General features: G+C 37.3%; 439 protein-coding genes, 3 pseudogenes, 3 riboswitches and 1 other annotated feature (1 of these 446 cut by a window edge). Of the genes and pseudogenes, 163 read left to right on the top strand and 279 right to left on the bottom strand.

Features of this window, described 5'->3' with window-relative positions; genetic code table 11:
• Positions 1-461 precede the first annotated feature (461 nt).
• The 17 genes from moaC to IGL32_RS05720 all read left to right on the top strand — a co-directional run bounded on the left by moaC (position 462) and on the right by IGL32_RS05720 (position 17859).
• On the top strand, positions 462-971 hold the full coding sequence (moaC, locus tag IGL32_RS05640) for a cyclic pyranopterin monophosphate synthase MoaC (protein WP_002366623.1): 510 nt from the start codon (positions 462-464) through the stop codon (positions 969-971).
• Positions 968-1942 (top strand): GTP 3',8-cyclase MoaA, encoded by a 975-nt coding sequence (moaA, locus tag IGL32_RS05645; RefSeq protein WP_002371204.1) that lies wholly within the window; start codon positions 968-970, stop codon positions 1940-1942. The genes moaC and moaA overlap by 4 nt, the downstream gene beginning before the upstream one ends.
• 2 nt (positions 1943-1944) lie before the next feature.
• Positions 1945-2379 (top strand): MOSC domain-containing protein, encoded by a 435-nt coding sequence (locus IGL32_RS05650; RefSeq protein WP_002357714.1) that lies wholly within the window; start codon positions 1945-1947, stop codon positions 2377-2379.
• Positions 2372-2854 carry a MogA/MoaB family molybdenum cofactor biosynthesis protein gene (locus IGL32_RS05655; protein ID WP_002361756.1) on the top strand — a complete coding sequence of 161 codons (483 nt, stop codon included), beginning with the start codon at positions 2372-2374 and terminating at the stop codon, positions 2852-2854. The genes IGL32_RS05650 and IGL32_RS05655 overlap by 8 nt, the downstream gene beginning before the upstream one ends.
• A 3-nt stretch (positions 2855-2857) precedes the next feature.
• A complete protein-coding gene (locus IGL32_RS05660) occupies positions 2858-3829 on the top strand; it encodes a molybdopterin-binding protein (protein ID WP_002379413.1) in 972 nt (323 codons plus the stop codon).
• Between the two features lie 18 nt (positions 3830-3847).
• Positions 3848-4648, top strand: a complete 801-nt coding sequence (gene modA, locus IGL32_RS05665) for a molybdate ABC transporter substrate-binding protein (protein WP_156210045.1) — start codon at positions 3848-3850, stop codon at positions 4646-4648.
• Between the two features lie 8 nt (positions 4649-4656).
• On the top strand, positions 4657-5328 hold the full coding sequence (gene modB / locus IGL32_RS05670; RefSeq protein WP_002357709.1) for a molybdate ABC transporter permease subunit: 672 nt from the start codon (positions 4657-4659) through the stop codon (positions 5326-5328).
• Positions 5325-6329: an ATP-binding cassette domain-containing protein gene (locus IGL32_RS05675; RefSeq protein WP_002357708.1), complete on the top strand. Its 1005-nt coding sequence runs from the start codon at positions 5325-5327 to the stop codon at positions 6327-6329. The genes modB and IGL32_RS05675 overlap by 4 nt, the downstream gene beginning before the upstream one ends.
• 121 nt (positions 6330-6450) lie before the next feature.
• Positions 6451-8553, top strand: coding sequence for a heavy metal translocating P-type ATPase (locus tag IGL32_RS05680; protein WP_002365612.1), 2103 nt, complete (start codon positions 6451-6453; stop codon positions 8551-8553).
• Between the two features lie 268 nt (positions 8554-8821).
• Positions 8822-9265 carry a cell division protein ZapA gene (gene zapA / locus IGL32_RS05685; RefSeq protein ID WP_002357706.1) on the top strand — a complete coding sequence of 148 codons (444 nt, stop codon included), beginning with the start codon at positions 8822-8824 and terminating at the stop codon, positions 9263-9265.
• Positions 9266-9284: 19 nt separating this feature from the next.
• Positions 9285-9833 carry a CvpA family protein gene (locus tag IGL32_RS05690; RefSeq protein ID WP_002357705.1) on the top strand — a complete coding sequence of 183 codons (549 nt, stop codon included), beginning with the start codon at positions 9285-9287 and terminating at the stop codon, positions 9831-9833.
• Positions 9834-9943: 110 nt separating this feature from the next.
• Positions 9944-12310, top strand: coding sequence for an endonuclease MutS2 (locus IGL32_RS05695; protein WP_002369462.1), 2367 nt, complete (start codon positions 9944-9946; stop codon positions 12308-12310).
• A 97-nt stretch (positions 12311-12407) separates the two neighbouring features.
• Positions 12408-12722: a thioredoxin gene (gene trxA, locus IGL32_RS05700; RefSeq protein ID WP_002357703.1), complete on the top strand. Its 315-nt coding sequence runs from the start codon at positions 12408-12410 to the stop codon at positions 12720-12722.
• 164 nt (positions 12723-12886) lie between these two features.
• The gene (gene uvrC / locus IGL32_RS05705; RefSeq protein ID WP_156210043.1) at positions 12887-14683 is read left to right on the top strand and encodes an excinuclease ABC subunit UvrC; all 1797 of its coding nucleotides are present in this window, start codon (positions 12887-12889) and stop codon (positions 14681-14683) included.
• Positions 14684-15342: 659 nt separating this feature from the next.
• Entirely contained in the window at positions 15343-15600 is a 258-nt protein-coding gene (locus tag IGL32_RS05710) for a DUF3884 family protein (RefSeq protein WP_156210042.1), read from the top strand.
• A 104-nt stretch (positions 15601-15704) separates the two neighbouring features.
• Positions 15705-16604 (top strand): ABC transporter ATP-binding protein, encoded by a 900-nt coding sequence (locus IGL32_RS05715; protein ID WP_002357699.1) that lies wholly within the window; start codon positions 15705-15707, stop codon positions 16602-16604.
• A complete protein-coding gene (locus tag IGL32_RS05720) occupies positions 16597-17859 on the top strand; it encodes an ABC transporter permease (RefSeq protein ID WP_002357698.1) in 1263 nt (420 codons plus the stop codon). Before IGL32_RS05715 ends, IGL32_RS05720 begins: the two co-directional genes overlap by 8 nt.
• Before the next feature lie 35 nt (positions 17860-17894).
• On the opposite strand, the gene IGL32_RS05725 is transcribed toward IGL32_RS05720, so the two are convergent.
• Positions 17895-18893: a LacI family DNA-binding transcriptional regulator gene (locus IGL32_RS05725; protein WP_002357697.1), complete on the bottom strand. Its 999-nt coding sequence runs from the start codon at positions 18891-18893 to the stop codon at positions 17895-17897.
• 142 nt (positions 18894-19035) lie between these two features.
• Between IGL32_RS05725 and IGL32_RS05730 the strand changes: the two genes are divergently transcribed.
• Positions 19036-20430, top strand: a complete 1395-nt coding sequence (locus IGL32_RS05730) for a 6-phospho-beta-glucosidase (RefSeq protein WP_002357694.1) — start codon at positions 19036-19038, stop codon at positions 20428-20430.
• A gap of 25 nt (positions 20431-20455) precedes the next feature.
• Here the strand turns inward: IGL32_RS05730 and IGL32_RS05735 are convergent, their stop codons facing one another.
• Positions 20456-20962 (bottom strand): hypothetical protein, encoded by a 507-nt coding sequence (locus IGL32_RS05735; RefSeq protein ID WP_002357693.1) that lies wholly within the window; start codon positions 20960-20962, stop codon positions 20456-20458.
• 245 nt (positions 20963-21207) lie between these two features.
• Between IGL32_RS05735 and abc-f the strand changes: the two genes are divergently transcribed.
• Positions 21208-22674 (top strand): ribosomal protection-like ABC-F family protein, encoded by a 1467-nt coding sequence (gene abc-f, locus IGL32_RS05740; RefSeq protein WP_197080440.1) that lies wholly within the window; start codon positions 21208-21210, stop codon positions 22672-22674.
• 40 nt (positions 22675-22714) lie between these two features.
• Here abc-f and IGL32_RS05745 read toward each other — a convergent pair whose 3' ends face one another.
• Positions 22715-24001, bottom strand: coding sequence for an NAD(P)/FAD-dependent oxidoreductase (locus IGL32_RS05745; RefSeq protein ID WP_002357691.1), 1287 nt, complete (start codon positions 23999-24001; stop codon positions 22715-22717).
• A 137-nt stretch (positions 24002-24138) separates the two neighbouring features.
• On the opposite strand from IGL32_RS05745, the gene gdhA reads away from it, so the two are divergent.
• Both gdhA and IGL32_RS05755 read left to right on the top strand, forming a co-directional pair.
• Positions 24139-25485 (top strand): NADP-specific glutamate dehydrogenase, encoded by a 1347-nt coding sequence (gene gdhA, locus IGL32_RS05750; protein ID WP_430600112.1) that lies wholly within the window; start codon positions 24139-24141, stop codon positions 25483-25485.
• A gap of 181 nt (positions 25486-25666) precedes the next feature.
• Entirely contained in the window at positions 25667-27016 is a 1350-nt protein-coding gene (locus IGL32_RS05755) for a glucose-6-phosphate isomerase (RefSeq protein ID WP_002357685.1), read from the top strand.
• A 65-nt stretch (positions 27017-27081) separates the two neighbouring features.
• On the opposite strand, the gene IGL32_RS05760 is transcribed toward IGL32_RS05755, so the two are convergent.
• Both IGL32_RS05760 and nrdI read right to left on the bottom strand, forming a co-directional pair.
• Complete coding sequence (locus IGL32_RS05760) at positions 27082-27261, bottom strand: hypothetical protein (RefSeq protein WP_002357684.1); 180 nt, start codon at positions 27259-27261, stop codon at positions 27082-27084.
• A gap of 58 nt (positions 27262-27319) precedes the next feature.
• Positions 27320-27763 (bottom strand): class Ib ribonucleoside-diphosphate reductase assembly flavoprotein NrdI, encoded by a 444-nt coding sequence (gene nrdI / locus IGL32_RS05765; RefSeq protein WP_002389303.1) that lies wholly within the window; start codon positions 27761-27763, stop codon positions 27320-27322.
• A 207-nt stretch (positions 27764-27970) separates the two neighbouring features.
• Positions 27971-28018: a sequence feature (sodium ion sensor (DUF1646 type); this cis-regulatory element may regulate processes involved in with the transportation of sodium ions), on the top strand.
• Between the two features lie 116 nt (positions 28019-28134).
• Here nrdI and IGL32_RS05770 point away from each other — a divergent pair.
• The 10 genes from IGL32_RS05770 to IGL32_RS05815 all read left to right on the top strand — a co-directional run bounded on the left by IGL32_RS05770 (position 28135) and on the right by IGL32_RS05815 (position 37138).
• Positions 28135-28458 carry a V-type ATPase subunit F gene (locus IGL32_RS05770; protein ID WP_002404376.1) on the top strand — a complete coding sequence of 108 codons (324 nt, stop codon included), beginning with the start codon at positions 28135-28137 and terminating at the stop codon, positions 28456-28458.
• Positions 28448-30427, top strand: a complete 1980-nt coding sequence (locus IGL32_RS05775) for a V-type ATP synthase subunit I (protein WP_002361772.1) — start codon at positions 28448-28450, stop codon at positions 30425-30427. The genes IGL32_RS05770 and IGL32_RS05775 overlap by 11 nt, the downstream gene beginning before the upstream one ends.
• A gap of 27 nt (positions 30428-30454) precedes the next feature.
• Complete coding sequence (locus IGL32_RS05780) at positions 30455-30928, top strand: V-type ATP synthase subunit K (protein WP_002363905.1); 474 nt, start codon at positions 30455-30457, stop codon at positions 30926-30928.
• A gap of 16 nt (positions 30929-30944) precedes the next feature.
• The gene (locus tag IGL32_RS05785; RefSeq protein ID WP_002360397.1) at positions 30945-31526 is read left to right on the top strand and encodes a V-type ATP synthase subunit E; all 582 of its coding nucleotides are present in this window, start codon (positions 30945-30947) and stop codon (positions 31524-31526) included.
• Positions 31527-31542: 16 nt separating this feature from the next.
• Complete coding sequence (locus IGL32_RS05790; RefSeq protein WP_002397271.1) at positions 31543-32544, top strand: V-type ATPase subunit; 1002 nt, start codon at positions 31543-31545, stop codon at positions 32542-32544.
• A complete protein-coding gene (locus tag IGL32_RS05795) occupies positions 32534-32845 on the top strand; it encodes a V-type ATP synthase subunit F (RefSeq protein WP_002357676.1) in 312 nt (103 codons plus the stop codon). Before IGL32_RS05790 ends, IGL32_RS05795 begins: the two co-directional genes overlap by 11 nt.
• A 17-nt stretch (positions 32846-32862) precedes the next feature.
• Complete coding sequence (locus IGL32_RS05800) at positions 32863-34644, top strand: V-type ATP synthase subunit A (protein ID WP_162782833.1); 1782 nt, start codon at positions 32863-32865, stop codon at positions 34642-34644.
• On the top strand, positions 34637-36013 hold the full coding sequence (locus IGL32_RS05805) for a V-type ATP synthase subunit B (RefSeq protein ID WP_002357674.1): 1377 nt from the start codon (positions 34637-34639) through the stop codon (positions 36011-36013). Before IGL32_RS05800 ends, IGL32_RS05805 begins: the two co-directional genes overlap by 8 nt.
• A 4-nt stretch (positions 36014-36017) precedes the next feature.
• Entirely contained in the window at positions 36018-36653 is a 636-nt protein-coding gene (locus IGL32_RS05810) for a V-type ATP synthase subunit D (RefSeq protein ID WP_002357673.1), read from the top strand.
• 74 nt (positions 36654-36727) lie between these two features.
• Positions 36728-37138 carry a hypothetical protein gene (locus IGL32_RS05815; RefSeq protein WP_153853800.1) on the top strand — a complete coding sequence of 137 codons (411 nt, stop codon included), beginning with the start codon at positions 36728-36730 and terminating at the stop codon, positions 37136-37138.
• 50 nt (positions 37139-37188) lie between these two features.
• Here the strand turns inward: IGL32_RS05815 and IGL32_RS05820 are convergent, their stop codons facing one another.
• Both IGL32_RS05820 and IGL32_RS05825 read right to left on the bottom strand, forming a co-directional pair.
• Positions 37189-38076 (bottom strand): serine hydrolase, encoded by an 888-nt coding sequence (locus tag IGL32_RS05820; RefSeq protein ID WP_173963619.1) that lies wholly within the window; start codon positions 38074-38076, stop codon positions 37189-37191.
• Positions 38077-38230: 154 nt separating this feature from the next.
• Complete coding sequence (locus tag IGL32_RS05825) at positions 38231-40111, bottom strand: fructose-bisphosphatase class III (protein WP_010707604.1); 1881 nt, start codon at positions 40109-40111, stop codon at positions 38231-38233.
• A 197-nt stretch (positions 40112-40308) separates the two neighbouring features.
• On the opposite strand from IGL32_RS05825, the gene lysA reads away from it, so the two are divergent.
• Positions 40309-41619, top strand: a complete 1311-nt coding sequence (gene lysA / locus IGL32_RS05830) for a diaminopimelate decarboxylase (protein ID WP_002382299.1) — start codon at positions 40309-40311, stop codon at positions 41617-41619.
• 145 nt (positions 41620-41764) lie between these two features.
• Positions 41765-42757: an alpha/beta hydrolase gene (locus IGL32_RS05835; RefSeq protein WP_016633899.1), complete on the top strand. Its 993-nt coding sequence runs from the start codon at positions 41765-41767 to the stop codon at positions 42755-42757.
• Positions 42758-42772: 15 nt separating this feature from the next.
• On the opposite strand, the gene IGL32_RS05840 is transcribed toward IGL32_RS05835, so the two are convergent.
• Complete coding sequence (locus IGL32_RS05840; RefSeq protein WP_002360384.1) at positions 42773-43306, bottom strand: hypothetical protein; 534 nt, start codon at positions 43304-43306, stop codon at positions 42773-42775.
• A gap of 286 nt (positions 43307-43592) precedes the next feature.
• Between IGL32_RS05840 and IGL32_RS05845 the strand changes: the two genes are divergently transcribed.
• Both IGL32_RS05845 and IGL32_RS05850 read left to right on the top strand, forming a co-directional pair.
• Positions 43593-44447 (top strand): hypothetical protein, encoded by an 855-nt coding sequence (locus IGL32_RS05845; RefSeq protein WP_173963525.1) that lies wholly within the window; start codon positions 43593-43595, stop codon positions 44445-44447.
• Between the two features lie 212 nt (positions 44448-44659).
• A pseudogene (locus IGL32_RS05850) lies at positions 44660-45198 on the top strand (GNAT family N-acetyltransferase).
• Between the two features lie 97 nt (positions 45199-45295).
• Here the strand turns inward: IGL32_RS05850 and IGL32_RS05855 are convergent.
• Positions 45296-45640, bottom strand: coding sequence for a metal-sulfur cluster assembly factor (locus IGL32_RS05855; RefSeq protein WP_002357660.1), 345 nt, complete (start codon positions 45638-45640; stop codon positions 45296-45298).
• A 275-nt stretch (positions 45641-45915) separates the two neighbouring features.
• Between IGL32_RS05855 and IGL32_RS05860 the strand changes: the two genes are divergently transcribed.
• The 12 genes from IGL32_RS05860 (at position 45916) to IGL32_RS05915 (ending at position 63718) form a co-directional block, all read left to right on the top strand.
• Complete coding sequence (locus IGL32_RS05860; protein ID WP_010707601.1) at positions 45916-46980, top strand: dipeptide epimerase; 1065 nt, start codon at positions 45916-45918, stop codon at positions 46978-46980.
• Positions 46981-46996: 16 nt separating this feature from the next.
• Positions 46997-48373: a transglutaminase-like domain-containing protein gene (locus IGL32_RS05865; RefSeq protein WP_156210038.1), complete on the top strand. Its 1377-nt coding sequence runs from the start codon at positions 46997-46999 to the stop codon at positions 48371-48373.
• A gap of 17 nt (positions 48374-48390) precedes the next feature.
• Complete coding sequence (locus IGL32_RS05870) at positions 48391-50043, top strand: peptide ABC transporter substrate-binding protein (protein ID WP_002382306.1); 1653 nt, start codon at positions 48391-48393, stop codon at positions 50041-50043.
• A 309-nt stretch (positions 50044-50352) separates the two neighbouring features.
• On the top strand, positions 50353-51186 hold the full coding sequence (locus IGL32_RS05875; protein ID WP_002357655.1) for a PRD domain-containing protein: 834 nt from the start codon (positions 50353-50355) through the stop codon (positions 51184-51186).
• A gap of 36 nt (positions 51187-51222) precedes the next feature.
• On the top strand, positions 51223-53220 hold the full coding sequence (gene nagE, locus IGL32_RS05880) for an N-acetylglucosamine-specific PTS transporter subunit IIBC (RefSeq protein WP_002371849.1): 1998 nt from the start codon (positions 51223-51225) through the stop codon (positions 53218-53220).
• A 226-nt stretch (positions 53221-53446) separates the two neighbouring features.
• Positions 53447-54064 carry a lysozyme family protein gene (locus IGL32_RS05885; RefSeq protein ID WP_002357646.1) on the top strand — a complete coding sequence of 206 codons (618 nt, stop codon included), beginning with the start codon at positions 53447-53449 and terminating at the stop codon, positions 54062-54064.
• A 128-nt stretch (positions 54065-54192) separates the two neighbouring features.
• Positions 54193-56529, top strand: a complete 2337-nt coding sequence (locus tag IGL32_RS05890; protein ID WP_002382307.1) for a cation-translocating P-type ATPase — start codon at positions 54193-54195, stop codon at positions 56527-56529.
• Positions 56530-56845: 316 nt separating this feature from the next.
• Entirely contained in the window at positions 56846-58732 is a 1887-nt protein-coding gene (dnaG, locus tag IGL32_RS05895; RefSeq protein WP_002363929.1) for a DNA primase, read from the top strand.
• A 108-nt stretch (positions 58733-58840) separates the two neighbouring features.
• Entirely contained in the window at positions 58841-59947 is a 1107-nt protein-coding gene (rpoD, locus tag IGL32_RS05900; RefSeq protein WP_002360364.1) for an RNA polymerase sigma factor RpoD, read from the top strand.
• 151 nt (positions 59948-60098) lie between these two features.
• Positions 60099-62198: a cell division site-positioning protein MapZ family protein gene (locus IGL32_RS05905; protein ID WP_430600114.1), complete on the top strand. Its 2100-nt coding sequence runs from the start codon at positions 60099-60101 to the stop codon at positions 62196-62198.
• A 73-nt stretch (positions 62199-62271) separates the two neighbouring features.
• Entirely contained in the window at positions 62272-63153 is an 882-nt protein-coding gene (locus tag IGL32_RS05910; protein ID WP_002361792.1) for a CvfB family protein, read from the top strand.
• Positions 63154-63268: 115 nt separating this feature from the next.
• The gene (locus IGL32_RS05915; RefSeq protein ID WP_002357640.1) at positions 63269-63718 is read left to right on the top strand and encodes a Fur family transcriptional regulator; all 450 of its coding nucleotides are present in this window, start codon (positions 63269-63271) and stop codon (positions 63716-63718) included.
• A gap of 50 nt (positions 63719-63768) precedes the next feature.
• On the opposite strand, the gene gap (IGL32_RS05920) is transcribed toward IGL32_RS05915, so the two are convergent.
• Entirely contained in the window at positions 63769-64779 is a 1011-nt protein-coding gene (gap, locus tag IGL32_RS05920) for a type I glyceraldehyde-3-phosphate dehydrogenase (RefSeq protein WP_002357638.1), read from the bottom strand.
• Positions 64780-65066: 287 nt separating this feature from the next.
• Here gap (IGL32_RS05920) and obgE point away from each other — a divergent pair, with 287 nt between their 5' ends.
• From obgE to IGL32_RS05945, 5 genes are all read left to right on the top strand, one after another.
• Entirely contained in the window at positions 65067-66383 is a 1317-nt protein-coding gene (gene obgE / locus IGL32_RS05925; protein WP_002384537.1) for a GTPase ObgE, read from the top strand.
• Positions 66384-66521: 138 nt separating this feature from the next.
• Positions 66522-66824 carry a hypothetical protein gene (locus IGL32_RS05930; protein ID WP_002363933.1) on the top strand — a complete coding sequence of 101 codons (303 nt, stop codon included), beginning with the start codon at positions 66522-66524 and terminating at the stop codon, positions 66822-66824.
• Between the two features lie 26 nt (positions 66825-66850).
• On the top strand, positions 66851-68149 hold the full coding sequence (locus IGL32_RS05935) for a PTS sugar transporter subunit IIC (RefSeq protein ID WP_002363934.1): 1299 nt from the start codon (positions 66851-66853) through the stop codon (positions 68147-68149).
• A gap of 218 nt (positions 68150-68367) precedes the next feature.
• On the top strand, positions 68368-68913 hold the full coding sequence (locus IGL32_RS05940; RefSeq protein WP_002365644.1) for a TetR/AcrR family transcriptional regulator: 546 nt from the start codon (positions 68368-68370) through the stop codon (positions 68911-68913).
• 142 nt (positions 68914-69055) lie between these two features.
• The gene (locus IGL32_RS05945) at positions 69056-69430 is read left to right on the top strand and encodes a YxeA family protein (RefSeq protein WP_002379436.1); all 375 of its coding nucleotides are present in this window, start codon (positions 69056-69058) and stop codon (positions 69428-69430) included.
• Positions 69431-69473: 43 nt separating this feature from the next.
• Here IGL32_RS05945 and IGL32_RS05950 read toward each other — a convergent pair whose 3' ends face one another.
• On the bottom strand, positions 69474-70223 hold the full coding sequence (locus tag IGL32_RS05950; protein ID WP_002374887.1) for a peptidylprolyl isomerase: 750 nt from the start codon (positions 70221-70223) through the stop codon (positions 69474-69476).
• 181 nt (positions 70224-70404) lie between these two features.
• Here IGL32_RS05950 and IGL32_RS05955 point away from each other — a divergent pair, with 181 nt between their 5' ends.
• From IGL32_RS05955 to IGL32_RS05990, 8 genes are all read left to right on the top strand, one after another.
• Positions 70405-71496, top strand: coding sequence for a DUF871 domain-containing protein (locus IGL32_RS05955; protein ID WP_430600116.1), 1092 nt, complete (start codon positions 70405-70407; stop codon positions 71494-71496).
• Between the two features lie 193 nt (positions 71497-71689).
• Entirely contained in the window at positions 71690-72619 is a 930-nt protein-coding gene (locus tag IGL32_RS05960; protein ID WP_156210036.1) for an alpha/beta hydrolase, read from the top strand.
• 168 nt (positions 72620-72787) lie between these two features.
• A complete protein-coding gene (gene xerD / locus IGL32_RS05965; protein WP_002360354.1) occupies positions 72788-73678 on the top strand; it encodes a site-specific tyrosine recombinase XerD in 891 nt (296 codons plus the stop codon).
• A gap of 64 nt (positions 73679-73742) precedes the next feature.
• A complete protein-coding gene (locus IGL32_RS05970; RefSeq protein ID WP_002390627.1) occupies positions 73743-74537 on the top strand; it encodes a segregation/condensation protein A in 795 nt (264 codons plus the stop codon).
• On the top strand, positions 74534-75139 hold the full coding sequence (scpB, locus tag IGL32_RS05975) for an SMC-Scp complex subunit ScpB (protein WP_002357625.1): 606 nt from the start codon (positions 74534-74536) through the stop codon (positions 75137-75139). The genes IGL32_RS05970 and scpB overlap by 4 nt, the downstream gene beginning before the upstream one ends.
• Before the next feature lie 3 nt (positions 75140-75142).
• Positions 75143-75859 carry a pseudouridine synthase gene (locus IGL32_RS05980; protein ID WP_002357624.1) on the top strand — a complete coding sequence of 239 codons (717 nt, stop codon included), beginning with the start codon at positions 75143-75145 and terminating at the stop codon, positions 75857-75859.
• A gap of 151 nt (positions 75860-76010) precedes the next feature.
• Positions 76011-76130: riboswitch (FMN riboswitch) on the top strand.
• A gap of 71 nt (positions 76131-76201) precedes the next feature.
• Positions 76202-76867, top strand: coding sequence for an ECF transporter S component (locus IGL32_RS05985; protein ID WP_002382314.1), 666 nt, complete (start codon positions 76202-76204; stop codon positions 76865-76867).
• A 255-nt stretch (positions 76868-77122) separates the two neighbouring features.
• Positions 77123-78454: a zinc ribbon domain-containing protein gene (locus tag IGL32_RS05990; RefSeq protein WP_002382315.1), complete on the top strand. Its 1332-nt coding sequence runs from the start codon at positions 77123-77125 to the stop codon at positions 78452-78454.
• Between the two features lie 22 nt (positions 78455-78476).
• Here IGL32_RS05990 and IGL32_RS05995 read toward each other — a convergent pair whose 3' ends face one another.
• The gene (locus IGL32_RS05995; protein WP_002357617.1) at positions 78477-78695 is read right to left on the bottom strand and encodes a ferredoxin; all 219 of its coding nucleotides are present in this window, start codon (positions 78693-78695) and stop codon (positions 78477-78479) included.
• 35 nt (positions 78696-78730) lie between these two features.
• Here IGL32_RS05995 and IGL32_RS06000 point away from each other — a divergent pair, with 35 nt between their 5' ends.
• The 10 genes from IGL32_RS06000 to IGL32_RS06045 all read left to right on the top strand — a co-directional run bounded on the left by IGL32_RS06000 (position 78731) and on the right by IGL32_RS06045 (position 89321).
• Positions 78731-79765, top strand: coding sequence for a helix-turn-helix domain-containing protein (locus IGL32_RS06000; protein WP_002379439.1), 1035 nt, complete (start codon positions 78731-78733; stop codon positions 79763-79765).
• Positions 79766-81208, top strand: a complete 1443-nt coding sequence (locus IGL32_RS06005; protein WP_002382317.1) for a RecQ family ATP-dependent DNA helicase — start codon at positions 79766-79768, stop codon at positions 81206-81208.
• 75 nt (positions 81209-81283) lie between these two features.
• Positions 81284-81910: a LysM peptidoglycan-binding domain-containing protein gene (locus IGL32_RS06010; protein WP_002360346.1), complete on the top strand. Its 627-nt coding sequence runs from the start codon at positions 81284-81286 to the stop codon at positions 81908-81910.
• A 236-nt stretch (positions 81911-82146) separates the two neighbouring features.
• Positions 82147-82827: a (d)CMP kinase gene (gene cmk / locus IGL32_RS06015; protein ID WP_156210034.1), complete on the top strand. Its 681-nt coding sequence runs from the start codon at positions 82147-82149 to the stop codon at positions 82825-82827.
• A gap of 113 nt (positions 82828-82940) precedes the next feature.
• Positions 82941-84152 carry a 30S ribosomal protein S1 gene (gene rpsA / locus IGL32_RS06020; protein WP_002360341.1) on the top strand — a complete coding sequence of 404 codons (1212 nt, stop codon included), beginning with the start codon at positions 82941-82943 and terminating at the stop codon, positions 84150-84152.
• 173 nt (positions 84153-84325) lie between these two features.
• On the top strand, positions 84326-85636 hold the full coding sequence (der, locus tag IGL32_RS06025) for a ribosome biogenesis GTPase Der (RefSeq protein ID WP_002379441.1): 1311 nt from the start codon (positions 84326-84328) through the stop codon (positions 85634-85636).
• Between the two features lie 247 nt (positions 85637-85883).
• Positions 85884-86159 carry an HU family DNA-binding protein gene (locus IGL32_RS06030; protein WP_002357604.1) on the top strand — a complete coding sequence of 92 codons (276 nt, stop codon included), beginning with the start codon at positions 85884-85886 and terminating at the stop codon, positions 86157-86159.
• A 306-nt stretch (positions 86160-86465) separates the two neighbouring features.
• Positions 86466-87506, top strand: coding sequence for a hypothetical protein (locus tag IGL32_RS06035; protein ID WP_002379442.1), 1041 nt, complete (start codon positions 86466-86468; stop codon positions 87504-87506).
• Between the two features lie 9 nt (positions 87507-87515).
• Positions 87516-88772 carry a tetratricopeptide repeat protein gene (locus IGL32_RS06040; protein ID WP_002360336.1) on the top strand — a complete coding sequence of 419 codons (1257 nt, stop codon included), beginning with the start codon at positions 87516-87518 and terminating at the stop codon, positions 88770-88772.
• Positions 88773-88781: 9 nt separating this feature from the next.
• Positions 88782-89321, top strand: coding sequence for a ReoY family proteolytic degradation factor (locus tag IGL32_RS06045; RefSeq protein ID WP_002360333.1), 540 nt, complete (start codon positions 88782-88784; stop codon positions 89319-89321).
• Positions 89322-89358: 37 nt separating this feature from the next.
• Here IGL32_RS06045 and IGL32_RS06050 read toward each other — a convergent pair whose 3' ends face one another.
• The gene (locus IGL32_RS06050) at positions 89359-90243 is read right to left on the bottom strand and encodes a YitT family protein (RefSeq protein WP_002357595.1); all 885 of its coding nucleotides are present in this window, start codon (positions 90241-90243) and stop codon (positions 89359-89361) included.
• 123 nt (positions 90244-90366) lie between these two features.
• Here IGL32_RS06050 and IGL32_RS06055 point away from each other — a divergent pair, with 123 nt between their 5' ends.
• The 23 genes from IGL32_RS06055 to queG all read left to right on the top strand — a co-directional run bounded on the left by IGL32_RS06055 (position 90367) and on the right by queG (position 112398).
• Positions 90367-90717, top strand: coding sequence for a nucleotide pyrophosphohydrolase (locus tag IGL32_RS06055; protein ID WP_002363944.1), 351 nt, complete (start codon positions 90367-90369; stop codon positions 90715-90717).
• Entirely contained in the window at positions 90710-91489 is a 780-nt protein-coding gene (gene dapB / locus IGL32_RS06060; RefSeq protein ID WP_002357591.1) for a 4-hydroxy-tetrahydrodipicolinate reductase, read from the top strand. The genes IGL32_RS06055 and dapB overlap by 8 nt, the downstream gene beginning before the upstream one ends.
• On the top strand, positions 91486-92706 hold the full coding sequence (locus IGL32_RS06065) for a CCA tRNA nucleotidyltransferase (protein WP_002365655.1): 1221 nt from the start codon (positions 91486-91488) through the stop codon (positions 92704-92706). Before dapB ends, IGL32_RS06065 begins: the two co-directional genes overlap by 4 nt.
• Positions 92706-93080, top strand: a complete 375-nt coding sequence (locus IGL32_RS06070; protein ID WP_002357588.1) for a thioesterase family protein — start codon at positions 92706-92708, stop codon at positions 93078-93080. Before IGL32_RS06065 ends, IGL32_RS06070 begins: the two co-directional genes overlap by 1 nt.
• Before the next feature lie 89 nt (positions 93081-93169).
• Positions 93170-93625, top strand: coding sequence for a hypothetical protein (locus IGL32_RS06075; protein WP_002357586.1), 456 nt, complete (start codon positions 93170-93172; stop codon positions 93623-93625).
• Between the two features lie 488 nt (positions 93626-94113).
• Complete coding sequence (gene aroE, locus IGL32_RS06080) at positions 94114-94980, top strand: shikimate dehydrogenase (RefSeq protein WP_156210033.1); 867 nt, start codon at positions 94114-94116, stop codon at positions 94978-94980.
• Positions 94981-95016: 36 nt separating this feature from the next.
• Positions 95017-96042, top strand: a complete 1026-nt coding sequence (gene aroF, locus IGL32_RS06085; RefSeq protein WP_430600118.1) for a 3-deoxy-7-phosphoheptulonate synthase — start codon at positions 95017-95019, stop codon at positions 96040-96042.
• Positions 96043-96064: 22 nt separating this feature from the next.
• Positions 96065-97141: a 3-dehydroquinate synthase gene (gene aroB, locus IGL32_RS06090; RefSeq protein WP_002382321.1), complete on the top strand. Its 1077-nt coding sequence runs from the start codon at positions 96065-96067 to the stop codon at positions 97139-97141.
• A gap of 1 nt (position 97142) precedes the next feature.
• Positions 97143-98309, top strand: coding sequence for a chorismate synthase (gene aroC / locus IGL32_RS06095; protein ID WP_002357582.1), 1167 nt, complete (start codon positions 97143-97145; stop codon positions 98307-98309).
• 33 nt (positions 98310-98342) lie between these two features.
• Positions 98343-99437, top strand: coding sequence for a prephenate dehydrogenase (locus IGL32_RS06100; protein ID WP_002382322.1), 1095 nt, complete (start codon positions 98343-98345; stop codon positions 99435-99437).
• A gap of 6 nt (positions 99438-99443) precedes the next feature.
• Positions 99444-100730, top strand: a complete 1287-nt coding sequence (gene aroA, locus IGL32_RS06105; protein ID WP_002379447.1) for a 3-phosphoshikimate 1-carboxyvinyltransferase — start codon at positions 99444-99446, stop codon at positions 100728-100730.
• A 19-nt stretch (positions 100731-100749) separates the two neighbouring features.
• A complete protein-coding gene (locus IGL32_RS06110; RefSeq protein WP_002357579.1) occupies positions 100750-101256 on the top strand; it encodes a shikimate kinase in 507 nt (168 codons plus the stop codon).
• Positions 101257-101263: 7 nt separating this feature from the next.
• Positions 101264-102112, top strand: a complete 849-nt coding sequence (gene pheA, locus IGL32_RS06115; protein WP_010708183.1) for a prephenate dehydratase — start codon at positions 101264-101266, stop codon at positions 102110-102112.
• 143 nt (positions 102113-102255) lie between these two features.
• Positions 102256-103428 carry an LCP family protein gene (locus IGL32_RS06120; protein WP_002365661.1) on the top strand — a complete coding sequence of 391 codons (1173 nt, stop codon included), beginning with the start codon at positions 102256-102258 and terminating at the stop codon, positions 103426-103428.
• A gap of 75 nt (positions 103429-103503) precedes the next feature.
• Entirely contained in the window at positions 103504-104352 is an 849-nt protein-coding gene (locus IGL32_RS06125) for a DegV family protein (RefSeq protein WP_002382324.1), read from the top strand.
• A gap of 193 nt (positions 104353-104545) precedes the next feature.
• Positions 104546-104740: a hypothetical protein gene (locus IGL32_RS06130; protein ID WP_002357574.1), complete on the top strand. Its 195-nt coding sequence runs from the start codon at positions 104546-104548 to the stop codon at positions 104738-104740.
• A gap of 11 nt (positions 104741-104751) precedes the next feature.
• Positions 104752-105228: a hypothetical protein gene (locus IGL32_RS06135; protein WP_002369392.1), complete on the top strand. Its 477-nt coding sequence runs from the start codon at positions 104752-104754 to the stop codon at positions 105226-105228.
• Between the two features lie 77 nt (positions 105229-105305).
• The gene (locus IGL32_RS06140) at positions 105306-105638 is read left to right on the top strand and encodes an ACP phosphodiesterase (RefSeq protein ID WP_002357572.1); all 333 of its coding nucleotides are present in this window, start codon (positions 105306-105308) and stop codon (positions 105636-105638) included.
• Between the two features lie 35 nt (positions 105639-105673).
• Entirely contained in the window at positions 105674-107728 is a 2055-nt protein-coding gene (locus IGL32_RS06145) for a cation:proton antiporter (protein ID WP_002371149.1), read from the top strand.
• 110 nt (positions 107729-107838) lie between these two features.
• Positions 107839-109728 carry an ABC-F family ATP-binding cassette domain-containing protein gene (locus IGL32_RS06150; RefSeq protein WP_002365663.1) on the top strand — a complete coding sequence of 630 codons (1890 nt, stop codon included), beginning with the start codon at positions 107839-107841 and terminating at the stop codon, positions 109726-109728.
• 17 nt (positions 109729-109745) lie between these two features.
• The gene (locus tag IGL32_RS06155; protein WP_002357569.1) at positions 109746-110693 is read left to right on the top strand and encodes a thymidylate synthase; all 948 of its coding nucleotides are present in this window, start codon (positions 109746-109748) and stop codon (positions 110691-110693) included.
• 17 nt (positions 110694-110710) lie between these two features.
• Positions 110711-111205 carry a trimethoprim-sensitive dihydrofolate reductase gene (gene dfr, locus IGL32_RS06160; RefSeq protein WP_002360302.1) on the top strand — a complete coding sequence of 165 codons (495 nt, stop codon included), beginning with the start codon at positions 110711-110713 and terminating at the stop codon, positions 111203-111205.
• A 23-nt stretch (positions 111206-111228) separates the two neighbouring features.
• A complete protein-coding gene (queG, locus tag IGL32_RS06165; RefSeq protein WP_002382325.1) occupies positions 111229-112398 on the top strand; it encodes a tRNA epoxyqueuosine(34) reductase QueG in 1170 nt (389 codons plus the stop codon).
• Between the two features lie 13 nt (positions 112399-112411).
• On the opposite strand, the gene lexA is transcribed toward queG, so the two are convergent.
• Positions 112412-113032 (bottom strand): transcriptional repressor LexA, encoded by a 621-nt coding sequence (gene lexA, locus IGL32_RS06170; protein ID WP_002357566.1) that lies wholly within the window; start codon positions 113030-113032, stop codon positions 112412-112414.
• Between the two features lie 150 nt (positions 113033-113182).
• On the opposite strand from lexA, the gene IGL32_RS06175 reads away from it, so the two are divergent.
• Together IGL32_RS06175 and tkt are read left to right on the top strand one after the other, a co-directional pair.
• Positions 113183-113425, top strand: a complete 243-nt coding sequence (locus IGL32_RS06175; RefSeq protein ID WP_002382327.1) for a DUF896 family protein — start codon at positions 113183-113185, stop codon at positions 113423-113425.
• 71 nt (positions 113426-113496) lie between these two features.
• On the top strand, positions 113497-115491 hold the full coding sequence (tkt, locus tag IGL32_RS06180) for a transketolase (protein ID WP_010826936.1): 1995 nt from the start codon (positions 113497-113499) through the stop codon (positions 115489-115491).
• A gap of 51 nt (positions 115492-115542) precedes the next feature.
• On the opposite strand, the gene IGL32_RS06185 is transcribed toward tkt, so the two are convergent.
• Positions 115543-116733, bottom strand: coding sequence for an MFS transporter (locus IGL32_RS06185; RefSeq protein WP_002357563.1), 1191 nt, complete (start codon positions 116731-116733; stop codon positions 115543-115545).
• Between the two features lie 354 nt (positions 116734-117087).
• Here IGL32_RS06185 and IGL32_RS06190 point away from each other — a divergent pair, with 354 nt between their 5' ends.
• The 4 genes from IGL32_RS06190 (at position 117088) to IGL32_RS06205 (ending at position 121329) form a co-directional block, all read left to right on the top strand.
• On the top strand, positions 117088-117948 hold the full coding sequence (locus IGL32_RS06190; protein ID WP_002357562.1) for a glucosaminidase domain-containing protein: 861 nt from the start codon (positions 117088-117090) through the stop codon (positions 117946-117948).
• 228 nt (positions 117949-118176) lie between these two features.
• The gene (gene cysK / locus IGL32_RS06195) at positions 118177-119109 is read left to right on the top strand and encodes a cysteine synthase A (protein ID WP_002357561.1); all 933 of its coding nucleotides are present in this window, start codon (positions 118177-118179) and stop codon (positions 119107-119109) included.
• Between the two features lie 138 nt (positions 119110-119247).
• Positions 119248-119691 carry a Fur family transcriptional regulator gene (locus IGL32_RS06200; protein WP_002357560.1) on the top strand — a complete coding sequence of 148 codons (444 nt, stop codon included), beginning with the start codon at positions 119248-119250 and terminating at the stop codon, positions 119689-119691.
• 297 nt (positions 119692-119988) lie between these two features.
• The gene (locus IGL32_RS06205; protein ID WP_002361833.1) at positions 119989-121329 is read left to right on the top strand and encodes an NADH oxidase; all 1341 of its coding nucleotides are present in this window, start codon (positions 119989-119991) and stop codon (positions 121327-121329) included.
• Between the two features lie 47 nt (positions 121330-121376).
• Here the strand turns inward: IGL32_RS06205 and IGL32_RS06210 are convergent, their stop codons facing one another.
• Positions 121377-121985, bottom strand: coding sequence for an NUDIX hydrolase N-terminal domain-containing protein (locus IGL32_RS06210; protein WP_002357557.1), 609 nt, complete (start codon positions 121983-121985; stop codon positions 121377-121379).
• Positions 121986-122161: 176 nt separating this feature from the next.
• Here IGL32_RS06210 and IGL32_RS06215 point away from each other — a divergent pair, with 176 nt between their 5' ends.
• Both IGL32_RS06215 and IGL32_RS06220 read left to right on the top strand, forming a co-directional pair.
• Positions 122162-122662, top strand: coding sequence for a GNAT family N-acetyltransferase (locus IGL32_RS06215; RefSeq protein WP_002382331.1), 501 nt, complete (start codon positions 122162-122164; stop codon positions 122660-122662).
• Between the two features lie 19 nt (positions 122663-122681).
• Complete coding sequence (locus IGL32_RS06220; protein WP_002361836.1) at positions 122682-123209, top strand: GNAT family N-acetyltransferase; 528 nt, start codon at positions 122682-122684, stop codon at positions 123207-123209.
• A gap of 54 nt (positions 123210-123263) precedes the next feature.
• Here IGL32_RS06220 and IGL32_RS06225 read toward each other — a convergent pair whose 3' ends face one another.
• The gene (locus IGL32_RS06225; RefSeq protein ID WP_002357554.1) at positions 123264-124082 is read right to left on the bottom strand and encodes a helix-turn-helix transcriptional regulator; all 819 of its coding nucleotides are present in this window, start codon (positions 124080-124082) and stop codon (positions 123264-123266) included.
• 136 nt (positions 124083-124218) lie between these two features.
• Here IGL32_RS06225 and IGL32_RS06230 point away from each other — a divergent pair, with 136 nt between their 5' ends.
• From IGL32_RS06230 to IGL32_RS06250, 5 genes are all read left to right on the top strand, one after another.
• Complete coding sequence (locus tag IGL32_RS06230; RefSeq protein WP_002357553.1) at positions 124219-125967, top strand: ABC transporter ATP-binding protein; 1749 nt, start codon at positions 124219-124221, stop codon at positions 125965-125967.
• Positions 125960-127738 (top strand): ABC transporter ATP-binding protein, encoded by a 1779-nt coding sequence (locus IGL32_RS06235; RefSeq protein WP_002360293.1) that lies wholly within the window; start codon positions 125960-125962, stop codon positions 127736-127738. Before IGL32_RS06230 ends, IGL32_RS06235 begins: the two co-directional genes overlap by 8 nt.
• 88 nt (positions 127739-127826) lie before the next feature.
• A complete protein-coding gene (locus IGL32_RS06240; protein WP_002385906.1) occupies positions 127827-128252 on the top strand; it encodes an 8-oxo-dGTP diphosphatase in 426 nt (141 codons plus the stop codon).
• A 139-nt stretch (positions 128253-128391) separates the two neighbouring features.
• Positions 128392-129402, top strand: coding sequence for a lipoprotein (locus IGL32_RS06245; protein WP_002379459.1), 1011 nt, complete (start codon positions 128392-128394; stop codon positions 129400-129402).
• Positions 129403-129704: 302 nt separating this feature from the next.
• Positions 129705-131141, top strand: a complete 1437-nt coding sequence (locus IGL32_RS06250) for a catalase (RefSeq protein WP_002379460.1) — start codon at positions 129705-129707, stop codon at positions 131139-131141.
• 212 nt (positions 131142-131353) lie between these two features.
• On the opposite strand, the gene IGL32_RS06255 is transcribed toward IGL32_RS06250, so the two are convergent.
• The 4 genes from IGL32_RS06255 to IGL32_RS06270 all read right to left on the bottom strand — a co-directional run bounded on the left by IGL32_RS06255 (position 131354) and on the right by IGL32_RS06270 (position 137692).
• Positions 131354-132787, bottom strand: a complete 1434-nt coding sequence (locus IGL32_RS06255; RefSeq protein WP_010826515.1) for a cryptochrome/photolyase family protein — start codon at positions 132785-132787, stop codon at positions 131354-131356.
• Between the two features lie 132 nt (positions 132788-132919).
• The gene (locus IGL32_RS06260) at positions 132920-133801 is read right to left on the bottom strand and encodes a helix-turn-helix domain-containing protein (protein ID WP_002363971.1); all 882 of its coding nucleotides are present in this window, start codon (positions 133799-133801) and stop codon (positions 132920-132922) included.
• Between the two features lie 272 nt (positions 133802-134073).
• Positions 134074-136002, bottom strand: coding sequence for a sucrose-specific PTS transporter subunit IIBC (locus tag IGL32_RS06265; RefSeq protein WP_156210031.1), 1929 nt, complete (start codon positions 136000-136002; stop codon positions 134074-134076).
• 16 nt (positions 136003-136018) lie between these two features.
• Positions 136019-137692 carry a glycoside hydrolase family 13 protein gene (locus IGL32_RS06270; RefSeq protein ID WP_002382333.1) on the bottom strand — a complete coding sequence of 558 codons (1674 nt, stop codon included), beginning with the start codon at positions 137690-137692 and terminating at the stop codon, positions 136019-136021.
• A 242-nt stretch (positions 137693-137934) separates the two neighbouring features.
• Between IGL32_RS06270 and IGL32_RS06275 the strand changes: the two genes are divergently transcribed.
• Both IGL32_RS06275 and IGL32_RS06280 read left to right on the top strand, forming a co-directional pair.
• Positions 137935-139395 (top strand): sucrose-6-phosphate hydrolase, encoded by a 1461-nt coding sequence (locus IGL32_RS06275; RefSeq protein WP_002382334.1) that lies wholly within the window; start codon positions 137935-137937, stop codon positions 139393-139395.
• An 18-nt stretch (positions 139396-139413) separates the two neighbouring features.
• On the top strand, positions 139414-140394 hold the full coding sequence (locus tag IGL32_RS06280) for a LacI family DNA-binding transcriptional regulator (protein WP_002363973.1): 981 nt from the start codon (positions 139414-139416) through the stop codon (positions 140392-140394).
• Positions 140395-140453: 59 nt separating this feature from the next.
• On the opposite strand, the gene IGL32_RS06285 is transcribed toward IGL32_RS06280, so the two are convergent.
• The 4 genes from IGL32_RS06285 to cls all read right to left on the bottom strand — a co-directional run bounded on the left by IGL32_RS06285 (position 140454) and on the right by cls (position 145757).
• On the bottom strand, positions 140454-140615 hold the full coding sequence (locus tag IGL32_RS06285) for a hypothetical protein (protein WP_002357537.1): 162 nt from the start codon (positions 140613-140615) through the stop codon (positions 140454-140456).
• Between the two features lie 109 nt (positions 140616-140724).
• Positions 140725-142134 carry a glycoside hydrolase family 1 protein gene (locus IGL32_RS06290; RefSeq protein ID WP_002379465.1) on the bottom strand — a complete coding sequence of 470 codons (1410 nt, stop codon included), beginning with the start codon at positions 142132-142134 and terminating at the stop codon, positions 140725-140727.
• Positions 142134-144014 (bottom strand): beta-glucoside-specific PTS transporter subunit IIABC, encoded by a 1881-nt coding sequence (locus IGL32_RS06295; RefSeq protein ID WP_002379466.1) that lies wholly within the window; start codon positions 144012-144014, stop codon positions 142134-142136. Before IGL32_RS06295 ends, IGL32_RS06290 begins: the two co-directional genes overlap by 1 nt.
• Before the next feature lie 282 nt (positions 144015-144296).
• Positions 144297-145757 (bottom strand): cardiolipin synthase, encoded by a 1461-nt coding sequence (gene cls / locus IGL32_RS06300; RefSeq protein WP_002371124.1) that lies wholly within the window; start codon positions 145755-145757, stop codon positions 144297-144299.
• A gap of 180 nt (positions 145758-145937) precedes the next feature.
• Here cls and IGL32_RS06305 point away from each other — a divergent pair, with 180 nt between their 5' ends.
• The gene (locus tag IGL32_RS06305) at positions 145938-146489 is read left to right on the top strand and encodes a DUF2179 domain-containing protein (RefSeq protein ID WP_002361848.1); all 552 of its coding nucleotides are present in this window, start codon (positions 145938-145940) and stop codon (positions 146487-146489) included.
• Between the two features lie 58 nt (positions 146490-146547).
• On the opposite strand, the gene IGL32_RS06310 is transcribed toward IGL32_RS06305, so the two are convergent.
• The 29 genes from IGL32_RS06310 to IGL32_RS06450 all read right to left on the bottom strand — a co-directional run bounded on the left by IGL32_RS06310 (position 146548) and on the right by IGL32_RS06450 (position 175912).
• A complete protein-coding gene (locus tag IGL32_RS06310; RefSeq protein ID WP_002379467.1) occupies positions 146548-147432 on the bottom strand; it encodes a DUF1803 domain-containing protein in 885 nt (294 codons plus the stop codon).
• A 71-nt stretch (positions 147433-147503) separates the two neighbouring features.
• The gene (locus IGL32_RS06315; protein WP_002360265.1) at positions 147504-148430 is read right to left on the bottom strand and encodes a manganese-dependent inorganic pyrophosphatase; all 927 of its coding nucleotides are present in this window, start codon (positions 148428-148430) and stop codon (positions 147504-147506) included.
• A gap of 95 nt (positions 148431-148525) precedes the next feature.
• Positions 148526-149290, bottom strand: coding sequence for a pyruvate formate-lyase-activating protein (gene pflA, locus IGL32_RS06320; protein WP_002357530.1), 765 nt, complete (start codon positions 149288-149290; stop codon positions 148526-148528).
• A 76-nt stretch (positions 149291-149366) separates the two neighbouring features.
• Positions 149367-151613 carry a formate C-acetyltransferase gene (pflB, locus tag IGL32_RS06325; protein WP_002357529.1) on the bottom strand — a complete coding sequence of 749 codons (2247 nt, stop codon included), beginning with the start codon at positions 151611-151613 and terminating at the stop codon, positions 149367-149369.
• A gap of 289 nt (positions 151614-151902) precedes the next feature.
• Positions 151903-154365, bottom strand: coding sequence for a DNA topoisomerase IV subunit A (gene parC, locus IGL32_RS06330; RefSeq protein ID WP_002357527.1), 2463 nt, complete (start codon positions 154363-154365; stop codon positions 151903-151905).
• A gap of 12 nt (positions 154366-154377) precedes the next feature.
• Entirely contained in the window at positions 154378-156435 is a 2058-nt protein-coding gene (parE, locus tag IGL32_RS06335; RefSeq protein WP_002381887.1) for a DNA topoisomerase IV subunit B, read from the bottom strand.
• 204 nt (positions 156436-156639) lie between these two features.
• On the bottom strand, positions 156640-157068 hold the full coding sequence (locus IGL32_RS06340) for a CoA-binding protein (protein ID WP_002365680.1): 429 nt from the start codon (positions 157066-157068) through the stop codon (positions 156640-156642).
• Positions 157069-157155: 87 nt separating this feature from the next.
• Positions 157156-157599 carry an ethanolamine utilization protein EutQ gene (locus tag IGL32_RS06345; protein WP_002357522.1) on the bottom strand — a complete coding sequence of 148 codons (444 nt, stop codon included), beginning with the start codon at positions 157597-157599 and terminating at the stop codon, positions 157156-157158.
• A 12-nt stretch (positions 157600-157611) separates the two neighbouring features.
• Positions 157612-158712, bottom strand: a complete 1101-nt coding sequence (eutH, locus tag IGL32_RS06350; RefSeq protein WP_002357520.1) for an ethanolamine utilization protein EutH — start codon at positions 158710-158712, stop codon at positions 157612-157614.
• A gap of 12 nt (positions 158713-158724) precedes the next feature.
• A complete protein-coding gene (locus tag IGL32_RS06355; protein ID WP_002357519.1) occupies positions 158725-158988 on the bottom strand; it encodes a EutN/CcmL family microcompartment protein in 264 nt (87 codons plus the stop codon).
• A gap of 12 nt (positions 158989-159000) precedes the next feature.
• Positions 159001-159600 (bottom strand): TIGR02536 family ethanolamine utilization protein, encoded by a 600-nt coding sequence (locus IGL32_RS06360; protein WP_002381885.1) that lies wholly within the window; start codon positions 159598-159600, stop codon positions 159001-159003.
• Between the two features lie 14 nt (positions 159601-159614).
• Entirely contained in the window at positions 159615-160250 is a 636-nt protein-coding gene (eutD, locus tag IGL32_RS06365) for an ethanolamine utilization phosphate acetyltransferase EutD (RefSeq protein WP_002357516.1), read from the bottom strand.
• A gap of 3 nt (positions 160251-160253) precedes the next feature.
• Entirely contained in the window at positions 160254-160823 is a 570-nt protein-coding gene (locus IGL32_RS06370; protein ID WP_010820004.1) for a hypothetical protein, read from the bottom strand.
• Positions 160824-160890: 67 nt separating this feature from the next.
• Entirely contained in the window at positions 160891-161181 is a 291-nt protein-coding gene (locus tag IGL32_RS06375; protein ID WP_002357513.1) for a BMC domain-containing protein, read from the bottom strand.
• 123 nt (positions 161182-161304) lie between these two features.
• A complete protein-coding gene (locus IGL32_RS06380) occupies positions 161305-162783 on the bottom strand; it encodes an acetaldehyde dehydrogenase (acetylating) (protein WP_002357511.1) in 1479 nt (492 codons plus the stop codon).
• Positions 162774-163292, bottom strand: a complete 519-nt coding sequence (locus IGL32_RS06385) for a BMC domain-containing protein (RefSeq protein ID WP_002357510.1) — start codon at positions 163290-163292, stop codon at positions 162774-162776. The genes IGL32_RS06380 and IGL32_RS06385 overlap by 10 nt, the downstream gene beginning before the upstream one ends.
• Before the next feature lie 13 nt (positions 163293-163305).
• Entirely contained in the window at positions 163306-163959 is a 654-nt protein-coding gene (gene eutL, locus IGL32_RS06390) for an ethanolamine utilization microcompartment protein EutL (RefSeq protein WP_002357509.1), read from the bottom strand.
• A 13-nt stretch (positions 163960-163972) separates the two neighbouring features.
• Complete coding sequence (gene eutC, locus IGL32_RS06395) at positions 163973-164884, bottom strand: ethanolamine ammonia-lyase subunit EutC (RefSeq protein ID WP_002363986.1); 912 nt, start codon at positions 164882-164884, stop codon at positions 163973-163975.
• A gap of 17 nt (positions 164885-164901) precedes the next feature.
• Positions 164902-166266: an ethanolamine ammonia-lyase subunit EutB gene (locus IGL32_RS06400; RefSeq protein ID WP_002357506.1), complete on the bottom strand. Its 1365-nt coding sequence runs from the start codon at positions 166264-166266 to the stop codon at positions 164902-164904.
• A 17-nt stretch (positions 166267-166283) separates the two neighbouring features.
• A complete protein-coding gene (eutA, locus tag IGL32_RS06405; RefSeq protein ID WP_016617362.1) occupies positions 166284-167732 on the bottom strand; it encodes an ethanolamine ammonia-lyase reactivating factor EutA in 1449 nt (482 codons plus the stop codon).
• 66 nt (positions 167733-167798) lie between these two features.
• On the bottom strand, positions 167799-169232 hold the full coding sequence (locus IGL32_RS06410) for a sensor histidine kinase (protein ID WP_002357504.1): 1434 nt from the start codon (positions 169230-169232) through the stop codon (positions 167799-167801).
• The gene (locus tag IGL32_RS06415; protein ID WP_002357503.1) at positions 169233-169805 is read right to left on the bottom strand and encodes an ANTAR domain-containing response regulator; all 573 of its coding nucleotides are present in this window, start codon (positions 169803-169805) and stop codon (positions 169233-169235) included.
• Between the two features lie 27 nt (positions 169806-169832).
• The gene (eutS, locus tag IGL32_RS06420; RefSeq protein ID WP_002357502.1) at positions 169833-170180 is read right to left on the bottom strand and encodes an ethanolamine utilization microcompartment protein EutS; all 348 of its coding nucleotides are present in this window, start codon (positions 170178-170180) and stop codon (positions 169833-169835) included.
• A gap of 159 nt (positions 170181-170339) precedes the next feature.
• Complete coding sequence (locus IGL32_RS06425) at positions 170340-171470, bottom strand: 1-propanol dehydrogenase PduQ (protein ID WP_002357501.1); 1131 nt, start codon at positions 171468-171470, stop codon at positions 170340-170342.
• 292 nt (positions 171471-171762) lie between these two features.
• A riboswitch (adenosylcobalamin (AdoCbl) riboswitch) is annotated at positions 171763-171912 on the bottom strand.
• A 44-nt stretch (positions 171913-171956) separates the two neighbouring features.
• Positions 171957-172538 (bottom strand): cob(I)yrinic acid a,c-diamide adenosyltransferase, encoded by a 582-nt coding sequence (locus IGL32_RS06430; protein ID WP_002371113.1) that lies wholly within the window; start codon positions 172536-172538, stop codon positions 171957-171959.
• The gene (locus IGL32_RS06435) at positions 172535-172978 is read right to left on the bottom strand and encodes a EutP/PduV family microcompartment system protein (RefSeq protein ID WP_002363995.1); all 444 of its coding nucleotides are present in this window, start codon (positions 172976-172978) and stop codon (positions 172535-172537) included. The genes IGL32_RS06430 and IGL32_RS06435 overlap by 4 nt, the downstream gene beginning before the upstream one ends.
• Positions 172979-173119: 141 nt before the next feature.
• The gene (locus IGL32_RS06440; protein WP_002365688.1) at positions 173120-173887 is read right to left on the bottom strand and encodes an ABC transporter ATP-binding protein; all 768 of its coding nucleotides are present in this window, start codon (positions 173885-173887) and stop codon (positions 173120-173122) included.
• On the bottom strand, positions 173884-174891 hold the full coding sequence (locus IGL32_RS06445; protein ID WP_002394472.1) for a FecCD family ABC transporter permease: 1008 nt from the start codon (positions 174889-174891) through the stop codon (positions 173884-173886). Before IGL32_RS06445 ends, IGL32_RS06440 begins: the two co-directional genes overlap by 4 nt.
• Positions 174884-175912, bottom strand: a complete 1029-nt coding sequence (locus IGL32_RS06450; protein WP_002396310.1) for an ABC transporter substrate-binding protein — start codon at positions 175910-175912, stop codon at positions 174884-174886. Before IGL32_RS06450 ends, IGL32_RS06445 begins: the two co-directional genes overlap by 8 nt.
• A gap of 118 nt (positions 175913-176030) precedes the next feature.
• Positions 176031-176190, bottom strand: a riboswitch (cobalamin riboswitch).
• A 205-nt stretch (positions 176191-176395) separates the two neighbouring features.
• On the opposite strand from IGL32_RS06450, the gene plsY reads away from it, so the two are divergent.
• Positions 176396-177025 carry a glycerol-3-phosphate 1-O-acyltransferase PlsY gene (gene plsY / locus IGL32_RS06455; protein WP_002360243.1) on the top strand — a complete coding sequence of 210 codons (630 nt, stop codon included), beginning with the start codon at positions 176396-176398 and terminating at the stop codon, positions 177023-177025.
• 41 nt (positions 177026-177066) lie between these two features.
• On the opposite strand, the gene IGL32_RS06460 is transcribed toward plsY, so the two are convergent.
• The 12 genes from IGL32_RS06460 to IGL32_RS06515 all read right to left on the bottom strand — a co-directional run bounded on the left by IGL32_RS06460 (position 177067) and on the right by IGL32_RS06515 (position 190068).
• The gene (locus tag IGL32_RS06460) at positions 177067-177942 is read right to left on the bottom strand and encodes an aldose 1-epimerase family protein (protein WP_033626888.1); all 876 of its coding nucleotides are present in this window, start codon (positions 177940-177942) and stop codon (positions 177067-177069) included.
• Positions 177943-177975: 33 nt separating this feature from the next.
• Entirely contained in the window at positions 177976-178758 is a 783-nt protein-coding gene (gene codY / locus IGL32_RS06465; RefSeq protein ID WP_002357492.1) for a GTP-sensing pleiotropic transcriptional regulator CodY, read from the bottom strand.
• Positions 178759-178778: 20 nt separating this feature from the next.
• Positions 178779-180182 carry an ATP-dependent protease ATPase subunit HslU gene (gene hslU, locus IGL32_RS06470; RefSeq protein ID WP_002360239.1) on the bottom strand — a complete coding sequence of 468 codons (1404 nt, stop codon included), beginning with the start codon at positions 180180-180182 and terminating at the stop codon, positions 178779-178781.
• A 14-nt stretch (positions 180183-180196) separates the two neighbouring features.
• Positions 180197-180745: an HslVU peptidase proteolytic subunit gene (gene hslV, locus IGL32_RS06475; RefSeq protein ID WP_002357489.1), complete on the bottom strand. Its 549-nt coding sequence runs from the start codon at positions 180743-180745 to the stop codon at positions 180197-180199.
• Positions 180746-180773: 28 nt separating this feature from the next.
• Positions 180774-181673 carry a tyrosine recombinase XerC gene (gene xerC / locus IGL32_RS06480; RefSeq protein WP_002357488.1) on the bottom strand — a complete coding sequence of 300 codons (900 nt, stop codon included), beginning with the start codon at positions 181671-181673 and terminating at the stop codon, positions 180774-180776.
• Positions 181674-181884: 211 nt separating this feature from the next.
• Positions 181885-183192 (bottom strand): FADH(2)-oxidizing methylenetetrahydrofolate--tRNA-(uracil(54)-C(5))-methyltransferase TrmFO, encoded by a 1308-nt coding sequence (trmFO, locus tag IGL32_RS06485; protein ID WP_002357486.1) that lies wholly within the window; start codon positions 183190-183192, stop codon positions 181885-181887.
• A gap of 107 nt (positions 183193-183299) precedes the next feature.
• Entirely contained in the window at positions 183300-185378 is a 2079-nt protein-coding gene (topA, locus tag IGL32_RS06490; RefSeq protein ID WP_002357484.1) for a type I DNA topoisomerase, read from the bottom strand.
• 184 nt (positions 185379-185562) lie between these two features.
• Positions 185563-186216 (bottom strand): CPBP family intramembrane glutamic endopeptidase, encoded by a 654-nt coding sequence (locus IGL32_RS06495; RefSeq protein WP_002361865.1) that lies wholly within the window; start codon positions 186214-186216, stop codon positions 185563-185565.
• Between the two features lie 90 nt (positions 186217-186306).
• Complete coding sequence (gene dprA, locus IGL32_RS06500; RefSeq protein ID WP_002382350.1) at positions 186307-187170, bottom strand: DNA-processing protein DprA; 864 nt, start codon at positions 187168-187170, stop codon at positions 186307-186309.
• A 60-nt stretch (positions 187171-187230) separates the two neighbouring features.
• Complete coding sequence (locus tag IGL32_RS06505) at positions 187231-187998, bottom strand: ribonuclease HII (RefSeq protein ID WP_002357481.1); 768 nt, start codon at positions 187996-187998, stop codon at positions 187231-187233.
• 1 nt (position 187999) lies between these two features.
• On the bottom strand, positions 188000-188851 hold the full coding sequence (gene ylqF / locus IGL32_RS06510; protein WP_002357480.1) for a ribosome biogenesis GTPase YlqF: 852 nt from the start codon (positions 188849-188851) through the stop codon (positions 188000-188002).
• Positions 188852-189126: 275 nt separating this feature from the next.
• The gene (locus IGL32_RS06515) at positions 189127-190068 is read right to left on the bottom strand and encodes a 2-dehydropantoate 2-reductase (protein ID WP_002371106.1); all 942 of its coding nucleotides are present in this window, start codon (positions 190066-190068) and stop codon (positions 189127-189129) included.
• A 176-nt stretch (positions 190069-190244) separates the two neighbouring features.
• Here IGL32_RS06515 and IGL32_RS06520 point away from each other — a divergent pair, with 176 nt between their 5' ends.
• The gene (locus IGL32_RS06520; protein ID WP_430600120.1) at positions 190245-191135 is read left to right on the top strand and encodes a LysR family transcriptional regulator; all 891 of its coding nucleotides are present in this window, start codon (positions 190245-190247) and stop codon (positions 191133-191135) included.
• A gap of 8 nt (positions 191136-191143) precedes the next feature.
• Here IGL32_RS06520 and IGL32_RS06525 read toward each other — a convergent pair whose 3' ends face one another.
• The 8 genes and pseudogenes from IGL32_RS06525 to ptb form a co-directional block, all read right to left on the bottom strand.
• Positions 191144-192196 (bottom strand): PTS sugar transporter subunit IIC, encoded by a 1053-nt coding sequence (locus tag IGL32_RS06525; protein WP_002384478.1) that lies wholly within the window; start codon positions 192194-192196, stop codon positions 191144-191146.
• Between the two features lie 143 nt (positions 192197-192339).
• Positions 192340-193275 (bottom strand): annotated as a pseudogene (locus IGL32_RS06530) (dihydrolipoamide acetyltransferase family protein); the annotation flags it as partial.
• Positions 193276-193467: 192 nt separating this feature from the next.
• Positions 193468-193638: pseudogene (locus IGL32_RS06535) on the bottom strand (biotin/lipoyl-containing protein); the annotation flags it as partial.
• Positions 193639-193661: 23 nt separating this feature from the next.
• Positions 193662-194648, bottom strand: a complete 987-nt coding sequence (locus IGL32_RS06540; protein ID WP_156210030.1) for an alpha-ketoacid dehydrogenase subunit beta — start codon at positions 194646-194648, stop codon at positions 193662-193664.
• A 21-nt stretch (positions 194649-194669) separates the two neighbouring features.
• Positions 194670-195662 carry a thiamine pyrophosphate-dependent dehydrogenase E1 component subunit alpha gene (locus IGL32_RS06545; RefSeq protein ID WP_002379474.1) on the bottom strand — a complete coding sequence of 331 codons (993 nt, stop codon included), beginning with the start codon at positions 195660-195662 and terminating at the stop codon, positions 194670-194672.
• A gap of 10 nt (positions 195663-195672) precedes the next feature.
• Positions 195673-197082, bottom strand: a complete 1410-nt coding sequence (gene lpdA / locus IGL32_RS06550; protein ID WP_033591475.1) for a dihydrolipoyl dehydrogenase — start codon at positions 197080-197082, stop codon at positions 195673-195675.
• Positions 197083-197087: 5 nt separating this feature from the next.
• Entirely contained in the window at positions 197088-198170 is a 1083-nt protein-coding gene (gene buk, locus IGL32_RS06555) for a butyrate kinase (RefSeq protein ID WP_002364005.1), read from the bottom strand.
• 18 nt (positions 198171-198188) lie between these two features.
• Complete coding sequence (ptb, locus tag IGL32_RS06560) at positions 198189-199010, bottom strand: branched-chain phosphotransacylase (RefSeq protein WP_002357471.1); 822 nt, start codon at positions 199008-199010, stop codon at positions 198189-198191.
• Positions 199011-199292: 282 nt separating this feature from the next.
• Between ptb and IGL32_RS06565 the strand changes: the two genes are divergently transcribed.
• Complete coding sequence (locus IGL32_RS06565; protein ID WP_023895066.1) at positions 199293-200327, top strand: YdcF family protein; 1035 nt, start codon at positions 199293-199295, stop codon at positions 200325-200327.
• Between the two features lie 59 nt (positions 200328-200386).
• Here IGL32_RS06565 and IGL32_RS06570 read toward each other — a convergent pair whose 3' ends face one another.
• Both IGL32_RS06570 and IGL32_RS06575 read right to left on the bottom strand, forming a co-directional pair.
• The gene (locus tag IGL32_RS06570; protein ID WP_002379477.1) at positions 200387-201109 is read right to left on the bottom strand and encodes a TraX family protein; all 723 of its coding nucleotides are present in this window, start codon (positions 201107-201109) and stop codon (positions 200387-200389) included.
• 104 nt (positions 201110-201213) lie between these two features.
• The gene (locus tag IGL32_RS06575; RefSeq protein ID WP_167591267.1) at positions 201214-201966 is read right to left on the bottom strand and encodes a DUF7006 family protein; all 753 of its coding nucleotides are present in this window, start codon (positions 201964-201966) and stop codon (positions 201214-201216) included.
• Positions 201967-202162: 196 nt separating this feature from the next.
• Here IGL32_RS06575 and IGL32_RS06580 point away from each other — a divergent pair, with 196 nt between their 5' ends.
• The 4 genes from IGL32_RS06580 (at position 202163) to IGL32_RS06595 (ending at position 205102) form a co-directional block, all read left to right on the top strand.
• The gene (locus IGL32_RS06580) at positions 202163-202957 is read left to right on the top strand and encodes an SDR family NAD(P)-dependent oxidoreductase (RefSeq protein ID WP_002379479.1); all 795 of its coding nucleotides are present in this window, start codon (positions 202163-202165) and stop codon (positions 202955-202957) included.
• Between the two features lie 128 nt (positions 202958-203085).
• A complete protein-coding gene (locus tag IGL32_RS06585; protein WP_156210028.1) occupies positions 203086-203514 on the top strand; it encodes a MarR family winged helix-turn-helix transcriptional regulator in 429 nt (142 codons plus the stop codon).
• 10 nt (positions 203515-203524) lie between these two features.
• The gene (locus IGL32_RS06590; RefSeq protein ID WP_002381868.1) at positions 203525-204487 is read left to right on the top strand and encodes a ring-cleaving dioxygenase; all 963 of its coding nucleotides are present in this window, start codon (positions 203525-203527) and stop codon (positions 204485-204487) included.
• Positions 204488-204499: 12 nt separating this feature from the next.
• Positions 204500-205102, top strand: coding sequence for an alpha/beta hydrolase (locus IGL32_RS06595; protein ID WP_002361880.1), 603 nt, complete (start codon positions 204500-204502; stop codon positions 205100-205102).
• Positions 205103-205322: 220 nt separating this feature from the next.
• Here IGL32_RS06595 and IGL32_RS06600 read toward each other — a convergent pair whose 3' ends face one another.
• The 14 genes from IGL32_RS06600 to IGL32_RS06665 all read right to left on the bottom strand — a co-directional run bounded on the left by IGL32_RS06600 (position 205323) and on the right by IGL32_RS06665 (position 216554).
• Positions 205323-206291, bottom strand: coding sequence for an NADP-dependent oxidoreductase (locus IGL32_RS06600; RefSeq protein ID WP_014525018.1), 969 nt, complete (start codon positions 206289-206291; stop codon positions 205323-205325).
• A 90-nt stretch (positions 206292-206381) separates the two neighbouring features.
• On the bottom strand, positions 206382-207665 hold the full coding sequence (locus tag IGL32_RS06605) for an ABC transporter permease (protein WP_002357458.1): 1284 nt from the start codon (positions 207663-207665) through the stop codon (positions 206382-206384).
• Entirely contained in the window at positions 207666-208346 is a 681-nt protein-coding gene (locus tag IGL32_RS06610; protein WP_002357457.1) for an ABC transporter ATP-binding protein, read from the bottom strand.
• 192 nt (positions 208347-208538) lie between these two features.
• A complete protein-coding gene (locus tag IGL32_RS06615) occupies positions 208539-209270 on the bottom strand; it encodes a hypothetical protein (protein WP_002360209.1) in 732 nt (243 codons plus the stop codon).
• Position 209271: 1 nt separating this feature from the next.
• Positions 209272-210126, bottom strand: coding sequence for an ATP-binding cassette domain-containing protein (locus IGL32_RS06620; protein ID WP_002366745.1), 855 nt, complete (start codon positions 210124-210126; stop codon positions 209272-209274).
• A complete protein-coding gene (locus tag IGL32_RS06625) occupies positions 210123-210491 on the bottom strand; it encodes a GntR family transcriptional regulator (RefSeq protein WP_002357453.1) in 369 nt (122 codons plus the stop codon). The genes IGL32_RS06620 and IGL32_RS06625 overlap by 4 nt, the downstream gene beginning before the upstream one ends.
• Positions 210492-210639: 148 nt before the next feature.
• The gene (locus IGL32_RS06630; protein WP_002357452.1) at positions 210640-211089 is read right to left on the bottom strand and encodes a hypothetical protein; all 450 of its coding nucleotides are present in this window, start codon (positions 211087-211089) and stop codon (positions 210640-210642) included.
• 114 nt (positions 211090-211203) lie between these two features.
• Positions 211204-211758, bottom strand: coding sequence for a signal peptidase I (lepB, locus tag IGL32_RS06635; RefSeq protein ID WP_002382369.1), 555 nt, complete (start codon positions 211756-211758; stop codon positions 211204-211206).
• Between the two features lie 18 nt (positions 211759-211776).
• Positions 211777-213219, bottom strand: a complete 1443-nt coding sequence (locus tag IGL32_RS06640) for a S41 family peptidase (protein WP_002379484.1) — start codon at positions 213217-213219, stop codon at positions 211777-211779.
• Between the two features lie 87 nt (positions 213220-213306).
• Positions 213307-213525 (bottom strand): YozE family protein, encoded by a 219-nt coding sequence (locus tag IGL32_RS06645; RefSeq protein ID WP_002364020.1) that lies wholly within the window; start codon positions 213523-213525, stop codon positions 213307-213309.
• A gap of 5 nt (positions 213526-213530) precedes the next feature.
• Positions 213531-214046 carry a peptide-methionine (S)-S-oxide reductase MsrA gene (msrA, locus tag IGL32_RS06650; RefSeq protein WP_002357448.1) on the bottom strand — a complete coding sequence of 172 codons (516 nt, stop codon included), beginning with the start codon at positions 214044-214046 and terminating at the stop codon, positions 213531-213533.
• 16 nt (positions 214047-214062) lie between these two features.
• A complete protein-coding gene (locus IGL32_RS06655) occupies positions 214063-214716 on the bottom strand; it encodes a YpmS family protein (protein WP_002357446.1) in 654 nt (217 codons plus the stop codon).
• Positions 214709-215608 carry an SGNH/GDSL hydrolase family protein gene (locus IGL32_RS06660; protein ID WP_162784103.1) on the bottom strand — a complete coding sequence of 300 codons (900 nt, stop codon included), beginning with the start codon at positions 215606-215608 and terminating at the stop codon, positions 214709-214711. The genes IGL32_RS06655 and IGL32_RS06660 overlap by 8 nt, the downstream gene beginning before the upstream one ends.
• 103 nt (positions 215609-215711) lie before the next feature.
• A complete protein-coding gene (locus IGL32_RS06665) occupies positions 215712-216554 on the bottom strand; it encodes a DegV family protein (protein WP_002357444.1) in 843 nt (280 codons plus the stop codon).
• Between the two features lie 131 nt (positions 216555-216685).
• Between IGL32_RS06665 and trhA the strand changes: the two genes are divergently transcribed.
• Together trhA and IGL32_RS06675 are read left to right on the top strand one after the other, a co-directional pair.
• Entirely contained in the window at positions 216686-217339 is a 654-nt protein-coding gene (trhA, locus tag IGL32_RS06670) for a PAQR family membrane homeostasis protein TrhA (RefSeq protein WP_002379487.1), read from the top strand.
• Between the two features lie 193 nt (positions 217340-217532).
• Positions 217533-217730 (top strand): hypothetical protein, encoded by a 198-nt coding sequence (locus tag IGL32_RS06675; protein WP_002360203.1) that lies wholly within the window; start codon positions 217533-217535, stop codon positions 217728-217730.
• Between the two features lie 105 nt (positions 217731-217835).
• Here IGL32_RS06675 and IGL32_RS06680 read toward each other — a convergent pair whose 3' ends face one another.
• From IGL32_RS06680 to IGL32_RS06720, 9 genes are all read right to left on the bottom strand, one after another.
• Positions 217836-218348, bottom strand: a complete 513-nt coding sequence (locus tag IGL32_RS06680; RefSeq protein WP_002357441.1) for an adenine phosphoribosyltransferase — start codon at positions 218346-218348, stop codon at positions 217836-217838.
• A 2-nt stretch (positions 218349-218350) separates the two neighbouring features.
• The gene (recJ, locus tag IGL32_RS06685; protein WP_202569275.1) at positions 218351-220663 is read right to left on the bottom strand and encodes a single-stranded-DNA-specific exonuclease RecJ; all 2313 of its coding nucleotides are present in this window, start codon (positions 220661-220663) and stop codon (positions 218351-218353) included.
• A 154-nt stretch (positions 220664-220817) separates the two neighbouring features.
• Entirely contained in the window at positions 220818-221285 is a 468-nt protein-coding gene (locus tag IGL32_RS06690; protein WP_002369327.1) for a LapA family protein, read from the bottom strand.
• Between the two features lie 16 nt (positions 221286-221301).
• Entirely contained in the window at positions 221302-222090 is a 789-nt protein-coding gene (locus IGL32_RS06695; protein WP_002357438.1) for an SDR family NAD(P)-dependent oxidoreductase, read from the bottom strand.
• Positions 222091-223032, bottom strand: a complete 942-nt coding sequence (rnz, locus tag IGL32_RS06700) for a ribonuclease Z (RefSeq protein WP_002360200.1) — start codon at positions 223030-223032, stop codon at positions 222091-222093.
• A 214-nt stretch (positions 223033-223246) separates the two neighbouring features.
• Positions 223247-223813: a hypothetical protein gene (locus IGL32_RS06705; protein ID WP_002357436.1), complete on the bottom strand. Its 567-nt coding sequence runs from the start codon at positions 223811-223813 to the stop codon at positions 223247-223249.
• A 120-nt stretch (positions 223814-223933) separates the two neighbouring features.
• Complete coding sequence (locus IGL32_RS06710; protein WP_002357435.1) at positions 223934-224179, bottom strand: KH domain-containing protein; 246 nt, start codon at positions 224177-224179, stop codon at positions 223934-223936.
• A gap of 11 nt (positions 224180-224190) precedes the next feature.
• Positions 224191-224466, bottom strand: coding sequence for a 30S ribosomal protein S16 (gene rpsP, locus IGL32_RS06715; RefSeq protein WP_002357434.1), 276 nt, complete (start codon positions 224464-224466; stop codon positions 224191-224193).
• A 146-nt stretch (positions 224467-224612) separates the two neighbouring features.
• On the bottom strand, positions 224613-225416 hold the full coding sequence (locus tag IGL32_RS06720) for a GNAT family N-acetyltransferase (RefSeq protein WP_002369325.1): 804 nt from the start codon (positions 225414-225416) through the stop codon (positions 224613-224615).
• Positions 225417-225557: 141 nt separating this feature from the next.
• Between IGL32_RS06720 and IGL32_RS06725 the strand changes: the two genes are divergently transcribed.
• Positions 225558-226112 (top strand): NADPH-dependent FMN reductase, encoded by a 555-nt coding sequence (locus IGL32_RS06725; protein WP_002357432.1) that lies wholly within the window; start codon positions 225558-225560, stop codon positions 226110-226112.
• 117 nt (positions 226113-226229) lie between these two features.
• Positions 226230-226985, top strand: a complete 756-nt coding sequence (locus tag IGL32_RS06730) for a MerR family transcriptional regulator (RefSeq protein WP_002357431.1) — start codon at positions 226230-226232, stop codon at positions 226983-226985.
• A gap of 74 nt (positions 226986-227059) precedes the next feature.
• On the opposite strand, the gene ffh is transcribed toward IGL32_RS06730, so the two are convergent.
• The 3 genes from ffh to IGL32_RS06745 form a co-directional block, all read right to left on the bottom strand.
• Positions 227060-228478, bottom strand: coding sequence for a signal recognition particle protein (gene ffh / locus IGL32_RS06735; protein WP_002361897.1), 1419 nt, complete (start codon positions 228476-228478; stop codon positions 227060-227062).
• A 4-nt stretch (positions 228479-228482) separates the two neighbouring features.
• Positions 228483-228821: a putative DNA-binding protein gene (locus IGL32_RS06740; protein ID WP_002357429.1), complete on the bottom strand. Its 339-nt coding sequence runs from the start codon at positions 228819-228821 to the stop codon at positions 228483-228485.
• An 83-nt stretch (positions 228822-228904) separates the two neighbouring features.
• The gene (locus IGL32_RS06745) at positions 228905-229369 is read right to left on the bottom strand and encodes a DUF523 domain-containing protein (RefSeq protein ID WP_002369322.1); all 465 of its coding nucleotides are present in this window, start codon (positions 229367-229369) and stop codon (positions 228905-228907) included.
• Between the two features lie 162 nt (positions 229370-229531).
• Here IGL32_RS06745 and IGL32_RS06750 point away from each other — a divergent pair, with 162 nt between their 5' ends.
• Complete coding sequence (locus IGL32_RS06750; RefSeq protein ID WP_002357427.1) at positions 229532-230242, top strand: response regulator transcription factor; 711 nt, start codon at positions 229532-229534, stop codon at positions 230240-230242.
• Positions 230239-232014 carry a two-component system histidine kinase PnpS gene (gene pnpS, locus IGL32_RS06755; protein WP_002390658.1) on the top strand — a complete coding sequence of 592 codons (1776 nt, stop codon included), beginning with the start codon at positions 230239-230241 and terminating at the stop codon, positions 232012-232014. Before IGL32_RS06750 ends, pnpS begins: the two co-directional genes overlap by 4 nt.
• Before the next feature lie 41 nt (positions 232015-232055).
• On the opposite strand, the gene IGL32_RS06760 is transcribed toward pnpS, so the two are convergent.
• The 4 genes from IGL32_RS06760 to IGL32_RS06775 form a co-directional block, all read right to left on the bottom strand.
• Entirely contained in the window at positions 232056-232946 is an 891-nt protein-coding gene (locus tag IGL32_RS06760; RefSeq protein WP_002357425.1) for a phosphate ABC transporter substrate-binding protein PstS family protein, read from the bottom strand.
• A 110-nt stretch (positions 232947-233056) separates the two neighbouring features.
• A complete protein-coding gene (locus IGL32_RS06765; RefSeq protein WP_002365726.1) occupies positions 233057-234235 on the bottom strand; it encodes a pyridoxal phosphate-dependent aminotransferase in 1179 nt (392 codons plus the stop codon).
• 161 nt (positions 234236-234396) lie between these two features.
• The gene (locus IGL32_RS06770; RefSeq protein WP_002386853.1) at positions 234397-237087 is read right to left on the bottom strand and encodes an alpha-mannosidase; all 2691 of its coding nucleotides are present in this window, start codon (positions 237085-237087) and stop codon (positions 234397-234399) included.
• 11 nt (positions 237088-237098) lie between these two features.
• Positions 237099-238388 (bottom strand): glycoside hydrolase family 125 protein, encoded by a 1290-nt coding sequence (locus IGL32_RS06775; protein WP_002357422.1) that lies wholly within the window; start codon positions 238386-238388, stop codon positions 237099-237101.
• 156 nt (positions 238389-238544) lie between these two features.
• Here IGL32_RS06775 and IGL32_RS06780 point away from each other — a divergent pair, with 156 nt between their 5' ends.
• On the top strand, positions 238545-239591 hold the full coding sequence (locus IGL32_RS06780) for a GntR family transcriptional regulator (RefSeq protein WP_002360181.1): 1047 nt from the start codon (positions 238545-238547) through the stop codon (positions 239589-239591).
• A 188-nt stretch (positions 239592-239779) separates the two neighbouring features.
• Here the strand turns inward: IGL32_RS06780 and IGL32_RS06785 are convergent, their stop codons facing one another.
• From IGL32_RS06785 to IGL32_RS06860, 16 genes are all read right to left on the bottom strand, one after another.
• Positions 239780-240709, bottom strand: a complete 930-nt coding sequence (locus tag IGL32_RS06785; protein ID WP_002361904.1) for a LysR family transcriptional regulator — start codon at positions 240707-240709, stop codon at positions 239780-239782.
• An 18-nt stretch (positions 240710-240727) separates the two neighbouring features.
• Entirely contained in the window at positions 240728-241441 is a 714-nt protein-coding gene (locus IGL32_RS06790) for a carbonic anhydrase (RefSeq protein ID WP_002394492.1), read from the bottom strand.
• Between the two features lie 182 nt (positions 241442-241623).
• Positions 241624-242256 carry an orotate phosphoribosyltransferase gene (gene pyrE, locus IGL32_RS06795; RefSeq protein WP_002357418.1) on the bottom strand — a complete coding sequence of 211 codons (633 nt, stop codon included), beginning with the start codon at positions 242254-242256 and terminating at the stop codon, positions 241624-241626.
• A gap of 1 nt (position 242257) precedes the next feature.
• Positions 242258-242971 (bottom strand): orotidine-5'-phosphate decarboxylase, encoded by a 714-nt coding sequence (gene pyrF, locus IGL32_RS06800; RefSeq protein ID WP_002379492.1) that lies wholly within the window; start codon positions 242969-242971, stop codon positions 242258-242260.
• Positions 242961-243899 (bottom strand): dihydroorotate dehydrogenase, encoded by a 939-nt coding sequence (locus IGL32_RS06805; protein WP_002379493.1) that lies wholly within the window; start codon positions 243897-243899, stop codon positions 242961-242963. The genes pyrF and IGL32_RS06805 overlap by 11 nt, the downstream gene beginning before the upstream one ends.
• Complete coding sequence (locus tag IGL32_RS06810; protein ID WP_156210024.1) at positions 243896-244687, bottom strand: dihydroorotate dehydrogenase electron transfer subunit; 792 nt, start codon at positions 244685-244687, stop codon at positions 243896-243898. Before IGL32_RS06810 ends, IGL32_RS06805 begins: the two co-directional genes overlap by 4 nt.
• A 107-nt stretch (positions 244688-244794) precedes the next feature.
• A complete protein-coding gene (gene carB / locus IGL32_RS06815) occupies positions 244795-247977 on the bottom strand; it encodes a carbamoyl-phosphate synthase large subunit (protein WP_002379494.1) in 3183 nt (1060 codons plus the stop codon).
• Entirely contained in the window at positions 247977-249056 is a 1080-nt protein-coding gene (locus IGL32_RS06820; protein ID WP_002364043.1) for a carbamoyl phosphate synthase small subunit, read from the bottom strand. The genes carB and IGL32_RS06820 overlap by 1 nt, the downstream gene beginning before the upstream one ends.
• 2 nt (positions 249057-249058) lie before the next feature.
• Complete coding sequence (locus IGL32_RS06825) at positions 249059-250342, bottom strand: dihydroorotase (protein ID WP_002357412.1); 1284 nt, start codon at positions 250340-250342, stop codon at positions 249059-249061.
• A gap of 8 nt (positions 250343-250350) precedes the next feature.
• Positions 250351-251277 (bottom strand): aspartate carbamoyltransferase catalytic subunit, encoded by a 927-nt coding sequence (locus IGL32_RS06830; RefSeq protein ID WP_002357411.1) that lies wholly within the window; start codon positions 251275-251277, stop codon positions 250351-250353.
• A gap of 13 nt (positions 251278-251290) precedes the next feature.
• The gene (locus IGL32_RS06835) at positions 251291-252571 is read right to left on the bottom strand and encodes a solute carrier family 23 protein (protein ID WP_002357410.1); all 1281 of its coding nucleotides are present in this window, start codon (positions 252569-252571) and stop codon (positions 251291-251293) included.
• 16 nt (positions 252572-252587) lie between these two features.
• The gene (gene pyrR, locus IGL32_RS06840) at positions 252588-253127 is read right to left on the bottom strand and encodes a bifunctional pyr operon transcriptional regulator/uracil phosphoribosyltransferase PyrR (protein WP_301280621.1); all 540 of its coding nucleotides are present in this window, start codon (positions 253125-253127) and stop codon (positions 252588-252590) included.
• 338 nt (positions 253128-253465) lie between these two features.
• Entirely contained in the window at positions 253466-254371 is a 906-nt protein-coding gene (locus IGL32_RS06845) for an RluA family pseudouridine synthase (protein WP_002357408.1), read from the bottom strand.
• Positions 254358-254834 carry a signal peptidase II gene (gene lspA / locus IGL32_RS06850; RefSeq protein ID WP_167591369.1) on the bottom strand — a complete coding sequence of 159 codons (477 nt, stop codon included), beginning with the start codon at positions 254832-254834 and terminating at the stop codon, positions 254358-254360. Before lspA ends, IGL32_RS06845 begins: the two co-directional genes overlap by 14 nt.
• Before the next feature lie 5 nt (positions 254835-254839).
• Positions 254840-255544 (bottom strand): CBS domain-containing protein, encoded by a 705-nt coding sequence (locus IGL32_RS06855; RefSeq protein ID WP_002360173.1) that lies wholly within the window; start codon positions 255542-255544, stop codon positions 254840-254842.
• Between the two features lie 104 nt (positions 255545-255648).
• Positions 255649-257319, bottom strand: coding sequence for a formate--tetrahydrofolate ligase (locus IGL32_RS06860; protein ID WP_086325789.1), 1671 nt, complete (start codon positions 257317-257319; stop codon positions 255649-255651).
• 178 nt (positions 257320-257497) lie between these two features.
• Between IGL32_RS06860 and IGL32_RS06865 the strand changes: the two genes are divergently transcribed.
• Complete coding sequence (locus IGL32_RS06865) at positions 257498-257704, top strand: cold-shock protein (protein WP_002357404.1); 207 nt, start codon at positions 257498-257500, stop codon at positions 257702-257704.
• A gap of 111 nt (positions 257705-257815) precedes the next feature.
• On the opposite strand, the gene IGL32_RS06870 is transcribed toward IGL32_RS06865, so the two are convergent.
• Positions 257816-258271 (bottom strand): EbsA family protein, encoded by a 456-nt coding sequence (locus IGL32_RS06870; RefSeq protein ID WP_002379499.1) that lies wholly within the window; start codon positions 258269-258271, stop codon positions 257816-257818.
• Between the two features lie 100 nt (positions 258272-258371).
• Between IGL32_RS06870 and IGL32_RS06875 the strand changes: the two genes are divergently transcribed.
• Positions 258372-258779, top strand: a complete 408-nt coding sequence (locus tag IGL32_RS06875) for a ribonuclease HI family protein (RefSeq protein ID WP_002379500.1) — start codon at positions 258372-258374, stop codon at positions 258777-258779.
• A 127-nt stretch (positions 258780-258906) separates the two neighbouring features.
• On the opposite strand, the gene ybaK is transcribed toward IGL32_RS06875, so the two are convergent.
• From ybaK to tyrS, 10 genes are all read right to left on the bottom strand, one after another.
• On the bottom strand, positions 258907-259422 hold the full coding sequence (gene ybaK / locus IGL32_RS06880) for a Cys-tRNA(Pro) deacylase (protein WP_025187416.1): 516 nt from the start codon (positions 259420-259422) through the stop codon (positions 258907-258909).
• Positions 259419-260180 (bottom strand): type I 3-dehydroquinate dehydratase, encoded by a 762-nt coding sequence (gene aroD / locus IGL32_RS06885; RefSeq protein WP_002357400.1) that lies wholly within the window; start codon positions 260178-260180, stop codon positions 259419-259421. The genes ybaK and aroD overlap by 4 nt, the downstream gene beginning before the upstream one ends.
• 155 nt (positions 260181-260335) lie before the next feature.
• On the bottom strand, positions 260336-262120 hold the full coding sequence (locus tag IGL32_RS06890; protein WP_430600027.1) for an ABC transporter ATP-binding protein: 1785 nt from the start codon (positions 262118-262120) through the stop codon (positions 260336-260338).
• A complete protein-coding gene (locus IGL32_RS06895; protein ID WP_002379501.1) occupies positions 262120-263871 on the bottom strand; it encodes an ABC transporter ATP-binding protein in 1752 nt (583 codons plus the stop codon). The genes IGL32_RS06890 and IGL32_RS06895 overlap by 1 nt, the downstream gene beginning before the upstream one ends.
• 197 nt (positions 263872-264068) lie before the next feature.
• Complete coding sequence (locus tag IGL32_RS06900; RefSeq protein WP_002357397.1) at positions 264069-264287, bottom strand: YneF family protein; 219 nt, start codon at positions 264285-264287, stop codon at positions 264069-264071.
• 193 nt (positions 264288-264480) lie between these two features.
• A complete protein-coding gene (locus IGL32_RS06905) occupies positions 264481-265374 on the bottom strand; it encodes a deoxyribonuclease IV (RefSeq protein ID WP_002357396.1) in 894 nt (297 codons plus the stop codon).
• Positions 265375-265384: 10 nt separating this feature from the next.
• Positions 265385-265852, bottom strand: coding sequence for a DUF1801 domain-containing protein (locus IGL32_RS06910; RefSeq protein ID WP_002369299.1), 468 nt, complete (start codon positions 265850-265852; stop codon positions 265385-265387).
• The gene (locus tag IGL32_RS06915) at positions 265852-266514 is read right to left on the bottom strand and encodes a YdeI/OmpD-associated family protein (protein WP_010777675.1); all 663 of its coding nucleotides are present in this window, start codon (positions 266512-266514) and stop codon (positions 265852-265854) included. The genes IGL32_RS06910 and IGL32_RS06915 overlap by 1 nt, the downstream gene beginning before the upstream one ends.
• Positions 266511-266690: a hypothetical protein gene (locus IGL32_RS06920; RefSeq protein WP_002365741.1), complete on the bottom strand. Its 180-nt coding sequence runs from the start codon at positions 266688-266690 to the stop codon at positions 266511-266513. Before IGL32_RS06920 ends, IGL32_RS06915 begins: the two co-directional genes overlap by 4 nt.
• 4 nt (positions 266691-266694) lie before the next feature.
• Positions 266695-267957, bottom strand: a complete 1263-nt coding sequence (tyrS, locus tag IGL32_RS06925; RefSeq protein WP_002357324.1) for a tyrosine--tRNA ligase — start codon at positions 267955-267957, stop codon at positions 266695-266697.
• 184 nt (positions 267958-268141) lie between these two features.
• Between tyrS and IGL32_RS06930 the strand changes: the two genes are divergently transcribed.
• The gene (locus tag IGL32_RS06930) at positions 268142-270553 is read left to right on the top strand and encodes a transglycosylase domain-containing protein (RefSeq protein WP_430600028.1); all 2412 of its coding nucleotides are present in this window, start codon (positions 268142-268144) and stop codon (positions 270551-270553) included.
• A gap of 104 nt (positions 270554-270657) precedes the next feature.
• On the opposite strand, the gene ccpA is transcribed toward IGL32_RS06930, so the two are convergent.
• Positions 270658-271659, bottom strand: coding sequence for a catabolite control protein A (ccpA, locus tag IGL32_RS06935; RefSeq protein WP_002357319.1), 1002 nt, complete (start codon positions 271657-271659; stop codon positions 270658-270660).
• 214 nt (positions 271660-271873) lie between these two features.
• Between ccpA and IGL32_RS06940 the strand changes: the two genes are divergently transcribed.
• Complete coding sequence (locus IGL32_RS06940; protein WP_002361926.1) at positions 271874-272977, top strand: aminopeptidase P family protein; 1104 nt, start codon at positions 271874-271876, stop codon at positions 272975-272977.
• 120 nt (positions 272978-273097) lie between these two features.
• Here the strand turns inward: IGL32_RS06940 and IGL32_RS06945 are convergent, their stop codons facing one another.
• The 6 genes from IGL32_RS06945 to hprK all read right to left on the bottom strand — a co-directional run bounded on the left by IGL32_RS06945 (position 273098) and on the right by hprK (position 278095).
• Positions 273098-273685, bottom strand: a complete 588-nt coding sequence (locus IGL32_RS06945) for a YtxH domain-containing protein (protein WP_002381831.1) — start codon at positions 273683-273685, stop codon at positions 273098-273100.
• Positions 273686-273700: 15 nt separating this feature from the next.
• A complete protein-coding gene (locus IGL32_RS06950; RefSeq protein ID WP_002357316.1) occupies positions 273701-274132 on the bottom strand; it encodes a DUF948 domain-containing protein in 432 nt (143 codons plus the stop codon).
• 177 nt (positions 274133-274309) lie between these two features.
• Positions 274310-275206, bottom strand: coding sequence for a UTP--glucose-1-phosphate uridylyltransferase GalU (gene galU, locus IGL32_RS06955; RefSeq protein WP_002357314.1), 897 nt, complete (start codon positions 275204-275206; stop codon positions 274310-274312).
• Positions 275207-275217: 11 nt separating this feature from the next.
• Positions 275218-276240, bottom strand: a complete 1023-nt coding sequence (locus tag IGL32_RS06960; protein ID WP_002357312.1) for an NAD(P)H-dependent glycerol-3-phosphate dehydrogenase — start codon at positions 276238-276240, stop codon at positions 275218-275220.
• A gap of 68 nt (positions 276241-276308) precedes the next feature.
• Entirely contained in the window at positions 276309-277142 is an 834-nt protein-coding gene (lgt, locus tag IGL32_RS06965) for a prolipoprotein diacylglyceryl transferase (protein ID WP_002381830.1), read from the bottom strand.
• 17 nt (positions 277143-277159) lie between these two features.
• Entirely contained in the window at positions 277160-278095 is a 936-nt protein-coding gene (gene hprK, locus IGL32_RS06970; RefSeq protein ID WP_002357309.1) for an HPr(Ser) kinase/phosphatase, read from the bottom strand.
• A 209-nt stretch (positions 278096-278304) separates the two neighbouring features.
• Between hprK and IGL32_RS06975 the strand changes: the two genes are divergently transcribed.
• On the top strand, positions 278305-279267 hold the full coding sequence (locus tag IGL32_RS06975) for a GIY-YIG nuclease family protein (RefSeq protein WP_016633920.1): 963 nt from the start codon (positions 278305-278307) through the stop codon (positions 279265-279267).
• Positions 279268-279301: 34 nt separating this feature from the next.
• On the opposite strand, the gene IGL32_RS06980 is transcribed toward IGL32_RS06975, so the two are convergent.
• The 16 genes from IGL32_RS06980 to IGL32_RS07055 form a co-directional block, all read right to left on the bottom strand.
• Positions 279302-279658 (bottom strand): phage holin family protein, encoded by a 357-nt coding sequence (locus IGL32_RS06980; RefSeq protein ID WP_002357307.1) that lies wholly within the window; start codon positions 279656-279658, stop codon positions 279302-279304.
• The gene (locus tag IGL32_RS06985; protein WP_002357306.1) at positions 279658-279981 is read right to left on the bottom strand and encodes a PspC domain-containing protein; all 324 of its coding nucleotides are present in this window, start codon (positions 279979-279981) and stop codon (positions 279658-279660) included. Before IGL32_RS06985 ends, IGL32_RS06980 begins: the two co-directional genes overlap by 1 nt.
• A 74-nt stretch (positions 279982-280055) precedes the next feature.
• On the bottom strand, positions 280056-281657 hold the full coding sequence (liaX, locus tag IGL32_RS06990; RefSeq protein WP_002364070.1) for a daptomycin-sensing surface protein LiaX: 1602 nt from the start codon (positions 281655-281657) through the stop codon (positions 280056-280058).
• 209 nt (positions 281658-281866) lie between these two features.
• Positions 281867-282544 (bottom strand): phosphate signaling complex protein PhoU, encoded by a 678-nt coding sequence (gene phoU / locus IGL32_RS06995; RefSeq protein ID WP_002357304.1) that lies wholly within the window; start codon positions 282542-282544, stop codon positions 281867-281869.
• Between the two features lie 14 nt (positions 282545-282558).
• Complete coding sequence (pstB, locus tag IGL32_RS07000) at positions 282559-283317, bottom strand: phosphate ABC transporter ATP-binding protein PstB (RefSeq protein ID WP_002357303.1); 759 nt, start codon at positions 283315-283317, stop codon at positions 282559-282561.
• 10 nt (positions 283318-283327) lie between these two features.
• Positions 283328-284137, bottom strand: a complete 810-nt coding sequence (pstB, locus tag IGL32_RS07005; protein ID WP_002357302.1) for a phosphate ABC transporter ATP-binding protein PstB — start codon at positions 284135-284137, stop codon at positions 283328-283330.
• 16 nt (positions 284138-284153) lie between these two features.
• Positions 284154-285038 carry a phosphate ABC transporter permease PstA gene (gene pstA / locus IGL32_RS07010; RefSeq protein WP_002357300.1) on the bottom strand — a complete coding sequence of 295 codons (885 nt, stop codon included), beginning with the start codon at positions 285036-285038 and terminating at the stop codon, positions 284154-284156.
• Positions 285038-285958 (bottom strand): phosphate ABC transporter permease subunit PstC, encoded by a 921-nt coding sequence (gene pstC / locus IGL32_RS07015; protein WP_002357299.1) that lies wholly within the window; start codon positions 285956-285958, stop codon positions 285038-285040. Before pstC ends, pstA begins: the two co-directional genes overlap by 1 nt.
• A gap of 122 nt (positions 285959-286080) precedes the next feature.
• Complete coding sequence (locus tag IGL32_RS07020; protein WP_002397362.1) at positions 286081-286935, bottom strand: phosphate ABC transporter substrate-binding protein PstS; 855 nt, start codon at positions 286933-286935, stop codon at positions 286081-286083.
• A gap of 174 nt (positions 286936-287109) precedes the next feature.
• Positions 287110-287994, bottom strand: coding sequence for a permease-like cell division protein FtsX (gene ftsX / locus IGL32_RS07025; protein WP_002364071.1), 885 nt, complete (start codon positions 287992-287994; stop codon positions 287110-287112).
• Positions 287987-288673, bottom strand: a complete 687-nt coding sequence (ftsE, locus tag IGL32_RS07030) for a cell division ATP-binding protein FtsE (protein ID WP_002361935.1) — start codon at positions 288671-288673, stop codon at positions 287987-287989. The genes ftsX and ftsE overlap by 8 nt, the downstream gene beginning before the upstream one ends.
• A 105-nt stretch (positions 288674-288778) precedes the next feature.
• Positions 288779-289880 (bottom strand): peptide chain release factor 2 gene (prfB, locus tag IGL32_RS07035; protein WP_111997025.1). Its coding sequence is split into 2 segments (ribosomal slippage): positions 288779-289807 and positions 289809-289880, totalling 1101 coding nucleotides; the frame shifts between segments, so codons are not numbered across the junction.
• Positions 289881-289956: 76 nt separating this feature from the next.
• Complete coding sequence (gene secA, locus IGL32_RS07040) at positions 289957-292494, bottom strand: preprotein translocase subunit SecA (protein ID WP_002381826.1); 2538 nt, start codon at positions 292492-292494, stop codon at positions 289957-289959.
• 255 nt (positions 292495-292749) lie between these two features.
• Positions 292750-293301, bottom strand: a complete 552-nt coding sequence (hpf, locus tag IGL32_RS07045; RefSeq protein WP_002357293.1) for a ribosome hibernation-promoting factor, HPF/YfiA family — start codon at positions 293299-293301, stop codon at positions 292750-292752.
• Between the two features lie 138 nt (positions 293302-293439).
• Positions 293440-294126 carry a ComF family protein gene (locus IGL32_RS07050; RefSeq protein ID WP_126268127.1) on the bottom strand — a complete coding sequence of 229 codons (687 nt, stop codon included), beginning with the start codon at positions 294124-294126 and terminating at the stop codon, positions 293440-293442.
• Entirely contained in the window at positions 294116-295432 is a 1317-nt protein-coding gene (locus IGL32_RS07055; RefSeq protein WP_033789315.1) for a DEAD/DEAH box helicase, read from the bottom strand. The genes IGL32_RS07050 and IGL32_RS07055 overlap by 11 nt, the downstream gene beginning before the upstream one ends.
• A gap of 272 nt (positions 295433-295704) precedes the next feature.
• Here IGL32_RS07055 and IGL32_RS07060 point away from each other — a divergent pair, with 272 nt between their 5' ends.
• Positions 295705-296421: an AAA family ATPase gene (locus IGL32_RS07060; protein WP_010712529.1), complete on the top strand. Its 717-nt coding sequence runs from the start codon at positions 295705-295707 to the stop codon at positions 296419-296421.
• Positions 296422-296745: 324 nt separating this feature from the next.
• Here IGL32_RS07060 and IGL32_RS07065 read toward each other — a convergent pair whose 3' ends face one another.
• Both IGL32_RS07065 and IGL32_RS07070 read right to left on the bottom strand, forming a co-directional pair.
• On the bottom strand, positions 296746-297081 hold the full coding sequence (locus tag IGL32_RS07065; RefSeq protein ID WP_002360150.1) for a PTS sugar transporter subunit IIB: 336 nt from the start codon (positions 297079-297081) through the stop codon (positions 296746-296748).
• A 120-nt stretch (positions 297082-297201) separates the two neighbouring features.
• Positions 297202-297489 carry a DUF7662 domain-containing protein gene (locus IGL32_RS07070; protein WP_002357286.1) on the bottom strand — a complete coding sequence of 96 codons (288 nt, stop codon included), beginning with the start codon at positions 297487-297489 and terminating at the stop codon, positions 297202-297204.
• Positions 297490-297630: 141 nt separating this feature from the next.
• On the opposite strand from IGL32_RS07070, the gene IGL32_RS07075 reads away from it, so the two are divergent.
• The 4 genes from IGL32_RS07075 to IGL32_RS07090 all read left to right on the top strand — a co-directional run bounded on the left by IGL32_RS07075 (position 297631) and on the right by IGL32_RS07090 (position 300031).
• Complete coding sequence (locus tag IGL32_RS07075) at positions 297631-298293, top strand: YigZ family protein (protein ID WP_002357285.1); 663 nt, start codon at positions 297631-297633, stop codon at positions 298291-298293.
• A complete protein-coding gene (locus IGL32_RS07080; protein WP_002357284.1) occupies positions 298283-298516 on the top strand; it encodes a DUF2829 domain-containing protein in 234 nt (77 codons plus the stop codon). Before IGL32_RS07075 ends, IGL32_RS07080 begins: the two co-directional genes overlap by 11 nt.
• A gap of 62 nt (positions 298517-298578) precedes the next feature.
• Positions 298579-299364, top strand: a complete 786-nt coding sequence (locus tag IGL32_RS07085; RefSeq protein ID WP_163326346.1) for a 3-oxoacyl-ACP reductase — start codon at positions 298579-298581, stop codon at positions 299362-299364.
• A gap of 145 nt (positions 299365-299509) precedes the next feature.
• On the top strand, positions 299510-300031 hold the full coding sequence (locus tag IGL32_RS07090; RefSeq protein WP_002364076.1) for a QueT transporter family protein: 522 nt from the start codon (positions 299510-299512) through the stop codon (positions 300029-300031).
• Positions 300032-300070: 39 nt separating this feature from the next.
• On the opposite strand, the gene IGL32_RS07095 is transcribed toward IGL32_RS07090, so the two are convergent.
• The 14 genes from IGL32_RS07095 to IGL32_RS07160 form a co-directional block, all read right to left on the bottom strand.
• Complete coding sequence (locus IGL32_RS07095) at positions 300071-300805, bottom strand: TIM44-like domain-containing protein (RefSeq protein WP_002388142.1); 735 nt, start codon at positions 300803-300805, stop codon at positions 300071-300073.
• A gap of 20 nt (positions 300806-300825) precedes the next feature.
• Positions 300826-301155, bottom strand: coding sequence for a DUF1648 domain-containing protein (locus IGL32_RS07100; protein ID WP_002364078.1), 330 nt, complete (start codon positions 301153-301155; stop codon positions 300826-300828).
• 127 nt (positions 301156-301282) lie between these two features.
• The gene (purD, locus tag IGL32_RS07105) at positions 301283-302530 is read right to left on the bottom strand and encodes a phosphoribosylamine--glycine ligase (protein ID WP_002364079.1); all 1248 of its coding nucleotides are present in this window, start codon (positions 302528-302530) and stop codon (positions 301283-301285) included.
• A gap of 18 nt (positions 302531-302548) precedes the next feature.
• Complete coding sequence (gene purH, locus IGL32_RS07110) at positions 302549-304135, bottom strand: bifunctional phosphoribosylaminoimidazolecarboxamide formyltransferase/IMP cyclohydrolase (RefSeq protein WP_002371047.1); 1587 nt, start codon at positions 304133-304135, stop codon at positions 302549-302551.
• Entirely contained in the window at positions 304087-304659 is a 573-nt protein-coding gene (gene purN / locus IGL32_RS07115) for a phosphoribosylglycinamide formyltransferase (protein WP_002364081.1), read from the bottom strand. The genes purH and purN overlap by 49 nt, the downstream gene beginning before the upstream one ends.
• On the bottom strand, positions 304656-305687 hold the full coding sequence (gene purM / locus IGL32_RS07120) for a phosphoribosylformylglycinamidine cyclo-ligase (protein WP_002369275.1): 1032 nt from the start codon (positions 305685-305687) through the stop codon (positions 304656-304658). The genes purN and purM overlap by 4 nt, the downstream gene beginning before the upstream one ends.
• Before the next feature lies 1 nt (position 305688).
• Positions 305689-307128, bottom strand: coding sequence for an amidophosphoribosyltransferase (purF, locus tag IGL32_RS07125; protein ID WP_002382407.1), 1440 nt, complete (start codon positions 307126-307128; stop codon positions 305689-305691).
• Positions 307104-309323 carry a phosphoribosylformylglycinamidine synthase subunit PurL gene (gene purL, locus IGL32_RS07130; RefSeq protein WP_002357273.1) on the bottom strand — a complete coding sequence of 740 codons (2220 nt, stop codon included), beginning with the start codon at positions 309321-309323 and terminating at the stop codon, positions 307104-307106. Before purL ends, purF begins: the two co-directional genes overlap by 25 nt.
• Positions 309320-309994: a phosphoribosylformylglycinamidine synthase subunit PurQ gene (gene purQ / locus IGL32_RS07135; RefSeq protein ID WP_002357272.1), complete on the bottom strand. Its 675-nt coding sequence runs from the start codon at positions 309992-309994 to the stop codon at positions 309320-309322. The genes purL and purQ overlap by 4 nt, the downstream gene beginning before the upstream one ends.
• Positions 309995-310246 (bottom strand): phosphoribosylformylglycinamidine synthase subunit PurS, encoded by a 252-nt coding sequence (gene purS / locus IGL32_RS07140; RefSeq protein ID WP_002357271.1) that lies wholly within the window; start codon positions 310244-310246, stop codon positions 309995-309997.
• Positions 310247-310259: 13 nt separating this feature from the next.
• The gene (gene purC, locus IGL32_RS07145; protein ID WP_010822912.1) at positions 310260-310973 is read right to left on the bottom strand and encodes a phosphoribosylaminoimidazolesuccinocarboxamide synthase; all 714 of its coding nucleotides are present in this window, start codon (positions 310971-310973) and stop codon (positions 310260-310262) included.
• 151 nt (positions 310974-311124) lie between these two features.
• On the bottom strand, positions 311125-312249 hold the full coding sequence (gene purK, locus IGL32_RS07150) for a 5-(carboxyamino)imidazole ribonucleotide synthase (RefSeq protein WP_002379523.1): 1125 nt from the start codon (positions 312247-312249) through the stop codon (positions 311125-311127).
• A complete protein-coding gene (gene purE / locus IGL32_RS07155; protein ID WP_002365766.1) occupies positions 312242-312730 on the bottom strand; it encodes a 5-(carboxyamino)imidazole ribonucleotide mutase in 489 nt (162 codons plus the stop codon). The genes purK and purE overlap by 8 nt, the downstream gene beginning before the upstream one ends.
• Before the next feature lie 172 nt (positions 312731-312902).
• Positions 312903-313769 carry an SPFH domain-containing protein gene (locus IGL32_RS07160; RefSeq protein ID WP_002357267.1) on the bottom strand — a complete coding sequence of 289 codons (867 nt, stop codon included), beginning with the start codon at positions 313767-313769 and terminating at the stop codon, positions 312903-312905.
• A 149-nt stretch (positions 313770-313918) separates the two neighbouring features.
• Here IGL32_RS07160 and IGL32_RS07165 point away from each other — a divergent pair, with 149 nt between their 5' ends.
• Positions 313919-314794 (top strand): NAD(P)H-hydrate dehydratase, encoded by an 876-nt coding sequence (locus tag IGL32_RS07165; RefSeq protein ID WP_002380377.1) that lies wholly within the window; start codon positions 313919-313921, stop codon positions 314792-314794.
• Positions 314795-314891: 97 nt separating this feature from the next.
• Here the strand turns inward: IGL32_RS07165 and IGL32_RS07170 are convergent, their stop codons facing one another.
• From IGL32_RS07170 to IGL32_RS07185, 4 genes are all read right to left on the bottom strand, one after another.
• Complete coding sequence (locus IGL32_RS07170; RefSeq protein ID WP_086325790.1) at positions 314892-316532, bottom strand: peptide ABC transporter substrate-binding protein; 1641 nt, start codon at positions 316530-316532, stop codon at positions 314892-314894.
• Between the two features lie 61 nt (positions 316533-316593).
• On the bottom strand, positions 316594-316914 hold the full coding sequence (locus IGL32_RS07175; protein WP_002360128.1) for a cupin domain-containing protein: 321 nt from the start codon (positions 316912-316914) through the stop codon (positions 316594-316596).
• Positions 316915-317047: 133 nt separating this feature from the next.
• The gene (locus IGL32_RS07180; RefSeq protein ID WP_002369265.1) at positions 317048-318067 is read right to left on the bottom strand and encodes a branched-chain amino acid aminotransferase; all 1020 of its coding nucleotides are present in this window, start codon (positions 318065-318067) and stop codon (positions 317048-317050) included.
• A gap of 190 nt (positions 318068-318257) precedes the next feature.
• Positions 318258-318710 carry a DUF2188 domain-containing protein gene (locus IGL32_RS07185; RefSeq protein ID WP_002371034.1) on the bottom strand — a complete coding sequence of 151 codons (453 nt, stop codon included), beginning with the start codon at positions 318708-318710 and terminating at the stop codon, positions 318258-318260.
• Between the two features lie 178 nt (positions 318711-318888).
• On the opposite strand from IGL32_RS07185, the gene IGL32_RS07190 reads away from it, so the two are divergent.
• Positions 318889-319500: a polymer-forming cytoskeletal protein gene (locus IGL32_RS07190; protein WP_156210022.1), complete on the top strand. Its 612-nt coding sequence runs from the start codon at positions 318889-318891 to the stop codon at positions 319498-319500.
• Positions 319501-319546: 46 nt separating this feature from the next.
• Here IGL32_RS07190 and IGL32_RS07195 read toward each other — a convergent pair whose 3' ends face one another.
• The 17 genes from IGL32_RS07195 to IGL32_RS07275 form a co-directional block, all read right to left on the bottom strand.
• Complete coding sequence (locus IGL32_RS07195) at positions 319547-320191, bottom strand: DUF998 domain-containing protein (RefSeq protein WP_002378408.1); 645 nt, start codon at positions 320189-320191, stop codon at positions 319547-319549.
• Positions 320192-320311: 120 nt separating this feature from the next.
• The gene (locus IGL32_RS07200; protein ID WP_002386882.1) at positions 320312-321466 is read right to left on the bottom strand and encodes an AI-2E family transporter; all 1155 of its coding nucleotides are present in this window, start codon (positions 321464-321466) and stop codon (positions 320312-320314) included.
• Between the two features lie 240 nt (positions 321467-321706).
• On the bottom strand, positions 321707-325681 hold the full coding sequence (locus IGL32_RS07205) for an endo-alpha-N-acetylgalactosaminidase family protein (protein WP_086325791.1): 3975 nt from the start codon (positions 325679-325681) through the stop codon (positions 321707-321709).
• A 149-nt stretch (positions 325682-325830) separates the two neighbouring features.
• The gene (locus IGL32_RS07210) at positions 325831-326238 is read right to left on the bottom strand and encodes a PTS sugar transporter subunit IIA (protein WP_002361967.1); all 408 of its coding nucleotides are present in this window, start codon (positions 326236-326238) and stop codon (positions 325831-325833) included.
• A gap of 19 nt (positions 326239-326257) precedes the next feature.
• Positions 326258-327067 (bottom strand): PTS system mannose/fructose/sorbose family transporter subunit IID, encoded by an 810-nt coding sequence (locus IGL32_RS07215; protein ID WP_002357254.1) that lies wholly within the window; start codon positions 327065-327067, stop codon positions 326258-326260.
• The gene (locus IGL32_RS07220; protein ID WP_002357253.1) at positions 327054-327953 is read right to left on the bottom strand and encodes a PTS mannose/fructose/sorbose/N-acetylgalactosamine transporter subunit IIC; all 900 of its coding nucleotides are present in this window, start codon (positions 327951-327953) and stop codon (positions 327054-327056) included. The genes IGL32_RS07215 and IGL32_RS07220 overlap by 14 nt, the downstream gene beginning before the upstream one ends.
• A gap of 13 nt (positions 327954-327966) precedes the next feature.
• Positions 327967-328446, bottom strand: a complete 480-nt coding sequence (locus IGL32_RS07225) for a PTS system mannose/fructose/N-acetylgalactosamine-transporter subunit IIB (protein ID WP_002361968.1) — start codon at positions 328444-328446, stop codon at positions 327967-327969.
• Positions 328443-330257, bottom strand: a complete 1815-nt coding sequence (locus tag IGL32_RS07230; RefSeq protein WP_156210021.1) for a glycoside hydrolase family 35 protein — start codon at positions 330255-330257, stop codon at positions 328443-328445. Before IGL32_RS07230 ends, IGL32_RS07225 begins: the two co-directional genes overlap by 4 nt.
• A gap of 32 nt (positions 330258-330289) precedes the next feature.
• A complete protein-coding gene (locus IGL32_RS07235; protein WP_085443817.1) occupies positions 330290-331231 on the bottom strand; it encodes a hexose kinase in 942 nt (313 codons plus the stop codon).
• Between the two features lie 15 nt (positions 331232-331246).
• Positions 331247-332242 carry a tagatose-bisphosphate aldolase gene (gene lacD / locus IGL32_RS07240; RefSeq protein ID WP_002357245.1) on the bottom strand — a complete coding sequence of 332 codons (996 nt, stop codon included), beginning with the start codon at positions 332240-332242 and terminating at the stop codon, positions 331247-331249.
• A 22-nt stretch (positions 332243-332264) separates the two neighbouring features.
• Positions 332265-333437: an SIS domain-containing protein gene (agaS, locus tag IGL32_RS07245; RefSeq protein WP_002357242.1), complete on the bottom strand. Its 1173-nt coding sequence runs from the start codon at positions 333435-333437 to the stop codon at positions 332265-332267.
• Between the two features lie 11 nt (positions 333438-333448).
• Positions 333449-334180 (bottom strand): GntR family transcriptional regulator, encoded by a 732-nt coding sequence (locus tag IGL32_RS07250; protein ID WP_002360115.1) that lies wholly within the window; start codon positions 334178-334180, stop codon positions 333449-333451.
• A 385-nt stretch (positions 334181-334565) separates the two neighbouring features.
• Entirely contained in the window at positions 334566-335468 is a 903-nt protein-coding gene (locus IGL32_RS07255) for a glycosyltransferase family 8 protein (RefSeq protein WP_002382420.1), read from the bottom strand.
• Entirely contained in the window at positions 335458-336303 is an 846-nt protein-coding gene (locus IGL32_RS07260; RefSeq protein ID WP_002382422.1) for a glycosyltransferase family 8 protein, read from the bottom strand. Before IGL32_RS07260 ends, IGL32_RS07255 begins: the two co-directional genes overlap by 11 nt.
• 500 nt (positions 336304-336803) lie before the next feature.
• Entirely contained in the window at positions 336804-338864 is a 2061-nt protein-coding gene (locus IGL32_RS07265) for an LTA synthase family protein (protein ID WP_002361977.1), read from the bottom strand.
• 41 nt (positions 338865-338905) lie between these two features.
• A complete protein-coding gene (locus tag IGL32_RS07270; protein WP_002391405.1) occupies positions 338906-340294 on the bottom strand; it encodes an MFS transporter in 1389 nt (462 codons plus the stop codon).
• A 381-nt stretch (positions 340295-340675) separates the two neighbouring features.
• On the bottom strand, positions 340676-341530 hold the full coding sequence (locus IGL32_RS07275) for a LysR family transcriptional regulator (protein ID WP_002361978.1): 855 nt from the start codon (positions 341528-341530) through the stop codon (positions 340676-340678).
• Between the two features lie 391 nt (positions 341531-341921).
• Here IGL32_RS07275 and IGL32_RS07280 point away from each other — a divergent pair, with 391 nt between their 5' ends.
• A complete protein-coding gene (locus IGL32_RS07280; protein WP_002369253.1) occupies positions 341922-342752 on the top strand; it encodes an MBL fold metallo-hydrolase in 831 nt (276 codons plus the stop codon).
• A 147-nt stretch (positions 342753-342899) separates the two neighbouring features.
• Here the strand turns inward: IGL32_RS07280 and sprE are convergent, their stop codons facing one another.
• From sprE to IGL32_RS07345, 13 genes are all read right to left on the bottom strand, one after another.
• Positions 342900-343754 carry a serine proteinase SprE gene (gene sprE / locus IGL32_RS07285; RefSeq protein ID WP_002364098.1) on the bottom strand — a complete coding sequence of 285 codons (855 nt, stop codon included), beginning with the start codon at positions 343752-343754 and terminating at the stop codon, positions 342900-342902.
• A 48-nt stretch (positions 343755-343802) separates the two neighbouring features.
• The gene (gene gelE, locus IGL32_RS07290; protein WP_075578545.1) at positions 343803-345335 is read right to left on the bottom strand and encodes a M4 family metallopeptidase coccolysin; all 1533 of its coding nucleotides are present in this window, start codon (positions 345333-345335) and stop codon (positions 343803-343805) included.
• Positions 345336-345569: 234 nt separating this feature from the next.
• Entirely contained in the window at positions 345570-346913 is a 1344-nt protein-coding gene (fsrC, locus tag IGL32_RS07295) for a sensor histidine kinase FsrC (protein WP_085443827.1), read from the bottom strand.
• Positions 346910-347638: an accessory gene regulator AgrB gene (locus tag IGL32_RS07300; protein ID WP_016626960.1), complete on the bottom strand. Its 729-nt coding sequence runs from the start codon at positions 347636-347638 to the stop codon at positions 346910-346912. Before IGL32_RS07300 ends, fsrC begins: the two co-directional genes overlap by 4 nt.
• An 88-nt stretch (positions 347639-347726) precedes the next feature.
• Positions 347727-348458 (bottom strand): response regulator FsrA, encoded by a 732-nt coding sequence (gene fsrA / locus IGL32_RS07305; RefSeq protein ID WP_073340375.1) that lies wholly within the window; start codon positions 348456-348458, stop codon positions 347727-347729.
• A 418-nt stretch (positions 348459-348876) separates the two neighbouring features.
• Entirely contained in the window at positions 348877-350835 is a 1959-nt protein-coding gene (locus IGL32_RS07310; RefSeq protein ID WP_156210019.1) for an amidase domain-containing protein, read from the bottom strand.
• Between the two features lie 81 nt (positions 350836-350916).
• Positions 350917-356544 carry a TIM-barrel domain-containing protein gene (locus IGL32_RS07315; protein ID WP_167591365.1) on the bottom strand — a complete coding sequence of 1876 codons (5628 nt, stop codon included), beginning with the start codon at positions 356542-356544 and terminating at the stop codon, positions 350917-350919.
• Between the two features lie 535 nt (positions 356545-357079).
• Positions 357080-357475 carry a hypothetical protein gene (locus tag IGL32_RS07320; RefSeq protein WP_002410573.1) on the bottom strand — a complete coding sequence of 132 codons (396 nt, stop codon included), beginning with the start codon at positions 357473-357475 and terminating at the stop codon, positions 357080-357082.
• 47 nt (positions 357476-357522) lie between these two features.
• Complete coding sequence (gene adhP, locus IGL32_RS07325; RefSeq protein WP_002361987.1) at positions 357523-358539, bottom strand: alcohol dehydrogenase AdhP; 1017 nt, start codon at positions 358537-358539, stop codon at positions 357523-357525.
• Positions 358540-358747: 208 nt separating this feature from the next.
• A complete protein-coding gene (locus IGL32_RS07330; protein ID WP_002379535.1) occupies positions 358748-359728 on the bottom strand; it encodes a DUF916 and DUF3324 domain-containing protein in 981 nt (326 codons plus the stop codon).
• A 98-nt stretch (positions 359729-359826) separates the two neighbouring features.
• Positions 359827-360378 carry a hypothetical protein gene (locus IGL32_RS07335; RefSeq protein ID WP_002357217.1) on the bottom strand — a complete coding sequence of 184 codons (552 nt, stop codon included), beginning with the start codon at positions 360376-360378 and terminating at the stop codon, positions 359827-359829.
• Positions 360371-360730, bottom strand: a complete 360-nt coding sequence (locus IGL32_RS07340; protein WP_025189861.1) for a hypothetical protein — start codon at positions 360728-360730, stop codon at positions 360371-360373. The genes IGL32_RS07335 and IGL32_RS07340 overlap by 8 nt, the downstream gene beginning before the upstream one ends.
• Complete coding sequence (locus tag IGL32_RS07345) at positions 360706-363378, bottom strand: bacterial Ig-like domain-containing protein (protein WP_156210017.1); 2673 nt, start codon at positions 363376-363378, stop codon at positions 360706-360708. Before IGL32_RS07345 ends, IGL32_RS07340 begins: the two co-directional genes overlap by 25 nt.
• 227 nt (positions 363379-363605) lie before the next feature.
• Between IGL32_RS07345 and IGL32_RS07350 the strand changes: the two genes are divergently transcribed.
• Together IGL32_RS07350 and IGL32_RS07355 are read left to right on the top strand one after the other, a co-directional pair.
• Positions 363606-365063 carry a helix-turn-helix domain-containing protein gene (locus IGL32_RS07350; RefSeq protein WP_430600029.1) on the top strand — a complete coding sequence of 486 codons (1458 nt, stop codon included), beginning with the start codon at positions 363606-363608 and terminating at the stop codon, positions 365061-365063.
• Between the two features lie 108 nt (positions 365064-365171).
• Positions 365172-367094 (top strand): FUSC family protein, encoded by a 1923-nt coding sequence (locus IGL32_RS07355; RefSeq protein WP_086325794.1) that lies wholly within the window; start codon positions 365172-365174, stop codon positions 367092-367094.
• Between the two features lie 184 nt (positions 367095-367278).
• Here IGL32_RS07355 and larE read toward each other — a convergent pair whose 3' ends face one another.
• From larE to IGL32_RS07380, 5 genes are all read right to left on the bottom strand, one after another.
• Positions 367279-368115, bottom strand: a complete 837-nt coding sequence (gene larE / locus IGL32_RS07360; protein ID WP_033593204.1) for an ATP-dependent sacrificial sulfur transferase LarE — start codon at positions 368113-368115, stop codon at positions 367279-367281.
• 105 nt (positions 368116-368220) lie between these two features.
• Positions 368221-368934 carry an ABC transporter ATP-binding protein gene (locus IGL32_RS07365; RefSeq protein WP_033593205.1) on the bottom strand — a complete coding sequence of 238 codons (714 nt, stop codon included), beginning with the start codon at positions 368932-368934 and terminating at the stop codon, positions 368221-368223.
• Between the two features lies 1 nt (position 368935).
• Entirely contained in the window at positions 368936-369721 is a 786-nt protein-coding gene (locus tag IGL32_RS07370; RefSeq protein ID WP_002398393.1) for an energy-coupling factor transporter transmembrane component T family protein, read from the bottom strand.
• Entirely contained in the window at positions 369721-370707 is a 987-nt protein-coding gene (gene cbiM, locus IGL32_RS07375) for a cobalt transporter CbiM (protein ID WP_156210016.1), read from the bottom strand. The genes IGL32_RS07370 and cbiM overlap by 1 nt, the downstream gene beginning before the upstream one ends.
• Positions 370708-370725: 18 nt before the next feature.
• Positions 370726-371382 (bottom strand): Crp/Fnr family transcriptional regulator, encoded by a 657-nt coding sequence (locus IGL32_RS07380; protein WP_002361998.1) that lies wholly within the window; start codon positions 371380-371382, stop codon positions 370726-370728.
• A 159-nt stretch (positions 371383-371541) separates the two neighbouring features.
• On the opposite strand from IGL32_RS07380, the gene larA reads away from it, so the two are divergent.
• Genes larA through larD form a run of 4 tightly spaced genes read left to right on the top strand, consistent with a single transcriptional unit; the run spans position 371542 to position 375593 of the window.
• On the top strand, positions 371542-372816 hold the full coding sequence (gene larA, locus IGL32_RS07385) for a nickel-dependent lactate racemase (RefSeq protein WP_002361999.1): 1275 nt from the start codon (positions 371542-371544) through the stop codon (positions 372814-372816).
• A gap of 37 nt (positions 372817-372853) precedes the next feature.
• Positions 372854-373597 carry a nickel pincer cofactor biosynthesis protein LarB gene (gene larB / locus IGL32_RS07390; RefSeq protein WP_002379543.1) on the top strand — a complete coding sequence of 248 codons (744 nt, stop codon included), beginning with the start codon at positions 372854-372856 and terminating at the stop codon, positions 373595-373597.
• Entirely contained in the window at positions 373594-374868 is a 1275-nt protein-coding gene (gene larC, locus IGL32_RS07395; RefSeq protein ID WP_002401400.1) for a nickel pincer cofactor biosynthesis protein LarC, read from the top strand. Before larB ends, larC begins: the two co-directional genes overlap by 4 nt.
• Before the next feature lie 14 nt (positions 374869-374882).
• Positions 374883-375593, top strand: coding sequence for a D/L-lactic acid transporter LarD (gene larD, locus IGL32_RS07400; RefSeq protein ID WP_002357197.1), 711 nt, complete (start codon positions 374883-374885; stop codon positions 375591-375593).
• Positions 375594-375796: 203 nt separating this feature from the next.
• Here larD and IGL32_RS07405 read toward each other — a convergent pair whose 3' ends face one another.
• From IGL32_RS07405 to IGL32_RS07420, 4 genes are read right to left on the bottom strand one after another with little or no spacing between them, the layout of a single operon-like run.
• The gene (locus tag IGL32_RS07405) at positions 375797-376666 is read right to left on the bottom strand and encodes a PTS system mannose/fructose/sorbose family transporter subunit IID (RefSeq protein ID WP_025190088.1); all 870 of its coding nucleotides are present in this window, start codon (positions 376664-376666) and stop codon (positions 375797-375799) included.
• Positions 376641-377492, bottom strand: coding sequence for a PTS mannose/fructose/sorbose/N-acetylgalactosamine transporter subunit IIC (locus tag IGL32_RS07410; protein ID WP_002357194.1), 852 nt, complete (start codon positions 377490-377492; stop codon positions 376641-376643). The genes IGL32_RS07405 and IGL32_RS07410 overlap by 26 nt, the downstream gene beginning before the upstream one ends.
• A 33-nt stretch (positions 377493-377525) precedes the next feature.
• Positions 377526-378023 carry a PTS system mannose/fructose/N-acetylgalactosamine-transporter subunit IIB gene (locus IGL32_RS07415; RefSeq protein WP_002357192.1) on the bottom strand — a complete coding sequence of 166 codons (498 nt, stop codon included), beginning with the start codon at positions 378021-378023 and terminating at the stop codon, positions 377526-377528.
• A gap of 14 nt (positions 378024-378037) precedes the next feature.
• Positions 378038-378484 (bottom strand): PTS sugar transporter subunit IIA, encoded by a 447-nt coding sequence (locus IGL32_RS07420; protein WP_002379545.1) that lies wholly within the window; start codon positions 378482-378484, stop codon positions 378038-378040.
• A gap of 579 nt (positions 378485-379063) precedes the next feature.
• On the opposite strand from IGL32_RS07420, the gene IGL32_RS07425 reads away from it, so the two are divergent.
• Positions 379064-379351 carry a hypothetical protein gene (locus tag IGL32_RS07425; RefSeq protein ID WP_002362004.1) on the top strand — a complete coding sequence of 96 codons (288 nt, stop codon included), beginning with the start codon at positions 379064-379066 and terminating at the stop codon, positions 379349-379351.
• Positions 379352-379596: 245 nt separating this feature from the next.
• On the opposite strand, the gene lacB is transcribed toward IGL32_RS07425, so the two are convergent.
• Both lacB and lacA read right to left on the bottom strand, forming a co-directional pair.
• On the bottom strand, positions 379597-380112 hold the full coding sequence (lacB, locus tag IGL32_RS07430; protein ID WP_002374591.1) for a galactose-6-phosphate isomerase subunit LacB: 516 nt from the start codon (positions 380110-380112) through the stop codon (positions 379597-379599).
• A gap of 25 nt (positions 380113-380137) precedes the next feature.
• Complete coding sequence (lacA, locus tag IGL32_RS07435) at positions 380138-380566, bottom strand: galactose-6-phosphate isomerase subunit LacA (RefSeq protein ID WP_002357188.1); 429 nt, start codon at positions 380564-380566, stop codon at positions 380138-380140.
• 222 nt (positions 380567-380788) lie between these two features.
• Between lacA and IGL32_RS07440 the strand changes: the two genes are divergently transcribed.
• The 3 genes from IGL32_RS07440 (at position 380789) to IGL32_RS07450 (ending at position 383085) form a co-directional block, all read left to right on the top strand.
• Positions 380789-381283, top strand: coding sequence for a PTS sugar transporter subunit IIA (locus IGL32_RS07440; protein ID WP_002357187.1), 495 nt, complete (start codon positions 380789-380791; stop codon positions 381281-381283).
• 1 nt (position 381284) lies between these two features.
• Complete coding sequence (locus IGL32_RS07445; protein ID WP_010777724.1) at positions 381285-381587, top strand: PTS IIB component; 303 nt, start codon at positions 381285-381287, stop codon at positions 381585-381587.
• 94 nt (positions 381588-381681) lie between these two features.
• Positions 381682-383085 (top strand): PTS galactitol transporter subunit IIC, encoded by a 1404-nt coding sequence (locus tag IGL32_RS07450; protein ID WP_002357183.1) that lies wholly within the window; start codon positions 381682-381684, stop codon positions 383083-383085.
• A 41-nt stretch (positions 383086-383126) separates the two neighbouring features.
• Here IGL32_RS07450 and IGL32_RS07455 read toward each other — a convergent pair whose 3' ends face one another.
• The 3 genes from IGL32_RS07455 to yqeK form a co-directional block, all read right to left on the bottom strand.
• Entirely contained in the window at positions 383127-383879 is a 753-nt protein-coding gene (locus IGL32_RS07455) for a DeoR/GlpR family DNA-binding transcription regulator (RefSeq protein WP_002369238.1), read from the bottom strand.
• Positions 383880-384214: 335 nt separating this feature from the next.
• Positions 384215-385216, bottom strand: a complete 1002-nt coding sequence (locus IGL32_RS07460) for a DUF4767 domain-containing protein (protein ID WP_156210014.1) — start codon at positions 385214-385216, stop codon at positions 384215-384217.
• Positions 385217-385306: 90 nt separating this feature from the next.
• Positions 385307-385885, bottom strand: a complete 579-nt coding sequence (gene yqeK, locus IGL32_RS07465; RefSeq protein ID WP_010713303.1) for a bis(5'-nucleosyl)-tetraphosphatase (symmetrical) YqeK — start codon at positions 385883-385885, stop codon at positions 385307-385309.
• A 223-nt stretch (positions 385886-386108) separates the two neighbouring features.
• Between yqeK and IGL32_RS07470 the strand changes: the two genes are divergently transcribed.
• Positions 386109-387014 (top strand): polysaccharide deacetylase family protein, encoded by a 906-nt coding sequence (locus IGL32_RS07470; protein WP_085443850.1) that lies wholly within the window; start codon positions 386109-386111, stop codon positions 387012-387014.
• A gap of 403 nt (positions 387015-387417) precedes the next feature.
• Here the strand turns inward: IGL32_RS07470 and IGL32_RS07475 are convergent, their stop codons facing one another.
• Genes IGL32_RS07475 through rpmF form a run of 3 tightly spaced genes read right to left on the bottom strand, consistent with a single transcriptional unit; the run spans position 387418 to position 388452 of the window.
• A complete protein-coding gene (locus IGL32_RS07475; RefSeq protein ID WP_002371952.1) occupies positions 387418-387822 on the bottom strand; it encodes a NusG domain II-containing protein in 405 nt (134 codons plus the stop codon).
• A gap of 57 nt (positions 387823-387879) precedes the next feature.
• Complete coding sequence (locus IGL32_RS07480; protein ID WP_002394546.1) at positions 387880-388257, bottom strand: hypothetical protein; 378 nt, start codon at positions 388255-388257, stop codon at positions 387880-387882.
• A 21-nt stretch (positions 388258-388278) separates the two neighbouring features.
• Positions 388279-388452 (bottom strand): 50S ribosomal protein L32, encoded by a 174-nt coding sequence (gene rpmF, locus IGL32_RS07485; RefSeq protein ID WP_002371955.1) that lies wholly within the window; start codon positions 388450-388452, stop codon positions 388279-388281.
• A gap of 482 nt (positions 388453-388934) precedes the next feature.
• Here rpmF and IGL32_RS07490 point away from each other — a divergent pair, with 482 nt between their 5' ends.
• Positions 388935-389876 carry an MBL fold hydrolase gene (locus IGL32_RS07490; RefSeq protein WP_430600030.1) on the top strand — a complete coding sequence of 314 codons (942 nt, stop codon included), beginning with the start codon at positions 388935-388937 and terminating at the stop codon, positions 389874-389876.
• Positions 389877-390295: 419 nt separating this feature from the next.
• On the opposite strand, the gene IGL32_RS07495 is transcribed toward IGL32_RS07490, so the two are convergent.
• The 13 genes from IGL32_RS07495 to IGL32_RS07555 all read right to left on the bottom strand — a co-directional run bounded on the left by IGL32_RS07495 (position 390296) and on the right by IGL32_RS07555 (position 401856).
• A complete protein-coding gene (locus tag IGL32_RS07495) occupies positions 390296-390502 on the bottom strand; it encodes a hypothetical protein (protein WP_002371958.1) in 207 nt (68 codons plus the stop codon).
• A 523-nt stretch (positions 390503-391025) separates the two neighbouring features.
• Positions 391026-391556 (bottom strand): C39 family peptidase, encoded by a 531-nt coding sequence (locus IGL32_RS07500; protein WP_002371960.1) that lies wholly within the window; start codon positions 391554-391556, stop codon positions 391026-391028.
• A 171-nt stretch (positions 391557-391727) separates the two neighbouring features.
• Positions 391728-392759 carry a M23 family metallopeptidase gene (locus IGL32_RS07505; RefSeq protein ID WP_002391269.1) on the bottom strand — a complete coding sequence of 344 codons (1032 nt, stop codon included), beginning with the start codon at positions 392757-392759 and terminating at the stop codon, positions 391728-391730.
• A gap of 250 nt (positions 392760-393009) precedes the next feature.
• The gene (locus IGL32_RS07510) at positions 393010-393207 is read right to left on the bottom strand and encodes a hypothetical protein (RefSeq protein ID WP_002371962.1); all 198 of its coding nucleotides are present in this window, start codon (positions 393205-393207) and stop codon (positions 393010-393012) included.
• 356 nt (positions 393208-393563) lie between these two features.
• The gene (locus IGL32_RS07515; RefSeq protein WP_002371963.1) at positions 393564-393746 is read right to left on the bottom strand and encodes a hypothetical protein; all 183 of its coding nucleotides are present in this window, start codon (positions 393744-393746) and stop codon (positions 393564-393566) included.
• 287 nt (positions 393747-394033) lie between these two features.
• Complete coding sequence (locus IGL32_RS07520) at positions 394034-395530, bottom strand: C47 family peptidase (protein WP_002371964.1); 1497 nt, start codon at positions 395528-395530, stop codon at positions 394034-394036.
• Between the two features lie 17 nt (positions 395531-395547).
• Positions 395548-396186, bottom strand: coding sequence for a C47 family peptidase (locus IGL32_RS07525; RefSeq protein ID WP_002371966.1), 639 nt, complete (start codon positions 396184-396186; stop codon positions 395548-395550).
• 651 nt (positions 396187-396837) lie between these two features.
• Complete coding sequence (locus tag IGL32_RS07530) at positions 396838-397530, bottom strand: hypothetical protein (protein ID WP_002391270.1); 693 nt, start codon at positions 397528-397530, stop codon at positions 396838-396840.
• Between the two features lie 106 nt (positions 397531-397636).
• Complete coding sequence (locus tag IGL32_RS07535) at positions 397637-397804, bottom strand: hypothetical protein (protein WP_016622362.1); 168 nt, start codon at positions 397802-397804, stop codon at positions 397637-397639.
• An 837-nt stretch (positions 397805-398641) separates the two neighbouring features.
• On the bottom strand, positions 398642-398989 hold the full coding sequence (gene rplS / locus IGL32_RS07540; protein ID WP_002357176.1) for a 50S ribosomal protein L19: 348 nt from the start codon (positions 398987-398989) through the stop codon (positions 398642-398644).
• Positions 398990-399132: 143 nt separating this feature from the next.
• A complete protein-coding gene (gene trmD, locus IGL32_RS07545; protein ID WP_085443859.1) occupies positions 399133-399873 on the bottom strand; it encodes a tRNA (guanosine(37)-N1)-methyltransferase TrmD in 741 nt (246 codons plus the stop codon).
• Entirely contained in the window at positions 399863-400387 is a 525-nt protein-coding gene (gene rimM, locus IGL32_RS07550) for a ribosome maturation factor RimM (protein ID WP_024041459.1), read from the bottom strand. Before rimM ends, trmD begins: the two co-directional genes overlap by 11 nt.
• Positions 400388-400494: 107 nt before the next feature.
• Complete coding sequence (locus tag IGL32_RS07555) at positions 400495-401856, bottom strand: Nramp family divalent metal transporter (RefSeq protein WP_002360069.1); 1362 nt, start codon at positions 401854-401856, stop codon at positions 400495-400497.
• 197 nt (positions 401857-402053) lie between these two features.
• On the opposite strand from IGL32_RS07555, the gene IGL32_RS07560 reads away from it, so the two are divergent.
• The 3 genes from IGL32_RS07560 to IGL32_RS07570 all read left to right on the top strand — a co-directional run bounded on the left by IGL32_RS07560 (position 402054) and on the right by IGL32_RS07570 (position 405161).
• The gene (locus tag IGL32_RS07560; protein ID WP_002419919.1) at positions 402054-402428 is read left to right on the top strand and encodes a VOC family protein; all 375 of its coding nucleotides are present in this window, start codon (positions 402054-402056) and stop codon (positions 402426-402428) included.
• A gap of 221 nt (positions 402429-402649) precedes the next feature.
• A complete protein-coding gene (locus IGL32_RS07565; RefSeq protein WP_002383106.1) occupies positions 402650-403258 on the top strand; it encodes a TVP38/TMEM64 family protein in 609 nt (202 codons plus the stop codon).
• Between the two features lie 100 nt (positions 403259-403358).
• Complete coding sequence (locus tag IGL32_RS07570; RefSeq protein ID WP_002364138.1) at positions 403359-405161, top strand: glycerophosphoryl diester phosphodiesterase membrane domain-containing protein; 1803 nt, start codon at positions 403359-403361, stop codon at positions 405159-405161.
• Between the two features lie 188 nt (positions 405162-405349).
• On the opposite strand, the gene IGL32_RS07575 is transcribed toward IGL32_RS07570, so the two are convergent.
• From IGL32_RS07575 to IGL32_RS07595, 5 genes are all read right to left on the bottom strand, one after another.
• Positions 405350-406036 carry a Bax inhibitor-1/YccA family protein gene (locus IGL32_RS07575; protein WP_002357165.1) on the bottom strand — a complete coding sequence of 229 codons (687 nt, stop codon included), beginning with the start codon at positions 406034-406036 and terminating at the stop codon, positions 405350-405352.
• Positions 406029-406514, bottom strand: a complete 486-nt coding sequence (locus IGL32_RS07580; protein WP_002357164.1) for a MaoC/PaaZ C-terminal domain-containing protein — start codon at positions 406512-406514, stop codon at positions 406029-406031. The genes IGL32_RS07575 and IGL32_RS07580 overlap by 8 nt, the downstream gene beginning before the upstream one ends.
• 197 nt (positions 406515-406711) lie before the next feature.
• Positions 406712-408049, bottom strand: coding sequence for a UDP-N-acetylmuramate--L-alanine ligase (gene murC / locus IGL32_RS07585; protein ID WP_002357163.1), 1338 nt, complete (start codon positions 408047-408049; stop codon positions 406712-406714).
• A 154-nt stretch (positions 408050-408203) separates the two neighbouring features.
• The gene (locus IGL32_RS07590) at positions 408204-409157 is read right to left on the bottom strand and encodes a hypothetical protein (protein ID WP_002360064.1); all 954 of its coding nucleotides are present in this window, start codon (positions 409155-409157) and stop codon (positions 408204-408206) included.
• A 117-nt stretch (positions 409158-409274) separates the two neighbouring features.
• Complete coding sequence (locus IGL32_RS07595) at positions 409275-410234, bottom strand: aromatic acid exporter family protein (protein WP_156210012.1); 960 nt, start codon at positions 410232-410234, stop codon at positions 409275-409277.
• A gap of 102 nt (positions 410235-410336) precedes the next feature.
• On the opposite strand from IGL32_RS07595, the gene IGL32_RS07600 reads away from it, so the two are divergent.
• A complete protein-coding gene (locus IGL32_RS07600; RefSeq protein WP_002365791.1) occupies positions 410337-410948 on the top strand; it encodes an FUSC family protein in 612 nt (203 codons plus the stop codon).
• A 40-nt stretch (positions 410949-410988) separates the two neighbouring features.
• Here the strand turns inward: IGL32_RS07600 and IGL32_RS07605 are convergent, their stop codons facing one another.
• Positions 410989-411870, bottom strand: a complete 882-nt coding sequence (locus IGL32_RS07605; protein ID WP_002357159.1) for an ROK family protein — start codon at positions 411868-411870, stop codon at positions 410989-410991.
• Between the two features lie 2 nt (positions 411871-411872).
• Entirely contained in the window at positions 411873-412175 is a 303-nt protein-coding gene (gene yidD, locus IGL32_RS07610) for a membrane protein insertion efficiency factor YidD (RefSeq protein ID WP_002357157.1), read from the bottom strand.
• A gap of 177 nt (positions 412176-412352) precedes the next feature.
• Between yidD and IGL32_RS07615 the strand changes: the two genes are divergently transcribed.
• Positions 412353-412505, top strand: coding sequence for an SPJ_0845 family protein (locus IGL32_RS07615; RefSeq protein WP_002362024.1), 153 nt, complete (start codon positions 412353-412355; stop codon positions 412503-412505).
• Between the two features lie 16 nt (positions 412506-412521).
• Here the strand turns inward: IGL32_RS07615 and yihA are convergent, their stop codons facing one another.
• Both yihA and clpX read right to left on the bottom strand, forming a co-directional pair.
• Positions 412522-413103: a ribosome biogenesis GTP-binding protein YihA/YsxC gene (gene yihA, locus IGL32_RS07620; protein ID WP_002357155.1), complete on the bottom strand. Its 582-nt coding sequence runs from the start codon at positions 413101-413103 to the stop codon at positions 412522-412524.
• A 97-nt stretch (positions 413104-413200) separates the two neighbouring features.
• Entirely contained in the window at positions 413201-414454 is a 1254-nt protein-coding gene (clpX, locus tag IGL32_RS07625) for an ATP-dependent Clp protease ATP-binding subunit ClpX (protein WP_002357154.1), read from the bottom strand.
• A 191-nt stretch (positions 414455-414645) separates the two neighbouring features.
• Here clpX and IGL32_RS07630 point away from each other — a divergent pair, with 191 nt between their 5' ends.
• Positions 414646-415674: a lactonase family protein gene (locus IGL32_RS07630; RefSeq protein WP_002366856.1), complete on the top strand. Its 1029-nt coding sequence runs from the start codon at positions 414646-414648 to the stop codon at positions 415672-415674.
• 90 nt (positions 415675-415764) lie between these two features.
• On the opposite strand, the gene IGL32_RS07635 is transcribed toward IGL32_RS07630, so the two are convergent.
• Genes IGL32_RS07635 through rihC form a run of 3 tightly spaced genes read right to left on the bottom strand, consistent with a single transcriptional unit; the run spans position 415765 to position 418596 of the window.
• The gene (locus IGL32_RS07635; RefSeq protein WP_109537957.1) at positions 415765-416241 is read right to left on the bottom strand and encodes a GNAT family N-acetyltransferase; all 477 of its coding nucleotides are present in this window, start codon (positions 416239-416241) and stop codon (positions 415765-415767) included.
• 11 nt (positions 416242-416252) lie between these two features.
• A complete protein-coding gene (gene dcuC, locus IGL32_RS07640) occupies positions 416253-417626 on the bottom strand; it encodes a C4-dicarboxylate transporter DcuC (protein ID WP_002360057.1) in 1374 nt (457 codons plus the stop codon).
• A gap of 16 nt (positions 417627-417642) precedes the next feature.
• Positions 417643-418596: a ribonucleoside hydrolase RihC gene (gene rihC, locus IGL32_RS07645; RefSeq protein WP_002383111.1), complete on the bottom strand. Its 954-nt coding sequence runs from the start codon at positions 418594-418596 to the stop codon at positions 417643-417645.
• A 146-nt stretch (positions 418597-418742) separates the two neighbouring features.
• On the opposite strand from rihC, the gene IGL32_RS07650 reads away from it, so the two are divergent.
• Positions 418743-420656 carry a PfkB family carbohydrate kinase gene (locus IGL32_RS07650; RefSeq protein ID WP_167591366.1) on the top strand — a complete coding sequence of 638 codons (1914 nt, stop codon included), beginning with the start codon at positions 418743-418745 and terminating at the stop codon, positions 420654-420656.
• 118 nt (positions 420657-420774) lie between these two features.
• Positions 420775-422283, top strand: a complete 1509-nt coding sequence (locus IGL32_RS07655; RefSeq protein ID WP_002369204.1) for a helix-turn-helix domain-containing protein — start codon at positions 420775-420777, stop codon at positions 422281-422283.
• Between the two features lie 316 nt (positions 422284-422599).
• On the opposite strand, the gene IGL32_RS07660 is transcribed toward IGL32_RS07655, so the two are convergent.
• The 7 genes from IGL32_RS07660 to IGL32_RS07690 all read right to left on the bottom strand — a co-directional run bounded on the left by IGL32_RS07660 (position 422600) and on the right by IGL32_RS07690 (position 431398).
• Positions 422600-423445, bottom strand: coding sequence for a hypothetical protein (locus IGL32_RS07660; RefSeq protein ID WP_085443801.1), 846 nt, complete (start codon positions 423443-423445; stop codon positions 422600-422602).
• A complete protein-coding gene (locus tag IGL32_RS07665; protein ID WP_002393600.1) occupies positions 423438-423965 on the bottom strand; it encodes a 5-bromo-4-chloroindolyl phosphate hydrolysis family protein in 528 nt (175 codons plus the stop codon). The genes IGL32_RS07660 and IGL32_RS07665 overlap by 8 nt, the downstream gene beginning before the upstream one ends.
• 283 nt (positions 423966-424248) lie before the next feature.
• A complete protein-coding gene (locus tag IGL32_RS07670; protein WP_002357140.1) occupies positions 424249-424968 on the bottom strand; it encodes an MIP/aquaporin family protein in 720 nt (239 codons plus the stop codon).
• Between the two features lie 7 nt (positions 424969-424975).
• Entirely contained in the window at positions 424976-426805 is a 1830-nt protein-coding gene (gene glpO / locus IGL32_RS07675; RefSeq protein ID WP_078130955.1) for a type 1 glycerol-3-phosphate oxidase, read from the bottom strand.
• A gap of 20 nt (positions 426806-426825) precedes the next feature.
• Positions 426826-428331 (bottom strand): glycerol kinase GlpK, encoded by a 1506-nt coding sequence (glpK, locus tag IGL32_RS07680; protein ID WP_002357138.1) that lies wholly within the window; start codon positions 428329-428331, stop codon positions 426826-426828.
• 276 nt (positions 428332-428607) lie between these two features.
• Positions 428608-430074, bottom strand: coding sequence for a helix-turn-helix domain-containing protein (locus IGL32_RS07685; RefSeq protein WP_002383114.1), 1467 nt, complete (start codon positions 430072-430074; stop codon positions 428608-428610).
• The gene (locus IGL32_RS07690) at positions 430064-431398 is read right to left on the bottom strand and encodes an FAD-dependent oxidoreductase (RefSeq protein ID WP_156210010.1); all 1335 of its coding nucleotides are present in this window, start codon (positions 431396-431398) and stop codon (positions 430064-430066) included. The genes IGL32_RS07685 and IGL32_RS07690 overlap by 11 nt, the downstream gene beginning before the upstream one ends.
• A 179-nt stretch (positions 431399-431577) precedes the next feature.
• On the opposite strand from IGL32_RS07690, the gene IGL32_RS07695 reads away from it, so the two are divergent.
• Both IGL32_RS07695 and IGL32_RS07700 read left to right on the top strand, forming a co-directional pair.
• Complete coding sequence (locus tag IGL32_RS07695; RefSeq protein ID WP_002357135.1) at positions 431578-431934, top strand: hypothetical protein; 357 nt, start codon at positions 431578-431580, stop codon at positions 431932-431934.
• 33 nt (positions 431935-431967) lie between these two features.
• Positions 431968-432129 (top strand): hypothetical protein, encoded by a 162-nt coding sequence (locus IGL32_RS07700; protein WP_002357133.1) that lies wholly within the window; start codon positions 431968-431970, stop codon positions 432127-432129.
• Between the two features lie 240 nt (positions 432130-432369).
• Here IGL32_RS07700 and IGL32_RS07705 read toward each other — a convergent pair whose 3' ends face one another.
• From IGL32_RS07705 to IGL32_RS07720, 4 genes are all read right to left on the bottom strand, one after another.
• Positions 432370-432810, bottom strand: coding sequence for a hypothetical protein (locus IGL32_RS07705; protein WP_002385841.1), 441 nt, complete (start codon positions 432808-432810; stop codon positions 432370-432372).
• Between the two features lie 69 nt (positions 432811-432879).
• Positions 432880-433416 carry a GNAT family N-acetyltransferase gene (locus tag IGL32_RS07710; protein WP_033625032.1) on the bottom strand — a complete coding sequence of 179 codons (537 nt, stop codon included), beginning with the start codon at positions 433414-433416 and terminating at the stop codon, positions 432880-432882.
• A gap of 69 nt (positions 433417-433485) precedes the next feature.
• Positions 433486-436191, bottom strand: coding sequence for a cation-translocating P-type ATPase (locus IGL32_RS07715; RefSeq protein WP_002377094.1), 2706 nt, complete (start codon positions 436189-436191; stop codon positions 433486-433488).
• 317 nt (positions 436192-436508) lie between these two features.
• The gene (locus IGL32_RS07720) at positions 436509-437159 is read right to left on the bottom strand and encodes a YczE/YyaS/YitT family protein (RefSeq protein WP_002383117.1); all 651 of its coding nucleotides are present in this window, start codon (positions 437157-437159) and stop codon (positions 436509-436511) included.
• 88 nt (positions 437160-437247) lie between these two features.
• On the opposite strand from IGL32_RS07720, the gene yeiL reads away from it, so the two are divergent.
• The 3 genes from yeiL (at position 437248) to IGL32_RS07735 (ending at position 439671) form a co-directional block, all read left to right on the top strand.
• Entirely contained in the window at positions 437248-437913 is a 666-nt protein-coding gene (gene yeiL / locus IGL32_RS07725) for a transcriptional regulator YeiL (RefSeq protein WP_002379563.1), read from the top strand.
• A 71-nt stretch (positions 437914-437984) separates the two neighbouring features.
• Positions 437985-438380, top strand: coding sequence for a DUF3224 domain-containing protein (locus IGL32_RS07730; protein WP_002379564.1), 396 nt, complete (start codon positions 437985-437987; stop codon positions 438378-438380).
• Between the two features lie 109 nt (positions 438381-438489).
• Positions 438490-439671, top strand: coding sequence for a multidrug effflux MFS transporter (locus IGL32_RS07735; protein ID WP_002365813.1), 1182 nt, complete (start codon positions 438490-438492; stop codon positions 439669-439671).
• Positions 439672-439851: 180 nt separating this feature from the next.
• On the opposite strand, the gene IGL32_RS07740 is transcribed toward IGL32_RS07735, so the two are convergent.
• Positions 439852-441687: an LTA synthase family protein gene (locus IGL32_RS07740; protein ID WP_002379566.1), complete on the bottom strand. Its 1836-nt coding sequence runs from the start codon at positions 441685-441687 to the stop codon at positions 439852-439854.
• A 208-nt stretch (positions 441688-441895) separates the two neighbouring features.
• Between IGL32_RS07740 and IGL32_RS07745 the strand changes: the two genes are divergently transcribed.
• Positions 441896-442045: a hypothetical protein gene (locus IGL32_RS07745; RefSeq protein ID WP_002357118.1), complete on the top strand. Its 150-nt coding sequence runs from the start codon at positions 441896-441898 to the stop codon at positions 442043-442045.
• 150 nt (positions 442046-442195) lie between these two features.
• Positions 442196-442546, top strand: a complete 351-nt coding sequence (locus tag IGL32_RS07750; RefSeq protein ID WP_002357112.1) for an iron chaperone — start codon at positions 442196-442198, stop codon at positions 442544-442546.
• Between the two features lie 10 nt (positions 442547-442556).
• On the opposite strand, the gene IGL32_RS07755 is transcribed toward IGL32_RS07750, so the two are convergent.
• The 19 genes from IGL32_RS07755 to IGL32_RS07845 form a co-directional block, all read right to left on the bottom strand.
• Entirely contained in the window at positions 442557-442907 is a 351-nt protein-coding gene (locus tag IGL32_RS07755; protein WP_002360043.1) for a DUF2200 domain-containing protein, read from the bottom strand.
• Positions 442908-442980: 73 nt separating this feature from the next.
• Positions 442981-443985: an SIS domain-containing protein gene (locus IGL32_RS07760; RefSeq protein WP_002369188.1), complete on the bottom strand. Its 1005-nt coding sequence runs from the start codon at positions 443983-443985 to the stop codon at positions 442981-442983.
• Positions 443979-445055, bottom strand: coding sequence for an SIS domain-containing protein (locus tag IGL32_RS07765; RefSeq protein WP_016633810.1), 1077 nt, complete (start codon positions 445053-445055; stop codon positions 443979-443981). The genes IGL32_RS07760 and IGL32_RS07765 overlap by 7 nt, the downstream gene beginning before the upstream one ends.
• 10 nt (positions 445056-445065) lie before the next feature.
• Positions 445066-445899, bottom strand: coding sequence for a PTS system mannose/fructose/sorbose family transporter subunit IID (locus IGL32_RS07770; RefSeq protein ID WP_002383120.1), 834 nt, complete (start codon positions 445897-445899; stop codon positions 445066-445068).
• A complete protein-coding gene (locus tag IGL32_RS07775; RefSeq protein ID WP_002357107.1) occupies positions 445880-446671 on the bottom strand; it encodes a PTS mannose/fructose/sorbose/N-acetylgalactosamine transporter subunit IIC in 792 nt (263 codons plus the stop codon). The genes IGL32_RS07770 and IGL32_RS07775 overlap by 20 nt, the downstream gene beginning before the upstream one ends.
• Positions 446672-446686: 15 nt before the next feature.
• Positions 446687-447157 carry a PTS sugar transporter subunit IIB gene (locus IGL32_RS07780; RefSeq protein ID WP_002357106.1) on the bottom strand — a complete coding sequence of 157 codons (471 nt, stop codon included), beginning with the start codon at positions 447155-447157 and terminating at the stop codon, positions 446687-446689.
• Between the two features lie 11 nt (positions 447158-447168).
• Positions 447169-447588: a PTS sugar transporter subunit IIA gene (locus IGL32_RS07785; RefSeq protein ID WP_002389037.1), complete on the bottom strand. Its 420-nt coding sequence runs from the start codon at positions 447586-447588 to the stop codon at positions 447169-447171.
• A gap of 71 nt (positions 447589-447659) precedes the next feature.
• Positions 447660-450431 carry a sigma 54-interacting transcriptional regulator gene (locus IGL32_RS07790; protein ID WP_430600031.1) on the bottom strand — a complete coding sequence of 924 codons (2772 nt, stop codon included), beginning with the start codon at positions 450429-450431 and terminating at the stop codon, positions 447660-447662.
• A 143-nt stretch (positions 450432-450574) separates the two neighbouring features.
• Positions 450575-450790, bottom strand: a complete 216-nt coding sequence (locus IGL32_RS07795) for a hypothetical protein (protein WP_002357102.1) — start codon at positions 450788-450790, stop codon at positions 450575-450577.
• A 211-nt stretch (positions 450791-451001) separates the two neighbouring features.
• Complete coding sequence (locus IGL32_RS07800; protein ID WP_002357101.1) at positions 451002-452363, bottom strand: deoxyguanosinetriphosphate triphosphohydrolase; 1362 nt, start codon at positions 452361-452363, stop codon at positions 451002-451004.
• A 16-nt stretch (positions 452364-452379) separates the two neighbouring features.
• Complete coding sequence (locus tag IGL32_RS07805; RefSeq protein WP_202569283.1) at positions 452380-453204, bottom strand: toll/interleukin-1 receptor domain-containing protein; 825 nt, start codon at positions 453202-453204, stop codon at positions 452380-452382.
• A 352-nt stretch (positions 453205-453556) separates the two neighbouring features.
• Positions 453557-454855: a phosphopyruvate hydratase gene (eno, locus tag IGL32_RS07810; protein WP_002357098.1), complete on the bottom strand. Its 1299-nt coding sequence runs from the start codon at positions 454853-454855 to the stop codon at positions 453557-453559.
• Positions 454856-454986: 131 nt separating this feature from the next.
• Entirely contained in the window at positions 454987-455742 is a 756-nt protein-coding gene (gene tpiA, locus IGL32_RS07815; RefSeq protein WP_002362045.1) for a triose-phosphate isomerase, read from the bottom strand.
• A 48-nt stretch (positions 455743-455790) separates the two neighbouring features.
• The gene (locus IGL32_RS07820) at positions 455791-456984 is read right to left on the bottom strand and encodes a phosphoglycerate kinase (RefSeq protein ID WP_002357094.1); all 1194 of its coding nucleotides are present in this window, start codon (positions 456982-456984) and stop codon (positions 455791-455793) included.
• Between the two features lie 126 nt (positions 456985-457110).
• Positions 457111-458112 carry a type I glyceraldehyde-3-phosphate dehydrogenase gene (gap, locus tag IGL32_RS07825; protein WP_002357093.1) on the bottom strand — a complete coding sequence of 334 codons (1002 nt, stop codon included), beginning with the start codon at positions 458110-458112 and terminating at the stop codon, positions 457111-457113.
• 39 nt (positions 458113-458151) lie between these two features.
• Complete coding sequence (locus IGL32_RS07830; protein WP_002357092.1) at positions 458152-459189, bottom strand: sugar-binding transcriptional regulator; 1038 nt, start codon at positions 459187-459189, stop codon at positions 458152-458154.
• 420 nt (positions 459190-459609) lie between these two features.
• On the bottom strand, positions 459610-460488 hold the full coding sequence (locus IGL32_RS07835) for a YitT family protein (RefSeq protein WP_002357090.1): 879 nt from the start codon (positions 460486-460488) through the stop codon (positions 459610-459612).
• Between the two features lie 142 nt (positions 460489-460630).
• Entirely contained in the window at positions 460631-461200 is a 570-nt protein-coding gene (locus IGL32_RS07840) for a TIGR01440 family protein (protein WP_016633808.1), read from the bottom strand.
• On the bottom strand, positions 461197-461373 hold the end of the coding sequence (locus IGL32_RS07845; RefSeq protein ID WP_016633807.1) for an ECF transporter S component. 330 nt of this gene lie beyond the right edge of the window; 177 of the gene's 507 nt are visible here — the last part of the coding sequence; the start codon falls outside the window, past its right edge; the stop codon is at positions 461197-461199. The genes IGL32_RS07840 and IGL32_RS07845 overlap by 4 nt, the downstream gene beginning before the upstream one ends.

Raw genomic sequence — 461373 nt, forward strand, 5'->3', positions numbered from 1 at the left:
GATGATGAACAATACCTACTTAGTCTCCAAAAATTAAAGAGCACCGGGTCCTTCAATTCTAGCATGTTCCATGCTTAGAAATTGATGCGAACGAAACGGAGTGTAGTGTATCATGCAACATCAACTCGTTCCTCGTTGTGTTTTATGACAATTTTCGGAAATTTCTTCTTATTGCTGAGAAACACTATTTGCAAAGCAAATAGATGTTGAACAGTACCTACTTGGTTCTCGGAGTTAAGCACTTCTGTCCCGACCTCTTATTACTTATCAAGTTTTAAGACTTAGACAAAAGTCTGGTCAGGCTAAGCGAATCACGTAATTTTTGTCGCTTAACATTTTTAACTTCGATTTCTCACTAAAAAAAATTATGGATGCCAGATTGTTTTTTTGATGCAAGAGTGATACACTTGAAAAAGAAGTATTGTGTAAACGTTAACAAATGTCAAATGTGAGGTGGAGAAATGGTTCAAAGTAAGGAATTTACGCACTTGAATACACAAGGAGAAGTGCACATGGTTGATATTTCGGAAAAAAATGACACTGAAAGAACAGCCCTCGCTTATGGAGAAATTCACATGTTGGAAGCGACAGCAGAAGCGATCCAGACCCAAATGATTAAAAAAGGTGAAGTATTACAGGTAGCAAGAGTAGCTGGGATTACCGCCGCAAAACGAACGTTTGAATGGATTCCTTTGTGTCATTTGGTTGCTTTGACAAAGTGTGAAATTCAGTTTGATTGGCGCAATCAAACTTGTTTAGAAGTACGTTGCTTTACAAAAACAGTGGGTTCAACTGGCGTTGAAATGGAAGCGCTAACAGGTGTGCAGGCAGCACTCTTAACAATTTATGACATGTGTAAAGCAATTGATCGAGGAATGACAATGACAAACATTGGTTTATTAGAGAAAAATGGTGGACGTAGTGGTCATTTCATTCGTTCTTCAATTAAATCAAAGGAAAGTGATGAGTGAACAGCATGAAAGATGCATTTAACCGTGAAATTGATTATGTTCGTTTGTCTTTAACAGATCGTTGTGACTTACGTTGCACGTATTGCATGCCAGCAACAGGTCTTTGCTTTTTAAAAAAAGAGCAGCTTCTAACAGATGATGAGATTATTTTTTTATTGAGGATATTAGCGAAAGAAGACATCAAAAAAGTTAAATTAACAGGTGGTGAACCGCTTGTTAGACCGAATTTACTCTCTTTAATTAAAAGGATAAAGCAAATCTCAGGCATCGAAAAAGTAACCTTAACGACTAATGGCATGAAGTTAGCTCGTGAGGCTCAAGGATTAAAAGAGGCGGGCTTGGACGGCATTAATATTAGCTTAGACACTTTGGATCCAGAAGAATTTCGTGAAATAACAAGAGTTGGTCAGTTAAGGAATGTTCTGGCGGGCTTAGAACAAGCGATTGATGTGGGATTACCTAATATCAAAATTAATACTGTAGCTAGGAAAGAGCTAAGTGAAGCAACAATTGTAGAACTGGCTGAAATCGCTAAGAAAGAGACTGTGCATCTTCGTTTCATTGAAATGATGCCAATTGGATTAGGGAAGGAGCATCCAGGTAAGCAACAAGAAGAAGTAGAAGCCATTTTAACCAAATATTATGGAACGTTACAACCATACCAAAAACCATTGGGCAATGGCCCTGCTAGTTATTACGCCTTAAAAGATTTTAAAGGGAAAATAGGTTTTATTAGTGCATTAGGGCATTGTTTTTGCGAGACGTGCAATCGAATCCGAATTACTGCAGACGGCCATTTAAAAACGTGCCTGCATTCTGCAGACGGCTACTCGTTAAAGGAAGCTTTAGCTATGGAACAAACAGCAGAATTGTTAGGGATTATCAAGAGTGGCATTGCCTGTAAGCCTGAAAAACATCTTTTCTTGGAACAACAAGGAGAACAACGATTTATGTCACAAATAGGAGGGTAAGTATGAAAACAGGAGAAATTATTGCAATAAATATTAGCCCGCGAAGAGGCACACAGAAAAAGGAAATTCCTGAAGTCAACTTAATTAAAGGTTTCGGATTAGAAAATGATGCGCACGGCGGTAATTGGCATCGACAAGTCAGTTTGTTATCTTTTGAAGAAATAACGGCTTTCAATGAAAAAGGAGCTCGGGTTGGCAATGGTGCTTTTGGGGAAAACATAATCGTCTCAGGGATTGATTTACGTCAATTACCTGTTGGAACGAAAATGAAAATAGGCGATTCCGAATTGGTGGTTACTCAAATTGGGAAAGAGTGCCATAAACACTGTCAGATTTACGCGCGAGTGGGCGATTGCATCATGCCTAGAGAAGGAATCTTTGCAGTTGTTGTGACAGAAGGTCATATTAAAAAAGGAGACCAGTTAGACGTTGTTTAAAGTTGGCATTGTAACATTAAGTGATCGTTGCTTTCAAGGACTTGCTGTCGACCAATCGGGGCCCTTGATTCGTGAACAGTTACCTGCGCTCTACCAGGTAACCAAACAAACCATTTTACCAGATGAAGAAAATCAATTAGTAGAGCTATTGCAAGAGTGGTCTAAGACCTGTGATTTGATTTTAACGACAGGCGGCACAGGGTTGAGTGAACGGGATCGGACCCCAGAAGCTACCTTACGTGTAGCAGAGCGAATCATTCCTGGGATCAGTGAGGGCTTGCGTCAACTTAGCTTGGAAAAAACACCATTTGCTATGTTAAGTCGAGGCGTTTCTGTTCAAAGAGGACGCACGCTCATTGTTAATTTGCCTGGTAGCCCGAAAAGTGTAACAGAACATTTGCATTTTTTGTTGCCTGTTTTGCCCCACGCTTTGGATTTAATCACAAATAAAAAAATCATACATGATGAGGAATAAACCATGAAAACAATTCGAACAGAAGAGGCAGTTGGCCTTCCATTGAGTCATGATATTACGCGAATTGACTATGGGAAGACCAAGGAAGTGTGTTTTAAAAAAGGACATATAGTTGTTCAAGAAGATATTCCAATTCTTTTATCATTAGGGAAAAAACATCTGTTTGTTTCCTTGGATCCAGCAGAAATACATGAAGAAGAGGCAGCGACATTTTTGTATAACCTGTTAACAGATGACTCATGTCAGCCGAGTGAAGTCCATGAAGGAAAAATTGTTGCTAAAGCTAGTACGAGAGGTCTTTTAAAAGTCAATCGAGAAAAATTAATTGCTTTAAATGAAATTGAAGGTCTCGCCTTGTCAACTAAAGTTACCAATATAGAAGTTCAGAAAGATGAAAAAGTTGCAGCCTTTCGAGTGATTCCACTAACAATTTCTAAAAGCCAATTAGAAAAGGCACGCCAGCTCAGCACGTCTGAGCCACTAATCTCTGTGAAACCTTTCAAAAAAATACGGGTCGGGATTGTAACTACTGGCAGTGAAGTTTACACAGGATTGGTTGAGGATGCTTTTTACCCTGTGTTAAAAGCCAAGTTCTCCGCGTATCCTTTAGTTACGATTGTCAAGCAAGAAATTGTCGATGATCAGCCGCAAAAAATTACTGTTGCGATCAAAAAGATGTTAGCACAAGGGGTTGATCTGATTGTTTGTACAGGTGGTATGAGTGTAGATCCTGATGATTTGACACCGTTAGCAATTAAGCAGACAGGTGCTGAAATCGTAACCCATGGGACACCAGTCTTACCAGGCTCAATGTTTTTGCTGGCTTATAAAGGAGAGCAGACGATCATTGGCTTACCAGGTGGTGTTTTATTTTCAGAAAAAACGGTTTTTGATTTGTTGTTACCAAGATTAATGGCCAAAGAAGTGATTAAAAAATCTGAAATTATTGACTTGAGTTATGGCGGGTATTTATAAAAGAAAAGAGGCGTTCAAATGTCTAAACAAAAAAAGGCTGTGTTCCTGCTTAGTTTATTCAGTTTAGTTGCCCTAATTGCTGCATGTACAAATCAGCCGCAAAAAGAAACAGTTTCAACAAAAAAAGAAGAAATAACCCTTGCGGCAGCAGCTAGCTTAGAATCAGTCATGGAGAAGAAAATTATTCCAGCCTTTGAAAAAGAGCATCCAGATATTCAGGTAACTGGAACCTATGATAGTTCTGGAAAATTACAGATGCAAATTGAAAAAGGCCTAAAAGCCGATGTATTTTTCTCAGCTTCGACAAAACAAATGAATGCATTGGTTGCAGAAAAACTAATTAATAAAAAAAGTGTCGTTCCTTTATTGGAAAACCAGCTCGTTCTTATTGTGCCTAACCAAGATCAAGCAAAGTGGCATGATTTTTCTGATTTAAAAAAAGCCCAAATGATAGCAATTGGTGATCCTGCAAGTGTTCCAGCTGGTCAATATGCCGAAGAAGGCTTAAAAGCTTTAGGCGCTTGGTCTTATGTAGAAAAACACGCAAGCTTTGGCACGAATGTAACAGAAGTCCTTGAATGGGTAGCTAATGCAAGTGCAGAAGCTGGCTTGGTTTATGCGACAGATGCAGCAACCAATTCAAAAGTAGCGATTGTTGCGGCCATGCCTGAAGCTGCTTTGAAAAAGCCAATTATCTATCCAGTTGGTAAAGTTGTCGCCTCTAAGAAACAAAAATCAGCAGATGCTTTTTTAAATTTTTTACAGAGTCAACAATGCAGAAAATATTTTGAAAATATTGGCTTTAAGTTAACAAAGTAGGTGGTAAAATGGATGTTCGACCAATTCTTTTATCTTTTCAGACAGCAATAATCGCCATTTTATTTACTTTTGTTTTAGGAACAGGCGTTGCGTATATTGTTTTTCGTTTGAAAAATCGTAAATTAAAAATTCTTTTGAATAGTTTATTTACGTTGCCATTAGTTTTACCGCCGACTGTTTTTGGTTTTTTTCTCTTAACTATTTTTGGTGTTCAGCAACCAGTGGGCCAGTTTTTACTTGATTTTTTTGCCATTCAAGTTGTTTTTTCGTGGCCAGCTACGGTTATTGCTGCCGTTGCTGTTTCATTTCCTTTAATGTATCGTTCAGCCTTAACGGCGTTTGAACAAATGGATAGTGAATTGTTGGCGGTGGCCCAGACACTCGGGTTTTCGGAAAGTCGATATTTTAGAAAAATTGCGTTACCTTTGTCGATGAACGGTCTCTTGGCCGGTGGCGTGTTAGCCTTTGCCCGTGGGTTAGGCGAATTTGGAGCGACGACAATGTTAGCAGGGAATATTGCTGGCAAAACAAGAACGCTTCCTTTAGCTATCTACTCTGCTGTAGCAAGTGGGGATTGGCGCTTAGCCAATCAATATGTTGTGATTATGTTATTACTTTGCCTGATTATTTTATTTTTTACGGAATTTTTTAGTCAGCGCGCTTGGAGAAGATCGGAATGAGATTAATTGTTGATATTCAAAAAGAATTGAAAAGTCATACTTTGCAAATTCAGTTTGAAACAAAGACTCAAACAACAGGAATTTTAGGTGCTTCTGGTTGTGGCAAGAGTATGTTGTTAAAATGTATTGCGGGTGTTGAGACTGCGGATAAAGGTCAGATTGTTTTAAATGATCAAGTCTTATTCGATACTGAAAAAAAGATCAATTTGTCGCCGCAACAACGAAAAATTGGTCTTTTGTTTCAACAGTATGCGTTGTTTCCTCATTTGTCGGTAGTAGAAAATCTGACGTGCGTGACAAAAGATTTACAATTGGTCACTCAATTGCTTGCATCTTTTCACTTAACTAAAGTCCAACAACAATATCCTAGTCAACTTTCTGGAGGACAAAGACAGCGAGTGGCTTTTGCGCGAATGCTAGCGGCTCAGCCGGCTTACCTGTTATTAGATGAGCCATTTTCCGCATTAGATGCACCCTTAAAGGAAGAGCTGCAAATTGAACTTCAACAGCGATTAAGTAATTTAAATCAACATGCCTTAATTGTGAGTCATAGTTTAGATGAACTGTATAAGTTATGTCAGAGTTTAGTGATAATCACAAAAAACCAAACACTTTTTGGTGCAACAAATCAATTATTTAACCAACCTCAAACGATTGAAGCAGCTAAACTCACTGGTTGTAAAAATATTTGGCCTGTCAAACGCATAGATGCGCACAGAGTCCAAGTGATTGGCTGGCAACAAACACTAACGGTTACACAAGAAGTTCCTATTTCTTGTCATTCTATTGGAATTCGGGCCCATGATTTCACAACAGAACCGCAGGCAACCAATCAGATCGAAGTGCATCACTTACAAACATTGTCAGCACCTTTTGAACAAAGTGCTTGGTTTCAACACCAACAAACCAAAATTTGGTGGAAAGGGAGCAATAGACTCAATCCGAAAGTTATTACTCAGTTATCCATTCCACCTACAGCAATTATGCCATTATGTCTATAAAATAGAAAAAGATTACGTGAAGCGGTTGACATATGATTGCATCTTCATTTATAATAGATTCATGAAAGGTTATTCATGTAAACGGAATAATCGCTATTATATAGGGAGTGAAGGTGTTTAAATGCAAAAGAGTTATAAACTAGAAGGACTTGATTGTGCAAGTTGTGCAGACAAAATTGAAAAATCTGTCCAAAAAATTCACGGAGTAGAAAAAGCGCGTGTGGACTTCATGGCTGAAAAGATGACACTGGAAGTTGAATCAGGACATGATTTAGAAGTCGAAAATGAAGCGCGTGCAGTGATTGGTAAGTTAGAACCAGATGTCAAAGTTATTTCTTTAAAAGATGTCAAAGAAGAAGAGGGACGTAATCCAAATAAGAATCGCTTAATTCGTATCATTATTGCATTTGTTTTATTTTTAGCACTTATTATCATTAAGCCAAGTAATAATTGGGTTGCTTTGGCGTCTTATTTAGTCGTTTATGTCTTAATTGGTGGCGACATTGTCAAACGAGCGGTAACGAATATTTTTCGTGGGGAAGTGTTTGATGAAAATTTCTTAATGTCTGTGGCAACGATCGGGGCATTCTTTATTGGGGAATATCCCGAAGCTGTGGCAGTAATGTTGTTCTACCAGGTCGGCGAATGGTTCCAAAGTGCTGCGGTTGATCAATCCAGAAAATCAATTGCCAAATTAATGGATATTCGTCCAGATTCAGCAAATCTTTTAGTAAATGGACAAATAAAAGCGGTCGCTCCAGATACAATTGAAATTGGGCAACAAATATTAGTGAAACCAGGTGAAAAAGTTCCATTAGATGGTCAAATTATTGATGGATCAAGCATGGTAGATACCTCTGCGTTAACTGGTGAATCCGTTCCAAGAACGGTCAAAGTCGGCGATGAAATCTTAGGTGGTTTTATCAATAAAAATGGGGCCTTGACCATTAATGTTACGAAAAAATTTGGGGATTCAACAGTTAGCAAAATTTTAGATTTAGTTGAAAATGCTAGCAGTAAAAAAGCCCCTGCAGAAAACTTTATTTCTAAATTTGCTCGTTACTATACACCAGTTGTCGTTGTTTTAGCTGTCTTATTGGCAGTGATTCCACCATTTATTTTCCCTGATACTTCTATTAATGAATGGGTTTATCGGGCATTAACGTTCTTGGTTATTTCTTGTCCATGTGCCTTAGTCATTTCTGTTCCTTTAAGTTTCTTCGGTGGAATTGGCGGAGCCAGTAAACTAGGTGTTTTAATTAAAGGAAGTAACTATTTAGAAATTTTAGCGAATACGGAAACGATTGTTTTTGATAAAACTGGTACGCTAACAAAAGGAAATTTTGTGGTTCAAAACATAACTAGTGTTGTTTTACCTGAAGAAGAGTTGTTACGTTTAACAGCAACAGCAGAACAATTATCCACTCATCCAATTGCTATTTCTATTAAAGAAAGCTATGGCAAAGAAACAGTTCCAGCAACAGCAATTGAAGAGGTTGCCGGACACGGTATCAAAGCCACAATTGAAGGCAAAACAGTTTTAGTCGGTAATGCGAAGTTAATGAAACAATTTGGTATCGAAGCACCAGAAGTGAAGGAAGCGGGAACTTTAATTTTTGTCGCTATTGATAATCAATTTGCAGGCTATTTAGTGATTGCGGATCAATTGAAACCAGACGCTATTTCAGCAATAAAAGAATTAAAAGCTGAAGGGGTCAAACAAACTGTTATGCTGACTGGAGACAATCAACAAGTTGCAGAAGCTATTGCAAAAGAAGTTGGTGTTGACAAAGTTTATGCAGAACTTTTACCAGATGGCAAAGTGGATCGTTTAGAAGAGTTGTTAAAAGCATCTTCACCTAAAAACAAAGTTGCCTTTGTTGGTGACGGCATGAATGATGCACCTGTTTTAGCCCGGGCTGATGTTGGGATTGCCATGGGTGGTTTAGGAAGTGACGCGGCAATTGAAGCTGCTGATGTGGTGATTATGAATGATGAACCAAGTCGTATCGCCTCTGCGATTAAATTATCAAGAAAAACATTGAGAATTGTTAAACAAAACATTATCTTTGCGATTGCTGTTAAAATCATTGTCTTGGCACTAGGTGCATTAGGCTTGGCTTCAATGCAAGCAGCAGTGTTTGCTGATGTTGGTGTAACTATTATCGCTGTTTTAAATGCTATGCGTTGTTTACGTGTAGAAAAGATGAAAGATAATAACTAAGCCTTAAAAAGTACAGCTGAAACAAACATTTTTAGCTGATTATCAGAGTTTGAGCGTGGGACAAAAATCACTTTGACTTTTTGTTCCACTCTTTTTCTCCTACACAATTTCTATTCGTTCTTAAATTGCCAGAGTTCTTGTAAAGAAATCTTTAAATTTTTCGCTTTGTGGCATATAATAAGAGAGAATTTGTACGAAAATTGCGCTTCGCTTTTTTTTCATGGTACAATAAGCAAGAATGGATTGATTTACAGGAGGGAACCTCAACATGGCATCAAATGAAAAAACACGATATAAAGCAATCATTGCAGACCATACGTATACAATTATTGGCCAAGAGTCAAAACAACATATGGATTTAGTCACAAAAATTGTCAACGAACAACTGGCGGAAATTAAACATCTTTCTCCGCAAACTGATACGGAACAAGCTTCTGTTTTATTAGCAATTAATGCAATTTCAGATCAACTAAAAAAACAAGAATATGCTTTAAAATTGGAAAAACAAGTAGCAGATTTAAAACAGAAAACCATTCGTTTGGCTGAATTAGAGAATCGTGTGCGCCGAATGGAAATTATCGAAGAAGAAGCACGAGATGTTTTGAAAAAGAATGGACAAGAAGATGTAGAAATTCATAATCATGTGGAAGCCCAACAAATTTTGAATGAAAATCGAAAACAGCAGATTCAAAATAAAGGTGTTTCGGAGTAGTTCCTGAAAGGATGACAAGATGTTAACAATACTTATTTTATTACTTTTAGCCTTTGGATTTTATACAGGAGCTAAACGAGGCTTGATTTTACAAGTGCTCTATTCGGTAGGTTACTTAATTTCATATTTTGTTGCTCGAACTTATTACAAAGAGGTCGCCTCTCATTTAGAATTGTATATTCCATATCCATCGGTTACGCCAACGTCAAAGCTTGTCTTTTTTAATCAAGAGATTTCTTTAGACTTGGACAAAGCCTTTTATTCAGCGGTTGCGTTTTTATTATTGCTGTTTGCAGGCTGGTTGGTCGTTCGTTTTTTAGCGATCTTTTTACATGGATTAACATTTATTCCAGTTTTGAAACAGGTAAATGGACTATTAGGTGGCGTATTAAGTGTTCTTGTGTTATACGTGGGTCTTTTTCTAGTGTTAGCTACGGCGTCAATGATTCCGTCAGATATTGTCCAAAATCAGTTTCGGTCAAGTGGCTTGGCACGAGGCATTGTAAAAAATACCCCAATTCTAACAAAACAAGCATATGAATTATGGGTTGAACCAATTACGAAATAAAGCTGAATGGGACTGAGATAGAGATAAGAAGTAAGTGAGCAAAGCGAAACTTCTTATGTTATGTCTCAGTCTTTTCAACAAATGAAAAAGTTAGAAAAGTAGGTGGAAAAATGAATCAGCGTATTCTATCAACATTAGGGTTTGATAAAGTAAAACAACAGTTGTTGCAATTTATTGTGACAGCTCAGGGGACAAACGAAGTTTCGGAATTATTACCGATTGCTGATGAAAATAAAATTCAATCATGGCTAAATGAAACACAGGATGGTTTAAAAGTTCAACGATTACGTGGTGGAATCCCCATTCCTAAATTAGAAAATATCCAACCACACATGAAACGGATTGAAATTGGTGCGGATTTAAATGGCATAGAATTAGCACAAGTAGGCCGTGTCTTGTCGACTACTTCAGAACTGACTCGTTTTTTTGATGAGTTAAGTGAAAATGAAGTTGATTTTGAACGTTTATATATGTGGCGAGAGCAACTAGAAGTTTTGCCTGAATTAAATCGCCAACTCAAACAAGCCATTGATGATGATGGCTACGTCACAGATGAAGCTTCGCCAGCCTTAAAGGCAATTCGGCAAAATATTCGACGTAGTGAGCAGACCATTCGAGAAGAACTAGATAGTATTATTCGTGGGAAAAACGCACGTTACCTTAGTGATGCCCTTGTTACTATGCGAAATGAACGCTACGTGATTCCAGTCAAACAAGAATATAAAAATATTTTTGGTGGCGTGGTTCACGACCAAAGTGCTTCAGGACAAACCTTATTTATTGAACCTAAACAAATTTTAGAAATGAATAATCGCTTGCGACAACAACAAATTGCCGAAAGAAATGAGATTACTCGCATCTTGGCAGAACTGTCGGCCGAGTTGGTCCCTTATCGCCGTGAAATTACGCATAATGCCTATGTCATCGGTAAACTTGATTTTATTAATGCTAAGGCACGACTAGGAAAAGAACTAAAAGCAGTTGTTCCAGAAATTAGTCAAGCAAATCATGTAGTTTTTAAACAAGCCCGGCACCCGCTATTGGATCCAGAAAAAGCTGTAGCCAATGACATTGTGATTGGAGAAGAATATCAAGCAATTGTGATTACAGGGCCTAATACCGGCGGGAAAACCATTACTCTGAAAACGTTAGGTCTTTTACAATTAATGGGTCAAGCTGGATTACCTATTCCAGTTGAAGAAGAGAGTAAAATGGGGATTTTTACAGAAGTATTTGCGGATATCGGGGATGAACAATCGATTGAACAAAGTTTAAGTACTTTCTCTTCACATATGACGAATATCGTGTCTGTCTTAAAGAAAGTCGATCATCAAAGTTTAGTACTATTTGATGAATTAGGTGCTGGGACAGATCCGCAAGAAGGGGCCGCTTTAGCTATTGCCATTTTAGATTCATTGGGTGCTAAAGGAGCCTATGTGATGGCAACAACCCATTATCCTGAATTAAAAGTGTATGGCTATAATCGAGCTGGAACAATCAATGCCAGTATGGAATTTGATGTAGATACCTTGAGTCCAACCTATCGTTTATTAATTGGCGTGCCTGGCCGAAGTAATGCTTTTGAAATTTCGAAACGTCTTGGATTAGACAACAGTATTATTGAAGCTGCAAAACAAATAATGGACGGTGAAAGTCAAGATTTAAACGAAATGATTGAAGACCTGGAAAACCGTCGCAAAATGGCCGAAACTGAATATTTAGAAGCTCGCCACTATGTCGATGAATCGGCGGCTTTGCATAAAGAACTGAAAGAAGCCTATCAAGTGTTTTTTGAAGAACGAGAAAAAGAATTACAAAAAGCGCGGAAAGAAGCAAATAAAATTATTGCAGAAGCGGAAGAAAATGCGGAAACTATTATTTCTGATATTCGCAAAATGCAATTGGAAAGTGGCCAACAAGGTGGTGTCAAAGAACATCAGTTAATTGATGCGAAAACACAACTTTCTCAATTACACCACGAAGAAACCAAGCTTGCTAAAAACAAAGTGCTGAAGAAGGCGAAAGAACAGAAAAAATTAAAAGCTGGCGATGAAGTAATTGTCAATACTTACGGCCAACGAGGGACCTTATTAAAAGACAACGGCAAAGGACAATGGCAAGTCCAATTAGGCATTTTAAAAATGAACGTATCTGAAGAGGATATGACGCCTGTCGCTCCACAAAAAGAAGCAAAACCAAGAGTTACAACGGTTCGTTCTGCAGAAAGCAGTCATGTTGGCACACAACTAGACTTACGTGGCAAACGCTACGAAGAAGCATTGGCAGAAGTTGACCAATACATTGATGCTGCGATTCTAGCGGGCTATCCACAAGTAACCATTGTTCACGGCAAAGGAACAGGTGCATTAAGAACCGGAATAACGGAATTTTTAAAAAATCACCGCAGTGTGAAAAGCTATGAATTTGCGCCACAAAACCAAGGTGGTAATGGTGCGACTGTCGTAAAATTCCAATAAATAAGGACTTACAATAAGTAAGCAGAACACTCGCTATCTTAGAGATGACGTGTTATACTAAGCATGTAATAAGAGTAAAGAGTAGGAGGTTTGTGAAATGACACAAGCAATTACCGATAAAGATTTTGCAACAGAAACAGATGAAGGATTAGTCTTAATCGACTTTTGGGCAACTTGGTGTGGCCCTTGTCGTATGCAAGCACCCATCTTAGAACAATTATCTGAAGAATATGATGAAGACGAAGTGAAAATCGTCAAAATGGATGTGGATGAAAATCCTGCAACACCAGCAAGTTTTGGAATCATGAGCATCCCAACATTGCTATTGAAAAAAGATGGCGAAGTTGTTGAAAAAGCAGTCGGTGTTCATACAAAAGACCAATTGCAAGCAATGATTGCCAAACACTTATAAACGTTGATTAGTCATTACGAATAGTCTGATTCAGTCTGAAGAGAAATCATTAGCGATTGTCTTTTCAGGCTGTTTCTTTCGTACATAAAGTAGCGGCTTTTTTTGTTTAATTACAAAAAGAGGTGTATAATAGATGAAGCATTTTGTTAGAAAGGAAGTATCGTATGAACGAACGAATAAAAAATAAATTAGCACTGCTTCCTGATCAACCTGGTTGTTATTTAATGAAAGATAAAAACGGCACGATTATCTATGTTGGGAAAGCCAAAATTTTGAAAAACCGTGTCCGGACTTATTTTCGTGGTAGCCATGATACTAAGACAGAACGATTAGTTAGTGAAATCGATGATTTTGAATATATTGTGACAGAATCGAATATTGAAGCGCTTTTATTAGAAATTAATTTAATCCATAAAAATAATCCCAAATATAACATCATGTTAAAAGATGATAAAACCTATCCTTTTATCAAAATCACAAACGAAAAATATCCTCGTTTAATGATTACTCGAAAGGTTTTAAAAGACAAAGCGTTATATTTTGGCCCATATCCAGATGTAAATGCAGCGAATGAAACAAAGAAACTGTTAGATCGACTTTTTCCTTTGCGAAAATGTAATCCGTCGCAAAAAACACCTTGTTTGTATTATCATTTAGGACAATGTCTGTGTCCCTATGCTTTTGATGTGGATCCGCAAGTCTACAAAGATATGGTGGAAGAGATTAAAGGGTTTCTCTCTGGTGGACATACAGAAATTCAAGACCGCTTACAAGAAAAAATGGCTTATGCAGCTGCGCATATGGAATTTGAAAAAGCTGCAGAATTTCGCGATCAAATTAAAGCGATTGAAACAGTTATGACCCGCCAAAAAATGACGAATGTAGATTTAATTGATCGTGATGTGTTTGGTTATGCTGTTGATAAAGGCTGGATGTGTGTCCAAGTATTCTTTGTCAGACAAGGAAAATTAATCGAACGTGATGTATCGATTTTTCCATTTTATGATGATGCCAGTGAAGCATTTTTAACTTTTATTGGACAATTTTATCAAGAGAATGAGCATTTTGTGCCAAAAGAAGTCTTGATTCCTGATGACATTGATAAAGAAAGCGTCGAAGCTTTATTAGCTACGAAAGTCTTGCAGCCGCAACGGGGAGAAAAGAAAAAACTGGTTAAATTAGCCAGTAAAAATGCTGCAGTTGCTTTAAATGAAAAATTCGATTTGATTGTACGGAAACAAGAACGAACAATTGGCGCAGTTGAAAAATTAGGCAATGCGATGAACATACCTGCGCCCATTCGAATTGAAGCATTTGATAATTCAAATATTATGGGAACAAACCCTGTTTCTGCGATGGTTGTGTTTATTGACGGACGGCCAGCTAAAAATGAGTATCGAAAATATAAAATAAAAACTGTGCAAGGTCCTGATGATTACGCTTCTATGAGAGAAGTCATTTATCGCAGATATTCACGAGTTTTAAAAGAAGGCTTGCCTTTTCCTGATTTAATTTTAATCGATGGTGGTAAAGGCCAAGTCGATGTTGCTAAAGATGTGTTAGCCAATCAACTAGGAGTCGATATTCCTGTAGCTGGATTAGCCAAGAACGACAAGCACAAAACGAGTGAACTTTTATTTGGTCCAAACTTAGAAGTTGTACCATTGGAAAGAAACTCACAAGAATTTTTCTTGTTGCAACGAATCCAAGATGAAGTCCATCGTTTCGCCATCACATTCCATCGTCAATTACGTAGTAAAAATAGTTTTGCTTCCAAATTAGATAACATTGAAGGCTTGGGACCGAAACGCAAAAAAAATCTTTTAAAAGAATTTAAATCGCTTAAAAATATTACGGCAGCCAGTGTTGAAGAATTAAGAAAAGCTGGGTTACCTAAAACTGTCGCGAAGAATGTGTATCGTCATTTGCACCAAGAAACAACCTCTGAGATAGAAAAATAAATGAAAACAAGCCAGAGGTCGGGACAGAAACGTTTAGCTCCGAGAACCAAGTAGGTACTGTTCAACATCTATTTGCTTTGCAAATAGTGTTTCTCAGCAATAAGAAGGAATTTCCGAAAATTGTCATAAAACACAACGAGGAACGAGTTGATGTTGCATGATACACTACACTCCGTTTCGTTCGCATCAATTTCTAAGCATGGAACATGCTAGAATTGAAGGACCCGGTGCTCTTTAATTTTTGGAGACTAAGTAGGTATTGTTCATCATCGAATCACTACGTTCTTCGTGATTCTCAACAATTTCGGCTTATTTCCGAAGGACCTTCACCAAGTAGGTACGATGATTTCATCTGTTCATGCTTCACAGTGAAACATCGCAACTCTTAGAGCTGTAGCTCTTTTGAAGGCTGTACTGTGACGAGACGCATGTCGAGAAAACACCTTAGAAGTTGTTGAGATCGGAGCAACGCGTAGTGTTGGTTCTGTTCCCGCCGTTTATAAGGTTTTAAGCCTGGGACAAAAATCCAAAGTGATTTTTGTCCCAGGCTCTGTTTTTTTTATTCAATTTTTTCATGAAAAGTTGAACTCTCAAGAAAATATGATAACGATTTCTTTCGTGATATACTAATACTAACTTAAAAGAGAGGACGTCTGATCATGAAAATACTAACGCCCGTTTATCAAATAAAATTTAAAAAAGTATCAAATCAATTACTGATTGATGAGCGTTTAATGAATGAATTGGGTACGTGGCTGAATCGTACAGGTCGAATTTGGGCCTGTCAATCATCAAAATCGGCAAAGGAATTTAAAAATACATTCTATGAAAGCACAGGCTTGATCGCAAATGAAGTGCATATTTCTGCCGAGACGGATGGTCTTTTTCGCTTAGCAGAAAATAAAGCGTCTGATTAAAGTGCAACATCTTTCCATAACAATTGTCATTGACAAGCCAACACAGGAAAGATACGATATGAGTAACTAAACAGCGGTTTAGAAAAAGTGAAGGGGGCGTTTATGTGTTAGAGGTAAAAGAGTTAGTCAAAACCTTTGGGGATTTTAAAGCAGTTGATCATGTATCCTTTACGATACCGGACGGGAAAATTTTAGGATTAATTGGCCAAAATGGTGCCGGGAAGACAACTACGTTTCGCTTGATTTTAAATTTTTTAACACAAGATAGCGGGTCAGTTTTATGGAATGGTCAACCATTAAACGAAAAAGAGTACAATATTATTGGTTATTTACCAGAAGAACGGGGTTTATATCCTAAAATTACGATTGAAGACCAACTAATTTATTTCGCTTCGTTGCGGGGAAAAACTAAAAAAGAAATTGAACCTAAAATTGACTTTTGGATGGAAAAATTTCAAGTTAAAGGCAAAAAAACAGATAAAGTTAAATCTTTATCAAAAGGAAATCAACAAAAAGTTCAATTGATTGCGACACTTATTCATGAACCGAAGTTAATTATTTTAGACGAACCATTCAGTGGCTTGGATCCAGTTAATGCAGAATTATTAAAAGACGGCATTATTGAATTGAAAAATCAAGGTTCTTGTGTCATTTTTTCCAGTCATAATATGGACAATGTGGAAAAAATCTGTGACCATTTAGTCATGTTAAAAAATGGACGCATGGTTTTAGATGGTCAGGTTCATGAAATTCGACAACAATTTGGTCGAACAAAATTATTTTTAGAATCACCGTTATCTGTTGAGGAAGTTGCTGCTACAGCAGGTGTGAAAGAAGCACACTTGCGACAAGATGGCGTCTTAGAAGCGACATTAGAAAACGCTGAAGTGGGCAAAGTGTTGTTTGATAAAGCGACAGCCAACGGCTACATTCCAATGTTTAATCAACAACCACCAACATTGGAAGAAATTTTCAAAATGAAAGTAGGTGGGCAAGATGAGTAAATTTTGGATTATTGCGACTGATGTCTATAAGAAAAATGTGAAGTCGCTGTCTTTCTTAATCATGATTTTAGCGCCATTTCTTCTTGTAGGAATTGTTTACTTAGCGGGCTCTCTAGCTAGCGGTTTTTCAGGAGATACTACCATTGGTCTGGTTTCGGAAAATCAAGCGCTGGTTAAAGAGTTGACAAAGAATAAAACAGAGGACTTTTCTTTCAAAGCTGTTTCTTCTGAGAAAAAGGCCCAAGAACAATTAAAAGACGAGAAAATTGATGCTTATTTACTTTTGGACACTACAGATAATCAGATTTCTGGTCAGCTTTATTCTGAACGCTCTTTAGGAAATGCAACCGAGATGCTAATTCCTCAAATGTTAAACCAATTACAAACAATGGCGAATGCCAATCGTTTAAACCTAACAGCTGAGCAAGTTGCCATGTTGAATCAACAAGCAACATTTAAAAAAGCCAAAATTAGTTTTGATGAAAATGGTAAAATAAAAACAGGAGAAGATAACACAGGGATTCAAATGGCGTTAGCAATGGGGATAACAATTTTGTTATTTGTCTTCATCAGCAGTTATTCTTCAATTATTGCCCAAGAGATTGCTTCTGAAAAAGGCACTAGAATCATGGAAGTTATTCTCTCTAGTACAAAAGCGCAAACCCATTTTTATGGCAAATTAACTGGGGTTATTCTAGTAGCTTTAACACAAATTTTCATTTACGGAGTGGCGTTTGTTCTCGGCTATTCTCAATTGAAAAATCTTGATTTTATGAAAAGTCTATTAAGTGGTATTTCACCACAAAGTATTTTTTCATCAACCTTTATTTTTACATTAGGCTTTTTCATTATTGGTATTCTCGTTTTTGCTGTTTTGGCAGCACTTTGTGGTTCTCTTGTTTCCAAACCAGAGGATACAGCAAAAGCAGTTCAGCCCATCATGTATATTGGTTTAATCGGTTATATGATTGGCATTACGTTTGGGACGAATGATCCGCAAAATATCGTGGTGAAAGTGACTTCCTTTATTCCGCTGATTTCGTCATACATTATGCCAGTACGCTTGGCGACCGAAACGGCATCAACAATGGAAGCAATTGTCTCATTAGTGATTTTGGCAGTTTTTGGAATTATTTTAACAATCTTCTCTGCTCGTTTATATAAATCAAACGTTCTTGTATACAGCGAAGGCGGCATGATTCAATCCTTAAAACAGTCAATTTCTATTTTAAAAAATGAACAAAAGCATAAATAATTTTTGTTTAACTCTAAAAGGACCCGGTAAATCAGTCAAAGTGACTGATCTGCCGGGTCTTTTTTAGGCACCGTTCGTCGTTCAACTAGACGAACGGTTAATTTTTTTTCAGGAATCTTCGTCTGATTTAATTGGTTGTATAGGTAAATAAATGAGTTTTCGGCTTGATACTGAATGGCATAATCAACAGTCGTAATATGCATCAACTCACTGACATAACTATTATCAAAGCCAATGACAGCGACATCGCGAGGAACGGCATAATTTAGATTTTCAAGTTCTGAAATAAACTCAGCTGCTACGTGATCATTATAAAAGGCCAAAGCTTCTGGCTTGTCGGTTAATTGTTGCCAGTAATGGGCAATTTTGCGACCAGAATGGTTAGTATACTGATCATTAATCAGCCACTCAGCTTGCCAAGGTGCCTGAGTGTTTTCATAAAAATCTTTCATTGCACGTTTTCGTGCGTGCGTGTTTAAGTTTTCGGGATTACCAAGGACATGACCAATTTTTTGGTATCCTTGTTGTTGTAAATATTCTAAGGAACGATAATAACCAGAGTAATGATCAATGTAGGAAGAGTATATATTAGGTGAATCGATACGATGCCAGGTTGCTAAAGGGCCATACGCGCTGTAAGGCTCAATCACCGACCATTCATTTGTTCGTGTCAATAAAAACAAGCCATCTAATTGTTTGTATTTTAATTGGTTCAAGGCATCAATTTCTTTCTGCTGATCGCCGTCTGTAAAAAATAAGGTTACGGAATAATTGTATTTTTTGGCAATTGAAATAAAGCGATTCAAGAAAATACCTAAGGAACCTAAATAGCTAGGGGCTAAAAAGCCAATGGTTTTTGTGGCACCTGCTCGTAAATTCCGCGCCACATAATTCGGGGTATAATTTAATTCTTTCATTGCTTTGAGAATTTTTTCTTGACTATCGGCACTTACATATCCTTTTCCAGAAATTAAGCGAGAAACAGTCGATTTCGAGACACCGGCAACTTTTGCTACATCAATGATAGACGTCATTTTTTTACCTCCAAAGTGGAATGTATTCTTATAAGAAGTATAGCATACATTTTTTTGAAAATAGTGCTTGACATGGGAACATTCCCATAATTTATCCTAAATATGTAAACGATAACAATTTAATCAAGGAGGAAGAAGACGGATGACAAGAGGAGCATTAAAAATTGCAACAATTGGTGGCGGTTCTAGTTATACACCTGAATTAATTGAAGGATACATCAAAAGAAAAGATGAACTGCCAATTAAGGAAATTTGGTTAGTCGATATTGAAGCTGGTAAAGAAAAATTGGAAATCGTTGGTGCAATGGCGAAGCGCATGATTAAAGCTGCTGGTTTAGATTGGGAAGTTCATTTAACATTGGACCGTGAAGCAGCCTTAAAAGGGGCGGATTTTGTTTCAACACAGTTCCGTGTAGGATTATTAGATGCTCGCATTAAAGATGAACGGATTCCTTTGTCCCATGGAGTATTAGGCCAAGAAACAAATGGCGCAGGAGGAATGTTTAAAGCATTTCGAACAATTCCTGTCATTTTAGCTATTATTGACGATATGAAACGTCTTTGCCCAGATGCTTGGTTAGTGAATTTTACCAATCCAGCTGGAATGGTTACGGAAGCTGCAATTAAACATGGCGGTTGGAAAAAAACAGTTGGCTTATGTAATGTGCCGATTGGTCATAGAAAACAAGCGGCCGAAATGCTGGGAATTCCAGAAGAAGACTTATTCTTTAAATTTGCTGGAATTAATCATTTCCATTGGCACCGCGTTTGGGACAAAGAAGGACAAGAGCGAACACAAGAACTCATTGATTTAATTTACGGACCTAAGCAAGAGCAAGAAAGTCATTTGAAAAATATTTTTGATGCGCCGTTCCATTATGAACAGTTAAAAGATTTAGGAATGTTACCATGTGGTTATCATCGCTATTATTATATTGAAGATGAGATGTTGAAGCATTCCATCGAAGAGTATGAACGGGGCGAAACAAGAGCACAAGTGGTTAAAGAAACGGAAGGTCGTCTGTTTGAATTGTATAAAGATCCCAAACTAGATTACAAACCAAAAGAATTAGAAGAACGGGGCGGCACACACTATAGCGATGCAGCTTGTGAAATGATTGCATCAATTTATAATGATAAACGAACGGATATGGTTGTTTCTACTGAAAATAATGGGACAATTACTGATTTACCGTATGATTGTGTTGTAGAAGTATCTGGACCTGTGACAGCTCATGGCCATGAACCTTACAACTGGGGGGCCTTTCCGCCAGCAGCACGAGGAATTATTCAAAATATGAAAGCTATGGAAGAAACGGTTATTCGAGCAGCCATCAATGGTGATTACGGCGCAGCATTGCATGCTTTCACTATTAATCCATTAGTTCCTGGCGGCGTCATGGCGAAGACCTTGTTGGACGAATTATTAATTGCCCACAAAGCGCATTTACCGAATTTTGCAGATGCGATTAATAAAATTGAAGAAACACAACCAGAAACAGTCACATATGTGGCCGAATTAATGAAAAGTAATTAAAAAATATCGCACGCTAAAGATTCGTTTAGTGTGCGATACTTTTTTTAGAATAGGAAGCAAAGGATTCCGTTTTTTTCTTGACAGTAAAATGATAGGTTTGTTGCCGGAACAGCCACTGAATACCAGAGTAAATTAAAATTTCAGCAATAATAAACGTCGAAAGTTTCTGTGCGGAAAGGAATAATAGCGTTAAAATTAAAAATAAGACGACACAGGTATAAAAAACATGTTGCAATTTTTTAGAATTGATAATCGTGATTTCTTTGGTATCTTCAGTAACTTCAATGCGCCGATAAAATTGGAACCAGCCTTCATAGAACGTTAAAACATCTCCAGGATCAGCCTCAATTTCAATAGGTACATTAGTAAAAAGTTTCCCTTGATGCACACCATTTTTATAAAATGTAAAATAGCGTAACGCGCCCCAAGCTGATGTTTTTCGTGTCAATGTAATCTTCATGGTTTTCACCTCCGTCTTTATTTTGCCATAGTTTCGGTAAAATTGTATCCTACTAAAGTCCGATTCTCTCATTTTAGGGTCAGAATTGACAAAAGAAAGCAGAGGTGTTAATGTGGGAGTAATTAAACGAGGAGGTATAATTGTATGTTGGCATCTATCAGAATTTGGATTGACTTTTTGACAAAATAAATTGAATAAATCTTATCAAAAAGTCTGAAATTAAAATTCATGGGTGACGTGTGTACTTTTATACGAAACTACAAGGATAGCGATTAGGCTGTCCTTTTTTGCGTACCCAAGATTCTTTCGTTTCAGAAATGAAAGAAGAGGGCGAAATGAAAAAATTAAGTATTCATCTGAAAGAAGTAAGTATTCACTTTTCGGGAAAACCAATTCTAGAAATTGATGAATTATTTGTATATGAAAATGAAAAAATTGGGATTATTGGTAAAAACGGCGCAGGAAAATCAGCACTGCTCAATTTAATTATGGGTAAGATTCAATCAGATAAAGGAAAAGTTCAAAGATTGAACGACTTTCATTACTTGGCACAAGTAGCTGAAGAAATAACGAATGAATCAGAGAAAACTGACAAAAACTGTTTGCTAAATCAGAAAAATCAAAAACTAAGTGGTGGCGAAAAAGTCCAAAAACGCTTAGCAACATTATTTTCAGAGTATCCAACCGGGGTTATTTTAGATGAACCAACCACACATTTAGATAAAGAACATCGTCAGTTGTTAGTGGCAGATTTAACGTATTATTATGGGACCGTTTTGTTTGTTAGTCATGATCGCTTTTTCTTGAATCAATTAGCAGAGAAAATTTGGGAAGTTTCGGATGGACATGTCAAAGAATATTTAGGGAACTACGATGCGTATTGTCGTCAAAAAGAATTGGAACAGCAAACACAATATAATGTCTATCATCAATATCAAAAGGAAAAGAAAAAATTACAGGAATCTTACGCAAAGAAACAAGCACAAGCGCAAAAATCTAGTCATCTTTCAAAAAAACAAAAACAAAAGCAAATTAAACCTAGTCGTTTAGCTGGTTCTAAACAAAAAGATACCGTACAAAAAGCACTCCAAAAACAAGCGAAAGCGATTAATGCCAGAATTGACAGATTACCCGATGTTGCGCAAGCAAAACAAGAGCGAAAAATTATTTTTCCTACTAATAATCAGTTCTCTTTATACAATCCATATCCAATTAGAATTGAAAATTTAACTTTCGCTTATGAGAATCGAACAATTCTTAACCAAGTGAACGTTCAAATTCCTTTAAACGAAAAAATAGCACTTTGTGGAAAAAATGGTGCTGGGAAGAGTACCTTCCTTCAACAAATTGAAGCTCGTCACCCGGCCATTTACTTTTCTCCCAAAGTCCGGTTAGGAACGTATCATCAATTAGATTATCGATTAAAAAATGATGAACCACTGTTGACTTATTTATTGAAACGGACAAATTATTCTGAAAAGATTGTGCGTTCACTTTTATATCGGCTAGGTTTTCAACAAGAAAATTTACAGACAAAGATATCTTCTCTAAGTGGTGGCGAAGCCATAAAAATTACTTTGGCGCAATTATTTATAGAACCAAATAATATCATCTTATTGGATGAACCCACCAATTTTCTTGATTTAGAGACAATCCAAGCACTTGAAGAATTTATAAGTGCCTATCAAGGAACAGTAATTTTCACCTCGCATGATGAAACGTTTGTGGAAAAAGTAGCCACCCGCACTATTTATTTAGAAAACGGGAAAATTATTGATAAATAAAAAAAGTAAACAAAAAGTCGCTATTTTAGCGACTTTTTGTTTAGACTTCTTCAATTGGTAAATAGGTGTATTCTGCAATTTCTGCGGCATGGGAGCCAGCAACATGTCCAGTGACAAATGCAGCTGTAACATTGTAGCCTCCAGTATAGCCATTAATATCTAAAAGTTCACCAGCAAAAAATAAACCATTGACTAATTTGCTCTCCATTGTTTTAGGGGTCACTTCTTTGAGGGAAATCCCACCGCCTGTGACAAAAGATTTTTCCAAAGGCAATGTTTTCGTAACAGTGAACTGAAAGTCTTTCAGTAGTTCCACAAAGGAAAGACGTTGCTTTTCTGTCAGTTGTTTGGCAGGCACTTCTTCAATTGCTAGTTTCTCTAGATAAAAAGTAAGCAGACGTTCTGGTATTAAAGAATGAAAGGCATTTTTTGCCACTTTATTTGGCTGTTCCTCAATCATGTAATCAACATTTTTCAGCACTTCTTCAAAAGATTTTGTCGGAAACACATCCAAGGCTACCGTGACAGGTTGATTACCGTTGCGAGTTAATTCTTGGTTAATAAAACTAGAACAGCGGAGCGCGGCAGGTCCTGAAATGCCAAAATGTGTAAACAGCATATCCATTTGATGATTAACTAAAGGTTTTCCTTTTTGGTTCAAAACAGTTAAATTAACATCTTGTAAAGAGAGACCTTGCAACGTTTTATCAAGGATAAAAGGTTCTTCAGAAATAATAGGTGATTCGGTAGGGTAGAGTGGGCTGATGGTATGCCCCATTTTTTTGGCTAGTTTATAGCCATCACCAGTTGCTCCTGTGGAAGGATAAGTGCGGCCGCCAGTTGTTAATACAACACACGGCGCATAAATTTTTTCCAGTTCGGTTTCAACGCCAATTATTTGATCGTCTTTTCGTAGTAATTTTGTGACCTGTGTTTTTGTAAAAACAGTGACTCCTAATTCGTTAATGCGGTTAAATAGCGCATCAACAATTGACTTCGATTTATCTGTAACAGGGAACATGCGTCCGTGATCTTCTTCTTTTAAGTGAATACCATTGGATTCAAAAAAGTTCATGATATCATAGTTATCAAATTGTGAAAATGCGCTGTATAAAAATTTTCCATTCCCAGGAATAAATGAAATGATTTCTTCTGCGGGCCGATTATTAGTTACATTACAGCGGCCGCCACCAGTCATTAATAATTTTTTCCCAACACGGCGATTTTTTTCAATCAATAATACTTGAGCGCCTGCTTCTGCGGCCGCAATCGTGGCCATCATACCGCTCGTCCCAGCACCGACAATAATTACATCAAATTTCTTCATAGTTCTCCTCCAATTCAATAGGTAGTGTACCATAATTACGGGATTTTTTCTGGATTTAAGGAAAAAATAAACGTTTGACTATGGTAATTTTTGAATTTTCAGTTAAAATAAACCTATAACAATGAGAGGATGATTAAATGGACGCAAAACAATATGTTAAAAATATTCAAGAAAAAATTCACCAATTAGACCAAGGTCAAACAGAATATTTACAAGCAGTCGATGAGTTTTTACCAACCGTAGAAGGTTTTTTAGAAAAAAATCCTCAATACATTGAAGCAAATGTTTTAGGTGTCTTGATTGAACCTGAACGTATTTTTCAATTTCGTGTGCCGTGGCAAGATGATCAGGGCAATTGGCATGTGAACAGAGGCTATCGTGTCCAATATAATTCAGCGATTGGACCATACAAAGGTGGTTTGCGGTTTCATCCAAGTGTGAATTTAAGTGTGATGAAGTTTTTGGCCTTTGAACAAATTTTTAAAAATAGTTTAACTGGTTTGCCAATCGGTGGCGGCAAAGGCGGTAGTGATTTTGATCCAAAAGGTAAGTCAGATGCTGAAGTGATGCGCTTTTGTCAAAGTTTCATGACCGAACTTCAAAAACATATTGGTCCAAGTACAGATGTTCCAGCAGGCGATATTGGCGTAGGCGCTCGTGAAATTGGTTATTTGTTTGGCATGTATAAACGCTTGCGCAACTATGATGCAGGAGTGTTGACTGGAAAACCTTTAGGATACTGGGGAAGCCAAGCAAGAACAGAAGCGACGGGTTATGGAACGGTTTATTTTGTTAAACATTTATTAGCAGATAAAAAAGATACGTTTGAAGGCAAAAAAGTCGCTGCTTCTGGTAGCGGGAATGTCGCAATTTATGCCATGGAAAAAGCAACTGAGCTAGGCGCCACAGTAATCACATGTTCCGATTCGTCTGGTTTTGTCTATGATCCAGAAGGAATTGATGTGGCGTTAGTAAAAGAACTAAAAGAAAAAAATCGTGAACGCATTTCAAAATATGTTGAAACACGTAAAGGCGCAACTTATTATGATAAAGAATCTGTTTGGGATTTCGAAACAGCGTATGACATTGCGTTACCATGTGCAACACAAAATGAAATCAACGAAAAGCAAGCCGCTATTTTAGTGAAAAATGGAGTGAAAGTCGTGGCAGAAGGCGCAAATATGCCTTGTACACTAGAAGCAGTCGCCGTTTTTGCTAAATCAGCTGTAATTTATTGTCCAGGCAAAGCCGCTAATGCAGGTGGTGTTGCGGTTTCTGCATTAGAGATGAGCCAAAATGCTGAACGTTTAGCTTGGTCCTTTGAAAAAGTTGACGGTATGCTAGATCAAATTATGCAAAACATTTATGAGACTTGTCGTGATACAGCTAACGAATATCAGGCACGAGATAACTTTGTTTTAGGTGCGAATATTGCTGGCTTTGAAAAAGTAGCGGCAGCGATGCTGAGTCAAGGACTTGTTTAATAACAAAAAATGCTAGGATTTCCTAGCATTTTTTCTTGGTTTGTTTGATTAAGAGAATAAATATCTCTAATTAAATAGTTAAAATTAAACAATTGGTCTATCCAAAAGAATTTGCTTGAAAAAATGTCTAAAAACACGTAAAGTATACATGTAGTAAGTTTACTTTCGAGGAGGAAAAGGAATGTCACACATTCAATTAGATTATTCCAAATTAGCACCATTTGTTGCTGACCATGAATTGGAATACATGCAAACACAAGTCACTGCAGTGGACAAAGCATTACGTGAAGGTACAGGAGCTGGTAATGATTTTACTGGCTGGATTGATTTACCAGAAAACTATGACAAAGAAGAATTCGCGCGCATTAAAAAAGCAGCAGCAAAAATTCAATCTGACTCTGAGGTATTAGTAGTCATTGGTATCGGTGGTTCATATTTAGGTGCCCGTGCAGCAATTGAATTTTTGACACATTCATTTAATAATCTATTATCAAAAGAAGAACGGAAAGCGCCACAAATCTTCTTTGCTGGAAATAGCATCAGCTCAACTTATTTAGCTGATTTAATCAATGTGATTGGTGATCGTGATTTTTCTGTCAACGTTATTTCAAAATCTGGAACTACGACAGAACCAGCGATTGCTTTCCGCGTCTTTAAAGAGTTATTAATTAATAAATATGGCAAAGAAGAAGCCAATAAACGTATTTATGCGACAACTGACCGTGCTAAAGGAGCAGTAAAAGTTGAAGCTGATGCGGAAGGTTGGGAAACATTTGTGATTCCTGATGATGTGGGCGGCCGTTTCACTGTTTTAACGCCAGTAGGTCTTTTACCAATCGCTGTTAGCGGTGCGGATATTGATCGTTTAATGGAAGGTGCAAATGATGCCCGTAAAGAATACGGCGCAACGAGCGACTTAAAAGAAAACCAAGCCTATCAATATGCTGCGTTACGTAACATTTTATATCGCAAAGGCAAAACAACTGAAATGTTAATTAACTATGAGCCTGGCATGCACTATTTCTCTGAATGGTGGAAACAATTATACGGTGAATCAGAAGGAAAAGATGGCAAAGGTATTTTCCCAGCAGCCGCAGACTTTTCAACTGACTTACATTCCATGGGTCAATATGTTCAAGAAGGTATGCGTAACTTATTTGAAACAGTGGTTAAAATTGAAAATCCACGCCATAGCATTTCAATTCCAGAACAAAATGAAGACTTAGATGGCCTAGGCTATTTACAAGGAAAAGAAATTGACTTCGTCAATACAAAAGCGTTCGAAGGTACGTTGCTTGCTCACACAGATGGTGGTGTGCCAAACATGATCGTTAAAGTGCCAACAATGGATGCTTATTCATTAGGTTATGTTATGTACTTCTTCGAAATTGCAGTGGGCATCTCAGGTTACTTAAATGGGGTTAATCCATTTGACCAACCAGGTGTTGAAGCTTACAAACGCAACATGTTCGCTTTATTAGGTAAACCAGGTTTTGAAGAATTAGCAAAAGATTTAAATGCACGTCTATAATTTGTAAATAACAGAAGAAAAGAGCCAGAAACACTTACGTTTCTGGCTCTTTTCTTCTGTTTAAATTATTTTTCCAATGGTTCGTTCCATTTTTTAGGACTCCAAATAGTTCCTTCCAATGCAACTTGAAGACTTTCATTATCATCTTCTAATTGTTCAATATATTTGATGGTTTCCTCGATAATAAAAGAATTGGGTTCTTCACTGATTGACTGAAGTTGTTCTGCTAACCATGTATTTCTCATTTTTCTTCACCTCAAAATGTAGTCTATCATAGGTGAGCTTTTTAGTAATGAAACTTGCTTATTGGTTTTCCTTTAAAATAGCATAAATTCGTTCAATATCCGCTTGGGTACCTCTTAATTCATAGTCAGCTAAGAAGGGGAAGTTAAATTGTTCCGCATACTGTTTAGCTGTCAGGCAGTATTGGTGGTTAAAGTTTTTATTGCCGCTGCCCACCACGCCAGAGCAATAACGATAATTATTTTCAAAAGCAAGATATTCTCGCATGACTTCTGTTAAAATTTCGGTATTGCCGTTGTTGATGCCATCGCCACCATCTAAATAGGTAGGCACAAAGGTAAAAAATGGTTCTGTTTCTACTTCTAACGGAGAATTTTCCGAAATTTCTTTGAAAGTAATCGTAGGATTTTTTTCGTTTTGCTGATGTTGCTCTTCAGCATAAGTTGTTAAACGTTGAACAAATGAGCGTGTATTACCAGAGATTGAAATATATCGTATATTCATCAGAGATCCCTCCAAATAAATTTAATTGTTTACGTAAGTATAGCACATCTATGTGAAAAAAATTCAAGATCAATAATTATAAAGCGAAAAAATAATGCCTTTTTATTACCTATTATAAAAGTGAAAATTTGTTATTTTAATTCATTTGGGTAAGTATTGAATTTTGCGAAAAACTTTGCTAAGATGGTAGAGTATTGAATAAAGAATGGTTGGGCGAAAGCTTCAAGGATTCAGTTCTTCAAGGGGTGAGAAGAACAATTTTTGAGTTTGCGCCTTTTTGCATACCTAAAACAAAAGGGCTGAGCGTATCTCTATTTCGCTAGTCCTTTTTCTTATATGCTAAAGGTGTAAAAACTAAGGAGGTGGAGACAATGGTACAAGAAGTACTAGAGCAAATCAAGGCAGCGGAAGATGCGGTGGAAGAGCATCGGCAACAAGCTAAGATGAATTGTCGTTTATATGAAGAACAGAAGCAAGAACGTTTAGCTGAACTACGTCAAGAGAGTGAAGAAGCTGTTGAAAAAGTGCTGACGGATTCACTAGCAACGCAAGAAAAGATGTTACAACTTGAAAAAGAACAACTTTTAGATGAAACAAAGCGCACTGAACAAGCGCTTCACGAACGTTACGAAACGAACAAAGAACAAGTCATTGATTCAATTATTGAGAGGGTGAAAGACGTTTATGGCAGTTAGTAAAATGGAAAAAATGACAATAATTGCCGCTGCCGAAAAAGAAGCAGCAATTCTACAAGCCATTCAAGGCTTGCAAATTGTCGAAGTAAAACGGATTTTTCATTCGCCTGAGGAAGAACAAGCCTTAAAGAGTCAATATTCTTTTTTACAAGCAGAACAGTCAACTGAACAGCTACGTAAATATGAAACGATGCTACAACAATTGCAAGAGCTTCTTTTATTTTTGACACGCTCTTCAGGAAAAGGGTTAAAGATAAAAAGAAAAGTCTATACCTTAGAAGAGTTGGAACAAACCTTTGATGAAGAAACATTACAAAGCTATTTGACGGAATTAAAGAATATTCAAGAATCTTTGAAACAAATTCAAACGGATCGTCAAGGATTAGAAGCTGAAGAAGAATTATTAGGCCGCTGGCAATATCTGGATATTTTACCGCATAAACAGCAGTTAAAAAGTAGTTATGTCGTTCATGGTTCGATAAATCTAGCCAATAAAGCCAGTTTCTTGAGCGCTTTGTCTCAATGGCCAACGGTTTATTTTGAAGAAATTTATCAAAGTATGCATCATAGTTACTTTACACTCGTTTACCTGAAGGAACATCAGCAGAGTGTAACCGAGTTATTAAACCAATATAGTTTTGAACCACTCCAATACCGTTATGATGTTCCGCCTAAAGAGGCATATCAACAAGTCAAAGAACGATATGAAATTTTACAAAAAGAAGAAAAAGCCTTAAAGCAACAACTTGCTTCTTATCATGACTTCTATGAAACGTTTTGCTTGGCTGAAGAAGTCTTATTGGCGGTTATCCAAAGAGAACAAGCACGTCAACATTTGTTAAATGCTTCATCATTTTTCATCTTGCAAACGTGGATTCCAGTCGAAGAAAAAGCCGATATTTTGACAGCGATTGAAGAAAAAGTTCCTAAGGACGAAATAGCTCTTACTTTTGAAAATCCTACGAAGGCGGAAATTGAGACGGATATACCAGTTAAACTAGCGAATAATAAATTGGTGCAGCCGTTTGAAATGTTAACAGAGATGTATAGCTTACCAAAATATGAAGAAGTTGATCCGACACCTGCGATGATGCCGTTTTATCTAGTCTTTTTTGGCATGATGGTAGCGGATATTGGCTATGGCTTACTGATGCTACTCTTGTCTATTATTGCTTTGAAAGCATTTGTGTTACCGAGAGGCATGAAACGTTTTGCCGACTTTTTCTTGATTTTATCATTTCCAACAATTATTTGGGGCTTCATTTACGGTTCGTTTTTCGGTGCAGCATTACCGCCAACAATGTTTGGAATCAAATCACCATTTCCGATTTTATCAACGACCGAAGATGTAAATACGATTCTTATTTTATCGGTTATTTTTGGGTTTATCCAATTGGTTGTCGGTTTAATGATTAATGGGATTCAGTTATCAAAACAAAAGCGCTATTTAGATAGTATTAACGAAAGTTACGCTTGGTTAGGGATTTTGTTTGGTTTAGCATTGTTAGTCGTTGGTAAATTAGTGGTTAAAAATGAAGGCTTATTTACAGCAGGTGCGATTTTAGCTAGTCTTTCTGCCATTGCAATTATTGTGATTCCAATGATTCAATCGAAGGCCAAATTAAAAGGCTTAGCCAAAGGACTGTATGGACTATACGGCGTGACAGGTTATGTCGGTGATTTAGTTAGCTATACACGTTTGATGGCGTTAGGAATTGCTGGGGGAAGTATTGCTTCAGCGTTTAATATGCTCGTTGAGTTCATGCCGCCAGTTGCCCGTTTTAGCGTGGGGATCTTGCTGTTAATTGTTTTACATGCGTTAAACATATTCTTATCGTTATTAGGTGCTTATGTTCATGGCGCACGTTTGCAATATGTTGAGTTCTTTGGAAAATTTTACACAGGCGGTGGCCGGGCGTTTAATCCGCTAAAAACAAAAGAAAAGTATGTCAATGTTGAGAAAAAATAGAAAATTATTTATTGGAGGAAAATAGAGATGATGGATTACTTAATTAATAATAATGGTGGAATTGTTTTTGCAGTATTAGGAATGGCGATGGCGACAATTTTTGCTGGGATTGGATCAGCCAAAGGGGTTGGCTTTACTGGGGAAGCAGCAGCAGCTTTAACGACGGAGCAGCCAGAAAAATTTGGTCAAGCGTTAATTTTACAGTTATTACCAGGTACACAAGGACTATACGGTTTCGTTATTGCTTTCTTAATTTATATTAACTTAGGAAACGATATGAGTATGGTTCAAGGATTGAACTATTTTGTAGCAGCTTTACCGATTGCCTTTGCTGGATTGTTCTCTGGGATTGCCCAAGGTCGTGTAGCCGCTGCGGGGATCCAAATTTTAGCGAAGAAACCAGAACATGCAACAAAAGGAATTATCTATGCTGCCATGGTTGAAACTTATGCCATCTTAGGGTTCGTAATTTCCTTCTTACTTGTATTGAACGTCAAATAATTGAGGAGGCAGATGGATGGATGCCATTGAAAAAATCATCAGTGAAATTAAGCAACAAGGAAAGCAAGAAGTCGAAGCCTATGTCACCAGTGAACAAACGCGCATCGATCAAGAATTCCAAGCAGCACAACAAGAAATTTTGCTGAAGCAAGAACATGAAATAGAAAAACGACAACAACAATTATTAAAAGAATTTAAACAACGCCAACAACGGCAAACACTAGAAATTCGTCAGGATGCATTAAATAAAAAACAAGCATATCTTAACCAATTATTTGATGAAGTGGTCTTAAAGATGAGTGAATGGTCAGCGGAAGAATTTCAACAATTTATGAAAGCACAATTAGGTTCACTTGAATTAACAGGAAAAGCGACCATTCTTTTAGGCGAGTATTCTCAAACGAAAGTGACGAAAGAATGGCTGACCGCCCTTTCTGATGCTACTGTTCAATGGGAGCTTTCAGAGGAAGTTGTTCCAAAAGAAAGTGGCTTTATCGTTGCAAAAGACGGTTTGGATTATAATTTTCTCTTTTCAGCATTAGTTGAAGAGATTCAAAAAACAGAAGGCTTTAAAGTAGCAGAAAAACTTTTCAGTTAAGAAGGGAGGACGTAGCATGAGAAAACCAACGTATCATCAAATTAATCCGCTGATTCGTTTAAAAGAAACGGAGCTGCTTTCTGAGCAACAGTTTCAACAACTTTTAGAAGCGGAAACAGTTGAAGACGTTAAAAATATGTTAAAAAGTACGGTTTATCAACCTTATTTAACCGAAACTTTTGAAGAAAAATTTGACTACCATTCTTCTGAAGCGCTGGGAAGTCTTTATCGCTGGTTATATGAAATGGCTCCAGAACCAGCTGTAGTAACGTTGTATACGATGCGTTTTACCTTCCATAACTTGAAAATTTTGACGAAAGCTGAGCGAACAGGTAAAGATTTTGATTATCTTTATTTAGAAGATGGTCGTTATTCTCTAAACACAGTCAAAAGTGCCATTCATACAAAAAACTCTTCCGAACTTGAGCCAGCATTATTAGAAGTGATCCGTGATGTTTTTGCCTATCTGGAAGAGGGCGGTTTGCCGCAAGCAATTGATATCCTTTATGATCGAGCATTTTTAAAGCAACAACGAAAATTGGCGGATGAATTGGGCTATGAAGAGTTAACGAAGGAAGTCATCGCTTTTATTGATTTAACCAATCTATCAACGATGGCTAGAGGGATTGTTCAACATCAAAACAGTAACTTTTTATCAACCGTGATTTCTAGCGCTGGCAGTCTCTCAAAGAAAGAGCTGTTGACCTATGCGGAAAAGTCACTTGTAGAATTTACAGCATTTGTCAGAACAACGAATTACGGACAACTATTAGAAAAGATTATCAATAAAGAAACCAATGAATTAAATTTATTGGCTTTTGAAAAACTCAAAGATGATTACCTGACCTCAATGTATGAAAACGGTCGAACGGTTGCTTTTGGGCCGCTCCCATTACTAGCCTTTTTGAATGCGAAAGAGGTTGAATGGAAAAATCTACGTTTAATTTTGGTCGGAAAACATAGTGGGTTTTCAAATGAAAAAATTCGAGAAAGGATGCGAAAAGTCAATGGGGTATAAAATTGGTGTCATTGGAGACAAAAATTCAATCTTACCATTTAAACTGTTTGGCTTTGAGGTCCATCATGCCATTTCAGAAATGCAAGTTAGAGAAGCCATTGAAACTATGGCAAAAAATAAGTTTGGGGTCATTTTCATAACGGAAGAAGCCTCTACTTTAGCAGAAGAAACGATTGAACGATACAAAGAACAAGTGACACCAGCGATTATTTTAATCCCAAGTCATAATGGTACAATCGGAATCGGTTTAAGTGAGATTGAAAAAAATGTTGAAAAAGCAATTGGACAAAATATTTTATAATGCAAAGGAGAATGAGCGTGCAAATTGGAAAAATTGTCAAAGTTTCAGGTCCTTTGATTTTAGCTGAAAACATGTCAGATGCTAGTATCCAAGACATTTGTCATGTAGGAGATTTAGGCGTTATCGGAGAGATTATTGAAATGCGAGGCGACGTCGCTTCGATTCAAGTATATGAAGAAACAACAGGCATTGGACCAGGAGAACCAGTTATTTCAACAGGAGAACCATTATCTGTTGAATTAGCCCCAGGTTTAATTGCCGAAATGTTTGATGGTATTCAACGACCATTGGATACATTTCAAGAAGTAACCCACAGTAACTTTTTAGGTCGTGGCGTTAAAATTGATGCGTTAGATCGTGAGAAAAAATGGACGTTTGAACCGACTGTGACAGTTGGTGAAGAAGTGTCGGCAGGTGACATCGTCGGTGTGGTTCAAGAAACACCGATTATTCAACATAAAATTATGGTGCCTTTCGGCGTTTCAGGAACGATTGCCGAAATTAAAGCAGGTGACTTTGCCATTGATGAAACAGTTTACTCAGTGGAAACGGCTAAAGGAACGGAAAGTTTTAGCATGATGCAAAAATGGCCCGTTCGGCGGGGACGTCCCATTTTAGAAAAACTAAGTCCCAAAGTACCGATGGTGACCGGACAACGCGTAATTGATACCTTTTTCCCAATTACGAAAGGCGGAGCGGCAGCAGTTCCAGGACCATTTGGCGCTGGAAAAACAGTCGTTCAGCACCAAATTGCTAAGTGGGCCGATGTCGACTTAGTCGTTTACGTTGGTTGTGGGGAACGCGGGAATGAAATGACAGATGTTTTAAATGAATTTCCAGAATTAATTGATCCAACAACTGGTGAGTCTTTGATGAATCGGACGATTTTAATTGCGAATACGTCAAATATGCCGGTAGCGGCACGGGAAGCCTCGATTTATACAGGGATTACCATTGCAGAATATTTCCGTGATATGGGTTACTCAGTCGCAATTATGGCGGATTCTACTTCTCGTTGGGCAGAAGCGTTACGAGAAATGAGTGGCCGGTTAGAAGAAATGCCTGGTGATGAAGGCTATCCAGCCTATTTAGGTAGCCGTTTAGCTGAATATTATGAACGAGCAGGACAAGTCATCGCGTTAGGAAAAGATCATCGTGAAGGAAGCATTACAGCGATTAGTGCGGTTTCGCCATCTGGTGGGGACATATCAGAACCTGTCACCCAAAATACGTTACGCGTTGTTAAAGTATTCTGGGGCTTAGATTCTCAATTAGCACAAAAGCGTCATTTTCCTTCTATTAACTGGTTGCAAAGTTATTCTCTTTACTCCACAGAAGTAGGGCAATATTTAGACTTGGAATTGCAAGGGAACTGGGCCGCTATGGTAGCTGAAGGGATGCGGATTTTACAAGAGGAATCTCAATTGGAAGAAATTGTTCGTTTGGTTGGGATTGATTCCTTGTCGGATAAAGACCGTTTAACGTTGGAAACAGCCAAATCATTACGGGAAGACTATTTGCAACAAAATGCTTTTGATGACGTGGATACGTTCACTTCTCGAACCAAACAAGCGAAAATGTTGCAATTGATTCTAACTTTTGGTGAAGAAGGTCAAAAAGCCTTAAGTTTAGGCACTTATTTCTCTGAGTTAATGGCGGGAACAGTTGAAATCCGTGATCGCATTGCTCGTAGCAAGTATTTACCAGAAGAAGAATTAGAAAAATTGGATCGTTTACAAGCAGAAATTAAAACAACGATAAAAGAAATCATTGCTGAAGGAGGAATGACGAATGATTAAAGAATATCGCACAATCAATGAAGTCGTTGGTCCTCTGATGATTGTTGAAAAAGTGGCAGGCGTAAAGTACGAAGAATTAATTGAAGTACGCATGCAAAATGGCGAAATTCGCCAAGGGCAAGTTTTAGAAATCAATGGAGATAAAGCGATGGTCCAAATTTTTGAAGGAACGAGTAACATCAATATTCGTGATTCAAAAGTTCGCTTTCTGGGACATCCTTTAGAATTAGGGGTTTCGCCAGATATGATGGGGCGCGTTTTTGACGGCTTAGGTCGCTTAAAAGATAATGGACCAGAATTATTACCTGAGAAAAAATTAGATATTAACGGCGAAGTTATCAATCCAGTTGCTCGTGATTATCCCGATGAGTTCATCCAAACAGGGATTTCAGCGATTGACCATTTAAATACCTTAGTTCGTGGTCAAAAATTACCTGTTTTTTCAGCTTCTGGCTTACCTCATAAAGAATTAGCGGCGCAAATTGCCAGACAAGCCAACGTGTTAAATAGTGAAGAAGAATTTGCCGTAGTTTTTGCGGCCATTGGGATTACCTTTGAAGAAGCGGAATATTTTATGGAAGATTTCCGTCAAACAGGCGCAATTGATCGTTCAGTCTTGTTTATGAACTTAGCGAATGATCCAGCCATTGAACGGATTGCAACACCTAGAATGGCTTTGACAGCTGCTGAATATTTAGCTTATGAAAAGGGCATGCATGTCTTAGTTATCATGACGGATATGACCAATTATTGCGAAGCGTTACGAGAAATTTCAGCAGCACGCCGTGAAGTTCCAGGACGTCGTGGTTACCCAGGTTATCTTTACACGAACTTAGCAACGTTGTATGAACGAGCAGGCCGAATTCGTGGCTCAAAAGGTTCCGTAACACAGATTCCTATTTTAACAATGCCAGAGGAGGATAAAACACATCCAATTCCCGATTTAACTGGTTATATTACAGAAGGGCAAATTATCTTGTCCCGGGAACTATATAAGAGCGGTATCCAGCCACCAATTGATGTCTTGCCATCACTTTCCCGTCTTAAAGACAAAGGAACTGGCGAAGGCAAAACGCGCGGGGATCACGCAGCAACGATGAATCAATTGTTCTCAGCCTATGCACAAGGGAAACAAGCCAAAGAATTAGCTGTCATTTTAGGAGAATCAGCTCTTTCCGATGTCGATAAAATTTACGCAGCTTTTGCCCAACGTTTTGAAGAAGAATATGTCAATCAAGGATTCGATACAAACCGTTCGATTGAAGAAACGTTAGATCTTGGGTGGGAACTATTAAGTATGCTACCGAGAACAGAACTAAAACGAATTAAAGAGGATATGCTCGATCAATACTTAACTGAAGGGAAGTAGAAAAATGGCTCGATTAAATGTTAATCCAACCCGTATGGAACTTTCCCGATTGAAAAAACAGTTAACTACGGCCACGAGAGGTCATAAGTTGCTGAAAGACAAACAAGATGAATTGATGCGACGGTTTATTGCGCTAGTCAAAGAAAACAATGAGTTACGTATTCAGGTTGAACAAGAAGTAACGGATGCGTTATCAAATTTTGTATTGGCAAATGCAACGTTGAACGAAGCCTTTATTGAAGAGTTAGTGGCAATTCCAGCCGAAAAAGTTGAATTAGAAATTATTGAACAGAACATCTTAAGTGTGCCAGTTCCTAAAATGATTTTTGATTACGATGAATCGGTTCAAGAAGCACCCTTAGATTATGGCTACGTGAATTCAAACAGCGAGCTTGATCAAGCTTTTGCTAAAATTTCAAGCATTTTACCGAAATTATTAGCACTTGCAAATGTTGAAAAGACGTGCCAATTATTATCAAAAGAAATTGAAAAAACGCGTCGTCGTGTCAACGCCTTAGAGTATATGACGATTCCACAATTAGAAGAAACAATTTACTACATTCAAATGAAATTAGAAGAAAATGAACGTGGCGAAATTACACGTTTAATTAAAATCAAAAGCATGAACAAAGAAAATTAGTGGTTAGAAAGAACGAGTGCGAAGCCAGTTGGTAGCTTTCGTGCTCGTTTTTAATAAAAAAGGGAGTGGAAAAAATGAAAAATGAAGAACGCCGCAAAGCGATTGCACTGAATTGTCAAAAATACGAAAGTGACTATGCTCGCTTGGTGGAACCAATCAATGAGCTACTGTTAAACTTGGGAGCGGCTATTTCAGAAGAAGCCGCGAAGCAAATCATTCTGAATGTAAAACGATATCATCACGGCGTGAAATATCTTCCTGAGTGTCATTTAGATGAAAGTAACCAATTTATCGAAGATGGGCTTGAAGCTCTTAAAAAGGGAGATTTAGGCAACGGTGCGTTACAACTATTTGGGGCTGGCTTAAACTTTGCTAGTTTTGCAGCAAAAGCACAAGGAACCAAAAAAATTGATACCCACCAAATGTTGGCAGAACGTTTTACGAAGTTGTTGTCTGTACAAATGGATAATGATAACAAACAATAAAAAAATACCCTTGGTTTATTAAGTCATCTTAATAAACCAAGGGTATTTTCTTAACTGTTATCATTAGGATATTCAGACACCTGTAATTGCCATAACTTATCTGTCACTGAAGCAATAAACGCAGCACTCTTAGCATTATCAGGCCCTTTAGTAAAAATTGCTAAAGCAAAGGGGTGAGGTGTTTCTAAAATCCCCATATCATGAATAAATTCATCATAGGAACCAATTTTATGAGCAACTTTTCCTTGAGTTGTGGGAGTTTCCATTCTTTCATGGAAAACACTTTGTTTCATAGAATCATAAATCGCTTGGTAATCTGGTTTTGTTGCTTTTTCAGTATATAATTTTTGTAGAATAACAAGCGCATCTTCCGAAGAAAATTGTGGCTCTTCAATCGAAGGTGTGTTGTGCAAATAACGCTGATACATTTCTCGTTTTGCTTTTGCATCACCACCCAATGTGTCATAGAGCATATTTTTAGCGATATTATCAGAATAGGTGATGGCATATTCTTGTAACGTTTTTAATGGATATTCTGGTTGGATATTATAGGCAATGATCCCAGTTCCTTCTTCATAATCTTCTTCGGCGTTATAGGGAATCAGGTCTGTCCATTTTTTTTGACCAGAAGCAACCGTGTCAGCGACTAACATCGTCAGGGGCACTTTAATAGTACTAGCTGTATAAAATTCATGTTGGCCATTCACAGAACGTTGTTCGCCAGTTTCCAAATCTAAATAACTAATCCCGACCGTTCCTTCAAATTCTTTGACAGAAGCGACGAGCAGGTCATTTATTTTATCAAAAAATACTGTATTTGCTGAATTATTTTCTTCCTTGTCTTTCGTATGTTTCTCATGTTTGGCGGAATCAATTGTAACTTTTTGTTCAGATTCTTTGGCATAATCTTCGCCACGACTTGAGAAGAAGAAGCCCACAATTAGGAAAAAGCAAAGAAAGAAAATGGTGCCGTAAAGTGAGAGTTGCTGTTTCTTCAATGTAAAACCCTTTCCGTTTCTCTAATAGATATTTTTCTCAACTCCTTCATTTAATCATTTTTCGGATAAGAGCGCAAGCGTCTTTTTAACGGCACTACTGGTTTTGTTTCATTTGTTTTTGGAGTGCTTGCGATTGCTTTAATAGCTCTTTGCCGATAGTGGTATCTTTCACCAATAACCGCTGTAAGGGGCGATCGATGACTTGTTTGATGGAATGAATGTCTTGATTATTTAAAATGGCTGTTTCTTTACTAGAAAAAGATTTATGCGCGGTCAGTTGTAAACCAAACGAGTTGTACAACAATGTATAACCAGCAATTCCAGTAATTGTCTGATAAGATTTTGAAAAGCCGCCGTCAATTACGAGAAGCGTGCCATTTGCTTTGATTGGCGATTCGCCTTTTGTTCGTTTAACTGGTGTATGGCCATTAATGATATGTCGATTTTCACCAGTCACTTCAAATTCATCTAGGATTCTTTCACAAACTTCAACCGTATCACGCAAAGAGTAGTAAGGATTCTTTTCTTCATGATGTGTTTCTTTTTCAGCGAGAAAATAACGCTCAAAGGTTTTCATAGCTCGTTTGCCAAATAATGAGGAACCTTCGCCACACCAAAGATACCATAAACAATCTGTCGCATAGTCATCTGTAATAGCAGGCTGAGCGTATGCTTCTTCTAACATTTTCTGAAAGAAGTCAACTAAAGCTTTTCCTGAATAGGAGTGGCCTTTAAATGTGTAAGCTTGAAAAGTACCGTCCGCATTCAGAGGCAGACAGCCATGAATCAATAAATTTTGATTATACACAAGGTAAAGAGAAGCTTTTTCCATTAGAAAGCGCATGTGTTTTGTTAACCGCGGCGAAGACTGAAATTGCGTTAATAAATCATCAATTATCTGTTTTTCCTCACGTGTTAATTGGTAAGGTTGCTCTTCAGAAACGGTTTGGAAACAGCTGTTAATTAATGTATAACGACATTCGTCAAAAGTAATAGTTTCCCCTTGAATCTTATCTAAGCGTAGCCGATGTGCCAAGTTAAAATCAGGGCGTCGACCAATAATTTGGCCTTCTAGTTTTTCTTGAATAATGGCAATGGCTTGTTGCACACGCATCGCTACTTGTTTTTCAGCTTCAGTTAACGCACGATAGGGATTTTTCTTGGGTGCAAAAGCAGGATTTTCTTTATACGTTTCTAAACTAAATTTTTTTAAGGCGGTTAAATCGATAGCATAACGTTCTTCTAACAAATCTAAATTTCCATAGCGAGCACAAATACGTACTACATTGGCTAAACAAGCCAGTGAACCACTATAAGCAGCCAGCCAAATCATATCATGATTGCCTAGTTGAATATCCAAGGAGTGATAGGACATTAATCGATCCATAATTTTATCTGGTGCTGGCCCCCGGTCATAGATATCCCCAATAACATGTAGGTGATCGATAATCAGACGTTGGATTAGATAAGCTAATTCTGTTACGAAACGTTTGGCTTCACCTAGTAAAATAATTTTTTCAATAATTTGTTGATAGTAACCGTTTTTGGTTGTTGTTTCATCATATTGATAAATCAATTCTTCGAGAATATACCCATAGGTTTCAGGAAGGGCTTTGCGAACTTTAGAACGTGTGTACTTCATCGAAGAAGAACGGACGATTTCAACCAGACGGCGAATCGTTAATAGCCACCATTCATAAGAGAGGGCGCTTTCATTTTCTAAAAGTGTTAATTTTTCTTCTGGATAGTAGATAATAAAACAAAGCTCGTCCATCTGATGGGCATTTAATTCTTGTTTAAATAAAAATTGAACTTTTTCTCGGATTCGCCCAGAACCATTTCTTAAAATATGGTCAAAAGCTTCAAATTCACCATGTAAATCACTGACAAAATGTTCTGTTCCTTTCGGTAAATTCAAAATTGCTTCCAAATTAATAATTTCTTCAATTTGTTGATCGCGGTTCAGTGTAGCCAAGTCATCTGCCTTCTTTCTTTTTCGTATATACCAATTTTAATTTAAAAGATTAAAGTCTTGATAATAAAGGTTTTTTATTCGTATGCCAATTATTGTAGGCTATTTGGCGAAAAAAAGCAACAGGAGAAAGTCAGAGAAAAATGTGGAAAATTATAGGAAGCTACTGGGTTTTATGCTATGATTTTTAATAAAACAAAATGAAGGGGCGGGAAAACATGTTATTTGGTACAGCAAAAATGAATCGGGAAAATCATTTAGAAATCGGTGGTTGTGACACCGTAAAGTTGGCGCAAAAATTCGGGACGCCGTTATTTGTCTATGATGTCGCTCATATTCGCGCACAAGCACGTGGTTTTAAACAAACGTTAAATCAATTAGGTATCAAAAATAAAGTGGTTTATGCAAGTAAAGCATTTAGTTGTTTAGCTATTTATCAAGTGTTAAAGGAAGAAGATATTGCTTGTGATGTTGTCTCTGGTGGAGAACTATTCACAGCTTTAAAAGGGGGCATGGAGCCAGCGGAAATTGAGTTCCATGGAAATAATAAAACCCCTGAAGAATTACGTTATGCTTTGGATAACAAAATAGGTACAATTGTCATTGATAATTTTTACGAAATTGACTTGTTGGAAGAATTATTAGCTACACGAAACCAAACACAAAAAGTTCTTTTTCGAGTGAGTCCTGGCGTGGATGCAGAAACACATGATTACATTTTGACAGGCCAAGAAGATTCAAAATTTGGTTTTGATGTTGCAAGTGGCCAGGCAACAGAAGCACTCGTTCGTCTTTTATCAAACCCCTCTTTTGATGTACAAGGGGTCCATTGCCATATTGGCTCGCAAATTTTTGCTGTGGAAGGCTTTTTAGCTGCTGTTGAAAAAATGTTCACTATTTTAGAAGACTGGCGGCAAGTCCATCAATTTACAGCACGTGTTTTAAATATGGGTGGTGGTTTTGGTGTGCAGTACACGCAGCAAGATGAGCCATTAGCACCAGCAACATTTGTTGAAAAAATTGTTTATTCCTTGAAAGGTCATTGTGAACAATTAGGGTATCCACTGCCTGAGCTTTGGATTGAACCAGGCCGCAGTTTAATTGCCGAAGCGGGCACAACGATATATACAGTTGGCGCGCAAAAAGAGGTTCCTGGTGTTCGTCATTTTGTTTCCGTAGATGGTGGCATGGGTGATAATATACGGCCTGCTTTGTATCAAGCAGTTTATGATGGTTTTCTAGCGAATCGTGATGGGCATGATTCAGTCAAGGAAGTCACAGTGGTTGGTAAATATTGCGAATCAGGCGATGTCTTACTTCGAGATATTTTATTGCCAGAAGTTAAAGCAGGGGATTTATTGGCCATTAGTAGTACGGGGGCTTACGGTTATTCAATGGCAAGTAATTACAACCGAAATCCTCGACCAGCGGTGGTTTTTGTCGAAGATGGACAAGCAAAATTAGTTGCTCGCCGTGAGACATATGAAGATATGACAACGTTGGATTGTTGATAGATTAAAAGTAGCCGCCTCTTTTTGAGCCGGCTGCTTTTTTTCAAAAAATAACAAAATGTAAGGGTGATTTCTTTCAGAAATGAAAAATCCATAGTATATTAAATGAAGAAGGAAATACTTTAGAAGAGGGTGTGATTTGCAGATGAAATGGCTCCTCGGGTTACTGATCATTTTTGCAATGATTGGCGTTGTTTTTTCTGTTTACATTGCCAATTATTTTTTGAAAATCGCGTTGCTTAAAGACAACCCTTGGTATCATAAAAAAGGGCATCGGTTATTAAATCCTGATAATTTTCAAGAACGAGAAACAAGATATACTAAAATAGAAGAACAACAAAAACAAGAAGGCGAAGCTTTTTGGACAGAGCCTTTTGCTGAAGATCGTTGGTTGAAAATTAAAGATGAAACATTGTATGCACGGTGCTTTATTCCTTATCCAGATAACCATCGTTGGGCGATTTGTGTGCATGGTTATCGTTCAAACGGAAAACGCGATATGGCATATACTGCATTACGTTTTGCAGAAGAAGGCTACAATGTTTTAGTTCCCGATTTGCGTGCGCACGGGAAAAGTTCAGGGAATAAAATTGGGATGGGATGGCTGGATCGGTTAGATTTATTAAGTTGGCTTAGTGAAGTTCTTGCCATTGATATGGAAGCAGAAATTATTTTAGTGGGCGGTTCCATGGGAGCGGCTACTGTCATGATGGCAAGTGGTGAAAAGTTACCAACGAATGTCCGCGGATTAATAGTGGATTGTGGCTATGCTTCTGTTTATGATGAATTTAAATATGTCCTACATGAATCTTTTCATTTACCCGCTTTTCCTATTTTAACGATTGCTAATCAATTAGCATTAAATAACTATGGCTTTCAATTGAAAACTGCTTCTTCCGTGAGACAATTACACAAAAATACGTTGCCCACATTCTTTATTCACGGTACAGGTGATCGCTTTGTTCCAATGACAATGTTTGAAGAAAATTTAGCGGCAACTCAGGGGATAAAAAAAGGTCTCATTGTTGCTAAAGCACCACATTTATCTTCAAGTGTCTACGAACCTGAAAATTATTACAGTAGTATTTTTGAATTTTTGGAAGAAAACTGTCCTGCGGTAAAAACAATATCCGACTAAAAAAGACATGGATTTTCATGATTCCATGTCTTTTTTTTGTCTGACTCGTTTAGTTAAATTTAAAGTGCTTAAAAAGAAAAATAACGGCGCCAAACTACCAAGGCAAAGAAACCATTTCATTGAATAAGTTAACTCTTGCTGTAAAAGAGATTCTCGTATATAGCTGAAACCTTCGCCATGGACCCGCAAATAAATATAAATGTAAGCAAAAAGAATCACTAAAGGCAAAATACAGACTTCTAATATTTCCAAAAGATAAGGAAATGTTTTATTTAATAATTTGAGGCGTGTCTTATTCAATAGATAAGCAAAAATGAAAATTGACCATAAAAAACCAAAAAAACTAATCAAATAAAAAATCAGATTCGCACTTCCTGCATTCATAAAAGCTTTCGGGAAAAGTAGTCTGCCGATGAATGTATTTTTAATTGTAAAAGGCACATCAAAAATGGAAATATAAAGACAAAAAAGTACTAATGTTAACAAGGCATGCCAAATCTTTTTCTCCATTTCATTTAAAAAATATCTAATTACTTGGTACATTTCCATAAACTGTCGCTCCGTGTTTGAAATAATCGTAGTTTTGACTATACCATAGCTGTTCTCAATTTTCTTGAAAAAAATACACGCAACCAGCCTCGACTATACGAAACACACAGAGTGTCTAAAAAATAAGTTGCCGATCGCATTTTTTCGCATGCTAGTGTTGCACTTCTGTTTCGTTGGTGTTTTCTAATTGCTGATTTGTTGATTAAAAAAGGGCAGGAGGGAGCGTTTTTCTAGTATAATAATATAAAAGAATATAGAGAAAATCGTAGGATGGGAGTTATTCAAAGTGGCGGAGATTACAGTTAAGACAATTTCAGCGAAAGATGATTTAAAGAAGTTGCTTTTGGGTCAAGAGTATGACCACCAGCAGCCGGTTAAAAATATTTTAAAAGCTAGAACATCGAATGTCCATATTGAAAAGTACGAGGTTGTGGAGGATGTTTTTTTAAAGTTAACTGGGAAGGCGACCGTGCACAAAGATATTATGAACTCATTTTGGACAACGTATAAAATTATGTTACAACTTGTTTATCCCGATTTCTTTAGACCAGCGGAAGTAATTGGGGAAAATCAAGAAAGCTATTTAGAAAAACCTTCTGAACAGAATTTGCTTGCAGTAAATAGCAAGTATCCGCCTCATGATTCCGGGACATCGGCTGTGATTTCGGACCGATATTTAACTTATTTTGACCAAGTTTTTCCTGACTATTTACCAAATCCTGTACCAAAAAAATATACATGGAATGAATTCCTTCTCGACAATTTTACTAAATTTGAGCGAGTTCATCAGGACCCACAATTAAAGCGTTTTGCCGAACTTACCCATTCAATTGGAAACATTACAGTAGTTCCACTAGGATTTAACAGCGGAAGAAGCTTATCGTTTAAAGATTATTGGGATTATTCTTTAGAACAACTTTCGATATTTTTAGCTTCATTTCATTCATGGGAAAGCTACGTTCATACGTATGAGATGCAACCATTTTTAAATGAACAGTATCAACCAGTAGCGCTATGGAAAAATCATTTGAAAAAAGACTCGTTTATCTTACCTCAGAATATAGAGGAGATAAATGAATATTTAGTTCAAGTAAATCAACGAATAGAAAAAAGAGGGCAGCGAATAGTGAATCGGTTGTAATGAAATAAGAATCGACTTTTCACTAAACGTTGAAAGTCTCGAATCGTGTGCTCTTTTATTGACTCAGGAACAGAGAACGATTAAACTACTAGATTAGTATCAAAAAATAATTGCGTATAGGGCTAACCAGTCGCATGTTTAAATAACTTTTAGGTCTTATGTAAGTAACAAAAGTTATTAGTACGAAGCAATCATTTTAGAAAGGAGCTTTTATGCAATTCACATTATTAAATCAAGAAAATCAAGCCTATTGGGAAGCAACCTACATAGAAGCTTTTCCAGAAGAAGAGAGACTGCCGTTTGGTCAATTATTGACGTCTTCTCAAGCAGGAAAATTTCATTTGTTTGTTATTCAAGAGGCGGATGAGAACGTGGGGATTTTGTTAAATAGTCAAATTGCACCTGAAGCAACCTATGTCTTTTTCTTTGCAATTGATCAGCACCACCGAAACAAACGATTAGGCTCAACCGTGTTAGCGTTATTGAAGACACGTTATCCTAAGGGGGTTCTTTTAGAGAGTGAAGAAATTGGCAAAAATGCAGCGAATGAAGCTCAAAGAGAAAAACGTTATCAGTTTTATGAAAGAAATGGCGTGCTGGATACAGGGTACTGATTATGGATAGAGGGCTCGCTTTTCATATCATGTTTGCTGGAGCGTCAGGCTTCGGTGGAACGCAGCTACAGTTTTTATTAGACTTCCATCCAGTAGCAAAAATTTGGAAAAAGCCAAGTATTGATGGCATCAGGTAGTTTTTTTCAAATAAGTAAATTAAACAAACAAAAAAACATATGAAAGAACGGACCAATCGGTTCTTTCATATGTTTTTTATCATTAGTCTCGAAATAACTAGCGAATACCCAAAGCAATTCGTGCGTAACGGCTCATTTTATCCGTTGTCCAAGCAGGGTACCAGACTAATTTTACTTCGATATTATTCACTTCAGGAATATCTTTTAAAACACCATGGATTTGTTCTGTTAAAACATCTGCTAACGGACAACCCATTGTGGTTAAGGTCATTTTGATGACAGTATCACCAGTTTCTTCTGCAAATTCAACTTCATAAATTAGTCCTAAATTAACAATATCGATGCCTAATTCAGGGTCAATCACTGTTTCTAATGCAGTTAAAATATCTTCTTTAATTGCTTCAACTTCTTCGGTTGAACGTTGTTGAGGTTGTTCACTCATTCGTCTTCTACTCCTTTGCAAGTTGCCTCTTTACTATCATACCTTTTTTAAGAATGTTTGTAAATGAGAAGTATCTCACATGTCATGGAATTTACTGATTTATTAAAAAAGCTCATAAAATTCGAAATTCATTTTATTTTAATCAAAATCTCATTATTTTGTTGACATTAGAAAACAATGAGTTTAGAATGATCGATAACAATCTAAATTTAATTTTTGGATATTTTTAAAAAACTGAATTTTCAGTCAATTGAAAATATCAAAGGGAGGATTTTATGAAAATTAAGCAGGTACATGTTAGGGCATCAAAAATCAAGCTGAAAGAAACATTTACAATCGCTTTGGGGACGATTGAATCCGCGGATAGTGCAATTGTGGAAATTGAAACAGAAGAGGGACTTATTGGATATGGAGAAGGAGGGCCAGGCATTTTTATTACCGGTGAAACGTTGGCTGGCACGCTTGAAACGATCGAATTATTTGGCCAAGCAATCATTGGCTTAAACCCCTTTAATATTGAGAAAATTCATGAAGTGATGGATAAAATATCTGCTTTCGCTCCAGCGGCAAAAGCAGCAATCGATATTGCTTGTTATGATTTGATGGGTCAGAAAGCTCAACTGCCTCTTTATCAATTGTTAGGCGGCTATGATAACCAAGTAATAACGGATATTACACTAGGTATTGATGAACCAAATGTGATGGCACAAAAAGCCGTCGAAAAAGTCAAACTAGGTTTTGATACATTAAAAATTAAAGTCGGAACAGGAATTGAAGCTGATATCGCAAGAGTAAAAGCGATTCGTGAAGCAGTTGGCTTTGATATCAAGCTCCGCTTAGATGCGAATCAGGCTTGGACGCCCAAAGATGCAGTTAAAGCGATTCAAGAATTAGCAGATTATCAAATTGAATTAGTGGAACAGCCAGTTAAAAGACGCGATTTAGAAGGTCTAAAATACGTTACCTCACAAGTCAATACGACAATTATGGCTGATGAAAGCTGTTTTGATGCCCAAGATGCGTTGGAATTAGTTAAAAAAGGTACAGTCGATGTTATCAATATAAAATTAATGAAGTGTGGTGGCATTCATGAAGCGCTGAAGATTAATCAGATTTGTGAAACAGCAGGTATCGAATGCATGATTGGGTGTATGGCGGAAGAAACAACCATTGGCATCACGGCTGCTGCCCATTTAGCTGCTGCTCAAAAGAATATCACACGAGCAGATTTAGATGCGACATTCGGTTTAGAAACTGCGCCCGTAACTGGGGGCGTATCCTTAGAAGCAAAACCATTATTGGAATTAGGAGAAGCAGCTGGATTAGGCATTTCTCATTAAAAAAGGAGTAAAACAAATGAAGTATGATTTAAAGTATCTTAGTGTCCCTTTGCCTGAGGAAATTCAAAGGGTGAAAGAATTTGGCGATTTTGCAAGTGCGGATATTGCCATTGATTTTTGGTTGACAAAAGAACTTCCGCAGGCATTAAAAGAACGTTTGATAATTGAAAAAGATGTCATTAAAATGATGCGTATGAATGAGTATCCTCATAGCTTTGCAAAAGCTGATCAAATGATGAGAGATACTTTTCAGGATTATCAAACAGAGGAATTAATTCGTTTAAAAGAAACGGGATTAGTGGACTGGGTTTATATTGATGGTGAACCGTATTTCCAACTTCGATTTTTGGCCAATTTAATTAAAACAAATGCGGCATATGTTGCACGTTTGCGGGAAGCAGAAAGCAATCAATTAGAAATTCTCCGCAAAAAAGAACTAAAAGAGAACATCGAACAAATGCAAAAAAACGGTGGTAGAAAAGTGAGAACAACAATTAAAGCCACCATTCAGGTGAAAAAAGAATTTGAGCGTCCAGGTGAGCGTGTTCGTGTCCATTTGCCGCTGCCCAAAGCGTGTCAACAACAATCAGAAATTGAAATCCTAGCTACGTCACCTGAAGCAACCTATATTGCGGCAGAAGATGCGCCTCAACGAACACTGTGTTTTGAAACAATCTTAAAAGAAAATCAAACGTTTACAGTTGAATATTGTTATGTTAATCGGATGGTTTACCAACAGTTAGAAGAAAATAACGTAGACAAAATGCAACCAAGCTTTGATTTAGAGGAACATTTACCGCATATTCGATTCACGCCTTATTTAAGAAATTTAGCAGATGAGATTGTGGGCGATGAAAGTAATCCCTTAAAAAAGGCACGCTTGATTTATGACTTTGTGACGACAAAGATTCATTATTCTTTCATGCGTGAATATTTTACAATTTCCAATATTTCAGAGTATGCCGCAACTAATTTAAAAGGTGACTGCGGCGTGCAAGCGATTTTGTTTATCACGCTTTGTCGGATTGCAGGGATACCAGCCAAATGGCAATCGGGATTATATGTTTCTACACATTATACAGGCTGTCATGATTGGGCACAATTTTATATAAAACCGTACGGCTGGCTCTTTGCGGATTTGTCTTTTGGCGGAGGTGCTTACCGAGACGGGGATAGACAGCGGTGGAATCATTATTTCGGCAATTTAGATGTTTTTAGAATGGTCGCAAATAGTGAGATCCAGGCAGACTTTCAGCCGGCAAAAATGCAATTGCGTGCAGACCCAATTGACAACCAGCGGGGAGAATTTGAGTACGAAAATGAGGGCTTGCCCTACGCATGCTTGATAGTTTCGCAAGAACGGCTTTCCATGGAAGAGTTGCCGTTTGATTGACACATAGGGGGAATAGTATGAAAAAGTTAAAAATGATGGGGATTATGTTATTTGTTAGTACGGTCTTGGTAGGTTGTGGCACAACAGCAGAAACAAAAATAGACGAGAAAGCAACTGAGAAAACCAGTGTCTCGAAAAAAGTTTTAAATTTAATGGAGAACTCGGAAATCGGTTCAATGGATTCTATTTTTACACAAGATGAAGCCAGTATTAACGCACAGTCCAATGTCTTTGAAGGGTTATATCAATTGGATGAAAAAGATCAACTAATACCTGCTGCTGCTAAAGAGATGCCAGAAATTTCTGAGGATGGCAAACGATATACCATTAAACTAAGAGAAGATGGCAAGTGGTCCAATGGTGATGCTGTAACAGCCAATGATTTCGTTTTTGCTTGGCGTAAATTAGCGAATCCCAAAAACCAAGCCAATTACTTTTTCTTGTTAGAAGGAACGATTCTGAACGGAACAGCTATTACAAAAGAGGAAAAAGCACCAGAGGAATTGGGTGTCAAAGCGCTTGATGATTATACTTTGGAGGTTACTTTAGAAAAGCCTGTACCATATTTTACGTCGTTATTGGCATTTTCTCCATTTTTCCCACAAAACGAAGCATTCGTGAAAGAAAAAGGACAAGCCTATGGCACTTCTAGTGAAATGATTGTATCTAATGGTCCGTTTTTAATGAAAAATTGGGATCAGTCAGCGATGTCGTGGGATTTTGTGCGTAATCCCTACTATTACGATAAAGAAAAAGTAAAATCAGAAACGATTCATTTTGAAGTTCTTAAAGAAACCAATACCGTTTATAATTTGTACGAATCAGGTGAATTAGATGTGGCTGTCTTAACAGGAGATTTTGCTAAACAAAATCGAGACAACCCAGACTATGAAGCAATCGAACGGTCAAAAGTCTATTCCTTACGTTTAAACCAAAAAAGAAACGAAAAACCATCCATTTTTGCAAATGAGAATGTCCGCAAAGCTTTAGCTTATGCTTTGGATAAAAAAAGTTTAGTCGATAATATTTTAGCAGATGGCTCAAAAGAAATTTATGGGTACATTCCAGAAAAATTTGTATATAACCCAGAAACGAATGAAGATTTTCGTCAAGAAGCAGGCGCTCTTGTCAAAACAGACGCCAAAAAAGCCAAAGAGTATTTAGATAAAGCAAAAGCAGAGCTAAACGGAGATGTAGCCATTGAACTTCTTTCAAGAGATGGTGATAGTGACCGAAAAGTTGCTGAATTTATCCAAGGCCAGTTACAAGAAACGTTGCCTGGTCTCACTATTAATGTCAAAACAGTTCCTTTAAATAATGCAATTGAATTAATGAGAAAAGGGGATTATGAATTGTCTGTTGGCATGTGGGGACCCGATTATCAGGATCCAATGACTTTCTTAGAAAGCTCAGTTAGTGGTAACCGTATGAACTATTCTAGCCCAACGTTTGATCAACTAATTGAAGAAGCAACAACTAAATACGCAAATGAGCCTGAAACTCGTTGGCAAACATTAATTAAAGCTGAAAAAGTATTGGTGGAAGAAGATGCCGCTTTAATTCCTTTATACCAAGAGGCCCGTAGTCAGCTTGTACGACCAGGTGTCAAAGGTATTCAGTATCATAACTTCGGTGCAACGAGCACATATAAGTATGCCTATAAAGAATAAATTAGTGAACAAAAGTACCTTTAGCTGAAGGTACTTTTTTTCCGATAAGAGCTTCTTTTTTGTTAATAGTCAACAATTAATAAAAAAATAATTGAAAAAGGTTGACAAAAATAATGATACTCGTTAGAATAAGCACTGTTAACAAATGAATAGCGTTTTCATGTGACTAGATAATACTAGGCATGGAAGAATTTCGTAATACAATGTGGTGTACAATGGTTACGCAACATGTTTAACGGGATTGTTCTATGCTTTTTTTGTTGTTTTCACTGAAAATGTTAGAATTACTTCTGCAGAAGAGGGTCATTTATGAAAATTAAAAAGGTGCTAAATCAAAATGCTGTACTTGTTCTTGACGAAGGACAGGAGAAAGTAGCTGTCGGTAAAGGCGTCGGGTTTAATAAGACTAAAAATGATGTCTTATCTCGACAATTGGTGGAGCGGATGTTTGTGATGGAGCCAGAAGGACTGAAAAAACTTCAAGTACTGCTATCACAAATTGAAGACAAATACTTTTTAGCGAGTGAAGAAATTATCCAACATGCTGAAACGGTATTGGGTGAAAAGTTGAATGAACATATTAATATTGGGTTGAGTGATCACATTGCTTTTGCAGCTGAAAATATTCAAAATAATATTATTGTTCGGAACAAGCTTTTAAGTGAAATTGAGATTTTATATAGTGAAGAATTTGCTATTGCTCAATGGGCTGTAGAATATTTAACACAAACCTTAGAGATTCCATTTAGTTATGATGAAGCGGGGTATATTGCGATTCATATCCATAGTGCTCGCAGCGGGCGTACTGATAATAGTAAAAGTATCCGTGAAGTTACAATCGTTTCTGAAATTATTCATTTAATCGAGCAGGAATTGGCTATTGATATTCATGATGATAAAAATAGTCTCAGTTATTCACGTTTGGTGAATCATTTACGTTTGTTTATTCATCGCTTCCAACAAAATCAATACGCTGTTTTAGATGAAGAAATTTTGGAAGTCGTAAAGAAAAAGTATGCTGAAAGCTATGAAATCTCAAAAAAAGTACAAGTATTATTAATGAGAAATTTTCATTATCAAGTACCAAATGAAGAACTTGGTTATTTATCGATTCACATTGAACGATTAAGAATGACCAAATAATAAAAATTAAATAGTTTATGTGAGGAGTTACGTATAATGAAAGCGTATATGCAAAGAATGGGACGTTCGTTAATGTTACCAGTTGCTGTATTACCGGCGGCTTCTTTATTAGTCGGTATTGCTAACTGGATCGTGGGAACAATCGGTGCTAGTCCAGCCACAACTTTTCTAATGAATGGTGGTTTGGCTATCTTAAACAACTTAGCATTATTATTTGCGGTTGGTTTAGCGTTAGGAATGTCAAAAGATAAAGATGGATCGGCAGCATTAGCTGGTTTAGTCGCTTATTTAGTGCCAAAAACTGTTTTAGCGCCTGCTTCTATCCAAGCCATTAAAGGCTTCAAGGATATTGCTGAAGTAAACCCAGCCTTCAACAGCATGGACAACAATGTCTTTGTCGGGATTGTCGCTGGTTTAGTTGCCGCGGCAATGTATAATCGTTTCTCTGGTGTGAAATTGCCAATGGCTTTATCATTCTTTAGTGGAAAACGTTTAGTTCCTATTATGTCAGCTATTTCGATGTTAGCAATCTCAGCTGTCTTATTCTTCTTCTGGCCAGTTGTTTATAACGGATTAGTTGCATTTGGTAAAGGAATCTCTAGCTTAGGTTTCGTAGGAGCTGGCTTGTATGGTTTCTTTAACCGACTATTAATTCCAACAGGATTACACCATGCCTTGAATTCTGTTTTCTGGTTTGATGTTGCTGGTATCAATGATATTGGGAACTTTTTAGCTGGTCAACAAGCGTTAGATACTGGTAAAGCAATTGTAGGACAAACAGGGATGTACCAAGCTGGTTTCTTCCCAGTAATGATGTTCGGTTTACCAGCAGGTGCTTTTGCTATTTATCAATGTGCACGTCCTGAGAAGAAAAAAGTTACAGCTTCATTAATGTTAGCTGCTGGTTTTGCGGCTTTCTTTACAGGCGTTACTGAACCTTTAGAATTCTCATTTATGTTCGTTGCTTGGCCTTTATATGTTTTACATGCGGTCTTTACAGGTATTTCTTTAGCATTCGCTGCGTTTATGCATTGGACAGCTGGCTTTGCCTTTAGTGCAGGTTTTGTAGACTTCTTCTTAAGTTTGAAAAACCCAGTCGCGAATCATCCAATGATGTTGGTGGTTCAAGGACTTGTCTTTGCAGCAATTTACTACTTCGGTTTCCGTTTTGCAATCACTAAGTTTAACTTAATGACACCAGGACGTGAAGAAGGCGATGGCGAAGAAACGCCAGATGTTGCAGAAGGTGACAACAAATTTGCTTCTCTAGCTCGTCGTATTTATGATGGTTTAGGCGCTGATGCTAATGTAACTTCTATTGATAACTGTACAACTCGTTTACGCTTAACAGTGAAAGATACAGGCAAAGTGGATCAAGCAAAAATTAAAGCAACTGGGGTTCCTGGTGTGAAAGTCATTGATGACACCAATATCCAAGTGATCGTTGGTACGGAAGTACAATTTGTTGCTGACGAAATGCAACGATTATATAACCACCAAGCGCCAGCAACACCAGTCAAAGAAACACCTGTTTCTCAATCAGTTGTTGAAGAAAAAGCACCAGTTTCAACGAAAGAAACTGAATTATATTCTGTAGCGAATGGGAAAGTTATTCCTATTTCTGAAGTACCAGATGATGTTTTCTCAGCAAAAATGATGGGTGACGGTTTTGCTGTCGTACCAACAGACGGCGAAGTTTCAACACCCGTTGCTGGTAAAATTACTAGCATTTTCCCAACAAAACATGCGTTAGGTATCCAAACAGATTCAGGCATTGAAGTATTATTACACATGGGTCTAGATACTGTTGAGTTACAAGGTGGACCATTTACATTACATGTTGAAGAAGGCCAAGTTGTAAAACAAGGCGATAAAATTGCAACCATTGATTTAGCGGCATTAGAACAAGCTGGCAAAAAATCAGATTTAATTGTTGTTTTCACAAATCAAGATATTGTTGCTCAATACGATTTACAAAAAGCAGGTCAAACGACTTCAATGAATGATGTAATCGGAAATGTTACCGTAAAATAAAAGTAAAAAAGGGCTAGCCGTAAGGCAGCCCTTTTTTTGATGAAATTCGATAAAATTACTTGTTATTCTATTCTAGGTGAAAACGTTCAATCTTGCGAAGTTACGGTTTGTTCACAAAAAAGTTACTTTTATTAAATAAAACTAAAGAAGTAACAAAAACTTCGCTTTTTTCAGTTATTTCAAGTAACATAGAACGTATCTTAAAAGAAAAAGTTTGGATGATTCGATGCGTAGAGTAAGAAAAATAATTTATAAAATCATGCTACTTTTGTTTGTTGGTTTAGTTGCTGGTCTTGGCTATCTTGGCTATAAAATACATCAAAATGTTGAAACGGTAATGACCTTTGAAAAACAAGTAGAAGCAGAAGTCAAAAAAAATAAAATACCTGAATACAAAACATTAGCTTTAGCGATTATCTATACAGAATCTAAAGGGAAATCTGGCGATATTATGCAGAGCAGTGAAAGTGTTTATGGACAACAAGAAGTGATTGAAACACCAGAGGAAAGTATCGCACATGGCGTCAAATTTCTCGCGGAAGCGTTAGCGAAAGCAAAAGAAGCTGGCTGTGATGAGTGGACAGGCGTACAAGCATATAATTATGGACTGGATTATATTCAGTTTGTTAAAGAACGCGGCGGGAAACACACGACAGAGTTAGCAGAAGAATATTCAAGAGAAGTCCTTTCACCGTTGCTAGGAAATGACCAAAATACGAAATATCGTTATTATCGTTGGCAAGCGTTAGTTTACAATGGTGGTTACCTTTATCAAAATGGTGGCAATATGTTCTATGCGGAAATTGTCAAAATGAATCGTTGGTTTATTGAAAAGTTAAATTAAAACGAGAAAAGTCTAAAGAATTCTTTCAACTTACAGGAATTTTTTAGGCTTTTCTTGCAGTTTCATGAAAATGCAAGTAAACTAGAAGGGATGTAACTGATTAATTGAAAAGGTAGGGAAAGAGCTGGATGTTGAATAAAGTCGACCTGAAAAAAGGGTTAAGTACAGAAGAAGTTGCCAAGCAGAAAGAGTTAGGCCTTCAAAATAATTATGAGGAAAATGTAGCAAAATCTACAAAAGATATTATTTTTGATAACGTCATGACGTTATTCAACTTTTTAAACTTTGCAATCGCTGTTTGTTTACTATTTGTCGGAGCGTATTCCAATCTGGCTTTCTTAGCGATTATTATTGTGAACATGTCAATCGGGATTTTCCAAGAAATTCATGCCCGTAATTTAGTTCAAAAATTATCTATTGTGGCAAAAGAAAATGTTCATGTTGTTCGAAATGGCGTACAACAAGAAATTGATACAAAAGAACTAGTTATGGAAGATATTGTTATTATCTCTGCAGGGGAACAAGTTCCTTCTGATATGGAAGTTATTGACGGTAAAGTCGAAGCGAATGAAGCGTTGTTAACAGGTGAATCAGATTTAATTGAAAAGGAAATCGGCGATACCTTGCTTTCTGGAAGTTTCATTGTTAGCGGACAAGCCTATGCCCGTGTTATCCACGTTGGTGCCGAAAACTATGCTGTGAAAATCACCCAAGAAGCTAAAGTGCATAAACCAATTCAATCAGAGTTAGTCAATTCGATTCGTAAAGTCTCTAAATTTACAAGTTGGGTGATTATTCCTCTAGGGATTATTTTATTTGTTGAAGCTTTTTGGCTAAGAGATGCTGGCATTAAAACATCTGTTGTTGCTTCTTCAGCTGCTTTGTTAGGGATGTTACCAAAAGGATTAGTACTATTAATTAGTATTGCGCTGACAACAGGTGTCATTAAGTTAGCCAAAAAACGTATTCTAGTACAAGATATGTACTCAATTGAAACATTGGCCCATGTGGACACTTTGTGTTTAGATAAAACTGGAACGATTACAGAAGGTAAAATGAAAGTGCAAAAGGCGATTATCTTGCATGACAAATATGAAGAACTCTTCCCGCAGATTATCGGAAGCTACCTATCTGAAAGTACGGATAATAATATTACAATGCAAGCAATTCGTGATCATTATGAAGTATCCAATCGATTTGGCGCAAAAGAAGTCTTGGCTTTTTCTTCTGAACGAAAATGGGGGGCTATTGAATTTCCAGAAATTGGGACAGTTTATTTAGGGGCTCCTGAGCGTTTGGTAGACGATAGTCGGTTGCCAGAAGCTGTTTTTACAGCACAAGAGAATGGTTATCGCGTCTTGATGTTAGCCATTGCGGAACAACAACCGTTAAACGAAACCAAAATGCCTTATTTAGAGCCATTAGCAATTCTAGAAATTGACGATCCAATTCGCCAAAATGCCAAAGAAACACTGGCTTATCTAAAAGAAGAAGGAATCGACTTAAAAGTAATTTCTGGTGATAATCCGGTGACTGTTTCAAATATTGCTCGTCGTGCCGGGCTACCCGGTTATGAGTCTTATATTGATTTGTCGACCAAAACGACAGAAGCAGAAGTGCGTGAAGCAGTTCAGCAATACACAGTGTTCGGACGTGTATCGCCTCAGCAAAAACGAACCATTGTGCGTGAGTTGAAAGACACAGAGCATGTGGTGGCGATGACCGGCGATGGCGTCAACGATGTTTTAGCGTTACGAGAAGCGGATTGTAGTATCGCCATGGCAGAAGGAGATGGCGCTACTCGGCAAATTTCTAATCTAGTTTTGCTAGATTCTGATTTTACAACGTTACCAGATGTCTTGTTTGAAGGACGACGTGTGGTAAATAATGTAACCCGAGTTTCCAGCGTTTTCTTCATTAAAACGATTTATTCGTTTATTCTCTCAATCATTTGTGCCTTAACGGCCATTGCGTTCCCGTTCATTCCGATTCAAGTGACCTTGATTGATTTAGCAATTGAAGGATATCCTGCTTTCTTCTTATCTTTCGAAGGGGACAAACGAAAAGTTGTCGGGAAGTTTTTACCAACGGCTTTGAAAAATGCGTCTGTTAATGCGCTTTTAGTTGTAGCGAATATCATTGCTGTTTATCTGATTGGACAAAATCAAGGATTTTCTTCTTTAGACACCACGACGTTAATGTATTATTTATTAGTTGGAATTAGCTGTATGGCTGTTGTTCGAGCATGTCTGCCTTTAAATCCATTACGCATTTTCTTGGTTTTCAGTACCATTATTGGTATTTATGTAGCAGCTATGTTATTCCACAACATTTTAGAAATTGGTTTCTTAACTTCGCAAACAATGGGTCTCTTCTTTATTATGATGGCCATTAATATTGTAGTGCGTGTAACAATTGGTTTCGTACAAATGAAACGTGCTGGAAAAACAATTAAAGATTTATAAAAAGCAGAGGTTGAGCTAAAAGCATTCGTCTCCAGAAATGCAGTTCTTCTTTAAATCTTGAAGGAAGTCGGAGCAAGCTTGATGTTTAACTGATTATTTTAAGAGTTAGTGTCTGGGGCAGGAGTCAGGATGACTTTTGTCCTAGATACTTTCTTTTTTTGTTGAGTTGAAACAAGATACTTGAAAAACAGCGATTATGTGATACAATAAATCATGTGTAAATGTGTCCATTGGAATTCGCACTGAAATGACAGTGCGTTTTTTAAACGGTCAATCACATGAGTTAGCACAATGCTATTCTTAGGAGGTGAGGACAATGGCACAACGCATTCCTCAGGAAGTCATTGAGGAAGTTCGTCACCGAACGAATATAGTAGATATTATTGGGCAGTATGTCCAGTTAAAAAAATCCGGTAAAAATTATATGGGTTTATGTCCGTTTCACGAAGAACGTTCCCCTTCATTTTCAGTAGCAGAAGACAAACAAATTTTTCACTGTTTTGGCTGCGGGAAAGGTGGAACTGTTTTTAATTTCTTGCAAGAAATTGAAGGCATTAGTTTTCCAGAATCCGTGAAACGTGTTGCAGATTTGGAACATTTATCTGTGGACTTTGATTGGTCAGAGCCGCGTGAAGTAGCGGATACCCCAGAAAACCAACAAAGACGGAGTTTGTTACAACTGCATAGTAAAGCCGCAGAACTTTACCATCATATTTTAGTGAATACTAAAATTGGCGAACCCGCATTAAACTATTTATTAGAGCGGGGGTTAACACAAGAACTAATTGAGACCTTTCAAATTGGATTTGCGCCGCAAAAACGTGATTTCTTAAGTCAAGTTTTTAAAAATGAACAACTGGATGAAACGCTTTTTGAGCCTTCTGGGCTGTTTGTCCAAAGAGATAACGGTACGTTTTTGGATCGTTTCTATCAACGAATCATGTTTCCAATTAATGATCCCCAAGGCAATGTCATCGCCTTTTCTGGTCGCTTGTTAAAAACAGCTGATTTTCCAGGGGATGAGATGCCTAAATACTTGAATAGTCCTGAAACAACACTTTTTAATAAGCGAGAAACGCTGTTTAACTTTGATAAAGCCAGAAAAGAAATTCGTAAAGAAAATACAGTCTTGCTTTTTGAAGGATTCATGGATGTTATCGCTGCTTGGCAATCAGGCGTAAAAAGCGGGGTGGCTTCAATGGGGACTAGTTTGACCAATGAACAAATTCGGCGTTTGGAACGGGTCGCTAAGGAAGTAGTTATTTGTTACGATGGCGATAATGCCGGTGTTCAAGCCACAAACCGTGCGATTCAATTATTGCAAGAAAACAGTCATTTTGACTTGAGTATTGTCAGCATCCCTGAAAAGCTGGATCCTGATGAATATGTGCGGAAATATGGCGCAGAAGCTTTTCAAAATTTAGCCAATCATGGCCGAGAAACAGTTTTTAGTTTTAAAATGAATTATCATCGGTTAACTAGAAACATGAATAACGAAAAAGAACAATTGGATTATGTGAACGAATTGTTACGGGAGTTAACCAATGTTCAATCTCCCTTGGAACGTGATCGTTATTTAAACCAAATTGCTCAGGAATTTCAACTTTCTGTTCATAGTTTAGAAGAACAATTCAATCAATTGAAGCAAGAGCAACGTTCAGTCCAACGGCAAGAAAGGCAACAATTTTATCAAGATGAAATGATGCCACCACCAATGGAAGAACCTGTTTTTGAAGAGAATCACGTCCAGAACAAGTTACCGTTAACCCAAGTTCAAAAAGCAGAACGTTCTTTATTATTTCGTTTAATGAATGAACAAGGAGTACGGCAAACCATTCAACAATTGCCAGATTTTTCATTCGCTCATGATGAATACCAAGAATTATATTTCTTGCTAGAAAGTTATGCGACACTGCATCAAAGTTTCGACATTGCCGATTTTATTAATTTCTTGCAAGATAATCAAACCAAACAATTAGCAATTGAAATTGCGTATCAGAATTTATCGGAAGAAAGCTCTGAGCGAGAAGTTGCCGATTTATTACATGTAATTGCCTTATCAAGTATTGCAGAGGCAATTGAGCAGAAAAAGATTCAACAGCAAGAAGCAAAACGAGTGGGCAACCAACAGCTTGAAGCCGAATTAACAATGGAGATTATCCAATTGGCTCGACAGCTTAAAGCTCAACGAACATTTACTTAAGCAATATAATGAATAGAACTAAGCGTTTTGTTCATTTTATTTTGATAAGTCCCAGTGATTTATCAGTTATTTCAAGCGTGAACCGAAAAATGAAGGGGGCCTTCTTTCATGGAAAAAGAAACAAGTAAAAAATATGAAGCTGCAGTGGCAGCATTTATCAAAGAAAACAAGCCTAAAGGAACAGTGGTTTATGATGATTTAGCGAATCAATTAGCCACACCGTATACTTTGGATGCAGAAGCTATGGAAAAATTGATCCAAAAAGTTGAAGATGCTGGTATCAGCGTGGTCGATGAAAATGGAGACCCAAGTGAACATAGCTTGAAAAAAGATGAAAAAGAAGCGGAAAAGGCCCAAGCAGAAGACTTATCTGCGCCAACAGGTGTTAAAATTAATGATCCCGTGCGTATGTACCTAAAAGAAATTGGGCGCGTTCAATTATTAACTGCCGCAGAAGAAGTTGAATTGGCACTTAAAATTGAAGAAGGCGATCAAGAAGCAAAACAACGTTTAGCAGAAGCTAACTTACGTTTGGTTGTTTCAATTGCCAAACGATATGTAGGTCGTGGTATGCAATTCTTGGATTTAATTCAAGAAGGTAATATGGGCTTAATGAAAGCTGTTGAAAAATTTGACTACCGTAAAGGATTCAAATTCTCTACGTATGCTACTTGGTGGATTCGTCAAGCGATTACGCGGGCAATTGCGGACCAAGCTAGAACGATTCGAATTCCTGTTCACATGGTTGAAACAATCAATAAATTGATTCGGATTCAACGCCAACTATTGCAAGATTTAGGTAGAGAACCAACGCCAGAAGAAATTGGTGCGGAAATGGATTTACCAACAGAAAAAGTTCGTGAAATCCTAAAAATCGCACAAGAGCCAGTCTCTTTAGAAACACCAATTGGTGAAGAAGATGATTCACATTTAGGTGATTTCATTGAAGACCAAGATGCTACCAGTCCTGCTGAACATGCAGCTTACGAATTGTTAAAAGAACAACTAGAAGATGTTCTGGATACTTTAACAGACCGTGAAGAAAATGTTTTACGTTTACGTTTTGGTTTAGATGATGGTCGGACACGTACGCTAGAAGAAGTCGGAAAAGTTTTCGGTGTCACTCGCGAACGTATTCGTCAAATTGAAGCAAAAGCGTTAAGAAAACTAAGACATCCTTCTCGTTCAAAACAATTAAAAGACTTTTTAGAATAAACATACCGTTTAGCGGCTCTTTTCGTGCATGCGAGAAGAGCCGCTTTTGATTTTTAAAAAGTCTCTAAATGTCATTGCTAGTTATTGGAAGAAGGCGCAAGTTGTGGTAAATTAGAAGTAATGGAATATTAGCAGAATGTGAGGCGGAAGAATGACAAAAAAATGTCCGAAGTGCGGGAACGAATTCGATGCAGAATTAACGACCTGCCCAACATGTGGCTATTCACTAACTGACACAACAGTTGATAAAGAAGAAGCGGAAACGACTTCAACAAATATAGATTTTGAAACACAGGAAAATGAAGAACACGAAGATCAATTAAATGAGAATATTGAGTGGTCTGAGTTAAAAGATATGAGCTTAGGCCATGTGATGGAACTGTTTGGCGAATCACCAGAAGAAGAAAGTAATGATGACAAAAAAGAAGAGTCGACAGAAGATAACTTAATAGTCTCTGATTCAGAGGATGTTTCTGGTCTAGAAGCATCGCTTCAAGAAGGGGCTAGTGAGGAGACTCATGATTCGGTGGAGGAGTCGATACCAGCGACAGAAGAGACGCCTACTCATTCAACAGAAGAAAAACTAGCAACGGACGAAGCAGTTAATTTAGAGGAAACAACAGAAGAAACAACGGAAGAAACAACGGAAGAAACAACGGAAGAAACAACTACTGTTGAAGCAGAAACAGCTGAGGTATCTGAGACGGTGAAGTCAGAAGAGGAAGCTTTAACAGAGATTTCAGGAACTGAAGTTATCTCTACCACTTCTGAAGAAGAAATTTTTTCACAACCACCGATAGAAGATCAAGATGTAACACCAAACGAAACTTTGCAAGCTTATATTCAAGCGCATCGAGCAGATACAGAAATGTCTGAAAATCCATCAGAAGAAACAGCAGAGACCCAAGAGTTAGAAAACAGCGGTGAGGCAGTATTAACCCAAGCCGAAACACCAACTGAATCCATTTCAGATTCTGAAGAAGGGTTAACAAGTGCAGCGTCGCTAGAGGCACCGAGCGACGCTGATGCAACCGAGGGAAAAGTTTCAGATTCAGGTGTGATACCACCGATGAATGAAACTGGGAATGCTCAACCAGCGCCTGCTCCGAAGAAACCATCAAAAAAAGTAGTTTTCGTTGCGCTTGCGGTTGTTTTATTAGCTGGAGGTAGTGCTTGGGCGTATCATGATCAAACGCAAAAAGCTGCCGCGCAAGAGGCGGCGGCACTAACCAAGAAAACAGATACGCTGAAAGATGAACTAGCAGCCTTTTATACCACGAAGGAGCAAGTTTTTATTAAACCCGATATGGTGACTGTTAGTCCAGAAAAACTCTCAAAACAAGTCGCGGAAATTAAAGATTCAGAAGAGTATTCTCAATTAAATAAACAAATTCAAACATTGAAAGAGAAGCAACAAACCATTCAACAAATCAACCAATTATTTGAGGCGCCGATTGTCAATGGCAATGAGTTGAAACCGGCGATTCTAGCTGCTGATCAACCAATTTCCGTAAAGAAATTAACAGGAAATGATCCATTTGACCAATTGATGATCCAAGCAATCGATCAAGCGAACCAACAATACAACCAATTACAAAAAGCTAAAAAAGCGGTTGAGGTCATTTATAAAGATGGAAAAACTACCAATCAGCTGAATCGAGACACGTATCAAGCTGCTAAGGCAGAAGTAGATAAAGTAACAAGTGATAAGCTGAAAAAAGAACTGGTCAAACAAGTCACGACAGCTGACCAAGCGTTAACCAAGGTTGAAGAAGAACAGAAAAGAATTGCAGAAGAACAAGCTGCCGCAGAGCAAGCAAAACAAGCAGAAGAACAAGCGAAACAAGCTGCTGCCGCAAAAAAAGAGGACGCTAAGAAGGAAGAAACAGCAAAAACAGAAGCGAATGGCTACACGGCGCCGAATAGTGACGGGGTTTACACTAGTCCGCTTTATGCGCCAGATGCTGCCGATATCGCTGATAGTAGCAATCCAGCGTGGACATGGGCACCAGGTGTGAAAGAAAAAGTCTTAGACACAGTGATTGCTCGTGGCTATGTGGTTCCTGGCGGATATTCTTTAGAACCTGCCAAAATTGTGAATGGCGAAGGTTACTACAATCTTTATGCAACAAACAATCAATCAAAATTATTAGAAGGCACTACAGAGAAAAATGTTCACATGTATTTAGTTACAATCAATGCTAAAACAGGTTGGTTCAAAGGGAACGCTTCTCGTAATGCAGGGCAATAAAAGAAAATAGAAACAATCGAACAAAAGCGGAAATCTTTTGTTCGATTGATTTTCCTTGAGGAGTTAATGATAAATGAGAGAATTACTAGCAACAACATTTACCGGCATTGTGGTCGATGAAAATGAACAATTTTATTTTGTTCAAAAAAATGGCATCACATTCCGTTTAAAAAAAGAAGAAGGTACGCATGCTATAGGGGAGGCTGTAGAAGGGTTTGGTTATTTAAATCAAAAACAAGAGCCAGCACTGACAACTACAATTCCTACTGTGCGCATTGGTAGCTATGGCTTTGGTACTGTCACAGGAACGAGACGTGATTTAGGTGTCTTTGTAGACGTTGGCTTACCAGATAAAGATGTCGTTATTTCGTTGGATGAATTACCAACTATGCGGGAACTTTGGCCTAAAAAAGAAGACCGAGTAATGGTTACTTTAAAAGTGGACAGTAAAGACCGCATTTGGGGCGAATTAGCAGATGAAAAAGTCTTTAAAGCAATGGCAAAACGTGGGAATGCTGAAATGCAAAACCAAAACTTAACCGGGCATGTGTATCGTCTGAAACTTGCAGGAACGTATATTTTAACTGATGATTTATACATTGGATTTATCCATCCTTCTGAACGATTCCAGGAACCACGTTTAGGTGAAAAAGTAGTGGGGCGTGTGATTGGCGTGCGGCCGGACGGCGTATTGAATCTTTCATTAAAACCAAGAAGTCATGAAGTAATCAGCGATGATGCGTTAATGATTCTAACTTTCTTAGAAAGAGCAAACGATCACCAAATTCCTTTCACCGATAAATCAAGCCCTGATGAAATTAAACAAACCTTTGGCATTAGTAAAGCTCAATTTAAACGCGCCTTAGGCCATTTAATGAAACAAAAATTAATTAAACAAGAAGATGGTAAAACAATTCTAATTGGCTCGTTGGAACAATCAAAAGAAAAAAATTAAGGTAGCTAATTGAGAATATCTTGCAAATTACAGTTATTTCTTTTATAATTATTTTAATTTGATTGATAAATTAAGTTTCTTAATTTGTAATCATTCTAAACAAGGAGCTGTAATAATGGATTCGACTGCTGCTTTAAAAAAGACAAAAAAACAATTACATGAATCAGGCTTTAAATTAACACCACAACGGGAAGCAACCGTACTTGTATTATTGGAAAATGAAAAAGATCATTTATCAGCAGAAGAAATTTACTTCTTGGTAAAACAAAAAAGTCCGGAAATTGGTCTAGCAACAGTCTATCGAACGCTAGAAATTTTAACAGACTTAAAAGTCGTTGATAAAGTGAGCTTTAACGATGGTTTAGCTCGCTATGATTTAAGAAAAGAAGGCGCAAAACACTTTCACCACCATTTGTTATGCTTAGAATGTGGCACAATTGAGGAAGTGGAAGAAGACTTGCTTGGTGAAGTAGAGCAAATTGTTGAAAGTCGGTATCATTTTTTAGTCAAAGATCATCGCTTAACTTTTCATGGTATTTGTCAAAGTTGTCAAAGTAAACATTAAAAAAACTGCCTTGCATTAATTTATGCAAGGCAGTTTTTTATTCATTGGAATTATAAATTAGCGAATTTTTCCAATAAGCGAATCATTTGGCAAGTAAAACCATATTCATTGTCATACCAAGCCACAGTTTTCACTAATTGGAAATCGCCAGCTGTCGTTACTTCTGTTTGCGTTGGGTCAAAAATCGAACCTTCTGTCGTGCCGATTATGTCTCCAGAAACAATTTCACGATCATCATAACCGAAAGAAGGGTTATCAATGGTGTGTTTTTTCATTGCTTCATTTACTTGATCAGCTGTTACTTTTGTTTTTAAAATGCTAACTAATTCTGTTAAGGATCCATCCACAACGGGAACACGTTGGGCATGGCCTTGTAATTTTCCATTAAGTTCTGGAATAACTAAGCCAATTGCTTTAGCAGCACCAGTTGAATGGGGAATAGTATTGTCTGCAGCAGAGCGTGCCGCACGAAGATTTCCGCCACGAACAGGGCCATCTAATAGCATTTGTGTTGATGTGTAGGCATGGACAGTTGTCATGGTACCAACTTCAATACCGAATTCATTATTTAAGAAGTAAGCCATCGGTGCTAGACAGTTTGTCGTACATGAACCAGCAGAAATGATTTTATCGTTGGCATCAAGTGTATCATCATTGACGTTGTAAACGATTGTTTTCATTGCGCCTGCAGGAGCAGAGATAACCACACGTTTCACACCTGCATCTAAATGAGCTTGTGCTTTTTCTTCAGAGGTATAAAAACCTGTACATTCAAGGACAATGTCTACTCCGTTTTCTTTAACCCAAGGGATTTTACTTGCATCTGGTTCTGCGTAGACACGGGTTTCTTCGCCGTCAACCACAATGCCATTTTCAGTGGCTGTCACGGTGCCAGGATAGGTGCCATGCGTAGAGTCAAATTGTAATAAGTGAGCCAACATTGTTGGGCTAGTCAAATCATTGATAGCCACAACTTCAATATCATCAGAAACTTCTTTTATTCGGCGAAAGGCTAAACGACCAATTCTTCCAAAACCGTTAATTCCTACTTTGACTGTCATAACAAAAATTCCTCCTTTAAATGTTTGTGTTTCTTTGGACCCTTGCTGAAAAAGTGATTTTCTTCAACTATCTATAGTATGAACCTCTAAAATTTTTTTGTCAAAAGACTGATAGCGAAGCGACAAAAAGAAAGCGAAAGATTCATGAGAAATTTTGCTTTTTCCAACGATAACTAACTAGAATTGCTAGACAAACGGTTGTTTTCCCGATACAATAATAAAGACTTTCGAATCACGCTTTTTGAGGTGATTAAAGATAGTAGAAGTAGAATAGGAGGACAAATTATATGTCCATGTTTTTAGATCAAGTGACGATTGATGTCAAAGCTGGTAAAGGCGGCGACGGAATGGTTGCTTTCCGTAGAGAAAAATATGTACCAGACGGGGGTCCCGCTGGTGGTGATGGCGGTCGCGGTGGCGACGTTGTTTTAGTTGTTGAAGAAGGATTACGCACATTAATGGATTTCCGGTTTAATCGTCATTTTAAGGCGACACCTGGAGAAAATGGTATGAGTAAAGGAATGCACGGTCGTGGTTCAGAAGATTTACTTGTCAAAGTTCCACCAGGTACAACAGTTCGTGATGCAGAAACTGGAGCCTTAATTGGGGATTTAATTGAGAATGGTCAGACCTTAGTAGTAGCGAAAGGCGGACGCGGTGGTCGTGGGAATATTCGCTTTGCTTCCCCAAGAAACCCTGCACCAGAAATTGCCGAAAACGGCGAACCGGGTCAAGAACGTAAAATCGAATTAGAATTAAAAGTCTTAGCAGATGTTGGTTTAGTTGGGTTTCCTTCTGTAGGGAAATCAACGTTACTCTCTGTTATCTCGTCCGCTCGTCCGAAAATTGGTGCCTATCATTTTACGACGTTAGTTCCAAACTTAGGGATGGTGACTACTAGTGACGGTCGAAGCTTCGCTGCAGCAGATTTGCCAGGCTTAATTGAAGGAGCTTCTCAAGGTGTCGGCTTAGGAACACAGTTCTTACGCCACATTGAACGGACGCGTGTTATTTTACATGTCATTGATATGAGTGGCATGGAAGGACGCGATCCTTATGAAGATTATTTGGCAATCAATAAAGAATTGGCTTCACACAATTTACGTTTGATGGAGCGACCTCAAATTATTGTTGCCAATAAAATGGACATGCCTGAAGCAGAAGAGAATTTAGCGAAATTTAAAGAGCAACTTGCGAAGGAACGCACCGATGAGTATGCTGATGAGCTACCTATTTTCCCAATCTCTGGGGTTACTCGCAAAGGTATTGAACCTTTATTAAATGCAACAGCTGACTTGTTGGAAGTAACGCCTGAATTCCCATTATATGAAGATGAAGTGGTAGAGGAAGAAACCGTTCGTTATGGCTTCCAACCAGAAGGTCCAGAATTTACGATTGATCGTGAACCAGATGCTTCATGGGTTTTATCTGGTGAAAAATTAGAAAAATTATTTGAAATGACGAATTTCGATCATGATGAAACAGTAATGCGTTTTGCACGTCAATTACGTGGTATGGGTGTCGATGAGGCATTACGAGCACGTGGCGCGAAAGATGGCGACATTGTTCGGATTGGTAATTTTGAATTTGAATTTGTCGAATAAGCATAAAACCAGTTCACTCAGTGAACTGGTTTTTTATTTTAAAATTAGTATTAAATTAGCGAATAGATTGAAATAATATTTTTAATAGCTTATAATTTTAAATGTAACAAAATAACAAACGAAAGGAGCGAAATTGAAATGGAAAACAATCAAGCAATGGTTCCTAAGTTTTCAGTTAAAAGTGCCGGTTTTCTTTTTAGTATGGGGCTCTTATGTGGTGTCCTGTTGCCGAGTGTTTTATTATGGACTTTCAGTCTGCCGTTTAATATTGGTGCCATGATTTTTTTGCCTGTTGGGATTGCTTTTGCGTTAGCGTATAGTCATTATTTTATTGAAACGAAAACAGGTTTTTGTAAGCGTTTTATTTGGTTGTTTTTAATTTCTCTTATTTTATTAGAGCTTATCTCTTATTTATGGCTGATTAAAGGAGTTATTTTTTAAGAGAAAAACAGAGGAGAGTGTTATTTATGTTAGATAAACTGACTGTTTGGATTGAAAATCATCTAGCTGGACCAATGGCTAAAATTGCCAATCAGCGCCATTTACGTGCGGTGCGGGATGGGATTATTGCGACATTACCTTTAATTATTGTCGGTTCTTTTTTTCTAATTATTGCGTTTCCGCCGTTACCAGAATCTTGGGGCATTACTCAATTTTTAACAAGTAATGCTGCTACAATCTTATTGCCTTACCGAATGACAATGTACATTATGGCGTTATATGCGACTTTTGGCATTGGCGCTAGTTTAGCGAAATCATATAATCTTGATCAAGTCTCTGGAGGGATTTTGGCTACGATTGCTTTTTTATTAACATTAGTACCTGTAGCGATTCCTGAAGAAGCCAGTAAAGCAGCTGGCGTTTCTGGGTTTGTTTTACCAATGGCTAATTTGGGTGGTGCAGGGATGTTTGTCGGGATTGTGACGTCAATTATTGCTGTCGAAATCTATCGAGTGACAGATAAGTCTAAGTTCAAAATTACAATGCCTGATAACGTTCCACCTGCTGTTGCTCGTTCATTTGAATCATTGACTCCGACTTTAATTGTCATGTTATTGATTGGTTCAATCACTTATTATTTAGGCTTTGATTGGCACACATTTGTAGGGAACTTAGTGGGACCACTAGTTCAAGCAGCGGACTCTTTATTGAGTGTCTTGCTGTTAGTCTTTTTAACCACATTTTTCTGGTTCTTTGGGATTCACGGCGCTTCAATCGTAGGATCGTTGGCGCGTCCTCTATGGCTACAACTATTAGAGGAAAACACGACTGCTAAAGCAGCTGGCGAAGCATTACCTCGGATTGCGGCAGAACCTTTTTACCAATGGTTTATTTGGATTGGTGGTGCTGGAGCCACAATTGGTTTAGCTATATTATTAGCCTTCCGGGCAAAATCAGAATATGGTTCAAAACTAGGAAAAGCTATTTTAGCACCGTCTATTTTTAATATTAATGAGCCAGTTATTTTCGGTGTACCGATTGTCTTAAATCCGATTTTAATGATTCCTTTTATCTTTGCACCAATGGTTTTAGCAACGATTGCTTGGTTTGCCACAAAATTAGGTTTAGTAAGTGAAGTTGTCTTTACCGCTCCTTGGACCTTACCAGGACCAATTGGCGCCTTTATGGCGACAGGCGGCGATTGGCGTGCTGCTGTTTTGAATATTGTTTTAATTCTAGTGGCAATTTTGATTTACTATCCGTTCTTTGTAGCTTATGATAAAAATGAGCTTGCCAAAGAACAAGGCAAACAAATAGAAGAATAAAGAGTGCAGCCGTTTAGTGTCCAGAACAAAAGGTGATGACCTTTTGTTCTGGACCTATTTGTTTATAGGCGATGAAAATTCTCAATTTTTTTGAAATGTATAGAAAATTTTGAGAAAAGAAACGCATAAAAAAGTGTAAAATATTATATATATAATGAAAATGGTTTTCTTTTGTGTGAACATAATAAAGTTATTGTTAACTAAAAGAGAAAAGGGGTATGAAAATGGTTAGAACGAAGGTATATACAAAGGAAAAAATCTTAAACGTAGCTGAAAAAATTTTAGTAGATAAAGGTTTTTCTAATTTAACTGCTAGAAATATTGCAGATGCTATGGGGATTTCTACGCAGCCAATTTATTTAGAATTTGTCAACATGGACGATTTAAAACGAACCTTAATTAAATCGTTATTTCATCGTATGCAATTATTTTATAAAGCAGATGTCGGTGCCTCAGACCCAGTGATTGCATTGGGTCTGAACTTTATATTATTTGCCCAAAAACATCAAAAAATCTATACGGCGTTATTTATGAAAGCACATGGTTATGAAGAAGAATTGCAGCAAATGCTTCAAACTTTTTTTGAAGAGCGTTTATTATTGGATAAAAAATATGTACAAATGGACAAAGGAAAATTTGTCGAATTATTTCCTAAAATGGTGGTAATCTATTTAGGTTTAGCCACAGCGGTTACAATGAAAACAATTGACTTAACTAAGAATCAAGAAATTCAATTATTAAGTCAATTATTGATAGAAGAGTAGTGTTTTGTTATTTATTCAAAATAACAAAAATACGACATAAGTCTGAGGAAAAACTGGTCGTTGCGCCCGAGGAAGGATTGTTTAAAACTTGCTATACTTTGGAAGAAGTAACAGAGAATAATTACTCGGGAGGATTTATGTGATGAAATTTATTAAATTTTTAGTGGTGACAGCAATTGTTATTGGTGGTGGTTTATTTGGGGCCAAGTTTTACGCAGAGAAGAACTCTGGCGAATTAGCTGGTGTGTTAGATCAATTAAATCCATTGGTTAAAGAAGGAAATGTGTATGTTAAAACAAAGAAAGCCGATAGCGTTAATGGCTATGGAATTGCTAGTTATACGCAAGTAGCCGCAGATGAGGAAGGCAAAACGCGAGAAATAACTTTCACAGCGGACCATGAATTAAAAACAGATCATTATCTAAAAGTCTCAAATAAAGGGGCCCACATCAATACGTATGAAGAGGTCAAACAAGACCAAGTACCAGAAAAGGCATTACAAGCGATTCAAAAATAACAAAAAGTCAGAACGTATCTTCAGCGTACGTTCTGACTTTTTGTTATTTTTTTGCTTCTTGAAGAATATTGATTTTTTCAATTTTAACATCAGTTTTTGGTTTATCGTTGGCACCAACTTCGACTTTGGCAATTTTATCGACAATATCCATTCCTTTGGTTACTTGACCGAAAACAGTATGTTTTTTATCAAGAGAAGGATAGCCGCCTTTTTTGTAAGCATCAATGATTGCTTTTGGATAATCATCATATAAAAGACCATCAGATTGATCATCTGTATTTTGGACAATAAAGAACTGACTGCCGTTAGTATTAGGTCCTGCATTCGCCATTGATAACGCGCCACGAATGTTATATAACTGGTTTGAAAATTCATCTTCAAATGGTTTATTCCAGATGCTGTTTCCGCCAGTTCCATCACCGCTAGGATCGCCACCTTGGATCATAAAGTTATTGATGACGCGGTGGAAAGTCAAGCCATCATAATAGCCATCTTTGGCATGTTTCATAAAGTTCTCGACAGTTTTTGGAGCCTGTTTAGGAAATAGTTTGATTTCAATATTTCCCATTGAAGTAACCATTTGGACTAAGTCTTGATCTTCGGCAACTTTGTCATCTAGTTGTGGTAAATCTAGTGAATTTAAGTCGACCGAATCCTTTGTTTTGCTTTCACTGGATTTAGCGACAGAATCACTCGTTGCGGTCGTGCCTTTATTATTGGTTGTGTTACAGCCTGCTAAAAGCAAGGTGAATGCTGCAACTGAAGCAACAGCAAGCATTTTCTTATGTTTCATCTGTTTTCCTCTTCCTTTCACACTGACAATTAGGTTCTTTTTTATCATAACAAAAGAGAAGATAACAAACCAGTGGAATTTTTATAAGATTTCCTATAGGAAAGGTGTAGACCACTTTTGTTTTTTTTGTTACAATGTAAGCAGATACATTATTATGTTTTACAATTTAGGAGGCAATCACATGGGAAAATTAGGTATTTCAATTTATCCAGAACGTTCAACATTTGAAAAGGACAAAGCATATTTGGATTTGGCTCATAAATACGGCTTTAAGCGTGTCTTTACTAGTTTATTGCAAATCAATGATGATCGGGAAAAGGTATTAGCAGAGTTTAAAAAAGTCGTAGATTACGCCAACCAATTAGGTATGGAAGTGATGGTCGATATTAATCCTGCATTGTTCGAACAATTAGGCATCTCTTATGATGATTTATCATTTTTCCATGATATGGGCGCTTACGGTATTCGTTTAGATCTTGGTTTTACTGGGCAAGAAGAGGCGAATATGACAAGAAACCCTTATGGTATTAAAATTGAAATTAATATGAGTTCAGGGACAAGTTATGTAGATAATATTATGGCCTACTCACCAAACACAGAAAATTTACTAGGCTCACATAATTTCTATCCACATCGCTATACCGGCTTAGGCTATGAGCATTTTGTTTATTGTTCAGAAAAATTTAGAAAATATAATTTAAATACGATGGCGTTTGTGAACTCACACGATGCTACATTTGGGCCATGGCCGACACAAGATGGGTTATGTTCTTTGGAAGACCACCGCGATTTAGAAATTGCAACGCAAGTTAAGCATTTAGTTTTAACAGGATTAATCGATGATATTTCTGTCGGAAATGCTTATGCCTCAGAAGCAGAATTAGCAGCAATGGCAGAAGCCTTTCAAGCACCGTATCCTTCGATCAAAGTGGATACAGAACCAGAAATCACAGAAGATGAAAGAATTGCATTGTTCGATAACTTACACAGTTATCGTGGAGATCGTTCTGATTACGTTTTGCGTTCAACAATGACACGTGTTTACTATAAAGATCGTCCTTTCCCAGCTCATACAACGAGAGATATTGTTCGAGGCGATGTCTTGATTGACAACGTTGGCTATGGACAATACAAAGGGGAAACACAAATTGCTTTAAAAGAAATGAAAAATGATGGCCGTGTAAATGTGGTTGGTCGTATTTCTGATGACGAACGTTTCTTATTAGAATTTTTGAAACCATGGTCAAGTTTTAAACTTATTGAAAATAAATAATTTTTAGTTTCCTATAAATAGATAAGTGGAGCATAGCGTAAAAGGTAATATTTTTGTGCTATGCTTTTTTGTCGCAACAAAATTGTCCCATTGTAGTGGTAAAGAAAGATGGTTGAATCTTTGAATGGTGGTTGTCAAAAAAAGGGCGACAACTTATAATGAATCATACAGTTTAAATAAAAGGAGTACGTAGATGAATCGATGGTTAAAAATTTTGATTGCGCTTATTGTAGTAATTGCAATTGGTTTAATTGCGGCAGGCTTATATTTTTATAATTATGCAGTAGTTCCAGGAAAGAAAGACTTTATAAATGAGAATACCCCAGGGTCAAAAGTGGTCCAGACACCTGAAGGCGCGTGGTTTAAAGATGACAAAAATCGACAAGAATGGTCAATTACTTCGGAAGATGGGCTACGTCTAAAGGCCATTTATTTACCAGCCGACAAAAAAAGTAATCGTACCGTTATTATGGCGCATGGTTATATGGGTTCGGCAGAAACGATGTCTGTCTTTGCGAAAATGTATCATGATTGGGGCTACAATGTGTTAGCGCCAGATGCGCGTGGTCACGGGAAAAGTCAAGGAGATTATATTGGGTTCGGCTGGCCCGATCGTAAAGATTATGTCCAATGGATTGAGAAAGTTTTAACCGAAAATGGTCAGCAAGAACAAATCACTTTATACGGTGTCAGTATGGGTGCTGCTACAGTCATGATGACGAGCGGGGAAAAATTACCAGATAACGTGAAAGCCATTGTGGAAGATTGTGGCTATTCTACAGTCAATCAGGAGTTGCAATATCAATTGAAAGAGCTTTTCAATTTACCAAGTTTCCCATTAGTTAATGTTACTAGCGGGATTACGAAACTTAGAGCTGGCTATTTCTTTGGGGAAGCAAGCGCTGTTAAACAATTACAAAAGAATCAGTTACCAATGCTCTTTATTCATGGTGAAAATGATACGTTTGTGCCGTTTAGTATGCTAGACGAAGTTTATAATGCAACCCAAGGACCTAAAGAGAAATATGTCGTTCCTGGAGCAGAGCATGCGAAAGCTTATAATAAAAACCCAGAAAAATATAAGGAAACAGTAGCTGCTTTTCTAGATAAATATATAAAATAACAAATTTATTCTTTACTAATAGTAGCAAAAACAAAAGACTTGTTCTTAAGTTAACGACTTAGTGAACAAGTCTTTTGTTGTCAGTTGATTTTTTTTAATAAGTTGGAATTTACCCATGCAATCTAGGGCATAATCTGATAGGATAGTACTAGAAATGAGGGAAGGATAATGGAAGAACAATTAGTCGATTATTTACACTATTTACAAATAGAGCGGGGCTTATCAAATAACACACGACGGAGTTACGAACGAGATTTAAAAAAATACGTAGCCTTTTTACAAGAACAAGGCCTGCATTCTTGGGACGAAGTTGACCGTTACATGATTACAGAATTTTTGCAATCCCTTCACGAAGAACAGCAAGCTTCAGCAAGTGTGATTCGGATGATTTCTAGTTTGAGAGGATTTCATCAATTTTTACGTCAAGAACGCTTAAGCGAACATAATCCGATGCAACATATTGACTCCCCCAAGAAAGTTCAAAAATTGCCAAGTACATTATCTGTTGACGAAGTGACTCGATTAATTGAAACGCCTGATACAAGTAAACCACTAGGTATGCGGAATCGTGCTATTTTAGAAGTGATGTATGCAACGGGCCTGCGAGTTAGTGAGCTAATTGAAATAAAATTAGGGGATCTGCATTTATCCATTGGTTTATTGCAAACAATCGGAAAAGGGGACAAAGAACGAATTATTCCTTTAGGCGATTATGCGATTCAATGGATTGAGCGCTATATGAACGAAGCCAGACCTCAATTGATTAAAAATCATCCGAATGAAACACACCTATTCGTTAACCATCATGGCGAACCGTTATCTAGACAGGGCATTTGGAAAAATTTAAAACAGATTGTCCGAGAAGCCCAGATAGAGAAAAATATTACGCCGCATACATTACGGCATAGCTTTGCGACACATTTGTTGGAAAATGGCGCAGATCTTAGAATCGTGCAAGAATTATTAGGACATGCAGATATCTCCACGACACAAATTTATACACATATTACCAAACAACGAATGGCAGATGTTTATAAGGAACATTTTCCTCGGGCTTAATTTGCGAGAATGCCCACAAACGAATAAATTTATGGTAAACTAGGAAGTCGAGAAAAGAAAGTAGGTGTCGTTTTTGCAAGAAATTAATTTAAAACTAGATGTCTTTGAAGGACCACTGGATCTTCTACTACATTTAATTCAAAAATTAGAAATCGATATCTATGACATTCCCATTACAGCAGTAACTGAACAATACATGTCTTATATTCATGCGATGCAAACCTTAGAGTTAGAAGTCGCTGGAGAATATCTAGTCATGGCTGCCACCTTAATGGCTATTAAAAGTCAGATGTTGCTTCCAAAACAAGAGCTTGAAATCATTGATGATGAAGATTTTTTTGAAGAGGAAGACCCACGGGAAGCTTTAGTAGCTCAGTTATTGGAGTATCGGAAATTTAAATATGCAGCGACTGTTTTACATGAAAAAGAAGAAGAACGTAAACTCTATTATACAAAAGAACCAATGGATATGGATGATTATAAAGAGGAAGATACAACACTACCGCCTAATCAAATCAATACAATTGATTTATTTCTAGCCTTTCACGCCATGTTAGAAAAGAAAAAAAATCGCCAGCCTGTTGAAACAACTGTTGCTAGTGACGATGTTTCCATCGAAGAAAAAATCACCGCTATTTCAGAACGTATGCGTCAAGTACAGAAAGGGAAGGCAGTGTCGTTTGATTCTTTCTTCGATTCTTATTCCAAACAAGAAATTGTGACAACGTTCATGGCTCTTTTAGAATTAATGAAAACAGGCGTGATTTATGCTGAACAAGAAAATAATTATAGTGAAATTTTGTTATTTAATACAGAAACCCAGCAGGAAGATACAACAGAGGTGGAGGAAACACAGTGACATTAGTTAGTCAAATTGAAGCAATTTTATTTGTGGTTGGCGAAGAAGGAATTGGCTTGGAAGAGCTTGCGTACTTATTAGAGAAGTCAACAGCAAAAACCTATGAAGAATTAACGAAATTGAAAGAACATTATGCTTCTGACAATAAATCGGCGTTAAATATTTTAGAAGTCGGCAATCATTTTGTCTTAACAACTAAGAAAAAATATGCCTCATTACTAAAAAAATATGCGCAATCGCCTATGTCGAACGCCTTATCACAAGCGGCGCTAGAAACATTATCCATTATTGCTTATAAGCAACCAATTTCGCGTATTGAAATTGATGAAATTCGTGGCGTACAGACTTCTGGCTCTATCCAAAAGTTAGTTGCCCGTCAGTTGATAGAAGAAAAAGGCCGCGTAGATGGTCCTGGTAGAGCAATTTTGTATGGCACAACGAAGTATTTTATGGATTACTTTGGGTTGAAAAGTTTAGATGAATTACCAGATATCCAACAAATGGAAGATGAATTAGAAGAAGAACTACCAATGGATCTATTTTTTGATCGTTATCAAGAAACGAACCCAATGTCTGAAACAACAGAAGGCGAGGAAGCTTAAACAATGGAAAGATTACAAAAAGCAATTGCTCATGCTGGGGTGACTTCGCGTCGCAAAGCAGAGGAATTAATTGTCAAAGGTCGCGTAAAAGTCAATGGCCAAGTGGTCAAAGAATTAGGAACACAAGTAAGTAAACAAGATACTGTTGAGGTTGATGGTGTACCAATTTATCAAGAAGAATATGGTTATTATTTATTCTATAAACCAAGAGGGGTTATTTCTGCGGTGTCTGACGATAAAGGCCGTAAAGTAGTAACGGATTATTTTACAGATGTTACTGAGCGAATTTATCCAGTCGGTCGTCTGGATTATGATACTTCTGGGTTGTTACTTTTAACGAATGATGGAAGTTTTTCACAAAAATTAACCCATCCTAAACATGAAGTAGATAAAGTCTACGTAGCAAAAATTAAAGGTGTTCCAACTAAACGGGATCTATTGCCATTAGCCAAAGGCATTCGCATTGATGGCAAACGCACAGCACCAGCCAATTTTCAAATTCTTTCAGCGGACATTAAAACAGGTAGCAGTGTCGTGGAATTAACGATTCATGAAGGACGTAATCATCAAGTGAAGAAAATGTTTCAAGCTGTTGGTTTCCCTGTTCAAAAATTAAAACGTGAACGTTACGGTGAGTTGACCTTACAAGGTTTGCGACCAGGGCAATATCGTGATTTAACTAAAAAAGAAATCAGTCAATTATTAAATCAAGCTAAATAAGATAAAACGACTCGATCTCTTCGCGCTTATGGCGAAGGGATTGTTTTTTTTGAGAAACGAAGCAATCAATGAAATTTAATAAAAAAGCTTAGTTAGTTGCATTCATTGTTCAAATCGGTTACACTAAGTAAGTAAAAAAATATAATACAAGGTTCGTCTTCAGGGGCAGGGTGTAATTCCCGACCGGTGGTTATAGTCCACGACTCGTTTTTAACGATTGAATTGGTGTAATTCCAATACCGACAGTATAGTCTGGATAAAGAAGATAGGGCTTATTTGAGACGCTTTTTCATCAGATAATCCTACTCTATTTTTCCCTGCAGAAAAATAGGGTTTTTTTGTATGACAAAGAAGCGAATCAAAAAGTTCGTTGAAGATGGGTCCTTAATTGGAGGATTTCAGATGAACAACAAGGTACAAAAAATGGTCAGCATTGCAATGTTGGCCGCAATCGGTACAGTATTACAATTTGTGGCATTTCCGATTATGCCGGCGTTTAGTTTTTTGAAAATCGATTTTAGTGATATTCCGATTCTACTCGGAATGTTCTTGTACGGACCGTTAGCAGGAGTAATTACTGCTTTTGTTCGTTCGTTGCTACACCTGTTCTTAACCGGACTAGCACCGCAAAATATGGTGGGAGATTTCGCTAGCTTTTTAGCAAGTAGTATCTTCACCTTGCCAATTTTTTATTTCTTTGGTAAAAAGAAAAATATCCGTACAAATCGGATAGTGGGCTTAGTAAGTGGGATCTTAGCCTTGACAATTTTCATGAGTATTGCGAATTATTTTGTCATTACACCCATTTACTTACAATTATATGGTGTGACCACACAACAATTTTTAGGAACATCTTTAGCAAGCTATGTGGCGATTGGTATTGTGCCATTCAACCTTATTAAAGGCCTCTTAGTCAGTGGTGTTTTTCTAGTACTACATGCGAAGTTATTGCCATGGCTATCAAAAAAACAACATACTATTCAGAAAAAAACACCGTTAACAAAATAAATGATAAAAAACCTGCTGTTGAACAATGTTTGACAGTGGGTTTTTAAAATTTACGCCTAAAAGAAAAGAGGTTGTCATAATCTGTCATCATTCTGTTAAAAAATACTAAACCATCTGCATTGTAATTTTAACTTTCCCTTGGTATGATAGAAATCATCAAAGAAAGAGGAGTTTTCCTGAGTGAAAAAGTGTAAAAATTGTCGTCACGTGAATCGTGATACGGAGTCCTTTTGTGAAGAATGCGGCGCTCCGCTAATGAATGAATCAATGCATCAAGAGGAAAACCAAGCACAACCATCAATGAATAAAGGGAACGAATCTACTCCTCTCAGATCAAAAAGAAGCTGGATCTGGGCGTTTCTTTTTGTGTTCATCGTTCTTGGAGCGGGTAGCTATTTTCTCGGGACGCATTATTTTTCTAAGGAACAACAAATTTCTTATTTTATTGAAGCGATTGAGAATGGTGATGCCCAAGAATTAAGTAAAAAAATGAGGACGAACGAGTCTGAATTTCAAGTGAATCCGCAAAGCATTAAGCCTTTAATCACTTATTATCAAAAAAATCCAACTGAGCTAAAAAAATTAGAAAAAGCGCTATTAAAGGATAAAAAGTTACATGGTTTAACTATTCGTGAAACAAGTCAAACAGCATTTTTCTTTCACCGTTATCAATTCATTTTAACGCCTGTTTCTGTTCAGTTAACGACGAATCAGCGCGGTGTGACGCTGGCAATGAACGGGCGGGAAGTGGGCACTTCCGACTCAACCACTTATCAAAAGGAATTGGGCCCCTTAGCGCCAGGACAATATACTTTTACAGCCACAGTGAAAGATAGCACCGGCGAACCTGTTATCACAGAAGAGTACCGTTTATTAGAAGAGGAAAATTATATTTCTAGTATTCCTTTAGATTTTAAACGAATGAATTTTGTTGTGGAAAGCAATCTGCCAGACGCAGATATTTATATTAATGATCGGAAAGTTGGTACGCTAACGAATGGAAGCAAAACGATTGGCCCTTTGTTCTGGTCCAAAGGGATGACGATTCAACTTAAAAAGACGATTAATGGAGAAGAAATTCAAACATCAAAAGAAACGATTGGTGAAAATGATTTTGTCGAAGCGCTCTCCGATAATCCAACGCTACAATTGAATTTTCCGTTAGCTAGCGACTATGATGCCCGCAAAGCGCTAGAAACCTTTTATCAAGCATTTGCCAAACAAGTGAAAAGTCATACGGATAGTACAGAATTTGCTAAAAAATATCTCGTTGGTGGGGAAAATAATCCTCAATTTCCTTCTTTTATAGAAGCACTTGAACGATTACGTGAAAAGAAATCGACCGATGGTTCACCAGATTTTGAAGTGACCATTAATACGCTACAATTGGATGGTAAAGAAAATTACCATGTCAATTATTATTTAGAAGCCAAAAATTCTAAAGCAAAAGAAAATGGTCTTCGTTATGAATGGATCAATGGCCTAAATGATCAAATTCATTTAGTCAAAGAACCGTTAAAAGAAGGACAATTACAGTTTGTTTCGATAGATGAACAAACACTTGCTTGGCTCGAAAAGATACTCTAAGCAAAAATGAGTGCTAAATTATTTAGCACTCATTTTTGCTTATTTCTATTGCACGCGTGGGACATTTGCGGTACGCTTTTAACACATTCTCGCGTTCGTTTTCTGGAATAAATTGTTGTCGAGCATGCGGCTCGTCTTTAAAAAGGACAATCCCATGATCATCATAATCAAATATATTAGGCGCATAAACTTGACAAAGTCCACAAGCAATACATTTTTCAGGAACTAAACGTGATTGCATAAACAGTGACACATCCTATCTAAAAGAGGTTTACTATGGAAGCAACTTTTATTTTAGCGTTATTATCTCATGGATACAAGGTACGTGCATCAACTTTGTATCATCTTTTAAAAGGCAAACGGACTAGCTCTGTTTTGATTTATGGTTTTTTATATGATTGTTTACGGTTCATTGGCTGGTGGCCAACGATTTCCGAACAAGCCTATTTTCAATTTCTTGAAAAACTTTCGAAGGCGAAACAAATTCAGTATCACGAAGAGACAAATGAGATTCAACTAACAAAAGAAGGGCAACTATTTTTAAAGGAGCACCATTTTTCGTTGCTGGATTATCCTGCAATTGATCTTTATCGTTTTGGCAGAAGTGATCGAGAAAGTTGGCAACTCATTCAATTTGCCGTGCAAGTGACTTCATATTTATCATTTGAGGAAAAACAGTATATTCCACTTTTATCAACACCGATTCCGCAACTATATTTGAAACGATGGTTACAACAAGACAAGAAAGAGCAGCGCGTTCAATCAATCAAAGAAGAACTGTTGCGAGGGTTTGAGTTACTACCTGAAGCAGAAAGCGACTATTTGGTTGCGCAACTTTCTGGTTATCAGCAAACTGGCAAAGTTCCTCAGCAATTAACAAGCCATAAGACAGCTCTTGAACAGCGTTTGTGGCACACGCAAGCGGTTCATCATTTACTGCAGTTGATAATGTACGGAGGAAATTATCCTGCTTTACAAACGCTTGTATGGCCGTATCTAGAAAAAAATCTAAACCAAAGTATGCAAGAAACCCAACGATTGTTAACGGAAGGTAAGACACTTCAAGAAATTGCTGAGCAGCGAAAAATAAAACCGAGTACCATTCACGACCATCTATTAGAGTTGGCTATTCAAGGGCAGCTGCAGGCGTCTGTTTACCTTGAAAAGGAGGCAATGCTCCAAAACTTGGCTCAAACAGAACAAGATCCGCGGCTGTGGGTGTATCGGGATTGGCGAGCGCAAGAAGCGACGCTTTCTTATTTAGATTTTCGGTTATATCAAATCCAACAAATTTGGCAAGAAAAGGAGTGAGTGTTGTTGACATTAGAACAAGAATTATTCACTCAATTTGGTTACGCAGCGTTTAAGCCTGGTCAAAAAGAAGTGATTACAAACTTACTTGACGGTATGAATACATTGGCTGTTTTGCCAACAGGGACTGGAAAATCATTGTGTTATCAATTTGTGGGCCAGAAGTTAGAGGGACTAACGGTAATTGTTTCTCCCTTACTTTCGTTAATGGAAGATCAGATGCGTCAATTACAAAGACAAGGAATTAAAGGTGCGGTTGCCTTAAACAGTACGTTACAGTATTCAGAAAAGCGTTATATTTTAGCGAAAATGTTCCAATACGATTATCTGTTTTTAAGCCCAGAAATGCTTTTGCAGCAAGAAGTACTTAGTGTGTTACAACGCCAAAAAATTGCATTATTTGTGGTGGATGAAGCCCATTGTGTTTATCAGTGGGGCGTCGATTTTCGCCCTGAATATAGTAAATTAGATCTGGTCCAAAAACAGCTAGACTTTCCTTTGACCTTGGCGTTAACTGCCACAGCGACACCCGTTGTACAGCACGCAATTATAAAACAATTATTTTCTCATGGCAGCTATCAAGAAGTTCTTTCTTCAGTGAATCGAAAAAATATTGGCTTGTTCGTGAAGGAAACGTCAGAAAAAGAAGAAGTGTTACTAGATTACTTATCTAAAACGGCTGGTAAAATCATTATCTATTGCGCCACGCGCAACAAAACAGAACAAATCAGTCAACTTATTCAGGCAAAAACCAGTTTTAAGGTAGCCTATTATCATGGGGGCTTGGAGGCTAGTGAACGTAGTCGCTTGCAAGAACAATTTATTGATAATCAAATCGATATTCTTTGTGCAACGAATGCTTTTGGGATGGGAATCGACAAACCTGATGTTCGTGGAGTGATTCATTTTGATTTGCCTGATAGCTTAGAAAATTACCTGCAAGAAATCGGGCGAGCTGGACGTGATGGTCAAAAAAGTTGGGCGCTATTATTGTATAAAAAAGGGGATGAATTTATTCATCGGTTTTTCTTAGAAGAGACAAGAGCGAATCGAGCGACCTTAAAATCGCTGATTGAAGGAGAAGAACAAGCAGGTTTGCTAGAAAATGCCACCGAGTTACAACAAAAATGGGTCCAAGGCTATTTAGCCAAGGATTATTCTTTTGAAGAGCTAGAGCATCGTTTAGAGGAGAAAGAAAAAGATCGCCAAGCACAATTAAGAGGGATGCTGACGTATATTGAAACCACAACCTGTCGAAGAACGTTGATTCAAACTTATTTTCAAGAACCGATTGTCAAACAATCACCGGAAACTTGTTGTGATAATTGTGCGTTATTCTTTGACATTTACCAAGATTCAATAGTAAAATCGAACAAGACCAGCAATCAAAATGAAGAAGGTTGGCGTTCTAAATTTCTAAAATTATTTAAAGAACGTGATTAATTCATTTTTTTAGTCGGCAGTTGGCAAAAGCTATGATATAATAACAAGCGAGAGAAGTTTAGGAGGAAATTAGCAGTGAGTAAAAAGGACAAAAAGAAAAACCAAGCTCGTGAGCCATGGGAACAATCAATTTATGAACCTGATCAAAATGGTGGTGGTTCTCGTTTAGCAAAACGCCAACAGCAACGAGGAAATTCATTATTTCTAACTGTTTTAGTTATTTTGCTATTATTAATTATTGCCATTCCAATTGGGACTTTCTTATGGATGATGCAAGACAAGAAACCGAACGAAAGTGCTAGCAAAAATAGCCAGCCATCTTCTTCATTAGTCCAATCATCATCAAAAGAGAAGAAAAAAGAAAGTACGTCAAAATCAGTGGAAAGCTCAGAACCAGCAAGCAGCCAACCAGCTGAAAATACAACACCTTCAAGTTCAGATGCTGCTGCACAGCAACAACAGGACCAACAAGCACAACAACAGCAACAGCAACAACAAGAGCAGCAACAACAACAAGAAGCTCAAAATCAACAACAGCAACAAGCGCAGAACCAACAACCTGTTTATGATACCGTTCAAAGTGGCGAAGGGGCACGTCAAGTTGCCGAACGTAACGGAATGACATTAGAACAAATTTTAGCGTTAAATCCTGGGATTGATACATCTGTGTTTTATCCAGGACAACCATTACGTATTAAATAATCCAGAAAAAGAGGTTTGGACAGCACTTTCAAGGGCTAAACCGCGACGGATGATTACATGAGAATGCCAATAAGCAGAAATTTCCGAAAGATGTTTTGCGTCTTTCGAGGGATTTCGGCTTATTGCTTTTTCGTTAGAGACTCGTCATCAGTTTAAATCCAAGTTCTTTTCTTCTGATTTTAATATAAAAGAAGAAGCGCATTTAAAAAGATGCATATCAGTTAAGGAGTTTTTTCATGGGGAAAATCAGTATTGCTATTGACGGACCAGCTTCGTCAGGCAAAAGTACAGTTGCAAAAATTTTAGCAAAACAATTGAATTATGTGTATTGTGACACGGGTGCCATGTACCGAGCGATTACGTATTTGGCCTTGCAAAATCAAATCGACATTCAAGCGGAAGAGCCATTAGTAGCGCTTTGTGTCAACCACACTATTTCTTTTCAGCAAGCAGAGAATGGCCAACGTGTTTTTATCGATGGTCATGAAGTGACCGAAGCGATTCGCCAGCCAGATGTAACGAATGCTGTTTCAGCTGTTTCAAAACATGCAAAAGTTAGAGAAGAAATGGTGGCGTTACAACAGAAAATTGGTCAAGCCGGCGGAGTTGTCATGGATGGTCGAGATATTGGTACTGCAGTTTTACCAAAGGCTGAAGTAAAGATATTCTTGGTGGCTAGCGTTGACGAACGTGCAGAACGTCGTTTTAAAGAAAATCAAGAAAAAGGGATTGAGACGGATTTTGAAACCTTGAAGGCGGAGATTGAACGTCGGGATTATTTAGATTCAACCAGAGAAGTATCACCCCTTGTCCAAGCAAGTGATGCTGTGAAAATCGATACAACAGGGTTGACGATTGAAGAAGTCGTCGCCGCCATACAAAATGTGATTAAACAAAAAGGTTTTGAACTTTTTTAAAGAATTTTAAGAAAAATAGAAGAAATCGCTTTATTTTTTTACAAAAATCTCGTACTATGTAAGTATATATAGCTAAGTTTTGGAATTTTTGTTGGCATAGGAGGATAAGAGGCATGACAGATTTTGAAGACAAACAAGTAGCAAACAACGAAACAATGGAAGATGCAATGAACAGCGTTCAAGAAGTCAGTGTTGGCGATATTGTTAAAGGCGAAGTTTTAGCCATTGAAGACAAACAAGTTGTTGTCGGCATTGAAGGAGCGGGCGTTGAAGGCGTTGTTCCTGCAAAGGAATTATCGACTTTACCAGTTGAAGATGTACACGAACTTGTGAAAGTCGGTGATGTGTTAGATTTAGTTGTTATCACATCAATTGGCAAAGATAAAGAAAACGGCAGTTATTTACTGTCAAAACGCCGTTTAGATGCTAAAAAAGTTTGGGAAGAAATTGAACAAGATTTCCAAGCGGGCAAAGTAATCGAAGCACCTGTTACAAATGTTGTTAAAGGTGGTTTGGTTGTTGATGTCGGTGTTCGCGGATTTGTTCCTGCCTCAATGGTTGAAGATCATTTTGTTGCAGATTTTTCTGAATATAAAGGTCAAACACTAGCATTTAAAATTATTGAAATCGAACCTTCAGAAAACCGCTTAATTCTTTCACATAAAGCAGTTGTTGAAGCTGAAAAAGAATCGAAAAAAGAAGAATTACTTTCTTCTTTACATGACGGAGACGTTGTTGAAGGGAAAGTAGCTCGTTTAACAGATTTCGGCGCATTCATTGATTTAGGTGGCGTGGATGGTTTAGTTCATGTTTCTGAAATCGCTCATCAGCATGTGGGCAAACCAAGTGATGCGTTAACTGTTGGCGAAGACGTTCAAGTAAAAATTCTTTCAATTAATCCAGAAGAAGGACGTATTTCTTTATCTATTAAAGAAACATTGCCTGGACCATGGACAGATATCGAAACAAAAGCAGCCGCTGGGACTGTTTTAGATGGCACAGTAAAACGCCTAACAAGCTTCGGTGCCTTTGTGGAAGTTTTCCCTGGTGTGGAAGGATTAGTGCATATTTCTCAAATTTCTCACAAGCACATTGCAACGCCTCATGAAGTTCTTCATGAAGGGGATCAAGTACAAGTGAAAGTTTTAGAAGTTAATCCAGAGGAACATCGTATTGCTTTAAGTATCAAAGCGTTAGAACCAAAACCTGAGTCTCAAGAAGAACCAAAAGAAGAACAGGAATATGAATTGCCTGAAGAAAATACTGGCTTTACCATGGGCGATATTTTAGGTGACGCTTTATCTGATGCGAAAGAAGAGGAATAACACGTTACTTTCTTGAAATTTATGAGTTTGACATAGCCGTAAACAGATCGGCTGTGTCAAACTCATTTTTTCTTGAATTGGTTAGAAAATCAGCAGAAACTAAAACTTTTCTTGCACTTTAAGGTTTGATTAGGTAAACTAGTAAGGATTGAAATTCTCAAGGAGGGAATCAAATGGCAAATCCAACTATTGCGATTGTCGGTAGACCGAATGTCGGTAAATCGACTATTTTTAACCGCATTGCCGGTGTGCGTATCTCGATTGTAGAAGATACTCCTGGCGTAACACGCGACCGTATTTATACAACTGGAGAATGGTTAGGGCGTGAATTTAGTATTATTGATACAGGTGGGATTGATTTAGGTGACGAACCATTTATGGATCAAATCAAACACCAAGCAGAAATTGCGATTGATGAAGCAGATGTGATTATCTTTGTTGCTAGTGGCCGTGAAGGAATTACTGATGCAGATGAGTTAGTAGCAAAAATTTTATATCGTAGTAATAAACCAGTGATCTTAGCTGTTAATAAAGTTGACAATCCTGAAATGCGTAATGATATTTATGAATTTTATGCTTTAGGACTAGGGGATCCTTTCCCAGTTTCTGGTAGTCATGGTTTAGGCATTGGCGATGTGTTAGACGAAGCAGTTAAACATTTTCCTAACACTTCAGAAGAAGAGGACGAAGATACAATTAAATTTAGTTTAATCGGGCGTCCAAATGTCGGTAAATCATCATTGATTAATGCTATTCTTGGTGAAGATCGTGTGATTGTTTCAGATATTGAAGGAACAACGCGAGACGCAATCGATACGTATTTTGAATCTGAAGAAGGTCAAAAGTTCTTAATGATTGATACTGCTGGTATGCGTAAACGTGGGAAAGTATACGAATCAACTGAAAAATATAGCGTCATGCGCGCAATGCGGGCCATTGAACGCTCAGACATTGTTTTAATGGTCTTGAATGCAGAAGAAGGTATTCGTGAGCAAGACAAGCGTGTGGCGGGCTATGCCCATGAAGCAGGTCGTGGTATTATTATCGTGGTCAACAAATGGGATACAGTCAAAAAAGATACAAATACAATGCGTGATTTTGAAGCGGAAATTCGTGATGAATTCCAATATTTAGATTATGCACCTATTATTTTTGTGTCTGCATTAACCAAACAACGTTTAAATAAACTGCCTGAACTAATTGAAACAGTAAGTATGAATCAAAACTTACGGATTCCTTCAGCGTTGTTAAATGACGTTGTAATGGATGCTGTAGCAATTAATCCGACACCAACCGATAAAGGAAAACGTTTGAAGATTTTTTATGCAACACAAGTGGCAGTCAAACCACCTACATTTGTTATTTTTGTCAACGAAGAAGAACTAATGCACTTTTCTTATGCCCGGTTTTTAGAAAATCAAATCAGAAAAGCATTTACGTTTGAGGGTACACCGATTAAAATCATTCCGCGACGCCGAAAATAGTGCATTCTACCATACTTTTTTTAGATATTCAAATAAATTTATCAACTTTGAGAAAAAATGATTATTTTTTGAAAAAACTGGTTAAAATACACTAAAAACCTTGCTATTACAACTTTCTTATGCTATCTTGTTAACAGAATATTGAACCAGATCAATATTTGCTGTCTGTTTTTGGACCACTCAAAAATAGACGGAACTTTAGGTGTGTAAAAACATCGTATCTCTTATAGAGGAGGTGAAATGATCCATGGCAAATAAAGCAGAATTAATCGAAAACGTTGCATCTTCAACTGGTTTAACTAAAAAAGATGCTACTGCAGCAGTAGACGCTGTCTTTTCAACAATTCAAGAAACTCTTGCTAAAGGTGAAAAAGTTCAATTAATCGGTTTTGGTAACTTTGAAGTTCGCGAACGCGCAGCTCGTAAAGGACGTAACCCACAAACTGGACAAGAAATTCAAATCGCTGCAAGCAAAGTACCTGCATTCAAACCAGGTAAAGCATTGAAAGATGCAGTGAAATAAGACAGACAATTAGAACCCTTGGTTTCCAAGGGTTCTTTTTTGAATCATACATAAAAAATGTTATTTTAAGAGGTGGTCGAAACAGCACGCTAAAAGGCTAAATTGTAACGAACCTTGGGTGAGAAAAACGTGCTTCGCTCCGAGAATCAAGCGGGAACGGTTCGACACTCGCTCCTTGCTTTTTTGATAAAAAGAGAAAGATTTATGAATGAAGGACAAAAATAAGTTGTTGCCAGTAGCTGTTTTTTAGTGGTTATGCTAGACTTGGGGTGAAGGAAGAGGAAACAGTCTTAAGGTGGTGAATCAATGAAATACAACTATTCTAGAGGGGAAAACAAGGTCGCTATTATTTATGGAGAAACATTTGCTTCCGTCCTAAAAAAACGACCAGTAACGACGGAGTCAATCGTTGTTTTGGCGAATCAGCGTTACTATGATCTTTTTTCGGAGAAGATTAATTATGCCTTTGGGGAACAGTTGGGATTAAACTGGTATATTTGTCGCAATGATGTTCATTGCAATGACTTATCAGAATTAGAAAGTGTGTTACGTTTCTTAGCTGATTGGCCAGAAAATCAGGATGTTTTATTGATTGGTTTAGGTAATGAAGGGGTACTACAATTAACCGCATTTTTGCACCAAGTAAGTAAGTGTTCCTCCAAATGTTGGCTGATGCCTGTGTCTGTTCAAGCGTTACGGCAAGGACTTTTACCAAGTGTCACAATTCAGCAAGCACAGCATGCAACCATGCATATAGAAAATCATTCAGAAGAAATTTTGTTTGATAGTACCTTGACCAATAAAAAAGGTGCCGCTCCTTTAATTGATTTGCTCGTTTTTATTCGAGCGAGTCTTGTCTGTGATTATGCTTATTTACAAATGCTATACCAAACGTATCCAGATAAAAAACGGTTGAATCAAACGTCATTTAATGGTATTTTAGACGAGTTGTTATCCTTTTATGAACAAGCAGGGGAAAAAGTGGATCAATTTGGCCGAGTTTTTGAAGCGGCCTTTGCTACAACCGAAAATGGCCATTTGTTATCAGGTCCCATGAAACGATTATTGGGATTGTTGTTACAAGTTTTATGGAGCCAGCAAGTCAATCACTTTGACTTTCAATTTAAAAATTTTATCATTTGGTTTATTCGCTTAGGTTTTCCGGTGGCGTTTCCAAAAGAAATTTTAAGTGCTGATTACGCAGAACAAGTTTTGCTTCACACAGAAACACTAGGTCCTCCTATGGTGTTGGAAAAAATCGGTCAACTAGGAGCAGCTTTAAAGCCAACGCCCGATCAACTGTTAACAACGATTGAAAGATACCAAGAAATTTTAAAAGAGATTTGAGGGGAAATTATGTCATATAGTGAAAAAATGGTTCAAGCATTACAAGCTGAAAATTTAGCAGAAGCACAGTTAATGTTTGAAGAAGCATTAAAGAAAGATGATGAAAATACCTTAGCTGATTTAGGGGAAACGTTATTATCTTTAGGTTTTCTAGAAGAAGCCAAACAAATTTTCCAACAGTTGTTGGAACAATTTCCCGATGCAGATGGCTTAAACATTCCATTAGCAGAAATCGCCATTGAAAATAATGAAATAGATGACGCATTCATCTATTTAGAAAAAATTCCAGAAACTAGTGACAGTTATGTCCAAAGTCTCTTAGTAACTGCGGATTTGTACCAAGTTTTAGGGATTCCAGAAGTCAGTGAAGCGAAATTAAAAGAAGCAGCCAATCTTATGCCAGAAGAGCCGTTAATTCAATTTGCTTTGGGAGAACTATACTTTACAAATGGTCAATTTGTCGAGGCTATTACTCGTTATCAAAGCATTGTAGAAAGTGGGACAGCGCAAATCTCTGCTATTTCCTTGAATGAACGCTTAGGAAGTAGTTACAGCATGTTAGGTGATTTTGAAGAAGCGGTTCCTTATTTGGAAGCCGCAGTCAAAGAAGAACAAACAGACGATCGTTTATTCCAGTTAGCTTTCACTTATTTACAGTTACATGAGAATCAAAAAGCCATTGCGTTGTTCCAGCAATTAAAAACACTAAACCCACATTATCAATCACTTTATCTATATTTAGCGGAAGCGCTCCAAGAAGAAGAGCAATTAGAGGAAGCAAAAGCGGTGATCGAAGAAGGAATTGCGGAAAATCCCTTCCAAGTAGAGTTATACCAATTTGCCTCTGAAAATGCCTATCGCTTACACGATATTGCTGGTGCTGAAAACTGGTTGTTAAAAGCTTTGGAATTAGGTGAGAAAACAGATGAAAGTCGTTTGACCTTAAGTAATCTCTACATCACGGAAGAGCGTTTTGAGGAAGTAATTACTATCTTAAATGATTTAGAGGAAACGGATCATCCTTATGCTGAATGGAACTTAGCAAAAGCGTACAACGAATTAGAAGACTTTGCCGTCGCTAAAGTTCATTATGAACAAGCAGCGCAAGAATTGTCTCACGAACCAGAATTTCTAAAAGAATACGCATTGTTCTTACGAGAAGAAGGCGAACTTGAAAAAGCAAAACACTTGTTATACCACTATTTGGAACATGAACCTGGTGATGTCGACATGCAATCTGTGCTAGCAGATATGGAAGAAAGATAGGAAACGACGATGTTTGTTAGTTTATCAGAAAAGAAAAAATTTTTAACTTGGTTAGTGAATACCGTGCCTTTTGGAAGAAGAGAAGTACTGTGGATTTTAAATTACTTATTAACGCACGATGCGATTTTAAATAATGTTCATTTTGTTGAGAACGTAGAAAAAACCGATCGGGGGATTCGTGTGGTAGCGGATGGTTTAGGTAAGGAGCCGTTATTGCTTTTTATCCAAGCACAAGAATTTACAGATCCGGAACAAATTTTTCACGAGATTCGGATGAATTGGCGGAAAGCTCTTTATTTAGAATGTGTATTTCCAGAGGCTTGGCAAACGAGCCAGTATTTATCTGTTTTAGAAGATAATCCGTTTGCGCCATGGAATGAACAAGTGGATCAGGAAGTTGCCAGAGCGATTGATCAATATTTTAAGCAAGAAGAACAAACGCAGCGAATGGCATTACTTAAAGCTCAAATTGATGATGCTTTAGAAACAGGCAACAAAGAAGCGTTTTTAGAATTATCCGATGAATTAAATCGTTTGAAACAACAATAAATAAAACCCAGCATTTATTGAAAATGCTGGGTTTTATTTATTGTTTTAATTTAAAGCGCCGTTGTTTGCTGGGTTTTGCATAAGTAAAGCCTTCGCCAATTGCTTCATGTACGTTAATGATGGACACAAAGGCTTTTTCATCTATTTCATTAGCAATCCGTTTGACTTCCATTATTTCTCGAGGGCTGACTACCGTGTAGAGAACCCGTTTTTCCACTTGTGAATAAGCACCTTCACCATTTAAATATGTTACCCCACGTTCTAAAGAAGCCATTAAACTTTGACCGATTTCTTCGGAATGATTGGAAACAATTAAAATTCCTTTCGCAGCATAGGCTCCATCGAGTACAGAATCAACAACACGACTGAAAACAAAGGACACAATTAAAGTATACATCATTCGTTTGACATCAATATAGGTCAACGAGAGGAGTAAGACTGCAACATCAAAAAGTAACAACGAGCGGCCCATGCTAATCCCAAAGTATTTTTCGAAAATGCGGGCAATGACGTCGGTCCCACCAGTGGTTCCGCCTACGCGGTAAACAAGGCCACTACCGAATCCTGCGGCCAAACCAGCTAAGAGAGCAGCAATCAATAAATCATGATCTAAATTAATTTCAACAGGAAATTTTTGCCAAAACCACAAAAATACCGATAACGACACGGTACCAATTAGCGTATAATAGAGGGAACGTTTGCCTAAAATTTTCCCACCAATTAATAAGAGCGGAATATTGATTAATAATGTCGTATATGCTGGGTTAAAATGAAATAAGGCTCTTAAAATCAAAGTAATCCCCGTGACACCACCTTCGGCCAGGTCATTGGCAATATTGAAAGTAACCAAACCAAAGGCATAGATACAGCTTCCTAATACAATAAATAACACATCTTTAAAATAAAATCTTTGTTCTTCCATTTAATCACGTCCTTTTACAGTATAAACTGTATCATTCTCTATATAAAACAACAAGTAGAACCTTTCCAGATAGCCAAGTTTTTGATAAGATGTAGGAGGTAGAGTAAGAAAGGTTGGGGTAAAATGTCAGAATCAGAACAACGTAGTTTGCAATCGATGCAAACAGAAGTTGATGATTATATTCAACAGTTTAAAACAGGCTATTTTTCACCATTAGGACAAATGGCTCGTTTGACGGAAGAGGTCGGAGAATTAGCCCGTGAAGTCAATCATTATTATGGTGAAAAACAGAAAAAAGCAGACGAAAAACCAAAGACAGTATCAGAGGAACTTGGAGATGTCTTTTTTGTATTGATTAGCATGGCAAATTCTTTAGAGATTGATTTAACCGAAGTTTTTGAAGAAAATATGGCCAAATTTAACAAGCGGGATCGCTATCGCTTTGAAAGAAAGGATGGGAAAACACATGATTAAAATAATTGTCGCTGGGTTTAAAGGACGGATGGGCAGTACTGCTACACAAATGGTCTTAGAAACCGCAGACTTTGAATTAGTAGGTGTGTATGATCCTCATGAAGCACAAGAAACTGTTTCTTTCAATGATGAAACAGCAATTCCCGTTTTTCAGCGCTTAGAAGAAGTCCTAGCTGTCAAACCAGATGTTTGGATTGATTTTACGGTTCCTGAAGCCGCCTATCCAAATACGCGTTTTGCGTTGGAACACGGTATGGCGCCTGTTGTTGGGACGACAGGCTTTACGGAGGAACAAATCAACGAATTGACAAACCTATCTCGAGAAAAAGCCATCGGCGGCTTGATTGCGCCAAATTTTGCAATTGGGGCAGTTTTAATGATGCAATTTGCCCAAAAAGCGGCGCAGTATTTTCCAGATGTGGAAATCATTGAATTACATCATGATAACAAATTGGATGCACCGAGCGGAACGGCTATAAAAACTGCAGAAATGATTCAAGAAGTTCGGCCAGCAAAAAAACAAGGGAATCCGCAAGAGGTAGAATCAATACCAGGGGCACGCGGGGCTGATTTCGAGGGTCTGCGAATCCATAGTGTCCGCTTACCTGGTTTAGTGGCACACCAACAAGTCCAATTTGGCAGTGTAGGTGAAGGGCTCACTATTCGGCATGATTCTTATGATCGGCGTTCATTCATGACAGGAGTAGCGTTAGCTTGTCGGCAAGTGGTACAGAGAACAGAACTACTTTACGGATTGGAACAGATGCTATGAAATTGACAACTATTCCAAACGAATTTAAAGAAGCCGCTCCCGTTATTCGTGAAATCAATGCACAGGGCTTTGAAGCGTATTTTGTCGGGGGCAGCGTCCGTGATGCTTTATTAAATAAACCAATCCATGATGTCGATATTGCGACAAGTGCCTATCCAGAAGAAATTAAGCAAATTTTTAAACGAACCGTTGATGTGGGCATCGAACATGGCACAGTCCTTGTATTGATGGAAGACCAACAGTATGAAGTAACAACCTTTCGTACCGAGTCAACTTATCAAGACTTTCGCCGACCAGATGAAGTCACCTTTGTTCGCTCCTTGAAAGAAGATTTAAAACGGCGAGATTTTACGATTAATGCCTTGGCGCTCGACAGCACAGGTGAAATCATTGATTTATTTGATGGTATCGAAGATTTAACTAATCAAACCATTCGTGCAGTCGGTAATCCCCATGAGCGGTTTCATGAAGATGCTCTGCGAATGATGCGGGGCTTACGCTTTGCTAGCCAATTAGATTTTAAAATTGAAGAAAAAACCTTAGCCGCTATCGCTGAATTTCATCCTTTATTGGAAAAAATTTCAGTAGAACGCATTACAATTGAATTTGTAAAAATGCTTTTAGGGGTTAATCGACAAGGTGGCTTAGCTCCGTTTATTGAAACAGAATGCTATCAATACTGTCCAAAATTACGAGAACAAGGGGCTGGACTTTTTCGTTTAATGGACTTGCCTGCTCGTCAAATTGAAACAGAAGCAGAAGCGTGGACGTTACTTATCCAATCGTTGAATTTACCAGAAGCAGAAATTCGCTCCTTCTTAAAGGCTTGGAAACTTTCAAATCAATTAATCCAAAACGTTTCACAATTAGTACGCGGTTTGCGTTTTCGCTTGAGTAACGACTGGCAGCCAATGATGCTTTATGAATTAGGCGAAGAATCAGCAGTACTTGTTGAAAGGCTTTTATATTATTACCAACAAGAGAGTCAAGTACAAGTAACAAAAGAGTTAGTTAAGGCATTACCCATCCATCAAAGACATGAATTGGCCATAACAGGAAAAGACCTTTTAGCCGTCTTAGAAGAAACACCAGGCAAATGGTTAGGGGAACTGATTGCTGAAATCGAGCAACACGTTGTTGAAGGTAGCTTAGAGAATAAACAAGAAGTTCTGCTTTCGTTTGCCAAAAAACAACGTTCAAAAGGAGAGAAAGCATAATGCCAACAGAAATGTTTACAAAAGAATTCTTGGTGAAAGAATCACAAACGGCTAAAATGCTCGGTTCTGGTGACTTAGAAGTTTTAGGAACCCCTGCTTTAGCTGCCATGATTGAACAAACAGCCAAAGAAGCTGTGAAGGACCAATTATCAGTTGGGGAAACAACTGTCGGAACGGTGTTAGAATTGCGCCACTTATTTCCATCCGCGGTAGGGGCGACAATCGTTGTTACGATGACCAGCATTGAACAGACTGCACACAAAATACGCTATGAATTTGTTGCTTATGAAGGAGAACGACAAATTGCCAAAGGTTCTCACCAACGTGCAGTAGTTGAGATTGATTCTTTTTTAAAAAGAATAACAAAAGATTAAGAATCTACAGCGAAAGTTTGTGACCGTTTATCAAAAGTATGGTAAACTAATAATGTAAGAAATTATTTTTAAGTAAGGAGATTTGTGCTATGGCTAGAGAAATGACAGGACTTAAATTTTATTTCAGAAATGGTGAAACTTGGACGATTGATCGTCGTTTTATTGGTGATTTATGGATCAAACATATTACAACAAGTTTTGGCCGTATCCATGGTAGTGAATTTGTTGAAATTCATCCATGTGAAGGGTTCAAAATTGAAATTTTCCAAGAAGGAGATCATGTTCAAACCCACGATATTAACTTAGGTGGCTTAGAATTAGGGATGTTCTCTCGTGCTTTAAAATATGAAGATATCGAACGTATGGAAATTCTTTACAAAAATGGCACACCAGATTTAGTTTATTTCCCTTACAAAGATAAAACAGATGAGGGCTTGGATAACATCTATCAATCTACAAAAGTCAGCGAAAAAACTAAAAACTTATACATTGTTATCGACCCAACACAAACAGTTGATGATGTATACGCTGAAGAATTAAAATAATTTTTGCTCCACAGGAATCAGTGAAATGACTGGTTCCTGTGGCTTTTTTCAGTCTTTTGACGAATAAAATAACATTGGTTTTAATGGAATAGTCGAAAAAATAAGCGAATAAGTGTTGACACATGTTTTTTCTAGCGGTATACTGTTAACAATTCTTAATTAAATCAGTTTTGGAGTGATTCTTATGACAACAACGAAGAAAAACCATACACAACTGAATAACTTTTACTTTAGCTATTTTAGATAGGTTTGTATTCATAACATTATGGGTACAGACAACAAACGTTTGTATCTATAATGGCTAGGGAAATTTAAGATGACTTTCAGCCATGTAGATTTAAGAAAATCTATAGTGGCTTTTATATTGCTTTTTTGTAGGGTATTCACTGTAGATTTTTCTTAAAATTTACTGTGAATATCCTTTTTGTTTGGCCAAAAATTAGGATTTCAGAAACTTACTAAAAAAATTTCGTAAAGGAGCACACAGGATGAAAGAAATAACTGGAGCCACTCGTTTAGCTGGGCTATTCGCGAAACCCAGCCAACACAGTATTTCACCGTTGATTCATAATACAGCATTTCAAAATTTAGGAGTTGATGCTCGGTATCTGGCGTTTGACGTTGGACAAGAGACATTGCCACAAGCAATTGAAGCGATTCGAACGTTTCACATGTTAGGGGCCAACTTATCAATGCCCAATAAAGTGGCGGCTGTAAGTTATATGGATGAACTAAGTCCTACCGCTCAACTGGTTGGCGCAATTAATACGATTGTCAACAAAGATGGAAAACTTTACGGAGACAGCACGGATGGTACTGGTTTTATGTGGAGTTTGAAAGAGAAAAAGGTTGACGTTTTTCAGGATAAAATGACCATCTTAGGAACAGGTGGTGCAGCCTTATCAATCATTGCCCAAGCTGCTTTAGATGGCGTGAAAGAAATCGCCGTTTACAACAGGAAAAGCGCGGGCTTTAACGACAGTCAAAAAAAACTGGCAAATTTCACTGAACGAACCAACTGTGTAATTCATTTAAACGATTTAGCGGATACTGAAAAACTAGCAAAAGATGTTGCTGAAAGCGTCTTGTTAGTTAATGCAACGAGTGTGGGTATGCATCCACATGCGCATAGTAGTCCTATAGAAAATTATGCAATGATTCAACCGAAGTTATTTGTGTATGATGCTATTTATAATCCCAGAGAAACACAGTTATTAAAAGAAGCCCGTTTACGTGGTGCAGAAACAAGCAACGGCTTGGACATGCTACTTTATCAAGGCGCTGCTGCTTTTGAACAATGGACAGGACAAAAAATGCCTGTATCAGTCGTAAAACGTAAAATTGAAAATAGATAAAAAGAGCGCCGTTTAAAGGCATGAGGAGAGAATATAATGATCGTAATTATGAAAGAAAATGCAACCGAAAAGCAAATGAAACAAGTCATTGATTTAGTAACAGGTGCAGGCTTAACTACTCAAACAAGTCAAGATAATGGAAAAACAGTGATAGGCTTGATTGGTGATACAGAAAAATTAGTTGAAGCAGAGTTAACAGCATTAGAAGGCGTGGAGAAAAGTGTCCGCATTTCGTTGTCTTACAAACTAACGAGTCGTTTATTTCATCCAGAGAATACAGTGGTTGATGTGAACGGTGTTAAAATCGGTGACGGCAGTATGACCATGATGGCGGGCCCTTGTTCAATCGAAAGCTTAGATCAGATTCGCGAATGTGCGCGAATTGCTAAAGCTGGAGGTGCAACAATTTTACGAGGTGGTGCATTCAAACCTAGAACGTCGCCATACGCTTTCCAAGGACTAGAAGAAGGAGGACTAAAATACATTCGCCAAGCGGCTGATGAATTAGATATGCAAGTCATTACAGAAGTGATGGATGAAGCGAATTTAGAACTTGTCGCAAAATACAGTGACATTTTACAAATCGGTGCGCGCAACATGCAAAATTTCAAGTTATTACAAGCGGTTGGTAAAACTGGAAAACCTATTGGCTTAAAACGCGGGATTGCTGGTACGATTGATGAATGGCTAAACGCAGCTGAATACATTGCTGCGCAAGGAAATTTCAATGTGATCTTCATTGAACGTGGGATTCGTACGTACGAAACCGCTACGCGCAATACACTTGATTTAAGTGCGGTGCCTTTAATTAAAAAATTAAGTCATTTTCCAATTATTGTTGATCCGAGTCATGGTGTTGGTATCTGGGATTTAGTACCGCCAATGGCCCGAGCAGGTGTTGCTTCAGGTGCGGACGGCTTGATTGTAGAAATTCATCCAGATCCAGCGAATGCGTGGTCAGATGGGCCACAATCCTTGAATGAAAAAACTTACCTACGTATGATGAAAGAAGTTCATATCATCGAAAAAGCAATGAAAGAAATTAATGCTTTAGAAGATTAGTAAAGACAGAGGAGTAGAGGACATGAAATTAACCGTAACGTTACCTACACATTCATATGATTTAACCATCGAAACAGGTGCCTTAGATAAAATTGGCACCTGGGTACGTAGCCTGTGGCAGCCACAACGGGTAGCGATTATTACCGATGAAACGGTGAATAAATTATATGGCGCAGCTGTTGAGAAAGAATTGCAAGCTGCTGGTTTTGAAACATCATTGATTGCTGTAGCGGCAGGTGAACAAAGTAAGAGCCTCGAAATAGCTCAACTGCTTTATGATTTTTTAGCGGAACAGCAATTGACTCGAAGTGATGGTCTAATTGCTTTAGGTGGAGGCGTTGTGGGAGATCTAGCTGGATTTGTCGCTTCAACCTATATGCGCGGTATTCACTTTTTGCAAGTACCAACAACCTTACTGGCACAAGTAGATAGTAGCATTGGAGGTAAAACAGCGGTTAATACTAAAAAAGCCAAAAATCTTGTCGGTACTTTTGCCCAACCAGATGGGGTTTTAATTGATCCTAATACACTTAAAACATTAGAACCTAGACGTGTGCGTGAAGGAATTGCAGAAATTGTAAAATCAGCAGCTATCGCTGATGTTGAATTGTGGCACCGTTTATCCTCTTTGGAAAATGAACAAGATTTAGTGGCACATGCAGAAGAAATTATCACGGCCTGTTGCAAGATTAAACGTGATGTCGTCGAAGAAGATGAATTAGATTTGGGCTTACGTTTGATTCTGAATTTTGGGCATACGATCGGCCACGCATTAGAAAATACAGCTGGTTACGGGGTGATTGCTCACGGTGAAGGCGTTTCTTTAGGAATGATTCAAATAACTCAAGTCGCAGAACAACAAGGGCTTTCCCCACTTGGGACTACCCAAGAGTTGGTCACCATGCTAGAAAAGTTCCATTTACCAGTAACCACAGATCGTTGGTCAGAAGAACGTCTCTATCAAGCAATTACACATGATAAAAAAACACGTGGGGGACAGATTAAAATCATTGTCTTAGAAAAAATTGGTCAAGCGAAAATTGTCTCTTTACCAACGGAAGAAATTCGAGCATTTTTAAACAGAGAAGGAGGAATTTAAGATGCGCTTTATTACAGCAGGCGAATCACATGGACCTGAATTAACTGCTATTATTGAAGGCTTACCAGCCGGCTTGCCTTTAAGTAGCGAAGAGATTAACCGAGAATTAGCAAGACGTCAAGGCGGTTACGGTCGTGGGGGACGGATGAAAATTGAAAAAGACCAAGTACGTATTACTTCGGGTATTCGGCATGGTAAAACACTTGGCTCACCAGTAACGTTGATTGTCGAAAACAAAGACTGGAAAAATTGGACCTCCGTGATGTCAGTAGAGCCAGTTCCTGAAAAACAAAAGAAAATCCGCCGCGTCAGCAAACCACGTCCAGGACATGCTGATTTAGTCGGTGGCATGAAATATCAACATGATGATTTACGGAATGTTTTAGAACGGTCTTCGGCACGAGAAACAACGATGCGTGTGGCGATTGGTGCGGTTGCTAAAAAACTCTTAGCTGAACTGGATATCCAAGTCGCTGGGCATGTCGCGGTATTAGGTGGGATTGAAGCTACGATCCCTGAAAATTTAACGATTCGTGAAATTCAAGAACGATCTGAACAATCTGCCGTTCGCGTATTAGATCCTTCCGTAGAAGAAAAAATGAAAGAACTAATTGACCAAACCAAGAAAAATGGCGATACAATTGGTGGGGTAGTAGAAGTACTTGTGGGTGGCGTTCCAGCTGGCTTAGGTAGCTATGTCCAATGGGATCGTAAACTAGATGCCAAAATTGCGCAAGCAGTTGTAAGCATCAACGCTTTTAAAGGTGCTGAGTTTGGCATTGGATTTGAAATGGCACAACGCCCTGGTAGTCAAGTGATGGACGAGATTGTTTGGGACGAAAGTACTGGTTATACCAGAACTTCCAACAATTTAGGCGGTTTTGAAGGAGGAATGACCAACGGAATGCCAATCATCGTTCGTGGTGTCATGAAACCTATTCCAACCCTTTATAAACCATTACAAAGCGTGAATATTGATACAAAAGAGCCTTATAAGGCCAGTGTTGAGCGCTCTGATAGCACGGCGGTACCGGCCGCTAGCGTTGTTTGTGAAGCCGTTGTTGCAACGGAAGTAGCAAAGGCTATGCTCGAAAAATTTGATAGTGACTCATTTGAACAAATGAAAGAAGCAGTGAAACGTTATCGTCTATATACTCAAAACTTTTAATGGAAGAAAGTCGCAAGTATATGGAGGGAAAAAATGAAGAAACGTATTTTAATCGTAGGATTAGGGCTAATCGGGAGTTCACTGGCTTTGTGTATCAAAAAAGGGCATCCAAACAGTGAGATTATCGGTTTCGATAATCAAGCGGAGGCAACTGAATTTGCTAAGAAAACGGGTCTAATTGATGAGATAGCTGAATCTTTAACAAGTGGGGCAAGACGAGCAGAGATTATTTTTCTTTGTTCCCCAGTTAAAGCAACTTTAGTACAACTAGAAGAATTAAACCAATTATCACTAGAAACTGCTCTGATCACAGATGTGGGTAGTACCAAGGTGGAAATTAATCAGTTAGCAACAAAGCTTAACATGAAAAATTTTATTGGTGGTCATCCAATGGCTGGTTCACATAAATCCGGCGTAACAGCCGCTGATGAACGTTTGTTTGAAAATGCCTACTATATTTTTACCGATGACCATGGCGAAAAAAACAAACAGATTCAGGAGTTACAAACGTTACTAAAAGGAACGCATGCGAAGTTTATTACGATGCCTGCACAGGAACATGATGAAATTACTGGTGCTCTAAGTCACTTGCCACATATTGTTGCCGCAGCGTTAGTGAACGAAAGTCAGCAACTGAATACCACTTACCCTAGAGCGCAGCAGCTAGCGGCTGGAGGATTCAGAGATATTACTCGAATTGCTTCCTCTGATGCAACGATGTGGACGGATATTTTATTAAGCAATCGCTTAGTATTATTGGACTTACTAGAAAATTGGCAAAAAGAGATGACTACTGTTTGCCAATGGTTAACAGAAAAAAATGCCCCAGCTATTCGTAATTTTTTTGATAAGGCCAAAGAAACACGTGCTCAATTGCCTATTCATAAAGAAGGCGCAATCCCAGCTTTCTATGATCTGTTTGTTGATGTACCAGATCAACCAGGAATCATTGCTGAAATTACGCAAATTTTAGGCGAAGCCGACCTTTCTCTTACAAATATTAAAATTTTAGAAACGAGAGAAGAAATCTATGGGATTCTTCAATTGTCTTTTAAAAATCAACCAGACTGCCAAGCTGCAAAACAAATTTTATCTAAAAAAACGAACTATACGTGTTACGAAAAATAAGAGGTGATGAGGGTGCAACTACGTACAAATGTGAAGCATTTACAAGGGACTCTGATGGTTCCTAGCGACAAATCGATTTCCCATAGAAGTATTATGTTTGGAGCGATTTCTTCTGGAAAAACGACGATTACAAATTTTCTAAGAGGCGAAGATTGTTTAAGTACCTTAGCGGCGTTTCGTTCTTTAGGTGTGAACATTGAAGATGACGGGACGACAATCACCGTTGAGGGGCGAGGATTTGCAGGCTTAAAAAAGGCGAAGAATACAATTGATGTTGGAAATTCAGGGACAACAATTCGTCTGATGCTGGGCATTTTAGCTGGCTGTCCCTTTGAAACGCGCCTAGCTGGTGATGCGTCTATTGCCAAACGACCAATGAATCGTGTAATGCTTCCTTTAAACCAAATGGGAGCGGAATGTCAAGGGGTTCAGCAAACGGAGTTTCCGCCAATTTCTATTCGCGGGACTCAAAATTTGCAACCGATTGACTACACAATGCCTGTTGCAAGTGCTCAAGTTAAATCGGCTATTTTATTCGCCGCTTTGCAAGCCGAGGGCACTTCTGTAGTGGTTGAGAAAGAAAAGACACGTGATCATACAGAAGAGATGATTCGACAATTTGGTGGGACACTTGAAGTAGACGGTAAAAAAATTATGTTAACTGGACCGCAACAATTAACAGGTCAAAATGTGGTAGTTCCTGGTGATATCTCTTCTGCAGCTTTCTTTTTAGTTGCGGGTTTAGTAGTCCCAGATAGCGAGATACTTCTGAAAAATGTTGGCTTAAATCAAACGCGGACAGGTATTTTAGATGTGATTAAAAACATGGGCGGTTCCGTCACTATTTTAAATGAAGATGAGGCCAATCATTCTGGCGATTTACTTGTAAAAACGAGTCAATTAACAGCTACAGAGATTGGTGGCGCTATTATCCCACGTTTAATTGATGAGTTACCGATTATTGCTTTGTTAGCTACTCAGGCTACTGGCACGACAATCATTCGAGATGCAGAAGAATTGAAAGTCAAAGAAACCAATCGGATTGATGCAGTAGCGAAAGAATTAACAATTTTAGGCGCCGACATCACGCCTACTGATGATGGCTTAATTATACATGGACCAACTTCTTTACATGGTGGAAGAGTTACCAGTTATGGGGATCATCGTATCGGGATGATGTTACAAATTGCTGCATTACTTGTAAAAGAAGGCACTGTTGAATTAGATAAGGCTGAAGCAGTTTCAGTTTCTTATCCAGCATTTTTTGACGACTTAGAACGTTTAAGTTGTTAACGAAGGAGGATAACGAACCATGGAAAGCATTGTTTTAATTGGTTTCATGGGTGCGGGTAAAACAACTATCGGCCAAAGTTTGGCCAATAAACTGAAGATGCCTCATCTTGATTTAGATACAGCGTTAATTGAAAAAATAGGACGCTCAATTCCTGACTATTTCGAAAAATATGGTGAAGCAGCTTTCCGAGAACAGGAAACCCAACTTTTAAAGGAGCTGTCAAAAAATACAGCCGTCCTTTCAACTGGGGGCGGGATTGTTGTCGGACCAGAAAATCGTAGCTTATTAAAATCTTTTCAGCAAGTGATTTATTTACATGCGACACCAGAAGAGCTGTTAAAAAGAATCACAGAAGATACTGAAAACCAACGGCCCTTAGCTATAGAACGTTCTTCAAAAGAAATCATTACTTTGTTTGAGTCTCGTAAAAATTTTTATGAAGAATGTGCGAAGATGACAATTGATACGACCAATCGCTCGCCAGAAGAAATTATCAATGAAATTCTGCAACAATTAAAGGAGTAGAGAAACGATGAAAGTTGGTTATTTAGGTCCGATTGGTTCCTTTACGTACAGTGCAACGTTGGCTGCTTTTCCTGAAGCTACGTTGATGCCGTACGCATCGATTCCAGCTTGCTTGAAAGCAATTGAACAGCAAGAAGTGGCATGGAGCATTATCCCAATAGAAAACACGATTGAAGGAACTGTTAACGCATCGATAGATTATTTGTATCATCAAGCGCAGTTACCTGTCCAAGCAGAGTTAGTTTTACCGATTCAACAACAATTAATGGTGGCAAAAGAGAATCAAGCGATCTGGCAACAAAGTCAGAAAATTTTATCACATCCGCAAGCATTAGCTCAATCGCAGATGTTTCTAGAGAAAAACTTTCCAGAAGCGATTTTAGAAGCAACACCTTCAACAGCTTACGCCGCCAAATACATTGCAGAACATCCAGAATTACCTTTTGCAGCTATTGCACCAAAACTTTCTGCGGAAATGTATGATTTGACCATTGTTGAAAAAAATATACAAGATTTATCGGTAAATCAAACCCGATTTTGGGTTCTTGGTTCTGAAAATTTAGCGATTTCTTTCCCGCTATCTGAGAAAAAAATAACACTGGCGATTACGATGCCAAGTAATGTTCCTGGCTCTTTACACAAAGCATTAAGCGTGTTTAGTTGGCGAGGGATTAATCTTAGCAAAATAGAATCGCGGCCGTTGAAAACAAAGCTAGGAGAGTACTTCTTTTTAATGGACTTAGTGAAAGATCAACCAGAAAAATTAATTGAAGCAGCCTTAACAGAACTGGAACTCATTGGTGCAGAAATAAAAATTTTAGGGGATTACCCGATCTATGTTTTGTCCACACTTTAAAGAGTTAAAAATGAAAATGAAGCTTACTTATTAGATAAAGTGAGTTTCATTTTTTATTAAATTACATATTTGTAATAGGAATTTCCTGTGAAATGAGGTATCCTAAGAAAGGTGATAAAACACAGAGGTAAAGGAGTGACACGATGAGTCGTGTAGATCGTTATAAACATATTCATGAAAAATCGAGACCAGCAGAGCATAAAAAGACCTTTAATCCCCGAAAATCAATGGGTGAACATAGAGAAGAAGAACCAGAAGAACTAGCTGAAAGCCTTCAAGAGCCAGTTTACGAAGACAGCTATACTGAGGACAGTCGCAGAAGTGAGAGGCGACATCAAACAGATTCAGGTGGTGGCAACGGTTCTGACCAACCACCCCGCGGAAAAAAAGACAAGAAACCAAAAAAGAAACGTAAAAAATCAAAAACAAAACGCTTTTTCAAATGGCTAGTGATCCTATTGATTCTGTTATTTGCCTATAGTACAGTCATGTTTTTAAAAGGAAAATCTGCAGCAGAACATGATGACTCGTTGCCTCAAGAAAAAGTAGAAACATTTAATGGTGTCAAAAGTAGCAACGGGGCTAAGAATATTTTAATTCTTGGCAGCGATACACGTGGGGAAGATGCTGGACGAGCCGACACAATAATGGTTCTCCAACTAAATGGACCATCAAAAAAACCGAAATTAATTTCATTTATGCGTGATACATTCGTGGACATTCCTGGTGTCGGGCCGAATAAAATTAATGCCGCATACGCTTATGGCGGTGCTGAATTGGTTCGTGAAACGTTAAAACAAAACTTTAATTTAGATACGAAATATTATGCTAAGGTAGATTTCCAATCATTTGAAAAAATTGTTGACTCTATGTTTCCAAAAGGTGTCAAAATCGATGCAGAAAAATCACTGAATTTAGATGGTGTTGATATTGAAAAAGGGCAACAGGTCATGGATGGACATGTCTTACTTCAATACGCTCGCTTTAGGATGGATGAAGAAGGCGACTTTGGTCGGGTTCGTCGCCAACAACAAGTTATGTCAGCTGTAATGAGCCAAATGAAAAACCCAATGACTTTATTAAGAACCCCAGAATCACTTGGGAAATTAGTCGGCTATATGTCGACAGATGTGCCTGTTAGTTTCATGTTAACGAATGGACCATCATTGTTGATTAAAGGAAAAGCAGGGGTTGAGTCATTATCGGTTCCGGTACCAGATTCTTGGAATTTTGGTGAATCCTCTTATGCAGGCAGTATTTTAGAAGTAGATGAACAAAAAAATGCTGACGCCATCGAAAAATTCCTGAACGAATAAGGAAAGCATTTTAAAATATCCTTTTTTATGCTATATTAGAAACAACGTGGAAAATTAGTGAAACGAGGTTACAAAATGAAAATTGCTATTGTGACAGATAGTACAGCTTATTTACCCGAGCGCATTAAAGATCATCCGAATCTTTTTGTAATTCCCATCCCAGTCATTTTAGATGGAAAAATATACAACGAAGGCATTGACATTGAAGCAGATGAATATTATGCATTGCTAAATAATAGTAAAGAATTTCCGACGACTTCACAACCTGCTTTAGGAGAAGTGTTAGAGCTTTACAAATCAATCGCTGAACAAGGGTACGACACCATCATCAGCATTCATCTTTCTTCAGGAATCTCTGGTTTTGTTCATACATTGCACGGACTTACCGATGAAATCCCAGGCGTTGCTTTGTATCCATATGACTCAAAAATTACAAGTATGCCAATGGGACACATGGTAGAAGCTGCTTTAGATTTAACAGAAGAAAAAGCCAGCTTAGAAGAAATTTTTGCCAAATTAGATTTAATTCGTGACAATACGTATGCATATCTAATTGTAGAAGATCTGAACAACTTAGTTCGTGGCGGTCGCTTAACGAATGGCGCAGCCTTGATCGCTGGACTATTGAAGATTAAACCTATCTTGACTTTTGAAGATGGAAAGATTGTATTATTTGAAAAAATCCGTTCAACAAAGAAAGCTTTTGCTCGTGCAGAAAAGATTATTGGTGAACGAAACGCAGGGATTGAAGCACCAGTTAAACTGTATGTGATTCATGCCAATAACCGCATCGTTGCTGAAAAAGAACAAGCAAAATTACAAAAGCTATACCCAAATGCAGAAATTGAAATTGGTCATTTTGGTCCAGTTATCGGGACCCACCTAGGGGAAAAAGCAATTGGTTTAGCGATTTCAGCTCAATAATAAAAGATGAGACAAAAGTAAACTACTTCTGTCTCATCTTTTATTCTATTATTTTATCGTTCGCTGGTGTTACTCAGCCGAACACTTTTTGTTTATAAGAAAATGTAAAATTACTCCTTTTTATTAGAAAATATCTTGCAAATTAAGCAATTCCTTACAAAGTAATGTATACTAAGGAAGAGGAGGCGGTTAAATGAAAAGAAATATAGCCTTGTTGCAAAGCGAAAAAATGAAAAAAGTTCAAGCTTTAGCAAACTACTACCAAGAATCAATTGACTTACCGCCTGGAAAAAACCGTGAGGCGGTTATCAAAAAGATTAACGAATCAAAAAAAGAAATTAAAGAAATAAATGATATATTAACAGATATTCAAAAGAAAAAGAAATAAAGGAGTCGTTTGTGATTATCGATGGATTTACGTTATTGCTATTTTTATTTGTCGTCGTTATGTATGGTTACTTTTACTTCGTACGTAAAAGTATTGTAATTCCGGCTGCAAAACATCCTACAACAAAATATTTAGTTGCTTTTTTTAGTTTAATGATTCTGGCCAATGCATTTTCGGCAGGAGATAAAATTGAAATGATTCGAAGTGTGTTATATATTTTGATTATCTTCAGTTTTCTTTACGATGCAAGAGGTTTTGCGGAGGACTGTATTATTACGCATCCTTTTGACAATCGGGGCACGGCCTTTAAAGATATCGAAAAGATTGTCCTTGTTCAAAAGCCGAACGGTATTCGTTTAGGGTATTTAAAAAAAGGCAGAAGAGGGGTGGTTTTACGCTTTTCTGCGCCACTAGAAGAAATGGTTCTTTTTCTTTCAACACGGATGAATGAAGAGGCAGAAATTGATATTATTGTTAATGAAGATTAACCATGTTCAGCTCCTATAAATCAGCTTTTCCCGCGTTAAGTTTTGTCTGAATTTCTTTTGAAAAAAAGAAAGCAATTTTGCTTGTACTTTTGGTAAAATTTGTTATAATTAGTCAGATTAAATTTTGGAAGGAAGTTGTTTCGGTGAGTGAAGAATTTGAAAAGTGTGTCGCTGACTTGAAAAAGAAATATCAAGCAATCCCTGAAGAAAAACGACAACACTTTGCAGAACGTATGCAAAAGAAAAATTTCTTACGCTACAAAAAAATTGAATTAATTAAAGGAGAACTTCTTCGTTTAGAAGCACGACGCGCTCAATTGGAACTTTGCGAACGCAGTTCTGAGTTAGAAGAAGTTGAAAAGAAAATTATTCTTAAAAAGAAAAAATTACTTAAATGTTTTGATCGGTAAGTCAATAAAAATTTAATATAGAAGGGAATGATAGGATGGAATTTACCTTTCTAATCATTGTTTTTGCACTGTCTATTACCTTCTCAAACATATTCAACCGGATTGTTCCCGTCATTCCGCTGCCAATTGTGCAAATTATTGTAGGCGTTCTAATTGGTTTAACTAAAATGGGGCAGGAAATTGAATTTGAGCCTGAAGTGTTTTTAGTAATGATCATTGCACCGCTTTTATTTAGAGAAGGGGAGCTAATCAATCTGAAAGCAATGATGAAAAATTTCGGGATGATTCTTTTCTTGGCCTTTTTTGGTGTGTTAATTACCTTAGTTGGAGTCGGCTGGACCCTGCATATGATTTTGCCTACTTTACCATTAGCTGCTTGCTTCGCTTTTGGAGCGGCTTTAGGGCCAACGGATGCGGTGGCGGTAGGTTCGTTATCAGGTCGAATTGACATTCCTGAACGTTCGATGAACATTTTATCTGGTGAAGGACTCATTAATGATGCATCAGGCGTTACAGCCTTTCAATTTGCATTAGCGGCTTTATTAACGGGGTCATTTTCGCCGGTGGAAGCGGCAGGGACCTTGGTTATTTCCAGCATTGGTGGAGCGGTAGTCGGAATCGTGTTAGTTCTATTAAAACAGCAAATTGTTCATTTACTTGAAACTGCAGTGGCAAAAGATGTTACAGGCTACTTGTTGATTGAATTACTCTTGCCATTTATTGCTTATTTAATTTCAGAGTTGATTGGCGTTTCTGGAATTATTGCTGCTGTGATTGCTGGAATTATGCAAGCGTCTAGTTTGAAAAAAGTTTCGCTTTTTGAAGCTGAGCTGTCAAATGTTGGCGAAAGTATTTGGAGTATGATTGAGTTCACTTTAAATGCCTTAGTTTTCTTATTCTTAGGAATTGAACTTTCTCAAGTGTTTTCGCCAATTTGGATTGACCAACAATATTCAAACTGGTTCCTACTACTGGTTGTTCTAATTATTAGCGCCGTTGTCTTTTTGATTCGTTTCTTAGCCATTTTCAGTGTTTACACGCTTCAACATGGACTTAAGAAAGTTAAAAACGCAATGAATGAAATGCTGATTTTAACTTTTGGCGGTGTTAAAGGAACAGTGAGTTTAGCCACCATCTTTATTTTGCCAACAGCGATTAACGGCGAGCATTTTAAAGAACGACCGTTATTACTATTTATTACGGCTTGTGTTATTTTGGTGACTCTGATTGGCGGGATTCTAGTTTTACCATTTTTAACTGATTCAGAGACGGAAGTGGAAAATGAAGAGTCAGTCGAAATTGATTTATTACGTGATGTCATTGATGTCTTAAAACAGCAAAATGAAGAGAATCCTCGTGGTGAAATGAATGCGGTCATTGAAAATTATCAAGATCGTTTAAAAGAATTGTATACCGAGCAGCTAAGTGCAGAACGAAAACAAGAAGTGCAAGAGTTGCGGACGTTAATTGTGTCCATTGAACGAGACGGCTTAGAAGAAAGTCTGAAACAAGGAGAAATTAGTGTCAGAAGTTATCGTATGTATCAACGCTTGATTACACGGATGCAACGGTCGATTGCCAAACAATTATTATCGATTGTAGGCTTTTGGTTATTATTTGCTCGACAAATCATTTCGATTCTTTTACATCCTAAGCTATTTTTCAATCGTGGTGAAGCTTCTGAAGAAGAAAAAGAATTACGAAATGAAGAACTAGAAAATATTCGCCAAGTTTTTCTAAGAAATTCTCAAGTTATTCTGAAGAGTTTAGATAATTTGCGCGGTGTCTATGATGACGATTTAATTGATTTCTTCATTGACGGACGCTTGGATTTAGCCCATAAGTTTGAAAAAGGCGAATTTATTGATTCGTATATTGTTCATACGGAGACAGACTATGTCAAAGACCTATTATTAGGCTTCCAAGAAGAACGACGGATGATTGATCATTACGAACAATCTGAACGCATTTCAATTATCGAAGCGAACGAGTTACGAAAAAATGTCAATTTATTAGAGAGTTATTCGATTAGCGGCGAAGTGAATAATGTTCCGCTGAAACGATTTGTTAAAAATTTTAATAAAGAATAAGTAATAGTGTATGAGATGAAACCAAGACGATTTTTATCTCATGCACTTTTTTTATAATCCAATTTTTGATACAATAAGCAAGACCAAAATAGAAGGAGTTGGTAGTGTCGGTGAAAGAATTAAAAGTAACAGATTTAACCAAAACATATGGGGAAAAAACACTATTTGATCATCTTTCTTTTTTGATTCATGAAAAAGATCGCATTGGTTTAATTGGGATTAACGGCACAGGGAAAACCAGTTTATTAAATATTATTGCTGGCGTAGATAGCGGTGATGGTGATCTTGCTGCGATTCAGCAGCCAAGTGATTATCAAATTGGGTACCTTTCCCAGAATCAAACATTTGACGAGAATATTACGATTGCAGAAGCCGTGTTTCAGGGAGACAGCCCGATCATAAAAGCGGTCAAAAATTATGAATTAGCGTTAGCTGCTTTAAGTGAGAATGGTTTAGACGAAGGGGTTCAAAGACGTTACACGCAAGCAGAAGAAGCCATGAATAAACAAGATGCTTGGACAGCAGATACCAATGCAAAAATTATTTTACAAAAATTAGGCATTCCCACATTGGAAAAGAAAATAGGTGAGCTTTCTGGTGGGCAGTTAAAACGAGTAAGCTTGGCGCAAGTCTTAATTGAAGCGCCTGATTTACTGTTATTGGATGAACCAACGAACCATCTGGATTATGAAACGATTGAATGGCTGGAAAACTTTTTAAATAACTATCGTGGCGCGGTTTTAATGGTGACCCATGACCGCTACTTTTTAGATCGAGTAACCAATCGGATTTTCGAACTTTCTTTTGGAAAACTGTATGAATACAAAGGAAACTATGAAACGTATGTGATGGAAAAAGCCGAACGTGAACGTGTCGCTGTAGAACAAGAAGAAAAAAGAAAACGCCTCTTCAAACAAGAACTTGCGTGGATGCGAGCAGGCGTTCAAGCACGAGGAACGAAACAACAAGCAAGAATTGATCGGTTTCAGGATTTAAAAGAAAACTTGCATCAGGTACAAACCAATGGCACCTTAGAAGCAGACTTTGCCACGCAGCGTTTAGGGAAAAAAGTTCTGGAAATCAAGGAAGGAAATTATGCCATTGATCATAAACAGCTTTTGAAAGACTTTAATTTACTCATTCAAGCAAACGATCGAATTGGCATTACTGGTAAAAACGGTGCAGGCAAATCCACATTATTAAATATTTTAGCTGGACGCATTCCTTTAGAGAGTGGTCTATATAGTATCGGTGAAACCGTCCGAATTGGCTATTATACCCAGCAAAACGAAGAAATGGATCCTAATCAACGGATGATTGCTTATTTGCAAGAAGCAGCAGAAGAAGTGAAACGCAGTGATGGAAGCAGCGTTGGGGTCGCTGAAATGTTAGAGCGCTTTTTATTTCCTCGTTTTATGCATGGCACACTGATTGGCAAACTGTCTGGTGGAGAAAAACGCCGGTTATATCTCTTAAAATTATTAATTAGTCAGCCTAACGTGTTATTATTGGATGAGCCAACCAATGATTTGGACATTGATACGTTGACCATTTTAGAAGATTATATCCAAACGTTTAAAGGAGCGGTAATTGCGGTTTCTCATGACCGTTATTTCTTGGATAAAACAATGGATAAATTGTTAGTTTTTCAAGGAAATGGTCAGATCCTATCATTTTATGGCACGATGAGTGAATATTTGGCGAACCAAAAAGAACAAGAAAAGGTCAAAGAAAAACCGCTCAATAAACCAGTAAAAGAAGCATCGACAGAAAAGAAAGAAAAAACAAAGCTGACTTATATGGAACAAAAAGAGTGGGCAACAATTGAAGAAGACATCACACAATTAGAAACGAAATTAGAAACATTAACTGAAGAAATGAATCATCAGGGTGATGATTTTGTTCGTTTACAAGAATTGCAAGAAGCAGTAACAGCAACGGAACAATTGTTAGAAGAAAAAATGAATCGTTGGGAATACTTGAGTGAATACGCGGATTAAGAGACGGAGGGAATAAGATGGAAGAAGCATACTTAGCGCTAGGAAAAAAGATTTTAGAAGAAGGTCATTTTAAAGAAGACCGTACAGGAACTGGGACGTATAGTTTATTTGGCTATCAAATGCGTTTTGATTTGGCCAAAGGATTTCCCTTACTAACAACCAAACGAGTACCGTTTGGCTTGATTAAAAGTGAGTTATTGTGGTTTTTAAAAGGCGACACGAATATTCGCTATTTGTTAGAGCGAAATAATCATATTTGGGATGAATGGGCGTTCGAACGTTACGTAAAAAGCGCAGATTATCAAGGACCAGACATGACGGATTTTGGGCATCGTGTCTTACAAGATCCAGCGTTTGCAGAACAATACAAAGAAGAACATCAAAAATTCTGTGATGCCATTTTAAATGATGCAGAGTTTGCAGAAAAATATGGTGAATTAGGGAATATTTATGGTGCACAATGGCGTCACTGGGAAACCAAAGATGGTAGCTTTATCGATCAATTAGCTAATGTGATTGAAATGATTAAAACCAATCCTGATTCTCGCCGTTTAATTGTTTCCGCTTGGAATCCAGAAGATGTGCCTTCAATGGCGTTGCCGCCTTGTCACACTATGTTTCAATTTTATGTAAATGAAGGAAAATTAAGCTGTCAACTTTATCAGCGCAGTGCCGATGTTTTTTTAGGTGTTCCTTTTAACATTGCAAGCTATGCTTTATTGACACATCTGATTGCGCATGAAACAGGTTTAGAAGTGGGGGAGTTTGTACACACGCTAGGAGATGCCCACTTATATCAAAATCATGTGGAACAAATGCAAGAACAATTATCACGAGAAGTTCGTTCTTTCCCAACGCTCGTTTTGAATCCAGACAAGGCTTCTGTTTTTGATTTTGATATGGAAGATATTAAAGTAGAAGGCTATGACCCACATCCAACGATTAAAGCGCCGATTGCCGTATAAAAAAGGAGAGAGAAGCTATGTTAGCAGCCATTTGGGCCCAAGATGAACAAGGAGTGATTGGTAAAGAAGGCAAATTGCCTTGGCATTTACCCAACGACTTGAAATTTTTCAAGGAAAAAACAATTCATAATACATTGGTTTTAGGACGTGCAACTTTCGAAGGTATGGGATGTCGTCCGTTACCAAATCGAACAACGATTGTTCTTACCAGTAATCCGGATTACCAAGCTGAAGGCGTTTTGGTTATGCATTCCGTAGAGGAAATTCTTGCGTATGCTGACAAGTATGAAGGCGTGACCGTTATTGGTGGAGGTTCTGTCGTTTTTAAAGAATTGATTCCCGCATGCGATGTCTTATATCGGACGATGATTCATGAAACGTTTGAAGGCGACACCTTCTTTCCAGAAATCGACTGGTCTGTTTGGGAAAAAGTTGCCACTGTTCCCGGCGTCGTGGACGAGAAAAATCTCTATGCACATGACTATGAAACGTATCATCGAAACGATAAATAATAAAATGAAGGGAGTCATGAGCAATGCCGACATTGAAAGAAAAAATTATTCAAGAGAGTCAACGTTTAGGCATCGATAAAATCGGCTTTACTCATGCTGAACCATTTATTGAATTAGAAGATTCTCTGCATGAACAACGAGAGCGAGGATATAACTCGGGATTTGAACATCAAAATGTGGAAGAACGAATTTACCCAGAAAAAACGTTTGAGCATCCTAAAAGTATTATCTCCATTGCTTTAGCTTATCCCACCAAAGCTCAGGAAAAAATGCCTAGAGATGAAAAGCGTGGACAATTTGCGCGAGCCTCTTGGGGAATTGATTATCATCACATTTTGCAGGATCGGTTGCAAAAATTAATTGCTTTTATTGAAGAGCAAGCTGCCACTGAAGCAGAAAAAGAACACTGGCGCTTTCGGCCGCAAGTAGATACTGGCGAATATGTTGACACCGCTGTTGCTCAGCGGGCGGGTTTAGGATTCATTGGTAAAAATGGTCTACTGATTACCGAAGAATTTGGTTCCTTTGTATATTTAGGTGAGGTGACCACCAATATTCAATTTGAACCAGATGAACCTGTTCCAAATGGTTGCGGTGATTGTACTCGTTGTATCACAGGGTGTCCTACAGGGGCTTTGTTAGGGGACGGTCGAATGAATGCTCAAAAATGTTTGTCTTATCAAACGCAAACAAAAGGCATGATGCCTGAAGACTATCGGAAAAAAATGCGTAACGTCATTTATGGTTGCGACATTTGTCAGCTGGTTTGCCCTTATAATAAAGGAAAAGATTTTCATTTTCATGAAGAGATGGAACCAAAGATTGAAGAAGTTTATCCCAAATTAGCACCGTTATTAACTATTTCCAATAAAGAGTTTAAACAGCAATTCGGACACTTAGCAGGCTCTTGGCGTGGTAAAAAACCATTGCAACGGAATGCTTTAATTGCGTTAGCGAATTTGGGCGGCCGTGAAGCTATCCCACAAATTATTCTCTGTTTAAATGATCAGCGTCCTGTCATTCGCGGAACAGCTGCTTGGTCGTTAGGTCAGCTCGCAAAAAGAGAACCCGAGCAAAGTTTAGAAGCTTTAAATTATCTACTTTCTGTAGAAACTGAAGAAGAGGTTATCGAGGAAGCCCAAAAGGCTATTCACTTGTTAACAAGCAAAAAAGGAAGCCGCTCAACGGAGTGACTTCCTTTTTTTATTAAATATGATTGCGATATAAACCAACAACTTTACCTAAAATTGTAACGTTATCTAAAAGAATAGGCGCTAATGCATCATTTTCAGGCTGCAAGCGGATATGATCTACTTCTCGGAAGAATCGTTTACAGGTTGCTTCATCTTCATCGGTCATTGCGATTACGATGTCGCCATTATTGGCATTCGATTGCTTACGAACAATCACTTGGTCGCCATCTAGAATACCTGCGTTAATCATACTTTCTCCTCGAATCGTCAACATAAATAAAGCATTTTCTTCTGTACGTAAATCAGGAGGTAACGGGAAGAAATCTGATGCTTCTTCCACCGCTAAAATTGGTTCACCAGCAGTTACGACACCTAACATCGGAATAGTTGTCGGCTGAATTCCGATCTTTTCCAAGCCTTCTGGTGTTAATTCGATTGCTCGCGGTTTTGTTGGGTCACGTAAGATTAGACCCTTTTTTTCAAGACGAGCTAAATGTCCGTGAACGGTAGAAGTTGAGGATAAATCAACAGCCTTCCCAATTTCGCGAACGGTTGGCGGATAGCCCTTTAATTCGACTTGTTCGTATATATATTTAAGTACTTCTAATTGTCTTGTTTCTGTACGTTTCGCCAAAACCCGCACCTTCTTTCAATTGATAAAATTAGTGTACCATAAAATGCGAACGAAATCAAACAAGCGTTCGTGTTTTATAAATATCAGAATATAGTTGTTTTTTTAAGGCAGTTCTTATAATATAGACAGTGAGAGTAAGGAGGGATTTTGATGTTATCGAAAGAAAAAATTGCCCGTATAAATGAATTAGCGAATAAAGCAAAAGTGGAAGAACTTAGTGCGAAAGAAAAAGTCGAACAACAAGAATTACGTAAAGAGTATTTAGAAGCATTTCGTGGAGGGATGCGTCACCATATCGAAGGAATGAAGGTCGTGGATCAAGAAGGGACCGATGTGACTCCTGAAAAACTAAAAAAAATTCAGCGTGAAAAAGGACTTCACAACAGAAAGTAATTGCTTTCATTGTCGAAATAAGCTACACTATGAATAAAGGTAAAAAAAACCTAAATTAGGAGATGATTTTTTTGTTTGACAAGACAGATCAATTGGGCGTTAATACAATCCGGACATTAAGTATTGAAGCCGTACAAAAAGCGAACTCAGGACATCCTGGTTTACCAATGGGTGCTGCCCCAATGGCGTATGCACTTTGGACAAAACATTTAAAGGTGAACCCAACAACTTCTAGAAACTGGGTTGATCGTGATCGTTTTGTACTTTCAGCAGGCCACGGCTCTGCAATGTTGTACAGCTTATTACATCTATCAGGATACAACGTAACAATTGACGATTTGAAAAATTTCCGTCAATGGGATAGTAAAACACCAGGGCATCCAGAAGTGCACCACACAGATGGTGTTGAAGCAACAACAGGACCTCTAGGACAAGGGATTGCTATGGCTGTTGGTATGGCAATGGCTGAAGCGCATTTAGCTGCAACTTATAATCGTGATAGTTTCCCTATTATGGATCATTATACGTACGCAATTTGTGGTGATGGTGATTTAATGGAAGGTGTTTCTCAAGAAGCAAGTTCAATGGCTGGTCATATGAAATTAGGTAAATTAATTGTCTTGTACGATTCAAATGACATCTCATTAGATGGACCAACTTCTAAAGCCTTTACTGAAAATGTTGGGGCTCGTTATGAAGCATACGGATGGCAACATATTTTAGTTAAAGATGGCAATGATTTAGATGAAATAGAGGCTGCGATTGAAGCGGCTAAAGCTGAAACGGATAAACCAACATTGATTGAAGTTAAAACAGTCATCGGTTACGGAGCACCAAAAGAAGGAACATCTTCCGTTCACGGCGCGCCAATTGGTGAAGAGGGCATTACAGCGGCTAAAGCTGTTTATGGTTGGGAATACCCTGACTTTACTGTGCCAGAGGAAGTCGCTGCTCGTTTTAAAGAAACGATGATTGACGAAGGCCAAAAAGCTGAAGAGGCTTGGAATGAGATGTTTAAGAACTATGAACATGCGCATCCAGAATTAGCCAAACAATTTAAAGAAGCTTTTGCCAACCAATTACCTGAAGGTTGGGAACAAGAATTACCTAAATATGAACTAGGAACAAGTGCCGCAAGTCGTGTAACAAGTAAAGAAACGATTCAAGCTATTTCAAAAGTTGTTCCAAGTTTCTGGGGCGGTTCAGCTGATTTATCTGCCTCAAATAATACAATGGTTGCTGCAGAAAAAGATTTCGAACCTGGTCAATACGAAGGCCGTAATATTTGGTTTGGTGTTCGCGAATTTGCAATGGCTGCAGCAATGAACGGGATTCAATTACATGGTGGTAGCCATGTTTATGGCGGGACATTCTTCGTCTTTACTGACTACTTACGTCCAGCAATCCGTTTAGCCGCTTTACAAAAAGTTCCTGTAACTTACGTCTTAACGCATGACTCTGTTGCGGTGGGTGAAGATGGGCCAACACACGAACCAATTGAGCAATTAGCAAGTGTTCGTTGCATTCCAAATGTTCATGTGATTCGTCCAGCAGACGGCAATGAAACTGTTGCTGCTTGGAGAATTGCTATGACTTCTACGGAAACACCAACTATTTTAGTTCTAAGTCGTCAAAACTTACCTGTTTTAGAAGGAACGTTAGAACACGCTTCTGATTCTGTTCAAAAAGGTGCTTATGTATTGTCACCACAAAAAGGTGAACAACCAGCAGGGATTTTAATTGCGACTGGTTCTGAAGTAAATCTAGCGGTGGAAGCACAAGCGAAATTAGCGGAAGAAGGCATCGATGTATCTGTCGTGTCAATGCCAAGTTTTGATTTATTTGAAAAACAATCTGCTGAATATAAAGAAAGTGTGTTACCTAAAGCTGTGACAAAACGTGTGGCGATTGAAGCTGCAGCAAGCTTTGGTTGGGAACGCTATGTAGGGACGGAAGGCAAAACAATTACAATTGATCACTTCGGCGCTTCTGCACCTGGCGGTCTAGTTCTTGAAAAATTCGGCTTTACTCCTGAAAATGTGGTTAATACCTATAAATCACTATAAATAAACGATAAAAAACCTGAATGCTTGTGATAGCATTCAGGTTTTTTTGCTTCATTTCTTTTTGGGAGCAAAGAGCATAAAGTGAAAAAATAATGCGAACAATTGGAACCCAATACCAGTTAAAGTAACACCAGACCAACCATAGTTTTGCCACATTAATGTACCAATCAATGAACCCAGTGAACCGCCGATGAAATAGAAAAACATAAAGACGGTATTGTTACGATTGCTGGCTTCTTCTCCCAAATTTTGGACGCGTGTTTGATTGGCTACTTGCCCAAATTGAGTACCGATATCTAAAACAATAATTGCTAAGATTAGTAAGACCACATGTGTTCCACCTAGAAAAAGTAAGATAAAACTACCGAACTGCATCAACAGGCCAATCAAAACAATCTTCCGCTCTGGATAATAATCGGATAGACGACCAATGATGGGTGCTACGAATGCTCCCGATAAACCAAAAATTGCTAAAATACCGACTTCTTTCGGTCCCCAATAATAAGCTGGACTACTAACAAAGAAAATTAATGTAGACCAAAAGATTGAAAAGGTTGCAAACATAAAAAAGCCATTGACAGTTGCTTCTCTTAACAAAGGTTGCGATTTGATTAGCTTAGGAAGACTTTTCAAAGAACCTAAATAAGTTAATCGATTTGAAGTTTGAGTATGTATCACTGTTTTGGGCAATTTTAATTGAAGTAGAACGACCAATGCTAACACGAATATTACGGCGATTAGGTAGACTGTTCGCCAAGAAGCTGCACTAGCAATGAAACCCGAGATCGTTCGAGACAATAAAATTCCTGTCAATAGTCCGCCCAGCATTCGACCTGTTACTTTACCACGGTTCGCTGGTCCCGCCATGACCGCAGCATAAGGAATAATAATTTGGGCGACAATAGAGAGCAGCCCGATAAAAAAAGAAGAGAGTGCAAACAGGAGAAAACTTGGTGCAAAAAATGCAGCACTTAGAGACAGCGAGGAGAGCGCGGCTACTCGAATGATTAATTTGCGACGATCAACGACATCGCCTAATGGAACAAGAAAAAGTAAGCCTAGCGCATAGCCTAATTGGGTCAGCATAGTAACAAAACCAATAGAACCAATACTGACTTGAAAGGCCTGAGCAATTTGGGTGCCAATTGGTTGAATATAATACATATTGGCGACCACGACCCCGCAAGTTAACGCTAATAAAAACGTCACTTGATTTGTTAAACCCGATTGTTGTTTCTTCATCTAACCACCTACATTTCTATGTAATTCATTTTGTAATACAACAACTACTCGGCAATAGTTGTTTTGATTACAAAAACAGACTTCTCTTATAAAGTTTGTTCAAAAAGTGACAAGTCCATTAAAAATTTTATCACAATAAACAAAGAAAAGTAAGAGGATAAATAACAAAAATCTCATCAAATTGAAAAGAAGAAGTGGTTGTTTTCACAAGTGTGAAGAGGGTTAATTAAATACAAACAAGATTTCAATTACATTACAGAAATTTTAAAACTCAAAATTTAATACGTTTATTTCTTGTTTCAATAGGAAATTAACGGTAAAATAGAAAAGTGAGACAGTGAGGAGGAAAAATGAATGAGCGAACAGTTAACAAGAAGTAGTAAACATATTCAAAAAGCTCTTAAAAAGCAAAAAGCTTATAAACGTGCTACCGCCGTTGCGGGGACTTCAATGATTTTAGCACCTGTGGTTGGTGCTGCGGTACCTGCCCAAGCAGAATCAAGCCAGCAAGCATTTATTAATGAAATCGGAAATTCAGCAGCAGCCGTTGCCAATAGCAATGATATGTATGCTTCCGTCATGATTGCTCAAGCGTTGCTAGAAAGTAGTTATGGTAGTTCTGGGTTAGCATCTGCACCGAACTATAACTTGTTTGGTGTAAAAGGAAGTTATAATGGACAATCTGTTTATATGCCAACAAAAGAATATTTAGACGGACAATGGGTGACCGTCACAGCAGCATTTAGAAGTTATAATTCTTATGCGGAATCGTTCCAAGATCATGCCAATGTTATTCGTTCCACTGCTTTTGGGGATACATACCATTATTCAGGCGTTTGGAAGAGTAATACTAGCAGTTATCGCGATGCAACAGCCGCTTTAGCTGGAAGTTATGCAACTGATCCAGGCTATGCCGAAAAATTGAATTGGTTAATTGAAGCATATAATTTAACTCAATATGATTGGGGAGCACCAGTCGCTCAAACCACTAGTTATTCAGATACAACGGGAACCGTTGATACAACAATCGATACAGCGGCTTCTGCAACAGCAACAGCAGAAACTGTAGCTAGTCAAAGTTACACTGTCGCAAACGGCGACACATTGTGGGACATTGCTGCACGTTTTGGAACGACAGTTGATAATTTAATGTCACTAAATGGATTAACATTGGATTCTGTTTTATCGGTGGGTCAAACCATCCAAATCGGTTAATTTTGCAATTATTTAGTTGAAGAAAGACCTTACAAAAGCAGTAGTTTTTGTAAGGTCTTTTATCGTGAAAATAGGTAGGGCTAGCAGCAATTATTTGATGAGCCTAATCCGTTTTTTTATTTAATTTTTCACAAACTAAAATTCGTTTTTCTGGTAGAAATCGTTTTTTTGAGCTATGCTTAGAGAAAGAATTATTATATTGTTTGTAAAATTGGAGGATGTAGGATTATGACTAAAGGTTATGTAAAATCAGTAACAGAGTTAATTGGTCAAAGCCCAGTTGTGAAATTAAAACGGATGGTACCAGAAGGAGCTGCAGATGTTTTTGTTAAACTAGAGTTCTTTAATCCTGGTGGCAGTGTGAAAGATCGAATTGCTTTAAGCATGATCCAACAAGCCGAAGCAGATGGTCGCCTAAAACCTGGACAAACGATTATTGAGCCGACTAGTGGTAATACAGGCATTGGGTTAGCAATGGTAGGTGCTGCGTTGGGATATCCAGTTAAGATTGTGATGCCAGATACTATGAGTATTGAACGCCGCAAATTAATGCAAGCATATGGGGCTGATCTATTATTAACCCCTGGTGCCGAAGGAATGAAAGGGGCAATTGCAAAAGCTACAGCATTAGCAGAAGAACACGGGTACTTCATGCCTTTGCAATTTAATAATCCAGCTAATCCAATGGTACATGAACAAAAAACAGGAAAAGAAATTGTTGATGTCTTTGGTAAACGTGGCTTAGATGCGTTTGTTTCTGGTGTTGGCACTGGAGGAACCGTTACAGGAGTTGGCCATGAATTGAAACGGATTTTTCCAGATATTGAAATTGTTGCAGTAGAACCAACGGAGTCGCCTGTTTTAGAAGGTGGCGAACCAGGTCCACATAAAATCCAAGGAATAGGCGCTGGTTTTGTCCCAGAAGTTTTAGACACCACCGTTTATCAAAAAGTTGCCGCTGTTTCTAGTGAAGACGCATTAGAAACTGCTCGTTTAATGGGGCCAAAAGAAGGCATCCTTGTGGGGATCTCAGCAGGGGCAGCAATTAAAGCTGCCATTGATTTGGCAGTTGAATTAGGCGCAGGCAAACGTGTCTTAGCGCTGGTTCCGGATAACGGCGAACGTTATCTTTCGACAGCTCTTTACGAATTTCCAGAATAAAAAACACGCCAAAAAACGAGCATTTCTCTTAGTTTAGTAAAATGCTCGTTTTTTCCACGAGAATCCTACAATAATTCTTGTCAATCGTAATAAGAAATAGTATTATTTAAGAAAGATAGACAGGGGAGGGATACAAAGATGGACAACGTATTGGTTAAAAATGCACTTGCTGAATTAAAAGAAGCCAATATCCGAATTACTCCGCAACGTTATGCTATCTTGGAATATTTAATCGAAAATCATACACACCCAACAGCTGATGAAATTTATCGCGCACTAGAAGATCATTTTCCAAATATGAGTGTAGCAACGGTTTACAACAATCTACGTTTATTTACTGAAATCGGTTTCGTTCAAGAAATGAGTTATGGCGATGCATCTAGTCGTTTTGATTTTAGTTCGAAGAAACATTATCACGTGATTTGTCAAAAATGTGGTAAAATCGTTGATTTTCATTATCCAGGGTTAGAGGACGTTGAAATGGCCGCTAGTAAATTAACAGGCTTCGAAATTAATGAACATCGTTTAGAATTATATGGATTATGTCCAGATTGCCAACAAGCACAACAGGAGAATGTGTAAAAAATTACATACTGTTAAAAATTTATCAAAAGATAAGTCACTTGTCTAGGCAAATTTCACAAGCGTAAGAGTTTTCACTCTTATGCTTGTTTTTTTGTGTGGTTATTGACTTTTAAATTCTTAAAAACAAAAAATTAACTAGCTATTATTAAGAATTAGCAACAGTTTGTGAATTTTTTTATATGCGATTCACAAGCATAGAACTCGAATAAGCTTGATTCCTCTGATATATTTTAAACAGACAGAGGGAGACGTCACCTCTGCAAAACAAAGATTGTGAAAGAAGGGATTTACAACATGAAAGTCGTAGTCGTAGGATGTACCCATGCTGGAACTTCAGCAGTTAAAAGTATTTTAGCAAATCACCCGGAGGCGGAAGTCACTGTATATGAAAGAAATGACAATATTTCCTTCCTATCTTGCGGAATTGCCTTGTACGTTGGAGGCGTAGTTAAAAATGCTGCTGATTTATTTTATTCAAACCCAGAAGAACTGGCTTCTTTAGGAGCAACAGTGAAGATGGAACACAATGTTGAAGAAATCAACGTGGACGACAAAACTGTTACAGCGAAAAACTTACAAACGGGTGCAACTGAGACCGTTTCTTATGATAAATTAGTGATGACAACTGGTTCTTGGCCAATTATTCCACCAATTCCAGGAATTGATGCTGAAAATATTTTATTATGTAAAAACTATTCACAAGCCAACGTGATCATCGAAAAAGCGAAAGATGCCAAACGTGTCGTTGTCGTTGGTGGCGGTTATATTGGTATTGAATTAGTAGAAGCTTTTGTAGAATCAGGTAAACAAGTTACTTTAGTTGACGGGTTAGACCGCATTTTAAATAAATATTTAGATAAGCCATTCACAGATGTTCTAGAAAAAGAATTAGTTGATCGTGGCGTTAATTTAGCTTTAGGTGAAAATGTCCAACAATTCGTAGCAGATGAGCAAGGAAAAGTAGCAAAAGTCATTACACCAAGTCAAGAATTCGAAGCAGATATGGTGATTATGTGTGTTGGTTTCCGTCCAAATACAGAATTATTAAAAGATAAAGTTGACATGTTACCAAATGGTGCAATCGAAGTCAATGAGTATATGCAAACAAGCAATCCTGATATTTTTGCTGCGGGTGATAGTGCAGTTGTTCACTACAACCCAAGTCAAACAAAAAATTATATCCCATTAGCAACGAATGCTGTTCGTCAAGGTATGCTAGTAGGTCGTAATTTGACTGAACAAAAATTGGCTTATCGTGGCACACAGGGAACTTCTGGTTTATATTTATTCGGTTGGAAAATTGGTTCAACAGGTGTGACAAAAGAAAGTGCCAAATTAAACGGACTAGATGTCGAAGCGACTGTTTTCGAAGATAACTATCGTCCAGAGTTTATGCCAACAACTGAAAAAGTTCTGATGGAATTAGTCTATGAAAAAGGAACACAACGCATTGTTGGTGGTCAATTGATGTCTAAATATGATATCACACAATCTGCCAATACTTTATCATTAGCGGTCCAAAATAAAATGACTGTCGAAGATTTAGCGATTTCTGATTTCTTCTTCCAACCACATTTTGATCGCCCTTGGAACTACTTAAACTTATTAGCCCAAGCCGCTTTAGAAAATATGTAATTAATAATAGAAAAAGGATGAAGAACAGAAGTTCTTCATCCTTTTTGTTAGTCACTAAGCGCTCCAGTTGTTTGGTTCATTAATGCCATTAATTGCTCTTTCGTTGTTCGTTTGATAGAAAGAGAGGGGAGATTATCTAAAGAAAAATAAGCACAATTCGAGGTTTCAATGTTTTTTTCAAAGGGATGATTTTCTAGAATGTCACAAGAAAAGATCATTTTATAGTACTGAAATAGTTGAGGAATGTCTTTTCGTTTATCTGTATCATAAACAGCAAGCAATTCTTTTGCTGTAACAACTAAGCCAGTTTCTTCCAATACTTCTTTTTCAATATTTTCTTTAGGAGAGCAGCCAATTTCGGCATAGCCACCAGGTAATGACCATTCTTTGGTCCGTAAATCTTCAACTAATAAAAAACGATTCTCTTTTTTTATCAAACCGCGAACATCTACTTTCGGTGTTGGATAACCTTCTTCTTTAGTTAAGATTTTTTCTAAGTCGGGCAAGACAGTCGCTTCGTGTCCGGTTGCGCTAATAAGTTGTAACGTAAGTTCTCGTAGTTCTTGGTAACGTTCTTGATCAAAAGCATCTTTCCCGTAAAAAAGACCAGCATCTGCCAATGCTAGCAACCGCTTATAAGTGTTCAGATAATCCATATACGCACGCTCCTCATAGACTTAATACGTTTAGTTTAACAGAAAAAAATAAAGAAAGGGCAGATTTAGCGAGAAAAGGCGTCGTTTTAAGGAAATAATAAAGAATAAATGACTAACTTACATTTTTAAACTACCTATGCTATTATTTAATAAAAAAGATTGGGTATACAATAATTTTGTTATGTAAACAAAAAGGAGGTTGTAAATTGAAAGAATTTACAATTATAAGGGAAAAAAATGCAGATAAAAAGACTCAGGCAGCACAAGAAGTATTGTTTAATCTTCCAGAATGGTTTGGCCTTGAAAAAGAGACCCGCAAGTATATCGATATAGCTAGCACTTTACCTATGTGGGTGGCAAAGGATGTAGAGAATAAAATACTCGGTTTTATAACACTTTCAGAAACAAGTAAAGATACAGTAGAAATCCATTGTATGGCAGTTAAAAAGCGGTATCATCGCAAAGGTATCGGCAAGTTATTGATAGAAAGCGTGGAAACGTATTCTAAAAATAACTATTTTTTTATTCAAGTCAAAACAGTTGACGAAGGAAATTATTCCGTGTACGATCATACTATTCGTTTTTACGAATCATTGGGTTTTAAGCGCCTTGAGGTTTTTCCGACATTATGGGACGCTTGGAATCCTTGTTTAATTTTAATTAAACAGTTGATTTAATCTACAAAGGAGTTTTAGTATGTCAGTATTTATTAGAGAGTGTACCGTCGCAGACGTACCAGAATTAGAGGCCATTTGCCAAGAGACTTTTGCAGATACTTATGGAGATGGCGAAAACGAAAAGGATTTACAGGCACATTATGAGAGGAAATTTAGTCCAGCAGTTTTAGAAAGCGAAATCTTACATAAAGATTCGCAATATTTCTTTGCTTTTTATAATAATGAACTTGCAGGTTATGTGAAATTAAATCACGGTGATGCTCAGATTACCTATCAACATCCACAAGCGTTACAAGTTGAGCGCATTTATATTCGTAAATCTTTTAAGCGTTTAGGCTTAGGCAAACATTTGATTACGAAAGCAATTGAATTAGCGGAAGAAGCAGAAAAAGAGACGGTTTGGTTAGGTGTTTGGGAACATAATCATCCAGCGCAAAAATTTTATCAATCATTGGGCTTCGTCAAAACAGATGAACATGATTTTTATATGGGAAATGAACGCCATACCGATTATACAATGACGAAACAGTTAAAAGAGTCAACGTAAAGCAAAAACAAGGAAACGGACGCAATGAAGCCGACGATTCCTTGTTTTTTTATCTTAAAATTGTGAAGGAGATTTTCCATAATATTTTTTGAATAATTTACTGAAATGATAGGCATCTTCGTAACCAACCGTTTTTGCCACTTCTTTGACACTTAGGGAATCATTTTTCAGCAATTCTTTCGCATGGTTTAAGCGGATTTGAATTAAATAATTGATTGGCCCAACGCCTGTGGCCGCTTTAAAGGTTTTCGACAAATAAGTCGGGGTCACATATAGCATTTCAGCTAACTGTTCCAAAGTAATTTCTTCGTCATGGTGCGTTTCCAGATAATAAATCGTATGATTGACTAAATTTCGTTTTCTTTTTTCCGTTTTCGATAGCCGAGTTTCAATTTTATTTTCTTGATCAACTGCTAAGCTTCTTAAAATATAGACCAATAGTTCAATAACTAAAGCTTTAATTTGTAACGCTGATTCAACTTCTTGATGGTTTAATTCATGAACAATTTGCCAAGCTTTTTCTAAAAAAGCACCATGTAAATGACTTAAATCTAATAAAGCTGATTTATTTGGAAATACGTTTCGCGCTAAGCCTTCTAAATAGAGATTTGAAATGCCAATGTGTAGTTGATGTGAGTAAGTTCCTGCTTTTTGTTGCTCACCATGTTCCGTTCGCGGATTAAAAAGAAACACTGTACCAGCAGTGGCATGGTACTGTTGCCCTTGAACAATATATTCAGATTCACCTTCTAAAAGAATAGATATTTCCAGAAATTCATGATGATGACAATTATAAGGGTGGGTCTCTTCGTTCCAAGGATCAAAGGCATATAAAATTTCAGGATTAAACGTTCGACTATTTGTGTAGTTCATAAAAAATCACTCCTACTTGTATCCGCTTTCTATACTATATTGTACATCAAAATATACAAGAATGCCCATTTCTTTTCCTATAAAAAAACAGTAATCTTATACACGTCCATAAAAACAAGAGAGAGTAGGGGAGAAAATGAATAGTTTTGAATGGATTTGGCAATATGCTAAAAAAAATAAGAATAAGTTACTGCTAGCTGTTATTTTTGTCGTTATTAACGCTATTTTAATTGTTATTATTCCATTGTTATCTGGCAGAATTGTAGACCAAGTAATCAATCAGGGGAAAACTGAAGAGCTTGTCCCAATTCTTGGGATTATGATTGGAGTGACCGTTATTCGGACAGTTGTTCGTTATAGTTATCAAGTCTTGTTTGAATCGGTTGGACAATCTGCGTTATTTGACTTAAGAAAAGATATGTATGTCAAACTTCAAGAATTAGATTTTGATTTCTTTAATCATACACGTGTTGGCGACATTATGGCGCGAATGACAGGGGATACAGACGCTATCCGCCATTTTGTTTCTTGGGTCACTTATAACCTCTTAGAATGTATTTTATGGTTCATCGCAGCCGTGATTGTGATGGGGACGATCAATTGGCAATTGATGCTAGCATTAATTTTAATTACACCTTTGATTTTTCTGTTAACACAAAAAATGTCGAAGGAATCGCATCCGGTATTTTTTGAGATCCGGGAAAGTTTTTCTCGGCTAAATTCGATGGTCGAAGAAAATATTGGTGGAAATCGGGTGGTTAAAGCTTTTTCTCAAGAACCTTATGAAATTGAAAAGTTTAACAAGCACAATGAAGACTATAAAAAATGGAATATGGCTTCTGCAGATGTCTCAAAAAAATATTTACCGTGGTTAGACGGTTTTGCAGGTAGTTTAAATGTTATTGCCTTAGTTCTTGGTGGCCTCTTTGTAATTCAAGGTCGGATGACAATTGGTGATTTAGTGGCCTTTAACGGTTTTCTCTGGATGTTGAACATGCCGATGCGAATGAGTGGCTGGTTGATCAATGATGTGCAACGCTTTACGGCATCGTCCATTAAAATTCGTCAGTTATTAGCAACGAAACCGAAGATTCCCATTGCTCGGGAAAAAGAAGCAGAACCAATCCAAGGCTATGTGACGTTTGATCACGTGTCCTTTCATTTTTCAGATGATCCAGAAACCCCCATTTTATCGGATGTTTCATTTTCAGCAAAACCTGGTGAAACAATTGGTATTTTAGGGGAAACTGGTTCAGGCAAAACCACTTTAGTTAACTTAATCGCTCGGTTCTATGATCCAACAAAAGGCACTGTTTATATTGATGGAAAAGATGCTAAAAGCTATTCTGTTCGTAAATTGCGAGAAAATATCTCCATGGTTATGCAAGATGTCTTTCTTTTTTCCAATACAATAGAAGATAACATTGCTTTTGGTAACACATTGGCTAACTTGGAACAAGTGCAAATGATGGCTGAAATTGCTGATGCTCATAGCTTTATTTCCAGAATGCCCGAAGGTTATGCAACAATTGTTGGTGAACGCGGCGTTGGCCTATCTGGTGGCCAAAAACAGCGGATTTCACTGGCCCGTGCCTTAACCAAAGATCCAGCTATTTTAATTTTAGATGACACAACTTCCGCTGTTGATATGGAAACAGAATCAAAAATTCAAAAAGAACTAGGTCGTTTGACGGAAAAGAAAACGACATTTATTATTGCCCACCGAATTTCTTCTGTGAGAGAGGCCAATTTAATTTTGATGATGGAAAAAGGCCGTGTGGTGGAAAGCGGTACGCATAGCGAATTAGTCGAACAAAAAGGCAAATATTTTGACGTATATCAAAAACAATTAGGTCTGACAAAGGAAGGTGAGTCGCGTGGCTAGAAATACGTTTGATGTAGATGAGACTTTAGAAAAAGAATTTAATTGGTCCCACTATAAACGATTAGGCGCCTATATTAAGCCTTACAAAAAAGCTGTTTTTAAAACATTATTTGTCATCATATTAGCTAATCTGGCAAGTATGTTAGGCCCTTACTTTACTAAAATTGCGATTGACCAAGTAATTCCACAAAAGAATCTCTCGTTACTCTTGATACTAGGGGCTATTTTCCTATTTTCCTTGGTGATTATTGGTTGGTGTATGCGTTATCGGATATATGCCATCACAGAAATTGGACAAGATATTTTAAAAGATATGCGTTTTTCAATTTTTGAGCATCTACAAAAATTACCATTTTCTTACTTTGACAGTCGGCCGCATGGAAAAATCTTAATTCGGGTGGTCAATTACATCAATACGTTAAGTGATTTATTAAGTAACGGATTGATCAATTTAATTTCTGATTTATTTAATGTGATTATCACCTTAATCTTCATGTTATTTATTGATGTGAAATTAACCTTATACAGTTTGCTGCTATTGCCTGTGTTGTTCGTGATGGTTCTATTTATCCAAGGGAAACAACGGAAAGCTTACCAAGAGCTTAGCAATAAACAATCAAACTTAAATGCCTATATTCATGAAAGTATTTCAGGAATTAAAATTACACAATCTTTTGCACGAGAAGATGAAAATTTCCAGATTTTTAACGAGGTAAGCGAAGAATATCGTCAATCCTTTATGAAAGCTGTGCGTGTCCAGTATTTATTATGGCCAGCAGTGCAAAATATATCCGTCATTACGACTTGTTTTATCTATTTCGTAGGAATCCGTCAATTAGGTGTGTCCGTTACCACTGGGACGCTAATTGCTTTTATCGGTTATATCAATAACTTTTGGAATCCAGTCATCAATATTGGTAACTTCTACAATTCTCTGATTACTGCAACTGCCTATTTGGAAAGGATTTTTGAAACGATGGATGTTGTTCCAGAAATTCAAGATGCGCCGCACGCTATTGAGTTGCCGCCAATTAAAGGAACCGTCGACTTTCAGCATGTTTATTTCCGTTATGAAGAAGGAAAAAATATTTTGACCGATGTTAGTTTTCATATTGAGCCAGGACAAACAATCGCCTTGGTTGGGCCAACAGGTGCGGGTAAAACAACAATCATCAATTTGTTAAGTCGTTTTTATGATGTGAATGAAGGGGCCGTTAAAATTGATGGTTATGATGTTCGCGATGTGACACTCCGTTCGTTAAGAAAACAAATGGGGGTAATGCTTCAAGATACGTTTATTTTTTCAGGAACGATTATTGAAAACATTCGGTACGGAAATTTAGCAGCCACAGAGGAAGAAGTCATCCAAGCCGCAAAAATTGTTCGTGCGCACGACTTTATCAAGGATTTAAAAGATGGCTATGAAACAGTTGTGGAAGAGCGGGGTAGTACACTCTCGGCAGGACAACGCCAATTAATTTCATTTGCTCGTGCTTTACTGGCAGATCCCAAAATTTTAATTTTAGACGAAGCAACCTCCAGTATTGATACAAAAACAGAAGAATTGTTACAAGAAGGACTACAACAACTTCTGAAAGGACGGACATCGTTTATTATTGCTCATCGACTTTCTACCATCAAAAATAGCGATAAAATTTTCTATATTGATGGTGGTCGTATTGTGGAAGAAGGATCTCATGATCAACTAATGGCAAAACATGCGTTATATCATCATTTATATCAATCGCAATACGACTTATTAAAGAGCTAGATGATAAAACAGAGAAAATTCTTAGTTGAATCTTTCTCTGTTTTTCTGTATCGTAACCTTAACAAAGGAAAAAATGATGAGGTGCCAAATGAATCGGAATTTTGAAGTAGAATTAACAACATTATGTATGATTAGAAATCAGAAAAATGAAATCCTTGTGCAAGAACGACAAAAAAAGGATTGGCCTGGTTGGACGTTCCCTGGCGGACATGTTGAAAAAAACGAGGGCATGGAAACAGCCATGGTTCGCGAACTCCTTGAAGAAACAGGATTAGTGCTGAAGCCACAATTAGTAGGTGTTGCAGAATGGCTGAATGATTGTTCAGGTGCGCGGGAATTAGCCACATTATTCATTGCAGAAACAGCGGATGAACTACCAGAAGAAACGGAACAACCCTTGTTTTGGGTCACTGAAAAAGAATTGCGAGAAGGTCCTTTAGCTGGCAGTTTAGCAGAACTTTTCCCAGTATTTTTTGGCGAAAAGCAATTTTATTTTAAAAATAATACAGCTTAATGATTCAAACCTAAAAGATTAAATCAATCCCATTTATTAAAAGAGAGTAAATCTAAAATTAAACATTGCTATTTATAAGCAATGTTTGCTATTCTTAATAAAAGGGAATTAATTTTTTATATAATGAGGGGGAAAAAGTGTGTTAAAAAGAAAAGTGGGGATTGTCGCAGGCGTTTTCTGTTCAGCTTTGTTACTGACAGGTTGTGGCAAAAGTGCGAAAGATGAGTTCATTCAAGGAATCGGCAATCAAAACGCACAAGAATCTGGGGTTTGGGATTTCTCTATGTCAATTAGTGACATGAAATTTTCACAAGAAGATGGTGCACAAACGAATCCTATGATTGGGATGCTCATCACGCAAATCAAAGACGCATCGCTTTCTGGGAAGATTCAAGTAGATGCCAAAAAAGAAAAAGCATTCAACTTAGAGATGAAATTAAAAGCGATGGGAATGGATGTACCGATTTCATTGGTTGGATCGTTAGATAACGAGGGCAAAGAGCCAAAACTCTATTTAGCAACAGATATGATGGAATATATTGTCGCTGTCGCAGACTCAATGACTGACGGTGCTATCGATAGTTCTCAGTTAGATACAGAAAAACTAAAAGGAAAATACATTGATCTTTTAGCCATGAACGAGGAAAGTACGAAAGAATGGCAAGATACAATCAAAGAGTATCAAGAATCGGAAAAAGAACGAAAACAGTCTGCTAAGGAATACAAAGAGTTTTTAGAAGGATTAGACAAGGATACGTTCGAGAAAAAAGGGGACACCATTACCCATACGTTTACAAAAAAAGAATTACAAAAGTTAATCAAAATTACGACAGAAACATCTGAAAAAGGTAAAGAACAAGATCCTTTCGAAAAAGTCAAAGATGTTTCTGCCAAAGTTTCTGTTAATACAAAAGAAAATAAAACAAATATGTTGATTAATGTGAAACCGCAGCAAGACAAGAACGTTGATATGGGACTTGAATCATTATCTAGTAAAATTAGCATTACACAAAAAGCCAAAAAAGCGACGATTTCAATGCCTAAGAAAGAAAATATTTTATCAGAACAAGAAGTTGAAAAAATATTTTCCGATAGCACCTCTATGACAGGTCTATCGACTGAAGACACGACTGTTGCGATCAATCAATAACACTGAATGACCAATAAAAACGGCCGCTCAAAAAAAGTAACGAAAGACCTAGCATGATTGGGATGCTAGGTCTTTTTTGAATAAAAAAACAGCATTTTAGTTTTCTTTGAATTATTGGTTGTTATTTTTGGTGGTGTAAACAGTTTAAAGTTAATACATTTGTTTTTGATTTAAATTCTACTGCTATTTTTAATCATTCTATTAAATAACAAATGTTTTCGAGTGTTTTTAAGCATTATTTTTGTTATGCAGAGTGGTTTTTTTATACAATGAGTATAATTTTAGATGAAGGAGTGTTTTAGGTGAAAAATCAACATTTAACTACGTCACAAGGAAGTCCAGTTGGCGATAATCAAAATTCGCTAACTGCAGGAGAATTTGGTCCTGTCCTAATCCAAGACGTTCATTTATTAGAAAAATTAGCTCATTTTAATCGTGAGCGCGTACCAGAACGGGTTGTTCATGCCAAAGGTGCTGGTGCTCATGGGATTTTCAAGGTGAGCCAATCAATGGCACAATATACTAAAGCCGATTTTTTATCTGAAGTTGGCAAAGAAACACCTTTATTCGCTCGTTTTTCAACTGTAGCTGGAGAGTTAGGTTCATCAGATACATTGCGTGATCCTCGCGGTTTTGCGCTTAAATTCTATACAGACGAAGGAAATTACGACTTAGTTGGCAATAATACGCCCATTTTTTTCATTCGTGATGCAATTAAGTTTCCAGATTTTATTCATAGCCAAAAAAGAAATCCGCGGACGCATTTGAAAAGTCCAGAAGCTGTTTGGGATTTTTGGTCTCATTCACCGGAAAGTCTTCATCAAGTAACAATTTTAATGAGTGATCGTGGCATTCCGTTGTCGTTCCGTCATATGCATGGTTTTGGTAGCCATACATTCAAATGGGTCAATGCTGCTGGAGAAGTATTTTTTGTTAAATATCACTTCAAGACGAATCAAGGAATCAAAAATCTAGAGAGTCAATTAGCAGAAGAAATTGCTGGGAAAAACCCAGATTTCCATATTGAAGATTTGCATAATGCAATTGAAAATCAAGAATTTCCTTCTTGGACATTATCTGTGCAAATTATCCCGTATGCAGATGCGTTAACAATGAAAGAAACACTTTTTGATGTAACAAAAACGGTTTCTCAAAAAGAGTATCCGCTGATTGAAGTTGGCACGATGACTTTAAATAGAAATCCAGAGAATTATTTTGCAGAGGTTGAACAAGTAACCTTTTCACCAGGGAATTTCGTTCCTGGTATTGAAGCTTCTCCGGATAAATTATTGCAAGGACGTTTGTTCGCTTATGGGGACGCACATCGTCATCGCGTGGGCGCTAATAGTCACCAATTGCCAATCAACCAAGCAAAAGCGCCTGTAAATAACTACCAAAAAGACGGCAATATGCGTTTTAACAATGGCAATAGCGAAATTAATTATGAACCAAATAGTTATACTGAAACACCAAAAGAAGATCCTACAGCGAAAATTAGTTCCTTTGAAGTTGAAGGAAATGTTGGTAATTATAGCTATAATCAAGATCACTTTACACAAGCAAACGCTTTGTATAATTTGCTGCCAAGCGAAGAAAAAGAAAACTTAATTAACAATATAGCGGCATCTTTAGGTCAAGTGAAAAATCAAGAAATCATCGCGCGTCAAATTGATTTGTTCACTAGAGTAAATCCAGAATATGGAGCACGTGTCGCACAAGCCATCAAGCAACAAGCATAATTTATATAACGTACGTGACAAAACCAGTCTAGATAAACTAAAGACTGGTTTTGTTTGCTTTTCAATGCTTTTTACTCTACTTTGTATAATGTATATTATGTTAACTAGAATAGAATAAAAAACTTTAGCCGATAAATTGCACTTCTCTTTCGACTAATTAATTTGCCCAACTAACCTTACAAGTTGTTTGCTAAGCTAGTTGGGTTTACTGTTTATTGAAACCTTGGATTGTTCATTTCTTGATGAATTTCTTTGCTCGCTTCATATAGAAACAATGTTTGTTTTTTACTTGATGCATAATCGACAATGGGTTTTGGATAATTTTCTCCTAAATGTACATGATATTGCGTTTGTAAGGCTTCGTTCATTAGATTTGGTTGATGAATATACTTTTGTGGCACTTGCTTAAGTTCTGGAACATATTTTTTGATGAACTGGCCGTCATTATCAAATTTTTTTGACTGGATAATTGGATTAAAAATCCGAAAATAAGGGACAGCGTCCGTTCCTGTTGAAGCAGCCCATTGCCAGCCACCGATATTATTGGCAGCATCATAGTCAATCAACATTTTTTGAAAGTATTTTTCACCCCAACGCCAATCGATGTGTAAATTTTTAACTAAAAAAGAGGCAGTAATCATTCTTAAGCGATTGTGCATCCAACCAGTTTGATTCAGTTGTCGCATTGCGGCATCAATTATAGGGTACCCCGTCTCCCCTTTTTGCCACTTGACAAACATTTCTGGGTCATTTGTCCATTGAATATAACGAAATTTTTCTTGAATAGCTTCCTCTTTTTGTTGTGGAAACGCACTATAGATCATATTGTAAAAGTCGCGCCAAGCTAATTCTTTTTTGAAGGTTTCTTTACTTAAGCTAGAAGGCACAGATGCAAGCTCTTGCCAAATGGTGCGAATCGAAAGTTCTCCCGTTCTTAAAAAAGTAGACAGATGACTCGTTTGATCCTGATAAGGAAAATCACGCTTATTTTCATAGGATTGAAGTTTTTGATCAATAAAAGTATTTAAGCGCCTTCTGGCTGTTTCTTCGCCGACACTATAGTGTGTTAAAGGAATCCTCGCAATCTGTTCACGATAAGCTGCTTCCTCTTCTGGAAAAAGACACGCACTAAAAATTTTTTCAGCTGTATAGGAAACAGGAATCGGTGTTTCTTTAGGCGCCTCTTTCCATTTATTGTAATAGGGCGTAAACACTTGGTACTTGCTGCCATCGTTCTTCTTAATTTCTTCAGAGCCATGCAAATAGGCATCTTGAAAAGAGAAAGACTGAATATTATTTTCTTCAAAAAAGCGCATAGCTTGCTGGTCCCGCTTTGCCCCAAAGCCACAAGTATCTTCATTAAAATAAATGGCCTGCCAATCGGGTAATTTGCGTTTCAAACGTGAAAATAAATCTAATGGTTCGCCGACCATGATTTGTAAATGTGCCTCTTGATCGATTCGTTCTTTGAACGAGGCTAAGCTTGCAAAAAAAGCGTTATGATTAGCACTTTCTTGAATAAATTGTTGAGGATTCATTTGGAATAATAAAATCAATTCATCAGCTGCAGAATTTTGTAACGCGTGTGCTAATGCTTTATTATCCTGTAATCGTAAATCACGTCTAAACCACATTACTCTTTTCATTTTTAAATCCTCCTAAATACTTCGTCTTGCTTATCGTAACCGTGACTGCTGATTTTTAAAAGCAACTTGCCTATATTTTTCAAAAAGCCGGTAAAAACTGAGTTTTCAGCTTTTATCGGCTTTTTGATTAAATTAATAGGAAATATTAAAAGCTTTCATATCTTTCTCAATATATTGCAGGACTTCCGTATTGCCAAAAAATTGTGTAAAATAATAGGCTTGGCGATAGTCATCGGCTGTGTCTTCCCCGAGCATTTGTTTGTTAAAGGCTTTTTCATATAAAAGATAATCTAGCAAATAAATGGAGTGTTTGTCACGACAAATCTGAATCCCTTTTTCGCTTAAAATGACACTTTTTTGGTAGTCTTTCATTTCCGAGTAGAATTTAGCAGAATTATAATAAATTCTACAACGCTCCAAGGAACATTCTAATTTAAATTGTTCCAATTCTTGTAATGATTTTTCGTAATACACTTGCGCTTTTCTCATATCTTTTTCCAGTTCGTATAGCGTACCTAGCGCATTCAGGCTTAAAATGTTGTAAATATTGACTTTACGGTCAATTTCCGCGCCCCGGTATAGGTAAAACAAGGCCTCTGCTTTATCTTTTTTTCCTAATAAACAAGTAATTCCCTTATAATATAACAATTTAGTCGTTAGTTCATTATTAGATAAGATAAGACCTTCAGGCACTTCTTGTAATAAATTGTAGGCCTCTAAGTGAAATAACCGTAAAGATAAATCCTCGACTTTGTTTAGTAGATTTTCAATTTTCTTTTCTTCAGAAATCATCATGCATTCTTCTACTTCTAAATCTAATCGGAGGCAAATAGATGAGAAAATATCTAAACTGTCACATAGATTACGGTTTTCAATATTACTAATTGTTGCTTGCGTACAGATGCCGTTAGCCAGCTCTGATTGTGTGATTTTTTTAAGTTTTCTCGCTTGTTTTATTTTGTCTCCTGCTACCTTCACGAACAGACCTCCACTTGTATTATTATGTAAATTCATTAAAAAATGTTATACTTTGATTATCAATTAAAGGAGGTACATGCTATGTTTGATTTACTTGCATTATTGACTGGAACATCAACTTATGGCAACGTTCCCCATGTTTAATTAGTCAATGCGTGTCAAGTATGGTCTTCCATACTTGGCATGTTTCCTTTAAAACTGACTCAATCATACTACAAACGGATAGACAAATACAACCGAAAATCATTGGTTTTTTATTAAGAAAAAGAACAGCAAGAAGTGATAACTACTTCTTGCTGTTCTTTTGTTTAGTTAGGTGTATTTAGATTTAAAATGATTTGTTCCGGCGTAATTTCATTATGATCTGACATCATTGGCTCTACGCTTAAATAACTTGAAGTATTTGTAATGATAACCATGACAGTTGAGTCAAGCCCAGCTTCTTTAATGGCTTTTCGATCGAACGTTCCTAAAAGATCTCCTTTTTTAACACGATGACCTTGGGTTACTTGTGTCTGAAAGACCTCCTGTCCCAATGTGACAGTATCAATTCCTATATGAATTAATACTTCAGCTCCTGCGTCCGTTTGGATACCATAAGCGTGCCCAGTTTCTGCAACCAAGTTTAATAAACCATCTGCAGGCGCGTAAACCTTGTTCGCTGTTGGCATGATTGCTAAACCTTTGCCCATCATCTCGCTTGAAAATACTGGGTCATTAACAGCAGTAAGATTCATGGCGTAACCAGTTACCGGAGAAAAAAGTTGTTCATCTAAGGTATTGTGTTGCATTTCAAAGACTTCGCGTTCTTCCTCTTCGATTACTTTATCTGAAATCAAAACTTCTTGCGGAATTGCAAATAGACTGGTTAATGCATAACATACACCGACAGATAAAAGTGCGACTAATAAATAGATCACTAATTGATGTGCACTATAGATATACATTAAGAAAGAAGGAATAACGGCTAAGCCATAAGAATTTGATTGAATATGAAAAATAGCTAAAATTGCTCCGCCTAAACCTGATGTAAACAAGACACATAGCAGCGGTTTTAAGTTCCAACGAATAAGTAATCCAAATAACACAGGCTCACTAACTCCAAATAATTGAGACAACATAGAACCAATGGCTGTCGACTTCACTTTGCTATCTTGCGCTTTTTTCGCAAAGGCTAAACAACTGCCAACGTTGGCAAACCCATACATGGCACATATTGTAATCAATGCATTAAATCCTGTATTTGCTAATAATGATGTTTCTACCATAGTTAGTGTATGATGAATACCAATCAAAACCATTAAAGGATATGAGGCACCAATCACGAAACCACCTAATCCTAAGGGCAACCCAATCAACCATTGGACAACATCTACCATGCCTAACTCAACGGTATGCAAAATTGGGCCAATTCCGAGAATCATGATTAAAAAAGTAATTAACATAGTCATAAAGGGTGTAAAAATTTGATCAATAATATTCGGCATCTTTTTTCGGAAAAAAAGTTCAATCTTTGCGCCAATTATACCAGCAGCAATTGCACTTAAAACGGACCCTTGTGCACCGACAACTGGGATAAAACCAAAAGCCATAATAGCTTTCACGCCAGAATCTGGTGTTGCAACTGCATAAGCGTTTGGTAAAATGGGTGATACCATCATTAAACCAATAACAATCCCGATTACAGGCGTCGCATTAAATGCTTTAAAGGTAGACCAAACAATCAAAGCTGGCAAAAAGGCAAAGACGGTATCTGTAATGACAGAGACAATTTGTTGAAAGCTTTCAGGAATATTGGCTACACTTGCTCCGAATAATTGTAAAAAAGTATCGTTAAAAATAACACCTTTTAACCCTAGGAACAATCCTGTTGCTGCAATTACTGGAACAATTGGAATGAATATTTCACTTAAAATGCGCATTGTTTTGCGCATGCCTGTTTCATTATTTTTTAAAATTGCTGTTTGCTCTGCTTTTGACACAACATTGATTCCAAGTTTTTCTATTTCATCATACACTTTAGTCACAATACCAGTTCCTAAAATCACTTGGTATTGACCACCATTATAAAAAACCCCCTTGACTAAATCGATTTTTTCTAGTTGTTTACCATCTACTTGTTCATGGTCCTTCAAAATAAAACGTAACCGCGTTTGACAATGGGTGACCGATATAATGTTATCCATACCGATTAATTGAATAATGTCTTTGGCTGCCTGCTGATAATTTTCTGCCATGTTATACTCCTCCTAGCTACTCATTTATAGTAATCAATAGTCCTTGATAGCTTTTTAATAATGTTCCCTGCTGAACTAATTGCTCTCGTTCTTCAGACTGTGTATCAAAAATAACTGTGCCATTAACTAAATAATGAGGGATTGGAACCGCCTCACCAAAATTAAAAAAGGCGTAAATCGTTTTTTCATTTAATTTGCGTTTATAAGCAATAACATTATCTGGAAGATTTGACAGACCCTCAAATGTTCCATAAAGTAAGATGTCTGTATAGGGACTCTTTTGACGAAATGCAATCATCCGCTTATAGAAATGAAAAATACTTTGACTATTTTTTATTTCTGCTTCGGCATTGATTTCTTTATAATTATCCACCATTCCTAACCAAGGCTTGACGCTTGAAAAACCGCCATACATAGAATCATTCCATGGAAAAGGCGTGCGGGCATTGTCTCGACTACGCAAATTGACAAGTGACAAGGCTTCTTTGGGCGTAAATCCTTCTTTTATTGCTCGATAGTATTGATCAATGCTAGAAATATCATCGAATTCATCAATCGAACCCCTTTCAAAATTGGTCATTCCTAATTCTTGTCCTTGGTAAATAAAAGGCGTGCCCCTTAAAAAGAAATACATGGCGCCGAATGTTTTAACCGCATTTGGCTGTTGAGCCTGTTCTTTTAAATATTTCGTTGTCGCTCGAGGTTGATCATGATTTTCAATAAAATTTGCACTCCAACCAGCCTCTTGCATGGCTTCTTGCTGTTTGAAAATTAATGTGCGTAAATCATTCCAAGACCAATCGATTCTATAAAACCATTCGCTTCCTGATTTCACATCCAAATCAGCCCATTTGAAGTCAAAAATCATGTCGAAATACCCTGTTTCTCCAATAAATTCTGATAAATTTAGATAATTGACGCCGGCCGCTTCGGCAACTGTGACAATATCAAAGCCAGCAAAAGCTTTTTCTTTTAATTCGTTCAGAAAGTCACTCATTCCTGGCATGTTTCTACTAGCTTTTGTTACTTTGGCTAATTGATCTGCCCCATCAGCAGGTAAGTTTGTCCAAGTCAAATCTTTCTTAATAAAATTAATCGCATCTACACGAAAACCAGCAATTCCTTTGTTTAACCAAAAACGAATCATTTGATAGATTTCTTTGCGTAGTTCAGGATTTTCCCAATTTAAATCCGGCTGTTTTTTATGAAAGGCATGAAAGTAGTAGGCATCTTCCCCAGGTAATTTTTCCCAAACACTACCACCGAAGTTAGACCGCCAATTTGTAGGTGCTTCTCGTCCTTCTTTTATAATATAAAAGTCTCGAAAACGACTTTGAGGATTTTTTAAAACATCTTGAAACCAAGCATGTTCATCAGATGTATGGTTTACCACCAAATCTAAAATAACTTTTATGTTTCGTTTTTTTGCTTCTTCAATGAGTTCATCGAAGTCTGCCATTGTACCAAAATCGCTAGAAATACCATAATAGTCTGAAATATCATATCCATTGTCAGCCATTGGCGACGGGTACATTGGACTCAGCCAAATCAGCGTAATTCCTAAATTTTCTAAGTAATCCAGTTTTTGAATAATGCCTTGTAAATCACCAATTCCGTCATTATTACTATCCGAAAAGCTACGTGGATAAATTTGATAGGCCACTTCTTTTTGCCACCAATTTCTGTTCATTCTGGTTCTCCTCACTCTTAAACTAGTCCTGTTAATTTTTTCTGTAACCGTTTTTACATTTTGTATGATACTCGTTTTTGCGTAATATGTCAAACGTTTATCATAAATAAATGTAAATTATAATATTCTTTTGATTTAAATAGATTTATATATGTTATACGTTTGACTTTTTTCTGATTTGTTTATACTATTAGACTAACTACTATTTTCTAATAAAGGAGACATTACTTATGTCAAGCATCATGAACCAATGGACGGATGAATTACGTTATGCGCCTTATTCTTCTTGGACATCTGCTCACCTCGAAAATCTAACTTCTATTATCGCGCAATCTAGTTGGCGTTTTAAGTATCATATTCAACCACAGACAGGACTACTAAATGATCCCAACGGTTTTTCGTATTTCAATAACCAGTGGCACTTATTTTATCAAGCGTTTCCTTTCGGGAGTGTTCACGGACTAAAAAGTTGGGCCCACTTAACTTCCTCCGACTTAATTCACTGGGATTATGAAGGAATTGCCCTTTATCCCGACTCTGAATATGATTCTCATGGCGTCTATTCAGGCTCAGCTTTAACAATAGATAACCAACTATGTTTATTTTATACAGGAAATGTTCGTGATCAAACTTGGCAACGATTTGCATATCAAAATATTGCATGGCTGAATTCTTTAGGTGCGATCACAAAGGAATCAACACCATTCCTACCTATTGACCCCAATTATTCTTCCCATTTTCGTGATCCGATGGTATTTCCTTATCAAGAAGGACTTGTTTTATTAATTGGTGCTAGTGATTTAAATGGACAAGGAAAAATTGTGGTCTATTTTTCTAAAGATCGAAATGTACACAATTTTCATCAACTTGGCGAATTGACGTTCACCAACCAAGAATTAGGCTACATGGTTGAATGCCCCAATTTGGTATTTATTGATGGCCAGCCTGTCTTATTATTTTGCCCACAAGGTCTATCTCCATCTGTAAAAAGTTATCAGAATATCTATCCGAATATGTACACATTGGCCGAAACGTTTGATTTGGAGAATCTTTCTTTAGTTCAGGCTGGGCCTTTTGAAAATTTAGATGAAGGATTTGATGTCTACGCCACTCAAGCCTTTAATGCGCCAGATGGTCGTGCACTTGCGGTCAGTTGGATTGGGTTGCCAGAAATCACTTACCCAAGTGATGTGGAGGGTTGGGCAAATGGCTTAAGTCTGGTTAAAGAACTCACAATTCACAACGGGAAACTATTTCAATATCCAGTTTCTGAAACAGAAATGCTTCGTCAATCCGCTACTACTTTATCAAATGGCTGCCATTTCTTATCTACTGCTTCTTTTGAATTAGAAGTGGATATTCCCAAAAATGAGATTGCTTTTATTCGGCTTTTAGCGAACGAAACGGGTTCAAAAGGACTTTTAATTACAATTGATACGATTCATGGTAAAATAACCCTTGATCGAACATTTGCTGGCCAATCTTTTGCTGAAAAGTATGGCACAATTCGTGAAACTAAAATTAGGAAAAATAAGTCAGTTCAGTTAACTATTTTTGTTGATTGCTCTGTTGCAGAAATCTATGTAAATAAAGGTGAAAAAACGATGACTGGTCGCTTCTTTCCAGATAAAGCGCAACAGTATCTTCATCTATCCAAGACGGCAAAAGCTTGTTTTTATGAGCTGGAAAATACGAATAATTAGGAATGATGGTGAATTTTGATGGTGGTTAAATTAACGGATGTAGCAAAGCTTGCTGGGGTGAGCCCGACAACGGTAAGCCGCGTGATTAATAATTATGGTTATCTTAGTCAAAAAACAATTGATAAAGTTCATCAAGCGATGGAAGAATTAAATTATCAACCTAATGGATTAGCCAGAAGCCTCCAAGGAAAAAGTACGCAGCTGATTGGTTTAGTCTTCCCTTCTGTTAGTCATCCATTTTTTGGTGAATTAATTGAAACACTGGAAAGAAAGCTCTTTGTTCAAGGATATAAAGTGATTTTATGTGATAGTGAAAAAGATCCAGAAAAAGAGCGCGCCTATTTACGAATGCTCGCTGCAAATAAAGTGGACGGTGTAATCACTGGTAGCCATAACTTAGCTATTAACGAATATGAAAATGTTTCACTACCTATTGTTTCCTTTGACCGTTTCTTGGCACCTGGCATTCCAATTGTCTCTTCGCAAAACTTTCAAGGGGGCCAAAAAGCCACTGAAGCCTTATTTGCAAGTGGTGCACAAAAGATTGCAATTATTACTGGTGCTAATAACACAGGCGCACCTAGCGATTATCGATTGGCTGGTTATAAACAAACAATGGAAAAATATGGCGCAGAAAAAACGATTCTACAAATTGATAATGGGACCTCAACAACATTAAAAAATCTAGAAATCGAACGTTTGCTTCAAAATAAAACTGTAGACGGCATCTTTTGTACAGATGATTTGACAGCAATTACAGTTATGAATATTGCTCAAAAATTGAAGATATCCATTCCTGAAGAATTAAAAGTAATTGGTTATGATGGGACAAAATTAATCAAAAGAATTGCCCCACAACTATCAACCATTGTGCAGCCAATCGACGAGATGTGTGACGTTATGATTGACTTACTGCTTCGTAGAATGAAGGATCCTGATGTTGCACTTGAGGAAAATTATCCTATTCCGATTCAGCTATCATTGTCTGAATCCTGTTAAAAAAGACACCTTTTCAGGTGTCTTTTTTTATTCTTAATTCCTCATTTGCCTATTTTCCCTTAATTCCAAAGCACAGAGATTAAATAATACAACAACATGATCCCTACAAATACACCGAGCATTAGTAAAACATACCACCAATTTTTGGCGCTATAGGTTTCATTTTTATTTTTTTCGGTTCGTTTCCCGGCAGCCCATTTCCATAAATCGTAATTATTCATCTCTCTCACCACCTTTAATGGGTTTATTAACTTAAGCCTAACACGGAATGAGAGAACTTGAAAACAAAAGGATCACCCGCTTATGCAATGGATGATCCTTTTTTGGGCACTATTCTTCTGATAACCCATTATTTTTAATAACTGATTGGTACCAATAAAAACTATCTTTTTTAATGCGTCGTAAATCTTTTAACTCATGGTCTTCACGATTAACGTAAATAAAACCGTAGCGTTTTTTGAATCCTTGATGGGAACTTAAAATATCCATGACCGACCAAGGGCAATAGCCAAACAACTCAACACCGTCAGAAATAGCCGCATGACAAGCAGCAATATGATCATGCAAATACGCAATTCGATAATCATCATGAATTTTTCCGTCCTCTGTTAGGTGATCTGGTGTGCCTAAGCCGTTTTCTGTAATGATTAACGGCAAACGGTATTGACGATAATAATCATTTAAAACTAAACGTAGACCAGTTGGATCAATTTGGGCACCATACTTAGAGGTTTTTAAATGTTGATTTTTTTCGATTTTAAAATAACCGTATAGATCAAAATCAATGTCCTTTTCTTTCGTACCCAATGGGTGTTGCTCATCTGTCGGTAAATAGCTAGCGACTAACGTCCGATAATAATTAAGAGCGATAAAATCTGGTTTAGCGGCTTTCAAAATTGCTTGATCTTCTGGCTGTGTTTCGGGATAAATGCCGCATTTGGTTAAATACTCTTGATAGTAACCAGGGTATTCGCCAAAACAATACATTTCTAGAGCGTAATTCGTTTTAAAGTTATCATTCATACGAGCTGCCCAAACATCTTCAGGCTTATTAGAACTAGGATAAGTCATCGTTGAGGAAACAGAGGGACCGACTTTTCCCCCAGCGACCAATTGGTGACAATCATTCGTCGCTAACGCATGGGCAACAAACATATGGTAATCCATTTGTGCACGAATTTTTTCAACATTTTCTGGTGCAACATCGTACATATTCATTCGTTCATCAACACGAATCATTAAGTTTTGTTCGTTCGTAACTTGCCAATTTTTGACTCGATCACCAAATGCTTGATAACAGACTTGCGCATAGCGTTGAAATGCGGAAACGCAGCGACGATCCGCCCAACCATTGTATTTTTCCACCAACGCAAAAGGTAAATCAAAATGATAAAGTGTGACAAACGGCAAAATATCGTTTTCTAAAAGTGTATCAATGACAGCATTATAAAAATCGATGCCGGCTTGATTGATTTCGCCATCACCTGTTGGAATGATTCGTGCCCATGAAAGAGAAAAACGATAGGTTTTTAAGCCTAATTCTTTCATTAACGCAATGTCCTCTTTGAAACGATGGTAAAAATCGCTGGCGACTTTCGTATCTGCTTGTACAGCTGACTTTTTAAAAGAATTGTAATCAGCGACTGTTAGGCCTTTGCCGTCCTCATTCCAAGCGCCCTCAATTTGAAAAGCGGAGGAAGAAGCGCCCCATAAAAAATCGTTCTTAAATTGTTTAACCATTAGTTTTGCTCCTTTACTTGCATGAAAAATAAATTTGTTTGTGGTGTAATCTCTGTTTGTTTGGTTGTCTCAATTACAGCCATTTCCGCAGTATTTGTTACGATGACTAAGACGGTTGGATCATAACCAGCAGCTTGGATGATTTGTTTATCAAAAGAGAGCAGCTTTTGTCCTAGCCTGACTCTTTCTCCTACTTTTACGAACGTTTCAAATGCCCGCCCTTTTAATTCGACGGTATTGATTCCAATGTGAAGGAGGATTTCAGCACCATTGTCTAACTTTAAGCCAATTGCATGATGAGTTGGATATAAAGCCGTCACTTGCCCATTTCCTGGTGAAACAATTTGTTCCTCTGTCGGATAAATAGCTAGCGTTTTTCCCATTTGTTGAGAAGCAAAGACTTCATCGTTGATTTGGTCTAAAGATACGAGTTGTCCTTGAACAGGTGCTTGAATCCGTTGTTTTTCTTTGACTGTCCCTGCCTCTGTCTTGAAGCCGGGTTCTTGACGTGACTCGTCAAGCGGTAAATCATTAAAGCCTAGAAAAATCGTTAATAGAAATGCACCAAAAAAAGCAATACCACAACCTAATAAATAACAAATAAAGGCTTTGGTTCCTGCTTCTGCGTAAACTGGGATGGTCAAGAGTCCTTGGTTAGCGAAGGCTGTCCCGTAGGAACCGCCCCAGCCCATTAAGGCCCCGCCTGCTGCTCCGCTAGCCACCGCATAAATCATCGGTTTTTTTAGCCGCAAGTTTGCACCATAAATGGCTGGTTCTGTGATACCAAATAATGCAGTCACTGTTGCAGAGGCAGCAACAGCTTTCAAGTCTTTATTTTTTGTGCGGACAAACACGCCAAATGCGGCGCCCGCTTGAGAAAAGTTTGCTGCACCAGCAAACGCTAGCAAATTTTGCCGTCCTGTTCGAGCGACATCATTAATCCCAATTGGCACAAGCCCACGGTGAGCCCCAAAAATGACTAAGACACACCAAATTCCCCCGATAAAACCGCCTAACAAGATGGGACTCAAATTCATTATATAATAATACAACCAATTCACGCCGTCACCTAAATAAATCCCTATCGGTCCAAATAATAATAAAGTGGCTGGAATCATTAAAAGTAATGACAGCGTAGGAACCATAATAATTTTTAGAACTTCTGGAATGACTTTTTCCAAAAAGCGTTGCACATAAGCTAACATAAAAATTGCAAGAATAATAGGAATTACTGTGGAAACATAATTGGCTTTGGTCACATGTAATCCAAACAAGGTAACCGCTGATTCTTCAGTCATTAATGAAACGATGGTTGGATAACATAAGGTGGCACCAATTACCATGGCGATATATTCGTTTGTTTTGAAAACCTTAGCAGCTGAATAACCTAAAATAACTGGCATAAAATAAAAAAGTGCATCGGAAGCGGCGCTTAAAATAATATACGTATTCAAAGGTTTTAAATCGACCTGGTAAAAATTGTTTGCGACCATCACAGCAATAGCTAGAATTCCTTTTAACATGCCTGAAGCGGCAATTGCTGGTACGACAGGTGTGAAAATCGCCGCAACAGTATTTAAAATTCGATTACCTAATGAATTTTTTTCTTTTGTAGATGTTTTGGTCGTAAGTTGCTGAGCCAACAAAGGTTCTAGAGCATTATAGACATGCGCGACTTTATTGCCTAAAACCACTTGATACTGCCCGCCGCTTTCAACAACAGAAATGACACCTTCTGTTTGTAGTAAGGCTTCTTTGTTCGCTTGTTTCGTATCTTTCAATACGAAACGCAATCGTGTATAACAATGTGTGACATCCACGATATTGTCTTTGCCACCTACGTCTTTCAAAATTTCTTTTGCTATTGCTTGGTAGTCCATGGTGACCACTCCTTATCTATAAAATAACAGCTCAATAAAAAAGACCAAATCACACATGCACGTTTCAGCAAACACACTCAATATTTGCTCGTCGTGAATGTCCCTTTGATCTGATCTACGTAATAACTATGTTTCTCACGATAGAATAGCTGATTGAATTTATTTTTAATTTACCATTATTTAGAGGGATTATCAATGAATTAGGTAGAGCAACTCAGTGTTTTGTTACTAAAATCAGCAGTGAAAATAGTAGTTTACTACATTCACTGCTGATTTATTTGATTACAAGACTGGGGACAACAAGCGTGAAAAGTTTTGCTTGAATCGTAGCCAGTACCCTTGTTTTTTAATTATCTCGTCGGTTAGTAAGACACTTTTTTCTATATCTTCTTCAAAGACTTGCGCTAACATCCACGCAATGTCGGGATTGTAAATAAACGTACTTACCTCAAAATTCAATGAATAACTGCGAATATCTTGGTTTGTTGTCCCAACCATAGCTAATTCATCATCAATCACCATTGTTTTTGCATGAATAAACCCACTATCATAAATATAAATTTTAATGCCGCGTTTGTGTAAGTAATTTGCGTAATATTGTGTCGCGCGGTAAATAAAGGGATGGTCAGGCATACAAGGAATCATAATTCGCACGTCGACACCTGAACGAACCGCCACTAACAACGCATTAATCATACTATCATCAGGGATTAAATACGGTGTTTGAATCCAGACACTCTTTTCTGCAGAGAAAATCATCCGAACAAACCCGCTTTTCAAAATTTCTTCTTCTGAATCAGGACCATCTGAAACAACTTGTAAGGACAAATGCTCCACTTCATGATCTTCTGGTAATTTAAAATATTTTTCATGATACGTCATACGTTCTTCAGGATATTTGACTGAAGCATTCCAATCCATGATAAATATCTCTTGCAATGAAAATACGGCCGTCCCGACCAAACGAATATGGGTATCTCGCCAGTAACCAAATTTTTCGGTGACATTCAAATATTGATCCCCAACATTGAACCCGCCGGTCCAGCCAATTTTCCCATCGATGACAACAATTTTTCGATGCAAGTGATAATTTAGACGTGTTTTACGGATCATATCACGAGAAGTAATAAAGGGAGCTACTTTTCCTCCAGCGTCAACGTAACGAGCAAAAAACTTTTTATTTGCGCCGGGTGAACCCCAAGGATCGTAAATTAAGTAAACTTCCACGCCTTCATGCAACTTTTCGATTAATACATCTAAAAATTGATTGCCAATTGTGTCATTAAAAAACGCATAATACTCCACATGAACGGTTTCTTTCGCTGCACGAATATCTTCAAATAATGCTTGGAATTTTTCTTGGCCATCTGTGAATAATTGCAAACTATTTCTTTTGGCCAACGGTGATGCGTCCATATTCCGGAAATAACGATTTAAAACTTTCGCATCATAAAGTAAATCATAACGTTTATCGCGCCCTGCTTTTTTGTTATCAACGTCCACTTTTTCTTTAATTCGTTGAACCATTTGTTTTTCATCATCAGACAATTTAAAAACTTCTTGTCCATCGATACCTCGCCCACAGAATAAGTAAATAATAAAGCCGATACCAGGCAAGAAAATCAACGTCATCATCCATGCTAAAACGCTGGAAATACTACGAGGTTTTCTAAAAACAGTAATTAAGGCAGCAATAACGTTAATTACTAATAAAAATAACAAAATCCAAACAAAAATTTTCATCGCTTACCTCCTTCTTACTTCATACTAAGATTATATCAAATAACAGTTAAATTAGGCGAATAATATGAGCGAGTATTCAAAAAAGAATTCATTTCTATAAGTGTTTCGCCTTTGATTCTCAGTTTTTCTGTACTATAATGAGGGCTGGATGTAAAGATTTTGAAAAGAGGTACTTATTTTATGGTCGTTGATTTGAAAATGTTAGCTATGATTTTTATCATTAATTTTGCGTATATTACCTTAAATACTATTCGTTTTATGTTAACGATGAAAGGTTATCGGGTTATTGCACCGCTGGTTAGTATGGCTGAAATAACAATTTATGTCTTAGGGCTGAGTATGGTTCTGAATCGGTTAGACAATCCTTTAAATTTACTTGTTTATGCGCTTGGTTACGCTGTTGGCATTAGTGTAGGAATTAAAATCGAAGACTATTTGGCCTTGGGTTATATTATGGTATCGGTTATCCTCCCTTCTACTACTGAACAATTTCATTTACCAGAAACACTTCGTGAACACGGCTATGGTGTTACGCAAAGTGTCGCCTACGGACGCGAAGGAGAACGAATGGTTTTAGAAATCCTTTCCCCAAGAAAAAACGAACGTACATTGTACAAATTAATCAATCAATTAGAGCCGAGAGCATTTATCATTTCCTATGAGCCTAAGTTCATTTCCGGTGGTTTTTGGACGAAAAAAGTTCGCAAAAGAAATGACGCCATTTCTCACTAAGAAGCGGCGCCATTTCTTGTTATTGATTTTTAGTTTACATAATAAAATTATCGTAACTTTAATTTATTCTAAGATAACTTAGAGAGTTCGTACCTAGTTGCTCAATCAATTGTTGCATAAAAACTAAGCGTTCGATGGCCGATCGGTTAGCAATTTTTTCATAATAAAATGCTAGAATATCCGACTGTGCTTCTAAAGGCTCGGCTTGTTCCGTTGCTACTGGTAAAAGGAGTTTTAAGTGGTCCTGGTCAATCGTAATCACTTGGGTCAAGTGCAAACTTTCTTGAAAAATATTAGGCACAGTACTGACTTTGCGGCCTCGCAGAGCTTGTTTAATGACTCTTCTCGCTTGCGAAAGATAGTATTCAGGATTTACGTCCCCTAGCAAGTCATATAAAGCGCTGAAGGCTTCTGGCAAGGATTGCTCTTTGCCCAAGTAATCAAAATAACGAGGCATTGTTGGAACCTCTGTCTTTTCTTTTTCAAGCGTAATTATAGATAGTTGTGCCGAGGCCAATCTTTGTTTTTGATAAAATGTGAGGCCACCGCTCACGCCAAAAAAATAGTCTTCCTCTTCTGGAAACACTTGTGGCCAAAAAGATTCAGCTAGCCAAAATAATTGCTCTGTTACAGTTCCTTTAAACTTAGGAAGTTCGTCTTCAGCCAAGGGCAAACTCGCAACTTCAGCTGCCGTATAAATAGGAAAATTCAAACGATATTGACGATTTTCCCGAATGATTAACTGACAATCAATCATTTCTGATAAAAATTGTTCTAACTTGGCTTCTGTTGCAAAGGCCGCTTTTAATTGTCTTAAAATGATTCTTTCTTCCCGATGTTCATACATAAAAGTAACAAGAGGGAAAAAAAGTGATTGGTTGAGCAAATGATTGTATTGTTTCGTTTGTTGCGGAGAATGATAGTAAATTGCTAAATCATTCATGTTAACGCCCCTTTACTATTGAAGCGCCTAAGCAACAAGGAATTTATCGCGTTGCTTAGGCGCTTACGGTTTTAGTTAAAGACTTCTGTTAATTGTGGTACTACTTGTTTTTTACGAGAAACAACGCCGGGTAAGAACGCACGATTGTTAACTAATGTTACATTGAACGCTGCTTCAATTTTGGCTTGTTCCGCACCAATCGCTAATAATTCAGAATCACTGTCTAGGATATTCGTAATAATTAAGACAAACAAGTCATAATTATTGGCTGCATTTTCTGCGGCCATAGCTGCTTCTAATTCAGCTTGACGATCTAAAACTTCTGCTAAATCGACGGTATTTACTTGGGCAACGCGAACTGTTTTGCCGTTCATTGGGAAGCTCTTAGCATCTAAATCTAAAAGGACTTCAGCTGATTTATCGCTTAAATTTGTTCCTGCTTTTAATAAGTCAAGACCATAGCCTTCTAAATTGATTTCAGCAATATCAGCTAGGGCGTGCGCTGCATCGATGTCTTCTTGTGTGCAAGTTGGTGATTTAAATAATAATGTATCAGAAATAATCGCTGAGACCATCATACCAGCAATTTGAGCTGGAATTGTCACGTTATTTTCTTTAAACATTTTATAGATGATTGTACTGGTACACCCTACTGGTTCTGCACGATAATACAATGGATCTGCTGTTTCGAAGTTGGCAATCCGGTGATGATCCACTACTGCTAAAATGTTTACTTCAGCGATATCTGAAATGCTTTGTTGGAATTCGTTATGATCCACTAACATGACTTGGTTTGTTTCGCTAGCTGCTTCAGTGACAACACGTGGTGCTTCAATATTAAAATAATCTAAGGCATATTGAGTTTCTTCACTTGGTGTTCCTAAAGCGACAGCTTCTGTCTCTTTTCCTAATTCTTTTTGTAAGTAAGCAAAACTAATTGCTGCTCCGATAGCATCTGTATCAGGATTTTGGTGTCCAAAAACTAAAATTTTTGACATAATACACACTCCTTGGTTTTGATTCACTCTTAATGATAACAAAAAATAGAAAAGAAACAACAAAAAAATTGTCTTCTTTTCTATTTTTTCGTTTGTTAACGTGCTAGATAACCTTGATAGTCCTCGACATGTAGTAGTTTTTTCGCATTTTCAACACGATCATTTTTAGGAGGCTCAATTCCTTCTAATGGATAAGGAATACCTAGTTCTTCCCATTTGTACTTGCCCATCGTATGGTAAGGAAGCACTTCAACTTTATCTACATTGTTTAATGTTTTTATGAAGGCATCCAGACGGATTAAATATTCGTCGTAATCACTACGTTGAGGCACCAATACGTGGCGAATCCAAACAGGTTTGTCAATTTCAGATAAATAGGTAGCCATCTCTAAAATATTATCATTTGATTGCGTTGTTAACAGTTTATGTTGCTCGTTATCAATATGTTTGATGTCAAATAAGAGTAAATCTGTATACTTCATCAATTCATCAAATTGACTAATGAAGGGTTCTTCCCGAGTAAAAGGCTTGCCACACGTATCTAAGGTTGTATGAATGCCTTGTGCTTTGGCTTTTTTAAATAAATCGATCAAAAAGTCCATTTGCAATAGCGGCTCACCACCACTGACAGTGATACCACCCTTTTCGCCCCAATAAGAGCGAAAACGTAATGCTTCCTCTAATACTTCGTCAGTCGTCACCACACGACCACCGGAACCAATTTTCCAAGTATCTGGATTATGACAGAATTGACATCTCATGCGACACCCTTGTGTAAATACGATAAAACGGACACCTGGGCCATCAACGGTACCAAAATTTTCTGTTGAATGAATTCTACCTGTAACTGGTGTTGTCATAATGATCCCTCTTCTTTCAAACGAAAAGGATGACACGTTAAATGTCACCCTTTCAGTTAAATAATGTAAATGTTTTTTATAGTCTGTCGTGTGAAGTTCTTGAAATAACGTCTGCTTGTTGTTCAGGAGTTAAGTCACGGAATTTCACGGCATATCCAGATACACGGATAGTTAAGTTTGGATATTTTTCTGGATGTGCTTGTGCATCTAATAATAATTCGTTTGTAAATACGTTTACGTTTAAGTGGTAACCACCTTTATCGAAGTAGCCATCTAATACGTTACGTAAGTTGTTAATTCTTGTGTCGTCGTCTTTACCTAAACCATTAGGGTTGATGGTTTGTGTATTAGAAATACCATCTAAAGCGATTGTATATTCTAAACGAGCTGTTGAGTTTAATGAAGCTAATAAGCCATTTTTCTCACCTAAGAATTTACCGTCTTGATAACTTGGGTTCGCACCTGGTGCAAGAGGTTTGCCAGCACGACGTCCGTCAGGCGTGTTCCCTGTTGCTTTACCATAAACAACGTTTGAAGTGATTGTTAATAATGAAGTCGTTGGTTTAGAGTTACGGTATGTGTGTTGACGTTTAATTTGTGTCATAAAGTAATCTAAAATCCAGTTAGCCATTGCATCGGCTTCTTCGTTATCGTTTCCGTATGTTGGGAATTCTTTTGTTGGTACATAATCAATTGCCATACCATCTTCGTCACGGATTACTTCTACTTCACCGTGTTTAATTGCCATGATACTATCAGTCGCATGAGAGATTCCGGCAATACCAGTTGCGAATGTCCGTTGTAAATCAGTATCCATTAAAGCTAATTGTGGTGCTTCATATGCATATTTATCATGCATGTAATGAATAATGTTTAATGTGTTAACGTACAATTCAGCTAACCAGTCTAAGATGTCTTTATAGCGTTCCATGAATTCATGGTAATCTAATTTGTCACCAGTCATTGGACGATATTTTGGTGCTACTTGCATTTTAGTTTTTTCGTCGACCCCGCCGTTAATTGCATAAAGAACAGCTTTCGCTAAGTTCGCACGAGCGCCGAAGAATTGCATATCTTTACCCATAACTGTTGCAGAAACACAACATGCGATTGCACAGTCGTCAGAGCCCCAGTTTTCACGTAATAAGTCATCGTTTTCAAATTGGATAGATGAGCTTTCTTTCGCGATTTTAGCTGCATATGTTCTGAAACCTTCTGGTAAGTGAGAAGAATACAATACAGTTAAGTTAGGTTCTGGAGATGGTCCCATGTTTGTTAAGGTGTGTAAGATACGGAAGTCATTTTTGGTAACTAATGAACGACCGTCAATACCCATACCAGCAATAGATAATGTTGCCCAAATTGGATAACCAGAGAATAATTGGTTGTATTCTGGTGTACGTGCAAATTTAACCATACGTAATTTCATGATTAAATGGTCAATCATTTCTTGTGCTTCAAATTCAGTGATTAAACCTGCTTCTAAGTCACGTTGGATATAGATATCTAAGAATGCTGAGATACGACCAATTGACATTGCCGCACCATTTTGAGATTTAATGGCACCTAGGTAACCAAAGTATAACCATTGGATTGCTTCTTGCGCATTTGCAGCAGGACGAGAAATATCGAAACCATAAGAAGCAGCCATTTGTTTTAAGTCATTTAACGCACGGTATTGTTCAGAAATTTCTTCACGTAAGCGAATAACATCGTCTGTCATTTCTTTGTTACCAGTGTTATCATGATCTTTTTTCTTTTGTTCCATTAAGTAGTCGATACCATATAATGCGATACGACGATAGTCACCGATAATACGGCCACGGCCATAAGCATCTGGAAGACCAGTAATGATTTTGTTTTTACGTGCTAAACGCATTTCAGCTGTGTAGGCATCAAAAACACCTTGGTTATGTGTTTTTCTGTATTCTGTGAAGATTTTTGTCATTTCTTCGTCAGTTTCATAACCATTTGAAACTAAGGCATTGTTCGCCATTTTAATACCACCGAATGGCATAAATGCTTGTTTTAATGGTACATCTGTTTGTAAACCGACAATTTTTTCTTCTTCTTTGATTAAGTAACCAGGTTCATGTGACGTAATAGTTGCTGGGATATCGCTATCCATGTCATAAACGCCATTTTTTTCATGTTGGATTTCAAATAATTCTTGTAGTTTTGTCCATAATTTGTCAGTGCTCGGAGCGATTGGTTCTAAGAAACTGTCGTCGCCTTTGTACTCTGTGTAGTTGTTTTGAATAAAATCACGAGTGTCAACGCTTGTTCTCCATTTGTCGCCTTTAAAGCCTTCCCATTGTTTCATGAAGTGTTTGCCTCCTTAGTTAACTGCTACTTGATTGTATGTAACAGCTTTATGTGATTAGTATAACACATAACCTTTTAGATGCAAGCGTTTTTTTATTATTTATTGCACTTTCTTAATAAATAAATGGGGAACGAAGATTCTAAACGCTGATATATAAACATTTATACTTGTGAAAATAAGAACGATTTATAGTTGTTATCACTTGTGAAAAATGTACTTCTGTATTAAAAACAGCAGCCATCTGTATTAATACAGATGGCTGCTGTGGAGATATTTATAACACAGTTTAGTTTGTTTGTTCTTCTTCAATCACTGCAGAATGCATCTCGTGGACTTCCATTACTTGGCCATCTTTTTGTTCATCGATGACAAAGGAACCGTTGGATGTTCGTTCACTGATTGGATAGTTTTTCGACTGAATAACTTCTTGTGTGCCTTTTTGCGTAGTAACTAATAAATCTAAATCGGTACTTTCAGACATAAAGACAACACGATGTGGATTTTTCTTCAATTCCCGCAAGACCATTAGTCCACGTTTTGCTCGTCCTAATTGTGTTAATTCTTGGGCTAACATGCGTTTAACACCGCCACGTTGGGTAACGATGACAATCGGTGTATCCCCTTCAGAATGAACCAGTAAACCATTAACGACATAATCGTCTTCTTTGAGGTTCATTGATTTAACTCCAGCCGCTTTACTACCCACGACTGGTACTTCATATAATGGATAACGTAAGCCAAAACCGCGATTGCTAACGAGGAAAACATCCAATAAGTCTTGATCATTTGTTAAATAAACATTGGTAATTTCATCTTGGTCTGATTTTAATTTCATACAAGATGTCGGGCGGCTCTTATAAGTGCGCCAAGGCTCAAAATCAGCCATTTTGGTTTGTTTAATCATGCCAGCTTTTGTAATGAAAACAAAGGTTTTTGTCGGACTTAACTCTTTATAAGGATATACAGCAATAATCGATTCATCGATAGCAAGATTTAAAATGGTTTGAGAAATATGTTCGCCAATTTCTTTCCAGCGTAAATCTGGCAACTCATGGACGGGGCGATAGATCATATTCCCTTTATTTGTTACTAGTAAAAGATGATCTAATGTATTGACTTCGCCAGCATATAATAAAAAGTCGCCTTCTTTCATGCCGATTTCTTCTGGTTTTGATGCTGTATAAGAACGAATACTACTCCGCTTGATATAGCCTTCGTGCGTCACGGTTACGACCACGTCTTCCTGCGCAACTAACACGGCTGTTTCAATCTTGATTTCTTGGATTTCCTCTTCAATTTGAGTTAAGCGCGGATTGCCATATTGCTTTTTAACTTCGCGAAGTTCTTTTTTCATGACTGAGAATAGTTCTTTTTCATTGTTTAAAATGTTCAATAACTCAGCAATTTGTTGTTCTAAAGTTTTCGCTTCTTCTTGTAAATCAGTAATATCCGTATTGGTTAAACGGTATAGCTGTAAAGTAACGATTGCTTCAGCTTGTTCTTCAGTAAACGCATAGTCGGATACTAAGTTCTTCTTCGCATCTTTTTTATCTTTACTGCCACGGATTGTTGCAATCACTTTATCTAAGATAGACAATGCTTTAATTAAACCAGCAACAATGTGCTCACGTTTGCGAGCTTTGTCCAACTCAAATTGACAACGGTTAATGATAACTGATTTGCGATGCGTAATGTAACTTTCTAAAATCCGTTTTAGGCCCACTTGTTGCGGGGTCATGTTGTCGATGGCTACCATGTTAAAGTTGTAATTGATTTGCAATTCAGTGTTTTTAAATAGATAATTTAAAATACCTTCTGCATTGACATCTTTTTTTAGTTCAACAACAATTTGCAAGCCAGTTCTGTCACTTTCGTCACGAACTTCGGCAATGCCGTCTACTTTTTTATTTAAACGGATTTCATCCATCTTCTTCACTAGCGTTGCTTTGTTGACTTCATAAGGAATTTCAGAAATGACAATTTGTTGTTTGCCGCCTTTTAAAGGCTCAATCTTTGTCTTCGCACGTAAAATTACTTTACCACGGCCGGTTTCGTAGGCTTTTTTAATTTCTGCTTTTCCTTGTAGAATCCCACCTGTTGGGAAATCTGGTCCTGGAATGTATTCCATTAATTTCTCTAAACTTGCATTAGGATGATCAATTAAATACACAGTTCCATCAATGATTTCCGCTAAATTATGCGTAGGAATTTCTGTTGCATAGCCTGCTGAAATCCCCGTTGAGCCGTTTACCAATAAATTAGGATATTTGGCTGGTAAAACAGTGGGTTCTTTTTCTGTATCGTCAAAATTCCAGACGAAATCGACGGTATTTTTGTCGATATCTTTTAACAACTCACCACTTAACTGTGATAAACGAGCTTCTGTATAACGCATCGCCGCTGGTGGGTCGCCATCCATACTTCCGTTGTTTCCGTGCATTTCAATTAGTACTTCCCGTAATTTCCAGTCTTGACTTAGACGCACCATCGCTTCATAAATACTGCTGTCGCCATGGGGATGATAATTCCCCATAATGTTTCCGACAGATTTTGCTGATTTACGAAAGCCTTTATCAAAGGTATTGCCGTCTTTATTCATTGAAAAGAGAATGCGGCGTTGTACTGGTTTTAGCCCATCTCGAATATCTGGTAGGGCCCGTTCTTGAATGATGTATTTGGAATATCTTCCAAAACGATCGCCCATTACTTCTTCAAGGGTTAATTCTTGAACTTCTTGGCGTTTTTCCAAAATTGTCACTCCCTACTCTATGTCAAACAAACTGATTTCAGTGTCATCGGTTTGTTCTGCTTCTTTTGTTTTTTCCGCATCTAAAAGACTTTCTCCTGTTGGTGCAGAAGTGTCTTCTTCTGAACGATCTAAAATACTGCCATCTTCTTCCAACGTAAATTGAACATGTTGTTCAATCCATTTTCGACGAGGTTCGACTTTGTCGCCCATTAATGTGGTCACACGGCGTTCTGCTTGAGCTGCATCATCAATCCGAACACGAATTAAGGTTCTAGTTTCAGGATCCATCGTTGTTTCCCAAAGTTGTTCTGCATTCATTTCCCCCAGACCTTTATAGCGTTGGAGCATATAGCCTTTACCAACTTTATCAATCACTTCTGCCAATTCACCATCGGTCCAAGCATACTCAATGACTGATTTTTTTCCAGTTCCTTTAGAGACTTTATAAAGTGGTGGTAAGGCAATGTAGACTTTGCCGGCTTCAATTAATGGTTTCATATAACGATAGAAGAACGTTAATAGCAACACTTGAATATGGGCACCATCGGTATCCGCATCGGTCATGATGATGATTTTATCATAATTACAATCTTCAATTGAAAATTCAGGACCAACGCCTGCGCCAATCGTATAGATCATAGTATTGATTTCTTCGTTTTTCAAGATGTCTTGCATTTTCGCTTTTTCCGTATTAATGACTTTTCCTCGTAGCGGTAAAATGGCTTGGAATTTCCGGTCGCGCCCTTGTTTTGCTGAGCCACCGGCCGAGTCTCCTTCGACAAGATATAGTTCATTTTTCTTAGGATTTCTGGATTGAGCCGGTGTTAATTTTCCAGAAAGTAACGATTCACCTTTTTTCCGTTTTTTACCGTTCCGGCTTTCTTCACGGGCTTTACGAGCCGCTTCACGGGCTTCACGGGCTTTAATCGCTTTCCGAATTAATGATTGACTCATTTCACTGTTTTCTTGTAAATAGAAGCCCATTTGTTCGCCTACGACGTTATCGACAACGGTTCTTGCTAAAGGTGTACCTAATTTTCCTTTGGTTTGGCCCTCAAACTGTAGTAAGTTTTCTGGTACTCGAATAGAAAGGACGGCTGCTAAGCCTTCACGGAAGTCGCTACCTTCTAAATTTTTATCTTTTTCTTTTAATAGTCCCACTTTCCGTGCATATTCATTGTACGCCTTCGTCATTGACGTTTTCATACCGACTTCGTGGGTACCGCCATCTTTTGTGCGGACATTGTTAACGAAAGATAAAACATTTTCAGAATAGCCATCGTTGTATTGGTAAGCTAATTCAACTTCAATACCTTCTTTGGCTCCTGAAAAATAAACAACGGGTGTTAATGTATCTTTTTCTTCATTTAGATAGGCAACAAATTCTTTAATACCTTCTTCGTAGTGGAAGACTTCTTCTTTGGGTTCTTCCCCACGTTCATCTGTTAAAGTAATTTTGACGCCTTTTAATAAGAAAGCTGATTCTCTCAAACGTTCTGCTAAAATTTCGTAAGAAAAATTTGTCGTAGAGAAAATGGTGTCGTCAGGTAAAAAAGTAACGGAGGTACCGTTGCGTTTTTTTGTTTTGCCGATTTTTTTTAAGGTACCAACTGGTTTACCGCCGTCCTCAAATCGTTCCATGTATTCTACGCCATCACGAACAATATGAACTTCTAACCACTTAGATAAGGCATTAACAACACTGGCACCTACCCCATGGAGTCCGCCTGAAGTTTTATAGCCACCTTGGCCAAACTTACCACCCGCATGTAAGACAGTAAAAATTACTTCTACTGTTGGGATACCAGAAGCATGCATCCCTGTTGGCATTCCGCGGCCAGAGTCTGCAACACAAATACTATTATCTTTTTGGATAGTTACGTTGATTTCATTCCCGTAGCCAGATAACGCTTCATCGACTGCGTTATCGACAATTTCATAGACTAAGTGATGGAGTCCACGGCTATCGGTTGAACCGATATACATACCAGGTCTTTTCCTCACTGCTTCCAATCCTTCTAGGACTTGGATAGAGGCATCATTGTACTCATTGTTAATTTTTTTAGCCAAAGAAAAAACTCCTTATACTTAGATTCTCGTTTAGTTAATAAGCGTACATTAACTATTTCTTAAAGAATTAGAAGAAGAGTGAGCCGGTTTCTTGCGTTTTCCGTTCGCTCCTTCTAAAACCATCATTACAATAATACTCTATCTGGGTCAAAAAAAAAAGAGCTTTCCGTTCAGGACGCTCTTTCTTTATAAAATTACACGTGTTTATTCAGCATCTGCCATTTTTGCCAATTCAATTTTAATACAACGGTCCATAATAACTTGACGACCTTCATTTAATAACAAGTTCGCTGCCTCTTCGTTTTCCAAACCTAGTTGGGCCCAAAAGACAGGCGCTTCTGTTTTCAATGTTTCTGCGGCCACTTCTGGCAAAAATTCACTCCGCCGAAAGACGTCAACAATATCAATCTTTTCAGGAATCTCTGTTAATGTCCCATAAACCGTTTCGCCAAGCACCGTTTCACCTTTTAAAACTGGATTGACAGGCAATACACGATAGCCATGTTGCTGTAAAATTTCCGCAATTTTGTAACTTGTGCGGTCGGGCTTGTTACTCAAACCAACCACCGCAATATTTTTTGCTTGTTTTAAAATATCAAAAATTTGATTTTGACTTGGATTCTCAAATGTCATTCACTCAACCCCTTTTTTCGTTCTTATTTATTATAACGCTGAGTAAAGGGTTTTGGCAAAATTATTCTCTGACTGCCGATAAAATAATTATTGGCTTTGCCAATCTGCTGGATAAGTCACGTAGACAAAGCGGGCATCACCCGTCACTGAAAATTGAATTTTGCTACTTTTCGGGATTAAAATAATTTCGCCGGCTGTTGCAGAAATTTTACGTCCGTCAATCAGTATATCTAATTGTCCTGAAATAATATAATCAATTTCATCGTATTCTAGTGTCCAGTCGAAGGTGGTATCTTTCATCACCATTAAACCGCAACCAAGGCGCGGACTTTCTTCTAAAGAAAACAGATCTTTTGTGTAAACAATGTCCGCTGGGTTGCCTGTATCTAAGCGGTCGTCTTCTGTTACGTCGATTTCGGGTAATTTGATGGACATAATTCCACTTGGATCCACTTGTTTAGTCGGCATTAATTTTTCTGTGACAATTTGTCGAACAAGCGTTTCAATCATTTCACGATTTAATTCTGTCATATTTACACCTCATTATTTCACTTCTGTTTCGGGTTTCCCTAGCATTCGATTTGCCATAAAGATAGCCACAAAAATGGCGGTAATCCCTCCAACTAATTTGCCAACAATCATTGGAAAAATCATTTCTTTTGCTACGCCTGCAGTAAAACCAAGGTGGTCACCTAAAACGAAAGAAGCCGAAACAGCAAAAGCGATATTAATAATTTTCCCTCGATTATCCATGTCTTTTAACATTTGGAACATGGGAATATTGTTAGCTAATGTAGCAACCATTCCTGCAGCCGCTACTTCATTCATTCCTAAAACTTTTCCTAGTTTCATCAATGGTTTATTAAAGACTTTCGTAATCACAGCTACTAAACAGAAAGCGCCAGCTAAAGTTAAAGCAATCCCGCCAACGACTTCAATTCCTTCAGTAACTGGTGCAATACCAGGAATCACTGTAATTCCTAATAATAGTTGAATCGCCCCGACAACTAAACCAAAGATAGCGACAATCACTACGCCTTGACCAAAAATTTGGAAGCCTTTAATCATGCCCTTTGGCGCTAACCATAAACCTAAAATAATTAAAGCAGCAACAATAATAATTGGAATTAAGTTAGGAATAATCAATGACAATGGCATGCCAGCTGTTAAACCACCTGCTAATAAACCAAAAGGAATTGTAATAATCCCGCTCAAAACACCCGTTGCTAAGAATTGTTGGTCGTCTTTTTGGATAATGCCAAGCGCTACTGGAATTGTAAAGACTAACGTTGGCCCCATCATTGCACCTAAGATTGCCCCCGCAAATAAACCAGCTTGTGGATCATTGGCTAATTGTTGCGCTAACGCAAAGCCGCCCATATCATTAGCCAATAAGGTTGTGGCAAACATTGCTGGATCAGCCCCTAGTAATTCATAGACAGGAACGACAATCGGACTTAAAAGATTGGCTAAGACAGGCGCTAAAGTGATAATCCCTACCATAGAAAGCGCTAGAGAACCCATAGCCATAATCCCTTCCTCAAATTGCTCCCCTAAACCTAGTTTGTTGCCAATACATTTATCGATTCCTCCAATAATCATGAAAAGAACCATAATATACATAATAATTTCATTAATGCTCATGTCTCGTCCTCCCTATTCTTCCTCTGTAGAATCAATGACACCAACAATCATTGCATCAATTGGGACATTCGGATCTTCTGCCGAAATACGGGCAGCATTGCCTTGACTAATTAACACTTTGTCCCCGACACCAGCTCCAGCGTTGTCAGCAGCAATTAAAAATCCTTGCTTTTCGTCCTCTTGATTCAAAATATCAACCATCATAAATTTCCAGCCATTTAATTTTTCATCTTTTCTTGTTGACCAAAGGCTACCAGTCACTTTTCCTAAAAGCATCGTTTTTCCTCCTTACGTCAGCAATTGATGTTTCCTAGCATAATCTTTCGCTAACGGGGTTAAATAGGCGTTTTTACTTAAAGAAACACCTGATTCTGTCATTCTTATCAATTGTTTTTCAGTAATGTAGGTTCGTTTGGTCTCAGCCAATGAACGAAGTTGTTTTTGACAGGCCGCCTGAAACACAGCGTAATTTTCTGAATCATGATAAAAAATCAGCCCAAACTGTTGGCAAATGTCCACGTTTTCCTGAATCGTTTGTTTCAAACGATACTTCAATCGTGAATTTTTAGTCACTGAAGGTATTGGGGTTAAAACCAATACCGGCTTACCTTCAAATAAGAATGCTAAGATGTTTTTGACTAATTCATCCGTTTCCTGTAAATGCGCAATCGCATTTACTTGGGAAATCGTTAGCCTCTTTACAACCAAGCCTCGTGCTAGCTTCTGCTCCTTGGTTACCCAATTTACATCAGGAAAACGAACAAACATTTCTTCAGGAAATGCTTCTTTTGCTTCTGCTAAAGCCACTGAATAAGACGACGACAGCAATTGTTGGCAAATTCGATCAGTAATCTGTTGAATCAAATTTTCCATTTCAGAAACGTTCATTGTCCTTCCTCCTTTTACTTAAGAATATAGCCCCGAGCTCCTTTGGTTAAGCCGCAAGCGTTGGCTTCATCGTAGTCAATATGCATGTACGTTGCAAATCGCGGACTGATTCGCACAACTACATCATCAAAGATTAACGGACGTGTGCCTTCCACTTTGACTTGCACAATTTGGCTATTGCTTACTTTATTTTTCAAGGCGTCTTCGGGTGTCATGTGAATATGACGTTTGGCAACAATTAAGCCGTGACTTAATGTCACAACTGCTGATCCGTTCATCAGCGTGACACCTGGTGTCCCTTCTGTCTTGCCACTCTCTCTAACTGGGGCGTTAATTCCTAAAATACGTGTATCCGTCATAGAAACTTCAACTTGTGATTCGCTACGTTCAGGGCCTAAAATAACCACATTTTGAAAAAGTCCTTTAGGTCCAGCAACCGTAATTCGTTCTTTACAAACAAACTGTCCAGGTTGTGATAAATCTTTCACTTTTGTTAGTTGATATCCTGGTCCAAATAATGCATCAATCTCTTGACGAGACAAATGAACATGTCGGCCAGAAGCTTCAACTTCAAAAGTATTTTGTTGTTGTTGCTGAATTCGTTTAACAACTTCTTCAACAATTTCATTCATTGAATCCAATTTGTTCATCTCCTAGTTTCGTGATATTTCAGCCATGGTGCTAATTAATTCTGTAGCCCAAGATTGAAAAATGCCGAACAGTTGTGATTCTCCTTTTAACTGGAGAATAATTTTATCTAGTTGTAATTGAATTTCTTTTGAGGAATAGCGCCATTGTCTCTGTTGGTTAGTTAGAATAGTTACCTTTGATTCCAAAATGACTGGTTCCATTACAAGCGACTGTTCTAAAATAAATTTCTCTAACCACTGTTGTTGTTGTTCGAAATATAACCAACCTTCTGTTGATAACGCTTCATTCGTTAAGAAAGGCAAATACAATAGATGGCTTAAGTGCCGAATCTCATAAATTGTTTCTTTTGATAAATGTTCTTGTTTTTGTTTTTGTGAGGAGGCCTTCACTGAATGAACCTCAGAAAGCAATGGGTTTGTTGAAGAGAAGCTGCTATTAATCCGATGCTCGCGTAGATAGCTTTTGGCGGCTGGCGTCAGAAAACTGCCTACAGGAAACACAAAATCCGTGCCATCTTCTAGTTCTTTTTTTAGCCTTTTGATGCGAAGCATATCTTCTGTAATAACTGTCATAACACCCCTCCTCAATGAAAGTTTAGGACAGAAGTAATGAACCTACCTCTGCCCCAAAAAATCAAAATTATAATTCAGTTGTTGCGTGTGGTAAAATAGCGTCTACTTCTGTATGTGGACGTGGAATTACATGGACAGATAATAATTCGCCAACACGTTCTGCTGCAGCAGCACCAGCATCTGTTGCTGCTTTTACAGCACCAACGTCACCGCGAACCATTACTGTAACTAAACCGCCACCGACTTGTTCTTTTCCAATTAAAGTAACGTTTGCCGCTTTCACCATTGCATCGGCTGCTTCAACAGCACCTACTAAACCACGAGTTTCGATCATTCCTAAAGCATTTGTACTTGACATTATAATTTCCTCCTAAGATGTATGTTTTATTTTTAAAAATTTGGGACAATTAGCAATTTGACTTAGGTCCCAAACCCTAAATCCAATAATTCATTTGTTTTACTCTTACTCGCTCGTTTCTTGTTAGTTTAAGCGAGCTAAAACTTGAGCCACCACGGCATTTACTAGTTCTTCTTGATTGGTTGTTTCGCAAGAAGTAGCCACAGATGTGGTTGATGTTTGACCAAATTCTTGACGAATCTCTTCTAAATCACGCACGCCATATGCAACACGACGTAAATTGAACAGATTTTCAACCCCAATATTATCAGAAGTTGAGCTGCCACCAACTGCGCCACAGCCAAGTGTTAATGCTGGCACTAAGTTAGTTGAAGCACCAATGCCGCCAAGTGTACCAGAGGTGTTAACAAGCAAACGAGAGACGGGTTTTCTTAAGCCAAATTCACGAATGACTTCTTTGTTTTCTGTGTGAATGCCCATTGTATGACCCGCACCTTCACCTTTCAAAATTTCAATTGATAACGCGCAAGCTGCTTCCCAGTTTTCAACTGTATAGAAAGCAATAATCGGTGCCAATTTTTCTCTTGAAAATGGATATTTCAAGCCTACATGTGTTTCTTCGGCAACAATTAAGCGGCGATCTTTTGGAATAGATAAACCAACTAATGAAGCAATATGTTGAACGGAACGTCCCACGATTTGCGGGTTCATTGTACCGTTTGGTCGTAAAATAAATTTAGCTAATTTGTCGGCTTCGGCTGGACTTAAGAAATACGCTCCCTGCTTAATTAACTCTTCTTTGACCGCTTCACGGTTGACAGTTTCAACAATAATTGATTGTTCCGATGCACAAATTGTACCGTTATCGAAAGTTTTTGAATCCATTATTTGTTTCACTGCATGAGGAACATTTGCGCTTCGTTCGATGTAGGCTGGTCCATTACCAGGCCCAACACCGATTGCTGGTGTTCCAGAAGAGTACGCGGCTTTAACCATTGCGTTTCCACCAGTAGCTAAAATTAAATTTGTTTCTTTATTTTTCATTAATTCGCTGGTCGCTTGCATGGTTGGCGTTTTGATGACCGAGACACAACCTTCTGGTGCCCCTGCAGCAATAGCCGCTTTTTGGATAATTTCCACTGTTTCAATAATCGATTTCAACGCATTGGGATGTGGTGAAAAAACAATGCTGTTGGCAGCTTTTAATGAAATTAATGCTTTGTAAATGACTGTTGATGTCGGGTTGGTAGAAGGAATTAATCCTGCAATTACACCCACTGGGACAGCAATTTCAGTGACTTTTTTGGCAGCATCATCATGGATCACACCAACTGTAGCTTTGTCCTTCATTTCGTCATATACTACTTTTGAAGCGAAAGCATTTTTGATGATTTTATCTTCATAGATACCAAATCCTGTTTCTTCATTGGCCATTTTCGCTAACTTTTCTCGTTGGTTAAATGTAGCCTCTGAAACCGCTTGAACAATCGCATCGATTTGTTTTTGCGAAAATGTTGCTAATACTTGCTGTGCCTCTTTGGCTTTTCTGATTAAATTTCTTGTTTCTTGGATGGAACGTAAGTCTTTATCTACTAATTCCACTCGTCTTCACTTCTTTCTATTTCAGCCATGATTGCTTGAATTAAAGCTTCTTTATTGGCAAATTTAATCTCACTTTTCTTTAAACTACTTAGGTTCATTTTGTAGGCTTGTTTGCGTAAATCAACCACGCGTTGTGTTTCTAATTTTTGGCGTGTGCCTGTGTGTTCTTCCAAATCTGGTGTTTCAATCTCTTCTTCAATTACTTCTACTTGTTCCATCGGTTCAGGTGCTGACTTGGGTTCTGGATCTGATAAAATCACTTCCGTTTGAGCATCAACCCGTGAGATCACATGATGAGCAATTAAACAATTTAATTCTTTAGCTACTTCCGTACCTACTTCAACGGCAGCTTGAACCGCGGCAACGTCACCAATCAGTTCCACAGTTGTTAAACCGCCATTAATAATTTCAGCTTTTAACAAAGTAACGTCGGCGGCTTTCAATGCCGCATCGGCCACACTAATGGCACCTAAAAATCCTTTGACTTCGACCATTCCTAATGCTTTCATTCAGGTCACATCCTTAATAACTCAACGGATTGTCAGCGATATTTTGAATGACTTGTTCAAACGCACTGCAAGCAGCTTTACATGCAGATTGACTACCTGTCAATAAGGCGCCGCCAAAGTTCGTTTCAGAAGGTGGGCCATAAAAGACACCCATTTGAACATCGGCAGCTTTCATTGCTGCATCTAAGCCAACCATTGCTTCTAGCGGTGGTGCAATCAGATAAGCAATCGCTTCACCTTCAGGAATATTCGCTTGTTCAGATAAAAAGCTACCCGTTCTTGATACTACATGTGCAAAATAAACAATGCTGTCATCTTCGTTAGCACTATAGAAGCTGGCTTCTTCTTCAATGACTTGCGTAATGACACTCAAGCCACTATTGACTTCGGCAGGACTCGGACCAGCAATAATGCCAATCACTTCACCGGCTAATTTGGTTGAAGCATTTGCTGCGCCAGCATACATACTTTTACCGTAAACTACAGTAACATCGGCGGCTTTGGTTGCTTCATCTAATGCAACATAAGTGACATCATCACAATCGGAAGTAACAATTCCTAATGAGCGATGTTCTGGTTTCAATGATAATTCTTTTGCTAATGCCGGATCGACATTGGGAATGACTTTCATACTTAGGACATTTGCGCCTAGACGATCATTTTTCATGAGAAATCCTCCTTTATTCAGCTTCTTTTAAATCAATACCAGATTTTTTCTTGTCTAACATTTTTTTAATAATTTCGGCAATGTAGGCCCCTGCTTCAACAGCCGGTGTCCCACCTTTGTGAATATTTGAAATAACTGTCCGCCGTGCTTCTGGCATACCGACAGTTGGTTTGTAAGCAATGTAGGCACTCATAGATTCAGCTGTTACTAAACCAGGACGTTCGCCAACTAGCAAGCAAACAACATCAGCGTCAGTGATTTCACCAATTTTATCCATTGCTGGCACGCGACAATATTTAACAAAAACTACATTGTCGAAATCTAAGTTGTACATGTTTAATCCTTGTTTAATTGCTGGTAGGACTTCTTTAATATTCGCTTCGATAGCAGCTGAACTAAGGCCATCCCCTACGACCATTTGGATTTTGGCTTTTGGTGTCGTATTTTTCCGAATGATTTCACTATTTTCTTCATCAAATTGACGACCATAATCTGGACGTGTTAAATATTCATCTTTACTGTTACAGATTGTTTTTGTAGAAATAAAATTCATTTCTTTTACCAAGTCTTCGCTTACGTCTGAAAAGACTGCATCTTGTGCTGCCGCATGGTCTGCTCGGAAACGTAATGTTGAACTAGTCATATAACGCGTCCCTGCACGACCAACGCCTAAACGAGCTGGCGAGAAAGCTTTCATTTTTAATAGTGCTTCAGGATCTACGGCATTTTTCAATAGTAATTGTTTACGTAAATCTACTTCAGTAATGTCAGGAATTAGGCCTTCTTCAATTTCTGTCGTTTCAGTGACGTGTGTTGTGACTGGTTTTTCTTCAGCAGTCACAGTGGCAGTCGAAACCGCTTGATTGTCAGCGACCATTTCTGTTAAAATTCCGGCAATCATTTCTTTTAATTCTTTTTCGTTCATTTGTATTCTCACCTCGTTTATTTAATAAATACAGATGCATCGCCAGCGCGACTTGTTAATTTTCCGTTTTCCATTAAGCCCATTTTTTCCATCCATTCTTCAAATTCTTTAATTGGACGTAAGCCTAATGTTTCACGAATCGTCGCAGTTTCATGGAACCCAGTTGTTTGATAATTTAACATGACATCATCGCCATGAGGAATCCCCATGATATACGTACAACCAGCTGTTGCTAATAACATTGCTAAGTTTTCCATATCATTTTGATCAGCTTTCATATGGTTGGTGTAGCAGACATCACAACCCATTGAAATTCCTGTTAATTTGCCCATGAAATGATCTTCTAAACCAGCGCGGATGACTTGTTTTGAATCGTAAAGATATTCTGGTCCAATAAAGCCGACAACGGTATTTACAATATACGGATCAAATTTTTTGGCTAAGCCATAACAACGCGCTTCCATTGTGACTTGGTCTGCACCAAAGTTCGCTTCAGAAGAAAGTTCTGAGCCTTGACCTGTTTCAAAATACATCACATTAGGACCAGCTGCTTGACCACTGTGAAGCGCTAAATCTTGTGCTTCAGCTAAAATTTCTGCATTTAAACCAAATGCTGTGTTCCCTTTTTCTGAACCAGCGATGGATTGAAAGACTAAGCCAGTTGGCGCGCCTTGACGCATGGCTTCCATTTGTGTCGTTACGTGAGCAAGCACGCAAGTTTGTGTTGGAATTTCCCATTCGCTGCGGAACTCTTCAAATTTGTTTAAGATCCGTTTAACACTTTCTGTAGAATCATCAACAGGATTCAAACCAATTAAGGCATCACCGGCGCCATAAGAAAGACCTTCCATAACTGAAGCCATAATGCCATCGACATTATCGGTTGGATGGTTCGGCTGTAAACGATTTGAAAAAGTTCCGGGACGGCCAATCGTTGTGTTGGCGGTTTTTTCAATATTGATTTTTTTTGCGCCAACAATTAGATCCATGTTGGACATTAATTTACAGACAGCAGCAATCATTTCTGAAGTGAGTCCACGGGAAATTCGTTTGATATCAAAATCGGTTGTTTCCGAAGATAAGATAAATTCGCGTAATTCTGCGACTGTCCAATGTTTAATACTTTCAAAAATTCGCATATTGACTTGGTCAATAATAATGCGTGTCACTTCGTCTTCGTCATAATCAACAACGGGATTGTTAAACAAGTCATTTAAGGACAATTCCGATAAAACGACTTTCGCCGCCACGCGTTCTTCGGCTGAATTAGCAGCTACGCCAGCTAACTTGTCGCCAGACTTTTCTTCATTGGCTTTGGCTAAGACTTCTTTAACGGATGTAAATTGATAGACTTTGCCAAATAGTTTGGTTTTTAAAATCATCTTTGTGTCGCTCCTTTTTAATTAAATACTAAGGTCTTAACAATGACTGGAAGGACGGCCCCTTCTGCCACTGGTAAGCCGATATCTACATAATCACCGTTTTCTACTTTGACCGAGTCAAGACAGATAAACGGATAGTCTTTTGGCAGATGGGCACTTAAGGCATGCCCTAAAGCTTTCGCCATGTCTTCATCCACCATAACAATAATGGGAATTTGTTCAGCAACTAAACTAGCTAATCCTTCCACAATCCCTTGACCATAGCGTTGAATATCAGCAAATGTTGGATTGCTCATGCCTCTAATTGCTAGGGCAATCTGGGGTGTTTCTTCAATACGATGCCAATTGAGTTTTTCTTGGATTCGCTGGCCTAATTCTGTCACAGTAAGGGTTTCATCCTCTTGCGCTAATTTTAGAATTGGGATATTTTTTACCGGCAAAATTTGCTCACGATAAGCGATCGTGCTTCCGCTAATTTCAGCAGTGTGTGAACCTGCTCCGACGACCGTCGCTCGGATTGTTTCTGCGCTTTCTAAGACTTCTTTTTCCGAAAAAATCAGTGACTTTCTCAGATATTTTCCTAAAAGCAAGCCGATGTCTCCATATTTAAAGAGATTCGTACTTGTCGTATTTAAGCAATCAGCCACACCACCAGAAAATGTTACAATTGGTAATTCCTCAGCTTTTCGTAGTGGATGGTTGGTTACTAATAACTGGTAGAACGGGCTTTGTGTCCCCAAGCCAATGCTATTTTCTAACACGGCAACTAATTCCGAAATAATTGGCAGTAAGTTTTGTTCGGTGGCTTGGTCACCAAGGTGCAAGGTTAGCCCTTTTTTATTTATAATTTCTTGAATCTTCGGAGCTATATAGGTGATTTTTTGTTGTTGATCTAATTTAATTAAGCGTCCGCCAATGTCAAAACAAGCCGTATCAATCACTTCACCATCTTTAAAGACAGCTAAATTTGTCGTTCCACCACCAATGTCTAAATTAACCACTGGTTTGCGTTTCGTTTCAGAATAAGTTTGAGCACCAGCGCCTTTCCCGGCAATGATACTTTCTAAATCAGGACCAGCCGTAGCAACGACAAAATCACCTGCATAGCCACTAAGTGCTCGTAGCACATTGTTGGCATTGCTTTTTCGAGCAGTTTCACCTGTGATAATTACCGCACCCATTTGAATATCTTGTTTATGAATGCCTGCTTGGCGATATTGCTCCGCTACAAACGCTTTGATAGGTTCTGCATCAATTTCTGATTGGTTAAGTAAGGGTGTAAAGATAATGTCACTTCGGTAAATGACTTTTTTATCAGAAATGCTGATACGTGGTACTGTAAACGCAGAGGCAAAATTTTCAACAGTTAATTCTGACAAGACTAATTGGGTTGTAGACGTCCCTAAATCAATCCCTACGGTTAAAAGTGTTTCCTTCGACATCGCCTGACTCGCCTCCTTTTGCATACAAAAAGGCACTTAAAGAATCGTTAGAAAATTTCTTTCTACTTTTCTTTAAGCGCCTTTGCTTAATCAATGAACAACATCACTGGTGTTCTGTTCGAAATAGAAACAGGTTTTAGTTCCCTGTTTATTGGATTCAATTGTAATTTTTCCTTTTAATTTATCTTTTACGTAGCTTTTGACAATCATCAAACCTAAACTGGTCTCGTTACTTTGATGAACGTCATATCCTTTACCATTATCTGTAACAGTAATGGTGATCATTTTATTATCTAATGTTCCACTAAGTTTAACAACGCCACTTGTTTGTGGCTCAAATGCATGATCAAAAATGTTTTGTAATAGTTCGTTGACAACAAGGGAAATGGTGACCATTTGTTCGCTAGAAACCATAATGGCTGGATCAACATCCATCATCATCTCAATGGGTTGTGCGCCTTGAAAAAGATGTCTAAAATTATACATCACTGCTTCCAATGTTTGCCGTAAAGCAACGTCATCTTTGACTTGTTTTGACAGCAATTCATGGGTGGCTGCAATCGCCATAATTCGATTGACACTTTCATGAAGGACTTTCTTTGCTTCGGGGCTTTGCGTTCGCCGTTCTTGAATACGCAATAAGGAAACCACCGATTGCAAGTTATTTTTAACACGATGATGAATTTCACGAATCGCAACAGATTTGGAAATAATTTCCGCTTCTTTTTCTTTAAATTCTGTATTGTCTTGAATAATCATAATCAGTTGTTCTTCTGATGCCAACCACACTTTCCGAACCTTAAAATAATAATTAAGGTAGGTCGTTTTGCTTTCAATTGGTTGATTACTCATTTTATATTTCATTTGATACAACACATATTCAAAAGTTGTATAATCGATGGACAAATTGTCATAACTCATTCCAATGATATTATCCCGATAACCAAGTTTGCGATAAAGCTCTTGTGCATTGTGATTGGTAATTAATAAGTGACCCGCCGCATCAAAAATCAAAACGGCTTCTGCCAATTGATCAATAAATAACGCATCGACTTGACTAGTTGATTTCGCTACTTTTGCTAACTGGCAGTTATTTAGCTCCTCTTTTTGTAAGTCCGCTTGAATCTCTTCATCTGCCGCAATCTCGACAATAATGACACCAATCGTTCGATGTTCATTGCGAATGGGATAGATATTTTGCTTAATCAAACGATTTTCCTGAGTCACTGCTAACAAACCAATGCTATTTAAGCTAGTTTGCATGGTACGCAGAACACCAGGTTCATTTTTTAATAAAGCTTCCATCCCGACGACATCTCCGCTATATAAAGAAGTTGTCTTCGCAGGCGGCTTATGATAAACGACTAGTGCTTGCTGTGACATTTCCTTATACACATCAATAAAAACATCTGCACTTTGATAGAGTGTCGTCGAAGAAAGATAACGTGCTGTACGTTGTAATTCTTTAATGTCTGATTCTGAAAGATTGGTATATTGGTGACATAATTGCTCTAATCGTTTCATTTATTCATCATCCATTACAATCAATTCTGCAATTTCACTCATACGTGCGCGTTTGTTCATACTTAACGTACGCAACATTTGGTAGGCTTCTTCTTCCGATATATGATTTTCTTTTACAAGAATACCTTTGGCTTTTTCGATAATTTTACGTTCTTCTAATTTTAAACTTAATTTATCGATTTGATTTAGTAACAGCTGCGTTTGTTTGCCTCGTTCAATGCTCATTTCAATTGTAGGTATTAATGATTTTTCATCTAGAGGTTTAACTAAATAACCCAGTGCGCCTAATTTTTTAGCTTTGTCCGTATTTTGTACGTCACTGTATGCAGATAAAAAGACAATACTACTGGCTAGTTGGTCTTGAACAATTTTTTTACCTGCTTTTAGACCATCTAAAATTGGCATTTGAATGTCCATTAATACTAGGTCAGGTTGTGTTTTTTTACATACCTCAATTGCTTCAAAACCATCAGCTGCTTCACCGACTACTTCGTACCCTGCTTCTATCACAATATCACGAATATCGAGTCTCGTAATAGGTTCATCATCGACTATTACAATTCGTCCATCCATTTTCTTCACGCCCTTGTCCTTTCAACGCTATGTTCTGGTAATTTTACAAGTTACAGAAAAGTTTAAAATCTGTTGTAAACCTTCAATCACCGCTTGTAAGGCTGCTTCCACTGAGCTTACGTCACCAGAAATGACCACCGATCCAGAAAAACGATCAATAAAACCGATTTGGATATCTCCGCTTTTAGTCGCAATATCAACAGCGATAATTGCCGCTTCGCTCGGAGTGATTGTCAAAATACCTAGTGCATTGCTGGTGCCGTCTGGCAACCCTAATTTTGTATAAATTTCTTTATTAGGACTAGCAATGATGTGCGCTAACGTTACTTGTTTCCCAGGAACATATTCTTGAATCATTCGTTGTTTTTCTTCCAACCAGACTCGCTCCTTTAATTTAGCAAATAAAAAATCCTCAATAAAAAACGTAAAGGTTCCACTTTCGCTTTCTACTAAGGAGCTTCTTTGCTCTTAAATTTTGAAGCACGCCGTTGTGCTACCCACATTATATGTTATCGATTTCATCCTGTCAATCGCTTATAAGATAGAATTTAAAATTTTTGTCACTTCTGCTGCTGTTGGTTGGACAGGATTTGTTTTGGTGCAACCATCCATCAATGCGCCTTCAGCTATTTTTGGGATCGCAGCTTGGACTTCTTCTTTTGGTAAACCATAGTCACTAAAAGTGGCAGGCATGTTTAATTTTTGACGGAGTTGCTTGATTTGTCGAATAAATTGTTGAACACCAATCCGTGCATTGGTTGTCTGTGTATCATTTAGACAATTTGCTAACTGCGCATAACGTTTAGCTGTTGGTTCGTTGGCGACTTTGCCATTCGCTAAGCCACTGTTATATGCAATGACTTCCGGTAAGAGCATTGCATTCATTCGTCCATGTGGCACATGTAAACGCGCACCGGCCGCATGAGCAATACCGTGATTCAAGCCTAACGAAGTAACATTAAACGCCATCCCTGCCATACATGAAGCTAAATGCATATTTTCACGGGCTTGTTGGTTGCTACCCTCATTAAAGGCTATTTCTAAATTGTCGAATACTAAGCGAACGACTTTTTCGCACAACGCATCTGAAATCGGATTTGCTTCTGTTGAAACATACGCTTCAATAACATGCGTTAAGACGTCCATTCCTGTATCCGCTGTGATTTTTGGTGGCACACTCATCACTAAATTTGTATCTAAAATCGCAATTTCTGGTTGAATTTCATCTGTTACAAGCGGGATTTTGGTGCCAGTTTCTGCAACCGTAATCACTGAAAAATTCGTAACTTCTGAACCAGTTCCACTAGTTGTAGGAACCGCAATAAACTCAGCAATCTGAGTTTGCAAAGTACGTTTGCCAAAAAATTTCATTGCTTTGGCCGCATCAATAGCGGATCCCCCACCTAAAGCTAATATCGTATCTCCTTGAAATGTCGCTAACTGCTTAATTCCCGCAGCAATCTTATCAATTGGTGGATCGGGGATGATATCACTAAAAATTTGCCATTCACTTTTTGTTAAATGCTTTGTCACTTCATTCACAAATCCAGAGTCAACCATGAATGGATCTGTGACAATGAAAACACGTCTATCATGAAGTGTTTCCAAATTGGCTAATGCGCCTTCTCCTACCCATAGTTCGGTAGGGAAATGAATTGTTTTCATCTCAATTCCTCCTTAATAAAATACAAAAAGACACTTCAAACAAACGAAAAATCATCTGTCTGAAGCGTCTTTGCTTCCTTATGTATACGCCATTGTACACGAAACCTTATCCATAGAGTACAACGCCTTTAATTAATTGTCAATAAAAAAAGGGAATATAGCAGTACGTCATTGTACCTGAAATCTCCTTCAACATTGAAAGACCAGCCCAAAATTCCCAAAAGCACTTCCTCGTGCCATTAATTGGATTAATACAAATATCTTGGGCTGGATTTTCAACACAAGCGTTGTTAAGAAACATCCTGTTTTGCCTCGAAACAGCATGCCCAATAATGAAAAAATGAAAAGACCTGACTTAAAAGCAACCTTGCTTCTTCACAGTGGCGGGACCGTGCCAGATTCTCACTGGCTTCCATTCATATTTTTCATAAAATATTCGTTTAATCTATCTGAAATTTACCATAAGTTTTTTAGAAAAGCAACTGTTTACAATCCATCTTCTTTAATTTTATGGAAAACCATTTCGCTTCGTTCATAAAAAACATCAGGTCGTTGTGCTTGAACATTTAAATAGCGAGCCAACGCATAAAAATAATCTGATAAACGATTGGTAAAAATTAATACCTCTTCGTTAATTTTGGCTGTCCAATTTAAACGAACAATGATGCGTTCTGCGCGCCGTGCAATCGTCCGAGCCACATGAACCATACTGGCTGCTGGGGTTCCGCCAGGTAAAATAAAACGATCAATATCTGGTGATTGTGCAGTGTAGAAATCAATCCGCTGTTCTAGCCAATGCACACTTTCCTTTTGTAATTTAAATGGTCGTTGTGCTTCAATCGGTGTTGACAAATCTGTTCCCGCATCAAAAAGTAAATGTTGTAAAGCTTCTAGTTCTTCTTTAATTTCTTGATTTTCTTGTGGAAGTTGGCTGATAATATAGCCGACCCAAGAATTCAATTCATCAATCGTTCCATAACTTTCAACTCGATCAGAATCCTTAGCGACGGTTGAGCTGCCGACTAATTTCGTCATTCCCTTATCGCCAGTTTTTGTATAAATTTTCATTCTGCTTCATCCTCCTCTAAATAATCTACTAATTCTTGCAAGCCAATTTTTTCAACAGAAGAAATTTCAAAAATTCTTGTTGCACCCGCACTTTTTAATTGTTGCCGAACAATCTCTAACTGCTGAGAATCTTGTGCTAAATCAATCTTGGTTAAAATACCAATGATTTCTTTCGGGAAAATACTGCCAAATCCTGGTGAAAAAACTTGTTGTGTTTCTACAGCACTTTGAACCAAACCGATCACATCTGCTTCTGCCGCTGTGACGTTTAACGCATTATAATATTGTCGATGCAAAATAAACTCGCCCGGTGTATCAATCATTTCTGTATGAAATTCCACCGCCTGTGTTTTATCATAAATTAATTCTTTGCCTTGTAGAGCTTGACATAACGTGGTTTTGCCACAACCGATAGCTCCCATTAAAATGATTCGTTTCATCGTTACCTCCATAAAAAAGGAGCCCAAAGCAAGTACCATCACGTACTTAGTCTTGGGCTCCTTTGCCGATTTGTTAAAACACGCCATTGTGTTTCTGATTCTTTGCCTTTATCTTACCTGTTTCCAAAAAACTTGTCAAAATTATTGAATAGTTTCCCAAACTTTATGTTGTTTCTGAAAATAGGAGACAATATCTGTTTCAAAAATCGTTTGTAAAAATTCTTTGGAAGCCAACGTTTGAAAATCACCTTGCGCGGCCACTTTCCCTTGCTTCATAAACACAATTTTTTCACTTAGCGTTAACGCTAAACGGATATCATGAAACACCCCGATTAACGTTTTCCCTTCTTGCGCACTCCACTCATTTAACTGCTGAATCAATTCTTGTTGATACCGAATATCCAAATGATTATTGGGTTCATCCAATAAAATAATTTCTGGATCTTGTACAAATAATTTAGCCAAAAATACTCGTTGTTGTTGTCCTCCTGAAAGCTGATTGACAACTTTATCTTTTAAAGGCAATAAACCCGTGCGTTCTAAATAATAAAGGACTCGTTCTTTTTCTTGTTTAGAAACAATAGGTAAAAAACGTTGTGCTTGTTGTCGATACGCCCCCATCAAAACTGTTTCGTAAACCGTATAATCAAAAGCAACTGTCGTGAATTGACTCATCATCGCTACTTTCGTTGCCAATTCCTTCCGCTTTTGTCCATGAACTTCTTGACCATCAATTAAAACAGAACCACTATAAGGGACAAGTCCGGCAATCGTTTTTAAAAGTGTCGTTTTACCGCAACCATTTGGACCTAAAATACAAGTTTTACTACCTGTCGGAAAAACGAGGGAAATATCTTTTAAAATGGGGGTTTGTTGGAGCGTTACAGCTGTTTCTTTTAATTCAATCATGCAGCAACGCCCCTTTTTTTAAAGTAAATATACAAGAAGAATGGCGCTCCAATCAAGGCTGTTACGGCCCCGATGGGAATTTCTCTTGGTGATAAAATCGTGCGAGCAATTGTGTCCCCTATTACCATGATGGTCCCACCTAAGATTGCTGAACCGGGAATCAGCCAGCGATGAGTCGCCCCTAAATAGCGACGGACAATATGTGGTGCTATTAAATCAACAAAACCAATCACACCGACAAATGAAACCGCACTTCCTGCTAGTAAACTAGCCAAAAGAATAATGCGTAGTTTTGCTGTTTTGACTTCTACTCCCGATAACATCGCATGTTCTTCTCCTAAGCCAAGAACATCCAATGCGTTGGCATCAAACCAAAGAAACAGACTGCTGACAAGCAAGATTGGACAATAAATAGCAATTTTTTGCCAATTACTGCCAGAAAAACTACCCATTTGCCAAAAGACTAATTGTTTCAAATAATCTTGGAAAAGTGCTGTAATCAACGTCAAAATAGCACCGACAAACAAGGTCATAATCATTCCTACTAAAACAACTGTTTGATTGGACATTTGACTATCCATTGTTTGCGTAAATAACAAAACTAAAAAGACCGTTGCTAAGCCAAAGATAAAACCAGTTAAAGGCAATAAAAATGCCCCTAAGATCGAAGCAGTTACTCCAGTTACCATGATTAACGCAGCGCCTAAGGATGCTCCCGCTGATACGCCCAAAGTATACGAAGAAGCTAAAGGATTACCTAAGAGCGATTGCATCACCGTGCCACTTACTGCTAAGCCTGCGCCCACGAGATAGGCCATCACGACACGCGGTAACCGAACATTCCAGATGATTCCCTCTAAAATCCCGTCTTCTGAAACCGTCTTTTTCACTAAAATTTGAAGCAAATCCGTTAACGAAATCTGAACACTTCCAATTTTAATACCCAAAAAGAGCATGCTCATACTGATCAAGAGCATCAGTATGAGACACGTTTTTTTACTCATCTTTTAAATCCTTGTATTCCTCTGGATAAACAGCTTTTGCCATTTGTTTTAATGCTTTGGTAATGTGGTTATTTGGTAAAGAGCTAGACATGTTATCAATTTCGAAAACTTCTTTGTTTTGAACTGCTGGAACGCTTTCCCAGTTTTTACGAGCTAAAATTTCTTTGGCGGGATCTTTCATATAGTTAACATTGGTTAAAATGACTTCTGGTTTTGCAGCAATGGCCGCTTCTTCTGTCACTGGTAACCAGCCTTTTTCATTTGCCAAAACATTTTTTGCCCCAATTGTTTCAATCATTTCATTTAAAAATGTCCCATTACCAAAGCTATAAATGTCTGGTAAGGCAGCTACTTCAAACAAAACAGTTTTTGGTTTTTTAATGGTTTTACCAATTTTGGCTACTTCGTCGATTTCTTGATCCATTGTTTTGATTAACTTTTGTCCTTTTTCATGTTCAGATAAGCTATCCGCGATGAATTGGACGTCTTCTTTGATTGCTTTGATACTTGTACTAGTGGGGATATTAACGACTGTAATTCCAGCATCTTCCACTTGTTTCCAAACACTTTCTGAGCTAGCTAAATTGATGTCATTCACATAAACAATTTGTGGTTTCAAGGCAATCAATTTTTCGGCATCGACAGCCATCATATCCATTTGTGGTAATTTTTTTAAATCAGTCATCATTGTACTACTTTGAGTATCAACTGCGATTAATTGGTCGGTTTTACCTAAGTCTTCAATCACTTCTGTTGTTGATGGTACTAGGGAAATAATTTTGTTTGCTTCTTTGGGTAAAGTAATTTCTTTGCCGCTACGGTCTTTGGTTGGTAACGTTACTTCTGTTTTTTCAGAAGAGGTAGTTGCTTTCTTTTCCTGTTTACCACATCCTGCTAAGCCAAGTGTTGCTACTAAACCTAAAGTCATCATTGTTAAAGTAAATTTTTTCATTTTTTCATCCTCGCATTCGTCTATTTTATTTTGGGGAAAATTTTCTGAAATGAACCTCCTTTGTCTCAACGTCAAAACAATACAAAAAAACCACTTTTTTCTCCAATAGAAAAAAAGCAGTCACTTAACTATGCTAATGATATACTCAGCCAGTTATCTTCAAAGCCCCTTCTTTTTCCTACAAAAGAATGATTAGACTTATCAAGCCGGTATCCTGACTTAGCTTCTTCTTACTCCCAATCCTTCCAGAATAATCTGTGGTCTTATTGGTTTCATCCACCATACAGTAGGTAGGTCTGTAGAGGATTCGCACCTCTTTCCCTGACACTTCATAAGTACATATATATTGTATCTTCGTTGATAACTAATTTTCAAACCAGTGATTAGACGTCTTTGTCTAATGACACACATTTATTATAACGGTTATCAACCATTTGTCAACGCTTCCTCAAGTAAAAGAAAAACTTTTCTTGTTTTAGTTATTAGACGTTGTTCCGTTTTTCTATTCATGATAAAATAAATCCTAGTTTGAATAAGAAAGAGGTTAACTTGATGAAAATCGTCATTTTGTTACTTGTTGCCTATTTATTAGGTTCGATTCCCTCAGGTGTTTGGATTGGCAAACTTTTCTTTAAAAAAGATATACGCCAATTTGGGAGTGGGAATACAGGAACAACCAATACATTTCGTGTCTTAGGGAAACCTGCCGGAATTACGGTATTATTAATGGATATCTTGAAAGGAACGTTAGCCACTTCATTACCCTATTTGTTTGGTTTACAAGGCGTGAATCCGCTCTTCTTTGGGGTAGCAGCTGTTTTAGGGCATACCTTCCCTATTTTTGCCAATTTCAAAGGTGGTAAAGCCGTAGCCACTAGCGCTGGCATGTTATTAGCATACAGCCCCACATTTTTTATTTATTCTGCTCTTATTTTTGTGATTTGTCTGTATCTAACCAGTATGGTGAGTTTAACAAGTATGATTAGCGCTGTACTAATTACACTTTCTACTATTATTTTGCCTTTCACTGTCCCAGCTATTTTACCAACATTTAACTGGTTATTAACCGTGATTGCGATTGCTTTGACTACTTTTATCTTTGTCCGTCATCGTGAAAACATTCAGCGAATTAAAAATGGAACAGAAAGTCGCCTTTCTTTTGGCTTACGTGCAAAAAAATAAAGAAAAAGGCTGTGAACAAATAATGTTCACAGCCTTTTTCTTTATTTTACACTAATCTTATACTGTGTTTTAAATAGTTCGTTAGCTGGTAACTTATTGATGCCAAATTTTTCAGCGAGTTGGCCAGTTGCGTCGACAGCATCAGCAATCCCGCACCAAGGTTCGATACAGACAAAAGGCGCTTCTTTCGGTGTCGGTGACCAAATCCCCACAAAAGGCATTTCTGGATAACTCAAAGTGACTTGATGGTCACTTTCGTCTGTGGCAATCGTAATTGCTGTTTGACCTTTTGTTTCAAAAATCATTGCATCATTTTCAAATAATTGATGCGTTAAGTCAAAGCTGGTATTCGTTTGGGCTAGTGTTTTATTCGCTAAATCAATAAATGGGCCTGCTAAGGGAATTTGTGTCCGTGATTTTTTAGGTGAAAAACTTAGATAATAATCTTCAAACGTTAGTGAAGATTCTAAAGGTACATTAAAGGCTGGATGACCACCAATCCCAAAATACATCTCTTCTTTCCCTGTGTTTTCTACTTGGTAGTTTACAGTCAATTCTTGGTGTTCTAATGTATAAGTAATCACTAGTTCAAAATCAAAAGGATACTTCTTCTTGGTTTCTTTTGTTGATTTTAGTGAAAAAGAAACTTCTTCTCCACCTTTTTCAATCACATCAAATACTTGATCACGAGCAAAACCATGTTGAGTTAAATGATACGCTTGATTTTGGTACATATACGTATCTTCTTTTAGACGACCAACAATCGGAAAAAGTACGGGCGCATGGCGGGCCCAAAATTCAGGATTTCCTTGCCAAATATATTCAATGCCGGTTTCTTTTGATTGTAAACTTACTAATTCTGCTCCTTCTTCAGCAAATGTTGCGATTAGAAATTCATTTTCAATTTGTACAGTCATTGCGTTGTCCTCCTAGTTGATACGAGCAATTGCTTATTTTTCCAACTCTTTAATAAATTGTTGATTTAATACTTTTAAATAAGTCCCTTTCATACCAAGAGAACGTGATTCAATAATTCCAGCTGATTCTAATTTTCTTAAGGCATTCACAATTACGGAACGAGTAATGCCTATTTCATCTGCAATACTTGAAGCAGTTAAACGACCTTCTTCGCCATCTAAGGCTTCAAAAATGGCATGGACGGCTTTTAATTCACTATAGGAAAGAGTGTTGATGGCCATTTGCACGGCAGTCGCACTGCGAACTTCTGCTTCAATTGTTCTGGATTGATGATACAAAATTTGCATGCCGACAACGGTCGCACTATATTCAGCTAACACTAAATCATCCTCGTTAAAGGATTTTTCAACACGCGCTAAAATAATCGTACCCAAGCGTTTGCCAGCACCGTACAAAGGCACAATAGTGGTTAACCCAAACGGATACAGCTCTCGTGATTCAAAAGGAAATGCAGTTAAATCACTATCTATTGGAATATTGGCTTCGGTTACTTTGAGCATATCCACGGCCTCGGTGTATCCTTGAGGAAATTTTTTCTCTTTAAACATATTTTTGATACGGGCATTATTAACATCTAATTTTTCAGTATACCCCAACAAATCCCCTGAACTGCTAATAATATACGCATTACTTTCTAAAATATCCCCTAAAATCATTGCCATTTTGTTGTACGGAAGTTCTGCTTGTACGTCAAACAGATTGTTTTTTTGCAAAAGCTCGTTCACTTGACGTGTTTTTTCTAATAATGTAGCCATCTTTTCTCCTCCAGCCTTTTTTATAAGATGTAACGACTTAAATCTTCATTTTGAACAATGTCATTCAATTTTTCATTGACATATGCTTCGGTAATCGTAATTTCACCCATTTGCATATCTGGTGCTTCATATAATAAATCTTCTAATAAACGTTCTAAAATTGTGTGTAAACGACGCGCCCCAATATTATCTGTATCACGGTTTACATCATAAGCGATGTGTGCTAACCGTTCAATTGCTTCTTTTGTAAAGATGACTGAAACATTTTCTGTGCCAATTAATGCTACATATTGTTTAATTAAAGCATTGTTTGGCTCAGTTAAGATACTTACGAAGTCATCCGCCGTTAAATCATCTAATTCAACTCGAATTGGGAAGCGGCCTTGTAATTCTGGAATCAAGTCACTTGGTTTTGACAAGTGGAAAGCACCTGAAGCGATAAATAAAATGTGATCCGTTTGTAAAGGACCATACTTCGTGTTAACTTGAGAGCCTTCAACAATCGGCAAAATGTCTCTTTGTACTCCTTCACGAGAGACTTCGCCCGAATTTTGTTGACTTTTAGAGGTGATTTTATCAATCTCATCGATAAAAATAATTCCGCTTGATTCAGCTAAACGAATCGCTTCACTATGGATATCAGCGTCATTGACAATTTTTGCTGATTCTTCTTTCACTAATAATTCTTGTGCTTCTTTCACCGTTACAGTACGTTCGATTTTTTTCTTTGGTGACAGAGCGCCTAACGTTTCATTTAAGTCGATACCCATTTGTTCTAGGCCATTGTTCATAGCTGGCATCGTTTTCTTCGGTTCTTCAATTTCAATTGTTACTTCACGATTATCTAATAGACCTTTTTCCAGCTGTTCCAAAATTGTTCGGCGATTCGTTCGAATATCTTCCGTTACTTCTTCTTGTGCTTCTTGCTGTTGCTGAGCCATGTTAAACATGTTCATCATTTGTTCAAATTGATTACCGCCAGCCTGTTTTTGTTCTTTTTTAATTCCAGGCACTAATACTTTGACTAAACGTTGATTGGCCTTTTTTAACGCTTGCGCATACACGCGACTGTATTGTTGTTTTTCAACAATTTGGATCGCATTTTCTACTAAATCCCGAACCATTGATTCGACATCCCGACCGACATAGCCTACTTCTGTAAATTTGGTTGCTTCAACTTTTACAAAAGGCGCATTGACAATTTTTGCGAGACGACGAGCAATCTCAGTTTTACCAACACCTGTTGGTCCAATCATTAGTAAGTTTTTAGGCGTAATATCTTGTTGCATATTTTCTTCTAATTGCAAGCGACGATAGCGGTTACGTAAAGCTACCGCCACTGATTTTTTGGCAGCTTGCTGTCCAACAATATATTGATCTAGTTCTTTGACTATTTCTTTTGGTGTTTTGTTTAATTCATTCATGGATTTTCCCTCGCTTATAATTCTTCTACAATGATATTATGATTCGTAAATACACAGATATCTGCAGCAATATTTAAGGCATTTTTAGCAATCTCTTTCGCTGGCATTTCTTTATCGCCAAAGTTTTTCATGGCTCTTGCAGCGGACAAAGCAAAATTACCGCCTGAACCAATTGCTAAAATACCATCGTCTGGTGTGATGACTTCCCCAGTTCCTGAAACTAAGAGCATTTCTTCCTTATTCATCACAATCAGCATAGCTTCTAATTTTTGCATAGACTGTTGTGTACGCCACTCTTGGGCTAACTCAACCGCAGCTCTCGTTAAGTTTCCGTTGTATTCATTTAATTTTCCTTCAAACTTTTCTTCTAATGTAAAGGCATCTGCCACACTTCCTGCAAAACCGACAACGACTTCATCATTGTAAATACGGCGCACTTTTTTGGCCGTACCTTTCATAACGACAGATTCGCCCATTGTTACTTGGCCGTCACCAGCCATTGCAAATTTTCCATCTTTTTCGACTGCACAAATTGTTGTAGAGTGAAATTGTGATTCAACCATTATTGTTCCTCCTAGACGTTTACCTCCATTATGCACGAGGATGAAACGTTCGATAATTTTTTTGTAAACTTTCTTTTGTCACATGCGCATATATCTGAGTTGTGGATAAATTAGCATGTCCTAATAATTCTTGAACTGTCCGCATATCGGCGCCATTATTTAATAAGTGTGTCGCAAATGTATGGCGTAACATGTGGGGATGAATTTCCGCATTTAATGAACTTTTTTTAATTAGTTGGTTTAAGACATATTCAATCCCTGTTGGCGTGATTTGTTCACCATGATGATTAACAAAGACATACGGATGTTTTTTTTGATATTTTGTCATTAATAGCGCGCGGCCATTCTCTAAGTAATCCTTTAAGGCGTCTTGTGCAAATGAACCAAAAGGCACATAGCGATCTTTATTTCCTTTTCCATGAACCAATAAAACAGAAGCTTGAAAGTCAACTGCGTCCACCGTTAAGTTCGCACATTCACTGACCCGAATACCAGTGCCATACAGAACTTCTAGCAACGCTTGATTTCTCAAATCAAGCGGTTGCTCCCCTTGTGCGCTCTCAAATAATGCATCCATTTCTTTTTCATAAAAAAAACGGGGTAACCGTAACTGTTTCTTTTTCATATGAACATAGGAAAAAGGATTTTCTTGGATTGCTTCATTTTTTAATAAGAATTGATAAAAAGAACGCAAACTGGCAATTTTTCGACTAATCGAATTACGGCTATATTCCTGATCGTACAATTCGCTCAAATAAGCCCGAACATCCAAATGTTCCACAGTCAAATAATTGTCATTACCTGAAGTCTTTAAAAACGAAAAAAAATGTTGTATATCTTCTTGATATGCTTTTTTTGTTTTTTCTGAATAGCCTCTTTCGACAATAAGATAACGAGCAAATAACTCAGGCCAATTCTTTTCTTCCATGTGATAGCCCTCCTCATTCGATTACAAAGTAACTTTAGCATAACCTTTTTCAAAAGACAATTAAGTTGTCAGAATTTAATCAATATTTCTAAATATGTTCACAATTTTAACTATTCTTTAGCTTTTGTTATTTTTTTCTAAAAATTAAAAGACTGAGTATCATCGCATTTCTTAGCAATGATGCTCGGTCTTTTCTCATATTTTTTCTAATTTAGTCTAAAGATTGGATAACTTGAGCTTGGACATCTAAGGCCCGATTAGCAATTGCTTCATAGCGTTCTTTTTTGTCACGAATTCGTTCAGGTAACTCTGGGAAAAGCCCAAAGTTTGCATTCATTGGTTGGAAATGTTTGCCTTCTGCATGTGTAATATAATAAGCCATACTTCCTAAAGTCGTTTCGCGAGGGAATTCAATCGGCTCTTCCCCTTTGGCAAGACGAGCTGCGTTAATACCTGCGAGTAAACCACTTGCCGCGCTTTCAACATATCCTTCAACACCAGTCATTTGTCCAGCAAAAAACAGATCGTCACGTTTTTTTGATTGGTAGGTTGGTTTTAGCAACTCTGGAGAATTCATAAAACTATTACGGTGCATTACGCCATAGCGAACAAATTCAGCATTTTCTAATCCCGGAATCATACGGAATACTCGTTTTTGTTCACCCCATTTTAAATGCGTTTGGAAACCAACAATATTGTATAAAGAAGCTGCAGCATTGTCTTGACGTAATTGAATTACAGCATAAGGGCGTTTACCTGTTTTAGGGTCTTCTAGTCCGACAGGTTTCATTGGGCCAAACAACATGGTTTTAATGCCACGTTGCGCCATTACTTCGATGGGCATACAGCCTTCGAAAAACTTCTCTTTTTCAAACGTCCGTAAAGGAACCACTTCTGCATTGACTAGTGCTTCATGAAAAGCATTGAACTCTTCTTCAGTCATCGGACAGTTTAAGTAAGCCGCTTCTCCCTTGTTATAACGAGATTTTAAATAAACTTTATCCATGTCAATTGTTGATTTATCAATAATTGGTGCTGCTGCATCGTAAAAATAAAAGCCTTCAGAACCATTAAATTCTTGAATTTTTTGAGATAAGCTTTCAGAGGTTAAGGGCCCCGTTGCAATAATTACAATCCCTTCCGGAATATCGGTGATCTCTTCATTTTTGATTGTAATTAATGGATGACTTTTAATTTTTTCAGTGATTGTTTCAGAAAAAGAATCACGGTCAACTGCTAAGGCGCCACCAGCTGGTACAGCGGTTTGATCTGCACTACCAATAATGATTGAATTTAAACGGCGCATTTCTTCTTTCAAAACACCTACCGCATTGGTTAAACTATTTCCACGTAATGAATTAGAACAAACTAACTCTGCAAAATTTTCTGTTTGATGCGCTGGTGTCTTTTTGACAGGGCGCATTTCATATAAATCAACTGGTACCCCAGCATTGGCCACTTGCCATGCCGCTTCACTTCCGGCTAAACCGGCACCAATAATTGTGACTTTTTTTGTCATGTATAAAATTTCCTTTCTATGTCAAGAAGTTAAGAGCTGTCTCTTACAAACTCAATTCATTTTACTAAAAGAGAAGACCGAAGTAAATTCTTCGGTCTCAATTTTTCTTATTTTTGGACGTTTTCTTCATAATCGCCATTGATACAAACGACTTGTTTGCCGCCTTTAACTTTTTTCTCTACTAAATATTGCCCACATTTTGGACATGGTCGGCCTACTGGTTTGTCCCAAGAAGTGAAGTCACACTCTGGGTACCGACTACAGCCATAGAAAATCCGATTTTTCTTTGATTTGCGTTCGATAACTTGTCCTTCGTGACACACAGGACACGTCACGCCAATTTCTTTAACGATCGCTTTTGTATTCCGACAATCTGGGAAATTACTACATGCATAAAATTTTCCGTAGCGACCCAGTTTAATCACCATTGGATGTCCACATAGTTCGCAGTCAAAGCCTGCTGGTTCATCTTTAATTTGGATTTTTTCAATCTTTTCTTCGGCATTTGTTAATTCTTTTTCGAAGGGCTTGTAGAAGCGATCGACAACTTCAACCCATTTTTCTTGGCCTTCACCGACTTTATCTAGGTCCGTTTCCATTGTCGCTGTAAAATGTGTATCGACAATTTGTGGGAAAAACTCTGAAACTAGAGAATTCACAATTTCACCTAATTCCGTTGGTTCAAACCGTTTATTGGTTAGCTTCACGTAATAACGCCGTTGAATGGTTTCTAATGTTGGCGCATACGTTGATGGTCGGCCCACACCATTTTCTTCTAAAGTCCGGATTAACGTGGCTTCACTAAAACGAGCCGGTGGTTGAGTAAAGTGTTGTTTCGGTTCGATATCGACCGATTTAACAACGTCACCTTCCACTAATTCAGGTAAAATATTTTCCTTGTCTTCTTTACCATCATCGCGTCCTTCAACATATACTTGCATAAACCCTTTAAATTTCACTTTGGAGCCATTGGCAATAAACGTTACGCCGTTTTGTTGAAGCGTGACCTTCATGGTATCTAAAATCGCTGGTGTCATTTGACTAGCTACAAAGCGCGACCAAATAAGAGTATATAATTTTAATTGATCTTTATCTAAATACTTCTTCATTTCATCGGGTGTTCTTAAAACGCTTGACGGACGAACCGCTTCATGGGCATCTTGTGCACCTTGCGTATTTTTTGCTTTGCGGCCGCCATGTGCTGAGAACTCATCTCCGTAGGTCTTTTCAATGAATTCAGCAGCTTCTGCTTTGGCGGAATCAGCAATTCTGGTTGAGTCTGTACGCATGTAGGTAATCAGCCCCACAGTGCCTTGTTTCCCTAAAGCAATTCCCTCATACAATTGTTGCGCAACCATCATGGTTTTACGGGTACGGAAATTTAATTTACGTGCCGCTTCTTGTTGTAAACTACTGGTTGTAAAAGGTAATGCAGGATTACGTTTCCGTTCTTTTTTCTCAACTTTTGTAACATCGTAATCTTTACCGTCAATCCGAGAAGTGATTTCTTTCACCGCTTCTGCATTTGGTAATTTTTTCTTTTTACCATCTACGCCCCAGAAATTTGCTTTGAATTTCTTGCGACCTTTTTGGAAATTCCCATCAATGCTCCAATATTCTTCAGGTTTAAATTCTCGAATTTCATTTTCTCGATCAATAATCATTTTTAAAGCAACAGATTGCACACGACCAGCACTCAAACCTTTTTTGACTTTACGCCATAAAATAGGACTAATCGAATATCCAACTAAACGGTCTAAAATGCGCCGTGCTTGTTGTGCATCAACTAAATCAACGTTGATGGTTCTAGGTTCTTTAAATGCCGCTTTTACCGCTTCTTTAGTGATCTCATTGAATACCACACGGTTTTTATCTTTTAAATCAAGGCCAAGAAGATAAGCTAAATGCCAAGCAATTGCTTCACCTTCTCGGTCCGGATCGGCTGCGAGATAGACTTTTTCAGCTTTTTTTGCAGCCGCTTTTAAACTTTTGATGACATCGCCTTTTCCGCGAATCGAAATATAATGAGGTTCATAATTATTTTCAATATCAATCCCCATTTTACTTTTTGGTAAATCGCGAATGTGACCAACACTGGCAACCACCTTGTAGTTTCTTCCTAGATATTTTTCAATTGTTTTGGCTTTGGCAGGTGATTCTACAATCACGAGATACTTATAGGCCATTCAATTAGCTCCTTTCGCGTTCGCTTTCCTACTATATAATATATGTAAAAAACGCACAAATCGTAATACATCATATGCTATATAGAATAGGTTTGTCAAGACTAGGCTTTCTAACATTTCTGTCATTTCTGTTTGACTGTCCGAATTTATAAATAAAAAATGCCTATGATTTATAGATTTTATCCTAAAGCATTAAAATACCTATAACATTCCAAACAAAATGAGTCAAGACAGCAGCTTCAAAGCGACCCGTGCGTAGATAGACCCAACTTAAAGCTAAACCCATGCCCCAATAAATAACAAAACTACCTATATCTGTCGGCGTGTGCACAAGTGCAAATAAAATAGAAGAAACGAGTATGCCTATTTTTGAAGCTGGCTTGAAAAACGCTTGAATCCCGACACGAAAAATTCCCTCTTCGAAAATTGGCCCAATCATACCTGCAAAAATAAGTATAAGCCCTTTAGGAATGGCTTGAACAATTTCTTCAACACTTTGTTGGTTAGAGGTCGTCTCTAATCCTTCCAGACGTAATAAGAAATCACCAAATATTCCCACACAAAAGATTATCACCAAACCTAACAAGACCACTGGCAAGGTTTCTTTGATTCCTAAAAAAGTCCAAGTTATGAGCTTTTTCTTTTTCAAAAAAGCAACAAATAGATAGACGAAATAGGCACCAAGTCCAACAGCCACTAATCCACTAACAAAGCGAAACCAAAAATTTTCTGTAGAAAATTGAACAACTGAGACCATCATCAAAGGAATTTGATCCAAAATCAAAAAGCCCAGTAGCTGCATACCAAACAACCATCTTTTTCTAACAACCGTTTCCATTTAGACACTCCTAACTACCAACCAAAAGATTAAAATCTGATTAAATAGTACCGAAGTGAACGTAGGTTGTCAATTCACAATTAGTAAAAGTCACAATTCTTCACAAATATCATCAATTGTCTGAACACATTTAGCGCCGTCCTGAATTAATTCATGGCAGCCTGTTGAAAAAGACTGGAAAATACTTCCCGGTACGGCAAATACCTCGCGCCCGTAATCCATCGCCGCTTGTGCAGTAATTAAAGATCCACTATTCTTACGAGCTTCCATCACGCAGACCCCTAAAGATAATCCAGCAATAATGCGATTACGTGCAGGAAAATGATATTTTTTCGGCCCACTCCCATTCACATATTCTGTTAAAACAAGCTGATTCTGCTTCATAGTTTGCTGTAATTCTTTCTTTTCATACGGATAATATACATCTAATCCAGTGCCTAAAATTCCAATTGTCTGACCCCCGTTCTGGATGGCCATCTCATGGCTACGACTATCAATGCCTTTGGCAAGACCACTGACGATTGTGAATCCTTCTTTGACTATTTTAGGAACCAGAGCTTCAGTCACTCTTAACCCATACGAAGTGGCATAGCGAGCGCCGACGATGCCAATTTTCCTTCTACTTAACAATTGTAAATTTCCTCTATAAAAAAGAATTGCTGGTGGATTATAAATTTCTCGTAATAATTTAGGATAGACGGCATCTAAAATTGTCATAAATTGGTGTTGGCATTGTCGTATATATAACGCTTCACTATGAATCGTATGGTGTAACCAAGATTGTTCAAATAATTCACGATATTTCTTGATTTCAGCAATTCTAATAATTTCTGTACTGGAAAAATCAACACGCTTTTGTGCGATAGCTTCTTGTAACACTTTTAAGATACCTAAATTGCCAATTCCTTGGCATACCGCTAATTTAAATAATAATTGTCGTTGTAAAATTTCCAACAAAAAACACCTCTTTCACATCTTCTTAAAATAAGAATACGTAAAAAAAGTGTTTTATTTTTAAATCATATCTTTTATTGGCGCAAACGTACGTCGATGAATGGGTGTTACACCGTATTTTTCTAACCCGAGAAGATGTTCTTTTGTTCCATAGCCTGCATTGTTTTTAAATCCATATCCAGGATATAATTCATCATATTCTTCCATTAATCGATCTCTTGTTACTTTTGCAATAATACTGGCTGCTGCAATCGAAATGGAGCGTGCATCCCCTTTAATCAAACTTTCTTGTGGTTGGGGAACGTCTAACTGCATTGCATCAATTAATAAATAATCTGGTGCAAAAGCTAAATCGTCAATTGCCATTTTCATCGCTTGTTTAGTTGCTTGATAAATATTAATTTGATCAATGACTCCTTGATCAGCGATACCTAACCCGATAGCGACAGCCTGTTCTTGAATCTGGTTATATAACGTTTCCCGTTTTTTAGCAGATAGTTTTTTTGAATCATTTAAGCCTAATAATTGACAATCTTTCGGTAAAATAACTGCAGCTGTCACAACAGGGCCAGCTAATGGTCCGCGGCCTACTTCATCAATTCCTGCAATTAAACGATGGCCTTTTTTATAGGCCGCTTCCTCAAATTGACTCATTTCTTTAAAAAGTTGCCACTCTTTTTCTTTGGCTAACTGGCGACGTTCCCATTGTTTGATCGCTTGTTGCACTCCTGAACGTTCATCTTCTCGCCAGCTTGCTAATCGTTCATCGGTTGCATCAGTGACAGTTAACAACGCTTCTTTGATTGCCTGAATCGACTCTTTTGCCATGTTATTCGTCTCCTAGTTCTTCCCAGCGGTCCAAAGTATACGTACCTAATTTTCCACTGCGAATTTCTAAAATAATCATTTCGCTGGCTCGATTATAATCATCTCTAAAACCACGTTTTTGGCTAATTAACATCAATTGTTCTGGGGCAGGTAAAAATAGCTCTTCCTCTGTTAAACCATATCGTTCCGTCAAACGTTGCGGATAAAAACGTGCAAAAAATTCTAATCCATAAATCGCCAAATCATCTAGATGCAATAATTGATCTTTTATAGCGCCAGTTAAAGCTAATTTTTTTCCAATTTCTTCATCTTCAAATTTTGGCCAGAGAATCCCTGGTGTATCCAGTAATTCCAATTGGGAACCAGAGCGTAACCATTGTTGTCCTTTTGTCACGCCTGGCTTGTTCCCAGTTTGCGCAATTTTTTTTCCGACTAAACGATTCATTAAGGTTGACTTACCAACGTTGGGAATCCCAATACACATGGCGCGAATCGCACGCGGTTTCAAGCCTTTCGCCTGTTCACGAGCCAATTTTTCTTTTAACGCTTCCTTGGCTGCTGGCACAATTTTATTGATTCCTTTATTTTGTTGGGCATTGATGACTAGGGTTTGGTATCCTTTCTTTTGAAAGTAATGTTGCCATTTTTTATTTTGGTCGTTATCTGCTAAGTCCCCTTTATTTAAAAGGACTAATCGTGGTTTTTGTTGGACAATTTGGTCCATCATTGGGTTACGGGAAGAAAGCGGTAACCGCGCATCAACTAGTTCAAATACAATATCGACATATTTGATTTTTTCAGAAACTTCTCTTCTTGCTTTGGCCATATGGCCGGGAAACCATTGAATGGTCATAATCTGTTCAAATCCCTTCTTTAACACATTGTTTCTTTGATTCAATTCTTCAACGAGTCCTGTGTTCCGCGTAGATTCTTGCGAAAAAACACCTTCTCTAGTTTAACATATTTTTCACGGATTTGATTTATTTTCTGTAGTGTTCTTTAAAAAACAAAAAAGCTGAGCCAAACTCACTTTGGATTTTGTCTCAGCCTTGTACACTGGCAAAGTATAGAAAGAAGTAGGTCAAGCTCTTCTCAAGACCGACTCAAGAATATTTCTGTTTTTACTTGTTATTTAGCATGAAGTAAATTTTCTTTACAATGAATTAACTCTGTTAAAAACTGACAGTACGGTGTAGCAATCCCATAGACTTTCCCTTTGCGAACAATTGCTCCATTGATATAATCAATTTCGGTTAAACGATGATTGGTTATTAAGTCCTGATACATCGATGGATGGTGCAAACCAATTGTTTCTCGATTATAACACGAGCGGATTTGTTGAAGAACTGCTTGTTTATCTAACGTAACTTGTTCCACTTCAGCGACTGCTAAAAATTCATTAACTATTTGTTGAACAATTTGATCTGCTTGCTCTGTTTCGCCAAAGTCTGCCATATTACAATCCAACAAAGTACATAAACCATTCATTGTTCCATTCACACAGGCCTTCTTATAAATGGATGATAAAATATTCTCAGAATAACGTGCATTTAAGCCAGCGTTATTTAATACCTTAATGACTGCTTCTGCTGCTTGTTCACTTTGCGCTCCTAAATTTTGTAAATCAATCGAACCATTGCCAAATAATTTTACTTTGCCAGGTCCTTCTAACCCAGCGGTCCACATTGTGTTTCCTAATAAAATATTTTCGTATGGCACGTATTTTTTGATAATATCTTCGTGCCCAATTCCATTTAACAAGCATAAAACTTTCGTATTTTTATTAAGGAAATGTTCTAATGCTTCAAGCATTCCTGCCAGTTGCATTGCTTTTGTAAATAGGATAACTAAGTCTGCTGTAAAATCGATGCTTGCTACTTCTGTCTGAGGATAAATAGGAATTTTAGCGGTCATCACTTCGCCATTAAAATCAGCAACTAACCCGTTTTTTCTTATTGCTTCAATATGTTCTGGCCAACCATCAACAAAAATAACGTCATTTCCTGCTTGATGTAACATTAGTCCAAAGCGACTGCCCATAGCGCCAGCACCTGCGATAATAATCTTCATTTCTTTTCCTCCGTTCAATTTTTTATTTTTAGGTAAAAATCTGCTAAGAAAATCTCTATCTCTTACTTTTATAGCAATAAAAAGGCAAAACATATGTTATATTATAAGTGATCTATTTGTTATTTTTTATCCAAGCGCATTTATGTAAGCGCTTTTAAAAAGGAAGGGAGTTTCTGATGAATATTCAGCTTTTAAAGTACTTCATTGAAATTGTTAATACCCGCAGTTTATCGGCGGCCGCTCGCAATTTATTTGTCACCCAACCAACACTTTCTTTAGCATTGAAAAAAATGGAATCTGAGTTAGGCACAGCGTTGTTTGATCATTCTGATCAACCGTTTCAATTAACCGATACAGGTGTTTATTTATATGAACATGGCCAAGAAGTTGTTTTTCAATTCGATCAATTGGTAACAGATATTCGTGAAATGAACCAGAAACCAGTTAAAAAGCAATTGCATTTAGGCTTAACTACTTTATTTGCTGTACAATTTATGAAAGAAATTTCACGATTTTTAACAACCCATCCACATGTGAATTTAATATTACAGCAAGATGGCTCGCCAAAATTACAAACGATGTTAGCAAATAAAGAAATTGATATGGGACTAATTTCTTTCCCAAATACCTTACCTGAAATTATTCATATTGAACCTTTAGAAACGACTACCAAAGGCTACCATGTTTATGTCGTAGTACCAGAATCAAATCCTCTCTCCCAATATGAAAAATTAACTTTTAAAGATTTGAAAGATCAACGATTTTCATCGTTAAGTGATAATTTTATGATTGGTCGCCTACTACTAGATCGGACTCGGAGCTTCGGTTATGAGCCGAATATCATTTTGCATAACGATGATTTACAAGTACTTCTTTATAGTTTACAAAAAAATAATTCGATTTGTTTGCTGCCGATTGAATATTATGAAGTGGGAAAAAGTCAGGGACTGAAATGGATTCCTTTAAAAGATAAGTTTGACTATTTCCCCATCGGCATTGCTTTGCGCCGCGATTTTAGTATGACAGAAGATGTTAGAGATTTTATCCAAATCATTAAAGAAAATTAATGGATAATCTAGCCTTGATAAGCAAAGACGACTTTACTATCATAAAGTTTCAACACTTTTTCAAATAAGAATTTTGAGAATAAACCCGCAACAATTGGAACAACAAACCAAGAAAAGAGTAAGGGTAAGATCCCTAAGCCCGCATCCAACGAAGCAAGTGGCCCCACGAGTCCAACCAAGCCAAATCCAGCCGATTGTGGGGTTCCTGAAATGTTGAATAGAACCACAGGAATTGCTGAAATAGTCGCTGTAAATAAACAAGGAATTAAAATAATTGGGTATTTAAATAAGTTAGGCATCATCATTTTCATGCCGCCCAAAGAGACAGCCAGTGTCACTCCTGATTGGTTGACATTCCAAGAATTAATCACAAGAACAACAGTTGTAGCTGCAATTCCCATTGCAGCAGCACCTGCAGACAAGCCATTCAACTGAATCGCCAAACCGATTGCCACAGTAGTGATTGGTGAAATAATCAGTGCAGCAAATGAACAAGCAATTAAAATACTCATGATAATTGGCTGGAAATCAGTAAAATTGTTAATCACTTTACCAATGGCGACCGTGATCTGTGTCACATATGGGTAAATCAACATGCCAAACAAGCCTGCACCTACTCCAACAACGATCGGTAAAGCAATGATTTCCACTGAACCGAATTTTTTATCGATGACTAATAAAAGTAAGACTGCAACAGAAGCGGTAATCATAATATTAATGATGTCACCAGTGCCTGCACCAATAAAGCCTTTCACTTCTGAATTAAATTTAATCACGCCAGAGCCAGCAAATGCTGCACCGCCAGCAATCATCATTTTTTGTGGCGTTAAGCCAAATTGAAAAGCAATCAGTCCACCAATAATTAAAGGGGTGGCTAGTTGGAAAATTTGCGCCGCATGAATAATCATTTCGATAATCTTGTATTCTGCAAAATATTTTAAAATGGCTCCTAATACAGCATTGGGAATTAAGGCGATAATGGTGCCGGAAGCTGTTCCAGCTAACACTTTGTTAAAAAATATTCTTGGGGTTAATTGAGCATCCAGTTTATCAGTGGGCATTTTCAACACTCCTATTGATTATTTTTGTTTTTTTAGAACAAGTTTGAGAATGATTGAACTTTCTATTAGATAAAGAGCGGCCTCAAAGAAGAGCGCTTATTTCTTTGAGGCGCTTTTTATTTAACTAAAGCAAGGAACGATTTTTAATATACATCCGTATCCGCATTATATTTCGCTAAATTATCTTTAACATCTCGCAAGAACTTACCTGCTTGTTGTCCATCTAAAATTCGATGATCAATAGAAAGACATAAATTAACCATATCTGCCACTTTAAAGCCTCCATCTGCGGTTGGCACAAGGCGTTTATTAATTGACTCTACTTGTAATATCGCAGCTTGTGGATGGTTAATAATTCCCATCGATTGGACGGAACCTAGTGTTCCAGTATTATTAAGAGTAAAGGTCCCTCCTTGCATTTCTTTGCTTGCTAGCGTTCCTTGTCGGACTTCTTGTGCCAAGCGATTGATTTCTTTAGCTAGCCCTGCAATCGAATAGTTATCCGCTTGTTGAATCACTGGCACGTAAAGATGCTCGTCTGTCGTTACAGCTATGGATAAATTAACATCTTTATGATAAATAATTGAGCCATCATCCCAAGATGTATTGATTTTTGGATTTTTCTTTAACGCTTGAATGACTGCTTTGGCAAAAAATGGGAAGAAGCTTAGAGACAGGCCTTCTTGTTGTTTAAATTCATCTTTTAATGAATTTCTAAGTTGGACTAAGTTGGTCACATCCGCTTCCACCATTAACCAAGCGTGAGGGATTTCGTTGACACTTTGGACCATTTTTTTAGCAATTGCTTTACGTACAGGATCTGCAGAGACAATTTTATCTGTGGTTGTTTCAGTTGGACTAGCTGTTGCGGCGCTTTCATTTTGCGAAGCAACTGGCTCCTCTGAAATTGAAGGGCTAGTTCCTGGACTCACTGTTTTCTCAGGCGTTCTTGCCTGTGTTGGTGTAAAGTTTGTAACATCTTTTCTAGTAATTCGACCATCACGACCTGTCCCTGTAACTTGTGTTAAATCAATCTTTTTTTCTTGGGCAATTTTAAGGACTGCTGGGGAATAACGACCATTATTTTTTTGATGGGACGTCGCAGTGCTTGTTGTTTCAACCGTTTCATGTTCTTGTGCTTGTTCCGCACTTGCTTCTTTCACTGGTGCTAAAGTAGCTTCTTCTGTTTTTTCGGTTGTTTCTTCTGTCTCTAACGTCATCACCGCTGTTCCGATGGGCACATCTGTATCTAGAGAAATCAGAAATTCTTTTACTACACCATCAAAATCTGATGGGACTTCCGTGGTGACTTTATCAGAAACGACTTCCATTAAGGGATCATAACGTTTCACTGAATCTCCTGGTTTAACTAACCATTGGACAATGGCTGCCTCTGTGACACTTTCGCCTAGATGAGGCATTTTGATTTCTTTTGTGGCCATTTATTTTTTCCTCCTTGCTTCAATTAAAATTCTGCTAATTCTTTCATTGCTGCTAATACTTGCTCTTCATTGATTAAAAATTCTCTTTCTAAAGGTAATGCATAAGGCATGCTTGGACAATCAGGTCCTGCAAGTCGTTGAATCGGTGCATCTAAATCAAAGAGACCATCTTCTGAAATCATTGCCGCAATTTCACTCATCACGCTGCCTTCTTTATTGTCTTCTGTTACGAGTAAAACCTTCCCTGTTTTCTTAGCTGCAGCTACTAATGTTTCGCGATCTAAAGGATATAATGAGCGAACATCGACGATTTCGGCATCAATTCCTTCAGCGGCTAGTTTTTCCGCCGCAGCTAAAGCTAATTGCAAGGTCATGCCGTAACTAATCACGGTTAAATCACTACCCGTTCTAACGACATTGGCTTTGTCAATTGGTACGATATAATCATCTGCAGGCACTTCATCTTTTAGTAAACGATATAAACGCTTATGTTCGTAAAAAATGACTGGATCATCGGAACGAATCGCTGCTTTAATCATCCCTTTTGCATCATAAGGATTAGAGGGGGTCACCACTCTTAATCCTGGTTGTCCACAAAAAACTTTTTCTGTAGACTGAGAATGATACAGCCCACCACGAACACCGCCGCCATAAGGGGTCCGATAAACGATTGGCGCAGTCCAATCGCCTTTTGTTCTATAGCGCATTGTCCGAGCCTCTGATAACAATTGATTGGTTGCAGGCAAAATGTAATCCGCAAATTGAAATTCACCAATTGCGCGATAGCCCATTAAACCTAAGCCGACAGCTAAACCACCAATTAAGCCTTCTGTTAACGGTGTATTAAAACAACGCTCGTCACCGTATTTAGCAGCCAAGCCCTTTGTTACACCGAACACGCCGCCTTTGTCGCCGCCGACATCTTCTCCAAAAATAACTACTTTTTCATCACGAGCCATTTCTTCAGAAATTCCTAAGTTAATTGCTTCTAAATAAGTCATCTCAGCCATTATATTTCTTCTCCTCTTCTCTTATTTTGCATACACTTCTTCTAAAATTGATGTCGGTACAGGATCTGGCATTGCTTCTGCTTCATCCGTTGCTTGATTGATTTCTGTACGAATTTCTTCATCAATTTTGGCAATGTCTTCGTCTGTTAAATAGCCCTCTTCTAATAATTGTTTTTCAAAAAGCTTCACTGCATCATTCTTTTTCATCTCTTCAATTTCTTCTTTTGAACGATAAACAGATTGATCATCGTCAGCGGAATGAGAAGTCAAGCGAGAAACCATTAATTCAATCAATTTTGGTCCTTTTTTCCCGCGAGCCGCTTTTACTGCTTCTTTAAATGCTAGATAGACTTCAGTAAAATCACTACCATCAACGGTTACACCTTCAAAGCCATAAGCTTTCGCGCGATCGGCCATTCGTTTATTGGCATACTGTTCTTCAATTGGGACAGAAATCGCATATTCATTATTTTCAACAACAAAAATGACTGGTAATTTTTTTACGCCTGCAAAGTTCATAGCTTCTTGGACTTCTCCTTGATTGGCAGAGCCTTCCCCAGTGGTGGTCAATGCAACAAAATCAGCTTTTTGAAGTTGCGCTGCATAACCAACACCTGTTGCTAATGGCATTTGTGTACTTACTGTTGAAGAGAAGGAAACAATATTATGCTCTTTTGAACCATAATGATTCGGCATTTGACGACCATGGGAAGAAGGATCCGCTTCTTTTCCAAAAGAACCCATTAAAATATCTTTGGAGGTCATGCCCCAAACCAAGCACGCGGTCATATCACGATAATACGGTAAAAAATAATCTTTTTGAGGATTAAAAGCCATCGCCATCGCTACTTGTGCAACTTCTGCCCCTTGACCAGAAATATTGAAAGAGGTCTTACCAATCCTTGTTAATTGCCACAACCGTTCGTCTAAACGACGTCCTCGTAGTACTTGACGATATGCCTGAATCAATTCTTCTTTTGATAAACCCGATTTTTTAAGCGTTTTCATTTTCATCAACCTTTCTCTATTTGTGAATCGCTAAGCCATAAGTATCTAAGGCTGCTTCTTGCAATACTTCTGTCATTGTTGGATGCGCATGGATTGCTTCACCAATTTCAATGGGCGCGGCATCTAAATACATGGCAGTACTTGCTTCGGCAATTAAATCCGTGACATGTGGCCCAATCATAGAAACCCCTAATAAATCATCGGTCTTCTTGTCACGAATTACTTCTATAAAGCCATCTGTTTCTCCATAAACAAGTGATTTACCATTACCATTAAAATTGAAGGTGCCAATCACTACTTCTTTATCTGCTGGTAAAGTTTCTCTAGTATAGCCGACACTTGCTATTTCAGGATTTGTATAAACACCTCGAGGCACGTTTGTATAATTTAAAGGTTCAACTGTCTCGCCTAAAAGATGCTGAACAGCTAACTCTCCTTCTTTCATAGCCACATGTGCTAGTTGGAGTGTATCGATACAATCACCGATCGCATAAATATGTCCTTCTGTGGTTTGATAAAATTCATTTACTTCAATGCCTTTGTCAGTATATTTCACTGAGGTATTCTGTAACCCTAACTTATTGATATTGGGTTGACGCCCAATTGCTACCATGACTTTGTCAACAGCGAGGCTTTCTTGTCCTGCAACTTCTATTTGAACCTTCTGCCCGGTAACTTTCGCTTCTTGGACTTTGCTACCTAATAAAATGTTAATTCCTCGTTGCTCTAAACGTTTCTTTAATTCTTTAGAAATTGTTGCACTCTCATTTATAAGTAACCGATCCAAAAATTCAATGATAGTTACGGTGACACCTAAACTATTTAATAAAGAAGCCCACTCGACACCAATAACGCCACCACCAATAATTGCAATTGATTCTGGTAGCTCTTCTAATTCAAGCATCCCATCAGAAGATAAGATAAATTCTTCATCCAGTGGCAAATTAGGTAACGTTTTAGGACTAGAACCTGTCGCAATAATGACATTTTTAGGAACGATAATTTCTTCTTCCCGTGTTGGATCATTAAACGTAACTGCCACTGCGCCAGAGACTGGTGAAAAAATAGAGGGACCTAAAATCGCACCTTCGCCTGCTAAAATTTTGATTTTATTTTTTTTGCATAAGCCTTCAACACCTTTGTGTAACTGCTCAATAATTCCTTCTTTCCGTTGTTGTATTTTAGAAAAATCAATGGACGCTGCCTCTGTTTCAATCCCAAAAGAAGCCGCTTGTTTTAAGGTATCAAAAACCTCTGCGCTTCTTAATAAAGCTTTTGTAGGGATACAGCCTTTGTGCAAACAAGTGCCACCTAATTTGTATTTTTCAACAATTGTGACGTTTAGCCCTTTTTGTGCAGCTCGAATTGCTGCTACATAGCCTCCTGTTCCGCCACCTAAAATCAGTAAATCTGTTTGTTCCGCCATTTTGATCACTCCTGCTCAATTTTTGCTTCACTATAATTTAAAGCTTGTTCTTCCCCTGTTAATACTCGATTGACGCCTTCATATAAAGCAGCCATCTCCATTTCACCTGGGTAAACCTTAATTGGTGCAATCCAAGTGATTTTTTGACTAATTTCTTGAACAACGGTTTGCGAGTAGGCTGCGCCCCCTGTTAAAATAATTGCATCAATTGTGCCTTCAAGAACTACGGCCATCTCGCCAATACTTTTTGCGATTTGGTAACACATTCCTTTTAAATAGTAATTTGCTGTTTGATCACCTGCAGCTATTTGTGCTTGGATATGCCGTAAATCTGTTTCACCTAGGTATGATTTAAGACCGCTATTCCCCGCAATTAGCTTTTTCACTTGGCTAATCGTCAACTCCTGTTCAAGTATCCATTGCGCAAATTCAACGAGCGGTAAGGCGCCACTGCGTTCTGGCGTATAAGGACCTTCACCATCAAGCCCATTTACCACATCCACCATGCGGCCTTTTTGATGCGCCCCCAAGCTAATGCCCCCACCTAAATGAACAACGATAAAATTGCTTTGCTCATATGTTTTCCCTAAATCCTCAGCGATTTTTCGAGCGACCGCTTTTTGATTTAAGGCGTGACCAACGCTACGCCGCTGAATGCCTTTTAATCCAGAAATCCTGGCTAATGGCTGTAGCTCATCTACAACAACAGGATCGACAATAAAGGCTGGCACGTGATATTTTTCTGCAAACTCATTAGCTAAAATCGCCCCTAAATTTGAAGCATGGGTATTAAAGCGTTCTGTCCGCAAGTCTTCTAGCATTTGTTGGTCGACAAGATACGTACCGCCAGGAATAGGCTTAAGCAAACCACCACGCCCCACGACAGCGGCTAATTGTGTGATGTTATGTGTTTCTAAAAATTCCGCGATCATTTGTTTTCGAAATGGTGTTTGACTGACAACATTTTCAAAAGGTGCCAATTCTTGGACGCTATGTCTAAGCGTTTCTTCTGCCAAGCAATCATGATTAGCAAAAAGCGCTAACTTCGTGGAGGTCGAGCCAGGATTAATAACCAATACTGTTTCCATTTTTTTCTGCTCCTTTTTTTAAACTTGTCTCATGGCAAATCTTAATGAATGGAATTTGCTTTCTGTTGAATCGCTTCTAGATGTTAAAACGACTGGGACTTTTGTGCCAACAATCGTTCCTCCCACTTTGGCGTGCCCAAACAAGGTTAATGATTTGTATAAACAATTTCCAACATCAATAGTTGGGACCACTAAAATATCTGCATCCCCCATGATAGGACCGCTGTAACGTTTATGCGCAACCGCTTCTTCAGAGGTCGCTAAATCAAGCGAAAGTGGCCCAAAAACCGTAGCCTCTTGTTGACCATTAAAATGTGCCGTGACTTCTTTTGCTAAAACAGACGAAGGCATTTTAGGATTGAAATTTTCCGCTGCGCTTAACAAAGCAATTTTCGGGTGATGCAATCCCAATTTTTGGGCGACTTCTTTAGCATTTTCAACAATTTCAATGAGGGTCGCTTGAGTGGGAGCGATATTCATCGCACAATCGGTTAACAAGAAGGTTTTTCCTGCAGGCAGCTCCACCATTGCTACATGGGAAAGAATCGGTTTATTTTTTAATTGATGCTCACTTTTCAACATTTCTTTTAGTAATGTGTGGGTCTGAATAATTCCTTTCAATAAAATTTGTGCTTGACCGGTTGCAACTAAACTGACAGCTTCCTGTGCTACCGCGGCCTCATCTGAGCAATGAACATATTTCCAGAGATTTTCAGTATCAAGATTTTCATTTGTATCAAATACAATAAACTGCAACGGTTGCTCGGCTTCTTTTAGTGCTTTTTTAACTAGCTGTAAAATCTCTGGTTGTGAACCTCCTGCAATTGAAACAGTGATCATTTTCTCACCTCATTTTTTCTTCTTTACACTTTAAATCTACCTTAGTATGTAAACGCATACAAATTGTTAATTTTTATGTCCTCATTAATATTTTTTATAGAGAAGGAAAAGCTTAGTAAATCAAGCTTTTCTTTCTCTAAACAATTGTTATCTAATTTACTTTTCATGAAAAAACTTCTTTTCTAAGAATGAAAGGAAAACTTATGCTTCGGCACAGCTGTTTATTTATGTCAGATCCTAAAGCATGTTATACTTTAGATACTTATTTTTAGGAGGAATTAAATGGCACTACTACTATTCTTTTTGTTTATCGCCCTACTAGGATTTGGTATATTAAAAATTAATAACCGCAGTATCCTCGGCGGTATCACTCTGGCTTCCGGCACCTTATTGTCATTAGTCACCTTACTATTTATCGGATTAGACAAAATTTATTTACATTTTAAGAATGGCGACCTAATTACCTTGGCCATTGCTTATCTATTAATTCCCGCTGTGTTTATCGGCATTTGCCTTTACTTTATTTTTAACTCACGTACGATGCAAACGAAAGAAGGCAAAAGTGTCACGGCTAAATTGTCGGCGGGCTTAGGGCTGAACTTATTAATTGCTTTACCAGCCTTTCTATATTTATTATCAGTTGGCACAGCGCAAATACCTTATATGCTTTTTCTGTTCTTACTTTTTCTATTGTTAATGGATCTTTTACTGACCTTTCTATTTGCTGCTTACGTCTTGTATTCATGGATGTACCAAATGATTCCTTTAAAAAAAGCGGTTGATTATATCATTGTTTTAGGTTCGGGAATTCGTAGCGAGGAAGTACCTCCACTTTTGAAGAGTCGGTTAGATAAAGGGATTGAATATTATGAAAAAAATCCCACCGCTAAATTTGTAGTCAGCGGTGGTAAAGGTCCTGACGAACCTGTGGCCGAAGCTTTCGCAATGAAAAAATATTTGCTTTCACAAAATATTCCTGCAGAAGCAATTTTGATGGAGGGCCAATCCACAACCACTTATGAAAATATGTTGTTTTCTAAAGCAATAATTCAGGCAGATTGGCAAAAGATGCCGTCTGATTCTAAACAACCCTCTGTTATTTTTTCAACAAATAACTATCATGTCTTACGAGGAGCTATGTATGCCCATCGTGTCGGCTTAAAAGCTGAAGGTGTCGGGGCGCCAACTGCCTTATATTTTTTACCAACTGCTCTAATCCGAGAATACATTGCCTTACTGGTTCATGATAAGCGAATTGTGCTTTTTGTTTTTCTACTTGTCACTCTTCTTTTAGGAATCAGTATCTTACCCATCTAAAAAAATAGCGACTCACAAAAATGTGAGTCGCTATTTTTATTTTTTTAATATAAAAAGGTTTAATGAACGTAATTGGCTATCAATGCAATCAGCCATAAATGAAGCGGATAGAATCCGTAAAATAAATATTTGAAAAATGGTGCTTTGCTCCCTCTCTCACCATTGTAAAGCAATATAAATGGTAACACAGTGATAAACATAAAATCAGAATTATAAGCTAACATTTCAATTGTCGTTGGCCAATCTCCCAACCATTGAAAACTTGTAACTAAGAAAAAGAGCGCTAATGCACCATATAAACAGTTCCGTAAGACAAGTCTCTTTCTGGCTAAATACGTAATCAACATAAAAGGTAACATCACAATGCCACCTTCAGCAAACATTGCTCCTATTCCTAAAATTGCTAATATACTAATCAATAAAACAATTTTTAAACTGATTTTTGGCATTTCTAGCATCGCTTTTGTCACAATTAACATACTGACACCAAGGGCTAAGGTGAAGAAAATATTGTTGTGAACAGCGACAGCTGGATTATTCACTAAATGATTTAGCAGCGTATTTCCAACAAACATGATTGCTGCCCAAATATACAAACGACCATTGTAACGATAAACATTCCGTGTATAGTTGAACCCTTCTACAGCCATGTAACCAAAAAACACACCGACACAACGAGTAATTACATGAAAAATCAGTGCCCATCCTGGCGGAACAAAATAACTAATATGGTCAAGAACCATTAACCCCATCATCAATAACTTTAAGCGATTTGCGTTCATGAATCGTCTCCTTTATTTTTTCTACAGAAACTATCATATCTTTTTATATAACAGAAAACAACGAACATTCTTGTTAGATTCAACCATTCTTTTTGTCACTTTCGTTAAACTTGGTACCGCAAAGATAAATCTTCAAATAAATAATGTTGGTATTTAAATTGTTCAAAATGAATTTTTCGAATTTCTTGCTTAATGGCTGTTGAGCATTCATCGACCGTCATCAATGATTCTTCTTTTAGAAGCGCCTCTTCTATTAATAATTTGCATTGGCAATCAATCAATAAAAGTTGACTATAGAATGTGTAAAATGTTTCTTTATTTAATTTTTCAATCAAATTTTTAGCTTGATTCTGCAGCTTTTGATAATATTTGGTCAATTTTTGATAATCCATTAAATCAACTAACTGACCTTGTTTTAACATGTTACTAAAGTCTAAATCCCAAAGCATTTCTTTAGTCGGCTGTTGCAATAAATAATACATAGAATGACTACTAATAATTTCAGTGGTCGGTTCTTCAATTGTTTCGTAAAAAGTTACAAAATATTCTCGCTCAATCACAGTAATAATTTCTTCTTCTGAAAGCTCACAATCTTCTAAATTTTGATAGAATATCAATAATTTAATCCGCTCATCTATTTTATTCAGCGAAGCGACTAATTCAGGAAAAAGAACCGACTGACAATTCTCTACTAATTCTCTTGCCTTATTTTGTTCATTTTTATAAAAGTTGTATAACTTTTTCCGCTGTTTTAACGAGTTTAATAAGTTATCGGGTATATTCCAGTAATATTGTTTCTTCATAGCATTCCCACTCTTCTTTTTTATGTACAATTTTACAAAATTGGTCTTTGCCAATTTCGTCTCTAGTTATTCTATCAAAAAAGTGACGCTTTTTTACTGACAATAATTACTCGTTTTACGCCCAAAAAGTGAAAACTCAGCTGTTAAGTAATTATTGGGGCTTGTTTCTCGCGGGCCGAAAAAACTTTTTCCTTTTAAAAGTCCAGAAAAAGACCTACACTAGAGATAGACAAACGTTGGAGGGATTTAAATGGATTTACACTTAACGAAGAAATTAGCATTAATTACTGGTTCAACCAAAGGAATTGGCAAAGCAATTGCGATTGAAATGGCTCGTGAAGGGACCGATGTCATTATCAATGGGCGCAATGAAGCCGAAGTAATCAAAGTTGTTGAAGAAATACAAACAATGTTTCCAGACACTCATCCTCAAGCAGGGACTGCCGATATTTCCATTGAAAGTCAACGAGCTACTTTACTTGAAAAATTCCCTAAAGTCGACATTTTAGTGAACAATATGGGGATTTTTGAGCCAATGGAATACTGGGACATCGATGACGCCACTTGGGAAAAATTTTTTACTGTGAATGTGTTGTCAGGCAATGCATTAGCAAAAGCTTATCTACCTAAAATGCTTGCACAAGATTTTGGTCGCATTATTTTCATCGCTAGCGAAGAAGCGGTGATGCCTTCTGGCGAAATGCCCCAATATAGCATGACAAAAACGATGAATCTTTCCTTAGCTAAAAGTTTATCCAACTTAACTGTCGGCACACATGTCACCGTTAACACGGTTATGCCTGGCTCAACCCTTACCGAAGGTGTAGAAAAAATGTTGGAAGATATGTACGCTGATTCAGACATTCCCAAAGAGGATTGGGAAAAAGATTTCATGAAAAATCATCGTTCTCGTTCACAAATCCAACGGCTCATTCGACCAGAAGAAATTGGTCGTTTTGTTACCTTTGTGGCCAGCCCGGATTCTTCTTCATTCTCAGGCGAAGCCTTAAGAATCGATGGCGGCTTAGTTCCAACGATCTTCTAAATTAAACAAAAAAGACAGCCAGAAAAAATTCACATTTTTTGCTGGCTGTCTTTTTAAGCATATTAATTGATTACTTACCAAAAGTAAGTTACATTTATCTCGAATTCGAAATAAAAAGAGGTGAAACAATGACCCAACAGCAAGAAGCTTTAAAAGCCTATATCGGTTTATTAAGAACCAGCCATCAACTAGAGCAACTTGCCAAGCAAGATGTCACTTGTTATGACTTAAACATTACAGAATTTTCAGTATTAGAGCTGTTACTCCATAAAGGTCCTCAGACCATCCAAAAAATTAAGAAGAAAATTTTAATCGCTAGCAGTAGCACCACTTATGTTATTGACCAATTACATAAAAAAGGCTATGTAACGCGCACCCCCAGTGAAAAAGACCGACGCATTACTTACGTTGAATTAACAGAAGCTGGAAAAACATTAATTGAAGAAATTTTCCCGATGCATGCAAAGCGAATTGCAGAAGCATTTGAACAACTCTCTTCTGAAGAATTAACTCTTCTTCAAAAAACTTTACGAAAAATAACAAATGAAACGAAATGAGGAAATAATGATGAAAAAAGAAGATCAATTATTAGGAATCCACCACGTTACAGCTATGACAAGTGATGCAGAAAAAAACTATCACTTCTTTACAGACGTTTTAGGGATGCGTTTAGTCAAAAAAACAGTGAATCAAGATGATATCTATACTTACCACACCTATTTTGCCGATGATTTGGGTACACCAGGTACAACCATGACCTTTTTCGATTTTCCCAATAACCCTAAAGGATTAAAAGGAACCAATACAATTTCAAGAACAGGGTTCCGGGTTCCTTCAGATGCAGCTTTGACTTATTATGAAAATCGCTTCAATGAATTTGCTGTCAAACACACAGGTATTTCTGAAGAATTCGGGAAAAAGGTCCTTCGCTTTTGGGATTTTGATGATCAAGCGTATCAATTAATCTCTGATGAATTAAATCAGGGTGTTGCAGCGGGCACCCCTTGGAAAAAAGGACCTGTCCCTACAGAATTTGCGATTTATGGCTTAGGACCTGTCGAAATAGCTATTTCCTATTTTCATGAATTCAAAGAAGTCTTTGAAGAAATTCTAGGCTTTCACGTAGTGGCACAAGAAGGCAATCGCTATTTACTAGAAGTTGGGCAAGGTGGCAATGGTGCCCAAGTCGTTTTGGTAGACGATGATACTAGCTCACAAGCGCAACAAGGATATGGTGAAGTACATCACGTTGCATTCCGCCTAGCGGATCGTAAATCACTTGGGACTTGGCAAGCGCTCTTTGATCATTTAGGCTTACAAAACTCTGGCTATGTCGATCGTTATTACTTTGAATCATTGTATGTTCGTATTGGGCATATTTTAGTCGAATTAGCCACCGATGAACCAGGATTTATGGGGGATGAACCTTACGAAACATTAGGAGAAAAGTTATCTCTTGCGCCATTTTTAGAAAACCGTCGTGAGTATATTGAGAGTGTTATCAAGCCGTTCAATACAAAACGAGCCTAAGGAGGAAAAAACATGCATTCAATTTTTAAAAAAGGACATCCTGAAGCACCTGTCTTTGTGCTACTTCACGGTACAGGTGGTGATGAAACATCTCTCCTACCAATTGCCCAAGAACTAAATAAACAAGCTACTGTGCTAAGTATTCGTGGTGATGTTTCAGAAAATGGAATGAATCGTTATTTTAAGCGCCTAGCGGAAGGTCATTATGACTTAGAAGATCTAGAAAAACGCGGCGAGGCGCTTCATAAGTTTATTCAACAAGCCGCTAACGAGCATCAATTTTCATTGGATAAAATTATTTTTATTGGCTATTCAAATGGGGCCAATATCGCTATTCAATTATTGCTTACTCATCCCGATAGTTACCATCAAGCTGTCCTCTATCATCCCATGTTTCCTGTTGAATTGACCAATCAACCAGACTTGACCGACACTTCTGTTTTATTATCTCTAGGAGAGCATGACCCGATTGTTCCACTTCCTGAAAGTATGCGTGTGATTCAACTATTTCAGAATCATGGAGCAACCGTACAAGAGGTTTGGACACAAAGTCATCAATTAACTTATCAAGAAATTAAGGAAACACAAACTTGGTTGGCACATCTGTCCTCTTAACAAAAAAGTGAGGTCGGGACAGAACCGTTTAGCTCCGAGAAATAAGAAGAAATTTCCGAAAATTGCTCTTTAATTTTTGGAGAATTTCGGCTTATTTCCGAAGGAGTTGGTTCTGTTCCCGCCGTTTATCAGGTTTTGAGCCTGGGACAAAAATCTCTTTGGATTTTTGTCCCAGGCTCACTTTTTCTATTTTAAGATAATTCACTGTCTGAGCTTCTTTTTATTCTGCCATTTGAACAACTATTTTACCAACTGCATGGTGCGTTTCACTGAGTGCATGTGCATCATAAATCCCTTGTCTAGAAAAAGGGAAAACTTCACCAATAATTGATTTCACTTTTCCAGCTGCCATCAAATCAGCAATTTTTTGTAATTGTTCTCCATTTGGTTGAAGCCAAATACTTTCAGCAGAAATATTTTTTTCGGCTGCCAATTGTTTATCTTCAATGCCCACAATTGAAACAAGACGACCTGTGTTTGGTTTTAAGACGTCAAAACTATTTTTTTGAACCTCACCACCCATTGTATCAAAGACCAAATCAACATCAGCTAATACCTCTGCAAAATTCGTTGTATGATAATCAATCACTTCATCTGCACCAATTTTTCTCAGTAAGGCATGATTTTTTGCGCTAGCGGTCGTGATGACATGTGCGCCCGCTTCTTTTGCTAGTTGAATCGCATAAGTACCGACCCCACCTGCACCAGCATGAATTAAAACAGTTTCTCCTTCTTTAAGGTGACCATGATCAAACAATGCTTGCCAAGCGGTTAAACCAGCCAACGGAACGGCAGCCGCTTCTTCAAAGCTAATTGTTTCAGGGATTTTTGCTAATAAATGATCATCCACAATCGTTACTTCTGCATAGGTGCCAAAACGAGTAGTTTCAGGACGAGCAAAAACTTTATCGCCAACTTGCCAATCCGTTACTTGACTCCCCACCTCTGTAATCACACCAGCGACATCCCAACCAAGAATAATCGGAAAGGACCAATCAAACATCTGTTTTAAATATCCTTCACGCAATTTCCAATCAATCGGATTAATTGATGTCGCGTATTCTTTTACCAACACTTGATGTTCCGATAATTCTGGCAGTGTTACTTCTGCTTCTTCAAGTACCTCTTTACTTCCGTACTGATTAATCACAACAGCTTTCATAAACCAACTTCCTCTCATTTGTTTCATTTTTCACACTTTTAGTATACGCCTATTGCCTTCTTTTTATATAAGAATATGCTTTAGTTAAATTGAGAGAAAGTAGCTGTTTTTAGTCTATTATTCATAACGTAAAGATTCAATTGGATCTAATTTTGCTGCTCTTCGAGCTGGTAAAGTTCCTGCTAAAAAAGCAATAAACATAATAACTAAGATAATCGTTAGTGAAGATGGCAATGAAAATTGAATTAATTTAAATCCTGTTAAAGCCTTTAAAAAAGAATCCGTTGCCAAACGATTAACTAAATTTCCAACCCCAACAGCTCCTAAAATGCCTAATATTGAGCCAAAAAAGCCAATTAAAGCCGCCTCAACACTAAAAATTGTAAAGACTTTCCCATTGCTAAGTCCCATGGCTTTCATTAAACCAATTTCTCGCGTTCTTTCTTGGACAGACATATACAGCGTGTTAATAATGCCAAAGCTTGCAGCTAACAAGGCAATTGCACCAAACATGGTTAAGACACCAGTGATTGCATTGATTATATTACGAATCATGCCAATTTCATCTTCGACAGTAGTCGCTAAATAGCCAGCTTTGTCTAAATCTTTTTTGATGTCCTTAATCTGCTCTGGCGTGCTGTCTTTTTTAACTTCAGCAATAATCATCGCGTATTGATTTTTTAAATGTTCTGGAAGATCTGCTTGATTGATTGAGACAACTTTATCAATCAATGCTTTATTCATCAACGAGAGCCCATTTTGAATGACACTGGCATTTCTAACGCCAACAATTTTTGCTTCAATAACTTGCTCTTGTCCTTTCAAGGAACTTGAGATACCTAATTGAACTGTTTCTCCCACGGCAGCTTTACTAGATGTATAGCCGAGCGCTTTTACATATTCTGGTGACAAATTAATTTCGAAGTCCTGGCTCGTTTGCGAAACTTTACGGCCAGCCGCTAAATCAATGGTCATCTCATCTAGCGCAGAAGTTGCTGAAAATACATATTTATGCTTATCTGCTCCTTTTATATAATCGATAGCAACGGATTTCATTGGTTCCACTGATGTAACATCCGAGATTTTTTTAATCTTCTCAATATCTTTTTCAGCAAGCATACTTTGTTGTTGAATCGTACTGGTTTTTTTCTCTGGATTATATTTACTTGGTTCTGTTCCGTTACCAACATTCATCTCCATTTTTGGCTGAATAAATAGCTGATTTGCACCACCGACACTGCCGACTTGTTTGTCAATATAATCATTTACACCAATATTGACTCCTGTAGTTAAAGCTATGGTAAATGCTCCAATAAAGATTGCAATAATGGTCAATACGGTTCGACCTTTATTACGCATTAAATTGGTACTAGCTGATTTTAAAATATCTCTAAATTTCATTTACTCATCTCCTCCTACAATCAAGCCGTCTCGAACATGAACTTGCCGATCACAACGTGCTGCTAAGTCTGGATCATGTGTCACAATAATTAAGGTAATTCCTTTATTTTTATTTAAATCAAATAACAATTCTTCAATTTTCTTCCCAGTGGCAGAATCTAAATTCCCTGTAGGTTCATCTGCAAAAATAATTTGCGGATTATTAACTAAAGCACGCGCTATACATACCCGTTGTTTTTGGCCACCAGATAAATTATTCGCTTTATTTTGAACTTTATCTTCCAAACCGACTGCTTTTAACGCATCTAAAGCCATCTTTTTCCTCTTGCTACCGGAAATCCCACCAATTTTTAATGGTAAAAGAACATTATTTAAAACTGTATCCTTGGCATTCATAAAGAATTGTTGAAAAACAAAACCAAATTCTTCATTTCTCGTTTTATTCAGCACTTTCTTTCTAATACTAGTAACATTTTTACCATTTAAATAAATATCTCCTGAAGTTGGTTGATCTAACAATGCCAAAATGTGCATAAATGTTGATTTCCCAGAGCCACTTTTACCAATTATGGCCACAGATTCACCTTTTTCAACTTTTAAATCAACACCTTTTAACGCATCAAATTTTGTTTCGTTCTTTCCATAACTTTTTTTAATATTTTTTGCTTCAATTACCGCCATGTTACCCCTCCATTTTTCATTCTTTGTCGTTTACTTATTTACAAAGTTTTTTACTCTTTTCATACTCCTTTCTTCTCTTTCTATTTTGACGGAAGCCCTTTCCTTTGTCATGGTACTTCCGATGTATCTCTCAATTAAAACAATAAGAACATGTTCCAAATTCACCTCATTGAACATGTTCTTATTAATTAGTTATGCATTTACGCGTTTAATTTCACGATGTTTATTCAATAAATAGGCCAAGCCAAGATTAATACCAACAAAGCAACTGATTGTCAGAAGAAGTGGTAGGACAGTAAAACCAGTGGATTGATAACCAACCATTGCTTGCAAGACATGGAGCATTCTCAGGCGCATTGGTGCCCCCCCTAATTGTGCAATCGTGCCCAGTAAAATAGGAATCATTAATAACAGCAATAAAACAATGAGTTTTTTTACGCCATCTATCCGATCATTAAAGACACCTGCTAACAAGCCAAGTGAGCCGCTAAGCATTAGTAAGATAAAAAAGAGCAACCACGACATGAAAAAGTTTCCTTGTGCATAGACATCAATTAATTTCATTGATAATTGAAAATGAGAAATGAAATTGCCGCTAAATACTTTAATCAGTACAAGTACAGCCAAGGATCCAACCAAAGATAAAATAGCATTACTTACAAAATTCACCAAAAAAATTGTCCAGCGGGAAAGCCCGTTTTGAATAAACAGTTTAAAATCTGTGTTCATCCCCAAAAATGATAGTATCCCCATAAAAACCAGACAAGGAATTACTGCATCAGAGCTGACAGTGTTCACGTCGTTAGAAAAGAGCAACCCAATAAGAGGAAAAAGAATGCCGAACAAAGCATAAAAGCCAAAATAAATTGCTAAGGAACGGACTTGATAAATAACACGATACCGCAAAGCTGTTTTAAATTTCATTTTACTTTTCCTTCTTTCTATTGGTTAATTGTACAAAATATGTTTGTAAATTTAGCGGCGCAATTTGAACCTCTGCTTTTTCAGTCGGCAAGTCGCCGTACACGTAAGCCGTAACTGCTCCACCTAAAGTGTCCATGCCTAAGATTTCCAATGACTGAGTATAGCGCTCTACTTGTTCTTTCGGCCCAGAAACAATGCGACCGTTTTTCAAAATTGTTTCAATAGATTCTGCGCGAATCAATTTTCCTTGATCAATGATGATAATATCTTCTAATAAATTCGCAATTTCTTCAATCAAATGGGTAGAAATCACAAACGTACGGGGACGTTCTTGGTATGTCTCAATTAAATAAGTATAAAATAATTCCCGATGATTGGCGTCTAAACCTAAGACTGGCTCATCTAAAAAAATATACTCACAGGGGACGGATAGCGCCACTATTAGTTTAGCAATACTCCGATAACCAGTTGATAATTTTTTGAATGTCTTTTTACCATCTAAATCAAAATCGCTTAACATTTGTTCGGCTAAAGACCAGTCAAAGGATCCATAAAAACCTTCAGTCGTTTTAAAAATATCTTTAATTTTTAACTGAGGAGGAAACAAATTATCTTCACTCATTAAGTAAATATGAGTCAAAGCAGCCTCATTATCGGTCACTGTTTCTCCCGCCAATTTAACGGAACCTGAAGTGGCAAAACTTCGATTATTTATGATATTTAATAACGTACTTTTACCAGCCCCGTTTCTGCCTAAGAGCCCATAAATCGTTTCTTTTTCAAAAGTAATTGAAATATTATCTAGTGCTTGTTTTTGATGATATTTTTTACTTACTGATTCCACCCGCAAACTCATGCGTCATACCCTCTTTCAATTAGTTGTTTTAATTGTTCAGCTGTAATCCCTAATTTTTTAGCTTCTGCGACAACTTCTAAGACTTCTTTATTTAAAAATTCTTCTTTCCGTGCACTTCTTACTCTCTCTTGAGCGCCTGGTAAAACAAACATGCCAATCCCCCGTTTCTTTTCAATCAACTGTCGTTCTACTAATAAATTCATTCCTTTTAAAACGGTGGCTGGATTGATTTGATAACTTTTTGATATTTCTGTGGTTGAGGGAATTTGTTCGCCTTCTAAGTAAGCGCCATTAAAAATTCCTTCGGCAATCTGATCGGCTACTTGCTGAAATAAAGGCTTTTCCCCCGAAAAATTAAATTCCATTTTTACACCTCGCTTAAACGGTTAACTACTTATGTAACTAACTATATATCTTAGAAATTCTTTTGTCAACAAAAAAAACATTGTTTCCAAAGAAATTTTTCTTTGAAAACAATGGCGATACTTTTGAGTTTATTGAATGGTTTCGTTCTTATAGGGTTCCATTGTATAACAATTCATCGGTTGTTTCGTTGACAATTTTTAAGCGATTTTGTTTTTTTATCAAAATACTTTTATAGGTCGTTCCTGTAGCCTTTTCTTCCATCACAAGAATGCGTTTATACTCATTATCAGTGACTTTCTTAATCGTTGTTTGATTTAAGGACGGGATTTTTTCTTTTAGCGTTTTTTCTTCCGCCAGACCTTTTAAGATTTCTGATTCTGTAGTGGAACTTGTGGATTTACTAGAATCGCTTGATACACCTTCGTTATTAGACGCACTTTCAGATGACTTGCGACTTGATTCGGTTACTTTAGGCTGTGATGATTCACTGGTATTAGTTGAATTCATTTGAGTTTGGGTTTGATTCCCACATGCACCAATTAGCAACCCAACGCCTAAGATAGAACTTGCTAAAATTGTTTTTCTAATCATTTGCATGACCTCCTACATCTATCATTACTTTAACCTTAACATTTTTCAGCTAAGAGAACAATTTTTCAGATTAGAAAAGACCACTAGTCGTTATTTAAATAAACGAACTAGTGGTCTTACTTATTTAGGAATGATCTTCATATGAGTGAGTGGGTAATAAACAAATTGTGCTTTCCCTAAGATTTGATCTGCATGTATTGCACCAAAAGAACGGCTGTCTTTGGACATACGGCGATTATCACCAAGCACAAAATAGCTATCTTTAGGTAATTTTTCTTGCATTAACAATTCTTTTGAATCAAAATTCGTAGTGTAAGGCATCGTTTCATGATCTTTTTTTCTGTTTTTAGTTAAATACGGTTCAGCGATTGGCTGATTATTGACATATAACTGATCGTTTTCGTAACGCACAGCTTCTCCTGGTAAACCAATCACACGTTTAATCAGAATCGATCCTGTGTCTGTTTTAAAGACCACCACATCAAACCGTTTAATGGCGGAGAATTTTTCCATCACAATCATATCTCCTTGATTCAAGGTTTTTTGCATGGAATGGCCATCCACCCGAACAGGAATCAGGAAAAATCCTCTTAAAATAAAAACGGCTACGATTGCTGGTACTAAGATTTTCAGAAAGTACATTAAATACCCAACATAATCACGTTTCTTCTTCAACTTCGTGCCACCTTTTTTCTAGTTTTTTTGAATTTCTTTGACTGCTGTATCGTAGGCAGCGTCATTTTCAAGAATTAATTTACCTAAAGTGGCTTCAATTTTTGTGGCTGTTTCATTGTCGATTTCTCCAGTTACAGGCAAGCCATTTTTCTGTTGAAGATCGCTAACCGCTGCTTTTGTTTCTGCGGTGTAGTTTGCATTGTTTTCATCAACAGGATACGCTAATACAGCTAAAATAGCATTTAAGTTCTGAATATCTTCAGATTGATCTCCTTCTTTTAGCGTTTTATCGCGAGGAATCAATTTTAAATAGGCATACTCGGGGTAATCAGCTTTGATGGTTGGTTCAATTCCTTTTTCGTTGATCCATTCGCCTTTTGGTGTTAACCATTTTAAAACAGTCAATTTTATTTCGGTTTGGTCATTTAAATCTTTCACCGTTTGGACCGTTCCTTTGCCAAATGTTTTCGTTCCAATTAGTGGGACATTCGCAGATTCATGCAGTGCTGCAGCAAAAATTTCGGATGCACTGGCACTATTGCCATCAATGATAACTGCAACAGGTTCTTTTACTTTAAAGCCGCCGTCTAATTCTTTGGAAGCAACTTCTTTCATCGTACGTCCTTTTTTGTCTTCAAATTGAACAATTGTTTCGCCATTTTTTAAAAACATACTGGCCATTCGCTCTGCTTGATCTAGCAGTCCACCAGGATTTTGGCGTACATCAATTACAAAGGATTTAGCTCCTTTGTCACGTAAATTCGTGATTGTTTCTTTCAATTCTTGATATGTTTTTTTACCAAAGGACGTAATTTTAATCGAGCCAATTTGTGCATCATTTTTGTCTAACTCACCAGTCACTGTTTTAACGGGAATTTTCCCACGTTTGATGGAGATATTTTTAGTTTCTCCCTCTCTTTGGATAGTCAATTCAACGGAAGTTCCTTTTTTACCTCGGACTTTTGAGACGACTTCTGCTAGTTTCATCCCTTTTGTAGCTGTACCATCAACTTTTTCAATAATATCGCCTTCTTTGATTCCCGCTTTTTCAGCTGGGGAATCTGCTACAGGGGCCTCTGCTACAACTGGTTCGCCATCTTTCATTGTCATAGTGGCACCAATTCCTTCAAAATCGCCAGATAAGCTTTCGTTTAAATTATTGGCAGCAGATTCATTTAGATAAGTTGAGTATGGGTCTCCAATAGCTTCAGACATGCCTTTTAAGGCGCCTTCAACTAATTCATTTTTATCTACTTCACCTACATAATTGGTACTAATTTCATTATATAAATCCTGCACTTTGCTTAAATCAGCATTGGTAATTGCCCCTTCTTGACTCATCTTTTTAACACGATGATCAAAATAAATATAACTACTTCCTCCAGCTAAAAATGCGACACAGAGGAGCGAAATAATATATTGATAAAAAGGAACAGTTCGTTTGTTCTTCATAGATTTCATCTCATTTCTAACAAATTCGTCACTACTTTTGTTTACTATAACATGAATGAAAAAAGAGGAAAAGCTTTGTTTGCTTTTCCTCTGGATTTATTTATTGTTTTCAAGGTACTTTTCCCATAACTCATCAAAGATGTCCATGTTGCTTAAATAGTCAGCATTCATTTCTAAATAAGAAGAAAGTTCATGATAATCCTCGGTTTGTTTTGGAAACTGAATATCTTTGGCCGCTTCATTGGCAAAATCAGTTTCAGAATCTTTAGCCGGACCTTTTAATGTCATTAAGTAATGGTAAAAGCTTCGTCTCATGTAAATTAATCACTCCATTTTTCTTCGATAAATTCACTTCTACGTTGATGGGACAATCCATAACGCAAAGCGTCTTTTTTATAAAAGTCTTGATGGTATTCTTCAGCAGGATAAAATGGTGCTGCTGGTTCGATGGTGGTAACAATTGGTTCTGTAAAACGACCACTATTAGCTAGACGTTCTTTACTTTTCTCAGCAATTTCTTTTTGTTCTTGGGAACGATAAAAAATAACTGGCCGATAATTATCGCCGCGGTCTTGAAACTGACCGAAAGCATCAGTAGGATCTGTTTGTTGCCAATAAATATCCACTAATTGTTCGTAAGAAATAATCGCTGGATCAAAAGTGATTTCTACTGCTTCCGTATGGCCTGTTGTGTGTGTTAGAACCTGTTCATATGTTGGATTAGGCACGTGCCCACCTGTATAACCCGAAACAACTGAGATAATCCCTGGTTGTGTATCAAAAGGCTGCACCATACACCAGAAACAGCCGCCTGCAAAAATTGCTTTTTCTTCCATCTCTAACACTCCTTTTTTATTTCTCTTTTGGCAAGTATATATTCATCCGAATGTCATCGTCAACTAAATTAATCTTTTCTGCTCGAACAAATAGACCATTTTGCATTCTAAACTGATCTAAACGTAATAAAACAGTTTGATCATCTGGATTGATTTCAACCCATTTAGGTAGTTTGTAAGAACGTTTAGCAAATTTCAATACTTCTTTAATTGGCAAGCCTAACGTTCCTATAGATAAACTTTTTGCTTTTAATTGTACATTACCATTCGCCATCACGTAAGGATCAAAATATAAGTAAAAAGGAATGTCATGCCCTAACACCTGAAATGTTCCATTTAATAAAGCATCATTTTCTAAATAAAATTTATATTTAATCTCCGAGCCTTTTTGAAAGTCGGCTAAATAAAAGTCAATCAGTTTGTTCACTTGTTGTTTTTTTGACTGAATGGTGACGACTGGCTCGCCTTCTTTTTCAACAATTGCTGGTATTTTCTTTAAATCTGGTTCGCGAACTTGTGTTGCTCGAAATGTCACGAAAGCTACACTACCAATGACTAAACCCACTAGAACAAGAAAAGCGATTTTCCAGGGATTTCGTTTAAGATTGGTTGGTTGTGTCTTTTTAATTGATTTACTTGTTTTTGGCTTTTCTTCATTCATTTTATTCACTACCTTCTGATTTTGTTATCCATTCTTTCTCTGTCTTGACCATTTCATCCCGGACAGCTCCGGCCATAATTTGGTAGCCAAGATTATTTGGATGGAAGCGATCTTCTTCATATAACAAATTGTTTAAATCCTCTTTGCTAGCACTACTTCCTGTAGTTTCTGAGTCGCCACCAGTTACGCCAACTTCATCGCCACGACCTTTATAGAGTAAATCATTGATAGGAATGAAATAGGCTCGTTTTTGCTCTTGAACCATTTCTTCGGTTGCTTGATTCCAGTTATCAACGATTTCTTGCATTTCTGTAATTTCGGAAAAGTTTAAGTAGAAGGGATTGTAAATTCCTAAGACATAAATAGGGGCCTTCTCGTTGTACTCTCGGATTTCTTCAAGTAGTCGTCTTACTCGGCGTTGATAGGCTTTTTGTGGACGATTGAACGAGCTGACTTTCAAGTCGAAAATATTACTACTAATTACTTTCATTAAGTCATTTCCACCAACCGTTAGCGTAATCACGTCCGCATAGGCAAGGCCCTTTTGAATTTCAGGTTTCTCTTTGATTCGTTTTAAAATTTGATCACTACGATCCCCATTTTTCCCAAAATTGTCTGTTTGAACACCGTTCAAGTTGTAGTGTTCTTTTAAATCATCTGCCACAATAGGAACAAAACCTCCACTATTCGTCAAATCGCCAATTCCTTCAGTTAAAGAATCACCGATAGCTGTATAATGAATGACTTCTTTTTGATTTTTTTGAGCAGTTGTGGCCACTTTCTCTTGCTTTAATAGTGGCTTTGCTTTGGGGATGGCCACACTTAACAATGTAAAAACACCTAGCGCAATGAGGATAGGTGTTAAGACGGTCAGCAAAATATGCTGTGTTTGTTTTTTCATCTTCGTCACTTCCTTTTAAATAAACCAACAAGAAATTTTCCTTTTCTTGTTAGAAAGAGGTTGCGTCTACTCATTTAAGAGCGAGACCCAACCTCGTTATTTCTTAGTCTGTATAGTACATAATAGCAAAGGCATTTTTTCCTGTATGTGTTGCAATGACTGGATTCGTATGTAATACGGGAATATCCATGTCTTTAAAGATTGCTTGTAATCCTTCTTTGAATCCATTTGCTAGTTCTAGCCCATCCGCATGAGAAATGCCAATTTGTCGAACATTTGGAATCTTACTTAATTCTGATTTCAATTCGTCAAACCATTTATTAAACGTTTTAACGCCGCGGCCTTTCGCTACAGGAATCAATTCCGTATTTTCAAAGTCCATGACAACTTTCATATTAAAAATGTTTGATAATAATCCTGTTGTACGGCTGATTCGTCCACCTTTAACCAAATTATCCAATGTTGAAATGCCAATGTATAATTTGGTATTTTGTTTGACGCGTTCAATTTCAGCTAAAATTTCTGGAACACCCGCTCCCGCTTGTGCCAATTTTGCTGCTTGAATGACTTGGAAAGACAAACCTTGGTCTGTAAAATCGCTATCAATCACCGTTACTTTACTTGATGATAAGTTGCTAGCTTGACGGGCCGCTTCAACCGTTCCACTTAAGCCTTTTGTCATGTGAATCGAAATTACTTCACTGCCATCTTCACCTAAGCGATCATATAATTCTACAAATTCACCAATTGGTGGTTGACTCGTTTTGGGTAAGGCCTTCGCATTAGCCATCATGTCCATAAATTTTTCGCCTGGCAAATGATCATCATCTGGATAAACAACGCCATCAACCATAATTGATAAAGGCATCATATGGATATTTAATTCATCTCTAAGACTTTTTTCCATCGTACATGAAGAATCCGTTACGATTTTAACGTTTGTCATAAATTTATCACTCTTTCTTTAAAAGGAACCTGTTTTCATGGTAGAATACCATTAAACGGTTAATTATCTAGTTATAGTATAACAGACACTGCCGAATTTTTCATCAAATTAAAATAAAGGAAGTGAATTTATTGGAAAAAACGCATTTCTCAAAAAAATACCTAATCGTGAACGAAGTCTTAAATGCAGTTACACATGGCATAGGCGCAGGTTTAAGTATTGCTGGCTTAGTCATTTTACTTGTTAAAGGAGCTCGTTTAGGCTCACCGATTCACGTGGTATCTTATGCTATTTATGGCTCCATGTTGATTCTACTTTTTTTATCTTCAACGTTATTTCATAGTTTAATTTTTACAAGAGCCAAAAAGGTCTTTCAGGTCTTCGATCATAGTTCTATTTTCTTATTGATTGCTGGCAGCTATACGCCGTTTTGCTTAATTAGTATTGGCGGTTGGTTAGGTTGGACCTTATTTAGTTTAGTCTGGTTAATCGCCGTTGTCGGTATTGTCTATAAATCCCTCACGTTGCATAAACAAGAAACAGTGAAAAACATTTCAACGATTATTTATATTGTTTTAGGTTGGCTCTGTATCATCGCTGCTCGTCCGTTATATGAATCTCTTGGGTTTACAGGAACAGCGTTATTGGTCGCAGGGGGCGTGTCTTACACATTAGGTGCAGCCTTCTATTCATTGAAAAATGTGCGGTTTATGCATGTAGTTTGGCACTTGTTCGTCATGCTTGCAGCGATCCTCATGTATTTTTCTGTTCTCTTTTATACGTAATCACAGCACAATAAGAACACGATGCTCAAAGCATCGTGTTCTTTTATTGCCCTAAATCTCTTTATTATAAAGGATTATTCTTCTTTTCGAATTATTTTAACATAAATTAGTAGAAAAGACTTTACAAAACGAACATACATTCGTATAATAACAATACGAACACTCGTTCGAATCAAATGAAGAGGTGATACACATGGAAGCAATTCGTCGTGTTGGATTTTTATTTTTTGTATTGGTTATAGGTATTTTTTTGGGAACATTAGGATTACGTCTTGCTTTTATGATCGTGACGCCGTTATTTATTCTTTGGTTTATGTCATGGGATGAGAAGCGTTATACACGTACACGTAAACAACAGCAAGCAAGATACGTTTATCGTAAGTTCCCTTAATAAATAATAAAACGGTGTGTCCCCCCCAAGCTATGCTCCGTTTTTATAAATATGTCAAAGAAAGAGCGAAGGATTAAATCCTTCGCTCTTTCTAATTAAATTAGATTAGTATTCCATTAAGGTAACAATATCGTAGCCATCAATTTTATCACGGCCATGTAAATCCATTAATTCAATTAGGAACGCACAACCAACCACAATACCACCTAATTGTTCGACTAATTCGATGGTTGCTTTAATAGTACCACCAGTTGCTAACAAGTCATCACAAATCAAAACACGTTGACCTGGTGTGATGGCATCTTTGTGCAACGTTAATGTATCTGAACCATATTCTAAGTCATAAGTCACTTCGATGGTTTCACGAGGAAGTTTTCCTTTTTTACGAACCGGAGCAAAGCCAACCCCTAGTTCATAAGCCACTGGACAGCCGACAATAAAGCCACGAGCTTCCGGTCCTACAACCATATCAATTCTTTTTTCTTTCGCGTAATCCACGATTTGTTTCGTTGCTTCACGGTAGGCATCCCCATTAGCCATTAATGGAGAAATGTCACGGAACACGATCCCTTTCTCAGGATAATCTGGAATGCTTGCAATGTAATCTCTTAAATCCATTTTTATTTGTCCTCCTCATTCCACAGCCATTGTTGTATTGTTTGACAATCACTGTAAAGTAGAAATTCTTCTGTTTTTATTTTTTTCAATCGTTGTTGGTACACTTGACTTTCAGTCAATGGTCGATTGTCGGGTTTCTCAATACTGTTTAAAACACCGCTTTCTATTGTAACAAATCCTAAGTCAAAAAACACCTGTATCATGAAAATTAATAATTTTTCTTGGATATTTAAGTAATTTGCCACCTTCGATAGCTGGGAACGTAGATTTACTTCTTTTTGCTGCAAAATAAATTTATACAATGTTGCAAATTGTTCACGTGAAGCCATACCGTTTAAATAAGCTTCTTCTGGTGAAATAAACATCATGTATATACGTTGTATCTCAGTCGCTTCAACAATTTCTTTAACCGTGATTGCTTCCACAGGACAGTCGACAAAAACCAGTTGTTCGATTTGATTTTGAGAAACAGCTTCCACCAATTCTTTTTGGTTTGACCAAACAATAATATTAGCGGTTGGATCTGAAATGAATTTTTGATTTTTTTCATCAAACAAAAGATAAGCTGTTGCTTCTGAAGGAATTGGTTTCGTTTGATTATTTTTGCCACGAAAATCAAATAATTGTCTTCCCGATACAGCAAAATCAGTCACCATTAATTGTGGTTTCTTACGACCATTCCATTCATTGGTGGAAAGTTGGCCTGCCACATCGGCGGTTCCTTGTGCTAGTTCATCCGCTTGAGGCCCCATTTGAAAAGCAATTGCATCCAATTGTGCCCCTTCTTGATTCATTTGAAATTTCAGATGTGCATTATCTGCACCAATTTGCCGAATTTGCGTAGGCGTGATTTCCTTAAATACAAAAGTTGGAACAGTATTATCGGTCCCAAAAGGCGCCAAAATACGCAATTGATCAATAAAAGTAGTCGTGGCCTGCGAAACCGCTAAGCTCTCACTAATGAGCAACTCTTGTCCATTAGCCATATCAATTTGATTTTTTTCAATAAAGTGTACCAAATGTTCTTGAACAAAAGGAATATTTTCAACAGGTAAAGTCATTCCCGCTGCCATATGATGCCCACCAAAATGAGTGAATTGCTCACGCACTTCGTTCAACGCCTCATAGAGATTCAATGCGCTAATGCTACGTCCAGAGCCTTTAGCGGTCGTACCAGATTCATCTATTGCTAAAATAATGGTTGGTTTCCCCGTTTCTTGCATAATGCGGCCCGCGACAATCCCTAAGACGCCTTCATGCCAGCCTTGTTTCGCTAAAATATGGACCGGCGCATTCGGGTCGATTAAATCCAGGGCTTCTTTGGCAATCGTCGTTACAATGTCTTTTCGTTCATTGTTTTGTTGATCGATATATTTAGCGATTTCCAGCGCTTGTTCTTCATCAAATGTAGTCATCAATTCAACACCTGGTGCGGCTTCCCCTAATCGACCTAATGCGTTTAAACGAGGTCCAATGGTAAAGCCAATTGATTCTTCTGAAACAGCTTCCTTTTTCACACCCGCTTCTTGTAATAAAACGTCTAAACCAATTCGATCACCAGTTTGAATCATTTGAAGGCCCATTTTGACAAACGTTCTATTTTCATCGGTTAATGAAACCAAGTCAGCAATCGTCCCAATTGCTACCAAATCTAATAACTCAATTGGCAATTCACCAAGTAACGCAGTAGCGACTTTGAAAGCCACGCCAACACCAGCTAAATCTCCAAAAGGATAGTCACCTTGTGGATGTCTAGGGTGGACAATCGCATAGGCTTCTGGTAATTGTTCAGGCAATTCATGATGGTCAGTAACGATTACATCTACTCCTTGTGCCATAGCGTAGTTAATTGCTTCATGTCCGGCTACACCATTATCAACGGTTACAATTAATTGGACTCCTTGTTCAATTTGTTCAGCAAATACGTCTTTATTAGGCCCATAGCCATGAACAAAACGATTCGGTAGAAAGTACTGAACCATGCCACCGACTAATTCGATTGCTTCTTTCATAACCGTGGTACTAGTGATGCCATCTGCATCATAATCCCCATAGACAAGGATTTGTTCACCCGCTTCGACGGCTTGCTGGATGCGGGCTACCGCTTTCTCCATATCATGCATTAAGAACGGATCATAAATATCTTCGATAGTCGGATGTAGAAACTTACGTAATGCTTCTTCTGTCCGGATATTGCGGTGCCATAAAAGTTGGCCAATTAATGGATTAATTTCTTCTTTTTTTAATTGTTCTATAAATTCTACAGGTAATTCTGTCTTTGTCTGTAACTGCCATTGATAGTTTGATTTTTTCACGACGTCACTCCTAACCAAGTAATTATAGCAAAATTTTTCCAAAAACTAAAGAAAGCATTTTTTTAAATCTGAGAAAAAAACTGTGATATCTGTTAGATAAATAGCAGATATCACAGTTTTATTTTAAAAGAAACTTAGTGATAAAGTCTCTTCCTTATTTTTGTTCCTCTTCATTCACACGAGGTTTCACATAACGATCAATACGACTACCTGACACAGGCGTTACGTCTACTTCTGTGTTTGACGTTTGTTCGTTGACCACTGGTTCTGAGACTTGTGGTGCTGCCGCTTGTTTGGCTTGCAAATCAGCCAATTGATTATCAAAAGAACGTTGAACTTTTTCCGTTTCTTCTTTGACTAATTTATCCATATCATTTTTATAAATATCCAACTCTTTTTGTACAGCTTTTAATTCCTTACGTTGGTTCCAAATGGTGGTTGTGGAGGTTAGTAATCCAACTAGTGCGCCAATAATTGCAGAACCTAAAATAATTAAGATTAACGGTCCACTAATTTTAGTAAAACCAAAGTTTACTGGAACAGCTTGATTATTTAAAACAGCAAAAATAACAACAATTAAGACCAACACAAGGCCCAAAATAACACGCCATTGATTTTTCATGACTTGATCGACTCCTTTATTTTTTATTTAAAATATTTCCCGCTATGAAATCTCCTAAATGTGGAAACAATGTATAAAAGCGGGCTGCCGCTTCCATGACAAATGGACGATTAATCTCACGTCGAGAAGTCCCCATACTCCCAACCACTTCTTTCGCTAATTTCGTAGGGTCCAAAACAATTTTATCCACCGCAGCTAGATATGTGCCTGTCGGGTCCGCTTTATCAAAGAATTCTGTTTGGATTGGTCCTGGATTGACAGTCGTTACTGCTACACCCAACGGTTTCAATTCTAAACGTAAAGCATTTGAAAAACCTAACACAGCAAATTTCGTTGCAGAATAAACGGTTGATTTAGCTGTAGCCATCTTCCCAGCCATTGAAGCAACGTTGATAATATGTCCTTGCCCAGCTTCAATCATTTTAATAGCTACTTTTTGAGTAAACGTCATCATTCCTAGAACGTTGACATCAAACATTTGGCGTGCAACAGCCAAGTCAATTTCAACAAAATTTTCAAACAAGCCAAAACCAGCATTGTTGACTAAAACATCTATAGGACCAACTTCTGCTGAAATAGCTTCAACCACACGTTCAACACTTTCTGGATCGGCAATATCTAATTGATAAGAAAATGCTTCTCGTCCGCTTAAAACAGCACACTGCTCGCGAACTTTACCAATCAAATTAATTCTGCGGGCGCAGACAACGACGACCGCCCCTTGTTTAGCTGCTTCATAACAAATTTGTTCACCTAAACCAGCTGAACCTCCAGTTACGACAACGACTTTATTTGTTAAATCCATCTAAGCTCCTCCTTCATTGGCAAATGGAATCTCAATGATATCCATATCTTTTACGATTTTTGTATTGGGGAAAATTTCTTGGGCTTCTTCTTGAAGCTGATAGGCCTCTTTGGTTAAATAACGGGCACTAATATGCGTTAAAATAAGTTGTTTTACTTGCGCTTCTTTTGCAACTTCAGCTGCTTGTTGACTGGTTGAGTGGAAGTAGGCTTTTGCCATTTTTGCTTCGTGTTTATTAAACGTACTTTCATGGACTAAAACATCCGCTCGTCGTGCTAAAGTTACACTATTTTTGGTTTTGCGAGTGTCTCCTAAAATCGTCACGATTCGTCCAGGTTTACGCTCTCCCACAAACGCTTGTCCATTAATTTCCTGTCCATCAAAAACAATCGTTTCACCACGTTTGAGTTTGCCATACAACGGCCCAGAAGGAATCCCTAAAGCTTGAAGTTTCTCTACTTGTAATTCTCCTTCATGCGCTGCTTCCTCAATTCGATAGCCAAAGCTCGTGATGCCATGGTCCAAGATATTACAGCGAACAGTGAATTGTTTATCTTTAAAAATAACGTCATTTTCTTTCGTTAATTCAATAAATTTCAGTGGATAGGACAACCGCGATTGCGAGACCCGTAAAGAAGTCTTGACAAAGTCAGCAATCCCAACTGGTCCATAGATTTCTAAAGGTTCTGTCCCGCCCTGAAAAGAACGACTACTTAACAAACCAGGTAAACCAAAAATATGATCCCCATGTAAATGTGTAATAAAAATCTTTTCAATTTTTCTTGGGCGAATACTACTTTTTAAAATTTGCAATTGAGTCCCTTCCCCACAATCGAAGAGCCAAACTGCATTTCGTTCATCTAATAATTTCAACGCAATTCCTGTGACATTGCGATGTTTTGCTGGTACACCAGCGCCTGTTCCTAAAAATTGTATTTCCATCTGCTACCATACTTTCTTTTAAACTTCCTTTTTATTTTAGAAGAAGTTTGCTCCTTTAGCAAATAATAATTTATCTATTTTCTCAAAGTTTCCTTCTTAGTTTACCGTATTTTACGATAAAATAACAAAAAATTAGCAAACTACCATAAAAAACCGTGATTTCTTAGTATTTTAAAAGACTGTTTTCCTTTATTCAGAAAACAGTCTTTGCTCCTTATTCTTCTTTCGATGTTGCTTCTTTGTGTTGTTCTTTTTTTGCTTGCCACGATTGTTTCGCTTCATTTGCAACTTCGTTCGCATCGTTAATTTCTTGTTGGACTTCCTCTAAATCAAGCCGCGTGATTTCGCCACCTAAGTCAAACATAACCAATTGGTTGAGCGGACGGTTGTCTTCTTCTTCTGCAATTAATAACAATCCCGTTTGTCCTTCATCAATCTTTTGAATCACATGTTCAAAAACCGTTTGTGCTTCTTGAATTTCTTTGGCGTCTTTGCTTGCACCATACATACTTCCAGCAAACCAGCCAAAAAGAATGCCCAGAGGACCACCTAATATGCCTACTAGCATCCCAATCATGCTATCTTTTGATGTATGATTGTTGCCTGTAAAATCGATAAAATCATTGATTTTAAATTGATGCTGGCCATCATTAACATGCGTAACAACCGCCATTTGCTCACCTTTAAGCTGTCTTTCTGCCTGCATCTTTTTTATTTCGGAAAATGCTTGGTACGATTTACTTTCAATATCAAAGTTCATAATGATAATTCGTTTTGCCATACAAATCGCTCCTTTATTCTGGATACATCTATTTTAGCAAGAAAGGCCTATCTCTAGCAATGAAAACTTTTTGGTTATGTATAAAAAAAGAAGATAGCTAGGCTACCTCCTTGTTAATGCTTATTTACCATCAAGAATATTTAAACGGACCTTTTTCGGACCATCGATACGTACACTATAAACAATTGTCCGAATTGCTTTTGCAACACGCCCTTGTTTACCAATGATACGTCCAATATCTTCTTTGGCCACAGTCAAATTATACTCGAGGAAATCAGTTGATTCCTCAATTTCTAATGAGACTGCTTCAGGTTGACTGACTAACGGACGGACAATAGTTAAAATTAACTCTTTCACATCTGCCATATTCAATCACCTTATTTCTTAACGTTTTTAGCTTCATGATGTTTTTTCATAACGCCTTCTTTTGAAAGGATGTTACGAACTGTATCAGAAGGTTGCGCACCTTTAGATAACCAATCTAAAACTAAATCTTCTTTTAAAACTACTTCTGCAGGGTCTTTCAAAGGGTTGTAAGTACCTACAGTTTCGATGAAACGTCCATCACGAGGAGAACGAGAATCAGCTACTACAATACGGTAAAAAGGACTCTTTTTAGAACCCATACGTTTTAAACGAATTTTAACTGCCATTATTAAATACACCTCCATTAACTTAATCACAAGAGTTAGTTTAACAGATTAACAACAACCTGTAAAGAGTTTTTTCTTGACACCTTTACTTTTTTTCAATTTTTTTAGCCAATTTGCAGGAAAACAAACGAAATAATGAAGAATTTTTACAAAATTTGATAATAGTTGTACTGGTTTCTCACTTGAAAGCCTTCTGTTTGATAGAGATGAAGCGCTGCTTGATTTTCTGTTTCAACTTCTAAAAAAATAGTCGCTGAAGCTGAATTTTCTAAAATCATTCGGAGCGCAGACTGTAACACTTGACGGCCAAGACCGCGACCTCGTTGCGTTTTTGTCACAACAAAGCCATAAATCCCCCATTCGTTTTCAAAATGATCCAAACGTAGCGTGGCTAAAAGTTGATTGTTTTCTTTATAAATAAGTGTTCGTTGAAGGTCCTCCGGCAAAGGCGTACCTTCGAGTAACCTAGCCAAGGAATCCAAATCAGCCACTTGTGGTCGGAGAAGTGTCAGCTTCGCCAACGCCTGTGAGTAAGTTTCTCTTTGAAAAACCAGATACTGTTCTGAAAAAGCTGGCACAATTCCTTGTCTATTAAAATAATTCAGGCCAACAGATTGCTTGTCGTCCATCACGAGAAAGACTTCTTTCATTCCCCACAAAGCTGCTTGCTTTTCGAGTTCTTGAACAAGTTCTTCAAAAAATGGTCCTACATTTGGCGCAACAATCGTCGCTTCCAAGGTTTCCCCATCAAAACAATACCCTACGATATATGCTTGAATGGTTTGTTCCTTCCTGTATAAACCATAATAAGTATAAGCTGATTCCTCAGGAAATGTTTGTTCCAATTTATAAAAAGTTCCTTGTTTAATCATTTCCTTGTTTTTTAATTCAGTCAATGTTTGTTTCTCCAACTGTGTTAACTGTCGGCGCCAATTTATTTTTTTATTCAAGCAGTTGCTCCTTTACTCATCCTTTTACTAGCTATTATACGTGAAGTTACGAAGTTCAACAATGTACAAGGATAAAACGTTTGCGCTTTTTTTGAAAAAGTACTATCATAAAGTAAGTAAAAGAAAAATGGAGGGATTTACATGACAAAAAAAATTGGTATTTTTGTAGGGAGTTTAAGAAAAGATTCATTTAACAAATTGGTAGCAAAAACAATGGCGGACTTATTTCCAGCTGATTTCGAACCTGTTTTCATTAACATAGGTGATTTAGAATTATACAATCAAGATTTGGATGATGAAGGAACCCCCACCGAAGCTTGGACAACATTCCGTGAAGAAGTTAAACAAGTAGATGGCGTAATGTTTGTAACACCAGAATATAACCGTTCAGTACCAGCTGTTTTAAAAAATGCATTGGATGTCGGTTCACGTCCGTATGGCGAAAGCGTTTGGGATAAAAAACCAGGACTTGTGGTGAGTGTTTCACCAGGTGCAATTAGCGGATTTGGTGCGAACCATCATTTAAGACAATCATTAGTCTTCTTAAATGTTCCAACTTTACAACAACCTGAAGCCTATATTGGCGGTATTACGAACTTAATTGGTGAAGATGGTAAAATTATTGATGGCACTGTTGGCTTCTTACAATCAATTGTAGATGCTTACGTGGATTTCTTTAATCGCTTAACTGCCTAATTGAATCAATCGAGAAAAAGTGAGGCAACTTTTTACAGGTTGTCTCACTTTTTTTATTTTTTTGCTTGACCCTCTCGTTACGTAAAGGTTTATGATAGATTTTGTCAGGAGGAATGAATGATGGAATATACAATTAAAAAAATGGCTTCACTATCTGGCGTCAGTGCACGGACGTTACGATATTATGATGAAATTGGTCTTCTTCAACCAGCCAGAATTAATTCTTCTGGTTATCGAATTTACGGGCAAGCCGAGGTGAATCGTTTGCAACAAATTCTTTTTTACCGTGAATTGGATCTGAAACTAGATGAAATTAAAGAAATTTTGGAGCAACCTGACTTTAATGTTGAACAGGCTTTATACGAGCATCAACAAAAACTATTGGAAAAGCGCAATGAAATTGATCGTCTTTTAGCCTCTGTTCAACAAACCTTACACCATTACAAAGGAGAGATAAACATGTCAGATCAGCAAAAATTCGAAGCATTCAAACAACAAAAAGTTCAAGAAAACGAAGAAAAATATGGTAAAGAGATTCGGGAAAAATATGGCAACGAAACGATTGAACAAGCCAACAAAAAATATTTAAACTTGACGGAAAAAGACATGCAAGCAATGCAGAACGTGGAAAAAGATTTATTTTCTAAGTTAGCCATGTATCAAAAATCACCCAAGTTGACTAGCCAACTTGCGCAAGAAATTTTCCAATTACACAAAGATTGGTTAATGTACTCTTGGTCAAGCTATTCGCCAGAAGCACACAAAGGGTTAGGCCTTATGTATGTTGGCGATGAACGATTTACGTCATATTATGAACAACACGGCGCTGGTTTTGCCGAAGCGTTAAACGCAATTATCCAAAACTACGCTTAAACAGAAAGTGCGCCATCAGTCGAAGAGACTGATGACGCACTTTCTGTTTCTTCCAATAATTAACTAAAGCCTGTTTATCTTTTTTTCTTTTTCTTCTTTTTGTTTTTCTTCATCATACGATTCATGGCCATTTTACCTAGCTTGCCTTTAACGCCGCCACCTAACATTTGATCCATACCAGGAATGTTCATATCCCCTTTGGACATTTGTTGCATCATTTTTTTGGATTCTTTAAATTGTTTAATCATACGATTGACTTCAACCACACTATTTCCTGAACCAGCTGCAATTCTGCGGCGGCGACTAGGATTTAATAGATCAGGATTTTCACGTTCTGCAGGGGTCATTGATAAGACCATCGCCCGTTTCCGTGCCACATCTTTTGGATCGACTTTGACATTTTCAATACCAGGCATGTTACTCATTCCAGGGATCATTTTTAATAAGTCTTCAATCGGTCCCATGCCCATAACTTGATCCAATTGCTCAATGAAATCGTTAAAGTCAAAACTGTTTTCTTTCATTTTTTGAGCAAGTTCTTCTGCTTTTTTCTCATCGTAATCTTGTTGCGCTTTTTCAATTAGCGTCAACATGTCCCCCATACCTAGGATACGACTCGACATACGATCGGGATGGAAAATTTCTAAATCGGTTAATTTTTCACCAGAACCGACAAATTTAATCGGAGCACCCGTTACTGCCCGAATTGACAGCGCAGCCCCCCCACGAGTATCGCCATCCATTTTGGTAATAACAACCCCAGTAATTCCAAGCTGTTCATTAAAACTATCTGCAACGTTGACAGCATCTTGCCCCGTCATCGCATCAACAACTAACAGAATTTCATTGGGATCAGCCAACTCTTTAATTTGTTTCAATTCGTCCATTAAAGCTTCGTCAATGTGTAAACGGCCGGCCGTATCAATTAAGACATAATCATTTTTCTTTTCTTTTGCTAATGCTAACCCTTGACGAACAATTTCCACTGGATTAGCATCTGTTCCCATATCAAAAACGGGAACTTCTAATTGTTGACCTAAAACCTTCAACTGATCAATCGCTGCTGGACGATAAACGTCACCAGCGATTAAAAGCGGACGAGCGTTTTCAGTTTTCATTAAGTGTTTTGCTAATTTACCAGTAAAAGTTGTTTTACCAGCCCCTTGTAACCCTGTCATCATAATCACTGTCGGGATTTTTGGAGATTTATTCAGTTCAACCGTTTCTGAACCTAACGTTTTCGTTAATTCTTCATCAACAATTTTTACAATTTGTTGGGCTGGTGATAAGCTTTCTAATACTTCGACTCCTACTGCCCGTTCTCTGACACGTTTTGTGAAATCTTTGACCACTTGTAAATTAACGTCGGCTTCTAATAAAGCCAAACGGATTTCTCGCATCATTTCTTTTACGTCGGCTTCGGAAACTTTTCCCTTACGACGGATTTTACTCATTGCCTGCTGTAGGCGGTTTGTTAAACTCTCAAAAGCCATAGTTTCATTCCTCTATTTCTTGAATTTGTTCAATATATTTTTTGATTTCACTATCTTTGGGATAAGTTTCTTGAACATACTGCTGTAGTTGTTCAAGATATTCTTTCCGTACAACATAGTTTGAATAAAGATGTAACTTTTTTTCGTATTCTTCTAAAATTTTTTCGGTTCGTTTAATGTTATCATAAACCGCTTGGCGACTAACCTCATATTCTTCCGCAATTTCTCCTAAAGAAAAGTCATCAGCATAGTAAAGCTCCATATAATTCATCTGCTTTTCCGTTAATAATGTCGAATAAAATTCAAATAACGCATTCATGCGGTTTGTTTTTTCCATTTCCATGAGCCGTGCTCCCATCTTCAATCCCTTATAGGTTACCGATTTCATAGGGAATAGTCAATCTTTTTTTACTAAGTTTTTACCTTTTAAAAAGAAATGTCCGCAAGTTGCCATGTTTCTTCAGAATAAACGGTCATTCCTTGTTGAATAAAATAAGCAGTTGCGACTCCAACTCCAGCTTTTTTAATGCCAGAAAATTGTCCATCATAAATCAGCTGGCTGCCACAGCTGGGACTTTTTTCTTTCAAAATCAAGGTTGTAATTTGTAGGGCTTTTAATTTTTGATACGCGCGTTGTGCCCCTGCTTTAAATGTCTCAGTCACATCTTCCCCGTTATCCGTATATACATAAGCAGTATTCGCCCAAACATCAAAGCCATCCCCGCCAATGATTTCTGCTGGCGGACGTGGAATAGGCAACTCCCCTAAAACTTCGGGACAAATCATTATTGCTTTTCCATTAGTTACAAGTTGTTTTAACGCTTCTTGTTCTTGAGATTTTCCATCGTAACGGCAACAAATCCCACCTAAGCAACTACTAATACCAATCATTCGCTTCTCCTCATTTCATTTCTCTATTATACCATGAGTTGACTTTTCTCAAAAGTAGCATTCTCGCTTACTTTAAAGTACGTTCTTCCTCTAAAAATATGTTAAACTAACAATAGTGAAATATACACTTATTTTCAGAAATTTCTTGAAGGAGTTATGTAAATGAAAAAAGTTCTTGTCGTCGATGATGAACCATCGATTTTAACTTTGTTAACCTTTAATTTGGAAAAAGAAGGCTATCAGGTGACTACTTCCGAAGATGGTAAAAACGGCTTCGAATTAGCTTTGTCTAATCAATATGATTTTATAATTTTAGATGTAATGCTTCCTGGTATGGATGGCTTAGAAATTACCAAAGCACTTCGTCGAGAAAAAATTGACACGCCTATTTTGATTTTAACTGCCAAAGATGAACAAGTAGATAAAATCATCGGCTTAGAAATTGGGGCAGATGATTATTTAACAAAACCTTTTAGTCCCAGAGAAGTCCTAGCACGCATGAAAGCTATTTTCCGTCGTTTAAAACCTACCACGACCGAAACGCTTCAAGAGGACACACCTAAAGCTCCGCTTGTGATTGGCGAGATTCGTGTGGATGAACAAAATTATGAAGTCTTTGTGCGCAATCAGCCCATTGAGCTAACACCGAAAGAATTTGAATTACTCGTTTACTTCATGAAACGCAAAGATCGGGTCATTAATCGGGAAACCTTGTTGGAACGAATTTGGCAATATGACTTCGCTGGACAAAGTCGCATCGTCGATGTCCACATTAGTCATTTACGTGATAAAATCGAGCCCGATCCCAAACGGCCCGTTTACTTAGTAACTGTCCGTGGCTTTGGCTACCGTTTTCAGGAGCCAAAACGATGAAAAAGAGACTGCGGATTGAATATTTTTTAGTTGCGGCAGTCATGCTTTTATTATTTGTCGGGAGTATTGCAGCGACCAATTTTTTCTTTCAAAAAGAAATGGTTGCTCAGCAAGAAACCTATTTAAGAAGAAAAAATACCCTTTTAACAGACCAGTTGCCCCCTTCCGTTTTCGAAAAAGGGCAACTGACAAACCAACAACAACTCCTTGTCACCCATGCGTTAGATGATGCAGAAGAACGGGTAACTTTGTTGCAAAAAAATGGTACCGTCTTTTTTGACAGCAGCCAAAATGAACCGCTAGAGTCGCACAAAAAACGACCTGAAATCGCTGCGGTTCTATCAGGAGCTACCTATGGTTCAGCTTTACGAAAGAGTAAAACGTTAAATAAAGAACTTCTGTACGTTGCCACGCCTGTTTTAAAATCAGGAGAAATCGTTGGCATTATTCGGATTTCGGAACAAACCGCGCTATTTTCTAAAAATATTCAATCTTTTCGTCGCTATATTATCTTTACATTTGGCATCTTGTTCCTACTAATTACCTTGTTTATCTTTTTATTGTTACGGCAAAAAAATCAACCGCTAGTGACTGTCTTACCGATTCTGAAACGAATGCTTAAACATCCAGATGAAAATCGATCCATTATCCAGCAATCTTCTGAATGGAATGAACTTTACGAAACTATTAACCTACTGAGTCAACAAGTAAGTCAAACGTATAAAGCGTATACGTCTGCGGATGAGCAATTTCACGAACTTTTAGATGAGTTGATGATTGGTGTCTTTATCATTGATACGCAAGGACGGCTTCGTCTGTTGAACCCTAAAATGCAGGAAATGTTAGGACTCTCTGCTAAAAATATGCAAAGCAATTATCTCGAAGTGATTCAAGACGCCGATTTGATTCATTTAATCCATCAAGTCGTCGCTGAAAAAAACAGTTTACATCAAGAAATCACTGTGACACAAGGACCAACACCTTTACGATTAGATCTTTCTCTTCGTTACTTGGATGATCAAAGCGCCAATGATTATCAAGTGTTAGGAATTGCCTATGATTTAACGCGCGTTCGCCAACTAGAAAAAATGCAAAAAGATTTTGTATCAAACGTGTCTCATGAATTAAAAACGCCTGTCACTTCTCTTTTGGGCTTTACCGAGACACTCATAGACGGTGCCAAAGAAGATCCGGAAGTCCTTAATCAATTTTTGCACATCATGCAAAAAGATGCCCAGCGTCTGCAACAATTAATTCAAGAAATTTTAGAACTTTCTCGGGGCAGCGCGACAATTCCTTATGCAGAACAAGAAATTACTTTAGAAAAATTTATTACAGAAATTCTCGGTTCTTATCAGCAACAATTGGCAGCAAAACAGCTGAAAACAGTCGTTCATGGTCTGCCAGAGAGCCAGTTTTTCACCAAATACGAATTGTTTTATCCAATCGTGAAGAATCTAATTGAAAATGCCATTCAGTATTCCCAAGAAAATGGTCAGATTACTATTTCTTATGCTATAGAAAATCAGCAATTACGTTTATCTGTTCAAGATACTGGCATTGGCATTAGTCAAAAAGACCAAGAACGGATCTTTGAACGGTTCTATCGTGTCGATAAAGCACGTAGCCGTCATTCTGGTGGCACCGGTCTAGGTCTAGCTATTGTCCAAAATTACACAGAATTATTAGGCGGTAAAATCGCCATTGATAGTCACTTAGGCTTAGGGACCACTTTTACAATCACCTTGCCTTTAACAAAAAAAGAAGCCTAAAAAAACTCAGCCAATCCTGTTTATTGGCTGAGTTTTTTTGTTTATTTTTCAGTTACTTTTCCATTTACATCACGTTCTACTTGCATGTCTGTGATGGCTAAATAACCTAAGTCTTTGACAATTGTTTTTTGAACATCATCGGTGACCATATAGTCTAAGAAGGCTTTTACTTCTTTATTAGGCTCCCCTTTTGTATACATATGTTCATAAGACCAGATTTTCCATGAATTGTCTTTCACGTGCTCTTCTTTTGGTTCAACACCATCAATGCTTAAGGCAACAGTGGAATCATCCATATAAGAAAAAGCTAAATAGCTGATTGCTCCTGGTGTTTGTTCAACAATTTTACGAACTGTTCCCGAAGAATCTTGTTCTTGTGATTGAACTGGTTTAGCTCCATCTAAGCCCCATTTTTCAAATGTTGCTCGGGTGCCACTTCCGTTTGCGCGGTTTATTACGACGATTTCTTGATCTTTGCCGCCCACTTCTTTCCAGTTTTTGACTTTGCCAGTAAAGACATCAATCAATTGTTGCTTCGTTAAATTCTTCACGCCGACTTCTTTGTTGACCACTGGTCCCATACCGACCACGGCCACCCGATGATCGACTAATTTAGAGGCATCCACGCCATCTTTCTCTTCGGCAAACACATCGGAATTTCCAATGGTCACTGCGCCATCTGCAACTTGCGAAAGTCCTGTTCCGCTGCCGCCACCTTGGACAGAAACTGTATAATTAGGATGTTCTTGTGTAAATTGATCTTTCGCAGCATCTACTAACGGTTGTAAAGCGGTGGAACCAACAGCGACAATTTTAACTGGTTTGTTACTATCCGCTTCGCTGGATTTTTCAGTTGTGCCTCCTTGAGCTCCGCACCCAGTTAATAATAACCCTAGACTCAGCATAGTTGCTGCAATTACACGTTTTTTCATCTTTGCACTTCCTTTTCAATTAGTTACAAGTTTAGTCTACCAAGACTCTGTTAATTCTGTTTCAATTAAATGTAAATAAAAGGTAAAGGTGTGTAAAGAATCTATAAAGGCTAGTGCGTTACGCGTTGTGTCGCCATGTAATGTGCAATTCGTTCCATGGCCGTTGTTAATTTATCCATATCGGACGCATAACTAATTCGGACGTATCCTTCTGCTTCTGGGCCAAAAGAAATACCTGGAATCAACGCTACTGCTTCTTTTTGCGCTAAATCAATACAAAATTTCATAGAATCTTGTTCATAACCAGTAGGAATCTTAGCAAAAATATAAAAGGCCCCATTTGGACGCGCAACCTCAAACCCCAATTGAGTCATCTGTTCATAAACAAAATCGCGCCGTTTCCGATACTCTTCTTTCATAATTTCAGCATCATGCATTCCTTCGATTAGGGCACGAACAGCCGCTTTTTGAGACACAGTTGCAGCCGCAGTAACTAAATACTGATGAACTTTAATGATCTCCGCTGTTAAAATCGCTGGTGCAAAAATAAAGCCAATCCGCCAGCCTGTCATGGCATGTGATTTCGACAAACCGTTAATTAAAATCGTTTGGTCACGTAACATTTCAGCAATCGAAACATGACTCTCATCATAAGTTAACTCACTATAAATTTCATCACTAATCACAAAAATGTCGTATTTTTTTAGAACATCAGCAATTGCTTGCAACTCTTGGCGGTTATAGGTGACACCAGTTGGGTTGCTAGGATAATTTAAAATAATTGCTTTGACTTGTTCCCCATGCTCGGCCATTGCCGCTTCAATCATTTCAGGGGTCAAGACAAAATCGTTGTCTCGTGTATCCAAATATACCGGTTCCGCCCCCGCCAATGTAATAATTGGTTCATACCCTGGGTAAATAGGTGCTGGCAATAGCACTTTGTCACCTTGTTCTAAAATTGCTAATAACGAAGCTGAAATCGCTTCTGTTGCTCCAACTGTTACTAAAATTTCTGTCGCAGGCTGGTAAGTCAAATGGTACTTTTCTTTCATAAAATAAGCGGCTGCTTCACGGACATCTAATAAACCAGACATCCCTGTATAATGAGAAAAATTCGCATCAATTGCTTCTTTGGCTGCTTTTTTGACATGCTCAGGTGTGTTAAAATCCGGCTCTCCTAGCGTTAATTTTAAAATACCTTCAATTCCTGAGACTTGTTCGTCAAATTGACGAATTAAAGAAACAGCAATTTTATTTACTTGACGATTAAAACGATTGGTTAAATCCATTTAGCTTCACTCCTTCAGTTGACGTTATAGTAGCACAAATTGACCGTAAAATGAATGATTTTCTCATTGTTTCGCTAGATTTTTATTATAAATATCTCAAAAAAACGACAGAAAAGAAAATAGGAGAACTTTGTCCTTTTCAACAAAGTTCTCCTATTTATTTATTTTTCGAAACGCCATGTCCGAATTTCAAACGGACGTAATGGTGCATCAACTTCTATCGCTGGTGTCAACGGTTCTTCTAATACATTTGTTAAACAAGTCGCTGGTTGTGTCTCTTTGTGAAGTTCACAAGGAATATTTTGCGCTGTTAGATTAAAGCCACGAACGACTAAATGATTTGTTTGCTCTTGACGTTTAACGGCTGTCCAACCAATTGGTCCTTCTGCCGTTGTCAAGTAGACATGGTTCGGTGCTAGTTTACCTTCATGACGCGCAGTAGTAGCTGCAGTAAAAGGAATTTGTGCACTATAGGCTTGTTGATACGTAGCAAAGCGTTCTTCTGGTTTTCCATGCAATGACAAACCATATTTAAAGGTATATTCTCCTTGGCATTGTGCTTCTGGTGTCGCAAAATAGCCCCAATCACCTAGTTCGCCAACACAACGAATTAATGTGACCGCAATGGTTCCATCTGCTAAGACTTCATACTCATTTAAGCCTTCATTGAAGATAGTCACGCCTTTGTTTTGGTCATGAACATTCACAAACGCTTGTTGGTGCTGCGGGTTTGTTGGATTTTCCCATGTGTCGCTTACTTGATTTGGTCGTGTCACGACTTCATAAATACTATCCGCTTCGTGTGTTTCTGTGACCATGCCAGTTGGGAAAAGCACGCGTAAACGATGATCTTTGATTTGATTATTAATGGTTGTTTCAAAGAACAATTGGTTACTTTCTTTGATCATTGTAACCACTGTCGTTATTTCGAACGGGCGAAGCGTCGTTGAACGTTGTGCAAGGCGTTCTCTAAACTCACGAACAGCCTTTTGTTCTTCTTCTAATCGTTCATCTGCCGCAACTGGTAACATGACGGTTTGTTTAATTTGATAACTTGCTTTTACAGGGGAATTTTCTTTATTCGTGATTTCAGCCGTTACATTTTCGGTTGTAATTCCTTGGTCTTCGGTCGGTTTGAAAAAGATATATTCATTCCCAATGTCGCCAGTATCTTCAAATGTTAACAATTTTGAAAATGTTTCTCCTGTTTTTTTGTCAGCAATGGTTAAGCTACCATTGTTTTCAATTTTCACTTGAATAAATTCGTTTTCCATTTCATTTGTTGCTGGTTGAGCCAAAAGACTTCCTTCAAAAGCTTTCGTTTCTCCTTGAATCAATGCAAAGCTATCCCAAGAGAATGGCGCCATTTCTTTGACAGATAATTCGACCGTTAAGTATTTGGCCATGTACGGTTGACGGAAAGCATCTTTAGGTAAATCGTAACCAAAACGAACATCTTCTTTGACAATACGGCTTGCAACGGCTTTTCCAGTTGGATCAATCACTTGATAATCTGGGGTGGCTTTTTGTTTTAATTCATGATAAAGATCTTCAGGTTTTCCTGTATAAAATGGCAATCGTTCAATCTCCACTTCCACAGTGACAACCTCCGTTTTCTGATAGCCACTAGTATTAAATAAAACAAACGGGTGCGCTTTTTCTGGGAAAACACTTGTATCAATTGCTTCTGTTAATTGTCGTGTTGCTTCATCTGCTAAGAAATGCCCGACATCATTGGCATTTTCAAAGCGAGTCATCATGCCTCGGTGAACCTCGTCGACAGAACAGCCACAAATACTATCGTGCGGATGGTTTTGAAGCAATGTTTTCCAAGCATAATCAAATTGGTCATGTGGGTAGTCGCCAGTTACTTCGTAAGCCATTGCTGCTAAAGGTTCTGCGATATTTTCTAATTGGCGTTGGACTTTTGTGTTCCACTGTTTTAAATAGACGCGAGCAGAAGAAGTATTGGCTAATGTGTACCAGCCATCCGTTTCTTGACTCGTTAATTCACCTGTTACTGTTCCTAAATCTTCTGGTAACTCCTCTTGAACAGCTTTCAAATAGTCATCGAAATTGGAATGAATAAATTCATATTCTGGGAATAGTTCATTGGCTAAAGCGATGGCCTTAGTAATATCTCTTTGTACCGGTTGGTGGTCGACCCCATTCATCATCAATAAATGGTTTGTGGAAGCGTAACGTTCCACATCAGCCAATTTTTGTTTCCAAAAAGCGATTGCCGCTTCTTTTTCTGAAGGAATTTCGTTCCCGTTACTATACCAGTTCGCAAAAAGCAAGCCGAAAATTTTGGTTTGGTCCGGACCTTCCCACCACATTTCAGAATATTGTGAGCTATAGTCGCTTTCTAAGACTTGATTATCAAAGCCAATCGGTTTCACCCCACGTCCAAAGGCAGCCGCAGGCAGATTTGCTAATTGCATCATTTGAGGCGTTTGACCCATGTTACCAAATGTATCCGGGAAGTAACCTAATTGAACTGGTGCTCCCCATTTTTGACTTTCTAAATGCCCAATCAGCATGTTTCGAACATTGGATTCAGAGCTAATTAAAAAGTCATCTTGTAAAATATAAAATGGTCCGATTTTTAGTTTGCCTGCTTGGACAGCTTTTTTTACAGCTTCTTTTTTCTCTGGGCGAACTTGTAAATAGTCGTCTAAGATAATCGTTTGTCCATCTAAATGGAAACTGTTAAACTCTGGATCATTTTCAATTAAATCTAATACATTATCCACTAATTCAATTAAGCGCATATGATGTTCTTCATAAGGAAGATACCATTCACGATCCCAATGACTATGGGAAACAATATAGACTTTTTTCTTTGTCATCACTTTTCCTCCTATTTTTCCACTCGGATGTCAAAATAATCCATAACTAATTCACAAAACATCATATTAGCCCATGAAAACCATTCTCTTGTATAATTTTCAGGATTATCTACGTCAAAACCTTCATGCATCAAATGAGTCCCCGCATCTGTGGCAACTAATAAATCTAAAATTCGTTCTTTTTCTGCTTTATCTTTGGTTGTCATTCCTTCCATTGCTAAAGCAATCGGCCACACGTAATTTTCTGGTGTATGCGAGCTACCAATCCCTTTCGCGTATTTGCCTTCATAGAAGTAAGGATTTTCTTTACTTAATAAGGTTTGACGCGTTGTTAAATATTGTTCATCCTCTGTTGAACAATAACCCAGATAAGGGGCTGCTACTAAATTGGGAACATTACTGTCATCCATCACGCTTGCATTGCCTAAGCCATCCACTTCATACGCATAAATCGTTTCGTTATTTTGATTTTTTGTTCGTCCAAATGTTTGGATGCCTTCTTCAATCTCTTCTTGTAATTTTTTAGCAATCGCCACAATCGTAGCATCTTCTAAAACATCAGAGAAAATTTCTTGAATATAGCCTAAAATTACGACTGCAAACATGTTAGAAGGAACTAAGTAACCATATTGGCAGGCATCATCACTAGGACGGAAGCCTGACCATGTCATCCCTGTTTTGCCAACTGGTGTTCCTTTCCCTGCTTCAACCAACGTATCTTCTTGACGCCACGTATCTCGTTCAAATAAATAAGGTGACTGTGCGTGATCTTGTTCTGTTGTGAAAACGTTGAGAATTTTTTTGACGCCTTCCACAAAATCTGAATTAAATTGTTCGGTCATCCCAGTATTTTTATAAAGTAAATAGGCTAATTGGACCGGGTAACATAATGAATCAATTTCATATTTCCGTTCCCAAATCCAGCCATTCATTTCGGTCTTATCAGTTTGATGGCCTGCATGATTATCTGTTTCATTAAACGCATTGGCATAAGGATCAATGCAAATATAACGAAACTGGCGCTTAACCAACCCAGCAATCATTTGAGCAAGGTCTTCGTCTTCTTTCGCAATCACTAAATAGGGACGAACTTGCGCTGTTGAGTCTCTCAACCACATTGCTGGAATATCGCCTGTTAATAAAAAGGTAGTACCATCTTCTTGACGTTTCACTGTTGTTAGTAAAGTATTGGCAAAGGCCGCCTGAAAGTTTTTTGCCCAATCTTGATGTGCTTCACCGCATTTTTCTGTAATTGTCTCCATAAATGTTGCTACGGATTTTGGAACTTCTGTATAAACCATTCTCGTCACCTCTTAAATTTGATATATCATTTCACAATTGAATTATAGCGTTTACATTTCACTTTGTCTAGTGATTTCGATCATTTTTTTCATTTTAAAACCAATTAATTTATGGTAAACTATAAATAAGATATATCTTATTGTGAGGTGAAATGAATGAAGCAACCATTATATCAACAAATTATTGATTATTTACAAAATGAAATTGATTCAGGGCGATTGCCTGTTGGAGCGCAAGTGCCTACCGAAAAAGAATTATCGGCTCAGTTTAACGTCAGTAGAATTACGTCCAAACGAGCGCTAACTGAGTTGGAAACGCAAGGCGTAATCCAACGTCACCAAGGAAAAGGAAGTTTTGTTCAAGCACCAAAGCATCCTCTTCATACCTCTTTAAATAAAGTTCTTTTTTTATTGCCTTTTGCAGACGATTTATCAGTAGGAAATTTCTATAGCGGTTTGGCCCCTACTATTCAAGCAGCTGGTTTAGAAGTCTTTATGACCTCGCCTAATTTTTTGAGAGAGAAAAATGCTGCGGACATTGTGAATGAGTTTGCCGGGCTTGTCTATTATGCTGCTACTAGTAATGACTACCTCGACTTATTGTTTGAGTTGGCTTTGATGAATTTTCCAGTCGTTGTCTTGGATAAAAAGATCCATGATTTACCTTTTGCAACCATTCAATCAGACAACTTTGCTGGTGGTAAAACAGCAACCGAACGCTTAATTGGCTTAGGACATACAAAAATTGGATATATCCTTTCAGGAAGTCCGGCCCTACAATCCGTTCGGCAACGTTATTTAGGTTATCTCCAAGCTTTAAAAGAAGCCAATCTGGCGTTCCATACAGCAATCACGGAAACCAATCTCTTAGATGAACACAACTTTAAACAGTATTTTGAGGCGCACCAACTCACAGCCGTGGTCTGCGATAATGACTTCAGCGCGTTACATTGTTTACGAAACTGTAAAAACCTAGGTATTCATGTGCCAGAAGAATTATCGATTATTGGTTTTGACGATATTCAAGCAGCAGCATTTGTCGAACCGCCATTAACAACCATGGCGCAAGACTTTAAAGAAATGGGAAAACTAGCTGGTGAAGTGTTATTACAAACGATGCAACAAGACATTCAAATCATAGAAGACATTCAAGTACCTGTCACATTAATTGAAAGAGAAACCATTTCTACTGTTTCAAAATGAGCCAAAAAAGAAGAGCGTGGGACAAAAATCACTTTGGATTTTGGCTCCACGCTCAAAAACTAATAAACGGCGGGAACAGAAGCAACTCCTTCGGAAATAAGCCGAAATTCTCCAAAAATTAAAGAACAATTTTCGGAAATTCCTTCTTATTTCTCGGAGTTAAACACTTCTGTCCCGACCTCTTCTTTTTATTCCTTAGTGCTAAACGTTTTGGTATCTACCTCTTTTTTAAACAACGCTTTTAGTTCTTTGATAAAGTAGCGACCAATCGGACTGATTTCCCGATTTTTGGGAAAGAGTAAACAAATACGATTTTCCAAAGCTGGCGCCAATGGCACTAACCGAATTTCTTTCTTCGTAAAACCCGTTACGACACCTGAACCAGAAGCATAAGCATTGGTTTCTACCAACAAATTCATCAAGGTTCCACGATCCGTAGTATGAATGACCGATTCCTGTTCAGGAATTTCAACTAAATCTTCAGAAAAATAGGAAAAATTGCTTCCTTCTTGATTAAAGCGAACTTGTGGATAGGGAACTAATTCCTCTAAATGAATTTCTTTTTGCTTGGCTAAAGGATGATGATTTCCTAAAAAAATGTGTGTATTAAAAGTACTAATTACCTCGTAGGCTAGATTAGCTTGTTCTAAATACCGTTCAATACTGACACTATTTTGTTCATTTAAATAAATAATCCCCAATTCACTGTGAAATCCTTTGACGTCTTCAATTACTTTTAAGGTTGTGGTTTCAAAGACACGAAAATCTTTATATTGATCCCCATACTTTTTAAGAACTTTGGCAATTACCTCACCTAAAAAATCGTAATGTTGTGAAGAGATGGAGAATCGTTCGCTGGTCACTGTCTCGCGATAGCGATTTTCCAATAACTCCATTTGAACTAAGACTTTCTCTGCTTGTTCTAAAAAAACCATTCCTTCTTCTGTTAAAAAAGCGCCCTTATTGGTACGTAAAAAGAGGGAAATTCCTAGTTCTTCTTCTAATTCCCGAATACTATTTGACAAGCTAGGTTGTGTAATAAATAGTTTTTTGGCTGCTTCCCGAAAACTCCCATTGTTAGCTATGGCAGCAACATACTTCATTTGTTGAATATTCAACACTTTTTCCTCCACACACTAATCATTTGAAAAATAAATCTTACGCCCATTCAACGGCTGAAGGGGCCGATTGTTAAAGGCCAACATACCTTCCTTGATCTTATTTAAAAAAGCTTGATCCATTTTTTGAATGGTATCAAATACAAACCATTTCACTGGACCCTTAGTTGGCGGTGTTGTTAACGAGCCTACATAATGGTAGTGTAGACGCTCCTCTGGTAAAAAGATTGACGGATTAAACCATTGTTGGTGCGTGCCGTTTTCCCAGTCCATCGGATGATTCGCTTCTGAAAAACGATTTTCTTCCTCTGTGATGGTAAACAGGCAACCGACAACTAAATTTTCGCCAGCATCATTCATATGAACCAAATGGAATTCTAGCGGATACTGCTTTCCCGACAGCAAATGTTCGCTAGGCATATGAAAATGGATATCGGTTAAATGATACGCAACATTTTCAAACATTACGTAACTTTCCGTATTTGGTGGTACAAAATGAAACGTATTTTTGAATTCCTTTTCAGTGAATTCTTCTTTTTTATAATGAAACGTAATCTGAGAATTTATTGTCTCAGCACTTTCTTTTTCTAAAGCAATTGGCGATTGATAAGCAAACTTAGCACCTTCTGCAAACCAGTCACATAGCGTATGCCAATGTTCTGGTCCATCGTTGCCTGTATAGCTCCATTCAACGTCCATATTTTTTATTTTTTTCATACACTCTTCCTTCATTTCCACATAGTAATCAGGTAAAACTCATGTTAAAACTCTATCCTAACATCTTTTCTACGTCAAACAAAAGAACTTAGATCATTACGCGCCTCGGCAAATGACCTAAGTTCTCCTACCGTTAAATCTGGTTACTGAAAATGATACTAAAAATCAGACGACAAGAACCATCTTTAGTTCAACGGTTATTTGCCCCAGTTTTCAGGATCTTTTTTCCATTCTTGTAATAAGGTAACATCTTTTTCTTCGATATAATTTGCTTCTAATGCAGCATCAATTAAAGTTGAATAATTGGTTAACGTTAGTAACGTCATCTGTTTATCTGCAAAATTTGCCGTTCCTTTGGGTAACTCATAAGTGAAGATTGCCGCAACGCCTAAAACCGTTGCTCCTTCACGTTCCGCCGCTTCTGCCGCTTCTAACACGCTACCGCCTGTTGAAATTAAATCCTCGATAACTACCATTTTTTGTCCTTCAGAAATTCGGCCTTCAATTTGATTCCCTTTGCCGTGATCTTTGGCTTTACTGCGGATATAAACCATTGGTAATCCTAAAATATCGGCTACCCATGCCGCATGTGGAATCCCTGCGGTAGCTGTCCCAGCAATCACTTCGACTTCTGGGAAAGTCTCTTTAATTTTTGCCGCTAAACCTTCTGCAATTTCTTTACGCACAGCAGGATAACTCATCGTGATACGGTTATCACAATAAATCGGGCTTTTTATGCCACTAGCCCAGGTAAACGGCTCATTAGGGTTTAAAAATACCGCTTCAATATCTAATAAATCTTTGGCAATCTTTTTTGCTACTTTTGTCATGTTACTTTCCGCTCCAGTCTTTTTTGATTTCTTGATAGGCTTCATAAGGATTTTCTGCTTGGGTAATAGGTCGGCCAACAACGATATATGTGGACCCGATTTCGCGAGCATGTTGCGGCGTTACGACCCGTTGTTGGTCACCTACTGCACTTCCTGCTGGACGAATACCAGGTGTTAAGCAAATAAACGTCTGCTTGGTTGCTTCTTGAATACCACGTGCTTCTAATGCTGAACAAACCACGCCATCCAGACCCGCTTTTTCCGCACATTTAGCATAATGAATGACACTTGTCTCTAAAGGAACGTTGATTAATTGATAATGGTGCATCTCTTCTTCACTAGTAGAAGTCAACTGGGTTACAGCAATTAACTCAGGAACCTTAGCGCCTGGCTGAGTCCCTTTGATTAGACCTTCCTTAGCTGATTGCATCATTCGAACGCCCCCTGCTGCATGGACATTGGTAATGGCAACGCCTAATTTTGCTAAATTTGTCATCGCTTTTTCCACAGTATTCGGAATATCATGTAATTTTAAATCCAAGAAAACATCGTGTCCTTGTTCTTTAAGCCAGCGAACAATCGCTGGTCCTTCTGCGTAAAAAAGTTCCATCCCCACTTTAACAAACAAGGCTTCTTCCTTAGGGAATTTTTCTAAAAAAACAGCCACTTCTTTTTGCGTGGGAAAATCTAACGCAATAATTGGTCTATCGTGCATTTTGCTGCCCCTCTCTCACTTCTTTAATTAATTGTTCCAACGATTCAATGCCTAACTCTTCCATTCGCTTAGGTAATCCGTCAATCAACTTCGGACAAATGTATGGATCTGTAAAGTTGGCCGTACCAACCCCGACAGCGCTAGCACCTGCCATGAACATTTCCAAGACATCGTCCACTGTTTGAACACCGCCCATTCCAATAATTGGCAACTGAGAAACACTGGCGACTTGTCGGATTAAGCGAATAGCAACAGGTTTAATGGCTGGGCCAGATAGTCCACCAGTTTGATTGGCTAAAATAGGTTTTCTCGTTTTTAAATCAATGCGCATCCCTAGCAATGTATTAATCATAGAAAAACCGTCTGCGCCCCCTGCTTCAATTGCTTGGGCGATCGGCACAATATCCGTTACGTTTGGTGATAGTTTAACATAAATCGGAACAGAGGCGACTTTTTTGACTGCTTGTGTTAATTGAAAAGCAACTTCTGGATCTGTACCAAAAGCTATGCCGCCATGTTTCACATTGGGACAGGAAATATTCAATTCAATTGCTTTGACGTTAGGCGCTTGCCCAATTTTTGCGCAAACAGCCACATAGTCCTCTTCGCAAGCACCTGCAACATTTGCGATAATCGGTAAGTTAGGGTATTTTTCTAATTTTGGTAATTTTTCTTGCATAACCACGTCTAAGCCTGGATTCTGCAATCCAATGGCATTTAGCATACCACTAGGTGTTTCAGCTACACGTGGCGTGGGATTTCCATATCGTGCTTGGGGCGTTGTTGCCTTAATCATAATTGAACCTAATTGATCAAGGTCATAATAGTTAGCATATTCTTCCCCGAACCCAAAGCAACCACTGGCGGGAATAATTGGATTTTTTAATGTTAAACCTGGAATTGAAACAGCTAAAGGATTTTTCATCATAAGATAACCTCACTTGCTTTAAAAATCGGACCTTCATCACAGACCTTGACACTTTTTGCTCCAGTAATGTCTCCTTTTTTATGGCAAACGCAGGCATAGCAAGCCCCAATTCCACAGGCCATCCGTTCTTCTAAAGAAAGGTAAACGTGTGGATGTGTTGGAAATAAAGAATCAATTGCTTTTAACATACCATTCGCACCGCAAGCATACACTGCATCAGGGATCCGTCCTTTTGCTAACGCTTCTGACAATAAACGGCCCACGTTGCCATGAGCGCCAAACGAGCCGTCATCTGTGGCAAAATGTGTTTCTCCTAATGCCATAAATTCTTGTTGGTAATAAGCAACCTCTTTTGATGCATAACCAAGAAAATGAATCACTTTCACGCCTTTTTCATTGAGTTGTTTTGATAATTCATACAATGGGGGAATCCCGATTCCTCCGCCAACGATAAAAGCAGTTTGACCAGCTGCTACGGTAGTTATATCAAAGCCGTTTCCTAAAGGACCTAAAATATCTAATTGTTCACCAGCCTTCATGGTGGCAAACACTTCCGTTCCAGCGCCTTCGACTCGATAAATCAAACGACAGGTTTCATTCGAATGATCAATTTGGTTGATGCTAATCGGTCGCCGCAAAAGTAAATCTGCACGCGGAACCTTGATATGCACAAACTGTCCAGGTCGTGTCATCTCTTTCACTAACTCGCCTTGTAAGTCTAACTGATAAATCCGTGGCGCTAACTGTTTTTGAGCTACAATGGTCATCATTTCTTGCTTTCTCTGCATCAGTATCCTTCACTCCTTTATTCTCTGATTCCCCTATAAATGATTTTCTATTTCTTCGTAAAATAATCTGGAACAGTCCTCCTCAGACGATTGTTCCAGATTTTTGCTTAAATGGCTTCTGTCGTAAAGGCTCTTGATTCTAAAACTTTTAAAATCGCATTTGCTGTGTCAAGTGAGGTAAACAATGGAATCCCATGTTCGACTGCTTCCCGACGGATTGAAAACCCATCTTGGTTGGCACTGGAACGATTTTTATCCATGGTATTGATTACCACTTGTGCATTCCCATTACGAATGACATCCAGCACGGTTTCCCCTTCAGGATTAGAAATTTTCGTCACTTTCTTAACAGGCAACTGATGCTTCGCTAAAAAGTCAGCGGTTCCTTCCGTTGCGACTAAACTATAGCCAATTGCTGAAAAACGCTTAGCAATTTCTAACGCCTCTTCTTTTGTTTCATCAGCAATGGTGAAAAGTACAGCCCCATAACTTGGCAAATGCAAGCCAGATGCTTCAAAGGCTTTATACAAGGCTTTTTCTAAATAATAATCACTACCCATAACTTCCCCAGTTGATTTCATTTCAGGCCCTAAGTACGTATCTACTTTTTGTAGTTTCGTAAAGGAGAATACAGGGGCTTTCACATGAACTTGTTTACTTTCAGGATATAATCCATCTTGATATCCTAGGTCAGTCAGTTTCTCACCAAGAATCGCTTTTGTAGCAACTTGGGCCATCGGAATCCCTGTGATTTTACTTAAGAAAGGAACTGTTCGACTCGCACGAGGATTCACTTCAATCACATAAACACGATTTTCATGAATAACAAATTGAATATTCATCATACCTACACAGTTTAAACCAAGTGCCAGTTTTTTTGTATAATCGGCAATTGTTGCTTGAATTTCTTGAGAAAGATACTGCGGTGGATAAACCGCCATTGAATCACCAGAATGCACGCCAGCTCGTTCAATATGTTCCATAATCCCTGGAATTAGTACTGTTTCACCATCACAAATGGCATCAACTTCACATTCTTGTCCCAATAAATAGCTATCAACCAAGACAGGATGTTCTGGAGAAGCTTTGACTGCATGTCGCATATAATCTTCCAAATCCTTTTGATTTTCGACAATTTCCATTGCACGACCACCTAAAACATAACTTGGACGAACTAAAACGGGATAGCCGATACGATCAGCAATCACGACTGCTTCTTCTGCACTTGTGGCCGTATCTCCTGGTGGTTGAGGAATCGCTAACTCTTGCAAAGCTTGTTCAAATAAATCACGATTTTCCGCACGATCTAAATCTTCAATCGTTGTTCCAAGAATTTTAACGCCTTGTTTTGTGAGCGGCTCAGCTAAATTAATCGCTGTTTGTCCACCAAATTGGACGATCACGCCAATCGGATTTTCTAAATCAATCACATTCATGACGTCTTCTAAAGTTAATGGCTCAAAGTATAATTTATCAGAAACAGAGAAATCTGTTGAAACTGTTTCAGGATTACTATTCATAATAATTGCTTCATAACCAGCCGCTTGGATCGCTTTGACAGAATGAACCGTTGCATAATCAAACTCGACCCCTTGACCAATGCGAATGGGACCAGAACCTAATACTAGTACAGAAGGCTTTTTCGAAACATTGCTTTCGTTTTCCACTTCATACGTGCTATAAAAATAAGGCGTGTGTGATTCAAACTCTGCAGCACACGTATCCACCATTTTATAGACGGGCACAATTTGATTGGCTCTGCGGAAGTCAGCGATGGCTTGTTCTGTTTGTCCCCAAAGTGCTGCGATTTTCCGATCAGAAAAACCATTTTGTTTGGCTTCTTTCAAAACAGCTACGTTGTCCACGTGACTTTCAAGGGCTGTTTCAATTTCGATAATGTGTAAAAGTTTATCCAAGAAGAATAAATCAATTTTCGTTAAACTTTGTAATTCTTCGATGCTATATCCTCTGCGAATGGCTTCTGATAAGTAGAACAATCGATCATCTTGCGCATGGACCATTTTCTTCGTTAATTCTAAATCACTGACATGACTTAGTTCTTCTAACTCGTTGTGATAAGCACCAATTTCTAAAGAACGAACTGCTTTTAATAAGGATTCTTCAATATTGCGGCCAATTGCCATGACTTCCCCGGTTGCTTTCATTTGCGTTCCTAGTTCTCGAGCACCTTTTTCAAATTTGTCAAAAGGCCAACGAGGAATTTTGGAAACAACATAGTCCAAAGCCGGTTCAAATTCGGCATAAGTGGTTCCAGTAACTGGATTTTTCATTTCATCTAATGTTAAACCAACAGCAATTTTTGCGGCTAACTTCGCAATGGGATACCCTGTGGCTTTACTAGCAAGTGCAGATGAGCGAGAAACACGAGGATTCACTTCAATCACATAATAATTAAAGCTATGCGGGTCCAAAGCTAATTGAACATTACAGCCACCTTCAATTTTTAATGCACGAATAATTTTCAAAGACGCATCTCGCAACATTTGGTATTCATAATCTGATAAGGTTTGACTCGGAGCAAAAACAATCGAATCCCCAGTGTGAATGCCGACAGGATCAAAGTTTTCCATGTTACAAACCACAATCGCATTATCAGCCGAATCACGCATCACTTCATATTCAATTTCTTTAAAACCAGCAATACTTTTTTCAATTAAACATTGTGTAACTGGTGATAATTTCAGACCGTTTTCGGCAATTTGGCGGAGTTCTTCTTCCGTATCACACATGCCGCCGCCTGTTCCACCTAAAGTAAATGCGGGACGAACGATAATTGGATAGCCAATTCGTTTGGCAAAAGCCACGGCTTGTTCCACCGTATTGACAATTTCACTTTCTGGAATCGGTTGTTCTAATTCTTCCATCAATTGTTTAAATAAATCACGGTCTTCCGCTTGGTCAATCGCACTGAGCTTTGTTCCTAGCAATTCTACATTTAGCTCATCTAAAATTCCTGATTCCGATAATTCCATCGCCATATTTAATCCAGTTTGACCACCTAATGTTGGTAGAAGAGCATCAGGACGTTCTTTTCGCAAAATTCTTGAAACAAATTCTAAAGTAATCGGTTCGATATAAACATGATCCGCGATTTCCTTATCGGTCATGATAGTCGCTGGATTTGAGTTTACTAAGACAACTTCATACCCTTCTTCTTTTAGCGCTAAACAGGCTTGTGTGCCTGCATAGTCAAATTCTGCTGCTTGTCCAATAATGATTGGTCCTGAACCAATCACCATGATTTTCTTGATGTCCGTTCGTTTTGGCATTAGTTTTGCTCCTTCCATGCATCCATTAATTCCATAAATTCGTCAAATAAATGAAGACCATCGTGCGGTCCTGGAGCCGCATCTGGGTGATATTGCACAGTAAAAGCTGGATAATCTCGATGACGCACGCCTTCAACCGTTCCATCATTGACTTCCACGTGGGTCACAAGTAATTTTTCTGGATCAATTGTTGCTTCATCCACGGCATATCCGTGATTTTGTGAAGTGAAATCAATGCGTCCTGTTGCAATTTCTCGTACAGGATGATTCAAACCACGATGTCCAAACTTCATCTTATACGTATCCGCACCATTTGCTAATGAAAATAACTGATGACCTAAGCAGATGCCGAAAATTGGAACTTTTCCTTGAATTTCTTGAATCATTTCAATAGCTTCAGGCACATCTTTGGGATCTCCAGGCCCATTTGTCAACATGACACCATCGGGACTTAATTCTAAAATCTCTTCGGCCGTTGTATTATAAGGCAACACGGTTAAGTTGCATTGCCGTTTTGATAATTCTCGCAAAATACTATGTTTCAACCCGAAATCAACGACGACTACATTACGCCCAATACCTGGACTCGGATAAGGTTTAGTGGTGGAGACTTGTGCCACTTGATTTTTCGGCATGACTGTCGCTTTTAATTGATCAAACGCATGCGGCAAATCATCCACGGCATCAATGATACTCCCTTTCATTGTTCCAGCTGATCGTAACTTACGAGTCAGCGCACGCGTATCAATTCCTGAAATTCCCGGAATCCCTTTGCGCTTTAAAAATTCATCCAAGGTCATTTGTTGACGCCAATTTGAAGCAACCCGCGCATGCTCTTTAACAATGACACCTTTACAGGTTGGTGCAATGGATTCATAATCATCTCGGTTGACCCCGTAATTTCCAACTAATGGATACGTAAAAGTAATCATTTGTCCATTAAAACTTTGGTCAGTAATTGCTTCTTGGTAACCTGTCATGCCAGTAGTAAAAACAACTTCTCCTACTACATTGCCTTCTGCACCAAACGCTTTTCCTTCAAATACTGTTCCGTCTTCTAAAATCAATAACCTTTTCAAACCTATTGCGCCTCCTCCGACCAAGCTAATGCTCCGTCAACAAATGTCATAAGTGTCTTTCCTTTGACTGTCCACCCTGTAAATGGTGTATTGACAGCCATTGATTCAAATGCTTCTGCATCAATTGGTGCAGCTGTTGCTAAGTCAAAAACTGCAATATCTGCTGGTGCACCAATTGTTAGTGTTCCTGCGTTTAATCCAAAAATTTCTGCCGGTTTCACTGCCATCCAATCAATCACTTGTTCTAATGTGAAAATGCCTGTTTCGACAAAGTTCGTATAAATCAATTGGAAGGCCGTTTCACTACCGACAATACCAAAAGGTGCGTTTAAAAATGATTGTTGTTTTTCTTCTAAACCATGGGGCGCATGGTCGGTAGCAATACAGTCAATCGTGCCATCTAACAAGCCGTCAATCAATGCTTGTCGATCTGCTAAACCACGTAATGGCGGGTTCATTTTCCAAAACCCTTCGTCACCAGGAATATCCTCATCGACTAAAATTAAATGGTGTGGCGAAACTTCGGCTGTTACGTGAATCCCTGCTTTTTTAGCATCTCGAATAACGCGCACGCTTTCTTCTGTTGAAACATGACAAACATGATAATGAACGCCTGTTTCTTTCGCTAAAGTAATATCCCGAGCAATTTGTGAAGCTTCCGTTGCACTTAAAATCCCTGGTAGGCCTAATTTCTTAGAAACTTCTCCTTCATGCATCACACCACCAAATAATAAAGATTCATCTTCCGTGTGCGCAACAAGTGCCATATTTAATGCAGCCGCTTCTTTCATGGCTAAGTACATCGTTCCTGCCGTTTGGACACCAACACCATCATTCGTAAATGCAAAGGCGCCCGCTTCTTTTAAGGCCTTCTGATTGGTTAAAACTTCACTCCGTAGCTCTTCTGTAATGGGGGCATATTGTAAAACTTTCACGACTGCATCTTTTTGAATTAAGTCGTAAACCTCACTTAATTTTTCAGCCGTATCTGGTACTGGATTCAAATTGGGCATTGCGCAAACCGTAGTAAAACCACCGCGAGCAGCAGCTTTACTACCCGTTTTAATCGTTTCTTTATACGTAAAGCCTGGTTCTCTAAAGTGAACATGCACATCCACCAAGCCTGGCGTGATTAGTTGCCCGTTCGCATCAAACACTTGCTCAAAATCTGCTTCGTCAAACGATTCCCCGATTGCGTGAATCACACCATTTTCTAGCCAAAGTGCTGCCTCAATCAATTGATTCTCTTTTTTGATGATTTTTCCATTCTTAATTAACGTCTTCATTTCTCCACCTAGGCCTTTCCATGTAAAATTGCTTCCAAAATTGCCATGCGCATAAAGACTCCGTTACTCATTTGCGCGACGATTCTTGATTGCAGACTTTCCACTAATTCATCTGCCAGTTCAACATCCCGATTGACTGGCGCTGGATGCATAATAATTGCGTGTTTCTGTAAACGAGTTGCCCGTTCGTTGGTTAAACCATATTCCAAATGATAGCCTTCTTTTGAAAAACTTTCCTTACCATCATGACGTTCGTGCTGCACGCGAAGCAACATCATCACATCGACTTTTTCAACAATTTCATCTAGCGGCACATATTGTCCATAGACATCAAACTGATGATCGTACCACTCTTCTGGACCTGAAAAATAAATTTCAGCGCCTAAACGGTTTAATAACTGCATATTTGATTTAGCAACGCGAGAATGTGTAATATCTCCCACAATCGCCACTTTCAAGCCTTCAAATCCACCAAATTCTTCATAAATAGTCATCAGATCCAATAAACATTGTGTAGGGTGTTGTCCACTCCCGTCCCCACCGTTAATAATAGAACATTGAATCGTTTTACTTTGAATCAATTCATCGTAATAATTTTCTTTACCATGACGAATGACTGCTACATCTACACCAATTGCCGACATCGTTAGTACTGTGTCGTATAACGTTTCTCCTTTTTGAACAGAACTTCTACTTGCTTCAAACTCAATCACTTCTAAGCCTAATTTTTTCTCAGCTACCTCAAAACTTTTATGTGTTCGAGTACTATTTTCAAAAAACAAGTTTGTTGCAAAATATTGACGTTCTTCTGGGTGCCATTTTGCCCCCTGTTTAAATTCTCCTGCGCGACGGATTAACCCCATGACTTCACGGTCGGTTAAAGCCTCAGCAGTTAAAAGATGTTTTAAACTAATTCGTTCAGATGTAATAATCATTCGTCCAGTCCTCCTACTGTTCTTCGCTACGTGCGTTTTCCGGTAAAATTAAATTCAAAACAATTCCTAAGACAGTTGCTAATGCCATTGAAGACAATTCAAAAGTTCCTACTTTGAAGACTAAGCCACCAATGCCGATGACTAAAATTACTGAAGCAATCAATAAATTCTTTTTCTTATCAAAATTAATCTTATTATCGATTAAGATTTTCAAACCACTTGCGGCAATCACACCGAACAAGACGAAACTAATTCCTGAAATAACTGGTCCTGGGATACTTAGAATCAAGGCACTTAATTTTCCAACAAAGCCTAAAGCTACAGCGAACACCGCGGCTCCACCAATCACGAAGACACTGTGTACTCTTGTAATTGCTAGCACGCCGATATTTTCACCATAACTTGTAACTGGTGGTCCACCAACAAAACCTGCTACAATTTGCGCTAAGCCATCTCCCATTAAAGTTTTAGATAAGCCTGGGTCTTGGAAAAAGTTGCGCTTGGTTAATTTATTCAAGACCATTAAATGACCAATATGTTCTGTCATTGTTACAAAAGCAATTGGTGCCATTGTTGTAATGGCATTTAAATACAATTTCGGTTCATATTGAACAAAAGGTACTTCAAAATTCGGTAAAGCAAACCACGCAGCTTCTTTAATAGGGGTTAAATCAATAATTCCGAAAGCTAAAGCGACTAGGTACCCACTGACAATTCCCAAAAGAATTGGAATTAATCCTAGGAAGCCTTTGAAAAACATGTTGTAAAAAATGGTTAAGCCTAAAGTAATTAAGGCTACGGCAATATATTTAAAATCATAAACGTTGTTGTTATACATTGCGTTATTTGCGGCATTAGCCGCCAAGCCTAAACCGATAACCATCACGACAGGTCCTACAACGATAGGCGGTAAAATTTTATCCAACCAGTCGGAACCAATTTTTTTAATGATTAATGAAACGATTAGGTATACCAAGCCGGTTGTCATAGCACCTTGGGCAATGGCTGGATAACCATCACTCTTCATTAACATCTGCATCGCTGCAATAAAAGCAAAGCTACTGCCAAGATAAGCGGGGATTTTTCCTTTTGTAGTAATCAGATAGACCATTGTTCCTAATCCTGAACTGACTAAAGCAATCCCTGGGTCAATTCCCACTAAGATTGGTACTAAAACCGTTGCACCAAACATCGTAAATAAATGTTGTAAACTTAGGCCAACCCAGTGAAAAGCTTGCGGTCTGTCTTTAATATCTAAGACTGCATCCTCATTTCGAAATTCTTTTTCTGACAACGTTGTTCACTCCTTTTTATTCGTTTCCTTTACTGATCATAATACGATCTGCGCCGTCACGCTCTTCCATTTCCACAATAATTTCCTCAGTTTTTGATGTTGGAATATTTTTTCCTACATAATCGGCACGAATCGGTAGTTCCCGATGTCCACGATCTACTAAGACTGCTAAAGAGATTTTTCTCGGACGACCTAAATCCATAACAGCGTCCATCGCAGCACGAATGGTCCGGCCCGTGTACAAGACATCATCCACTAAAATAACTTCTTTACCTTCAATTGAGACTGGTACGTCAGAAGAATGTAATTCAGGTTCCTCCATATCTTTCACATCATCACGATACAAAGTAATATCTAATTCACCAACTGGCACGTCAATATCTTCTAATTGTTTTAAGCGTTCGGCTAGACGTTGTGCAATGTATATCCCACGCGTTTTAATTCCTACTAAAACAATGTCTTGAATTCCTTTGTTTCTTTCAATAATTTCATACGAGATTCGAGTAAGCGCTCGTTTCATTGTGACTGCGTCAACAACTTCTTTCTTTGGCATAATAATTTCCTCCTCATTTCTTTTTTATCTACGTCCTCGCTGTCTTGGGGTCAGCGATTCTTCCTTCAATTGAGCAGCTGAAAAATAAGTGGGTTTTTATTGAAATTGTCCTGTTATTTTTTCCAACAAAAAATCCTCCTACCCGTATGAGGATAGGAGGATGTTGGTTACAGTTTAAAAAGGTACAAGGGTACCATGTAGCCCACACAACTTACTAACTAAGCGCACCTAGTGTTCTTTTGCATGATTCCTTCTTAGCCTCACGGGACTAAACTTAAAGGTTACAGTTATTTAGTTATTTTTCTTCTTAAAAAAGAGTTTACCTCTTCTTCAGAAAAAAATCAATGATTATTTCTTAATTGGTGTAAAGTTTTTTCAAAAACTTCTGGTAAAGGTGCTTCAAAGACTAATTGTTCACCTGTAGTAGGATGTGTAAAGCCTAATAACTTCGCATGTAAAAATTGTCCATTGCCAGGCAATGTTTTTTTCGGTCCATATAACGGATCTCCAGCTAATGGATAACCGATATATTTCATGTGAACACGGATTTGATGTGTCCGGCCTGTTTCTAGTTGTAATTCAACTAAGGTAAATGCATCAAAACGCTCTAAAACAGTAAAATGCGTGACTGCTTCTTTACCGCCTTCAATGACCGCTTGCATTTTGCGGTCAACCTTGGAACGACCAATAGGCGCATTTATCTCTCCCTTATCGTGAGGAATAACACCGTGGACCAAGGCAACGTATTTACGTAACGATGTTTTTTCTTTTAGCTGTTTCGCTAATGATTCATGGGCTTGATCATTTTTAGCCACCATCAATAGCCCCGAAGTATCTTTATCAATTCGATGAACAATTCCCGGTCGCACCACATCATTAATCGCCGATAAGTGATCCGCATGATGAAGTAACGCGTTCACTAATGTACCCTTGGGATGCCCTGCCGAAGGATGAACGACCATGCCTTGAGGTTTGTTGACAACAATCACATCATTGTCTTCATAAACAATGGTCAAAGGAATATCCTCTGCTACCATATCTAGAACTTCTGGTTCAGGAATTGTTACAACAATTTCATCGCCTGCTGTAACTTTGTAATTTGCGCGGACCGTTTCACCATTAACTGTTACGTGTTTTTCTTTTAACCATTGTTGAATTTGCGAGCGGGAATGATTGGGTAAATGTTCACTTAATACTTTATCAATCCGGCCTTTTTCTGTTTGAATCGTTACGTTAATTTGTTCCATTTTTGCCTTCCTTTGCTGCTTTTTCATCTAAAATCAAATAAATAAATATACAAATAACGCCGACCACTAACGTACTATCTGCAACATTAAAAATAGGAAAATTCATAAAATCCGTTTGGAGCATGTCCACCACGTAGCCTAAACGTACACGATCAATAAAATTCCCAATGGCACCTGCTAAGACAAAAGATAAACCTACAGAATACCAGATACTTTTTTTATAATTCTTAATTAATAAATAAATAATCACGACACTAACAATTACTGTGATGACATAAAAGAATATCATCTTTCCTTCTAATAAGCTCCAAGCGGCTCCGGTATTTCTTAAATGGGTCAGCGACAAAAATCCAGGAATGAATTCTTTTGTTTCACCCAAAGAAATGTTTTGGAGCGTCAAATATTTGCTCCATTGGTCAAGCCCTACTAATAAGGCACTGATTAAAAAATATACTACTAACAATCGCGTCATTCCTTTTCTCTATGAATACTTGCTAAATCTCTTGGTCGAACAATGCCTACTAACTCACCATTAGGATGGCCACTTTTACTAATAAGCACAGCTTCTAAGCGTGGCTGCTCCCGAAACATTTGTTCAACTTCAAAAACGGTTGCTTCAATTGAAACAAATTGATAGTTGCTGCGTTTATAATTTGATGCCAACAATTCTCGCACCGTTCGGTTGGCAATGTGAACTTCGCCTTTGGTGCTCTCAATGGCAAACCATACACCAATCCCTCGAACCGTGATTAATCCTTTAAATACACCTTTTTCATAAATCGGAAATTGGGAATATTGTTTTTTTGCAATAATCGTTAATAACGTTTCTAAAGAAGTGGTGATTTCAAAAGCTGTAACACGTTTCGCAAATTTAGGCACTACTTTTTCTGGTTTTGTTAAAGCTTGTTCAATCGTTTCAATTCGTTGAACTGCCCATTCGTTTGGCTCTGCAATTACAAAATCATCAGCAATTCGCTCATGAACGATGGCATTTCTTAACTGAGCCATTTGAAGCAAATCCTCTTCAAATTGAGCAATCTGTCCTTTTTCTTTTCGGGAAAGACGTCTTGTCATTTCACTGAATCCCATGTTGACAGGATTGTTCAGTCTCTCTCTCATCCACTTTTCAATGCGATTAAAGTGTGCTAAAAATGTATCTGCTCGTTCCCCCATAGTCGTTGCTCCTTATAATAAACTACGCAATAAATTTCCGTCATTATTTTTTATTGAGCTACTTTCAAGTATATACTAAAAATAGGTCTCAGGAAAGAGCGGCTTTAAAAGAGACCGCTCGCTTGACCCGTTTCGTCCACATCCATATTTAACGCAGCAGGAACCTTCGGCAAGCCAGGCATCGTTAAAATGTCACCCGTTAACGCCACGATAAACCCCGCACCGATTTTTGGAACTAGTTCACGAATCGTAATCGTAAATCCTTCTGGCCGTCCTAATTTTTGAGGATCGTCAGAAAGTGAATACTGTGTCTTCGCCATGCAGATTGGTAATTGATCCCAATCATTTTTTGTAAAGTCTGCGATTTGTTTTTGCGCTTTCGGAGAAAAAATCGCCTGTTCCCCGCCGTAAATCGTTTGTACAATGGCTTGAATTTTTTCTTCAATAGTTTGGCGAGGATTATATAAAGGTTGAAACTGTTTTGTATTGGCTTCAATCTCTGCTACTACTGTTTTCGCTAGATTCGTGCCACCTGCGCCACCTTGCGCCCAAACACTTGTTAACTCGACGGGCACGCCTAACGCTTGGCAGGCTTCTTTCAACAGTTGAATTTCCTTCTCTGTATCCTGTGTAAATTCATTAATTGCAACAACTACTGGTACATCATAACGTTGCATGTTTTGAATATGTTTTTCTAAGTTGGCAAAGCCTTTTTGTAACGCTGGTAAATTTTCTTCTGCTAACTGATCTTTCGCCAAACCGCCATGCATTTTCAACGCGCGAATCGTTGCCACAATCACAACGGCATCGGGTGCTTTTCCTAAAGAAGGTACTTTAATATCTAAAAATTTTTCGCCACCTAAGTCGCCACCAAAACCTGCTTCTGTTACGACATAATCCCCTAGATGCAAAGCCGTTTTTGTCGCTAAAATACTGTTACATCCATGAGCGATATTGGCAAAAGGACCACCGTGAACAAAAGCTGGAGTTCCTTCAATCGTTTGAACTAAATTAGGTTTTAAGGCGTCTTTTAATAATAAAGTCAGCGCACCTGCCACGTTTAAATCTTTAACCGTCACCGGCTCTCTTTGGTCATTATAGGCGACAATAATCCGACTTAAGCGTTCTTTTAAGTCCGTTAAATTTTGCGCTAAACAAAGAATCGCCATAATTTCGCTTGCCACAGTAATATCGAAACCGTCTTCTCTTGGTACACCTTGGAAAGGACCGCCTAAACCAACAACGACCTGTCTAAGCGCACGATCATTTAGATCCACTGCCCGTTTCCAAATCACCCGTCGAGAATCAATCTTTAAATCATTTCCTTGCTGTAAATGATTATCTAGTAACGCAGCTAAGGCATTATTGGCTGTCGTAATCGCATGCATATCACCAGTAAAATGCAAATTGATTTCTTCCATTGGTAATACTTGTGCGTAACCGCCACCTGTTGCGCCACCTTTAATCCCCATCACAGGACCTAATGAGGGTTCTCTTAGGGCAATAACTGTTTTTTTATTGATTTGATTTAATGCATCTCCTAAACCAATGGTCACGGTTGACTTTCCTTCTCCTGCTGGCGTTGGATTAATCGACGTAACGAGGATTAATTTACCTTCTGTTTTCGCTTCTAAGGATTGAAGCGTTGGAAAATCTATTTTCGCTTTGTATTTCCCATAAAGTTCTAGCGAATCTTCTGAAAGACCGATTGTTTCGGCAATCTCTTGAATAGGTTTTAATGTTGCTGCTTGTGCAATGTTAATATCTGTCTTCATAACGGACCCCTTTTCAATTCTTTATCGTCTTTGTGACACATTGTTTCTTTTAAATTATAGCTTGTATTGAATAGAATGGCTAGAATAACCTTTTTTAAACAACCCAACCATTGACGTTTGGTAGCCTTTTCTCGTATAATGAAAGTGTCTTTACAAATCTAAAAGGAGCGTGAATTGGATGCAAAAAGGAATTGTCAAATGGTTCGATAACAGAAAAGGTTATGGTTTTATCGTTTACAACGAAGAAGATGAGATTTTTGTCCACTTCACTGCTATAGAAGGTGACGGATTCAAATCACTTGATGAGAATCAATCTGTAGAGTTCGAGATAATGGAAGGCAATCGTGGGCTACAAGCAGCACATGTCAAAAAAATAGATAACTAAAAAAGCTGAACCAACAGCGCTTAGCTCCAAAAAGTAAGTAAACGTAGCGTTTGTTTCAGCTGATTATTTTAAGATTTTGAGAGTGGGGCACCAGTCGTTTCGACTTATGACTCACTCTTTATTTTTTTCTTCTTTTTTATGAAGGCCCAAAGAATGATCTTCTGCTACCTTCAATTCAGGCTTTTTTACCTTAAGCGCCTCAAGAAATAACGGAATCGTTTTCTTTTTCATTAAAAAGACTTTTGAGCCTTCCTTAAATTCTGAGGAAAAAATTTCGATGCTTTTTTCATTGTAGGTTACTTTTTCTATCTGAGAAAGCGGAAGTGCTTTTTTACGAAACCATAAAACATCTCTGACAATTAAAGATGTTTCTGTCAGGTTAAAAGACCGCGCAATTCCTAGATAAGCAAACACAAAAAATGGAACCATCACCAGATTACTAATCAAGTAAGGACCATTATTTTCCAATGCTAAAATTAAACTAATAAATAATATACAAAATGTGCAAGACCAGTAAATAATTGTTGATGCTAATTCTGGCTGCCAATAAAATTTCTGTTTTTTCATAAAGTGCCCTCACTACTTCTGGATCAACGCCGCTAAATTTAAATATGTTATAATAGTAACATACTTTTTTTAAGAACAAAAAGAAATTAGGAGTAATTTTATGTTAAGAATTTATGTAGATGCTGCAACAAAAGGCAATCCAGGTGAATCTGGCGGCGGTATCGTTTACCTCACCGACCAATCGCGGCAACAATTGCATGTGCCTTTAGGTATTGTTAGTAATCACGAAGCTGAATTTAAAGTGCTGATTGAAGCTTTAAAACAAGCGATTACCAATGAAGACAATCAACAAACCGTTCTTCTCCACTCAGATAGTAAAATTGTTGTCCAAACCATTGAAAAAAACTATGCTAAAAATGAAAAGTACCAGCCTTATTTAGCAGAATATCAACAACTAGAAAAGAATTTTCCTTTACTCTTAATCAAATGGCTACCTGAAAGTCAAAACAAAGCGGCCGATATGCTTGCACGGCAAGCATTACAAAAATTTTATCCCAATAAAAAGTAGCACAGATTAGTTAATGTTTTTCCTTTATTAATTTGATAGTTAAGCGTGGAGCAAAAATCCCTAGTGTTTTTTGCTCCACGCTTAAAAACAGATAAACGGTTCTGTCTCAACCTCTTCTTATAACCACTTATTCTTCTGTCGTTATTCCCGCAAATTGTCCATTGGTTAGCGAAAGGATTGCTTCAGGCGCTAATTCAATTTGCATGCCACGTTTGCCTGCAGAAACAATAATTGCAGAATATTGTTGAGCTTCTTCAGCCAAATAGGTGGGAAATTGCTTTTTCATCCCAATTGGTGAACAGCCCCCACGAATATAGCCTGTGGTTGCTTCTAAATCTTTTAAGTGAAGCATTTCTACCTTTTTGTTGCCACTAGCTTTCGCTAATTTTTTCAAATCTAATTCTTGATTACCAGGAATGACAGCCACGACTGGACCTGTTTTATTACCTACTGTAACCAAGGTTTTAAAAATTCGTCCTTTTTCAATACCTAAACTTTCAGCGACACTTTCTGCACTTAAATGATCTTCGCTCCAAGCGAATTCATATTCTTTATATGGTACTTTATGTTGTTCCACCATGCGCATCGCATTCGTTTTTTGTTGTGTTTTTTTCTTTGCCACTTCTTTCACCTTCTGAATCACTTGTTTTGTTCGAATGTCTTTAAATAATTTCTTAATACTTGTACGGATAGTTGGCCTGGTGCAGACGCTTGCTGGGCTGAGCCAAAAGTTAGTGCCGATCCGAACAGTTGACCTGTTACGCGACTAATCATCCCTAACTGTCCCATTGACATAGTAACGATTGGAACGGATGCATAATGGGTGTACATTTCATTGGTTGCTGAAAGTAACGTAAGTACATCTGTCGCATCTTGTGGCATCACAGCTATTTTACAAATATCCGCCTGACGCATTTGCATTTGGCGTAACCGCGCGACAATCTCCTCTTGCGACGGTGTTTTCTGAAAGTCGTGATTACAGAGAACAATTTTAATCCCCGCCTTTTTAGCTTCGTGAATTAACGTATCTGCCGCCAGCGGATTCGCAAATAATTCAATATCCAATAAATCCAACGCACCCTTTTTCACTAATTCATGATACAAAGCAAAATAATTTTCCTCGGAAAAAGCCATTTCGCCGCCTTCTTTTTGTGTACGAAAAGTTAACAATAACGGTTTTTGCCCCAACCGTTCCATTACTTGTTGTGAAAGATTACATACATCGGAAAAATCAGCGACATTTTCATAATAGTCTAAACGCCATTCCACCAAATCACAATCTAGTGTTTGGCTCGCCGTTGCTTCGGCCAAAATATCCTCGGCTGTTGGAGCAACAATGGGCACCACAATTTTGGGATTCCCTTCACCTATTCGCACATTTTTGACTATAACTGGCTTCACAGTTCCACCTAACTTCCTCGTTTGTTTTTCTCTCTTCATATCATACCATTTCTATTCTTTTTTGCAATTTAAAGAGCTACAAAGACACCTAGAATTAGGAATTTCCTAACACTAAATGTCTTTGTTTGGGTTATTTAACTCTTTCTGTTGTTACGTTAAACTTCCGTACTTTGTAACTGATACATATCCGCATAAAGGCCACCTTCTGCCAGTAACGTTTCGTGCGTTCCTCGTTCTACAATCTGCCCTTTGTCTAAAACTAAAATCAAGTTTGCGTCACGAATCGTCGAAAGGCGATGCGCAATCGCAATTGTCGTTCTCCCTTGACGCATTTTGGCTAATCCTTCTTGAATCAATCCTTCTGTTTCTGTATCAATATTAGCGGTTGCTTCATCTAAAACTAAAATTTTGGGATCAGTCACAATCGTTCGTGCAAACGAAATTAATTGACGTTGTCCGCTAGAATAACTCGCTCCTCGTTCAATGACTTTCGCATGATAGGTATTGGGTAACGTGTGAATAAATTTATCTGCCTGAACAAATTCCGCAGCCTGTTTAATTTGCTCATCTGTAATATTGGGATTCAGTAAACGGATATTTCCAGCAATATCTCCATAAAACATGAAAGCGTCCTGTAATACTAAGCCCATCTTTTCCCGTAATTCTGTCATGGGAAAATCACGAATGTCACGATCATCAATTAAAATCTGCCCTTCATAAAATTCATAGAAACGCATGAGTACATTAATAATTGAACTTTTACCACTTCCTGTATGACCGACTAAAGCGACGGTTTCCCCGGGATTTGCGACAAAGCTAATATTTTTCAATACTTCGTTTTTGCCGTCATAAGAAAAAGTAACATTGCGAAATTCAATTTTCCCGCGAATAATTTCCCCATTCGCACCTACTGATTGTTGCGGCGTTAATTCTTCCGTATCCATAATTTTTAAAATACGGCTACCTGCGACAATCCCATCTGTAAAGATACTTAGGAAGTCCATCATTTGCGTCATCGGATTAAAAAAAGCTTGGACATACGTTACAAAAGCATAAATCATCCCCGCTTCAACAGGTGAATGTAAAGCATCGATGCCAAACATAGTTAAGGCCAATGCAATCGCCAACGTATACAACAAATTAATGATGGGACTTAATAATAACGAATTCATACGAATCATTGCTACTCGTGTTTTTAAATAGTCATCATTGGTTTCTTCAAATTCTTTTTCCAAACGCTTTTCTTGGCGAAATTGTTGAATGATTTGCATACCAGAGATGTATTCATTTAGTTTGGTGTTTAATTGACTTAATTTTTCCCGCATACTGCGATATAATTTTGAACTAAATTTTTGGTAATACCAAATCACAACTAATAAAATTGGCAAGAAAATTAGACAATAAAATGAAATTTCTGGACTGAGTTGAAACATTGCAAAAAATGACGAGATTACGGCAAAAATTCCTGTAATCACCATTAGGAATACATACCAGAATTCAAACAATGTTTCTGTGTCATTTGTAACACGAGACACCGTCGAACCCGCTGGTGTTTGATCAAAATAACGCATACCTAAAGTGTGTAATTTTTCAAATAATTTCACTCGTATATATTGATACGTTTTTAAAGAAGCCATCGAATACAAATACCATTGGAAAAACCAAGCAATACTTTTGACAATGACACCAAAGAAATAAATAGCAGCAAAAGTTAGAATCACTTGCATTGTAGCAGTTTTAGGCGTTAAATAATTATCCATAAAAACTTGAATGACTCTAGGCAAAAGAATATTGATAATTGATAAGCCAAATGCAAAGAGAATAGCTGTGTAAAACATGCGTCGAAACGGTTTGGCAAAACGAAACAAACGCTGAACAATCGTTAATTGTTCTTTCAGCGGTAACTCTCTGGACCATTCGGATTGATACTTTTCTTCCATTAACTCTCACTCCCTTCAATTTTCGCTTCTAATTGCTGTTTTTCCCACATCCGCTGATACCAACCCTTCTGAGCCAGTAACTCTGGATGCGTCCCCCGTTCAATAATTTTCCCTTCATCCAACACTAAGATTTCTTTTGCATGCATGACACTACTTAAACGATGCGCTGTAATAATAGTGGTTTTTTCTTGGCGCGTTTCTTTTAGATTTGATAAAATCGCCTCTTCAGTCTTCGCATCGACTGCAGATAAGGCATCGTCTAAAATTAACAATTCTGGTTCAACAATCAAGGCCCGTGCAATAGAAATCCGTTGTTTTTGTCCTCCAGAAAGCGAAACGCCACGTTCCCCAACCATTGTGTCATAGCCTTCAGGGAATGCTTTAATTTCTTGGTTAATAAATGCTAATTCTGCCGCTTGTTCAACTGCTGCTTGTTCCAAGTCTGGTTTAGCAAAACGAATATTATCTCGTACCGTCATGGAAAAGAGAAAGTGGTCCTGTGGCACGTACCCCATTGCACCCATCAATGCATCTAATGTGTAATTTTTAATGTTATGTTTTCCAAAGGAAATCGTTCCTTGGTATTGGTCATATTCACGCATCAACAACTTCAAAATAGTGGTTTTACCAGCGCCTGTTTTACCAACAATCCCCAAGGTTTCTCCTTCTTGCAACGAAAATTGGATGTTTTCCAATGCCACTGCCTCTTCTTTTGGATAAGAAAAAGAATCAATCTTCATTGAAATTGTTCCTTGCGCCATTGTTTTGATGGCATCTTTTCGTTCGATAATATGCGTTTTTTCATGTAATAATTCGTTCACACGATCGTAACTAGCATTCCCACGTTCTAACACATTAAATAAGCGCCCAATCGCAAACATTGGCCAAACTAGCATCCCAATATAGGCAATGAAAGAGACCAACTGACCTAAACTAATCGTTCCTTCCATGATGAAACGACCACCAATAATAATTGTCAAAACATAAGAAACACCAATAATCAGCGTAATAAACGGATCAAACAGTGCATCTAAAAAGTTCGTTCGTTTATTTTTGACGATAGCATCATCAATTTTCTCTGTAAAATCAGCAAGATCTTCTTTTTCTTGCCCAAATGTTTTAATGACTTTAATTCCAGTGATACTTTCTTGTGTTTTATCATTAATCGCTGAAAAAGCAGCTTGTGAATCTCGAAAGGCATCATGCAACTTAGAACCTAGAACTCGTGAAGTGACGGCTAATAAAGGCAGCGGTAATAAAGCAATTAATGTTAAGCGCCAATCGACAAATAGAACCATTGCGATAATCGTTGTTCCTCCCGTAATCACAGAGTCGGCAAACGTTAAAATCCCAGCTCCAGCCACATTTTGGATGGCATTTAAATCATTGGTTGCATGCGCCATCAAGTCACCTGTCCGATATTTCTGATAAAAGATGCTATCCATTTTTGTGAAATGATGAAATAATTGAGTCCGTAGCTCTTTTTCCAAACGAGCCGCACTCCCCCAAATATGCATCCGCCAAATATAGCGAAAAAGATATTGGGCAAGCCCAGCACCAATCAAGAGTGCAACCCACACGATAATTTTCGTTAAGCGAATTTCTTTGTTAACGATTTCATCTACAACGACGCCAATAACTTTGGGCGGGACTAATTGAACAAGAGCGACCATCATTAATGAGAAAACCCCAATAATATAACTTTTTTTCTCTTGCTTAAAAAACCAGCCTAATTTTTTGAATATGGACATTCAGTTGTCCCTCCTTTTACTTTGTTGTTCTACGAAGACTACTTTCGAGCTAGAAGGTTTCTTCGTTATTGTTGTTTTTGATTAAACGTTTCGCTCTTTTCCTCCTAGATTATCCTATTCTCCCGCAAAACAACAAAAAAACGGACTGAAAATCAGCCCGTTTTTACACTTATTCATGATTACCTGAATAACCTTTACTATTTTCCTTGGTTTTTCATTTGTTGCATCATTTGTCTAACCTTTTTCTCTGACGGTTTTTGACCCATTGATGCCATCATCATGCGTAACATATCCTCATTAACGGGAGGATTTTTTTTGAAATAATCTTGCATATATTTGCGTGCAAGGAAAAAGCCCCCTGCAGCGCCTACTAATAAAGCGATTACTGCGATTAATACTACCCAACCTGTTGCCATTGAAACTCTCTCCTCTCCGTATAGTTTTGCTCTCAATGAATTATTTTACTAGAAATAGCAAAAAAAGAAAAGTTCTTTTTGCGGGATTTCTCTTAAATAATGAAAAAAGTCTGATTTTTTTGCAAAATAGTGATTAAAAGTCAAAAATATACGCTCTTAAATGTCAATAGGACCTTTAAGAGCGATTGTTGCTTCAGTTTTGTCCTTGAATTTTTTCTAATAATTCTGGATCAAATGTTTGATTTTTTAACATCGCAATTTCAAAGCCGTAAGGGGCCTTTTTATTTTTTTTGTCTTCTCCGACATAAGGTGTTTCTAAAATTTTTGGTAAAGCAGTTAATTTTTCATGGTGAACCACACCGTTTAAAGCTTCAAAACCAATAGTGCCAAAGCCAATATTGGCATGACGATCTTTATGTGAGCCCATAGGATTTTTAGAATCATTCACATGAATAACTTTTAAACGATCCAATCCGATAATTTTATCAAATTCAACTAATACGCCATCAAAATCATCTTTTACATTATAACCTGCATCATTAATGTGGCAAGTATCCAGAGTGACAGAAAGCTTATCATTTAGCGTAACTCCGTCAATAATCGCAGCTAGTTCGTCAAACGTACGGCCGATTTCGGTTCCTTTACCAGCCATGGTTTCTAAAGCGATTTGAGGGATTTGCTCTTTCCACAAGACTTCGTTTAGACCTTTAACAATTTGTTTAATGCCGGCTTCTGGACCTGCACCAACATGCGCACCTGGGTGTAACGTGATTTGCGTTGCTCCCAACGCTTGTGCTCGCTCAATTTCTTGACGCAAAAAGTCTACGGCAAAACCGAAATTTTCCGTTTTAATTGTATTACCTAAATTAATAATATACGGGGCATGAACGACGATATTACTTAAATTGTGTTCCTTCATAAAAGCTTGCCCAGCTTCAATATTCATTTCTTCAATCGGTTTCCGACGCGTGTTTTGTGGCGCACCTGTATAAATCATAAAGGTTGTTGAGCCATAACTAGCCGCTTCCTCGGCAGAGCCTAATAGCATTTTCTTGCCACTCATACTAACGTGTGATCCTAATAACATGTGGTTCCTCCTAATAATTCTTCTTTTTCTTTTGGTAGTGTTGATACTGTTGCAGCCATTCTTCTAGCGTGATTTTTGTTACTAATTCGCCAATTAGTTCATAGGGTATTCGCTTAGGATTAGTGAAGCGAAGACAACTTTTCCCCATGTTTAGCTTTGTTGACACTTGTTCCTGATAGGCTTCTTGAAACCAACTTCGGACGGCTTCATTTCCCATTAATCCCATGTGATATAAAGCTACTTGCCTTTTAGTAGCGCCTAAGCTGATAAATGGTAACGGTTCATCACCACGGTTAAGATAGCCTTCTGGAAATACTGAAAGCGGCACAACAAAGGTTGGCATGCCATATTGCATTGTTAATTCAAATCCTGCTGGCAAATTTTGCGAAACGACATCTAATACTTGCTGATAAGCAATTCGCCAGTTTGGTTCAACTGTTTCGATGTATGCTGTAACTGTTTCAATTGACTGCGCCATTATTTCTTCCTTTGCTGATAAAGCGCTTTGGTTTTATAGCCTTCTTTTAAAATGACTAACATTTCAGTTTGCCGCTTTTTCCGTGTCTCCGCTCGCTTTGCACTAAATACATACCGCGCCCACTCTTTTTGATAACCAGGCGTTAATGCAGCGAATGTCGCTGCAGCAGCTGGTTCTGTTTGTACCAACGCTTCAATTTCCGGTAAATATTGAACATAATCCCCAACAGCAGAACTGGTCTGATTCTTCGCTAGCTTTTTAAGAACATTCTTCATGCCGACAACCGTAAAAGTCTCATCTAAACTAACCATGCGATTAAATTTTAAGGTTGAGCCTTTAATATACCCATCTGCCTCGTTTACTTGTAATGTTGGAAAAATTTCATCTCGGTGGACAAAGGTTGGATACATTTTATTGCCTTTTTTCGGATAAGCCACATATAACAACCCATTTTCTACTAAATGTTGACCTTCAATCACCATTGAAACAATCTCTTGAAATTCCGCCATTGTTTTCACAAATGCAAAAATCAGCTCAACTGGTTCTGAGGGTAATTGCTGCGCGGCTGAAGCAAATTCAGATAGATACTCTCCCTGTGGTCTATTTAAAATAACTGGGTGCTGATACTTCGTTAAGTTTAACTTTTCGACAATTGATTTCATAACCTACTCCTTATAGCGACTGCACTTTTTATTCTAGCATAGCATAAGTTATCTGTAATTGAATATGCCCAATAGTAAAAAAGAGTTTTTTGTAACAGAATTAATCCCAATTTATCTTTTTTAAAAGCGAAAGCTTGGAACCTGTTGTCTAAACGACCTTCGTCCCAAGCTTTCATTTTTTTAGTATTTTAACAAGAAATATTTTTTCTTACCGCGACGAATCACAGTAAATTGTCCTTCGATTTTATCAGTTTCTGTCAATTCAGCTGCTAAATCTTGTCTACGTTCTCCATTGACGTAAATCGCTCCATTTTGAACATCTTCACGGGCTTGACGTTTGGATGGTTCTATTTTTGAGGTAACTAATAAGTCAACTAAACTTAATTGATCCTCTGGTTGCACCTCATACGTTGGTACATCTTTAAAGCCTTGTTTAATTTCTTCTGCTGTTAAGCTTTGGATATCTCCGCTGAATAAAGCTTCTGAAATTTTAACCGCTTGATGATAGGCTGCTTCACCGTGGACTAAAGTAGTCACTTCTTTGGCTAACGCTTTTTGCGCAGCACGTTGACCTGGGTTCGCTGTAAATTCTTCTTCAATTGTTGCAATTTCATCCAATGTTAAGAAAGTAAAGTATTTCAAGAATTTCACGACATCACGATCATCTGTGTTAATCCAGAATTGATAAAATTCATATGGCGAAGTTTTTTCCGCATCTAGCCAAACTGCGTTTCCTTCTGTTTTACCAAATTTGGTACCATCTGCTTTTGTAATTAAAGGCATGGTTAAGCCGAATCCTTGAACTTCTTGTTCTCGGCGTAATAATTCAATCCCTGAAGTAATGTTCCCCCATTGATCACTGCCGCCTAATTGCAATAAACAGCCTTCTGTTTCGTACAATTTCAAGAAATCATACGCTTGTAATAATTGATACGCAAATTCAGTATAAGAAATTCCTGTTTCGATTCGACGTTTCACGCTTTCTTTACTCATCATATAGTTAATTGTAAAGTTTTTTCCCACATCACGTAAGAAATCAATTAACGAAAGCTCTCCAAGCCAATCATAGTTATTTGCTAGAATCGCTGGATTTTTTTCATCTTCAAAATCGATAAAACGTGACAACTGGCCCTTAATACTTTCAGACCAAGCTTTCACTGTATCAAGTGTGTTTAAACTACGTTCTGCATCTTTGAATGATGGATCACCAATCATGCCTGTTCCGCCACCAACTAAAGCAATGGGCACATGACCATTTTGTTGGAAACGACGTAACATAAGAATTGGCAGTAGATGCCCGATGTGTAAACTGTCTGCCGTTGGATCAAAGCCGATATATAATTTAACAGATTCTTCATTTAATTGTTTTTGTAAGGCTTCTTCATCTGTGACTTGGTAGACCAACCCACGGGCTTTTAATTCTTCAAAAAAAGCTGAATTCATGATTTTCCTCCTATAGTAAAACATAATAATAGATCAAATTCCCCTATTCATAGTAACCGATTCTGTCACACTTGAAAAGTCAAAAAATGAGATTTCCCTATTTTCTCTTAAGTTTTTTCAACAAAAAATGGCAATTGGTGTAGAAACTATTCATAGAAGCTTTTTTTTGCTATAATAACACAGAATGTATCATTTTATTGAGGTGAAGCTTTTGAAAAATAATTCAAGTAACAATAAGCAAAAACCAACGACCTCTTCTGGCGGCAATGTCTTTTTACTTATTTTAAATGTCATTATTCGCGTTTTTCAGTCATTAGTGGTTTTTGGGGTTATTCTGATTGTCTTAGGTGGCTCTCTTGGCTTAGGTATCGGAATGGGCTATTTTGCTTTTCTAGTTGAAGATACACAGCCCCCAACGAAGGAAGAATTGCAAAAAGAAATCAGTGATATTACCGAAGTGTCAAAAATGACTTACGCAGATGGTACTCCGATTGCTAACATCAAATCAGATTTAATTCGGACACGAATTAATGGCGATCAAATGTCTCCATTGCTAAAAAAAGCCATTATTTCAACAGAAGATGAATATTTTGAAGAACATCATGGGGTGGTACCAAAAGCGCTAGTTCGAGCGTTGATTTCTGATGCGACAGGTATCGGCGGTTCTTCTGGTGGTTCAACATTGACTCAGCAATTGGTCAAGCAACAGATTTTAACTGACGAAACGACTTTTAAACGGAAAGCCAACGAAATTTTATTAGCTTTACGTATTGAAAAATACTTTTCTAAGGACGAAATCGTGACAACGTATCTAAATGTCTCCCCTTTTGGTCGTAATAACAAAGGTGAAAATATTGCAGGCGTGGAAGAAGCAGCCAAAGGACTCTTTGGTAAAAGTGCCAAGGACTTGAATCTTCCTCAAGCGGCCTTTATCGCAGGACTTCCCCAAAGTCCCATTGTTTACACGCCCTATACTAACACTGGTGCCTTGAAAGACGATTTGTCTTTAGGAATGAAGAGAAAAGATTTTGTTCTTTTCAGTATGTACCGAGAAAAAGCTATTTCACAAAAGGAATATGAAGAAGCCAAAGCTTACGACTTGAAAAAAGACTTTTTACCAACTGAACAGGCCAATGTCAATACAGAAGGCTATCTATACTACACGGTGTTAGATAAAGCAGTTGAGATTGTCATGGATTTAGATATGAAAAAAGCTAAAGTTAATCGTGATGATTTAGATCAAGTTGGTTTAGATCAATATGAAGAACAAGCACGTCGCGAAATCCAGTCGCAAGGCTATACAATCCAATCAACCATTGATCAGAACATTTATAACACCATGCAAACCGCTGTCGCAAATTATGGTTATTTGCTTGATGATGGCACTGCAGATGTCAATGGGAATACAATGATTGAAACTGGCAATATTTTAATGGATAACGCTACTGGTCGTATCCTCGGTTTTATCGGCGGCAGAAACTTCGATATAAATCAAAACAACCATGCCTTTAATGCCGATCGTCAAGTTGGTTCTACGATTAAACCAATTTCTGTCTATGGTCCTGCGATTGATCAAGGACTCATTGGTTCTGAAAGTCGTCTGGCCAACTACCCAACGACTTATGCTGATGGTACAGAATTTGTTAATTCCACAAATGTGGATTTAAATCAATTCGTGACTGTTCGGAATGCCTTGAATTGGTCTTTCAATATCCCTGTCGTTCATGTTAATAATGAGCTAAGGAAAAAAATGGGTGATGATAATTTCTCTTACAATCACTACTTAAGTAAAATGAACTATCCAGCTTCAGATGCTTGGGCTTACGAATCTGCGCCATTGGGTTCAGTAGAAACAAATGTTGTAACACAAACAAACGGCTTCCAAGCGCTTGCTAACAAAGGTAAATATCAAAAAGCCTACATGATTGAAAAAATCACAGACAATAGCGGACATGTGGTCTACGAACACAAAGATGAAGCAACGCAAGTTTATTCACCGGCGACCGCTTCTATTATGAATGACTTGTTGCGCTCAGTGGTGGATTCTGCGAATACGACAAAATTCAAACCAACATTAGCTGGCTTGAATCCTCATTTAGCCAGTGCTGATTGGGTCGGAAAAACTGGGACAACTAATGACTATAAAGATTCATGGCTGATTGTCTCTACCCCGACTGTGACACTAAGTTCTTGGTCAGGACATGATCTACCAGCGCCAATGACGACGACCAGCGGCGACAATAATGGGAATTATATGGCTAACTTAGCTAACGCGCTGTACTATGCGAATCCAGAATTGTTTGGTATTGGTCAAAAATTTGAATTAGACCCAAGTGTCATTAAATCAAAAGTTTCTGAATTTACTGGTGAAAAACCTGGCTCAATTACCTATAATGGTGCCAAGTTCAACACACCTGGCAAAACAACGACTTCATACTATGCCAAAGATGGTGCACCACAAAGTACCTATAAATTTGGGATCGGTGGAACAGACAGCAATTACGCTTCTTACTGGGGAAATCTTGCTCCACGTGCCACTACAAATAATAACAACAATAACAATAAAAACAACGATAATAAAAAGAATAATAATTAACTCGCTAAAATGAGCCAGAAAACGTATTTTTCTGGCTCATTTTTAGGTATCAAAAAACGGCTAAACTAAGAGTTAACGCTCTTAGTTTAGCCGTTTAATTCAATTTATTTTGTTGAACCTTTTTGATCAATTCCATAAGGTAAAACAACTGTTTTTTCTTCAATTTCTTCTTTGTTCATTAGTTTTGTTAATAAACGCATTGACACGGCACCGATATCATATAAAGGTTGTGTAATACTTGATAGACGTGGACGAGAGACTTCTGTAAGCAATGAGTTATTGCTTGTAATGATTTCAAATTCTTCTGGAACTTTCACACCAGCATCTAGCATCCCATCTAATAAGCCAATTGCTAGCTCATCATCTGTAACAAAGGCAGCAGTTGCCCCACTATTACGGACACGCTCAGCCAAATTAATGCCTGCTTTAAATTTATATTCAGATTCAAAAACTAAGCCTTCATTATAAGATAAGCCATTTTCGGCTAAAGCTTCTTTGTAGCCTTTCATTCGGTTTTGACCATTAATTGGATCGATTAATGCACCACTAACAAAAGCAATTTTTTTGTTTCCATTTTTCGCTAAAGTCGCTGTTGCATCTTTCGTTGCTTCTGTGTAATCAATATTAACGCTACCAACTTGTTCGTCTGGATCAATTGAACCTGCTAAGACAACAGGTGTTTTTGAACGTGAAAATTCACCACGAATATCATCTGTAATGCGATGACCCATAAAGATAATCCCATCTACTTGCTTGGCAAGTAAATTGTTTAATACAGTAACTTCTTTTTGATCGTCTCCATCTGAATTAGCTAAAATGATATTGTATTTATACATTGTAGCTACGTCGTCAATGCCACGTGCTAATGAAGCAAAAAATGCATTACTAACATCTGGAATAATGACACCCACTGTTGTCGTTTTTTTACTTGCTAAACCACGTGCGACTGCGTTAGGACGGTAATCTAAGCGATCAATCACTTCTAAGACTTTTTTACGCGTTGCTGGTTTTACATTGGGATTACCATTGACAACACGAGAAACAGTAGCCATAGATACATTTGCCTCTCTAGCAACATCATAAATTGTAATTGTTTGTTTTTCCATGTTTCTTCTCCTATAAATATGAATTTGTTCTCATTTTCTGAAAACACTGTTTACATTTCTTTCCTAGCCTAGAATATCAAAATTCTTCTATTTTTGCAACCGTTTTATCGTTTTTTCATGAAAATTTACTTTCCATTTCAAAAGGAACTTTTTGTCATTTCATGTTATGATAGTACTGTGATTCACTTCAGAATAAAAGAAAGAAGGATGTTTTATGAATCAAGAAAAAATTGCCGATTTAAAAAATTGGATGCACCAAGAAAAGATTGACTTCACTTATATTAGTGATCCTGGTCATATCGCTTACTTTTCCGGTTACGAAAGCGAACCTCATGAACGCGTGTTAGCTTTGTTTATCGCTGCGGACGACCAATCATTTTTATTTACACCTGCATTGGAAGTCGAAGATGCCGAAAAGAGTAGTTGGACTTATCCCGTTTATGGTTATTTAGATAGCGAAAATCCTTGGGAAAAAATTGCGGCTTTATTAAATAAACGAACACAAGGCACACCACGCTTTGCTTTAGAAAAACAAGCTCTTTCTTTAGCTCGTTTCGATCAATTGAAAACCTATTTCCCAGCTAGCGATTTTTCGCATGATGTTACGCCTTTAATTGAAAAACTTCAATTAATTAAAACAGAACCTGAAATTCAACGTTTACTAGAAGCTGGTAGTTGGGCTGATGTCGCTTTTGAGATTGGCTTCAAAGCAATTCAAGCAGGCGTTGCGGAACAAGAAATTGTTGCAGAAATCGAGTATCAATTAAAACGTCAAGGTATTCGCTCAATGAGTTTTGATACGTTAGTCTTAACAGGAAAAAACGGAGCTAGTCCTCACGGGGTACCTGGCGAAACAAAAATTGAGCCCCATGACTTAGTGTTATTTGATTTAGGTGTCGTTCATAATGGCTATTGTAGTGATGCCACACGAACAGTCAGCTACTTGGAACCTTCTGATTTCCAAAAAGAAATTTATGGAATTGTCTTAGAAGCACAATTAGCAGCAACTGAAGCGGTGAAACCTGGTGTTACAGCAGGCGAATTAGATGATATTGCCCGAGGTGTAATTACAAAAGCTGGTTATGGTGAATACTTTAACCATCGCTTAGGCCATGGCATTGGAACCACTGTCCATGAATACCCATCGCTAGTTCATGGCAATGATTTAGTCATTGAAGAAGGTATGTGTTTCTCTATTGAGCCCGGTATTTACATTCCTGGAAAAGTAGGCGTTCGTATTGAAGATTGTTTACACGTAACGAAAACAGGCTCCGAACCATTCACTAAGACAACCAAAGAATTGCAAATTATTCAATAGCATAAAAATAAAATGAGGCCATCAGTCAACCGGACTGATGGCCTCATTTCTAAATTTTAAGGTAAGCCGCTGAACAAAAGCAACACGATCCGTTGCTAACTTTCATAAGCTAAACGCTTGTTACCCTTTAAATTCTTTTTTTACGTCTTTCGCTGCATCTTTAACATCTTCTTTTGCTTCTGCAGCTTTTTCAGGAACATCTTTGGTGGTTTCTTTTGCTTCATCGACACCAGCAGAAACAGTTTCTTTGGCCGCTGCCGCAGAATCTTTAACGTCAATATAGATATCTTCTGCTGCATCTTCGGCAATTTCACCTAAATCTTCTGCGTGATCTTGAGCATCGTCAGCTGCTTTTTTAAATTGATCAGATAAATCACCTGTTTGTTTTTTAAAGTTATCAAGCATGTCGCCAGAAACACCTTGTGCTTTATCCAATGAATCTTTTGTTTTTTCTTTGACAGAACCTGCCAAATCAGAGGCTTGATCTGATAAAACGCCGGCTTTTTGTTTTGCGATTTCTGTTAATTCTGTTCCTTTTTGAACAGCATAATCTGTGTAATCTTGCGCTTTGTTTTTTAAATCATCTGTTTGATTTGATAAATCATCACGTAATTCTTTACCTGATTTTGGTGCAAGTAATAATGCGGCAACGGCTGCTGCTGTTCCACCAATTACTGCTCCTAAGAAAAATCCGCCTTTTTTAGCCATAAAAATCTCCTCCAATTAGTTATTTGTTTTTTTATTTTTTGAACGCATTGCTCTAAAAGCAGAACCGCCTACTTTACTCACTAAACCAGCTTTCGCTGTGCCTTTCCCTACGGTTCCTACCTTTGTAATCAAATGTTTACTTGAGGTGTTCAATTCAGAGACACTTTCGCTTAAATCAGCAACGGCCGTAAACAACGGATCAATCGTTGCCACTTTTTGATTCACATCTGTCAATAGTTCATTACTTTTAACAAGCAAGCCTTCCACTTGGCGACTCAATACATTCACATCGCTAGTCACGACTTTGATTGTTGTATTTGTTTCATCAATTGTATCTTCAATTTTTGAAACAACTTGAGAGACTTTATATAACACAAGTACTAAAAAGATGACTAAAACAACAAATGCTACCGCTGCAATTAAGGCAGCAATTTCCCCACCTGACATATCATTACTCCCCTCTGAAATTTTATTTATAATCTTAGGATAACACCAACTTATATTTTTCACAACTCATAAAGCTAAGAATGACAATTTATTTTATAAAATTCTCATGCCCTTTTCTTTAAGAAAAAAAGCGTAAAATTTCCTTCTAACGAATTGAAATTTTACGCTTATTTTTATTTATTTTTCTTTTGGTTGCTCTTTTTTCGCTAATTGAGCACCTAAATTAATAATGTATTCTCGTAAATTATCTTTTACTTCTGGATGAGTCAAACCATATTCAATGCTTGTTTTCATAAACCCAAATTTATCGCCAACGTCGTAACGTTCTCCTTTAAACTCACGAGCAAAAACGCGTTGTGTTTTATTTAAAGTGTCAATCGCATCTGTTAACTGAATTTCGTTACCAGCGCCTGGTTTTTGATTTTCAAGTACATCAAAAATTTCAGGGGTTAATAAATAACGGCCGATAATCGCTAAATCACTTGGTGCTTCCTCGGGTTTTGGTTTTTCAACAAAATTCTCGACATTGTATAGTCCTTTTTCGATTTCTTTTTCTGGGTTGATAATACCATATTTTGAAGTATCTTCATGGGGTACTTTCATTACCGCAATTGTCGAAGCATGTGTTTGTTCGTAATCATCCATTAATTGTTTCGTTAATGGCACTTTATCTTCCATTAAATCGTCGCCTAACATCACGACAAAAGGTTCATTGCCAACAAATGCTTTCGCTTGTAAAACAGCGTGTCCTAAGCCTTTCGGATGGGATTGACGAATAAAATGTAAATTAACATCCGTTGTTTCTTCGACTAATTTCAATAAATCGGTTTTATTTTTTTCTTTTAAGTTATTTTCTAATTCAACATTTGAATCAAAATGATCTTCAATCGGACGTTTGGCTTTGCCTGTCACAATTAAAATATCTTCGATTCCTGAAGCTAGTGCTTCTTCTACAATAAATTGAATCGTTGGTTTATCAACAATCGGTAACATTTCTTTTGCCATCGCTTTGGTAGCCGGCAAGAAACGTGTTCCTAACCCAGCTGCTGGAATAACTGCCTTTTTAACTTTCATCTTTTTTCCTCCTAAAAATCAAGTGTAAATTCGTTTTCGGTTTTGCCATCGCGCAACATGATTTCTTTTGCTGCTTGTTGTACATCTTCGTCATTGTACAAGACATTGTAGATTGTTTCTGTGATTGGCATTTCGACTTCTAGTTGTTGTGCCAATTCATAGGCTGCTTTAGTTGTTGAAACACCTTCCACAATCATGCCCATGTTTTCTAAGACTTCATCTAACTTATGGCCTTTTCCTAATAAATTACCCGCACGCCAATTTCGAGAATGGACACTTGTACAAGTAACAATTAAATCCCCAACACCACTTAAACCAATAAATGTTAATGGGTTTGCTCCCATCGCAACCCCTAAACGACTAATTTCTGCTAAACCACGAGTCATAATTGCCGCTTTGGCATTATCACCAAAGCCTAAGCCATGAATCGCTCCGGCGCCCAAAGCAATAATATTTTTTAAGGCCGCCCCTGTTTCTACACCAATCACATCATCATTCGTATAAATTCTAAAGTAATCATTCATAAACAACTCTTGCACATACACAGCGTCTGCTAAATTTTCGCTTGCTGCTGTAATGGTTGTAATGTCATGAACAGCGACTTCTTCTGCATGGCTTGGACCAGATAAAACCACAATCCCTTGCCGTTTTTCTGCTGGAATCTCTTCCGCTATCACTTCTGAAATCCGCTTATGTGTACCTTGTTCGAGCCCTTTACTTGCATGAATAATAATTGGTTTTGTTTTTAAATGTTGGGCCACTTCTTGTGCTACTGAACGAATGGCTTTAGTTGGTACCACAAACAGTACCGCATCAACATCTACTAAAGCAGTGGCTAAATCAGTGGTTGCCTGAATTGAAGTAGGTAAGATTAATTCTGGTAAATAATGTTTGTTGGTGTGTTTTGTATTTATTTCATCGATTTGCTCTGGTTTATTTCCCCAAATACAGACCTCGTGTCCATTTTCGGCTAATACTTGAGCTAAAGCTGTCCCCCAGGAACCTGGACCTAAAACAGCGACTTTTTGTTTCATCGGTGAAACTCTCCTTTCGCTAAACAACGTTACTTCTTTAGTTTACCATATTCTTCAATCAAGTTGGATTAAGAAGTTGTTATTTTTTTCTTTTGTTTCTCCCGATTGTAAAATTTCAAATTGGGATTTCTTCTGCGAACGATCACAATAACAATTGCTGCCACGAACATCACTAAAGACAACAATTGTGAGACACGAATGTTACTAAACGCATACAAACTGTCCATCCGTAAGCCTTCGATGAAGAAACGGCCGAAAGAATACCATATTATATAACCTAAAAAGACTTCGCCTTCTTTTAAAAAGTGTGGCTTTTTGCGTAATAACACTAAAACGATAAAGCCTAAAACATTCCAGACAGATTCATATAAAAATGTTGGTTGATGATATGTTCCGTTGATATTCATGTTATCAATGATAAACGTTGGTAAATGGAGATTTTCTAAAAATTGTCTGGTGGTCGCTGGCCCATAGGCTTCATGATTCATAAAGTTGCCCCAGCGACCAATTGCTTGCGCTAAAATCACACTTGGTGCGGCAATATCTAAAAAAGTCCATGTAGAAATGAAACGATGACGCGTAAAGAAAAACAGCGCCAGTCCCCCACCAATAAGACCACCATAAATCGCTAAGCCACCATTTCGAGTAAAGAAAATTTCAATCGGATTGTCTACATAATCTTGCCATTGAAAAGCGACGTAATACAAGCGCGCGCCAACAATTGCTGCAGGTAATCCCCAGAGCATAAAGTCAAAGACATCATCTTCTTTTAAACCAACACGAACGGCTTCACGACTACTTAGCCAAACAGCTAAAGCAATCCCTGAAACAATAATAATTGCATACCAATAGACGGGAATACCGAAAAGGCGAAATGCAATTGAATTTACTTGGGCTAACATCATCACATCTTCTCCTTCTATTCTCCTGAATTTTCTTCAATCAAACGGGTTAAGCGCTCTTCGAACGTTTTTGTTGCATCATAGCCCATTGTTTTCGCGCGGAAGTTCATTGCTGCTACTTCAATGATAATGGCCACATTTCGGCCGGTCTTAACAGGAATACGAATCTGAGGGACATCAACGTTAGCTATTTCAACCATTGCATCATCACTACCAAGACGATCATATTTCTTGTCTTTTTCCCATGCCTCTAAATAAACGACCAATTGAACTTGCATAAAGCCACGGACCGCACTAGCTCCAAACAGGTTCATGACGTCAATAATTCCGATACCACGAATTTCAATTAAATGCTGCAAAATTTTTGGTGGTTCTCCAACCACGGTTAATTCATCTTGCTGATAAACATCGACGCGATCGTCTGCGATTAGCCGATGTCCACGTTTAATAAGCTCTAAAGCTGTTTCACTTTTACCAATACCGCTATCTCCTTGAATCAAAACACCAAGTCCATAAACATCAACTAAAACCCCATGGACACTTGTCCGAACAGCTAAACGGCCATCTAAATAACTGGATAGTTCCCCTAGTAAACGGGAAGTTGAAATCGGTGAACGTAATACAGAAACCCCATTTTCTTTTGCTGCTGTAATTAATTCTTCGGGGATTTCTAGTCCTCTGGATACTATAAAGGCTGGAGTATCTTTCGCACATAAACGGCGCATCACTAATAAACGCTCTTCAGGCATCATTCGTTCTGCAAAGGTAATTTCTTTGCTCCCAAATAATTGTAAACGGTCATGGGAATAATAATTAAAATACCCAGTTAATTCTAAACCTGGCCGGGAAATTTCACCAGTTTTAATTGTTCTATTTAAGCTTTCTTCATCTCCGTATACTACTTCTAAAGAAAGATTTTCTACCAGTTGATAAATCTTTACCACTTCTGTCATATCGAATGTCAGTCCTTTCTGCTACTTGTTATATTTTATCATTTAAAAATACAAGTTTCTAGCTATTCACTAGATAATTCCTAGAATTATCATATTTCAAAAAAATGAAACTATTTTTCAGTGAAATTATCTATGCTATTTCTGTTACTTGACTATTTCAGAAAACTTTGTATACTTGAAGCCGATCCTTTTAAGAAAAGAGGAAACTTATGAAAGAATATTTAAAGGAAAAAGCCCATCAATTACCGTTAACACCGGGTGTTTATTTAATGAAAGACGCAACCGACACAATTATTTATGTGGGTAAAGCCAAAAAATTAAAAAATCGCGTGTCGAGCTATTTTATTAATAGTAATCAACATTCTCGAAAGACGATGCGTTTAGTCAAACAAATTATAGACTTCGATGTTCTCCATACTGACACAGAATTGGATGCGCTCCTCCTAGAATGTCAACTGATTCAACAGTATCGGCCGCGCTACAATCGCCAAATGAATGCTTATGAACAATATTCTTATGTATCGGTAGCCGTTAATGAGCGGCAATTAGAGATTAAACTCTTAAATATTCCCACTAAAGAGAACTGTTTTGGTCCTTATTCGATTCGCCGAAAATTAAACCGTTTAAAAATAATTTTGGATAGTATCTACGATCTCGTCCCAACCAACTATTGGCATCAAACCTTTCAAAAAGAGAGTGCCATTCCGACCGAACTATTTCAACAAGAATTGTTCGACTTTTTCCATAATCAAGGACGAGAACCAATCAAACGAATTGCTCAACAAATGCAAGAGGCTGCTGAAAAACAAGCCTTCGAAAAAGCGGCAAAACTCAAAGAAGATTGGCTCTTTCTGACGCGCTTTGCAAACCAAAATCAACGAATTAGTCAAGCTAACCAACGAGATTGGCAACTGATGTGGTTACCTTGTCAGAAAAAAATCAAATACTATTTAATTTACCAAGGCTTGGTGGTAGCAACACGTGTTGTTACTAAACAAACGTTTCAAAAATATCCACCGCTTGAACTAGCAAAAAAAATCATGCCCAAAAAACCACCGAAAACAATTGAGCATTACTCGAAGCAACAAGTTGATTTTTTAAACATTTTATATGGCTATATCAGCCGCCATCCAGAATGTCACCTAGAAAATTTAACCATCGAAAAAGCCTGAAGAACGCATTTTATGCTGCGCTCTTCAGGCTTTTTTATTCATATTTAGATAAATTGTGATCCGTAACGATCGTATTGACAATTGACATAATTACAGCCATTAGCACCGCTGCCCAAAAACTTGAGAAGCCAAAGTTCATTTCCCCCACAAAAAACGAGGTCATTTGTAAAATCGCTGCATTGACAACAAAGCTAAATAGACCAAACGTTAATAAAGTAAATGGGAGCGACAAGATTGTTAAGACTGGTTTCACCAACATATTTAGGATTGAGAGAACAAAGGCGGCAATAATTGCAGGCATTATGCCTCTCACATGAATCATGCCAGGAAAAACAACTGATAAAGAAATGAATGTCAGTGTATTAACAACCAATCGCTGAAAATATGTCATTAAAAGTCACTCCATTCGTCATCATCAATTTTTTCCGCTTCTTTACGTTGCTTTTTATTGGCAGCATAAGGATTTTCATTGCGAACATTTCTATTATAAGGATTTTGATGGCCGTAGCCGCGATCGCTTCCTGTTCTTCCAGAAGGGATCAAGACTGCTAAGGCAATGTATAAGAGAATGCCTGGAAATCCTGCTGAGAAAAAGCTGAGCAAGACATAAACGACACGAATAATTGTTGGGTCAATTCCTAGCCAATCAGCAATCCCAGCTAAGCTTCCTGTTAAAACCACGTTATTCGGAGATTTTGTTAGTTTTCTTTTCATATGTTTTCACCTCGTCTACTAAATTTTACACTAGAAAGGCTGATTCGTCAGCCCATCTAGCTTAAAATTATTAATTATTTATCCGTATCTTTTAGGAAAATACTTCCCGTTGTTGTAGAAGCATTAATTTGAGCCATTGATTCTTCCAGTACACGTCTAAAATGTAATTGTTGATTGCCGCGATCTTTCTTTTCACGAACAACTTCAATATCTGTTAAACGGCTGTTAATACTACCTAAATTCGTTTTCACTTGCCCTTCAACGCCTAAGTCATTTGGCAAGGCCAACTTGATATTCCCATTTGCAGAGCTTGCTTCAACACGGCGAAGCGTTTTTTCTTTAGCTGTAATGCGGATATCTCCATTAATCAGAGAGACACTTAGACTTTCTGGTGCCGCGGAAATAGACACATCACCATTGACTGTTTCAATAATGTTATCTAAAATCGTTCCTTCTAGGACTTTAATTTCACCATTCACGCCTTCAATTTCTAACATAGTTGCATCAATTTTTTTAAACGTAATCGTCCCATTCGTTGATTTTGTGTAAACATCTTTCGCTGTTAACTCTTCTACTAAGACATTTCCGTTTAATAATTTAACAGATACATGATCGTAAGTGCGTTTTGGTAAATAGAACGTTAAATCTGCTTTCACCCGTTTGTTTGGCACTTGGAAAGAAATCGTTTCATCATCCACATCAATGTCACTTCGTTCTAAGAAAGCTTCCATTGGTGAATCTCCTGCCATTTTACCATATAATTTGATTTTTGCTTCGACTTTCACATCTTCTTGATCCCAAGTTTTGAAAACCACGGTACCATTTGCTACCTTGACATCAATTAAACTTGCTTGTGGATTTGGATAGTTAAATTCATGTTCAAACTTAGTTGTTGCCACACCAGGAACTTTCATTTTAATGTCTTTCCATTCCACATTATCATTCATGGTATCACTGAAAGAATTAAATGTTTTTTTCAAGAATTCTCCCACTTGGCCGCCAACTTCGGCAACTTTGCCGCCGACTTGGTTAAAGGTGTCTGTGGCTTGATCTTTCCACTCTTCAGAGAATTGAGAAGAAACTTTTTCTTTTGTATCATTCCATTGACCTTTCCATTGTTCTTTGCGAATGTTTTTTAGTTCTTCTTCCAGTGCTGTTTTTTCAGTACTTTGAGTCGCTAATTTTTCTTCTAATTGTGCAAGTAAAACGTGCAAGTCTTTTCGTTGAACTTGTTCATCTTCTGTTAATGCATCTAACTCTTCTTTTGTATCTAATGTTCCAATTTCTTCTACGACTTCTTTAATTTCTTCTTTGATGCCGGCAATTTCTGCGTTGACTTCGTCCAATTCAGCCGAAGCACGATTGGCTTTTGTTGCTAACTCATCAAGAATTCTTTCTAAGTTTTCACGATCTTTTTCTGCACTGTCCTGTGTATTTTCTTCAAACGGATCAACAGTAGGTCCTTCTGATTCGCCTTTTTCTAATGCATCCATTAAATCTGCGACTTGATCTTCTTTATTTGTTGTTCCAATATTTTGTGTATCGACTTTTTCAGCAGCTTTTTCGATTTGTTTTTCATCTTTTTCAGTTGCCATATTTTCTAATAAAATTAACGCTTCTTCTGACGTTAGAATACCTTTTTTCACTAATTCTAATACGCGTTCTCTTTCTTTCATGGATATTGCCTCCTTAGCAAATTTTTCACTCAATAGTGTTTTCCTTACATGCATTATTATGCCTTGTTTTTGATCATTTGTCATAGGACTTAAGAACGATTTCTTCTCATTAGTAAGGACTAGTTTTATAAAATCAGTTCATTTTACGCTAAAAAAACTAGGAATTGGTCTAAAAAAGGCCGTCTCCTAGTTTTTTTTATTTGTTTTTCTTAAAATTGTTCGTCACGATTACTATTCAATTCGGTAATTTTACCAGTTGCCAAGTAAACAATCCACTCACAAATATTTGTGACATAGTCGCCAATTCTTTCCAAGTATTGTGCCACATGTAGATAATCAGTTCCGCTAATGACCGTTTCTGGATTAGCTTTCATTGCTTCTACGGCATGTTTGTAAATACTATCGAAATATTCATTAGTACGATCATCCATTTGTGCAATCATTCGTGCATCTTTTTGATCCGTTTTAACATAGGCGATTAAAACATTATCCACCATTTTTTTCACATAATCAGACATATCTGAAATTTCTTTTTCAATTTCAGGAATACGTGTTTCTCCTTTTAAGCGAATCGTTGATTTAGCAATTGAAACGGCATGGTCCGCCATTCTTTCTAAATCCGAACTAGCTTTCATAACAGTAATAATCATACGTAAGTCTGTTGTCACTGGTTGTTGTAACGCAATCATTTCAAAACTCTTTTTCTCAAGTTTGACTTCCATATCATTAATTTCAATATCGCGATCAATCACTTCTTGAGCCAATTTTTTATCATGATTAATATATGCCTTCACGGATTTATGGACGGCACTACTAACCATCATACCCATTTCATAAAATTGATTGTGCAGATTCAATAGTTCTTCTTCAAATTGTGTCCGTAACATTCTTTTTCCCCCTTTTAACCAAATTTACCAGAAATGTAATCTTCTGTTTGTTTTTCTTTTGGATTTAAAAATACTTTTTTCGTGTCATTAAATTCAATTAAATCACCTTGTAAAAAGAAGGCCGTTTTATCAGAGATCCGTGATGCTTGTGACATATTATGTGTCACCATAATCATGGTATATTTCTCTTTTAATGTTAACAGCATGTTTTCAATTTTACCACTAGAAACTGGGTCCAAGGCGCTAGTTGGTTCATCTAATAAAATAATATCCGGTTCCACAGCTAAAACACGAGCGATACAAACCCGCTGTTGTTGTCCACCAGAAAGTGAAAGTGCACTTTTGTGAAGTTTATCTTTGACATCCTCCCAAACGGCAGCAGCTTTCAAACTGGTTTCAACTGCTTCATCTAAGACTTGCTTGTCTTTGACTCCTTTTAGGCGCAAGCCATAAATCACATTTTCATAAACTGAAAACGGAAATGGATTAGGTTGTTGGAAAACCATGCCAATTTCTTTACGTAATTCAACGTTATCTGTTTTCGGTCCATAAATATCTTTTCCTTTATAGACGACACTTCCAGTAATAGTTACGTCTGGGATTAAATCATTCATACGATTCAAGCAACGTAAATACGTTGACTTCCCGCAACCAGAAGGACCAATCATGGCAGTTAATTCTCCTTGATTAAAAGTTAAATCAATACCTTTCAATGCTTCTTTTTTCCCGTAATATAAATGTAAATCTTTTGATGAAATAATTTCTTTGCCCATCTTGCTCCTCCTAACCAAAATGTCCTGAAACGTAGTCTTCCGTTGCTTGAATTTTTGGTCGTGTAAAGATTTTTCTTGTATGATCGTATTCAATGACTTTACCCATATAGAAGAAAGCTGTATAGTCACTAATCCGCGCCGCTTGTTGCATGTTATGTGTCACAATGATGATCGTGTAATCATCTTTTAAATTCACTAACGTTTCTTCAACCGTTCCTGTTGAAATCGGATCTAACGCGCTTGCCGGTTCATCTAACAATAAAATATCTGGTTTCATCGCAATTGCCCGAGCGATACACAAACGTTGTTGTTGCCCACCAGACAGAGCTAAGGCGCTTTTATTTAAGTTATCTTTCACTTGATCCCAAAGTGCGGCTTGCTTCAAACTTGTTTCAACGATTTCATCTAATTTTTTCTTATCCTTTTCACCGTGCTGTTTCAATGCGAATGTGATATTTTCATAGATAGATTTACTAAATGGATTGGGCCGCTGAAAAACCATGCCAATGCGTTTTCTCATTTCGTAGACGTCAACTTCTTTCGTATTGACATCGACATCTTTATACATGATTTTTCCAGTAACACGTGAATTGGCAATGCCATCGTTCATACGATTTAGCGAACGTAAATACGTGGATTTACCGCAACCAGAAGGTCCAATTAAGGCGGTTATTTTGTTCTTTTCAAATTGCAAATCAACACCTTTGATAGCCTCATTGTCCCCGTAAAAGACATGTAAGTCTTCCGTGTGTAACGCAATCGGGTCTTTTTGGCTATCTAGTTGAAGTAAATGGGTATCATTTAAATTGTATTCTTTCATGCTAATTCCCCTAACATTAAGCTGATGTCATTCTCTTATAAAGACGGTTGCCGATAAAACGAGCGCCGAAATTGAAAAGTAAAACTACTAAAATTAACACAGCGGAGGCACCTGCTGAGACCGCAGCGCCATCTGGCATCGTTCCTTCGGTATTAATTTTCCAAATATGCACAGCCAACGTTTCCGCTTGACGGAAAATGCTAATTGGACTTGAAACGCTCAATGGATTCCAATTACTGAAATCTAAGGCAGGTGCGCTTTGTCCTGCTGTATAAATTAACGCAGCGGCTTCACCGAAAATCCGACCAGAACTCAAAATAACACCTGTCAAAATTCCTGGTAATGCTTCTGGCAAAATAACTTTTTTAACTGTTTCCCAACGTGAAAGACCTAAGGCTAACCCCGCTTCACGCTGTGTATAATGAATGGCTTTCAAAGATTCCTCAACATTTCTAGTCAATAATGGTAAGTTAAAAAATGTTAATGCTAACGCACCTGATAAGATTGAAAAGCCATATCCGATTTGTACAACGAAAATCAAGAAGCCGAACAGCCCGACAACAACGGAAGGCAATGAACTTAAAATTTCAATCGAGGTACGAATTAAATCAGTTAACCAATTCTTTTTCGCATATTCCGATAAGTAAATTCCAGCACCCAATGAAATTGGAATACTAATAATCATTGTAATCAATAGTAAATATAGTGAGTTAAAAAGCTGAATACCAATCCCACCACCAACTTGATAGGCTCTGGATGGTTGTGTTAAAAATTCCCACGAAATATGTGGAATTCCTCTAGCTAAAATGTAAATCAGTAAGGCCGCCAAAATTAAAACAATGACGCCAGATACGGCATATAAGATACCTGTTGCGATTTTATCTGCTTTTTTTGCATTCATTATTTTAAGGCTCCTCTCTTACCGATAATTCGGATAACAATGTTGAATAGTAAAGACATCAACAATAGAATCAAGGCTAAAGACCAAAGAACGTTGTTTTCAACTGTTCCCATAATTGTATTCCCAATCCCCATTGTCAAAATACTTGTTAGTGTCGAAGCTGGTGTTGTCAAACTAGTTGGCATCACAGCTGCATTTCCGATTACCATTTGGATTGCTAAGGCTTCACCAAACGCACGAGCCATACCAAAGACAACCGCAGTTAAAATACCAGGCACAGCTGCCCGCAAGACAACTTTATAAATCGTTTGCCAACGCGTAGCACCAAGCGCCAACGACGCTTCACGATAATGTCGAGGTACAGCTTTTAATGCATCTACGGTCATCGTAGTAACCGTTGGTAAAATCATGACAAATAGCACAAACGTACCAGCTAAAATACCGAAGCCAGTTCCGCCAAAGATTGAACGGACAAAAGGAACAATGACAGATAAACCAATAAATCCATAAACAACAGAGGGAATCCCTACAAGTAATTCAATAACTGGTTGTAAAAATTTCGCTCCTTTTTTAGGTGAAATTTCTGTCATAAAAACAGCCGCTCCAATCGCAAATGGCGTCGCAACAATCGCTGACAAAAACGTTACAATAAAGGAACCCGCAATCATTGGTAAAGCCCCAACCATGGGTTTACCGTCTGCGCCGATATCACTTGGGTTCCAGTTTGTTCCAAATAAGAAATCAAACACATTAATCTTATCTTTAAAGAATGTAGCAAGTCCTTTACTTGCAACAAAATAGAAAATTGAAACAACCACTGCTACAATTAAGGCAATACATAGGAAACTAATAAATTTCCCTCGTTGCTCCATCTTGGCTCTTTTCGATTTTGTTAATAATTTTTTCTGTACATCTTCCAAGAATATTTCCTCCTCAAACAATCCAACTTTTACAGATAAAAATAGTGTACCTTTTTTACATCAATTTGTTTTTAATAACATGTAAATTTTATGTTAAGTTTGTAAATTTTGTGTTAAGAGAATTATTTAATGACATTTCCTTGCCAATCCCGTTCAATTTCCATTTTCGAAACAGGAATATACCCTAATTGACCAATCACACGTTCTTGGATATCATCTGACAACATAAAGTCTAAAAACTCTTTGGTTAAATCACTTGGATTTTTACGAGTGTACATGTGTTCATAAGACCAAATAATCCATTTATTGTTCATTACATTTTCATCTGTTGGCTGAACACCATCAATACTTAACGTAGCTACTTCATCAGTAACATATGAAAATGCGGTATAACTAATCGCTCCTGGTGTATCAGAAACAATGGAACGAACCATGCCGCTGGAATCTTGTTCTTGCGCACGAATGGCTGTTTTATCTCCCAAGACCCACTTTTCAAAAGTAGCGCGCGTACCACTACCGGCCGCTCTGTTCAAAATAACAATTTTTTGGTCTTTCCCGCCAAGTTCTTTCCAGTTTGTTACTTCACCTAAAAAGATTTTCTTTAAATTTTCCATTGTGATATCTTTGACACCGACATTTTTGTTAACGATTGGTGTAATCCCAACGACAGCAACTTTATGATCAATTAAGTCTTCCGCTTTGATGCCCTTTTTCTCTTCTGCAAATAAATCAGAATTACCAATGTCTACCGCACCAGATTGGACTTGACTCAGACCTGTTCCGCTTCCGCCACCTTGGACATTAATAAATCTTCCCGGATTTTGGCTTTGATATTCCTCACTCGCTGTCTCTACTAATGGTTGTAAAGCTGATGAGCCTACCGCTGTGATGGATTCACCACGATCAATCCATTTTGCACATCCTGTCAAAGTAAGTATACTTGCCAAACCAATAAATAATAGCAATCTTTTTTTCATCGATTCATTATTCCTCCAATTAATTTCAATCTATTCTATTTTACCATTATATGTAGGACTTGAAAATTATAAGTTATCAATTTGTTGGTACAACTGAGAAAACTCTTAAATTAAATAACAAGTATTTTAAAACTAAAACAAAAAAAGCTCTCCAAAATGGAGAGCTTTTTTCGTTTAAATTTTCAAGAAACGACGCATTGAAATAACTGAACCTAGTGATCCAATAATCATTCCTGTTGCAATCATTAATAGATTGACTTTCCAGATAAAATCTTCTGGACGAATTAATGAATAATTCGAACGCAATAACTGCGGGTTAAACATGTTATAAACTTGATGGTAGCCTAACGTCATAATAATGACTGGCACGATTGCGCCAATCAACCCAATCCAAGCACCTTCTAAGAAGAACGGCCAACGAATGAAACTGTTTTTCGCTCCTACAAGACGCATAATTTGGATTTCTTTTTGACGAGATAAAATCGTAATCCGAATAGTGTTGGAAATTAAGAACACTGCAACGAATAAAAGTAATGCAGCAGCTGCTAAGCCCCAAGTTCGAACGGTTTGAGCGATTTTAAAGATTTTGTCTGAGTTTACACCACCGTAATCGGCTTTAAAAACACTTGGGAATTTAGCTGCTTGTTTCGCAATATCTTTCGTGTCTTCTGGTGTTTTTGCACGGACATAATACACGTCGTATAATGGGTTACTGTCGCCTTCGAAAAGATTCCAGGCATCCCCCATTTGTTCTTGGATTTTTTTCAATTGTTGATCTTTGTTTGAATAAGAAATATCTTCAACATTGTCTAATCCTTTAAGTTGTTTTTCTAATGTTTTCATTTCATTTTGTTTTGTACCAATATCGACAAAGACAGACACTGTCACGTTTTTTTCGATATCATCAGCAAGTTTCGTTGCATTAAAAATAACGCCCATAAAAATACCAACTAAAACTAATGTAATTGTAACCGCACTTGCTGAGGCAACAGTCATCCAACCGTTCCGTTTTAAACTTTTGATACTTTCAAATAAATGAGAAAAGAATGTTCTAATCATCGTAGCCGTATTCTCCTTCCACTTGGTCACGGATAATGCGACCATTTTCAATGGCAATAACACGGTGACGAATCGTATTTACAATTGTACTATTATGCGTTGCCATCACGACTGTTGTTCCTTGTGCGTTAATCCGGTCCAACAATTTCATGATTTCCCATGAATTCTCTGGATCTAAGTTCCCAGTTGGTTCATCGGCAATTAAAACTTTCGGTGTATTTACGATTGCTCGTGCAATGGATACCCGTTGCTGTTCCCCACCAGAAAGTTCGCTTGGAAAAACACGTACCTTATGTTTTAGACCGACTAAATCTAAAACTTCCATCACGCGTTTTTTGATTTCGCGAGGACGCCGTCCGATAACTTGCATCGCATAGGCCACGTTCTCATACACAGTTTTCTTTGGTAATAGTTTATAGTCTTGGAAAACGATGCCGATTTCACGACGTAAATAAGGAACTTCTTTATTTTTTATTTTCATTAAATCATGACCTGCAACTGTCAAATTACCTTTTGTTGCTTTTTCTTCACGATACATTAATCTAATAAAGGTTGATTTCCCTGCACCTGAGGGACCAACCACATAGACGAACTCGCCTTGGTCAATCTCTACTGAAATATTTCGAATCGCTGTTGTACCATTCGAATATTTCTTCATTACATCTTTCATTTCAATCATGGCGTTCTCTCCATCTCTTTTTTCTTCAATCCTACTCATTATAACATGTCAATATTGCAAACTTCTTGCATTAAGTTACATTTTTATTTCAATTTAATGAAGAGCTTAACTTAAGCGCTGTTTTAAGTAGGCATCAATGAAACCATCAAGGTCTCCATCCATCACAGCTTGTACATTGCCGGTTTCGTAATTTGTCCGATGGTCTTTGACCATTGAATACGGATGGAACACGTAAGAACGGATTTGTGAGCCCCAGCCAATTTCCATCTGTTCACCACGTAAACTTGCTGCTTCTTGGGCTTTCTTTTCCATTTCCAATTGATATAATTTGGCTTTTAACATACTCATTGCTTGCTCACGGTTTTTTAATTGAGAACGTTGTGCTTGGCTTGCGACAACGGTGCCTGTTGGAATATGTGTAATTCGAACAGCCGATTCTGTTTTATTAATATGCTGACCACCGGCACCACTTGCTCGATAGGTATCAATTTTTAAGTCATCTGGATTGATCGCAATTTCTATTGTGTCGTCTAATTCAGGCATTACATCAACTGAACAAAACGAAGTATGACGGCGTTTAGCGGAATCAAAGGGCGAAATCCGCACAAGACGATGGACACCTTTTTCAGATTTTAGGTAACCATAAGCATTGTAACCTTTGATTAATAAGGTGACACTTTTAATCCCTGCTTCATCTCCAGCTTGGTAATCCAACGTTTCAACTTGGAAACCGTGACTTTCTGCCCAACGTGTGTACATTCGTAAAAGCATACTTCCCCAATCTTGTGATTCAGTACCACCGGCACCAGGGTGTAATTCAATTAGGGCGTTATTATGATCATATGGCTCATTTAGTAGTAAGGATAGCTCATACGTTGTTAAACGTTCTTGCAAGAGATGAATTCTTTCTTCCAATTCTTCTTGAATCTCTGCATCATATTCTTCTTGTTGTAATTCAAACATCACCGTTAATTCGTCAAGTTCCTCAGAGAGCTGATGAAATTGTTGATATTTTTCTTTCAAACTATTGGTTTCGTTAATTAGCTTTTGAGCCGTTTCTGTGTTGTCCCAAAAACCAGGTTCTCCCATCCGATTTTCCGCCTCGGCAATGTCTTCTTCTAACTGGTCTAAGTCAAAGAGACCTCCTGAAGCTAGTAATTTTTTGTGTCATTTCGTCTAATAATGTACGAATTTCTGGGTTTTCCAAAATGATTCCTTCTTTCTCTTTATTGTAAAAAGAGCAAAGGCGGGACAAATTGCCCCACCCTGCGTTTTTTCTTTAATTAAGCGTTTCTTCCATGACAATTTTTGAATTTTTTGCCACTTCCGCATGGGCATAAATCATTACGGCCCACTTTTTTATCTACACGCACAGGTTGACGCTTCGCACTTGTGTTGCTTTGTGCAGCTGCATCTTGTTCTGTTTCTGGATGTTCCGCTTGTCCTTGAGCTACTTGCTCACGTTGGACATTTTGGCGAATTTCCGATTTCATGAATAAACGTGTTACTTCATATTCGATTGAACCCACCATATTGTTATACATAGAATAACCTTCTGTTTGATATTCTACTAATGGGTTGTTTTGACCGTACGCACGTAAGCCGACAGATTGGCGTAATTGATCCATTGCATCAATGTGATCTGTCCATTTAGTATCGACGACACGCAAGATGACAACTTTTTCAAATTCTAGCAGTTGTTCTTGACCATTCAATTGTTGAGATTTTTCTTCAAATACTTCTTGCGCACGTGCCACTAAGTAGTCTTTGATTTCTTCAGCTGATTTATTTTCTAAATCTTTTTTAGAAATCGTATCTTCATGGACAAGTGTTGAGGCTGCAAAATCGACAATCCCATCTAAATTCCATTCTTCTTTTTCTAATTGTGTATGGCTATCCACCACTCGGCCAATCGTCCGTTTTACCATGCCCATCAATACATCAGACAAGTCATTTTCTTCCATAATTACTTCTTGTCGTTGCGCATAAATAACTTCACGTTGCTCGCGCATCACGTCATCGTATTGTAAGACATTTTTACGTGTGTCATAGTTATTTCCTTCCACACGTTTTTGAGCAGACTCTACTTGGCGAGTAAACATTTTACTTTGAATAACTGCATCTTCTTCTTGCACATTCATTCGTTCTAAGAATGTTTTAATTCGTTCTGAACCAAAGCGTTTCATTAAGTCATCTTCTAAAGATAAATAAAATTGTGAAACCCCTGGATCCCCTTGACGTCCTGCACGTCCACGCAACTGATTATCAATACGACGTGACTCATGACGTTCTGTCCCGATAACCGCTAGACCACCTAGTTCAAGTACACCTAAACCAAGTTTAATATCCGTTCCACGACCAGCCATATTTGTTGCAATTGTAACTGCGCCTTTTTGACCGGCATTCATAATGATTTCGGCTTCTTTAAAGTGATTTTTCGCATTTAATACTTCATGAGGAATTTTAGCTGCGTTTAATTTATCCGAAAGTAATTCTGACGTTTCTACCGCAACAGTCCCCACCAACACTGGTTGTCCTTTGTGGTAACGTTCTTTAATATCTTCCACCACTGCATTAAATTTACTTTCTAAGGTTGGATAAAGTAAATCTGGACGATCGTCACGGATAATTGGACGATTGGTTGGAATTTGAATGACTTGAATATTGTAAATTTCACGGAATTCTTCTTCTTCTGTTTTAGCAGTACCAGTCATCCCGGCTAGTTTTTTGTACATCCGGAAGTAGTTTTGGAACGTAATCGTCGCCATTGTTTTTGTTTCATCTTCAATTTCGACGCCTTCTTTTGCTTCAATCGCTTGATGCAAGCCATCAGAATAACGACGACCATCCATGATACGACCAGTAAATTGGTCAACAATTAAGACTTTATTGTCTTGAACCACGTAATCAATGTCTAATAACATGATATAGTTTGCCCGTAACGCTTGATCTAAATGGTGCGTTAATGCTGTATTTTCAATATCGTACAGGTTATCCAATCCGAAAGTTTGTTCCGCTTTTTCAATCCCTGCTTCTGTTAAACCAATTGTTTTAGACTGAATATCAATTTTGTAATCTTCGTCTTCTTTTAAGCGTTTGACAAAATTATCGGCACGCGTATAGAGTGCTGTCGATTTTTCAGCTTGTCCAGAAATAATTAATGGGGTTCTTGCTTCATCAATTAAGATTGAATCCACTTCATCGACAATTGCATAGTTTAATGGACGTTGAACCATTTGGCTGCGATAAACAACCATGTTATCACGCAAATAGTCAAATCCTAATTCGTTATTTGTACTATAAGTGATATCACAGTTATACGCTTCACGTTTTTCATCAGAAGATTTAGAGTTAATGTTTAAGCCAACGCTTAAGCCTAAGAAATTATATAATTCTCCCATTTCGTTAGAGTCACGGGTTGCTAAGTATTCATTAACTGTAACAACGTGTACTCCTTCGCCAGATAGTGCATTCAAGTATACAGGCATTGTGGCAGTCAAGGTTTTCCCTTCACCTGTTCTCATTTCAGGAATGTTCCCGTCATGAAGCACAATCCCACCCATTAATTGGACACGGTATGGGAATAAACCTAGTACACGTTTAGCAGCTTCACGGACAACCGCAAACGCTTCTGGTAATAGTTCGTCTAAGGTTTCCCCTTTTTGATAACGGGCTTTAAATTCATCTGTTTTTTCACGTAATTGTTCATCGCTTAGTTGTTCCATTGCACTTGCATGTGCATCAATTTTATCGGCGATTTTTTCTAATCGTCTTAATTCTTTTTTATCGTTTTCGATCATTTTTTTCAAAAAATTTGCCATTGGTATCTGTGTTCCTTTCAATTACCTCTTTTTATTTTTGTATCCTTTTTGTACAAGAAGCACAATCTATCCGTTTTATTTTATCATTACTTGACGAGAAAGAAAACCATTTCTCTCTATTTTACAGACATTTTCCTTTAAAAGAGGAACTTTTAAAGTTATTTTATGTATTTCTTTATTTTTTCTTTACTCCGTGCTTTAAAGATGTTTAAAGAGCTGAAATGCACGAAGGCATTTCAGCTCTTATTTTAAGCTTTAGTCTGTTTCAATCAAGCCATATTTGCCATCTTTACGACGGTAAACAATGCTTGTTCCATTTGTTTCAGCATCTTCAAAAATGAAGAAGTTGTGTCCTAACATGTTCATTTGTAAAACAGCTTCTTCACTGTCCATCGGTTTTAATGATAGACGTTTTGTACGAACGATGTCTAATTCTGAAGGTGTTTCTTCTGTTTCTTCACCAACTAAGAAGACAGCGGCTTTTGTATTGTTACGTCCTGTTTCACGAGATTTTCTGTTGATTTTTGTTTTAAATTTACGAATTTGTCGTTCTAATTTATCGACAACCAAATCAATACTTGCGTATAAATCAGGTGACGTTTCTTCAGCTCGTAAAACTAGATAAGGAAGAGGAATAGTAACCTCGACTTTGGCTGTTTTTTCAGTGTACACTTTCAAATTCACGTGAACCGTTGCTTCAGGTGAATCGCTGAAATATCTTTCTAATTTACCGACTTTTTTCTCAACATAGTCTCGAATCGCTTCGGTTACCTCGATATTTTCTCCACGTACATTATATCTAAACATAACAATTACCCCTTTCATCTACCAGTAAAGAAAAGATTAAAGGACCACTCTTTAATTCCCTTCTTCTTAATTTCATTATATCGAATAATCTGGGTTTTGCCAACAAAATAGTCATCAAATTTATGAATTCTTTTCTTTTTACCGCGCGAGAGTAAACGTATTCAAACTTTTAGGATAACAGTCATTGATAACAGCCGCTGCGTGAAAAAGAGTTCGTCCAGTGGTATAGATGTCATCCACCAAAATAACAGAACAATTTTTTAATTTTTTTTGGTTTTCTTTTTGGATGGCAAATGGTTGTTGCAACCGCATCCTTTCCTTTCTAGTTTTCTTAGATTGCGGAACATTTTCCTCTTTTCTAATTAAAAAAGGGCTGTACGGAACATCAGCCGCTTCTAGTAAGCCAATTACTTGGTTGAAGCCTCGTTCTTGCATTCGTTTTTCGGATAAGGGCACCGGAATAATATAGTCCGCAGATTGTTGCTGAAAGTAAAAGTTGATTTCCTCGTTAAAACACATTCTTAAGCGATAGTCTCCTTGAAATTTATAGCGTTCCATCCACTTTTGCATTCCTTCATCATAATGAAACAACGCTGTATTATGAAAAGAATACTCTGGATAAAGCAGCTGCCACCTTTGACAATCAAAACAATAATGCTCTTGGCTGACTCGGCTACAGCCAAAACAAGTCCCTGTCATTGGCAGTTTCTGGAACTTTGCTTGGCAGTGCTGGCAAAGTGAAGGCCTCGCCCATTTTTTAAAACGTAAGAGCATTTTTAATGTTATCTCCAAACGAATGGGGCTTGTGCAATTTTTACAATCCATCTAACATCCCTCGTTTGCTAGCCAAGCGATTCATTTGCTTTATTTGCCGAATTGCCTCTTTCATGTCTCTTGTTTCCCCATCATGTAAAAATAAAACTTCGCCGTAATTGAATTCTTGTCTTCGATCGACTCGGCCCGCAATTTGGACAAGTGTTGAAGAAGTGAAGACTCGATGATTAGCACCATAAACAATAACTGAGACTGCATCAAAAGTCACACCACGTTCTAAAATGGTTGTAGTGATCAAAATATCCGTTTTCTGCTGACGCATTGCTTGAACTTTTTCCAGGCGAAGTTCATCACTACCATAAACGGCGACAACTTCTTTGTCGGAAAATCGCTCAGCTATTAATGCATGCAATTGGTGAATTAATGGAATGCTTGGGCAAAATAATAAAACTGAATTACGCACCAATAAACGTTTCAAATGATGTGCAATGATTTTAATATTTTTGGTAGAAATACGTTGCCACGACTGAACCCAAAATCGGCGTGGCACAGGTAATGGCCTACGATGATATCTTGCTGGCAAAATACTGGCCGCTAACTTCTTTTGCTGTAAAAGCTTCCGTAATTCTTTCGTAGGGGTTGCTGTTAAGTACACCAAACTACTTCTTTTTTTTCGTGCGTTACGCACTCCATAATAAAGATGCTCGTTATTAACAAAAGGAAAAGAGTCGACTTCATCAACGATAAGTAAATCAAACGCTTGATGGAATTTCAATAATTGATGGGTGGTGCAAATCACTAGTTTCGTATAACGATACGCTTCTTGACTGTTTCCATGAAGTAAAGCAATTGCTTCGTGAGGAAAAACCGCTTGGATTCTGGGAAACAGTTCTAAGCAAACATCGACACGCGGCGAAGCCAGCGCAATTCGTCCCCCTTCTTGTAAGGTTTGGTGCAAAACAGCAAATAACATTTCTGTTTTACCTGCACCTGTAACTGCCCACACTAAGCGATTCTCTCTTGCTTTTGCTGTCTCACAAAGTTCAACCGAGATCGCTTGCTGTCCCTTTGTTAATTGTCCAGACCACTCAAAAAAGACAGTTCTTGGGCTATTGGGCCTTTCTGGTAAATGACAAAATTTTTGACAAGAAGTCACACGGCCTAATTGAATGCACGCATGACAGTAGTATACATTTGTCGCCAGTCTGTTTTCTTTTTTGGATACGACTTCCCCGCACCGCTGACATTGAATTGTTAGGGGTGAACGCTCTAACATTGTTGGTAAATAAACCAGTTTTGTCTGTATTGAAGGTTCTGTTTCTTCAATAATTATTTTACGTCCATGCAAATCTTCCATGTTAACCACCTCAATTATAAAATACGCATTTCTCTAGCTTTTTTGCGAAAAAGGAGATCTCCCACCGTTATCTTTCTATTCTTATCTAGTCGTTACCTACTAAACAAACTCTTGATACGCTTTATTGTTTACACGAATCTTCTACTTTCGACTTACCTATATGCAGCTTTTTTATAAACAAATTTATCTACCTTTAAAGAAAAATTAATGTTAAAGTATATCTAGTAATTCAAGCTTTAATTTGAAAAGACTAGAAAGGAGCAAACTTTATCATGGAAAATATTTTTTTAAAAAGACTAGAACTCAAAGCTTTTGAAGAAGATTCTGTTTTTTCAAAAATTGAAGGGCTGAATAAATTTAATTCACTAAATTTTAAAAAACCTATTACTTTTTTTTCAGGTGAAAATGGAACTGGAAAATCCACTTTATTAGAAGCAATCGCAGTCAATTGGGGATTTAATCCTGAAGGCGGTAGTATTAATTTTAATTTCTCTACAAACGATACTCACTTGGATTTACATAATTATTTAACTGTTGCAAAAAGTGTAAAGCGTGCTACGGATGGCTTCTTTTTAAGAGCTGAAAGTTTCTACAATGTTGCTACATATGCAGAAAATATAGACTTAGATTTTTCTGAATATGGCGATAAATCCCTACATCATCAATCACACGGCGAAAGTTTTTTGAATCTGGTGAACCATCGGTTTAGAGGAAATGGTCTGTACCTGTTAGATGAACCTGAAGCGGCTCTCTCACCTCAACGCCAACTAGCCTTAATGATATCTATAAAAAAACTAATTGATGAGGGGTCTCAGTTTATTATTGTCTCTCATTCACCTATATTACTTGCAATGCCTGACTCACAAATTATTTCTTTTGATAAAGATAGTCCTTTAGAAATCACGTATGAAGAAAGTATGCCTTATGAAATAACCTCATTATTTTTAAACAACAAAAACAGAATTCTCTCTCATTTATTTGCTGAATAAGTCTGTTATTCGAAATGCTTATGCCATACTATAATGACTCGTATATAAAAATATTGTTAATCATTCTTTGAATTACAACTTTCAGACTACGGAAAAAGGCGTTCATTATTCAGAAAATAGATTGTTAAGTATGTTTTTTTAGTATCTAGATTAAAGTAAAAAATTAAAGACAGTTGTCTTTCTCTAGCTCACAGGACTAATTTCGGCTCTATAATTTATGGAACTGATAAACTAGAATGACTGTTTCAGCTCAATTCCAATTAACTAAAGTCATAAAAAAAGACAAGTTGCTTTTTCGAAAATTCTCGAAAAAACAACTTGTTTTTACTCTTTTTTATCTGCTTGTGCTAACAAACCCAAGGCTTGTTCCAACACTTTTTCCCCGTTCATTAAGCCGTAATCAGACATGCTAATGACATCTGTTGGGATACCTTTTGGTGATAGACGCTTTTCAAAATCACTCTTCATATAACGAACTTGTGGACCTAACAATAACACATCGACTGGATTATTTTCTAAATTTGTTTCTGCTTCCGATGCAGAAGCCGCAAATATATGGGCATCTAAGCCTTGATTAAATGCTGCTTTTTGCATTTTTGTAACAAGTAAACTAGTACTCATTCCTGCGGAGCAAACTAACATAATTGTTTTTTTTGACATTTTAACAGCCCCTTTTACCATTGCCTTTTTCAATTTTCAACATTATCTATTAAAAATATTATAGTGTAAAGTTAATTTTTGTCAATCATTCTTGTTTTTTAAAGCGGATACAATCCTAGTTTAAACGTACCATGCTGACTTCAGCAATTTATTAAATACCACATATTCTTTTTCCAAATTCACTTGAACTACTTGGTAACTCGCATTCAACCAACCATAAGCGCCCTTTTCTGGATGCTTATAATCGTTCGCCCACCAATCGACATCTGTTTTAGCAGTTTTTGGTAAACCAGAATGAGGGAATAACAATTCATCAAACTGAGTAAAAGTCAAAGTAACTTGGGAACCGCCATTCGTTTTCAAATAATGAGTAATTGTATCATATTTTTTCTGTCGTGTATGTACCATTTTCCAGCGCCTCCCTTTTCTCTATCATACCTTATTATAACGTTTTTTTCCAAAAATCTCACAAAAAAGATGAGAGAAAAAGTTGCTATTCAGTTGATTCTTTTTTATACTGACTTTATTACGAGAGAAAAGGATGCCCATATGTTAGAAAGCTATATTACAGTCAAACAAGATGGTTTCAGCGAGATTGAAATCAAGAAATCGCGGTTTATCTGTTCTGTAAAGCGCGTAACATCAGAAGAAGAAGCAAAAGCCTTTATCGCCGCAATAAAAAAAGAACATTGGAAAGCCAATCATAATTGTAGTGCTTTTGTGATCGGCGAAAAAAATGACATTCAGCGGAGTAGCGATGACGGCGAACCTAGTGGCACTGCTGGTGTTCCAATGCTGGAAGTCTTAAAGAAAAAAGAGTTAATCAACGTAGTGGCTGTTGTCACTCGTTATTTTGGCGGAATAAAATTAGGCACTGGTGGTTTAATCCGAGCATATAGTCATGCTCTTTCCCACACTTTAGATGAAATTGGTTTAGTCATTGGCAAATTGCAACAAGAGCTATTGATTACGATCGCCTATCCTTTATTAGGAAAAGCCCAAGCCTTTTTGGAACATAGTCCCTACACGCTTAAAGAAACTATTTACACAGAGTCTATTCAGTTAATTTGTTTAGTAGATGAACAAGCAACAGAAACATTTATAGCTGAAATGACGGATCTACTTAACGGCCAGTTGACAATTGAAAAAGGCGCAACAAGCTATCACGAACTACCATTTAACGAAAAAGGAGCACAAGCAAATGACATTTGAAGAAGTATTGCCACAGATTAAAGCAGGAAAAAAAGCCGTACGTAAAGGCTGGAGCGGTTTTGAACTTTTTATTGAATTACGTGATGAAATTGGCACCTCCGAAGGTGAATTTTTACAAGTTACCCCGTATTTTTTAATCAAAACTTCTGATGAAGGCTACAGCATGTTTTCACCAACACCTTGTGATGTCTTAGCAGAAGATTGGGTGATTGTTGAAGCATAACTACACACATAAGGTCTGGCAGATTACGGCGATTGCTCGTTCTTCCAGACCTTAATTTTTAAATGTTTAAAGGAGTTTTTCTTATGCCAAAAGAATTTGAAACAAAACGGGTGCTTGTAACCGGTGCAGCTTCAGGGATTGGCCAAGCACAAGCAATTGCCTTTGCTGAGCAAGGTGCTGAAGTTATTGGCATCGACCTAGACGAAACGGGGTTAAAGCAGACAGCCGCACTGGTTAACCCAGATTCTACTAAGCCATTTACTTATTTTGTCGGTGATGTGTCTTCTCCCTCATTTGTGCAAGCCACGATGAAACAAATTGTGAAAGACAACGGCCAAATTGATATTTTATTAAATACGGCAGGTATTTTAGATGATTATCGTCCTTCTCTAGAAACTTCGGAAGCTTTATGGGATCAAATTTTAGCAACCAATTTAAAAAGTGTCTTTTTAGTGACCAATGCTCTATTACCTTATTTCCTCCAACAAAAAAAAGGAGTAATCGTTAATATGGCATCTATCGCTAGCTTAGTAGCTGGGGGCGGCGGCGCAGCGTACACTGCCTCCAAACACGCAATCATCGGGTATACAAAACAACTTTCCTACGATTATGCCAAATTAGGCATTCGAGCAAATGCGATTGCGCCAGGTGCCATCCAAACACCCATGAACGCAGCTGATTTTGCAGGAGAAGGTGAAATGGCTACTTGGGTAGCAAGTGAAACACCTGCGGGCCGTTGGGCACAGCCACAAGAGGTAGCAAAACTTTCATTATTTCTAGCTAGTGATGACGCTGATTATATCCATGGCACAGTTATGACCATTGATGGTGGTTGGACCATGAAATAAAAAGACTTTACAGAGTGTCTGTTCTTCAGTAACATGTAACACAGTGAGGCAACTCACACCATAACACTTCAGTTGGCTTTACTGCCCTTCCTTTGGTTATGGTTATCACTAAAACACGTCGTTGTTTTATAAAGGAGAATCTTAAATGAATCATTCATCAAATCCACAAACCAGTACGTGGTCAGCTACGGCTTTGGCTAAAATGGCGCTGGTTACCGCTTTGTATGTCGTTGTCACTGTACTTCTCGCTCCGCTTAGTTTTGGTCCGATACAGCTTCGTCTTGCCGAATTATTTAATTATTTAGGCGTTTTTAACAAGCGATATATCTGGTCCATTACGTTAGGGGTTGCGATTGCCAACGCCGCTTCGCCTCTTGGTATCATCGATATAGTCATCGGTAGCGCTGGAACGTGCGCAGTCTTATGGATTGCCTATTTTGCGACAAAAAATCAGCAAAATTTATTGATTAAACTAATGCTAACGGCCATTCTTTTTGCTTTGTCCATGTTCACTGTCGCCGGACCTTTAACGTTCTTTTATCAGTTACCTTTTTGGTACACATGGTTGACCGTTGGACTTGGTGAACTTCTTTCAATGACCGTCGGCGGTATCCTGATTTACGTATTAAATAAAAAAATACAGCTTGTAAAACGCATCGAAGAATAAAAAAGCGCTTGGGGTTTAAACCCCAAGCGCTTTTTAGCACTATCCTTTAGGTTGAATGAAGTCTGCTTGCCATTTTCCAAGAGATGGATTGTAATCAAAATACCAAAGTTGTGAAAAATATTGTTTTTGATGCTTGTATCCCGATAAAACAAGACCGCTTTGAATATCTTCCTCGTAGTCAATACAAGAAAAATGAAGCATCAGTGAAAAACTGGTTTCACTAATATGATGATAATTCGAAGCTGGCGCTACTTTCACTTTTTTTACATGATTTCTGATGCCCGCTTGTTGATTTGCTTGTAATACTGCAAGATGTTTTTGATAAAGTTTTTCTGTATAGTTATCTTTGACTACAGACAAGTTTTCTTGATCCCACGCTTGTTGTATTTCTAAAAACGTTTGTTGTATTTCTTTTAAGAGTGCCTTTTTTTCTTTTGATGTTCCAGGTAATACTGCCCACATTTCTTGAAAAGCGCCTTCATCGACTGGTTGATTTCTACGGCGTCTTTGCCAAATCATCACGCCCCCAAAAAGAACAAAAAACACTGTTGAAATTAAGCCTTCCAGTGGCGTTGTGTTGCTGGTCCCGGTCTCGTTATGATGAACATAACTTCTTGATCCATCACCGCCTGGCGAAAAACCATTCGAGGGATTACCCCCGCTAGGACTTTCTACACGTCCGCCGCCATAGCCACCAGCTACAGCCGCCGCTTGATTAGGCCATAAACAAAAGGCCATGGCACAACCCACAAAAACTAAAATTAACTTTCTCATTTTCTCACCTTTCGACCCCTTCAAACCAACAAATGAATAAATAGACGCAGGATACTAAACAAAGCGCCAAGATTAACAATGATTAAGAACACCTTCAGCCACCTACCATATGGTTGTACTGATTGATAACTTCGTTGATAAATACTCAAGCCAAACAGGACCACTGGCCACATAAATATACTAGATCTTGGGCCAAACGAATTACCCTTGCCCCAAAAATTCACATGAATGGGCACATGAGCTGGTAAATCAGGATAAACCAGCGCACTTAATAACAGTAAACTGACTGCCAAGACACTTGTAACAATAAACAACCGTTGACTAACTTTTTCAATCTGCTTGTTTCTCATTATCTTAGTTTTCTCCTCTATTTAATGATAGATATACTTTCAGTTTATGCCTCCCTATCTGAATTTGCAATAAAAAAAAGACAAGGAAACATTCGATTAAATGTCCTTGCCTCTGTTTTTAAAAATCCTAAATCAAGCCTTTCACACCTATATCTTTTCGATAGTACATTCCAGGAAATGAGTAATTATCCAATGTTTGATAAACTTTTTTGCGGGCTTCTTCAAGAGTCGAAGCAGTTGCTTCTGCTAAAAAGATTCGTCCGCCAGCCGAAACCAGAGCCTGTTCTGAACGAGTTACCCCTGCATAATGGATGGTTTCACCAGACATTTCGGGCAATGGTAGATTTGTCTTGTATTGATTAGGATAGCCTTCTGCTGCTACAACAACACCAACACTCGCTAACTCATTCCATGCAATCGTTGGTTGCTCTTTCGCCAGCAATGAAGAAATTATTTCTGAAAGGGGACTCTCTAAACGTGCCAACACAACTTGTGTTTCTGGATCCCCAAATCGAGCATTAAATTCAATAACCTTGGGGCCAGTTTCTGTTTGGATTAAACCAGCATATAAAATCCCTTGAAACGGACGTTTTTCAGCCACCATTCCTTTAGCAGTCGGTTTCAGGACTTGGCTAATGGCTTGCTGAACCGCTTCTTCTGGGATCTGAGGCACTGGTGTGTAAGCACCCATCCCCCCTGTATTCGGACCAGCATCCCCATCGAAAATCCGCTTATGATCTTGAGCAATCACCATCGGATATACCTTCTCATTAGAAACAAAAGCCATTAAGGAAAATTCTTCTCCTTGCAAAAATTCTTCGATTACGACCGTTTGACCGCTTGCTCCAAATTGTTGGTCCTCCATCATCGCAACTAGCGCCCGTTTTGCGGCTGCTTTTGTTTCGGCAACTACTACTCCTTTTCCAGCTGCCAAACCATCTGCCTTAATAACAATTGGTACTCCTTGCTTTTCAATATATTCTAAGGCAGGTGCCAAACGTCGAAAGACCCGATATTCCGCCGTTGGAATCTGGTATTTTTGCATAAAATCTTTCGCAAAACTTTTTGAACCTTCAATTATTGCAGCTGCTTTTGTCGGGCCAAAAATCAGTAATCCCGCTGCTTGAAAGGCATCTACAATCCCTTCAATTAATGGCGTTTCTGGTCCGACAAATGTCCAATCAATCTGATTATCCTTCGCAAATTGAATTAGTTCCGTTTGTTGCTCTTCACTGATAGGTACAGTCCGAATATTATCACCACTCATACCAGGATTACCTGGTGCACAATAAACAGTCTTGACTTTGTCTTCTTGCTGTAATTTTTTGGCGATTGCATGTTCACGACCACCACGCCCAATCACTAATATATTCATCGGTTTCTCCTTTAAAAATTAATGTTTGAAATGACGAGTCCCAGTAAAAATCATCGCAATGCCATAATGATTCGCTAGATCGATTGATGCTTGGTCTTTAATGCTCCCGCCTGGCTGAATAATTGCTTGAATACCATGTTGTGCAGCGTATTCCACACTATCTGCCATGGGGAAAAAGGCATCACTTGCTAAGACGGCCCCTTGTAATTTTCCAGCTGCTTGGGCTTGATCAACTGCAATTTTTACTGACCCAATTCGATTCATTTGACCAGCGCCAATTCCCACTGTTTGACTTTCATTGGCTAAAACAATAGCGTTTGATTTTACATGCTTGACTGCTTTCCAAGCAAAGTTCAATGCGTCTCTTTCGGCTGGTGTGGGTTGGCGCTCTGTAACAACTTGCCATGCTTGGTCATTTTCAACAACTGTATCTTGTTCTTGAATTAATAACCCGCCCATAACAGAAACTAATTCCACCGCTTTTTTTTCTTGAGCATGAAAATCTAACGTTAACAAACGAAGATTCTTTTTCTGAGATAACAATGCCAGAGCTTCTTCCTCAAAACTAGGCGCAATAATTATCTCTAAAAAGATTTGATGCATTTCAGCCGCAGTCGCTTGGTCCACTGGACGATTCAAAACAACAATGCCACCAAAAATTGAAACTGGATCTGCTTCAAATGCCTGACGATAGGCTGCCAAAATCGTTTTTCCTGTTCCAATTCCACATGGGTTCATATGTTTAACAGCGACGACCGTAGGTTCTGTAAACTCGCTAGCAATCCGGAGTGCTGCATCAGCATCTCGAATATTGTTATATGACAGTTCTTTGCCATGAAGTTGTCGAGCGGAAGCAATGGATAATGATACAGGTACAACGGATTGATAAAAGGTGGCCTGTTGATGGCTATTTTCACCATAGCGCAATGTTTGCTTACGTTCATAAGTAAGCGTCTGTTTCTCTGGTTCAGTTTCACCCACTTGCGTCGTTAAATAGTCAGCGATAAGCGCGTCATAAGCAGCGGTATGACGAAAGACTTTTGCTGCTAATCTTTTTCTGGTGGCTAACTGGCTAGTTCCAGTGCTGCTAATTTCACTTAATACCTGTTCATAATCACTAGGATCAACCACTGCTGTTACGTCTTGATAATTTTTTGCCGCTGAACGTAACATGCTAGGACCGCCAATATCAATCATTTCAATTGCTTCTGCTTCAGAGATTGCTGGTTTTAAAATTGTTTCTTTAAATGGATAAAGATTCACTACTACAAGGTCAATAAATTGAATGCCTTGTTCAGTCAGTGCTTTTTGATGCGTTTGGTTTCCCCTTTTTGCCAAAAGTCCGCCATGGATATTCGGATGTAACGTTTTGACACGGCCATCTAACATTTCGGGAAAGCCAGTGATGTCGTCAATAGCAAGTGTCGGTACCCCGGCTTCTTCTAAGACAGTCCTTGTTCCCCCAGTGGAGATAATTTCAAAGCCATTTGCAACTAAGCCTGCTGCAAATGTTGTCACTCCTGTTTTGTCTGAAACGCTAATCAATGCTCTTTTGGTCATTTCATTGTCTCCTTTACAATTTGTGAAATTATTTTTGGGTACCATTCGTGCTCAAGAGCATGAATTTTCTCTGTTAATGTGTCCAAAGTATCTTCAGTATCAATCTTGGTGGTTGTTTGGAAAATAATCGGTCCTGTATCAACCCCAGAGTCAACATAATGGATAGTGATTCCTGTTATTTTCACTCCATAATGAAATGCCTCTTCAATTCCGTGAAGACCTGGAAAACTAGGTAACAGAGAAGGATGAATATTGACGATTCTCTTTGGATAAGCCTCCAGTAAAGTCTTGCCGATAATTCTCAAATAACCAGCTAACACGATTAAATCGATCTGATGCTCTTTTAAATGTTTCAATACTTGTTCCTCATATTGCTCACGAGATGAAAAATCAGATGGCGAAAAGCAAACAACGGGAATCTTGCGTTTTTGGGCACGGGTCAATACGTAGGCTTCAGGCTGATCACAAAAGACTAAGCTCAACTGCCCTGCGATTTTTTTCTGGGAAAAAGCTGCAGCAATCGCCTCAAAATTGCTACCATTGCCAGATGCAAAAACAGCTATCTTCATAAGGCTTCCTTAAAAATAACGGCTTTCGTTTTCCTAGGTACCAAACGACCAATTTCAAAAGCTTCTGGCAAAAGCTCCTGAACTTTTTCAACATGCTCTGGACTCACCGCTAAAATCATCCCTAAGCCCATATTGAAAATTTCATACATTTCTTCAGGTGGAATTTCACCGTATTTTTGAATCAATTTAAAAATTGGTAGCACTGGCCAACTATTTAATTGAATCTCTGCAGCTAATGCGGAAGAAAACATTCTTGGTAGATTTTCTAAAAACCCGCCGCCAGTAATATGCGCAGCCCCATGCACGAGTCCTGCTTTTAACAATGGCAATAATTCCTTCACATAAATTTTTGTTGGTGTTAATAATTCTTCCCCTAACGTTTTGGGTGCCAATTCTGGAAGCTTGTCCGTTGTTTTAAACGAATGTTTCTTAAAAAAAATATTTCTTACTAAAGAGTAACCATTAGAATGAAGACCACTTGAAGGAAGACCAATCAAGAAATCGCCTTCTTTTACGTTACTTGGAGTCAAGAGTTGACTTTTCTCAGCAATACCCACGGCAAAACCAGCCACGTCATAAGCATCTGCTTCATACATATCAGGCATTTCAGCTGTTTCGCCCCCAATTAAGGCTGCATTCGCCTCACAACAGCCTGCCGCAACACCCGCAACAATTGCTTCAACTTTAGCTGGATTAACGGTCCCTAACGCTAAATAATCTAAAAAATATAACGGTTCGGCGCCTTGTGCGACGACATCATTGACACACATTGCTACACAATCAATTCCGATTGTCTCGTGTTTCTGTTCTTCAATTGCCAAGAGTAACTTTGTGCCTACGCCATCCGTTCCTGATACCAAAACTGGTTCTTTAAGCTTGTAACTACTTAAATCAAAACAACCACCAAAACCACCAAGCATGCCCAACGTTCCCGTCCGTTGTGTCTTTTGGCTATGCTTTTGAATTCGTTCCACTACTTCGTATCCTGCCTCAACATTTACGCCAGCTTTTGAATAGGCATTTTCCATGTCAATTCCTCCTAGTTTCTTTTTTCAAGGATGCTTGATATTGTTCTTCATAATCATACAAAGGCGTTGGATAGTCTCCATTAAAGTAAGCCATACACAGCCCAGAATAAGGAGCATCATAATTTAATTGAATCCCATCAATCAGCCCTGCTTCACTCAAAAAAGCCAGCGAATCTGCGCCAATCTGCTCTTTGATCTCTTCAATTGAATAGTTTGCCGCAATTAGTTCGTCCCTCGTCTGTATATCAATGCCATAAAAACACGGATATTTTAATGGCGGTGAAGCAATTCTGACATGAACTTCTTGCGCTTCTGCTTCTTTTAATAAATGAATAATGCGTCGAATAGTGGTCCCGCGAACAATCGAATCATCTACTAAAATGACTTTTTTTCCTTTGACCACGCCACGAACTGCCGATAGTTTCATACGGACACCTTGTTCTCTTAATTCTTGTGTCGGCTGGATGAATGTTCGAGCGACATATTGATTTTTTACTAAACCTAGTTCGTAAGGTATCTGTGCTTCTTCTGCATAGCCGCTAGCTGCAGACAATGACGAGTTTGGTACCCCAATTACCATATCAGCTGCGACTGGACTTTCGATTGCCAAGTTCTTCCCCATCCTTTTACGAGCTGTATGCACATTAACTCCAGCAATATTTGAATCTGGTCGTGCAAAATAAATATATTCCATTGCGCAAATCGCCGGTTGGACTTCCGTAGTGAAAACCTCTATTTTCAAGCCTTCATCAGAAATGATGACTACTTCACCAGGTGCCACATCTTGAATAAAGCGAGCCCCAACTGTTTCTAATGCACACGTTTCGGATGCCACAACGTACGCCCCATTGTTCATTTGTCCGATGGAGAGAGGGCGAAAGCCGTTGGGATCTAGTGCAGCAATCATCATCGTTTCTGTTAATAAAAGATAAGCAAAGCCCCCCTTAACCAAATTCAAGCTCTCTTTTAGTTTATCGAGAAACGAGGCAGCAGTGCTTTTTCGAATCAAGTGCATTAAAATTTCAGTGTCTGAATTGGAATGAAAAATAGCGCCTTCTCTTTCTAGTTGTTTTCGTAAACGCTTGGCATTTGTCAAATTGCCATTGTGTGCTAACCCAATTTGACTATCATAAAATTTAAATAAAAATGGCTGAATATTATCCACGCTACCCGTACCAGCGGTTGCATAGCGTACATGACCAATAGCCGCCGTTCCTTCTAACGCATTCAGTTGTTCTTGCTTTTGGAATACTTCTGCTAATAAACCTAAATCACGGTGGCCATCTAATTTCCCAGAATTGTTCGCCACAATTCCCGCGCCTTCTTGGCCTCGATGCTGCAAGCTGTGTAAGCCAAAATAGGTCACTTGTGCCGCATCAGGATGACCCCAAATACCAAAAATACCACACTCTTCATTTAAGCTTTTTGCTTCATAAGACATGGAATCGCATCCTCCCATAAGGCTTTGGCTTCTTTTGTTGAACAATTGATCACATCATCTAACGCATGAATGATCAAACCAGTTTCAGTCACTTTCCCAATATGTTGAGCTTTTCTTCCGATAAGTGTTTCAAATGCTTCTTGATGCTGGGGACTAACTGAAAGAATAAAACGGGATTGCGTCTCCGCAAATAGATATTCTTTTGCTAATGGCAGTGTCACCTGTAACCCCAGTTCGTTGGCAAAAGCCGACTCGGCTAAAGCAACGGCAACGCCGCCTTCAGCGCAATCATGCGCGCTAGCAACTAGGCCTGCTTGAATTGCTTTTAAAACTAATTCTTGGTTTGCTTTTTCCTCTTTTAAATCAAATGAGCGTAATTGCCCTTCAATTCGCCCCAGTTGCATTTTTTGAATTTCTGAGCCGTTAAAATCTGCGTGGGTTTCACCGATGAGATAAATTAAGTCATCCACTTGTTTAAACGCTTGTGTGGTAATTTGTGAAACATCTTCAATTACTCCCACCATGCCGATCATTGGCGTTGGATAAATGGCTTGACCATCTGTTTCATTGTAAAGAGAGACGTTCCCAGAAATCACGGGCGTTCCTAGCTGACGGCAAGCTGCGGCGATTCCATCCGCCGACGTCCATAATTCCCAAAAACTTTCTGGTTTATCAGGGGAACCATAATTCAAACAATCAGTGATAGCCAAAGGTTGTGCTCCACTTGCTACAATATTACGGGCTGCTTCTGCAACCGCAATTTGCCCACCAATTTCAGGATTTAAATACAAATAACGGCTATTACAATCTGTCGTCATCGCTAAGGCTTTATTGGTGCCCCGCACTCTTAAAACAGCTGCATCACTTCCTGGTTGCACCACTGTATTCGTTTGTACTTGACTATCATAGGTTTCGTAAACTGATTTTTTCGATGCAATCGTTGGTTGTTGCAATAGGCGTTTTAATAATTCCGTGCTATTCGTAATTTCTGGAATGAAGGGCGCTAATTTTTTAAAAGCACGCATCCGTTCTGGTTCTTGATAGGCTTTCTGGTAAACAGGTGCTTCTTCTGCTAAAGCATCTACTGGTACATCTGCGACTATTTTGCCACCGTGAAAGACACGATACTGTCCATCATCTGTTACGGAGCCAATCGCTACCGCTTCTAAGTCATACGTTTGAAACAATTCACAAACTTGCTGTTCTGCTCCTTTTTCCACACAGATTAACATCCGTTCTTGGGACTCAGACAAGAGCATTTCATAGGGGCTCATCTGCGTCTCTCTCTGCGGAACTTTATCTAGCTCTAGAATCAAGCCTGAACCTGCTTTTGATGCCATTTCAGCACTTGAAGAAACCAAGCCAGCCGCCCCCATATCTTGGATGCCGATTAAAATATCTTGATGATTTTTGATTAAATCAAGACAAGCTTCCAATAATAATTTTTCCATAAACGGATCACCTACTTGTACCGCAGATCGTTGCTGTTCTTCACCTTCACTAAATTCTTCTGAAGCAAAGGTCGCACCATGAATTCCATCTCGTCCTGTTTTCGCACCTACGTAAAGAATGCTATTTCCGACGCCTTTTGCTTGGCCTTTTTGAATCTCATCATGACGAATCAATCCCACACACATAGCATTAACAAGTGGGTTTCCTTGATAACATGGCTCAAAAGCAATTTCGCCGCCAACGGTTGGAATACCAATACAATTTCCATAACCGCTAATCCCCGCCACAACTTCTTGAAACAAATAACGTGTTCGTGCATCCGTCAGTTCGCCAAATCTTAACGAATCCAGTAAAGCAATCGGCCGCGCCCCCATACTGAAAATATCGCGAATAATTCCACCAACGCCTGTAGCTGCTCCTTCGTAAGGTTCTACTGCAGAAGGATGATTATGGCTCTCTGCTTTAAAAACAACAGCTAATCCGTCACCAATATCGACAATCCCAGCTCCTTCACCAGGGCCTTGAAGCACTTGTGGCCCTTCCGTCGGAAACTTTTTTAAAACGGGCTTGGAATTTTTGTAAGAGCAATGTTCACTCCACATCACGGAGAATAAGCCAGTTTCTGTATAATTAGGTTCTCTTTGCAAAATGGTCTCAATCTGATGATATTCTTCATCTGTTAGTCCCCATTCTGCATACAACCGTGTCTCCTTGATTTCTTTTGGTGTTGGTTCATTCATCATTGGCTTAATTCCTTTCCAAAGTTTTTAATGATTGAAGCAAAAAAGCTGCGTCCATCTGTTGAACCTAACAATTCTTCCATCGCTCGTTCCGGATGAGGCATCATTCCTAGAACATTGCCCTGTTCATTACAAATACCAGCAATATTCGCAAGACTACCGTTCACCTTTTCTTGATACGTAAAAACAATTTGGTTCTTTTCTTTCAGCTCTTGCAACGTTTTTTCATCACAATAGTAATTCCCTTCGCCATGTGCTACTGGTAAATGTATCGAAACATTTTCAGGATACTCGCTTGTAAACTTTGTGTGCGTATTCACTTTCAATGGGACACTTTTACAAATAAAACGAAGCGAATCATTTCTTAGCAACGTGCCAGGAAGTAAGCCAATTTCTGTTAAAATTTGAAAGCCATTACAAGTGCCAAAAACCATTTTGCCTTCTGTAGCAAAGCGAATCACCTCATTGATAATTGGCGAAAACCGAGCAATTGCACCACAACGTAAGTAATCGCCATAAGAAAAACCACCAGGCAATAACACGCCATCAAATTTTGCTAAAGAAGTGGCATCGTGTCGGACAAATTCTGCATCGACGCCCATCACCTCTTTGACAGCCCACAATAAGTCTGCATCACAATTGGATCCTGGAAAAACAATCACTGCCAATTTCATTTAAATTTCCTCCAAAGATAAAATTTCAAAACGATAGGATTCCATATTTACATTGGCTAATAGTTGATCACAAATTTGTTCAATTTTCTCTTCAATTGCTTCTGTCTGCTGGACGTGCATTTCAAAATACTTACCGACACGGATTTCGGCTACTTCTGTAAAACCAAGCCGATGGACTGCTTCCTTAACCGCTTCACCTTGGGGATCCAAAATTGATTCTTTATACGTAACATAGACTTTGACAAAATACATACGCGCTTCCTCCTCAATTAGCTGTTAGTAAACGTTGTAAAACTTCTTCATATACAGGAACTATTTCTCCTAATTCACGGCGATAAACATCTTTATCCAGATGTTCGTTTGTGTTTAAATCCCATAGACGACAGGTGTCTGGAGAAATTTCATCTGCCAGTAACAATTGATTGGCCTTCGTCCGACCAATCTCGATTTTAAAATCGATCAAACAAATATTGAGGCGTTGAAAGAGTTGACTGAGCGCCTGATTAATTTGTAAAGCCAATGCTTTAATCTCCACAATTTCAGCAGGAGTGGCTACTTTTAGAAATTGAATATGGTCTTCGTTAATAAAAGGATCATCCAGACGATCTTCTTTGTAATAAAATTCAATAATGGGCGTCACTAATTTAGTGCCCTCTTCAATCGCTAAACGCTTTGAAAAACTTCCTGCCGCATAATTACGTACGACAACTTCCAAAGGAATCATTTCTACAGCCTGAATTAATTGTTCGTGTTCAGATACTTTTTTGATAAAATGATTGGGAATCTTCTGTTGCTGTAAATGTTCAAAAATTAGACTAGTGATTTGATTATTTAAAGCGCCTTTCCCAAGAACTTTATCTTTTCTTTGACCGTTTAAAGCTGTTGCTTGATCAAGATATTCCACAAAAAGAACCGCTGCATTTTCTGTTTGATACAACTTCTTCGCTTTTCCTGTATACACAAGTGCTTTCTTTTCCATTCTTTCCCTCTTCTCGTTAGCTTCATGAACCCTATTCTTTCTAACTCAGCTGATTCACATCAGACAAAAACTTACATTAGTTACAAAAAAACAATAATCGTTCGTGTTTGTCGAATGTAAAAATAAAAAACTTGCTTGGAGCAAGCATTTATTAAGTTACGTTCCAAATACCAACAGTCTCAATTTCCTTTAACGTTTCTGATAAGCAAGGTGTTGTAATGGTGACGTGGCCCATTTTTCTGCCAACTTTTGATTCGGCTTTTCCATAGTAATGGACTTGCCAAGTGGGTTTTGACGTGCATAACTGGTAGCTTTTTTCTAAGTGTTCGCCTAAGAGATTCACCATAACCACTGATTGAAGTAATTGGGGTAACCCAATGCCCCAATTGCTAATCCCTCGAATATGCGCATCAAATTGACTAAATGAGCAAGCTTCAATAGAGTAATGACCTGAGTTATGAGGCCGTGGCGCTAATTCATTGACGTACAACTCTTCTGAATCCGTTAAAAACATTTCGATAGCTAAAACCCCAGATAGATTTAATTCCTCAGCAATGTATTGCGCCAATTCCGCTGCTTTTTGTTGCACATTCTCAGAAATTCGTGCTGGCACAATTGATTCATGCAAGATATTCTTTCGATGAATGTTTTCAGATACAGGAAAGCTTTGGTAACCATGCTTATTCCCTGCAACGATGATTGAAAGTTCTTTAGTGAAAGGCACCCACTTTTCTAATTCACAAGTGGCGTTAGCTAATAATTTAGTCGCTTGGGAGAAATCCTCTTCGCATTTTAAGACGACTTGTCCTTTTCCATCGTATCCACCTTGAATAGTTTTTAAGACACATGGAAAACCAATCTTTTCTATTGCTTGTGGCAGCTCTTTCTGGCTTTTTACTTCCGCAAAAGGGGCAATCTTACAGCCAATCGATTGAAGAAACGTTTTTTCAAGCAATCGATTTTGAGTAATTTTTAACAATTCTGTTCCTTGTGGCAACTTTTCTAGTGGAATGGCCTTTTCTAGGGAGGCCACTTCAATATTTTCAAATTCATAGGTGATCACATCGCTTAACTCTGCTAGTTCAGTTAAAGCAGATATCTGATCAAAGGCTGCCACAATTTGACGGTCAGCTACTTGACCAGCTGGACTATTGAGCGTTGGGTCCAACACAATCATTTGGAAACCCATTTTTTTACCACTCATGACTAGCATTCGCCCTAACTGTCCCCCACCTATAATGCCAATAGTTGCTCCTACTTTTAAAGGTTTATTCAAGTTGTTCCCCACTTTCCATAACCGCTTTTTCCAATGATTGTCGTCTTGCTTGGATTCTTTCTGCTAACTGTAAATCATCAATACTTAGTATTTCTGCAGCTAATAACCCAGCATTGGTAGCACCTGCTGAGCCAATCGCAGTTGTTGCTACAGGAACTCCCCCTGGCATCTGCACAATAGACAACAGTGAATCAATACCGTTTAACGTTCGTGTTTTAACTGGAACACCAATGACAGGTAAGGTTGTCTTTGCAGCTACCATCCCTGGTAAATGGGCCGCTCCACCAGCGCCAGCGATAATAACCTTCAATCCTTTTGTTCGTGATTCCTCTGCAAAACGAAACATCAAGTCAGGGGTCCTATGTGCTGATATCACTCGTTTTTCATAAGGAATTTTCAACTCTTCCAACACAAGACAAGCAGCTTTCATCGTTGCCCAGTCTGAGGTACTTCCCATAATCACAGCGACTAATGGTTTCATGAATGTAATAACTCCTTCCGCCTTTTTTCACTGTTATTCTAACAATGAGAAAAAGAGATGTCAAAGAAAAACCGAAATATTATAGATTAAAATTATATAATGTTCGTGTTTATCAAAAAAAGAGTCATCGGAAAGATGACTCTTTTTTGCTATTTTTAGCGTTGCTTCCTCTTTAAGAAGAAACGTCGCCTGTATTAATAACTGGTTGTGTGCCCTTATCAGTAATGATTGAGACTAGTAAATTATTAATAAGTTGTACTTTTCGTTCATCGGTAAAATTAATTTCTTGCCCTTCTTCAATCTGTTCTAAGGCCATTTGTGTCATGCTTACCGCACCTTCAACAATTGTTTGTCGAGCCGCTAAGATTGCTTTTGCTTGCTGTCTTTGCAACATGGAGCTAGCAATTTCAGTTGCATAAGCTAAATGATTCAACCGTGTTTCGATAACCTCTACACCAGCCACTGCTAAGCGTTCTTGCAATTCTTTGGTTAACTCCTCGGAAATTTGTTCGGTATTTCCTCGCAGAGTTACATCATTATCTGAAAAAGTGTCATAAGGATATTGTGTTGCTACATGCCGGATTGCCGTTTCGCTTTGAATTTCCACAAAGTCTTGATAATAATCGACATTAAATAACGCCTTAGCTGTATCGACTACCCGAAAAACGATGACCGCAGAGATTTCGATTGGATTCCCGTCAGAGTCATTGACTTTTAATAGAGAACTATTGAAATTTCGTACTTTCAAAGAAATGTTCATTTTTTGCGTAAATGGAATGGTAATAAACAACCCATTTTCTTTAATCGTACCTAAGTAACGACCAAAAAATAAAATAGCTTTCGCCTGGTTGGGACTAACAATAGTTAGGGAACTTAAAAATAAAATAGCCCCAACTAACAAAATAATACCTAAAACAACAAGAACTCCATTGGTATGACTTGCTCCATAAATAAATAAACCAATTCCCGCAATTAAAATAACTAATAAGCTCGCAATTCCTACGTAGCCACTCATATAAAATGTTTTTTTCTCTTCCATCTGTTTCACTCTCCTAACTCATTTATCTGGTCCTTATTATACACCTCATTGCCTTCAATAGAGTAACTTTTAACATTAAATAAACTGATTTTTTCGGGGCTCTTGTAGTATACTGAGAACAAAGAAATCCCAAGAAAAGGAGTGATAGAATGCGCTATTTAAGCAAGGACATTTTAGAGGAAGTCATCACTCAACGCCCCTCTGACTCTTATAAAAGTAATTTTGGGCGTGTTGTATTAATCGGAGGAAACCGACAATATGGCGGAGCCATCATCATGAGTACCGAAGCGTGTATCAATAGTGGCGCTGGTCTCACCACTGTGATTACTGATGTTAAAAATCACGGGCCTTTACATGCAAGATGCCCAGAAGCGATGGTCGTGGGCTTTGAAGAAACAGTCCTTCTGACGAACGTCGTAGAGCAAGCGGAGGTTATTTTAATTGGTCCAGGTTTAGGCTTAGATGCTACTGCACAACAAATGTTGAAGAGGGTGCTTGCCCAACATCAAAAACAACAATGGTTAATTATCGATGGCTCAGCAATTACCCTGTTTAGCCAAGGTAATTTTTCCCTTACCTATCCTGAAAAAGTTGTTTTCACACCTCATCAAATGGAATGGCAACGTTTGAGTCACTTACCTATTGAGCAACAAACACTGGCAAATAACCAGCGCCAACAAGCAAAATTAGGCAGTACGATTGTTTTAAAAAGTCATCGCACCACAATTTTCCACGCAGGAGAACCTTTTCAAAATACAGGTGGCAACCCTGGGATGGCTACTGGCGGAACTGGGGATACCTTGGCTGGCATCATTGCTGGTTTTTTGGCTCAGTTTAAGCCGACAATTGAAACCATTGCTAGCGCCGTTTACTTACACAGTCTCATTGGTGATGATTTGGCCAAAACCGACTATGTTGTTTTACCAACGAAGATTAGTCAAGCCTTGCCGACATATATGAAAAAATATGCCCAGCCACACACTGCACCTGATTCTGAACTATTAGAACAGAAGCGTTCGAGATAAAACCCGAAAAGGCTAAATGGTGACAAATTTTGGGTTAAAAAGCAGGATTTAAGCCTGGGCCGAAAATCAAAAGCGATTTTCAGCCCAGGCTCTCTTTTTATTTTTCCTTATAAACATTTTTTAACGTTAATGGAGCGCCAAAGGTATGAAAATTCAAGCCTTTGACTTTATCATTTTGCAGGACTGTTTGTTCATTTTGGCTAAGTGGAATCATGCCAGCAGTCGTTTCAATCACTTCTTTTTCAGCTGCAATCAGTGTCGCCCATCTTTTTTCTGGCTCTAAGGCATAGGTTGTGGCTGCTTCATCTAATAATTTGTCATAGACAGGGTTCTGATAATTGCGATCATTGCCCTTGTATAAAGTCATCAGGGTAGAAATAGGATCTTGATAGTCTGGTGTCCAGTAAATTAAGAATAAATCATAGTCACTTTCTCGCCCAAAGTTCAATGCAGCTTCAGTCGGCAATGCGGTTAGCTCTATTGTCAAACCAGGAAACAGTTCTTGTAGCGAGCCTTGCAAACTTTCACCAATTTTTTTGTAAGAACCATCATCTGTTACCATCAATTCAACGTTAACCTTTTCTCCTAATTCTGCTTGTGCTTTTTTCCAATAACTTTGCGCTTTTTCTTTGTTATAAACCATTAAATTACCTGCTTCTTGACGAAAATCGAGGCCCGTTGTGGGATTCGCCACAAAGCCTTCCGTAATCGCACCATGTAGCGCTTTAGAACCATCTGCAATAATATTATTGACTAGATTTTCTTTATCTATGCCTAAAGCCAACGCTTTACGCAGGTTTTCGTTTGCAAGCGGCGTTGCTTGCCCTTTCCGTTTTTGATTTAAGCGCAAATAGTTCATTGTCGCTGTTGGGTACGAATGATACAACGTATTATTTTTATTCTGTTGCGCCAATTCACCACTTAGTGTAGCCACATCTAATTGTCCATCTTCAAAAAGATTCAATGCGGTAGATGTTTCTTTGATAACCGTATAATTGATAATGTCTGAGCGCACGTTCTGGTGATCCCAATAGCGATTATTTTTTGCTAGTTGCCAGTCCATCTTTGTTTGCTGCCAATCTTTTACCACGAACGGACCATTATAGACGACTTTATCACTAGCAGTTCCATAGTCCGCACCAAATTGTTCGACTACTTTTTGATTTTGCGGGAAAAATGTAGGGAAAGCTAACAAGGACGTAAAGTACGGTTTTGGCTCTTTGAGCGTCACCTTTAATGTATAATCATCCACAGCTGTGACACCTAGTTCATTGGGTGCTAATTTCCCAGCTGAGATTTCTGCACCATTTTGAATTGTTTCAACGATGAGGAAGCTATAAACAAAGCCGTTTTTAGGATCAATCATTTTTTTCCAAGCATATTCAAAATCATGTGCTGTGACAGGATCATCGTTACTCCAAACCGCTTCTTTTCTCAAAGAAATCGTGTAGGTTTTTCCATCTTCTGAAATCATCGGCAATGCTTTTGCTACGGCTGGTACCAATTGGTCTTGTTCATCTAAACTATATAACCCTTCAAACGCTGCAGTTTGGACAATAGCATCTGGAAAATCCAATAATACAGAGGTGTTGAGCGTTGTTAATTCCGAGGGTGACATCAGTTGAACGGCTTCTTTGGTATTTTTCCGTTTCTTTTTATTTTCATTTTTATTGGTACACCCAGCTAAAAATCCTACCAATAAAATACAAACCATTGTGATTTTTAAATACTTTTTCATCTTCTTTCTCCTATAACTCTTCATTTTTTATGCTTTTACTTACAGAAAGACAGCTCCCCTTTTATTTTGTCCTTTCCACAAGCATCCAGACAACGACCGCTGGCTCCAACCCATCATTATAATTAATGTGCCCCTCACCAGCTTCAATTAATTGGGCTTGTCCAGCTTTTCCGACTAAGTCTTGACCATCTTCTAAAATCGTATGTGCTTCGCCAGAAATCACATAAGAATATTCATCCTGTTCATGGCGAGCATATCCAGCTAAAGGCCGTTTTTCACCAGGCTGTAATGTAATAATGCCCATTTGAACTTGTGTATTTGGTTGGTTTTCTTTATCAAAAAAAATCGTCATTTCGTCTGATTCTGCTGATTTAATAAGCAATAGCTTTCCCTCCTTTTTTAAATCTTGTATCTTCCATTATTCCTTTAAATAGTATCAAAGTCAATCTTTTTATAGAAAATTCTGAATATTCTACACAAAAAAAGAGAGCATGAATTCTCTCTTTTTTGTCTCTTTAAACTTTTACAATCCAGCCTTCTGGCGCTTCTTTGTCACCAAACTGTATGCCAACCAGTTCATCATATAGTTGCTTAGTCACTGGTCCAACTTCCGTTTCACTATAAAATACATGGAAATCTGTGCCGTTTTGAATCCCACCAATAGGAGAAATAATCGCCGCTGTGCCACAAGCACCCGCTTCGGAGAAGTCCGCTAATCGATCAATGTAAACGTCTCCTTCAAGCGCCGTCATCCCTAAACGTTCTTTTGCTAGCGTCAATAATGAATATTTAGTAATACTTGGCAAAATAGACGCTGATTTCGGCGTAATAAAAGTACCATCTTTGGTTATGCCAAAGAAATTGGCTGCACCAACTTCTTCAATTTTCGTATGCGTATACGGATCTAAATAAATGCAATCACTAAATTCTTTCTCATGTGCTTCTGCACCTGGTAAAAGACTAGCTGCATAATTGCCCCCCACTTTAGCGGCCCCGGTTCCTCGACCCGCTGCTCGATCATATTCAGAAACGATAAAGTTGGTTGGTGCTAAACCATTTTTAAAATAGGAACCAACCGGCACGCAAAAAATAGAAAAAATGTATTCTTTGGCAGGTGCTACGCCAATATTATCGCCGACACCAATCATATAAGGGCGAAGATACAACGTACCGCCCGTTCCATATGGCGGTAAATAAGCAAGGTTGGCTTTCACCACTTCTTGGCATGCAGAAACAAAGGTTTCTACTGGCACTTGTGGCATCAGTAGACGCGCACAACTTTTTTGTAGCCGTTTGGCATTTTCATCTGGACGAAACAAATTGACAGAACCATCTGCACATTGATACGCTTTTAATCCTTCAAAACATTGTTGGCCATAATGTAGAGCAGGCGAACCTTCACTAATCGTTAACTGATTGTTATCTGTTAGCGTGCCTTCTTCCCACTTGCCATCTCGCCAATAACTAATATAACGAAAGGGCGTTTTAATGTAAGAAAATCCTAAATTATTCCAATCAAGATTGGCTTTTTCCATTGTCGTAGCACCTCAATTATTTTGATTTTTTATCTTAATTAGTGTAATTGTACCCACCAAAAACTAGAAAAGCAAGCCTTATTCTCATTCTTAACTTTTGTTATTTTTTCTTACTTGTCCATTTCTCCCTCACCAAAAAACCTTGATAGCCGTTTCTTCAATTGCAACGGAATATCAAGGTTTCGAAAAATTATTCAGTATACTCTTTGGTTTCTTGTAACGTACCATCTTGCTTATAGATTTTCAGCTTTGTTTGCTTATTCCGAGCAATTTCTTGAGCTCGTTCAACCGCCTCTTGTTTGTGGGTAAATGTATTACTTGCTTTTTCAGCGCTGTCTGAAATCACCAACCATTGGCCGTCTTTATATTTAACGTTGACAGCCGCCGTTAATAATTTTCCCGCATGTTTATCCTGTTTATGCGAATCTTGTTTCGTAGGATTTGCTTCTTGTTCGAAGGCTTTTTTGTCTGCTGCACTTGCCTCTTGATACCATTTCTCCGCTTGACTAATCGCAATTGGAATGGCGCGATCATCAGGGTAGCCATCCACAAGCAACGCATTGCCAATATCTATCGCTTTTTTCCGAATCAAAGGTGCTAAATTTTTCATTGATGTAGGATAATCATTCATATTCCAAGGCATCAAAATCTCCTCCTTAAATTCTGTCTATTACTAGCTTACTACAGAAAAGAAACATTTGAAAAAGAAATGATTACTTTGAATATTTCCTGAACCTTCTTGAGAGAATAAGCCTAATTTCCCATTAGCCAAACTTCTCAATCTTTGAGTGTATGATTACTCATTTCCCTTTGAATCAGTTATGATAAAGGAAGAAATAAATAAATTTTTTGGAGGGATTTTCATGAAAATGTCTAAAGTACTCACCACTGTTTTGACGGCAACTGCTGCTCTTGTGCTGCTTAGTGCCTGTTCATCTGATAAAAAAACAGATAGTAGTTCTAGTAGCAAAGAAACAGCTAATTCAAGTACAGAAGTAGTCTCTGGTGCTTCAATTAGTGCCAAGCCTGAAGAGCTCGAAATGGCGTTAAGTGATAAAGGAAATTGGATTGTCGCAGCTACTGACAATGTCACTTTTGATAAAGAGGTAACAGTTGCTGGTACTTTCCATGATAAGGGGAAAGATTCCAACGATGTCTATCGTAAATTAGCACTTTATTCCCAAGATGATAATAAAAAAGTAACTGCTGAATATGAAATCACGGTTCCTAAGCTAATCGTTTCTTCTGAAAATTTCAACATCGTTCACGGGACTGTCAAAGGTGATATTGAGGTGAAAGCAAATGGCTTTACTTTAAATGGTACCAAAGTTAATGGCAATATTACTTTTGATAAACAAGAATACAAAGATTCTGCTGACTTAGAAGAAGATGGTGCCACTGTTACTGGTGAAGTCACCGTAGCCAATAATTAAGTTATTACCAGACAATTTTAACTAGTAAAAAACCAATGACAAATGTTCAATCAAATTTGTCATTGGTTTTAGTTTGTAAACACAGTGCCAGCATTGGTAGATAATTACAAAATGAACTCACTCTTTGCCATAAGCCTAAATAATTAAATGGTTTTACCTGTTGCAACTGTGGAATCCTTGCTAAGCCATATAAGCCGGCTGCAAGCATACATAAAATAAACAAAAAGCCAAAAAGGTTTTTATTTTTTTGCGAACCGTATTTACTGTAGATAATGGTTAAGACGCCTGATAACAACAAAAAGCCTGTATAACCGACTGCTGATCCTCCGTTATGAAGCGCGGCAGCAACTGTGCCAGCGGTTGAAGTGTCTACGCTGAAGAGCCCACTGAAAATACAATCAAATAAACCATAAGCGCCAATCATTGCCACTACTAACCAAGCACCTTTTTTCGTTTTTCTGGAAAAAATAGCATATATCCTAGGTAAACTTGCTAACATCAACATTCCCGCAATGATAGTTAACCGATTAAAGTTTTCCCTAACTGGACTATTCACATCACCTAATAAGCTAATTACTTCTGTCAATTGATTGTAACCTTGATCTTTGAATCCGACATAATAAGGTGTAAAAAAATCAAGTAAGACCCCTAAAACTAAAAAATAGCCGCCATATTTTTTTAAAAACTGCATCTATTCACCTCAATTTTGATTTTCTATTTACTTCAAGTATAGCATATCAAAAATTCCAAATAATGAAACTTTCTTTCTCACTAAAAAACTTTTCGTCAACGCGAGACGAAAAGTTTTACTTTAGGATTCAATAGAATCTACAATCTTATCATTTTCTTTTGATTCATTTAGCCACTCCGAGACAATAATTTTAATGATTGCAGCAACAGGAACTGCTAAAAACATCCCTAAGACGCCGAAGTACGCTCCCCCAATCGTAATTGAAACAATAATTAAAATCGGATTGACATTTAGGGCATCTCCCATAATTCGAGGACCAATAATATTGCCGTCAATTTGTTGTAAAATTAATAAAACTAGTAACACCGTAATTGCTTGAGTAACACCACCTGTGAAAAGCGTAATCACACCAGCAACAATTGACGCAAAAATCGAACCAAAATAAGGAATCATATTACAAATACCTAATAAAATCCCCAAAGTCACAGCAAATTTCACATTCAAAATACTTAACAAAATCGTTGATGAAACGCCAATTATACAAGCATCAAGAAATTGGCAGCTGATAAATTTATAGAAAATTTTATTCGTTGTATTTAACCAAGTTTGTGTTTGCTTGTACACTTTTTCAGACAGCAATTTGTGGGCAGCCTTTTCAACAAATGTCAAAATAGATTGCTTAAATACCAGCGCATATATTGAGATAATCAACGTCAAAAATGCATTTAAAAAGAATGATGAAACATTTTTAGTCAACGTTCCTAATGAAAACAACGCTTGTGTCCATTGATTTAAAAAACGTTCTGGCGACAAATCTTTAAGGACACTATTTAAATATTTTTCAATCGCGGCTGTTTTTAAAATCCCTTTATCTTCTAAACTCATTACAAACTGAACCATGTGATCATAAAAAGTGGGTAAAGAGTTTGCTAAATCTACTAAATTACTAATGAGTAGCGGAACGATATAGTTTAATGTCAAAACAAAAATAAACAAAATAATCAGGTACAAAAGGAGTACGCTCAAGCCGTGTTTCGCTTTTTTAACGACTGGTAAAGGAACTCTTTCTAGTAATCCCTCGATTTTTTTCTGACTTCCACTCAATAAATAAGCAATCACAAACCCAGTAATGAATGGGGATAAGATGCCTAATAAACCCGAAACACTATGGACAAAGTGCTGATAATTCGTGATTAATAAATAGCCAACAATCAGCGCCATTACAAATAAAAAGCGGACAACCCAGTAATTCCAATCAACATTGTATTTCTTCAATCACTTCACCTCTAAATAAATTATGCCTATCATTGTAATTGTAAACGATTTGTGGCAAAAGGCAAGTTTGTCCATTCGTTCTTGATGAAATACACAAAGAAGCCTGACACTTTAAAAAATGTGTCGGTTTATTCTGCAGTATAAAAATGAGGCACTAGACCTTGCTTCTTTTCATAAAAGAAGCAACTTGGGCTACAAGTACGTTTAACTTGTAGACCAAGTTGCTTAGATAGACTAAATTTATTTTTTTGATTCCACTGTGACCGTAAAGTTATCCATAATGAAATCTTTATCGGCACCTGTTGTAAAAATACCAAACGTAGTGTTTCCTGAAGCATCCCCAATTATTTCTGCTTCATAATGCTTGGTTTGACCATCTGCTGCTGTCGAAGTTAACTCACCGACTGGCTTAAAGTCATTGTTATTTTTCAACTCCCCATTAATGGTCCCAGCAGTAAAGACATTTTCACCATCAGTTTGATAATCAAATTGGACCGTATATTTCTTGTTCGGTTCAAATTTAATATTTTGCGGAATTGTTTGAAGCATCAATCCTGCTCCTTGTTTATGGGCTTTCAAGGACCAGTTGCCTTCTAATACATCTGAAACAAGGTTTCCATTCCAACCATATTGTGTGTAAGGTTCATTTCTTTCTGATAAATGAATCCGTGGATCTTCTACACCACCAGCTGAGCCTTTAACAAACGGATATAACCCAACTGCTTGTGTGTCTTCAAAATCTTGCTTAATAACTGTTTGTTTGTCTGGGTTCATGATATCCGTTTGACGCTCAACAATTCGTAAATCATCAAATTTTGTAACGGAATTGCCTTTATCAACCGCTAATGTCACCGAGCCTTTTTTGGCATTATCTGGGATTTCAAAATCAATTCGCATATTTTGCATATACTGCGGATTTTTCCTGCTTGTATGGTTAATATCTGCCTGAATGTAGTTTTGGGCAACCGAATTATTCACTGTCCGCGTATATTTTTTACCACCAATTTTAACAGTTACTGTGGCTTTGCGATCATGTGTTTCTGTGTTTAAATACAAACTATATTTTCCTGGTTTAGGAAGATTGATGTCTTGTTTGATTTCGGTTCTTTCTTTTTCTGAACTAAAGACATAATCACCGTTAGCATCTTTTTTAACCTCTCCATCACCTCGGAAAACTTTCCAGTTATTTTTCAAGGTATTGGCTTCATTAAATCCAGGATCTTTAAATGGTGTTCCTGTTCCGAATGTCATCGGTTCAATACTGTCAGGTTCAGCAATGACATACGGTGTATTAGCCTCGGCTTGGATGGTCACTTGGTTATTTGTAGTGGCAATTACGCCTTTGTCATTACGCCCTTGATCTGTTAATTCATATAAATGTAAATTCGTTTTTCCTTGCATTTTCTTATCCAATGACCAAGTGCTGGTACCGCCTTTTGGATTCCAGTGATATAGTTTGTCTTGACCATTGACATTCCAAGGCAGTAGATACGCATCACCTTTTAGAACTTCTGTCTCATTTAACGTAATGCTTCTTGGCGAATTAGCATCTGCTTGAGTAACGGTCACTTTTTCAGCACCGTTCGCTAATTTAATCGTGCCATAGATTTGACCATCTGCTGCTGTTGTAGTTTCCCAGTTTGTAATTTGGTAATGTTGTAAGAACTTAGTTGGGACATTAATGGCAAAAGTTTTTTGGCGATAGGTATTAAAATTGGTTTTACCCACCCAACCTTCATAGGCTTCAAATTCAGCTCCACCTAACAAAGGGTTGTCGGAAATAATCCAAGTATCTTTTTGATGATTCCGAATAAAACGAACGATTGTACTGTTAAAGCCTTTCGTTGTTGTACCGCCGTAATCTTTTTCTGCAGACCAATGGTTCCAAACCGAGTCATACTCTAAAGCATTCGGAAATTCATTGGTTGTAAACCAACCGAGTGAATTAATTTCTTTACTTAGTTGACGACTTGCCCAACCTGATTCGCCTTGATTGCCCCAAACATCAACATAAATATAATCTAGATTCGGTGCTTTTTGTTTTAATTCTTTAAAGCGCTCATAGCGACGACCACTCAATGCATCGGGTCTTTGTTTAATAAAATAAGACGGATCTAACCAATCCCAGCCACGCTTCGTTGGATCAACTAATTCCTCATTAAATCCTTTTGCTTCTGGGTAAGACTCGGTGTCATTAATATGCACACCGAAAACGGCATTTAATTTATGTCCTTCATCAATTAATTGATTCAACGCTTGTTCCCCACCAGGTCGCTGACCAATAGCACCGTAATCTGGATGCGCAGAATCATGTCCTTCATTTTGATACCCTTTTAGTAAATTCATTTGTCCTAATCCATCTGTTAAATTGTAAATGCGTTTTGATTCGTCTAGCGTCACTAAGAATGGGTTTGTCGCCTGACTAGCAAAGTTAAAAGGAATCCGTTGGTTGACTAATTCAGGGACTTTTTCCGCGCCCATTGGGTTATTCATAATTGAACGGAACCCAATTGCCGCATCTTGCCAATCCACCCGATTGTCGTCGTTGCTATCTTTTGAGAATTTAACTTTCACTTCTGGTGTTTCTCCAGTTGTGTAATCTTCCGGTGCATCAAATGGTCGATAGGTCCATGCCCCACTTGACAAGGTTGTTACAAAACCAGTCGCCGCTTCTTTTGTTTGTTTATGGATTCGATTGTTGTCACTACCATCGACAGAGCCGTCTCCATAGGCGTTCGTCCAAAAACTTGCAGCATAATTCGCCGTATTTAAGAAACCATACATATATTTTTTCGTTTCTTCTTGGCTTGTTGTAGTTAAATCTTGGATAGTATCACCATTTTTATTTCCGTTATTTGCATTTGTCCCAGTATTCATCACAACGCCAGCAAAAGTCGCCCCTTCATCTGTACTATTGACAGAAATCAAGCCTTGATTTGGAATTGAAATTGTGTGTATTTTAGTTCCTTCTTCACGAATATCTGAGAGTTTCATAGCTAATTCTTGGCCTTCGGAAACAGTCAATGTCGTTGTGAAACGCAGGCCAATTTCTGGGACAGCTACATTATAAACGGCTTGATTTGCTTCACTCTTTTGTTTTTCAGCAGTTGCTTTATATGCTTTGCCATCAATCATTACTTGATCAATTTTCTCGTGTTGGCCATTAAAAATCACTTGATTATTCTGAGGGTCTTCGTAGCGAATAATTCGTGGAAATTGTGGATCAACCACGGCTGTTAAATCTGCAGAAGAGATTTTGTCGCCTTTTTCAGCTTCATTGTCTTTAGCAACAACAACGCTGGCTTTTGCTTTGATATTTGTATTTTCCAAAGTACCGTCGACTTCAAAAGTTCCTGGTTCTTTGTATGCATCAGGATCGATTCCATCCCAACGGACTGCTTCATTGGCTTCTTTACCAGTATTATAGGTCACTTTTACTTGTTTCGGTAATTTTGGTGCAACACCAATTTTTGTAAAAACTTTGACTGGCGCAATTTGTGTCACTTCTGGCACAATTTCTGGAATGCTATCTACGGGGCCATTTTTAAAATAGTCATAATTGACAATTTTTTTGTCGTACCACAAACGGACACCCACATGTCCGGCTTCTGTTGGAATTTTGTCTCCATTGGCCAAAACAGGTTCTCCTTCGTAAATCAACGTGGTGTTAAGCCAGATAGTAATTTTTTCACCAACATAACGTACTTTCAACAAATAATTCGTATCTTCATTTAACGTTGGCCCAGAAATTGAATCATTCCACGAATTAGGGCTTTCAACTAACCATTTGCCATTCGCGTTATAGCCTACAAAAACCCAGCTATCTTTGGTATTACCACGTATAATCACACCCGTTCGACCGCTTCCAGCAGTGTATTTAAACTTTGTTTCTACTTCACCATCAGCTAATTTAGGGGAATCTAAATTTAAAGATACGGCATTATTACCTGCTGCTGCATCTCGTGAAATCGCCAATGACTCTCCTGCTAATTCTCGATTTGTTTTACCAATCACATCTTGCCACTCACCAGTTTTCCCTCCTGGAAAATCAGATTGCCACAATTTTTCTTCTGTTGCGGTAGGTTCCACCATTGATGAGCTTGTTTCAGTGCTGCTGTTTGTTGTTTCTTCTGCAGACGTACTTAATGGTACTAAAATCGTTGCGCTTGCCAATAGTGTCAATGTACTAAATCGTTTTATTTTTCCATGTTTCATCTGATAAATCAGCCCCCTAACATTTTTGAACACGCTTTCATTATTAACAATTAAAGGGGCGTTCCAAAAATAAATTCTTTTATTTTTGGAACGTCCATCTCTAAATCATTCTCTTAAAAACTGTAATAGCTTACGACGACAAGTCAGAATTATTCATCCTCATCATCTACTGCAACATTTAGCAGCAATTCGTTGACTTTCACAATACTTTCTGCTGATTCCTTAACATAGTCACCTTCGATCGCTAATAAACTTGCATTTACATAGCTGATAACCATCGGTAAATTCATCCCAGTATATAAGTCAAACGAAGCACCTTGCATAATTTTTTTGGATAAAATATTACAAGGTGTCCCCCCTAGTAGATCAGCAAAGACAACAAAATCTTCTAGCGATTCCGTAATCGCTTCAAATTTTTCTAAAAAGTCAGCTTCACCTTCTTCTGGTAATAAAGCAACAGTGGAAATTGTTTCTTGCGGTCCCATAATCATCTCCGCACTTTTTTTCAATTCCTCGCAAAAACGGCCATGACTTACTAAAACTAAATGTTCACTCATCGATTTTCTCCTGTCTTACTTATTTTGAAATAACACCTAACGCAGACAATGCGACACAGACAATTAATACGATAAAAATGGCTTTAGTAGACGTCATATTCTTTTTACCTAGCATCCAATAAACGCCACCGACAATTCCTGCAGGAAGTAGACGTGGTAAAATCATATCCAAGTTATTTTGCATGTTAAGTGTTACATCCCCAATACTTGGTGCCCATGATAGTTTGACATTAACCATCGTTGCCACTAAAGCGCCAACCATGAAGACCCCTAGTAAAGTTGCAGCGTCTGTTAAGGCAGTTAAGCGGTGTTGCATAGTTGTTACCAAAGAAATTCCTTCGCGATACGCAAATTCCAATTGTTTCCAACGGAAGACCATCACGGCAATTTGAGCAACAATCCAGATAAAGATACCAGTTGGGTTACCATTAATCGCCATGTTGGCAGCTAGCGCCCCAAAAATAGTTGGAATTAAAGCTGCGAAAATTGAATCCCCAATTGCTGCAAACGGTCCCATTAAACCAGTTTTCAAACCTGAAACTGTTTGTTTTCCAGCAATGCCTTCTTTTTCTTCAATGGCCAAATCGATCCCTGTAATAATTGTATTAAAGAAGTTTGAAGTATTGAAAAATTGCGTGTGTGTTTTCATTACTTCTTTTAATTCAGGCGTATCATCCCCATAAATTTTACGCAATTGCGGCAAAATCGTATACAAGTAACCTGATCCTTGCATTCTTTCGTAGTTCCAACCTAATTGGAAAGTAAACAAGCTTCTGCGATTAATTTGTTTAAAATCTTCTTTCGTCAATTTATAATTAGATTTCGTCATCTTCAATCTCTCCTTCGTCTGAATCATTCGCTGCATGTTCTTTTTTGGCTGCTGGCCCACTCGGAATCATTTGACCATTTTTGTAGCTAATTGCGGCTAAAGCGAAACCAATTAAAGCGACTGCTAACATTGGTAGTGCGTTAAATACACCACTGAAGTCTTTCACAACGCTCGCAACAGATGTTCCTAAAAGTTGCATGTTTGTAAAGATTGTTCCTAGTAAAGCAGTTACAGTAAAACCAAGAATTAAATAAGGGAAATGTTTTTTCACTGGTAAGTAACGTAGTAAAATTGCAAAACCGACCGCTGGTAAGACCGCCCCAGCAACAGACAAGCCATCACCTAACCATTTCAAATCGCCATTTAGGACAGATACAACTTTTTGTACTAAACCACCACCAAAAGCAAGTGCTAAGAAGACTGGAATCATTCGAGAAAGAGACCAAGGTAAGGCACCCATTAAGAAGTTACGTTCAATTCCTTTGTAGTTCATATCTTCGACCATTTTATCAATCCGATGTGCAAAGTAGGTATTCGCAAAACGAGCCAAAATGTCTAATTGAATCATTAAACTAGCAACTGGTACTGCAATAGCAGCGATTGCTTGTTCAGGGTTCATTCCTAAAGACACAGAAAATGCTGTGGCAAGAATCGTGCCTGAGTTAGCATCAATTTTGGAGGCACCCCCGAAAGTCCCAACTCCTAATACAGTTAATTGCATGCTTCCACCAATAATAAGTCCTGCTTTAATATCCCCCATCACTAATCCTGCAAAAAGACCTGCAAACACTGGCGCACTTAATGAAGAATAAATTTGTAATTCATCTAAAATTTGGTATCCTGCGTATAATGTTAATAATAAGATCTGCCACCATAAGATATTCATTTTTTGTTCCCTCCTATTTTGTTATCAAACTCATAAAGTCTTCCGCTTTGTCACTTGGCACCATTTGAGCAATCAGATGGACACCTTTAGCATTTAACTCTTTAAAAACCTCAATATCTTGATCGACCACATTGATTGACTTAGTAATCGACCGTGTTTCGTTTGTTTGAGACATGTTCCCAACATTGATTTCTTTAATCGGCACCCCAAGTTCTACTAGTTTTAATAAACGATCTGGTTTCCGTACCACAATTAATAAACGTTGTGAGTCGTATTTTCCTGCTAAAATATTTTGAGCAGCTTTTTCAACTGGTAACACGCTTAGTTTCACGCCAGCTGGTGTTGCTAATTTCAAGCCACTTTTTTCAATGGCATTCCCTGCAACTTCATCATCAACGACCATAATTCTGGAAATATTCAATTTTGTCGCCCATAAATTTGCCACTTGTCCATGAATCAAACGTCCATCAATTCTTACGCCAATAATACTCATTGTAATCCCTCTTTCATTTCTTTATATAGTGGTTCTTTTACTAACTGAATTTCTGGTTGGTACGTTCCTTCCGTTTCAAAAATGACGATCTCATTTTGCCCTTCTTTTAATAATCCTTTGGGAATATATAAGGAAAGCGTCGGACCAACATTCCAGAAACGACCAAGATTGGTTTGGTTAACAAAAACAATTCCTTTGCCAAATTTAGAAACATCAATAAATGTATCTTTCACTTCTGCTAACTCCACATGATACTGGTAAAAGCTTGGTTGATCAGGCTGCCATTCTCTTGAATAGTCTACCTGTTCACAGCTTGTCATAGGTAAACAATATTGTTGCCATTGCGTCATAAAATGTAAATCTGCCATGACACCCGTTCGAATCCCTTTTTTCTGAGTATCTGCAAATAGTTTATGCCCGTAATTGACACGACCCATATTTTCCATTAAAATATCGATTTGATTATTCTCTTGCGGCAGTGTAACGTAAATATCTTCGCCAATTTCCGTTTGATATTGCGTTGCTTGATGTACCTGATTGACAAATAATTGCAGACGATCACGACCGTCAATCACTCTTAGCTTTTCTTCTGCAGCATCTTTTTCAATGCTTGTTCGGTAAAGAAGATAGCCGGTATTTTGTCCTAATTGTTCCATGGTTTGCGGATAAACGCTGACCACTGGCTGACTAATCGTTTCTAAAGTCGCAAACAAACTCACTTTGTTGGTTAAAGGAATTGCTGTTTGCGCAAAAGATTCTTTTACTAATGGTTCAGCTTGTGGTAACGCAGGGTACTCTTCGTGAAGCATTTTTTGTAACGCAAAATACTTTTCGGTTGGATTCCCTTGTTCATCAAGTGGCGCATCATAATCATAGGAAGTGATTTGTGGTAAATCAATGGTTCCTCGTGCGGAGCAGCCATTCATAAACCCAAAATTGGTGCCGCCATGAAACATATATAAGTTTATACTGCCTAATGCTAATGCTTCTCTAACTGATTCAGCCAATTCTTGCGGATCTCGTTTAATAATTGGCTCTTTCCAACGATTAAACCAGCCATCCCAAAATTCCATACACATTAGCGGCCATTTTTTACCATGTTCTTCAAAAAAGGCTTGCATCATACCGAAATTTTCTTTGGCTTTTGAGCCAAAATTTCCGGTTACTAAAATATCATCTTCAATCATGCTGCCTGCCCGCAATGTTGCGCGCCATGGCCCGTCAGAAGTAAAAAATGGTGCTGTCACGCCGCGTGCAATCATCAAATCGCGAATCGCCCGTAAATACGCTTTTTCTTCGCCAAATGAACCATATTCGTTTTCGATTTGAATCATTAAAATATTGCCACCGTTAGCAAGTTGATGCGGAACAATTTTTTCCATTAAAACATCATAATATTCCGCAACATGCTTCAGATAGGTTGGATTATTCGAACGCATCCGTCCTGGTTCATTTAATAGCCAGGCTGGAAAACCGCCAAACTCCCATTCTGCACAAATATAAGGAGACGGCCGCACAATCGCATATAGTCCAAGTTCTTGTGCTAATTTTAAAAAGCGCTCCAAATCTAATATTCCCTCAAAATGAAATGTTCCTTTTTGCGGTTCATGTAAATTCCATGGCACATAGGTCTCAACTGTATTGAAGCCTAAAGCTTTCAAGTTATAAAGTGAATGATACCAATCTGAGGGATCTACACGAAAATAATGAATGGCGCCCGATAAAATTTTAAATGGTTGACCATTTAAAAGAAACTCCTCTTTAATTTCAAATCTGTCCACATTGCCACCCTTTCTAGTAAACGCTTTCAATTGCTGGATAATTGCTAAATAAAGAAAGCTCTTTATTTAGCAATTTCAACTACTTGGATGTTCATAAGATGTTTCTTCACGTTCTCTACGTCTACATGCCCAGTCGTTCTTTCTTGGGCATTAGCCATTCCAGCCGCCATGCCCCATTTTAGCAGTTCGGCAGCTGGTGCATCCTTGACTAGTCCATAGGCAAGACCAGCAATGGTTGCATCTCCTGAACCAACAGGATTTTTAGCGTGAATCGTTGGAATTTTTACACGATAGAATTGATCGTGATGTTTGGCAATTGCACCATCTTTTCCTAAAGATACGACAATCCATTCAATTCCAGCAAACATTGGTTTTGTTAAAGCTGTTTGCACAGCTGCTAATGGATTTTCTGAAAAATCTTGTCCTAGTAATCCTTCTAGTTCCTCTAAGTTAGGTTTAATTAAATACGGTTTCCATGGTCCTTGAAGAACTTGCCTTAAACTATCTCCAGAAGTATCTAGTAGTACTTTAACCTCTTGTGCGTGAGCTTTTTGAACTAATTCTTGATAAAAATTTGATGGTAATCCTTTCGCTAAACTGCCAGAAATTGTGACAATTTCTGCTTGCTTAATTAATTGATCGAAATTTTCAAGGAAGTTACTGATTTCTTCTGGGGAAACAGTCGGTCCAGCTTCTAAAATTTCAGTTTGATTCCCTTCGTGCAAAATCGCAATCGAATCACGCGTTTCTTCTTTGATTGACGTAAATGCTTGGGGGATGTTTGCTTTCTTTAACTCGTTTGCAATAAACGCCCCATGAAAACCACCAAGAACGCCGGTAGCGATAACATCTCCACCTAAATCATGAATAACGCGAGTGACATTTAGTCCTTTGCCACCAGGGGTTTTGGTCACCTGACTGGTCCGATTAACGGTATCAAGCTTTAGATGATCTAATAGGTAGGAGATGTCAATTGACGGATTCATTGTTACTGTTACTATCACAGCTATGCCTCCCAATTACCCTTCGTTTACTTGAACTTTCGCATGCCAAGAGCTGGCGGTTGCTGCGATGACTTCATTTAAACTTTCAATGTTTTCTCGGCCTTCTGTTTTTAACCAATCACAAGCCGCAGTTTCTCCTGCTTCAACGAAAGGTTTCACGCCATTTTTCCACGTAGCACGGCCACATAAAACACCATTAAATGTTGAACCAGCTTCTTTAGCGAAACGTAGTGTTTCTTGGAATAGCTCTGTTGAGACACCGGCACTTAAAAAGATAAATGGTAAATCAGTGGCTTGACTTTGTTCTAAGAAATAATTCGCCGCTTCCTCTTTTGTATACGCTGTTTCAGCCGGCGCAAAACCTTCTACAAAATTCATATTAACTGGAACTTCCACTTTCAATACATCTACTTTATATTGGGGTTTAGAAAATTCTTTCATCATTTCATTCACTTTATGCGGTTTAACTTTTGCATATTCTAAAGAAGTCGCATCTGCTATTTGTGCATCATAAGAAACTAATTCTAAGTAAAATGGTAGGTCTTCTTCTGCACATTCACTTCCTAAGCGTTCAATGAATACATGTTTTTGATGATTGATTTCTGGATCCTCATCCACATCATAGTATAGTAAAAATTTAATCGCATCTGCGCCTTCTTCTTTCAAGCGTAAAACAGACCAATCTGCTAGTAAATCAGGCAATCGTCCCGGAGTTGTTGCATCATAGCCCGTTTTTTCATAAGCGAGTAACAATCCAGCCTCGGTATCGCGTGCTTTTGCAGCAGGCAATCCATATTCTGGATCCAATAAAATGGCAGACGCATAAGGTGTCAATTCTTTCGAGACTAATTCTTTAAACGTTTCAATTTGTGCATCAGTTGGCTCTACATCTAGCGCTTTGATCATTTTTTTCAAGGCACCTCGTTGATCAATGGCTAATGCGCTAATGATTCCTTCTTGGGTTGACAAACGATCCATTGCCGCTTTTTTTCCAGCTGTTAACGTAAGCATAGTTCCTCCTCCAAATGTTGTATTATTTATAGTCATAAATCGTTACGCCTTTAACCACACGATTCACTGTACCTGTCGGTGAAGGGGTATCCGGTTTATTTCCAACTTTAATAGATGTTAAAAGTGCGACTGTTTGGGCTACCATGATATCTGCTAATGCTAAATAGCCATCAGGTAATAGAGCAGTTTCTGCGGAATATTCAATAGTTGAACCTGAGAAATTACGTTTGCCAGGTTGAGCAATCGCAAAAACACCCGCCGCAATTTCGTCACCGTGAACTTCTTCTAAGATATCCAAGTCATAATCTCTTGTGTATGGTGTATTATTAACAAAACCAAACATTATTGTTTTTTCATTAATAAATGATTTTGGTCCATGACGGAAGCCCATAGAAGAGTCAAAAATTGTGGCAACTTTGCCGGCTGTTAGTTCTAAAATTTTCAATTGCGCTTCTCTTGTCAAACCAGCTAAACTTCCAGAACCAACATAAACAATGCGTTCAAAATCAAGGTTAACAATTTCATTTAATTCTTCTTCACGGGATAGCACTTCTTCACCTAATTTAATTAGAGCGGTTACATAATCTTGTTTTTGCTCAAAGGCTGTTTGATCAAAGAGTAGTAATGTACCCAAAGTCATGCAAGAAAAGCTACCAGTCATCGCAAAACCACCATCATTGGAACGTGTTGGCATTAAGAATAAAAAGCTGTTTTCTTCTTTTTGACTTATTTGTGCTAGTTGTCCTTCTTCGGCACAAGTAATCGCTAAATGATGAATTGTTTCGACCACTTGATTAGCTACTTCAACTGCCGCTAAACTTTCAGGACTATTTCCACTTCTTGCAAACGAAACTAACAATGTTGGTTCGTCTTTAATCAAATAATCTTCTGGTTTGGCCACAATATCCGTTGTCCCAATACTTTCGAATGAAAAGGCTTGTGTGTCGCCGTGTGCTCGGAGATAAGGTACAACCGTATCACCGACATATTGCGAAGTCCCTGCTCCTGTAAAAATTACTCTTGTGCGTTTTCCTTGCGCTTTGGCCTGGACTTCTTTTAAAAAGTTTTCCAAAGCTGTTTGATTTTCATGATAAAGTGTCACGGTTTCTTGCCAAAGCTCAGGTTGCTGACGAATTTCACGTGTAGTGATTTCCGCTCCTAGTTGTTCTAGTTCTTCTTTTTCTGCTGTAAACATACTTAACTCTCCTAACTATTCCGAATATGGCGTATCTGATAATGAAATTGATCTGCTCGCGCCACACTCAACGTAAATTCAATAATTTCATTTTTCATGTTATATGTCTGGCGTGCTAAATGAAGGACTGGCGCTCCTTCCGGAATCATCAATAATTTGGCATCTTCTTTTGACGCAATGCTAGCGTATAATTCTTCATCAGCTAAACGAACGGTTTGCTTAAAATCTTCCGAAAATAGATCATATAATGGTTTGCTACGTAGTAATTGATCCGTGAGTGATAAGAAAAATTTCACAGGCAAGTATGTGTCTTCAACCATTAATGGCTCGTTATCAGCAATCCGCAACCGACTTAATTTAAAAACTGCCTCTCCTAACGAAAGATTCAAATGCTGACAAATAAATTTATCCGCTTCCAATTTTTCGAAGGATAATATACGGGTATGTGGTTTTCGACCCAGCCCTTTCATTTGTTCTGTAAAACTATATGCGCCAGCTAAATCAGCGGCCTCTTTTTTTATATCTGAAACAAATGTTCCTTTGCCATGACGACGATAGATGGAACCTCTATTTTCTAGTTCTTGTAGCGCTAACCGGACCGTCGTCCGACTCACTCCATATTGTGCAGTCAATTCACGTTCAGAGGGCAACTTGTCATGAGGAATCATGCATGTTTCGATTCGTTCCTGCAGCAAATCAACAAGTTGATGATACAAAGCTTTGTTTTTAAAGGCATTTTCCATAACTTTCTCCTTTACCCTAACTGGTTATAACCACAAACCAATAGTACGGTGGTTTTTTTTATTTTGTCAATAAAAAGTATTAATAAATATCTTCATACCGCTATAACCTTGAAATGATAACGTTTACATTTTTTTATTTTTCTTTATTGTAATATTTTTTTCCTCAAGAAATCATTTTTTTATAAAAAACCATCCTTAAATATGATACCAGTTGCTGGCTTTATTTTAAATAGACAAAAAAGAGTATGAGACAAAAATCACTTTAGATTTTTGTCTCATACTCAAAATCTGAAAAACAGTTCGATCCCGACTTCTTCGTTTCTATTGTTTGGTTCTGGCAACAACTAACAAGTAACTAATTTTACGAAATCCATGACAATATTCATTATTGAGCATATTCAATCCTTCTACTAATTTTCGTATAAGATAAATATTGATTGAATGTGTTGACACAACGAAAGGCCGTCCTATTCGCATATTGATCATAATAACGCTTGGTATACCACTGAAATTCTTTCGTCCAAGGTTTGACATGGCCAGTAAAGTGGATAATGGATGGTGCTCTTCTCGTTTCTTCATATTGTTTTTCTCCATAAATAGTTGGATGTTTTTTCGCTTTTGACAGAATATAACCTTGGGCGTTCCACTTAGGATGCAACAGGGTCCAACGGTCGTGTAAAACCGCATTCAATGCATCTTGATCATGGAAACGTAATTTATCTGGATTTTCTTCAATAAATCTTAAGACTTTAGTGGTTACATCTAAATTCAACCATTTTTTAACATCGATTAGCAACAAGCCTGAGTTAAAATAACACATAGATTCTGCAGGAATCGCCATTTTTTCCAAACGTTGATGGAACCCTGCATCTTCCACAGCGGCGATGATATTTTCACCTAAATCAACTGTCCATAATTTTGCGACATCATCTAAGGCAATCATGTCACAATCCATATACAACAGCCGTTCGATCTGGCTTCCTCTAAACAGCTCTGGAATAGCAATCCTGTAGTAAGCTGTTTTGGGAATTCGTTCACTGGTTACAACATTTTTGAAAAAATGGGGGTTGATTTTTAAAAATGTTAACTCTGCATTGATTTGGGTATGTTTAATCGTAAAATACAGTAGTTGCTTGCTTTCAAAATTGATATTGTCATCAATCACATAAAAATGAACAGCTGCCGCTGAAGGACTATTTTCTAAAATTGAAACAAACATAGCAGCAAGATGCGGTACAAAGTTGGTATTGCAACAGGAGACAATCGCTAATTCTTTTCTATTTTCCATTTCTTGCACCTACTTTCTTTAACTTGTTTAGATAAAGAGCTGTATAAGGATGATTTTCTAACGTATTCCAAGGTTTATCGTGTCCAGTAAAATGAATAATCGCTGGCTCTTGATTTCCCGCTGTATATAATTTTTGATAGGCTTCATTAGGCGCTTCATGACGATTAAAAACTAAAGACGTCTGCATATTCCATCTTGGTTCTAGAGCTAGCCAATCTTCATAAAGAACAGCGTTTAAAGCATCTTGATCATGATAAACTATGCGGTCCCCATTTTCTTCTAGATACTGAATTGTTTTTTGGGTGATTGCTTTCTCGTTCCATCGGTCAATATCAATAATCATAACTCCTGAATTAAAATAATAATCGGAGGAATGGATGCCCAAACGTTTCAAGGCATATGCTTGACCAGGATCAATAACCGCGCCAATCGTTTGGTTCACTAATGGCGTATCATACAACTGGACAATATCATCTAAAACCAGCGTATCTGCATCTAAATAAAGAACCTTTTTATAGCTATATTTTTGTAAAAGTGACGGTAAAGAAATGCGTAAGTATGCGGTCGTTGTAATATGATCACTCACTAAAAAATTTTGATAGACTTCTTTGTCTGCTGTTAGAAATTCAACAGTTGCATTTTGTGAGTTACTACTAACCGTTTCTCGGAGTGCTTTTTTGCTAGATAGCGACAGCCCATCATCAATCACATAAAAATGAACAGGTCTCTCCGCATGACAATTTTCTAAAACAGTTGTCATCATTACATTCAAATAAGGAGCATAATTTTCGTCTGAAGCTGTCACAATTGGCACAATCTTCTGATTTTTTCTCATCAAAACCACTCTCCTCTTTTATTTTTATAGCTAAGTTCCTATTCAGAATAGGCCCTGAAAAACTTATCTGCAAATCATATGCTCATTATTTTATAATATAATTATAATAAAAATATATTTTATGGCTATAAAATAATTTTGTTTTCCGTTAACAACTATTAAAAAAACAACATTTCTCTTACTTTATCCTCAAAAATACTATTTATTTAATACTTGTTTTACTAATTTTTTTATCTAAAAATTCGCCTGTTGTATTTTCTGTTGATGATAATTTTAAAATGTACAGCGAAACTTAATATAAATTCTAAACTGACTTCTTACTCAATAAAAGAGCGAAAGAGCCTGGGACAAAAATCACTTTGGATTTTTGTTCCAGGCTCAAAACCTGATAAATGGCGAGAACAGAACCAATTCCTTCGAAAATAAACGGTTCTGTCCTGACCTCCTTCACTTCATATATGATTCTCTTTCCCTTCCAAAAATTATCCTTCTTAAATGATCTATGGCGTAGTCGGATAATTTTGGACTGTCGTTTGATTGCCATTTTGACTAAACAAGCTAGTTGATTGTGCATTTTTTTGTTTTTCTACTTCTAAGACTTTGTTTTTTTCAAAAGCTACATCATAGTTGTAGTCCTTTGGTTGCACTTCTTGGAATCCTTGTGGTTTATAAAAACGTAAAAGGTTTTCCTGATTTAATTTGTCAGATAAACTTAACGATTTTTTCACCCAATCGTTATCTTTCGTGACTTCTGCTTTTAAATCTGCTGGAACTTGGTCTAATTTTTTCCCTTGATTATTGTAGATTTCCCCACCTAGATACGAAAATTGAGGCGTTACAAAATCGCCATTTCTAAAAGGAACCACTTGTTTATATTGAGGAGATAAAAGGTCCGTGCCAAAATGGATATAATTTTTATCATCGACACCTAAAAGATGGTACAGTGTCGGTAAAACGTCAATTTCCCCACCATATTCGTGCATGATTTTCCCTTGCGTATAGCCTGGCATGTAAAACATCAAAGGTACTCTTTGCAATTGCGCATTGTCATAGTTTGTCCACGTTTTTGGATCGCGGTTGAAAGCTTTACATAAGTCCTTGTTGTTCGCATCTGAAATACCGAAGTGGTCACCATAAATAACAAAAATAGAATGATTGTATAAACTTGTTGTTTGCAAGTAATGGAAAAATTGTTCTAGCGATTGATCCAAATAGTGCGCTGTTCGAACATAATCATCCACAATCGAATTGCCTGTGTTCAATTTAGGAAACGGGAAGTTTTGGTCATCCGTATAATAAGGGGTATGATTGGTCACAGTTAAAAACTTCGCATAGAATGGCTGCTGTAAATGTTCAAGCTCACTAGCTGATTCACGCAACAATTGTTTATCTAAAATACCGTAACCTAGCATTTTGTCATCTTTTGAAAAATATGACCGATCAAAAAAGTATTGATATCCTAAGTTTTTATACACATGGTCTCGATTCCAAAAACTCCCCACATTTCCATGGAAAACAGCGGTTGTATAGCCTTTTTGTCCTAAAACTGCGGGAGCCGCTTCGAAAGTATTGTCTGATCCTAATTGTGTAAAAAGAGAGCCTTGCGGTAACCCGAATGTTCCTGTTTCCAACATGTTCTCCGCATCACTCGTTTTTCCTTGCCCTACTTCATGAAAGAAATTATCAAAACTGATTGTCGCTTTGTTTTGATAAAGCTGATTTAAAAACGGTGTAACCTCTTGGCCTTGGACTTTCATATTAATCAAAAATTGTTGAAAACTTTCTAAATGAATCACAAATACATTTTTTCCTTTGGCAATTCCGGCATACTGTGGATTAAGCGGTAAATTGTTTTGCTTGGTAAATTTCATGATTTCAGGTAATTCGTTTGAACTAGCTTCTGCTCTTACCTCATTTGACATGGCTGTTTTGACACCATCGATGGCTGTGAATGCATCCAAGCCAAGATATTTTACAATATAATTACGGTCAAAAATTCTTTGAAGCAATTGAGGACGATCGGTTTCGCTTAAAAATAAGTTAACCGAAAAGAGCAAGACACTTAAACAACTAATTGAGATCGCCAATCTTCTGTTGATAGGTTTGGTCACAAAGACTTGATGATTCCGTCGCTGTTTAAAAGAGTAAAATACCAAAACGAGCAGCACTAAAGTATCTAGCCAATAAAAGACATCGTGGACCCTCATTAAGGCAAGTAAATCACCAGAAATTCCTTCTGAAACTTTTGAAAAGCCAAAAACAGATTGGATGGTAATAAAGTCAGTGAATTCACGATAAAAAATAATATTCAAATATAAAATTAATGTATTTAAAACATTTAAAAGAGTTAAGCTAAGCATAAATGTTTTATGCTTTTTAAAATACAAACTAAAACCAAATAATAACAGCGTAGTAGCAACTGGATTGAACCATAAAATTTCTCGCTGGAGACTGCCCTTAACGCCCAATGAGAAATCTAGGTAATACGCCAGAATCGTTTTTGCCCAAAAGAGTAAAACAAAAAATAAAAAGAGTCCTAATCGGTTATTTATTTTTTTCATCTAAGTTTGTCTTCCTTTCCCTTCAAAAAAATCTTGATTTGTTAAAAATAAAACCTAACTCTGCGCAATGACTTTTTCGCTAGCGGAGAATTGGATAAATAACTTAAAAAGATAATCGCAATGGCGCAACATCCAAATAAAAGCCATACGTTTGTAAAAGGTGTTCGAGTAAGCGAACTAGTAATAGGCTTTGTAATTAAAAGACTTGGTAGCGCAACCCCTAAAGAATTGCCAATTTGCTTACATGTCACCGCAATGGCTGCTGCCGTTCCTGACTGAGAAAGTGGCATTCCTTCAATCGCTGTAATGGTAATCGGTGAATTTAACATCCCAAACCCAATGCCTAAAAAGATATAAATAATAAATAAAATAATCATAGGCGTTGTTTTAGTTACAAATAATTGTAAAAAGCTAACAGCCAACATTGAAATACCACAAAGCATAATAGGACGTTTCGTCCCTATTCTCCCTACCATTTCGCCGGCTCTCGGTGCAACAAGAAAACTAACAAAAGCCAAAGGAATGGTTGATAAGCCAGCTTCCAACGGGCTGAAGCCTCTCATTTCTTGCAAATATAGCGTGTTTAAAAATAAATAGCCGTTATATATGATGAAGCCAAAAATAGCTAAAAAAGAAGCCGATGTAAATGGAATAGATAAAAAGAAACGCGGGTTGATTAACGGATTGTCAATGTTATATTCATAAATAAAGAAAATGACAATGGCTAAACAGCCGATTATCCCAGTACTTAAAATATCTGGCGCGAAAAGCCCTTTTCTAGGTAGTCCGATAATGGAATAGATAGAACTAAATAGAAAAAGAATCATCAATGCTTGACCAACAAAATCATTTTTCGCCGTTTTCTCTACTTTTGACTCAGGTACAAACTTTTGTGTAAGGATAATTGCCGCAGCAATGATCGGTACATTTACAAAAAAGACATACCGCCAGCTAAAATAAGAAACAATTAGTCCGCCAATAATCGGGCCCATGCCTAAGGAAATCCCTGTAACAGAGCCCCACAAGCCAATTGCTTTCGCTCTTTCTAACTTTTCGGTAAATACCTGTGTAATAATAGACATTGCTACCGGATTTAACATAGAACCGCCAATCCCTTGCAACATGCGAAACGCGATCAATTGCCCTGGGGTTTGCGAAATCCCACATAGGAAAGACGCTAAACCAAAACAGGCTAAGCCCAATTGAAGGACTCGTTTACGGCCAATTCGATCTGCTGTAGACCCAGACAACAATAATAAGGATGCTACCATTAAAGTGTAGCCATCTGTTACCCACTGTAATGTAGACAGATTCGTGTGAAAATCACTTTGAATGGATGGTAACGCCACATTGACAACCGTAACATCCATGGTCACTACAAACAAACTCATGCAACAAGTATACAAAATAACTTTTTTTCTATCGATCATAAAAACAGTCCTTTCTAGCAACTACATAAAACAGGAAAAGCAACAATGACACTTAAACTTCTAACGACACAGTTATCGCAAGTACTCACGTATCAACAGTTCTTTATATTCCTTGCCATTTAGTTATTTTATATTTAAAAAAGTAAATCTTTAGATAGCCAAACTATACACCAGAACCCCTTTAAATTGAACCGTAATAGATACGATTTATCGATTCTTAAGTTATTAAATAATTGAACATTCTGTTCAGAAATATCGAACAGCCCCATAATTGAGCATCTCTTTTAAACAATGAACAACAAAAATAGCCTTATCCGCAGCAAAAGTAAATCTAAGCGAATAAAGCTATTTTTGGTAACTATTCCAAAGTAATTTTAATGGCTAAGTCTCTAGCAACTTTTGTAAAGTTGCCTTGATTTGACCAGGTTGGACAAAAACCGAACTGGAAACATTTCGGTATAAATAAAATTTTTGTTTTCGTTCAATCGGTAAAAAGAAGAGTTTAGAATCAATTTCCTGCAGTTGTTCTTTCCGAAGAGAGATTACCGCATAAACTCCTTTACTTTTTTCAATGAGACGAGTAAGCATCAACGTATCGTAGCAACAAACAAGCGGACTTGTTAATTGCAACATTTCTAGCACACTCTTGGTAGCTTCTAAATGATCTAAGTGATGCGGCAAAAATAGAAATGGATAGTTGGTCAAACAGCTGAAGCCTTCTTCCTCAATTTCTTGTTTAATTTCTCTTGAAACACAAAGATACATTTTTAGTTCAATTAATTGTTCTTTCTTTAAAACTGGACTATTCACATCTGCAGAAGTAATCACAAAATCCAACTCATGATTCTCCAATTTATTCAATAACTCAAACGATGAACCATGGTAACATTCCCAAAAACGATTCAGTTGATCCTCATTTTCTGTCACTTTATACATCAAGGACGTATTTCCAAAACCTAAACGCATCACTGGATTCTCAATCATTTCATGCAAATTAAGTTTCATTTTCTTAGCCTCGTTTAAAATGATATATACAGATTGGACGATTTTATCACCATAGGAATTTAACGTCAAAGAATTCCCGTTACGGTCAAAAAGTAAATGGCCCAATTCACTTTCCAAATCTTTTAATGACGCACTTAAGGTTGATTTACTAACATGGAGTTCAGAGGCTGCTTTGGAAATACTATTATATTTTGCAATGGTATAAAAATATTCTAATTTTTCAATAGTCATCTTTTGTCATCCCTTTTATTCAAATTCATTTGCCCACGTAACCTGTTCAAAACACGCCTCACTCTTTATCAATAGCGTAGTTATTTTTGCTCTAATAAGCTATGTCCATCTTGTTATTTTTCTATAACTAATAGCAGATGGATATGAAAGTGCCTTTGGTAAAACTTTTTCTCGGAAATAGCATGAACATTCGCAACAAATTCAGCTTATTAAAAAAGGCGTCTAGCTTTTTCTATTTTACGCAAATTTACTTAAGAAATTCCATTTCAATTCTTCTCTAAAAAAGGTAAGATGGACACAACAAATGTTTCAGTTTCCATGCCCATTTACTTTAAGGTTCAGCGTTATCTACTAAGTATGAAGAATGTCAAAGAAAGGTTAGGTACTCCCAATGAAAATCAACTATTTAGGTACGGGTGCAGCAGAACGGATTCCAGGAATTTTTTGTAATTGTAAATTATGTAAGTACGCTCGAGAGAAAAAAGGACGAGAAATTCGTACACAAACTCAATTAATTATTGATGATGTCCTACTGATTGATTTTCCAGGGGATTCTTATTTACACCTGTTGCAGTACGACTTGTGTTTTGCAGACTTTGACTCTTTACTAATCTCTCATTGGCATTCCGATCATTTTTACGGCGAGGATTTGGCTTATCGAATGTCTGGTTATGCATTAGATATTCCAAATCGTTTAACTGTTTACGGAAATGAAGCAGTTAAGACGTTTTATCAGCGCGCCTTTGATTTAGAAGGTCGTCAAGACGATACCCGATTACATTATCAGGTTATTCAGCCCTACAAATGTTTTACTATTGCGAACTATACGATTTATCCCCTTCCTGCACAACATGGAAATTTCAGCGAAGATTGTTTTATTTTCGTTATAGACGATGGTAAAGATGCTTTTTTATCCACCCATGATACAGGTTACTTTACGTCAGAAATGTTTGAATATCTTGAAAAGAGCCATTTACTTCTTAGTATTGTTTCTTTAGATTGTACTAGTCAAACAAACGAAACTGGCAATAGTCATATGAATTGGGAAGAAAATTTAAAATTAATTGCAGAATTAAAAGAAAGAAAACTCGTCACAGATAAAACGATTTACGTTGCCAACCATTTTTCTCACAATGGCGGCTTGTCTTATGCGGAGATGGCGGCTTTATCTCAAAAGCATGAAATCATTACGAGTTATGATGGTTTAGAAATACTAACTTAATCGGATTATTTGCCTTCTTTTCAGCACTATTATATGCTTTTAACCGATAATTACAAGGTACTTATATAGTAACTTACACTATCTTAAAAAACAAAAATACTCGAAATTTCCCGTGATCCTGGAAATTTCGAGTATTTTTATGGTTCTTTACGCTGCTGGCACAGCGGATAAACGTTTATTTTCTTCTTCATTCACTCGATTGACAATAAAGTTATAATTCACTTCATTTAGTCTTTGACCATGGTTTCCTGTTTGCTTAATGCCGCCATTGGAATGAACACCAACTACTTCAAACTGAGCATTATAGATTGGGGAACCAGATTGACCACCTGTTGTATCGATATCATAAAATAGTAATGGATTTTCTAAGTCTGTAAAGTTAGATGTAAACAAATCATTTTCATGCGACCATTGCGTGTGGTTTTTCTCACCTGGATAGCCTGATATTGTGACATGGGTATCTGAAGATTCAAACTTTTTCAAAACAAATGGCGTTAAAATTTCTCCCAACTCTGGGCCATCTGGACGATCGTTTTGTTTGCCGACAGTCACTACCGCAATATCCGCATTCGGGGAAAAAGCTACATCAATCACTTTGAATTTGCCAAATGGTGTCGCACTGCCATCTCGACCTGGATAAAACCAAGCATCATCTTTGGCATTCGGATTTAATACTTTGGCATTCTTAAAACTTTCAGCCACATGATTATTGGTGACAATTGTATTAGTTCCAACAACAAAGCCTGTTCCTAAAGAAATATAGCCTGGTTTACTGGCAGGGGAAATGATTCTTCCGATTGACGCAAAAGGCGCTTCGGTTGTATCTGCCACTTCTTGTCTTCTGTCTTCAGGGTCCAGTAACGATCTTTTTTGTCGTGAATGACTTTCGGCAGGAACGATATACTCTTCTGCATTTGCAGACAAGCTAAAACCGGCGATCAAAGTTACTAAAATCAGAAACAAAAAACCAGCACTAATTTTTCGTATGGAGAACTTTTTCATAAGATTATGCCACTCCTTATCCATTTTTATTTAATTGGGGAATTTTTTTTATTCATTGACTAGAACAGATTCACTTGGTTGGTTTACCTGAATGTCTTCTTTAGCTCCGATTCCAGCAGAGTTAAAGGCTGCTGACACCACTGAAGCTGCTTCATCGCCATATTGAACTTTTGCAGCAGCAAGCATCGCATCACGAGCATCACTGAATTGTGCTTTAGGTGTTAAGTAATTTACTAACGAGCTGTAGAAAATAGTCTGTGCTTTTTCAATGCCTAAGTTCTGGATAATGGTGTAACCAATCCGATTAATAATTCCACTATTATAATGAACACCGCCTTGATCATAATAAGGCGTTCCTTTATACCGTGCTCGATCGTCGTATTGAGCCATGGTTTCTGGTTGTCCGTGTTTACTTGGCGTTTGTAAATTTCGAATACCTGTTTTTCGGTCAACACTCTGAGTATCCGCACCAATTTCTGGATTAGATGCACCCGAAATAATATAACCCATCAAATCAGAATAAGATTCATTCAAGGCACCTGATTGTCCTAAATATTCTAAACCGGCAGTATGTTCCGTCACACCATGTGTCATTTCATGACCAACTACATCTAAAGAGGAAGCATACGTTTTTCCTGTTGGTGTACTTGTTTCACCATAACGCATTGCTTTTCCATCCCAAAAAGCATTGTCATAAGCATCTGGATGTTGTTCATCAACAACTGACAAGATGGGCATCCCTCGATCATCAATACTGTGTCGTTGGAAATGATCTTCATAATATGTTTTTACAAATTTTCCATGCGTATAGGCGTCAACAGCATTCTGATTTAATGCTGTTAGTGATGGTGCTTGAATAATAGAATAATTATTTTTGCCATCAACTACTGCATGGTAAACCCCTGTGTTATCCGTTCCGTGTAAAGCAATTCCCGTATTGCTTTTTTCAACTGGTACATTAAACGTTACTTGAAAAGAGTTTTTTAACGTTACTTCACTACCGACATGTTCCGTTAAATCTTGTTTTTCCATAATTGTTCCATCTGTAGCGTTCACTTTATAAACCAATGATACGGGGTCACCAGTTGGTGAAGAAGTTACTCTGACTTTATAAAATAATTGCCCCTCATTATTTACACGTTTGTCAATAGCTAAAAAGACAAGATCTTTATTTTCCGGATTATCAGAAGCAATAATTTTTTTAACTCCTTCTTCACCGATTGCATCAACCGATTGAATTTTCACAACTTGATCAACTGGATTTCCTGTAACACTTGTTACTGCACCGTTTTTATCTAAATGAATAATCACATTATCTGAATCAACAGTAACGCCTTCCGTTTGCTTTTCTAACTTAAGATGCTTCATCCCCCACGCATCTTCTTTTCGATCTACAACCGTATATTGTTCAGCAGCTGCCTCAGAAATTGCCTCCTTTTCCAACTTCGATAAAACTGTTGAAACTTCACTTTCTGAATAAACTTGTTCTTCTGCTGCTACAAAAAGTGAAGAAAATAGACATGAACTTCCAACAAAGATGCCTGTACCTAAAATGTATAAAATTTTATTTCCCTTCATCAAACGATTAACTCCTTCCCCAGTTTCCTTTTATTTCTTTTCCCAACAAAAGTATTGCTTTATCCTCCCTAATCTTTCCCGTTAAACGACCGCCCCTTTCCCTGCGTAAATATTTGTTGCTATTTTCATTATAGACAACTACCTAACCGGCACTATCTAAATTCCTTAATCAGCCGACATTTTTCCCTGTATTGCCCCTCATAACTCAATACCATAGCAAAAAAGTTGTTAACAAATTCATTCGTTAACAACTTTTTTACTATTATGATTTTTTTCAATAATTAAATGTTGAGTAACCGATCCTTCATTGAAGGATGTTTGCAAATCAAATTGATCTGAAAAATCAACAATTTCTTTTACATATAACAATCCCCAACCGTGCTCTTCTGGGTTACTTTTAGAACTAAATTTGGTTTTCTTCATAACCTTAAAATCAAATTCGGCTTGGACACTATTTGTTATCACAAACTCTTGTGTTTCATTTTTATTGAAAATTGAGATAGCGAACATTTTCAATTCTGATTTTGCACTGTTTTCAATCGCGTTATCTAATAGAATAGCCAACAAACGAATCACAACCACTAAGTCGATTGATGTATCAAGAATAAATACTTCTGGCACATCAACAATCACTTTTAGTTTTGCTTGCTTTGCGGTATTAATTTTCATACTTATGAGTGCCTTAAGTTCCATATTTTTCAAACGATTTAACTTCATAAGTTCAAATTCTTCATTATCAATAATTTTTTTGGTTGGTGCAATCGTTTCTTCATAAATTCTTTTGATTTCCAGAATATCTTCGTATGAAATAGCAATTTGTAAACTATACAATAAATTTTTATAGTCATGACGAAACATCGCTAGCTCTTCGTTAATGGATTCTATTTTTTCAGTATAAATCGTTAAATTATTCAATAATTGAATGTTGATACGTTGTTCTTCCAAATAAGCTTCAATGACTAAGCCAATCAGAATTAAAAATAAACCTACACTTATTAATAACTCCAATTTAGAACTATTTACCGTGACAAATCCTCGCATAAAGTCAGGTGAAATCTCTGGCGAAATCAAAAACACAAAAAGTAACAACAGAATCAACAATAAAAGTAAACAACCAAAAAAAATTCGGCTATTTTCTAACACACGATTTAACCTTAAAAAAACACTATTGGGAATTTTTAAAGCAATCCAGATATTTATAAGCAACAGAATAACATTTGAGGCAATCCATAATAATTTATTTTGATAAATCTGTTGAAAAAAAACACTTAAAATCGTTTGCTCCGTGTAATTGATAAACGAAACCATAAGCAATGTAAAAACGGATAAAAATATCGCTTTAAAAATTGAGAACCTCTTTTTGTGAATGAGTAAAAATCCTGTAAAAATAACGACTGTCAGCGCATAAATCAACCAAGAGTAGCCCAACATTAATGCCGCAAACGAACAAAGATTAATGACAATAAGCAATGAAAGTAACGGTATTTTACATTCAATCTTGATCAATGTTACTCGTAAAAAGACAAAAACGATAAAGCTAGATGCCAGCAAAACGTTAGTAGCTAATAACGACAAAATCATTTTTCAATATTCTTTTTAGGTTTTTCAGTTTGTCCCATCCATTGTCCAAATATATTGGGCGAATTTTGATTTAATCTAGGCTTAGTTCCCACACCATCACTGACTTTTGCAACTCTTTTTTCAATAACATTTTTAATTATTTTTTTACCAAATTTCATAAAAACACTTCCTTCAATTAAATTTTTTGTTACAGGGAGTATCATCAGACCTTGGATGACGAGACCGTAGAGTATTACTGAAGCAATCTTTTCTTTGACAAACAGACTACATAAAATAAGTAAACACACCCTTATAAGGCTTTGCTTTTTGAGCACGTTTAAATCAGATGGCTGAACAGGTTCAATCGCTGTTCCTTGTGGCGCATACCAATAAAATAATACGACTAAGAGGCACATCAATAGAATTTTATAAATAAACGGTAAGCTCACAGAAGAATTTTTCAATACAAATGGTATGGCGACATAGATAACAATGCTTTCTAGACGACAGAGCCATTTAGTTTTTGCATGCCAGCCACCTGCGACAGGCCGTAAAAAAATCAGTACGACGTATACAATAAAGGTTTCGCTTAACGTCCCAAATAAAACTGATAAAATCAGAATCATCAGAAAATTAAATAAGCCAGAAAAATAAACGGTTAGATAATACTTTGTCCATTGTGTTTTTCCTGATTGATCTTCCTGATCCATATCCATAATATTTTTTAGAATCCAATCGATTAGCATATCGCCCTCCTCTTCAAGTATTGCACTAAATTATAACGAATATAGCGACTAATAGATAGATAATTCCTTAATTAGTCATTATCCCTCCCTAAGTAAGAAATAGCGCCTTGACCTGAGTATAATATCTTCTTGAGACTGGTACTTCCGTTCCGTCTCTCATAGTTAAAAGATGCGTTTTATAATTTAATTTTGACGCATATTTTTTATTGATGATGATTGATTGATGGACTCTAATCAAATCTGGATGCAGTTGTTCAATTTTTGATAACGTTCCATAAAATTCTCTTTTAAAATTTTTTCCAACCATTGACACACGATGATCGTATTCCGTTTGAAAGAAATAAATATCATTAATATCCATTTTTATAGAAGACGCTTTTAAGTTAATGATAATATATTCACTTTTTGTCTTTATATTTTCTTTTTGTTGAATATATGCATCGACACATGTTTCGACCTCTTTTTGGAAATCTAGAAAATCCACGTTCTTTTGAATAAATTGAAGAGCTGAAACCATATATTTGTAGGAAGTTAAAACTAATTCTGTGTGAGTAGAAATAAATACAATCAGACTTTCACTGTCTGTTTTTCTAATTTCTTTAGCAACCTCAAATCCTGCCTGGATATGATTGTTCATTTGAATATCTAGGAAAAAGATATTTAGTTGGGCGTCCTGGTGTGCCACTTGTAATAATTCATCTGAACGTGAAAATAAATGGATTGTTTCATTATAAATATTTCTTGAATGTAGGATATTTGTTACCAATGCTTCTAACGCTTTTGCTTGAATAATTTGGTCTTCTAATATATAAATAGCCATTTGTTCACTCATCCCTTTCTCAAGAAGATATAAAATTACACAACAAAAGACAAATGATTATAATGTTCAATCAATTTATGCAACAATAAAAGAGATAAAAAATTGATTGTCTGTTAGTATATTCACATAAATTTAGTATAGCGATTTCAGTAGTTTCCTGCAAACAAAAACATAAAATAACAAAGCATCAAGAAAGAGTACTTTGGACTATTCATCTTTTTCTAACGAATCATGAGGACTATTGTCTCTTCGTTGATGAAAAACAAAGAATCAACCGCCAAACTGTTCTTGTCATTTTATACATGACAAAATCAATTCATTGGTCGATTCTGGTTATTTTAATTTGTTCGTTCACACATGGATCATTGTGCTAATTTTTTACTTAAACATCCACACTTCTTCCTGTTGAATGAGTCGATTAAGCGCCAATGTAGGTCACGCCACTACTATAAGCAATTACATTAGGTAAGACACGATACGAAATCGTTTGATCATTGATGACATTGCTTTCAGAAATAATGATTCCATCAGAAGTGACCGCTTCAACAAAAGCAACATGTCCATATTGATTATCTGCGCCAGCAACTCCTGGTTGGAAACTAATCGCACGACCAGCTTTAGGCAATGAACTAACTTGATAGCCTAATGCACGTCCTTTTCTTCCCCAGTCACTGCCATTTCCCATAAATTCATCCAAAGAAGTGCCCAACTGTTTGAAACGATTATAGACATACCACGTACATTGGCCCACGGGATAGCTACCACTTCGATTATAATTGATCCCATCATAGACTGGAAAATGCATTTGTTGCTGTTCCGCTTCCGACAGCTCATTTTTAGATTGGATAATCAAACCGTCCACTGTTTTTGGTAAATCAAATTGCGTTAAGTTATAAACCGCAATTAACGAATTTAATTTATTATCGTATTGCTTGTCTGTTGCATATTTACCTGTTAAAAAACGCGTTGCTTGAAGGTAGTTTTTGGCTTCCGAACGCCACGCCGGTTTATAAAAATCTTGGTTTCCATCAATCCCTTGTCGGAATAATTGAACATAATCTTGCAGTGAGTCATTATAGCCACCGTAATCGCGAAACCCAGCGGAAATTGTATAAAGTTGGCCCCTCTGATCAGCCTCTTTTGTTGAAAAGCTAACACTATTTCCTTGGAACGAACCTTTCACGCCAAAGAGATTATAATAAGGTTCTTTGGCTAGTTGACTTTCGCCAGAGCCACTTTCTAAAATAGCCTGAGCTATCATCACTGATGCAAAAACATCATATTTTTCGCCAAGTTCTCTGGCTGTCTCACCAATTTTTTTAATAAACGCTGTGGTTTGTTCTGACTTCTGCATTTCAAATGACGCACCATATGTTGCTAAAACTTCTTTGCCATACTCCGTTAATGTGAACTCCTTAAAAGGATTAGTCACTACCAAGCGTATTTCCTCTTTTGAGTCTGGTTGTTGTTTGGCAGTATAGATATTCTCTAACTGAGCGATTACTTCTGGTTCCTCCTTAGAATCCGCTTCCGCTGCGGCAATTAAATATTTTCCTTGGCCAAGATAAACACCATTTTGAAGCGTTTTTCCTTCAGCTGTTTGCCAAAAAATCAGATCACCAGGTTCTGCCTCCTCTATAGAACGAACTTTACCAAATGTCATTTGTTCTTGCGGCGTACTGCCAATGTCTATTTTAAATAATTGTTGGTAAATTTTTTGGGCAAGGAAACTACTGGTCAATGCTTGCTCCGTCAAATTAAATTCTTTTTTTGTTTTCCCAACGTGTCTTAATGCTTCAGCGACCACGACTGCCCGTTTCTTTTCGCCAAAAGACGACAACAGTGGAAGTTCGTAGCCTTTTAAATTTGAAGAAGCTATTTCATCTACTTTGAGGGACGGATTTAACGATACAGCCTGATTTTCTTCAACAAAGTTATTGTTGGCTTCAGGAACTTGAATAGGTTCTTCGGGTTCTTGCTTGGTCACAGGAACTTGTGGTGGTTGCGATTGTTCAACAGGCTGCGTGATTTCTGATGATACCGTTGGCTCTGTAGGTTCTTTTTTTGTTTCAGAACTAGTATTTGTGGTTGTCGTTTCTGTCGTTGACTGACTCGTTGATTCGGTAGTCGTATCGGTAGAACTACTTGATTCAGATGACGAACTACTAGTGGACGTTGTCGATGTAGCAACAGTTGTTTCGGTTGTTTCGGTTACTTTTTCTTCCGAAGTAATTGTCGTTGCTGAGGACAGAGCTGTTTGTAGCGAGCTACTTGGTAATTCTGCAGCCAACGTAACAACTGGAGCGACTTCCAAACTCAGAAGAACGAGAATACTTGTTAAAACAAGTAGTTGATTCTTGATTTTCTTTCTTTTCATTCGTAAAAATCCTCTCCTATTACTTACTTGCGCATTTGCACACTGTTTTTGTACAAATACGCCTTGTAAGTTAATGATACGCTAATTTTGGTCTTTTTTATTTTTGAAGAATAATTTTCCTAAACCAATACTTACTATCAATAGAAAACCACTGATTGACCAGATTGGCGAAACAACTTCATTTGCTTTTGGCAAAGTACCAGAAGTGGTGGTTTTCGTTGTCGTTCCACCTGTTGCTGTGCCCTTTCCTTGGCTGGTTACACCACCAGTACCGCTAACCGTGCTATGATTTCCATTGTTGCCTGTAGAGTTGCTACTGATTGGCTCTTCTGCCATTGCTTCAATGGCTTGTGATAAAATACTTAAACATTTGTCCACAGCTTCTTGCGTCGCATTTGGGTCCTCAACAAGTGCTTTTGCTTGTTTAATTGCTTCAGCTAAAGCTTCTTGCGATGCTTTTGTAAATTGTTTTCCTGCTTTAGGTTTCAAGGTTTCTGCTTTTTGAAGCAGTTCTTTCAACTTTGTTTTATCCGTTTGAAGGACTTGTTCCTCTAAACTATCCAAAGCAGTTTTTACATTTTTTTCAGCAATATCAATTTGTTCTTGCCGAGCATTTTTATCAGCTAAAATCCCTTCCGCTTGGTCAATTGCTTCAGTTAAGCGCGCTTTAGACTCGCTGGTAAATTCTTTTCCGGCAGATGGTTTGATTGCTTTTGCTTTGGCTATCATTGCCTCTAAGGCTTTTTTATCTGTAACTAACACTTCTTCTTGTAACCCATCGATGGCACTAGTTAATTCAGCAACCGCTTCATCAATCATTTTTTGATTAGCTGCTGGGTTTTTCAATGTGTTTTTAGCTGCTAAAAGCGCTTTTTGTAACTCTTGTAACGAGGAGGCAGTAAATTGGTGCCCTTCACTTGGAGTGACTTGCTGCGCTCGTTTGACTACTTCTTGTAATTGGTCTTTATTTACAAGGGGTACTTCTTTTAATTGAGCCATTGCAGTTTCCAATGCGTTTAGAGCCTCTGAGACTTCTTCTTTTGTCGCCGTTTCTTTCGCTACGATTGCTTCAGCCGCTTGAATTGCTTCTTGCAATTGTTTTTCTGTTTCTTTTGTAAATTGGTATCCTTCTTCCGGCTTTCTTCCTCGGGCTTGAGCGATTTGCTCTTTTAAGGTTTCCTTATCAACGGCGACGGGTTGTTCTTTTAATTGTGCAATTGCTTCACGCAATGTTTTAGTCGCTTGGTCTATTTCTTCTTGAGTAACTTTTTCTTGAGCAAATACTTTTTGAGCTGCTGCTAATGACTCTTCGAGAACTTTTTTAGTTTCTTCGGTGAATTCTTGCCCATCACTTGGTTTCTTCGCTAGCCCCTCTTGAATTGCTTTTTCTAAATCAGCTTTATTCGCTACATCAGGCATTTTTTCCAACTGACTTGCAGCCTTTTCTAGGTTTTCCGCGGCAGCAGAAACGTCTGTCTGTGTGGCTTGTTCATTGGCTAGAACAGCTACTGCCTCATCTAAGATTGGTTTAAAGATTGCCCAAGTTTCAGGCGTATATTCTTTTTCGACACGTGCTTGATTTAGCGTAATTAGCGCTTGTAATAACTCTTTATCTACTAGCTCTGTGGGCTTCACTGTTACAGAAAAATCTGAAAGTGTGGCTTGTTGGAATCCTTGGCCTACTAATAAGCCTTGACTCATATCAAATTGTAATGGCTGCTCAACAGTTGTCGCACGTTTTACGCGAGTTGTTTCTTTTACTTTAACTTTAAAGGTAACTAAGTCCATTGAACCATTTAACAATTGTTTATTTCCTTGATTACTAAGAACTAAATATAGATTCTCCACATCATTTGAATGTTTCCGATATTTAGAATAATTTTCCATTTGTTGTGTATTATTCGTGGTTGCAGGCTGACCGACAAGTTCAAATTTGCTAGAATCAAAGGACATTTTTGTGCTTAACGCATTAATGTTTTTTAAGTCTTGACCTTTAAGTATAAAGGTTAATGTATCGCCAGGAAGATAAGTATCCTTGCCATTTTCATTAACCACAGCAAGGGATAAACCGCCCGCAATTTCTTCGACATCAGGTATCTCAATCCCACCATCTAATTGTCGTAAAACATAACTGATATCATAAGCATCAATTACCCCATTTTTATTTAAATCACCTTTTTCAACATAGCCATTAAAGTCACTGTCCACAGATTCTAAGCCTGTATAGTTTCGATAACTCATTGCATCATTTTCATCAATCGTTCCATCGTTAGTAATGTCTCCATGTAAGATTCCTTCTGTTCCTGGTTGTTTGTAAAAGAGCATCTCACGACCAGAGCCAAAATTACCCACCGATTTTAATACCTTCATTTCAACAAAACGATACGCTTGGTCCTTCGTTTCAATGGTTTTTGTCAAAGCATCTTGCTTCCAGTTAATAGGTTCTGAAAACTCTGTCCAATTAGCTCCATCTTTCGACGTCCGATACTGGAGCTGCAAAATATTTCCGTTGCCGGCATTGTCTCTTGGCAAGTATTCAATTTTATCCATTTGATACTCCGCACCAAGATCAAATTTTAAAGACAAGAAATTTCCATCACTTGGATTAGCGATGCCTGTTGACCAGTTCGTATGCCAACCTGTACTCAAATCTTTATCTGTTAATTTCTTCAATTCTGCGCCTGGTTGTTCTGGTAAATTACTTGTTGCTTTGACTTGATTAATTGTTTCTTTATAGGGATCATCTTGTGTTTTTCCTTTAATCGGTTCACTCCATTCAGAGACCCCGTTTTTTCCAACAGCTCGAACTCGAAAAGTATGTTCGCTTAGGAAGGAAAATCCATCAAATGTTGCTGTATTCGTTTGAATATTTCCGAAAACAGTCCCGTCACGCTCTACTTCATAGCTTGTTGCCTCAGTTACTTGATCCCATTGAAGAGTCAAAGAAGATGGCGTTGTTTTTTCTTCATTGATTGCGACATTTGCCGGAATAGTTAACTGGTCATCGACCGTTGTATTTCCTCCGTCAACCGTTCCTTTATTAATGAAACCTTTGACAGTTATTTGAACATCTTTGGCGGTCACAGATTGTTTCGCTAGTTTTACTGATAACGCTGATTGGTTCAGTTTTTCTCCTGAAGCTTCAGAAAGATACTGATTCACTTGGAATTCTTTATCAAAATAATATAGATTTGTGCCAGCTAAAAATTCTTCTTTATTAGCTGCTTGTTTCAAGGTTACTTCTGTCCCCCCCACCATTGCTGTTACGCTTTCGGGCGCTTCTGAAGCTAGCAAATCAAGCGTGGTGCTTCGTTCATCAACAAAGTCTTTATAACTTCCTTTTGTCGGTTCGATAGTAACGGTCAGATCCCCTTTTTCGTTTGATTTAGGGCCTTGACTATTTATTTTAGTCGTAGCTGATTGCCCAGCTTCATAACTAGTTGAAATTCCGTCATCTTCATACATATTAAAAGAAGTGGTGCCATTTGGATAAATCAAGAAAGATCGTTGATCTCGTTGGATTTCCTTTGGATTGTTGTTTGGATTCGTCATTGGGATAATACTGCCATCTTTGACGAAAACGGGCACCTTCCACAGCGGTGTTTTTACTCCATTTAAGACACGGCCACCTTGATATTTTTCGCCTGTAAATAAGTCAACCCAGACTTGTTTTTCATCTGGTAAGTAGATTCCATCACGGATTGAATTTCCTGCCTCATCTTGATTGCCATTATAAATTGGGGCAACGAGTAAATTTGGTCCCCACATATATTGGTATTGAGAATCTTTTGTATATGCTGTTCCTTCATTAGGAAATTCTAAAGCCATGGCCCGTACCATTGGTAGTCCATCAACTGATTCCTTGGCAATACTGTAGTTATAAGGCATCATCATTGATTTTAATTTTAGATACGCTCGGTTCAAATCTGTGGCTTCTTGATCAAAAGCAAATGGCGTTTTTGGATTGGAGCCCCAGCCGTCCATATTTAGCTGCACTGGTGTAAAAGTTTTCCATTGGAAATCACGTATGTTGATCTCTTTATTTTTTCCACCAAAAATTCCATCCATATCTGAACCGACATTTGGTTGTCCAGACAACGAAGTCCCGATATATGTTGGGATATGGAAGCGAATATATTCCCATTGACCACCCGTTTGATCGCCTGTCCAAATACCAGCGTGCCGTTGGGTTCCGGCCCAACCATCTAATGAAACAATCATCGGACGAACTGCGCCGTCTGTTTCTTTTACAAAAACATTCGCGGCATCTTCTACACCATTTAAGCCAAAGGAATACCCATACCCGACCCACGCCACGTCAGTTTTGAGAGCTTTAACACCAGCGACACTAACTTCTTTCGCAATATCCCGTTCTCCTTTTTTAGGATTTTTAGGATCCGCTGGATGGAGATTAGATTGAGTCCACAGCCCCACTTCAACACCATTGGCTTGAGCATACTCTGTAAATTCTTTTAAGTTTTGTACATCGCCGTCCAATGAATCTGTTTGGCCATAGCCAGCACCGTAGCCGTCATTTGGCAAGAACCACCCTAACGGCATATCGTTTTTCTTATATCGATCAATAACTGCGCGTGCAGAAAATTGATAATTCTCTTTTTCTCCATTTAAAGATTCTAGCGTGCCATTTAAGTTTCCTAGATCGCCTGGTTGGTATTCTTTGTAAAAATTACCATCTTCAAACTTAACTGCTCCCGCGGTTCCTTCTGCTACTTTCACCCAATAGTCCCGATTATACGCGTTTAAATGCGCTTCATAGAACCCGTATTCTGGCATCAAAGCTGGTTTCCCAGTTAATTCATAGTAATCTTTTAAAATACCTGCTGAGGAATCATTAAAGAAATAAAAAGCATCAAAATCTGTTCCTTCGTGCGTTGTTGTGGTTGTTTGTGGATCATGACTTCCAAAATCATAGTTGCCAGGTTTCCATGTATTTCGAACAACGCCATACCCTGCAGTTGACCAATAAAATGGGTTAGGCGATGCTACTCCGCCATCTACCCAATTGTTCGTATTGACAATCTGGATAGCTGTTCCTTTATGCGTAAATCGACCATTTTGAGTTCCTCCGCCAAAATAATTTTCTTGACTACTTTGTTTTAACGTTTGTGTAGCTTTATCATTTTTAAAGGATAGCGGAGCGGTTTCTTCTAAAATAACTTGATTCTTTTTCTTGTCTAGAACCTTCATTAAAGCGCTTTCTTTTTCGAATATAATTTTTAAACCATTATTTTCTAGAATAAATTGGTTTCCTGAATCTGTGACGTTCGTTTGCTCAAAGGCTTGTGTGCCATAGTCGGCCATTGTTTTAGCCGTAATTTTCGCAACATGCTTTGGATCATTTGGCGTTGGATATTCTTCAAATTTACCAGTTGGATCTAGATGATAGCGAAAAAGATGGTCGTTTAAAATACTAATTTGTGCTTTTTTTCCAGAAGCATACGTAATGACAAAGTTTTTCTCCGCTTTTTCAATCGACACAATTGCTCCGACTGACGTTGCTGAATCAGCTACGTCTTCTTTTGCTGTTTGCTCTTGCGCATCAACCACTTGAGAATCCATCGTAACAAACAAATGGAACGCCAATACAGACGAACTCACTAATAAAAATGTCAACCAGTGCTTTTTACCGTAAATTTTTTTACCTTGATACTCTTTGTTCATTTTTTCCTCCTTAAAATTGCTCCCCATAGAATAGTTCCGACACAATTACTCACAAAATCCAAAACCCAACAAGGTTTTATCCAGATGAAAAGTCATAACGATTTTCTTAGTTTACTGAGACTGTTAGAAAGTCAGTTTCAGTAAACCTTTCATAAACACATCCTTTCAATAAATTATTAAATGAAAACAATCCATTTTCATCTTATATAAAAATTTTATTCTTTAACAAAATAACTTAAAAAAATTTTAGTACAGAATCACAATTTCCTAATGAATGCGTTTTCATTTGTTGACTACCAATTTTTCACTTTTTTAATAACATAATTATCGTATGATGGTTTTTTTGTGTTTGTCAACGGTTAATTATAGCAGCCACCATTAACGAGTATTAACCCTTGATAAACCTGTTAATTCACTTATAATGATGATTTTATTGCGAAAATATCTACATCAGAAAAAGAAAGACTTTTTTCAAAAATCTAATACCTGTTGCTCAAATCTAGTCTATTTAAAAATAATCAACACCCTCCTGCTCAGCAAGAGGGTGTTGATTACTCGTTTTTTAGTGATTGATTTGACTTGCTGGTGTGAAAAGCAAACTAATGATGATGCCAACTATCAGTACCGCTAGCAATATAAAAATTAACTTTCCAAACCGGTGATAGGGATTGATCGAAAGCCCAATCCCATAAACTTTCGGAACCCACAAAGGAGGCGTTGGATTATCTTTTTGATCTTTATAGGCTATCTTTAAAATCTGCCACGCAAAATACAACAATGGTAAAACCATAATTACCCCAACTATACCTAGCCATTTTGCTAATAAGTCACTAGTATGCAAAAGACTGATTGTCAGAATTGGTACAAACAAAAGAATAAAGCTAATTGTGGCTCCCACTTGTGCTTGCTTAAGCAGTCGTCTCTCACGGAGAGTAAGATTCGCAAACATTCTATCCATCCTTTCATGGTTTTCAGATTAAATCAACGAATCACTAAAAAACTAAATTAACTGCGAAAATCAATGACCATTCGCCCGCGAATTTTTCCTTGTTCCATTTCTTCAAAAATAGCATTAATTTCTTCTGGTTGGCGTGTTTGACAAACAGGAACAACTTTTCCTTCTGCACCGAATTGGAAAGCTTCTCTTAAATCTTGACGGGTTCCAACTAACGATCCGACTACGTGAATGCCATCAAGAACAAGACGTGGAATAGATAAATCCATTGTCTCAACAGGCAATCCAACGGCGACAACCGTTCCTCCCGCACGGACTGCATCGACTGCGCCATTAAATGCTGATTTAGCTACCGCAGTGACTACTGCTGCATGGACACCGCCAATTTCTTTTTGAAGTTGTGCAGCAAAATCAGGATCTTTAACTGGATTAATTAAAAGATCAGCACCCATTTCTTTCGCAAAAGTTAACTGATTATCATTCACATCAACAGCTACTACTTTTGCATTAAAGACATGCTTGGCATATTGTAAAGCTAGATTACCTAGCCCACCTAATCCTGAAATCATTAGCCATTGACCTGGACGAATCCCAGATTCTTTTATCGCTTTGTAGGTTGTTACCCCTGCACAAGTAATAGAGGAAGCTGGCTCTGATGCTAAATTTTCTGGCACTTTCACTGCATAACCGTCTGTGACGATGCATTCTTCGGCCATGGCACCATCAACTGTATATCCAGCATTTTTTACTGAACGACAAAGCGTTTCTCGACCAGAAGTACAATATTCGCAATGCCCGCAGCCTTCATAAAACCATGCAACAGATGCACGATCACCAATCTTTAAACTAGTAACGTCTTTTCCAACCTCCGTCACAATCCCAATTCCTTCGTGACCTAAGGTACAACCGCTAACATCGCCAAAATCTGCATTCTTAACGTGTAAATCCGTATGACAGACACCACAGACTTCCATTTTCAACCGCGCTTCATTATCTTTCAATGGACGCGATTCTTTTTCAACAATTTTTGTTGTTTTTCCTTTTGCTGCGACAATTGCTTTATACATGGTTCTTTCCTCCTTGTTTCTATTGTGAATCATTGAACAATAATAGTATAATACTACTTTCCAAAATAAGGAACACCAATGACTTGCGTAAATTAACGCTAATTTGACAATTTATCCTTGCTAGACAGCTATTCTTCCCTTATGTCATAGATAATTCATACTGGCATGATTTTTTCTGCATAATTGTCAACTATTTTAAAGGCAGGTTTTACAACCTCATTTTTCCCTTCTTTTTTCCCAAGATATAGCAGACGGTACCTAAAATAACTAGAATTAAAAAGGCCATGAGGTACTTAAGCCAGTGAAGGTTTTTGACTTTATGATCAACAGAACGCTTATTATACTGATCAGCTTGCTTTTTGTTTATCGTGAAATCTTTTGAGAACGTCCAGCTCCCCTCATGGTTTTTCAACTTAATGGTATAGGTATAGTCTCCAGGTTTAAACGAATCTTTCAGTAAAATAGGTAGGTCAAACCTTGTGTTTGGTGCAAAACTAAGATTATTTTTCTTTTCGTGAATGATCGTTTTGTTTGTTCCTTTTTCTTTAACAAAAAAATCTCCTTCGACTTTTGACAATAACTTCCGCTGTGGATTTTTAATTTCCATCGAAACAGTATTGTGGCGGTTAATTTGCCCAATTTTAACAGAACCACTTTCCAATTTTGCAGGTATGGTCTCTGCTGTTTCATTCACCCGAATAGCAATCGTATGCATATAAACATTTTGAATTCCACCCTTGCTTTGGTCCCCAGCTATCTCTACAGGTCGAATCGTCACTCCACCTAATAAAATTCCTGAGAATAACTTTTCTGGCATCGTTATTTGAAAATCAATCGTTTGTGATTGTTTACCAGGAACACTAATGTCCTTCCTATTGGGACTAATCAAATCACTAAGTACCAAACTCATCGATGGATCTTTTTCAAAGCTACTTTTTGTATAGTCAACTATCCCATTACTATTTGTTGTTGCTGTATTTACCTGAACTTTAAATTTTTGAGGGTTCGGCGTAGTATTGGTTATCGTTAATTTGAATGTATCTTTTTGTTTCGGAGTTAATGTCATATCAAAAAAATTACTGGTTTTGTTATTTTGAGTTGCTCCGAAAACGGGTGTGACTGTATACGCATTCGCATTGTCAATTGTTGCTGAACTATTGGTATTAGACGGATCTGCCCAGGCACGCATCGCTCCACCTAAACAGAGAATAGTCAATATAAAAAGTATCTTTAAAATTCTTTTCAATTTATCTGCCTCGTTTTCTTACATCGTTTTATGTTAAATTCTTAGGCGGGTGCTCCATCGATGGCATTCCAGACGATGGTCCCAGAGTAGGTATTTGCAGCAATACTTTTAGGTATATTTAACGTTGCATTTAAATCAGCTGTCGTGACAGTGTCTGATAAACGGATATCACTTTTATCTAGCGAAATAATGGTTGAAGCATCTGTGGTTAAATCAACGCCCGTAAAGGTACCTTTTTCAGAAGATCCGTCAGGTTTTTTAGTGTCTAAATGAAGTGTCATTCCGTCTAAGCCAGTGACACCTTTTCCTTTATCTTCTAAATTCGCTGTCAGATACCAACCTGTATTCGTTGTCCCACGATTATCATTAATGATAAGTTGCGACTTGCTTTGATCTGGTTGCGTATGATCTTGGCCGTCTTTTGTCACCGTCCCAAAGTTAATTTGTGCTAATGGTGTAATGGTTAATCCGCCACCTAAAACCGACACATTCGCTGTGGTATTGGTATTATCAGCCGCATTTACAGTTTGTTGACCAATTAAAAAAATCCCCGTTCCTAAAGTGACAGTTAAACCAATTATTTTTTTATTCATTATTTTTCCTCTTTTCTTTATAAAGTCCGACGATTAATGTACTTCCGAGTACCACGATTCCTAAAATCGTCTCTTGAGACGTAATCTCGTTTGTTTTTGGTAAAAAATTAGGTTGTCCTCGTGAAGTTGGCATATCGTTAGTCTGCGGTATAAGCTCATTGGGATGTGGAACAATATCCTCACTCTCTTTCACTATTACCATGACTTTTGTGCCAGCTTGTGCGTCAGCTGTCTTGTCTTCAGCTTGTGCTTGAATTGGCAAACCGAGAATAAAGGCAACAAACAATAAATCATAGATAAACCATTTCACAGCTATTCCCTCTTCCCTTACGGTGTTGCTTCTAAGTTCCAAATTAACTGAGCTTCATATTTATCAGCAGGTGTGACTTTTGAAATAGTTAATGTGGGCAATAATTGTAATTTCGTCAAAACTTTTTTATTTTTGATAGATTGGTTACTTACATCAGCTACTAATTGTTGCTCATCGTTAACCATAATATTTTGCTCAGTTGTTACATAATCGACTGACTTTGGATTTAGCGTGAGATCAAGCCCTGCGTCTTTCCACGCTTGTGTTTTCTGATCATTTAAATTATAGGCTACTTCAAGCTGCCAGCCAGTTGTCCGATTAGGATCCCCCGTATCTTCAATGTTCATCTCACAACTTTTTAATGTCTGTGTTTGATCTTGGCCATTAAATTTTACGTTCTCAAAAGGCATTAGTTGTTCAGATAAGTGATAAAAGTCTAGACGATTAGAGTAATAGTAGGTCCAATCAACGGTAATACTTTCACTAAAACCTACTATTTTAGAGATATCATAAGTAATTTTATAGACGCCCGCTACTTCATCGTTTACCTGATCAGGCGTATAGCGAATCGTTATCTTACTATAAGGAATGGACTGTCCATCATTATCTGTTGCACTATCAAAAAGACGTTTTGGATCGAAGGGCGTCCCCACAGAAAAGCTGTCGTTATGTGCACCAATATGAGCTGAAGAGGGAATGACTTCTAGTGCAGTCTGCGCCTCTAATCCTAGGTAGTTATAATCAATTTCATATTTACCAACCACTTTTGTATCCACCGCATCTACTGGGACCTTTTGCTCTCCGTCCAGTTTATATATGGTGACACTTACGTCTCGAAAATCACCTTTTTTACCATCTGGTGTTTGTAAGCTAGTCACTTCACTTTCTGGTTGCCATTGAGTATATTGATAAATCGTATCTTGAGATTTAACTTTAATTTGCGCTTGATCAATGTGCACAGCTAAACTTTTCTCATTTGAGTAGCTTTTAGATGTATCATCAACATCAAGAATTCTAAATGTTAATGTGTAATCTCCTGAAGTTGGTAAAGCATCTGCTAAACAGTTAAAACTAACGCAATCATCTGTGACTGGTAAATTTTTTAAATCTTGCTCCCCAATTTTATGAAAATCAGTTTGGGCAGCACCTGAAATTTTTTCTTCAATCTGAACTTTTCTAGTTGTCGGAGCCTTAACGGTTAGTTCTACTGGTATCTTTTGTTGCGGGTGAAATGTTGTTTGACCTTTAACAAAAGCTGCCCTTTCTAAACTTGGCACTTGGTATGGATCTATTGTGACGCGCATATATGTTTTATCTGTGGGCTCTGAAGAATCCGTTCCTGGCGGATTGACTAACGGCAGCCCACAACCATCTTTGCCACTAAACAAATAAGTTGTTAACCCGTTTTGCTGTTGTGAAGAGACATTCACATTGGCCTTAGGATCAACTGTGTGAGTATGAAAATTAACTACGCGCGCAAACCGTTGAGCAACATACCCATCTGTCCAATTAAGCGGATTGTCTTGTCTTTGGTTCATCGTAAACTTTGGTGATAAAAACTCCCCTGGTAACATCGTTGTGCTTTCAGGTATTTCAGGATATTTAGAGGCATCTTGGGTATTGTAATTGGATAATGGATTGTCTTTATCACCGCTGTCCCATGGCGAGATATAAGAAGACCAAGTAGCCACTTTCCCGGTGATTCCAGTAATAATTTGATGATTCAAATTATTTGGATCTTGCTTTGCTGCTGCCGCTAAACTTGTCGCACGTAACCACATGTCTGCACTAGCCGTTACCATATTATGATTAACTGTATTCGTTGTATCTGAAAATCTACCCAATTCATACGTCCGGCCAAAAAAATCTGCCGATAACAAAAATTGATCACTCTCATTACCATCCGACAAAACATTTGATACAGGTAAGCGATGTTTCGTTAAACTTTTATTGAGGGAATAATCCTTCGAATCGCCATCTTTCATCAAAGTTGCCACATCTAAATCAAAATGAAGCTCAAATGTTATTTTAGTTTTATCAGGTTCATTACTCCAAATGTCATAAATTTTCCCAAGAGACAAATCAATAGAATCTCCACGTTCACAAAACATCACCTGATGCTCAGTATCAACCCCACTATAGTCTTGTTCGGGATCACCCCACCCTGGTGAACCATCTTCTGAAAAACCGTTAAACGTCCGCATTCCTTTTGTGTTGATGATTGATATTCGTGTATTTTTTTGTCCACTAATTGAATAAAAATTTTCTGGATTATCCGCATAAGCCTTGTCATAAGCCGCTTTAAAATTATCTGCACTTATATTTTCTGGTAAATGAAACATCAGACCATATTGCATCCCATCGGTATCGAAAGCAAGAGCAGTAATTTTTTGTGTATGAGAAGTGTCCACTGTTCCGGATAATTTTACGTGTAATTTTCCTCCAAATGATCCATCAGGACCACCACCACCGTCATGGCTTATCTCCATTCCATAAGGTAAATCAGTTCTCAAATCAATGGCTATCCCTCCCGCTTGATAGAGCGAAGCTGCCTCGCATTCTTGAAAATGCACGCTCAAAAAACAAGAAATCGATACCAATAGTAGACAAGAGTAAAAGAAATAAGCAATGCTTTTTTTTCTTTTGTAGGTTGGCATTTTCATTTTTAATTGTTCGTTGATTTTTTTCATTGCTTACTCACCTTGACCTTTTTTGGAATTAGAAACTAAATAATAATTATTCTAACTACTGCTAGCTTATCAACATTGAAATTGCTTTGCCACACACAATTAATGTATAAGGCTGTACATTAATTGTGATGGCCGCTTCTTATTGCGCTTGTGTTAACATATCAATACAAAAATTTAAAGAAAGTAGACTACAATGAACCTAAATTTTACTTTTGGAGGTCCATAACATGTTTCCATCCTACCTAACGAATGAGCTAGAAATTTTATTTTATATAGTCAAGCGAGCTCATACGTCATTAAATGAAATTTCTTCCAATTTAAAAATTTCAAAAAGAACGGTCAAGGAAAATCTGATAAAAATAAATCAAGAATTCGAGGATACTTATCAAATCCAACATTTTATTGTCTCTAACAATAATGGCATTGTTTGTGTAAATCCAGCGTACCGAAAAAGCGCGGTCGAATACGCCTACACGTTAAAACTCAATCTTTTAAAAAACAATGTACAATTTAATTATTGCGTACAATTGGTCACACATTCTTCCATTGATAAAAACGAATTAATTAAAGTTTTATATATTTCTGAACATTATCTGGTAAAAATCACGAAACAACTGAATAACTTTTTTAAAATTTTTGATATAGTAATCGTTAGTATTAAGGGTATTTATCAATTAACTGGCAATGAATTATCGATTCGAGTGTTTTCTTTCATTTTCCTACAAGATTCCTTTCAAGAATTGGCTTGGCCTTTTTCTAAAATAAGTCTTGAAGAAATAAAAAAAAGTCTACCCGATGAACTTCTTGAACGATCCTATAAAAATGTCCGAATGAAGAAAAGAGCGTTTTATATTTTATATGCGATATTTAAAACTAGAACAAGTGCACAAAACTTCTTAAAGATGCCGCACTCTAAAAACCTGCATTCTTTTTTTATTCTGATCAATCAATACAGTCATGTCACTTTATTTTTTCTTGAACACTCCTTCGCTGACATTCAATGCGAAACAAGAAAAACTGAAATTTTATACTTTAATTTTTTATCTCGCATTTTTATCCCTTATATCTTTTCGGAAAAGCAAACGAAACAAATAGAAAAATTATTTATAGAATCTAACCATCCTTATTGTGTCTTATCAAAAAAATTGTTTAAGCAAGTAGCCTACTTACTGACAAATCAGCATGATTATCAATACGTTTACTATCTTTCTATTTTTAATGCTTGGTACTTTTTAACGGAGGACAATTATTATACTTTTTTAACACTTTATTTACCGCAGCCAGAAATTTGTACTCCGTCAGATGTTGCATACTTTAATCGAATAAAACGAACGGTGGCAAAATTAGTTCACCAAGAAACGCATTTAGAGTTACTCAGTCAACTGCTTTACACATTGTCTGTGTCCGAAAAAAAAGTACAAGTGAGAATCTATTTACAAATTATCAAAGATTTTTATGCAAATTATTTTATTAAAACACGGTTATCCTCCTTATATAATACAAACGCAATCTCTATTACCGAAGACTTCACAAATGCGGATATCATCATCACAGATTCCTTCGAAAAAGCTACTTCTAATCAAGATATTTTCTACTTAGATTCCATTGAAAATGAAGAAAGTTGGCATGAGCTTACAGAATTTATTCAACAAAAATATATGGCTAAACTTAATGTTGGCTTATGATTGTGAGTTTTCTTAAAAAGAGCAAATTTGAAAAAAAAATTTAGAGGTGTATACTAGCAGAGGAATAATTTTTTAGCTTTTAATAAATTTTTAAAGAAGGAATGTTTTGTGAAATTATCTATCAAAAAATTTTTTGAGGTCTTCTTAGAATCGTCTTGGGCGTATAGTCGTCCTATACTAACTTTTGATACAAGACAGAACTGGTTTGCTCTTGTTCTTAGTATCATTATTGCAAATGCTGTTGGTGCTGTTCTAACAATAGTCTTTCCTTTCGCTTTTGTTTTAGTAAATGTTGGTAGCTTTTTGGGCACTGTAATTTGTGTCTTACCACGACATAGCTCTCCACAAAGAAGTGCCATAGATGGTATTTTAATGATTTTTCTTGGTGCCAGTCTGGGGATACTTTTACAGTCGTCAAGTATATTCATTATTTTATTATTCGTCCTTGGTTTGTATTTTTCAGGGATTGTAAGAAACTTTAGTATTGGTCTGTATATTCGATGTCTCTTTGGGACCATTTCTTTACTAGCTGGTGCGCAATTAAAAGGCAATTTGTCTATTGGTCAAACTTTTGAAGGTCTGGGTGCAATAATTTTAGGTATGTCCATCCTTTGTTTGTTCTATTGTCTTTATTCTAAGCCGCAAAATAATGAAGCACGAAAATTAGTAGCCGATTTATATGAACAATTATATTTATTAGCACAAGGAAAACCCGCACGCTATGTCCATTTCAGAATAAAAGTACGCGAATCTGTTGAAACGATGCCATTGGTCAATCATCAAAAAACACCATGGATTTATCCCTTGGTTTCACAAGCAGATGCAATTGCAGGCTCGTTAGATTCAACCAATGCAACTGAAAATCTTCCTGCTTTAAAAGCAATTCTACTCTTTTTAAAAGGAGAACAATTAACCCTGCCTCTTCAAGAATTTGCTTCAGCAAACACCGAAATAAAATCAGCAATCCTTTTGATACAAAACAAACAATCCTCTAAAAAAATCTCATTTAAATCTTTCTTACCCACAAAAGAAGGACTTGCAGAAGCCAAAGAGATCCTTCATTCTTACAAAGGCAGCTCTGCTAGATTTGCAATTCGTTTAGCTTTAACAGGTTTAGTTTGTCATTTTTGTTCGCTTATTCTTAATTACATGTACCCTTTGCCTTTAGCTAATCACGAATTCTGGGTAGTTATTTCTGGTTGTTTGATGGTTATGCCAGGTTATCATGGTACACTCGGCAAAATCACTTCAAGAACTATTGGTTCTATTTTAGGTGGTTGTTTAGGCATTTTTTTGTCTCAATTAATTGCTAACTTAACAAACCTAAATCCTTTATGGCCAATGCTATTGTCTAGTTTGCTAGTTATATTGTATGAAACCGTCCGTAAATTAAGTCAAGCATTTCTAATGCTAAGTGTGACCACTTGGTTAACTTTCACATTAGGTGGTAGTTCTGCAGGCTATACAAGAGTTTTTGATGTAATTATTGGTGCGCTGATTGCTTTTGTTATGTTTTTTATTTTCCCAACATGGCATAGTCAAGTATTACGTAAAAATATCAATAGTTGGTCAAAAACGATCAGCTCTATTTTGCTAGCGTTAATCAATGAAGAGACCACGTTACCAAGTGATGCTTGGGTACTAGCTTATCGAGTACAACGTAGAGTAAACTATTCTATTCAAGAAATTGTTCTTGAATCTCCTATTTATAGTAACGATGCCTCTGCTGAAAGCTTAATGCAACAAAAACAACTAAATGATCAACTGTTGGAAATGCAAACTGCTATGGAAGAGCTTCTTTTAGAACTTATGAAAACACAACACTACTTAAAAAAATTAACGCCAGTTAGGCCGGACACACTAAACACTGAGTTATTTAACTATTCACAGCAAATACTTTCACTCACGAATCCCAAAAATAATCGACTAATCAACCAGTCCAAACAATCCATTTATTTTCCTCAAATTGAACAATCACTAGTAATCTTAAAAAATTCTACAGCTAATTTCTTTTTAGCAAATATCAAATGATTAAATAGACAAAAAGCCTAGGAAAAATCCAAAGGGAATTTTTCCTAGGCTTAAAAGTTAATAAACTACTGGCAGAGTAATCAATGAAAACAACCGACCTAATCGAGCAGAAAACTTGGTTTTTGTAACGGAATACCCCTGTCCTGACTCCGTTACACCGACTCAATTTTATAAACTTATCTGTCTAACATTCACAAAAAACTTTTTTTTCAGTTTCTGTGAGGATATCATTCATTCGGCCAGATTTAAATCCTTCTAAGTCAAAAGTTACATAATTAAATCCTTGTTTTTTAAGATAATCTGCAATTTTTTCTCTGTTTTCTAATAACAGAGAAAGTTTGTCTTCTGGAATTTCAATCCGTGCTAAATCATGATGTGCTCTGACACGGACAATTGGAAAACCTATTTCCCGTAAATATTTTTCACTAGCAAATACTTGATCAATAGCTGAGCGTGTTAACTTAATGCCATAAGGAATTCTTGAAGCAATGCTACATGAGGCAACTTTACTCCAATTGGAAATACCTGCGTCTTTAGCAAGTTGACGTATTTCAATTTTATATAATTTAGCTTGTTGTAGCGGACTGATGACCCCTTCTTGATCTCTTGCTCTTAATCCAGGACGAAAGTCAGTATTATCATCCATAATCATCCCATCGGCCAGAACATCAAATCCCTCTTTCTGAATAGCCGAACGAATAGTTTTATATAATAATTTTTTACTGTAGAACCAGCTATTAGGGTTATTTGCAACAATTCTATCATCCGCTAATTCGCTCATTTCAAGGCCTAACACATTTGCTCCCAACCCATTAGCTAAATCGACCGCTTTATCAAACTCATCATCAGAAAATAATTCTGAATTTACAACAACCGCAAGTACATTTTCAGCACCTAAAGTGTCCAAAGCTTTTTTTAGCAAGTAAGAGCTATCAATTCCACCTGAATATGCAACAGCCAACTTATCCATTTTTTGTAATTCGCGAACTAAACTTTGTTCTTTCGTTTTCATGACAGACATTTAAACCATCTCCTATTGATTTTCTTTTACATAATTAATTATAGACATCTCCACATTAGAAAAAATCACGATTCATAGTATCAATTATTGTCAATATTTGTACACTTAATACCGTTTTAAATGTTGTAACAAGTTAGCATTGGCTTCTATCTCTTCCTTTGAGTACCTTGTAACAGCCGAATCAAACAATAAAATGGAATCAGCTTCCTCGCAAATACTCAAATAGTCATGGGTGGAAAGGATAATTGTTTTACCAAGTTGATGCAGATTTTTTATTATCTTTTTAAATAATTTTTCCGATTCTTTTGTCAACCCAGTAAACGGCTCATCTAATAAATACACGTCTGGATTCATTACTAACAGACTAGCAAAAGCCACTTTTTTCTTTTCTCCTCCCGATAATTGATAAGGCACTTGATTGCTTAAATGGGTAATTTTTAATAAATTCAAACAATCATTAATTCTTTTTGCTGTTTCATGCTCGGATAGTTGGAGCTGTCTAGGGCCAAATGCCAATTCGTCATAAACTGTTGCATTAAATAATTGTGTGTCCGTCTCTTGAAATAATATACCCAAATGAGCATAATACTTCTTTTTATGAATAGGGTCTTTTTTCCAGGCCGTTAATGATTGTTCCATAAAATAAATCGTTCCCTCGGAAGGTTTTAAAAAACCTGCGAGCAAATTTAAAAAAGTGGATTTTCCACTGCCGTTATCTCCCATCAAAACCAGATATTCTCCTCTGGCTATTTCCAAATTACAAGGCGAAAAAACAGGCTTCGTTTGATAGCGATAAACCAAATGATTTACTCGATACATATTAGTTCCTCCCTAAATAAAGCAACCCCCCGAAAAATAAAAGATAGGCAATACTAACCAAAAAATCTTTCGTTTTTAATGGTTGCTTTACTCGATAATATTGACCAGTATATCCTCTTGCTTCCATCACCATGTCCAACTTTTTCCCATACGTAAAAGATTTTAAAGAAATAAGACTGATTAAATTACTACCCGTACTCAACTGGATATTCCCACCAACTGCTCTAGCTTCTACAGCGGCAAGCAGTTGGATTAAGAGATTTCCAAAGAAAAAGATATATTTAATCGTAATATCTAATTGTAAAAGTATTATATTCGGAAAATGAAAGATTTTTAATGCTGCTATAAATTGATTCATGTTGGTTGTTTCCATATATTGACTAATCGCTATGGCTAAAAAAAACAAATGAACAATAAATAATAAACTAAATTGACCTAAAAAAAAGATCGGTAAATAGATAATCAGCGGCATCAAAATGAGGATACTAGCTTTTTTGACAATGTTTCGTAGAATAGTTGGTTTTTCAACTAAAAGTAACATGCCTAGGTAGATGCCTAAGAGCCACAAAACAAGAACTTTTTGTGCTGTGCTGATTAAAACAATTAGTAAAAAAGTACTGATCAGTTGAATTGCTGGGTGTATATCACTGAGAATAGTCTTATTGCGTTTCCCACTCACCTGAAATTTATTTAATAAAAAAAGGATTCCTTTTCGATTTTTAAGCATAAAGGTTTCTTTTTTATTAGGTTCAAGGGACGTGGAAGATTCTTTCATCCATTCAGGCATCAACTTTGCCTTCTTCCATTAAATAAACGAAAAATGAGTAAAAAAACGATTATGGCTGTTACGCCACTTAAAATATATCCAAGTGCTAATGGCAGTCCTGGAATAAAGTAATCACTGAAAAGTGCATGAAATGAAAAACCATTCACCATACCTTTTGGTTGTACTGCAGGTAAATGATTCTGTTTTAAATTCTTGACTAATTCAGATAAATCCCATTCACCCCAAGCAGTGGCATGATCAATCAAACCTAATGGACATAAAATTACCATAACCAATAACAGTCTCTTTAATCGCAACAACGGAGTCCTTTTCTTCTTTTCTTCGATAAAAATTGCATCTTTTGACACACTTTTTACAAAATTATAGACACACACGGTGAAGATACCTTCAACAATTCCTATTACTAACAGATGGACACTCATCATTGCTGGTATAGTTATAGAAAGACCATATGGGTTATAAAGTGGCGTACCATTCGCTTCATGGAATAGTAAGGGTTGGATACCTAATAATACAGAAGTAGAAAATGCCGCCACATTTACACCAAGATACCCAGCTAAGAAAAGACCCATTGTTTCAAATTTTTTTACACGCGTAACTAGCTTATAAACTCCATATCCCACGAATGGCATCACAAACGCCATAGAAAAGGCGTTTGCACCAAAAGCTAATATACCACCATCACCAAATAAACAAGCCTGTAATAGTAAAGCCACCGAAACAGACAGCGCCGCGGCCCAAGGTCCCATCAATAATGCGATGAGAACAGCCCCAACAGCGTGCGCAGTTGTTCCACCAGGTACTGGCAAATTAAACATCATTATTAAAAATGACAAGGAGGAGGAAATCCCTAACATGGTCCCTGTATCTTTTTTTAATTTAATTTGAACGTCAACTTTTTTTACAGCGCGGTACCAGACAGGTACCATAATCGCGCCCATCACTGCGCAAGTTTGTGGGCTTAAATAATTTTCTGGAATATGCATGTTCGTCAGACTCCTATCTTATCGATCAATATAATCAGCTAAATAACTTTGATCGTAAATCACAATTTTTTGTTTTTTGATATCGATGACTTTTTCCTCTTTTAAATCATGGATAATTCGGTTTACGCTATTTCTCGTTGAAATCCCGCAAAACCCCGCAATATCCTCATTAGTTACTTGAAAATCAATTAATATTCCTTCCTCTGTCTGTACACCAAACAAATCAATTAATTGGTAAATAAAAGTACAAACAGCCCCTTTCTTACCATTCATTGTCATATTCTGTAAGGAACTAATACTCTCCGATAATTTTGCTCGGTAGTAATCCCGTACATAATCTTGAAGAACAGCATCTTCTCTAACATATTCCCAAAATACAGTCCTTGGTATCCGATAAAAGCTAGCCTCTTCCGACTCAATGCGGATATTAAAAGGAGCAGATGTATAATTTGATACTTCATCACGTAACAATGAAATAATGTCAGGAGACACAATATACGACAGATTAAATTCTCGTCCATCCTTTAAAATAATACTCGTCTTAACGACCCCTTTCTTTAATACATAGGTGTACGCTTCCTCCAATCCATGATAAGCGAGATAAGTATGGCGTTTTTTTTTGATAATCGGCGTCTTCTTTCTATCTAAGAAAGCTGTAAGATAATCTGACTCCATAATTGTCACTCCTTTGACTAAGTTTCTGTTTGATTCGTTAACTATTATAAACACTCTCACCAACCTTTTGTTAGCAAATGTTACCCACAATAAGGACTGTGTGATTTCTAAATTTCATTATACTTAGTCTCGTAAAATATTACTTAGGAGATGATTGCTATGGTAGAAATTAACCTACCTTATGACAAGAAAATGATTACTGCAAGAATTCCCGATAAAAATTTTATTGGGCTTCTCGAATCAAAAGCTGAACATTTTTCAAATCCATATACTGAGAAAGAAACAGTCGAAAAATCGCTGGACAATCCTATTGGAAGCCTTCCATTAGAAGAATTAGCTAAGGGTAAAAAAGACATTGTCCTCATTAGTTCCGATCACACACGTCCCGTTCCTTCACATATTATCACCCCAATTATTTTGCGTAGAATTCGTTCAGTGAACAAAACAGCTAGAATCCGGATTTTAGTTGCTACAGGCTTTCATCGCCCTTCTACACGAGAAGAACTGATTAGCAAATATGGTAAAGCGATTGTAGAGAATGAAGAAATCGTTATGCATATCTCTACTGATGATTCCTCAATGGTCAAAATCGGTCAACTACCTTCAGGGGGCGATTGTATCATTAATCGCATTGCAGCAGAAGCAGATTTACTGCTAGCCGAAGGATTTATTGAATCACACTTTTTTGCAGGATTTTCTGGTGGACGTAAATCTGTTTTACCTGGAATTGCTTCTTATAAAACCATCATGGCTAACCATTCTGGAGAATTTATTGATTCCTCCAACTCACGGACAGGAAATTTAACGGATAATCCGATTCATAATGATATGGTCTACGCTGCCGCTAAAGCGAATCTAGCTTTTATTGTTAATGTCGTTTTAGATGGTGACAAAAAAATTATTGGTTCCTTTGCAGGCGATATGGTTGAAGCGCATAAAGTTGGTTGTAACTTTGTAAAAGAAATTGCCCGTGTCAAAAAAATACCTTGCGACATTGCGGTTTCAACGAATGGCGGATTTCCACTTGATCAAAACATTTATCAAGCAGTTAAAGGGATGACCGCTGCAGAAGCAACCAATAAAGACGGCGGTGTCATTATTATGGTCGCTGGGTGTCGTGATGGTCACGGTGGTGAAGGTTTTTATGAAAATATTGCCAATGTTAAAAATCCAAACGAATTTTTAGAAGCAGCCATCCATACACCACGATTAGAAACCGTGCCAGATCAATGGACTTCGCAAATTTTAGCGCGAATTTTAGTTCATCATCATATAATTTTTGTTTCAGATCTTGTTGATCCTGAGCTTATCACTTCGATGCATATGGAAATAGCAAAAACGTTTGATGAAGCGTTAGAGCGAGCATTTGAAAGAGAAGGTCTAAATGCAAAAGTGACTGTGATTCGAGATGGCTTGTCTGTCATTGTAGAATAATGATCCTTGAGAAATCAGGAATAAGGAGCGTTGTATTATGCAACCGAAAGAAATTTTAGGAGCTTTTAAAGAGGGAAAATTATCTTTAGAAGAAGCAACAAACAAATTAAATGGCTTTTGCGAATTAGACTTTGCAAAAATTGATACGCAGCGTAAAGAAAGAACTGGGTATCCAGAAGTCGTTTATGGGGAAGGGAAAACAATTGAGCAACTCATCAAAATTATCAATAGCTTAAGAAAAGAAAACAATACAATCTTAGTTACTCGCGTTTCACAACAAAAAGCCCAGCCTTTAGAGTCGAACTTTCCTCATGGAACCTACTATGAACTTGCACGTTGTTTCGTTATCAACCAAATGGAGACTACAACAAAAAACTATATTGCGATAGTTACTGCTGGAACGTCAGACATGTCCGTTGCTGAAGAAGCAGCAATCACTGCAGAAACTTTCGGGAATCAAATAAAACGTATCTATGATGTAGGCGTTTCTGGCATTCATCGTTTGTTCGCTCACCTAGATGAGATTCAACAGGCTTCGGTGGTTATTGTGATTGCAGGCATGGAAGGTGCACTGGTGTCCGTGCTAGGCGGACTAGTTAGCGTGCCAGTGATTGCCGTCCCTACTAGCATAGGCTACGGCAGCAATTTTCAAGGACTGACTGCTCTTTTAGGAATGCTAAATAGTTGTTCCTCTGGCGTTAGTGTAGTCAACATAGATAACGGGTTTGGTGCCGCTTATAATGCAAGTATGATTAATCAAATAAAGGAGTCTTCACTATGAAAAGCTTATTTTTAGAACCATTTTCTGGTCTTAGTGGTGATATGTTAAATGGATTGTTGCTTGACTTAGGCGGGGATTTAAACAAACTGTTAATCGAATTAAAAAAACTTCCCATCGATGGGTTCACCATTCAAGCCCAACGAATTGCTAAAAGTTGTATTTACGGAACAGATTTCGATGTTCTCCTACAACATGGAAAAAAGGATTACGGTATAAAACACAGTCTCTCTCCTCACCACGAAAATGAACATCATGAAACGAAAGAACATGCACATCATCATAGCCATTCTAGAAATTTAAAAGATATTTATACATTAATTGAAAAAAGCGACTTGTCCAATTTTGTAAAAAAACATAGTAAAAATGTTTTCTATGACATTGCAAAAGCTGAAGCTGCTGTTCATCAACAAACAATTGACACTATTCATTTTCATGAAGTCGGAGCAATTGATTCAATTGTTGACATCGTTGGCTTTTTTATCTTATGGGAACAGTTAGAGATTGAACAAGTCTATTCAACGCCAATTACAGATGGAAGTGGTACTATCACAATTGCCCATGGAGTCATGCCAATACCAGTTCCCGCGGTGATGGAATTACGTAAAGAAACGAATTTAATCATTCAACAAGACTTTGAGATAAAAACTGAACTTGTCACACCGACTGGCTTAGCTATTTTTAAAGAACTTAGTCCTCTATTTGTCGCACCAGAACAACGATTAATTGAAAAAATAGGTTACGGATTCGGCAAACGGGAAACAGGCAAGTTCAATGCCCTCAGAGGATCGATCTTTACTGAAACACATAGTAAAAAAAAGAGGACAGAACACCATGACCAAGTTTTAAAAATTGAAACAAATATAGACAATCAAACACCTGAACAGTTAGGTTACGCAATGGATCTATTATTGGAGCATGGTGCTCTAGATGTTTTTTTCACGCCCATTCATATGAAAAAAAACCGAAGTGCCATTCTATTAACGGTTTTAACAACAACAGAGGAAAAAGAATATTTTACAGAACTACTCTTTAAACATACTTCTACAATTGGTATGCGTTTTCAAACAATGGAACGTAGTGTGATGGACCGTTCTTTCAAAATCTTGGAAACACCTTTTGGTAAGGTCCATATTAAAAAAAATCATTATCATGGCCTATTGAAAGAGTCTATTGAATACCAAGATTGTGAACGAATTGCTAAACAATATAATTTTACAATTGAGGAAGTCTATCGCCTCGTCCAAACATTAAATAACAAAACTATTGATTAAAGGAGCTTTATCTTATGTTTCATCATATCTTATCAGAATTTATGGGAACTGCATTAATGATCGTATTTGGGGTAGGTGTTCACTGCGACGATGTCCTAAAACGAACAAAATACGCTGGTTCTGGTCACATGTTTGCAATCACTACTTGGGCTTTTGGAATCTCTGTTGTTCTGTTCGTCTTTGGCGGAGTCTGTATTAATCCAGCAATGGCCCTCGCTCAAGCTATTTTAGGAATGATTCCATGGTCTTACTTCATTCCCTATGTCATCGCTGAAATGTTAGGCGGCATTTGTGGCGCCGTCATTGTTTATATTATGTATGCTGATCATTTCAAGCTATCCGCCGATAGTGTCGATCCAATCGCTATTCGTAATATTTTTTCTACAAATCCGAACCAACGAAATTTACCAAGAAACTATTTTGTTGAAACTTTTGCAACATTCATTTTTTTAACATCTATTTTAGCAATTGCACATTCCTACGAAACACAACTACCCATTGCTGTTGGTTTGCTTGTTTGGGCAATCGGCATGGGGCTAGGTGGTACTACAGGATTCGCAATGAATCAAGCACGTGATTTAGGTCCTCGTATCGCCTATCAACTTTTACCAATCAAAAATAAAACCAATAATGATTGGCAATATGGTTTGATTGTTCCCGGAACTGCACCGTTTTTAGGAGCCATTTTCGCGACACTTTTCGTAAAATTTTTCCTAAAATTCTAATAAACCAACTAAATTTCTAAAACAAAAAAATATATAAAATAGAAGCTAGTCTCTAAATTTCTTCTATTTTATATATTTTTATTTTAATCACAAGATTTTTTCTGTGTCTTAGAGAGTAAGAATTTAATTTATTAGCTTTTTCGTCATCGATTTTCTGCAAAAGTCAGTTTGCTCTAACAGCTAGAGTCCTTTTTGGTGATTGTTCAGTAAGTTAATCCTGGATTGAAAACACCTAATAAAACGCCAACGAGAGAAATAACAACTAAAATAAGCATCGTCCAAATAGCGGAAACATGTTTTTTTGACATTAACCACCAACAAAACAAGGTAACAAGTATCGTTAATAGTCCTGGATAAATACTGTCAATTTTATCTTGCAGTTTAAGGAAAACTTTTCCGTCAGCACCTATTAATTTAAAAGAAGTAGTCACATTTACCCAAGATGCAAGGACCCCACCGACAACCATACTACCAATAACTCCGATAGCAACTCTAACGGCGGCTCCTTCTTTCCCAACTAAGAAACTTACTGCTTTATCACCAAAATGATAGCCTCTAAAATACAAAAAGCGTTGGCCAAAATAGGAAATTAACGTCCAAACAATAATATAAAATATGGCACCAATTGGCGAACCGCCCGTGGACATTCCTAAGGAAATTCCTAACAAGATAGGAATTAAGGTACCATCAACTAATGAATCACCAATCCCTGCAATTGGCCCCATTAATCCTGCCCTCATATCATTAATGGTTTCTCCATCAATTTCATTCTTACTTGCTCTAGCCTCTTCCATACTAGCAGTCACACCAACAATGACCGTTCCAAGCATTGGATTTGTGTTAAAAAAAGCTGTATATGCTTGAATGGCTTTCACTTGGTCTTCATGTTTTGGATAAAGTTTTTTGATAATAGGAAGCATTGAAGAAAGATAGCCGAAGGTTTGCATATGCTGTTGTGAAAAACAAGTTAACGCTCCCCAAAACCATAAATGAAAAGAATGCTTTAACGTTTTTTGGTCTAATTTATTTGCTTTCAACTCTTCCATCTCATATGTCCTCCTCTTCATCATCATTCGTCAGACTTCCTGTTGAATCAACCAGTTTAGTATTGTTTTTAATCAAAGCAATTTTATAAAAAATTACAGCAAAAAGAAGCGCAATAATCGTTATTGAGACTAAATTGAGTTTTAATGAAGCAGCTAATGTGAACCCTACAAAAAAAGGTACAAAATCAATGTTCTTATTAACAATTTGACGTAACAAAATTGCAATTCCCACACACGGAAGCATGCCACCTACAGTAAAAAGCGTTTTCATTGCAAGACCATCCATAGGTAATGCATCTCTCATTGCTGTAACAGCCGTAGCCCCAAAATAGGTTAAAATCACGGTTGGCAAAAAGGAAAAAAGTAGATGAGAAATCCACGGCCAACCAAAATTAATGGCATATAAATGATCAAGCTTGCCTTTTTTTATATCTTTCCAACCAAACGATTGCCAAACTAAATTTAACGCAGCAACAGAATAAAATAATACCGTTCCGATCGTTCCAACTAATGTGCCGACCGATTTAGCTAGGTCGGCTGCAGAGCCGCCAAGTGGATCTAACCCTTTGGTCGAAATCGCCACCATCGCCAAAGGAATCCCGATATATGAAATTGCCCGCACATCAGCAGACACTGTGCCTCCAGGTGTGACCAAAGCAATGTAAACTAATTGCATTGCTACGCCACAAGCGATTCCTAATTTTAAATCTCCTAAAATAATGCCACAAACTAATCCGCCGACTAAAGGACGCCCAATCGTATAATTTCCCACCGCTTGTCCAGCCATACAAGAATTTGAACACAGACAAGCAAATAGGCCTAAAATAGCCGCTTGTATCCAGTTGATTGTCATAATACTACTCTCCTCTTTTCAAAACTTCTAGAATCAGTAACCAAATTTAGCTTTAAAATGCGCCCAAGAACCAATTCGTTGATCAGGTAACAAGGCAAAATCCACTTTGTAACCAGCCTTTTCAATTTCTTCAAAAGCCGCTGCTTCTTCTGCTGTAAAGGATTGGTTATCCCCTAATTTAATTGTCCCTTCGCGGTCATTTCCCGGTCCAACATTAATCATTTTTACTTCACTTGGAACAAAATGCCAATCCACCAAAATTTTTTTCATATCCAAAGGGCTCTTTGTAATCAAAAAGTATTTTGACTTAGACGCTAATACTTTATCCTTTACATCAAAAAAATGCGCCATTGTCCAAATAAAGGTTTTTTTATCTTGTGCAGCTGCTTTATAAGCTTCCTTTAAAATAGGGTTACTTGCTGCTTTGTCATTCACAGCTATAATGCCATCACAAGGCATTTCTTTAGTCCAACGTAAAGTAATTAAGCCATGAATCATTCGATCATCGATTCGAACAAAAGAAATTGACATGTTCATCTTCTCCTTTAGATATCCTCTTCAGTTATATCGTTTTCAGTTACATCGTCTTCAGTTACAGTTAACTCTCTAATGCCATGACAAGCATCTGCTACTATCATTTTTTTCAAATCAGATAATTCACTAGTTTCTTTCATTAGAAGCGCATTTAAAGCCATTGGAAAATTTACTCCTCCAACAATCAGAGAATTTTCTAGCATTTTTTGCTTATCTAATACTTTACAAATAGTAGCAAGTGGACTCCCGCCTACAATATCAGCCAAAACGATTAGCCTCGTTTCCTGCGGTAATTTTTCAACTTCATAAAGAAACCGCTTACCAAAATTATCGGTAGATTCACCAGGTTGTAAGCCAAACACTCTGACTGTCTCTATCTCATCGCTAGCAAACATCCCTAATGAATTTTTTAACCCTCTAGCAAAATCGCCATGACTGACCAGAACTAAATAAGTCATTTCCTCTCTCCTTTCTTAACATTTCCACTTCAAAATTTTTTAAATCACCTCTTTTTAAGAGTCCATAATACAACTTTTATAAAATGAAAATATTTGCTTCGTTCGCCTCACACTCCTTTGATAGCATGAATGTTTAACAACAGTACCTTTCTAAAATTAAAGTCATTCACTAAAAAGTTCTAATGAATTTGGCTGTTGTAGCTTGGTGACAAGGAACAATGACTTTCTTTATCCATAAAAACATTTAGTTGATTACGCTTAAAAAAATAAATAATATAGCAATTCCCAAAAAAGTTGCTTTTGAATAGTCCCTTTTCTAAATTTATTGATTCATTTTTTCAACTATTAGGTTAGCAAAGTCCCAACACACATTCCACCCACAATAGGTGTACATAGTTGTACATTATTCGGAGTTAATCAACTCATTTAAGCTATGGTAAAATAACTATATATCACTCCAATTTTCTAATTATATAGGTCATTCCAGGTCATGCTCTTTTGGATACAACAAAATGAACTTATATCGAATCTATGGTTTTATGCTCTTAATAAATTAAAAAGTAAAGTAGGGATATTTGTATGTCAGCAAAAGAAAAAACGATGAAATATGGATTGGTAGGCTTCTTTTTGGGGATATTGTTATTAGCTCATCTAAATTTATTAGCTGAAAATCTTAGTTATCTTCTCTTAGGATTATTACTTTTACTTGTTGCATATCTAATCTTGGTAAAAAAATTTTATTTTTTCTCAAACTTGATTCCTAAAAATACTACTGATATAAATTTAGGTAAAAAATATGGTACGGCTTCTGGCATCGGCAGTTTAGTTATCGGGATTATTTTAATAATTCTGGGACTATTTTTATAGAAAAATAATTACTAAAATAAAACAAGCAGCGAAACCATAAAAAGTACACGAGTTCTTTTCTCGTGTACTTTTTATGGTTACCTGTATAGCCTTCAATTTGTTCCTTTGTTACTTCTTTTTCTTAATAATGCTCTTTACAGTGCCACATTAAAACAGCAATAAAAATTAATGAAGGGGAATTTAACTCAAATACCAATGATTATTATTTAAGACCGCTTTCTCAAATAACCCTCATTGATTACGTACTAATCGTGATAGACTCCTCGTTGCCATTTATCTAAAAATTCATCGAAAAAGTGCGCATCTTGTTGTTCTGGATGTTGTTTTTCAACTTGATTAATTTTTTCAATTAGTTGTTCGTTGTCTTCTGTTGGATGATAGTGTGCTTCAATAAAGGCAGCAGCGATATCACAGATCAAGAATTCTCCTGTTATTTTCCCACCGAAACCAATAACATTTGCGTTCAATTCCTCTTTCGCATACAACGCTGTAGTCATATCGCGAACTAAAGCAGAACGGATACCCGGCACTTTGTTAACCGCATTGTTAATTCCAACGCCTGTTCCGCAAATACATATACCCAAATCAGCCTGATTGCTCATTACGGCTTCTCCCACTTTTTTTCCGAAAATAGGATAGTGAGTTCGAGTAAAATCATACGTGCCTACATCTAAAATTTCATATCCCTTTGCTTTCAAAAAATCAGAAACTGCTATTTTGGTATCCGTCACAATATGATCACAACCAATGGCAATTTTCATAAAAACACTTCCTTTCTATTATTTGTTAAGCCATTTTATTTAACATATCTACACGTATTTGATGACGCCCGCCTGCATAATGACCTGTTAAGAATTCTTTTATTATGTTTTTGGCTAGTTCCGTTCCAACAATTTTTGCGCCCACCGTGATCATCCGAGCATTGTTGTGTTCTCGCGCCATATATGCAGAACGCTCATCTGACAACTCAGCGACAATCATTCCTTTAATTTTAGCAGCAGTCATAAAACTACCTGCCCCATAACCATCAAAAACGATTCCTAAACTTTCAGTATCCTTTAAAACTTCATGAGCAACAGCAAGCGTTGCTTCTATAAAGTCTTCCGAAGCACTTTCACTTTTATCGATTACCTCAACTTTTTCTTGCAATAAGTATTGTTTCATTTCTGCTTTTAATTTTATTCCATCTAAATCTGAACCAAGTATGACACGCATTTTGTTTTCCTCCTTACCTCGTGTATCTACTATTAAAATTCTGTCCCTTTCTTTAAACTCAAATCCCCTTCTCGAAAACATAATAAAACAATATCGAACTTTATTCAACATTTATTTTCTTTTTTGTTTATTATTGTTTAATATTGTGTTGACATCTTTTTGAAAGCGTTTTATATTATACTTGTAAATAAATAATAATATATTAAAGAAACGAGGGGTTCTATGGTTATTAAAACATCGATTTTTTCATTAGATACTACCTATATTTCAAACAAAAAAACACAAGAAGAAGTTTTTGAAGAAGTTTATTTAGACTTGTTAAAAAAGAAATTAGTTACACCTGATTTTCTAACTAATTTATTGGAACGAGAACACAACTATCCGACTGGTTTAAGTTTAACACCGATTGATCCTGCACTACCGAATATCGCCATTCCGCATACCGAAAGTACCTTTGTACGGACGACAAGAATTATCCCGATTAAATTGAAACAATCCTTATCATTTCATAACATGATTATCCCAGATGAAACGCTCTCTGTTTCCTTTCTTTTCATGATTTTAAATGAAAACGGTATTGAACAAACGGGTCTTTTAGCGACTATCATGGATTTTATTAACACGACAGACCGTTCATCACTATTGGCTTTTTTTCAATGTGAAGATAAAGAAGAAGTTTATCGTTTTTTACAAAAAAATTTTAAAGGAGAGATTTAACATGATTAAAATTTTAGCTGCATGTGGGGCTGGGGTAAACTCTAGCCATCAAATCAAATCTGCATTAGAAACAGAATTATCTAAAAGAGGCTACCAAATTTCTTGCGATGCCGTAATGATTAAAGATATTAATCAAGAGATGCTATCCCATTATGATATTTTCGCCCAAATCGCCAAAACAGATTTGGGTTTTCCAATCACGATTCCTGTAGTTGATGCAGGCGCAATTCTTTATCGAATTCCAGCAATGGCTGAACCTGTTTATCAACAAATGGAAAGTATCATTCACTCTTTAAACAAATGATTTCCTTTTTAGACTAATTACTTACGCTTCACTGTCAACAATAACAAAACTAAGATAAAAATTTTGTTATCTTAGCTTATGAAGGAGAAAATAAATGAATACGATTATTGACCTAGCAAATACAATTTTTAAACCTTTAATTGATTTAGGTGCTGCTCCTTTAATGACTATTGTTTTAACACTGATTGCCCTTTGTTTTAAGGTAAAACCCACTCGCGCATTAGAAGGTGGTCTTAAACTAGGAATTGCTTTAACTGGTATCAGTGCTATTATAGGAATTTTAACTACTGCTTTCTCAGATGCAATGGCCTCTTTCGTAGAACGTACAGGAATCTCTTTAAATATTACTGATGTTGGTTGGGCACCTTTAGCAACCATCACTTGGGGATCTCCTTACACCCTTTACTTTCTTTTAATTATGGTGATTGTCAATGTCATTATGTTAATTCTAAATAAAACAAACACATTAGATGTGGATATTTTCGACATTTGGCATCTATCGATTGTTGGTTTATTTGCTATTTTTTGTGGCGCAAACTTAATAATTGCAACAATCTTAGTTATTTTCATAGGTGTTTTAAAAATTATCAATTCTGACTTAATGAAACCAACGTTTAACGATTTACTTAACGCCCCAGATACAAATCCTATGACTACCACGCATATGAACTATATGATGAATCCAATCATTATGGTTTTTGATAAAATTTTTGATAAGCTTTTTCCTTGGTTAGACAAATACGATTTTGACGCTGCCAAATTGAATAGTAAAATTGGCTTTTGGGGATCAAAATTTGCCATCGGGATTTACTTAGGGATTTTTGTGGGTCTTTTAGCTGGCCAAACACCCACGCAAATTTTTTCTCTATCCTTTACGGCTGCAGTCTGTTTGGAACTATTCTCTTTAATTGGAACTTGGTTTATCGCTGCAGTTGAGCCTTTATCACAAGGTATCACTGATTTTGCTTCGAATAAATTAAAAGGGCGTACACTTAATATTGGTTTAGATTGGCCTTTCTTAGCTGGTCGTGCTGAAATCTGGGCAGCAGCTAACGTATTGGCTCCAATTATGCTATTAGAAGCCATTGTCCTACCTGGCAATAAACTTTTACCACTTGGCGGAATTATTGCAATGGGTGTAACCCCTGCTCTACTAGTAGTTACAAGAGGTAAACTCATCCGAATGATTATCATTGGAGCAATCGAATTACCTTTGTTCTTATGGTCTGGTACCCTAATTGCACCGTTCGTTACCGAAACCGCAAAAAAAGTTGGCGCTTTCCCAGCGGGTCTAAATAATAATACTTTAATTTCACATACTACCATGGAAGGGCCAATGGAAAAATTCTTAGGATACTTAGTCGGCAATGCATCACAAGGTCAACTCGAATTTATTTTATACGCATGTCTGGCGCTAGTCGCCTATCTACTGATTTTCATTTGGTATGCAAAACAAATGAAGAAGCGAAATATTATTTATGCTCAAAAAGCTCAATAAAGGGAAACTAAAAAGAAGAGGTGCATCTGCACCTCTTCTTTTTAGTAAATCACCCTGACAACTTTTTCCAATACTTTAGATGTGTCAAATTTATCTTTATTTGTAACTACCGCTGTCACTTCTTCTAATTGATAAAAAGAATAAAAATCCTGTTTCTCTACTTTAGAAGTATCCATTAACAAATATTTTTCTATTGAGTTATCTAATGCAATTGCTTGTGTTTGTCCTTCTTCAATAGTCGCTGTCATAATTTTATTATCTTTTAACGCATTGCAACTAAAAAATGCTTTATGGAAATGCATTTCTTCTAATGCTTTATTAGCGATTTCACCAAAAAAAGATTTAGTTAAAAGTCGCATTTCTCCACCAACCAAATAAATGGTCAACGCATTCTTTTTTTTACTTAACGTTTCAAACACAGGCAAACAGTTTGTTACTACTCTTAAATGTTTAAATTCCATTGCCTCGGCCAAAAGTTCAATAGTTGTTCCTGGTCCTAGGAAGATAGTTTCTTCTTCGTGAATTAAACTTAATGCTTTTTGGACAATTTCTTTTTTTTCAACACTATTAATAATTTGTTTATCAGCATGAGACAATTCATGTGGACGATATGTATTTAAACTGCTAGCTCCTCCATGTACTCGTTTTAAACGCCCCGCTGCTTCTAATTCTGTCAAATCTCTACGAACAGTCATATCCGAAACATTTAATCGTTCCATAATTTCAGTAACTTTGATTGCCCCTTTTTGATCTACTAGAGAGACTATCGCATTTAATCTTTCTTCTTTTAGCATTTTCATCGCTCCATTGTTAGTATATCTTTTATTCTACGATAAAATACTTACTATGAATACTAAAACATTTCTCCATTTATTTTAACATGAACGACGATTTGTAAAAAATTGACGATTTAGCCTATCTTTATATAAACAGATATCACTTCAACGATTGATTCAGATCTATTTGAGCCTAGTCAAATAGAGATCTAGCATAAAAACTTCCCAGAAAAACATCCCCTACTCTGAGCACCTCTATCCAAAAAAATAGCACATAGGCAAAGGCAGGCTGCTTATAAAAAGGTAAGCAACCCGCCTTTGCCTATGTTTAAGTAAACGATGTATTTCCCCTATTACTGATTCAAAGTCCTTAAAACTTTATAATCATTGTTTTGCACGAGTAAAACGCTACTTGGGTTATCGGGATAAGCGGCATTACCATCAAATGATACAACAACAGTATTCGTACCAACTTTCGTGAATTGTGTGTATGAGCCCCCAGCACCGCCCACGTTGGCAAAATGTAATGTCAAAGTGTCGCCTTTTGTTTCTACCTCGTGCCAATTTGCCCGCTGATAGTTATGCCAGTCAATTTGAGTTGAAATTTCGTTTGCCGTGTTTTTATACATTCCTTCATAAAAATCAATCGCTTCCTCTTTTGAAGACCACGGATTGACTGAAATATTTGGGATTTGTTCTTTAGTAATTGACGGGGCACCTACAATTTTTTCAAAGCCAGCCCTCAACTCTGCATTATCTGTTGCTCCAAAATACAGATAGCCATAAGGATCTCCTTGATTTTGCATCGTCACTAAAACTAAGGGCTGATTGTTAACGATGGTGAATAAATACAAATGCTTTTGCATTTCTGGTTGCGTTTCTGCATCAGAGTAAACAGCAACTAACGCATATCCATCCTTCACTTGTCCATTTTCAGACCATTCTAAATAAATGGGATGCTGACCAATCGCTGGTTGCATAGTAACATTTCCTACTAGACCATCAGGCGCTTGGAAGCCATTAAAATTGATTGAATTTCCTGGTGTATATTCTTTATACGTTTGGTTCATCCGTTGCCCCCAGTCAGCCATAAATTGTTGTAACTGTGCTTTTTTTTGCACAGACCACAACTGATTTTCAGTTTTAGTAGAAGCAGAAGAATTACTTTGAGTTGTACTAGATTTTGACTCCGTGCTCATTTGACTTGCTTGGCTACTGTTAACGGTAGCAGGTGCTTTCATTTCTGATGTTGCTGTCGACTTGCTTGATTTGCTTGCAGTGCTGTCGCCACTTTTGTTGGAAGAACATCCTGATAAAATACTCAATAAAAGACCTATCAAGATTATTTTTTTCATTGGGAATCCCTTCTTTCTGACAAGAATACTGTACTACTTTTCCCCTTTTCTCACCAGCAAAACTCGACTAAAAACGGCTATATTTATTTGTTATTTAATTGTCAAATTAAGTTGATTGTAAGCATCCCATAACCAAGGATGCACAACTTTAATATCGTGTTTCAAAATATAATCGATATAGAAATATGCGGCATTTTCTAAAGAACAATTTAAAGCTTGTAATAAACCATCTAAGTATGGTGGTTTACCTTCTTGATCCCACTTTATTTTATCAGCGACAAACAAAACTAAATCTATGTCCGAATAGTTTTTCTTCAATGTTGTATGGCATTCAATAGCTGATAAAATTTCATTGTCTTCAATACCAAAATCCATTTTCGCAATAGACTTAGAAATTTTTTGATGAATTATCATTGGAAAGGCCATTTCTGCTTCGTTTAATTCAATCCCATATTTTTGTGCGACACTAATTCTCTGATTATTTGGATAAACCGCAGAGATATCATGTAAATATCCTGCAATACTTACTTTTTCTGGACTAGTTAAATATTTTTCACCAAGTTGATAGGCATACTCTCCAACTTCCATACAATGATAATACGTCTTCTCACAGTTTTTACTCACTAAATATTGTTTAATTTCATTTTTCAACACCTGTTGATGATCCATTTCCACAGCCCTTTCTCATTCCGATTACTCTTCTAGATAAATAAATTATACTCCTTTCATCCTCTAGCAACCTTTTATTTTTTATTAAATAAACAACTAACTAAATTGAAAAAATTGAAACTTTTTGGTCCTCAAATTCGTCTATAACTAATAGGACGTTCAATTTTGTATAACGTGGAGGTGTATTTTTTAACTTTTTCATTAACCAAAGAGGAGTGAAAGTATGCGACATAAGAAAAGAAAATTCAAAATAAACGGGTATGTATTATTTAGTGCGTTAATCCTCATTGTTCTTGTTTTCATTCAAACGTTCCTATTAACTCAACCCAAGATAACAAGTAAAAATGATGATACTACGCAGACATCGACTAAAAATTCAACTGCAAAAAAAGATTCCCCAACCAAGTTAGAAAAGGAATCAACACACATGACTATTTCATCAAAAAAATATGCTTATTCAGCAGACAAAATTAGAAAATATATAACTGGAGAAGAACCTTACAAAGGTGAAAAATTAGTATTCTTAACCTTTGATGATGGCGTTAATAATCAAATAACCCCACAAGTCCTAGATACATTAAAAAAGTATAACGTCCACGCAACTTTTTTTCTTGTAGGAAATACCCTAACTTCCGAAAATCAAAAGATAGTGAAACGCGAAGTTGCAGAAGGACATTCAATAGGCTTTCATAGTTCAACTCATGATTATGCAACGTTATATCCAAACGGGATTGTCAACACTGAAGAAATACAAGCGGAAATAGCAACCATGAAGAACTCTCTTAAAAAAATATTGGGCGAAACATTTCAAACAACTCTCTGGCGATACCCAGGAGGTCATATGTCATGGGGAGGTACAGAAAAATCTGATGAATTATTCAAACAACTTGGCATCCATTGGATTGACTGGAATGCGATGGTTGGGGATGCGGAGCCGTTAGACAGACAGCCTACTACAGTCGCCGAAATGCTCGCTTTCCATCAACATTCACTTGAGGTTTATCCGGATTATAATATTAGAGTAGTCTTAATGCATGATTCAGTAGATAAGGAATTAACAAAACAAGCATTGCCACAATTAATAGAGTTTTATCAAACAAATGGTTATCAATTTGGTGTCTTATATTAGAGCAACTCGGAACAACTATAGAAAGTATTTCTGGTCTTAGTCAATGTTGATTTTCTGCTTATAATGGCGAGCCTTATGGAAGCATCATTAATGCGTTTACGAATCTTGGCGTTAGTTGATAGTTAAGTTGTTTTAGAAATATATTCATTCAAAGTTATTTTTTTGTCTTGGCGTAACTAAAACATACTCCTCACGGAAAGGCCTGATAAATTTTTATTTAGTTATCAAAGGACGTAAGTAGGAAAATTAGGAGTTATTTTCTGTTTCATATCTATAACAACTTCTTCACTATACGCTTTATAAATTCTGAATAATAATTTTACTCACTTGATTTTCTTCTTTAATTACTTTTTTAAAATAAATCCAACAAATCCTTTTTTAGCATACATGCTAAAAAAGGATTTTAGTAAATATAATAATCCTTAGAATATTGTTGAACAATTTCTAAAATGAATCTGTGAGGAATACAGATACTAGTTTGCCCTGGTTCTGATATCCATCCTGTTTTCACCGCAATTTGATCTGGACTATTATCTTTTTTTACACGAACGTGCCCATTTTTAACTTCTATAGTATTATATTGCCCTTTTGATGGATAATATGTTTTGATAAATTCTTTTGAATCATCTAAATTTATACGCTCAATCTCTTTCCCATCTATCTTGACCACAGCATATTTAGTGTCGTCAAAACTTTTGGAGTTAAATGGCTTATTATGAAAAAAAATAAAATATGGAGAAAAAGAGATAGCTATTAAAAAGATAATAACTATTATGTCTCCTTTTTTCATCAGACCCTTTCTATACATTTTTATTAAGAATTAGTGAACTGTTTTTCCATTTGTTTCTGAACATCTTGTCTTTACTCACCTTTCTTCAAGAAATTGTTGAATTTGAATCCGTACATCATAGTCACAATCTTTGTCATTCAGTAATAATATTAATTCTTCTTTTAAACAAACAGGAACTTCCCAAAAACCATCTATTTTCCGGAAATAATCAGGGTCATAATTTTTAAAAAATGGGTACAATTTTAAAAATTCTTCAAAAGATAAATCATATTCTTCATAAAAGTCTTTAACTAATCCTTTTTTAAGAGCCTCTTCTGTTGGAGTGCCATTTTCATTAATAATATTCTTCATAACCATTATTCTGTATAATTCAGACTTATCATATCTTTCTTGTTCATAATCTTGATAAAATTTAAAGCTCTGTTCCACAAGTGGCGGATAAATAATATTCATTTTCTTCAATACTATTACCTCCTATTTTTTATCCATCACTTTTTTTCCACCATAATAGCCTTTTAAAGATACATGATGACTTTTACGATAATCACCAAGATTCTCATCAAACGAAATTTCAGGTTTTATTAATTTTCCATGTGTTCGACGCAATCTTTTTTTTGATTTCGATGTTCTTCTCGCTGGTACAGCCATATTTATTACCTCCTAAATTATAAACGTTTCTAAAATACTTTCCTAATTTGTAATCAGATTTGAATATTTAAAACATACTATTGATACACTAATAAACCGTAACACGCAATTGTGCATTACAGATAAAAAATACAAATCGTAATGATTGCGTTTTAACAACGATATCTTATCAACCTTTTTTTAATTTGTCAATATCTTTATTTACATATTCTTATATATAAATAAATCACCTTCCCAACTTGAGTACTTACTTATATTTACCAAATGCTAATGGATTCAATCTGTAAGCATTTGCTTTCTTGATAATTGTTAACTAAATAAATTTGTACAACAAAAAATTCAATATATGCTGATGTGTGTACTTCACTAATAACAATTTTTATTTCATGCCTTTTTTGCTTGACCAAAACAGTAAAATTAAATATAATTCAAATGTAACTTAATCAGTTACATTAATATCAGGAAAAAGAAAGAGGTTTTTTATGAAAAAAATAGGATTGCTTTTATTCTCTATTGGACTTACTTCTTTGTTATTATCTTCTTGCTCAAATTATAATATGAGAAAAGATAATAACAGTAGCATAAGCACTAAGACTTCTAATGAGGAGGAAAATATAATGTACAAAAAAATACAAGGTATCGATGCTACTTATTTAATAATGAATCCTGATCCCGTGTTTGGCTCTACTGCAACAATTATCGAAAAAAACAGTAAGGGACTTTTAGTAGATACGCAATTTTCAAAAAAGGACGCAGATAAAATTGTCCAACTTGTAAAGTCAAACAATATTGATATTGAAACAATTTATATTTCATATAGTGATCCTGATTATTACTTTGGAACAAATCAAATAAAAAAATCTTTTCCTAAAGCAAATGTAGTAGCCACAGCTTCTACGATTTCACGGATTAAAGACACTTATAAATCAAAATTATCCGTATGGGCAGATACATTAAAGGAGAACGCACCAGACAAAATTATTATTCCAAATGAAATAAAGGAATCAATTAATTTAGAAGACGTAGAGTTTGAAATCTTTGGTAATGATATAAAAAAACAAACACTTTATAATAAAAACGATCAACTATTGGTAGGCGGTATTTTAGTTTCTACTGGTAGCCACTTATTTATGGCTGACACTAAATCTATTGACAGTCAATTACAATGGATAAATGATTTAAGTGAATTAGAATCCTTATCACTAAGAACAGTTATTCCTGGTCATTTTGAAGCTGGAAACCAATTTATGCCCCAAAATATTAAATTTACGAAAGAGTATATTGAAAAATTTATTACAGCTGAGAAAGAGAGCAAAGTAAGCAGTGAAATTATCACTAAAATGAAAAACTATTATCCAAAATTACCAGAAGGAAACCTTGAAATGAGTGCTAAAGTTGTAACCGGTGAAATGGATTGGGAATAACACTTTTAAAGTCACTAAGAATAGAGGGCAAGTTCATCGACGGATGAATTTGTCCTCTATTCTTAGTATATTTTACTTGTTTAGTATCTACTTTATTTGGCACGTTAGTTTGAGAAACTTAAACAGTATAATTCACTCTTTTATTACTTATCTCTGCTTTTATGTAAGACTTAGCTTCAAATGGTTGTGGAACTTTACCTGAAACTTCCCAATTTATTTTCTGATGTTCTCCATTTTACTTTACAAAGTCGGCAGAATACTTATACGAATAACTACCCTCTACCTCATTTCCAAGTGCATCTTTTTGTTACAACTTCTGCAGGAGTTAGTACATAGGTGGTGACGATTTTGTACGTACTATTATAATATTTGTAACCGAAGTATTGTATAAGTTTAGCCTTTTTTGTTCTTTTTCATACTTATACTAATTGTCCATTCAATTTAGCTTTAACAAGAACTATCACTACTCCGATAATTATTAATAGCCAGCCAATAATTGCTAAAGGTTTATTCGTGGTACGGTAAGGATAACCCCAATTCCACCCCCAAACAAATCTTGTTGTCATCATTAAAAGAATCAAGCCAATCGCTGCAATAATACTGCCAATAAGTATTACATAATCCATTTTGGTTCCTCCTCAATTTCTCTTGCTTGAAAATATATTTTACAAAGTACATTTATATAGAAATCTAACTTTTATCTACAAATGAATATAAAAATGCATTGAACTAAAAAACTAATCTAAGGTAACTGTTTATAGAGACTAAGCTTTATATAAATTTAGAAATAATACCTAAAAATAAAAAAATATTTTTGCTGTTTGTTCTTTTGTTTTTGTCTTTTTAAATCTCTTAATTGTTTTAATGACATCTAATATAATAGTTTAAAGCAGAGCCTATAAGTATTAATAACTTGCCTTCAATTGTTTTAACCATTAAACTAATTTCACTATATTAAAAACTGGAGAGATTTTTTTGTTTTACTTTCCTCCTTTGTTTTTTTGTTATGTTTTATAAACACTAAATATACTCATATAAGAAAATACAACAACAGAGTGTACAGAAAGGAAAACTTTTCTGTACACTCTCGTATGACTTTAATTTTAAAGGTGCTTTCATTTATTCCCATATAGTACTGAAAAATAGGACTTAACGAATTACAACTGCAAAATTCCTCTCATTATATATACTTTCAAAGGTATTTTTATTGATCCAATATTTACCGGAAATCGGATCAGATACGTGAACCGTTCCATTTTTTAAATCGTAGCCATCTAATGTCACTGCATGATTATTATTTACCGCTTTACCAAAATCCCATATTCCCCATCGTGCCGGTTGAAATTTTATCGTCACCCAAGCAACAATTGGATTATTATTTTTCACTTCCTCTAGTAATTCATCTAAAGAATGACCTGACATATCTTGTACATCTCCATATACTTTTCCCCATTTTACTAAAGGCACAGGATAGATAGCAGAGTAAGTCCATGAGTTTTCAACAAAAGGACTACCTACAAATCCATCATAAGGATTTCCATTAGGAGAGATAGGAATTGTTTTTAAAAATTTGATTAAGTCCCAATCAGGAATTTTTCCTTTATACTGTAAGCCTTGTAATAGTGAAGCCCCCTCACACCCACTAGGCGCTCCTAAGGCATACTGATCATAATTTTTCACTCCAAGTAAGTTGTAATCTTCAGAAGCAAAAGCATTGGTACCAACTATAAAGAATAAGCCAAGTAAAGGTAGAATAAACGATTTTTTTAGTATAGTAACTGTATTTCTATTTATACTCGTTCACCTCTTTAAAATTTATTAAATGCATAATCCTACTGTCATTTTCTAAATTTAAAATGGATTTGACTGTGAAATACCTATTTGCAAGCGATCCAACGGTTCTCCAAAGATTCCTGCATAACTGTCTAGTCCAGGAATAGAACCATTATCTGCACTTACTTTTAACCAGCCTGATCGTTTCGTAGTTTGTGAACGATAGTAAGCCTGTGATAATTTTTCTCCCTTAGGAGTTATATAGTTTAGCTGAACACCATCAATTGCTTGTCCAGGCATACCTGCCGCTCCATTTACTGTATCGCTCTTATCCCCTTTACTTACCCAAGGCAACCATCCGCTTTGAGCCGTGTGAACACGATATTTCATTTGCCCTTTATCTACCTTTATATAAAGCATATCATGTTGACGATTAGGGTAACCTGCGAAACCATCATTGGTATTGTTAAAGTTGGTTACTTCTGGTAACCATGAACCTCCGAGGACCCGCAATCCGTAACGAACATTTGTTGTGAAATTTTTTGGTCCTGGATTTGGAGGCGTAGGCGTAGATCCTCCTTGAAGTATAGGAATTGGGTTAAACCAAGTGCCATCATCTTTATTCCAAGAAGAATGAGCAGAACGCCATTCTTTTTTTGTCATTCCTAAATGTAAATGACTAGAAGTAAACTTTCCTATCAGCTGTCCTTTTTTAACAGTTTGTCCAGTGCTAACTTTAATATCTCCAACATTTCGGCTAAATTCTTGATAAATCACATTTGTGTTTCCCGCTTGTAGTACAATAAATGCACCTAATGAGCCTCCACCTACAGGATCCCAACCAGCATATAAAATTTTACCATCATGCACAGCATACACACTGCCATTTCCATAAATAGCAGAACCAAAGTCAAACCCATCATGGAAATAAGTACCTCCTCGGTTAAATGCAGTGTTCCCGAATTGTTGTCCTTCTTCATATCTTCCCGCATATGGTTTGCCCAGTGGCCACGACCACTCATTAGAAGCTGCGTTGACAGAATAAGAAGAAAACGCCAAAGAAACAACGATAGATAATACCCCTAGAATAGAAAGTAAAATATTTTTCATAGAAACCCCTCCTAATTAATATTTATTACAAGACTAACGTACTACGACACACGATTTACAGAGTATCCCCCAATGTTATTGGATTTTAGTCAATTGATCTGATTTTATAGTTAGGCACCAACTTAATGATTCTTTTAAACAAAAAATTTGATTTAACAGTATTTTTAACTAGTACAACAGGTACTTCTAGAACTAATTCATCTAATGCTTCATGAGATAGATTAATAACAACCAGAACCTTAATTGTGATTTATTTTTTTATTTTACTAACATAAAGTCCTATTACAAAAATAATGGTTCCTACAACAGAAATCGCAAAAGAATTTAATAGTACTTTTTGAAAGGCTTCTCCTTTAATTAAAAACCAAATACAAGAGCTTAGTAATATTACAAAGAACGAATATAACACTAAAACCACATCTTTATTTTTCATTAAAACCACATACACCTTCCAAAACTCCAAATTAGTGACGCTGCTGCTGCCGCAGGCAAAAGACCTTTAAAAGCATACTTTGCTACCAACTTAGCTACTTCTGCGGCTGCTTTTCTTTGTAGAAGACCTACAATACCACCACTAAGTAGACCTTGTATAGCAGAAACTCCTAAAGTATCTTGGATGGCTGTGATAGCACATTGCTTGGCATCTGCACGTTTAAATCGCGTTTGTTGAATATCTTCTTTTACTTGATTTTCAAGTTTAGTTAACTCAGCCGCATGACCATATTTAGCATATAAAACATTGAAATTTAAAGATTCGACGTTACCTAAATCATCATAGGTTACTGCATTATCAAAAATGGAATTTCAATCGTTTTCAAATTCTCTAGAGAATTTTTCTTGTTCAACAGTATTCAATGGCTGTCTCTCTAAATTTTCATTCGTAGCAGCATAAACACTTGCACCAGCACTAGCAAATATACTCAATGCCATAAGTAACGTCATTGCCAAACAGAAGAACTTTGATTTTTTAGAAAAAGTAATTTCCATGTTTAAGTCCCTACTTTCTTTTTTTGTTGGTTACAATTATAGCGATATTAAAGATAGTTTGCTATCAAAATCCCTATTTAACGTTTATCCCATCTTAAAAGAACGCAAACTTCTTAGAATTGTGTTTTCTTTTGTTCTTCGCCAGTTCCTTTTAAACATTAAACTGAATTAAATATATAATAGAGACAGTTACTTAGGGGAGAACCATTACTAAAATTTTTCTTACTGATTTTTATTATCTAAAAACACACTCTTTTGAAATTGAGAATTACTTCTGACATGCATGACTACCGAATGTCTTGTTCTAATACCCATTTGTTAATTCCTGAAAGAAAATAGGCTAATTTTGAATTAGAGCGTCTAAAAGGTTTCACTTTTAGAGCGGTATATTGTTTATTTCTTACATTAGTTGGAATTGCTTCTCCAGTTTGATATTGACTAGCTTTTGATAATAAAGTTACTTTTTTATTAAGCAGTGGCGTAGGAAACTCTTTTACATCCTGCTCTAATACCCACTTATTTATCCCCTCTAAATAATAAGCTACCTTAGAACTCGATTGTGAAATGCTTTTTACATCCTTGATAATGTACTCTTTATTTCTTAAATCAGTAGGAATTTTTTCTCCAGTTTGATAGTAAGTAGCTCTTGATAATAAAGTAGCAATTTTACCTTTCATTGCATAATTTATTGGTTCTTTTCTAAAATTAATACCAGAATACTTCCATGAATAAACATTATCATTTAATTTCCAGTTACTCATATCTTTTTGATTAGTTAACATCACTTTTTGCCACCAAGGATTCCAAAAGTAGTAATAAGAATCTAACGTATTATTTTTGGCTATAATATAACCGATGACAGTAACTCCATGTGATTTTGCAGGATTATAATTCTGAGTAACGTTGTCTAAATGAACATACACTGGAGCCTTTTTATCAATTTGTGTTTGAACTTCCGCTGGTGTCAATCGACTATTTTTTATATCCAAAGTATAACCATATTCCTTTTGCATAGTTTGAACGGTATGTGCAAAAGGTTTACTTGTAATATACTTCCCATCTACTAATTCTGCTTCTGAGGCAGTACGAAAAGCTTTTTTGATGAGCGTTTTTGCATTGGTTATGGCTTTCCCTTCAATCGAATTAATCATTGTAGATAACGTATAAAATGCACACCATGGTTCTAATCCTTGCGTTTCTGTAATCATCCAATTAGGGATAATATTTCGATTATACTCTGGAACCGTATCATCAGGTACAGAACGTTTCTTTCTATTAAAGTTGTCTACCGATTGCTTAATATCAACTGCTTGTTCACGAGTTGGTTCTTCTGCAGACAGAAGTTGGTGGCTCTCGCTATCAAGGTTCAAAGAAAAGCTGGTACCTTCTGCTGTAGGTGTTAGTCTATTTAACAGCTCAACAAACTGACTAGAAATCGTTAGCGATGGCGTATTGTTCATTAAAGAAACTTCTAATAAATCATGAATAAGCCCAGATTCTTTATCGATAATAGGAAAATAGGCTGTTTGAGTATCTGTTTCATTAGTTAAAGTAAATGGCTGCCCCAAATAAAAATCATCTGTACTTAAAGGTTCTGTATTTTCCACTACAGACAAGTTCTCAAAATAAAATTGCCAATCTTGCTGTGCATACATCCTCAATTCTGAAGGTACTTCTTTTGTTTGAATGAACAGTGGAGTATTATCACCATCCATTGCTGAAGCATTAATTCCAAACAAAAGGCTTGTTAAAAACAAGCCTATCCCTAAAATGTATTTTTTCACGGTCCTTTCAACCTCTCTTACTTAAGAATAATCATACCTATAAAGGTATAATCTTTTTGCGGTGTATTATTCACTGAAAAATCCGTAACAGTTAACTTATTTTTATTCGTCAACGTAGTCAGGCTAGAAGGATAGATATAGTTCGACATCCAGATACTTGTACTCATAAATGGTTCTTTAATATTTTCACCATCTGGAGCAACGTATACGTATCCATGCGCTACAGCTAATAAATAAGGTTCCATCCAATCGGTTTTGTTTGGTTTATAACATAGTAATACTGGATGATCTTTATCAAGCTCACTCTTCACTTGGTTGAAATTAAGTTCATTCTTCGTTGCATCAAGCCATTCCATATTTACCCCAATAGAAGTGGCATAGCGAATGCAATCTTTAATAGACACAGAAGCATTATTAAATTCTTTGTCTGTCTTTTTTGGATATACAAATTTTAGTATCGTTTTTGCTGTAATATCTTTTCTATTTGTTTTAAAGTTCAACACTTTAGCAAAAGAATGCTCTATTCCTTGTAAATCATAATGTTGATCATTCGTTTCGAAATTAGCCAAACTCTTCATTTCAGGAGCAGCGTTTACCACATAACCTGATCCCACAAAAAGGATTACTAGTAAAATGGTAGAGATAACTTTCTTCATTTAATTCACCTAACAATTCATTTTAAATTTTGAAATACCAACATAAGAAAGTACAACTAGTAAAAATCCAGCCAACACAACTAAAATAGAGGACATATTTATACGCCAATTTCCACTAATGTTATAAGAATTCAGCAGCCCATAGGTTCCTAGTACGACACTTACTAAACCTAATAGAAAAATTATCCCAAAAAAAGTGTACACTAACATTCTTAATTTTCTTGAAGAACTACTTGTTTCTCTTGTTTTAAATAAAGTGTATATAATCAAAAACGCAAGAATAATAGAAATTAGTTGAACCATCAATATGTCTCCTTCTTACTAATTAAGTCTAGTATCATACATCTTCATGGAAAATATTTTTTTTATCCATATAACCTTTGTAAGAGATTGCAAATAAAAATATGGATATCAAGATAATTTTAAAATTTTTAAACTCGTCAAAAACAAAGTAAGCATAAAGAAAAGATATACCACCTAAAAAAATACAAGCAATAGAAATATTAAACGAAAATTTAACAAATAAGTAGAATTTATTCTTTATTTTTTCATTCAAAATCCCTATAGTAGCGATAAAAACTGAGACTATAAAGATTATTAGGATTAACCCTATTACAAGGTACATCTTTTTCAATCCTTTCGTAAACTCTATTAAGTTAATTCAATGTAGCCATTATTGGGTATTTTGTCAATAGAATCTAATAATTTTGCAGCCTGCTTTCCAGGACTTAGAATCGCACTAATAATTAATCCAACTGCTTTATCTTGTAAATAGTTTTTCGCGCCTTTTATTCCTAGCTTCTCGCTTTCTTTAATAATTACTGGAATCATTTCTTTCTTTACAAATTTCTTTGCACCTTCTTGACCCAATGCTTTAACCATTGCAGACACTGACCCAAAACCTCCGATAATTAATACAACATTAAGCGCAGTATCTAAAACTGTTCCTAAGACGTCAACAGAAATCAAACCATGTCCAGCATTTCTAGGTTGTATTATAAAACCTTGCATAGCGTTTGATAGATATTGTTTATATTGCTCTCTAGACATCCCATTTGTACTTCCATTTTGTAAAGCAATATCATATTGTAGATCTAAAACTTTGTTATATAATTCTAATTGAACAGGAGTCATATTTTCTTTATTGAATTCGGTTTCAAATAGAGAAACTCCTTTGTATTGATTGGCTAGCGCCTCCATCCGTTGCTCTAACTCTTTTGTTGTAGAATTTACTTGTACATAGTTACTCTCTTCATTTGCGTATACTGTAGCCCCTGTTGTTAATATCGGTGATAATCCTAATAACATTGCAACCCCAGTAGTAATACATATTCTCTTTTTCAATATTATACCTCCTATTAGTAGTTTTCTTCTACTAAAAAAGTATATATTCATCAACTATTTACCGTCACTCAAATTCCTTAAATACACTATATTTCTCCCTATATCGTTAATAATCTGGGAACTTTCCTTTTTTTTTGCATTCACTTGTATCTTCTTGAATCATCTTATTCTTTATAATTGAATCAATAGCTGTTTTTCTCGGAAAGCCACACAAGACTTCTTCTAACGCAAGTTCCATTTTCGCTTTTTTTGATTCTTTCTTTTTTACTTTCATGGTACAGTTTCTTTAATTGATTTTTTTCGATTCTATGTCAAGAATTCGAACAAAAAAAACGTGAAACGGAACCATTCTTTTTCAAAACTAAATCTTTCGCTTTTAATGAAGCAGTTTGTGAACGTATTTGTTCTTTCTCGATAAATGAACGTGCGATGTCAATAAGCTCTTCATCTGAATGGTGATTCCATTGATAATGTTGATTTTCTTTCCTATCAATTTTTCTTAATAAGTTATTCCAAGAGCCATATCTTTGAATAATAAACCAGACACTGGGAACTTCTTTGGGAAACTCGTTTAATTTTTCTTGATATTGACTACATGTTTTTATGCTATTTTCTTCGATAAATTGACTAATTTTAAGAAGTAATTAAAGCTCGTTCATATTTTCCAGAATGCCCCTTCTATCTACTTTTTCATAATGTACCTCTAAATAACTATTTGGAACAGTGTGACACAATCCCTTTTTCGTAAAAGGTAATTGTTTTGGTATTTTCTCAAAAGCCCGCTCTTTTTTGCAAGCCTTGGCTCAAAACTGCAAAATTCGGTCAACATTTTGATATTTTTCGGATGACTTCTGCCGTCAATTTTTCTCTGCTATTTGACACTCTTTTGACCACCTTAATCATCAAATTGAGAAAAGCTAGGACAATTTGAGGAAATTTTTGAATCATTGTCCAAAATTTTGATCTTGAGAAAAGCAAAAAGTCCTTGTTAGACAAGGACTTTTCACACTTATGCGACTTCAAAAAAAGTCAATGTTGATTTTCCACTTAATTACACACAAAAACACCCTCTTGCTGAGCAAGAGGGTGTTCGTTTGTCGAATAGTAAAGATTAACGACGGATTTCTTTGATACGAGCTGCTTTTCCGTGTAATGCGCGTAAGTAGTAAAGTTTTGCACGACGTACTTTACCGTAGCGAACCACTTCAATTTGAGCAACACGTGGTGTGTGTAATGGGAATGTACGTTCCACACCAACACCATTTGAAACTTTACGTACTGTGTAAGTTTCGCTGATTCCAGCACCACGGCGTTTAATTACAACACCTTCGAATAACTGGATACGTTCACGAGTACCTTCGACTACTTTCGCATGAACGCGAACAGTGTCACCAGGGCGGAACGCAGGAATATCCGTACGTAATTGTTCTTGTGTTAATTCTTGAATTAATGGATTCATTTTATCCTTCTCCTTATTCCCAAATATTCTTGTGGTCACTTCTGCCACAGCGGAATATTGTAATAGTTAGAGCGCATTGCACTCACCAAATTAGTTTACCACAGACAAAATAAGCTGTAAAGAGAATTTTCTTGAAAGTTCCCTTATTTTTGCTCTTCTTGTTTAATTTCCTCTAATAACTTCAACATTTCAGGCGTCATTTCTACTGATTCCAACATGTCAGGTCGACGCAAAAAGGTCCGTCGTAATGATTCTTTTAGTTGCCATTCTGCAATTAATTTATGGTTACCATTCGTTAGCACGGCAGGGACTTCCATATCGTTGAAAATAGCAGGTCTGGTATATTGTGGATGCTCTAATAGGCCAGTGGAATGTGAATCCGTTTGTGCAGAAAGATTGTTACCTAAGACATCAGGTAATAAACGGACTGTCGCATCAATCATGACCATTGCGCCTAATTCGCCCCCTGTTAAAACGTAATCCCCCAATGAAACTTCATCTGTGACCATCGTGCGAATTCGCTCATCATAGCCTTCATAATGTCCACAAATAAAAACTAAATGTTCTTCTTGTGAAAATTCCTCGGCCATTTTCTGATTAAACGGTTTTCCTGCCGGATCTAATAAGATGACCCGTTTTGGTTGATTGTTTGTCTCTTCTTCAATTGCCTTTAGATTATCATAGATCGGCTGTACTTTTAAAAGCATCCCCGCGCCACCGCCATACGGATAATCATCGACCGTTTGATGTTTGTTATCTGAAAAATTGCGAAAATTAGAGACATTCAATTCTAATAACTGCTTTTCCCGAGCTTTCCCAATAATTGATTCCCCCATTGGTCCTTCAAACATTCTAGGAAAAAGAGTTAATACATCAATTCTCATCGTCAATCAATCCTTCTGGAATGTCCACATCAATCCGTTGATTTTCGACATCGACTTTTGTAACAACGCCTTCAATATACGGTAAAAGTAAATCCTTTTTCTTTGATCGTTGGACAACCCACACATCATTCGCGCCAGGAGATAAAATTTCTTTGATTTTTCCTAGTTCACTGCCAGTTTCATCATAAACAGTAGCTCCAATGATTTGGTGATAATAAAATTCGTCCTCTGCCAATTCAGCAAGATTGTCTTTTGCAACTTTTAAAATACCGTCACGATATTTTTCAACATCGTTGATATTTGGATGTCCTTCAAAGCTTAAAATGTCAAAGTTCTTATGCTTGCGGTGGGACCTCACGACCAATTCAATTGGTGCTTTTTTCTCTTGAAATAACAGTAACGTTGCCCCTTTTTGATAACGTTCTTCTGGAAAATCTGTTTTCGAAATGACCCGAACTTCTCCTTTGATTCCTTGTGTGTTCACAATTTTTCCTACATTTAAATAATCTGTCACGTGAAAGCCTCTCTTCCTTGTATTTCATCTTCCCTATTCTACCATTTCTTACGCGCAAATTCTATGAAAAAACAAAGGCCAACTTTTCTAGTCAGCCTTTGTTTTTATTAATTCGTTAAACCAGTTAATGTGCCATAAATTAAAAATAAATTCAATAACGTCAAGGCAATTGCAATAATCCAAGCTAAAAATTTCACCCACGCTGGATTCGCAAATTGGCCCATTAATTTTTTATCACTTGTATACATCGTTAAAGGAATAATCGACACTGGCAAAGCAATACTTAGGAAAACTTGCGTATAAAGCAACAAGTCTTCAACAGCCGTTTCGCTACCACCATAAATAATGACACAGATAATGACTGGTACAATTGCTAACAAACGAGTTAACACTCGTCTTGCCCACAACGGCATTTTTAAATGGATAAAACCTTCCATTACAATTTGTCCTGACAGTGTACCTGTAATCGTTGAATTTTGACCCGAAGCCAGTAAAGCAATTGCAAAAAGAATACTTAACACTGGGCTAGCAATATTACCAACAATATCTGGATTTTTCAGAGCATCAAATAAATCAACAAATTTACCTAATTCACTGTTGGTTCCATAAAATAATGCTCCCCCTAGGATTAGCAGCAAACAATTTACGACGAAAGCAACAGTTAATTGAATATTTGAATCCCAAGTAGTGAAACGAATTGCTTTGGCTTTCTCAGCATCATCGTTACGATCAAATTTCCGTGCTTGCGCAATGGAAGAATGCAAATATAAGTTATGAGGCATGACTGTCGCTCCAACGATTCCCAAGGCTAAAAATAACATGGATTTATCTGTCGCTATTTTTGTGTCTGGAATAAAACCTCGTAATACTTCACCAACATTTGGATCTGCTAATGCCACTTCATAAGCAAAAACAAAAAAGATGACTGCAATTAAACAAGAAACAATTGCTTCGATTTTGCGAAAGCCTAACTTTGTCAGTAGCAAAAGTAATAAAACATCAAACGTTGTTATCAACACACCAATTAATAATGGAAAACCAAATAATAATTGCAAAGCAACGGCACCACCAATTACCTCAGCGATATCTGTAGCCATTATGGCTAACTCCGTCACCACCCACAAGGCAACGCCCGTTCGTTTACTTGTATGCTCTCTAGTCGCTTGGGCTAAATCCATTCCTGTCACGATTCCTAAGCGCGCAGCCATACTTTGTAGTAACATGGCAACTAAACTAGAAAGTAAAATCACACTAAGTAACGTGTACTTATATTCCGCTCCGCCAGCAATTGACGTAATCCAATTTCCTGGATCCATATAACCAACAGCCACTAAAGCGCCAGGTCCGCTATAGGCTAACAAAGTTCGCCAAAAGCTTGCGTTTTTAGGTACCTCGACGGTATTATTTATCTCTTCTAAACTAGGTCCATTTGCATAATTAAGCATTTTTTCCGTTTTCTTTTCTTTCATCCAACATCCCTCAATCTATCTTGTTCACACATTTCACTTTTAGGTATACCTAAAACTAGTTAACATAATTATAGTCTTCTTATTCTTCGTTGTAAACTGTTACATTCTAATTTTTTTAAGCACTTTCGCTATAAATCGTTTGGTTTTTACCAAAAAATCCCTTACACTTATTTTATCATAGATCGGAGGTTATGAGGATGAAGTTAGATATGGTCGGTATTATCGTCAACGATATGACACAAGCACTCTCTTTTTACCAAACGCTAGGTTTTAACGTGCTGGGAGAAGCTTCGCCCGATTACACAGAATTACAAAACAATGGCGTCAGGATTTCTTTAAATTCACTACAAATGATTACTGGTGTCTATGGGTTTGCGCCTAGCCAGCAAGGCGATAAAATTGAACTTGCTTTTCTTTGTGAAACGGCCGCAGAAGTTGATAGCACCGTGAAAAAAATGAGCCAAGCTGGTTACATTGTTTTTAAAGAACCTTGGAATGCACCTTGGGGCCAACGATACGCAATCATTAAAGACGTGGATGCAAATTTAATTTCACTCTTTGCCCCTCTATAATATTCCTAAAAGATGCGCCACTTTCGTTTCTTTAACTTTCTTTCGAAAGATCAGTGCAGAATGGGTCTTAAGTAGGATGTCTTTTCTGTCTCTTTTTTTGTATAATAAACTTATCAAATGATGTGTATCTTACAACTTTGTTCGTTTGCAGAAAGAACAAACGATGTTTTTTATTGATAAAAAGTTATATACTAAAAGTACGATGAGTATAACTAAAGGAGATGAGAAATGTGAGTGTTACCCTATCTAGAAAAATTGTTAATATTATTTCCATTTTGGGCATTGTTGCAACCATAATTGCAACCATCTATTTTATCCGATTAGGTGTCTTCAAGGACATCAATGCACTAAGAGGACTAGTAGGGCAATCTGTCATTCTCGGTCCGATTATTTTCATGTTAATTCAGATTATTCAAGTGGTTATTCCGATTATTCCTGGTGGTGTTAGCTGTGCTGCAGGGGTCTTGATTTTCGGGCCAACAATGGGCTTCGTCTATAATTACGTTGGTATTGCACTTGGCTCTATTATCATTTTCTTATTAGGTCGTAATTATGGGAAACCATTCATTATGAGCCTTGTCAGTGATAAAACATATAACAAGTATATCGGTTGGTTAGACAATGAAAAACGTTTTGAACGATTGTTTGCTTTAGCAATTTTCTTCCCGATTGCACCGGATGATGCGCTTTGTTTAATGGCCGGTTTAACAAAAATGTCTGTGAAAAAATTTACTCTGATTATTTTATTAGCAAAACCTGCTTCTATCTATTTATATAGTCTTGCGTTAATTTATGGCGGTACATTTTTAACTAGCTTACTGGGAATGTAAAATAAATAAAAAAGCGAACGGACTAAATCAAAACTCTGCCTGTGTCAGTTTGATTTAGTCCTTTTATTATGGAATTTTGGTAGAAACTGGGGGACTTTTGATGTTTAGTTATTTTAAAAATAGTATTGTGAATACGCTAGATTTTCTTAAAGGGACAACGGCGTATTTTCGCGATGTGCTCTTGATGCACGGATTTATGTTATTCGTTCTATTGCCTTTATTGACAAGTTTGTCCAAATTGGTACTCAAAGAAGGTGGGATTGATTATATTTCCTACGATAACTTAGGGGCAATTGCTACGCAACATCCCTATGTCCTTTTGACTTTTCTACTAATTGGGCTGTTAATTTTACTGGCGCTCTTTTTTGAATTTACCTTTTTATTGCTTAGTGTTTATTTTATTAAGAAAAAGCAACCAATTACTCTAACGCAATTATTGCACGGCACCTTGCTTCAGATCAAAAAAGTTCGAGGAATTACCTTTCTGTTTTTCCTAGCATATTTCTTTTTGATTTTACCATTAAGTGGGTTAACCTTCCGCTCTTATTTATTAACAAGAGTTAAGATTCCAGCCTTTATCTTAGATTTTATTTTTGCAAATCGCGTCATTATTATTATTGGTTTCGTATTGTTAGAACTGATTATCTTATATTTAGCGATTCGACTTGCTTTTGCCCTTCCAGAGTTGATTTTACGTGATGTTGGTTTTCGTGAGTCTTTAAAACGTAGTTGGCAAATTACAAAGCGGCGCTTTTTCCAGATTTTAGGACAATTTATTATCATTGGAGGAACTGTTTTAGGGATTTTTACGGCTGGCTATTTCTTGATATTTTTAGGTCAAACCGCCGTTGAAACGTTTAAACCTGAGTGGTCTTTACCTAGCGCTGTCATCGCTATGACGCTCCTTCAGGTTATGATGCTCTTAAACTTGGTGTTGTCTAGTGTTGCTATTTTTTACATTATTGTTGATGATATGGAGGATGAAGGGATTTTGCCTGACACGCCAGAATGGTTCACCCCGAAATCAGAGGTTCGGGTAGAATGGACCACCTTCAGAGTCGTTCTTTTTTGTTTGATTGCAATCATCTTCGGAATTGGTGTAGGCACCTATAATACGAATTACCTAAGTCATACACCTGACCGAAAACCAGTTACCATCTCCCATCGTGGTGTCAATGGTAACAATGGCGTTCAAAACACCTTAGACTCTTTAATCGAGACCAATAAGGCAAAACCTGATTATGTTGAAATGGATATTCAAGAAACCAAAGACCATCAATTTATTGTCATGCACGATTTTAATTTACGGGCGTTAACGGGTGTTAATAAACGACCAAATCAATTAACACTTAAAGAATTAACGAACATGAATGTCACAGAAAATGGTCAAACTGCTAAAATGGTTTCTTTTGATGATTATTTAGCCAAAGCCAATCAATTAAAACAACGTTTATTAATTGAAATCAAAACCACGCCTCAGGATAGCCCTGATTTAGTGCAGCGCTTTGTCAAACAATACCGTGAAAATATTTTAGAAAACGGTCATATCCTTCATACCTTAACCTATGATACGGCGATGGCCTTAAAGAAAGAAGAACCACGCTTTTATGTAGGCTACGTTATTCCTTTCAACATTGTGGGACCGCCTAAAATGCCAGTTGACTTTTTTACTATGGAATACAGTACAATGAATCGTAACTTTGTAAATGCCGCTCATCATGATGGGAAAAAGGTTTATGCTTGGACAGCAAATGATGAAGATGTTATGACGCGAATGATTTTTTATGGCGTCGATGGTATCATTACCGATCAGCTCAGTCTACTGAATGAAACAATGAAAACTGATTTAGAAAATCCAACATACTCCGATAAACTGTTGAATTTCGCTATTGGAATGGGTTAAAAAAAGAGCGTGGGACAAAAATCACTTTGGATTTTTGCTCCACGCTCAAAAACTGATAAACGGCGGGAACAGAAGCAACTCCTTCGGAAATAAGCCGGAATTATCCAAAAATTAAAGAACAATTTTCGGAAATTCCTTCTTATTTCTCGGAGTTAAACGCTTCTGTCCCGACCTCTTTTACGTTCATGTTAGTTGTTTTTACCAAAAATTCTTAAGAAAGCTAAGAATAAGTTGATGAAGTCAAGGTATAATTGTAATGCGAAGAAAACGGCCATCCCAGTACCTGCTTGATCACCTGTTTGCGCATAGACTTGGCGTATACGTTGGTTATCATAAGCAGTAATCCCTGAGAAAATTAGGACCATTAAAATGGAAATAAAGAATTCTACAGCATTACTGTGTAAAAGGAACATATTTAGCAACATCGCAATGATGATTCCGATTAAGGCACTATAAGCGGCATGACCAACTGCTGATAGGTCTTTCTTCGTAAAGACACCTACTAATGACATCGCGCCAAAGGTAGCTGCTGCACTTAAAAATGCGCCGGCCACTGTTCCACCAGTATACATTAATAACGTCACGGATAAAGTGACACCATTTAATAATGCATACGCAACAAATCCTGCAATCGCAATGGTTGGATTTTTCTGTGCTTTTGCGCCTAGATATAAAACTAAGCCAATTTCAACAAGCCAAATCATCCAAAAAGCTAAGCTTGATTGGAATAAAGTAGCTAGAACAGGTAAAAAGACAGTTGTCATTGCATAAGCCATGATTGCGCTAATACCAATTCCTAACGCTAAAAATCCGTAAATTTTGGCATAAAATTTATTCAAACCTGTGCCAGTTTGGATATACTCTTGATTATTCATAAGTTAAAGTCCCTTCTTTCTCTGTTAGTTCATCAATCGTCACTTGGGGTGGTTGAACCATCACCACTGCATCTAACACGCGATTTTCTTGCTCATTAACAGCCTCAACTGAAATGGTAATCACATCTTTCATTTTGTCGACTTTGATTACTTCTAATTGGAAAGTCAATGTTTCGTAATGAAAAACGGGTTCCACAAAGTTCACAGAGAAATTCACAACATGTGAACCTGGTCCTGGTAAATGTTTAGAAATCGCACTAGTGATAATTCCCATCAGCATAATTGATGGTACGATTGGTTTTTCATATTCTGTTTTTTGGGCATAATCATGTTGGATATATAAAGGATTCGCATCATTGGTCAAGCCCAAATAAAGTAATAAGTCCTTGTCTTCAATTGACTCTGTCAAGGACAACGAATCTCCCTCTTCGATATCTTCGATGGTTTTGCCTAATTTTCTCGGTTTTCCGATATTCAAATTAGTACACCTCCGTTATTGATAAGATAATTGTACCAAAATGTACTTAAAAGGCAAGCTAAAAAGTAGTCTTTAAAGGATGTTTAAACAAAACCAACTTATCTACCATGCTAGCATTCTAAAAAAAACAACGGAACAGGAGCAGCTTCTTATTTTTTGAAGCCAGATACCCCTGTCCCGATTTTGTTTATGTTCTCTTATAAAACGTTTCTAGTTGTGTTACTTAGTAATGTTTCGTAAGCTTGTTCAAATTTCTGAACGTCGCCAGCACCCATAAAGACCACCACTGCATTTTCAAAATCTAGTAAAGGTGACACATTATCTTCGGTAATTACTTGTCCACCTTTTTGAATTTTTTCACCTAAATCTTCAATGCGTACCTCGCCTTGTGTTTCACGCGCAGAGCCAAAAATATTACATAAGAATACTTCATCTGCCAAATCCAGTGCTTCAGCAAATTCATCCATTAACGCAATTGTTCGTGTAAATGTATGTGGCTGGAAGACAGCAATAATTTCTTTGTCAGGATATTTTTGGCGGGCGCCATCAATCGTTGCTTTAATTTCAGCTGGATGGTGCGCATAATCATCAACAATAATCATGTCACTGACTTTTTTCTCGCTAAAACGACGTTTCACACCTTTAAAACTTAGCATTTCTTCTGCGACTTTTTGCATATCAAGTTTTTCAAAATAAGCCACAGCAATCACACCTAGCGCATTCATGATATTGTGATGGCCAAATGCTGGTAAGACAAAATGACCTACAAAATCATCCTTGTGATAAACATCAAAAGATGAGCCTTCCGTTGTTCGTTGAATATTTCGTGCTTGGATATCATCCTCTTCGCTGACGCCATAATAATAAACTGGCACTTCTGATTCTAACTGACGAAGATACTTATCATCACCATAGGCAAAAATTCCTTTTTTGACTTGATGAGCCATTGTTTGGAACGCTGAAAAAACGTCCTCAATGCTCTTGTAGTAATCTGGATGATCAAAATCGATATTCGTCATAATCGCATAATCTGGTGAATAAGCCAAGAAATGACGGCGATACTCACACGCTTCAAATGCAAAGAAATCAGCATCTGGTTCGCCGTGGCCAGTGCCATCCCCTATTAAATAACTAGTTGGATTGATACCACTTAATACATGTGCTAGCAAACCAGTCGTACTTGTTTTCCCGTGTGACCCTGTTACAGCAATGCTTGTATAGGGTTCGATAAAACGAGCAATGAAATCGTGGTAACGAATTACTTCTGCGCCTAATTCGATGGCACGGGCGATTTCCTCATGGGTATCTGGAAAAGCATTTCCAGCAATAACAATCATGTCTTTATCAATATTATCTGCATTAAATGGTAAAATAGGGACACCTGATTTTTCAAGATCCCGTTGTGTAAAGAAATACTCTTCTACGTCTGATCCTTGAACGTTGTAGCCTTTTTGGTGTAAGACCAACGCTAATGAGCTCATGCCAGAACCTTTAATTCCGACAAAATGGTATAATTTGTTCTCTTGATTTCCCATTATAATCCTCTTCTCTGTCACTATATAAAACATACCTTTTTTAAAAAAATTTCAATCATACGAGATTCATTATCGTATAAAACAAAAAAATAATCAACTATTAAAACAGAATAAAAAACTTACATGTTTCAATTCCACATGCAAGTTTCATCTCTTAACTAAAATATTTACTGTTTTCTAATACAGAACTTGAATCTTCTAGCATCCCGCTTAATGGTTTATCCAAGATGCCCTTTTTCTTCTCTTCTGTCACAGGTGCTTCAGGCTCTACTTGAGCATTCGCTTTAGCTAATTTTTTCCCATAAGCAGTTTGACTTTTAGCATTTTTCTTTGCGGCATTCAAACGGGAACGCGAACGTAAATCCAACGCATCTTCGCCAAAACGTTCTAAGTCTGGTTTGATTTGTTGATATTGTCGTCTAGTTAAAGGAATCTCAGGTTCTGAGGTTGGAATATTAAATTTCCGCACCGTTGGATCTTCTTCCGTATCTTTCACTTGAAAAGCCGTTGGTTCATCATCAAGAATGACATATGAACGACGATCTTTTTTCATTGCTTTTAGCAACTCTTCTTCAGTAAAACTAGGTTCCTGTTCCTCAGGAATCACAGAAGCCGGGATATATTTAGGAACAAAATAAGAAGGTGTCGTTTTTTGCACTAATGGTGATGCGGCAGGTCTACTTGGTTTCGCTACGACTTCTTTTTTTTTATACGTTTGTGTCCAGCCATTTCCTTTTGGTGTCCCAAAAAGGCTATTATTTTTTTTCGTTGCTTGTTTATTTTTCGTTGCTTTACTAGCATGTTTTGTATAGTCTGGCAAATTAGAACGATGACGTGCTAATTGCTCTTGTTGTGCTGCCGTTAATTGTTGTGTTTGTTTATTTGTAGTTGATTGATTCGTTGTTGGTTGTTGGACGGATGGTGTGCTTTGTCTAGTATCTTCGGCAGATGTTGCAGTTCTTCTGCTACCAGACATTGCTTTACCAATCAGATCATCTTGAAATAAGTTACGTTCATTATCTGTTGGTAATTTTACGCCCTGTTCATCATCATAAGCTGGAAAACGGAAATGTTTTCTCTTCACTTGAGCATTATCCATTGCGGTCATTCCTTTTATTTTTCTTTCTCATTAGTTTAACACATTCTCAATGAATACTAAAGAACTTGCCTGAATTTTTAAGAGAACAAAAAAGAAACCTCTGTTTAAAAAGGTTTCTTTTTCTGTTTATTTATCTAGTTGTAATTTGGCAAAGTCCGCTTTGACTTGAATGAATGACTGAAACAATTGTAAAAACTGAAAGAGTCGCGCCCGATTTTCAAATTCACTTCTTGTTTGCGGCAATGGTTTTGTGCGATAGGTTTCATAAACGGTCTTAATTCGATTCATAATTTCTTGTCCATCATTATTCTCTGCAAATGTTTCTGCCGTATATTCCAATAATTGTTGAATATAGCGAACTTGTTGCGCATCAACAGTAATATCTTCTAATAATTCCAACACGTTTTTTAGAATATTACTTTGCATTTTTCTCATCGCAAAGTACTCTAAATAGTACGTATTGGTAGACAGCAATTGATTCTCGGCATGATTTTTGGCCCACGTCTCGCCTGTGCGAATAAAGGTTTTTAAATCTGCACAATGCATGACCAAATTTCGCTCTCCTGCAGCGTTGTTTAAATGTAGCGCCATTTCCCTTAAAATTTTACGAAACATTGTTTCAATGACTTCTTGGTCTTCTCTTAAACGTTTTTCTGTATCAGGCATATAAGAATTAGCTAATAACGCTAGTCCCACACCAATACTCATTAATAAAAACTCATTTCCAATAATCGCCCAAGAAAGATTTTTTTCGACTAAATAATGAGTTACCAAAACGGAACTCACAACAATCCCATCAGATAATTGAAAATACACAGCTGCTGGAATAAATAATAACAAAAAAATACCAAAAGCAATCGCTGTAAAACCTAAAAAAGTAAAACAAATATACGCTAAAATAGTTGCCAAAGCTAAGGATAACAAACGATAAATTCCTGTCATGACAGATGTTTTTTTCGTGCTAGTAACACTTAAAACCGAAATAATCCCTGCCGAAGGGGCATAAAGTAATCCCAGTTTTTCCGCAATAATCATTGCTAATGCAGCGCTAATGGCTGTCTTGACTGTTCGTAAACCAATTTTCATGCATACTCCCCTTAAAAAATAATAATTCTTCACTTTTCTCTAGTAATTTTACCTCTATTTCGGTTATCATTAAAGAGAAAAGTTATTTAGGAGCGAATATTTATGATAGTGGGTCGATTTCGTTTAGGCATGCGAACGTTAAAAACAGCAATTGCTGTCATGCTGTGTATTCTTTTATTTCAATTTTTCCATCGTGGCTCACCTATGATTGCCTGTTTAGCAGCTGTTTTTTCGCTAAGACAAGATTTAAATACCAGTTTGTCTTTTGGAAAATCGCGCATTATTGGAAACACATTGGGTGGCTTTTTAGCTTTGCTTTATGTATTAGCACAAGATTATTTTCCTAATCAACACTTAGTAGAATTACTGCTACTACCACTTTTAGTCATTATCGTCATCGTTGTTTCTGATGGGATTAATAACAATGCTGGAATCATTTCTGCAACTGCGACACTTTTAATGATTTCTTTAAGTATTCCGCAAAGCGATTCCTTTCAATATGCAATGGAACGTGTGTTGGATACATTCATTGGGACCTTTATAGCGATTGGTTTAAACGTCTTTTTACAACCTAAGCCAGCAGAAGAAGCCCATGAAATTTCTGAAGATTTAGCTGAATTAGAAAAGAAAGAAAAAGAACTAGAAGCTTTACGCCAACAAGTTCAAGCGCGGATTGCTGCAGAAGAAAACACTGATGACAAGGCAAATAAATAAAGAAACAGCCGATTGAAGAGAATAACAATCGGCTGTTTCTTTATAGTTCCCAATTCGTTTTTGCTTGAAAGTTGGCGGCTGCGCCAATCAAGTTGGCATCATTTTGATAATGGCAGGTCACGATTTCTGGAACAAAATCTTTTAATTCAAAGGTTTGTAAATGCGTTAGCATCCGGCGATTAATCTCTGCTAATAAGCCTTCTTTAGCAGAAACACCACCTCCGAGTACAATCATTTCAGGATCATAAGAAAACTGTAAGCCGAATAATCCTTGTGTTAAATAATCATAAAAATTATTGACTTCTTCGCGAGCAATCTCATCCCCTCGTTGTGCCAGTTCAAAAACTTCTTCTCCTGTCACCGCCTGTTTTTCGACTCCAATTCGTTCACAATAGCGCTGAGCCATTTTGACAGCTGTGCCAATTTCACTGAATGTTTGGCCATTACTTAAAAAGTTCAGTCCAAACTCGCCTCCATATAAATGAGCGCCTTTGTACAATTCACCATTGCGAAAAATCGCTCCGCCAATTCCTGTCCCAATAACGACAAAAAGCACTTCTTTTTTCCCTTTCGCCGCGCCTTCATATATCTCAGCTAAACCAGCACAATTCGCATCATTTTCGATAGTCACTGGTAAGCCAAACAACGCTTCTAATTCTTCATAAATGTTAAAATGATGAATATATGGAATGGCGGAAATCCCTAAAATCTGTTGACTTTTTTCGTCAACTACTCCAGGTGAACTAAAAGCAACACCACTAATCGACTCATTTCTTTTGTCTGCATAAATCGAATATAAATGCGCTTTCATTTCTTCCCAAGAGCCAGGTGTTGGAAAGCTCCCTTGATTTGTTAATTCTTTGCCTGTCCAAACGCCGTATTTCACGGAAGAACCGCCAAGATCAAATGCTAAAATTGCCATATTTATCCATCCTTTTCTACTTCTGTTTTCTTATTTCTTCGATACGTATACGGTCCATGATAGGTCTCATCAGGATTTTTCGTCAAGCGAAATTTCAACGGAACATAGTCAATGCCGCCTTTAACAAAAGGATGACATCGTAAAATCCGTGCTACTCCCATCGTTGTTCCTTTGACACTTCCATGTGTATGAATTGCATCAATCATATATTGTGAACACGTTGGGTAATAGCGACAACGTGCAGGCAATCCTGGAGAAATAAATCGTTGATAAAAACGAACACCGCCGATTAACGGATTTTTCATAAAGTGCCTTCTTTCTAACTAATTCTTACTAAAGAATAGCTTGTTTTTTCATGTTTGGCAAGTCCTAGTTACGAGAAATTACACTAGACCCAACTATGACGAATTCTTACATTTCTGTTGCTATCCAAATGAAAAAAAACGTGCTACACTATAAAAAAAGGAATGGAGGCTTAGTAAATGGGATTAAAATTTGAACGTTCCAATGACTTAGATAAACTCTTCGATTCTTTCGCCGTTGATCCATTAAAGAAAGAAGTACCTCTTGAAGAACTGGCAAAACAACGACAAGAAGCAAAAAAAGAAGAAGCAAAAAAACAAGCAAAAGAGTAATTTTGCTTGTTTTTTTCTATAGAAATTTTTCAATTGCTGTCCAAGCTGCTTCTTTTCCTTCTTTTGTTTCAGAAGAGAAAATAATAAAGTCATCTTGTTTATCAAAATTCAAGGCTTTTTTGATGACACTCTCGTGTTTGTTCCATTTGCCCCGCGGAATTTTGTCTGCCTTAGTTGCCACAATAATAACTGGCAAATCATAGTATTTCAAAAATTCATACATTTGGATATCATCTTGGGTCGGCGGATGACGTAAATCAATTAAAGAAACGACTGCACGTAATTGCTCACGTTGCGTGATATACGTTTCAATCATTTTTCCCCACTTCGCACGTTCTGTTTTAGAAACTTTGGCATAACCATAGCCAGGAACATCCACAAAGTGTAAGGCATCCTCAATTAAATAAAAATTTAGCGTTTGCGTTTTACCAGGTTTGCCTGAAGTTCTTGCTAAATTTTTACGATTAATCAAGGTATTAATAAAAGATGATTTCCCAACGTTCGAACGTCCAGCTAAAGCAATCTCTGGTAATTGAGATTCAGGATATTGTTTAGGGGATACCGCACTAATCACGATTTCTGCATTATGTACGTTCATTGTTTTCCTCCGTTCTTCTATTCAGTCTTTCATTCAAAAGCTTAACAAAAACAGCTCTTTCGGAGATCCGCCGAAAGAGCTGTTTTCAGCTTCAATCTTATACAGCTTCTTTATCTTTTTTGTTATAAATAATTGTTGGTTTACCGGTACCTTCAGCGGCCATTTTAGTAATGATAACTTTTTCAATGCTTTCATCTGAAGGAACATCAAACATTACGTCCATCATAATTTCTTCAATGATTGAACGAAGTCCGCGTGCGCCAGTATTACGTTCAATGGCTTTGGCTGCGATGGCTTTTAATGCTTCTGGTTCAAATTCTAATTTAGTGTCATCAAGAGACAATAATTTTTGATATTGTTTCACCAAGGCATTCTTCGGTTCTGTTAAAATTCGAACCAAGTCATCATTCGTTAATTTATCAAGCGCAGCCATTACAGGTAAGCGTCCAATAAATTCTGGAATTAAACCAAATTTCAATAAATCTTCTGGAATAATATGTTGCATGATGCTTTCTTCTTCATTTAAAGCAGAATTAGTTTTACCAAAACCAATAGTTTTTTCGCCTAAGCGGTTTTTAACAATGGTTTCAATTCCATCAAATGCTCCACCAACGATGAAGAGAACATTCGTTGTATCAATTTGGATAAATTCTTGATGTGGATGTTTGCGGCCCCCTTGTGGTGGTACACTTGCAACTGTTCCTTCAAGAATTTTTAGTAAGGCTTGTTGAACACCCTCACCTGAAACATCTCGAGTAATCGAAACATTTTCACTCTTACGGGCAATTTTATCAATCTCATCAATATAGATAATGCCCTTTTCCGCACGTTCAACATTATAGTCAGCAGATTGTAGTAATTTTAAAAGGATGTTTTCAACATCTTCCCCTACATAACCTGCTTCTGTTAAACTGGTCGCATCAGCGATTGCAAAAGGTACATTTAATGTTTTTGCTAACGTTTGAGCCAAGAAAGTTTTACCTGAACCTGTTGGTCCAATTAAACAAATGTTACTTTTTTGCAATTCAACGTCATCTTGAGTTGCAGCTGTTTCTGATTGATTCACACGTTTATAGTGATTGTAAACAGCAACAGAAAGTGTGCGTTTTGCACGTTCTTGTCCAATAACATATTCATTTAAAACATTTAAAATTTCTTGGGGTTTTGGTACATCCGTTAATTCTCGGACTGCTTCATCATAAAATTCTTCATCAATAATCTCTTTACATAGATCAATACATTCATTACAAATATAGACACCCGGACCAGCAACAATTTTTTTTACTTCTTCTTGTGTTTTCCCACAAAATGAACAACGAACGGTCCCGTTATTATCCGTATTGTCGTACATGTTCGTCACCCCTCTAAAAATCAAAAAATGACTGTCATCACAGTCTCTCATCATAATAGCACAAACCACTTTAAAATGCGAACATCTCAGATAGAAAGTTTTATTGTTCTTAGACTTCTTATGGTATACTACATTATATAAAAGCACTTTCATAAAAAGTGATTGTGTTGAAACAAATTGGAGGAATTGTGATGTTAGAACAAATTTTACTAGGTACCTATACTCGAAGAGCCAGCCAAGGCATTTATAAAATTGCATTAGATACGACACAAGGTCGTTTAACAGAAGCGACACTTTTGTTAGAAGAAACGAGTCCTACCTATCTTGCTCTGAGTCAAAAGGGCGAACTTTTTAGCGTCACTAGTGTTGACGGTGAAGGTGGCACTGCCGCTTATCAACCAGAAATGGACCATTTTAACTTATTGAATAAAGTAACTGAGGAAGGTGCGCCGCCATGTTATGTAGCTGTTGACGAAAACCGACAACTTGTCTATGCAGCAAATTATCACCAAGGTATCGTTCACGTGTATCGTATCTTAGAAGATGGTTCTTTGGAAGATGCTGACAAAGTGATTCATACAGAGCCAACTGGTCCTCATGAAAACCAAAACAATGCCCATGTTCATTACACAGATTTGACGCCTGATCAACGCTTAGTCGTCTGTGATCTAGGAACCGATCGTGTGTATACGTATAATGTTAGCTTAGATGGAAAGCTTTCTGAAATCGCTCAATTCGTGACTGAGCCAGGGACTGGTCCACGTCATTTAGTGTTCCACCCAACAAAATCATTGGCTTATTTATTTGGTGAATTAGATAGCACTGTTTCAGTTCTTTCATATGATGAAACAGATGGTTCTTTCACTGAATTACAAAAGGTTTCTACTTTACCTGCTGATTATGATGCGTTTAATGGTGGTGCTGCAATTCGTATTTCTTCTGATGGCCGTTTCCTTTATGCTTCAAACCGTGGCCATAACTCGATTGCTGTCTATGCTGTTTCAGAAAACGGCGAAGCGATTGAACGAATTCAATTAATTTCAACAGAAGGCGATATTCCAAGAGATTTCGATTTAGATCCTTCTGAAGATTTCGTTGTTGTCGCTAATCAAGACTCTGATAATTTAACACTTTATCGTCGGAACCAAGAAACTGGCTTATTAGAAATGATTCAAAAAGATGTTGCCGTTCCCGAATGTGTTTGTGTTTTATTTGTATAATTAAGTTGACTATTTCCTTGGAAAATAACAGGAGTCAGATGCTAATTAATGTTTGCATCTGACTCCTGTTTTCTTATTTTAAACGATGGATTAGTTCTCCAATTCTTTAACGTATAAATAAAAAGAGCCAAAGTCTAAGCGATTCATTTGTAAAGATTCATGAATTTTTGTGAACCCTTTACTTTCGAAAAATCGAATCATTCTATGGTTTGTATGATTAGTTTGAGCATACATTTTACGTCTTCCTTCCCAGACTGCTCGTTTCTCCAATTCATGGAACAACAAACTGCCATAACCCTTGGCAATATAATTAGGCGAAGTTGCAAAGCGCTTTAACCAAACAAAGTCTTGTTCCTGCTCCATACATAACGTTGCCATTGAAAAAATCATTTCTTCGTGCACTAGCAAATACAATCGTTTTTTTGTAATGTCTTCTTGAATATCTCCTTGAGAAGGATAGTCCTTTGTCCACTGTGTAATGCCCACAACATCCATGTATGCCTTTACTTCTGTTAAAAATGGAAAAATCATCGGTAACTCTTTCTCATCAGCTACTCTAATTTTCATTGTTTATTCTCTTAATAAGGTAACAATAGAATCGACAAGACAATCACACTAATAATGCCAATGATGGTCGGTACACTCGTCCGTTTTAAAATTCTGATGGGACTAACTCCTACTGTTGATGCGACAATCATGACAACTGCTGCTACAGGAGAAATCGTTCTAGTTAAATTCGCAATCATCTGCATTGGCAAGGAAATTAAAATACCATCAATCCCAGCTTTTTCGGCAATCCCAGGGATTAGTTCGATAACCGCATAAAACATTGCCAGACCACCACCGCTTAAAATTCCAAAAAGGGTCGTTGCACCGCTGAAAATTAAGGTCGTAACGATTCCTGCTGAACTTGATGCTTCGACAGATGCCATAATACTATCAATAATTCCTAACGTTTGAATCGCAGACGTGAACAATGAACCGCCTACGACAAGCATCACAACTTGACTAAACCCTTGCCCCATTCCTTTAAACATCTCGACAGCCGTATCTTGAACCTTTTTAAAAGATTTCAAGCGAAGCGTCTCAACCAATACTGCAATGAAGAAAGAAATAAATGTAAGAACAAAAATATCCATCGTTATTCCTTTAATAAACATTCCTGCGATTCCCACTCCAACAATTAATAATAGCGGTAATATTGGCAATATTGCATAAAATTTAGGAACATCAAATTCTTTTTGTTTGCTTAAGCCCTCTTCATTTAATGAAACATAGGCAGCCTCACCTTCTTTTTTATCGCAGTATTTTTGCCAGAAGTACTGTGCAACCGCAATGATTAATAACGATGGCAGCGAAATTTTGGCATTCCATACAACATAATTTAACACATCATAACCAAGGGTATTTGCGGCGATTACGTTATCCGCGCCTAAAGGTGTTGGCATGATAGTTGCCGTCATTGCAATCACACCTGCAGCAGTTAATGATGAAATCCCCATGCTGGCTAGCATCGGATATAATATAGACATTAAAATAATCGCTAAGCTTGATGCACTAGGAACTACTAGTGACATTAAATTTCCAATTAAAAAGACCACAGGGACAAATAACGATTTACGTTTAATCTTCATTAATGGTTTCACCAAAAAGTTGACAGCCATCTGATTGGCCCCGATTGCATTCATATAGCCTGAATAACCAAAAAGAATCATAATTACAATTCCTGCTGAACTCACTTGTGCAATAATTGTATCTTTAAACTTCAAGAAAATATCAAATAATCCAAAACCGGTTCCTTCTCCTGCAGGATAAATGGGATGTCCTAACATCCATGCACATGCAAGTAGAACAAGCGCACCAATAATTAAGCTGAGTGCGGGATGATAATTTTTTACAATCAAATAGGCTACAACAACTAAAACGACCAATACCAATAAACTTTCAATCATACTTATCCTCCTTCAGTTAATTAACCGCTTTCATTTTTTCGACAACCCATTTTTGAAAAGCTTCAACATTTACATCTATACAGGCAACAGCATTCGTGTTTTTATGATACTTCATTTTTAAATCCGCAACAGTAGCTCCCGCAGCTGGACCTTCCAAAGCAACTTCAATGAACGTTTCAGTTGTCTCAAATAATTCTGGTGAAGTTAAATAGGCAATCGCACAGACATCATGCATTTTCAAACCTGTAGTTAAACTGCCGCCTCTATAATGACGGAAAAGACCATAAAACATTTCCCCAACTCTACCAAGCGCTCTGATGGCTGTTACTTCATGATTCGTTAACACAGCTTGACTTGTAACATCTAATCCTACCATTGTTAGCGGGACACCTGATTGGAAAACAATTTGTGCAGCGTGTGGATCGACATACGTATTAAATTCGGCACTTGTATTTGTATTTCCCCTTGCTAATGAGCCACCCATCATGACGATTTCTGCAATATTTTCTTTGACTTCTGGATAGAGGGTCAGTAACAAAGCAATATTCGTTAATGCAGCAATTGGAACAATGGTCAAAGGAACATCACTAGACAGAATTTCTTTTCGCATAGCTTCCACTGCATGAATATCTAAACACGTAGAGATAGGTTGCGGAAACTCAAAGCCATCCATGCCAGTCTCCCCATGAATCTCAGCAGAATCTTCCAATTGAATAAGTAACGGACAATTACACCCCTTGGCTACAGGAACCTTTTTCCCAAAAAAATCGACAAGTTTCAAAGCATTATTTGTTGTTTTTTCTACATCTACATTCCCTGCAACCGTCGTTATTAAGCGAACTTCTAGGTTAGGATGATTCAGTGCAATCGCTAAAGCTACAGCATCATCAATTCCTGGGTCCGTATCAATAATGATCGGTCTTTTCTTTGTATCCATTTTTCTTCCTCCATTCACATTTAGGAAAAACATTTCCGGAAACGTTTTCTTAATTTGAGATTAACAGCGCTTTCATTAAAAGTCAAGCAGAATTTCTAAATAATAAATAATTAGGCTTTTTCTTGACTTTCTGCTTTTAGAATGCTTACTATAAAAAAGAGTTCAGTGAAAGGACGAAAATGATGAATATTAAAGATATTGCAAAATTAGCTGGCGTTTCCGCTTCAACTGTATCCAAAATTATAAATAATAAAGATCAAACTATTAGTAAAGAAACCCGTGAGCGTGTCTTAAAAATCGTTCGAGATTACAACTACACACCTTACTCAGCAAATCTCGTCACAAATAGTACTACAAAAACCTTCGTGTTATTATTAAATAGCCATGAAACTTTTGAGGCTTGGGTTACGAGCTTTATTGATAAAGCTCAAGAAAATGGCTATAGCTGCTTGATTTTAAATAGTCACGGTAGTTTAGAACAAGAACTGAAAAATATTACCTCGCCAACTTTAAAACAAGCCAGTGGCATTATTTGGGACCCAATCAATGAAAACAGTAAACAATACGCGAAATTTATAGAAGAATTAACGATTCCTTACTATTTCGTCAATCACTCAACTAACGAATTGCCTTCTCTAGCGAGGCTTTATGAAGAAGCTAGTTATGTTTTAACCCGAGAATTATTACAGAATAACCATAAAAAAATTAGTTATTTCGTCACTAACCCAAAATATAAAGAAGCAATTATTGCAGGCTATAAAAAAGCCTTATTTGATGTCAATTTACCCTTTAGTAAAGAAAATATTTTAACTACTATCCCTGCTGATTTCAGTAATCAGCTTATCGCAGATGGGATTACGGGTATCCTTACCGATGACTATACCCAGGCTGTTTTTTTGGAACAGCTTTTAAAGCAGAGCGGTTTGCGAACCCCCGATAATTACTCTTTACTCGCAATTAAGCGAAAAATTGATCGTTCATTTTTACCTGATCATATTTCTTCCGTCTTATTAGATACAGAGACGTTTGGTAGCAAGTTAGCCTTATTATTGCTTAACAAACGCAAAGAAAAAACAGCCTTGATTAATGAGGCTGAAAAATTGGTGCTAGATCACAAAAATACATTAGGCATGTCTAGTGTTAATCCACATAGCAAAATGATTGTAGTGGGTAGTTTAAACGTTGATAATTATCTGTATTCAACAAATTTACCACATAACGGCAAAACAAATTTTTTGTCTAGCTATGCTAAATTCCCCGGCGGAAAAGGATTAAATCAAGCTGTTGGCTTAACCAAACTGGGCCATCAGGCCACCTTAATTGGTTGTTTAGGCTCAGACACAGATGCGAATTACTTATATAAAGAATTAGAAAAATACCACGTTACGACAGATGGTATCACACGTATTCAAGATACTGAGACTGGTCAAGCTTATATTTATGTTGAGACAAGCGGCGACTCCATGATTTCAATCTTACCTGGTGCAAACACAGCGCTTACACCTAAAAAAATCGCACAGCAAAAACACCTATTTATGGATGCCAGTTTTTGTCTCATTCAAACAGAAATTCCTTTGTCTGCTGTAGAGAAAGCTTGTGAAATTGCCCAACATTCAGGGGTACCGATTATTTTAAAACCAGCTGCTATTCATCATATTCCAGTGAATATACTAGAAAAGGTTGATTTTTTCATTCCCAATGAAGATGAATTATTGGAACTTCAACCAGATACTGGTACATTAGAAGAGAAAGCGGCGTACTTCTTAGAAATGGGCGTAAAAAATGTCATTGTTACTTTAGGAAAAAAAGGCGTGTTATTAAAAACACCCCAAGTGTGCCACTATTTCCCTGCAACAGAAAATATAGCTGTGGATAGTACTGGTGCCAGTGACAGCTTTATCAGCGCGCTTGCCTCCTATCTTTCGAAAGGTTATCCGACTGAAGCAGCCATTCAAATAGCAATTCAGGCTGCAGGATTTTCAGTTTCTAAAGAAGGGGTGATTGATTCTTTAGTTGATCACGTCACTTTGGAAAATTATTTGATAAAAAAAGAACCCGCTCTTTTTGCTCATCGTAACACCTGTGTCGACTGACACAGGTGTTTTCCTGCTGAATATCTTGTTATTTTCTCATAAACCAATGAGAATTGTTCTTTTTTATTACAATTTATTAGGCGAACTATTATAATAAAAGAGAAGTTATAACTAAGGAGTGAGTCTCATCAAAACACAAGATGCCATAAAAACATTTTTACTTTCAAAGAAAACACAAAAAAAATTGGCTGTCTTTTTATACTTAGCAAAACAAACGAACCTTGATTTATCTAGTGTTGCCCGAAAATTCGATCTTTCTACTAAAAATTTATCAATTTATCTTCGTGAAATTCAAGAAGACTTAGCAACCCTTCCTGAAAATACCTTAGAGATTCAGATCCATCACGGAAAAATTTCATTACATACGACTTCCAATGATTTTCTTTCCCACTATTTTTTATTATTTAATTATTACTGTGTCCATTCTACTGACTTCATTCTTTTTCAAGCAATTATCAAAAAAGAAAACAATTCTGTCTGGAAAGTGAGTCAAGAAACTAATTTTAGCTCATCTTACATTTACAAACGGTTAAATAACATTAATAAACTATTTGGTTTGTATGGAATTTCCGTCCATTTTTCCCCCTCGGCGAGTAAAGTGATTACAGGTTCTGAATTTCAAGTTCTATATGCTTTTCTTGATGTCTACTGGACCATCTTTTTAAATACCTTAGCCTTACCACGTTATACCTCTACTTATTTTGAAGATATACTGACGCAACATATTAAACCAGAAATTCTTGAACGCTTGGAACACGCTTCTCTACTAAAATTAAATTTACTTTTACACATCGCAAAATATCGCTTTCCATATACTTGTGAAGATGATCTCCAAAAAGAATTTGAAGAACATCCTTATTTAAGGCTTTTCTCAGACTCAAAACAAACTATTTTTTGTTCCCAATCAAATTTTTCAGAAGATCAACAGCGGGTTGTAGATATCATTGCACCCATTGCCATTGATAATTTTGATTCAGCAAAACGAGCCAAAGATTTACTGGCTGCTCTAAATGAAATTTCTTGCCCAGAATATTTCTACGTTGATTCTTTATTAACCAATTTTTGCGAAGTTTTTCAAATTCCAAAAATGCGTGAATTTGATCGTCATTACTTCTTACTTATTTTATTTAAAAATATTATCTATAACCAATTATTTATTTCACAGCAACCAAATACCGCAATTCTAGATTTTTTAGTCAATAAAAATAGTACTTATCAAAAAGATTTACAGAAAGAAATTTATGCTTTTTATCAAAATTTTTCAGCGCATTCCTCTTATCAGTTAAGATTTAAGGATCAGGAGAACCCAATTTGGACATGTGAATTGTTGTTACGAATTTATAAGCACTATAGTCCCCGCAAAAAAATTAAAATTGGTGTTGCATATTCTCGCGATTTTTACATTGCTAGCTTTATTATGATGAAAATCAAGCAAGCATTTAGTGAGGATATTATTTTTGAACGAACCGATTTTTCTAGTTGTGATATTGTGATTACTGACTATCCCTTATTTGATTTACCAAAAGAAATAGACCGAATTTACATTTTAGAAGAAGAATTAACCCGAGAAGATTGGGAACTAATTTTCAGTAAAATAAGTATCGCCATTTTTGATTTGCAATATTAAAACAAACACCACAAGCGCTAACTTGTCTCACCAACCATAATGAAAACAAGCGACCTACAAACCACTTCTGCCAGTTTTAGTCTGACAGAAAATAGTTTGTAGGTCGCTTGTATATTGCTGTTCTTTTCTACGTTACCTTCAAAGACAATCTAGTAAGTGGGTACACGTCGTACTTCAGTCCTTAAAGTACTACGGTTCCACCGCTGATCAGTTTTTAAGCCTGCGACAAAAATCCAAAGTGTTTTTTGTCGCAGGCTCTTACATTTTTTCAACAAAGATGTTACTAGGCGCTACTTGAAGCTGAAAACTATTTTCTCTATCGAGATTCCTCATCAGTAGACTCAAATTTAAAACTTTTTTCTATAAAAGCGACTTCTTTTGCGTATGTTTTTACAAAAGAAGAATAGTCTTTGGGATCTTTGACCTTTTCCAATTGGTCAACAGAGACTTCTAATTCAAATCCTGTTCCATCTTTAAAGAGATAATATTTTGAGATGTCTGTATATGCTTGATTCCGTTTTAAAATATAGCCGGTTTGTACATCAGCAATTTTATCAATTGGGTATGCTTTGATAAACTCTTTACTTGTATCCAAATAATCAGAAAGACTGTTGACAAGATTGCCAGAAAGGTACATACCTGCCGATGTATAATAGTCTCTTTTTTCATAAAAACTGATATTGCCTAGATATTTTGTATCTGGATACTCCTCTGTAGAAGGTAAAATTAAAAAGTTCTTTTTTCCACTGGTTTCAATATCGGCATCGCCGATAATTTCTATTTGGTAGCCTTGATTAAATAAAAGTTTATTTTGTTCTATTGTGACTTTTAGTGGTTTTTCTAAATCAACAGGTCCAGTTGTGGTAAGTCCAGCTTCTTTTAAAGGATAAACATCTTCTGATGAAGCGGAGTAATCCCAATAATCATCTTTCTCCGTAAAATCAATATATACTATAAAGCCAATTGCTACAGCAATGCCTATCCAAATAATTTTTTTGTTCTTTTTTTGTTTTTTCTTTTTTTTCGTCTGTGGTTTTATCACTTTTTTATTGGGGTTAGGAAGTTGCTTTGCTGTGTCTGTTCTTGTGACAGGAAAAAACGACCATTTTGGCTTTTGAAAAAGCGCATCATATGTATCATAAAAATTCTTTTGTTTAGCCATTTTTTCTCTCCACTAATTTTTTTGATAAGGCAATTTCCTCAGATGCTTCGGAGACTAATTTTTCGTAATCATCTGTGATACTTTCCGACAACACTCTTATGGTACTTAAGATACCATTGGTTGCAAGTGTTATTTCTTCTGTTGACAATTTATCTTCTTTAATGCTTAAAAACCGTTCTGATGCTCGTAAAATCTCTGGTACCTTATGATATAAAAAATCACTAAAATGAGTAATTGCTTCAGGATACTTCACTAAGTGTTTAAAGATGCCTTTAGCGGAAGCAACACCCAGTTCTACTTGTTCAATTTTTTTTAAATTTCGTGACTTATTCGTTAGTTCGTTTAAATAAATAATTTGTTTTTTTAATTCGTCCATAATTCTTTGGTACATCTCTAGGTCACTGTCCGTTAGATGGTGCGTCGTTTGATATTTTTTTAGATTTTTTTTATAACGGAAATACGTACGACCATTTCTATAAATAACCCAACCAATGTACCCAGTCCCCACTAACAAAACCATTATCCCATTCAAATCATGTACTCCTTTTTAAATTAGTATATATTACTGAACACATTGTCCAGCTTAAAATTGACAAATAAGTATGAAATGTTACTCCTCCAATTACTTGTGCACTTTTATTGTATCATATAGGAAAATTGTTCTGTTCCGCATTTGGACAAATTGTCTAAATGTCTAAGGAAATCTTTTTTGGTTTAATATGTAGCAAAAAACACTTGCAAGAATTGATTACTTCTCACAAGCGTTTTTTATTGTCTAAAACAACTATTTACATTTCATTTTATTAAATAGTGAATAAATAAATTACTGCAGCTAATGAAGCCCCTAAGATAGGTCCCACAATTGGCACCCAAGAATAAGCCCAATCAGAATCACCTTTTGTTTTCACAGGAATAATTTGATGCGCTAAACGAGGTCCTAAATCACGTGCAGGGTTAATTGCATAACCTGTAGGTCCGCCTAATGATAGACCTAGTCCTAAGACCAAAATCCCAACAAGCATTGGGTTAATGCCAGCCGCTAAGTCGTTTTGAGAAAAGGCTAGTAAGCCAAAAACCAAGACAAATGTGCCGATAATTTCTGTTAAAACATTGGCTGGATAGTTACGGACAGCTGGACCAGTGGCGAAGGTTCCTAAAATAGCACCTTTGTCTTCTGTAATGTTCCAATGGGGTAAATAAGCTAACCAGACAACTAAACCACCAATAAAACCGCCTAGGACTTGAGCTACGATATAAGGTAAAACCATGCCCCATTCAAAGTTTCCAGTAATTGCCATCGCAACTGTTACAGCAGGATTTAAATGCGCTGGACTCATATACCCAGACATGTAAACAGCTAATGTAACAGCAGCGCCCCAACCTAAAGCAATAACGACCCAACCAGAAGCAAAGGCTTTGCTTTTCTTCAAGTTAACTGCGGCACAGACGCCATCCCCTAGTAAAACTAAAATCATCGTTCCGAAAAATTCACCGAATAATTGTGTCATCATCGAAGTTCCCATTTTTTCTTCACCCTACTTTCAAATTTTTTAAATCTGATTCTTCAATTACTTTTTCTAATGTTTCAATGTGTCGTGCTCTTTCTTCCGCTGTCCATTGATAATGCTGTGCCATTTCTTCAATGACTCCCGCTTTCACTTGGTCCAAACGATCACGCATAAATAATAAGTGGTTGGTCCGTCGCAATAAAAAGTCGACGGGTGTTAAAGCCATTTCTTCTTCCATCGCATAGTTTAAAGAGACAGTTTCTGTTAAGGTTAAACCAGGAATTACTTTGGCATCATCAATCATTTCAAAAACAGTTGGTACGTTGGAGCCATATAAATGAGCTAAGTATAGTGCATCCTTTTCACTTAACCCTTTAGATACGCCATGTTTTGCCAACGCTTCTAATTCTTCGTCTACCGTTGCAGGGTTCAATTTCCCGCCTGAAACTGGATAGTTTTTAGAATCAATTAAGGTGAATTCTTTCTGGTATTCTTCTGCTAAGATGGTTTGAATCATTTTCATCGCACCTTCTGCCATTTTACGATAATCTGTTAATTTCCCACCAGCCAAAGTGAGCAAGCCATCCGCTGATCTTTCCAATGAGCTGCCTCGAGAGACAGCTGAAGGATTGACTTTATTTTCCACCAAACTGTCTTCTAGATGGTTTAGGACTTCTTCAATTTCTCGTTTATCTGTTTTGTTTTTTTGGTATCTGTCAACGACATCAATGACTTCATCAATACTTTTATCTGAAAGTTTGCCATTGTTTCCCCCGTTATAATCTGAGCCACCGTTAGCAGAAATTAAAGGTCGCAATCCAGCCCAGCTGGCTTCAATATCATCAATTGTCAATTGTACCTCTGGATAACGATTATTTACTACTTCCAATAGGTAATCCACATCACTTTGTTCTACTGTTGGATGTTGAAAGTCTCCATGGTAATCTGTATCCGTCGTCCCAAAATATGTTTTTTCTTCTCTTGGAACAACGAAGACCATGCGGCCATCTTGTTTACCTGTATCAAAATACGTTGGTTGAGGAACATTTAAACGGCTTTTGTCGACAACTAAATGAACCCCTTTGGTTGGACGCATTTGTGGTGTAAATGAATCATTTTTGTTTAAGCCTCTTAATTTATCTGACCAAGGACCAGTAGTATTAATCACAACATCTGCGTGAATCTCAAACTGTTCGTCAGTTAGTAGGTCCTTTGCTTGAATACCAGTAATTTTACCTTCATCATTGTATAAAAAGCCCACCGCTTGAACCCGACTCACAGCATGTGCCCCGTCAGCTACTGCTTGTTTAATATTTTCAATAACTAAACGAGCATCATTATTTCGGTAATCTAAATAAACACCGCCACCTTGTAGACCTTCACTTTTTAGTTGTGGCTCACGTGCCAAAACCTCGTCTTTTGTTAACAAATAGTTGGCGTACTTGGTACCTGTTACATCAGCTAACTGATCATATAAATCCATTGCTATTTTGACAGAAAATAGATTAAATGTTGCATTTGGCTCATCATAAATCGGCAATAACATGGGATCCGCTTTAGGGATGTGTGGCGCAATGGATTGAACGACAGCTCGTTCTTTCACTGTATCTGCCACCACCTCCACGTCAAACGTTTTCAAATAGCGGATACCACCATGAACTAATTTGGTTGATCGTGAAGAGGTGCCCTCTGCGAAATCCTGCATTTCAATTAACCCTGTCTTCATTTTAGCGGCACTGGCTTGCAGGGCAACGCCTGCGCCAGTAATGCCACCACCAATAATTAAGACATCTAAGTGTTGTGTTTTTAAAGCGTCGATTGATTGTCGGCGTGTTTCTATTGAGAAAGTCATAGAAAATTCCCCTTTTCCATTTACTTATTTTTACGTTTGAATTGTTGGGTAGCTGCTACTGCTTGTTGCCAACCTTCATATAAATCTTCTCGTTCTTCTTCCGCCATAATTGGTTCAAATTGTTGTCCTTCTTCTTGGAATGCTTTGATTTCTTCTAAGTCTTTCCAGAAGCCAACCGCTAAGCCCGCCAAGAAAGCTGCGCCTAAGGCCGTTGTTTCTAAGTTATGGGCTCTTTGAACAGCAGTGTTTAAAATATCTGCTTGGAATTGCATCAAGAAATCATTGTTTGCTGCTCCACCGTCTACTTTTAAGACGGGAATATCTATGCCTGTATCTTCTTTCATCGTGTCAATAATGTCACGAACTTGATACGCAACTGCTTGAAGTGTCGCTTTGACAAAATCTTCTCTCGTGGTACCGCGTGTTAATCCAAAGACAGCCCCACGCGCTTGTGAATCCCAATATGGTGCGCCCAAACCAGTGAATGCCGGAACCACATAAACTTCATTGTGCCCTGTTGACGCTTTGGCTACTGCTTCAGATTCAGCAGCCGTTTGCAACATTTTTAAGCCATCTCGTAACCATTGAATCGCTGAACCAGCCACGAAGATACTTCCTTCCAAGGCATAATATACTTTGCCGTTAATGCCATAGCCAATAGTGGTAAGCAGATTATTTTTAGAAAGTTGAGGTTCTTCGCCAGTGTTCATGACAATAAATGAGCCTGTTCCATAGGTATTTTTAACCATCCCAGGTTCAAAGGCCATTTGACCAAATAAGGCGGCTTGTTGGTCACCAGCCATCCCAGCGATAGGAACTTCACTTCCGTAAAAATGGTAATTTTTTGTTAATCCATACACTTCAGAGTTCGAAACGACTTTCGGTAACATCACTCGTGGGATATTTAAAAGATCCAAAATTTCTTGATCCCAATCTAAATCATGGATATTAAACAACATCGTCCGACTTGCATTTGAATAATCAGTGACATGAGTATCTCCCGTTAATTTCCAAACGAGCCAAGTGTCAATTGTCCCAAACATCAATTCTCCATTTTCTGCACGTTCTTGCGCACCTTCTACGTGATCTAAGATCCAACGAACCTTCGTTGCTGAGAAATAAGCATCAATGATTAACCCAGTTTTTTCATGAATCATTTCGCTGTAGCCATCTTCTTTTAGTTGATCAGCAATAGGTGTCGTTTGGCGTGATTGCCAAACAATTGCGTTATAAATGGGTAACCCAGTTGCTTTGTCCCAAACAACGGTTGTTTCCCGTTGGTTTGTAATCCCAATTCCGGCAATATCTGTAGGTTTCACTCCTGACTCAATTAAAGAACCTGCAATAACGGATTGAACAGAATTCCAAATTTCATTGGCATTATGTTCCACCCAGCCTGCATTAGGAAAATATTGAGTAAATTCCTTTTGTGAACTACCAATTTTGTTTCCTTTTTTATCAAAAATAATTGCACGAGAACTAGTCGTTCCTTGATCAATCGCCATAATGTATTTTTCTTCTGCCATGATAATTCCTCCTAAACGTTTTTGAAATCGTTTTCTTTATGTCCCTATCTTACAAATAAAAGAATAACTAAACATGTCAAAAACTTTTTTTATTTTAAAAAAATTGAAAGGATTTCTACTAAAACCAACAAAGACAACGCTTTCAATAATACTTTTATTATCTCTAATTTTTCAATAAAAAGAAACATTTTTGTTTAAAAAAGCCTAATTTTCGACTTTTAATTGTAAAAAGGCTGGTGCGAGGATCAGACAATTTCCGTCACACCAACCTTTTGTTTATTTCTCCCGCAAGGTGCGTATTTTCTTTTTTAATTGTTGCACATCATAGGTCGAACTTAATTCTGACAAAACATAGACTTCCGGTGTTCCTTGATAGCTCGTTTGCTGATAATTGGTCACAATTAAATCATATGTTTGTTCAGGCTGATACCTCTCCACCAGCGTGCCATTCATATTTTTAAGACTAAGCATTAATACTTGTGTTAACGCCGCTTGATAAAGAGCATCCATTGCTAAATGAATTCCAATTTTTATTTCACCAATCATTTTAAATTCAATTAATGCCAACACGCTTAAATATTTGACCAGAGAAAGTTCATGCAAACTATCTCCTGGTTGATACGTTTCATCAAAACAAGCTAAAGCTTTTTCTAATAACGTTGTTGAAAAAGAAGCTAATTCCCGACTAGATAATTGCTGTTCTTTTTCCCAGATATGGGCCCGATCAAAGACTTCCAATTCTCCTTTAAAAAAATACAGTTTTCCATGAATTTGTGAAAAATAGTAAGCCATGGTTTTCTCAAGAGTAGGTTCAAATTTATGGGGCCGATAATACAAGACCACATTTTCCAAGATAAACGTATCAGCTAAAGAAACAGCGGAACGACGTCCCCGAATTAAGGAATATTCATCAAAAGCTGATTCTGGTAAGACCGACATTGTGATTAGAAAAACAAAATGAATCATGCTTTCTCCTTCGTCTAATTCTAATGAATAGCGACTAGAAAAACGGAAAAACAATTGTCGGACTTGCTTAAATAACGGATCTTCTTTAAAATCAATCATTTTCTTTCTCAATTGTTGATATTTTTTTGAAGTGACCGCTAGGCGCTTTTTCGTAATACTCAACCAAAGGCTAACTTTTAACGCATTATGTTCATTAAAAGTAAAACCTAAGCCAGTCTCAATCCCTTCAATTATCCGTTTATTTAACGGCGACATCGTTTTTTTCTGGTGTATTTCATAGGGAGTAATATACCAATACAACTGAAAGTAAAAGTAACGAATCTGCAATTCTTCTCCCTGTAGTTGTCCATTTTTTATTTGCAAATCAAAGACGGCTAACAATTGATTGAGTTCCTTAATCTTTCGAAATAAAGAAGACTCACTAATCATAAATTTAGTCGTTAATTGAACAATAGAAAACTCTTTATTACGATATAAATAATCTAAAAGTTGAAATTTAAGAGACTCTTTTACAAATGCTTCAATTAAATGATTCAACGAAAAAAAATCCGATAAGGTGATTGATAGCTGTTGGCCATCATAAGTAAGCTGACAATCCTGTCCAAAAGGTTTCAAAAAATAATGTAAATCCTCTAAGTCTTTTTCAAAGGAGGCTTTTGTGACCGCTAAAAATGCTGTTAAATCAGAGACTGAGCAGGTGCCGCCTGCTAAGATGGTTTGTTGTACCGTTAATAATTGTCGCATCGCTTTCTTTTCTAATAATGTCTCAACTTTCATCGTTCTCTCTCCAATAAGCCGAAGCACCCATCAAATTTGTAATATCATAAATATTGGTTAAGGAAGGTTGATAAAAATAATCTTTTTGTAATAGGTCTGTCAGTGTCTGACCTGTTTGGATACTTAATGCTAAAGTATTTATTTTTTCTAAACAATTGTTTTTTGAACAAAGCTGTGCACCAAGGACCCGTTGCGTCACTTTATCATAGATTAATTTGCCTAAAATTTCTGTCCCATGTTGTAGAGGCGGCGCTGGCTGTCTAACAATTATGGAAGCAAGTGTTTGCGGAAAAAATAAACCTTCCGTTTCGGTTAGACCTGTACTAGCAAGGTAATAGTCCCCCACTTTTGTTCCCATTGTTCGCAAAGAGCCAATGAATCGGTGTGTTTTTTCTTCTAAATTGTTGGCGACTACTAAGCCAGTTCGTACCGCATTGTTCACTAACGGAGCATAAAAAGTTTCCGCGACTGGTTCATTCATAACTGAAATGCAATCACCGATGGCAAAAACATTCGGCACTGAAGTTTGTAAATAAGCATCCACCGCGATTGTCTGATCCAGATTCCGTTGAATTTTTTTATCCAAATAGGCTAATTGAGGATGTAAGTTTAAAGCAAAAATCCCACTGTCACAAGAAATTTCCTGCTCGCTTGTTTCAAGAACAATACCATTTGCTGTTTCTTCAATTCCTAGGACCGTTTCTTCAAAATGGAAAATTACTGCTTGTTTTTCCAAAGATTTTTGAACTTCTGCGACCATTTCTTTATCAAAATATTTAGGCAATAGATTTTCCAAGCTTTCAAAGACATGGACCGTTTTCTTCATTTTCACAAGAAAATCAATAGCTTCCATTCCAATGGGTCCTGCACCAATGACAGCTACTGTCTGGCTTTTTTCCAGTAATGGAACAGCCGCTAAAGCACCTGATAAAAATTTATATTTGAGTAGTTTTTCTGTTTGACTACCACGAATTTGCGTGGAAAACTGGCTTGCGCCTGTCGCTAGAATCAATTTATCATAAGAATACCACTGTTGCTCTTCCTTTTGTGCCCAAGCAATCAATTGGTTCTCAACATCCATTGCTACAACTTCTCTATTTAAAAGCAACTGAATCTTTTGACGACGTAATTCCTCTTCCGTTATGTAACGTGCTTCGTGTAATTCATTGATGGTATGATTAAAATACGCACTTAAGCCACCAGATAAATACCCCACTGTTGCTTGTTTATCAATTAAAGAAATTTCTGCTTGGGGATATTTTTTCCTTGAAGCAATTGCTGCGGAAATACCTGCGAATGATGCACCAATAATCACAATTTTCATTTGTTTCCTCCTCTGTCAGGACCTACTATACTTCTCTCAGTTTATCATGATTAAAAAGAATGCTAAAGCAACAACTATAGTTTTCCCTTAAAATAATTATTTTTGCTGAGCGCATTGCTTTTCAAGCACTTTCATTTTCATTTATAATAAATGTTACTACTGTTTGAGGAGGAGTTTTCATGTCTGCAACAAAAGAGCAATTGGAACTATTTTTATTTTATTTATCTGAAACCCATACAAAAAGTTTATCTTTACATGACTTAGTTACAAGTCGACCACGCCCAGAGGAAGCGCGTATTTTATTAAATATTAACGAGGTTTTCACTTACTATCATAGCGCTCGTGTTCTCTACACAAGTGTTCCTGCTCTTGAAAACAACAAGTCTGAGCCTTTTTTCCAAGCCTTCGAAAATTTTTATTTTGAATTAAAACAACATTTTTTCAATGAAGAAGATGAAACCAATCAATTGAATGAACGTCTAGAGGAAATGAAAATTGCCTTTGAACAATTGACGGATGACTACAATGTTCTATAATAGAAGAGAACAATTCGTTGAGAAGGGGTCCTTATGAAGCAAGAAGAAGTGATTGAACGTTTAAAAGAAGAATTAAATTTGCCATTTTTTAATGGTACGCTAGAAGAAAAGAACTATTCTGAAGCAGATTATCAACAAATCAAGAAAGAGTTAATTCAATACTTTGATGATTATGTGCGAAATGTTGAAAATTAACAAGCTAAAACAACCTTTGATTTTAATAAAATCAAAGGTTGTTTTATTATTAAATAAAAAAATAACAAAAAAACCACCGGCAGTTTTGCCGATGGAAAAGGAGTATTTACTCAATAAGAGTAAAATGAAAAATAAAAAGGTTGTTGTTGGTATGAATTAATAATACAATACACTTTCTCTTTTGTCCATAAAAAAGACATGAAAAAAATATTAAATTCGTTAGTTATTTTTATTAGTTTTTTATTTTTTCAAAAGAATGTTGCTCATCCGCGTAATGGCAAAGGTTAATTCATCCGTTGCTTGATCCTGCTTTTCCTCTGAAGCATTAAATAAATCTGCATCAATGCCTGTTTCTGGATCTGTTGCTAAAATCATTTCATTGCATCCTGCTACATATTCTGTATAAGCATGTTGAAATTTTTTGTGAATGCCAAGTACTTGTGGTGTTGGTTTTAATGTTCCGACTTTTTTGAGCATTAATTCATATTTTTCAGTACCTTCTTTAAATTTTGCTTGAATTTCTGCAATTCGTTCGGCTGTTAAATCATTCACTTTATTCTTATCGATCGCTTGACGAACTTCTTCGTAATATGGATTCATGACTTCGCCAATATCTTCTGTTGTTTTAACGATATCATTAATTGTTTGAACGTAAAATCCTAAATTTGGTCTCATAACCATCCCTCTTTTCCCTTTTCTCTTTCACTCCATTTTACACTTTTTCTATTCCATCTGACAAGTGGCACTTTTTCAGTCTTTATTCTTTTGATTCTTAACAGAGAAAACATAGTGAGGCATCGTTTTGCCATGGTATGTTTTAATGTATCGATCCCTAACAAGCATCTGGTTTCGAATAGCGACATTCATAGAGGCTAAGTTCGTATCACGAATCGTTGAAATAACTTCTGGAAAATTTAATACATCGAATGCGTACTGTTTTGTCGCTGCGGCAGCTTCAATCGCATACCCTTTGTGCCATTCTTTCACACATAAATGATAACCAATTTCTGGATAGCTCTTACCTTTTACTAATTGATTGGTGAGACCACACTCGCCGATGACTTCGCCTGTTCGTTTCTTCTCTAACGCCCATAAGCCGTAGCCGTATTCTTGATAGGACTGTAAGTTCCACTTTAGCCAGTTTGCGACCTCTTCATCAGAAAAAGCGTGTTCATAAGCATACATCACATTTTCATCTTGCAAAAATTTTTTCAATTCCACTTCATCTTCCGACTGCCATTCTCTGACAATAAGTCGTTGTGTTTCGAAAATAATTTTCCGTTTCAAGCCCTTTCACTCCTTACATAAAGAAAAATTGACTGGTTTAAGTACCAGCCAATTTTCTTTTCTTATTTATTAAGCACCTTTACCTGCTTTACGTTGGAAGAACTTCACAATTTCCACAATTGGGATGATAGCAAAAGAAGTACCTGCTACAATTGCCCATTGATATGCATCTAAATGTGTAACGCTGAATAAATCATTAAATCCTGGAATAACAATCGTTGCAGCTAATAGCAAGAACGAAACAAGAATCCCATAGTTAAATGATTTGTTGCGGAATAAGCCAACTTTGAAAATTGATTGATAAATCGACTTCACATTAAAGGCATGGAACAATTGAATTAATCCCAAAGTAGCGAAGGCCATGGTTAAAGCATCGCCGTGTTGTAAATCATACAACGCTTGCGCCGATAAGTTTGTGTTAGCTGCGGTATGTGCTGGGAACATAATTGACATTTTATACACAATCAAAGTCAATGCCCCTTGCGTAATCCCTTGATAAACAACACTGCTTAAAACGCCGCCAGAGAAGAAGTTCGATTTTTTACCACGAGGTTCATGGCTCATCACATCACGTTCTGCTGGTTCCACACCTAACGCAATCGCTGGGAAAGTATCCGTTACTAAGTTAATCCACAATAAGTGAACAGGTAACAAGGTATCCCAATTGAGCATTGTTGCAATAAACAAGGTTAATACTTCCCCTAAGTTAGCTGAAAGTAAATATTGAATCGTTTTTTGGATATTTGAGAAGACTTTACGTCCTTCTTCTACTGCCACAATAATTGTTGAAAAGTTATCATCGGCAAGGACCATATCTGAAGCACCTTTTGATACTTCTGTTCCGGTAATTCCCATACCAATCCCGATGTCAGCAGCTTTTAAGGCTGGGGCATCATTTACGCCATCACCAGTCATCGCAACCACTTTTCCTTCTTGTTGCCACGCTTTAACAATCCGAACCTTGTGTTCTGGTGAAACACGAGCATAGACAGAGTAGTGTCCCACGACTTGTGCGAATTTTTCATCTGACAATTCATTTAATTCAGCGCCTGTAATGACTGCATCGTCGTCGCCTTCTTTGATGATGCCTAAACGTGCCGCAATTGCTTCTGCTGTATCACGGTGGTCACCCGTAATCATAATTGGACGAATACCCGCTTCTTTCGCGACTTTTACAGCATCTGCAGCTTCTTTTCTTTCTGGGTCAATCATACCGACTAAACCAGCAAATGTTAAATCTTTTTCCACAAGTTCAGAACTCATTTCGGCTGGAATCGTCTCAACATATTTATAAGCCATTCCTAAAACACGTAAGGCTTGTTTCGCTAATGAGGTGTTTGTTTTCAAAATTTCTTGACGTTTTGTTTCATCTAATGGACTTGTTTCTCCATTTGATAAGATTTCCGTACAACGTTTCAATAATTCATCTGGTGCACCTTTGACAGAAACTAGGAAGCCACCTGTTTTTAATTCATGAACAGTAGTCATTAATTTACGATCAGAGTCAAAAGGAATCTCTGCCACACGAGGTTCAGCTGCTACTTTTTCGGTTACGTTAAACGCATGATCTAAACCAAATTGTACTAAGGCAGTTTCTGTTGGGTCACCAATTAATGAACCATCTTGAGCGATTTTTGTATCATTCGTAAAGTTCATGATTTTTAAAGCCATATTATCGGCAGGGATTTCTGTGGAAGCAGATAAAACTTGACCATCTGTATACAACGCTTCAACGGTCATTTGATTTAAGGTTAACGTACCTGTTTTATCTGAACAGATAATGTCTGTACTTCCTAATGTTTCAACGGCTGGTAACTTACGGACAATCGCATTTTTCTTGGCCATTTTTTGGGTACCTAAAGCCAAAATAATCGTGACAATCGCTGGTAATCCTTCTGGAATTGCCGCTACAGCTAACGAAATTGACGTTAATAACATGTCAATCCATGAACGACCATTCATCATTCCTACCACAAACATCACCGCTGCAATGACTAAAATGGCAATTGTTAACATTTTACCCAATTGGTTTAAGTTTTGTTTTAAAGGCGTTTCCGTTTCTTGTTCGCTTGCTAGCATGCCAGCAATTTTACCGACTTCTGTATTCATTCCTGTGCCAACCACAACGCCAAGACCACGTCCATACGTCACATTACTATTGGAATAAGCCATATTGATTCGGTCACCGATACCAATATCGGTTCCCTCTAAGATGGTTACTTCTTTTTCAACTGGAACAGATTCACCGGTTAACGCTGCTTCTTCAATTTTTAAGCTATTCGCTTCCAATAAACGTAAATCGGCTGGAACGACATCCCCTGCTTCTAATAAAACAATGTCACCTGGCACTAATTCATCGCTTTTAACAGTAATGACGTGTCCATCACGGCGAACATTAGCATTTGGTGAAGACATTTCTTTTAATGCTTCAATGGCTTGTTCCGCTTTGGCTTCTTGGATGACCCCAAAGATGGCATTCAAGATAACAACCACTAAGATGATAATCGAGTCTACCACATCATGGGAAAAGACGGCTGAAATGACCGCTGCCGCTAATAAAACAATAATCATAAAATCTTTGAATTGCTCAAAGAATTTCACGGCAAGTGATTTTTTCTTCCCTTCATCTAGCACATTTTCCCCGTACGTTTCTAAACGCTTTTGAGCCTCCTGTGCACTTAATCCATCAGTTGTTGTGTTCATTTTCTCCAAAACAACTGTGTCGTCTTGTGCGTAAAACGCTTCAGACAATTGTGTTTTCTTTTCTTCTGACATGTTCTTCCTCCTCTATTTTTTGCAGCATCCTTCAAGTACTATTTTACATTTCATCAAAAATAAATGAAAAAAAATAGACTTGTGTATGCTACTTCGTCGAACATACATAAGTCTCACCGTTTAAGACAACACCAGAAATTGCTTTCGGAGTTGGTGATGTTGTCACAGCATAAATACTGTCAGTTACTCCCTCATGAAAAAACTATTTAACATTGATTGGAGAACCAATGTTATGAATAATTACTTAATTAGTATACCGTTTTCCACTCTTTTTTTCAAATAAAAGTTCTGCTCATTTGAAAAAAACTGAAATCCTTTCATTCGGATTCCAGTTTCTTGATTTGTATTCGTAAAATACGCTGTTGCCCCCGCTTTCGCGACCAACTAATAACCCAAGAAAGTAAGAAAAGACTAATCACGGTTCCCTCACGAACAAAAATCGGCAAATGATAACTAATGGACAATCCTAGTGCTAAACTGACACAAAAAATATCAACTAAATAACGATAAAACTGAAAACTATAGCGCGTTCTTTCAGAAATAAGTGTACAAAATTTTTCAATGGGAAATTGCAAAACACCTAGCGCAACTACCTGTCCTGTCCCGATTCCTGCTATGATTGTCCCTAAAATAAATAGAACAATTTTAACCAAATAATTTTGAAAAACAAGCGAACCAAATAATTGATATAAGAAAAAATTAATGACAAAACCAAAGCCAATTAACGCCACCAAAATAATCAAATAGTCCTGAATTTTACGCTGCTGATCTAACAACCAACACGTGCCTAAAAAAGCGAAATTGATAGCTGTGGTAACCGTCCCGACTTTTAAATGAGTAAGTGTTGCAAAGGTCACATTAAATGCATTAAAACTACTAACTCCAACGCCTGCTTGAATTGTCAAACTGATGCCCAATGCACTAATTAAATAAAAAAGAAACGATAGCACAATTTTTTTCTTCCACATTATAAAAACTCCTCTACTCTTGATACGTCTATTATGTGCTACAATAGAAGAAACAAATAGGAGATATCTCCTATTACAAGGAGAAAAAATGCTTAAAACAGCCTACCAACGATCACCGAAACAAGAATTAGCTAAAAATACGCCTTTTTTTAATGAAACTGATTTAAAACACAGTTTTATTATCGATTTTGAAAATCAAGAATTCATTCATCACCAAGCAGAGCCATTAAATTATCTTTTTTATTTAATCAAAGGAAAAGCGAAAATTTTAAAAACAGAACGCAATGGCCGCCAATCCATTGTTCAGTTTTTAACGGCAGGTGATTTAATTGGCGATTTAACATTAGTTCAAGCGGAAACGATAACCAAGGACGTTATCGCCTTAGGTGAAACCTGTTGTTTGGCTGTACCTTTAGCTTACGCAGAAACTGTTTTAAAAAACAAGGTGCTTTTTATGCAGCAACTCAGCCATTATCTAGGGAAAAAAATGCTTCAACGGGTGGACCACTTTACAACGAATCAGACCTATGAACTAAGTTATCGGCTAGCGGAATTGCTATTGGTTGCCGCTAATCACGAAGATGTTTATAAAGAAAAACATACTGAGATTGCCGAATACTTAGGGGTTAGTTATCGCCATCTTATTTATACCTTCAAACAATTTCGAGAGCGCGGCTTTATTCAAAAACAAGGAACTGCTTATCACATCAACCGCTTAGCGTTACATTCTTTTGTGCAAAAAATGAAGAGTTAAAGTGGTGGATTGTTGACAAATAGTGCGCTTCCCGCTACCCTATTCTTATTAATAAGAAAGAAGGGACAGCAATGGAGCAAGCATCATTTACTGTATCTAGTTGGCAAGAACAACCGATTGACAATCTTAATGAAAATTTCCCAGTAAATCAAGCGAGCGCTACTTATCAATTGTCAGGCGCCTTATCTGGGACAGCTTCTGTGGAATACTTAATGACTTATCAAGGCTCTTCAATGGCAGATGGGCTTGAAGCTGTGGCTCAAGTGGTCGGTTTCCTCCATTTCGAAGGAACTTATTTAGGAAAAAAAGGCACCTTTACTGCTTGCGAAAAAGGGACGTTTACACAGGGTCTTTTAGACTGCCCAGGTAAACTATTTCAAGCATCAGGTGAGCTTGCCGGTTTATCCGGTCGCTACACTTATGAATTTAGTCAAGAAGAAGCGCTGCTTCATTTAGACTTTGTATAATAAAAAATTTCAAGGAAAGTTGGTGACATTATTTTACTTATTTTAAATTTGGCGGTTGTAAAAGACAATGGGTGTTTTTGATTAGATTAAACTTTTAAGGAGAAAAATCATGAAAAACACCCGAAACACCGTCCCATCATTACTAATTATTATTTTGCTTGTGGGATTTCCACAAATCAGCGAGTCGATTTTCACACCCATTTTGCCAGCGCTTAGTTCTGCTTTTAACATTCACGATAGCGTGGCACAATTAACCATGAGTATTTATTTTGTTGCCTTTGCCGTTGGCGTTTTATTCTGGGGAATTCTATCCGATACGATTGGACGTCGCCCAGCTATGTTATTAGGAATTTTATGCTATTTAATTGGAAATATTGGCCTTTTTTTGAGTCCGACATTTCCTTGGCTGTTATTCTTCCGTTTAATTCAAGCATTTGGTGCAAGCGTTGGTTCTGTCATTACCCAATCGATGATGCGGGAAAGCTTTAACGATCTTCAAAGAGGGAAAATTTTTGCTCAAACAAGCGCTGCCCTATCGCTATCTCCTGCCATCGGACCCTTAGTCGGCGGACTTGTTCAAACCTATTTTGGCTATCAGCATGTCTTTAGCACCTTAATTGTCATGGCTGTTCTATTACTTTTCTATAGTTTTTATCGTTTACCAGAAACCTTTCACTTAGGAAATACCTTAACGAAAGCGCCTTTTTGGTCCGTGGCGAAACGCCTTTCCTTCGACTCGAAAGTTTGGTGCTACGGCTTATTGATTGGGGGCATTAATGGTTTATTGTTTAGCTACTATGCAGAAGCTCCGTTTATTTTCATCAATCACTTTGGCTTTAGCAGTGTCCAATATGGCTTTCTTGGTTTAGTTTTAGCTGTGTCTAGTATTCTTGCTGCGGTTCTTATCAATTGGTTGCTAGGATATTGGTCAGCGGAAAAAATTGCCTTTGCTGGTTTGCTGCTAAGTATCTTTGCGGCTTGCTGTTTATTAATAATGACACAATTTGAAACAATCATTGGTCTTATTTTGTTTATTTTTCTCTTTTTCTTAGGGATTAATATTACTTTGCCCAATGCCTTAAGTATGGCCTTAAAAGGCTATGAATCTGTAATTGGTACTGCCAGTGGGATTTTTAGTTTTGTCTATTACTTGTTTGTTAGTTTCTTTACCTATTTGATTAGTTACTTTCACAATGGTACCATTTGGGTCTTGCCGCTTTACTTTTTAAGTTTTGCTTGTCTGTTAGCTTTCAGCTATTATGTCATTGTTTATCGTAAAACTTTAAAATAAAACTCAAGAGGTCGGGACAGAACCGTTTAGCTCCGAGAAATAAGAAGAAATTTCCGAAAATTGCTCTTTAATTTTTGGAGAATTTCGGCTTATTTCCGAAGGAGTTGGTTCTGTTCCCGCCGTTTATCAGGTTTTGAGCCTGGGACAAAAATCCAAAGTGATTTTTGTCCCAGGCTCTTTTTAGCTAAAAAATTGATTTTCTAAACTATATTGTTTCCCTGAAACAATGTCATATTGAATCAGTCGGTATTCCTCATATAGTTGTTCTTGCTTTTTATTCATTTCTACTGTTTTTTTCCATTCCCCACCGAGATAGTAATTCCCCTTTTCAAAAGCAGGCAATTGTTCTTGTACCTCATTTAGCATAGCGTAAAATCCCGATTGCGGTAAGCCACTTTGTTGGAAAAGTGAGGGAGCAAAATAAAATGGACTAATGATTGCTTGATGCTGATTTTTTTCTGTTAACTGGTTCGCCGTATCATACATTAGAAATTCTGTCTGGTGAAGGGCTGCCCCTTCATTCAACGCTTGAATGTTTTCATCATAAATACTTGGTAAGTGATCTCCCCAAAAAACGACTAATGTGCGTTTGGGCATTTTTTCGATTTCTTGTAGGAAATTTTTCAAAGCTTCGCTACTGTAGGCAATATCTTGCAAGTAATTATTGAGCGCGACTTGATTGCCGTTTCCTTGAGAAAAATAATTGGACGTTGTGTATTTGTTTTCATAGGGCATATGTGTTTGCATAGTAACTAAATGAATGAATTGCGGTTGCTCTTTTTCTTTAAGCAGTGTCGTCACTTCCTGATACGCTGCTTGATCTGAAATGTAAGGATTATTTTCTAGTTTATCCGTATAGTTCATTGTTTTTTCATTGATAAATTGATCAAAACCTAAAATTTTATACACATCTTTTCGTTTATACATAGATGTATTGTACGGATGAATAGCCGTTGTTTGGTACTTTTGTTCCTTAAGTAATGAAACAATGGAAGGCAATTCCGTCATCTTAGGAATCATCATCGTATAAGGTGTAGTCATTTGAGCATTCATTAATTCCATCGAAAAACTTGTTAAGGCTTCAAATTCAATATTCGCAGTTCCGCCCCCATAGTTTTGTGAAAGCATCTGGCCACTGTAAGTTTTATCAGCGATTTGCTGATAATCAGCTAAAGGATTACCAATAATGGACAAGCCTTTCAGATGATCTGGATTTGAAAAACTTTCACTCATGACAAACACAATATTTGGTTGCTCATTGCTCGGCAGTGTTTTCGCCTCGGCCAACTTTTGATACTTCTGAGTAATTTCTGAAATAGCTTCTTTTGAATAGCCCTTTGGTTGGTCCATAGCCTCTACTTTTAAATTATATAGAAAACCACCAATAAATCCTGTATTGTAGTAATTCATTTTTTGGCTGTAAGGAATCCATAACGCGGTTTTATTATAGGCTTTACGTAACAAATTTTGCGGATTGTTAAAATCACCAATATATGAAAATAGACCAATCGAAAGAACAAGACTTAACACACGAATCGTTTGTTTTTTCTTCGATAAAAAGAAACTTTTATAAAAGGCTTTTCCTAAGAAAAAAAGTGCTACACAACCTAACGCTACCACAAAAATAAACGGCCATAAACCAACCATTTCTTTTAATAAACTAACTTCTGTGATCATTTTTAAGTCGTCTGGATAAATAGGTTCGACACGATAAAACATCTTTTGATAGTCCGCAAATCCTAAAACACCTATTATGACACTATATAAAAGAGCGCCAACTCCTAATGAACCTGCCAAACTACATAAAAAAAGTAAAAAAACGCTTAGCACAAAACAACCTAAGAAAAACTTTTCCGTATGCCACGAAAAAGCAAACTTGAAGGCTAGATCAACAGACAAGTTATTCTGACACCATTGCAAATATAAATTACTAAAAATAATTAATAAGATGAACCCGATTCCATACAAAAGGTAACGGTAGGGCCATCGCCTAAATTTTTCAACTCTCTTTTTCACATCGATCTCCTATTCAAAAACTAGTAATGTATTTATTTTATGCTTCTTGAAAAAGAATGTAAAGAAGTAGCTAGCAAAGAAGTCTAAGGAATGGTAAAGAAAAAATGTTATTTGTTGCAAAAATAATTTTCCAGTGGTATAGTAACAATGGAATTTCGTTATCAGTTATCGTCGCCTTTTTAGAGTACTTTATGAAAGGAGAATAACTATGACTTACAAAGTAAAAAACATTCAATACCGTATTCAATTAGACACAGACAAAAATATTTTCATTGTTTTTGATGCAAAAAATGAAAGTAAAACAGCAACTGGTCACACAATTGAAGAAGCAATTGCACACTTAAAACAATTAAACTAAGGAGTGACAAACATTTCCATGCAAGACCCTTTAGGTAGTTATTTAAGCTAAAAGCCGTTTAGTAAAGAAAAAATACTAGACGGTTTTTTTGTATCTCCTTCGCCTTTTATTTTTTACATAGTATACTGAAACAAACGGAGGTGTTTTTATATGACCATCATTGCAAACTATATTCGCCAGCAACCCCAACATCAAACACAGTTAACAGAAATCTACCAAGCAATTTTAGCAGTTGTTCCTCAGGAGACTACTGAAAAAATCGCTTATGGAATGCCGACCTTTTACTTAAATGGCAATTTAGTGCATTTTGCGGCGGCTAAGCAACATTTAGGTTTCTATCCTACGCCATCAGCCATCCAACGTTTCAGCAAAGAATTACGCCCTTTTAAAACCTCAAAAGGTGCCATTCAATTTCCCTACACGCAAGAGTTACCTCTTTCATTAATACAGGAAATAGTTAAATTCCGTGTACAAGAGAACATGAAAACAGGGTCTCATTGAGACCCTGTTTTCATGTTCTTAAAATTTTTTCCATCGCTTTTCCCTTGGCCAATTCGTCGATTAATTTATCTAGGTAACGGATTTTTTGCATTAAAGGATCTTCAATTTCTTCCACGCGATAGCCACAAATTACGCCTTTGATCAATTGGGCGTTTTCATTAAAATTGGGTGCTTCTTCAAAAAATGTTTCCATCGTTACTTTTTGAGCCAATTGTTGTTGCAAGCCTTTTTCATCATAACCAGTTAACCAGTAAATAATTTCGTCAACCTCCGCTTGCGTTCGATTTTTACGTTCTGCTTTTTGGATGTATAGCGGGTAAACACTGGCAAAGGTCATTGTATAGATTTTCGGTTTTGTCATTGGTTTTCCTACTTTCTGAAGTATTCTCTCTTCAGTCTACCACAGGCTTGCTGGAAAAAGAGGCTATTTTGTCTTAGTAATCAAATTGACGATAATAACGACGAATCTCTAATGGGTGACAATTTAATTTTTCTACATGCGCATCAATGCGTTGCGTTACCGCATGCATTAGGAGAAATGAAACAACTCGGCCACGATATTTTTCACTAATTCCTGGAAGTTCATACGCTTTCGAATCAATAATTGTATAATTGGCACAGATTTTCGGCAATAATTTTGCTACTCGTTCTGCCAACGGACGCTGCTCGTCTTCTCCAATAAACAACGTTACTGGCGTAGTTTCATCTACAATTTCTAGCGTTCCATGTAAGAACTCTGCTGCATGAATTGATTTTGAACGAAGCCAACTTTGCTCTTCCCAATAGCACATTGCATAAGAATAAACCGCTCCCCATTGGTTCCCTGCGCCAATAAAATAGTGAATGCTATCATGACGATGTTTTTCCGCAAAAGCTAAGCCAAACGCATCGGCACTTTTTTCGGCTTCAGCTAAACCTGTAGGCAAATATTCTTCCAATTCTTGGTAATAATTTTCGTAATCTGTAAATTCGTTGTTTTTTTGCATTAAACGATCAGCTACCATAAAGAACTTGATTTGCTCAGTTCCTGGAGCTGGATAAGTCACCACATAATCACATAAATCTGCTAAAAGACTATCTTTTGCATCAATAAAACCAAATAGCGTTGCGCCGACCTTTTTGATTTCTTGAACGGCTTGCACCACTTCTTGTGTTGTCCCAGTAACGGAAGACAAGATGACGAATGATTTTTCTGTTAAACGTTTATTGCCTGTTGTGTAATACTCAGCAGCATGTTGAACATAGATTGGTAAATTACTTTTTCCATTCGCATAAGTAACTGCTTGCATGGCTGAAGCATAAGTACCGCCGATTCCTAAATAATAAACCGCATCAAATCCTTTCGTCCAAACTTGATCAACAACTTTTTCAACATCTGAACGCAAGGCTAAGGCACCTCGTATGTCTTTGATTTGTTGTTCTTCATTAAATTTTAACATGGCTGATTTCCCTCTTTCTTTGCTATTTTACTTTTTAGGACACAATCAAAATCATCAAAAATCCGTTGAGATAAATCAATTCCTTTACTTGTAGCTACTTGATACGCCAAGTATTGAAATGGAATAACTAACAATAAAGGACTAATTTTTTCTTCGACATCACTTGCTAAATCTAACGTATTTGATGCTCTCGTTGAACGCGTTGTAATTGTGTAACATTGGCCAACATAACTGGCTAGATAATTTTTCAAGGCTTGGCTACGTGCTTGAATAGGACTTTGATTTTCAATAAAAAACAAAAGATGTGTATTATCCGCTTCAAGATAAGGCCCATGCATATAGGCTTCGACTTCAAATCCTTGGGAAGGTAAGCGAACTGTTTCTGTAAACTTCGTCTCAAACTCTTTCGCCGTACCAATATTGGGCCCATAACCAATTGCGATAAATCGTGTCCCCTCTGTTAATTCTTTTTTCGTTTTTTGCCAAAATTGTTCGGTTTTATAAATCACCGAATCGATTTCCTGAATTGCTTTGGTAAGTTTTGCTAATTCTTCTTCAACCTCTACTTTTGTTAATTGATGCTTTTGATAGCCCAGTTTCAAACCAAATAGAAATAAATTTAAAAGTGTTGCCGTATACCCTTTTGTGACAAAACCAACTGTTTCAAGCCCTATTTTTAAATCCAGGACTTCATCCACAACCTCCGTAATCGGGCTGGTGACATCACTTGTCAAGGCCACTGTTTTTACAGACGTTTGGTTTTTAATTTTTGCAATGGCATCAATTGTTGAAGCACTTTTACCACTTTGCGAAACCGCTACGACCAGATCAAACCGATCATCCACTTTGCCATAATGAGCAAAATTGAACGGCTCTTGGATTTCCACATAAATAGGCGCCACTTCTTCAAGGTAAACTTTAGCCGCCTGACAAGCGTTATGTGACGAGCCAGTTGCTAAAATTAGACAGTGCGTGACCTTTGAAACGTCTGTATCAGTTAATTGAAATTGGTTAAGAATCTGAGTTAGAGCTGCTTGCTCCTCATTTATATAATCCAGCATCGTTTTCATATTTTGCCTCCTAAAATAGACCAATTAATGAGCCAAGAATTCCGACAATTGCCATGCCACCTAAAATCGCTAAAGGTTTTACTTCTTTTTTCAATAAATAAAAAACAAAACCAAAAGATGCAAGCGGTAATAATTTAGGCATGATATCGTCAAAGATATTTTGAACCGTGACTGCATTTTTCCCACTTCCGCTGATTGTAATCGGGATAGTTAAATCAATCATGGAGGCGGTCATAGCACCTACCACCATCAAGCCAATTATTGAAGCGCCTAATGTGAGACTTTCCATCATGCCATTTGCTTGAATCTTTTTGAGAAAACCAGTTCCTAATTTATAGCCCCAACGATTCAGTAAATAACGAACAATCACATGGGGGACGTTAAAAATGAGTAAAAATAGAATTGGCCCTAACACATTCCCTTGTAAAGCTAACGAAGTTCCAACACCTGTTGCAATCAAGCGTAAGGTTCCCCAGAAAAAGGAATCACCTAAACCAGCTAAAGGTCCCATTAACGAGGTTTTAATACTATCGATTGTTCCAACTTCAAAATTTTCATCCAGAACATTTTCTTCTTCCATTGCAGCATTAATTCCTAAAATAAACGTCACGATATGCGGCGTAGTATTAAAGAAAGCAAGATGCCGTTTTAAAGCTGCCGCCATCTCTTCTTTTTGAGGATATAATTTCTTTAAAATAGGGATCATGGCATAGACATAAGCCATATTCATCTGACGTTCATAATTCCATGAAAATTCCATTTGAAATGAACGCCAAAAGACTTGATTAAGTTCTTTTTTTGTAATTAAGTTTTCTGTCTTAGTTTTAGAAGTCTTCGTCATCATCAATTACCTCCCCACTTGTTGTTTGTATTGTTTCATTCTTTCCTTTGGCATAATTCATGATATTCACAACAATTACTGCTGTAATGGCACCCAAAATTGCTACTCCTGTTACAGGTAACTTAAAGTAGGCCATTAAGACAAAACCTAAAAAGAAATATGGCGCCACTTGTTTGTTAATCAGTAAGCGTGCAAGCATCGCAAATCCTAGCGCTGGAATAATCCCCGTTGCAACAGACAATCCATGTTGAATAAATTCAGGGATCAGATCAAGTAAGCCTTTAATGGTGTTGCTGCCCACGGCAAATGAAATAGTTACAATGAGCGCTAGCATGAACGATAAGCCAAAGCCTGCAAGTAAATGCATGCGCTCCACCCCTTTATATGCTCCTTCTTCAGCATACTGATCAGCTTTTTGACTCATGATTGGGATGAGCAAACCCAAATAAATATTTTTAAGAATCAACGTTAACGTTGCGATTGGTAAGCCTAAGACTAAGGCTGTTTCTGTTCCTGCGCCAGCAGTAATAGCAAACGCTGTACCAAGAATCCCACCAGTCACTACATCAGGTGGGATTGATGCGCCCACTGAAAAAGAACCGATGAAAGCTAACTCTAAGGTCGCGCCCATGATTACGCCCGTTTTGACATCACCTAATACAATTCCGACAAATAAACCGGTTACAATTGGTCTTGAAAGCAACGAGGTTCCTAAAGCATATTCCGACTGCGCAATAAAAGCGATGCAACCTAAAAGAATCGCTTGTCCTATCATTTTTATTTCTCCTTTCTACAAGACATTTAATGCTGCTACTTTTTTGTCATTTGGGACTTGTCGAATTTCAACTTCACAACCATTTGCGACCAATTCTTTAACCATTTTTTCTTCATCCGGTGTGATATTAATTGCTTTAGAAATGTTTCGAGTATTTTCCCTTACTTTCATTCCTCCTAAGTTAATTTCTTTTATTTCTGGATAAGCAGTAGCCAATCGATAAGCATCTTCCACACTTTCAACTACAATAAAAAGTTTGTATTTTTCTGTAACACCACTTTTTAGTGCGGCAATCGCATCTTCAATCGTTTTAATGACCAGTTTTACTCCTGCTGGTTTAGCTAGCTTAATGGTTGTTTTTCGAATATCATTTTTAGGTACGTCATCATTTGCGATTAAAATACAATCGGCTCCTAAGCCTTGGGTCCATGAAAAAGCCACTTGACCATGTAACAAGCGATGATCGACTCTTAACAATTTAATCATTTCATTTCCTCCTAAAATTCTTCTTCTAAAATTTCTTTACTAGATAACTCATTACAATAACAAAGACTTTCTTGTCCGTTTTCAACGGCACGTTTTACTAAATCAACTAATGAATCAACAGTATTTATTTGGGTATATATTTCAATTAATGTTGCTAAATTTAATCCTGAAATTAAATGCATTGCTTGTTTCCCCACATAATTAAAGAATTCGTTATTCACGCTTCCGCCAAATAGGTCTGTAATCACAATTAATTCATTTTGTTGATTGTTCTTTAAAATGTCTTTGACCGTCTTAGCTAAATCATAAGGTTGTTCCATATAAGCGCAAAGACATTCCACATTCTTTGTTTCACCACAAATTAAAGCTAATGATGTCTGAATCCCTGCAGCGAAATTACCATGTGTTGCCAGAATAATTTTACGTTCCATTTTCTTCACCTCACTTACTTCTTTATATAGCAAAAAGAGTGCCAAAAAAGTGGCACTCCCTCCTTTTTATTTTAAAAATCGCTTTCTGCGTTGTTAAACTCCGTTTTTCCAAACAACACATCATAGACATAAAAAAGCTCCGATTCAGGTATATTGACACTATAAACTTTTTCAATGACACTAAACGCCTCTTTTAACTCTTGCAAGACCGTTCTTTGACACTGCTTTAGTTGTTCAGCGCCATTATAATTTTCAATAGGTTCATTCCGGATTAATCGTTCAATTAAACAACTGACATGGACATATACCGCTAATTTACGATCATTTTGAATTGTTTGTTGCCACCGCTCTTCTAATTGAATTAAAAAGACTTCTACTTGTCGAATAATTTTTTCTGTATCTAAAATCGTCACTGATTGAATGACCCGATCTAATGAAAAGTTACGAATCAACTCATGATTTACATAGGACAGCATATCTTTAGTTAATTCTCTCTTTGTCCATTCTAAAAGGGTCGTAATTCCTTTTCCTGCAATCAACTCTTCTAAAGAGATATACGGGAGGTCATTTGAAGACGGGTTGTTTGTACCGATGATGCCGACAATCTCATATTCTGGAAAACTTTCTTTGATCGACTCTGCATTACGTAATTGATTATATTCACAAGGAATAATCTTTAATTGTGCTTCCGCAGGTAAACTTTTTTCAAGTAAATCTCTAATTTTAACGGCTGTGCCAATTCCGGTACTACACGTTGTTAAAATGACACGTTCCGTTTTATTTTCAGGTAATATGATTTCCCATTCATTTGGATGAACCGTTAACGCTTTTTGGGGCAATTCTTCAAAAGAAACTTCGTCTTTAATGGCTTCTCCTATAGACAGAGCCAAGCTTGTTGTCACATTATTCATTAATAAAAAAGGACCTTCTTCTTCTGCCGGAAAATACTGATAAATTTCTTTCAATGAACCCATATCAAAAAGAATTACTAAACCATTCCTCGTTTCTTGACGTTCCATATAGTGAATTAAGTGTTCGGAAATTTTTTTGGGAGTAACATCTAACGGCATGTCAAACGATTGAAAAATTGGCACATTTAACAGCCGATTTGCAACATTCGCAATACTACTTGCTGTGGCATATCCGTGGGCAACAATCACCGCTTTCGGATAGTGACTTTTCTTTACTGAACCCGAATAGTGAAGATAAATGGTGACAATAATTCGATCCATCTGGGATAGTTCAATATCTAATGAACGTTTCACTAAAGTTAACAGTTGTTCAGCGTAGCCATAACTAGTTGCTAATTTGGTTTGAACTTCTGTTAAAAGTTCGTCAATGACTGTTGTAGGTTCTTGTTCTGGAAACCAATCAATGCATCTTCGTTGAAACAGATAGGTGCTTAATGCATAGACTAAACTGCCATTAAACCGAATTTGATAAGACGATTCAATCGTTTCCAATAATTGACGGATATTTTGCGTAATAAACAATAGCATTTCGTGATTTTTCTCTCGCTTCTTTTCAAATAATAAATCATCGAATAAGCGTTCAATTTCTTTCGAGATATCGTTATTAGCAGTGGAAAGATGATGATGGTGAGAGACATAAAGACGAAGGATTCGTTCATAACTCTGGATAATTCTTCTTTGCGCAAGCTCTGTTTCCTCTAACAAACTAACCAGATTTGTTTGCTCATCTAAACGAATAGGCAATTCATTTTCATCAGGAGCTAGTTTGATTGATTGATCCAGAAATTCTTTCGGTAGATCGTGCAAAGTGATTGGAATAACACATTTATCAAGATTGGCGGCAAAGCTGCGTGCAGTAATAATTTTTATATTATTTCTTAATTCACCTACATTGCCTACATAATGGTGGTTTTCTAAAAGTTGGATAACTTGTGGCGTGATAGTAACTGCTTTTTGAATAGCTTGCTGTTCCTCATAAAATGCTCGCATAATTAATTGTTTTCTTTCCGCTTGAGTGCGTTCAGCAAGACTTGGGATTTTAATTTGAATAGGAATTCGTCTTAAAAATGTCGTTAAAAAGGTGCTAGAAATTTCTTCAGTTGTGGCAAAGCACAACCGACACGTAACAGGAATGGGCCGATTGGTTTCACCCATTCGATAAATAATACCCTGATCTAAAAATGTAAACAATTTTTCCTGCCCTTCAGGACTCAAACGATGAACTTCATCTAAAAATAAAACGCCCCCTTCTGCATTTTGAAAGGCCCCAATTTTATCGGAATCTGCTCCCGTAAAAGCGCCTTTAAGATGTCCAAATAATTGACTAGTTAAAAGCTCTGGATTGTTGGCATATTGCGCACAATTAACTGTTACAAAAGGTGCTGAATCGTCAAGTAGTTCTTTTGAAAGACAAAACTGATAATATAAGGATGCTAAAAAACTTTTACCCGTACCACTTTCACCTGTAATTAAGACAGGCAATCCACCGCCAGGATAAAGCGCTGCCATTTTTAATTGTTCGATGGTCTGGGCTAAACTACCGCGATAACCAATGACCGACTGAAAAAAATCACTTTTGCGATCAAAAACAGGCTGTTCATCGATCATTTCTTGGAAACTTTGATAAACAGTTCTTTTTAAAAGATAGTTTTGTTGCTGAAACGCTTCTTTATGAAAAAAGTAAACCGGTCGTGTATTGATCTTAACTAGAATTCCTTCTTCGTTTAACTGATTTAAATAGTGACTAGCTGTATTTCGTTTGATAGAAAATGTCGTTGCAATATTGCTTGCTGTGAAAATTTCACTGACTAAAGATGGTTCAAAAAAAGCTGTTTGATTGCGTAAATAATCAACAATTTGCGTTTTTAACATAAAATCACCTCTCGTTTATCATAACGTACCTAAAAAAAACGTCAATATTCAAAATTTCTTTTGTTATTTTTCTTTATATAAGGAGCCCATTTTTTATGTTATTTAATCACAGGAACCTGATTCTATCATTGCAGAATAGGCTTTCATTCAGTATACTGTAAATAGAGGAACAAGAAACGAATTGGATAATTAGGCACTGAAAGAACGCACCACCGTTCTGAATGTTTCGAAACACACAACAGGTTATCGAAATGGCCATTGGAGAAAAATTCCTTTTTCTCCGAGGTTAGCGATTGTGACATGTTGCAATCGTTTTTTGTCCTTAAAATGTTGAGAAAAAGAAAAAAGGCACTTTGCATGTCAGCACCACCTGACAAACAAAGCCCTTCATAGACAGCACAACCTATCTATTCCAGTTGCCTTTTTTGCTAGTTACACTAGCTAATTTTAGTGTACCCGATTTTCAGTGAAATTACTAGCATCTTTAAAATTTTTACTGAAACGATCAGCCTGTGCAATGAACTAGTTTTCTTCAGCGGCGGCAACCGCTGAGAAGCTTTTTCTCAAATTTTAAGTGAATAATGTATCATAAACTTTTTTGGCATATCCATCCGTCATATTACATACAAAGTCCACCGCCATTTTCAAACGATAATAGTCTTTTTCTGCTTCTGTAGCGTTCTTTGCTTCTCTTCTATACAACGCTTTCGCGCTTTCCGAAATATTATTAAAGATTCGCTCCTCATACTTATTCATGGAAACTTTTTCATATTTCAGTACGACTGGAACAAATTCATCTAGTAAACGATTGATGATATTGAAGCCCAATACCTCTTGATCCAAAATTGTTTTTGTTTGAAAAACATAGACTCTAGAAAAGTTTTTTAATGCCTGAAAGCATTTCACTTCATCACAATCTTCAATGATAATTTCATTATGATAGATACCTCTCATAATTAAGTCATAATGATTAGCAAAATTTTTCGCTACGCTTTGACAAACAGCTCTTTGTGTCTTTCTCAAAAATTCTTGTAAGGTAGCTTCTTCTGTTTTATCTTTTTCTAACATTAAAAATTTTTTTGTTCCTGTTTGCGCATCAACAAACTGCTTTAAATCTTGATAGCTGTATAAACCATAATTATAGGCATCTTCGATATCTGAAAAAGTATAGGCGATATCATCTGAAGCTTCTAACAAAAAGACTAATGGGTGTCGCTTATTTTGTGTTCCTGTCGCAAATTTAATGGCGTTAAACACTTGTTTTTCCGAGTAAAAATAGCCAACTTTTTTAGACAAAAGCTGTTGCTTATTTAATTGATCTGAAGATGCCGTATATTTGATAACTGTATCTAATGTCGTGGCTGTTAGTTTCATTCCTGCTTTAGAAGTCCCATTATCATGATGCAGTTTTGTTAAAAGTCGGATGGTTTGAGCGTTTCCTTCAAAGTTAAGAAAATCATTTTGTTGTTGCTCCGAAAAATCAGACCAACAAGCATACAAAGGACCATTTTTTTCAAACCAAATACGAATGGCTTCTTCCCCAAAATGTCCAAAAGGGGGATTGCCGATATCATGGATTAATGCAGCTGTTTCTAACAACCGATAGCATTCTGATAATTCCATAACCTCAATGTTTCGTTCGTTCAACTGTGAAATAACTAATCTAAGTATATCCCTGCTATGCATTGCCACTTCTAAGCTATGTGTTAAACGTGTTCTTACAAAATCATTACGTTCTAAAGGAAAAACTTGTGTTTTATCTTGTAAGCGTCTAAATGCATCACTTTTAATTACTCTACGATAGTCACTATCAAAAGATTTACGAAGTTCTGTGGCTAAATCAACTTGCTTATTTAACCAGTCATTTTGATATTGTTTACCATTATCAGAAATACGATATGTACCAACCAACTGACGCCAATTCATTTTCATTTATTACCTCCTCCAATTACTCTACCTTCTCTAAATAAGAGACGTAAATATTTTTACATTTACCAATATCACTGAATTCCCGATTGTTATACGCCTTATCCTTTTTCAATTTAAACCGCACTTTTTCGCCTTCTTGAAAAGTTCCCCACGTAAGAAAAAAGAATAGCCAATGGCTTTCATCCTCTGATAGCGTGTCTAAACCTAAACTTTTAGGCTCAATTAAGCTAGGTAATTTAAAACAGTCATAGACCCCTTTTGCTGTGCCATACACAGGACGATGAGTGCTAAGAATCGTTTCAAAATATCCCTTTTCATCAGGTTTTAAATAACTTGCTTGCCGAATCAGTTGTGTCAGTTTATTTTGGAATGGCTGAATATTTTTCTCAACGTTTAGTTCAAAATCTGGCTCAGCTTGTACATCTGCGTCATGAGATAACTTTTTTAATAAGCAGTTTATTTCATTAGTACTTGTCTTATCATTAAACGCAATCGCCAAACGCTCACTACTAATAACACCTTTCATATCTTTCATAGAAAAATTATTTAACGCAATTGGATAGTGTTTATCTGATAGCATCCAAGAAGCACCCATTTCGTTTAAACATGGAATACTCTGATAATAATGATCAGATAAAAAATACAGCATGACAGGTTGATTGGTTAGCTCCCTTTTAATCGTGTCAAAAATTAATTCTCCTGGCTGTACACCTGTTTCAATAGTGGAACTATAAAAAATATCCTGTGTTCGAAACCCAAACTTTTTCAATAATTGGATAAACGCATCCACATATTCTTGATCCTTTGAACTATGACTAATAAAAATCTTTTTCCCGTTGCTCACTACTCAACATCCTCCAAGTTAAATTTGTGTTTTCATTTTTTTGTGAAATTCTATACTATTTCTTTAAGCGTACAGCGTTATCTGAAACCAGTCAATACTAAAATTATAAAATAACAATTATTTTGTTTTATTAATTTTTTATATAATGTTGTTTTGTTAATGTTTTGTTATTTTTAAACAAGTGATTATAGAGCGATGTACGGTTGAAGTTATTTCTAATCTATTTTTTCAATATTTTTATAAATATAAAAAAACACGCCTTTCTTTGCAGAAAGGCGTGTTTTTACGTCCGAGTATAAGGAGAATTGGTTCATTAACCAATTGTCCCTTTAAGCGTTATTCATTTAATGAATTATTTGTTTTTTAAGTTGTAGAAAGATTTTAAGCCTTTGTATTCAGCTACATCGCCTAATTGATCTTCAATACGTAATAATTGGTTGTATTTAGCAATACGGTCAGTACGGCTTAATGAACCAGTTTTGATTTGGCCAGCGTTTGTTGCAACAGCGATATCAGAGATTGTTGAATCTTCTGTTTCACCAGAACGGTGAGATACAACTGCAGTGTAGCCAGCTTCTTTAGCCATTTCGATTGCTTCAAATGTTTCAGTTAAAGTACCGATTTGGTTAACTTTGATTAGGATTGAGTTAGCGATACCTTTTTCGATACCTTCAGCTAATTTAGTTGTGTTTGTTACGAATAAATCGTCACCAACTAATTGAACTTTGTCGCCTAATACTTCAGTTAATTTTTTGAATCCGTCCCAGTCGTTTTCGTCTAAGCCGTCTTCGATTGAAATGATTGGGTATTTAGAAACTAATTCTTCGTAGAACGCGATCATTTCTTCAGTTGTTTTTTCGCCTTCGCCTGAGTCAGCTAAAACGTAAACGCCTTTTTCTTTGTCGTAGAATTCTGAAGAAGCAGCATCCATAGCAAGAACAACGTCTTTACCAGGAACATAGCCAGCTTTTTCGATAGCTTCGATGATTACTTCGAAACCTTCTTCGTTTGAACCTAAGTTAGGAGCGAAACCACCTTCGTCACCTACTGAAGTAGCTAAGCCACGACCTTTTAAGATTGAAGCTAATGCGTGGAATACTTCTGCACCCATACGTAAAGCTTCTTTGAATGTAGGGGCACCTACAGGCATGATCATGAATTCTTGGAAGTCAATACTGTTGTCAGCATGTGATCCACCGTTGATGATGTTCATCATTGGAGTTGGTAATACTTTTGTATTGAATCCGCCTAAGTAGTGATATAAAGGCACTTCTAGGTAATCAGCAGCAGCACGAGCTACGGCGATAGACACACCAAGAATAGCGTTAGCACCTAATTTACCTTTGTTAGGAGTTCCATCTAAATCGATCATTGCTTTATCGATAGCCATTTGATCGCGTACATCGTAACCGATGATTGCTTCAGCAATGATGTTGTTTACGTTATCTACAGCTTTAGTAACACCTTTACCTAAGTAACGAGCTTTGTCGCCATCACGTAATTCAACTGCTTCGTATTCACCAGTTGAAGCTCCTGAAGGAACCATTCCACGGCCGAAAGCTCCGCTTTCAGTGTAAACTTCTACTTCGATTGTTGGGTTACCGCGTGAGTCTAAGACTTCGCGTGCGTAAATATCAGTAATAATTGACATGTTTTGTCTCTCCTTTGAGTTTGTATTTATACTAAGGGGATTCCCTCATGTATGATTGTAGTTAATTCTCGCAAACTATGCAAACATTTTTTTGCAAAAGTCATTGAGAAAACGTTACCGTTAGTGATTTCTTATTTTACAGCATCTAATAAAGCTAGGAATGAGTCTGCTTCTAAGCTTGCGCCGCCGACTAAAGCACCGTCAACGTTTTCTTTTGCCATATATTCAGCGATGTTTTCTGGTTTAACAGAACCACCGTATTGAATACGAACAGCTTCAGAAACTTCTTTGCCGTATAATTTTTCAACTGTTGAACGAACAACACCACAGATTTCATCTGCAATATTAGCATCTGCAGATTTACCAGTTCCGATTGCCCAGATTGGTTCGTAAGCGATAACCATTGAAGCAACTTGTTCGTTTGATAAACCAACTAAGCCGTTAGTGATTTGACCTTCGATCCATTCCGCTGTTTTACCAGCTTCATACGTTTCTAAAGTTTCACCACAACAGAAGATTGGTGTCATACCATTTGCAAAGATTGCTTTGGCTTTTTTATTGATATCTTCATCTGTTTCGTGGAAATATTCGCGACGTTCAGAGTGTCCGATAATCACATAGTTTACACCTAAATCTGCAATTGCAGCTGGTGAGTTTTCACCAGTGAAGGCACCAGCGTTTTCCCAGTAGCAGTTTTGTGCAGCTAATTTCACTTCAGAATCTTTTAGGTTCCAAGCTAAAGGAGCTAAGAATAATGCTGGAGATCCAATCACAGCGTCAACAACGTCGTTTGATGGAACAGCATTTTTTACTGCTTCTGCAAAGCTTTGTGCTTCGCTTAAAGTTTTGTTCATTTTCCAGTTACCAGCGATAATTGGTTTGCGCATGAAAAGCACATCCTTTTCTTTTTTTAAAAATATTGTCTTTTAAACTAATTATTTATCGTTAATAGAAGCTAAACCTGGTAAAGTTTTGCCTTCTAATAATTCTAAACTTGCTCCGCCACCTGTTGAGATGTGAGAGAATTTGTTTTCGTAGCCTAATTGAATTGCTGCAGCAGCAGAGTCCCCGCCACCGATGATTGTTGTTGCGTCTTCTAAATTAGCAATCGCTTCACAAACACCAATTGTTCCTTTGGCAAAGTTACTCATTTCAAATACGCCCATTGGTCCATTCCAAACAACTGTTTTCGCACCTTGTAATTCGTTAGCGAATAATTCAATTGTTTTTTCACCAATATCCAAGCCTTCTTCATCATCTGGGATTTCAGTTGAAGGAACCGTGTGGAAAGGAGCGTCATTGCTGAACTCTTTAGAGACAACTGTATCAACCGGTAAAACTAATTTGTCGCCAGCTTTTTCCATTAAGCTTTTCGCTAAGTCCACTTTATCTTCTTCAAGTAAAGATAAACCAACACTATAGCCTTGTGCTTTCATGAATGTGTAAGCCATACCGCCACCGATTAAAATTTTGTCGGCTTTTTCAATTAGGTTTTCAATGACAGCGATTTTGTCAGAAACTTTTGCGCCACCCAAGATTGCTACGAATGGACGTTTTGGATTTTCAACAGCTTCGCCGATGAATTTAATTTCTTTTTCCATTAAGAAACCAGCAACTGTTGGGATACCAGTTGAAGCAATTCCAACGTTTGAGGCATGTGCACGGTGTGCAGTACCAAAAGCATCATTGACAAATACATCGCCTAAAGAAGCCCAGTATTTACCCAATTCAGCGTCATTGCCGCTTTCTTTTTTGCCGTCAACATCTTCAAAACGAGTGTTTTCAAATACTAAAACGTCGCCGTCTTTCATATTGTTAACAGCGTCTTCTAATTCTTTACCACGTGTTTCTGGAACAAAAGTAACTGGTTGACCAAGTAATTCACTTAAACGTTCAGCCACTGGTTTTAATGATTTGCCAGCTTTGTCTTCTTCTGTTTTTACACGACCTAAATGAGAGAAAAGAATTGCTTTTCCGCCATTTTCAATCACGTATTTGATTGTTGGTAAAGCCGCTACGATACGATTATCGTTTGTGATCACGCCATCTTTTAACGGAACGTTAAAGTCAACACGGACAAGGACTTTTTTGTCTTTTAAATCTACATCTTTAATTGTCTTTTTAGCCATGAGTAGACCTCCTGTATTGTCAATTTTAGGATTTTTCTTTTTTAAAAAAAGAAAGCGGAGAAGCGCGTTGCTTCCCCGCTTATTATTTCACAATTGTTCAAATTTCACTAATGATAAGAATGAATCTTATAAGTTAGCGAAGTATTCTAAAGTACGAACTAATTGAGCAGTGTATGACATTTCGTTGTCATACCAAGCAACAGTTTTAACTAATTGTTTGTCGCCAACTGTCATAACTTTTGTTTGAGTTGCATCGAATAATGAACCGTAAGTCATACCTACGATATCAGAAGAAACGATTTCGTCTGTGTTATAACCATAAGATTCGTTAGCAGCTTTTTCCATTACTGCATTTACTTCATCAACAGTAACTTCTTTGTCTAATACAGTAACTAATTCAGTTAATGAACCAGTAGCTACAGGAACACGTTGAGCAGCGCCATCTAATTTACCGTTCAATTCTGGGATTACTAAGCCGATTGCTTTAGCAGCACCAGTTGAGTTAGGTACGATGTTTGCAGCAGCAGCGCGCGCACGACGGAAGTCGCCTTTAGGATGTGGTCCGTCTAATGTCATTTGGTCACCTGTGTAAGCGTGGATAGTTGTCATTAAACCTTCAACAACACCAAAGTTGTCATGTAAAGCTTTAGCCATTGGAGCTAAGCAGTTTGTAGTACAAGAAGCGCCTGAAATTACAGTTTCTTCTCCAGTTAATGTTTCATGGTTTGTGTTGTAAACGATTGTTGGTACATCGTTACCACCAGGAGCTGAAATAACTACACGTTTTGCACCAGCAGTTAAATGTTTTTCAGCAGCTTCTTTAGAAGTAAAGAAACCAGTACATTCTAATACGATGTCTACGCCTAATTCGCCCCATGGTAATTCTTCAGGGTTACGGTTAGCTAAAACTTTGATTTCTTTGCCGTTAACGTTGAATGAACCTTCGTGAACTTCAACTGTACCGTTGAAACGGCCTTGAGTTGTGTCATATTTTAACAAGTGTGCTAACATTTTAGCATCTGTTAAGTCGTTGATTGCAACTACTTCGATTCCTTCTACATCTTGGATACGACGGAAAGCTAAGCGTCCGATACGTCCAAATCCATTAATACCTACTTTAACTGTCATTAAAGATTTCCTCCTTATGAAAATCAAAAATTTTTTATTTTAAAGGGTTACCCCTTTTAAAATCTCGTTTGCAGCAGCTTCATCTGTGATGAGCCACGTTTGTTTTGGTGCATTTTTCATATATGCGCGAATGGCTTTGGCTTTCGTTTTGCCGCCCGCAATTGCGACGACATAGGGAATTTCTTGTAAGTTTTTTAATTGAAGGCCAATTCGTGGAATTTTATAGACCACTTTTCCTTCTTCATCAAAGAAATAACCAAACGATTCTGCCACGGCATTTTTTTGTTTGAGCATAACCATTTCGTCATCAGACATTTTTCGGCGTGCCGCCATGTGCAACGCTCGACCAATACTGTGCACCACACAGTTGGCATGACTAATTAACGTAAGAACTTCTTGAATCGAGGGTTCTTGTAATAAACTATTATACGTTTCACGACTCAATTGTTCTGGGACATATAACGCCCGGTAGTTACCACCCGTTTTGTTGGCCATTACAGCACTAATTGAATTGGCTTGGACAGAAACTGCTTCACCAATCCCTCCTCTGGCTGGAACAAACAAATTATGACGTTTTTCAGTTTCTAGTGATCCCATATTTTCGGCCACCATGGCCATTGTTGTCCCACCCATAACCGCAATTGTATTCTCACCATTAGGTAAGAGTAAATTCAGCGTATTGGTTAAGACATCTCCAAAGTCCGAAAGAACTTTCTTTTGGATATCACTATCTCCTGCAACAACGATACAACGTTGAATGCCAAAGTACTGTGTCATTTCTTTTTCGATTTGGTGCATGCCAAGCAATTGATTCATGACTAATTCTAAGCCTTGGTAGACTTCCAAACCGCGTTCTGTTAATGTCATCCCGCTTTTTGAAGGTTCAATCAGGTTGAGTTGCTTTAAAACATCTGTTTCTGTACGCAAGACTCGCTCTGTAATTCCCATCGTTTCTGATAAACTTCTACGTCCAATAGGTTGCATCCAATAAATATTGCGAAGAATTTGGAATCTTTCTTGTAATACATCGAGCATATCTGGAGCAACTGCTTCAATCATTTTAAATTCTTTTAACATGATGCGCTCCTTTTGTGGGTCGAAATATGTCCAAGTAAGACTGAAAACGACCTATGAACTTTAAAAAAATAGAATTGATGTTCGTTTTTCCTACTATTTATTCATAACAGTATTAAAAGTACTTATCAATTACATACTTAGTGTACCAGTTTTTTTGGGTCTTTTCAATAAAAATGATTCTTTTTTCATCGTTTTCTTTCAAATCCAAACAAAGCATTCGTTTGTGAGAAACAATAGCGACTTATTTCCGAATAATCAGATCTAATTAAACCAAAAGCAAAGGAATTCACGAACGTCTTTCAATTAACTTCTTGTTTAAATGGGAATTTCAGGTCCTCACACAAAGCATTTTTTTACTTATTTTTCAAAAAAAGCAACGAAAGAATAGACACAGCCATTCTCTCGTTGCTTCATATCCTTTTATTTGTAATCTTCTTCGTAAAAACGTCCTAAAATTTTAACATTATCTGAGATGCTGACAAAGGCATTCGGATCACTTTCTTTCATGGCTGCTTCTAAACTTGGCAACTCAAAGCGTGTCACAATAGTTAGCAAAACAGTTTGGCGGTCGTGGCGATATGCCCCTTCCGCTTCATGAATAATTGTAATACCGCGGCGCATTTTCTTTTGAATCTCATCCACGACTCGATCTGGGTTTTTGGTGACAATCATAACTTGCATTTTCTTTTGCTTAGTATAAACGGCATCTGTGACCTTCCCACTTACAAAAATTGATAACGCACTGTAGAACATGTACTGCCAGCCAAATAAATAACCTGCAACGAAGACAATTAGTGCGTTAAAATAAATTGAAATCGAGCCAACGGAACGCCCCGTTTTTTTCCGAATGGTAATGCTTAGAATATCTAAGCCCCCAGAAGAAACCCCGTTTTTTAAGACAAAACCAATTCCTGATCCAGAAATCGCCCCACCAAAAATAGCACAGATAATTGGATCTTGGGTCATCACCGTTTGCGGAACAATATGCATAAATAATGAAGTTAAAGTCACGGTAATGAAAGTAAAAATTGTAAACTTCTTACCTATTTTTTTCCACGCAATAAAGAATAACGGCACATTTAAAAGATACAATGTAATGGAGACAGGCACATTAAAACCCACAATTTTTGTTGAGAGGGTTGTTAAAATTTGTGCCAAGCCTGTTAAGCCACTGGAATAAATATTTCCTGGTTGATAGAAAAAGTTCATGGCAATTGATGCAAGAATAGCATAGACAATCGACACGGAAAATTTTGTTGTATAGTCATGAACTGGCAGTCCGTCATAAATTTTTTTCATAAATAATAGCCTCGTTTCAGGTTTTCAATAAATTACATTTCTTTTCATATTATACGTGGTTTACCGAGAGAAAAAAAGAGATTCCTATAATAATTACGGAAGATTCATCAAATGTTTATAGAAATGAAAAAAGAACGAAATCTTAACGATTTCGTTCTTGGGTTGTTTCATAATGGGCTCTTGGTCCACCAATATATTTAGGACGAGAATATAATGCTGTAACATGGGCCGCACCTAACGTTCGAATGCTCAAGCGAAGAGGAACTTGCACATGTTTTACATGCATACCGATAGATGTATCGCCAATGTCAATCCCTGCTTGAGCAACAATATGTTCAACTTCCACAGGTTCATCAAATTTTTCAAAGGCAGCTACTGAACAAGAACCGCCAGCATGTAATTGTGGTACTACCGAGACAATTTCAAAGCCTTTTTCTTCAGCCACACGACGTTCCATCGCTAAAGCACGATTAATATGTTCGCATCCTTGGACAGCCAAAGAGATGCCTTTTTTGTCTAATTGTTCAATTAAGGTTGAGACAATCCATTGTCCTACTTCGGCACTGGAATTTTTACCAATGACGCCACCTACTATCTCGCTGGTGGTACAACCTAAAACAAATAGGTCCCCTTTTTGTAAATTTCCTGCTGTAATGACTTCTTCTGTAATTGTCACTAACTGTTCTTTTAACATTTTTTCATCGATAGTCATTTGTTCATCCTTCTTTCTTCTAAACGACCATTTTTTGGTAACACACGTTTTAATGTTTGACTAAGAGGCAATGCTACAATCACCCCAAATAAGGATTGAATGATATTCCCTGGTAATGAGGCAATCCCCGCACCCACGCCGTAAAGCCAGCTAGTCGCTAAAGCATACCCGTT

The organism is Enterococcus sp. AZ035, assembly GCF_050548325.1.
Classification (GTDB): domain Bacteria; phylum Bacillota; class Bacilli; order Lactobacillales; family Enterococcaceae; genus Enterococcus; species Enterococcus faecalis.

Excerpts from the sequence above, each read along its gene's own strand:
- IGL32_RS07720 (WP_002383117.1), bottom strand. The coding sequence starts at position 437,159 with ATGTGGAAGAAAAAAATTGTGCTATCGTTTCTTTTTTATTTAATTAGT.
- IGL32_RS06035 (WP_002379442.1), top strand. The coding sequence starts at position 86,466 with ATGAAATACAACTATTCTAGAGGGGAAAACAAGGTCGCTATTATTTAT.
- IGL32_RS05785 (WP_002360397.1), top strand. The coding sequence starts at position 30,945 with ATGGATGCCATTGAAAAAATCATCAGTGAAATTAAGCAACAAGGAAAG.
- codY (WP_002357492.1), bottom strand. The coding sequence starts at position 178,758 with ATGGCTACATTATTAGAAAAAACACGTCAAGTGAACGAGCTTTTGCAA.
- IGL32_RS07800 (WP_002357101.1), bottom strand. The coding sequence starts at position 452,363 with ATGAAAATGAATTGGCGTCAGTTGGTTGGTACATATCGTATTTCTGAT.
- secA (WP_002381826.1), bottom strand. The coding sequence starts at position 292,494 with ATGGCAAATTTTTTGAAAAAAATGATCGAAAACGATAAAAAAGAATTA.
- lpdA (WP_033591475.1), bottom strand. The coding sequence starts at position 197,082 with ATGGCGGAACAAACAGATTTACTGATTTTAGGTGGCGGAACAGGAGGC.
- fsrA (WP_073340375.1), bottom strand. The coding sequence starts at position 348,458 with ATGGCTATTTATATATTAGAAGACCAAATTATTCAAGCAAAAGCGTTA.
- IGL32_RS05885 (WP_002357646.1), top strand. The coding sequence starts at position 53,447 with ATGCGTAGAGTAAGAAAAATAATTTATAAAATCATGCTACTTTTGTTT.
- queG (WP_002382325.1), top strand. The coding sequence starts at position 111,229 with ATGCCGACATTGAAAGAAAAAATTATTCAAGAGAGTCAACGTTTAGGC.
- IGL32_RS06790 (WP_002394492.1), bottom strand. The coding sequence starts at position 241,441 with ATGAAGGAAGAGTGTATGAAAAAAATAAAAAATATGGACGTTGAATGG.
- IGL32_RS06290 (WP_002379465.1), bottom strand. The coding sequence starts at position 142,134 with ATGGTTAAACAATTTAAGAACGATTTTTTATGGGGCGCTTCTTCCTCC.
- IGL32_RS06345 (WP_002357522.1), bottom strand. The coding sequence starts at position 157,599 with ATGACAGAATTAAATCGTGAAATGATTGAAACGCTTGTTCGACAAATT.
- obgE (WP_002384537.1), top strand. The coding sequence starts at position 65,067 with ATGTCCATGTTTTTAGATCAAGTGACGATTGATGTCAAAGCTGGTAAA.
- IGL32_RS06745 (WP_002369322.1), bottom strand. The coding sequence starts at position 229,369 with ATGATTGGTATTAGTAGTTGCTTAGGTGGGATTTGTTGCCGTTACGAT.
- IGL32_RS06645 (WP_002364020.1), bottom strand. The coding sequence starts at position 213,525 with ATGAGACGAAGCTTTTACCATTACTTAATGACATTAAAAGGTCCGGCT.
- IGL32_RS06120 (WP_002365661.1), top strand. The coding sequence starts at position 102,256 with ATGAGTCGTGTAGATCGTTATAAACATATTCATGAAAAATCGAGACCA.
- IGL32_RS07670 (WP_002357140.1), bottom strand. The coding sequence starts at position 424,968 with ATGGGAACTTCGATGATGACACAATTATTCGGTGAATTTTTCGGAACG.
- IGL32_RS06155 (WP_002357569.1), top strand. The coding sequence starts at position 109,746 with ATGGAAGAAGCATACTTAGCGCTAGGAAAAAAGATTTTAGAAGAAGGT.
- IGL32_RS06070 (WP_002357588.1), top strand. The coding sequence starts at position 92,706 with ATGCCAACAGAAATGTTTACAAAAGAATTCTTGGTGAAAGAATCACAA.
- IGL32_RS06145 (WP_002371149.1), top strand. The coding sequence starts at position 105,674 with ATGGAATTTACCTTTCTAATCATTGTTTTTGCACTGTCTATTACCTTC.
- IGL32_RS06270 (WP_002382333.1), bottom strand. The coding sequence starts at position 137,692 with ATGAACAGAAATTGGTGGCAAAAAGAAGTGGCCTATCAAATTTATCCA.
- IGL32_RS06360 (WP_002381885.1), bottom strand. The coding sequence starts at position 159,600 with ATGAACGTTTCTGAAATGGAAAATTTGATTCAACAGATTACTGATCGA.
- IGL32_RS07440 (WP_002357187.1), top strand. The coding sequence starts at position 380,789 with ATGGTTATTAAAACATCGATTTTTTCATTAGATACTACCTATATTTCA.
- eutH (WP_002357520.1), bottom strand. The coding sequence starts at position 158,712 with ATGAGCATTAATGAAATTATTATGTATATTATGGTTCTTTTCATGATT.
- trxA (WP_002357703.1), top strand. The coding sequence starts at position 12,408 with ATGACACAAGCAATTACCGATAAAGATTTTGCAACAGAAACAGATGAA.
- gap (WP_002357638.1), bottom strand. The coding sequence starts at position 64,779 with ATGACAGTCAAAGTAGGAATTAACGGTTTTGGAAGAATTGGTCGTTTA.
- IGL32_RS06950 (WP_002357316.1), bottom strand. The coding sequence starts at position 274,132 with ATGTCAGGTGGGGAAATTGCTGCCTTAATTGCAGCGGTAGCATTTGTT.
- IGL32_RS07565 (WP_002383106.1), top strand. The coding sequence starts at position 402,650 with ATGAGAAATGTGAGTGTTACCCTATCTAGAAAAATTGTTAATATTATT.
- IGL32_RS07255 (WP_002382420.1), bottom strand. The coding sequence starts at position 335,468 with ATGGAAAATAGAAAAGAATTAGCGATTGTCTCCTGTTGCAATACCAAC.
- IGL32_RS05910 (WP_002361792.1), top strand. The coding sequence starts at position 62,272 with ATGAGAGAATTACTAGCAACAACATTTACCGGCATTGTGGTCGATGAA.
- lacD (WP_002357245.1), bottom strand. The coding sequence starts at position 332,242 with ATGCTTACGTTAACAGCTGGAAAAAAAGCGGCAATGGATCGTTTGTCA.
- IGL32_RS07210 (WP_002361967.1), bottom strand. The coding sequence starts at position 326,238 with ATGAGTGAACATTTAGTTTTAGTAAGTCATGGCCGTTTTTGCGAGGAA.
- IGL32_RS07415 (WP_002357192.1), bottom strand. The coding sequence starts at position 378,023 with ATGTCAATTTCTTTTGTTCGAATCGATGATCGAATGATTCATGGCTTA.
- IGL32_RS07310 (WP_156210019.1), bottom strand. The coding sequence starts at position 350,835 with ATGAAAAGAAAGAAAATCAAGAATCAACTACTTGTTTTAACAAGTATT.
- IGL32_RS06240 (WP_002385906.1), top strand. The coding sequence starts at position 127,827 with ATGAATCGGAATTTTGAAGTAGAATTAACAACATTATGTATGATTAGA.
- IGL32_RS06045 (WP_002360333.1), top strand. The coding sequence starts at position 88,782 with ATGTTTGTTAGTTTATCAGAAAAGAAAAAATTTTTAACTTGGTTAGTG.
- yihA (WP_002357155.1), bottom strand. The coding sequence starts at position 413,103 with ATGAACGTACATAATGCAGAAATCGTGATTAGTGCGGTATCCCCTAAA.
- yidD (WP_002357157.1), bottom strand. The coding sequence starts at position 412,175 with ATGAAAAATCCGTTAATCGGCGGTGTTCGTTTTTATCAACGATTTATT.
- larE (WP_033593204.1), bottom strand. The coding sequence starts at position 368,115 with ATGTCTGTCATGAAAACGAAAGAACAAAGTTTAGTTCGCGAATTACAA.
- IGL32_RS07690 (WP_156210010.1), bottom strand. The coding sequence starts at position 431,398 with ATGAAAATTGTGATTATTGGTGCATCATTCGCAGGTATTTCCGCAGCA.
- IGL32_RS05980 (WP_002357624.1), top strand. The coding sequence starts at position 75,143 with ATGGAAAGATTACAAAAAGCAATTGCTCATGCTGGGGTGACTTCGCGT.
- IGL32_RS06765 (WP_002365726.1), bottom strand. The coding sequence starts at position 234,235 with ATGGATTTAACCAATCGTTTTAATCGTCAAGTAAATAAAATTGCTGTT.
- IGL32_RS06615 (WP_002360209.1), bottom strand. The coding sequence starts at position 209,270 with ATGAAATTTAAAACAGCTTTGCGGTATCGTGTTATTTATCAAGTCCGT.
- lacA (WP_002357188.1), bottom strand. The coding sequence starts at position 380,566 with ATGCGTGTCATACTTGGTTCAGATTTAGATGGAATAAAATTAAAAGCA.
- trmFO (WP_002357486.1), bottom strand. The coding sequence starts at position 183,192 with ATGACAAAAAAAGTCACAATTATTGGTGCCGGTTTAGCCGGAAGTGAA.
- purN (WP_002364081.1), bottom strand. The coding sequence starts at position 304,659 with ATGAAGATAGCTGTTTTTGCATCTGGCAATGGTAGCAATTTTGAGGCG.
- liaX (WP_002364070.1), bottom strand. The coding sequence starts at position 281,657 with ATGAAAGAAAGAGAACGCGTATTAGAATTAGTGAAAAAAGGTATTCTA.
- tyrS (WP_002357324.1), bottom strand. The coding sequence starts at position 267,957 with ATGAATTCAGCTTTTTTTGAAGAATTAAAAGCCCGTGGGTTGGTCTAC.
- IGL32_RS07060 (WP_010712529.1), top strand. The coding sequence starts at position 295,705 with ATGGAAAATATTTTTTTAAAAAGACTAGAACTCAAAGCTTTTGAAGAA.
- IGL32_RS07185 (WP_002371034.1), bottom strand. The coding sequence starts at position 318,710 with ATGCCTTGGAATATGAATGATTATCCTACATCAATGAAAAATTTAGCA.
- IGL32_RS06050 (WP_002357595.1), bottom strand. The coding sequence starts at position 90,243 with ATGGAAGAACAAAGATTTTATTTTAAAGATGTGTTATTTATTGTATTA.
- gdhA (WP_430600112.1), top strand. The coding sequence starts at position 24,139 with ATGGACGCAAAACAATATGTTAAAAATATTCAAGAAAAAATTCACCAA.
- IGL32_RS07630 (WP_002366856.1), top strand. The coding sequence starts at position 414,646 with ATGTTAGAACAAATTTTACTAGGTACCTATACTCGAAGAGCCAGCCAA.
- IGL32_RS07780 (WP_002357106.1), bottom strand. The coding sequence starts at position 447,157 with ATGATTAAATTGTTAAGAGTCGATCATCGCTTGTTACATGGTCAAGTG.
- IGL32_RS06750 (WP_002357427.1), top strand. The coding sequence starts at position 229,532 with ATGAAAAAAGTTCTTGTCGTCGATGATGAACCATCGATTTTAACTTTG.
- IGL32_RS05930 (WP_002363933.1), top strand. The coding sequence starts at position 66,522 with ATGGAAAACAATCAAGCAATGGTTCCTAAGTTTTCAGTTAAAAGTGCC.
- dnaG (WP_002363929.1), top strand. The coding sequence starts at position 56,846 with ATGGCACAACGCATTCCTCAGGAAGTCATTGAGGAAGTTCGTCACCGA.
- yeiL (WP_002379563.1), top strand. The coding sequence starts at position 437,248 with ATGCTTAAAACAGCCTACCAACGATCACCGAAACAAGAATTAGCTAAA.
- galU (WP_002357314.1), bottom strand. The coding sequence starts at position 275,206 with ATGAAAGTTAAAAAGGCAGTTATTCCAGCAGCTGGGTTAGGAACACGT.
- aroF (WP_430600118.1), top strand. The coding sequence starts at position 95,017 with ATGATCGTAATTATGAAAGAAAATGCAACCGAAAAGCAAATGAAACAA.
- IGL32_RS06960 (WP_002357312.1), bottom strand. The coding sequence starts at position 276,240 with ATGAAACAAAAAGTCGCTGTTTTAGGTCCAGGTTCCTGGGGGACAGCT.
- IGL32_RS07055 (WP_033789315.1), bottom strand. The coding sequence starts at position 295,432 with ATGGAAGATTTGCATGGACGTAAAATAATTATTGAAGAAACAGAACCT.
- IGL32_RS05860 (WP_010707601.1), top strand. The coding sequence starts at position 45,916 with ATGAAAATTAAGCAGGTACATGTTAGGGCATCAAAAATCAAGCTGAAA.
- IGL32_RS07425 (WP_002362004.1), top strand. The coding sequence starts at position 379,064 with ATGTCAGCAAAAGAAAAAACGATGAAATATGGATTGGTAGGCTTCTTT.
- IGL32_RS06945 (WP_002381831.1), bottom strand. The coding sequence starts at position 273,685 with ATGGCTAAAAAAGGCGGATTTTTCTTAGGAGCAGTAATTGGTGGAACA.
- IGL32_RS05650 (WP_002357714.1), top strand. The coding sequence starts at position 1,945 with ATGAAAACAGGAGAAATTATTGCAATAAATATTAGCCCGCGAAGAGGC.
- IGL32_RS06040 (WP_002360336.1), top strand. The coding sequence starts at position 87,516 with ATGTCATATAGTGAAAAAATGGTTCAAGCATTACAAGCTGAAAATTTA.
- IGL32_RS06275 (WP_002382334.1), top strand. The coding sequence starts at position 137,935 with ATGAACCAATGGACGGATGAATTACGTTATGCGCCTTATTCTTCTTGG.
- rnz (WP_002360200.1), bottom strand. The coding sequence starts at position 223,032 with ATGGAAATACAATTTTTAGGAACAGGCGCTGGTGTACCAGCAAAACAT.
- gap (WP_002357093.1), bottom strand. The coding sequence starts at position 458,112 with ATGACAGTTAAAGTAGGTATTAATGGATTTGGACGTATCGGACGCTTA.
- eutA (WP_016617362.1), bottom strand. The coding sequence starts at position 167,732 with ATGCAAAAGGAGGCGAGTCAGGCGATGTCGAAGGAAACACTTTTAACC.
- IGL32_RS05735 (WP_002357693.1), bottom strand. The coding sequence starts at position 20,962 with ATGAGAGAATCGGACTTTAGTAGGATACAATTTTACCGAAACTATGGC.
- larD (WP_002357197.1), top strand. The coding sequence starts at position 374,883 with ATGTTTCATCATATCTTATCAGAATTTATGGGAACTGCATTAATGATC.
- IGL32_RS06675 (WP_002360203.1), top strand. The coding sequence starts at position 217,533 with ATGGAAGCAATTCGTCGTGTTGGATTTTTATTTTTTGTATTGGTTATA.
- IGL32_RS07065 (WP_002360150.1), bottom strand. The coding sequence starts at position 297,081 with ATGTCAAAAAAAACAATTATGTTAGTTTGCTCCGCAGGAATGAGTACT.
- trmD (WP_085443859.1), bottom strand. The coding sequence starts at position 399,873 with ATGAGAATTGATGTATTAACTCTTTTTCCTAGAATGTTTGAAGGACCA.
- IGL32_RS06185 (WP_002357563.1), bottom strand. The coding sequence starts at position 116,733 with ATGAAGAAACAACAATCGGGTTTAACAAATCAAGTGACGTTTTTATTA.
- IGL32_RS05730 (WP_002357694.1), top strand. The coding sequence starts at position 19,036 with ATGACAAGAGGAGCATTAAAAATTGCAACAATTGGTGGCGGTTCTAGT.
- IGL32_RS06430 (WP_002371113.1), bottom strand. The coding sequence starts at position 172,538 with ATGAAAATTTATACAAAAACTGGCGATAAGGGAATGACGAAATTAGTC.
- IGL32_RS07080 (WP_002357284.1), top strand. The coding sequence starts at position 298,283 with ATGACATTTGAAGAAGTATTGCCACAGATTAAAGCAGGAAAAAAAGCC.
- IGL32_RS06425 (WP_002357501.1), bottom strand. The coding sequence starts at position 171,470 with ATGAAAACAATTCATTTCCCTACCGAACTATGGGTAGGAGAAGGCGCA.
- IGL32_RS07275 (WP_002361978.1), bottom strand. The coding sequence starts at position 341,530 with ATGACTATTGAAAAATTAGAATATTTTTATACCATTGCAAAATATAAT.
- IGL32_RS05720 (WP_002357698.1), top strand. The coding sequence starts at position 16,597 with ATGAGTAAATTTTGGATTATTGCGACTGATGTCTATAAGAAAAATGTG.
- ffh (WP_002361897.1), bottom strand. The coding sequence starts at position 228,478 with ATGGCTTTTGAGAGTTTAACAAACCGCCTACAGCAGGCAATGAGTAAA.
- buk (WP_002364005.1), bottom strand. The coding sequence starts at position 198,170 with ATGGAAACAGTATTGGTTATTAATCCTGGCTCGACCTCCACGAAGTTA.
- IGL32_RS07820 (WP_002357094.1), bottom strand. The coding sequence starts at position 456,984 with ATGGCTAAAAAGACAATTAAAGATGTAGATTTAAAAGACAAAAAAGTC.
- ptb (WP_002357471.1), bottom strand. The coding sequence starts at position 199,010 with ATGATCACTGTTTCAATTGCAGGAGGTTCACAACCAGAGATTTTACAG.
- IGL32_RS07505 (WP_002391269.1), bottom strand. The coding sequence starts at position 392,759 with ATGAAAAATATTTTACTTTCTATTCTAGGGGTATTATCTATCGTTGTT.
- lacB (WP_002374591.1), bottom strand. The coding sequence starts at position 380,112 with ATGAAAATTGCCATTGGTTGTGATCATATTGTGACGGATACCAAAATA.
- cmk (WP_156210034.1), top strand. The coding sequence starts at position 82,147 with ATGGGGAAAATCAGTATTGCTATTGACGGACCAGCTTCGTCAGGCAAA.
- IGL32_RS07265 (WP_002361977.1), bottom strand. The coding sequence starts at position 338,864 with ATGAAAAAAATAAATAACCGATTAGGACTCTTTTTATTTTTTGTTTTA.
- IGL32_RS07070 (WP_002357286.1), bottom strand. The coding sequence starts at position 297,489 with ATGGTACATACACGACAGAAAAAATATGATACAATTACTCATTATTTG.
- IGL32_RS06340 (WP_002365680.1), bottom strand. The coding sequence starts at position 157,068 with ATGACATTTGAGAATCCAAGTCAAAATCAAATTTTTGATATTTTAAAA.
- IGL32_RS06760 (WP_002357425.1), bottom strand. The coding sequence starts at position 232,946 with ATGAAAAAACGTGTAATTGCAGCAACTATGCTGAGTCTAGGGTTATTA.
- IGL32_RS06200 (WP_002357560.1), top strand. The coding sequence starts at position 119,248 with ATGGACAACGTATTGGTTAAAAATGCACTTGCTGAATTAAAAGAAGCC.
- zapA (WP_002357706.1), top strand. The coding sequence starts at position 8,822 with ATGGCATCAAATGAAAAAACACGATATAAAGCAATCATTGCAGACCAT.
- IGL32_RS07380 (WP_002361998.1), bottom strand. The coding sequence starts at position 371,382 with ATGGAGTCAGATTATCTTACAGCTTTCTTAGATAGAAAGAAGACGCCG.
- IGL32_RS05935 (WP_002363934.1), top strand. The coding sequence starts at position 66,851 with ATGTTAGATAAACTGACTGTTTGGATTGAAAATCATCTAGCTGGACCA.
- IGL32_RS05990 (WP_002382315.1), top strand. The coding sequence starts at position 77,123 with ATGAATGAATCAATGCATCAAGAGGAAAACCAAGCACAACCATCAATG.
- pnpS (WP_002390658.1), top strand. The coding sequence starts at position 230,239 with ATGAAAAAGAGACTGCGGATTGAATATTTTTTAGTTGCGGCAGTCATG.
- IGL32_RS06780 (WP_002360181.1), top strand. The coding sequence starts at position 238,545 with ATGAAGCAACCATTATATCAACAAATTATTGATTATTTACAAAATGAA.
- IGL32_RS06900 (WP_002357397.1), bottom strand. The coding sequence starts at position 264,287 with ATGGCAACAGGTTGGGTAGTATTAATCGCAGTAATCGCTTTATTAGTA.
- IGL32_RS06540 (WP_156210030.1), bottom strand. The coding sequence starts at position 194,648 with ATGGCTGAGATGACTTATTTAGAAGCAATTAACTTAGGAATTTCTGAA.
- IGL32_RS05840 (WP_002360384.1), bottom strand. The coding sequence starts at position 43,306 with ATGGAAATGTACCAAGTAATTAGATATTTTTTAAATGAAATGGAGAAA.
- IGL32_RS07555 (WP_002360069.1), bottom strand. The coding sequence starts at position 401,856 with ATGAAAGAAAAGAAAACGGAAAAAATGCTTAATTATGCAAATGGACCT.
- IGL32_RS06585 (WP_156210028.1), top strand. The coding sequence starts at position 203,086 with ATGACCCAACAGCAAGAAGCTTTAAAAGCCTATATCGGTTTATTAAGA.
- IGL32_RS07205 (WP_086325791.1), bottom strand. The coding sequence starts at position 325,681 with ATGAAACATGGAAAAATAAAACGATTTAGTACATTGACACTATTGGCA.
- IGL32_RS05710 (WP_156210042.1), top strand. The coding sequence starts at position 15,343 with ATGAAAATACTAACGCCCGTTTATCAAATAAAATTTAAAAAAGTATCA.
- lgt (WP_002381830.1), bottom strand. The coding sequence starts at position 277,142 with ATGTTAGCCCAAGTAAATTCAATTGCATTTCGCCTTTTCGGTATTCCC.
- IGL32_RS06230 (WP_002357553.1), top strand. The coding sequence starts at position 124,219 with ATGAATAGTTTTGAATGGATTTGGCAATATGCTAAAAAAAATAAGAAT.
- pstA (WP_002357300.1), bottom strand. The coding sequence starts at position 285,038 with ATGAATGCAAAAAAAGCAGATAAAATCGCAACAGGTATCTTATATGCC.
- glpK (WP_002357138.1), bottom strand. The coding sequence starts at position 428,331 with ATGGCAGAAGAAAAATACATTATGGCGATTGATCAAGGAACGACTAGT.
- cls (WP_002371124.1), bottom strand. The coding sequence starts at position 145,757 with ATGAAAATTTTTGTTTGGATTTTGTTATTTTTATTAGTAATTAACGTT.
- IGL32_RS06690 (WP_002369327.1), bottom strand. The coding sequence starts at position 221,285 with ATGAAAAATCAATGGCGTGTTATTTTGGGCCTTGTGTTGGTCTTAATT.
- sprE (WP_002364098.1), bottom strand. The coding sequence starts at position 343,754 with ATGAAAAAGTTCTCCATACGAAAAATTAGTGCTGGTTTTTTGTTTCTG.
- IGL32_RS06680 (WP_002357441.1), bottom strand. The coding sequence starts at position 218,348 with ATGGATTTAAGAGATTACATTGCAAGCATTCCAGATTATCCTGAGAAA.
- hslV (WP_002357489.1), bottom strand. The coding sequence starts at position 180,745 with ATGGTTGAATCACAATTTCACTCTACAACAATTTGTGCAGTCGAAAAA.
- IGL32_RS06630 (WP_002357452.1), bottom strand. The coding sequence starts at position 211,089 with ATGCAAATGATTAGAAAAACAATTTTAGCAAGTTCTATCTTAGGCGTT.
- IGL32_RS06075 (WP_002357586.1), top strand. The coding sequence starts at position 93,170 with ATGGCTAGAGAAATGACAGGACTTAAATTTTATTTCAGAAATGGTGAA.
- IGL32_RS06295 (WP_002379466.1), bottom strand. The coding sequence starts at position 144,014 with ATGGACTACCAAGCAATAGCAAAAGAAATTTTGAAAGACGTAGGTGGC.
- uvrC (WP_156210043.1), top strand. The coding sequence starts at position 12,887 with ATGAACGAACGAATAAAAAATAAATTAGCACTGCTTCCTGATCAACCT.
- lysA (WP_002382299.1), top strand. The coding sequence starts at position 40,309 with ATGAAGGGGCGGGAAAACATGTTATTTGGTACAGCAAAAATGAATCGG.
- IGL32_RS07595 (WP_156210012.1), bottom strand. The coding sequence starts at position 410,234 with ATGAAAATTGGTTTACGAACAGTCAAGACAGCCATTAGCGCTGCATTA.
- IGL32_RS05660 (WP_002379413.1), top strand. The coding sequence starts at position 2,858 with ATGAAAACAATTCGAACAGAAGAGGCAGTTGGCCTTCCATTGAGTCAT.
- IGL32_RS07280 (WP_002369253.1), top strand. The coding sequence starts at position 341,922 with ATGAAAATCAACTATTTAGGTACGGGTGCAGCAGAACGGATTCCAGGA.
- IGL32_RS06445 (WP_002394472.1), bottom strand. The coding sequence starts at position 174,891 with ATGAGTAAAAAAACGTGTCTCATACTGATGCTCTTGATCAGTATGAGC.
- IGL32_RS06775 (WP_002357422.1), bottom strand. The coding sequence starts at position 238,388 with ATGGTTTATACAGAAGTTCCAAAATCCGTAGCAACATTTATGGAGACA.
- IGL32_RS07330 (WP_002379535.1), bottom strand. The coding sequence starts at position 359,728 with ATGCGTGCCTGGGCAGATCCGTCTAATACCAATAGTTCAGCAACAATT.
- IGL32_RS06055 (WP_002363944.1), top strand. The coding sequence starts at position 90,367 with ATGTCAGAATCAGAACAACGTAGTTTGCAATCGATGCAAACAGAAGTT.
- IGL32_RS05790 (WP_002397271.1), top strand. The coding sequence starts at position 31,543 with ATGAGAAAACCAACGTATCATCAAATTAATCCGCTGATTCGTTTAAAA.
- IGL32_RS07370 (WP_002398393.1), bottom strand. The coding sequence starts at position 369,721 with ATGCCTGAATGGATGAAAGAATCTTCCACGTCCCTTGAACCTAATAAA.
- IGL32_RS05745 (WP_002357691.1), bottom strand. The coding sequence starts at position 24,001 with ATGAAGAAATTTGATGTAATTATTGTCGGTGCTGGGACGAGCGGTATG.
- IGL32_RS05775 (WP_002361772.1), top strand. The coding sequence starts at position 28,448 with ATGGCAGTTAGTAAAATGGAAAAAATGACAATAATTGCCGCTGCCGAA.
- murC (WP_002357163.1), bottom strand. The coding sequence starts at position 408,049 with ATGGGAAATCAAGAGAACAAATTATACCATTTTGTCGGAATTAAAGGT.
- IGL32_RS06030 (WP_002357604.1), top strand. The coding sequence starts at position 85,884 with ATGGCAAATAAAGCAGAATTAATCGAAAACGTTGCATCTTCAACTGGT.
- IGL32_RS05835 (WP_016633899.1), top strand. The coding sequence starts at position 41,765 with ATGAAATGGCTCCTCGGGTTACTGATCATTTTTGCAATGATTGGCGTT.
- IGL32_RS07365 (WP_033593205.1), bottom strand. The coding sequence starts at position 368,934 with ATGTATCGAGTAAATCATTTGGTTTATCGCTATCAAACGAAGCCTGTT.
- pflA (WP_002357530.1), bottom strand. The coding sequence starts at position 149,290 with ATGACAACACCAGTTACAGGTAGAATTCATTCAACAGAAAATTTTGGT.
- IGL32_RS07160 (WP_002357267.1), bottom strand. The coding sequence starts at position 313,769 with ATGGAAGAGAAAAAAACATTTTATATGAGTGGCTACGTAGGAATTGCG.
- eno (WP_002357098.1), bottom strand. The coding sequence starts at position 454,855 with ATGTCAATTATTACTGATATTTACGCACGCGAAGTCTTAGACTCACGC.
- IGL32_RS06920 (WP_002365741.1), bottom strand. The coding sequence starts at position 266,690 with ATGAAAGCTTGGGACGAAGGTCGTTTAGACAACAGGTTCCAAGCTTTC.
- IGL32_RS06895 (WP_002379501.1), bottom strand. The coding sequence starts at position 263,871 with ATGTCCATATTCAAAAAATTAGGCTGGTTTTTTAAGCAAGAGAAAAAA.
- IGL32_RS05675 (WP_002357708.1), top strand. The coding sequence starts at position 5,325 with ATGAGATTAATTGTTGATATTCAAAAAGAATTGAAAAGTCATACTTTG.
- xerD (WP_002360354.1), top strand. The coding sequence starts at position 72,788 with ATGGAAGAACAATTAGTCGATTATTTACACTATTTACAAATAGAGCGG.
- IGL32_RS07715 (WP_002377094.1), bottom strand. The coding sequence starts at position 436,191 with ATGTCAGAAGAAAAGAAAACACAATTGTCTGAAGCGTTTTACGCACAA.
- IGL32_RS06975 (WP_016633920.1), top strand. The coding sequence starts at position 278,305 with ATGAAAGAATATTTAAAGGAAAAAGCCCATCAATTACCGTTAACACCG.
- IGL32_RS07515 (WP_002371963.1), bottom strand. The coding sequence starts at position 393,746 with ATGGAAATTACTTTTTCTAAAAAATCAAAGTTCTTCTGTTTGGCAATG.
- purQ (WP_002357272.1), bottom strand. The coding sequence starts at position 309,994 with ATGAAATTGGCAGTGATTGTTTTTCCAGGATCCAATTGTGATGCAGAC.
- IGL32_RS05755 (WP_002357685.1), top strand. The coding sequence starts at position 25,667 with ATGTCACACATTCAATTAGATTATTCCAAATTAGCACCATTTGTTGCT.
- IGL32_RS07760 (WP_002369188.1), bottom strand. The coding sequence starts at position 443,985 with ATGTTAAAATTTAATGAAGAACAACAAATCAAAGACATACGAGGTGCC.
- rpmF (WP_002371955.1), bottom strand. The coding sequence starts at position 388,452 with ATGGCTGTACCAGCGAGAAGAACATCGAAATCAAAAAAAAGATTGCGT.
- IGL32_RS07460 (WP_156210014.1), bottom strand. The coding sequence starts at position 385,216 with ATGAAAAAAATAATCTTGATAGGTCTTTTATTGAGTATTTTATCAGGA.
- aroC (WP_002357582.1), top strand. The coding sequence starts at position 97,143 with ATGCGCTTTATTACAGCAGGCGAATCACATGGACCTGAATTAACTGCT.
- IGL32_RS06870 (WP_002379499.1), bottom strand. The coding sequence starts at position 258,271 with ATGAAAAAACAGAAATTTTATTGGCAGCCAGAATTAGCATCAACAATT.
- IGL32_RS06520 (WP_430600120.1), top strand. The coding sequence starts at position 190,245 with ATGAATATTCAGCTTTTAAAGTACTTCATTGAAATTGTTAATACCCGC.
- IGL32_RS06595 (WP_002361880.1), top strand. The coding sequence starts at position 204,500 with ATGCATTCAATTTTTAAAAAAGGACATCCTGAAGCACCTGTCTTTGTG.
- IGL32_RS06205 (WP_002361833.1), top strand. The coding sequence starts at position 119,989 with ATGAAAGTCGTAGTCGTAGGATGTACCCATGCTGGAACTTCAGCAGTT.
- IGL32_RS06495 (WP_002361865.1), bottom strand. The coding sequence starts at position 186,216 with ATGGAAACGGTTGTTAGAAAAAGATGGTTGTTTGGTATGCAGCTACTG.
- IGL32_RS06695 (WP_002357438.1), bottom strand. The coding sequence starts at position 222,090 with ATGGATTTAACAAATAAAGTCGTTGTCGTAACTGGAGGTTCAGCTGGT.
- IGL32_RS05695 (WP_002369462.1), top strand. The coding sequence starts at position 9,944 with ATGAATCAGCGTATTCTATCAACATTAGGGTTTGATAAAGTAAAACAA.
- IGL32_RS05810 (WP_002357673.1), top strand. The coding sequence starts at position 36,018 with ATGGCTCGATTAAATGTTAATCCAACCCGTATGGAACTTTCCCGATTG.
- aroB (WP_002382321.1), top strand. The coding sequence starts at position 96,065 with ATGAAATTAACCGTAACGTTACCTACACATTCATATGATTTAACCATC.
- IGL32_RS05815 (WP_153853800.1), top strand. The coding sequence starts at position 36,728 with ATGAAAAATGAAGAACGCCGCAAAGCGATTGCACTGAATTGTCAAAAA.
- IGL32_RS07830 (WP_002357092.1), bottom strand. The coding sequence starts at position 459,189 with ATGTTAAAAGAATTTAAAATGATTGAAGCAGTTGCTCCAGATATGCTC.
- ftsX (WP_002364071.1), bottom strand. The coding sequence starts at position 287,994 with ATGATTAGAACATTCTTTTCTCATTTATTTGAAAGTATCAAAAGTTTA.
- IGL32_RS06265 (WP_156210031.1), bottom strand. The coding sequence starts at position 136,002 with ATGGCAGAAAATTATCAGCAGGCAGCCAAAGACATTATTCAATTAATC.
- IGL32_RS07840 (WP_016633808.1), bottom strand. The coding sequence starts at position 461,200 with ATGACTATCGATGAAAAAATGTTAAAAGAACAGTTAGTGACAATTACA.
- IGL32_RS06375 (WP_002357513.1), bottom strand. The coding sequence starts at position 161,181 with ATGTCAAGTACAAATGCTTTAGGAATGATCGAAACTCGTGGTTTAGTA.
- ccpA (WP_002357319.1), bottom strand. The coding sequence starts at position 271,659 with ATGGAAAAACAAACAATTACAATTTATGATGTTGCTAGAGAGGCAAAT.
- IGL32_RS06505 (WP_002357481.1), bottom strand. The coding sequence starts at position 187,998 with ATGGCAAAAGAGTCGATTCAGGCAATCAAAGAAGCGTTGTTAACTGTC.
- IGL32_RS05795 (WP_002357676.1), top strand. The coding sequence starts at position 32,534 with ATGGGGTATAAAATTGGTGTCATTGGAGACAAAAATTCAATCTTACCA.
- IGL32_RS06605 (WP_002357458.1), bottom strand. The coding sequence starts at position 207,665 with ATGAAATTTAGAGATATTTTAAAATCAGCTAGTACCAATTTAATGCGT.
- IGL32_RS06940 (WP_002361926.1), top strand. The coding sequence starts at position 271,874 with ATGAATCAAGAAAAAATTGCCGATTTAAAAAATTGGATGCACCAAGAA.
- topA (WP_002357484.1), bottom strand. The coding sequence starts at position 185,378 with ATGGCCTATAAGTATCTCGTGATTGTAGAATCACCTGCCAAAGCCAAA.
- IGL32_RS06810 (WP_156210024.1), bottom strand. The coding sequence starts at position 244,687 with ATGCAGAGAAAGCAAGAAATGATGACCATTGTAGCTCAAAAACAGTTA.
- modA (WP_156210045.1), top strand. The coding sequence starts at position 3,848 with ATGTCTAAACAAAAAAAGGCTGTGTTCCTGCTTAGTTTATTCAGTTTA.
- adhP (WP_002361987.1), bottom strand. The coding sequence starts at position 358,539 with ATGTATAAAGCAATTGTCGCAGCAAAAGGAAAAACAACAAAAATTGTT.
- nagE (WP_002371849.1), top strand. The coding sequence starts at position 51,223 with ATGAAAGCGTATATGCAAAGAATGGGACGTTCGTTAATGTTACCAGTT.
- IGL32_RS06590 (WP_002381868.1), top strand. The coding sequence starts at position 203,525 with ATGAAAAAAGAAGATCAATTATTAGGAATCCACCACGTTACAGCTATG.
- IGL32_RS07765 (WP_016633810.1), bottom strand. The coding sequence starts at position 445,055 with ATGAAAACGATGCTGGATTATATAAATGAGGAGCAAGCAGCTCTAACT.
- IGL32_RS05760 (WP_002357684.1), bottom strand. The coding sequence starts at position 27,261 with ATGAGAAATACATGGTTAGCAGAACAACTTCAGTCAATCAGTGAAGAA.
- abc-f (WP_197080440.1), top strand. The coding sequence starts at position 21,208 with ATGAAAGAAGAGGGCGAAATGAAAAAATTAAGTATTCATCTGAAAGAA.
- IGL32_RS06805 (WP_002379493.1), bottom strand. The coding sequence starts at position 243,899 with ATGATGAAAAATCCTTTAGCTGTTTCAATTCCAGGTTTAACATTAAAA.
- IGL32_RS06000 (WP_002379439.1), top strand. The coding sequence starts at position 78,731 with ATGGAAGCAACTTTTATTTTAGCGTTATTATCTCATGGATACAAGGTA.
- IGL32_RS07755 (WP_002360043.1), bottom strand. The coding sequence starts at position 442,907 with ATGACAAAACCGAAAATCTATACAATGACCTTTGCCAGTGTTTACCCG.
- purE (WP_002365766.1), bottom strand. The coding sequence starts at position 312,730 with ATGAAACCATTAGTCGCTGTGATTATGGGAAGTACCTCAGACTGGGCA.
- rpsA (WP_002360341.1), top strand. The coding sequence starts at position 82,941 with ATGACAGATTTTGAAGACAAACAAGTAGCAAACAACGAAACAATGGAA.
- IGL32_RS06665 (WP_002357444.1), bottom strand. The coding sequence starts at position 216,554 with ATGACAAACGTTAAAATCGTAACGGATTCTTCATGTACGATGGAAAAA.
- agaS (WP_002357242.1), bottom strand. The coding sequence starts at position 333,437 with ATGTTTACAGCAGAAAAAGAAGAACTAGAACAACTAGGAGCGGAAATC.
- IGL32_RS05770 (WP_002404376.1), top strand. The coding sequence starts at position 28,135 with ATGGTACAAGAAGTACTAGAGCAAATCAAGGCAGCGGAAGATGCGGTG.
- purD (WP_002364079.1), bottom strand. The coding sequence starts at position 302,530 with ATGAATATATTAGTGATTGGGCGTGGTGGTCGTGAACATGCAATCGCC.
- IGL32_RS07615 (WP_002362024.1), top strand. The coding sequence starts at position 412,353 with ATGGGATTAAAATTTGAACGTTCCAATGACTTAGATAAACTCTTCGAT.
- IGL32_RS06100 (WP_002382322.1), top strand. The coding sequence starts at position 98,343 with ATGAAGAAACGTATTTTAATCGTAGGATTAGGGCTAATCGGGAGTTCA.
- pyrE (WP_002357418.1), bottom strand. The coding sequence starts at position 242,256 with ATGACAAAAGTAGCAAAAAAGATTGCCAAAGATTTATTAGATATTGAA.
- purS (WP_002357271.1), bottom strand. The coding sequence starts at position 310,246 with ATGTATTTTGTCAAAGTCTATGTTACGTATAAAGAATCAATTTTGGAT.
- eutL (WP_002357509.1), bottom strand. The coding sequence starts at position 163,959 with ATGAAAAATGATCGTCTAGGCGCAAATGTCCTAAGTATGAAAGTCATT.
- IGL32_RS07700 (WP_002357133.1), top strand. The coding sequence starts at position 431,968 with ATGAAGCAAGAAGAAGTGATTGAACGTTTAAAAGAAGAATTAAATTTG.
- pheA (WP_010708183.1), top strand. The coding sequence starts at position 101,264 with ATGAAAGTTGGTTATTTAGGTCCGATTGGTTCCTTTACGTACAGTGCA.
- IGL32_RS07570 (WP_002364138.1), top strand. The coding sequence starts at position 403,359 with ATGTTTAGTTATTTTAAAAATAGTATTGTGAATACGCTAGATTTTCTT.
- IGL32_RS07535 (WP_016622362.1), bottom strand. The coding sequence starts at position 397,804 with ATGAAAGTAAAAAAGAAAGAATCAAAAAAAGCGAAAATGGAACTTGCG.
- IGL32_RS06415 (WP_002357503.1), bottom strand. The coding sequence starts at position 169,805 with ATGGATGGACGAATTGTAATAGTCGATGATGAACCTATTACGAGACTC.
- IGL32_RS06855 (WP_002360173.1), bottom strand. The coding sequence starts at position 255,544 with ATGGGGGAACGAGCAGATACATTTTTAGCACACTTTAATCGCATTGAA.
- IGL32_RS07795 (WP_002357102.1), bottom strand. The coding sequence starts at position 450,790 with ATGCAAAGTGCCTTTTTTCTTTTTCTCAACATTTTAAGGACAAAAAAC.
- phoU (WP_002357304.1), bottom strand. The coding sequence starts at position 282,544 with ATGTTACGGACACAATTTGAAGAAGAACTATTGAATCTGCACAATCAA.
- IGL32_RS05955 (WP_430600116.1), top strand. The coding sequence starts at position 70,405 with ATGGGAAAATTAGGTATTTCAATTTATCCAGAACGTTCAACATTTGAA.
- IGL32_RS06460 (WP_033626888.1), bottom strand. The coding sequence starts at position 177,942 with ATGACTGTACAAATTGAAAATGAATTTCTAATCGCAACATTTGCTGAA.
- IGL32_RS06305 (WP_002361848.1), top strand. The coding sequence starts at position 145,938 with ATGGTCGTTGATTTGAAAATGTTAGCTATGATTTTTATCATTAATTTT.
- IGL32_RS05855 (WP_002357660.1), bottom strand. The coding sequence starts at position 45,640 with ATGAGTGAACAACCTCAACAACGTTCAACCGAAGAAGTTGAAGCAATT.
- IGL32_RS06620 (WP_002366745.1), bottom strand. The coding sequence starts at position 210,126 with ATGAGTTTGCGGGTGGAATCAGTAAGTAAAAAATATCATCAAAAACAA.
- IGL32_RS06830 (WP_002357411.1), bottom strand. The coding sequence starts at position 251,277 with ATGATTATTACATCTGAACGAATTAGTTTAAAACATCTTTTAACTGCT.
- IGL32_RS05915 (WP_002357640.1), top strand. The coding sequence starts at position 63,269 with ATGGATTCGACTGCTGCTTTAAAAAAGACAAAAAAACAATTACATGAA.
- IGL32_RS07315 (WP_167591365.1), bottom strand. The coding sequence starts at position 356,544 with ATGGGGAGCAATTTTAAGGAGGAAAAAATGAACAAAGAGTATCAAGGT.
- IGL32_RS06355 (WP_002357519.1), bottom strand. The coding sequence starts at position 158,988 with ATGCTTTTAGGAAAAGTGACTGGTAGCCTTTGGTCAACAAGAAAAGAT.
- IGL32_RS05985 (WP_002382314.1), top strand. The coding sequence starts at position 76,202 with ATGACAAAGAAGCGAATCAAAAAGTTCGTTGAAGATGGGTCCTTAATT.
- nrdI (WP_002389303.1), bottom strand. The coding sequence starts at position 27,763 with ATGAATATACGATATATTTCAATCTCTGGTAATACACGCTCATTTGTT.
- IGL32_RS06410 (WP_002357504.1), bottom strand. The coding sequence starts at position 169,232 with ATGAAACGATTAGAGCAATTATGTCACCAATATACCAATCTTTCAGAA.
- IGL32_RS06845 (WP_002357408.1), bottom strand. The coding sequence starts at position 254,371 with ATGGAACAAATTAACGTAACGATTCAAACAGAAAAAGGCCGGATTGAT.
- IGL32_RS07420 (WP_002379545.1), bottom strand. The coding sequence starts at position 378,484 with ATGACTTATTTAGTTCTGGTCAGTCATGGCGATTTTGCTAGAGGGTTA.
- IGL32_RS06210 (WP_002357557.1), bottom strand. The coding sequence starts at position 121,985 with ATGGATTATCTGAACACTTATAAGCGGTTGCTAGCATTGGCAGATGCT.
- hpf (WP_002357293.1), bottom strand. The coding sequence starts at position 293,301 with ATGTTTAGATATAATGTACGTGGAGAAAATATCGAGGTAACCGAAGCG.
- IGL32_RS06285 (WP_002357537.1), bottom strand. The coding sequence starts at position 140,615 with ATGAATAATTACGATTTATGGAAATGGGCTGCCGGGAAACGAACCGAA.
- IGL32_RS05940 (WP_002365644.1), top strand. The coding sequence starts at position 68,368 with ATGAAAATGGTTAGAACGAAGGTATATACAAAGGAAAAAATCTTAAAC.
- IGL32_RS07605 (WP_002357159.1), bottom strand. The coding sequence starts at position 411,870 with ATGGCAATTTTAGCATTTGATCTTGGCGGTTCTTCCGTGAAATACGGC.
- IGL32_RS07405 (WP_025190088.1), bottom strand. The coding sequence starts at position 376,666 with ATGATGATGAAGAGGAGGACATATGAGATGGAAGAGTTGAAAGCAAAT.
- IGL32_RS07320 (WP_002410573.1), bottom strand. The coding sequence starts at position 357,475 with ATGGATAGAATGTTTGCGAATCTTACTCTCCGTGAGAGACGACTGCTT.
- IGL32_RS06400 (WP_002357506.1), bottom strand. The coding sequence starts at position 166,266 with ATGATTTTAAAAACCAAACTATTTGGCAAAGTCTATCAATTTACATCC.
- IGL32_RS06710 (WP_002357435.1), bottom strand. The coding sequence starts at position 224,179 with ATGGCAGATGTGAAAGAGTTAATTTTAACTATTGTCCGTCCGTTAGTC.
- der (WP_002379441.1), top strand. The coding sequence starts at position 84,326 with ATGGCAAATCCAACTATTGCGATTGTCGGTAGACCGAATGTCGGTAAA.
- IGL32_RS06385 (WP_002357510.1), bottom strand. The coding sequence starts at position 163,292 with ATGAAAGCATTAGGAATGGTCGAAGTCAAAGGATTTTTAGGTGCCATT.
- IGL32_RS07220 (WP_002357253.1), bottom strand. The coding sequence starts at position 327,953 with ATGAATATCTTATGGTGGCAGATCTTATTATTAACATTATACGCAGGA.
- IGL32_RS06315 (WP_002360265.1), bottom strand. The coding sequence starts at position 148,430 with ATGTCAAAAATTTTAGTTTTTGGACACCAAAATCCTGATACAGATGCT.
- IGL32_RS07665 (WP_002393600.1), bottom strand. The coding sequence starts at position 423,965 with ATGGTTTTGTTAGTGGGGACTGGGTACATTGGTTGGGTTATTTATAGA.
- msrA (WP_002357448.1), bottom strand. The coding sequence starts at position 214,046 with ATGGAAGAAAAAGCAATTTTTGCAGGCGGCTGTTTCTGGTGTATGGTG.
- IGL32_RS06905 (WP_002357396.1), bottom strand. The coding sequence starts at position 265,374 with ATGTTATTAGGATCACACGTTAGTATGAGTGGCAAGAAAATGCTATTA.
- larC (WP_002401400.1), top strand. The coding sequence starts at position 373,594 with ATGAAAAGCTTATTTTTAGAACCATTTTCTGGTCTTAGTGGTGATATG.
- IGL32_RS07455 (WP_002369238.1), bottom strand. The coding sequence starts at position 383,879 with ATGCTAAAAGAAGAAAGATTAAATGCGATAGTCTCTCTAGTAGATCAA.
- IGL32_RS07785 (WP_002389037.1), bottom strand. The coding sequence starts at position 447,588 with ATGGAACGTAAAATTATTCTGGCAACACATGGTAATTTCGCTGCAGGG.
- IGL32_RS06110 (WP_002357579.1), top strand. The coding sequence starts at position 100,750 with ATGGAAAGCATTGTTTTAATTGGTTTCATGGGTGCGGGTAAAACAACT.
- IGL32_RS07470 (WP_085443850.1), top strand. The coding sequence starts at position 386,109 with ATGCGACATAAGAAAAGAAAATTCAAAATAAACGGGTATGTATTATTT.
- IGL32_RS07050 (WP_126268127.1), bottom strand. The coding sequence starts at position 294,126 with ATGGATTGTAAAAATTGCACAAGCCCCATTCGTTTGGAGATAACATTA.
- IGL32_RS05875 (WP_002357655.1), top strand. The coding sequence starts at position 50,353 with ATGAAAATTAAAAAGGTGCTAAATCAAAATGCTGTACTTGTTCTTGAC.
- IGL32_RS07350 (WP_430600029.1), top strand. The coding sequence starts at position 363,606 with ATGTTTCCATCCTACCTAACGAATGAGCTAGAAATTTTATTTTATATA.
- IGL32_RS06865 (WP_002357404.1), top strand. The coding sequence starts at position 257,498 with ATGCAAAAAGGAATTGTCAAATGGTTCGATAACAGAAAAGGTTATGGT.
- IGL32_RS05995 (WP_002357617.1), bottom strand. The coding sequence starts at position 78,695 with ATGCAATCACGTTTAGTTCCTGAAAAATGTATTGCTTGTGGACTTTGT.
- IGL32_RS05870 (WP_002382306.1), top strand. The coding sequence starts at position 48,391 with ATGAAAAAGTTAAAAATGATGGGGATTATGTTATTTGTTAGTACGGTC.
- IGL32_RS07335 (WP_002357217.1), bottom strand. The coding sequence starts at position 360,378 with ATGAATAAAAAAATAATTGGTTTAACTGTCACTTTAGGAACGGGGATT.
- IGL32_RS05890 (WP_002382307.1), top strand. The coding sequence starts at position 54,193 with ATGTTGAATAAAGTCGACCTGAAAAAAGGGTTAAGTACAGAAGAAGTT.
- pflB (WP_002357529.1), bottom strand. The coding sequence starts at position 151,613 with ATGAAACAATGGGAAGGCTTTAAAGGCGACAAATGGAGAACAAGCGTT.
- yqeK (WP_010713303.1), bottom strand. The coding sequence starts at position 385,885 with ATGGATCATCAACAGGTGTTGAAAAATGAAATTAAACAATATTTAGTG.
- IGL32_RS07090 (WP_002364076.1), top strand. The coding sequence starts at position 299,510 with ATGAATCATTCATCAAATCCACAAACCAGTACGTGGTCAGCTACGGCT.
- aroE (WP_156210033.1), top strand. The coding sequence starts at position 94,114 with ATGAAAGAAATAACTGGAGCCACTCGTTTAGCTGGGCTATTCGCGAAA.
- IGL32_RS06625 (WP_002357453.1), bottom strand. The coding sequence starts at position 210,491 with ATGGAATTTAATTTTTCGGGGGAAAAGCCTTTATTTCAGCAAGTAGCC.
- IGL32_RS07445 (WP_010777724.1), top strand. The coding sequence starts at position 381,285 with ATGATTAAAATTTTAGCTGCATGTGGGGCTGGGGTAAACTCTAGCCAT.
- IGL32_RS07600 (WP_002365791.1), top strand. The coding sequence starts at position 410,337 with ATGATAGTGGGTCGATTTCGTTTAGGCATGCGAACGTTAAAAACAGCA.
- larB (WP_002379543.1), top strand. The coding sequence starts at position 372,854 with ATGCAACCGAAAGAAATTTTAGGAGCTTTTAAAGAGGGAAAATTATCT.
- pstB (WP_002357303.1), bottom strand. The coding sequence starts at position 283,317 with ATGGGCAAAGAAATTATTTCATCAAAAGATTTACATTTATATTACGGG.
- IGL32_RS06980 (WP_002357307.1), bottom strand. The coding sequence starts at position 279,658 with ATGACATATTTTCAGCGATTGGTTGTTAATACACTGACATTCATTTCT.
- dcuC (WP_002360057.1), bottom strand. The coding sequence starts at position 417,626 with ATGATTGAAAGTTTATTGGTATTGGTCGTTTTAGTTGTTGTAGCCTAT.
- rpsP (WP_002357434.1), bottom strand. The coding sequence starts at position 224,466 with ATGGCAGTTAAAATTCGTTTAAAACGTATGGGTTCTAAAAAGAGTCCT.
- IGL32_RS07190 (WP_156210022.1), top strand. The coding sequence starts at position 318,889 with ATGATAAAGGAAGAAATAAATAAATTTTTTGGAGGGATTTTCATGAAA.
- IGL32_RS07345 (WP_156210017.1), bottom strand. The coding sequence starts at position 363,378 with ATGAAAAAAATCAACGAACAATTAAAAATGAAAATGCCAACCTACAAA.
- IGL32_RS07695 (WP_002357135.1), top strand. The coding sequence starts at position 431,578 with ATGTCTGCAACAAAAGAGCAATTGGAACTATTTTTATTTTATTTATCT.
- IGL32_RS06580 (WP_002379479.1), top strand. The coding sequence starts at position 202,163 with ATGGATTTACACTTAACGAAGAAATTAGCATTAATTACTGGTTCAACC.
- IGL32_RS07100 (WP_002364078.1), bottom strand. The coding sequence starts at position 301,155 with ATGAGAAACAAGCAGATTGAAAAAGTTAGTCAACGGTTGTTTATTGTT.
- IGL32_RS06190 (WP_002357562.1), top strand. The coding sequence starts at position 117,088 with ATGAGCGAACAGTTAACAAGAAGTAGTAAACATATTCAAAAAGCTCTT.
- IGL32_RS07165 (WP_002380377.1), top strand. The coding sequence starts at position 313,919 with ATGCGCTATTTAAGCAAGGACATTTTAGAGGAAGTCATCACTCAACGC.
- IGL32_RS06565 (WP_023895066.1), top strand. The coding sequence starts at position 199,293 with ATGGCACTACTACTATTCTTTTTGTTTATCGCCCTACTAGGATTTGGT.
- IGL32_RS07775 (WP_002357107.1), bottom strand. The coding sequence starts at position 446,671 with ATGATAGGACAAGCGATTCTTTTAGGTTGCATCGCTTTTATTGCGCAG.
- IGL32_RS07095 (WP_002388142.1), bottom strand. The coding sequence starts at position 300,805 with ATGAGAAAGTTAATTTTAGTTTTTGTGGGTTGTGCCATGGCCTTTTGT.
- IGL32_RS07835 (WP_002357090.1), bottom strand. The coding sequence starts at position 460,488 with ATGAAAAAAATTTATGACGGACTGCCAGTTCATGACTATACAACAAAA.
- IGL32_RS07450 (WP_002357183.1), top strand. The coding sequence starts at position 381,682 with ATGAATACGATTATTGACCTAGCAAATACAATTTTTAAACCTTTAATT.
- hprK (WP_002357309.1), bottom strand. The coding sequence starts at position 278,095 with ATGACAGAAGTGGTAAAGATTTATCAACTGGTAGAAAATCTTTCTTTA.
- pyrF (WP_002379492.1), bottom strand. The coding sequence starts at position 242,971 with ATGCACGATAGACCAATTATTGCGTTAGATTTTCCCACGCAAAAAGAA.
- IGL32_RS07085 (WP_163326346.1), top strand. The coding sequence starts at position 298,579 with ATGTTTAAAGGAGTTTTTCTTATGCCAAAAGAATTTGAAACAAAACGG.
- purL (WP_002357273.1), bottom strand. The coding sequence starts at position 309,323 with ATGATGAATGAACCAACACCAAAAGAAATCAAGGAGACACGGTTGTAT.
- IGL32_RS07590 (WP_002360064.1), bottom strand. The coding sequence starts at position 409,157 with ATGACCGCAATGGATAATGCTCAAGTGAAGAGAAAACATTTCCGTTTT.
- plsY (WP_002360243.1), top strand. The coding sequence starts at position 176,396 with ATGAAAATCGTCATTTTGTTACTTGTTGCCTATTTATTAGGTTCGATT.
- pstB (WP_002357302.1), bottom strand. The coding sequence starts at position 284,137 with ATGAAAGAATACAATTTAAATGATACCCATTTACTTCAACTAGATAGC.
- cbiM (WP_156210016.1), bottom strand. The coding sequence starts at position 370,707 with ATGCATATTCCAGAAAATTATTTAAGCCCACAAACTTGCGCAGTGATG.
- rpoD (WP_002360364.1), top strand. The coding sequence starts at position 58,841 with ATGGAAAAAGAAACAAGTAAAAAATATGAAGCTGCAGTGGCAGCATTT.
- xerC (WP_002357488.1), bottom strand. The coding sequence starts at position 181,673 with ATGGAAGAAAAGAATTGGCCTGAGTTATTTGCTCGTTATCTTATTGTC.
- clpX (WP_002357154.1), bottom strand. The coding sequence starts at position 414,454 with ATGTACGACAATACGGATAATAACGGGACCGTTCGTTGTTCATTTTGT.
- IGL32_RS05805 (WP_002357674.1), top strand. The coding sequence starts at position 34,637 with ATGATTAAAGAATATCGCACAATCAATGAAGTCGTTGGTCCTCTGATG.
- IGL32_RS05905 (WP_430600114.1), top strand. The coding sequence starts at position 60,099 with ATGACAAAAAAATGTCCGAAGTGCGGGAACGAATTCGATGCAGAATTA.
- IGL32_RS06910 (WP_002369299.1), bottom strand. The coding sequence starts at position 265,852 with ATGGCGCAGTCAATTGAAACAGTTACAGCATACATCGAAACAGTTGAA.
- IGL32_RS05945 (WP_002379436.1), top strand. The coding sequence starts at position 69,056 with ATGAAATTTATTAAATTTTTAGTGGTGACAGCAATTGTTATTGGTGGT.
- IGL32_RS07560 (WP_002419919.1), top strand. The coding sequence starts at position 402,054 with ATGAAGTTAGATATGGTCGGTATTATCGTCAACGATATGACACAAGCA.
- IGL32_RS07650 (WP_167591366.1), top strand. The coding sequence starts at position 418,743 with ATGATGAATATTAAAGATATTGCAAAATTAGCTGGCGTTTCCGCTTCA.
- IGL32_RS06600 (WP_014525018.1), bottom strand. The coding sequence starts at position 206,291 with ATGAAACAAATGAGAGGAAGTTGGTTTATGAAAGCTGTTGTGATTAAT.
- purM (WP_002369275.1), bottom strand. The coding sequence starts at position 305,687 with ATGGAAAATGCCTATTCAAAAGCTGGCGTAAATGTTGAGGCAGGATAC.
- IGL32_RS07735 (WP_002365813.1), top strand. The coding sequence starts at position 438,490 with ATGAAAAACACCCGAAACACCGTCCCATCATTACTAATTATTATTTTG.
- IGL32_RS06610 (WP_002357457.1), bottom strand. The coding sequence starts at position 208,346 with ATGGCGGTAATTGAAGCAAAAAATATTAAAAAAAGTTATGGAAAGAAC.
- IGL32_RS07475 (WP_002371952.1), bottom strand. The coding sequence starts at position 387,822 with ATGTATAGAAAGGGTCTGATGAAAAAAGGAGACATAATAGTTATTATC.
- IGL32_RS07495 (WP_002371958.1), bottom strand. The coding sequence starts at position 390,502 with ATGGATTATGTAATACTTATTGGCAGTATTATTGCAGCGATTGGCTTG.
- purH (WP_002371047.1), bottom strand. The coding sequence starts at position 304,135 with ATGGTACCCAAAAATAATTTCACAAATTGTAAAGGAGACAATGAAATG.
- IGL32_RS07250 (WP_002360115.1), bottom strand. The coding sequence starts at position 334,180 with ATGGAAAATGCCTTTAAAAACAAAGCTTTGTATCATCAACTTGTTGAT.
- IGL32_RS07225 (WP_002361968.1), bottom strand. The coding sequence starts at position 328,446 with ATGAGTATTATTGGCGTAAGAATTGATGGACGTTTGATTCATGGACAA.
- IGL32_RS05950 (WP_002374887.1), bottom strand. The coding sequence starts at position 70,223 with ATGAAACATAAGAAAATGCTTGCTGTTGCTTCAGTTGCAGCATTCACC.
- purC (WP_010822912.1), bottom strand. The coding sequence starts at position 310,973 with ATGGAAAAGAAAGCACTTGTGTATACAGGAAAAGCGAAGAAGTTGTAT.
- IGL32_RS06930 (WP_430600028.1), top strand. The coding sequence starts at position 268,142 with ATGTATCATTTTATTGAGGTGAAGCTTTTGAAAAATAATTCAAGTAAC.
- ylqF (WP_002357480.1), bottom strand. The coding sequence starts at position 188,851 with ATGACCATTCAATGGTTTCCCGGCCATATGGCCAAAGCAAGAAGAGAA.
- larA (WP_002361999.1), top strand. The coding sequence starts at position 371,542 with ATGGTAGAAATTAACCTACCTTATGACAAGAAAATGATTACTGCAAGA.
- IGL32_RS06440 (WP_002365688.1), bottom strand. The coding sequence starts at position 173,887 with ATGATTGAATTAAAAGAAACAGCTGTAACGCTCCAACAAACCCCCATT.
- IGL32_RS06725 (WP_002357432.1), top strand. The coding sequence starts at position 225,558 with ATGACAAAAAAAATTGGTATTTTTGTAGGGAGTTTAAGAAAAGATTCA.
- IGL32_RS07170 (WP_086325790.1), bottom strand. The coding sequence starts at position 316,532 with ATGAAAAAGTATTTAAAAATCACAATGGTTTGTATTTTATTGGTAGGA.
- IGL32_RS06280 (WP_002363973.1), top strand. The coding sequence starts at position 139,414 with ATGGTGGTTAAATTAACGGATGTAGCAAAGCTTGCTGGGGTGAGCCCG.
- IGL32_RS06915 (WP_010777675.1), bottom strand. The coding sequence starts at position 266,514 with ATGAAATCAATTGTCGAAAAGTTAAACTTAACGAAGTATCAGCACCCA.
- dapB (WP_002357591.1), top strand. The coding sequence starts at position 90,710 with ATGATTAAAATAATTGTCGCTGGGTTTAAAGGACGGATGGGCAGTACT.
- IGL32_RS07575 (WP_002357165.1), bottom strand. The coding sequence starts at position 406,036 with ATGAATAATCAAGAGTATATCCAAACTGGCACAGGTTTGAATAAATTT.
- IGL32_RS06985 (WP_002357306.1), bottom strand. The coding sequence starts at position 279,981 with ATGAAAAGAAAACTAACAAAATCTCCGAATAACGTGGTTTTAACAGGA.
- IGL32_RS07215 (WP_002357254.1), bottom strand. The coding sequence starts at position 327,067 with ATGACGAAATCTAATTATAAATTGACGAAAGAAGATTTTAAACAAATT.
- dfr (WP_002360302.1), top strand. The coding sequence starts at position 110,711 with ATGTTAGCAGCCATTTGGGCCCAAGATGAACAAGGAGTGATTGGTAAA.
- IGL32_RS05725 (WP_002357697.1), bottom strand. The coding sequence starts at position 18,893 with ATGACGTCTATCATTGATGTAGCAAAAGTTGCCGGTGTCTCGAAATCG.
- IGL32_RS07525 (WP_002371966.1), bottom strand. The coding sequence starts at position 396,186 with ATGAAGAAAGTTATCTCTACCATTTTACTAGTAATCCTTTTTGTGGGA.
- modB (WP_002357709.1), top strand. The coding sequence starts at position 4,657 with ATGGATGTTCGACCAATTCTTTTATCTTTTCAGACAGCAATAATCGCC.
- IGL32_RS06175 (WP_002382327.1), top strand. The coding sequence starts at position 113,183 with ATGTTATCGAAAGAAAAAATTGCCCGTATAAATGAATTAGCGAATAAA.
- IGL32_RS06705 (WP_002357436.1), bottom strand. The coding sequence starts at position 223,813 with ATGGCAAAACGAATTATCATTATGAACTTTGATATTGAAAGTAAATCG.
- IGL32_RS07730 (WP_002379564.1), top strand. The coding sequence starts at position 437,985 with ATGGAGCAAGCATCATTTACTGTATCTAGTTGGCAAGAACAACCGATT.
- glpO (WP_078130955.1), bottom strand. The coding sequence starts at position 426,805 with ATGACTTTCTCAATAGAAACACGCCGACAATCAATCGACGCTTTAAAA.
- IGL32_RS06860 (WP_086325789.1), bottom strand. The coding sequence starts at position 257,319 with ATGAAGACAGATATTAACATTGCACAAGCAGCAACATTAAAACCTATT.
- IGL32_RS06255 (WP_010826515.1), bottom strand. The coding sequence starts at position 132,787 with ATGAAAAGAGTAATGTGGTTTAGACGTGATTTACGATTACAGGATAAT.
- IGL32_RS06875 (WP_002379500.1), top strand. The coding sequence starts at position 258,372 with ATGTTAAGAATTTATGTAGATGCTGCAACAAAAGGCAATCCAGGTGAA.
- IGL32_RS05960 (WP_156210036.1), top strand. The coding sequence starts at position 71,690 with ATGAATCGATGGTTAAAAATTTTGATTGCGCTTATTGTAGTAATTGCA.
- IGL32_RS07020 (WP_002397362.1), bottom strand. The coding sequence starts at position 286,935 with ATGAAAAAAAGATTGCTATTATTTATTGGTTTGGCAAGTATACTTACT.
- eutC (WP_002363986.1), bottom strand. The coding sequence starts at position 164,884 with ATGAACGAAAAAGAATTAAAAGAAATGATTGCCGGAATTTTAACAGAA.
- IGL32_RS06515 (WP_002371106.1), bottom strand. The coding sequence starts at position 190,068 with ATGAAGATTATTATCGCAGGTGCTGGCGCTATGGGCAGTCGCTTTGGA.
- IGL32_RS06730 (WP_002357431.1), top strand. The coding sequence starts at position 226,230 with ATGATGGAATATACAATTAAAAAAATGGCTTCACTATCTGGCGTCAGT.
- IGL32_RS07685 (WP_002383114.1), bottom strand. The coding sequence starts at position 430,074 with ATGAAAGTTGAGACATTATTAGAAAAGAAAGCGATGCGACAATTATTA.
- IGL32_RS05865 (WP_156210038.1), top strand. The coding sequence starts at position 46,997 with ATGAAGTATGATTTAAAGTATCTTAGTGTCCCTTTGCCTGAGGAAATT.
- IGL32_RS07270 (WP_002391405.1), bottom strand. The coding sequence starts at position 340,294 with ATGATCGATAGAAAAAAAGTTATTTTGTATACTTGTTGCATGAGTTTG.
- IGL32_RS07410 (WP_002357194.1), bottom strand. The coding sequence starts at position 377,492 with ATGACAATCAACTGGATACAAGCGGCTATTTTAGGCCTATTTGCTTGT.
- IGL32_RS07480 (WP_002394546.1), bottom strand. The coding sequence starts at position 388,257 with ATGAATATTATTTATCCGCCACTTGTGGAACAGAGCTTTAAATTTTAT.
- IGL32_RS06525 (WP_002384478.1), bottom strand. The coding sequence starts at position 192,196 with ATGCCCACTGATAAACTGGATGCTCAATTAACCCCAAGAATATTTTTT.
- moaC (WP_002366623.1), top strand. The coding sequence starts at position 462 with ATGGTTCAAAGTAAGGAATTTACGCACTTGAATACACAAGGAGAAGTG.
- IGL32_RS06260 (WP_002363971.1), bottom strand. The coding sequence starts at position 133,801 with ATGAATTTACATAATAATACAAGTGGAGGTCTGTTCGTGAAGGTAGCA.
- IGL32_RS06570 (WP_002379477.1), bottom strand. The coding sequence starts at position 201,109 with ATGAACGCAAATCGCTTAAAGTTATTGATGATGGGGTTAATGGTTCTT.
- IGL32_RS06825 (WP_002357412.1), bottom strand. The coding sequence starts at position 250,342 with ATGAAGACGTTAATTAAGAATGGAAAAATCATCAAAAAAGAGAATCAA.
- hslU (WP_002360239.1), bottom strand. The coding sequence starts at position 180,182 with ATGAATGAATTAAACAAAACACCAAAAGAAATAGTCAAAGAACTAGAT.
- IGL32_RS06065 (WP_002365655.1), top strand. The coding sequence starts at position 91,486 with ATGAAATTGACAACTATTCCAAACGAATTTAAAGAAGCCGCTCCCGTT.
- IGL32_RS06890 (WP_430600027.1), bottom strand. The coding sequence starts at position 262,120 with ATGGAAGAAAAGTATCAATCCGAATGGTCCAGAGAGTTACCGCTGAAA.
- IGL32_RS07490 (WP_430600030.1), top strand. The coding sequence starts at position 388,935 with ATGAAAAAAATAGGATTGCTTTTATTCTCTATTGGACTTACTTCTTTG.
- IGL32_RS07300 (WP_016626960.1), bottom strand. The coding sequence starts at position 347,638 with ATGCTAATCGATTGGATTCTAAAAAATATTATGGATATGGATCAGGAA.
- IGL32_RS07705 (WP_002385841.1), bottom strand. The coding sequence starts at position 432,810 with ATGGTTATGAGACCAAATTTAGGATTTTACGTTCAAACAATTAATGAT.
- tpiA (WP_002362045.1), bottom strand. The coding sequence starts at position 455,742 with ATGCGCAAACCAATTATCGCTGGTAACTGGAAAATGAACAAAACTTTA.
- IGL32_RS06740 (WP_002357429.1), bottom strand. The coding sequence starts at position 228,821 with ATGGAAATGGAAAAAACAAACCGCATGAATGCGTTATTTGAATTTTAT.
- IGL32_RS06770 (WP_002386853.1), bottom strand. The coding sequence starts at position 237,087 with ATGACAAAGAAAAAAGTCTATATTGTTTCCCATAGTCATTGGGATCGT.
- ftsE (WP_002361935.1), bottom strand. The coding sequence starts at position 288,673 with ATGATTGAAATGAAAGATGTAATGAAGAAATATTCGAATGGTACAACA.
- cysK (WP_002357561.1), top strand. The coding sequence starts at position 118,177 with ATGACTAAAGGTTATGTAAAATCAGTAACAGAGTTAATTGGTCAAAGC.
- IGL32_RS07770 (WP_002383120.1), bottom strand. The coding sequence starts at position 445,899 with ATGATGACGAAGACTTCTAAAACTAAGACAGAAAACTTAATTACAAAA.
- IGL32_RS06225 (WP_002357554.1), bottom strand. The coding sequence starts at position 124,082 with ATGAACTACACAAATAGTCGAACGTTTAATCCTGAAATTTTATATGCC.
- rihC (WP_002383111.1), bottom strand. The coding sequence starts at position 418,596 with ATGTTTTTCCTAAATGTGAATGGAGGAAGAAAAATGGATACAAAGAAA.
- purF (WP_002382407.1), bottom strand. The coding sequence starts at position 307,128 with ATGTCTTATGAAGCAAAAAGCTTAAATGAAGAGTGTGGTATTTTTGGT.
- IGL32_RS06125 (WP_002382324.1), top strand. The coding sequence starts at position 103,504 with ATGAAAATTGCTATTGTGACAGATAGTACAGCTTATTTACCCGAGCGC.
- IGL32_RS06220 (WP_002361836.1), top strand. The coding sequence starts at position 122,682 with ATGTCAGTATTTATTAGAGAGTGTACCGTCGCAGACGTACCAGAATTA.
- IGL32_RS06130 (WP_002357574.1), top strand. The coding sequence starts at position 104,546 with ATGAAAAGAAATATAGCCTTGTTGCAAAGCGAAAAAATGAAAAAAGTT.
- rplS (WP_002357176.1), bottom strand. The coding sequence starts at position 398,989 with ATGAATCCATTAATTCAAGAATTAACACAAGAACAATTACGTACGGAT.
- carB (WP_002379494.1), bottom strand. The coding sequence starts at position 247,977 with ATGCCAAAACGAACGGACATCAAGAAAATCATGGTGATTGGTTCAGGA.
- IGL32_RS07260 (WP_002382422.1), bottom strand. The coding sequence starts at position 336,303 with ATGAGAAAAAATCAGAAGATTGTGCCAATTGTGACAGCTTCAGACGAA.
- IGL32_RS06435 (WP_002363995.1), bottom strand. The coding sequence starts at position 172,978 with ATGAAACGAATCATTTTAATGGGAGCTATCGGTTGTGGCAAAACCACG.
- IGL32_RS06660 (WP_162784103.1), bottom strand. The coding sequence starts at position 215,608 with ATGAAAAAACAAACACAGCATATTTTGCTGACCGTCTTAACACCTATC.
- IGL32_RS07075 (WP_002357285.1), top strand. The coding sequence starts at position 297,631 with ATGTTAGAAAGCTATATTACAGTCAAACAAGATGGTTTCAGCGAGATT.
- IGL32_RS07790 (WP_430600031.1), bottom strand. The coding sequence starts at position 450,431 with ATGTTAAAAACGCAAATTGTTGATTATTTACGCAATCAAACAGCTTTT.
- fsrC (WP_085443827.1), bottom strand. The coding sequence starts at position 346,913 with ATGATTTTGTCGTTATTAGCTACTAACGTTTTGCTGGCATCTAGCTTT.
- IGL32_RS05690 (WP_002357705.1), top strand. The coding sequence starts at position 9,285 with ATGTTAACAATACTTATTTTATTACTTTTAGCCTTTGGATTTTATACA.
- IGL32_RS07660 (WP_085443801.1), bottom strand. The coding sequence starts at position 423,445 with ATGGCTAAACAAAAGAATTTTTATGATACATATGATGCGCTTTTTCAA.
- IGL32_RS07180 (WP_002369265.1), bottom strand. The coding sequence starts at position 318,067 with ATGGAAAAAGCCAATCTTGATTGGAATAATTTAGGATTTTCTTACATT.
- IGL32_RS06545 (WP_002379474.1), bottom strand. The coding sequence starts at position 195,662 with ATGAAAATGAAAACGCTTAAAAAATCGGGTTTATCAAAAGAAGAATTG.
- aroA (WP_002379447.1), top strand. The coding sequence starts at position 99,444 with ATGAGGGTGCAACTACGTACAAATGTGAAGCATTTACAAGGGACTCTG.
- IGL32_RS07750 (WP_002357112.1), top strand. The coding sequence starts at position 442,196 with ATGACCATCATTGCAAACTATATTCGCCAGCAACCCCAACATCAAACA.
- IGL32_RS07195 (WP_002378408.1), bottom strand. The coding sequence starts at position 320,191 with ATGCAGTTTTTAAAAAAATATGGCGGCTATTTTTTAGTTTTAGGGGTC.
- IGL32_RS05680 (WP_002365612.1), top strand. The coding sequence starts at position 6,451 with ATGCAAAAGAGTTATAAACTAGAAGGACTTGATTGTGCAAGTTGTGCA.
- IGL32_RS06640 (WP_002379484.1), bottom strand. The coding sequence starts at position 213,219 with ATGAAATCTATGAAGAACAAACGAACTGTTCCTTTTTATCAATATATT.
- IGL32_RS07745 (WP_002357118.1), top strand. The coding sequence starts at position 441,896 with ATGACTTACAAAGTAAAAAACATTCAATACCGTATTCAATTAGACACA.
- IGL32_RS06370 (WP_010820004.1), bottom strand. The coding sequence starts at position 160,823 with ATGACAGTTATTACAGAAGATATGCTTCGCATCAAAAGGCTAAAAAAA.
- eutD (WP_002357516.1), bottom strand. The coding sequence starts at position 160,250 with ATGAACAAATTGGATTCAATGAATGAAATTGTTGAAGAAGTTGTTAAA.
- IGL32_RS05780 (WP_002363905.1), top strand. The coding sequence starts at position 30,455 with ATGATGGATTACTTAATTAATAATAATGGTGGAATTGTTTTTGCAGTA.
- IGL32_RS06310 (WP_002379467.1), bottom strand. The coding sequence starts at position 147,432 with ATGAATGATTTAGCAATTTACTATCATTCTCCGCAACAAACGAAACAA.
- IGL32_RS07635 (WP_109537957.1), bottom strand. The coding sequence starts at position 416,241 with ATGAAAATTAGAGTAGCTGATGAGAAAGAGTTACCGATGATTTTTCCA.